Source organism: Saccharopolyspora gregorii (assembly GCF_024734405.1).
Lineage (GTDB): Bacteria > Actinomycetota > Actinomycetes > Mycobacteriales > Pseudonocardiaceae > Saccharopolyspora_C > Saccharopolyspora_C gregorii.
In genome coordinates, this window is record NZ_CP059556.1 from 227,393 (window position 1) to 688,765 (window position 461,373).

The following is a 461,373-nucleotide window of genomic DNA, read 5'->3' on the forward strand; positions in this document are numbered from 1 at the left end:
CGCGCTCGTTGCCGCCGGTGTCGTGCTGGATGATCGCCGCGCGCTCGCCGGGCAGGTACCGGCCGGTGACCGCGCCGGACAGGGCGGTCAGCGCGGTCGCGCCGCCGTTGGGGGAGAGCTCCACGAGCTGGGTGGAGCCCGACTCGTCGGACCCGGCGAGCACCCGTCCCGCCTCGTCCACGTCGAACGCCCGCCAGCTCGCCAGTTCCAGCAACCGCACCATGTCCACCGCCATGCGCTCACCTTGTCACGAGCGACGCCCCCGGGGACCTGCCGGGAGGAGGTGATCAACACCTTGATCGTTGCGGCCGGTGGGCGACGCGGGTTGGGCCGTCCGCCTGGTCGCGACCGGCCGCCCGGCGGAGTCGAGTGCTACCGCCGCAGGGGTGAAAACGGGCCACCGGACCCTGGGAAATTCGCCGCAGCGGCAGGACGGCCTCGGCGTCTTACGATGATCGGCGACCGCTCAGCCGCCGCGTTGCTGGAAGAGGACCCATGCGGACATCAGCGTGCCTGCTCACCGGCCTGCTCCTGCTCACCGGGGCCGCTTCGGCCACGGCGCAGGAAACCCCGGACCACACCGTCACCTTCGTCAACGATTCCGGCGAGCAGCTGTGGATCGGCAGCACCACCAACCCGGACGGCTCGGAACAGCTCACCGGCCTGCCGGTGCTGGCGGACGGCGAGTCCGCGACGATCACCGTCCCCGAGTCCGGCGAAGCGGGGCACTGGCGCGGCAAGTTCTTCGCCCGCCAGGGCTGCTCCGGCGAACCGGGCGCCGACTTCCACTGCGCCATCGGCGACTGCGGCCCGGAGGCGGACACCTGCACCACCGGTGAGGAACCGGCGGGGCTGGCGGAGTTCAACTTCGACCCCGCCGACCCGGACGCCCCCTGGTACAACGTCAGCTACGTCAACGCGGTGTCGCTGCCGATCACCATCGAACCGGACGACGCCGACCCGCCGCCGGACTCCAACCAGTGCGAGCAGGTCGGCTGTGCGGAACCGCTGCTGCCGTACTGCCCGCCGGAGAACCTCACCGGCGGCGAGGACGGGCAGCCACAGCTGTGCACGAACCCGAGCCGCGACGAGAAGACGCCCTACAGCGACGCCCTCAACGAGCACTGCCCGCGCGCGTACGGGTGGTCGAAGCAGGACCAGGAACCGGGCAACGACGTCATGCGCAACTGCCCGTCCTGCGGCGGCCTCACCGTCACCTTCCACCGGCCGAGCTGACCCGCGGGCCGACACGGCGGGTGGTCGCGGCCGGGGCGGCTCCGGCACGACTACCCTGGGCGGAGTGCCCGTTCGGGCACGTGCCCACGCTGGGTTCGGGCCGGTGAGCCGGAACGCCGGGCGCGATCGACAGCGCCACGCGACGAACCCCAGCGGCGACCGCGAACAGCTCTGGAGGACCACGGTGCAACCGGGTGGCCAGCCGAACATGCAGCAGATCATGGAACAGGCGCAGCAGATGCAGCAGCAGCTGATGAGCGCGCAGCAGGAACTCGCCGACGCGGAAGCGACCGGCAGCGCGGGCGGCGGGCTGGTGACGGCGGTCGTCAGCGGCACCGGCGAGCTCAAGGCCGTGACCATCGACCCGAAGGCCGCCGACCCCGAGGACACCGAGACGCTCTCGGACCTGGTGGTGGCCGCGGTGCGCGACGCGAACCGGGCGGCGCAGGAGCTCCAGGCGGAGAAGATGGGCCCGGTGACCGGCGCGCTGGGCGGCGGCCAGGGACTGGGCGGGCTCGGCCTGCCCGGCATGTGACGGAGCGTCCACGGTGTACGAAGGTCCGGTCCAGGACTTGATCGACGAGCTGGGCAGGCTGCCCGGCATCGGTCCGAAGAGCGCCCAGCGCCTCGCCTTCCACCTGCTCGCGGCGGAACCGGCGGACGTGACCCGGTTGCAGGAGGTGCTGCAGAAGGTCAAGGAAGGCGTGATGTTCTGCGAGATCTGCGGCAACGTCTCCGAGCAGGAGAAGTGCCGGATCTGCCAGGACGCCCGCCGCGACACCGCGCTGGTGTGCGTGGTCGAGGAGCCCAAGGACGTCCTCGCGGTGGAGCGCACCCGCGAGTTCAAGGGCCGCTACCACGTGCTCGGCGGTGCGCTGGACCCGTTGTCGGGCATCGGTCCGGACCAGCTCCGGGTGCGCCAGCTGCTGACCCGCATCGGGACCGACGAGATCACCGAGGTGATCATCGCGACGGACCCGAACACCGAGGGGGAGGCGACGGCGACGTACCTGGTGCGGATGCTGCGGGACTTCCCCGGGCTGAACGTGACGCGGCTGGCCTCGGGCCTGCCGATGGGCGGTGACCTGGAGTTCGCGGACGAGCTGACGTTGGGGCGCGCCCTGTCGGGCCGCCGCGCGATGTGAACCGGGTGGCGGGGCGCGGGGCGTCCCGCCACCGGGTCGAGGTACCGCGGTGAACGAGTTCGAGCGGGCCGCCGACGCGGCGGTCGCGCACCTGCTGGCGGCCCCGGCGCGGCTGGGCCCGGTGCGGGTGCTGGCGGTGGACGGCCCGTCGGGGGCGGGCAAGTCCACGTTCGCCGGCCTGCTGCTGTCCCGGCTGGGCGGGGTCGACGCCCGCCTGGTCCGCACCGATGACTTCGCCACCTGGGACGAGCCGGTCGAGTGGTGGCCCCGGTTGCGCGCGGGCGTGCTGGAGCCGCTGGCCGCGGGCCGGCCCGGCGGGTACCGCCGCACCGAGTGGCCGGGCGGGCGCCCGGTGCTGGGCGCGCACGTGCCGGTTCCGGTGCCGGAAGTCCTGGTGCTGGAAGGGGTTTCCGCCGCGCGCGCGGACCTCGCGCCACGATTGTCCGCTGTGGTCTGGGTGGAACCGGTGGGGCCGGCCGCGCGCCTGGAGCGGGCGGTGGCGCGGGACGGGGAGAGCGCGCGCGGCGAGCTGCGCCGCTGGCAGCGCTTCGAGCGGGACTGGTTCGCCGCCGACGGCACCCGCGCCCGCGCCGACGTCCGGATCGGCCCCGCCGCGACCGGCGCACCCGGCTGATCCGCTCGGCGGGAATCGCGCTCGCCCGGCCTCGGACAACGGGCCGGGCGAACTGGGAATCGCTGCTGCGAGATCGTGCCGGAATCGACGGTGAACGGTGCACCGGATTGAGCCGTCCGGGTCAATTCCGCGGCGGGAAAACCGCGTCCGCGCGGGAATGAGAACTGATCTGACGGGGCGAACGTGCAGGTCAGCGCGGGTGCTGCGCATTCCCGGAATTCCCGGCGATCGTTGGGAAAATTCGCGAGCGCGGATTCGTCGAGGTAGCGAGATCGTAACCTGACCTACTCCAATGGGGGCGCCGCGCGGGCTATTGTTCTCCGCAATGTGAGACCTGAGACACATCGAGGTGCTGTGATGAGAGCTCCGTCGAGGCCGCACCCGTCCGGCATCCGGCGCCGGGCCGCGATCGCGGGAATCGCCTGCGCGCTCGTGGCAGCAGCGGCAGGATGTGCCGAGTCCCAACGCGGCGAGGGCGGTGGTGAGGGCGGCAGCCTCACCTTCGGCGCCGCGGGGGCCCCCGACCTGTTCGACCCGTTCTACGCCTCCGACGGCGAGACGTTCCGCGTCACCCGCCAGATCATGGAAGGGCTCGTCGGTTTCAAGGCGGGCACCGCCGACGTCGAACCGGAGCTCGCCGAGAGCTGGGAGCACACCGCCGACGGCAAGGCCTGGACCTTCCACCTGCGGCAGGGCGTGAAGTTCCACGACGGCACCGACTTCGACGGCAGCGCGGTCTGCGCGAACTTCGAGCGCTGGTATCACCAGACCGGAGCCGGGCAGAACAACGCGCTGTCCTACTACTGGATCGAGAACTTCGGCGGCTTCGCCGACGGCGCGCAGCCCTCGCTGTACGCGTCCTGCGAGAGCCCGGACCCGGCGACCGCGACCGTGCACCTCACCCGCGCCACCTCGAAGTTCCCCGACCTGCTCGGCCTGCCCGCGTTCAGCATGCAGTCACCCGCGGCGATGGAGCGGTACCGGGCGAACGACGTGCGCGCCGTGGGCGACAGCTTCACCTACCCCGAGTACGCGCGGTCGCACCCGACGGGCACCGGACCGTTCCGGTTCGTCTCCTACGACCAGGGCAACGCCGCGATCCGGTTGGAGCGCAACGACGAGTACTGGGGCGAGAAGGCGAAGCTGCACGACCTCACGTTCCGGATCATCCCGGACGAGACCACCCGCAAGCAGGAACTCGAATCCGGCGGCATCGACGGCTACGACCTGCCGAACGCCGCCGACCTGAAGTCGTTGCGGGACGCGGGGAACCAGGTCGAGGTCCGCGACCCGTTCAACATCATGTACCTGGGGATCACGCAGAAGAACAACCCGAAGCTGCGCGACCTGCGGGTGCGCCAGGCGCTGGCGCACGCGGTGGACCGGGAGAACCTGGTGCGGGCGAACCTGCCGGAAGGCGCCGAGGTCGCCACCCAGTTCTACCCGGACACCGTCGACGGCTGGGCGCCCGACGTGCGGCAGTACCCGCACGACCCGGACCGCGCCCGGCAGCTGCTCGCCGAAGCGGGCGCCGCCGACCTCACCCTGACCTTCTACTGGCCCGCCGAGGTGACCCGGCCCTACATGCCGGACCCGCAGGGCATCTACAACGCGCTCGCCGAAGACCTCCGCGAGGTCGGCATCACGGTGAACGCGGTGAGCAAGCCGTGGAACGGCGGCTACATCGACGACGTGGACAACGCCCGCGCCGACGTCTTCCTGCTCGGCTGGACCGGGGACTACAACACGCCGGACAACTTCATCGGCACGTTCTTCGGCACGCCCACGAGCCGCTTCTACACCGCGGGATCCCCGTGGGGCGAGCAGCTGGCCGCCGAACTCCGGGCCGCCGACGGCGAACCGGACGAGGCGAAGCGCAACGGCTTGTACCAGGAGATCAACCGCAAGCTGCTGGCCGAGTACCTGCCCGCCGTGCCGCTGTCGCACTCGCCGCCCGCGATCGTGGTCGGCGAGAACGTGCACGGGCTCGTCCCGTCCCCGCTGACCGCGGAGGAGTTCGCCGGGGTGACCGTCACCGGCTGATCCCCGGGCCGCCGCGATCCGATCGCGGCGGACCGCACCGGCGGACCCGAGGTCCGTCCATACAGGACGCAGTACCGCACAACCCGGGGGACGCGTGCTCCGCTACACGATCCGGCGACTGGCGCAGCTGGTGCTCGTCGCCTTCGTCCTGTCCGTGCTGCTGTTCGGCTGGCTGCGGCTGCTGCCCGGCGGGCCGGTGTCCGCGCTGCTCGGCGACCGCGCCACCCCCGAATCCCGGGCCGCGCTGGAAGCGCAGCTCGGGCTGGACCAGCCGATCTGGTCGCAGTACGGGAAGTTCCTGCTGCGCGCGCTCAGCGGCGACTTCGGCACCTCCACCGGCGTGGAGCGCGGATCGCCCGCCGTGCAGGTGTTCCTCACCCGCTTCCCCGCGACCATCGAGCTCTCGCTGCTGGCGCTGCTGCTCGCCGTCGCCGTCGGCATCCCGCTCGGCTACCTCGCCGCCCGCCGCCGCGGCGGGTGGTGGGACAACCTGAGCATCACCTGGTCGCTCGTCGGCGTCGCGGTGCCGGTGTTCTTCCTGGCGTTCCTGCTGAAGTTCGTGTTCGCCGTGCAGCTGGGCTGGCTGCCCGCGTCCGGCAGGCAGGACGTCGGGCTCGACGCCACCCGGGTCACCGGCTTCTACGTCCTCGACGGGCTCCTGACCCGCGAGTGGGACGCCGCGTGGAACGCGCTGGTGCACCTGGCGCTGCCCGCGGTCGCGCTGTCCACCATCCCGTTCGCGGTGATCTTCCGGATCACCCGGGCCGCCGTCCTCGACGTGCTCGACGAGGACTACGTGCGCACCGCCCGCGCCAAGGGGCTCAGCGGGGCGGTGATCCGGCGCAGGCACGTGCTGCACAACGCGCTGCTGCCGGTGGTCACCACCGTCGGCCTGCAGACCGGGGCGCTGCTCGCGGGCGCCGTGCTCACCGAGCGGGTGTTCAACATCGCCGGGATCGGCCAAGCCGTCGCCGTCGGCTTCGAGCGCAAGGACTTCCCGGTGCTGCAAGTGGTGATCCTGGCGGCGGCGATGGTGTACGTGCTGGTCAACCTGCTCGTCGACCTCTCGTACGCGTTGATCGACCCCCGATTGCGGGCGAGGTGACCGTGGTGACGCCCACCGCGCGCAAGGCGCGCATCGACGACCTGGCCGAAGCGGACATCGGCGTGAGCCTCGTCGCCTCCGCGTGGCGGCGGCTGCGGTACAGCCCCGCGTTCCTCGTCGGCGCCGGCCTGATCGGACTGTTCGTGCTGCTGGCCGTGGCCGCGCCGCTGCTCGCCCCGCACGACCCCGGGCTGCACCTGCTGGAGAACCAGGTCTCGCGCGCCGACAACACGATCCCGCCCGCGCAGCCCGGGCACCCGCTCGGCGGCGACCAGTACGGCCGCGACCTGCTGTCCCGGCTGCTGCTCGGCTCGCAGCAGACGCTGCTGGTGGCGCTGCTGGCCACCGTCATCGGGCTCGGCGGCGGGCTGGTCCTCGGCTTGCTCGCCGGCGCGTTCGGCGGCTGGGTCGACGCGCTCGTCATGCGGGTCGTGGACGTGCTGCTGTCCGTCCCGTCGCTGCTGCTGGCCGTGTCCATCGGGGCGCTGTTCACCCAGCAGAACCGGTTCACCGTGATCCTCGCCGTCGCGCTCGTGCAGGTGCCGATCTTCGGCAGGCTGCTGCGCGGCACCATGCTCGCCCAGCGCGCCAGCGACCACGTGCTCGCCGCGCGGGCGCTGGGCGTGCGGGAGAGCGCCATCGTGTTCCGGCACATGCTGCCCAACGCGCTCGGGCCGGTGATCGTGCAGGCCACGCTCGTGCTGGCCACGGCGATCATCGACGCGGCGGCGCTGTCGTTCCTCGGGCTCGGCGCCGCCGACGACTCGGTGCCGGAATGGGGGCAGATGCTCGGCGGCGCGCAGGACGTCATCGACTCGCACCCGCAGCTGGCGTTCTGGCCCGCAGGCTGCATCATCCTCGTCGCCCTCGGCTTCACCCTGGTCGGCGAGTCGTTGCGGGACGCACTGGACCCGAAGCGGCGGCGATGAGCGCGCCGCCCGCGACCACCCACCTGTGAGGACCTCGGATATGGCACTGCTGGAAGTCCGCGACCTGTCGGTGGTGTTCGCGCGCCGCGGCGAGCCGCCGGTCACCGCGGTCGACGGCATCTCCTTCGACGTCGAACCGGGCCGCACCGTCGGGCTCGTCGGCGAATCCGGGTGCGGCAAGTCCGTCACCTCGCTCGCCATCATGGGGCTGCTGCCGCCGCGCGGCGCCGAAGTCGGCGGGTCCGTGCGGTTCGACGGCACCGAACTGCTCTCGCTCGGCAAGAAAGAGCTGGACCGGCGGCGCGGCAGCGACCTCGGCATGGTGTTCCAGGACCCGTTGACCTCGCTGAACCCGGTGGTGCCCATCGGGTTGCAGGTCTCCGAGGTCATCGAGCGCCACCGCGGCCTCCGCCGCAAGCAGGCGATGCCGGAAGCCGCGGACCTGCTGCGCCGCGTCGGCATCCCCGACCCGACGCGGCGGCTCGCGGAGTACCCGCACCAGCTCTCCGGCGGCATGCGGCAGCGCGCGCTGATCGCGATGGCGCTGGCCTGCCGGCCGCGGCTGCTCATCGCCGACGAACCGACCACCGCGCTGGACGTGACGATCCAGGCGCAGATCCTGAACCTGCTGGCCACGCTCGTCGCCGACACCGGCACCGCGCTCATCATGATCACGCACGACCTGGGCGTCGTCGCGGGGCTGTGCGACGAGGTGAACGTGCTCTACGCGGGGCGCGTCGTGGAGCGCGCCACCCGGCACGAGCTGTTCGCCCGGCCCCGCCACCCCTACACCTCGGGGCTGCTCGCCTCGGTGCCCCGGCTGGACTCGCCGCGCGGGCGGCGGCTCGCGCCGATCCGCGGCTCGGTGAGCGACAACGTGCCGTGGGACACCGGGTGCGCGTTCAGCCCGCGCTGCCCGAACGCGCTGGAGGTCTGCGGGCAGGAACCCCCGGACGCGTCCATCGACGTGGGCGCGCGGCTGTTGCGCTGCCACAACCCGGTCCGGGAGCACGCCGTCACCCCCGCGGAGCAGTCATGACGAACACGGACCCGGGGACGCTCGCCGCCCCCTCCGCCGACGTGGAGCGCGAGGTGCTGGTCGAGGTCACCGACCTCGCCGTGCACTTCCCGATCAAGCGCGGCGTGGTGCTGGACCGCACCGTCGGCCACCTGCACGCCGTGGACGGGGTGACGCTGGGCGTGCGGCGCGGCGAGACCTACGGCCTCGTCGGCGAATCCGGCTGCGGGAAGTCCACCCTCGGCCGGGCGCTGCTGCGGCTGGAGAAGCCCACCGGCGGCCGGGTCGTGTTCGACGGCACCGACCTGTCCGGGATGAAGGGCGAACCGCTGCGCCGGATGCGCCGCCGCATGCAGATGGTGTTCCAGGACCCGCTGTCCTCGTTGGACCCGCGCCAGTCCGTGGAGGCGCTGCTGGTGGAGGGCCTGCGCGCGCACGGCCTGGACCGGGGCCGGGAGCCCACCGCCGCCCGGCTGCGCGAACTGCTCGACGCGGTGGGCCTGCCCGTGCGGGCGCTGCGCAAGTACCCGCACGAGTTCTCCGGCGGGCAGCGCCAGCGCATCGGCATCGCGCGGGCGCTCGCCGTCGGCCCCGACCTGATCATCGCGGACGAACCGGTGTCCGCGCTGGACGTGTCGGTGCAGGCGCAGGTGGTGAACCTGCTGGAGGACCTGCAGGGCGAGTTCGGCCTCACCTACCTGGTCATCGCGCACGACCTCGCCGTGGTGCGGCACATCGCCGACCGGGTCGGCGTCATGTACCTGGGCGGGCTGGTGGAGGAGGCGGGCTCCGACGAGCTGTACGCCGCACCGCGCCACCCCTACACGAAGGCGCTGCTGTCCGCGGTGCCCGTGCCCGACCCGCAGGTGGAGGACCGGCGCGAGCAGATCCTGCTCTCCGGCGACCTGCCGTCCCCGTCCGATCCGCCCACCGGCTGCCGCTTCCACACCCGCTGCCCGTGGCGGCGGCCGGAGCGCTGCGACACCGAACGGCCCGAGCTGCGCACCATCGGCACCGGGCACCGGGTCGCCTGCCACTACGCGGAGGAGATCGGTGCCGGGTGATCAGCGGGCGGGGGCCTGCCGGAACGCGCTCGGGCCGATGCCGCGGACCCGCTTGAACGCGGCGCTGAAGCCGAACGGGTCCGCGTAGCCGACGGTCCGCGCGACCTCCGCGACGGTCGCCGCCTCCCGCTCCACCAGCAGGTCCGCGGCCAACGTCATCCGCCAGCGCGTCAGGTACGTCAGCGGCGGCTCGCCCACCAGGTCCGCGAACCGCTTCGCCAGCGTCGACCGCGACACCCCGGCGCGGGCGGCCAGCGAACCGACCGACCACGGCGCCGCCGGATCCTCGTGCAGCAGCCGCAGCGCGGCACCCACCACCGGGTCGCGCTGCGCCGCCCACCAGGCCGGGGGTTCGCCGCCGGGCCGGTCGAACCACGAGCGCAACGTGCAGACGAGCATCCAGTCCAGCAGCCGGTCCAGCACCACCTGCTGGCCGGGTGCGTCCACGGCGACCTCGGCGGCAAGCTGCTCCAGCACCGGGTCGGCGGTGCCCCCGGCGTCCACCCGCAGCACCACGGGCAGCGCGTCCAGCAGCCTGCGGCTGATCTCGCCGCGCGCCGGGTACGCGCCGGTGATCAGCGTGGTCGCGCCCGCGTCCCCGGCCGGGTCGCTCCAGCCGAGCCGGTGCCGCGCGCCGCCCTGCTCCGGCGTCGCGCAGTCCACCCCGCACTCCATCGGCTCCGCACCCGTGCCGACCTCGTCGACGAAGGCGAACGTCCCCGGCCCGCGCACGATCATCGTGTCCCCGGCGCGCAGCGGCTCCGGCGGGAGGCCTTCCGGCACGACCCAGCCCGAACCGGTCAGCGCGGTGCACAACGTGAGCGGCGCGCCGTCCACGAAGCGCAGCGACCACGGCGCCGAGACGGTCGTCGCGCCGAACAGGGAACCGTGCGCCCGCACGCCGCGGATCAAGTCGCTGAACGCGTCCACCCCATCGAGGTTAGACGAACGGACAGGTGATCCGGCTCTTCGCCCATGTGCGCGTCCGAGTCGGCGGCGTTGAATCGGTGGCGTGAACAACGACGGCACGACCCTCGTCCTCGGCGCCACCGGCAAGACCGGCCGCCGCATCGTCCCCCGGCTGCGGCTGCGCGGCGTCCCGGTGCGGGCCGCCTCCCGGTCCAGCGCCACCCGCTTCGACTGGCACGACCCGGCCGGGTGGGACGCGGTGCTGCACGGCGTGGACGCCGTCTACCTGGTGGCGCCGCGCGAACCGGGGCCCGCGCACGACTTCGTGGCCCGCGCCGACGCGGCCGGGGTGCGGCGGCTGGTGCTGCTGTCCGGGCGCGGGGCCGACAGCTGGGGCGATTCGGAGTTCGGCCTGGACATGCGGTCCGCGGAGGAAGCGGTGCGCGGCTCGGCGCTGGAGTGGACGGTGCTGCGCGCGTCGAACTTCGCGCAGAACTTCGACGAGGACGTGTTCCGGCCCGCGCTGCTGGCCGGGGAACTCGCGCTGCCCGCCGGACCGGTGCCGGAACCGTTCATCGACGTCGAGGACGTCGCCGACGCCGCGGCCGCGGTGCTCACCGAGCCGGGGCGGCACGCCGGGCGGACCTACGAGCTGTCGGGACCGCGCGCCATCACCTTCGGCGAGGTCGTCGAGCTGATCTCCCGCGCCACCGGGCGGACCATCACCTACCGCCGCACCACGCCCGCCGAGTACGAGGCGGCGCTGATCGCGGAAGGCGCGACCGCGGCGGACGCGCACGAGGTGGCCGCCATGTTCGAGCTGATGGCGGGCGGGCTGATCGCCGGGACCACCGACGAACTCGCCACCCTGCTCGGTCGGGCGCCCCGCACCTTCGAGGACCACGTGGTGCGCGCGGCCGCTGCGGGCGCCTGGCATTGAGCGCTCGTGCCGCGAGAGCGGGCCGTGGCCACGACCCCTGTCGTCCACAAAGGACGAAAAACGACTTCCCGGACCACACGGCGAAAGCGGAGGAAAGACCATGAACACCGGCATCCCGACCACCGAGGACCTCGCCCTCCTCCGGCGCCCGCTGCACGGTTTCCTGACCGTCGCGGCGGCTCCGGCCCCGGCGCAACCCCGCCCGGTGTGGTTCGACGCCGCCGACGACGGCACGATCCACCTGTTCACCGAACCCGGCTCGCTGAAGGTGCGGCGGCTGGAACGCGACCCGCGCGCCTCGCTCGTCGTCGCCGCCCCGGTGGGGGAGCGCGAGCACTGGGTGTCGGTGGCCGGTCGCGTCACCTTCGAACCGGACGGGGCGGAGGATCTGGCCCGCCGCCTCGCCGCCCGCTACTGGGACCTGACCGATCCGACGCGCACCGCCGATCTCGACGCGATGCTCGCCGCCGGAGTGCTCCGCTTCACCCTCCACCCCGAGAAGACCCACCGCTTCACCTACTGACCGCGGGCGTCGAGGAGCGCGCCCGCACCCGCTTTCTGCCGGGCGGTCTTGCGCTCCGCGTACGCGTCCAGGTCGGCTACCGAGATCATCCGGTGCGAGCTGCCCGGCTTGTTCCGCGCCGGGATCGTGCCCGCGTCCAGCAGTTTGACCAGCAGCGGCCGCGAGATCCCGAGGTAGGCGGCGGCTTCGTTCGGAGTCATCTCGGAGATGGCGTCCGGAGCGATGATGCGCACCCGGTGCCCCTCGGCCTGTTCGCGGGCGGTGTGCAGCAGCGCGTCCAGCACCGCAGGCGGTAGTTCGTAGTGCACGAACCGGCCGTCGACCTCGATCGCCAAGCTCGCGGAGTGCTGCGTGCGGGAGTCGCGCAGTTCGTCGACGCCTCGTTGCAACTTCGACGAGGCTTCCCTGGTCGGGTCGTCCGGCCGCGCCAGCTCGAACATCGCGCTCATGGTGCCTCCTTCGGCCGTTCCCGAGCCTACCGCTATCTGCAGCATCTGCAATCACGCGTTCCGGTGTTCGCCGGCCACCGGTTCCGCCTCCGCCGGAGGTGCGACGGGTTCGAGGGGTGGCGGGGTGGCGCGGGGCGGGCGGCTGCCGAGGAGGACTCCGCCGACGACGACCACCCCCGCGGCGAGCTCGACCGGGTGCGGCCGTTCGCCGAGCACCAGCCACGCCGAGGTGACGCCGACGATCGGCACCAGCAGCGAGAACGGCGCGACGGTGCTCGCCGGGTACCGCGCCAGCAACGTCGTCCACAACCCGGAGCCGACCACGGTCGCCAGCAGCGAGGTGAACGCCAGCCCGCCCAGCGCCGCCCATCCGGCGGGGGAGAGCACCGAGCCCGCGGCGGCCCGCCAGCCGGTGCCGGGGCCTTCCAGGAACGCGGACAGCACGAACATCGGCACCGGCGGCACGATCGACATCCACAACGTCAGCCGCAGCGGGTTCGGCGCCTGCGCCTGGCGGCTGCACAGGTTGCCGAGCGCCCAGCCCAGCGCCCCGCACAGGGCGAGCAGCACCGGCAGCAGCACCGCCGACTGCGCCCGGTGCCAGCCGATCGCGGCCATGCCGAGCACGGCGATCGCGATGCCCGCGGCCTGCACCGGCCGGATCCGCTCCCGCAGCAGCAGCCCGCCGAGCAGCACGGTGAACGGCGCGGAGGCCTGCAGCACCAGCGAGGCGAGCCCGGTCGGCAGTCCCGCGTCCATCGCCAGGAACAGGAACGCGAACTGCGCGGTGCCGAAGCCGAGGCCGTAGCCCAGCAGCCACCGCCACCGCACGCCGGGCAGCGGCACCAGCAGCACGGTCGGCACCGCGATCACCAGGAACCGCAGGCCCGCGAAGAACAGCGGCGGGAACCACCGCAGCGCGTAGTCGAGGGCGAGGAAGTTGATGCCCCACAGCAGGGCCACGAAGGCGGCGAGGAGGCGGTCTCGGGCGGTCACGGAACCGAGCTTGCGGCGACGCTCCATGAAGGACAAGCGACAACAACTGAACCATCCATGTAGTTTCGCTTCATGGAGGTTCGGAGATTGCGGCTGCTGCGCGAGCTGGCCGACCGGGGGACCGTCACCGCGGTGGCGAAAGCGCTGGACTACACGCCGTCGGCGGTGTCCCAACAGCTCAAGGCGCTGCAGTCGGAGGCGGGCGTGCCGCTGACCGAACCCGCGGGCCGCAGCCTGCGGCTCACCGACGCCGGCTGGGCGCTGGTGGCGCGGTCCGACGAGGTGCTGGCAGCGCTGGAGCGGATGGACGCGGAGCTCAACAGCTTCCGGTCGGCGCCGCGCGGCACGGTGCGGCTGGCGGCGTTCCCGTCCGGCGCGCTGCTGGTGCTGCCCGGGCTGCTGAGCAGGCTCGCCGAGCAGCCGCAGCTGCGCGTGGAGTTCCGCGACGTCGACATGCAGCCGTCGGAGGTGCCCGCGCTGCTCGCGGACTTCGACGTGCTGGTGGCGCACCGGGACGACCACGCGCCGCCGTTCGACGCGGCCCGCGCGGAGATCACGCCGCTGTACCGGGAACCGCTCGACGTGGCGCTGCCGCCGGGGCACCGGCTCGCCCGCAAGGACCGGGTGGAGCTCACCGAACTCGCCGCGGAGCCGTGGATCGGGGTGGACGTGGGCTTCCCGGTGGACGACGTGCTGCGCTCGCTGGCGGTCCGGACCGGGACCCGGCCGCGGGTGGTGCAGCGGATCAACGACTTCCGGATCACCGAGGCCCTGGTCGCGGCGGGGCACGGCGTGGCGCTGCTGCCGCGCTTCGCGGTGGACGACCCGGGCCTCGTGCTGCGCCCGCTGGCGGGAGTGCGGGCGGGCCGCAACGTGGAGGCGGTGACCCGGCGCGGTGCCACGGACCGGCCCGCGATCCGCGCGGTGCTGGAAGCCCTGCGCGCCGAGTGCCACGAGCGCACCACCTGATCCGCCCCCGGGCGGGGGTCACCTCGGCGGGTGCGCCTGCGCCCACCGGGCGATCGCGGCCACCTCGTCCGCGTGCTCGGCGAGGGTGTCGCCGACGATGCCGACGACCGGGATGTGCCCGGGCCGGGCCACGTCGGCGGGCCGCGGCACGAAGCCCTTCTCGTGCACCCCGGTGCTGCCCGGCCCGGGCGTGCCCTCGGCGAGGTGCCCGGTGGTGCGCGCGTACCGGGTGAGCACCCGCGGCTCCCGCAGGTCCCGGTCCACGCCGAACCACTGCTGGCTCAGCGGGAACAGCGCGGACAGCGCGTCCCACCAGCCCTCCGCGGCCAGCAGCAGCTCCGGGTGCCGGTCCCGCAGCTCCGCGACGAGCCGCCGGTAGCCGTCCACCAGCTCGTACCGCGGGTCGTTGAACCAGTAGCCGAGGGTGTCGAAGAACGCCGCGTCCACCCCGAACTCCCGCACGACCGCCGACACCGAGTCGACCAGGTGCGCCCGGAACCGCGGCTCGCCCGGGTTGAGGAACACCTGGTCGCCCTCCCCGGTGCGGTCGCCGTCCCAGTCGGGCCGGTTGAGCAGTTCCGCGTACCGCCCGGTGTCGTTGCGGATCACCGAGCGCTCCCAGTCCGGGTAGGCGGTGACGTTGGCGCCGTGCCCGCCGAACATCGGCATCAGCCGCACGCCGAGCTCGCGCGCCGCGTCGGCGAGCCGGTGGAACCCGGCGTCGCCGCCGAGGTCCGCGCCGGGCCGGTAGCGCGGGTAGTCGTGGTAGTAGCGGCCTTCCCAGCCGGGCAGATAGGCGAGCACCCGGTGCGGCTCGACGTGCCCGCTGAGGAAGCGCAGCGCCTCGGCCATCGCCGGGAAGGTGTTGAACACGTGCCCGGTCCAGTGCTGCCCGTGCAGCGTCACGACGAGCGCCACGTCCCGCAGCCAGTCCGGCACGTCGGTGCGCTGCTCCCACGGCACGAGCTGGTGCGCGCGTTCCACGAAGGACAGGTGCTCGTCCAGGTCGGCGTCGAGGCCGCCGCGGCGCAGCCGGATCGGCGGCACCCGGTGGTGCGTGGTGCGGGCGGAGGCGGCGGGCAGGTGCACGAGCTCGACGATCCGCCCGGGCGCGTAGGCGGGCCGGTGCACGTGCAGGACCTGCCGCCGCACCAGCGGATCGCGCACGCTCAGCGCGACGTCGCCGCTCGCCGCCCACGGCGTCGCCCACTCCGGGCCGGGGTAGTCGAGCTGGAAGCGGCCGCCGAGCTCGTGGCCGCGGCCGGTGTTCGGTGCCCACCACGGTTCGTCGGGGAGTCCGGTGAGCAGCAGCTTGACCGCTTTCACCGGTTCCGGGTGGTCGACGCTGATGGTCCACTCGGCGCGGTCGCCGCCGGTGCGCAGCTCCACCTCGACGCCGCCGTCCGCGGTGCGCTGCCCGCCGAGCCGGGCGAGCCGGTCGCAGCGCAGCCGGCCGTCCTGGAAGTGGCAGCGGGCCGGGTCCAGCCCGTAGCCGTTGCCGGTGGTGAACACCTGCACGGCCCAGCGCACGTCGGTGCCGGGCAGCGGGAAGTGCGGGTCGCGGGGGTCGAAGCTCAGGTCCGCGTCGATGAGGGCCACGAGCGCTCCCCGGTGGCTCAGGTGCTGGACTGTTCCGTGCAGGTCGCGATCGTGTCGAGCAGCGCCGCGAAGTCGTCCGCCTCGTCCGGGTCGAAGATCAGCGTGTCGCCGGGCGGGAGCACGACGGCCACCCGATCACCCATGACCAGGATCGACACGGAGCGATTCTCGCCTCCCGAGTCGTGGCAGGGAATCCGCCATCGGAGGTCATCGCTGTGCTCTTCGGTCGGCCGCATGTCGTCCTGTCCGCCGCGGGCTGGGTGGGCAGCACGACTGAACCGCGCGGGGCGCGCAGCGACAAGTGGAGTAGACCGAACGAGTACCCCAATCGTGATCAACCGCGTTGGGGTGCGGTGGTGCCGGTGTCCCTGGTCGTGCCGGGAGGGCGGCCGGCCCCGACGGGCCGTGGCCCACCGGCCGCTCTCCCGAATTTCCCCAGGGGTGAGTCTGAACACAGCAACCTTTCGGCGCTCCGGCATTCTCCGGGTTCAAGATCCACCACGACTACCCCCTTTAGTCGAGTCGATGTACTGATCGTGACCACCGGCGCCGCGGCCTCTAAGGTCTCGGGTCGGTTGCGGCCCCGCGCGCGGGGCGAGCGGGCGACTTGCCCCCGCGTCGTCCGCCGGAGGGCGGGTGGATCCGTTCCGCGCGCGTCCCGCCTGCGGGAAAAACGTGATGTGCGCATGCCGGACAACGCTGATCGGTTGCCGCCGCGGGCCGAAGTGCGTTCTTGCGCACGGACGGGAGGCCCGGGCCGGACGGTGCGGAAGGGTGGAGCGGCCCGGATGGAGGCGCCCGGACGAGGAACCGGGCGGCAGCGCAGAGTGATCGAGGAGCAGGGTTGATCGACAGGGTGACGCCCGCGGTGATCGCAGTCGTGTGCGGAGTCCTGCTGGCGGTGTTGTTGTTCGTGCCGTTCGTGGCCCGCGAGTACCGCTGGCGCGGCGGGCTCGGCGCGGGACGGATGCTGGTGGTGCTCGGTTTCGTCGTGCACTGCTGGGCGCTGATGACCTACACGCTGCTGCCGCTGCCGGAGGTCGGCCCGGGTTTCTGCGCCGATCCGGGCGAGTACGCCCCGCAGCTGGCGCCGCTGGACTTCCTCGCGGCCTCGGGCGGCGTCGGCGCGCTGATGCGGGATCCGATGGTGGGGCAGGCGTTGTTGAACATCGCGCTGTTCGTGCCGCTGGGCATGTTCGTGCGGCACCTGTTCCGCACCGGCCGCGCCGGCACCGTCGCGATCGGGTTCGCCACCTCGCTGCTGATCGAGACGACGCAGCTCACCGGGGTGTGGTTCGTCTACCCGTGCGCGTACCGGCTGTTCGACGTGGACGACCTGCTGATGAACACGCTGGGCGCGGCGTTCGGGCTGCTGCTGGCGCCGGTGCTGGAACTGGTCGGCGGGAAGGCGCCGACCCGCCCGATGACGCCGCGTCCGGTGACGGCGAAGCGGCGGCTGCTCGGGATGGCCTGCGACGTGGCGGCGCTGGTGCTGACGGGCGCGGCGCTGCACAGCGGGGTGGTGGCGGTGCTGCTGCTGGCGACCGGAGCGCCGTCGATGGTGCTGCCGGATCCGGCGCAGGCGCTGCTGAACGCCTGGTTGCCGGGGCTGCTGGTGCTGGTGGTGCCGACGCTGGTGGGCAGCGGCGGCACGCTGGGGCAGCGGGCGGTGCTGCTGCGCCCGGCGCTCCCGGACGGCGTGCTGCCCGGCAGGCCGCGGCTGCTGGTGCGGGTGTTCTTCGGCAGCGGGCAGTACGTGCTGCTGGTCGGTTTCGCCGACCTCGGCCCGAGCGAGGTGAACCGGCTGGCGGTCGGGTTCGCGCTGCTGTCCGCGGTCGCCGTCTGGTTCACCGCGGAGCACCGCGGCATCTCCGCCTGGCTCGCCGGACTGTCCATGATGGACACCCGGATGCCGAGGTCGAAGTTCCGCAAGCGCAAGGGCGATCCGTTCACCCCCGGCGAGACCATCCTCGTCGGCAGCCTCCCCACCTTCGAACCCGGCGGCCGCGACCTCCGCGACCTCGTCGACCCCCGAGGCGTCGGAGCCCACCGCAGATCCGACCGGTGATCATCCGGTCTGATCGAGGTCGCGAGCCAGCCGCGCCGCCAGTTCGGGATCGGCGTGGACTGCGGCGGTGTGCCGCCACTCGGTGATGAGCTGGAGGTGAGGTGCGATCGAGGTCGTCGTGCGGAGGGATTCCGCCAGCTCGGCGGCGAATTCTCGGGCGTCCTCGGCGGGGACGGAGTGCACCCAGGGGAAGGCTTGCGCGAGGAGCGCGGCGACATCTCCGTTGAGCACGTGATGGGGGAACTCGACTGGAGCCGTTCCAAGGTCTCCCGGATCGAGACCGCGATGACCTCGGTCAGCGTTCCGGACGTGCGAGCCCTGTGCGCCATCTACGAGGTCGACGGCGAGTTGGCGGAATTCCTGGTGGGGTTGTGCAAGCAGGCGAAGAAGCGCGGCTGGTGGCGCTCGTACGACGACGCGTTGACGGACTACTTCGGCGACTACGTGGAGCTGGAGTCGGAGGCCGCGTCGGTGTGCACTTTCCAGATCGACTTGATTCCGGGACTGCTGCAGACCGAGGACTACGCCCGGTCGATCATCGAGTCGTGGGCTCCGGACCTGCCGGACGATCTGGTGCGGCGCCGGACGGAGGTCCGGGTCGCCAGGCAGCAGCGGCTCGGTGACGGGCTCGCGTTGTGGGCCATCGTCGACGAATCCGCGCTGCACCGCCGCTGTGGCGACGGCGAGGTGATGTCCGCGCAGCTGGAGCACCTGCGCGAGATGTCCGAGCGCCCCGGCGTCACCGTGCAGGTGCTGCCGTTCGAGATCGGCACGCACGTCGCGATGGGCACCGCGTTCACCATGCTCGACTTCGCGACCCTGTACGACCCGGTGGTCTACCTGGACAATCTCAGCGGGGCGAGCTACCTCGAAGAGGCCGCGGAGGTGGACCGCTACCGGCAGGTCTTCGAGCACCTGCGGGCGAGCGCGCTGGACCCGCGCGTCTCCCAGCGCAGGCTCGACGAACTGCGCCATCGGCACGCGGCCTGACCGGAGGAGGAGATCGTGGGCGACGGCTTACCGCGGAACTGGCGCACCAGCAGCTACAGCAACGGTGGCGGTGAATGCGTCGAGGTGGGTGGTCTTCCGGATGGCGCGGCCGTCCGCGATTCCAAGGACCGCGCCGCCGGGCACCTGTCCTTCGACCGTCCGCAGTGGACGGACTTCCTGGCCGCCGTCGCCCGCGGGCGGTACCGGCGCTGAACGGCGAAGAGCCGCGCCCGCGCACGGGATTCCGTGCGCCGACGCGGCCCTTCCGCTCGGTTCAGCAGTCCGCCCGGTTCAGCGGTGCGCCCGGTTCAACAGTGCGCCCGGTTCAGCGGTGCGCCCGGTTCACCGCCGAGACCACCGCGCGCAGCGAGGCGGTGACGGTGGAGGTGTCGATGCCCGCGCCCCAGAAGACCTCGTCGCCCACCGCGCACTCCAGGTAGGAGGCGGCGCGCGCGTCGTCGCCCGCGGTCAGCGCGTGCTCGTTGTAGTCCAGCACCCGCACGTCGTGGCCGATGGTGCTCAGCGCGTCCACGAACGCGGCGATCGGGCCGTTGCCGGTGCCGGTGATCTCCTGCTCGCTGCCGTCCACGACGACCTTCGCGGTGACCGTCTCGTGGCCCGTCTCGCCGCTGAGGGTGCGGGACACCAGCTCCAGCGGGGAGCGCGGCTCCAGGTACTCCTCGGAGAACACCTGCCACATTGCGCTCGGCGACACCTCGCCGCCGTCCGAGTCGGTGCGGGCCTGCACCAGCTTCGAGAACTCGATCTGCAGCTTGCGCGGCAGGTCCAGCTGGTGCTCGCTCTTCATCACGTACGCCACGCCGCCCTTGCCGGACTGCGAGTTCACCCGGATCACGGCCTCGTAGCTGCGGCCCACGTCCTTCGGGTCGATCGGCAGGTACGGGACCTCCCACGGGTGGTCGGCCACGTCGGCGCCGGCGCGCTCCGCCTCGACGCGGACCGCCTCCAGGCCCTTGTTGATCGCGTCCTGGTGGCTGCCGGAGAACGCCGTGTAGACCAGTTCGCCGCCCCACGGGTGCCGCTCGTGCACCGGCAGCTGGTTGCAGTGCTCCACGGTGCGCTTGACGTGGTCGATGTCCGAGAAGTCGATCTGCGGGTCGATGCCCTGGCTGAACAGGTTCATGCCCAGCGCCACCAGGTCCACGTTGCCGGTGCGCTCGCCGTTGCCGAACAGGCAGCCCTCGATGCGGTCCGCCCCGGCCTGGTAGCCCAGCTCCGCGGCGGCGATGCCGGTGCCGCGGTCGTTGTGCGGGTGCAGCGACAGGATCACCGAGTCGCGGCGCGCCAGGTTCCGGTGCATCCACTCGATGGAGTCGGCGTACACGTTCGGCGTGGCCATCTCGACCGTCGCGGGCAGGTTCAGGATCACCGGGTTCTCCGGCGTGGCCTGCCAGATCTCGGTGACCGCGTCGCACACCTCGGCCGCGTAGGACAGCTCGGTGCCGGTGTAGGACTCGGGGGAGTACTGGAAGCGGAAGTCGGTGTCCGGGTACTTGCCCGCGTACTCCAGGGCCAGCTCGGCACCCATTTTCGCGATCTTCTTGATGCCCTCGCGCTCCTCGCGGAACACCACGCGGCGCTGGAGGATCGACGTCGAGTTGTACACGTGCACGATGGCGCGCGGCGCGCCCTCCAGGGAGGCGAAGGTGCGCTCGATCAGCTCCGGGCGGCACTGCGTCAGCACCTGGATCCGCACGTCCTCGGGGATCGCGCCGTCCTCGATGATCTCGCGGACGAAGTCGTAGTCCGTCTGGCTGGCCGCGGGGAAACCGACCTCGATCTCCTTGTAGCCCATCCCGACCAGCAGGTCGAACATGCGGCGCTTGCGGGCGGGCGACATCGGGTCGATCAGCGCCTGGTTGCCGTCCCGCAGGTCCACCGCGCACCACAGCGGAGCGCGGGTGATGCGCTGGTCCGGCCAGGTGCGGTCCGGCAGCGACACGTCCTCGACCAGCTCGTGGAACGGGCGGTAGCGGTGGTACGGCATCGCGGAGCCGCGCTGCGGGTTCCAGGGCTGCTGGTCGGCGGGGGCCTGGCGGGAAGGCGTGCGTACCCGGCCGGCGAAGGGGGCCTGGGGTTCCTGCGGCGAAGTCATCGGGTGTTCGTCTCCTGCTGCTGGTCGGATGTCAGAACCGCAGACCGGCAGGTTGCTACCCCGCGACGAGGGGCCGGCCTAACTGACCCCGTCGCGGCGGCGAAGCAGGAGAACGCGTGCCACGTCCGCCAGGTTAACCGCAACGGGTGCCCACGACGCAACCCCGGCATCCCACATGGTGGTCGGCCGCGACCGCCGGGCGGCGGAACACCGGCGCCGCCGGGCGGGGCAGACTGGGGATCATGGCTGCGAAAAAGGGGCGCTCCGGCATCGCCACCCTGATCAACGGCGCGGGCTTCCTGCTCGCCGTCATCCTGGTGCTGCACATCGTGTTCGTGCTGTTCGGACTGCCCAGCGAGAACGGGCTCGCCGACTCGGTGCGCGGCGCCGCCGAACCGCTGGCCCTCTTCTTCCCGGGGCTGGTGAAGACGACCAACGCCCAGTTGCAGCTGCTCCTCGACTACGGCCTCGCGGCCCTGTTCTGGGTCCTCGTCACCAGCCTCCTCGCCCGCGTCTTCGGCTGACGGCCGGTGCCCGGGTCACGAGGCGGACACGGGGGCTACTGGGTGGTAGTTCTGGGGAGTTGTCGCGTGTCACACTTCCGGGTATGTCGGAGAACGTCGGTGGGGCGACCACCGGTGCGCAGGAAAGCGACCTGCCCAGCGGAGGGCGACGGCGGCTGCGCCGCACCCACGACTGGGCGCAGAGCCGCGCCAAGGCCGTCGGAGCGATCGCCTCGGTGGCCCGCTGGATCGGCACGCTGATCGCGCTGGTGCTCACCGTCCACGTGGTGCTCACCGTCGGCGGCGCCAACCCGGACAACGGCATCACCCGGTTCGTCGCCGACTGGTCGCAACCCCTCGCGCTCGGCTTCGCGGACCTGTTCACGCCCGAAGACCCGCAGCTGGCGGTGCTGGTGAACTTCGGCATCGCCGCGATCTTCTGGCTGGTCCTCACGTCCATCGTGGTCCGGATCATCCGGGCGTTCGGCTGACGGGCGATCAGCCGGCCCCGACCCGGTGATGTGATGCACCGCAACGTGTGATGCTTGCACGGAGCCGGTGGAACAGCGGCTGAGCGGCGTGACAATGCACGCACTCAACCGCTCGGCGTGGAGCGCGGATTCCCCACCAGCGAGAGGGATGTGCGTGACACGGACCGAAGCGCTCGCCGGAACCACCAGGGCCACCCGCGCGCTGCTGCCCGCGTGGCTGCTCCGCATGCTGCGGCCCGCGCCGCTTCCGCTGGACTGGACGCGGATCGTCGCCGCCGCCCTCGGCATCGGCGGCCCCACCCTCGTCGGCCTCGGCGTCGGCAAGCTCGACGAAGCGGTGCTCGTGTCGCTCGGCGCGCTGTGCGCCAGCTTCTCCGACCTCACCGGCTCCTACCGGTACCGCATCCGCCGGGTCGGGCTCACCGTGCTCAGCGGCGGCTTCGGCTTCGCCGTCGGCGTCGTCGCCCCGAGCCCGCTGTGGGCGGCCGCGGTGGTCGTCGCCGTCGCGGTGCCCTCGGTGCTCGCCAGCCGGGTCAACGACCTGTGCGCCGCCGCGGGCGCCCAGATGCTCACCTTCTGCGTCGTCGCCACCGGGCACGTCACCACCGGCGTGCCGGTGGGCGAGCAGATCGGCTGGTTCGTGGCCGGGGAGGTGCTGCTGCTGGCGCTGGTCGCCGCCACCTGGCCGTTCCGCCGGGCCGCGCCCGCGCGCGGGGCCGTCGCCCGCGTCTTCGACGCGCTGCTGAAGCTGTTCGACGCCGCGGGCACCGACGCGGCGATCAACGCGCGCCAGGAGCTCACCCGGGCGCTCAACAACGCGCACGACATCCTCGTCGGCGGTGCTTCCATCTCGCGCAGCCGCGTGCACGACCGGCTCTACGTGGTGCTCACCCGTGCCACGCCCGTCGTCGAAGCCTCCGTGGCGCTCGCGCACGCCCGCATCCGGCCCACCGACCGCACCCTCGACGCGATGCGCGCCATCGCGCGGTGCGTGCGGGACGGCGGCACCGTGCCGCCCTACCGGCCCGCCACCTCCGGTTCGATCATGGTGCACGCGCTGGACCAGGGGCTCGCCGACCTCATCGACTCCTGGCGCCGCGCGAAGCGAGCCGACGTCCCCGACTTTCGGGCGCGCCTCGGCACCTGGGAGCGGCTGCGGTTGTGGCGCAGCGACATCAGCATCGGGCGCACCGGCTGGCTGCTGACGCTGCGCATGGTGCTGTGCCTCGCCGTCGCCGAAGGCATCGGGATCGCGTTGCAGTTCCAGAACTCGTACTGGATCGCGATGACCGTGGCGCTGGTGCTCAAACCCAACTCCGGGTCCGTGTTCGCCCGCACCGTGCTGCGCGGCATCGGCTCGCTCGTCGGCGTGGTCGTCGCCGGGGCGCTGCTGCTGGCCGTGCCGCCCGGCTGGGGGCTCGCGCTCGCCACCGTGCTCGTCGCCGCGTTCGTCCCCGAAGCGCTCAGCAGGCACTACGGGCTGTTCACCATGGTCGTCACCATGATCGTGCTGCTGCAGATGCACCAGAGCGACCTGTTCGCCGACCAGCTGCCCCGGGTCCGGCTCGTCGACTCGCTGCTCGGCTGCGTGCTCGTGCTCGTCGTCGGCTACCTGATGTGGCCGCCGGGGCGCAGCCCCGCGCTCGCGGGCAGGCTCGCCGACGCCGTCGACACCGTCTCCGAGTACGTGTCGCTGTCCATGGCCGGCCGCGTGCAGGGGCGCTCCGCGCTGCGCCGCCGCACCTACCGGGAGCTGTCCGACCTGCGCACCGCGCTGCAGCAGCAGCTCATGGAACCGGCCGCGGTGGGGCGCGCCGCCGAGGTGTGGTGGCCGTCGATCATCGTGCTGGAACGGCTCGTGGACGCCGCGACGGAGCGGGCGCTGCTGATCGAACGCGGCGGGGACGACCTGCGGCTCGAACACACGCAGCGGATCGTCTCGACCCTGCGCACCGCCGCCCGGCAGCTGCGCATCCAGCCCGACGCGCCCGCGCACAACCTCCGCAACAAGCTCACCGACGTCTACACCGAAGTGGTGTCCTGACCGGACGGATCAGCGGCGCTGGGCGAGTTCCGCCAGGACCGCTCCGAAGTGGTCGGCCGCCTCCTGGACGTCCGCGTAGCGCAACCACGTCGGGGCGAAGCCGAAGCGCAGCCGGCCCGGCCCGGCCAGGTCCACGACCACCCCGCGGGACGACAGCTCCTGCGCCACGTCGTGCGCGCGCCGGTGCATCACGCACACGTGCGCGCCGCGCCCCGCGCCGGACACCGGCACCGGTGCCACTGCCACCGGCAGGTCCCGCAGGCAGCGCACGAAGAACTCGGCCAGCCCGGTCGACTTCGCGGCCAGCGACCCGGGGTCCGCCCCGGACAGCGCGGCCAGCCCGGCCCGCAGCTCGGTGATCGAGAACGTCGGCGGCATCGCCCCGAACCCGCCGCGGCCGGGCGCCACCTCGGCGAGCTCCGCGCGCCGCCGCTGCGCGACGAACGAGAAGCCGGGCGCCCCGGAGCCCCCGCCGAGGTACCGGTATCCGCAGCCGACGGCGAAATCCGCGGCCCAGCCGCGCAGGTCCACCCGCACCGCGCCCGCGGAATGGCTCAGGTCCCACAGCGACAGCGCACCGCGCCGGTGCGCCAGGGCGGTCAGCTCCGCCGCATCGCGCACCTCCCCGGACAGCGGGTCGACGTGCGAGAGCGCGACCACCGCCACCTGGTCGTCGAGCTGCGCGGGCAGCTCGGCCGGATCGTCCACGAAGCGCAGCTCGCACCCGGCGGAATCGGCGGCCGAGCGGGCCAAGTAGTGGTCCGCGGCGAAGTCGTGCCGCCCCACCGCCAGCACCCGCCGCCCGGGCCGCAGCGCCGCCGCCGCGCGCAGCGCGTTGAACAGGTTCATCGACGCCGAATCGGCGACCACGACTTCCGCGGGCAGCGCTCCGATCAGCGGCGCCAGCTCGGCCGCCGCGAGCCGGGCCTGCCGGTGCAGCCCCGCGTCGATCTGCGGTTCGGGGGCGCGGAGCTCCCGCCGGTTCTCGACGAACTCGCGAAGCCGGGCCGAGGTGGCGCGCGGCCGCGGCCCGCCGCTGGTGCCGTCGAGCCGGATCACCCCCGCGGGCAGGGCGTAGCGGGCGCGCAGCGCGGCGAGCTCGTCGGCGCGGTCCAGCGCCTCCGCGGCCGCTCTCGGGCTCGTCCACACGAGTGAGAGTCATACCCCACCGATCTACCGCGCGTCACTGCCCGGACCGTTCTGCTCCCCCGATCCGGGCCGGTCGGGGGACGTCGCGGGCCTGCGAAAACAGACCGGGGCGCCGGATTCAGAACAGCGGTTCGCCCCACCGCTCGGTGAACACCAGGTCCGCCAGCGCCTTGCGGGAGCGCGGTGCGGCCTCCTTCTCCCGGAGCCGGTCCGGCATGCCGTCGGCGGAGCCGAGCCTGCCGACCGCGATCGCCACGACCGGCTCGAAGCCGTCCGGCACCGCGAACTCGGCGCGCACCGCGTCCCGGTCGAACCCGGCCATCTGGTGGGCGACCAGGCCCTCCGCGACGGCCTGCAGCACCAGGTTCTGCGCCGCGAGCGCCACCCCGTACTCGCCGTAGGGCAGCGGTTCCCCCTCGTCGTCGGTGGTCCGCGCGAGCCCGACGACCAGCGCGGCCGCCGCCGCGGCCCACCCCTTGTTGCCGCGGGAGAGCGTGCCGTGGATGCGGTCGAACACCGGCTCGCCGCGGCGCCCGGCGAGGAACCGGGCGGGCTGCGTGTTGCCCCAGGACGGCGCCCAGCGGGCCGCCTCGAACAGCGCGCGGAGCTCCCCGTCGCCGAGCTCCGCCGCCGGGTCCAGCGCCCGCGGGCTCCACCGCGCCGCGAGCAGCGGGTGCAGCGGCGCCGACGAGTCGGCCGCCTTGCCGTCCGGGATCTCGAACACCTCGGTCACTCCGGCCTCCTGTTCACCGTCAGATCGCGTACGACCACGCCGTCAGCGCGTACGCCCCGAACCAGGCGCCGAAGCACACGATCAGCACCGTCGAGCACACGGCGGTCGTCGTGCGCCGGTTCGCCAACCCGATCGCCACCGGGATCAGCAGCGGGAACGCGGGCAGCAGCAGCCGCACCTTCGAGTACATCAGCCCGTCCGAGCCGAGGTCCATCGCCAGCACCGCGAACGCGAACAGCACCAGCGGCCACGGCATCCGCGCCCGCACGCACAGCACCAGCAGCACCAGCGCGGCGAGCACGATCCACACCGTGAACGTCTCCAGCACGGACTTGTTCTCGGACAGCGTTTCGAGCATGAACTTCCCGGTCGCGACCCCGCCGTCGAACGCGGAGGACCAGCCGCGCTGCTGCAGCGCGAAGTAGCCGCCGAGCTCCCCGGTCTGCACCGCGACCCACCCCACGTACAGCACCATGCCCGCGGGCGCGAGCACCGCGCCGAGCAGCGGCCGCCACCCGTCCTCGCGCCGGAACAGCGCGACGAGCGCGGCGAGCCCCACGACGCCGATCAACGCCGCCGCGGTCGGCCGCACCAGCCCGGAGGCCGCGCAGCACAGCCCGGCGAGCGCCCAGTTCCGCTCCAGCACCCCCACCAGCGCCCACACCGCCAGCGCGCAGAACAGCGCCTCCGAGTAGGCCATGGACAGCGTCACCGACATCGGCGAGGCCGCGAACAGCGCCACCAGGAACAGCCCCGCTCCGCGGGTGCCGCCGACGGAGCGCCCGATCCGGGCCAGGCCGTAGGCGGCGACGATCCCGGCGATCAGGCTCACCGTCGTGGCGGCCCCGTCCAGCCCGAAGCCGGGGAACGAGCGCACCAGCCGCACCAGCACCGGGTAGCCGGGGAAGAACGCCAGCGGCGTCTCCGGGGACCGGTGGCCGTAGCCGTCGACCATGCTGTCCGAGACGCCGCCGTAGCCGTGCGCGGCGATCTCCAGGTACCACTCGCCGTCCCAGGCGCGCAGGTTGTCGCGGAGGGTCTCGTCGTTGGCCGCCGACAGCCAGCTGAGCACCAGCAGGCCGAACAGCCGGATTGCGAGGTAAACCACACCGGGTGCCAGGAAGGCCCACCGGGCGCCGAGGTCCGCGGCCCCGTCGCGGGCCCGTTCCCACCACCGCTGGGCGGGACGTTCTCGCTGGTCGTGGATGCTCTCGGCGGGCTGGGGATGTCGTGGCCCGACCGCCTCCGGAGTGGTGGACAACCCGCTCCTCCGCCCTTGTCGACAAACCGGCCTGACAGGTTAGTCGTCAGTCACGGCTATGGGTCTGGGCGGTAACGGTTCGGTAGGCTGGCGCAGCAGCGGAGCGACCAGTCACGGGCCGCTCGACCTGCCGGGTCGAAGCTGCTTCTCGCTGGTCGCGGGGCTCCCCGGTGCGCCGACTAACTCGGTGTGGCCGCGCTGGTGCTCTTCGTCCACCGGCGTCAGTGCGGGACCACTCCCGCACCCGGGACGACCGCTTCCTCCGGGCACCCATACCCGAGGAACGGCGCGAGGAGGTTAGTTTCACGTGGCGCTCGTCGTCCAGAAGTACGGCGGTTCCTCGCTGGAAAGTGCCGACCGGATCAAAAAGGTCGCCGAACGCATCGTGGAGACCCGCAAGGCGGGCAATGACGTCGTGGTCGTGTGCTCGGCGATGGGCGACACCACCGACGAGATGCTCGACCTGGCGCAGCAGGTGAACCCGTCCCCGCCCGAGCGGGAGCTGGACATGCTGCTGACCGCGGGGGAGCGGATCTCGAACGCGCTCGTCGCGATGGCGGTGGAGGCGCTCGGCGAGCAGGCCCGGTCGTTCTCCGGCTCGCAGGCCGGGGTGATCACCACTTCGGCGCACCAGAACGCGCGGATCATCGATGTGACCCCGGGCCGGGTGCAGGAGGCGCTCGCCGAGGGGCAGGTGGTGCTCGTCGCCGGTTTCCAAGGCGTCGCGCAGGACACCAAGGACATCACCACGCTCGGCCGGGGCGGCTCGGACACCACCGCGGTGGCGGTGGCGGCGGCCATGAACGCCGACGTGTGCGAGATCTACACCGACGTCGACGGCGTGTACACCGCAGACCCGCGGATCGTGCCGAACGCGAAGCACCTGGAGCGCGTCACCTACGAGGAGATGCTGGAGATGGCCGCGACCGGCGCGAAGGTGCTGCACCTGCGCGCGGTCGAGTACGCCCGCCGCTACGGCGTCCCGCTGCACGTCCGCTCGTCGTACTCACCCAAGCCCGGAACGATCGTGTCCGGCTCAGTGGAGGACCTTTCCGTGGAACAGGCGATGATCACCGGCGTCGCGCACGACCGGTCGGAGGCCAAGGTCACCGTGCGCGGTGTGCCGGACAACCGAGGCGTGGCGGGCAAGATCTTCCGCGTGGTCGCGGACGCCGAGGTCGACATCGACATGGTGTTGCAGAACGTCTCGGGCAGCAGCTCCGGGCGCACCGACATCACGTTCACCGTGGCCAGGGACAACGGTTCGGAGGCCGTCGCCGAGCTGGAGAAGATCAAGGACGAGGTCGGGTTCGAGGAGGTCGTCTACGACGACCACGTGGGCAAGGTCTCGCTGGTCGGCGCGGGGATGCGCTCGCACCCCGGGGTGACGGCCACGTTCTGCGAGGCGCTGTCCAACGCCGGCGTCAACATCGAGATCATCAACACCTCGGAGATCCGGATCTCGGTCCTGATCCGGGACACCCAGCTGGACGACGCGGTGCGCGCGCTGCACGGCGCCTTCGAGCTCGGTGGCGAGGAAGAGGCCGTGGTGTACGCGGGGAGTGGTATCTGATGGCACCCACCGTCGCGATCGTCGGCGCCACCGGTGCCGTCGGCACCGTCATGATCGACATCATCGACCACCGCGAATCCGTGCCGTGGGGCGAGATCCGGCTGATCGCCTCCGCGCGCTCCGCGGGCAAGAAGATCACCGTGCGCGGCCAGGAGCTGACCGTGGTGGAGCTCGCCCCGGAGGCGTTCGACGGCGTGGACATCGCGCTGTTCGACGTGCCGGACGAGATCTCCGAGCGGTGGGCGCCGATCGCCGCCGAGCGCGGTGCGATCGCCGTCGACAACTCCGGGGCGTTCCGGCTGGACCCCGAGGTCCCGCTGGTGGTGCCGGAGGTCAACCCGGAGCAGGTGCACCAGCGCCCGCGCGGCATCATCGCCAACCCGAACTGCACGACGCTGTCCATGATGGCCGCGCTCGGTGCGCTGCACCGCGAGTTCGGGCTCAAGGAACTGGTGGTGTCCTCCTACCAGGCCGCGTCCGGCGCGGGCCAGGAAGGCATCGACCGGCTGCACGCCGAGATCGCGGCGCTGGCCGGCAAGCAGGTCGGGGAGCGCGCCGGGGACGTCGCCGAGGCGCTGGCCGCGGCCGGGCTCCCGGCGGAGACGCCGTTCAAGGCGCCGCTGGCGCTGAACGTGGTGCCGTGGGCGGGTTCCCGCAAGGACGACGGCTGGACCTCCGAGGAACTGAAGGTCCGCAACGAGTCCCGCAAGATCCTCGGCATCCCGGACCTGAAGGTCTCCGCGACCTGCGTGCGCGTCCCCGTCGTCACCACGCACTCGCTCGCGGTGCACGCCGTGTTCGAGCGCGAGGTCTCCGTCGCCGAAGCGCACCGCGTGTTCGAGGCGCAGCCGACGATCGTGCTGCAGGACGACCCGGAGGAGCTGGAGTTCCCGACCCCGGCGGCCGTGGTCGGCGCCGACCCGACCTACGTGGGCCGGGTGCGGCAGTCGCTGGACTTCAGCAACTCGCTGGACTTCTTCGTGTGCGGGGACAACCTGCGCAAGGGGGCCGCGCTGAACACCTACGAGATCGCCGAGACGCTGGTGAAGTGATCTCGCGGACTCGCTGACGGGCGCCTTCCTCCTGGTCGGGAGGGAGGCGCCCTTCTACTCTCACGAGTGGGTGGAGCCCACCACCCGGCCTGGTGATCTTGCGGTCGATCCGCTCGAGCTGCCGTCCGGACGTGCCGATGCAGGGGCATGCCCGGGACGAGGTGGCCCGACCACCTGCTGACGCTGGCCGAGTTCGACGAGCTTCCGGAGGACGACTCGCGACACCACGAGCTCCAGGAAGGCGTCCTGCAGGTGTCCCCGAAAGCAGCCCTGCTGCACCAGCGAGCCGTGCACGCGCTCACCCGCGCGCTGACCGCGCAGCTGTCGGCGGAGTGGGAGGCGATCGGTCCGGCGCAGGTGGCGCTCGACGCCACGTGGCCGCCGACGGTGCGCACCCCCGACGCGGTGATCGTCCCCACCTCCGTGGTCGACCTCAACCCGAACCGGGTGCACGCGAACGTGGTCGCGGTGGCGCTGGAAGTCGTCTCCCCCGGATCGCGGAGCACCGACCGCATCGTCAAGCCCTACGAGTACGCGCGGGCGGGGATTCCGCACTACTGGGTCGTCGACATCGACGAACCGGTGAGCCTGACCGCGTACCGGCTGGTCGACGGCGGCTACGAGACCTGCTTCGACGGGGCGGGAACCTTCAAGACGACCGCGCCCTTCGATCTCGCACTCGACCTCCAGAACCTGGTCCGGCGCCTCCCGGGCCGCTGACCGGCACGCGGGGACCCGCCACCGCGCCCGGTTAGGTTGGGGGCATGAGCTCCGCACCCGTCGTCCTCGGCATCGATCTCGGCACCACGGCGACGAAGGTGGTGGCCGCCACCGCGGACGCGGAGGTGCTGCACCGGACCGAGCGCGGCTACCCGCTGCGCACCGAGGAGACCGGCGAGGCGACGCAGGACCCGCGGCAGGTGCGCGACGCCGCCGTGCGGGCGCTCACCGAGTGCGCGAGCTGGGCCCGCGAGCACGGGCACGAGGTGCGCGGGCTGTCGTTCAGCACCGCCATGCACACCCTCGTCGGCCTCGACTCGGCGGGAGAACCCGCCACCCCCGCGTTCAACTGGGCCGACACCCGCGCCGCGGACGTCGCCGTGCGGCTGCGCGCCGACCCGTCCGCCGCCGAGCTGCACCGGGCCACCGGCACGCCGGTGCACACCCAGTCGGTGATGGTGAAGCTCGCCTGGCTGACCGGGGAGCGGCCGGAGCTGGTGCGCGGCGTCGAGCGCTGGTGCGCGTTGAAGGACTACGTGTTCGGCGCGTTCGCCGACGGGTTCACCACCGATTCCTCGCTGGCCTCCGGCAGCGGGTTGCAGGACGTGCACGCGCTCGACTGGTACGGCCCGGCGCTGGAGGTGGCGGGGGTCCGCGCCGAGCAGCTGCCGCGGATCCTCGCGCCGACGGACGTGCTGCCGCTGACCGCGTCGATGGCGGCGGCCACCGGGTTGCCGTCGGGGCTGCCGGTGGCGCTGGGCGGCGGGGACGGGCCGCTGGGGAACCTCGGCACCGGGGCGATCAGCCCGGGCGTGGCCGGCTTGTCGCTGGGCACCAGCGGGGCGCTGCGCGTGGTGCGGGACCGGCCCGGCGTGGACGCGGGGTGCCGCACGTTCAGCTACGCCCTCGCCGACGGGCTGTGGGTGATCGGCGGTGCGGTGAGCAACGGCGCCGTCGTCGGGCAGTGGGCCGCGGAGGCGTTCGGCGTGGACGTCGCCGACCTCCTCGACGAGGCGCTGGCGGTGCCGCCCGGCGCCGACGGGCTGCTCGCGCTGCCCTACCTGCTGGGGGAGCGGGCGCCGTGGTGGGAGGCGGGGCTGACCGGTGCGCTGGTGGGCCTGCGCCGCTCGCACGGCCGCGCCGAGATCACCCGGGCCGTCGTGGAGGGCGTGGCGCAGCAGCTGGCGCTGGTGAAGGAGGCGGTGCTCGACGCGGGCGCCGAGGTGCGCGCGGTGCGGGCCACCGGCGGCGGGTTCCGCAGCGAGGTGTGGTCGGCGGCGATCGCGGCGGCGCTGGACATGGACCTGGAGCTCACCGACAGCAGCGGCGGCTCCGGGCTGGGAGCGGTGCTGCTGGGCTGGCGGGCGCTCGGCGAGCTCGACTCGTTGCAACACGCGGCCCGCCTGGTGCGGCCGGAGCGGACCGCGCACCCCGACCCGGAGGCCGCGGCGCTGCTGGCCCGCCGCCGCCCCCTGATCGACCGGCTGCACGGCACCCTCCGCGAACTCGACCTGTGATCGGGCTCCGCGCGGCCCGTTCGACCACGGGCGCGGGCGGGGCGATCGGGCACCGCTGGGCCGGACGGGGCTCTTTTGACTCGTTCCAGTTTTTTCGTGGCACAATGGTGGGGCCATGAACCAGCGCAGCGGCCCCGCGACCAGGGGCGTCGACCACGCGGACGGGCACTCGGCCCGCCTCCGCGAGCGGTTGCGCGCCAGCGGGCTGCGGGCCACCCGGCCGCGGATCGCGGTGCTGCGCTGGCTGGCCGGTCACCCGCACTCGACCGCCGACCAGGCGGCGAACGCGGTGCGGCCGGAACTGGGCTCGGTCTCCACCCAGGCCGTCTACGACGTGCTGCACGCCTGCACCGACGCCGGACTGCTGCGGCGGATCGAACCGGCCGGGCATCCCGCCCGGTTCGAGTCCCGGACCGCCGACAACCACCACCACCTGGTGTGCCGGGCGTGCGGGCGGACCGAGGACGTCGACTGCGCGCTCGGCGCCGCGCCCTGCCTCGACCCGGTCGATCCGGCCGGGTTCGCGGTGGACGAGGCCGAGATCGTGTTCTGGGGGCTGTGCCCGGACTGCCGTCCGGACGCGGACCCCACCGGCGACGACCGGCTCGCCGGCACCGACCGGGGCGACCGAACCGCCCCTCGCCGCTGACTGCGGCATCCCACCACAAGGTCCAGGCCCGGGTTCCCGGGCCTGGACCGGGGCCGGGCTCCCGGCGCGTTCCGGCGCTCGACGGGGTCCGGAGCCGGGCGCTCAGCGGTGCATGCGCGAGGCGATGAGCCGTTCGCAGCTGCGCAGCACCACCCGCACGGCGTCCCGGTGCGCGCGGTCGTGCAACGGGTTCACCGCCTGGTCCCGCCAGCGCGCCAGCGCCGCCCCCGCCTCGTCCGCCAGGATCGCTTCCAGGGTGTCCGGTTCCTGGCCGAGCCGGGCGGCCGCGCTCGGGCCGTGCGCGCCGAGCAGCCGCCGCGCCTCGTTCTGCAGCGGCCGCGGGAAGCTCAGCTGACCCGACTGCAACGCCGACAGCAGCCGCATCTCCTCCCACTCCGGCGCGTTCGCCAGCAGCCGCTCGAACTCGCCGTGCAGCTGCCCCACCCCGGGCCGCGGGTTGGCGCGCAGCACCATGTCCACCGCGAGCAGCGCGGACCGGGCGCGCAGCACGTCCTGCCGCTCGACGAACTGCTGGTGCACCGCTTCCTGCAGGTCGTTGAGCCTGCTGGCCTCCAGGAGCACGGCGCTCAGCTTCTTCTGGTCGGTGATCCCCTCGCCGAGCGCGGTCAGCGCCTGCGCCAGCCCGAACCGGCCGAAGCGGTCCATCAGGTCCTGGCGCGCACTCGGCGGCACCGATTCGGGCGTGGGGTTGTTCGCGAACCGGTCCGAGGACAGCAGCAGCGTCTCCAGCGCCTTCTCCGGGAGCTGCCGCAACCGCACCAGCGCGGCGAAGTCCTCCGCGGTGAGCGTGACCGCGGCCTGCCCCAGCAGCCCGATCACCGGGATCGCGTACTGGGTGAACGACCGCACCACCGGGTCGTCCCGCCAGCGCAGCGCGATCCGCTCGGCCGCGGCGACCGCGCCACCGCCGCCGTTGCCGGTCTCGTCGGCGCGGGACAGCGTGATGATCGTGTTGATCGGAGCGCGCCGCGCCAGCTGCAGCTCGTGCACCGATTGCAGGAACTGCACGTCGGTCTGCTGCGGGTAGCGGGTCAGGTACAGCACCGCGTCCGCCTCGGAGAGGATCTGCGCGAGCGCCGAGCGCCCGGTGTCCTGCACCGCCGAGGACGACACCCCGGGTGTCTCGATCAGCGTGATCGCCTGCAATCCGGGGGAGGGCGCTTCGATCACCAGCCGCGACACCTCGTCCGGCCGCCAGCGCTGCAGGTCGCGGATGGTCGCCGGGTCCAGCGTCGTCACCGGCACGTTCTGCACCGCGCCGTGCGGGGTGTGCACGGTGATCCGCGACTCCGGCCCGTACTGGTAGAAGGTGTTGACCTGGGTGCTCTCCTCGGCGGCGGTCGGCGCGAGCACCTGCCCGACCAGCGCGTTGATCAGCGTGGACTTGCCGGAGCCGACCCGGCCGCTGACGGCGATGCGCAGCGGCTGGTCCAGCCGCTCCAACCGGCCCCGCAGCCACGCCGAGGTGCGCGGGTCGTCCCGGTATAACGTCATGGTGCGGATGAGCAGGGCGCGGGAGCGCTCCAGCAGGTCGCTCCGGGGCTGGTCGGGCGTGCTCATGCCGCGCTGATGCGGTTCGCGGTCAGCATCCCGGCCCGCCTGCGCAGCAGCGCCAGCTCCTCCAGCTTGCGGCGGATCTCGCGCGCCCGGTCCTCGCGGTCCACGGCGCTGCGCTCGGCGACGCGCTTGATCTCCTGGATGGCTCGGCTGATCTCCATCTGGGCTTCCTCGGTGAGCTGGGTGAAGTGCTGGTGCAGCGCGCGGTGGGTGGCCCGGATGACGTCCTTGGCGTCCTTGTTCACGTGGAACACCACGTTCTCCACGTAGCGCTGCGCGGTGGTCTTGGCCTCGGCCTGGCGGCGGCGCAGCCGGGCGTCCTTCTCCTCGCCGAGGCTCCGGCTGCCCAGCACCAGGCCCGAGCAGATGGTCACGACGTTCAGCAGCCCCAACCCGAGCTGGCTGGTGATCAAGCCGAACATGAGCACGCCGCCGTAGGAGCCGCGCAGCCCCGTCAGCACCTGGTCGAACCGCTTGTAGGTGCCGTTGCTGGGCTGCTTGAGCGGGGCGACCTGGTCGAACGGGTCCGGCAGCGGTGCCTGCTCGATGTGCGGCCGGGCGCCCGGGTACTCGCGCAGGAACTCGTCGGTGATCCGGTCGCGGAGCTGCTCGCGGCGGCTGTCCAGCCAGCTGAAGTTCTCCTCGATGGCGGTCAGCAGCGCGCCGTCGAGCCAACCGGCGAAGTCGTCCCAGACGGGCACCGGGTCGGCTTCCTCCAGGGTTTCGCCGATCTGGGTGGTGATCGCCCAGGTCCGTTCCCGGAAGTCGAATTCGATGTCGGCGAACAGTTCGCCGATCCCGTCGCTGAGCGCCTTCTGCCAGCGGCCGGTGATCCGGCGCAAATCTTCGGAACGCCGCTGCGCCGTTTCCAGTTCGATCAATGTTTGCGCGGCGGTGCGCGGGCTCTGCCCGGCGAGTTCGGCCTTCAGCGCCTCGCTGAGTTCGTCGACGGCGTCGGCGACGTTCTGCGCGACGAGCCTGCGGGTGAGCTGGTCGTGCTTGCCGAGCGCTTCGCCGCGCAGGTATTCGACCAGCTGCGGGAAGCCGGATTCGGCGTTGAGCGCGGCGTCCTTCGCGTGCATCGCCTGCATCCGGATCGTGGAGGACACCGGGAAGATCTTGGCGTTGATCCCGGCTCCGGCGAGGTGCCGCTGGTTGACCTCGACGACCTTCCGCCAGTGCGGGGTGACGTCGGTCTTCGGCTGCACGAGCGCCACGTTCGGGCACAGCTTGGCGACCTTCTTCAGGAAGGTCAGCTCGTTGTGGGTGAGCTCCTGGGTGGCGTCCGAGACGATGAGCAGCACGTCCGCTTCCGCGACGACGCCGAGGGTGCGGGCGGTGAGGGTGCTGGAGGTGGCGCCGAAGCCGGGCGTGTCCATCAGCACCAGGCCGTCCTTGAGCACGGCGCGGGGGATGCCGACCTCGCCGCGGCTGACGGGTCGGCCGTTGCCGATGGCCTGCCCGATGCGTTCCCGCACCTGCTCGACGGGGACGGGGAACCGGTCGAGGGCGGCGGGCCCGCCGGTGGGTTCCTGCTCGACGACCTGGGCGGTCGGGTGGTCGGAGTGCCGCACGAGGGTGGGCACGAGCGTGGTCACGTCGTCGCCGGAGTCGCACACCGATGCGTTGACCAACGCGTTGATCAGTTCGCTCTTGCCCTGCTTCGGTTCGCCCACGACCAGCACCAGCTGGGCGGGATCCAGAACGCGCGTCCGGATTTGGCGCAGCCGGTTGTGCAGGTCGGGGCGCTGCTGCTCGGCGCATTCCGCGGTCGCGCGATCGATCAGTTCCACCATCGCCGTCTCGATCACAGCAGCGATTGTGGACCGTTACACAGCGAAAGGAAAACCCGAGCGGGTGACTTGTGTCAGGACTGTGGTGTGGTAATGCGAAAGCCGGGTTCGCGCGGAATGCGCGAACCCGGCTTTCAGGGCATTTCGCCTTGATCAGACCGGAGGTCGGATCAGAGCAGGCCGTCCAGCGGCAGGGCCGAGGTGGCCGCACCGGCGACGTCCTCGACGGCCGGGCCGGCGATGTCGCCGACGACCGGCAGGTCGCTCGGGGCCGGCAGGTGGGAGGCGACGTCCTCGACGGGGAGGGACTCGGCCACGTCACCGACGACCGGCAGGTCGGCCGGGGCGGGCAGCGCGGAGGCCACGTCGCCCACCGGGCCGGCCACGGCGCCACCGGCGATGCCGCCGACGGTGTCCACAGCGCCGCCCGCGACACCCTCGACGGTGCCCACGGCGCCACCGGCCACGCCACCGACGGTGTCGACGGCCGGGCCCGCGATGTCGCCGGCGACCGGCACGTCGGAGGCCACGCCGCCCACGGCGTCCAGGGCGCCACCGGCGACACCGGACAGCGCGCCCGCGTCGACCGAGGCGGCGTCGCCGCCGACCGGCAGCGCGCCGGTCAGGTCGTCGACGACCGACAGGTCGGCGGAGCCGCCGGCCACGTTGCCGACCGTGTTCACGGTGGTGTCGACGGTGTTGGTGACCTCGTTGATGCCGCCGAAGGCGACGTCGCCGACGGTGCCGACGATGCTGTCGCCACCGGCGAAGGCGGAGGAGGTGGTGTCACCGACGACGTTGCCGACGTTGACCTCGTTGCCGCTCAGGATCTCGTTGCCGCTGAGCACGTCGTGCACGTTGACCAGGTTGTGCGAGTCGGTCTGCTCGATGTTGACGTTGGTCTCTTCGTTGATGTTCTGCTCGGCGTCGTCGGCCGGGGCGGGGGCGGGGGTGTTGTGCGGAGGCAGCATGCTCAGTTCCGTAACTTCCTGCTCGTGTGGCTGTGCGGGATGCAATTCGTTGATCGCGACGTGCTGGGTGCTCGCGGCGAACTTCTCGACGCTGCTCTGCAGTGAGCGGCCGTATTCGTCCGCGATCTCGACCGGCGCGTAGTCGAGCACCAGCGACGATGCGTGCAGCACGTCCGTCGCGCTCATGTCCCCGAGTCCGGCGTGATCCAGCGTGGCGCGCGGATCGGCGTCGAAGGCAACCTGGGCGTCCGGGCTGGTCACGAGCCTCGTGAGGAACTCGTACAGCGTCGGTGCGTCCGGCTGGCCGGGCGCTTCGTGCGCCCCCGGGGTGGCAGTGGGGGGCTCGGTACGGCCCGGGGCATCATCCGGCTGAGGGTGGGTCATGACTGCTTTCTCCTGGCTCAGCGGAACTCGGTTACGTGTGACCGAGTGAAGGTCGTGCCCGATCCCTCACTCCCGGCGAGCACGCTACTGCGGGGTGTGCTCACGGCCATCGGGTACGACTCCTAGTGATTGGGGGCACTATTAGGGGAGGGGGTCCTGCCTCGACTAGGGGACCCATGGGGGGATCCGTCAGCACTCCGTGATCGAGCACGCGCTAAGTTGTGACGGCCCTGAGCGTCATCGGGTGGTCACTCGACCGCGGGGCCGGACTTCCCGGCCGTGCGTCCCAGCACCGCCGGATGACCCCGGAAGGCGATCGCAGGAAGGGGTTGCATGCCTTACGTCCTGGGGATCCACGTGGGGGCCACGGCCACCTCCGCCGCCATCGCGCGGCGCGACGGCGGCAGGTGGGGTGCGGCCACCCCGCTGCCGCTCGGTGCCGCCGGGCACACCGTCCCCACCGTGCTGTGCCGGGTCCAGGACGGGTCGTTCGTCGCAGGCGAGCAGGCGAGCAAGCAGGAGCTGACCCACCACGAGTGGGTCGTCCGAGGGTTCACCCGCCAGGTCGGGGACGAGGCGCCGCTGCTGGTCGGCAGCGAGTTCATCTCCGCGCAGGCGCTCGTCGCGGCCGTCGTCGAATGGGTCGCCGACACCGTCGCCCACCAGCTCGGCCACCCGGCCGAGCACATCACCCTCGCGCACAGCGCCACCTGGGGACCGTTCCGCGCCCACCTGGTGCGCCAGGCGCTCGCCGCGCTCGGCCTGCGGGACGTGACGCTGGTGCCCGAACCGGTCGCCGTCGCCGTCGACTACGCCAGCAGGCAGCAGGTCGCCGAGCAGGACGCGGTCGCCGTCGCCGACATCGGCGGCACCGGCTTCGACGCGACCGTGCTGCGCCGCCGCAGCCCCGGTTTCGACGTGGTCGGGTCCACCTTGGACACCGGGCATCCCAGCGGGCAGGACCTCGACGACGAGATCTTCTCCCACCTGCTGGCGGAGTTCGGCCCCCAGCTCGACGGGCTCGACGCGTCCGACCCGGCGCACCGGGCCGCGCTGGTCGCGTTGCGGGGCGACTGCGCCCGCGGCAAGGAAGCGCTGTCCTACCACCCGGGCACCACCGTCCGCATCGAACTTCCCGGGCTGCGCACCGACTTCGCCCTGTCCCGCCCCCGCTACGAGCAGCTCGTCCGGTCGCACCTGGAACGGGTGCCGGAGCTGCTGCTGCAGGCCGTGCAGTCCGCGGCGGTGGCGCCGGAGGACCTGGCCGCGCTCGTGCTCGCCGGTGGCACCGCGCGCACCCCGCTGGTCAAGCAGCTCGTCGCCGAACGGCTCGAACGCGCCCCGCAGGTGGACGCGGCACCGGAACTCGTCGCGGCCCGCGGCGCGGCGGCCTCCGCCGTCGGCGTGCTGTCCGCGGTCAGCGACCGCGGTGAGTCCGCCGCCGAGACCAGCGTGCTCGTCCGCGTCGAAGGCCCCGGATCCGGCGGGCTCGACGTCATCGACGGCGAACCCGAGCGCGAAGAACCACCGCGGCCGCCGGTGCAGGTCGAACCGATGTACCTGGAACCGCCGGACGAAGACCGGCAGCGGTTGCTCAAGATCCTGAAACTGGGCGCGGCCGCGCTGCTGATCATCGGCGGCCTGGTGCTGACCATCGTGCAGGGGTTCGGCGGGCAGACCCCGACCAGTCCCGTCCAGACCCAGCAGCGTTGACGAAACCCACTCCCACCCCCAAGAGTGATCCCGCCGAGTGACCCGCGAATCGAGGTCTCCGTGAACCGAGGACTCCTGTGAACCACCGGATAGCCACCGCCCCAGACCTGGTGACCGGGCCCCGCGCCGTCCGGTTGTGGGAGTCCGTCGCGGCAGCTCCCGCCGAACCGGTGCAGGTCGGGATCCAGGCCGCCGGCGGTGCGGGCAAGACCGCGCTGCTCGACGAGCTCGCCGACGCCTACCGGGCCGCCGGCGTGCCGGTCGAGCGGGACGTCCGCCGCGCCGACCCCGCGAGCACCGCCGTGCTGCTCGACGACGCGCACCTGCTCGACGACGCCGCGCTGCGCGCCGCGCGCGAGCTCGCCGCCGACCCGCGGGCGCGGCTGGTGGTGGCCTACCGGCCGTGGCCGCGCGGCGCGGAGCTCGCCGAACTCGTGCACGTCCTGGACCGCTCCGGACCGCCCGTCGTGCTGTCCGGGTACACCGCCGCCGACCTCGCCGCCCGCGTCGAACGCGGCCTCGGCACCGCGCCGCCCGCCGAGTGGATCGACCGGTTGCTCGCGCAGACCGGCGGGGTCCCGCGGCTGGTGGAGGGCGTGCTCGCCGACACCAGCCCGCAGCACCTCACGCCGGCCTCGGTGCCGTCCCGCATCGTCGAGCACGTCCAGCACGAGCTCGCCGCCCTGGGCGAGGTCGGCGGCCGGTGCGCGAGCGCCGTCGCCGTCGGCGCCGCCCCGCACCCCGACGTGCTGGCCTGGCTGCTGGCGCTCGACCCGGCCGACGTGGTGCCCGCGCTGTCCGCGATCCGCGCCAGCGGGCTCACCGACGGGGCGGGCGAGCTGCTGCCGCTGGCGCGCCGCGCGGCGCAGCTGCTCACACCCGTCGACGAGCGGATCGCGATCGCCCGCAGGCTGGTGCGGGTGCAGCTCGACCGCGGCCGGCCGGTGCTGGGGCTGCTGCGCCCGTTCCTCGACTCGGAGACGACCTCGGCCGCGGACCCGACGATGGCCGAGGCCTACGAGCAGGCCGGGGTGGAAGCGGCCGAGCAGGCGCCGGAGCTGTCCTCGCGGTTCTTCGACGCCGCCGTCTCCGCCGGGACCCCGCCCGTCCGGCTCGCCGCGCGCCGCGCCAAGGCCGCCGCGATCGCCGGGCACTTCGACGAGGCGCTGCGGCTCGCCGACGCGGTGATCGTGGACGAGACCGTCCCGGACCGGGCGCTGGGCGTGCAGGTCGCGGCCAGCGTGCTCGCCCACCGCGGACTGCCGGCCCGCTCCGCGCAGTTGTGCCGCTGGTCCGCCGAGCACCTGCGCTGGCCCGGCGACCGCGCCTACGCGGCCGTGTCGCTGATCGGCACCGGGCGGCTCGCCGAAGCCGAGCAGCTGCTGCGGACGGTGCCCGACCCGGGGCCGCCGACCTCGCTGTCCGGTTCCTCCGACCAGCTCGTCGACGGGATCCGCGAATCGATCACCGGCAACCCGGTCACCGCGCTGTCCCTGCTGACCCGGTCGGCGTCGCTGGCCGAACCGGTCGGCGGTGCCGCGCTGGTGCCGGACACGCCGGCCGCGATCGCCACCCTCGCCGCGCTGCACTGCGGCGAGCTCGACGTCGCCGCCTCCGTGGTGGGGCGCGCCATCGAAGCGGGCAGCGGCGGGCCGATGCTCGCCGTGCGGCACCGGCTGCTCGCCGCGTGGATCCCGCTGGCCCGCGGCGACACCCTCGGCGCGCGGGCCGCGCTGGACGCCGCCGCGCCCGCCCCCGACGCGTTGCAGGCGCGGGACCGGCTGCTGGCCACCGCGATCGAAGCGGGCATCGCGAACCGGGACAACGACACCGCCGCGCTGAACGCCGTCCGCGGCCGCGCCCGGCAGGCCATCGCCGAGCACCCGGCGGACCTGTTCGGGCTGCTGGCGCTCGGCGAACTCGCCGTGTCCTGCGCGCGGCTGCACGACCAGGACTGGGTCGAACCGCACCTGGACGCGGCGTTCGCCCTGCTCGCCGAGCTCGGCGACCCACCGCTGTGGACCGGCCTGCTGCGCTGGAAGTGCCTCCAGGCGGCCGTGGTCAGCGAGGACGCCGCGACCGTGCGCACCCACGTGGCCGCGCTGGAGGCGATGTCCGGGCACAACCCGATGTCCGCGGCGATGGCCGCGGCCGCCCGCACCTGGCAGGACGTGCTCACCGGAGCGGTCGACCGCGAGCAGGCCGAGCAGGCGGCCCGCGGGCTGCACGCGGCCGGGCTCACCTGGGACGGGGCCCGGCTCGCCGGGCAGGCGGCGCTGCGCACCGCGGACCGGCCCACGATGCTCGGGCTGCTGGAGTGCGCCCGCTCGCTGCAGGGCAAACCGGCCCGCCCGCGCGCCATCGGCGAGTCCGGCGACGGCGTGCTCAGCGAACGCGAGCGGGAGGTCGCGGAGCTGGTGCTGTCCGGGCTCACCTACAAGCAGGTCGGCAAGCGGCTGTTCATCTCGGCGAAGACGGTGGAGCACCACATCGGACGGATCAAGCAGCGCCTGGGCGCGTCCTCCCGGGAGGACCTGCTGGCCCGGCTCCGCGGGATCCTCGACTCCTGACCACGGATCCGACCGCGCGGACCGGTGCCGCGGCGGTCCGCGGCCCGCGGAACGGCCCGCCCGGGAACCCGGACGGGCCGTCGAGCTCAGGCCCCGCCGCCGAGGGCCAGCCCGGCGCGGAGGGTGCCCGCGATCTCGCTCAGCGCCTCGTTGAACCGGGTGCCCGCCTGCCGCACGTTGCCGAACCCGTGGATCAGGTCTTCGAAGCGCCGCGCCACCACCGGCACGCCCGCCTCGGCGAGCCGCCGCGCGTACTCCTCGCCGTCGTCGCGCAGCGGGTCGAACCCGGCGGTGACCACGTGCGCGGGCGGCAGGCCGCTCAGGTCGTCCGCCAGCAGCACCGACAGCCGCAGGTCGGTGCGGTCGGTGCCGGGGGCCGCGTACTGGTCGAGGAACCAGGTGATGTCCGAGTCGGACAGCAGCAGCCCGCTGCTGAACAGGTCCCGGGAGCGCCGCCGCACCGTCGCGTCCAGCGCCGGGTACATCAGCAGCTGGAACGCCGGCTTCGGCCCCCCGGCCCGCGTCGCGTGGTACGAGACGGCGGCGGCCAGGTTGCCGCCCGCGCTGTCCCCGCCGACCGCGATCCGGTCCGGCTGGGTGCCGAGCTCCTCGGCCCGCTCGACCGCGTACCGGAACGCGGCCATCGCGTCGTCGAACGCCGCCGGGAACGGGTCCTCCGGTGCGAGCCGGTAGCCGACCGAGAGCACTCGCACCCCGGCGGCCTTCGCGAAGTAGCGGCACAGGTCGTCGTGGCTGTCCAGGTCGCCGATGACCCAGCCGCCGCCGTGGAAGAACACCAGCAGCGGGCTGTGCTCGGTGAGCGACTGCGGCCGGTACAGCCGCGCCGCGAGCTCGCCGTCCGGGGTGGGGATGGTGCGCTCGCCGACCGCGACGCCGGGCAGCGGTGCCCGGTCGACGATGGCGGTGGACTCCGCCATCAGCGCTCGGGACCCGGCGGCGTCGCCGTTGGTGAGCTGGGTGCTGCCGGTGAGCGCCTGCATCTTCAGCAGCAGCTGGGCGTCGAGCGCGAGCTCCTGGCCGTCGATCCGCCGCGGCGCTCCCGCGATGAGCCTGCGCAGCGGCCGCGGCAGCGCGAACGCGGCGTGCAACCCGGCGCCGAGCACGTGCGCGCGCAGCCGGGGCGGGATCAGTTCGACGGCTTTCGACATGGCAAGACCTCCCGAGGACGGACCGTGCCCGGGAGGCTACTAGCAGGTAGTCGTGACCCGGGACACTGCCGCGGACCTTTGACTTCGAGTTATCTGGAGGTCGTAGCGTGATCGACGTCCGGCTGCGACCGCAGGACACCGCCGGCCCCCGATGAAAGGATCTGAAGATGACCGTGACCGTGGTGGGGATCGGCGGTTCGGTGCGCCCGGACTCCCAGTCCGAGCGCGCGATGCACGCCGTTCTCGCCGGGGCGCGCGAGGCGGGCGCCGAGGTGCGCGCCATCGGCGGCGAGAACCTGGTGCTGCCGTTCTACGACCCGCACTTCACCGACCGCACCGAGGCCGCGCGGGAGCTCGTCGCCGCGCTGCGCGGGGCGGACGGGGTGGTGCTGTCCTCGCCCGGCTACCACGGCACCATCTCCGGCCTGATCAAGAACGCGCTGGACTACGCGGAGGACCTCCGCGCCGACGAGCGCCCCTACCTGGACGGCCGGGCCGTCGGCTGCGTCGGCGCCGCGTACGGCTGGCAGGCGGCGGTGACCACGCTGCAGGCGCTGCGCTCGGTGGTGCACTCGCTGCGCGGCTGGCCGACGCCGCTCGGCGCCGCGGTCAACTCATCGGAGGCCCGGTTCGAACCGGACGGGACCTGCTCAGACCCGAAGCTGGGAACCACGTTGCGCACCATCGGCATCCAGCTGGTTGAGTTCGCCGAACAGCGCCGCTCCTGACTCCGCACCGCCGGTCGGTGATTATCGGGCGGGCTCGGCGGGTAACCACCGGGGGACATGCCCGAACCGACTGCGCACCCGGTGCGAGGAGGTACGCGATGACCGCCACCAAGTCCCCGATCTCCAGCCCGCTCGGCGACTCCGACCAGGACATCACCGGCAAGGCCTTGCAGGGGACCCTGCTGGACATGATCGACCTGCACCTCGTGGCGAAGCAGGCCCACTGGAACGTCGTCGGCCGCTTCTTCCGCGACGTGCACCTCCAGCTGGACGAGCTGGTCTCGGTCGCGCGCGGCTTCGCCGACGACGTCGCGGAGCGCGCCTCCGCGCTGGGCGTCTCCCCGGACGGCCGGGCGTCGACCGTGGCCGAGGCCTCCGGGGTGCCGCGCTTCGAGGCCGGTTGGCGCACCGACAAGGAGGTCATCGCCGCCATCGTCGACGCGCTGGCGACGGTCATCCGCCGGTTGCGCGGCCGGATCGACGAGACGGACAAGACCGACCTGGTGAGCCAGGACCTGCTGATCGCGATCGCGCAGGAGCTGGAGAAGTCGCACTGGATGTGGCAGGCCCAGCTCGCGGAGTCCTGACCACCCGCACGGCCCGGCCCGGTGCTCGCTCGAACGGAGCGGGCGCCGGGCCGAACCACGTGCGATGAGGGGGCCCGCCGAGCTCGGCGCCCGGCGGGCACGGGGGCGCGGTCAGGCGCGGCGGGCGCGCACGTACTGCTTCGGCCAGATGTTCTCGGCGTGCAGCTCGTCGGCGGCGTGCAGCGGCCAGTGCGGGTCGCGCAGCAGTTCCCTGCCGAGCAGCACCACGTCCGCCGAACCGGAGGACACGACCTCCTCGGCCTGCTGCGGCGAGGTGATCAGGCCGACGGCGCCGGTCGGCACCTCCGCCTCCAGCTTGATCTGCCGCGCGAACCGGGTCTGGTAGCCGGAGCCGACCGGGATCCGCGCGTCGGGCACCGCACCGCCGGTGGAGGCGTCGACGAGGTCCACGCCGTGCTCGGCCAGCAGCCGGCTCAGCCGCACGGAGTCGTCGCCGGTCCAGCCGCCCTCGACCCAGTCCGTCGCGGACAGCCGCGCCAGCAGCGGGCGTCCCGCGGGCCACACCTCGCGCACCGCGTCGACGATCTCCAGCAGCAGCCGGACCCGGCCGTCGAAGTCACCGCCGTAGCGGTCGGTGCGGTCGTTGACCAGCGGCGAGTAGAACTGGTGCGCCAAGTAGCCGTGCGCGAAGTGCAGCTCGACGACCTCGAACCCGGCTTCCGCGGAGCGGCGCGCGGCGTCGGCGAACTGCTGCGGGATCGCGGCGACCTCGTCCTCGGTCAACGCGCGGGGGGCGGCCAGCGCGCCGAAGGCGTTCGACGTGGAGCTGACGGTCTGCCAGCCGCCGTCGGCCGCGGGCAGCGTGCCGTCGCCCTCCCACGGGGCCGTGGTGGAGGCCTTGCGGCCCGCGTGCGCCAGCTGCACGGCCGGGGTGGAGCCCTGCTCGCGCAGGAAGTCGGTGATCCGGCGCCAGGCCGTGACCTGCTCGTCGTTCCACAGCCCGGTGTCGGCGGCGCTGATGCGGCCTTCGGGTGCGACGGCGGTGGCCTCGGCCATGACCAGCCCGGCGCCGCCGACGGCGAACTGGCCGAGGTGCACCAGGTGCCAATCGGTCGGCACCCCGTCCACGGCGGAGTACTGGCACATGGGGGACACCCAGACGCGGTTGCGGATCTCGGTGGCGCCCAGCTTCAACGGGTCGAAGAGATGGCTCATGACACCCATGACGCAGTTGCACGCGCGGGTATTCCGCGCTGAGCGGAACAACGCGCGAGACGTGGGTCACCCGCGTACCCGCCGCGGCTGGGAACCCGCTGGGCGGCGGCCGCGCGCCTCCCGGGAATCCGCGACCCCGGCGGAACCTCCGGTTCGCACCCAGTTCGTTCCCAGGGAATTGGCAGCGCATTCGTGTCGATTCCCGCCGAATTGCGCCGGTAGTTTCGTTCATGTCGGCGCCGAACGGCCCGGCGAAATCAGAGAAGAGAATCGACCAGGAGGTCACCATGGGATTCCCCATTCCGGTTCCCGGCAAGCGCCCGCACTTCCCGCGCCCCGAGCAGCCCGCCCCGGGCCGGCCGCAGCAGCCGCGGAAGTGACTCCGCACCGGAGGGTCGGCGGCGTCCGCATCGCCGCCGCCCCTCCGGGCGTTCCGCGCGATCGCGCACTGGAGAGGTGAATCATGACCGCTGCGCCGGGGATCCGCGAGATCTTCGCCCGGTTCCGCCCGCACCTGCGCCCGGAACGGGCCGGACTGCTGGTCGCGGGGGTGCTGCTGGTGGTCGCCGCGCTGGCCGACACCGCGGCGATCTGGATGTTCATGCTGATCACCGATGACGCGCTGGCCGCCGGCAGCCTCGACGCCTTCTGGGCGCCGGGGGCGGCCTGGCTGGGCATCGCGGTGGTCGGCGCGCTCGCCTCGTTCGGCGGGGCCTACCTCTCCGCGCGCGCGGCGGAACGATTCCTCGTGCGATTGCGCGCGCACGTCTTCGCGCACGTCCAACGATTGTCGCCCGATTTCTTCGCGCGCCGGAGAACGGGAGATCTCGTCGCCCGGATGTCCGGTGACGTGGAATCGGTGGAAAGGCTCGTCGCCTCCGGAGTGGTGGAAACGGGAACCGCTCTTTTCGGCGTCGTGCTGTACGCGGGGGCCGCGCTGTACCTGCGCTGGGACCTGGCGCTGCTGTCCTTCGCGCTCGCGCCCGCCTTCTGGCTGGTGGCCCGGAAGTTCTCCGCCGGGATCCGCGACGCCTCCCGGGCCGAGCGCGCCGCGAACGGCGAGATCGCGAGCACCGTCGCGGAAGGCCTCTCGCACGTCGAGCTGGTGCAATCCGCGAACCAGCAGCAACGGCAGGACGCGAAGCTGCACGCCGCCTCGATGCGCTGGTTCCGCGCCAAGCTGGTGGAGGCGCGGCTGTCCTCGACGTACGCGCCGCTGGTCACCGTGGTCGAGACGGTGTGCATCCTGCTGGTCATCGGCGTCGGGGTCTGGGAGATCTCCGCCGACCGCATCACCATCGGGGGCCTGATGGCCTTCGCCGCCTACATCGGCTACCTGTACCCGCCGCTGCAGGACCTGGGCCGCATCACGATGGCGGTCACCGCCGCCCGCGCCGGGGCGGAACGGCTCGTCGAACTGCTCGACGCGCGGCCCGCGGTGGTCGACGCCCCGGACGGCACCGCGCAGCTGCCGCCGGGTGGGCGCCCCGGCCGCGCCGTCGAGTTCGACCGCGTCGCCTTCCGGTACCCGCAGGCGGCGGAGCACGCGCTCCGCGACTTCCGGCTGGCCATCCGGCCCGGCGAGTTCGTGCTGGTCACCGGGCCCAGCGGGGTGGGGAAGTCGACGCTGGCGAAGCTGCTGCTGCGCTTCTACGACCCGGCGGCGGGGCGGGTGCTGCTCGACGGGGCAGACCTCACCCGGCTGCCGCTGCACGTGGTGCGCGACCAGATCGCGTTCGTCCCGCAGGAGGCGGACGTGCTGCACGGCACCGTCGCCGAGAACATCGCCTTCGGCCGCCCGGACGCCACCCCGGCCGAGGTCGTCGCCGCCGCGCGGGAGGCCGACGCCGACGAGTTCGTCCGCGCCCTGCCGGAGGGTTACGAGACGGTCCTCGGCGAGCGCGGCGCGCTGCTGTCCGGCGGACAGCGCCGCCGCATCGCCATCGCCCGCGCGGTGCTGCGCCGCACCCCGGTGCTGGTGCTCGACGAACCCACGAACGGCCTGGACGCCGAGTCGAAGGCCAACGTGGTCGCGCCGCTGCGCAAGCTGTCCCGCACCCGCACCACCATCCTGATCAGCCACGACCCGGAACTGGCCGAGCTCGCCGACCGGGTGGTGGTGCTGCGCGGCGGGCGGGTGGCCGAACCCGCGCGCCCGCGGAGCCGCGTGCTCAGCGGCGAGCTGCCCGTCCCGGCGGCCGACGACCGGCCCACCGTGCGGCTGCACCGCCCGTGGCCCGCCGGGCTCACCGATCCGCTGCGCGCCCGTGGTGGCCGCGCGTGAACCGGCTGGGAATCCGCTGAACGCCCGGCCCGCGCGCGGCGGGCCGGGCGGAGCGGATCAGGCGCGGCCCACCGCCCGCCGCGCGAAGTGGATCTCCGCGGCGACCTGGCGCAGGGTCTCCGCCACCACCAGCGAGCCGTGGCCGGCGTCGTAGCGGTAGAACTCGAACGGCACCTCCCGCTGCGCCAGCCGGTCCAGGTAGTTCAGGATCTGCTGGATCGGGCACCGCGGATCGTTGTCCCCGGCCAGCACCAGCACCGGCGCCCGCACCTGGTCCACGTAGGTCAGCGGCGAGCACTCCTCGTAGACCGCGGGAACCTCCTCCGGCGAACCGCCGAACAGCGCCCGGTCGTAGGCGCGCAGCGGCTCCATCTCGTCCGCGTACGCCGAGACGTAGTCGGCGACCGGCACCCCGGCGACACCGCCCGCCCACCGCTCCGGCTGGGTGCCCAGCGCCAGCAGCGTCAGGTAGCCGCCCCAGGACGCCCCGGCGACCACGCTCAGCTCGGGCGTGGTGAGCCCGTCCCGCACAGCCCAGTCGTGCACGTGCGCGACGTCGGCGAGCTCGGTGAGGCCCGGCCTGCCCTCGATCGCGTCCCGCCACGCCGAGCCGTAGCCGGTCGAACCCCGGTAGTTGATCTCGACGACGGCGAAGCCCGCGTCCAGCCACGCCGCCCGGTACGCGGAGAACCGGTCCTCGTCCGCCGCGTGCGGCCCGCCGTGCAGGTTGAACACCGTCGGCACCGGCCCGTCGCCCGCGCCCTCCGGCCGGGACACCAGCGCGTGCACCGACTCGTTCGGGCCGTGCGGGACGGGCACGAACACGTCGCGCACCGGCTCGGACCCCGGCGGCCGCTCCCCGGGCGGGGTCAGCAGCACCTCGTCGGTGCCGTCCGCGCGCAGCGTCCGCACCAGCGACGGCGTCGCCGCCGACGACCACGAGTACTCGACCGAGCGGTCCGGGCGCACCGAGGCGCCGCCGACGGTGCCCGCGGGCGTCGCCAGCTCCACCAGCTCGCCCGTCTCCAGGTCGTAGCGGTGCATCGTGGTCCGCGCGTGGTGGGTGTGCGCGATCAGCAGCGCCGTGCCGTCCGGGTACCAGTCCGCGGACACCTCACCGGGCAGGCCGAGGTCGATCTCCCGCTCGGTGTCGGCCAGCACGTCCCAGATCAGCAGTTCTTCGCGTCCGTGCCGCTCGTGCAGCACCAGCAGCCGCGGATCTCCGGCGACCGGCGCGAAGTCCAGCGCGTCCAGCCCCTTCCCCGGCCCGTCCCACTTGTCCGCGACGGTCGCGGCACCGTCCACCCGCAGCACGCGCAGCGCCGGGTGCCTGCTGTCGCCGTGCTCGGAGTGCGACAGCACCAGCAGGCTCTCGTCCCAGGACAGCGCGGACAGGCCGCCGTCCTGCTCGTGCTCGTAGACGACCTCCGGGGCTCCGCCGGCGCGGGACACCCACACCGTCACCCCGTCGTCGGTGGACATGCCGACCCCGGTCACCGTCGGCCCGAGCTCCAAGCCGGCCGGGTAGCCGGGGTGCGTCCCGGGCAGCGCCGGTTCCGGTTTCCCGCCGCTCGCGGCGAAGTCCTCGCTCACCCAGGAACCGAACTCGTCGCCGTCGGTGTCGTCGAACCACCACACCCGCGCGCCGTCGGCGGACAGCGTGCCGTGGAACGTCCCGTTCGGACGGTCGGTGACCTGGCGGTGCGCACCGGAGTCGCGGTCCCACGCGTACAGCTCCCAGGTACCGCTGGCGTTGGAGACGTACAGGCTGCGGCCCGGCGCTTCCCGCGCCCAATCCGGCAGCGACACCCGAGGTGCGCTGAACCGCGCTCGCCACCGGGCCTCCCGCTCGGCGTCGTCGAACAGCTCTTGCGGAATCTTCGCGTCTGGGTACTCGCTCACCCCACGATCCTGCCCGATGTCCCCGACACCGCGCCGCCCCTTCCACCCGCCCGAGGCGGATCACCGGAACCGGGCAACCCCGCACCGCCGCCGCGCGTCACCCGGAGTCGAGGAACAACGCGAGGGAGCTGTGGGTGGAACTCGGAACAAGGACCCTGATCGGCCTCGTCGGGCTGGGTGGTGCGCTCGCCGGATCGGTCGTGGTGACCGCCCCCGCGGTGGCCGCCGCCGGACCGGCCGCGCCCGCGGCCTGCGAGATCCGCGAACTCCCGCTGCCGCCCGGCACCACCGAGGGCGGGGTAGCGGGCGCCAGCGCGGACGGGCGGACCGCCGTCGGCCGGGCCGTGGGCCACGACCCGGTGCAGACCGAGGTCGGCGTGGTGTGGCGGGACGGCGAGATCGTGGACCTCCCCGCCGACCTGCCCGATGCGCTGACCGACGTGAACTCCGCCGGGGTCGCGGTCGGTGGGATCTTCGACGAGTACGGCGAACGGCGGCCCTACGTGCTGCGCGACGGCGAGGTCCACGTGCTGCCCGGGCACGTGACGCCGCGCGGCATCAACGATTCCGGCGTGATCGCCGGATTCCGCACCGATGCGGCCGGGGAGCTCCCGGTCGTGTGGAAGCCGGGCTCCGACCAGCCCGTCGACCTGGTCGGGCCGCGCGGCATCGCCACCGACGTCGCGGCGGACGGCACGGTGGTCGGCACCGTCGACGGCGACACCCCCGACGCCCCGACCGACGGCTACGTCTGGCGGCCGGACGGCACCGGCGCCCCGCTCCCGCGGCCCGCGGGCGTCGCGCCGAACGCGCACCTGGAGGCGACCGGGATCAGCGGGTCGTGGGTGTTCGGCGACGGCCCCGACGGCGCGATCCGCTGGAACCTGGACACGGGGGCGGCCGAGTCGCTGCCCGGCACCATCGCGGGCTCGGGCGCGATCAACGACCGCGGCGTGCTCGCCGCGCCCGCCGGCTCCGGTCAGGACGGCGTGCTGGTCGACGGCGAGCAGCGGACCCCGCTGCCCGGGATGAACGGCTGGCAGGTCGCCCCGCGTTCGATCAGCCCGGACGGGACGGCGCTCACCGGAACCGCGGGGATGCTCAAGGGTCCGTCGAAGCCGGTCCGCTGGACCTGCGCCTGATCGACCGGCGGCACCGCGAACCGGCCTCCGACGCGAGAACGGCCGGCCGGGTGCTCCCCGCTACGGGGAGCACCCGGCCAGCCCGTCCGTGGTCGGTTCGAGCACGCCGGTGGTCACCGTCGCGCATCTCCGAAAGGCGCGGCGCACCGCTGGGACGCGGGGTCCCGTTACCCGGGACCGTTCCGCTCCGCGAATGCGCGGATGGGCGTCGCGAAGTGGGCGAGCACCGGTGTCACGCTTGAAATGTCGTCACCGGTAAGTAGCGACCAAGTAGAAGCCGTCGGACCTCTCCTCGCACTGGTAACCGACGATTCCTTCGTCGCCGCGGTGGTCCTCTCCGGCTTTACCGCACTTCTCCATGCTGTCGTACGGGCCGAATTCCTTGTCGACGTCCGCGAGCGCCGTACCTGCGCCGAGCGCGGCGGTACCGGCACCGGCGGCGCAGAGGACGAGTGCGCAGATGCTCTTGCGAAAACGCATGAAAACTACCTCGTGGATCGACTTCAGTTGCGAGCGAGTGATGCTACGGGCGCGAGAACACCGGAACGGTTGATGACCGAGTCGATTCCGCAGTGGAGGGAAAATCCTCGGCGTCCCCGTGGGCGGAAACGGGAGCGGATGAAAGCGTAGTCCAGTTCAGCGGTCGCGTCCTTTTCCGGGCGATATGCCGGAAGTGCCGTGGAATGTGCGGTGCTGCCGCGGGCCGTCGTCCGCCGGATACCGCGGGTGCGGCCTGGGGGAGTCGGCGAGCGTCGACTCGGCGCCCGCCTGCGCCGAGCGCGGGCCACGCCGAACAGCCGGTGGGCGGCAGCACCGCAGGCCCGTGGGGCCTCGCCGGGATCGCCCGGCAGTGGTCCCAGCACGAGAAAAGGGCCTGGCCGGAACTCCTGCTGGAGTCCTGACCAGGCCCTCTACCTGTCGGGGTGGCGGGATTTGAACCCACGACCTCTTCGACCCGAACGAAGCGCGCTCCCAAGCTGCGCCACACCCCGATCACTCAACGGCGAACATCTCGGGTGCTCGTCCGCCGCTGAGCAAAGTCTAGCGGATGTTCGCGCGGGCCCCGGAAGGGGGGTTCCCGAACAGTCCGGAGGCCTTCGGCGCGGCGCCCTGCGAGCGCGGGACCAGCGTCAACAGCGTCGCCTCCGGCGGGCAGGCGAACCGCACCGGCGCGTACGGGGAGGTGCCCAGCCCCGCCGACACGTGCAGGTGCATGTCGCCCCACGTGGAAGCGCCGCGGGCCCGTGCCCGGTCCAGCTCGCAGTTCGTCACGATCGGGCCGTAGCCGGGAACGCGCAGCTGCCCGCCGTGGGTGTGCCCGGCCAGCACCAGGTCGTACCCGTCGTCGGCGAAGGCGTCCAGCACCCGCGGTTCCGGCGAGTGCGTCAGGCCCAGCCGCAGCTGCGCCTCCTGCGGCGGGTCGCCCGCGATCTTCGAGTACTTGTCCCGCTTCAGGTGCGGGTCGTCCAGCCCGGCCACGTGGATCCGGATCCCGGAGATCTCCACGTCGTGCCAGCGGTGCGTGACGTCCGTCCAGCCGCGTTCGGTCATCGCCGCGCGCAGGTCCCGCCACGGCAGCGGATCGCCGTGGATGCGCTTCGTCTTCGCCGAGGGCAGCAGGTAGCGCGCCGGGTTCTTCGGCTTCGGCCCGTAGTAGTCGTTGCTGCCGAACACGAACACCCCGGGCCGGTCCAGCAGCGACCCCATCGCGCGCAGCGCCGCGGGCACCGCCTGCGGGTGGGCGAGGTTGTCGCCGGTGTTGACCACGAGGTCGGGGGCGAGTTCGTCGAGGGCGGCGACCCAGCGCTGCTTGGACCGCTGGTTCGGCATCATGTGCAGGTCGGAGATGTGCAGGATGCGCAGTTCCGGCGCGCCTTCCGCGAGCACCGGCACGGTGGCGCGGCGCAGCGTCCAGTGCGTTCGTTCGACACCTGCGGCGTAGCCGAAGGTCGCGGCACCCAGTGCGCCGCCGGCGAGCATGATCCGACCGAGCTTGTTCACGTCGCCCAGCCTACGACCGGTGGCGGACCCGCGACGCTCGGGAGGGCTCCGCCCGATCACCACCCCAGGCACCCTGAACAGCAGCGGCCCCCTGTCGTTCCCCGTCGGCGGCGAAGCCGCTGAGCAGCGAGCGCGTACCCGGGCCGACCACCCGCCCCACCTCGCGGCAGGAGTCGGACGGCAGGCGATCAGGCGGCGGTGGCGTAGCGCCAGTAGGCGAGGGCGTACACCCGGCGCCGGTCCAGGCCGAGCTCCTGCTGGCAGTGCTCCCGGATGACGTGCACGGCCTCGGCTTCGGCGCCCACCCAGACGTCCGGCCGCGGCCCGAGATCCGCCGCCCGCACCGCGTCCGCGAGCACCGAGCTCCGCCCGGCGGGGGCCCCGTCCCGGTGCAGCCAGGTCCACTCCACGTCCGCCCCGGTGCGCACCTCCTGGCGCTCGGCCGCGTCGGCGACCTCGGCGAACACCCGGACCCGGGCCCGCTCGTCCAGTTCCTCGACCATCGCCAGCATCGCGGGCAGCGCCGTCTCGTCGCCGGCCAGCACGAGCCGGTCCGCGGCCGGGTCCGGCCGGTAGGAGGGGCTCGGGCCGACGGCGACGACCTGCGACCCGCTCTCCACGTCGCGGGCCCAGGTCGAGCCCGGGCCGTCGTGGTCGTGCACCACCAGGTCGATCGCGAGCCGCCGCCGCGCCGCGTCGAACCAGCGCACCGTGTACGTGCGCTGCTTCGGCTGCTGCTCCCGCGGCAGCGCGAAGACCTCGGCGCGGTCGCGGCCCAGCGGCATCGGCTGCCCGGGCCGCGGCAGGCAGAGCTTGATCCGCTGGTCGCTGCCGGTGCTGTCGAAGTCGGCGAGCTCGTCGCCGCCGAGCACGACCCGCACCATCCGCGGCGTGATCCGCTCGACCTCGTCCACCCGCAGCAGCCGGTACCGGGACCGCACCCGCCGCGTGCTCGCCTGCGTGTTCGTCACAGCAGCCGAGTGTAGGGAGCCGGTCAGGGCGGGAAGATGCCCGGCGGGATCGGCACGAACGGCGGATCCGGCTGCTGCTCGCCCGGCGGCCGTCCCGGTTCGCCCGGCGCGGGTGGCGGTGGCGGTGGCGGTGGCGGGGGTTTCGGCGCGGTGGACGGCGGCGGCACGTACCCGGTGCTCACCGACAGGGTCACCGTCTCGCCGGGCAGCGCGAAGCCGCGCGGCGTCTGGCTGGTGACCGAGCCCTTGCGGCGTTCGCTGTTGACCGAGCGCTGCTCGACCTCGTAACCGGCCTTCTCCAGGGTGCGCTTGGCCCGCTCGGCGCTGATGCCGACGACGTTGGGCACCTGGAACTCGTCGCCGCCGTTCTCGTAGCGGTCGGTCACCTCGGGGAGCTCCATCGTGGGCAGGCCCTCGTGGATCTTCGTCATGGCTTCGAACCAGGTCCGCGCCGGGACCTTGCCGCCGTAGATGTTGCCGCCGTTGGCCCCGCACAGCGTCGGCGGTGTGCTGTCGCAGATGCCCTGCGGGTTGGTGCCGTCGGAGAAGGTGAGCACCGAGCCGGCGAACTGCGGGGTGGCGCCGATGAACCCGGCGGACTGGTGGGCTTCGGTGGTTCCCGTCTTGCCCGCGATCGGCCGCGACCAGCCCGCGCTATTCGCGGCGCCGTACGCGGTGCCGCCGGCCTGGTCGTCCTGGCTCATGCCGACGGCCATCGCGTTCGCGAGGCCCTCGTCCACGGCTTGCTCGCACGGGTCCTCGGTGATCGAGATCGGGTTCCCGTTGCGGTCGATGATCTGGTCGACCGGCGTCGGCGGGCACCAGGTGCCGCCGCTCATCAGGGTCGCCGAGACGTTCGCCAGCTCCAGCGGGCTGGTGGGCCCGAAACCGAGCGTGAACGCCCCGATCTTCTTCTCCTTGACCACGTCGGCCATCGACGGCCCGTTGGCGCCGTTCGGGGCGAGCGGGTCGCCCTGGAAGTTCGAGTGCAGCAGCGTCTGCCGCATCCCGAGGCGGGTCGCCATGTCCACCGTCTGGTCCAGCCCCACCCGTTCCTGCAGTGCGACGAAGGCGGTGTTCGGCGAGGTCGCGAGCGCCTTCTGCAAGGTCCGCGGCCCCGGGTTGACGCCTTCGGCGTTGCCGACGGTGTAGGGCGCCGACCCGTTGCGGTACACGGTGGAGGTGTAGTGGCCGGGCGCCTGGATGGTGTTCTGGATCCCCATCCCCTTCTCCAGCGCGGCCGCGGCGGTGAACACCTTGTAGACCGATCCGGCGCCGAACTTCGCGACGCCGCTGGGCAGCGGGTACGAGGTCTGGCCGCGTTCGGCGTCGTTGCCGAAGTCGCGGTTGGCGACCAGCGCCCGCACCTCGTGCTTGTCCTTGCCGGGTTCGACGACGGCCATCACGTTCGCGATGCCCTTGGTGTCGCGCGGCACGTGCTTCTCGGCGGCCTGCTTCGCGGCGTCGGTGGCCTTCTGGTCGAGGGTGGTGCGGATCGTGTAGCCGCCGGTGCGCAGGTCCTGCTCGGCGAACCCGGCGTTCTGCAGGTAGTCGATGACGTACTTGCAGAAGAAGCCGTCGGCGGGCCCGGCGCCCACGCAGTTGTTCGGCAGCGTGTTCAGCGGCGAGACGAGCCCGAGCGGCGCGGCGCGGGCGGCGTCGGCGGTGCGCCGGTCGATCCGGTGCTGCGCCTGCATGGAGTCGATGACGATGTTGCGCCGCAGCGTGGCCTCGTCCGGGTTCGTCGCCGGGTTCAGCGCGCTGGGGCTGTTCACGATGCCCGCCAGCAGCGCGGACTGCGGCACGTCCAGCTCGTCCGGGGTGGTGTTGAAGTAGGTGCGGGCGGCGGCGGCGACCCCGTAGGTCTGGTTCCCGAACGGCACCACGTTCAGGTAGCGGGCGAGGATCTCCTGCTTGCCCAGCCGCTTCTCCAGCTGCAGCGCGATGCGGATCTCCCGCAGCTTGCGCGCCGGGGTCTGCTCGACGGCCTTGGCCTGCTTGACCGGGTCGTCGGCGGCGACCACGTGCACCTGGTAGTTCTTCACGTACTGCTGGGTGAGCGTGGACCCGCCCTGGGCGATCTCGCCGGACATCTGGTTGGTGACGGCCGCGCGCACCGTGCCCGCCCAGTCGACGCCCTCGTGCTCGAAGAAGCGGCGGTCTTCGATCGAGGTGATCGCCGCCTTCATCTGGTCGGAGATCTGGTCGGGCGCCGCGGGCGTCCGGTTCTGGTCGAAGAGGTAGGCGATCGGCACCCCGGCCCGGTCGGTGACCGTGGTCACGAGCGGAGGGTCCTGCGTCATCAGCTCGGAGGAGAGGTTGTTCACCGCGTCACCCGCGCGGTTGGACACCACTCCGAGAGCCCCGGCGGCCGGGAAGAGCATCCCGGCGACGAGAACTCCGGCGAGCACACACAGGCCGAAGAGCTTCAGCAAGCTGTCCCGGACACGCACGACGGCAAGACTAAGTGGTTTTACCGACATCAACACGCCGGTGTCAGGCGGTTCCGCCCGATGTGATGAGGGTCAAAGATAACGGAGCGACAACCCTTGTTTGGTTGTGGAACCGAGGGGCTCTAAAGTTCGTCCACGTCCAGCGACAGCATCGTTACGGCGCACCATGCGCCGCGGCATCCGGTGCCGGGGGGCTCCGGACAAAATTCGGTCGCCGACGATCCAGTGAGGAGCTGGGGGAGCCTTATGTTCGAGCAGGGGGACTGGCGGGTTCAGGCAGCATGCCGGGATGAGAATCCGGACCAGTTGTTCGTCAGGGGAGCTGAGCAGCGCAAAGCGCGAATGATCTGCTTCGGCTGCCCGGTGCGGACGGAGTGCCTCGGAGAGGCGCTCGACAACAAGATCGAGTTCGGCGTGTGGGGTGGAATGACCGAGCGGGAGCGGCGCGCGCTGTTGCGCCGCCGTCCGGAAGTCCGCAACTGGCGGGAGCTTCTGGAAGCCGCTCGGGACGACTACGCCGACATCGACGAGTACCAGGTGGGCTGATTAGCCCGTCGTGATCACGGTCCGGGCGGCTCGTTTTTTCGGGCCGCCCGGAAACCCGTTCACTCGTTCAGCGCAATGGCGATCCGACGGATTGTGATCACCGGATTGCGCATTTTTGCTGCCAGGAATATTTGGATTATTCCGCCGCGAGTCGCCGGCCGATCTCCCGCAAGCCGTCCAGATCGTGCACGTCCGCGGGAAGCGCGGGCACGCCCACCAGCGCCACCTCCGGGTGCGCGCGGGTGAACCGGGCGAGCATCCGCCGCTCCCGGTCGGCCACCGCGACCCGGTCGGCGTGCACCCGCAGCACCGCCGCGGTCAGCGGGGAGGTTCCGGCGGCGTCCAGCTGCTCGGCGGCCGACAGCGCGCGGCTGCCCGTCAGCTCCGCGAACACCGGATGGGTGCGGTTGGCGACCAGCCCGGCCAGCGGCATGCCCTCGGCGGTGAGCCGCTCCACGAAGAACGACGCCTCGCGCAGCGCGTCCGGCTCCGGCGCGGCGATCACCACGAAGGACGTGCCGGGGGAGCGCAGCAGCCGGTAGGTGTGGTCGGCGCGCTCCCGGAACCCGCCGAACGTCGAGTCGAAGGCTTGCACGAACGCGGAGGCGTCGGCCAGCAGCTGGCCGCCGATCACCGTGGACACGGCCTTCGAGAACATCCCGAACCCGGCGCCGACGATCTTCCGCAGGCCCTTGCCGCTCGCCTTCGCCGGCGAGGACAGCAGCTTGATCAACCGGCCGTCGAGCACCGTGGACAGCCGTTGCGGCGCGTCCAGGAAGTCCAGCGCGGACCGGCTCGGCGGCGTGTCCACGACGATCAGGTCCCACTCGCCGGAGGCGGCCAGCTGGCCGAGCTTCTCCATCGCCATGTACTCCTGCGTGCCGGAGAACGACGTGGAGATCGTCTGGTAGAAGGGGTTCTCCAGGATCTGCCTGGACCGCTCCTCGCCCGCGTGCGCGAGCACCATGTCGTCGAAGGTGCGCCGCATGTCCAGCATCATCGCGTTCAGGTCGCCGGTGGGCTCGAAGTCGTCGAGCACCACCTGCCGCGGCTGGTTGTCCAGCTCCCGCATGCCCAGCGCCTGCGCGAGCCGCCGCGCCGGGTCGATGGTGAGCACCACGGTCTTGCGGCCCCGCTCAGCGGCGCGCACCGCCAGCGCGGCGGCCGTGGTGGTCTTGCCGACGCCGCCGGAGCCGCAGCAGACCACGACGCGGTTCGCCGGATCGTCGAGCAGCCCGTCGACGTCGAGCGCTGCGGGCCTCGTCATCGCGACCTCCCGACGCCGTGCTCGGTGAGGATCTCGGCGAGCTCGTAGAGCTCGGCCACGTCGATCCCGGCGGTCAGCTCGGGCAGCCGCACGCTCGGCAGGTCGGCGGCCGCGAGCCGCTCCTCGGCCTCCTGCTCGGCCCGGGAGCGCACCGCGTGCTCCACGGTCTCCTCGGTGAGCGCGTCCAGCAGCTCGGCGTCCGCGGTCACCCCGGCCGCTTCGAGTCCGGTGCGCAACCGGTCGGCGTCGACCCGGCCTGCCGCGGCGGCGGCCACCGAGCGCGCGGGCAGGTGCCCGGGCCGCACCCGGTTCAGCAGCACCGCGCCGGGGCGCAGCTCGGCCGCGTCCAGCTCGGCGACGGCCTCCAGGGTCTCCCGCACCGGCAGGTCCTCCAGCAGGGTCACCAGGTGCACCGCGGTGTCGCCGGAGTGCAGCAGCCGCACCACGCCCTCGCTCTGGCCGCGGATGGGCCCGACCTTCGCCAGGTCGGCCATGGCGCGGGTGACGTCCAGGAACTTCACGACCCGCCCGGTCGGCGGCGCGTCCAGCACCACCGCGTCGTAGACGTGGCGGCCGTGCTCGTCGGTGCGCCCGACGCACTCCTTGACCTTGCCGGTGAACAGCACGTCCCGGAGACCGGGGGCGAGCGTGGTGGCGAACTCGATGGCGCCCATCCGCTTCAGCGTGCGCCCGGCGAAGCCGAGGTTGTAGAACATCGACAGGTATTCGAGCAGCGCCGGTTCGGCGTCGATGGCCAGCGCCCGCAGCTCACCTCCGCCGGGGGCGGCGGCGATCGTCTCCTCGGCGTAGGGCAGCGGCGCGGTGTCGAAGAGCTGCGCGATGCCCTGCCTGCCCTCGACCTCGACCAGCAGCACGCGGCGGCCCCCGGTCGCCAGCGCCAGCGCCAGCGCGGCGGCGACCGTGGTCTTCCCGGTGCCGCCCTTGCCGCTGACGATGTGCAGCCGAGCGTCGTTGAGTTCGGCGTTCCATCCGGTCACACGATCAGCGTAGGTGGGGTCCGGGGTCGCTGTCTCCCGCACGTAGCAGCCATCTCCAGGTCGCACATCGGTAGTTCTGCGTAGGCGCGGACGCGTGGTGCTCAGGTGCCGCGGCGGCCGGGGTCCGCCGGCCTGAGTAGTTCCGCCCGCCGGTGGGCGCGTTCCGGAGGTGGGACGCGGTGGCGGGCCGGGCATGACGCGGACGCGCTCACCCGGGTGAGCGCGCGCGGGGCAGCGGCGCCCTCGCACCCGGTCGTCTCTACGCTGGTGACCATGACCAAATGGGAGTACGCGACCGTGCCGCTGTTGACCCACGCGACCAAGCAGATCCTGGACCAGTGGGGTGAGGACGGCTGGGAGCTCGTTTCCGTCCTGCCCGGTCCGACCGGTGAGCAGCACGTCGCTTACCTGAAGCGCCCGAAGGAGTCCTGATCGTGGGCGCCTGGAAGCAGCGGCTGGCCGAGCTGGGCATCGAGCTGCCCGCGGTCGCGACCCCGGTCGCGGCCTACGTGCCCGCGGTGCGCAGCGGGTCGCAGGTGTTCACCTCCGGGCAGCTCCCGTTCGCCGGGGGCGAGCTGGCGGCGGTGGGCAAGGTCGGCGCCGAGGTGGACCCGGAGTCCGCGAAGGCGCACGCCCGCACCTGCGCGCTGAACGCGCTGGCCGCGGTGGACGCGCTGGTCGGGCTGGACTCGATCGTGCGGGTCGTGAAGGTCGTCGGTTTCGTGGCGTCCGCGGAGGGCTTCACCGGCCAGCCCGCGGTGATCAACGGCGCTTCGGAGCTGATCGGCGAGATCTTCGGGGAGGCGGGCAGCCACGCCCGGTCCGCGGTCGGCGTCGCCGAGCTCCCGGTGGGAGCTCCGGTCGAGGTGGAGATGATCGTCGAAGTGGCGTGAGCGCCGGTTCCGCCGCGCGGCTGTGTCCGCGGGCGGGAGTCGGTCGTGGAGGGGTCGCGGTGCCGCGGCCCCTCTTCCGCGTTCCGGGCCGGTGCGGGGTGATCTCGGTCCGGGCGCCGGACCGCGTCGCGACCGGCGGCGGGACCGTTTCTCGCCAGGTACGGCCCGCTCCCCGTCTACCAACCAGTACGCTTCGGGCGTCGCTACTTCGGGTGATCAGCAAGCCCTCACCCGAACGGCGGTATGACCACCGGCGAGTGATCGATCGAGCTTGCTCCTCCGCTACTCCGCGCGAGAGAGTGCACCCCGATCGAGTGCTCTCGGCATGAGGGGTGCGGGGGTCGCTCGCACCGGGTGACGAGCGAACGAGCTGGGAGGGGGCGACGTGGCGGTGCGCGAAACGGACCTCTTGTGCCACGAGCTGCTGCTTCGACTTGCCGGGAGGCTGCCGGACCGGCACCTCTGGCGCTACCGGGACTGGCTGGCGGGCGGGGCGGCCGACGTCCTCGCGCGCTCACTGCCCGCGACGCTGCTGCGGGAACGCGTCGCGCTGTCCGACGCCGACCACCGCAGGCTCGCCGAAGCCCTGCTGCCGCTGGGTGCCGACCCGTCCGTGGTGCACGCCGTGCTCCCCGGCGCGGATCCGGACCGCTACAACTTCCGCGCCGAGTCCCACGTGGACGACAAGGGCGACCCGGCGGTGCTGGTCCTCGGCGCCACGCTGCGCGGCAGGCAGGGCGTGCGCGAAACCCGCAGCTCCTGGCGGCACCTGCCGGGAACGCGGCCCAAGCGGATCATCCTGGTGACCGGTTCCGCGGACCCCGTCGAGCTCACCAGCGAACTGCAACGCATCCTGCGCGCGCTCGGGGACTCCGAGCCGTGCGTCGAGGTGCTGCCGCCCGAGGTGGAACCGACCGCCTACCACCGCGCCGCGCTCGCCGAGTCGGCGCTGGTGTGCTCGGGCGCCGACGAACTCGTGGGACATCGTGGCTGACGGTGCCGGTGCAGGCGCCGTAGAAGGAGGCATTCGTGGTGGACGTCGCTGAGGGTGCGGGGCCGGTGGAACGCCTGCACAACCTCCTGCTGGCCCTGACCGGCCGGGTGGACGACGACGCCGTCAACTCGGTTCGCGAGATGCTCGGCATCGGGCAGCTCGACGCGGCCGCCGAGTTCCTGATCGGCTGCCTGCTGGCGGGCCGGATCCCGGTGACCTCGACGGAGCAGTACCACCTGCGCCGCTCGCTGGACGAGGCAGGCTCGCCGCACGCGCCCGCGGACCGGTTGCACGTGGTGGAAGCGGTGCAGGACGAAGGGCACCGGTTCAGCGAGAACCCCGACCAGGACCGCACCGACCACGATCTGGTCGACGCGCTGGCCCCGATCGCGGGTCGCCTGCACGGCGTGCGGGCCCTGTGGTGCACCTGGCGCACCACTCCCGCGGGCGTCACCTACGGCGCGGTGCCGCGGCGGGTGCTGCTCGCCGAGGTCGGCGCGGACGGCTCGGTGACCGCTGCCGGGTACCAGCTGCTGGAGGCGCTGCGGCGCGCCGGCGTGGGCTGCTCGGTGGACGTGTTCACCAGCGGCATGGACCTGCCGCCGTACCACCGCAACGCGCTGGCCACGGCCCGCCGGGTGCACCTCGACCTGGCCGCCCAGGTCGCGATCCCGAACGGTGCGGCCAACCACGCGCGGGCACCGCGCGCCACCGCGGGCAGCAAGGCCGGCGGTGGAGCAGATCTCCCGGGTGAGCCAGCCGCGGGGCCGGGAAGACGCGCCGAGGCCCCGGTTCCTGAGACCGCCTCCCACGACTCGGCACGCCACGACCAGGCACGTCCCGAACCCGTCCGCCCGGAACCGCCGCGGCCCGAACCGGTCCGCGAGCAGGTGCGCCCGGAATCCGCCCGCGAGGAGAAGCCGCCTGCTCGGCAGCAGCCCCGCCCGGAACCGGTCGCGGAACAGCCCCGCCCGAACCGCGAGGAAGCGCCCGTCGCCGCGGAGCAGACGCTGCGCCAGCGCCCGGTGAACCCGGAGGACCTCCAGCAGGACCCGGCCCGGCAGCAGGAGCAGCCGCAGCAGCAGGGCGGTGGGAAGAACACCCGCGTCCCCGCCGCGGTCGACGCCAAGCTCACCGACCGGGAGCGGAACCTGCTGCGCAAGCTGCACGAGGAGCTCGCCCAGCGCGAGCAGGACCGCGGGGGTCCCGCGTCCTCCGGCGAGCAGCAGGCGCAGCCGGTCGGCAACAAGTCCGGTGCTGCGCAGGGCCAGGACTCGTGGAACTCCACGATGCCGGGCTCGGCGACCGGTGGGTTCCCGCCCATCGACAACCCGCGCTGACCGGCCCGGTGCGTCCGCGACGCGGGCGCACCGGGCCGGGTTCAGAGCTCGGCCGCGCGCTGCACGCCGTCCAGCACGCGTTGCAGGTGCAGCCCGCGCCGCACGTCGCACGGGTGCGCCGTGCGGCCGGACCGGATCATCGCCAGGAACTCGTCCAGCAGCTGCGCGTAGCACTCGTGCGCCGCGGTGCGCCTGCCGGTGAGCTGCGACTTCCCGTTGCTGCCGTAGAGGGTGAACTCGACGAGCGCGGGTTGCACCGGCACCCGCAGCGACAGGGTGAGGGTGCTGCTGGCGCCGCTGGCGTGCTCCAGCACCAGCTGCCACATGTCCGACTCGTCCCGGCGCGCGTGGTGCACCCGGGTGATCCGGCCGAGCGCGGCGTCCAGCAGGTCCAGCGCGTGCGGTCCCGCGTCCAGCAGCGCCCCGGTGGTCTCCTGCCGCCACGGCGTGGCCGCGTAGTCCCCGGAAAGCAGCCCTCCCGCGATCCACTGCGCGGAACCGCCCGTCCAGCCGCCGAGGTGCCCGAGCCCGGTGAGCCAGTCGCGGACCTCGGGGGCGAACCGGCGGGTCAGCACCAGCAGCGCCGCGACGCCGCTCTGCCGCACCGCCGCCGCCACGGCCTCCGCGGACGGCACGTCCCCGGCGAGCGGTTTCTCCAGCACGAGGTGCTTGCCCTCGCGGGCGGCCTGCACGGCCAGTTCCCCCTGCACCGCGGGGGGAACGGCGAACGCGACGGCGTCCACGGCGTCCAGCAGCGCCTCGTAGTCGTCGGCGACGTCCGCGTCGTAGTGGTAGGCGAGCGCTTTCGCGGTGTCCGGGCGCCGCGACCACACCGCGGCCAGCCGCATCCCGGGGTGCGCGTGCACACCGGGGGCGTGCACGCGCCTCGCCCACGGTCCCGCTCCGACGATGCCGACCCGAAGTGCTCCGCTCATGCGGTCATCGTCCCCGTGTCCGGATCATCGCGCAGACCTCGGGGCCGGAGAAGTGGCCCGGTGGCAGGGGAAACCGCCTTTGTTGATCTTGATCACAGGGGTGATCGGGCGCGCGTCTCCGCTTAAGGTGACCGGCATGGTGCGTTTGCCGGAGGACCTGACGCTGCCCGACGGATTCGTCCTGCCCGAACGGCCCGATCCGCCCGCGACGCCGAAGGACGCCGCCACCGTCGTGCTGCTGCGCGACGGCGACCGCGGGCCGGAGGTGTTCCTGCAGCGCCGCGTCGAGGGCATGCCGTTCGCCGGTGGCATGACCGTGTTCCCCGGCGGCGGCGTGGACCGCAGGGACGCCGACGCCTCGGTGACCTGGAGCGGACCGCCGCCGCGGTGGTGGGCCGAGCGCTTCGAGTGCTCCGAGGACACCGCGCGGGCGCTGGTGTGCGCCGCGGTCCGCGAGACCTTCGAGGAATCCGGTGTGCTGCTGGCCGGTCCCGACGCGGACTCGGTCGTCGACGACACCCGTCCGTACGCGGACGCGCGGCCGAAGCTGGAGTCCCGCGAGCTGTCGCTGGCCGGGTTCCTCGCCGACGCGGGCCTGGTGCTGCGCGCCGACCTGCTGCGGCCGTGGGCGAACTGGGTGACCCCGGAGGAGGAGCCGCGCCGGTACGACACCCGCTTCTTCCTCGCCGCGATGCCGGAGGGGCAGCGCGCCGACGGCGTCACCTCGGAAGCCTCCCGCGCGTACTGGAGCACGCCGGAGGACGCCCTGGAGGACTGGCGGCAGCAGCGCTGCGGCCTGCTCCCGCCGACCTGGGTGACGTTGTCCGAGGTCGGAGCCTGCGGCAGCGTCGCCGCGGCCCTGGACGTGCAGCGCCCGCTCGGCAAGGTGCTCCCGCAGCTGGAACACCGGGACGGCGCGTGGCGCGTGGTGCTGCCCGGCGATCCCGGCTACCGCGGCGAGGAGGAGGGCCGATGACCCACCCCTCCTACGGCCTGCTGCGGCAGGTGACGCCGTTCGCGTCGGTGCTGCTGGCCGCGAACCCGGGGCCGATGACCTTGGACGGCACCAACACCTGGCTGCTCGGCTCCGGGCCGGACCGGGTGGTGGTCGACCCGGGCCCCGGGGACGAGCACCTGGAGCGGATCCTGGCGCAGGGTCCGGTGTCGCTGGTCCTGCTCACGCACCACCATTTCGACCACACCGAGTCCGCGGCGGAGCTCGCGGAGCGCGCCGGGGCGCCGGTGCGGGCGCTGGACCCGCAGCTGTGCACGGGCGCGGCCCCGCTGGCCGACGGCGAGGTCGTCGAGGCCTCCGGGGTGCGGCTGACCGTGCTCGCCACGCCCGGCCACACCCGCGACTCGGTGTGCTTCCGCGCGGAGCGCGACGGGCAGGAGGCGGTGCTGACCGGGGACACCATCCTGGGGCGCGGCACCACCGTCGTCGCGCACCCGGACGGGCACCTGGGCTCCTACTTGGCCTCGCTGCGGGCGTTGGCGGCGTTGCCCGCCGGACTGCCCGCGCTGCCCGGCCACGGCCCGGACCTGCCCGACGCGGTCGAGGTGGCGAACGGCTACCTGGCGCACCGCGAGCAGCGGCTCGACCAGATCCGCGCGGTGGTCCGCGCCCGCGGCCCGCAGGTCACCGCCGCCGAGGTGGTGGCGGTCGTCTACGCCGACGTGCCGCCGGAGGTGCGGGAAGCGGCCGCGTGGAGCGTCGCCGCCCAGCTGACCTACCTGGCGGAACACGGCGAACGCTGACCGCGGCCCCGCGCCGCTGACGGGGCGGGGGCGCGATCAGCGAGGCCCCGCGCGTCAGACCAGGGCGGGTTCGCGGACCGGGAGCAGCGTGCCGCGCCGCACCCACAGGCCCGCGGCCAGCACGACGCCGACCACCCCGGCGAGCAGGAACGCGGCGGGCGGCCCGGCGCTCTCCACGATCCGGCCGCTGATCGACTGGCCGGCCGCCGCACCGAGCGTCACCGCCGTCACGACCCAGCCGAACGCCTCCGTCTCGGTCCCGGCCGGCGCGGCCAGGTCCAGCGCCACCGAGTGCGCCGTGGACTGCGGGGTGATCAGGCACCCGGCGAGCAGCAGCGCCAGGCACAGCCCCCACAACGTCCCGGGCAGCGCCAGCAGCGCGACGAGACCGGCGAAGCCGAGCAGCAGCGCGGGCAGCCGCAGGTGCATCGGCCGCGGCCACGGCCGCATCCCGTACAGCACGCCGAACACCACGGAGGTCACCGACAGCGCGCTCAGCAGCAGCCCGCCCGCGTTCGGCGCCCCGGCCGCGACCGCGGAGGCGGGCACGCCGACCTCCACGAAGCCGATGAGGCAGCCGAAGCCGAGCGCGGCCAGCGCCACCGTGCGCATCCCGGGCGCGCGCAGCGCCCCGAGCATCCCGCCCGAGGTGCGGGAGTCGTCCTGCGGCCGCAACCGGCGGGCGGCGCGCGTCGAGGCGAAGCCGATGCTGCCGACGATCATGCAGGCGCTGCCCGCGACGACTCCGGCACCGGCCCACGGCAGCGCGACCAGCAGCCCGGCCAGGCCGGGGCCGAGGATGAAGAAGACCTCCATGCTGATCGCCTCGTACGAGTAGGCCGCGTCCCGCGCCGGCCCGGCGGGCAGCAGCTGCGCCCACAGCGCCCGGGAGGCGGGGGCCACGGTCGGCTGGCTCGCGCCCAGCAGGAAGCCGAGCGCGGTGAGCACCACGACCGGTGCCCCGGATTCGATGGCGGTGATCTCGGCGGCGACGAACACCGCGAGCGCCGCGGACATCACGACCATCGGCCGGGTGGGTCCGATCCGGTCGATCACCCTGCTCTGCACGACCGAGCCGCACGCCACGCCGACGAGCTCGGCGGCCGAGACGAGCCCGGCGGTGGCGAAGCTGCCGGTCACCTTCTGCACGTACAGCAGCAGTGCCAGGCCGATCATCGCGATCGGCAGGCGGCCCAGCAGGGAGGTCAGGACGGGTGCGGTGGCTCCGGGCGTGCGCAGCGCGGCGCGGTAGTCGGCCAAGGTGATCGAATGGGACACGCGTACCAGTATCCGCGTCCTGGTACGCCGGTACCAGTCGTTTTCCGGGTGTTCTCCGTCGCCCGGAACGAGCCGCGACCCGGCCGTCCGCGCTTCTCGGGCTGACCGGGCCGCAACGGGGCGGCCGAGCCCGGCCAGGCGCCGCGCGACCGGGACCGGACGTGCGAAAGGGCTGGGGCGTCGCCCCCGACGCGACGCTCCAGCCCTTTCGCTCGCGCGGCCCGTCCCCCGACCAACCACGCTCCTCGAACCTCCGATGGTCGGCCCCGAATCCGGCACCGGAGGAGTTCCCCGTCGGCTGCCCAGCACCCGCGCGCTCCGCGCGTCGTGAAGGGCCTCCATTAGGTAAGACGTTGAGTTCTCGGTCCGGGTTGCACGGCTCGGCGAATTCTTTCCGAGCAGATGTCCCGGGCTCTGACACCAGTGTGCCCTCCGGTTCCGGGGAGGAAACCGGGCACAACGTCCCCTACATGGCTGGTGACTCGGCGTGTCCGCGGCCGGGTGCTGGACCCGCCGTCCCCGAGCGTGCTCGGAGCGGGGGGCTCGGACGTGCGAAAACGCGCGCCGACTGAGGGGTCCGAGCGAAAGGCGGACCCGTCAGCCGACGCGCGTTGGGCGACGCGGCCGGTGGTGGCTCAGCGCGCGCGGCGAGCCAGCCGCTCCGGGTCGAGGATCAGCACGCTCTTGCCCTCCAGCCGCAGCCAGCCGCGGTGGGCGAAGTCGGCGAGCGCCTTGTTCACGGTCTCCCGCGAGGCGCCGACGTACTGCGCGATCTCCTCCTGCGTGAGGTCGTGGGTGACCCGCAGCAGACCGGCTTCCTGGCTGCCGAAGCGCTGCGCGAGCTGCAGCAGCGCCTTGGCCACGCGACCGGGCACGTCGGTGAAGATCAGGTCGGCGAGCATGCCGTTGGTCCGGCGCAGCCTGCGCGCGACGACCCGCAGCAGCTGCTCGGCGATCTCCGGGCGGGTGCCGATCCACTGCCGCAGCGCACCGCGGTCCATGGTCAGCGCCCGCACCTCGGTCACCGTGGTGGCGGTCGAGGTGCGCGGGCCCGGGTCGAAGATGGACAGCTCGCCGAACATGTCCGACGGCCCCATGATCGCCAGCAGGTTCTCGCGCCCGTCGGGCGACTTGCGCCCGAGCTTGACCTTGCCGGATTGGATGATGTAGAGCCGGTCGCCCGGCTCGCCCTCGGCGAAGATCACGTGTCCGCGCGGGAACTCAGACGGTTCCAGCGACTGGGTCAGCGCCTCCGCCGCGGCCGGTTCCACGCCCTGGAAGATTCCGGCGCGGGAAAGGGTCTCGTCCACCTCGTCCCTCCATGTTGAGACGCGGCGGCTCGTTCGAAGCGGTGCCCGCGTCGTTCCGCGGTCACCGTACTGTGCCGCCGATCACTACCAGTTGAGTTTAAGACTGGTCGCGGGAACGGCGAGTTCGCAGCTTGCCGGCGCGTCCCACCCTGCGTAGCTGGAACAGCTCCAGCGCACGCCCGATTCCCTGCCGGAACAGCGCCCGGACCTCATCGGGCCGAGCGTTCTCCAGCAGCTCTTCGACCTCGTTCTCCTGCACCGCGACGTGCCGCAGCCGTGCCTCCACGCGCTCCATGAACAACGTGAAGAACATGATCACTAGCGGTACGACGATAACGAACCAGGCAGTCATGATGCTTGAATCCTCGCTCATGCCTTCGAGACGGACGCAACCGGGGGTCGGTTGCCCGTCGACGGGGTCGGGTTCGGGTGTCGTCGTGGTCCGTAGTCTGGTGGGGTGCCGGAGCCAGCCCACGACAGGTCACAGCCTGGTCGATCATCCTCCCATCGGCCCGCCGCGGCCCGATCGGCGCCCACCCGGTCGACGACCGCGGGCGCCGTGACCTCCGGTTCCGGTCGTTCCCGAGCCGGGGGAGCACCGGCGCGCCGACCGCGCCGCAGCGCGGCGAGCGCCGGGACGGAGACCCGCACCGGGCTCGTCCGGCGGGCGCGGCGGATGGTGCGGGAGCTCGCCGAGGGCTACCCGGACGCGCACTGCGAGCTCGACTTCGCCGACCCGCTGCAGCTCGCGGTCGCGACGATCCTGTCCGCGCAGTGCACCGACAAGCGGGTCAACCAGGTGACGCCCGCGCTGTTCGCCCGCTACCCGGCGGCCGCGGACTACGCCGGCGCCGACCGGACCGAGCTGGAGGAGCTGATCCGCTCCACCGGCTTCTACCGGAACAAGGCGAACTCCTTGCTGGGGCTGGGCGCGGCGCTGGTGGAACGGCACGGCGGCGAGGTGCCCGCGCGGCTCGACGACCTGGTGAAGCTGCCCGGGATCGGGCGCAAGACCGCCAACGTCATCCTCGGCAACGCCTTCGACGTTCCCGGCATCACCGTCGACACCCACTTCGGCCGGCTGGTGCGGCGCTGGGGCTGGACGGTGGAGGAGGACCCGGTCAAGGTGGAGCACGCGATCGGCGAGCTGATCCCCCGCAAGGAGTGGACGATGCTCTCGCACTACGTGATCTTCCACGGGCGCCGCGTGTGCCACGCGCGCAAGCCCGCGTGCGGCGCGTGCCTGCTGGCGAAGGACTGCCCGTCGTTCGGCGCGGGCCCGGAGGACCCGGCCGGGGCGGCGAAGCTGGTGCGCGGGCCGGAGGCGCCGCGGCTGCTGGAGCTCGCCGGGATCTCCGGCGAACTGGACGACGCGACCATCGAGAAGGCGGCGGCGAAGGAGCCGGACGCGTGAGCCGCTGGCGGTACGTCCGCGAGTTCCGCAGCGAGATCCGGTGGACGGTCGTGGTGCTGGTGCTGGCCGGGCTCGCCGTGGTCGCGCTGTGGCCGGGTGGTTCCGGCGGCGGGACGCCGACCGCGGACGCCCCGGAGCAGCGGCCGCAGGCCGCCCCGGTCGACCCGGCGCTGCGCGCGGGCCTCGACCCCTGCCCCGAGCCGCGGGCCGGCGGCCCCGCCGAGCTGGCCGGGGCGACCGGGACCTGCTTGGCCGACGGCCGCCCGGTGGACGTCGGCGCCGCGCTGGCCGGACGCCCGGCGCTGGTCAACGTGTGGGCGACCTGGTGCGCCCCGTGCCGCACCGAGCTCCCCGCGCTGCAGGAGTACTCCGCCCGCCCCGGCTCGATCCCGGTGCTGGGCGTGCAGGTGCGCAGCGACGAGGCGGACGGCCTGGCGCTGCTGCGCTCGCTGGGGGTGCGCTTCCCGGCGGTGCACGACCCGGACGGCGCGCTGCGCGCCGCGCTGCGGGTGCCGAACGTGCTGCCCGCCAGCTTCGTGATCACCGAATCGGGAGAGGTCCGGCGCATCGATCCGCCGGAGGTGTTCCGCTCCGCGGACGCGGTGGACGCCGCGGTCCGCCGCACCTTGGGAGGTCGATCGTGACGGACCCGGTGGTCGACGGCTCGGCCGCACCGGAGTGGCTCGCCCCGCTGGTGCGGCGCAGCGCGGACGTGGACCAGGGCCACTTCGGCTGGCCGCGGCTGCGCCCGCCGCGCAGCGCCCGCCCGGCCGCGGTCCTGATCCTGTTCGGCGAGGACGCGGACGGGCCGGACGTGCTGCTGCTGCGCCGCGCGGACGGGCTCAGCTCGCACCCCGGGCAGGTCGCGTTCCCCGGCGGCTCGATCGACCCGTCCGACGCGGGCCCGGTGGCCGCGGCGCTGCGCGAAGCGCAGGAGGAGGTCGGCGCGCACCCCGCGGGCATCCGGCCGCTGGCCGTGCTGCCGGAGCTGCACGTGGCGCACAGCGGTTTCCGGGTGACTCCGGTGCTGGCGCACTGGCGGGATCCGTCCCCGGTGGCCGCGGTCGACCTCGGGGAGACTCGTGCGGTGGCCCGGGTCCCGCTGTCGTGGCTGGTGGACCCGGCGAACCGGCTCCGGGTGCGGCTGCGCGACGGGCGCGCCGGTCCGGCGTTCGTGGTGCCGGGGATGCTGGTGTGGGGGTTCACCGGGGTGCTGCTGGCCGGGGTGCTGGAACTCGGCGGCTGGTCCGCCGGCTGGGACGATGCCCCGGAGCTGGACCTGGACGAGGCGTGGCGGGCCGCGGAGTCCGCCGCGGACGTCGGTTTCGGCGGCTGACGGTGGCCTGCGCACCGGCAGGGGACGTGACGCGGCGGAAGGGTGTTCGGTGAACTGGGTCGATCTGCTGGTGGTGGCGCTGGCGCTGCTGGCCGCCGTGTCCGGCGCGCGCAACGGCCTGGTCACCGCGCTGTTCTCGTTCCTCGGCGTGTTCGTCGGCGCCGTCGTGGGCCTGCGGGTGGCGCCGCTGCTGTTGGAGCGGCTGGACAGCCAGCCGGCCCGGATCGGGTTCGGCGTGGGCATCGTGGTGCTGCTGGTGGCGTTCGGCGAGACGTTCGGCATGTGGGCGGGCCGGGAGCTGCGGGACCGGATCACCTCGTCGAAGCTGACCGGCGTGGACAACGTGCTCGGCGCGGTGCTGCAGTGCGTGGCGGTGTTCGTGGTGGCCTGGCTGGTGGCGCTCCCGTTCACCTCGGCCTCGGCGATGCCGGGGCTCGCGTCGGCGATCACCCGCTCGCAGGTGCTGAGCCAGGTCGACTCGATGATGCCGACCGCGGTGAAGTCGTTGCCGGACGAGCTGCGCCGGATGCTCGGGGTGAGCGGCTTCCCGGACGCGCTGGAACCGTTCTCGAAGACCCCGGTGGCCGCGATCGACCCGCCGGACCAGGAGCTGGCCTCCAGCGACGTGGTCCGCAACGCGCAGACCAGCGTGGTGAAGGTGCGCGGCCGCGCCGCGTCCTGCGCGCGGGCGCTGGAGGGCTCCGGATTCGTGGTCGCCCCGCACCGGGTGATGACGAACGCGCACGTGGTCGCGGGCACGGACCGGGTGGCGATCGAGGTGGGCCGCGGCGAGTTCGCCGCGGACGTGGTGATGTTCGACCCGGCGACGGACCTGGCGGTGCTGGCGGTGCCGGACCTGGACGCGGACGCGATGCCGCTGGACCGCTCCGAGGTGCCGCCCGGCGGCAGCGTCGTCGCGCTCGGCTACCCGCTGGACGGCCCGTACACGGCGTCGGCGGGCAGGCTGCGGCAGCGGATCAACCTGCGCGGCCCGGACATCTACGACGCGAACACCGTGGTGCGGGACGTGTACACGGTGCGCGGGAAGGTGCAGAGCGGGAACTCCGGCGGCCCGCTGGTCGCCCCGGACGGGGACGTGGTGGGCGTGGTGTTCGGCGCCGCCGTGGACGACCCGGAGACCGGGTTCGCGCTCACCGCCGACGAGGTGGCCGACGAGGTCGCCGAGTCCTCGGCGCTCACCACGCCGGTCTCGACCGGCGAGTGCACCGGCGGCTGACTCCTCGCCGGACCCGGAACGCGCGGAGGCCAGGTGCCCGCGTTCGGGCGCCTGGCCTCCGGGACCGGTCCGGTACTAGCTCTCGATGGCGTGCGCGGCGTCGTCCTGGCCGCGTCGGCGAGCGAGCTGCTTGGTGTCCTTGAGCGTCGCGATGGTGCGCTTCGGCGCTCGGATCTTGCGCACCCGCAGGTAACCGAGCAGTCCGAACAGTCCGGCGACGACCAGCATCAGCAGGAACACGATGCCGAAGGAGGCCCAGCGCCAGATCCCGAGCGCGTGCAACCCTTCGGCGAGGGTGAAGAAGAGGAAGAACATGCTGAAGCCGAGCACGGCCAGCGCGAGGACGAAGTAGACGCTGCCCTTGACGCCCTTCTTCACCTCACCGGTGACTTCGGCCTTGGCGAGTTCGATCTCGGAGCGGACCAGCGTCGACAGGTGCGTGGTCGCGTCGCGCACGAGGGAACCGATGGACTGCTCGCCGCCCGCGCCAGTGCCCTCTTCGGACAGCGGTAGGGATGTGACGGCTGACCAGGCTCCGTCGCTGCTGCCTTGCTGGTTCTTCTGGGCGCTGTTCACGCCCGCCATCGTGCCACGCCGCCTGGTGCCCGACCGAGTGAGACTCCCGGGGCGTTACCGGCGGGTGATCTACCGAGACCGATCAGTTCAGCTCACGGGCGGTGCGCCGTCCGCGCCGCAGCAGCAGCGCGGCGGCGATCAGCGCGGCGAGCGCGGACGCGATCAGCACCGCCGTCTTGGCGCGTTCCGCCGCGTCCCCGGTCAGCGACAGCTCGGCGATGAGCAGGCTGACGGTGAACCCGACCCCGCCGAGCACGGCGAGCGCCGAGATGTCCCGCCAGGTCACCCCGCCCGGCCGCGCGCCGATCCCGAGCCGCACCGCCAGGTAGGACGTGCCGAAGATCCCGATGAACTTGCCGAAGAACAACCCGGCCATCACGGCGATCGAGATCCGGTCGTGGAACACCGCGCCCAGCGCCGCCCCGTTCACCGGCACCCCGGCGGCGAAGAACGCGAACACCGGCACCACCAGTCCCGCCGACCAGGGTTGCAGCCGGTGTTCCAGCCGGACCGACGGCGCGGCGTCCTCGCCGGGATCGGCCCGCACCCTGGTGAGCAGCCCGAGCGCGACGCCCGCGATGGTGGCGTGGATGCCGCTGCCGTGGACCGCGAGCCAGGTGGCGACCGCCAGCGGGACGTACAGCCACGGCGTGGTGATCCGCCTGTGCTGCGCGAACCAGTAGGCGGCGCCGAGCAGGACCGCCGCGAGCAGCGGCAGCGGGCTCAGCCCCGCGGTGAACAGCACGGCGATCACGATGATCGCGCCCAGGTCGTCGACGACGGCCAGGCTGAGCAGGAAGACCCGCGCCGCGGCCGGGATCCCGGAACCGGCCAGCGACAGCACCCCGAGCGCGAACGCGATGTCGGTGGCCACCGGGATCGCCCAGGCCTGGCCCGCGCCGGGCGCCCCGTGGCCGACGGCGAACGCGATGATCGCGGGCACCACCATGCCGCCGAACGCCGCCAGCACCGGCAGTGCCGCCGTCCGGCGGTCGGCCAGCTCCCCGACGACGAGCTCCCGCTTGAGCTCCAGCCCGGCGACGAAGAAGAAGACCGCGAGCAGCCCGTCCTTGACCCACTCGCCGACGGTGAGGTCCAGGTGCAGCGCGGCGGGCCCGACCGCGAAGTCCCGCACTCCCGCGTACAGCCCGCCGAGCGGCGAGTTCGCCGCGAGCAGCGCGAGCGCGGTGGCGACCAGCAGCACCACGCCCCCGACGGTCTCGGTCCGCAGGTAGCGGGCGAGGGCGGCGGTCCCGCGGGCCGGGGCGGGTTCGGTCATCGGAGGCCTCCTGGTGGCGGACGTGCTGATGCGTCGCCGACCAGACTTCCCGGCACACCTGCCGACGACCCTAGCAGCCGCTCGGGCGCGCACCGGAACGCGAGCGGGCCCGGCCCCCACCGGGAGGACCGGGCCCGCGAGCGGAGTTCGCTCACTCGTCGGAGGACTTGCGGATGCCCTTCGAGATGAGGTCCATGACCGAGGAGTCCGCCAACGTCGACACATCGCCGACCTCGCGGTTCTCCGCCACGTCCCGCAGCAGCCGGCGCATGATCTTGCCGGAGCGGGTCTTCGGCAGCTCCTGCACGACCATGATCTGCCGCGGCTTCGCGATCGGGCCGATCTCGTGCGAGACGTGGTCGCGCAGCGTCTTCAGCGCCGCGTCGCCTCCCGCCTCGTCGGCGGCGTTGCCGCGCAGGATGACGAACGCGACGATGCCCTGCCCGGTGGTCGGGTCGCTGGCGCCGACGACCGCGGCCTCGGCGACCGTCGGGTGCGAGACCAGCGCCGACTCGACCTCGGTGGTGGAGATCCGATGGCCCGAGACGTTCATGACGTCGTCCACCCGGCCCAGCAGCCAGATGTCGCCGTCGTCGTCGTACTTGGCGCCGTCGCCGGCGAAGTAGTAGCCGAGGTCGGCGAACTTCGACCAGTAGGTGTCCTTGAACCGCTGGTCGTCGCCCCAGATGCCGCGCAGCATCGACGGCCACGGCTTGTCCAGCACCAGCAGCCCGCCGCCGCCGGGGCCGACGTCCTCGCCGGTCTCGTCGACGACCTTCGCGGAGATGCCGGGGAGCGGGACCTGCGCCGAACCGGGTTTGGTGGCGGTCACCCCGGGCAGCGGCGAGATCATGATCGCGCCGGTCTCGGTCTGCCACCAGGTGTCGACGATCGGGGTCTTCCCGCCGCCGATGTTCTCCCGGTACCACATCCAGGCCTCGGGGTTGATCGGTTCGCCGACCGAGCCGAGCACCCGCAGCGTGGACAGGTCGTACTGGGCGGGGATCTCCGCGCCCCACTTCATGAAGGTGCGGATCGTGGTGGGCGCCGTGTAGTACAGCGTCACGCCGTATTTCTGCACGATCTCCCAGTGCCTGCCCTCGTGCGGGCTGTTCGGCGTCCCCTCGTAGATCACCTGCGTGGCGCCGTTGGCCAGCGGTCCGTACACGATGTACGTGTGCCCGGTGACCCAGCCGATGTCGGCGGTGCACCAGTACACGTCCGACCCGGGCTTCAGGTCGAAGACGGTGCGGTGCGTGTAGGCGGCCTGGGTGAGGTAGCCGCCGGAGGTGTGCAGGATGCCCTTCGGGCTCCCGGTGGTGCCGGAGGTGTAGAGGATGAACAGCGGGTGCTCGGAGTCGAACGCCTCCGGGGTGTGCTGGTCGGACTGCGGCTCGACCACGTCGTGCCACCACTTGTCCCGCTCGTTCCACGCGACCTCGGTGGCGGTGCGCTTGACGACCAGGACGTGCTCGACGCTGGGCGTGTGCTGCACCGCTTCGTCCACGTTGGCCTTGAGCGGGGCGGCCTTGCCGCGCCGGTACTGGCCGTCGCAGGTGATGACGACCTTCGCCTCGGCATCGTTGATCCGGGCGCGCAGCGCCTCCGCGGAGAAGCCGCCGAACACGACGCTGTGCAGCGCGCCGAGGCGCGCGCAGGCGAGCATCGAGAACACGGCTTCCGGCAGCATCGGCAGGTAGATCGCGACCCGGTCACCGGCGCCGACGCCCAGCGAGGCGAGCGCGTTCGCGGTGCGGCTGACCTCGCGCTGCAGCTCGGCGTAGGTGATGGTGCGGCTGTCGCCGGGTTCGCCCTCCCAGTGGATCGCGACCCGGTCGCCGTTGCCCGCCTCGACGTGCCGGTCCACGCAGTTGTGGGCCACGTTCAGCTCGCCGCCGACGAACCACTTCGCGAACGGGGCGCCGGACCAGTCGAGGACCTGGCCCCACTTGCGGGCCCAGTCGAGCTGGTCGGCCTGCTCCGCCCAGAAGCCCTCCCGGTCGGCGGCTGCCCTGTCGTACGAGTCCGACGTGGCGTTGGCCGCGGCCGCGAACTCGGCCGTCGGCGGGAAGGTCCTGCTCTCCGTGAGCAGGTTGTCCAAGGTGTTGCTCGGCCCGTCGGGCTGGCTCATTGCGGGGAACCTCCCTGCGCTGCGGGGTGACCTTCGATGTCATCTAGACCGTAGTGCGACGCGGCTCACTCCGACAGAGGTTCTCGCTTTGGTGCGACCAATCCTGCCGGTGACGTCCGTGTTCCGGGCTCGGCACCTGCGGAGCAGGCTGGAGCCCCGAACGTTGCAATCGAGTTGCCCACACACGGTCGAGTGACCAGGGGCGGGAGGTGCGCGGCCGCCTCCGGTGCCGGGACCTGCGCAGGTGGGAACGGGTCCAGGCGGGGCCGCCGCACCCGCCGGGTAGCGTCCAGCGGCGTGAGTGCCCAAGAGTCGTTGCTCCCGCTGCTGGAGCTGCCCGGTGTCACCGACGCGGTCGCCGCCGCGCGGACCGCGATCGACGAGATCCACCGGCACCCGGCGAACCGCCGCGGCTGGCCCGCGACCAGCGCCGAAGCCTCGGTGCGCGCCGCCCGCGCCTCGGCCGCCGTCGCCGGCGGGGCCACCGAGATCCCGGACAGCGGCGAGGTGAGCGACCCGCTGCTGGCGGGTGCGCTGCGCGTCGCCGAAGCGCTGGGGCCGCTGCTGCCGACCTGGCAGCGCGCCCCGCTGCAGGCCCTGGCCCGGCTGCACGTGCTCGCCGCCGCGGACCTGCCCGGCGACCCGGATCGGCTCGGCAGGCCCCGCGAGGACCCGGCCGTCTCGGGGCGGCTGGACCTGCTCGCCCAGGTCGTCGCCGACGCGGGCGGCCGCTCGCAGAACCTGGTGCCCGGGCCGGTGCAGGCCGCCGTGGTGCACGGCGAACTGCTCGCCCTCGCCCCGTTCGGCGAGGTCGACGGCATCGTGGCGCGGGCCGCCGCCCGGCTCAGCGTGATCGGCAGCGGCCTCGACCCGAAGGGCCTCGTCGTGCCGGAGGTCGCCTACTTCCGCCGCCGGGCCGAGTACCTGGACGCCGCAGCAACGTTCGCCACCGGCGAACCCGACGGCGTGGCGAAGTGGATCGTGCACTGCTGCACCGCGCTGGAGACCGGTGCGCGGGAAGCGAAGTCCATCGCCGACGCCGTCCAGTCGTGAGCACCGCACCGGGGAGGGGAACGGACGTGCCGAAGAAGGTCCTGCTCGACTGCGACCCGGGCATCGACGACGCGCTGGCCATCGCCTACGCCCACGGCAGCCCCGAGCTGGAGCTCGTCGGGATCACCACCGTCGCGGGCAACGTGGGGCTCGACCACACCACGAACAACGCGCTGCGCCTCACCGGCTTCTTCGGCATGGACGTGCCGGTCGTCGCGGGCGCCGACCGGCCGCTGGTGCGGGACGTCGTGCTGGCCGACGAGGTGCACGGCGGCAACGGTCTCGGCGGGGTCCGGCTGCCCGCCGCCACCAGCGGGGTGCGGGACGGGCACGCCGTCGACTTCATCATCGACACCGTCGCCGCAGCGCCCGGCGAGATCAGCCTGGTCGCGGTGGGCCCGCTGACGAACGTCGCGCTCGCGGTGCGCAAGGAGCCCCGGCTCGTCGAGCAGGTCCGCGAGTTCGTGATCATGGGCGGTTCCTACACCAGGGGGAACCGCACGCCTGCCGCGGAGTTCAACGTGCTCGCCGACCCGGAGGCCGCCGCCGTCGCGTTCGGCGCCGGCTGGCGCACCACCATGATCGGCCTCGACCTCACCGCGCAGGCCCGCGCGACCGCCGCCGTCCGGGGCCGGTTCGCCGGGCTGGGCAGGCTGGAGGCCGAGCTGATCTCGCCGATCCTCGACTTCTACGGGCGGCACCCGCAGTACCGCGTGGAGGGCCCCGCCGTGCACGACCCGTGCGCCGTCGCCTACGCGCTCGACCCCGGCATGTTCACCACGGTGCCCGCGCGGGTCGACGTGGAGGTCCACGGCCGGTTCACCTCGGGCATGACCGTCACCGACTTCGCCGCCCCCGCCGAGCTGCACAACGCCGAGGTCGCCACCGTCCTCGACACCGAACGCTTCTGGGCGAGCTTGTTCACCGCCCTCGGCCGCGTCGCCACCGGCATGGCCTGACCGCCGGACCGGCTCAGCTGCCGAGGGTGCGGAGGGCGTCGCGGACCCGGCCGTCGGCGGTGGTCAGCGCGGCCGCGGCGCGGGGGACTTCGGCGCCGGTCAGCAGGTGCACCAAGGCGGTCTTCAGGTCGCCGTCCGCCGCGGTCAACGCCCGCGCGCACTCGTCCTCGGACGCGGCCGTCGCCTCCCGCAGGATCTCGACGGTGCGGCCGCGCAGCTTCGCGTTCGTCGCCAGCAGGCTCACCATCAGGTTCGAGTAGGTGCGGCCCATCCGGATCATCACGGCGGTGGAGAACGAGGTGAGCACCAGCTTCTGCGCCGTGCCCGCCTTCATCCGGGTGGAACCCGCGATCGGCTCCGGCCCGGTGTCCACCGCGATGGTCAGGTCGGCCGGGGCGTCGCCCGCCGATTCGGGGTTCGCCGACATCAGCGCCGTGCCCGCCCCGATCTCGCGCGCCGCGCGCAGCGCGCCCAGCACGTACGGGGTGCGGCCGGACGCGGTCAGCCCGAGCACGAAGTCCCCCGCGGCCACCTCGGCCCGGACCACCGCCGCCCCGGCCTCGGCGTCGTCCTCCGCGTTCTCCACCGGCTTCTGGAACGCCCCGGCGCCGCCCGCCTGGTGCGCCACCACCCAGTCCGCGGGCACGTTGTAGGTGGGGATCAGCTCGGCCGCGTCCAGCACCGCCAGCCGGCCCGAGGTGCCCGCGCCCACGTAGTGCACCCGGCCGCCGCCGCGGAGCGCGGCCACCGCCCGGTCGACCGCGTGCGCCAGGTCCGGCAGCGACCGGCCCACCGCCTCCGGCACCGTCCGGTCCTCGGCGTTGAGCACCCGCAGCACGTCGAGCGTCGGCAGCAGGTCGATGTCCCTGGTCCGCTCGTTGGTGCGCTCGGTGGGGGCGTCCACCCGCACGGCGGGTCCCTCGGCGTCGCGGTTCATCGGCCGTCCTCCTTGTGCCGTCGGCGGTCCGGGCGGGCACCGAGCCGGTGCGCGCCGACCGCCTCGTAGGTGGCGTCCAGCGCCGCCTTCGCCTCGTCGATGTGGCGTTGCGCCACCCCGATGAACAGGCAGTCGATCACGGTGAGCTGGCCGATGCGGCTCGCCATCGCACCCGATCGGTACGTCGTCTCGCGCACCGCCGTGGTCAGCACCCGGTCGGCCACCTCGGTGATCGGGGAGCGGCTGAAGTTGGTGAGCGCGGCCGTGACCGCGCCGCGGTGGCCCGCCTCGCGCAGCGCCTCGATGGTCTCGGTCGTGGCGCCGGTGTGCGAGATGCCCAGCGCCACGTCGCCCTCCCGCAGCAGCGCCGCCGAGGTCAGCGCCGCGTGCGTGTCCGACCAGGCGAAGCAGGTCAACCCGATGCGGTGCAGCTTCTGCTGCAGGTCCAGCGCGACGAAGGCGCTGGCCCCCACCCCGTAGACGTCGATCCGGCGGGCGCCCGCGACGGCCTCGACCACCGCGGCCAGCGCGTTCGCGTCCAGCTGCCCGGCGGTCTCCTCCACCGCCTTCGCGTCGGCGTAGGCCACCTTGTCGATGATCTGCTCCAGCCGGTCGTCCGGCTCGATGTCGCCGCCGAGGTCGCGGTCCCGGCTGGAGGTGCGGGCGGTGTCCGCGGCCAACGCGATCCGCAGGTCCGGGTAGCCGCCGACGCCGATCGCCTTGCAGAACCGGGTCACGGTGGTCTCGCTGGTCCCGGCGGCCTCGGCCACGTCCGTGATGCTGCGCCGCGCGATGGAGGCCGGCGCGGACAGCACGATGTTGGCGACCCGCTGCTCGGCCCTGGCCAGGCCCGGGAGCAGGGAGCGGATCCGGACCAGCGGGCTGGTCGCACCGGCTTCGGTCGACGCGTCGTCAAGGGCCATGTGGGAAACTTACTGACGAGGATCTGTGCAGGTCAATGCGGGTATCTCCGGTGCCTTCCCGTGCTGGTCGGGGTGCTGGTGTGGAACTCCGCCGACGGGTGGACGGTGGTCGGCGGCCACCGGGTTGCACCGCCCGTTCGCTAGGCTTCGGACAGATGCCACGGCGCGGAGCGGGGTGACATGAGCGGGCCAGCGGACCTCGGTTCCGAGCTGTTCTGCGCCACCGGATCGGTCTCCGCCCCGGTCGACGAGCACGCCGAATTCCTGCTCCAGCAGCACGAGGCGGGTGCCCTGCGGCTCTACGACCGCGGCGCGCTGGACCGTGCCGACCCGGACGCGCCGCTGCGCTGGCGGATGACGTGGCAGCGCGCGGACGGCCCGGTCTCGGCGGCGCTGGTGCTGCTGGCGCGGGACGACCTGGTGCGGTGCTGGTTCGCCGCGCGCACCCCCGGCGGGTGGGGGATCGGAGTCCCGTCGCCGCTGCCGCGCGCCGGGCTCGCCCGGTTCCCGCTGGCCGACCCGCGCAGCGGGCTCGCCGTCACCGGTTCCACCTTGCGCGACGACCCGGACGACCTCGCCGGGCTGCTCGCCGCCATCCGGGACCGGCGCGGCGGGACGGCCGTGCTGGTCCGGCACGTCGACCGCGAGGCGGGACGTCCGCTGGTGGTGCCGCGGGCGACCGCGGAGTTCCGCAAGGCCACCGCCGGTGCGGCCCCGGTCGTGTTCGTCGGGGATGCGGTGGCGCACCGCCTCGACGCGGAACTGCCCGAACCGCTGCGGATCCCGCACCGCGGCGCCCGGCTGTTCCTGCCCGGGCCGTGGGCCGCCGAACGCGACGATCCCCTGCTGTCCGAAGTGGACGCGGCTGATCCCGCCGCTTGGGACGAAGCCGCCGCGCTCGCGTTGCGGGTGTCCCGGTGGCGCTCGCCCGCGGCCGACGACGCGGACGAACCGTGGGCGCTGCTGTTCGCCACCGGCTGGCAGGACCAGCGCGTCGCCGACTCGCCCGTCGGGCCGGGGGAGCGGTGGTTCGCCACCGCGGGCGGCGCCGACAAGTCCGACCTGCGCCAGCGCATCCAGGGGGCCGGAGCGCGGCAGGCCGAATCCCGCCGGACCGCCGCGCGGCGCGCCGCCGCCGCGCACGAGCTCGACGCCGAGATCGACCGGCGCACCGCCCGCACCGCGGAGCTGGACCGGTCCCGCCGGGTGCTGGCGGGCGGCGTGCTGCGGTTGCGCGCCGAACGCGACGCGGTGCGGGAACGGCTCGCCCGGACCTCCCTCGGCGCCGCGCGGCGCCGCACCGCGGAAGCGCTGCGGCTCGGTGCGGCCCGCTCGGCGCGGCTCGCCGAGTGCGAGCGCGAACTCGAACGGCTCCGCGCCGAGGAGGACCGGCTGCGCGGCCGCGGCGCACCCGCCGAACTCGGGCCGGCGGGCTCGGCCGACCGGCCCGGAGTCCACTTCGGACCCGAGGTGCGCGCTGAGGTGGACCGCCTCGACGGCGCGCGGGCGCGGCGCTGCGACCAGGTGCTCGACCTGCTCGCCCAGCACGCCGCGGCGCCCGGCGGCTCGCTGCCCGCGCTGCTGCGCGCGGGCGGGATCGGCGCCCCGGCGCTGCGACGCGCCCCGGCGGACGCCGCCACCACCTTCCGGGTCCCCGAAGCGGTCGACCCGACCGGCTGGACCGCGTTCCGCGACCACGTGCTGCTCGACCACGCCGGCGATCCACCGACCGCCCTGCACTACCTGGACGACACCGCCGGACCCACCGGTGCGGTGCACGTCGGGCACGTCGGACCGGAACCGCGATGAGCGGCACCGCACCGGAACCGCTGCGCCGCACCGCGTTCTGCGCGGCAGGCCATGCGGGACCCGAGCTGCTCGACGCCGGGAACGCGCTGGTCCGGCTGCACGAAGCGGGCGAACTGCGGCTCATCGACGAAGGACGCGAATCCGGCGCCGAGCTGCCGCGCCGCTGGCGGGTGAGCTGGGGTCGCGGAACCGGCGAAGTGCGCGCCGCGCTCGTGGCCGCACCCGGCTCCGGCGACGCGCACGCCTTCTGGGTCTACGCCGAAGCCGCCCGGCCCTGGTCCCTCCGCGACCAGGTGAGCCCGGTGCAGAAGCTGGGACTGCTCGCCGCGCGACCGCGGGACCCGCGCGGGGCGTACTCGCTGACCGAGCAGAACCCGCTGGTAGAACTCGACGACGTGGACTTCCTGGTGCACACCTTCGACGAAGGCGTGCGGGACTCGCCGGTGCTGGTCTACAACGACGACTTCGCCCGGCCGCTCCCGCCGGAACTGCTGCGCTTCCGCAACGCCACCCGCGGCCTGTGCGGGCTGCTGCCCGCCGACGACTCGGTGCGGGACCGGGTGAACGCGCTGCTCCCGCCCGCACGCCGGATCCCCGCCCGCGCCGCCCGGCTGTACCTGCCGCCGTGGTGGGTCGATCACGAACCGGACCCGGTGCTGCCGCGGGGCCGGTTCCACCGCGCCGGGGAGTGGCGGAAGCTGGTGGACGCGGTGCTGCGGGCGAGCAGCTGGCGGGCCGGTGGCGCGATCCGGACGACCGGGGACGCCTGGCAGGCGCTGCTGTTCGACCCGATGCACGACCGCCGGGTCACCGCCGACACCCGCGGCGGCGCACTGCGCTGGCTGCCCGCGGCCGACGACGGTGGTGCGCGGGTGCTGCGGGACCGGCTCAGCGCCGCGGCCGGGCAGGAGGACACCGCCCGGGACCAGGCCGATTCCGCGGCTCGGGCGCTCGACGAGCGGAGCGCCGCGGCCGAACGCGCGCGGCGGCGGGAACGGCGGTCCGCCGACTCCCGGCGGCGGCTGGCCGAGCTCGTCGGACGGCTGCGGAGCGAGCGGGACGAGGCCGAAGCGCTGCTGCGCCGCGGATCCGTCCCCGCCGCGTGGCGCGTGGCGCGCGACGCCGAACTGGAATCCGCGCTGTACGCGGAAGAACTCGACGCGGCCGAAGACCGGCTGCTGCTGGCGCGCCGACGCGTCGCGGCGCTGCGGCGCACCACCGGAGCGGGGGAGGGCGCCGGGCCGTCCGACGCCGGGCCGTCCGACGCCGGGCAGCCCGAGGTCGATCCGTCCGACGCCGGTACGTCCGACGCTGGGACGGCGCACGGGGAACTCGGCGGTCCCGGTCGTGCCGTAGCGGCGGCGGACGCCGGGCCGGCCGTGAACCGCTTCGCCGACCTGCTCGACGCGGCCCACCGCGCACTGCCCGCGCTGCGCTTCGGCCCGCAGGTCGATCCGTCCGAACTGGACGGTCACCACCGCAGCGCGCAGTGGCTCCGCCGCACCTGGAACGTGCTGGTGCTGCTGGACTCGTACGCGCGCGAACGCGCCACCGCCATCGATCACGCCCGCCCGGACCTGCGCGGGTTCGCCCACTTCGTCCGCGCGCACGGCGGTGCGCGCGGGATCTCCCCGACGCTGATCGCCTCCGGGGAGACCGAGCTGGTGGTCAACACGCCGCGCTACCGCAACGCCCGCACCTTCCCGGTGCCGGTGGAGGTCGATCCGTCCGGGCGCGCCTTCTTCGCCGCCCACGTCAAGATCGAGCGCAGCGGTGGCGTCGCGCCCCGCCTGCACTACTACGACGACACCCGCGGACGGACCGCGTCTGTCCACATCGGACATCTCGGCCCGCACCTGCCCAGTCCCGAGACGAACTGAGCGGCGGCTCGGCCGACCCGGCCGGCGAGTCCGCCGACCGCCCCGAACGCGGAGCGCGCAGCAGGAGCCACCGCGCGTCCCGCCGAGACCGGACTACGCGCCCGGCACGTGCTCCGGCTCGACGAGCACCACCACGCGCTCGTCCCCCGGCTGCCCCCACTGGTACTCGTCCTCACCGGTGTACTTCTTCGCCATCTTGTTGATGAACGCGTTGTCCGGATCCGGCTCGAACCCGGTGACGCGGCCGCGGATCTCGACGTAGCGGTACGGGTTCTCCGGGTCGTGCGCGGACACCGCGATGCGCGGATCCCGCTGCAGGTTCCGGTACTTCTGCCTGCCGGTGGTCTGGCTGAACCTCACGTGCGTGCCATCCCACTCGACCCACACCGGGCTGGACTGCGGCTCGCCCCGCGGACCGAGGGTCGCGATGTGCGCGAACGCGCGCTTGCTGAGGATCTCGGCCAGTTCCTGCGGGATCGCGGCCATGAGCGCTGCCTCCTGGTGCTCGACGATGAACACCGGTCACGACGCGGCCGGAGGCGCGCCTATTCCGGATTCCCGGGCGGTACACCCGATCGGGAGCAACGGGACGCCCGGCTCCGGGCGGCTCAGCGCTCCACCTCCCGCCAGCCCTCCGCGCGCAGCCCCTGCGGTTCCAGCTCCCCGTCCAGCAAGGTCCGCTCCCGGTCCGCCGCGGAGATGCCGTCCAGCTGCACCCCGCGCCCGGTGTACTGCGCGTCCGGCGCGTAGCGCCAGCGCACCAGGATCCGCTGCCCCGGAGCCGCGTCCACCGCGCCCCGCACCTGCCACCACGCGCGGTGCCCGGAACCCGCCAGCACCCGCTGCGGTCCCTCCGGTGCGCCGTCGCCGCTCGCCTCCACCGGCACCGGGCGCCACGAGGCACCGCCGTCCGCGCTGGACTCCACCACGAGCGCATCGGTCCCGTCGCCGTCCCGCTGGGTGTCGACGAACGCGTCGAAGGACACCTGCACGGGCCCGGCCACCGGCCCCAGCTCCCGGGTGGTCAAGGTCGCGGGTTCCGCGGCGGGCGCCGACCACTCGCGCGAACCGTGCTCCGGGCGCACCGCCAGCGACTCCGCCACGCCCTGCGCGAGCACCTGCCGGGCCTCGTTGTTGGACCCCCACTCCCGGGACGGGTGCACCCGGTTCGTCAGCAGCACCACCACCGAGCGCGACAGCGGGTCCAGCACCAGCGAAGTGCCCGTGTAACCGGTGTGCCCCGCCGACCGCGGGCCGCTCAGCCCCGCCATGTACCAGCGCTGGTCCAGTTCGAAGCCCAGCCCGTGCGAGTTCCCCGGGAAGCCGCCGTTGAAGTCGGTGAGCATCTGCTCCACCGAGTCCTCGTCCAGCAGCTCCGCGCCGCCGTAGCTGCCGCCGTTGAGCAGCGCTTGGCCGAGCACCGCCAGGTCGTGCGCGGTGGAGAAGATCCCGGCCTCCCCGGCGACCCCGCCCAGCGACCAGGCGTTCTCGTCGTGCACCTCGCCGCGCACCATGCCGCGCGGCGGATCGGCCTGGAACTCGGTGGCCGCGATCCGGTGCCGTTCCTGCGGCGGCGGGTTGTAGCCGGTGTCGGTCATGCCGAGCGGCTCGGTGATGCGCTGCCGCACCACCTCGTCGAGCGGTTCGCCCGCGACGCGGGACACCAGCACGCCCAACGTGATCATGTTCGGGTCGGAGTACTCGTAGCCCGAACCGGGCGGGTGCTGCGGGGTGAGGGCCATGACGTGCGGGATCCGCTCCTGCGGCGGCAGCTTCCACAGCTTCACCTCGGCCTGCAGCCCCGAGGTGTGCGTGAGCAGCTGGCGCACGGTGATCGACTCCTTGCCGTGCGCACCGAACTCCGGCAGGTACCGGGCGACCGGCGCGTCCAGCTCCACCGCGCCGTCCTCGACCTGCTGCAACGCGGCGATCGAGGTGAACAGCTTCGTGATCGACGCGACGTCGAAGATCGTGTCCGGCCGCACCGGTTCCTGCTCCTGCGGCGGCAGCTCGGTGCCCGTCCCGTCCGCGTAGCGCACCTCGCGGCCGAACGCGTCCTGCCGGACCACCACGCCGTCGTGCGCCAGCAGCGCCACCGCGCCCGCGTACATCGGGTGCTGCCTGCCCGGCACCACCTCGGTCCAGGCCGCGATCCGCCGCAGCGCCGCGTCGATCGGCGCCGGATCCAGCCCCACCTGCTGCGGGGTGCCCGGTCGCAGCACCGTGTCCGCGGGCGCGAAGCCCTGCTGCGGCCGGTCGAAGCGGCCGCCCGCGCCGTCCGGGGACGACGCGCACGCGGGCCCCGCGGTGGCCGCGGTGACCGACGCCAGGACCAGCGCCACCAGCGCTCTGCGCATCACGACCTCACCCTCGCTCGAACGACCCGGCCTCACCGGTACAGCAGGAACCGCTCCCGCGAGCGCCGGAACCCGGTGAGGTCCGTCCGCCAGGAACCGACGATCTCGTCCACCTCCGCGCCCGCGTCGATCATGCCGCGGACCCGGTCCGTACCGGCCAACTTGTCGAACATGCCGTCCGGCCGCCAGCCGAACACCTCCGGGTACAGCCGCTTCGCCGAGACCAGCATCGCGATCGCCAGCCGCACCGGGTCCACGTCGCCGTCCCGGTAGAGCTGCACGCCGCCGCACGTCTGCTCGGCGTGCTTGGAGAACGTGGGCACGAAGTAGGTCTCCCGGAAGCGCACCCCGGCGAGCCCGGCCGCGTTCAGCTCCTCCGCCCACCGCCAATCGATGCCCGGTGCGCCGATGATCTCGAACGGGCGGGTGGTGCCGCGGCCCTCGGACAGCACCGTGCCCTCGAACAACCCCGTTCCCGGGTAGACCATCGCGGTGTCCGGCGTCGGCATGTTCGGGCTCGGCGGCACCCACGGCACCGCAGGCTCCGCGCCGCGCCCTTGCCAGCCCTCCACCCGGACCACCGACAGCCGGTCGCCCAGCGGGGTGTCGGAGTGCTCGGCGTCGAACAGCCGCGCCAGCTCGCCGATCGTCATGCCGTGCTGCAGGGCGATCGGCAGCAGGCCCACCCCGGAGGTGAACCGCGGATCCAGCACCGGTCCCTCGACCCGGCGGCCCCCGATCGGGTTCGGCCGGTCCAGCACCACGAACTCCGCGTCGACCTGCGCGGCCGCCTGCATCGCCTGGTACATCGTCCAGATGTAGGTGTAGAAGCGGGCGCCCACGTCGGCGATGTCGAACACCACCCGCTCCACCCCGGCCTCGCGGAACATCGCGGCCAGCTTCGGCACGTCCGCGCCGTACGCGTCGTACACCGGCAGTCCGGTGCGCGGATCGCGGACGTCGCCCTCCGAACCGCCGGCCTGGGAGGTGCCGCGGAAACCGTGCTCCGGGCCGAAGACCGCGGCGACGTCCACCGCTCCGCCGGCGTGCATCGCGTCCACCACGTGCTCCAGCGAGGCCAGCACCCCGGTCGGGTTGGTGATCACGCCGAGCCTGCGGCCCGCGAGCCGCTGCCAGCCCTCGGCGGCGAGCACGTCCGCTCCGGTGCGCGGCGACCCGGGCGCCGGGCCGTCCTGCTCCGCGGCGCAGGCGCTGGTCGCGCCCAGCAGCGGTGCGGACACCGCGGTCGAGACCAGGAAACCTCGTCTGCTCAACGGCATCGGGTCACCAGCTCAATCCGTGGCCGAACGGGAACCGCTCCCCGGTGCCGTCCGCGGTGGGCACCGGAACGGGCAGCTTCCCGGCGGGGGAGACCTCGCCGAGCAGCACCCGCGCCAACGACTCCATCGCCACCGGCTTGTCCGAGTACGTCGCCAGCCAGGTCGGCACCTCCTCGACGTGCGCCGCGTCGTACGGGTCCCGCACCGCCGCCGCGACCACCCGCGTGCCGGAGCGCTGCAACGCCCGCACCAGGTCGCGCTGCGCCGCGTTCGTCCCGTTCCACGCCGCGTTGGTCAGCACCACCACCGTGTCGTGCGCGCGCGCCGCGTCCACCGCCCGCCGGACCTGTTCGCCGGTCGGCGTCATCCCGGTCGGCAGCGAGTCGGCTTCCCGGCCGCGGGCGCGGAACCGCTCCGCCAGCTCGGCGGTCGCCTCGTCCCCGGCGCCGGTGACCAGCACCCGGCCCGGGTCCCGCAGCGGCAGCTCGTGCGCGTCGTCGCGCAGCACCGTGGTGGTGCGGTCGGTGAGCCGCTGGGCCTGCTCGCGGTGCTCGGCATTGCCGACGACCCGGTCCACCGCCGCCGGGTCGACGAACGGCGAGTCGAGCACGCCGCGCTCGCGCTTCATCTCCAGGATCCGCTCGACGCTGGCGTCGATGCGCTCCTCGGTGAGCGCGCCGGAGCGCACCGCGCCCAGCACCCCGTCGATCGCGACCTGCAGGTTCTGCGGCATCAGCAGCTGGTCGGCGCCCGCCTGCAGCGCCAGCACCGGGATCTCCGCGTCCGAGTGCTTCGCCCGCACCCCGTCCATCTGCAGCGAGTCGGTGACGATCACGCCGCGGTAGCCCAGCTCGTCGCGCAGCATCCCGGTGAGCACCGTGGGCGACAACGTGGACGGCTCGCCCGAGTCGTCCAGCTTCGGCACCACGATGTGCGCGCTCATCACCGCGTCGGTCCCCGCCGCGATGGCTTCCCGGAACGGGGGCGCGTCCAGCTGCTCCCACTGCTCGCGGGTGTGCTCGATGACGGGCAGGTCGGTGTGGCTGTCCTGGTTGGTGTCGCCGTGCCCCGGGAAGTGCTTGGTCGCCGCGGCCACGTTCGCGCCGTCCTGGTAGCCGTGCACCGCCGCCGCGGACAGCCGCGCGGCCAGCGCCGGGTCGGAGGAGAACGAGCGGACCCCGATCACCGGGTTCGCCGGGTTCACGTTGACGTCCCCGCTGGGCGCGAAGTTCTGGTTCAGGCCCATCGCGCGCAGCTCCTCGCCGGTGATCCGCGCGGACGTCTCGGCGTCCTCCGGGCTGCGGCCCGCGCCCAGCGCCATGTTGCCGGGCAGCTGCGTCACCGGTTCGCCGATCCGGGTGACCTGGCCCTGCTCCTGGTCGGTGGAGATCAGCAGGGGCACCCCCGCCCCGGAGGAGACCGCGGCCTGCTGCACCCCGTTCGAGAGCTCCGCGATCTGGCGCGGCTCGTGGAGGCTGTCGGTCCAGGTGAAGTGGATCAGGCCGCCGAGGTGGTAGCGCTGCACGACCTGCGCCGGGGTGTCCACGCCGAACTCGACCCGGTTCTGCGGGTGCGGGGCGTCGGCGGCACGCCCGTAGGCGTAGGTCACGAAGAGCTGGCCGACCTTCTCCTCCAGCGTCATGTCCCGCACCTTCGCCTGGACGGACGGGTCGACCGCGCTGTGCACGGGGGGCGGCGCGGGTTCCTGCGCGCCCGCGGCGGACAGGCCACCGCCCACGGCGAGCACCGCCACGACGCTGCCGATGGCGGCGGGGAGCCGGTGGGAGCGTTTCAAGCCCACGGGGACCTCCTGGGGCTGTGCCCACGGTCCCGCGGCGGGGCGCCGGATCGGGGTCGGCGGGCGGGGCGGAAAGTCGTCCACCACCACGGGGGTGGAATTCGGAAGCTACTCACGTGCTCGTGCCCGGTCAACGCCATCCGGTGGGTGATCGGCGCGAACGGCCCTGATCAGCGCATCCGGGGTGATCCGACACGCCGGGTGCGTTCCGGTCGGGCCCGCCCCGCGCGCGAAACGGCGGCGCCCGCCTCGGCGAGCGCCGCCTTTCGCGTGTTCGGACGGGTTACCAAGCGTGCACGAATGTCGTAACTTCCGGGCTAGGCGTCCGGCGTCCCGGTACGCAACCCCGTTCGACGACCGGCCTCACGTGGCGGCAGCGCGTGGGTGCTCCGTCCTCACGCACGGAGCCCGGGCGGGGTGGACGGTGCTTCTCCTCCGCGCCGTCCCTGGCCGAACCGGAGTCCGCACCTCCTTTGTAGACCCCGCTCCGGACCGCTGCAATCCCCAGCGCGCTGATCGTTTCCGGGCGGCTTCCCGCTGGTGGCGCGGGTCAGCGGCCGCGGCGCAGCCTGCGCAGTCCCCACCAGGCGGCACCGGCGGCGGCCACCGCTCCCACGCCGACCCCGGCGGCGGTCACCGCGGCCCGGGACGGGGTGGGGAAGCGGGCGCGCAGCGAGACGGGCTGCTCGAACGCCAGCGACGGCCAGCCGCGCTGGGCGGCGTGCTTGCGCAGCCCGCGGTCCGGATTCACCGCGGTCGGGTGGCCGACGACCTCCAGCAGCGGCAGGTCGGTCACCGAGTCCGAGTACGCGTGGCAGGCGGCCAGGTCGTAGCCGTGCAGCTCGGCGAGCTCGCGGGCCGCGGCGGCCTTGTTCTCCGCCGAGCAGTAGAACTCCACGTCACCCGTGTACCTGCCGCCGGAGACCACCATCCGGGTGCCCGCGGAATGCGTCGCACCGAGCAGCGCGGCGATCGGAGCCACGACTTCTTGCCCGGAAGCGGAGAGCACCACGATGTCGTGGCCCTGCTCCTTGTGCTCCGCGATGAGCTGGGTGGCCTCCTTGTAGACCAGCGGGTCGACGATGTCGTGCAGGGTTTCCTCGACGATCGCGTTGACCTGCTCGACATCCCATCCGGCGCAGAGCGAGGTGATGTGCGCGCGCATCCGGTCCATCTGGTCCGCGTCGGCACCGGCCAGCATGAACACGAATTGCGCGTAGGCGCTTTTGAGCACCGCCCTGCGGTTGATGAGGCCTTCTTGGAAGAACGGTCTGCTGAATGCCAGCGTGCTCGATTTGGCGATGACCGTTTTGTCCAAGTCGAAGAATGCCGCCGCCCGAGGCTCGGTGGCGGCCGGTGGGTTCGCGGGCGCTGTCACGAGGCACAGCATACGAAACATCGGCGATGTCCGGACGGCTGCACGTTCCGCCGATCGCACCAGTCACCCACGGTGTCGGAGCGCCGCCCGCGGGGGTGGGGCCAGGCGTGCGCCCGCGCGGGATGGCCTGCACGCTGAGTTTCCGGGGGTGCGTGCGGCGGCCGACGTTCCTCCTAATGGACGGGGCGCGTGTGAGGGGCGCGGGGCGCTACAGTTGAGGGGTCCGGGAGCCCCGGACGGGTTCAGCTCGACCCCCCGGAGCTGAACTCTCGACGACCCCCGTCCCTCCCCCCTGACGGGGGTCGTCCCATTTCCACCGGGCGGGTCGCCCTCGTTCGGCTTTCGCCGCTCCCGCGCTGCCGGGCCGCCCTTTCCATTGTTCCCGCGACCGGGCGCGGGCCCTTTCCGCGCTGCCGGCAGATGATCTCCGGCGCATCCGGTCGAGTTCTCCGCCCCATCGGAATGGCATTGTCGAAGTGGCGCGCATGTGCGGTTTTCGCTGACCAGAGGTTCGGTTTCGGCAATCTCCGACCATCCGGCTCGCTGAACCGGGGGACAGGTTGTCCACAGGTACCCGATTCGTCCACAGATTCGCGATTCGGGGATCGACGCGGGGTTCCGCCTCGGTCACCGTTGATGACGAGCGGGAGAACGGCCGGAACCACCTTCGGACACCCGCGATCAGCCCGGATCCGAACGGGGACCTCGCATGTCCACGACCACCACGCCGCTGCTCATCACCGCCGACGAGGCGCTCGCCGAGGACGTCGCCCGCCTCGCCGCCGTCGCGGGTTGCGAACTGCGGCGGCACGACGGCGGGACCGCCCCCGGCGACCGCTGGCGGGATGCGGCGCTCGTCCTGCTCGACGGCCCGGCCGCCGCCGAGGCGCTGGTCGCGGAACTCCCGCGCCGGCCAGGCGTCGTGGTGCTGACGAGGGGCGGGGTGGGACCGCTGTGGCGACCGGCGTTCGAGGTCGGGGCGGAAGCGCTGCTCGGGCTGCCCGCCGAGGAGTTCCGGCTCGTCGAGCTGCTCACCGATGTCGCCGACGGCGCTCGCGCGTCACCCGGGGGCGGCCGGGTGCTCGCCGTGCTCGGCGGCGCGGGCGGTGCCGGGGCGTCCACCCTGGCGGCGGCCACCGCGGTGACCGCCGCCCGTCGCGGGGACGGCGCGCTGCTGCTGGACTGCGATCCGGCCGGTGGCGGGCTCGACCTGACCGCCGGCGTGGAGGACTCCTCCGGGCTGCGCTGGTCCGGGTTGTCGGTCGGTGACGGCCGGATCCCGTCGGGTGCGCTGCGCGCGGCGCTGCCGGGCCGCCGCCTCGGGCGGGGCAGGCTCACCGTGCTGTCCTGCGACCGGAGCGGCCCGGCGAGCGGCCCCACCGCGACCTCGGTGCGCGCGGTGCTCGACGCGGGACGGCGCGCCGGGGACGTGGTGGTCTGCGACCTGCCGCGGACGCCGTCCGAACCGGCGGCGGCGGTGCTGCGGCGCGCCGACCTGGTCGTCCTGGTGGTTCCGGCCGAAGTGCGCGGCTGCGCCTCCGCGGCGAGCACCGCCGAGCTGGTGCGCGAGCACGCGGCCGGGCCGGTGCTGGCGGTCGTGCGCGGCCCGGCCCCGGGCGGGTTGCGCGTCGACGACGTCGAACGCGCGGTGGGCGTCGAGGTGCTCGCGGTGCTGCGGACCCAGCCCGCGCTCGCCGCCGCCGTGGACCGCGGCGGGCTGTGCGCCACCCGGGCGGGCAGTCGCGGGCCGATCGCCCGGGCCACCGGCGAAGTCCTCCGCGTCCTGGACGAACTCGTGGCCGGACGGGCGGTGGCGTCGTGCACACCGAGCTGATCGAACGGGTGCGCCGCAGGCTCGCGGGCAGCGGCGCACCGCTCAACCCGTCCGCGGTGGCCACGGCCGTCCGCGAGGAGTCCGGCGGGCTCGTCGCCGACACCGACCTGCTCGCCGCGCTGCGCGCGCTGCAGCAGGAATTCCTCGGGGCCGGCGTGCTCGAACCGCTGCTGCGGGACCCGCGGGTCACCGACGTGCTGGTCACCGCACCCGACCAGGTGTGGGTGGACCGGGGAGACGGCCTGCGCCGCTGCTCGGTCACCTTCCCCGACGACGACGGGGTGCGGCGGCTGGCCCAGCGGCTCGCGGTCGCCACCGGCCGCCGGCTGGACGAAGCGCAACCGTGGGTCGACGCGTGGCTGCCCGGTGCGGAGTCGGGGGAGGCGGTGCGGCTGCACGCGGTGCTGCCACCGATCGCCGCGGACGGCACCTGCCTGTCCCTGCGGGTGTTGCGGCCCGCTTCGCACGACGTGGGCGCGCTGCGCCGCCTCGGGACCTTCGACGAGGAACGCGCCACCGCGCTGCGGGAGATCGTCCGGCACCGGCTCGCGTTCCTGGTCACCGGCGGCACCGGCGCGGGCAAGACGACCCTGCTCGCCGCGCTGCTCGGCGAGGTGGGCCGGACCGAACGGATCATCTGCGTGGAGGAGGCCGGGGAGCTGCGACCCGAGCACCCGCACGTCGTCCGGCTGCTGACCCGGCCGGCGAACGTGGAGGGCGCAGGCGAGGTCCGCATCCGCGACCTGGTGCGCCAGGCGCTGCGGATGCGCCCCGACCGGCTGATCGTCGGCGAGGTGCGCGGCGCGGAGGTCTGCGAACTCCTGGCCGCGCTGAACACCGGGCACGACGGGGGCGGCGGGACCGTGCACGCGAACTCGCCCGCTGAGGTCCCGGCCAGGCTGGAAGCGCTCGCCGCGCTCGGTGGGCTGTCCCGGCAGGCGCTGCACAGCCAGCTCGCGGCGGCCGTGCAGGTCGTGCTGCACGTCCGGCGCGCCACCGGCGGGGGCAGGTACCTCGCCGAGATCGGGGTGCTGCGTCGCGAGGGAGACCTGGTGCGCGTGGTGCCCGCCTGGGAACGCGGCACCGGCTGGGGCGAGGGCAGGCCGGACCTGCTCGCGCTGCTGCGAGCGCGCGGGGGTGATCTGCCGTGCTGAGCGCACTGCTGTCCGCGATGGCCTTGCTGACCTGGCCGGACGTCCGCGCCCGGACCCGCATCGCCACCGTGCGGCCGGGGCCGGAACCGGTGCGGCGTCGCGCCCGGTCCTTCGGCGCGGCCCCGTGGGCGGTGCTGGGCGGAGTCCTGTTCGGCACCGCGCTCGCCGGGATCGGTGGCCTGCTCGCCGCCGCCGCACTCGCCGCGCTGGGGATCTGGTGGTGGCGGGGACGCGGTGCGGACCGGCGGCGGACCGCCCGGGCGGCCGCACTCGCGTCCGCGCTCCGGATGCTCGTCGCGGAGCTGCGCGCTGGAGCACACCCGGCCGCGGCGGCCGAGGGCGCTGCGGCGGAGTCCGACCCGGCCGTGGCGGGACTCTTCCGGGACCTCGCCGCCACCGCGCGGCTCGGCGGGGACCCGGCCGCGGTGCTGCTGGCCGCCGCCGACCCCGCCGGTACCGGTGCGGCGCGAGCGGACCCGCTGGCGCGCGCCGGTCGGGCGTGGGCGCTGGCCGATCGGCACGGGGTCGCGCTCGCCGAACCGCTGGATTCCGTGCGCCGCGACCTGGAACACCGGGTGGCCTTCGCCAGGAACGTGGACGCGAAGCTCGCCGGTCCGCGGTCCACTGCGGTGGTGCTCGCCGCGCTGCCGCTGCTCGGACTCCTGCTGGGCCAGCTCTCCGGCGCGGCACCGCTGGCGGTGCTCGCGCACGGGGTGCTCGGCCAGGCGCTGCTGGTCGGGGGAGTGGCGCTGTTGTGCGCGGGCGTGGTGTGGACCGTCCGGCTCACCGAATCGGTGGTGCGGACGTGAGCGCCGCCGAGCTGGCAGGGGCCGCCGAACTGGCCGGGGCCACCGCGCTGACCGGAGCCGTCGGGAGCGGCGCGCCGTGGGCCGCTGCGCTCGCCGGGCTGGGCCTGCTGCTGGTGCCGTCCGGTCCCGCCCGGGCGCGGCTGCCGCCCGCACCCGTCCGACCCGGGTGGTCCCCGGCGGTGGCCGAGTGGTGCCGCGGTCGGCGGTCGGCGCTCGCGGCGGTGGTGGGCGGGCTGTGCGGCGCGCTGCTCGGCGGACCGGTGGGTGCGCTGCTGCTGGCGGCGGTCGGTTTCTGGTGGTTCCGGCGCCAGGCGGCGGAAGAACCGGTGGACCCGTTGGCACTGGCCGCGGGATGGGACCTGCTCGCCGCCGGGATGCGCGCCGGACTGCCGCCGGTGGTGCTGGTGCGCGCGGTCGCCGCCGAGTTGCCCGGTGCGGCCGGGGACGCGTTGCGGGAGGTGGCAGGACTGCTGGAACTCGGCGCCGACCCGGTCGCGGCCTGGGACCCGGCGCTGCGCCATCCCGGCACCGCCGAGCTGGCGAGAGCCGCCCGGCGCACGGCCCGGACCGGGAGCGCACTGGCCGAGGTCGCCGCCGAGCTGGCGGCCGAGTCCCGCGCCGAGCTGGCGGATCGCGCGCAGGCGCGGGCCCAGCGCGCGGCGGTGTGGGTCGCCGCCCCGCTGGGGCTGTGCTTCCTGCCCGCGTTCCTGTGCCTGGGCGTGCTCCCGGTGGTGGTCGGCATGGTGCAGCGCCTGCCGCTGCCCTGGTGACCGCGACCGCGCGATCAGTGCGCTGCGGGAGGAATCCGGGCGGGTGCGCCCGGCGAACGGATGTCGATGGCGGAGGCCGGTCGGCCGACCGGCGGTGGAGAGGAGAAGGTGATGACGGTTCGAACCGATTGCGCGGTGCGGACGATCGACGGCGGGCTGCACCTGGTCGCAGGCGCGCGGCGGCGAGTCCGGCGGCGGTGGCGGGCCCTGTTCCGCGGAGACGGCGGGATGAGCACCGCCGAGTACGCCATCGGCACGATCGCCGCCGCGGCGTTCGCCGGGGTGCTCTACGCGGTGGTGACCGGGGCCTCGGTGACCGACGGGCTCACCTCGCTGATCGAGCGCGCCTTGCAGGACGGCGTCGGATGACCGCGCCGTCCGGTGCGGCGGGGAACCGGCGCTCCTCCGCCGAAGCGGACCACGCCGGTGGAGCGGCAGCGGATCGCGGTGCGGTGACCGTCGAGGCCGCGATCGGCATCGGCGCGGTGATGGCGGTGTTCCTGCTCGTGCTGGCCGCGTTCGGGGTGCTGCTCGGGCAGCTCCGCTGCACCGACGCCGCGGTCGAAGCGGCCCGGCTGGCGGCCAGGGGCGATCACGACGGCGCCCGCGCCGCGGTGGCCCGGTCGGCTCCGACGGGATCCGAGCTGGTACTCGCGGCCGAGCGCGGGCTCGTCATCGCGGAGGTCACCGCGCCGTCCGGTCCGGGACTCCTGCCGCAGCAGTGGCGGAGCAGCCGGGCCGCCGCGGCTCCGGAACCCGAGGCGCCGGCCGCCGCGGCCCCGGGACCCCCAGGACAGGAACCCCCGGGGCAGGCTTACGCAGCGCCGCAGCCGGATGCGCCGATCCCGGTGGAGCCAGGATCGGGCGAGCCGGACCGGCCACCAGCCGCCGGCGCCGAGCTCCCGCCCGCGGGCGGGCCACCGGCCACCCGGGGCTTCGCCGAACCCGCCCGAGCGGCACCGGGTCCGGGACCCGCCGCATGAGCGGGAGCGGGGTGGGCGCGCGTCCGAGCGCGCCCACCCACCCCGGCCACCGGCCGACCGATCGGAACGACCGGCTCGGAAGCGACGAACGGGAGGAGATCACCGATCGCGGGGTCGCCACCGTGCTCGCCGCGGTCCTCGTCCTCGGCGTGATCGCGATCGTGGGTTTCGGCATGGTGCTCGGATCGGTCATGCTGGCCCGGCACCGCGCGGACGGCGCCGCGGACTTGGCGGCGCTCGCCGCCGCGGCCCGGGTCCAGCAGGGCGGCGAGCGCGCCTGCGCCGCGGCCCGCGGGGTCGCGGCGGAGATGCGGGCACGGGTCCTCGACTGCGAGCTGGCCGGTCTCGACGCGCGCGTCCTGGTCGAAGTTCGGGCCTCGATGGGCCTGGACGGGCTGTCACCGCAGGTCACCGGGCGTGCCAGGGCTGGTCCTGTCGCCCGTTCGCCGGATGGCGGCCCGCGCTGAGCGGTCCCGCGCTCCGGCTGAACGACCGGTGAGCGCGATCACGTCGCCGCGAACCGACACTCCGGCATATCAGCGCCCCTCTCGGCGACCGGACGCTCGTCGCCGCTGAGCGACCGGTCATCGACATGGGGGGTGTACGAGGCCGGGTGGGATGACGTTGATTGATGGAGCGGAAGCGAGCAGGAGATCCCGACATCGTGGTCGGGCTCAGGTGACCGGTCGCGGGGCAGCGGCCACACCGGTGCGAAGGCATCCGCCACGGTCGAGTGAGGAGAGGTAATGGACTGGTCAGCGGACAGGGGGCCCAGCGCTTCCGGAGCGAACGCTCCCGGAGGAGCCGGTGCTGCCGTGGAGGCCAGTGTCACCGGATGGGCGGGCGCCTTCCGGATCGAGCTCCGGGTGCAGGCCATCGAGCTGGCGTCTCGCGGCTGGTCGGTGCTGCCCGGCACCTTCCCGGTCGGTTCCGAGGCGGGCGCCCGCGCCTGGTCCGGCTCCGACGCCGCGCACCCGGCGGGTGTCGCGCACCCCGTTCCCGTGCACGCGGACTGGCAGGACCGGCTCGGTGCCGGCGTCGACCAGGTCGCCCGGTGGTGGTCCGAGCAGCCGTACAGCCTGCTCGTCGCGACCGGTGACCAGGTCGAGGCGCTGGAGACCGGTGCCGAACTGGGCAGGCGCACCGCGCGGGCGCTGCGCTCGCTGGGCGTGCCGGTTCCGATCGTGGCGACCCCGGACGCCCGCTGGTACTTCCTCGCCGCGGGGGGCTCGGCCACCGCGGCGTGCCCCGAGCTGGTCGCGGCCGGAGCGGTCCGCAGGCACAGCGCCGGCAGCTGGCTGCCGGTTCCCCCGAGCACCTTCCACCACGGAGTCGTGCACTGGCGGGTCAAGCCGGAGGTCTGCGGGTGGCGGTTGCCGTCCCCCGAGATCATCGGTGACGCCCTGCGCATCGGTGCCGACGCCGTCCAAGACGTGGCCGAACTCGTCGTCGCGGGCAACTAGCCCGCCTCGACCGCGAACCAGAGTCGCCAGGGCACTGGACGCCCGACCCGTCCAGCTGGGCACCCCCGATGGGGACCGACGGCGGGGACGAGGGGGACCGGCGAACCCCCTCGCCCACCCGATCCGCCGTAGGCCCTAGCCCTGCCCGGCGTCTCCCCCGTGCGCGGTCGAGAGCACGTCGAGAACAGCCACCGCCCCCGCCTTGTCCAGTGGTTCATTGCCGTTCCCGCACTTCGGCGATTGAACGCAGGACGGGCAACCCGCCGGGCAGTCGCAGGAGACGATCGCCTCCCGCGTCGCGGCCAACCAGGGGAACAACGCGGCGAAGCCGCGGTCGGCGAAGCCGGCTCCCCCGGGATGACCGTCGTGCACGAACACCGTGGCCCGACCGGTGTGTTCGTGCAGGGCAGTGGAGACACCACCGATGTCCCACCGGTCGCAGGTCGCGAACAGCGGGAGCAAGCCGATCGCCGCGTGCTCGGCGGCGTGCAGCGCGCCGGGGATGCGCGCCGGGTCCAACCCGGCGCCCCCCGGCGCGCTGTCGGTCAGCAGTTCGTCGGAGATCGTGTACCAGACGGCGCGGGTGACCAGCTTGTGCGCGGGCAGGTCCAGCGGCACCTGGTCGAGCACCTCGCCGGAGGGCAGGGTTCGCAGGTAGCCGACGACCTGCGAGGTGACCTCCACGTCCCCGAGGCACACCGTGATCCCCGGCGCCGGACTCCGCTCCTGCACCGTGGCGAGCACCGAGATGTCCACGACGTCGCGCGGCGAGGTGTGCCACTCCGGGTTCTCCAGGTGCACCAGCGCGAGGCCGCCGTCCAGGTCCAGCTCGTCCACCACGAACGACTGCCCCTGGTGCAGGTAGACCGCGCCGGGATGCACCGTGGCGCACGCCGAATCCGGGTCGACGGTGCCGAGCATCCGCCCGGAGTCGCCCTCGACGACGGCGATCTGCTGCCCACCGGACCCGCGCAGTTCCACTTCCCGGTGCGGGCGTTCCCGCTCGGTCCAGTACCAGCCGCGCGGCCGCTTGCGCAGCACTCCGGCCTCGGTGAGCGCGTCGGTCGCGGTGCGGGCGGGTTCGCCGCCGAAGACCTCGAACGCCGCTTCGTCCAATGGCAGCTCGGCCGCGGCGCAGGCCAGGTGCGGTTCGAGCACGTAGGGGTTCGCCGGGTCCAGCACCGTCGACTCGACCGGCCGGTCCAGCACGGCGGGCGGGTGGTGCACCAGGTAGGTGTCCAGCGGGTCGTCCCGGGCGACGAAGACGACCAGCGCGTCGTCCCCGTCGCGCCCGGCGCGCCCGGCCTGCTGCCAGAACGAGGCGAGCGTGCCCGGGAACCCGGCGACGACGACCGCGTCCAGGCCCGCGATGTCGACGCCGAGCTCCAACGCGTTGGTGGCCGCGACGGCGAGCAGTTCCCCGCTCAGCAGCGCCCGTTCGAGCTTCCGCCGGTCCTCCGGCAGGTACCCGCCCCGGTAGGCGGCGACCTTGTCCACCAGCGAATCGTCCACTTCGGACAGGGCGCGGCGGGCGGCCAGCGCGGCGAGCTCGGTGCCGCGCCGAGATCGGATGAACGCGAGCGTGCGGGCGCCTTCCACGACGAGTTCGGTGAGGATCCGCGCGGCCTCGCTCCCGGCGGAACGCCGGACCGGCGCGTCGTTCTCGCCGGACACGTCGTCCAGCAGCGGTGGTTCCCACAATGCGACAGTGCGGGCGCCGCGCGGCGAGCCGTCCGCGGTGACGGCCCGGCACTCGGCGCCGATCAGCCGTTCGCCCAGGGAGGCCGGGTCGGCCACCGTCGCGGAGGCGAGCACGAACACCGGTTCCGCGCCGTAGTACCGCGCGATCCGCCGCAGCCGCCGCAGCAGCAGCGCCACGTGCGAGCCGAAGACGCCCCGGTAGGTGTGGCACTCGTCGACGACCACGTAGGAGAGGTTGCGGAAGAACCGCGCCCAGCGGGAGTGCTGGGCGAGCACGCCGTGGTGCAGCATGTCCGGGTTGGTGAACACCCACCGGCCGTGCGCCCGCACCCAGTCCCGCTCGACGAACGGGGTGTCCCCGTCGTAGGCCGCGGCGCGGATCCCGTCCAGGCCCAGCTCGGTGGTGGATCGGAGCTGATCGGCGCCCAGCGCCTTGGTCGGCGACAGGTACAGCGCGGTGGCCCGGGCGTCGGTGAGCAACCGGGTGAGCACCGGCAGCTGGTAGGTCATCGACTTGCCGGACGCGGTGCCGGTCGCCACCACGAGGTGCTCACCGGCCCACGCGGCTTCGGCGCCTTCGGCCTGGTGACTCCAGGGGCGTTCGGCGCCGCGGGCGCGCAGCGCCTCGACCAGCGGTTCGGGCGCCCAGCCCGGCCAGTCCGCGTGCTGCGCGGGCCGTTCGGCGAGCTGTTCGACGTGCCGCAGCGGTGATTCGTCCGCGGGCGTGCCGGCCAGCACCCGGTCCAGCAGCCGCTTGCCGTTGCCGGTCCTGCCCGCTCTCCGGTGTGCCGAGTTCACGTGGTCGAGCGTCGCACAGCGCCGTTCCCGCACCGCACGCACGCGGAACCTGCGGCCCGGTGATCTCGTTCGGGTGGACTCGCCCGCCACCGCGCCGTCGTGGCCCGGTGCGCGGGCCGCGGGGGTGTGAGGTGGCCTGCGGGCGCGGCCGAGGCGTCCGCGCGGCGGTGTCCGCGCGGGTCTCCGGGGCCGCGACACGCCGGTTCGATCCGGCTGCGACACGCGATACACGAAGTCACCCGTTCGGTCCACGTAGAAGTGTGTCCGATCGGGTGATCAAGTCCTAACTGGATCGATCACTCGATAACGAAGCAGCACGTCGTTGCGAGGCGCACATCACACCGTGAAGTAAGACACGTCAGGCCTGAATAGACTTCGCGGCCACGACATCGATCGCGGACGGGCCCCGGCGGGCCGCTCGCGGCCGAGGCCGTACCGAGCGTCGGAGTGGACGCACCACCGCCTCTCCGGCGTGCCACCGAGCCACACCCGAGGAGGACGGATGTCCCTGCTGTCCCCGGTCCAGCCCGGCTGGGTCGCCCAGGGCACTGCACCACCGAGCTCGACGCACCGGATGGACCTCGCGCAGAACGCCCCCGGTGCGTTCGAACTCAGCGGCTCCGACTACGCCGTCGTCGGCGTGGTCCTGATCATCGCCTTGGCGGCGCTGGCCTTCGGCTACGTGCTGATCAAGGAGGTGCTGGCGGCCGGCCAGGGTTCGGCCAAGATGCAGCAGATCTCGCAGGCGGTGCAGGAAGGCGCCTCCGCGTACCTCAACCGGCAGTTCCGGACGTTGGCCGGGTTCGCCGTCGTGGTCTTCGTCGTGCTGTTCGTGCTCCCCGCGAACAGCACCGGCGAACGCATCGGCCGGTCGATCTTCTTCCTGTTCGGCGCGGCGTTCTCCGCCGCCATCGGCTACCTCGGCATGTGGCTGTCCACCCGCGCGAACGTGCGGGTCGCGGCCGCGTCGAACGATCCCGGCGCGGGCCGGGAGAAGGCGATGCGCGTCGCGTTCCGCACCGGTGGCGTGGTCGGCATGACCACCGTCGGCCTCGGGTTGTTCGGCGCGGCGCTGGTCGTGCTCGTCTACGCGGGCGAGGCACCGCGGGTGCTGGAGGGCTTCGGCTTCGGCGCCGCGCTGCTGGCGATGTTCATGCGGGTCGGCGGCGGCATCTTCACCAAGGCCGCCGACGTGGGCGCGGACCTGGTCGGCAAGGTCGAGCAGGACATCCCGGAGGACGACCCGCGCAACGCCGCGACGATCGCCGACAACGTCGGGGACAACGTCGGCGACTGCGCGGGCATGGCCGCGGACCTGTTCGAGTCCTACGCGGTGACGCTGGTGGCGTCGCTGATCCTCGGGACCGCCGCGTTCGGCCTCAAGGGGCTGCTGTTCCCGCTGATCGTGCCCGCGATCGGCGTGGTCACCGCGGTGATCGGCGTGTACCTGACGAAGGCCAAGGCGGGGGAGAGCGCGTTGACCGCGATCAACCGCTCCTTCTTCATCTCCGCGGGGATCTCGGCGGTGCTGTGCGCGGTGGCCGCGCTGGTGTACCTGCCGAACTCGTTCGCCGAGCTGACCGGGGCCTCGCCGGAGGTCGCCGGCGCCAGCGGCAGCCCGGCGCTGATCGCGTTGGCCGCCGTGCTCATCGGCATCCTGCTGGCCGCGGTGATCCTGAAGCTGACCGGCTACTTCACCGCCACCGAGCACCGCCCGGTGCAGGACGTCGGCGAGTCCTCGAAGACCGGTGCCGCCACGGTGATCCTCACCGGCCTGTCGGTCGGCTTCGAGTCGGCCGTGTACACGGCGCTGGTGATCGGCGCGGCGGTGTTCGGCGCCTTCCTGCTGTCCACCACGCTGACGGTGGCGCTGTTCGCGATCGCGCTGGCCGGGTGCGGTCTGCTGACCACGGTCGGCGTGATCGTCGCGATGGACACCTTCGGCCCGGTGGCGGACAACGCGCAGGGCATCGCGGAGATGTCCGGTGAGTTCGAGGGCGACGGGGCGAAGATCCTGACCGAGCTGGACGCGGTCGGCAACACCACGAAGGCGATCACCAAGGGCATCGCCATCGCGACCGCCGTGCTGGCGGCGACCGCGCTGTTCGGCGCCTACCAGGACGCGATCGTGCAGGCCGCGCGCGCGGTCTCCACCACGATCACCGCGGAGGCGTACCAGGTGTTCGCGCCGAACGTGCTGGTCGGCATCGTGATCGGGGCCGCGGTGGTGTTCTTGTTCTCCGGGCTGGCGATCAACGCGGTGTCCCGGGCGGCCGGTGCCGTGGTCTACGAGGTGCGGCGCCAGTTCAAGCAGAACCCGGGGATCATGGACGGCTCCACTCGTCCGGAGTACCACCGGGTGGTCGACATCTGCACTCGCGACTCGCTGCGGGAGCTGGCCACGCCGGGATTGCTGGCGGTGCTGGCTCCGATCGCGGTGGGCTTCGGCCTGGGCGTGGGGCCGCTGGCCGGGTACCTGGCCGGTGCGATCGCCACGGGCACGCTGATGGCGATCTTCCTGGCGAACTCCGGTGGCGCGTGGGACAACTCGAAGAAGCTGGTCGAGGACGGCCACCACGGCGGCAAGGGGTCCGAGGCGCACGCGGCGACGGTCATCGGCGACACGGTCGGCGACCCGTTCAAGGACACCGCGGGCCCGGCGATCAACCCGCTGCTCAAGGTGATGAACCTGGTGTCGGTGCTGATCGCCCCTGCGGTGGTCACGCTGTCGGTGGGTGATTCGGCGTCGCCCGCGGTGCGGATCGCGATCGCGGTGGTGGCGGCGCTGGTCGTGGTGGGCGCCATCGTGGTGTCCAAGCGGCGCAGCACGGCCATCTCGGACGCGCCCGCCGACGACGACAAGATCGTCAACGGCGCGACCTGATCGGTGGCCGCCGCTCCTCCCGCGAGCGGCGGCGGTGCGGTGGAGGGGCGTTCGGCGTGCTCGTCGGGCGCCCCTCCGCTGTGCGCTGGGGGGACTCCCGTCGGCGGGGCCCCGGTTCCGGGGGCGGCCGTGCTGGTGCGGGAGAGTCGGGGAGCACGCCGACCCGACCTGAGGGAATGCGCATGAATATCCGTTCGACCTCCGTCGCGGTGCTCGCCGCCGTCCCGCTGGCGCTGGCCGGCTGCTCCCAGGGCGAACCGCAGCAGCCCGCCCCGCAGCAGCAGGAGCAGCCCCAGCAGCAGGAGCAGGGCCAGCAGCAGGAGCAGGGCCAGCAGCAGGAGCAGGGCAAGCCCGCGCAGGCGAGTTCCGACGGCGTGGCCTGGACCGGCGAGCTGTGCGGGCTCGTCGGCGGTTTCTCCGCTTCGCAGCAGCAGGCCCCGCAGGTGGACAAGACGAACACCGAGACCTTCAAGGCGTCGTCCATCGCGCAGATGACCGCTGCGCACGACGCCGCGGACCAGACGGTCACCGGGCTCCAGCGGATCGGCCCGTCGCCGATCGCGGGCGCCGACCAGGTGGCCACCACGTTCGTGGACGGATTCACCCAGGTCCGCGACATCCTCTCCGCGGCGAAGGGCAAGGCCGAGCAGGTCGACACCTCCAACGAGCAGGCGTTCACCACGGGCATGACCGGGGTGCAGGAGGAGCTGAAGAAGGGCCAGCAGCTCGACTTCAGTGCGCAGTTCGCCGAGTTCTCCAAGAACCAGCAGCTCAACGACGCCGCGATGAAGGCGCCGCAGTGCCAGCAGTTGACGCAGTCGGCCGCTCAGCAGGAGCAGCTCCAGCAACAGCCCCAGCAGCAGCCCCCGGGCTGACCCGGCAGGTGACTCCGCCCGAACGAGGTCGATCGATCCCTCGTCCGGGCGGAGGCCCTGGTCAAGCTCGAACGGACGTTCTACGATCACGCATCGTGGACCAGCTGTCCTTCTTCTCCGCGGAGGCTCGCCACCCCCGGGTGGCCGACCTCGCGGGACTGCTGTGCGGCCCGGGCCAGGCCGTCGGGTTCGGTCGCGGCACCGCGGCCCGGCTGTCCGTGGTCGTCGCCGACGACTGGCGCGCCCGGTCGCTGGCGCGCGCCTGCGCCGACCGCGGGGTGGCCGCCGAGCTCGGTCGCTCCGAAGAAGGACACCCGCTGGTGCGCACCGCGTTCCGCGCCGACCTGACCGGCTTGGCCGGGCAGTGGCTGCGCGGCGCGGTGAAGTCGGTCCCCGCGGACTTCGCCCCCGACGGGGCGGCGCTGCGGCTGTGGGCGCTGACCGCGGGGAGGCCGGTGCCGGGCGGGTACCTGCTGGGCCTGGACCCGCACGCGCCGGAGACCTACGAGCCGTTGGCGGCGGCTCTGGCCAGGGCCGGGCTGCCCGCGCGCTGCACGGGTCCGCGAGCGGGCGGACCAGCGCTGCGCGTCACCGGACGGCGCCGGATCGAGCGGCTCGCGGAGCTGGTCGGTCCGACCCCCGATGGTGCGATCGAGCGAACGTGGCCGCTCGTCTCCTGACGATCACGCCACAGGTCGGGGCAGGTCACGCAACGGAACAGGACCGGCACCCGATACGTTCGTACGGAACGGAAGACGCGAGCGCAGGCGTGTTGTGTGCCACGCTGTGCGTCCCTGGGTGCGGCATCCGGGGTGGTATGCGGTGCACACTGGCGGATCGGACGCCTCCGCGAGAAGAGAGCAGGTAAGCGTGGCTGGGTCGACACGGGCGAAGCAGAGCGGCGGTAACGGCCGGGCTTCGGGGTCCTCCGGCGGGACGGACTCCGGACGTCGGCGGTTGGTCATCGTCGAGTCCCCGGCCAAGGCACGCAAGATCGCCTCTTACCTCGGCACCAACTTCGTGGTCGAGTCCTCCCGCGGCCACATCCGCGACCTGCCGCGCGGCGCCGCCGACGTGCCCGCCAAGTACAAGGGCCAGTCCTGGGCGCGCCTCGGCGTGGACGTGGAGAACGACTTCGAGCCGCTGTACCTGGTGACCGCGGACAAGAAGTCGACGGTCAGCGAGTTGAAGGACGCGCTGAAGGAAGTCGACGAGCTCTACCTCGCCACGGACGGCGACCGCGAGGGCGAGGCCATCGCCTGGCACCTGATGGAGACGCTGAAGCCGAAGGTGCCGGTGCGGCGCATGGTGTTCCACGAGATCACCGAATCCGCCATCCAGGCCGCCGCCGCGAACCCGCGCGACCTCGACCAGGACCTGGTGGACGCGCAGGAGACCCGCCGCATCCTGGACCGCTTGTACGGCTACGAGGTCAGCCCGGTGCTGTGGAAGAAGGTCATGCCGAAGCTCTCGGCGGGCCGCGTGCAGTCCGTGGCGACCCGGATCGTGGTCGAGCGGGAGCGGGAGCGCATCAAGTTCGTGCCCGCCTCGTACTGGGACATCTCGGCGACGATGGACGCCGGGGCGAGCGCCGAGCCGCCGCGCTTCGGCGCCCGGCTGGTGACCGTGGACGGGGCGAAGGTGGCCACCGGCCGCGACTTCGGCCCGGACGGCCGGTTGAAGAACGCCGACGTGAAGCCGCTGGACGAGCCTGCGGCGCGGCGCCTCGCGGCGGCGCTGACCGACGCCCGGCTCAGCGTCTCCAGCGTCGAGGAGAAGCCGTACACGCGGAAGCCGTACGCGCCGTTCATGACCTCCACGCTGCAGCAGGAGGCGAGCCGCAAGCTCCGCTTCTCGGCGGACCGCACGATGCGCACCGCGCAGCGGCTGTACGAGAACGGCTACATCACCTACATGCGAACCGACTCGACGACGCTGTCCGAGACGGCGATCACCGCGGCGCGCAACCAGGCCAGGGAGCTCTACGGGGACAGCCACCTGTCGCCGCAGCCGCGCCAGTACAACCGCAAGGTCAAGAACGCCCAGGAGGCGCACGAGGCGATCCGCCCGGCGGGCGAGAGCTTCCGCACCCCCGGCCAGGTCGCGAACGAGCTGGACGTGGACGGGTTCAAGCTCTACGAGCTGATCTGGCAGCGCACCATCGCCTCGCAGATGGCGGACGCGAAGGGCACCACGCTGTCGGTGCGCATCACCGGTACGGCGACCTCCGGCGAGGAGTGCACGTTCGCCGCGTCCGGCCGCACGATCACCTTCGCCGGGTTCCTCAAGGCGTACGTGGAATCGGTGGACTCGGAGGCCGGTGGCGTCGCCGACGACGCCGAATCGCGGCTGCCGCGGCTCAGCCAGGGCCAGGCGATCACCGCCGCCGAGCTGGAGCCGGACGGCCACAGCACGAACCCGCCGGCCCGCTACACCGAGGCGAGCCTGGTGAAGGCGCTGGAGGAGCTGGGCATCGGCCGTCCCTCCACCTACGCGTCGATCATCAGCACCGTGCAGGAGCGCGGCTACGTGTGGAAGAAGGGTTCCGCGCTGGTCCCGTCCTGGGTGGCGTTCGCCGTGGTCGGGCTGATGGAGCAGCACTTCGGCAGGCTGGTGGACTACGACTTCACCGCGGCGCTGGAGGACGAGCTGGACCGCATCGCCGAGGGCCGCCAGCAGCGCACCAAGTGGCTGTCCGGCTTCTACTTCGGCGGCGAGGTCGGGCCGGGTGACTCGATCGGCCGCGCGGGCGGGCTCAAGAAGCTCGTCGGCTCCAGCGTGGAGCAGATCGACGCGCGCGAGGTGAACTCCATCCCGATGTTCACCGACGACGAGGGCCGCACCGTCTACGTGCGGGTGGGTCGCTACGGCCCGTACCTGGAGCGGCCGCTGAACGCGGAGGAGTCGCAGCGGGCGAACCTGCCGGACGACCTGCCGCCGGACGAGCTCAGCTCGGAGGTCGCGGAGAAGCTGTTCGCGACGCCGATGGAGGGCCGCAGCCTCGGCACCGATCCGGCGACCGGGCACGAGGTGATGGCGAAGGAGGGCCGGTTCGGCCCGTACGTCACCGAGGTCCTCCCCGAAGGGGACAAGTCGAAGCCGCGCACCGGCAGCCTGCTCAAGTCGATGTCGTTGGACACCGTGACCATCGACGACGCGCTGAAGCTGCTGTCGCTGCCGCGGGTGGTGGGCACCGACCCGGAGTCCGGCGAGGAGATCACCGCGCAGAACGGCCGCTACGGCCCGTACCTCAAGCGCGGGACCGATTCGCGGTCGCTGGAGACCGAGGACCAGATCTTCACCGTCACCGTCGACGAGGCGCTGAAGATCTACGCCCAGCCGAAGCAGCGCGGCCGCCGGGCCGCGGCCCCGCCGCTGCGGGAGCTCGGCGACGAGCCGGACACCGGCAAGCCGCTGGTCATCAAGGACGGCCGGTTCGGTCCGTACGTCACCGACGGCGAGACGAACGCCTCGCTGCGCAAGGGCGACGAGGTCGAGTCGCTGACGATGGACCGGGCCGTCGAACTGATCGCGGAGCGGCGGGCGAAGGCCCCGGCGAAGAAGAAGACGACGAAGTCGACCGCGAAGACCAGCACGGCGAAGTCGACGAAGAGCACCGGCACGAAGACGACGGCGAAGAAGTCGACGACCAAGACGGCGTCGAAGTCGACCGCGACCAAGTCGGGGACGTCGAAGTCCACCACCGCGAAGTCCGGCGCGGCGAAGAGCAGCACCGCGAAGTCGGCGAAGAGCCCGGCGTCCCGGGCGAGCGGCTCCCGCTCGTCCTCGTCGAGCCGCAGCACCTCGTCCACCAGCGGCAGCTGACCGCGGCTCCGGGCGCCGGGTCGCTGATCCGGTGTCGGCGCGGCCTCGTACAGTGCGTGTCGACGCAGGCGGTGCGACGACCCCGGAGGTGACGTGGTGGCGCAGGTCCCCGACCCGGTAGCGGGCGAAGTCCCCCCGGCGACCGGGGTGTGGGCGGACATCGTCGGCCAGCCCGACGCGGTGCGCACGCTGTTCGCCGCCGCGCAGGCCGCCCACCTCCAGGTCCGCGGCGAGCCCGCGCCCGCGGGCGCCATGACGCACGCGTGGCTGTTCACCGGGCCACCCGGTTCGGGTCGTTCGGTGGCCGCCCGGGCGTTCGCCGCCGCGCTGCAGTGCCTGGAACCGGGCGAGGCGCCGGGCTGCGGCCGCTGCGCGGCGTGCCGGACGGTGGTGGCGGGGACCCACGCGGACGTGAAGGTCGTGGTGCCGGAGGGCTTGACGATCTCGGTGCGCGAGATGCGGGCCCTGGTGCAGGCCGCGGCGCGCCGCCCCACCACCGGCCAGTGGCGGGTGGTGCTGATCGAGGACTCCGACCGGCTCACCGAAGGCGCGGCGAACGCGCTGCTGAAAGCGGTGGAGGAACCGCCGGACCGCACGGTCTTCCTGCTGTGCGCGCCGTCGGACCACCCGGAGGACGTGCCGGTCACGATCCGCTCCCGGTGCCGCGCGATGCAGTTGCGCACCCCGCTGGCCGGGTCGATCGCCGAGGTGCTGCGGGAGCGCGACGACGTCGGCGACGAGATGGCCTGGTGGGCGGCTTCGGTGTGCGGCGGGCACATCGGGCGGGCTCGGCGGCTGGCCACCGATCCGGAGGCCCGGGAGCGGCGGGACCGGGTGCTGAGCATCCCGGTGGGGCTGCGCCGGTTCTCGGACGTGTTCACCGCGGCGAGCGGGCTGGTGAAGTCCTCCGAGTCGGAGGCGACCTCGGCGAACGAGGACCGCAACGAGGCGGAGAAGGACGAGCTGCGCACCGCGATGGGTGCGGGCGGCACCGGCAAGGGCACGGCTTCGGCGACCCGCGGCGCGAACGCGGCGCTGAAGGAGCTGGAGAAGAAGCAGAAGTCGCGCGCGACGCGCTCGCAGCGCGACGCCCTGGACCTGGCGCTGGTGGACCTCGCCGGGTTCTACCGCGACGTGCTGGTCTCCCGGTCCGGGTCACCGGCGTCGTTGAACCACCCGGATTACGCCTCGGACGTGGCGAAGGCCGCGTCGCAGTGGACGTCGGAGTCGACGCTGCGGCGGCTGGAGGCGGTGCTGGAGTGCCGCACCGCGCTCACCCAGAACGTGAAGCCGATCATCGCGGTGGAGGCGATGGTCGCGACCCTGCACCACGGCTGACCGGCGCAGGGAAAGGCCCCCGCGCTCTCCTCCCAGAGCGCGGGGGCCGTGGCTTGCGTGATCAGCCGCGCTGATCGAGGTTGGCGAGCCCCGCCAACGGGGTGCCGCTGAGGCCGTCGGCGAGCGGCTTGCCGACCGCACCGCCCGCGTTGCTCAGGTCGAGCAGGCCGCCCTTGGGCGTGCCGCCCACGGTGGGCTTGGTGGTGGGGGCCGTGGCGGTGGTGTCGCCACCGTCCTCGCCGTTGGAGCCGTTCTGACCGCTGGTGCCGGGCTTGCCGGGCTGCCCGCTCTGGGAGTCGGTGGTGGTGTTCACCTGGTCCGCGGGCAGCGCGTTGATGAGGCCGATCATCGAGGTGCCGAAGTCGTCGATGGTGTCGACGATGCCGCGCACGTTCTCGTCCTTCGCGAGGCCGTCCACCGGCGTCGCGCCGGAACGGGCGCTCTGCTGGGCGGGGATGACGCCGCCGATCGGGAGGTGGGCGCCCTGGGTGGCGACCGGGTGGGTGTGGGCTTGGGTGAAGTCCTGCAGCGCGTCACCGATGACGTTGCCGCCACCGGTGCGGCCGGTGGCGGTGCCCGCCTGCTCGGCGAGGGCCTGCGGCGCGCGCACCACGTCGCCGACGGTCTGCTGCACGCCGTGCACGGTTCCGGCGGCGTGGAAGGCGGTCTGGGCGACCCCGTTGTCCACCGGCAGCTCGGCCGGGAACTGCGAGTCGGCGTGCGCGGTGCCGGCGAAACCGACGGCGCCGGCGCCCGCCAGCACGGCGGCGGCCGTGGTGAGGCTGCGTTTCATCGCCTTGCTCCTCTCTGCACAGGCCCTCACCTGTGCGCCAGAGGTCGCAGCGTACGGAGCCGGGACCGGCCACTAATCAGCGATCACAGCCGTCGCGGTGCGTCGACGGGGAGTGCGCTGAGCGGCCGGTTTCCGACCCGTTCGTGTGAGGCGGAAGATCTTGGAACTACTGTCCGGCGACGGAGGTCACGTCGATGGACTGGTTGAGGTGCTGCTGGCGCTTCGCCTGCTCCTCGCGCAGCGACTCGACGGTGTCGGCGAATTCGGCGTACGCGTCGCCTTCGTCGTCGAACCTGCTGTAGCGGCCCGCGCGTAATTCGACCGAGTGGTACTCGCGTTCGAGCACGTCGGCGGTCTGCTGCAGGCTCGCCGCGCGCTCCCGGTACTTCGCGTAGCCGCCGAACGCCGCCGCGACCGCCACCAGCAGGCTGATCGCCACCGCGGCCCAGCGCGCGCCGACGACCGCGGCGGAGGCCGCGGTGACGGTGGCGCTGATGATCGAGCCGGCGATCACCACGGTGTGCAGCACGTGGTCCTTCCAGCGGTGCCTGCCCGCTTCGGCGCGGTAGCGCTCGATCACGTCCGGCAGGTCGGCCCGGTAGCGCTTGCGCATGCCGAGCAGGTCGCCCGCGTTCCACTCGTCGAGTTGGTGCTCGCGGTGCGCGCGTTCCAGCTCGCGCAGTTCGGAGGCGACCGAGCGCACCGCGAAGTGGTGCCGGTAGGCGATGCGCCCCGACGCGGCGACCGAGCCGACCGGGATCGCCACGGCCAGCACCGAGACCGCCACCGGTGGTGCGAGCAGCACGATCCCGGAGATCGAGAGTCCGGCGAGGGCCACGTTCCCCGGACAGGTCCAGATCAGCAGGAGTCGTTGCAGGATGCGCGCTCGGTAGAGCTGTTCGGACAGCTCGCTGATGCGGCGCTCCCAGTCCTGCGGCTGGGTTTCCCCGGCGATGACCCCGCCCCCAATGATGCCCGTGCCCGCGTCCCAACGCTCCATCACATCGATCCTTCCGGCGTCACTGTGATCGAAGTAGTTCCCCAAGTACGACGACAATCGACCGGTCGGGTGATAGCTGATTGGGCTGATCGGCCTACACCCTGTTGCGCCATGTGATCACTGCAGGTCGGCCGGGAGGAATCTTCGCCGAAACCTGCCAGTGATAACAGCCGATGGCGCAAGTACTCAGTCGCCGCGACTACTCGCCCCGGATCGGGGCTCTCCACTGTGGCAGCGCACCCGTCCGGCCCAACCACGTGGGCCACGGTCGGCGCATCGCACCTGCCTGCTATGGGGCGCGGGGGCGCGTGCCGGGGAGTTCCCCGGTGTCGCGGCGGCCGGTGTCGCGGGTGGTCCGAGGCGGCGCGGCGGAGCGGTGCGCGTGGTGCTCGGACCCGTTCGGATCCTGGTCTCGTCCGGTCTCGGCACGTATTTCGGGGTGCGGTTCGCGCATGGCTTTTCCGGGAGTTCCGAACGGGAGGTGGTGCCCGTCCGCGCGTCCCTCGCGCGGGCGGGACCGATTCTGCCGGATTCGCCGTTCCGGCAGTTCAGTTCGGTGCGGCGGAATGCCGAGGGGGGCGGGACGATCTCCGCGGGCTTTCGTCGAATGCGCAATTCGGCGGCCGGTGGCGGGAATGGGTGGTCCCGCGCATTCCGGGAATGGTCTGCTGCCGGAGGCCCGGGAAAGCCGGTCGCGGTCACGGCGGGCGCGGTCGCGAGCCGACGGGGGAGGACGAAGAAAAGACCGCAGGTCCACCGGGGTGGTCCTGCGGTCTTCTCGGCGAGCCGCCTGAGGGAATCGAACCCTCGACCTACGCATTACGAGTGCGTCGCTCTGGCCGACTGAGCTAAGGCGGCGTTGCGGAGCAAGTGTAGCGGGTGGCCGCGACGGCCCGGCGAAGGGGTTGGCGGCCCGGTCGTGTGTCACCGGTTGCGCTGAAATCGGGCGTCACTCGGACGGGAGCCCGTCGTTGAGAGGTTCGGTGACGCTCGTCACCACTTCTTCTAGGGAAGGCAGGCCGGATGCGATCAGCTCGACCGCTGCGTCGTTTCGCCGCCGCCACGACGGTGTCGCTGGCCGTCGCCGGGCTGAGCCTGCCCGCAGCGTTCGCGCAGACCACACCGGTGCCGACGCCGGTGGACCCGGACCAGCCCCCGGCTTCCGAGGGGCCGGCCCAGCCAGGCCCGATCACGGCCGAGGTGGGCACCGGGATCGGCGTGCTGCGGGTGCTGCCCGGCGCGGTGCCGGGAGAGACGATCTTCGACGATCCCGCGTACGAGAACGCGCTGCGCAAGCAGGCGCTGCTCGAACTCGGGCTCGGGCTGGCGAAGTCGACGGCGAACTCCGAGGCGTACCTGGCCACCGAGCGCTCGACCGCCGAGGCCTCGCCGTTCGGCGCCGCGATCGGCGGGTACGCGCCGCAGGTACCGGGCGCGTCGGTCGCGCAGACCGCGGTGCCGGACCACGCCGAGCCGACGACCACCGGCGTGCAGCCGCCGCCGTCCCCGGCGGACGCGCTGGTGAAGCTGGGGCTGCTGGAGGGCAGCGCGCACGCCAGGTGGGACGAGCGGCTCGGGCCGTGCGTCTCGCCGATCTCGGAGGCGAGCAGTTCGCTGGCGAGCCTGTCGGCGGTGAACGTGCTGCCCGCGCTGCCGGACACCCCGCAGCAGGACGGCGACCAGCACGCGGCGCTCGCGGGCGCCCCGGGGTCGCCCGCCCGGCTCGGCGGTCTGCTCTCCGGTGGGGAACCGACCGAATCGGGCGCGGGCTCGCTGGTGCACGTGCCGGACGCGGTGCGCGCGCACTCCAAGATCGAACTGGTCGACGTGCCGGGCTTGGCGGGCAAGGCGGTGCGGTCCACCTCCACGATGCGGCTGGCGAGCGTGCGGCTGCTGTCCGGCACTCCGCAGGAGCTGCGGGTCGACGTGGTGAGCGAGCCGACGCTGACCGTCACCGCCACCGGTGATCCGGCCACGTCCACCGTGGACTACGAGGCCCCGGTGCTGCGGGTGACCCAGGGCGGGCGGGAACTCGCGGAGCTCGACGCGGCGAACCCGCAGGCGGACCTGCCGATCGGGCTGCCGGGCGTGCCGGGCGAACTGCCGGTCGTCGGTCCGGCGGTGAACGACCGCGTGCTCGACCTCGGGGTGCTGCGGCTGAGCATCGGCGAGCTCACCCAGGAGGCGAACGGCACCGAGCTGCGCGCCGGTGCGCGGATGTTCGACCTGAAGCTGCTGCCGGGCACGGCGCTCGGCATGCCGGACGCGGCGCTGGCGGAGGTCTCCTTCGGCGAGCAGACGGCCCGCGCCGGGGCACCGGCGGGCGGCGTGCACTGCGACGTGCCGTCGGCCCCCGCTCCCGAGCAGCCCGCGCCACCGGCGCAGGGCGCCGCCGCTCCGCCGCTGGCCAAGACCAGCGGTGCGTACTACACGATCCCGCTGTTCTGGACCGGGACGGGCCTGCTGCTGCTCGGTTCGGTGCTGGTGGCCGCGGTGCCGCGCCGCCAGGGGTGACCGCCGTCGTCCCCCGGCCCCGAACCGGGGGACGGCGACGGTGAGCCGCGGCTGCTCCTGCTGAGCTCGTGCGGCTCGGCCACGTCCGGTGCGGGTGGCCTGCTCGGTGGAGCGGATCCGGGGCGCGGGCGGCGAGCAGCGCCCGCTTCGCCGGTCCGCGACGGGGCCGGTCCGCGACGGGGCCGGTCCGCGACGGGGCCGGTCCGCGACGGGGCCGGTCCGCGACGGGGCCGGTCCGCGGGGGCGGCACCGCTCGGCCGGTCGTCCGGCGGCGTGGACCGCCCCCGGACGCGACGAAGGCCCTCCCCATCGGGAAGGGCCTTCGGGTTGCTCAGGGCGTCAGTGGTCGCCCTGCTCCTTGGCCCGCTCGTAGGACCGCTTGATCTCGGCTTCGGCCTCGGTGCGGCCGACCCAGGTGGCGCCTTCGACGCTCTTGCCGGGTTCGAGGTCCTTGTACACCTCGAAGAAGTGCTGGATCTCCAACCGGTAGAACTCCGCCAGGTGGTGGATGTCGCGCAGGTGCTCCTGGCGCGGGTCGTCGGAGGGGACGCAGATGACCTTGTCGTCGCCGCCCTTCTCGTCGCGCATCCGGAACATGCCGATCGCGCGCGCGGTGATCAAGCACCCCGGGAAGGTGGGCTCCTGCACCAGCACCAGCGCGTCCAGCGGGTCGCCGTCCTCACCGAGGGTGTCCTCGACGAAGCCGTAGTCGGCCGGGTACTGGGTGGCGGTGAACAACGTCCGGTCCAGCCGGATCCGGCCGGATTTGTGGTCCACCTCGTACTTGTTCCGGTTCCCCTTGGGGATCTCGATGGTGACGTCGAAGTCCACGCGGTTCCTCACTCGTTCTAGCCAGCTTGCTCGTCGAGACCGTGCCCGACCGTCCGGCCGCCGTTGCCAGGCCGGTCCCGCATCCCGGTCCCGTACATCGCCAGTGTCCTGACCTGCGATGATTTCGTCAGTCACCGCACGGCGTCACCCGAGGCCGAGCCGCAGGCTCACACGTCGGAGTGGCCGCCCGTGATGCGGCACGACCACGTCTAGTGTGGACCACGGCCGCGCGCCGAGCCCCACCGCAGTGCGGCAGCTCGCATCTGGCAGTCTTGCGCACCGTCGAGGAGGAAGCCCGTGCCCGAACCCCACCGCCTCAGGGGTGAGGTGTCCGAGCCCGATGCCACCGAGCAGTCCTCGAACGCTTCAGCAGCAAGTTCGCCGGGCGACGAGCGGGGCGGCCACGCCGAGCGGCCCGAGCGGCAGCGGCTCGCGGAGGGCGAGGCGGCGGGGTTCCCGGTCGAGGACCAGGAGGACGCCCCTCCCGCGCGCGGGAACGAATCGGAGCCTTCCGGCGATGGACAGCCGGTGAAGGACGATCGAACCGACTCCACCAGCGATGACGGCGCGGGAACCGCGGAATCCGGTGGGAACGCGGAGTCCGGTGGCACCGCGCGGGCCGGTACCGGTTCCGCCGCCGCGGAGGAGGAGCGGTCCGCGGCCGAGCCCGGATCGGACGGCGATGCGGCGGGGAGCGCTGCCGCCGGGGCGATGAACGGGGATGCGGCTGCGGATTCGGCCGACACCTCCGCCGAAGCGGGCTCGACCGGGGCTGAGTCTGCCGACGCCGACGCCGACGCCGACGCCGATTCCGCTGACGCCGATTCCGCCGACTTCGGTGGTGACTCCTCCGACGGCGATGCGGCAGCCGGTGGGACCGACGCTCGGCGCACGCAGCGGGACGGGGCCGGAGCGAGCGGTTCCGGGCGGGGTGCCGCCGACTCGAAGCCGGGCGCGCTGGACCGGACCGTGACCGGGCGGCTGTCCGAGGGCGACGGATCGGGTCATGTCGGAACGGGTGGCCCGAGTTCGGCGGACGCCCGCTCGGCGGGCGCCGGTTCGGATGGCGCCGAATCGGATGGCTCTCGCTCGGCGGGCGCGGGATCGGATGACGCTGGAACGGACGGCGCTCGTTCGGCGGACGCCGGGTTGGACGGTGCGCGCTCGGCGGATCCCGGATCGGACGGCGCCGGATCGGACGATGCGGGAGCGGGCCGGGCGACCGGCGGCGCGGGTGGATCGGCTGCCGCGGACGCGGGCCCCGCGGCCGACGAGCAGGACTTCCCGACGCAGGACCCCGAGGAACAGGGGGAAGGCTCAGCGGAGCGGAACGAGGCCCCGGCCGGCGGCGACGGCTCGACCGTGACCGGCTCCGCGTCGGCGGACGGGACCGGCTCTGCCTCGGGGGACGGGTCCGGTGGCGCGCCGGGCACGGACCCCGGATCGACCGTCCGCGGCTCCCTGCGCGGCGACGTCCCGGCGGAACCGAACTCGATCAGCTCCCGGCCGGTCGGCTTCGTCGGCTCGGTGGAGCCCGAGGCCGGGCGGGAAGCCGCCGCGCACGACTTCTCCGGCTGGCAGACGACCGGGTCCCAGGTGACCGGGCGGGTCTCCGGTGTGCTGGACACCGCGTTCCGCGGTGCGGTCCCGGGCGCGGCGTCCGCGCCCGGTTCGGCTGACGACCGTTCGGACGCGGAAGCGACGGGACCGGGAACTTCGGGCGCGTCGTCCGAAGAGCGGTCCGCGGACGCGGCGGACGAGCCTTCGGGTGACCAGCTCGCGGGTGACCGGCCTTCGGCTGACGACCTTTCGGCCGACCGGCCTTCGGCTGACCACCCTTCGGACGGCTCGGTTGCGGATGACCGTCCCTCGGGAGCTCGGGGTCCGTCGGATCCGGGTTCCGCGGACGCGGACCCGACGGCGGAGTCGGTGACGGCGGAGTCGGCGGAGCGGTCGGCCCCGCAGGAGCGCGCCGCCGGGCACGGCTCGACGACCTCGGCGCAGCGCAGGACCGCCGCGGACACCGCCGACGAGACGGCGAGCGCCGAGGACGGGAGCACCGGAGACGGGAGCACCGGAGACGAGCGGACCGGCGCGGCGGCGGAGCAGGCGGACTCCGCCGCGGAATCCGGTGCGGAGAGCACTGGCGGTGCGACCCGGCCGAGCAGCGGGAGCTCGGCGGGCACCGCCGCCGCGGACGGTCCCGCCGACTCGGCGACCGGCGCCACGGCCGCTGCTGATCCGGCCGGCTCCCCGGCCACCGCGGACGGCCGCACCGGTGAGGATGCTGCCGGGGACGCGGACGGGGTGGACGAGGACGCACCGGGCCGGACCGATCGTTCCGCCTCGGAGGACGGCTCGGACCGACCCGCGGAGCAGGCATCCGAGGACTCGGTCCCGGACCACCGGACCACCGACGACCAGGCCACCGATCACTGGACTCAGGACGGCTGGACCCAGGACCGCTGGACCCAGGACCGCTGGACCCAGGACCGCTGGACTCAGGACGGCTGGGCTGCGGACGCCGGGACCACGGGCGACCGGACCACCGACGAGCCGACCACCGACGAGCGGACCACCGGCGAGCGGACGACCGAGCGCGCCGCGCCGGACTTCGAGGTGTCCGACCCGGAGCAGGCCGCCGCCGTCAGCCGGGCGGAGCCGGCGGAGGACACCGAGACCACCGGGCCGCAGCAGCCGGCGACCGCGGCCGAGCCCCGGCCCTCCGAGGCCGAGGCCGAGGGCGCCGGCGCGGCGGTGGACGTGCCGCTGGACACCGCGGTGGCCGCGCAGGCCGAGCTCACCGAGGACGTCGAAGCCACCGGCCCGCAGCGGGCGGTGCCCGCGGAGGCGCCCAGCTCCGAGCAGGACTCCGGCCGGACGGGCACGACCGAGCGCTCCGCGCCCGCGACGGAACGCTTGGACCGCAGCGCCCTCGCCGACCGCTCGACGACCGCGGACCGCTCGACGACCGCGGACGCCGACCGCTCGACCACCGCCGACCGCCCGGACACCACCGCCGCCCCGGCCGCTCCGGGCCACCCGGCATCCTCCGGCGGCCAGGCCACCGAACCGGCAGAGCGGACCGACGCCGACCGCGACGCGACGGCCGACCAGGACGCGGACGCCACCCGCGGTACCGCCCCGAGCACGGACCGGGATCCGACCGCCGACACCGGCCGGCTCCCCGTCGTCGAGGACGGGACCGCCCGCGTCGACCGCCGCCGGGCGGCCGAGGAGCGGACCCGCGACGAGGGGCCGACCGCCGAGCAGGCCCGGGTCGAGGCGGAGCCCGAGGAGGCCGCGGACGACCGGGACGAGCCCGTGGACTCGGCGTTCTCCGCCGATGCGGGCGCCGCCCCGCCGTCGTCCACCGATCCCCGGCCGCACGTCGAGCAGCCGCCCGCGGTGGACTCCGCGTTCACCGCGGATGCCGGGACGCCGATCGGGCCGCCGCCCGCCGAGCAGACCCAGCAGTTCCGGCGGATCGACGACACCCAGCAGTTCAGCGTGGCCGACCTGGAGCAGGAGGCCCGGCGCCGCGAGCAGCACGCCCCGAAGCAGCCCGACCAGCAGCAGGCCGCGAAGCAGCCCGGCGAGCAGCACGCCCCGAAGCAGCCCGACCAGCAGCAGGCCGCGAAGCAGCCCGGCGAGCAGCAGGCCGCGAAGCAGCCCGACCAGCAGCAGCGCCCCCAGCAGGGTCGGCAGCCCCAGGACCCGCAGCAGCAGGGCCGCACCGAACCCCCGCAGGACCGCCCCGCCGACCGGCCGCGCCCGCAGGCGTTCGACCAGGGTCCGCCGACCACCCGGATCCCGATCGTCCCGCCCGCGCCGCAGCAGCCGTCGCGCCCGGTGCCCGGCCCTTCGGACGCGGAGCGCACCCAGCAGTTCCGCCGCCCCGACTTCTCCGGCCCGCCGCCCGGCAGGCAGCAGGGGCAGCAGCCTCCGCCGCCGCGCACCATCCCGGTCGCGCCGCACCGCCCGCCGCAACAGCAGCAGCCCCCGCAGCCGCAACGGCCCGCGCAGCCGCAGGACTTCGCCGTTGCCGCGCAGCCGCCGCGGCCCCAGGAGCAGGCCCAGCCCGCGGAACCGCACGAGGACGAGCGGTACGACGGCTACGAGGAGCACGAGGACGCTCCCGCCGAAGCGGCCCCCGCGCCGCGGCGCGGGCGCGCCACGGTGCTGCTGGCGGTGTTGACCGTGGTCGTGCTGGGCGCGGGTCTCGCGGTCGGCGTCCCGGCGTTGATCAACGGGATCAGCGCCGCCCAGCTGGCCGATCCGCCCGCGCCGGTGCGGCTGTCCCCGTCGATCCGCCCGGTCGGGATGGACGCGCCGGAGCCGAGCGGTTCCGGCATCGAGGCGGCGGTCAGCGGCCCGCTGGCGAACCCGGTGCTGGCGCCGGTCACCGGTGCGGTCGTCGACGTGCGGTCCGGGAAGACGCTGTGGGAGCGGCAGCAGGACACGCCGATGATGCCCGCCTCCACCGGCAAGTTGCTCACGACCAGCGCCGCGATGCTGGAGCTCGACCACGACGCCCGGTTCACCACCGAGGTGGTGCGCGGTTCCCAGCCGGGCAGCGTGGTGCTCGTCGGCGGCGGCGACCCGACGTTGTCGACGATGCCCGCGGGCCAGGAGTCGGTGTACCCGGGCGCGGGCCGCTTCGACGACCTCGCCGAGCAGGTGCGGGCGGCGACCGGCGGCCAGGTCACCTCGATCCAGGTGGACACCAGCCGCTACCGGGGGCCGACGATGGCCCCCGGCTGGCTGCCCGGCGACGTCGGCGACGGGATCATGGCACCGATGGAGTCCGTGATGGCCGACGGCGGGCGCACCGGCGACCCGACCGAGGAGTACGACTCGCGGACCCAGAACCCCGCCGAGCTGGCCGGTCGGGAACTCGCGCAGCGGTTGGGCGTGCCCGCCTCCGCGGTGTCCGAGGGGACCGCGCCGCGCGGCGCCCAGCGGCTCGGTGCGGTGCGGTCGGCGACGATGCGCAAGCTCGTCGAGAGCACGCTGATCCACTCGGACAACGTGCTGGCCGAGGCGCTGGGCCGCGAAGTCGCGATCAAGACCGGGAAGGAACCGTCCTTCGCCGGTGCGGTGCAGGCGGTGCGCGAGGTGCTGCAGCGCAACGGCGTCGACCTCACGGGCGTGCAGATGTCCGACGGCAGCGGCCTGTCCACGGAGGACCGCATCCCGGCGAAGGTGCTGGCCGGGTTGATGGCCACCGCCGCCGAACCGGAGCGCGACGGCGGCCTGCCCGCCAAGAGCGCGAAGCTGCGCGCGCTGCTCACCGGCCTGCCCGTCGCGGGCGGCTCCGGCAGCCTCGCCGACCGCTACGGCGACGGCGCGGGCCGCGGCTGGGTCCGCGCGAAGACCGGCACCCTCGACGGGGCGAACAGCCTGTCCGGGACGATCCTCACCGAGGACGGCCGGCTGCTGGTGTTCGCGCTGATGTCCAACAGCACCAGCCCGCCGACGCAGGTCCGGCCCGCGCTCGACGAGGTCGTCGCGGCCGTACAGCAGTGCGGTTGCCGCTGATCGCGGGCTCGAACCGGGCTCGGCCAGCGGTGTCGCCGCTCGTCGCGACCGGAGTACGGTCGATTCCGTGACTCCGCGATCCGCGACGCTGCCGCCCCGACCGCACGGCCGGGACGGCGCGCAGCGCTCGCTCGACTGGGACCTGGCGGCCGCGACCGCGGGCCGGTTGATGCGCAGCGGACCCGACGTCCCCCGCGAGGACGCGGTGCACGCGGTCCGCTCGCTGCGCCGGGCCGGGGTGGCCGCCGAAACGCACGTGCGGGAGCTGACCGGGCTCGGCCTGGACCTGCCGGTGCTCGAAGGCGACGTGGTGGACCGGCGGGAGTGGGTGCGGGCCGCCGCGCAGGGCCTCTCCGAGCTGACGGGCATCGCGCTGCGCTCCCGCGGCACCGGTTCCGGCGACGATCCGCTCGGCGGGCTGGGTGCCCGGGGCGCGGGCGTGCAGGCCGGGCTGGTGCTGTCGTACCTGGGCACGAAGGTCCTCGGGCAGTACGACCCGTTCCTGCCCAGCGAGCGCGGCACCCGGCCCGGGCGGCTGTTGCTGGTGGCGCCGAACATCGTGGCCGCGCAGCGGGCGCTGGACGTGCCCGCCGACGACTTCACGATGTGGGTGTGCCTGCACGAGTCGACGCACCGGCTGCAGTTCAACGCGGTGCCGTGGCTGCGGGACCACTTCGCGGACAGCCTCGGCATGCTGCTCTCGGACCTGGATTCCTCCCCCGGCGAGCTGCTGGGCAGGCTGCCCGCGATCGTGCGCGGGGTGCGCGCCGGGCCGGACGCGCGGTCCAGCCCCGGCGTGCTCGGTGTGGTCGAGCTGCTGCAGGGGCCGCGGCAGCGCGCCGCGCTGGACCGGATCCTGGCGCTGTCCACCCTGCTGGAGGGGCACGCGGACCACGTGATGGACGCGGTCGGGCCGAGCGTGGTGCCCAGCGTGGCCACCATCCGCCGCCGGTTCACCGAGCGCCGCCAGGGCGGCGGGGTGCTGGACCGGCTGCTGCGCAGCCTGCTCGGCGTGGACGCCAAGATGCGCCAGTACGCGCAGGGCGCGGCGTTCACCCGGTACGTCGTGGACCGGGTGGGGATGGACGGCTTCAACGCGGTGTGGACCTCCCCGGAGCACCTGCCGACCCGGGCGGAGACCACCGATCCCGCGTCCTGGCTCCGCCGCGTCCACGGCTGACCGCCGCACCTGAGCTGCCCCGGTTGACCGCCGGGCTTTCGGATGGCCCGGCTGAGCGCCGAACCTGGGGCCCGATACCGGGACCACCGTTCGCGGGCGGGCCGTTGACCTGGGTCGTGGCGCGCCGCGGGGGCCGCCGAGAATGGGCCGGTGACTCCTGGCCGATCCGAGCGCGCCGCGGGGCCCGCGCTGCTGGCCGTGCGGACCGCGGTCCGCGACCTCCTCGCCGCCCACCCCGCGCTGCGGGACGCACCGCTGGTGGTGGCGTGCTCCGGCGGTGCCGACTCGCTGGCGCTCGCCGCCGCGACCGCCCACCTCGCGCGCGGCCGCGGCCTGCGGGTGCGCGCGCGGGTCGTCGACCACGGCCTGCAGCGGGGTTCCGCCGAGGTGGCCGAGCGGGCCGCCGCGCAGCTCGACGAACTCGGCTACACCGACGTGCGGGTGCTGCCGGTGCAGGTCACCGGCCGCGGTGGGCCGGAAGCCGCCGCCCGCCGCGCCCGGTACGCGGCGCTGGACGCGGACCGCCCGGAGGGGAGCGCGGTGCTGCTCGGGCACACCCGCGACGACCAGGCCGAAACGGTGCTGCTGGGCCTCGGCCGCGGCTCCGGCGCCCGCTCCATCGCCGGGATGCGCCCGTGGTCGCCGCCGTGGGCGCGGCCGCTGCTGGACGTGCCGCGGGAGACGACCGAGCGGGCGTGCGCCGAAGCCGGGCTGACGCCGTGGCAGGACCCGCACAACGGCGAGAGCCGGTTCACGCGTGTGCGGTTGCGCACAGCGGTCCTGCCGCTGCTGGAGGACGTCCTCAACGGCGGTGTCGCCGGTGCGCTCGCCCGCACCGCGCGCCAGCTGCGGGAGGACTCCGATGCCCTCGACGAGGTCGCCGCGGCGGTCCGTGCGCAGGTCGAACGGGGTGTGGACCTGGACGCGCGAGCCCTCGCCGAGCACCCGCCCGCGCTCCGGCGCCGGGTGCTGCGCGGCTGGTTGCTGGAACGCGGGGTCGCCGAGGTCTCGGACGCGCACCTGCGCACGGCGGACGCGCTCGCCGGCGCGTGGCGCGGTCAGGGCCCGCACGCGCTGCCGGGCGGCTTTGTGCTCCGCCGGACGCATGGCACGCTTCAGGTGGAACGTGGTGGACGGGGAACCGCCGGTCGGGTGATCGGCGGGTGAACGTCCGTCCAACAGCGAGAGGGGAAGCCGGTCCGGTGTACGACGGCGACATCGCTTCAGTGCTCATCACCGAGCAGCAGATCCGCGACAAGACGGCCGAACTGGCCGAGCAGGTCGCCGAGGACTACCAGGACGCCCAAGGGGGCGACCTGCTGCTGGTGGGCGTGCTCAAGGGCGCGGTCATGTTCATGACCGACCTGGCCAGGGCGCTGCCGCGGCCCGCGCAGCTGGAGTTCATGGCGGTGAGCTCCTACGGCTCGTCCACCTCGTCCTCCGGCGTGGTGCGGATCTTGAAGGACCTGGACCGGGACATCGCGGGCAGGCACGTGCTGATCGTCGAGGACATCATCGACTCCGGTCTCACGCTGTCCTGGCTGCTGAAGAACCTGACCGCGCGCAACCCCGCCTCGCTGGAGGTGTGCACGCTGCTGCGCAAGCCGGACGCGGTCCAGGTGGACGTGCCGGTCCGCTACGTCGGGTTCGACATCCCGAACGAGTTCGTCGTCGGCTACGGGTTGGACTACGCGGAGCGGTACCGGGACCTGCCGCACATCGGCACTCTGGACCCGAAGGTCTACACCTCCGGGCGGTAGGCCCTCTTGCCGCTGGCCGGACCGGGTGCGAGAAAGGTCCGGTTCCGATCCGGGGTAGGGTTGCCGACCTGCACAACGCTCGGCGTGGTGGCGCGCTCGCCGCGGCCGGTACGCTGGTCCGAGGGGGTTGACGGCGGCGACGGTTCGTGCGCCGTTCACCGGTGCCGTTGCCCGAAGTGAAGTCAGGGAGGGTCGAGGCCGACCGCCGGCCGCAAGTGAATGGACCTCAAGCGCCTGCTCCGTAACCCGCTGCTCTGGATCCTGGCGGTGTTAGCGCTGATCATGAGCCTCAGCGTGCTCTTCGACGAGACGAAGGCCTATCAGCAGGTCTCGACCTCCGACGCTCTCCGGCAGATTTCCGAGGGCAAGGTGGCCGAGGCGACCATCCAGGACAAGGAACAGCGGGTGCTGCTGACCCTCAAGCAGGGCCAGAGCTTCGCCAACAGCGACCAGCTGATGGCGCAGTACCCCGCCGGTGCCACCGATGCGGTGGTCGACGACATCCGGCAGTCGAACGTCGACAAGTGGAACACCGAGGTCACCCAGGACTCGTTCTGGACGCAGATGCTGATCTACCTGCTCCCGATCGGCCTGCTGGTGCTGCTGCTCATGTGGATGATGAACAACGTCCAGGGCGGCGGGAACCGGGTGATGAACTTCGGCAAGTCCAAGGCCAAGCAGCTCACCAAGGACATGCCGAAGACGCTGTTCAACGACGTCGCCGGTGCGGACGAGGCCGTCGAGGAGCTGCACGAGATCAAGGACTTCCTGCAGAACCCCGGCCGCTACCAGGCGCTGGGCGCGAAGATCCCGAAGGGCGTGCTGCTGTACGGCCCGCCCGGCACCGGCAAGACGCTGCTGGCGCGGGCGGTCGCCGGTGAGGCCGGGGTGCCGTTCTACTCGATCTCCGGTTCGGACTTCGTGGAGATGTTCGTCGGCGTCGGCGCCTCCCGTGTCCGCGACCTGTTCGAGCAGGCCAAGCAGAACGCGCCGTGCATCATCTTCGTCGACGAGATCGACGCGGTCGGCCGCCAGCGCGGCGCGGGTCTCGGCGGTGGGCACGACGAGCGCGAGCAGACGCTGAACCAGCTGCTGGTGGAGATGGACGGGTTCGACTCGCGCGGCGGGATCATCCTGATCGCGGCGACGAACCGGCCGGACATCCTGGACCCGGCGCTGCTGCGCCCGGGCCGCTTCGACCGGCAGATCCCCGTCTCGGCGCCGGACCTGCGCGGCCGCAAGGCCATCCTGGGCGTGCACTCGAAGGGCAAGCCGCTGGCGCAGGACGCCGACATGGAGGGCCTGGCCAAGCGCACCGTCGGGTTCTCGGGTGCGGACCTGGAGAACGTGGTCAACGAGGCCGCGCTGCTCACGGCCCGGGAGAACGGCCAGCTGATCACCGGTGCGGCTCTGGAGGAGTCGGTCGACCGGGTGATCGGCGGCCCGCGCCGCAAGAGCAAGATCATCTCGGAGCGGGACAAGAAGATCACGGCGTACCACGAGGGCGGGCACGCGCTGGCCGCCTGGGCGATGCCGGACGTGGACCCGGTCTACAAGCTCACGATCCTGCCGCGCGGCCGCACCGGTGGGCACGCGCTCGTCGTCCCCGAGGACGACAAGGACATGATGACCCGCTCGGAGATGATCGGGCGCCTGGTGTTCGCGCTCGGCGGCCGGTCGGCGGAGGAGCTCGTGTTCCACGAGCCCACCACCGGTGCCTCCAGCGACATCGAGCAGGCGACCAAGATCGCCCGCGCGATGGTCACCGAGTACGGCATGACCGCGCGCCTCGGCGCCGTCAAGTACGGCAAGGAGGAGGGCGACCCGTTCCTGGGCCGCTCCGCCGGGCAGCAGCCGAACTACTCGCTGGAGGTCGCGCACGAGATCGACGAGGAGGTGCGCAAGCTCATCGAAGCCGCGCACACCGAGGCGTGGGAGGTGCTCAACACCTACCGCGACGTCCTCGACGAGCTCGTGCTGGAGGTCCTGGAGAAGGAGACGCTGGTCCGCAAGGACCTGGAGCGGATCTTCGCCAAGGTCGAGAAGCGGCCCCGGATCACGGCGTTCAACGACTTCGGCGGGCGCACCCCGTCGGAGAAGCCGCCGATCAAGACCCCCGGCGAGCTGGCGATCGAACGCGGTGAGCCGTGGCCCCCGCCGGTCGAGACGCCGCGGTTCAGCGACCCGGTGCCCGGGCTGAACGGTGCGGTCCCCGCCGGTGCCGTTCCGGCCGGTCAGCACAACCAGGACCAGCCGCACGGCCAGGGGACGGTGCAGTTCCCGCACCCGCAGGGCCAGCAGCAGCCTCCGCAGGGCCAGCAACCGCAGGGCCAGCAGCCGTACGGCCAGCAGCCCCCGCAGGGCCAGCAGCCCTACGGCCAGCCCCCGCAGGGGCAGCCGGGCCAGTACGCCCAGCCGCAGGCGGTGCCGCCGAACTACGGCGCCCCGCCCGGCTGGACGCCGGCGACGGCCCCGGGCGGGACCGGTCAGCAGCCGTACCAGCAGTGGGTCCCGTCCTGGGAGCGGCCGCAGCAGCAGCCCGCGGAGCAGAACCCCGCGGCCGGTGCGCAGCAGGCCCCGCAGACGGGTGCGGCCCAGCAGCAGGACGCGGCGAACGCCGGGTCCGCAGAGCAGCAGTCCCCGCAGCGGCCCCCGGAGTCCCAGCAGTCCCCGGACCCGGAGCAGCGGGGAGAGGACAAGGGCGAGAGCGGTCGCTGAGCGCCCGAGCGACAAGACCGGAAGAGGGGCACCGTCGCACGTCGGCGGTGCCCCTCTTCGGTGCGGTGAGCCGGTGGAGGAACGACACGTGACCAGCAGTCTCGGTGAGCAGCCCGGGCAGGACGACGTCCCGGGCGGTTTCGAGCGGCCCGCATTCGACCAGGAGCGCGCCGCGGCGGCGATCCGGGAGCTGCTGCTCGCGGCCGGGGAGGACCCGGACCGCGAGGGCCTGCGGGACACGCCCGCGCGGGTGGCCCGCGCCTACGAGGAGTTGTTCGCCGGGCTCTACACCGACCCGGACACGGTGCTGGACCGCACCTTCGACGAAGCGCACGAGGAGCTCGTGCTGGTCCGCGACATCCCGATGTACTCGCAGTGCGAGCACCACCTGCTGCCGTTCCACGGGGTCGCGCACATCGGGTACATCCCGAACGAGAAGGGCCGGGTCACCGGCCTGTCGAAGCTGGCGCGGCTGGTCGACCTGTACGCGAAGCGCCCGCAGGTGCAGGAGCGGTTGACCTCGCAGGTCGCCGACGCGCTGGTGCGCAAGCTCGAACCGCGCGGCGTGATCGTCGTCGTGGACGCCGAGCACTTGTGCATGGGCATGCGCGGGGTGCGCAAAGCCGGGTCCACCACGACGACGTCCGCGGTGCGCGGCATCTTCCGCAGTTCCGCCTCCTCCCGGTCCGAGGCGCTGTCGCTGATCAGAGGTTCCTGATGGGTGCGCTCCTGCCGAGGCCACCGCGCTGCGCCGTGATGGGCGTGCTGAACGTGACGCCCGATTCGTTCTCCGACGGGGGCCGCTACCTCGACGTGAAGGCCGCGGTGGAGCACGGCGTGGAAATGTTCGAGCTGGGCGCGGACATCGTCGACGTGGGCGGTGAGTCGACGCGTCCGGGCGCGGACCGGGTCGCCGCGGCCACCGAGATCGAGCGGGTGCTGCCGGTGGTGGCGGAGCTCGTCGCCGCCGGGGTGCCGGTGAGCGTGGACACCACCCGCGCCGAGGTCGCGGCCGCCACCGCCGCCGCGGGCGCCGCGGTGATCAACGACGTCTCGGGCGGGCTGGCCGATCCGGACATGGCGCGGGTCGCCGCGGACACCGGGCTGCCGTGGGTGCTGATGCACTGGCGCGGGCACAGCAAGGACATGGGTTCGCTGGCCTCCTACGGCGACGTGGTCGCCGACGTGCGCGCCGAGCTGCTCGCGCAGGTCGACGCGGCGCTGCGGGCGGGAGTGCGGGAGGACGCGATCGTGCTCGACCCGGGCCTGGGCTTCGCGAAGACCGGGGAGCACGACTGGGCGCTGCTGCACCGGCTGGGCGAGTTCGTGGCCCTGGGGTTCCCGGTGCTGGTGGGCGCGTCCCGCAAGCGCTTCCTCGGCGGGCTGCTGGCCGGCGCGGACGGCGAGCCGCGCCCGGCGGCGGGCCGGGAGACGGCGACGGCGGCGGTGTCGGCGCTGGCCGCGGACCGCGGCGCGTGGGCGGTGCGGGTGCACGACGTGCGGAGTTCGCTGGACGCGGTCGCGGTGGCCGCGGCCTGGAACGCGGGAGGGACCGTTGGCTGATCGGATCGCGCTGACCGGGTTGCGGGTGCGCGGCAACCACGGCGTGTTCGAGCACGAGAAGCGGGACGGCCAGGAGTTCCTGGTCGACCTCACCGTGTGGGCGGACCTGGCGGGCGCCGCCGCCGACGACGACCTGGCGCAGACGCTGAACTACGGCGAGCTGGCGCAGCGCGCCGCCGACGTCGTCGCGGGTCCGTCGCGGGACCTGATCGAGACGGTGGCCGCGGAGATCGCCGACGGCATCATGGCCGACCACCGGGCGCACGCGGCCGAGGTGACGATCCACAAGCCGTCCGCGCCGATCCCGCTGACCTTCGCCGACGTGGCGGTCACGATCCGCCGGTCGCGGCGCGCGGCCCGCGGCGGCGCGGCGTGAGCCGGGCGGTGCTGTCCCTCGGGTCGAACCTGGGGGACCGGCTGGCGCACCTGCGGTCCGCGGTCGCCGGGTTCGGGGACGCGGTCGAGGCCGTGTCGCCGGTGTACGAGACGGCGCCGTGGGGCGTGGTGGACCAGCCGGACTTCCTCAACGCGGTGCTCGTGGTGCGGGCCGACGGCGTCGACGAGTGGGGTTGGTTGCGGCGCGGCCAGGAGCTGGAGCGCGCGGCCGAGCGGGTGCGCGAGCAGCGCTGGGGCCCGCGCACCCTGGACGTGGACGTGGTCGTGGTGGACGGCGTGCGCAGCGACGACCCCGAGCTGCTGCTGCCCCACCCGGGGACCCCGGAACGGGCGACGGTGCTCGTCCCGTGGGCCGTGCTGGAACCGGACGCGGTGCTGCCCGGGCACGGCCCGATCGCCGAGCTCATCGCGGCGTTGCCCGCCGCGGACGTCGCGGCCGTGACCCGCCGCGACGACCTCCTGCTCCGCCCCTGATCCGCAGGTGGACGGCCCGCCGGCCGCGGGACCGTCCACGGGGTCAGAGCGCGCGCACCGCTTCGGCGAGCCAGCGGGTCTGGCGCTCCGTGGTGGGGTGCGGCGGCCACTCGTTGATGATCGCGAGCAGTTCCCAGTAGCGGGACATCCGCTCGTCGTAGGGCTTGCCGAACTCCGCGGCGAGCTCGGCGCGGCCCGCCGCGTCGTCCGGTGCGCCGCGCTGCTCGGCCCACAGCGCCGCCCCGCGCTCGCCGATCTCCCGGCCGCGGGCGGAGTCGGGAGCGTGCCCGGCCTCCTGCGCCTCCCGGATGGCGTCGAACAGCGCCCACCACCGGGCGGCGTGCTCCTGCTTCTGCACCGGGGGCGACTGCTCGCCCGCGGCGCGCTGCGCGGCCTGCTGCTCCCACAGCGCGCGGACCGCTCGGCGGAAGTCGTCGTCGGAGACGAGCTCGGCGAGCTCGATCCAGGCCTCCACCTGCTCGGTGCTCGGGTCGTCCGGCAAGGCCGGTTTCGCCGAGCGCATCCAGGCCGCGAACTCGGCGTCCACGTCGAGACCGCCGATCGTCCCGTCCCAGAACTCGTCGATGATCCGGTTGCGCTCCGCCTCGGACATCGTCGCCAGCTTGTGCATGAGCTGCACCCCTTCGGTAGGTCCGTCCAGTCGCACGACCGCCCGCAGCACGGCGCGGCGGGTCCGCAGCAGCCGCAGCTGGTCCTCCAGCAGGTCCAGCTGGGCCTCGGCGAGCCGCCGCACCGTGGTCTCCGCGGCCAGCACCCGGCGCACCTCGTCCAGCCCGGCGCCCAGTTCGCGCAGGGTGCGCACCAGTTCCAGCTGCGCGATCGACTCCACGTCGTAGAGCCGGTAGCCCGCGTGCGTGCGGTCGGTGGGCGGCACGACACCGCTGTCGGAGTAGAAGCGGATGGTCTTCACGCTCAGCCCGGTCCGCCGGGAGAGCTCTCCGATCGTGTAGCGCTGCGCGTCGTCCACGTCCCAGACCCTCGACCCTCCAGCCGGTGGAGGCTCAAGCCCCTCTTCCGGACCGGGCGGCCCACCGGCTGCCGCCGCCCGGTTCGCGCGTTCTGCGATGCTGGGATCGTGGCACCACGGCAGCAAGAGCGGATGAAGTTCACCCCGGCGCGGCAGCTGGTCGCCGCGGCGCTGGTCGCGGCGGTCCTGGCCTACGCGGGCGCGAGCTTCGCGTACGGCGGGTTGCCGCGGCTGCCCGCGCTGGCGGGCGCGACGCTGCTGCTGATCGCGGTGGTCGACGTGCTGCTGGCGGTGACGCTGCGGCCGCGCATCAAGCGCAAGCCCGGCACCGAGCCGGTGGACGCGCTGCCCGCGGCGCGCGCGGTCGCGCTGGCGAAGGCGTCCTCCATGGCCGGTTCGATCATGGGCGGGGTGTGGCTCGGACTGCTCGGCTACCTGCTGCCGATCCGCGATTCGGTGCAGGCGGCAGGGGAGGACACCACCGCGGCGGTGATCGGCCTGATCAGCGCGGTGGCGCTGGTGGCCGCGGGGTTGTGGCTGGAGCACTGCCTGCGCAATCCCGACGACCCGGACGAGCCGTACGACGACGAGGACAGCTGACCGGCGGTCGGCGCGCGCAGGACGCGTTCCGGCCCTGCCGCGCGGAACCGGTGGGATCGCGCGGTTCCGGTTTTCGGCTGGGGGAGCCCTGCGGAGCCGTGGAGGACGGTGATTCCTCTTGCGCGCCAACGAAGTGCTGCTCCGTTCGGGCGTCTTGGCGTGGGCCGCCCCGACGAACCGGGGATGGCCGCGTTCCCTGCGGGTCTCGATCGGATAAAGGCCGGGTACCGTGTGGTCATGTCCGACTCCGCCCGTTCCGCAGCCGCTGATCAGCGACCGTCGGTGCTGTGGGTCGGTGCCCTCGTCCTCGCCGCCGCCGCGACCGCGATCCTGGTGCTGAGCAACGATTCCCGGGTGCTCAAGCTCGGTCTGGTCGCCGCGCTGTGGGCGGCGCTGCTCGGTGCGTTCGGCGTCGCGAAGCTGCGCGGCAAGGCCACCGCCGCCGCCGAGCGGGAAGCGGAGCGGCAGCGCGTCTACGAGCTCGAACTGGAGCGGGAGATCGCCGCGCGCCGCGAGTTCGAAGCCGCGGCCGAAGCGGAGGCGCGGCGCACCGCGGCCGCCGAGTCGGACGCGGAGATCCAGGCGCTGAAGGCCGAACTGCGCGCCCTGCGGGAGAACCTGGAGCACCTGCTCGGCGGAGACGTCCTGTTCGAGCGGGTCGCGCTGCGCGCCGAATCCACCCGCGTCCGCTCCCTGCCGGAGCGTCCCGCGACCGGCGAGCAGCCGCGGATCGTCGGCGACACCGGCACCCACCAGCGGATCGTCGGCGACACCGGCGTGCAGCCGCGGGTCATCCAGCACCCCGACGGGCGCGGCAGGCAGCTGCCCGCCGCGCACCAGGGCCAGGTCGAGCAGCCCGCCGAACCCGTCCCGCAGCCGCAGGTGGAGCAGCCGCCGCCGCGGCCGTCGAAGCCCCGCAAGTCCCGGCCGCCGCACGGCAGGCCCGCGCCCCGGCAGGCCGCCGAGGCGCGCCGCCCGCAGCCGCCGCACGCCGGCGCGCAGGGCGCCTGGCCGGAGTCCACTTCGGACCGGTTGCGCCCGGTCCGGCCCGAACCGGAACCGGCCCCGCAGGCGGCGGAACCCGCGCCGCAACCGCCCACCGACCCGACCCCGGCGCAGCCCGCCCCGGCTCCCGGGCCCGCCGCTTCCGCCGCCCCGGACGCCGAGGCCGCGGACCGGCGGCTGCCGACCAGCGAGGTCCCGGCGGGAGCGCACACCGAGGGCACCTCGGTCACCGACCTGCTCGCCGCCTACGGCGACTCCGGCGAGGGCCGCGAGTCCAAGCGCCGCCGCAGGCGCCGCGGCTGATCGCCGTCCCGGGCGGCACCCGCGCCGCCCCGGTGAACGGCCCACCCGCCTGATCCGCCCGGTCCAACCGCCCGGTCACCTCGCGGGAGTCCGCCGGGCGAGCGGTGCTCATCCGCCCCCAGGCGGTGCGGGCGCCGGAGGCCGCGTTCTAGGGTTTCGGACGTGTCCACACCTGATCTTCCCGGTCCTGCGCCCGACCTCTCCGGTGCGCGCAGGTTGCAGACCCGCAAGCATTCCGCGGTCGGCTGGCCGGTGGCCGGGCTGCTGCTGCTCGGCATCATCGGCCTGGTCATGGTGGGTGTCGCGACCTCCAGGGTGGGGGTGCTGCCCGCCCTGGTGGGCGCGCTGGCGGCGCTGATCCCGGTCGGCGTGGTCTTCGCCGCGATCGTGTGGATCGACCGGTGGGAACCGGAGCCGCCGATGCTGATGCTCGGCGCGTTCCTGTGGGGCGCCGGAGGTGCGACGGGCTGCTCGCTGCTGCTCAACGACTCGGTGATCGGGCTGGGCGAGCTGCTGTTCGGGCCGAGCGACCACGTGTTCTTCGAGCGGGCGCTGATGGCGCCGCTGGTGGAGGAGGGCGCGAAGGCGCTGTTCGTGGTGTCGCTGTGGTTCTGGCGGCGTTCCGAGTTCAACGGGCTCGTCGACGGCATCGTCTACGCGGGCCTGACGGCGGCCGGGTTCGCGTTCACCGAGAACATCCTGTACTTCGGCAAGGCCTTCTCCGAGGGCGGCTGGGGCAACGCGGCGGGCGGCGTGATCGCCGTGTTCATCCTGCGCGGGGTGCTGGCGCCGTTCTCGCACCCGCTGTTCACCTCGATGGTCGGGATCGGCATCGGGCTGGCCTCGCGGACCACGGACACGACGAAGCGGCTGCTGTGGCCGGCCGGCGGGTTCGTGGTGGCGGTGCTGCTGCACGCGGCGTGGAACGCGTCGACGCTGCTGGGCGGCACCGGCTTCCTCAACGTGTACTTCCTGATCATGCTCCCGATCTTCGCGGGCACCGGGTGGCTCGTGGTGTGGCAGCGCAAGCGGGAGCAGCGGATCGTCGCCGACCAGCTTCCGGTGCTGCAGCGCGCCGGGCTGATCCCGCGCAGCGAGGTGGAGATGCTGGCCTCGCTGGCGGGCCGCCGCGGCTGGCAGCGCAAGGTCCGGCAGAGCGCGGGCGCGGAACCGGCGAAGGCCGTGCGGGACTACCAGATCGCCGTGACCGAGCTGGCGTTCTTGCAGCACCGCGCCGCCGAGGGCCGCACCACCAGCGCCGTCCGCCGCGCCCGCCGGGAGAAGTTGATCGAGGAGTTGAAGGCGGCGCGCCGGTCCGCGGTCGGTTCGCAGGACGCGTTCCAGACGGCGCGGGTGAAGATCCACGAGCTGACGCAGAGCGTGCGCCGACCGGGAGCCCGCCCGCAGCGCCCGGTGGATCCCGTCCGGAACCCGGCCGCGGCACCGCAACCGGATCGCGCCGGAGCCCGTCCGCGGCCGGACCTCGCCGGTGAGCAGCGGCGCCCCGCCCCGCGGCAGCAGCCGGGTGGGCGTCCGCAGCAGGCCGCGCCCCGCAGGCAGCCGAACCCGCCACCCACCCCGCCCAGGAACGCCCCGCCGCACCCGGGCGACCGCGGCGGCACCCCGCCGCGGAGCTGATCGGCGCGTCCGCTCGGACCGGGTGGTTCTCGCCACCCGGCGAGTCGCGGACGCCCGGCGGCGGGCTACTCTCGCGCTGCTGTCCGGTACCCGCTGCGGGACTGGAACGGTTGGGAGGACGACGTGTCGATGTCTGGCGGACGTCCACCAGGTCGAGGCGCGGGACCCCGGCTCCGGGTCGGAGTGGTGTCCGCGGGCCGGGTGGGTGCCGTGCTCGGAGCGGCGCTGGCGCGCGCCGGGCACGAGGTCGTGGCGGTGTCCGCGGTGTCGGACGCTTCGCTGCGCCGAGCCGAGGAGCTGCTGCCCGCGGTACCGGTGCGCCCGCCCGACGAGGTCGCCGACGCCGCCGATCTGGTGGTGCTCGCGGTTCCCGACGACGTGCTGCCCGGCCTGGTGCGCGGCCTGGTCGCCACCGGCTCGCTGCGCTCCGGGCAGATCGTGCTGCACACCTGCGGCGCCCACGGCGTCGCCCCGCTGGAGCCCGCCGCCGAGCTGGGCGTGCTGACCTTGGCGCTGCACCCCGCGATGACCTTCACCGGCCGGGCCGAGGACGTGGAGCGGCTGGCGACGGCCTGCGCCGCGGTGACCGCGCCGGACGACGAGGCGGCGTGGAACGTCGGCGAAGTGCTCGCGCTGGAGCTCGGCGCGGAACCGGTCCGCGTCCCCGAGCACGCCCGGCGGCTCTACCACGCGGCGCTCTCGCACGGCGCGAACCACCTGATCACCCTGGTCAACGAGTGCGCGGACCTGCTGCGCGCCGCCGGGATCGAGATCCCGGACCGGGTGATGGCCCCGGTGCTGTCCGCCTCGCTGGACAACGCGCTGCGCTTCGGGGACCGCGGCCTCACCGGTCCGGTGTCCCGCGGTGACGTGGGCACGGTCCGCGCCCACCTGGGTTCGCTGCGGGAGTCGGCGCCGGAGATGGTCGCCGGGTACGCGGCGATGGCGAGGCGGACCGCCGACCGCGCCGAGCAGGCCGGTCTGCTCGACGCCCGGTCGGCCACCGAAGTGCACGAAGTACTCGACGAGGAGCAGCGATGACCACGGCCGACGGGGTGGGCGCGGGCCCCGGGTACACCGCGCGGGAACTCACCGTGCACCGCCGCCCCGCGGAGCTGGCGAAGGTGACGCGGGCGCTGCGCTCCACCGGCCGCCCGATCACGCTGGTGCCGACGATGGGCGCCCTGCACGAAGGCCACCTGGAGCTGATCCGCGCGGCCCGCAAGGTGCCCGCCGCGGTCACCGTCGTGTCGATCTTCGTGAACCCGCTGCAGTTCGGCGCGGGCGAGGACCTGGACCGCTACCCGCGCACCTTCGACGCGGACCTGGAGCTGTGCCGCGCCGAGGGCGTCGAGCTGGTGCTGGCCCCCGAGCCAGCGGACATGTACGCCCCGGACCGGCAGGTCGGCCTCACCGCGGGCCCGCTCGGCGAGCAGCTGGAGGGAGCGAGCAGGCCCGGGCACTTCGACGGGATGCTCACGGTCGTCGCGAAGCTGCTCGGCATCGTGCGCCCGGACCTGGCGCTGTTCGGCGAGAAGGACTACCAGCAGCTGGTGCTGGTGCGCCGGATGGCGCGGGACCTGAACCTCGACGCGAAGATCCAGGGCGTGCCGATCGTGCGCCAGGCCGACGGGCTCGCCCTGTCGTCGCGCAACGCCTACCTGGACGCCGAGCAGCGGCGGGCCGCGCTGGCCCTGTCCGCGGCGATGGCGGCCGGGGTGCACGCGGGCCGGTCCGGCCCGGAGGCGGTGCTGGCGGCGGCGCGCGCCGCGCTGGACTCCGAACCGCTGGTGGCGGTCGACTACCTGGAGCTGCGGGACACCGAGCTGGGCCCGGCGCCCGCCTCCGGCGAGGCCCGGCTGCTGGTGGCGGCCCAGGTCGGCGGCACCCGGCTCATCGACAACGCGCTCGTCCAACTCGGCCCGGTGGAGTAGCAGGGCCCCCGATCCTTCCGACCGCCTTCCGGCGGTGAGGGGAGTAGTTCGATGTTCCGCACCATGCTCAAGTCCAAGATCCACCGCGCCACGGTGACCCAGGCCGACCTGCACTACGTCGGTTCGGTGACGGTGGACGCCGACCTGATGGACGCCGCCGACCTGCTGGAGGGCGAGCAGGTCGCCATCGTCGACGTCACCAACGGCGCCCGGCTGGAGACCTACGTGATCACCGGCGAGCGCGGCTCGGGCGTGATCGGCATCAACGGGGCCGCGGCGCACCTGGTGCGGCCCGGCGACCTGGTGATCCTCATCGCCTACGGGGTGATGGACGAGATGGAGGCCCGCTCCTACCGGCCGAAGGTCATCTTCGTGGACGCCGACAACGCCGTGCTGGAGCGCGGCACCGACCCGGCCGCGGCCCCCGCGGACTCCGGCCTGGTCAGCGGTGCCGCGTCGGCGGAGACGGACGACGCCGCGAAGCTGGACGCGCTGCTCGCGGCCCCCGAGGCCTGACCCCGCTCCGACCCCGGGAGGTACGCCGGTGCTGCTCGCGCTGGACGTCGGTAACACCAACATCACCCTCGGCCTGTACGACACCGGTTCCGAGGATCCCCGCGGTGGCCTGGTGCGGGACTGGCGGATGCGCACCGAACCGCGGATGACGGCCGACGAGATGGCGCTGACCGTGCGCGGGCTCCTCGGCGAGCACGCCGAGCGGATCACCGGCATCTCGGCGCTGTCCACGGTCCCGGCGCTGCTGCGCGAGCTGCGCGTGATGCTCGGCCGCTACTGGGACGGGGTGCCGCGGATCGTGGTGGAGCCGGGCGTGCGCACCGGGGTCCCGCTGCTGGTCGACAACCCGAAGGAGGTCGGCGCGGACCGGGTGATCAACACCCTCGCCGCGCACCACCTGCACGCGACGAACTGCGTGGTGGTCGACTTCGGCACGTCCACGAACGTCGACGTGATCTCCGCGAAGGGCGAGTTCCTCGGCGGGGCGTTCGCGCCGGGGGTGGAGATCTCGCTGGACGCGCTCGCCTCGCGGGCCGCGCAGCTGCGCAAGGTGGAGCTGACCCGGCCGCGGTCGGTGATCGGCAAGAACACGGTGGAATGCCTGCAGTCGGGCATCCTGTTCGGTTTCGCCGGACAGGTCGACGGGCTGGTGCGGCGGATCGTGGCCGAACTGGGCTCGACCCACGGAGGGACGGCGGCGGTGCTGGCCACGGGTGGCCTGGCGCCGCTGGTGGTCGCCGAATCGCAGACCATCACCCACCACGTGCCGGACCTGACGCTGCTGGGCCTGCGGCTGGTGTACGACCGCAACTTCCGCTGATCCGGTCCCCTTTTCCCGCCGCCGGGCTCCCCGGTGGGAAAGCGGATTCCGGATGCCGCGGCCGTTAACGGCTCACGAGTGCTGCCCGGCGACCCGATACTTCTTGTCGGCTTGCCGGAACAGCGCGATGTCCAGCGCGGGGAGTGCGCGGCGGCCGAGGTCCCGGCCGGTGAGTGCGCACTTTCTGCTTGCCGATGAGTGCGGAATGACGCGGACGCGAAGTGCGGGAATGGCCCGGTGACATCGTTGATGTAGTGCGCCGGAGTCGGTATCGGCCGCTCGATCCGCTTCCGGTGGAGGTCCGGAATGACCCGATCCGGGGAGACGCCTGGTTTTTTCCTCGGCGGGGTGAGTGCGTTTGTCGAGAGGCTGCGCTAACCTGACCGTGACAATGTTCGGTGAAGGCTTCGATGACGGCTATTCTTGGTCAGCTGGCCAAACTCTGTCGAACTCCATCAGGCCGGTCCCGGGGCGGCTTGCCCTCCCGCGCTCCGGCCGACGAAACCGGCGGAAGCCGAAGGGCTCACTGCAAGGTCGACCGGAGAGTCCGGTGGGGCGTTCGGATTGCGCGGCTCCGCCGGGTGGTTCAGCAAGGGCAGTCGGGTATGGCCCGGGTCGAGCTGCGGACCCGGGAAGCTCTCGGCAGAGAGGTCTCGGCGGTGGTCGTGCCGTCATCGGCGTTATTCGCAGAAACTCCGGGGAGGACTGCCACCATGGCGCAGAAGGTTACGGTCACGCTCGTCGACGATCTCGACGGCGGCCAGGCCGATGAAACGGTCGAGTTCGCGTTGGACGGCGTCTCGTACCAGATCGACCTTTCCAACGACAATGCGAGCGAGCTGCGCGACGCGCTGTCCGGCTACGTCTCCAGCGCGCGTCGCGCGGGCGGGCGGAAGAAGCCCGGCCCGCGCCCCGCTGCGGCCGGTCGCGCCGCGGGCGGCTCCACCAGCGCGGATCGGGAGCAGAACCAGGCCATCCGGGAATGGGCCCGCAAGCGCGGCCTGAAGGTCTCGGACCGCGGCCGGATCCCCGCGGACATCGTGGACCAGTACCACAAGGCGAACTGAAGCCGTGCGGACGCGCACAGGGGGCGCCGGGGATTCCCGGCGCCCCCTGCGCGTTGCCGGAGCCGCTCCGCGGCGGGCTTCCGCGGCGGTTCCGCGATCCGGTTCGGCCGCGGAACCCGGCATCGGGTTCCCCAGCACCTGATCCGCCGCATCCGATCCGGTTCGACCCGCTCCACCGGATGCCGGATCCGGATTCTTCCCGGCGGGCCCGCCACCGATCCGATGTTCGTTCGCGCCAGGAATGCTGATGAACCGCCGCGACCGGCCGCGGCCCGTTCCCGGATCGGAATGCCGCGGCCGATGCGCGGCCGCGTCCCGTTCGCCGCGGGTCCGGTTGGTCGCGCCCGAACGTTCCGGCCGGGGTCTCGACTGTTTGCGCGCGCCGGTGCCGCCGCTGGGCGGGCCGATGATGTTCCGCGCGTTCGGCCGCCGATTCTCGCTCTCTTCCGCGTCCGGGTGCGGGCGTTCCGCGTCGATTCCGCGAACGTCCGCCCGCCGTCCGGGGTATCCGGTCGCCCGCGCGGTGAAATCGGAGCCGACGGTGTTCGTGAACGGGATTCACGAGCCTGATCCGTTCGGCGCTATCGCCGGGATTTCATCCGTCGAGCGGCCGTGGTCGCCGCAAGATTGCCGGGTGGCGGACTCGGTCGATCCGCGCAGGCGAGGGAAAACCCTCGGAGATCGGCTTCCGGAATCGATGCGGAACGCGGGAAATCGGTTTCTGATCGGAGGTTCCGGCGGGGTCGCACCCGCCGTCCTGGTCTCGGCGGAGTGATCGCGGCGTGACGCGGAGTACGTCCGCGAGCTCCGGAGAATCGGTCCACCCGCCGGGACCCGTCGGCTAGCCTTAGGTCGGCCTAACCTAACTTGGGGCCGAGTGGCGGAACCGGACGACGTGGGAGTGGGACCTTGAGCCGCAGCGGAACCGTCGGGAGCCCGCCCGGCACCGAGCGCGATGCGCCGGAAGCACCGGCCGCGCGGCTCGGCGCGCGCCGCAGGCGCAGGCTGCTCGGTCTGGGCGTGCTGCTCGGCGTGCTCGTGGTCAGCTGCGCGCTGAGCATCGCCGTCGGTGCCAAGTCCATCCCGCTCGGCGACGTGTGGACCGAGCTGGTCGCGCCCGCGGGCTCGGAGAACGCCCTGATCATCTGGGAGCTGCGGCTGCCGCGCACCGTCGTCGGCGTGCTCGTCGGCGCCGCGCTCGGGCTCGCCGGCGCGCTGATGCAGGGGCACACCCGCAACCCCATCGCCGACCCCGGCATCCTCGGCATCACCCAGGGCGCGGCGCTCGCGGTGGTGCTGGCGGTGTACGCGTTCGGCATCAGCAGCCTGTTCGGCTACATCTGGTTCGGCTTCGGCGGGGCGCTGCTGGGCGCGCTGGCGGTGTTCGCGATCGGCTCGATGGGCCGGGCCGGCGCCACCCCGGTGACGCTGGCGCTCGCGGGCATGGCGATCAGCGCGCTGCTGCAGGCGCTGACCTCGGCGCTGGTGCTCAGCGATCAGCAGAGCCTGGACACCTACCGCTTCTGGAAGGTCGGGTCGATCGCGGTCACCGATCCCGCGGTCATCTGGCAGGTGCTGCCGTTCCTGGTCGTCGGGCTCGTGCTGGGGCTGGCGAACTCGACCGGGCTCAACGCGCTGTCGCTGGGCGACGACGTGGCCCGCGGTCTCGGGCACCGGGTCGAGGTGACCCGGCGGCTCGGCGTGCTGGCGATCGCGGTGCTGGTGGGCGCCTCGGCCGCGGTGTGCGGGCCGATCAGCTTCGTGGGCCTGGTGGTGCCGCACATCGCGCGGTTCTTCACCGGCGCCGACCACCGCTGGCTGCTGCCCTTCGCGGCGCTGATGGGCTCGTCGCTGGTGCTGCTCGCGGACATCGCGGGCCGGTTGGTCGCGCGGCCGGCCGAAGTCCAGGTCGGGGTGATGCTGGCGATGGTCGGCGCCCCGTTCTTCATCGCGTTGGTGCGGCGCAGGAAGCTGGTGCGGCTGTGACTCAGGTTCTCGACGCCCCCGGACGACGGGTCGCCGGTCGGCGACCGCTGCGGGCGGGGCCGGTCTCCGGGGTGCTGCGGCCGCGGCCGCTGCTGGTGCTGCTCGGCGGGCTGGTGGTGCTGCTGGCCTGCGTGCTGCTGGACATCGGGCTCGGCGAGTACCAGCTGAGCCCCGGGCAGGTGCTGGTCACGCTGTTCGGCGGCGGCGACTACGCCGATCACTACGTGGTGTTCGGGCTGCGGATGCCGCGGGCGCTGACCGCGGTGCTGGTGGGCGCGGCGCTGGGCCTGTCCGGCGCGATCACGCAGGCCGTGGCGCGCAACCCGCTGGCCAGCCCGGACATGCTCGGCATCACCTCCGGTGCCGGGGCCGCCGCGGTCGCGGTGATCGTGTTCGGCGGTACCGCGGGCGCGCTGGGCGGGTTCGCCGAGGCCGTGGGCCTGCCGATGATCGCGCTCGCCGGCGGGCTGGTGGCCGGGCTCGCGATCTACGGGCTGGCGTACCGCGGCGGGGTCGACTCGTACCGGATCGTGCTGGTCGGCGTGGGCGTCACCGCGCTCGCCGGGAACGCCATCTACTGGCTGCTCACGGTGGGCGACGTGAACGACGCCGGGCGGGCGATGGTGTGGCTGACGGGCAGCCTCAACGCCCGCGGCTGGGACCACGTGGTGCCGACGGCGATCGCGCTGGCCGTGCTGCTGCCGCTGACCCTGCTGGGCGCGCACGCGCTCGGCGCCCTGCAGTTCGACGACGACACGGTGCGCGGCCTCGGCCTGCGGAGGGACCTCGCGCGCGGCCTGCTGCTGCTCGCCGCCGTGGTGCTGGCCTCGATCGCGACCGCGGCGGCGGGCCCGGTGCAGTTCGTGGCGCTGGCGGCGCCGCAGATCGCGCTGCGGCTGTCCCGGTCCGCGCGGCCACCGCTGGTGTCCTCGCTGGTGTTCGGCGGCGCTCTGGTGGTGGCGGCCGACCTGCTGTCCAGGACGGCGTTCGGCGCGGCGGAGATGCCGGTGGGCATCGTCACCGCGATCTTGGGCGCGCCGTACCTGATCTACTTGCTCATCCGTCGGTACCGGGAGGACCGCGCATGACCTCACCCGTGTCCACACCCAGCCAGGAAGCGGCCGGTGCCGGGCGTCGGCAGCGGCTCCAGGGCGAGCGGCTGCGGCTGGCCTACGGCGATCGGGTCGTCGTGGACGGCCTCGACATCGACGTGCCGGACGGCACCATCACCGCCGTGATCGGCCCGAACGGTTGCGGCAAGTCCACGGTGCTGCGGGCGCTGGCCCGGTTGCTGGCGCCGCAGAGCGGGCAGGTGCTGCTCGACGGCAAGCAGATCCACAAGATGCCCACCAAGGAGGTCGCGCGCGTGCTCGGCCTGCTGCCGCAGACGCCGCAGGCGCCGGAGGGGCTCACGGTGGCGGACCTGGTCGCGCGCGGCAGGCACCCGCACCAGGCCTGGTACCGGCAGTGGTCCTCGGACGACGAGCAGGCGGTGGCGGAGGCGCTGGAGCTCACCGGCATCGGCGACCTCGCCGAGCGCGCGGTGGACGAGCTCTCCGGTGGCCAGCGCCAGCGCGCCTGGCTGTCGATGGCGCTGGCCCAGGGCACCGACCTGCTGCTGCTGGACGAGCCGACGACGTACCTGGACCTGGCGCACCAGGTGGAGGTGCTGGACCTGGTCGGCCGGTTGCACGACGAGAGCGGCCGCACCGTGGTGATGGTGCTGCACGACCTGAACCTGGCGGCTCGCTACGCGGACCGGCTGGTCGCGATGCGCGACGGTGCGATCGTCGCGCAGGGCGCGCCCGACGAGGTGCTCACTGAGGAATTGCTGGCGGACGTCTTCAACCTGAACGCCCGGGTCATCCCCGACCCGGTGACGGGTACGCCGATGGTGGTACCGATTGGTGGCAGAGCGGCGTCCACCGTGCGAGATTGAGTCGACCGTGGCCACCTGAACGAGTGGACGAGCGCCGCGGCTCCGGGTCTTGTTCGCGCTCAGCGGACATCGGCCCCCACTCGGGTCAGAGCGGAATGCCGCAGGTCGGCAGCTCGTTGGACGACAGGCAAGGCGGCGAACGGGTGCGGCGGGCTGCCAGCGGGTCCGGACTCCGCCGGGGTGCGGCTACTACAGTGGACCCCAGAGTGCTGAACCCTTCGCGGGCATCGGCGAGCAGGAGCCGTGTCCCGGTACAACACCGCCGGCGCAGCAGTCAGGGAGTGCGAATGTTCGAGAGGTTCACCGACCGCGCGAGGCGGGTGGTCGTCCTGGCCCAAGAAGAGGCCCGGATGCTCAACCACAACTACATCGGCACCGAGCACATCCTCCTGGGCTTGATCCACGAGGGTGAGGGTGTCGCCGCCAAGGCGCTGGAGTCGCTGGGGATCGCCCTGGAAGGCGTGCGGCAGCAGGTCGAGGAGATCATCGGCCAAGGCCAGCAGGCCCCGAGCGGTCACATCCCGTTCACCCCACGGGCCAAGAAGGTGCTGGAGCTGTCGCTGCGGGAGGCGTTGCAGCTCGGCCACAACTACATCGGGACCGAGCACATCCTGCTCGGGCTGATCCGCGAGGGCGAGGGCGTCGCCGCCCAGGTGCTCGTCAAGCTCGGCGCGGACCTGAACCGGGTGCGCCAGCAGGTGCTGCAGCTGCTGTCCGGGTACCAGGGCAAGGAGCCCGCCGAGGCCGGTGGCCGCGGCGAGGGCACCCCGTCGTCGTCGCTGGTCCTGGACCAGTTCGGCCGGAACCTGACGCAGAGCGCCCGCGAGTCGAAGCTCGACCCGGTCATCGGCCGGGACAAGGAGATCGAGCGCATCATGCAGGTGCTCTCGCGGCGCACTAAGAACAACCCGGTGCTCATCGGCGAGGCCGGCGTCGGCAAGACCGCCGTCGTCGAGGGCCTGGCGCAGAAGGTCGTCAAGGGCGAGGTGCCCGAGACGCTGAAGGACAAGCAGCTCTACACGCTCGACCTGGGCTCGCTGGTCGCCGGTTCCCGCTACCGCGGTGACTTCGAGGAGCGCCTGAAGAAGGTGCTCAAGGAGATCAAGACCCGCGGCGACATCATCCTGTTCATCGACGAGATCCACACCCTCGTCGGAGCGGGAGCGGCCGAAGGTGCCATAGACGCCGCGAGCATCCTCAAGCCGATGCTGGCCCGCGGTGAGCTGCAGACCATCGGTGCGACCACGCTCGAGGAGTACCGCAAGTACGTCGAGAAGGACCCGGCCCTGGAGCGCCGCTTCCAGCCGATCCAGGTCGGCGAGCCCTCGCTGGAACACACCATCGAGATCCTCAAGGGCCTGCGCGACCGGTACGAGGCGCACCACCGGGTGTCCATCACCGACGGCGCGCTGGTCGCGGCCTCGACGCTGGCGGACCGGTACATCAACGACCGCTACTTGCCGGACAAGGCGATCGACCTGATCGACGAGGCCGGGGCCCGGATGCGCATCCGCCGGATGACCGCTCCGCCGGACCTGCGCGAGTTCGACGAGAAGATCGCCGACGTGCGCCGGGACAAGGAGTCGGCCATCGACGGCCAGGACTTCGAGCGGGCCGCGCGCCTCCGCGACGAGGAGAAGACCCTCCTCGGGCAGAAGGAGGAGCGCGAGACCCAGTGGAAGGCCGGTGACCTGGACGTCGTCGCGGAGGTCGACGACGAGCAGATCGCCGAGGTGCTGGCCAACTGGACCGGCATCCCCGTCTTCAAGCTCACCGAGGAGGAGACCACCCGTCTGCTCCGCATGGAGGACGAGCTGCACAAGCGGATCATCGGCCAGGACGACGCGGTCAAGGCCGTGTCCCAGGCGATCCGCCGCACCCGCGCCGGGCTGAAGGACCCGAAGCGTCCCTCGGGCTCGTTCATCTTCGCCGGTCCGTCCGGTGTCGGTAAGACCGAGCTGTCGAAGGCGCTGGCCGAGTTCCTGTTCGGCGACGACGACGCGCTCGTGCAGATCGACATGGGTGAGTTCCACGACCGCTACACCGCCTCGCGGCTGTTCGGCGCCCCTCCGGGCTACGTCGGCTACGAGGAGGGCGGCCAGCTCACCGAGAAGGTCCGCCGCAAGCCGTTCTCCGTGGTCCTGTTCGACGAGATCGAGAAGGCCCACCAGGAGATCTACAACACGCTGCTGCAGGTGTTGGAGGACGGCCGCCTGACCGACGGCCAGGGCCGCACGGTGGACTTCAAGAACACGGTGCTGATCTTCACCTCGAACCTCGGGACCCAGGACATCTCGAAGGCCGTGGGCCTCGGGTTCTCCGCGGGCAACTCCGCCGACTCGAACTACGAGCGGATGAAGTCCAAGGTCCACGAGGAGATGAAGAAGCACTTCCGTCCGGAGTTCCTCAACCGGATCGACGACGTCATCGTCTTCCACCAGCTCACCGAGAACGAGATCATCCAGATGGTCGACCTCCTCGCGGGCCGGGTGGAGAAGGCGCTGCGGGGCAAGGACATGTCCCTGGAGCTGACGACGAAGGCGAAGAAGCTGCTCGCCAAGCGCGGCTTCGACCCGGTGCTGGGTGCCCGGCCGCTGCGCCGCACCATCCAGCGCGACATCGAGGACCGGCTGTCCGAGAAGATCCTGTTCGGCGAGATCGAAGCCGGCCAGATCGTCATCGTGGACGTCGACAACTGGGACGGCGAGGGCAAGGACGACGAGGCGGTGTTCACCTTCCGCGGTGAGCAGAAGCCGTCCACCGTCCCGGACTCGCCGCCGGTGGACCTGGCGTCCTCGGGCGGTTCCGCGGAGGAGTCCTCGCGGGAGGACAACTCCGAGGAGTGACCCCGGATCCCTGATCCGAACGCGGCCCCCGCACCACACCGGTGCGGGGGCCGCTTCGCGTTCGGCACCCGGCTCGAACAACAGTGACGCGTGTTGGAAGCCCCGAACCCAAGGACATCGCGTTGGTGCTGACCGAAACGGCCCTCGACCAGGTCGTCGGCAGCCCGGAGGTGTTGCGCGGCCAGCTTGAGCACCTGCTCGGACTCGGTGCGCGGGATGACGTCACCGTTCAGGTCGTCCCGCGCAGCGTGCCGAACAACCCCGTGCTGGGCGAAGGGCTGATCACGCTGGACTTCGGTGCGGCAGCGCCGAGGATCGCTTTCAAAGGTAGTCATGCCCCCGCGACCTACTACGATCATGAAGAGGGCACGACACCGATGTTCCGCGCGATGGATCGCTTGCGAGAACTGGCGTCTTCTCCGGAGGAGTCGGTCGTGCTCCTGTCCGAGAAGTTGAGGGGCGTGCAGTGATGGACTACGACACCGGTTGGTTAAAGAGCTCGCGCAGTTCCGGCACCAGCAACATGTGCGTCGAGGTGCGGTTGACTGCGCGGTGCGTGCTCGTGCGGGATTCGAAGGACCCGGAGGGCGGGCGGCTCGACGTCGGGCACGCCGCTTGGCGCCGGTTCCTCGCCGAGCTGCCGAGCGTCGACTGAGCAGCGCCGTCGAGGCGAGTGACCCGCCCAGGGCGGCTGGGTGAACGGGGCCGTTCACGTGGTGGCGGGTCCCTCGCGAGGTCAGCGGATGCGGGGGAGCTGCTGGGTGGGGATCTCGTCGGGGGAGATGCGGGGGAGTTCGTCGGTGATGTCGTCGGCCGCGTCCTGCTCGCGGCGGTCGCGGCGGAGGCGGGCGACGACGAAGTAGATGAGGGCCACCACGACCGCACCGACGACGATCTTGGAGGCGATCCCCGCGTACTCCTCGACCAGGTACCAGTTCTCGCCGAGCAGGTAACCGGCCACCACGAACAGCGTGTTCCAGATCAGGCTGCCCAAGGCCGTGAACAGCACGAACGTCGGCAGCGCCATCTTCTCCACGCCGGCGGGCAGCGAGATGAAGCTGCGGAACAGCGGGATCATCCGGCCCAGGAACACGGCCTTCACCCCGTGCTTCGCGAACCAGGCCTCGGTGCGGTCGACGTCGGCGACCTTCACCAGCGGCAGCCGCGCGGCGATCCGCCGCATCCGGTCCCGGCCGAGCGAGGCGCCCAGCCAGTACAGGACGAGGGCGCCGACGATCGAGCCGATCGTCGTCCACAGCACCGCCGAGACGATGTTCATGTCGCCCCGGCTGGCGGCGAACCCGGCCAGCGGCAGGATCAGCTCGCTGGGGATCGGCGGGAACACGTTCTCCAGCGCGATGATCAGACCGGCGCCGGGGCCGCCCAGGGTCTCCATCACGCTCACGACCCAACCGGCGAACCCGGTCGGCTCGGCGGCGGCAGCGGCGAGTGCGGTCGAGTGCATCGAGGCTCCGAACATCGGCGGGGAGGGAGGTCGGCTGGGGTCTCGGTGGGCAGCGCCCGTGCTGGGCGGCGGGGCCGGTCGCTGAACCGCCGGTTCACGCCGACCGCGCCCGCGCGCCGAGCGGAACCGCTGGGCGCGAATCATGCGGTATGTCCGTTGTTCCATGATTCCAGCACGGTGGGAGTGCTTCCCTGTGATCCCCCTCGCACGGTCGCTCCACCGGTCGCCGCGTTGCTGTGGACAACTGCACTTCCTGTGGATGGAGTTGTGGACAACTCGGGGACAGGTCCGTCGTCGGGAGGACCGCCGGGCGGGCCGGCGCCGACGATCGCCGTCCCTCGATCGCGGCGTGGCGAAGGGGGTGCCGCTGACCTGCGTAAACGTGGTTTCCGGTGTGCTGCGGGCCGGGGCGCGAGATCCGGCCGCCGCGGTGTCCTCGCAGCTCAGCAAGGCTGTTCCGGGTTGTGGATCAGCTGTGGGTGATCCGCCCGATCCACCGAGTTGTCCACAGGCCCGGCGGCCCGGTGCACACCCGGCTCGACCTGCGCCGCCCCGGCCCCTGCGAAGCTGGGCGGGTGCGAGTGGCGATGCTGGGACCGTTCCGGCTGCGCGCGGCCGACGGCGAACCCGTCGAGGTCGGCGGGCGGCGGGTCCGCGCCCTGATCGCCCGGCTCGCGCTCGACGCGGGACGCCCGGTGCCCGCCGACACGCTCATCGCCGACCTCTGGGGCGCCGCGCAACCGGCCGCCGCTGTGAACGCGCTGCAGACGCTCGTCTCCCGCGCCCGCCGCGCCACCGGGGACCTGCGGCTGACCTCCACGGCCGCGGGCTACGTCCTGGACGTCGCGGGTGACGACGTCGACGTGCACCGGTTCGACCGGTTGGTGGCGACGGGCCGGGCCCGGCTGCGCTCCGGCGAGGCCGCCGGTGCCGCCGACGTGCTGCGGGAGGCGCTGGCGCTGTGGCGCGGCGACCCGCTCGTCGACGTCGCCGACGCGGCGTTCGCGGCCCCCCACGTCGCGCGGCTCGACGAAGCCCGGCTGGGCGCGCGGGAGGACCGGATCGAAGCGGACCTGCGGCTCGGCAGGCACGCGGACCTGATCCCCGAACTGGACGGGCTCTGCGCGCGACACCCGCTGCGCGAACGGCTCATCGCACTGAGGCTGCGGGCCCTGCACGCCGCCGGGCGCCGCGCCGACGCGCTCGCCGCGTACGAGGCGCACCGCTCCCGGCTCGCCGACGACCTCGGCACCGACCCCTCGGCGTCGTTGACCGCGCTGCGCGCCGAGCTGCTGCGCGACGAGCCCGCGCCGCCGCCCGCCCCGGCGGCGCACCAGGCCCTCCCGGTCCGGCTGAGCAGCTTCGTCGGGCGCGAGGCCGAGATCGCGCAGGTCGGCGCCGCGCTCGCCCGGTCCCGGCTGGTCACCCTGTTCGGCCCGGGCGGGGCGGGCAAGACGCGGCTGGCCACCGAGATCGCCGCCGAGATCACCGGGCACCGGGTGTGGTTCGCGGAGCTCGCGCCGGTGCGCGACGGGGGTGACCTCACCGCGGCCGTGCTCGCCGCGCTCGGCATCCGCGAGACCCGGCTGCTGGAGGCACCGCAGTCGCACGGCGCCGCCCGCCTCGCCGAGGCGCTCGGCGCCGAACCGGCCGTGCTCGTCCTCGACAACTGCGAGCACGTCATCGAGGAGGCCGCCGGGTTCGCGCACGAACTCCTCGGCCGCCGCCCCGAGCTCCGGGTGCTCGCCACCAGCCGCGAACCGCTCGCGCTGCCCGGGGAGGAACTGCTGCCGGTGGGGCCGCTCGCCCTGCCCGCCGACGGGACGGACCCGGCCGCGGCGGCCGCCGTGCGGTTGTTCGCGGACCGGGCCGCCGCCGCGAGCCCCGGGTTCGAGCTCACCGAGCGCACCGCGCCCGACGTCGTCGAGGTGTGCCGGCGGCTCGACGGCATCCCGCTGGCCATCGAACTCGCCGCCGCCCGGCTGCGGTCGATGCCGCTGCGGCAGATCGCCGCGCGGCTCGACGACCGGTTCCGGCTGCTCACCGGCGGGAACCGGGCGGCGATGCCGCGGCACCGCACGCTGCGGGCCGTCGTCGAGTGGAGCTGGGACCTGCTCGACGAGCGGGAGCGGCGGCTCGCGGCCCGGATGGCCGTGTTCACCGGCGCGGTCCGCGCCGAATCGGTGACCGCGGTGTGCGCCGACGACGAGCTGCCCGCCGCCGACGTCTTCTACGTGCTGTCCTCGCTGGTGGAGAAGTCCCTGGTGACCGCGGTCGAGAACGGCCGCTACCGGATGCTGGAGACGGTGCGCGCCTACTGCTGGCAGCGCTGCCTCGACGACGGAGCGGCCGACCGGGCCCGCGACGCGCACCTCGCCCACTTCCTCGCCGTCGCCGAAGAGACCGAACCGGGCCTGCACGGGCCCGAGCAGCTCGACCTGATGGACCGGCTCGACGCCGACCACGACAACCTGCTGGCCGCGCTGCACCGGGCCGTCGACGCGGGCGACGCCGACCGCGGGCTGCGGTTGGTGGCCGCGCTGTCCTGGTACTGGTCGATGTCCGCGTGGAGCGAGGAGGTGCTCGCCCGGTTCACGGCCGTCGCCGAGCTGCCCGGCCCGGCCGCACCGCAGGCCAGGGCGGTGGTGCGGCTCGGACGCGCGCTGGCGGGCACCGGCGACGGCTGGTTCGAGCAGGTGCGGGACGGTGCCGTCGCGGCGGCGGAGAGCGGGGCGATGCACCGCTACCCGCACTCCGCGCTGCTGGAGGCGGGGGCGTGGCTGTTCCTCGGCGAGTTCACCGAGCTGCGGCGCGTCGTCGAGCTCGCCGCCGCGCACCCCGACCCGTGGGTGCGGGCCACGGCGGTGTTCGAGCAGGCGATCAGCGCCGAGCACGGCGGCGACCCGCGGACCGCGGAGGAGCACATGCGCACCGCGGCGGACGCGTTCCGCCGGATCGGCGATCGGTGGGGGCGGGCGCAGAGCATCAGCAGCCTCGCCGGCTACCGCTCGCTGCGCGGTGATCACGCGGGCGCCATCGACCTGCTGGCGGAGGCGCTGGAAACGATCCGGCAGCTGCGCTCCGACGTCGACCTGGTCGCGATCATGGTGCGCATCGGGGTGGAGCGGGTGCGGGCCGGGGACTTCGGCCGCGGTCGCGCCGAACTGGAACGGGCCGGGGAGATCGCGGCGCGCGGCAGGCCGTGGTTCGCGGTGTGGGCGTTGACCGGCCTCGCCGAATGCGCGCGGCTGGAAGGCGGGCCGGACGAGGCCGAGCGGTACCTGGACGAGGCGGAGCGCATCGGCACGGACGAGCAAGAAGGCGCCCTGCTGCGTCCGGCACTGCTGCGGCAACGCGCCGGGGTCCTGCTCGACCGGGGGCGCCCGGACGAGGCTCCGGCGCTGCTCGCGAAGGCCCTCGACGGCGGTGCCGGCATCCGGAGCACACCGGAGGCGGCGGCCGTCGCGGAGTGCGCGGCGCGCTGGCGGTGGAACGCCGGCGACCAGCCCGGGGCGGCGCGGCTGCTCGGGCTGGCCGTCGCGCTGCGCGGCGCACTCGACGAAGGCGACCCGGACCTGCGCCGGACCCGGGACGGCCTGGCGTCCACCGGAGAACCGCACCGGGCGGTGTTCGACGCCGCGACGGCGCAGCCGAGGGCCGCGGCCCTCGCCGAGCTCCGCTCCGCACTGGACCGCGACCAGCGGTGAAGCCGGGCGGGAGACCCCCCGAGAGCCTCCCGCCCGGCGGGCTCACACCCGCTTCCGGTAGGCCCACATCGCCAGCGGGAAGAACACCGCCGTCAACACCACCATCCAGATCACGGTCGCCGTCAGCGGCCCGGCCACCGGCCCGCCGATCATCAGCCCGCGCGCGGTGTCCGCCAGCTGCGTCACCGGGTTCACCTGCACCCACGCCTGCAGCCAGCCGGGCATCGTCTCCGTCGGCACGAACACGTTGCTGCCCATCGTCAGCGGGAACATGAACGCCATCGCCACACCCGGCAGCGCCTGCTGGCTGCGGATCAGCATCCCGAGGAACACCGTGATCCAGCACATCGACAGCGCGAACGCCAACGCGACCAGGAACGCGGCGAACGCCTGCAGCGGCCCGGTCTCGATGCGGAACCCCATCAGCGTCGCCACGGCCAGCAGCACCGCCACCGACACCACGTAGCGCACCACGTCGCCGAACACCGCCCCGATCAGCGGCGCCGAGCGGGCGATGGGCAGGCTGCGGAACCGGTCGAAGACGCCCTTGCTGATGTCGGTGTTGAGCTGCATCCCGGTGCCGAGGCTGCCGAAGATCATGTTCATCGCCATCACGCCCGGCAACGTCTGCTGCAGGTAGGCGCCGGTGTCCTGGGCGATCGCACCGCCGAACAGGTACACGAACATCACCAGGAACAGGATCGGCTGCAACGTGACGTCCAGCAGCCCCTCCGGTGACTTGCGGATCTTGAGCACGCTGCGCCCGGCCAGCGTCAGCCCGTGCCGCACGGTGCGCAGCGGTCCGATGCGCTCCTGCGGCGGCGGGGACGGCTCGGCCCCGGTGCCGCGTTCGATCGTGCTGGTCATGCTGCGGTCCCCTCCTCCGCGGCGGGCTTCCCGGTCAGGGCGAGGAACGCCTCGTCCAGGCTGGGCAGCCGCAAGGCCAGTTCATCGGCGGTGATCCCCGCGTCGTCGAGCCTGCGGACCAGGGCCGACAGCAACACCGGATCGTCCACCGGGGCGGTGATGAGGCCGCCCTCGTCGTCGGTCGCGGGCTGCACGCCGGTGAGCTCAGCGACGATGCGCCGCACCTCCGGCACGTCCTCGGCACCGCTGGGCCGCACCTGCAGGGTCTGCTTGCCGGTGCGCCGCTTGAGCTCGTCGGCGCGGCCCTCGGCCACCACCCGGCCGTGGTCGATCACGCTGATCCGGTCGGCGAGCTGGTCGGCCTCCTCCAGGTACTGGGTGGTCAGCAGCACTGTGACGCCTTCGCCGGTGAGCCCGGTGACCATGTCCCACACCTGGTTGCGGCTGCGCGGGTCCAGCCCGGTCGTCGGCTCGTCCAGGTACAGCACCTCCGGCCTGCCGACGATGCTCGCCGCCAGGTCGAGCCGCCTGCGCATGCCGCCCGAGTAGGTCTTGATCGCGCGACCGCCCGCGTCGGTGAGCCCGAAGCGCTCCAGCAGCTCCGCCGCGCGCGCCCGCGCGTCCCGCCGGGACAGCTCCAGCAACCGGCCGATGAGCACCAGGTTCTCCACCCCGGTCAGCTCCTCGTCCACCGACGCGTACTGCCCGGTCAGCCCGATGCGGCCGCGCACCGCCACCGCCTCCCGATGCAGGTCGCGCCCCGCCACGGTGGCCCGGCCCGCGTCCGGCCGCAGCAGCGTCGCCAGGATGCGCACGGCCGTCGTCTTGCCCGCCCCGTTCGGCCCCAGCACCCCCAGGATCGAGCCGGTCGGCGCGGCCAGGTCGACGCCGCCCAGCGCGGTGGTCGCGCCGAAGCGCTTCACCAGGCCCTCGGCCTGGATCGCATAGGACATGCCGCCTCCTCGATTCGTTATGCTCCCCACCATCGGGGGTGGCGCTGGCAGCGCGCGCACAGCGCGCTGGCAGCGCGGGTGAGCCGCACGACATCGGGGGTGCTGGATGGGCGCGGCGGTCGCCGAACCCGACGCCGGGTCCGCGCGCAGGAGCGGATGCGCCACCGCGCTGTTCCTGCTGGCCGTGCTCGGCACCGCCGCGTGGGCGGCCCCAGTGCTGCTGGGGTTCGACACCGCGAACCGCTACCTGATCGCGCTGACCGCGACCCTGCCGTACGCCGTGCCGGTGGGGGTGGTGCTGACCGTGCTGGGCCTGGCGCTGCGCCGGTGGCTGAGCACGCTGCTCGTGGGGCTGCTGTCGGTGGTGCTGGTGGTCCTGGTGCTCCCCCGGGCGATCCCGGACTCGCCGACGCCGGTGCAAGGTTCACCGCTGCGCGTGCTGTCGGTCAACCTGTTTTTCGGCCGGGCCGACGCGGAACGGGTCGTGGACCTGGTGCGGGACGGGCGGATCGACGTGCTCAGCCTGCAGGAGCTCACCCCGGAGGCCGTCGCCGCGCTGGACCGGGCCGGGCTCGCCGCACTGCTGCCGCACCGGGTGCTGCACAGCGGACCGCGGGCCGACGGCAGCGGCATCGCCTCCCGGTTCCCGCTGCGCGAACTGGCGCTGGTGCCGCCGACCTCGCTGGCCCAGCCGTCCGCGCTGATCCGGCTGCCGGGCGGCCGCGAGGTCGAGCTCGTCGCGGTGCACCCGCTCTACCCGATGGGCGCGGACACGGCCGGTCGCTGGCGGCAGGAGCTCGACGTGCTGCCGCGGCCGCCGGGGGAGCGCGCCGCGCCGCGGATCCTCGCCGGGGACTTCAACGCGACGCTGGACAACTCGCCGCTGCGGGCGCTGCTCGGCGGCGGCTACTCCGACGTCGCGGAGGTCACCGGGGACGGGCTGGCCCCGACCTGGGGTGCGGGCTGGACGCCGCGCGTCACCATCGACCACGTGCTGGTCAGCGAGGGCCTGGTGGCGCAGGGCTACCAGGTGCACGACGTGCCCGGCAGCGACCACCGGGCGATCAGCGCCCACCTGGTGGTCTCCGGCTGAGGCTGCGCCGGACTCGTCCTGCTCCGGGGGCGGGGTGGCGGAACCTCAGCGGGATTCCCGCTGCGGGATCAGTGGCTCCGCCACGAGGGAAAAGCCGTCCTCGCGAGATTCCCGCTGAGAACCCGCGGGTGGTCCGGGTGCGTGCGTGGTCGGCGGCTCAGCGCTTCGCGCTGACGGGAAGCGGGCACGAGCTGCGGCGGCGCGGTTCTGCTCGCCGGGTGTCGTGCTCGCAGTGACGGGCGGTCACGCGTTGAGCGCGGCGTCGATGGCGCGCAGGGCCGGTAGCGCCGGTTCCGGGAGGGAGAGGCCGCGACCGTGCCGCACGTCGGGTTCGCGCGGGTTGATGCGGATCAGCGCGCCGGAGGCGGCCGAGGCCAGTTCGGCGTGCCTGCGCACCGTCGGCACCGCGGTGCCCGCGCCGAGCTCCACCACCACCAGCCGTGCCGCCCGCAACGAGCGCCGCCACGCCTGCAGAGCGTCCAGCCGCGGCTGCGCGTCCCCGGCGACCCAGCTCCAGTCCCCGAACATCAGGATGTTCGGCCGCGCCGTGCCGCCGCAGTTCCGGCAGGCGGGCAGCGGTGGTTCCGCGCGCATCGTCGCCGGATCGACCCGCACCGAGACGTCGGCCGCCGACCACACGTCGTCCGTGCACGGTTCCAGGCACTGCAACCGGTGGATGCTGCCGTGGCACTCGGCGACGTGCTCCGGGGCGAACCCGGCCGCCTGGAACTGGCCGTCGACGTTCGAGGTGAACACCCGGGCGCCGAGCGGCATCCGCCGCGCCCACCGGTGCAGGATCGCGAAGCCCTCGTGCGGCACCGTCTCGCGGTACAGCCCCAGCCGGTGCCCGTAGAAACCCCACGCCAGCTCGGGGTCCTCGGCGAAGTGCACCGGATCGGCCACCTCGACGAAGCTCAACCCGAGCCGCTCGTACGGCGGATACGCCCGCCAGAAACCGGTGTCGCCGCGGAAGTCCGGGAGCCCGGAGTCGACGCCGATCCCGGCGCCCGCGCACACCAGCAGCGCCTCCGCCCCGGCGACGGATTCCGCCGCCGCGGCGATCGCGTCCGTGCTCACCGCGCTCCTCCACCTCGAATCCCGGGCGGGCGCGGCGCCCGCCCGGGAGGTCGCTCACGCGTCCTTGTGCTTGGCCTGCACGACCTCGAACTCCAGCAGGCTGGAGCCGGTGGCGACGGTGTTCTTGTGCTCGCCGGAGTGCGCGGCCTTCGCCGGACCCTGCGCCCAGTTCTGGAAGTCCTCTTCGGACTCCCACTTCGTGTAGACGAAGTACCGGTTGTCACCCTGCACGGGCCGCAGCAGCTCGAAGCCGAGGAACCCGGGGGAGTCCTCCACCGAGCCGTGGCGCCCGGCGAAGCGCTTCTCCAGTTCGGGGCCGGAGCCCTCGGGGACCTCGATCGCGTTGATCTTCACAACAGCCATGCACCCAGCCTACGGGCCCGCACGGGGCATGACGAGCAGCGCAGCGGGGCTCACAGTTCGAGCTGCGGGTGCAGCCTGCCGATCGTCCACGTCCGGTGCCGCAGCACCACCAGCGACGTCAGCACCAGGAACCCGACGAGCACGCCGCCCAGCACGATCGCGTCCCGCGCCAGGTGCGCGGGCTCGCCACCGGTGAACGCGACCCGCAGGCCGTCCACCAGGTAGCTCATCGGCAGCACCGCGTGCAGCGCCTGGAACGGCGCCGGGGCCGTCTCCACCGGGTACAGCCCGCCGGATGCGGCGATCTGCACCAGCAGCAGCGCCACCGAGACGAGCCCGCCGACCACGCCGAACGCCGCCCGCAGGAAGTGGTTCACCGCGGTGAACGCGGCCGCCGCCAGCGCGATCAGCCCCACCGCCGAAGGCAGGTCCACCGGGTCCAGCCCCAGCCCCAGGTCCATCGCGCCCAGCAGCACCAGCCCGCCGATCACCCCGAGCACCGCCGCGGGAAGCAGGCCGCCGACGGCGATCGACAGCGGATTGGTGCGCCCGCCCAGAGCCCGCTGGTTCAGCGGGGTGAACAGCAGGTAGGCGAACAACCCGAACACCCACAGCGCGATCGCGAAGAACAGCGGCGCCACCCCGCGCCCGTACACGTCGGCGGAGTTCAGCGTCGTCGCCCGCACCGCCGACGGCGTCCCCAGCTCGGAGGAGGCCCGGGCGACCTCCGTCGGCCCGGCGGGCGGCATCCGGTCCAGGCTGTCCCGCACCTGGTCGGCGAGCCGCCGCGCCCCGTCGTTGAGCTGCCCCGAGCTGGTCTGCGCGACACCGATGTTCGCGACCAGCGCGTTCACGCCCTGGGTGAGCCCGCCGGAGCCGCCGGTGAGCTCCGCGGAGGCGAGCCGCAACCGGCTCGCGGGCTCGGCGAGGTCGTTCGCCGCCTCCTGCAGCGGTGCCAGCTCGTCGCGCAGCGCCAGCGCCCGGTCCTGGGCTTCGGCGGCGGTGCGCTGCGCGTCCCGCGCCGTGCCGTCGAGCGCGGAGGTGGTGGAGGCGAGCCGCCGCGCGTCGGCCAGCGCGGACCGGTACGCGGGATCGTCGGCCAGGTCCGGGTGCCGCTGCGCCAGCTGCTCCAGCGCCCCGGCCGATCCACCGGCCTGCCGCTGGGCCGCCGCGGCTCCGCCGGAGATCGAATTCAGGTCGGCGACCGCGGAGGAGCTCGCGTCCAGCAGCGCATCGGTGGTGGCGGGCAGCTGCTGCCCGGTGAAGTCGGTGATCGAGGACAGCTTGTCGTCGAGCTCGGCGGAGGCCGCCGCGACGTCCCGGACCCCGCCGGACACCCGGCCCGCGCCGTCCCGCACCCCGCTGAGCCCGCGGGCCAGCGCCCCGGTGCTCTGCTTGCTCAGCTGGGTGCCCTGCACCAGCTGCTCGGAGACCTCCGACGCGGTGCCGAGCTTGCCACGCACCTCGCCGAGGTCGCCGTACAGCCCGCGCGCGTAAGCGGCGTACGCGGCGGCGTTGATCTGGTTCTGCAACTCGTAGCGCGCCGCGTCCGCCATGATCCCGGCCAGGTGGCCGTTGGCGTCGTTCCTGGTCAGCAGCACCGCGGGGCGCTGCGGGGAGCTGCGCGTGGACTGCGCCAGCCGGGCGCTGAAGTCCTCCGGGACGCGGATCGTGAAGTAGTAGCGGCCGTCCTCCAGCCCGCTGCGCGCGGTGCCCGCGTCGACGAAGTGCCACTGGAACGTGTCGGTGGTGCGCAGCTGCTGCACGAACTGCTCGCCGGCGTTGATCTGCTCCCCGTTGTGGTCGGCGGGCCGGTCGGAGTTGACCACCGCCACCGGCACCTGCGCGGTCCGCCCGTACGGGTCCCAGCTGGACCACAGGAACAGCGCGCCGTACAGCAGCGGGACGAGGATCAGCACGGCGGGCGCGAACCGGCGCCACGGCCCGCGGAAGCGCCGCAGCTCCAGCCACGCCAGGTAGATCGCCTTCATCGGAGGTCCTCGCCCGCGGTGGAGCTGAACAGCGGCAGCCCGCCGGTGTCGTCGCCGAAGTCGACGACGTTGTACGGCAACCGGATCAGCACGTCCGCCTCCGAACCGGGTTCGGTGGCGCTGGCCAGCACGGTCGTCCCGGTGTCCGCGACGGCCCGCAGCGCCGACCACACCCGGTTGCGCCCGGAGGGCAGCAGCCCGGCGGTCACGTCGTCCACCACGATCCCCGGCGGGCCGCCCGCGGTGGCGAGCGCGATCGCGAGCAGCAGCCGGTCGTCCGGGTAGAGCTCGTCGATCAGCGCGGCCCGGTCGACGTCCACCCCGACCAGCGCCAGCGCCCGGTCCACGTCCTGCGCGCTGACGCGGGCGGTGATGCGGCGCTCCCGGACGGCCTCCCGGACCCGGAGCCTGCCGTCCAGCTCGAAACCGGGGGAGAGGCGGGCGGGGACGACGACCTTGCGCACCAGGCCGGCGCGGCGCGGTGCCTCGTCGATCTCGATGCGCCCGGCGACGGTGCGCAGCCTGCCGGACAGCGCGAGCAGCAGCGAGGTGCGGCCGGTGCCGCCCTCGCCGAGGACGACGGCGAGTTCGCCCGGGTACACGCGGGCGTCGACGTTCTCGAAGACGATGCCCTCCGGTCCGGTGGCCGTGATCCCGCGCGCCACGATGCTCACGCCTTCGACGTCCATCTCGCTCCTCACGCCGCGTGACAGGATGCCGGTCCAAAGTGGCCCCTCACCTGGGCGGGAGCAACTCGGGCGAGCACCCCTCGTAGTCCACAGTGGAGGGATCGACTTCGCTGGTGGGCGGGGTTCCGCGAGCCCGTGGGCGGGCGCTCGGACGGCCGCGGATCACCCGTTCCGGGGCCGGGCCGCGGGCCGTGCTCCGCGCTCGGCGGGCATCGACCGGCGCTCAGAGAGGCGGATCGGGGGCACCGCGATCGAGCGCCCGGTGCTCAGCGCGCGACGAGCACGTCCGCGGTGCCGTCGCGGGAATCCAGCACCGCGACCTCGGCGACGGCCGCCCGCACCGGTTCCGCCGAGCGCAGCGCGTCGAACCCCGCGGTGAGCTCCGCGCCGCCCAGCGCCGGGGTCAGCGCGCAGTGCGGGATCCAGGCCCCGGGGAAGTGGTACGCCGACGGGTTCGACACCCGGCCCGCCAGCGCGTCGTGCACCGCCGAGTGCACCGCCAGCAGCTCCGCGTCCACCACCGCCGTCAGCAGCAGCACCGCGTCCTCGCCCGGGAACGTGCCCAGCGTGGAGAACCACAGGTCCGGCAGGAACAGCGACCGCAGCTCGGCGCGCAGCGCCGCGCGGGCGGCGGCCGGGATCGAGCTCGCCGACGCCAGCACCACGCCCGGCCGGCCGTCCAGCACCGGAACCCCCGCCGCGGCCGCGTTCTCGCGCAGCGCCCGCAATCGCCGCTCGGTCGCGTCGTCGAAGAACACGGTCAGCGCCTGCGCCATCGGTTCCGCCCTCCGGGCCGTCGTCGCCGGGAGGCCCGGCCGGTCGCTCAGTGCTCGCCGGGGAGGGCGAAGCGACCGTCGTCGGTCTGCTCCAGCAATCCGTCCACCAGCAGCGAATCCAGGCAGCGGTCCCGCTGGCCCGCGTCCTGCCACACCGCGTCGAGCGCGGCGCGCGGCACCGGGCCCTCCGCGCCGCGCAGCACGTCCAGCAGCTTGCCGCGCACCTGGCGGTCCGTGCCCGCGAACTTCTGCACCTTCTTCGGCGGCCCCGCGTAGGCCGGGCGACCCGCGTGCTGCCACGCGCAGTCCGCCGCGATCGGGCAGCGCTCACAAGCGGGGGAGCGGACCGTGCACACGACCTGCCCCAGCTCCATCAGCGCCGCCGAGAGCCGGGCCGCGCTCGCGTCGTCGGACGGCAGCAGCGCGTCCACGTCCGCCAGGTCCCGCTTCGTCGACGGCGGGCCGGCATCGCCCGCGCCGTGCACCGCGCGCGCCACCACCCGGCGCACGTTGGTGTCCACCACCGGGGCCCGCCTGCCGTAGGCGAACGCGGCCACCGCGCGCGCCGTGTACGCGCCGATGCCCGGCAGCGCCAGCAAGGTGTCCACATCGGACGGAACGACGTCACCGTGGTCGGCGGCGATCGCGGCCGCGGCCTGGTGCAGCCGCAGCGCCCGGCGCGGGTAGCCGAGCTTGCCCCAGGCGCGCAGCACCTCCGCCTGGGTGGCCGCGGCCAGGTCGGACGGGCGCGGCCAGCGCTCCAGCCACTCCTGCCAGATCGGGGCGACCCGGTTCACCGGCGTCTGCTGCAGCATCGTCTCGCTGACCAGCACGCCCCAGCCGGTGACGCCCGGCGCGCGCCACGGCAGCGGGCGGGCCTCGGCGGCGAACCAGTCGGTCAGTTCGGTGGGGTCCCAGGCGATCGTCGTCATCTCGGATTCGATCCTGCCACCACTCCACCGGGGCACGCGCGCCGCCCCGAGCCCGTGCCTGCGTCACCTGAAGGGGTTGCAGAACGCGACTGATCAACCGCGCCAATACACCTGATCGGGGCCATTGGCATTGGGCCGTTCGGCGGGATCACCGGGTTACTGTCGGGCGGTGCTGGATCCCATCGGACCGCTCCCACGCGAGGTGTACTGGCGACGCCGGGCACTGGCAGTCGGCGTGATCCTGCTGGTCACCGCCCTGGTGGTGTGGGGGATCGTCGTCCTCGCCGGAGTCCTGGCCCCGCGCGCGTCCGCGCCCGCCCCGCAAGCCGCACCACCACCGGCCGCCCCGAACGCGGCCGCACCACCGCCCGCGCCGAAGGCCCCGCCGCCACCGCCCGCGTGCGCCGACCAGGACCTGCGGATCGCCGCCGAACCGGCCCGCCCGAGCTTCCCCGCTGGCGAACCCGTCGAACTCCGCATGATCGTCACCAACGCCAGTTCCCACGCCTGCGTCCGCAACACCGACCGGATGCTCCGCGAAGTGGTCGTGTCCACCGAGAACGGCACCAGGTTCTGGTCCAGCAACGACTGCCACGTCGAATCCACCAACGAGAAGCCCTTGCTGGAACCCGGGAAGTCCGTGCGCAACGAGATCCGGTGGACCGGCGTCGCCTCCACCCGCGACGCGAGCCCCGCCCAGTGCGCCGCCGAACGCGACACCGCCCCCGCGGGCGCGTACGTGGTCGGGGCCCGGCTCGACCGCATGGTCAGCGAGCCCGCGCCCTTCCGCATCACCGGCTGAGGCCGTCCCCGCTGATCAGAGGTGGCGGCCCGCTTCGGCCAGCCGGCCCAGCGAGGCGCGGAGCGAGCGGGCGCGGGCTTCGCCGATGAACTCCACCTCGCACAGCTGCGGAACGTCCGCGGCCAGCAGCGCCTGCAGGGACCCGAAGTGCGCCACCAGCTGCCTGCGCACCGCGGGCGGCAACCGCGGCACCCGCGCCAGCAGCCGGTACCCGCGCGGCCGCAGCGGCTGCTCCAGGTCCTCCGTCCCGCCCGGGTAGCCGAACGCCCGCGCCACCGCCGTCAGGTCCAGCAGCGCCGTCGCGTCCAGCTCCGCCAGCGCCGCGTCCACCTGCTCCGTCGTCGGCAACCCGCCCGCGGTCGGCAGGTACTCCTGCACCACCAGCTCCCGGTCCAGGTCGATGCCGCCGACCAGCTCGTCCAGCTGGAGCTCGATCAACCGGCCGTCGCTGCCCAGCTCGACGACCGCGCCGCCGATCTCGTCGGAGATGCGGCGCACCATCTCCAGGCGCTGCACCACCGTCATCGCGTCCCGCAGCGTCACCGCGTCCGCCACCTCCAGCGCGGACAGGGTGTGCGTCACCTCCGCCAGCCGCGCCGTGTAGCGCTCCAGCGTGGCCAGCGCCTGGTTCGCCCGGGACAGGATCTCCGGCGAACCCGACAGCACGTGCCGGTAGCCGTGGATGTAGACGCTGACCAGGCTCATCGACTGGCTCACCGACACCACGGGGTGGCCGGTGTGGATGGCGGTGCGCTCCGCCGTGCGGTGCCGGGTCCCCGACTCGTCGGTGGGGATCGTCGGGTCCGGGACCAGCTGCACGTTGGCCCGGAGGATGCGGGCCCCGTCGGTGGACAGCACCACTGCACCGTCCATCTTGGACAGCTCGCGGAGCCGGGTCGCGCTGAACTCCACGTCCAGCCGGAAGCCGCCGTCGCAGATCGACTCCACGGTCGCGTCGTGGCCCAGCACGATCAGCGCCCCGGTGCGGCCGCGCAGGATCCGCTCCAGCGCGTCCCGCAGCGCGGTCCCCGGTGCCAGCCACGCCAGCGTCGTCCGCAACGACTCGGGATGACCATCGGCCACGACTCCCCCTCGGCTGCCTGTTCTCGAACTCCTGGTGCGATCGGGCCGGTGTCCGGCGCCTGCTGCCCGGCATCTGCTGCGTGGTGCCCGGCGTCCGGCGGTGCGGTCCGCGGCTGCGCCGATGGTCAGCGGGAGCGCAGGGACTTCAGCGCCGTCTTGATGTCCGGCACCTCGGTGGCCCGGATGCCCGGTGGCAACCGGCCCGAGTCCGGCGGCACCAGCGCCCGGTCGAAGCCGAGCCGCGCGGCCTCCGCGAGCCGCCTGCCGACCCCGCTGACCCGGCGGATCTCCCCGGCCAGCCCGACCTCGCCGATCACCACGATGTTCGGCGGCAGCGGCACGTCCAGCGCGGAGGAGGCGACCGCCAGCGCCACCGCCAGGTCCGCGGCGGGTTCGGTGACCTTCATGCCGCCGACCGTCGCCGCGAACACCTCCTTCTCCCCGGTGCGGATCCGGCCGCGCTTGTCCAGCACCGCCAGCGTCATCGACACCCGGGCCGAGTCCAGGCCGCTCACCGCACGCCGCGGGATCTGCATCTGGGTGGGCGCGACCAGCGCCTGCACCTCCGCCAGCAGGGGGCGCTTGCCCTCCACCATCACGGTGACCGCGGTGCCGGGAACCGCCGCCTCCTGCCGGTTCAGGAACAGCCCGGACGGGTCGGTGACCTCGGCGATGCCGTCGTCGCGCTGCTCGAAGCAGCCGACCTCGTCGGCCGGGCCGAACCGGTTCTTGATGCCGCGCAGCATCCGCAGCGCCGAGTGCCGGTCGCCCTCGAAGTTGAGCACCACGTCCACCAGGTGCTCCAGGGCGCGCGGGCCCGCGACCGCGCCGTCCTTCGTCACGTGCCCGACCAGGACCACCGGCAGCCCGCGCTCCTTCGCCAGCGCGACCAGACCGGAGGTCACGGCGCGCACCTGCGTCACGCCGCCGGGGGTGCCGTCCACGTCGGGCGACTGCACCGTCTGCACCGAGTCCACGATCAGCAGCCCCGGCTTGATCGCGTCCACGTGCCCGAGCACCGCCGACAGGTCGTTCTCCGAGCCCAGGAACAGCTCCGGGTCCAGCGAGTTCGTCCGCTCCGCGCGCAGCCGCACCTGCCCGGCCGACTCCTCGCCCGTGATGTACAGCGAGGGGCCGCCGGTGCGGGCCGCGGCCCAGCGGTGCGCGACCTCCAGCAGCAGCGTCGACTTGCCCACCCCGGGCTCACCCGCGAGCAGCATCACCGCGCCCGGCACGATGCCACCGCCGAGCACCCGGTCCAGCTCCGCGATGCCGGTCGGGACCGCCCGCGCCGAGTCCAGGTCCACTTCGCCGATGGGCCGGGCCGCGCTGGACGGCGCGGCCGCGGACAGCTTCGCCAGCGCGGGCCGCGCCGGGGCCGCCTCCTCCACGGTGTTCCACTCGTGGCACTTCGGGCAGCGGCCGACCCACTTCGCGACCTCGTGACCGCATTCGGCGCAGCGGTAGGCGGGACGGGCGTTCTTGGTAGGCACGGGGCGAGGCTATAAGCCGGCCCCGACGGGGCCCGTGCCGACACACGCCCGCGTGTCGGCGCCCGTCCGGCGAGCAGGCCCCGGACGCAGCGGAGGCCGCCCCCGACGGGGACGGCCTCCGGCTGGTCGAGCTGGGTGTCAGTGGTGCGATTCCTCGCCACCGGTGTCCGGGCGCGGGGTGGGGTCCTCCCCGATCGGGACCTGCACGGTGAGCGGGCCCGCCTTCTCGAACACGAAGGTCACCGGGACGGTCACGCCGGGCGTGATGTCCTGGGTCAGGCCCTTCAAAGTGATCGAGACCTCCTGCTGATCGGGGGTCGCGGACCCCTCCGTGCCGTAGGCGTGCAGCGCGGACCGCGACGGCAGGGTGCGGTTCTTGGCGACGTCGACGGAGGCCGCGTAGGTCGAGGATGCCTCGACCAGCTTGTCCGCCTCGGCGCCGTCGTTGATCAGCACGGCGGCCAGCGGAGCGGAGGCGCCCTTGGCGTAGCGGCTCCCCGTCTCCGGGAAGGACAGCGTCGCGTTCCGGACGCCGATGCCGCCGGCGTCCCCGCTGCCGCCCGCGACGGCGGCGACCTGCGTGTCGGTCTCGGTGACCTGCCCGGCGCTGCATCCGGCGAGCGCCAGGACGGCGCCCAGGCCGAGGGCGGCCGAGGTCAACCGCACGCGGAAGGTGTGGTGCTGAAGGCGGCTCACGGTGGCAGTGTCCTTCCTGATAGCCGGACGACCGCGATGGAGCTTAATGGTCCGCTCCGGAGGACCAGTAGGCAGACCCCACATCGGCCCCCGGTCCGGGGTCGTGAACCGTGTTCGGAAGGTGTCCACAGTGGATCAAAAGGGGGCGCCGGAGACCCCCGGGAAGCATGCCCGGAGCCTGTTTGTCAACCCCCGATCGCGTCCTGACCTGCGACGACGGACGGGAGCCGGTCGAGGCTCGGTTGCCGCGCGTGCTAAGCTGGGCGCAGCGAAAGGGGCAGAGGACACATGGTTTTCAAGGTCGGAGAGACCGTCGTCTACCCGCATCACGGTGCCGCGCTCATCGAAGCAATCGAGACCCGTGTGATCAAGGGCGAGGAGAAGCAATACCTCGTCCTCAAGGTCGCGCAAGGTGACTTGACCGTTCGAGTTCCCGCTGACAACGCCGAGATCGTCGGCGTTCGGGACGTCGTCGGTCAAGAGGGTCTGGACCGCGTCTTCGACGTGCTGCGCGCCCCGCACACCGAGGAACCGACTAACTGGTCCCGGCGGTACAAGGCCAACGTGGAGAAGCTCGCCTCCGGCGATGTGAACAAGGTGGCCGAAGTGGTGCGCGACCTCTGGCGGCGCGAGAAGGACCGTGGCCTGTCCGCGGGTGAGAAGCGCATGTTGGCCAAGGCCAGGCAAATACTGGTCAGCGAATTGGCGCTGGCCGAGGGCACCGACGAGGGCAAGGCCGAGTCCCTGCTGGACGAAGTTCTCGCCACGGCCGTGTGATCGGCGGGTTCTGCTCAACGTGACGGTGGTGGCCCTCGTTCCGGCCGCCGGGCGCGGTGTGCGCCTCGGTGTCGGGATGCCGAAAGCACTGGTCCAGGTCGCGGGCCGATCTCTGCTGGTGCGCGCGGTCGGTGGTCTGCTGGACTCCGGGCGCGTGCACCACGTGGTCGTCGCCGCCCCGCCGGACCAGGTCGACGTGGTCGAGCGCGAGCTCGGCGAGTTCGACGCGGCGGCGGTGCACGTGGTGGCCGGTGGTGCCGACCGCACCGAGTCCGTCCGCCTCGCGCTCGCGGTCACCGAACGGGCCGTGCCCGACGCCGACGTGGTGCTGGTGCACGACGCGGCCCGCGCGTTCACCCCGCCCGCCATGATCGGTGCCGTGGTGGACGCCGTGCTCGGCGGTGCGTCCGCGGTGATCCCGGTGCTGCCCGTCGCCGACACCATCAAGCAGGTCGACGAGGCCGGTGCGGTCACCGCGACCGTCGACCGCTCCCCGCTCCGCAGCGTGCAGACCCCGCAGGGCTTCCGGCCCGGCGTGCTGCGCGCCGCCTACGCCGCGGCCGGGGACGCCGCCACCGATGACGCCGGGCTCGTGGAGCGGGCCGGTGGCGAGGTGCGCACCGTGCCCGGTCACCCGAACGCGCTGAAGATCACCACCGCCTTCGACCTGGCGGTCGCCGAGTCGGTGCTCGCCGTCGAACCGATCGGAGAACTCCGGTGACCGGACCGCTGCCGAGGATCGGCCAAGGCGTCGACGTGCACCCCGTGGAAGCCGGCCGGGAGTGCTGGATCGCCGGCCTGCGGTGGCCCGGCGTCGACGGGTGCAGCGGCCACTCCGACGGGGACGTCGCCGCGCACGCGCTGTGCGACGCGCTGCTGTCCGCGGCGGGGCTCGGCGACCTGGGTGCCGTGTTCGGCACCGGCGGTGATCGCTGGGCCGGAGCGCACGGTGCGGAACTGCTCACCGAGGTGGTGGACCGGATCACCGCCGCCGGGTTCCAGGTCGGCAACGCCACCGTGCAGGTCATCGGCAACGCGCCCCGCATCGGCAAGCGCCGCGAGGAAGCCCAGCGGGTGCTCTCCGAGGTGCTCGGCGCGCCGGTGTCGGTGTCCGGCACCACCAGCGACGGGCTCGGGCTCACCGGCCGCGGCGAAGGCATCGCCGCCGTCGCCACCGCATTGCTCTTCCCGGCGGCTTGACCAGCACGTCCGGTTAAATCTTCCCCACCTGGGGGTCAAGTCGGGGAAAGGTCCGGGTTCGCACCCTGGTCGTGCCGCCCGCCGCGGGTCATGCTCGACGCATGGTGATCGAACGCAACCGCTGGGTGCGCAGGGCCGTGGTCGGCCAGCCCGTGATCGCTTGGCCCTGTTCGCTGCTGCTGTGGGCGGCCGGTGGCGCCGCCGCGCTCGTCCTCGCCGCCGCCATCCTGTGGATCAGCACCGCCTCGTGCGTCTTCGGCATCCTCGCCCCGCTCCACCACGACGACCCGATCCCCGCCGACCGGCTCACGTCCGGCACGTCCTGACCTCGATCGGAGCCCGACCACCTCGACCGCCGCCGCGCCAGGTGGAACCCTGCGGCGTGATCAGCGGGAGCCGGCCCGGCCCGGCGGCTCCGGCCGGTCTCGCGCACCGGCGCCGCCACCGCGCCGGGCGGCTGGGCGCAGTGCTCGTCGGACGGCAGGACGTCGCACGCGGCGCGGATCCGGGTGGCCCGCTCCTGCCGCGCGCGGTGCTCAGCCACGTCCGGGCTGCACGGCCGGTGGGGCGCGGTGCGCCGGGTCGGCGACCGGTGGTGAGATCGGCCGCAGCGGCGGGAGCGGGCGCGGCGCGGCCCGTAGGGTGGCCGGGTGAGCTTGCGCGCGGTGTTCTTCGACTACTCGGGCACGTTGTTCCGGCTGGAGCAGGACGCGTCCTGGCTCGCCGGGCTGACCGACGGCAGCGGTGATCCGCTGACCCTGGAGGCGCAGACCGAGCTGCTGCGCAGGCTCACCGCCCCCACCGGTCGCGTCGTCGAGTTCGAGCCGGAGTTCCAGGAGGCCTGGGACCAGCGCGACCTCGACCCGGAGATGCACCGCAAGTCCAACATCGAGGTGCTGCGGGTCTCCGGCGTCAGCACCGCGGAACAGGCGGAGGCGCTCTACGCCCGCCTGGTGGACCCGCTGTCCTGGACGCCGTACCCGGACACCGCCGAGGTGCTGCGCGGGCTGCGCGACGCGGGCGTGCGGATCGGCGTGATCAGCAACATCGCCTTCGACATCCGCCCGGCGTTCGAGAAGCTCGGCGTGTTCGACCTGGTCGACGAGTACCTGATGTCCTACGTCGAAGGCGTGATCAAGCCCGACCCGAAGCTGTTCCTGCGCGCCTGCGAGCGGCTCGGCGTCGAACCGGCCGAAGCGCTCATGATCGGTGACAGCGAGGAGGCCGACGGCGGTGCGGCCGCGATCGGCTGCGCGGTGTCCATCGTGGAACCGCTGCCCACCGCGCAGCGGCCGGACGCCCTGCTCGCGGCGGTCGCGGAGCACGGCGTGCTGCCCGCCTCGCCCGCGGGGGCGTGATCACCGCGACCGGATCTCCGGCGGAGCGCACAGCGCGAAGCCTTGACGAGCAGGCCCCTGTCGTGGTTCACGATCGGAGGACCCCCGTACCATCGAGGCGTGAGCCTGCACCTGCATGACACCGCGACCCGCACGACGCGCGAATTCCACCCGCGCTGCGACGGAGTGGCGTCGATCTACGTCTGTGGGGCGACGGTGCAGGGCGTGCCGCACATCGGTCACGTGCGCAGCGGGCTCGACTTCGACGTGCTGCGCCGCTGGCTGCTGCACACCGGGTACGACGTGCGGCTGGTCCGCAACGTCACCGACATCGACGACAAGATCATCGCGAAGGCGGGGGAGGCTGGCCGTCCCTGGTGGGAGTGGGCCGCCACGCACGAGCGCGCCTTCGAGAGCGCCTACGACCGGCTCGGTTGCCTCCCGCCGTCGGCGCTGCCCCGCGCCACCGGGCACATCGGGCAGATGGTCGAGCTGATCCAGCGGCTGATCGACAAGGACCACGCCTACCCGGCGGGCGGCGACGTGTACTTCTCCGTCGGCTCCTTCGCCGCGGAGTACGGGCGGCTGTCCGGTCAGCGCCTCGACGAGGTGCAGCAGGGCGAGCACGCCGCCGCGGGCAAGCGCGACCCGCGCGACTTCACGCTGTGGAAGGGCGCCAAGCCCGGCGAGCCGAGCTGGCCCACGCCGTGGGGCGACGGCCGGCCCGGCTGGCACCTGGAGTGCTCGGCGATGGCCACCTACTACCTCGGCGCCGAGTTCGACATCCACGGCGGCGGCCTGGACCTGGTGTTCCCGCACCACGAGAACGAGCTCGCCCAGTCGAACGCCGCGGGGGACCCGTTCGCCCGCTACTGGCTGCACAACGCCTGGGTGACGATGAGCGGCGAGAAGATGTCGAAGTCGCTCGGCAACACCATGAGCATCCCGGCCGTGCTGGAGCGGGCCCGCGCCTGCGAGCTGCGCTACTACCTGGTGGCCCCGCACTACCGGTCGACGGTGGAGTTCTCCGAGGAGGCGCTGCAGGAAGCGGTCGCCACCTACCGGCGCATCGAATCTTTCGTGCACCGGGTCGCGCAGCGCACCGGCGGCGTGGGGCACGGGGACGTGCGTCCCGAGTTCGCCGCGGCGATGGACGACGACCTGTCCACGCCGCAGGCGGTGGCCGCGGTGCACACCACGATCCGCGAGGGCAACGCCGCGCTCGACACCGGTGACGACGAGGCCGCGCGCGCCGCGGCGGCCTCGGTGCGCACCATGACCGACGTGCTCGGCTTGGACCCCCTCGCCCCGCAGTGGGCCGAGGAGTCCGGCGCGGACGACGCCGCGCGCCGAGCACTCGCAGAGCTGGTCGACGGCCTGCTGGAGCAGCGGCAGAAGGCTCGGGCGGAGCGCGACTTCGCCACCGCCGACCTGCTGCGGGACCGGCTGCTGGCTTCCGGCGTCGCCGTCGAGGACACACCCGACGGTCCGTTGTGGACACTCAAGGACGGGTGAACGAACGTTGGCAGGCAACGACAAGCGCCGTGGGGCGACCCGCAAGCCGGGAACCAAGAAGGGGATGGTGAAGGGCTCCGGCGGCCAGCGCCGCAAGGGCCTCGAAGGCAAGGGCCCCACCCCCAAGGCCAAGGACCGGGTTCCGCACCCGGCGAAGAAGCGCGCCGATGCCGCCAAGGCGCGCACCGAGCAGCAGAACCGCAGGCAGCGCGAGCAGCGCGAACTGCCCGAGATGGTGGCCGGCCGCAACCCGGTCGCCGAATGCCTCCGCGCCGGCGTGCCCGCCACCGGGCTGTACGTGGCGCAGGGCATCGACACCGACGACCGGGTCAAGGACGCGGTGCGCAACGCGTCCGACCGGGGCATCTCGGTGATCGACGTGCCCCGCACCGAGCTGGACCGGATGACCGGCGGCGCCATGCACCAGGGCCTCGCGCTGCAGGTGCCGCCGTTCAAGTACGCGCACCCGGACGACGTGCTCGCGCACGCCGCCGACTCCGGCCGGCCGCCGCTGCTGGTGGCGCTGGACGGGGTCACCGACCCGCGGAACCTGGGCGCGGTGATCCGCTCGGCCGCCGCGTTCGGCGCGCACGGCGTGATCCTCCCGCAGCGGCGCAGCGCCGGGATGACCGCCGTCGCGTGGCGCACCAGCGCGGGCACCGCGGCGCAGCTGCCGGTGGCGATGGCCGTGAACCTCACCCGCACCCTCAAGGACCTCAAGAACGAGGGCCTGATGGTCGTGGGGCTCGACGCGGACTCCGACATCACCTCCGACGAGCTGGAGCTCGCCGGCGGCCCGCTGGTGGTCGTCGTCGGCTCCGAGGGGCGCGGGCTGTCCCGGCTGGTGCGGGAGACCTGCGACCAGACGGTGTCGATCCCGATGGCCGGGCAGGTGGAGTCGCTGAACGCCTCCGTCGCGGCCGGGGTGGTGCTGGCCGAGGTGGCGCGGCGCCGCCGCATCAAGCCGGTCACCTACTGATCGTCCGGTGCGCGGCCCGTCGAGCGGACGGGTCGCGCACCTCCGGCGGCCCGGCGGGATTTCGCCGGTGAGCTGAGCCGTTCCTGGCAAGTGCGGCCACGCGCTCGGCTAGGCTCCGAAGCCGAGTCGATCGGGAGGCCCGGGCCTCCCAGCACCGCGAGGCCCCTCACCGATGTACTTCTCCACTCCGCTGTTCCTCTGGTACTTCCTGCCGGTCGTGCTGGCGGCGGTGCTCATCGCGCCCCGGTCCGCGCGCAACGCGATCGTGGCCGTCGCGAGCCTGGTGTTCTACGCCAGCGGCGCGGGCGGCACCACCCTGCTGCTGCTGGCGTGCATCGTCGTCAACTTCCTCGCGGGCAAGTCCCTCGAACCCGGAGCGGAGCACCCGTACCGCCGGGCCCTGCTCATCGGCGCCGTCTCGTTCGACCTGCTGGTGCTGGTGGTGTGGAAGTACGCGGGCTTCGCCACCGAGCAGCTGGCGACGCTGACCCGGTGGTTCGGCGGCGACTTCCCGGTGCTGCAGCTGGCGCTGCCGATCGGCATCTCCTTCTACACGTTCCACCACATCTCCTACGTGGTCGACGTGTACCGCGGCGAACGGCCCGCGCTGCGCAACCCGGTCGGCTTCGTCACCTACATCGCGATGTTCCCGCAGCTGGTGGCCGGACCGATCGTGCGCTACCGGGAGATCGCCGACCAGCTCCCGCAGCAGCGCACCCACCGGCTCGACGACGTCGCAGCCGGCTTCCCGCGGTTCGCGTGGGGGCTGACGAAGAAGGTCGTCGTCGCCGACACGCTCGCCCCGATGGTCGACGCCTGCTTCGCGACCCCGGCCGAGGACATGAGCTTCGCCGTCGCCTGGCTCGGCGCCATCGGCTACACCGTGCAGCTGTACTTCGACTTCTCCGGCTACTCCGACATGGCGATCGGGCTGGGTCGGATGCTCGGGTTCCGGCTGCCGGAGAACTTCGCCCGGCCCTACTCCTCGGTGACCGTCACCGAGTTCTGGCGGCGCTGGCACATGTCGCTGTCCCGCTGGTTCCGCGACTACGTCTACATCCCGCTCGGCGGCAACCGGCGCGGCACCGGGCGCACCTACCTGAACCTGGCGATCATCTTCGTGCTCACCGGGTTCTGGCACGGCGCGGCGTGGACCTACCTGGTGTGGGGCCTGTTCCACGGGGCGCTGCTGGTCGTGGAACGCGCCACCGGGCACGACTCGGCGCCCGCGGACCGCTGGGCGCGGCTGGGCAGGCGGGCGCTGACGCTGCTGCTGGTCGTGCTGGGCTGGGTGTTCTTCCGGGCGCCCGACCTGGGGACGGCGTTCACGATGATCGGGCACATGCTGCTGCCGGACCTGTCCGGGCTCACCGACCTCGTCGCCGCCTCCGTCACCCACCAGCGGGTGTTCTTCCTGCTGGTCGCGCTGGTCGTGGTGCTGCTGCCCGCCTCCACCGGGACCGGGGCGTTCCTGGAGTCGGTGCGCTCCCGGCAGGCGAACGCGCTGCGGGCGGCGGTGATGACGGCCGGGCTGCTGTACTCGGGCCTGCTGGTCGCGACCGGCTCGTTCAGCCCGTTCCTGTACTACCAGTTCTGAGGGGGCTTGCCCGGCTCTTCTCGCCCGGTGGCCGGGTCGCCGCGTTCTCGCCGGGAGGAACGCCGACCCGAGCTGGTGCGCGCAGCACAGCGGGCCGGCCAGGGGAAGCGGCTTCGGGTCGGCCGGTTCCGGGTCGTTGGTCCGTTGTCGCGGGGGTGGGGCGGCGGGACGATGGTCAGGGGCGATGAGGCTCGCCGGAAGTGCGGAACACGCCGCTGATGGCCTCTCCGGAACTCAGGATGCCCGCCATGTCGCACATCCACGTCCTGCTGCGTTCCTCCGCCGCCGTGTTCTTCGGCGACCGGGTGCTGCTGGTGCGCCGCCGCGAGCACGACGACCTGGTGCTGCCGGGCGGCACCCCGCGGCCGGGGGAGGACTTCCACGCCTGCGTGCGGCGCGAGCTGCGCGAGGAGACCGACATGCTGATCGACCCGGGCACCTGCGCGCTCATCGTCGAGACCGTGCGCCCCTTCGCCGAACGGCTGGTGGACGTCGTGTTCCGCTCCCCGGGCCGGCCCGCCGGGTGGCCGCGGTTCAAGGAGGACGGCCTGCGGCCCGAGCTGGTCCCGGTCGCCGAGCTGCCCCGGCTGGACCTGCACCCGCCGATCGCGGCGCAGCTGGCCGAACTGCACGAGGTCCGCGAATCCGGCCCGCCGAAGTACCTGCGGAACGAACACCGGACGCCCGTGCGGCCGTGAGTTCCGCGGGAACCGGGCACGGCCGTCGCCCGGCCGGGCTAACGTAGCGGCGTGTCGAGGACGGAACCGACCGAGCTGCCCGCGGTCCACGAGTCGTGGCTGCCGCGCGAGCACCCGATGCACCGGCCGCGGCACGGCAGGCGCCAGCTCACCGCCCTGGTGTGCGCGCTGCTGTTCCTCACCGCGCCCGCCACCACCTGGGTGTTCGGCGCGCGGGCGGAGCAGCTGGAGAACCGGCCGCTGGCGGAGTTCCCGAGCATCACCGACGGCTGGGGCTTCCTCACCGGGCTGTCCCCGTGGGCCGCGGAGAACCTGCCGTTCCGCGGGACCGCGGTCCGGTCGGTGCACAGCATCAGCCAGGGGGTGTTCGGCGAGCAGGCGCGGTTGGAGTCGGGGACGCACAGCTCGCCCACCGGCACCGGGAGCGACCAGCAGCAGGTCCGGCAGCCGCTGAACGAGAACGTGTTCCCGAAGGTCATCGAAGGCCGGGCGGGCTGGCTCTACCTCGGCCACGACGTCGCCTACCCGTGCACGCCGAAGCGCAGCCTGGACGAGGTGATCGCCGGATTGCGGCGCTGGCGCCAGGTCGTGGAGGCATCCGGGCGGAAGTTCCAGCTGGTCATCGCGCCGGACAAGTCGACGATGTACCCGGCGAACCTGCCGCCGCAGTACGCGGGCAAGGACTGCTCCTCGCGGGCCAGGGAGGAGTTCTGGCGGCGGCTGCCCACCGCGACCGGCGCGATCGACATGCGGGACCCGCTGCGCGAATCCGCCGACCGCAACGGCCGGGCGATCTACCACGACATCGACACGCACTGGACCCACGAGGGCGGCATCACGATGGTGTACCAGCTGGCGGAGCGGCTGTCCCCGGGCAGCACCGCCACCTGGAAGGTGCAGCCCGGCAGGCAGTACCCGCACTCCGCCGACATCCCCGACCTGCTCGGCCAGCGCCGCACCGTGCCCATCCAGGCCTACTCGCTGGCGCCGGACGGCGGCGCGGACCACACCCGATTCGAACCCAGCGACTTCCACGAGCCGCTGCACCTGAAGTCGATGCCGCGGGCCGGCATGATCGCCGAGCCGACGCGGATGGTGGGCGACTCGTTCACCCAGTTCGCCAGCCCGTACCTGGCCGCGACGTTCGCCGACATCGGCATCGTGCACCCGGAGGAGGTCGCGAAGCGACCGCGGGAGACGGCGGCGCTGCTCGCGGAGGGCGACGTGGTGACCTTCGAGCTGTCCGAGCGGTTCGTCTCCGGCGGCCGTTACGACCTGCTCGACCCGGCGGTCGCCGACCAAGTGGGGGCAGTGCTCGCCGCCGACCCGCGTTGAAGGTTCCCCCCCGCTCCTGTTGCTCAGGGCCGGGGTGGCGGAACCTCAGCGGGTGGTCCGGTTGCTCGGGTGGTCGGCGGTTCAGCGGTTTCGCCGCTGACAGGAAACGGACACGACCCGCCGGGCGGGTTCGCAGCGGTGCGTTCACCGGGTGGCGTTGCGGACGGCCGTGACGGCCGCGCCGAGGAAGCCCAGGTTGAACACCAGGTGCACGCCCACCAGCACTCGCGCCACCTGCGAGGAGGCGTGCACGTCGCCGAAACCGACCGTGCTGGTGATCGACAGCGCGAAGTACAGCGCATCCACCTTGGTGCGCAGCGCGGCGATCGACCCCGGCCAGTGCGCGTTCAGCCCGCAGTACACCGCGGCGAAGAACAGCACCGCCAGGTACAGCGAGGTCAGCACCCCGGTCAGCGCCACGCCCCCGGAGCGGAACCGGCGGACCTGGCGCACGATCACCGCGGCCACCGCGACCAGGCCCGCCGCGAACGCGCCGACGAACGCCCAGGTGCTGCGGACGTCGAACACGCCCAGCGGCAGCGCGAAGTACACCGCGGTGCTCGCGGCGACGGCCAGCACGGTCCCCGCCGTCCGGCGCAGCAGGCCCCGCTCCGAGGAGAACACCCGCTCAGCGTGCGTGTCCCCGACGGCCTCCGCCGGACGATCGGACGGCGATGGCGGGCCGGATCCCGCCGGTCAGGCCGCCGCGGGAGCGCGGGAGACCCGGCGCAGCCGGACGTTGCCGACCGCCCGGCACACCAGGTAGATCGCGAACGACAGGATCGTCACGAACGCGCTCACCGGAGCGCCCGGCGCCAGCGACAGCACGATGCCGCCCAGCACCGCGACCTCGGCGAACACCACGGCCAGCACCGTGGACAGCAGCGGGCTCGCGGTCACCCGCGCCGCCGCGGCGCCCGGCGTCACCATCAGCGCCAGCACCAGCAGCGCCCCGACCGTGTAGACGCCGAGCGCGGTCGCCACGCCCACCAGCACCGCGAACAGCGGGGTGAGCAGCCGGGCGGGCACGCCCCGCGCCGCGGCCACGTCCGGGTCGACGCTGGCGAACAGCAGCGGCCGGTACACCACGGCCAGCACCACCAGCACCACCGCGGCACTGCCGCCGAGCAGCGCCACGTCGGCCGAGTCGACGCCGACGATCTGCCCGATGAGCAGGCTGAACTTGTTCGAGGTGCGCTCCGGGTTCATCCACAGCAGCAGCACCCCGAGGCCGAGGCCGAACGACAGGATCGCGCCGATCACCGAGTCCCGTTCCCCGCCGCGCTGCCCGAGGAACCCGAGCAGCAGCGCCGCGACCACCGCGCCGCCGAGCGCCCCGGCTCCGACGCTCGCGCCGAACAGCAGGGCGGCGGCCGCGCCGGTGAACGCGAGCTCCGCGGTGCCGTGCACGGCGAAGGACATCTTCCGCGCCACCACCAGCGGCGCCAGCGCCCCCGACACCAGGCCGAGCGCGGCCGCGGCCAGCAGCGCCTGCTGCACGAACGGGTAGCCGAGCAGGTTCCCGGTCAGCTCGAAGTCGAAGAACCGGCTCAGCGCGTCCAGCAGGGTGTTCATGAGGTGGTCTCCGCGTCGACGTGGTGGTGATCGACTTCGTCGGTGCCGGTGACGACGAGCCTGCCGCCGACCCGGGCGACCTCGACGTCCGACCGGTACAGCTCGGAGAGCGTCGCCGAGGTCATCACCTCGTCCGGCGTGCCGATCCGGAACCGGCCGTCGACCAGGTACAGGATCCGGTCCACCAGCGGCAGCACCGGGTTGATCTCGTGCGTCACGAACAGCACCGCCGAGCCGGTCTCCCGCGCCTGCCGGGCGATCAGCCTGCTCACGTTGCGCTGGTGCGCGATGTCCAGCGACAGCAGCGGTTCGTCGCACAGCAGCACGTCCGGGTCGCCGACCAGGGCCTGCGCGACCCGCAGCCGCTGCTGCTCACCACCGGAGAGCAACCCCAGCGGCATCCGCGCGTACTCGGTGGCCTCCACCGCGCGCAGCGCCCGCTCGACCCGCTGCCTGCGGTCCTTGCGGCGGCGGAAGCCCACGCCCCAGTGGTGGCCGTCCAGGCCGAGGCCGACGAGGTCGCTGCCGCGGACCGTGAGCGTCGGATCCACCGAGCGCTGCTGCGGGACGTAGCCGATGCGGGGGCTCCCGCGTCGCGCCGCCTCGCCCGCGATCCGCACCTCGCCGCCGCTGAGCGGCTGCAACCCGAGCAGCACCCGCAGCAGGCTCGTCTTCCCCGACCCGTTCGGGCCGAGCACCGCGAGGAACTCGCCGGGCTGCACGTCCAGGTCCAGCCCGTCCCACAGGACGCGCGGGCCGTAGGAGAGGCGGGCGCCGCGCAACCGGACCGCCGGGTCGCGCCCGGAGGTGTCCGGTTCGGTGCGGTCCGGTGCTGCGGTGTCGGTGCTGGGTTCCACGTGGCTCTCGGATCAGTGGTGGGGTCGGTTCGGGCGCCGGGCCGGTGGACGGGGAGGTCCACCGGCCCGGCGGGTCAGACCTGGCCGGTCAGCGCGGTCTGCAGCGCCGAGATCTGACCGTCCATCCACCGCACGTAGTCCTGGTCCTGCGGCAGCGTCTCGGTCATCTCGACGACCGGGGTCCGATTCTGCTCCGCGCCCTCGCGGACGGATTCGGTGACCGGCGATTCGGTCTGCGGGTTGTAGATGACGGCGGCGGCCTGCTTGGAGTTCACCGCGTTCTGGATCTCCGCGACGGAGGCGGCGGACGGGTCGTTGCCGTCCTCGACGGAGTTCACGAACGACTGCGGGGTGATGTCGGTGAGCCCGGCCGCCTCGACGAGGTAGTGCGCGACGGGTTCGGTGACGATGACCTTCTTGCCGTGCTCGGTGGCGGAGATCTGCTGCACCCGGCCTTCGAGACCGCCGATCTGCTCGCCGAAGCGGGCGGCGCCGTCGTGGAATGCCTGCGCCTTCTCCGGCTGCAGCTCGCCGAGCTCGTCGGCGACGCGGTCGGCGGTCTCGCGCACCACGTGCAGGTCGTACCAGACGTGCTCGTTCACCGAGTGGTCGTGGTGGTGGCCTTCGTGGCCGTGCGCTTCCCCGGCGTGCTCGGCGCCGTGCTCCTCGGCCGGTTCGGACCCGTGCTCCTCGGCCGCGTGGTCGCCGTGCTCGTGCTCGCCCTCGAAGGCCTGCACGGTCGGCTTCTCGCCGCCGGCGCCGAGGATCTTCTCGGCGAACTCGTCGTAGCCGCCGCCGTTGAGCAGCACCAGGTCGGCCTCGCTGAGCTTCGCCGCGTCCTGCGGGCTGCTCTCGTAGGAGTGCGGGTCGGCCGCGGGGTCGTCGATGATCGACTCGACGTCGACGTCCTGGCCGCCGACGGCCCTGGCGACGGAGGCCCAGACGTTGGTGGTGGCGACGACCTTGAGCTTGCCGTCGTCGGCGCTCTGGCCGGAGCCGCCGCCGCAGGCGACCGCGGTCAGCGCGACTACGGCGAGCCCGGTCAGCGCGGCACCGCCGCGGCGGGCACGTCGGGTGAAGACGGTCATGAACGCACTCCTCGGGGAACGCACCGTGGTGGTGGGCGGCCTGGGGCCGAGTTCGGCGACGACCGCAAACGGAAACCGTTGTCATGTGCAGCGTACGCCGGGGGGACCGGGAAAGTGCTCGAACGGGTGGGTCGACCGTGGTGAACATGACAACGTTTCGCATTATCGCGCTGCGGGGCTCGCCCCGTTCCACCGCGCCGGGTGAACGGCCCGTTCGTCCAACGAGATTGGACAGGCGGTCCGTTCACTCCGGTGGCGCGGGGTGAACGGCCCGTTCGTCCCATCGGAACCGCGGGGTGCGGACAGCGCGATGCCCCCGCCGGCGGGCGGGGGCATCGCGGGCGTGCGGGTGGATCAGCTGGTCAGGCGGGTCCCGTCGTCCGGGCGGAACAGGTGCACCTCGCCGGAGTCGCGCAGCGCCACCTTCACCTGCTGGCCCAGCGCGGGCGGGGTGCGGCCGTCGGTGCGGACCACGAACCGCTGCGGCTCCCCGGCGATCTGGATGCTGCCGTGCACCAGGGCGTCCGCGCCGAGCTCCTCGACGAGCTCGACGGTCATCGTCATGGCCTTCTCGTCCTCGCCGGAGACCAGGCTCAGCGCCTCCGGGCGCACGCCGAAGGTCACCTCCTGCAGCCCGTCGGCCGCGGACAGCGCGGCGCGGGGCAGCGGGATGGTCTGCCCGTCGAGCTCGGCGCCCGCCGCGGACAGCGGCACCGTCTTGAGGTTCATCGCGGGCGAGCCGATGAAGCCGGCGACGAACGCGTTGCGCGGGTTCTCGTACAGCTCGCGCGGGCTGGCGACCTGCTGGAGCAGCCCGTCCTTGAGCACCGCGACCCGGTGGCCCATGGTCATGGCCTCGACCTGGTCGTGCGTGACGTAGATCGTGGTGGTGGCCAGCCGCTTCTGCAGCGCGGCGATGTTGGCGCGGGTCTCCACGCGCAGCTTCGCGTCCAGGTTGGACAGCGGCTCGTCCATCAGGAAGACGCTGGGCTCGCGGACGATGGCGCGGCCCATCGCGACGCGCTGGCGCTGGCCGCCGGAGAGCGCCTTGGGCTTGCGGTCCAGGTACTTCTCCAGGTCGAGCATCTTCGCGGCCTCGGTGACCTTGGCCCGGATCTCGTCCTTGGGCGTCTTGCGCAGCTTCAGCGCGAAGCCCATGTTGTCGGCGACCGTCATGTGCGGGTACAGCGCGTAGGACTGGAAGACCATCGCGATGTCGCGCGCCTTCGGCGGGGTGTTGGTGACGTCCTGGCCGCCGATGGTGATGGCGCCTTCGTCGACCTCCTCCAGGCCGGCGAGCATCCGCAGCGCGGTCGACTTGCCCGAGCCGGAGGGGCCGACCAGGACCAGGAACTCTCCGTCGTCGATCTGCAGATCGAGTGCGTTGACGGCTCGCACCGGTGGGTTACCCGGGTAGAGGCGGGATGCCTGGACGTATGCAACCTCGGACATCTGGGACGCACCTTTCACTGACTCGGGTTAAGCACAACGTAGCGCTTAACCGAGTTAAGGTCATCCCTTTCCGGGAACCGGTTCGGAAAGTGATCATGCGACTACCCGTGGTGATCGTTGCCGATCGGCAATGGGATCTGCATCTCGGCGGCTTCACCGCCGGGTACTGAACCGTTACGGTTCCTCCATGGCTCGGTCAACGAATGCCCGACGGCCTGCGACGCTGGCTTCGCTGGCGGCGGAGCTCGGGGTCTCCAGGACCACGGTGTCGAACGCGTACAACCGCCCGGACCAGCTCTCGCCGGAGCTGCGGAAGCGGGTGCTCGACACCGCGCGCAGGCTCGGCTACCCGGGCCCCGATCCGGTCGCGCGCTCGCTCCGCACCCGGAAGGCCGGGGCGGTCGGGCTGCTGCTCACCGAGAACCTCTCCTACGCGTTCCGCGACCCCGCCGCGATCCAGTTCCTCGAAGGGCTCGCGCTGGCCTGCGAGGACGCCGGGCACGGACTGCTGCTCATCCCGGCCAGCCCCGAGCGCGAGGACGTCGCCTCGGTGCACCGCGCCGGTGTCGACGGGTTCGTCGTGTACTCGGTGCCCGACGACGACCCGCACCTGGCCGCCGTGCTCGAACGCCCGGTGCCGGTGGTGATCTGCGACCAGCCGCGCATCGACCAGCTGGACTGGGTCGGCCCGGACGACGAGGGCGCGGTGCGGGTCCTCGCCGAGCACCTGATCGGCCTCGGGCACCGCCGCATCGGGGTGTCCTGCATGCGCCTGGCGCGCGGCCGCAACGACGGCGTGGCCTCCGTGCACCGGCAGGCGAACGCCAGCTTCCACGTGCAGCGCTCCCGGCTCACCGCGCTCGCCGCCGCGTTCAGCGAAGCCGGGGTCGACTGGGCGCAGGTGCCGGTGGTGGAGCGCTTCGACCACAGCACGGAATCCGGTGCCTCCGCCGCGGCCCAGCTGCTGGAGATCGACCCGGAGATCACCGCGATCATCTGCACCTCCGACATACTGGCCCTCGGCGCGCTGGAGGAGGCGCGGCGCCGCGGCGTGCGGGTGCCCGACGACCTCACCATCACCGGTTTCGACGGCATCGACGACGCCGAGCGGGTCGGCCTGACCACCGTCCGCCAGCCGGTGCTGGAGAAGGGCCGCGCCGCGGGCCGCCTGCTGCTGGACACCAGCGAACCCGGCAGGCCGCGGGACGTGCTGCTGGAGACCCAGCTGATGACCGGCACCACCGCCGCCCCGCCCCGCTCCGCGGAGGAGCGCTGGTTCGGCCCGTGATCGCCGAGGGCCCGCCGACCGACGGGCCCGGGGGTGCGTCAGTAGTTGCGCCACTCGTCCTGCACGTAGTGCAGGATCGTCGGGTGCAGCAGCGTCGACGGGGTCAACCCGGTGATGCGCGCGCGGTCCGGCGGGAAAGCGGTGGCCGCGGCCAGCGTCCGCTCGTCCAGCGAGCGCAGCGGCGGGACGTCCGCGGGCAGCCGCAGCTCGGGCGCCGGGCCGGCGGTGGCCAGGTGGAAGCCCCACTCGCCGAAGCTCGGCACCGAGACCTGGTACGGCGTGGTGCCCAGCCCGGCCTCCCGCATCGTCGCCTCGATCGCCCAGAACGCCTTCGGCGCGAAGTACGGTGAGCCCGCCTGCACGGCCACCCGCGCGTGCTCGGCCATCGAACTCCGCACCAGCCCGTAGAACTCCGCGGAGTACAGCTTCGCCGTCGCCGTCGAATCCGGGTCCGGCATGTCCACGATCACCGCGTCGAACCGCTGCCGGTCCTCCCGCAGCCAGGCGAAGGCGTCCGCGGAGACCAGGTGCACCCGCGGGTCCTCGAACGCGCCGCGGTTCAGCTCGGCCACCCGCGGATCGGTGCGGGCCAGCCGCGGGACCGCCGGGTCCAGCTCCACCAGGGTCACGTCCCGCACGTCCGGGTAGCGCAGCACCTCGCGCAGCGCCAGCCCGTCGCCGCCGCCGAGGACCAGCACGTGCGAGCGGGGCCCGGCCAGCACCGGATGCACCAGCGCCTCGTGGTACCGGTACTCGTCGACCGAGCTGAACTGCAGGTCCCCGTTCAAGTACAGCCGGATGTCCGGGTCGCCGTCCAGCGGGAACGACTCGGTCAGCACGACCTCCTGGTACGGGGTGCGCATCGACTGCACCACCGGGTCCCGGTACAGCGCCTGCCGCGCCGTCACCTCGAACTCGTCGGACAGCAGCCACGCCGTCCCGAGCACGCCCGCCACCAGCACCGAACCCGACACGAGCAGCAGCACCGCCCGCTTCGACAGCTCGCGGCGGAACACCGCCAGCACCAGGCCCAGCCCGGCCGCCGCGTTGAGCATCCCGACCAGCAGCGCGCCCTGCAGCTGCCCGAACGCCGGCAGCAGCACGAACGGGAACGCCAGGCCGCCGAGCAGCCCGCCCACGTAGTCGGCGGCGAACAGGTCGGCCACCGCCGAACCCGCGTCCTGCTTCCGGATCCGCTGCAGCAGCACCATCAGCAGCGGGATCTCCGCACCGATCAGCAGCCCCAGCACCAGGGCCGTCACCACCAGCGCCGGCGTGTACAGGCTCAGCCAGGCGAACGCGGCGTACAGCAGCAGCACGCTGAGCCCGCCGATCAGCGCGAGCAGCACCTCCACCGCGGCGAACGCCGCCGCGGCCCAGCGCTGCAGCGGTTTCGCCGCGAGCGCGCCCACGCCCATCGCGAACACCATCAGCGACAGCACGATCGACGCCTGCCCGACGGTGTCGCCGATCAGGTAGCTGCCGAGCGCGACGAGCGCCAGCTCGTACACCAGGCCGCACGCGGCGCACAGGAACACCGCCACCAGCACCGCGGTGCGGGCGGCGCGGCCGCGCGGCGCGGGTTCCGCCTGCGCGCGGGTGGGGGAGTCCAGGTCGGTCTCGGTGGTCATCGGGATCGGCTCGCTCGCCCGGGCGTCACCAGATGGCGGCGGCCATCAGCACCGCGATCACCACGTGCGCGGCCGCCGACACCCACGTGCCGGGGTGCATGGTGTCCGCGGCGAGCTCGTCGCCCAGCCTGCCGGGGGTGAGGGCGTCGATGAGCAGGAAGGACAGGCTCATCAGCGCCAGCCCGAGCAGCCCGTACACGACGGTGCCCACCAGCCCGAGCAGCAGGTCGTCGGCGCTGGCCGCGATGGCGGTGGTGAGGATGATGCCGACGCCGACCAGCCCGGACACCAGCAGCAGCGCCGCGTTCGGGTTGCGCCGCACCCAGATCAGGTCGCGCAGCCTGCCGGGCGTGGCGAGGTCCACCAGCAGGTAGCCCAGCGCCATCATCAGCGTGCCGACCACGCCGTAGGCGACCGCCGCGAGCAGGCCGGAGAGCAGTTCCTGGAGCAAGGTCGTTCCATCCTTCTCGTTCGTCGGGAGCCGTTCGTCGGAGGTCGCGCACGCCGCGCCGGAGGCCGCCCGCGGCCCGGGGAGCGCCTACTTGCCGGAGCCCGGCCCGCCACCGCGGAACGTCTCACCGCGGTGGCCGCCCCAGCCCCACACCCCGCCGAGGTGCGAGTGGTAGTGCCGGTAGGCGCGGTCGGCGTCCATCAGGTGGATCACCGATCCGGTGCCGCGCGGCTGGATGACCACCGCGTCGTCGGAGTAGCGCAGGTAGACGCCGCTGGCGTCGCTGTGCTGCGACTGCGGCCTGCGCCGGGAGGTGATCTCCCGCGCCACCACCGGCACCGGTTTCGGGCTGGTGTAGGCCTCGTCGTCGCGCGAGCCGCCGATGTCCAGCGCGGGGGCGCGCTGGTAGTGCGCGGGCACGTAGCCGCGCGGCCCGGAGCCGCCGCTGAACACCGCGAGGACCGCGACGATCAGCGCCACGACGACGCCGACGCACGCCAGCGCGATCCAGATCCCTCGTCCCACGATCGAGCGCCTCAGTCCGCGGTCGGGTAGATGCGCACGTCGTACCGGCCGAGCCGTTCGCCGGTGCTGGCCTCCCAGCCGGAGTCGCCGTAGGACTCGAAGCCCAGCAGCGCGCCGTCCTCGGCCGCGTAGTCCTGGTAGCGGACGGTGCCCTGCGCGTCGAGGCCGGTGGTGGCCTCGCTGCGGAACGTCGCCGAGCCGGATTCCTCGCGCGCGTACCGGCGGCCGCCGAACTCGACGTGCTTCCCGCCGGGCTCACCGGCCTCGTCGACCGGCGTCCACAGCGTCAGCTCCAGGTCGGGGTCCTCTTCGACGCCGAGCCACACCTGGGTGCCCTTCGCGTCGTCGAGCAGGTGCTCGGCCCAGCCCCAGCCGCCTTCGGCGAGCCGCAGCGAGCCGCGCACCGTGTAGCTCAGCCCCCGGACCTCCACGATGTCGCCGGCCTTGAGCCGCCGCGGATCGCCGCGCAGCGAGTCCTCGTCGCCGGTGTGGAACGGGTCGGTCGGTCCGGTCGCCGCCTGCGGCGCGGGCCGGGTGCGGCGGTACAGCAGCACCATGCTCGACACCGCGACGGCGACGCCGATGAGTACGATCGCGATCGTCAGTCCGGTCACGTGGGTCCCCTAGATGTCCGCGCGTCACCGCGCGAGTGCAGCCTCTTGCAGCGGAGGGTAACGGCCGAGTTCGACCCGAACGGCGGTTTCGCCGAGAATCGTGATCGAACTCCGCGGCGCGCGGCCCCGCGGAACGCGGAACGGACCGCCCACCCGGTGGGGTGAACGGCCCGTTCTGCGCGGTCGTGCCGCCGGCGCGGTGTCAGCGGGACAGCAGCTGCGCGCAGCGGATCAGACCCAGGTGGGAGTACGCCTGCGGGTGGTTGCCCAGCGAGCGCTCCGCGATCGGGTCGTACTCCTCGGCGAGCAGCCCGGTCGGCCCGGCGGTGTCCACGATCTGCTGGAACAGCTCCTCGGCCTCGGTGCGGCGGCCGATCAGCAGGTACGCCTCGATCAGCCAGGCCGCGCACAGGTGGAAGCCGCCCTCGTCGCCCGGCAGCCCGTCGTCCCGGCGGTAGCGGTACACGGTGGAACCGCTGCGCAGCTCGGACTCGATCGCGTTCACCGTCGCGCGGAACCGCTCGTCCGACGGGTCGATCAGCCCGGACAGGCCCACGTGCAGCGAGGCCGCGTCCAGGTCGGAGCCCTCGTAGGCGGTGGTGAACGCCTGCACGTCCGGCTGCCAGCCGTTCTTGATGACGTCCTGCGAGATCTGGTCGCGCAGCGGGCCCCAGGTGGGTTCCACCTCGCGGCCGTACCGCTCGGCGATCTTCAGCGCGCGGTCCAGCGTGACCCAGCACATGACCTTCGAGTACACGTGGTGGCGCGGCTGGTCGCGCTCCTCCCAGATGCCGTGGTCCGGTTCGAACCAGCGGTGCGAGACGGCCTCGGCCATCGCCTTCACCAGCTGCCAGTCGCGGTCCCGGATCTCACCGGTCACCTCGGCGAGGTGCCAGACGAGCTCCACGACCGGGCCGAACACGTCCAGCTGGACCTGCTGGTCGGCGAGGTTGCCGACGCGCACCGGCCGCGAACCGGCGTAGCCGGGCAGGCTGTCGATCACGGCCTCCGGCCCGAGGCTGGTGCCCTGCAGGCTGTAGAGCGGGTGCAGCCTCTCCGGCCCGGGCAACGTCTCCAGCACGCGGTGCAGCCAGTCGAGGAAGCCCTCCGCCTCGGCGGTGGAGCCCAGCGTGACCAGGGCCTGCGCGGTCATCGAGCCGTCCCGCAGCCAGCAGTAGCGGTAGTCCCAGTTGCGGACGCCGCCGATCTCCTCCGGCAGCGAGGTCGTCGCCGCCGCCATGATCCCGCCGGTGTCGGTGTTGCACAGGCCGCGCAGCGTCAGCGCGGACCGGCCCACCAGGTCGGTCTCCACGGCGGGCAGCGTCAGCGTCTCCAGCCACTCCGACCAGTACACGTCGGCGGCGGCGCGGCGCTGCCGCTCGGTGCGCTCGGACGGCGCCAGGTCCTCGGTGCCGCAGCGCAGCTCCAGCACGATCGGGGTCTCGTCGGAGGCGGCCACCACGGCCCGCGCCGACTCGTGCATCCCGTCGGAGGTGATCTCCCACTGGACGCCGGGGGAGTGCAGCACCATCGGCTCCGAGGTGCCCATCACCCGCAGCCCGCCGGCTTCGGGGACGAGCCGCACCGGGACCTGGCCGAACTCGGGACGGGGCGCGAACTCGATGCTCGCCGTCGTCTCGCCGGTGATCACCCGGATGAGGTCGGTGCGGTGCGCGTCGACCCCGTGCTCCAGGTAGTCGGTGACCAGCAGCCGCGACCAGCGGGTCTCGACCGTCATGGTGCCCGGCACGTAGCGCTGGCCCAGCGGCAGCGGGCTGCGCGGCGCGCCGTTGCCGCCGTGCGGGCGGACGGAGAAGTGGCCGGCGCCGGGGCCGCCGAGCAGGTCGGCGAACACGGCCGCCGAGTCGGGGCCCGGGTGGCACATCCAGGTCAGCCGTGCGTCCGGGGTGAGCAGGGCGACGGTGCGCTCGTTGGACAGCATGGTCAGCCGCTCGATCGGCGGGGCCTGCTCGCCGTAGAGCCAGGTGCGCCGCTCCTCCATCAGGAACGCGAGCGCGGTCGCGACCTGGGTGGTGTCGGCGACGCGGAACTCGGCGAGCGTGTCGCCCTCGCCGACCTTGAGACCCAGGTCGGGCCCGTGCAGCCGGGCGAACGCCTTCTCGTCGGTGACGTCGTCGCCGAGGAAGATCGCGGCGGTGGCGGCGACCTGGTGGCGCAGCGCGTCGAGGGCGTTGCCCTTGTCGGTCTGCACCACGGCCAGCTCGATCACGGCCTTGCCCTCGGTGACCTGGACGCCGTCCCAGGTGGCCGGGCCGGAGCGGACCTGGTCGAGCACGCGCTCGGCGACGTCGTCCTCGGCGCGGCGCACGTGCACCGCGACGCTGGCCGGCTTCGCCTCCAGGGTGACGCCCTGCTGGCCGGCGACGATCTCCTGCAGGCCGCGCTGCAGCCGGGTGCGGAGTTCGGTGGCCTGCGGTTCGAGCTCGTGCACGAAGCCCACGTCGAACTCGGAGCCGTGGCTGCCGACGAGGTGGACCTCGGAGGGGAGACGGGACAGGGTGGCCAGGTCGCGCAGCGCCCGGCCGGAGATCACCGCGGTGGTCGTGGCCGGCAGGGACGCCAGCGAACGCAGGGCGTGCACCGATTCGGGGAGCGGCTTGGCCGCGTTCGGGTCGGCCACGATCGGGGCGAGAGTGCCGTCGTAGTCGCAGGCGACCAGCAGTCGAGGGGTGCGCGCGAGCTGGACGATCGTGCGGCGCAGCTCGGCGGGGAGAGCTTCGGCGGTCAACGCCATACTCCTCTGGGCGGTCGGATGGGTCTGCATGATCGATTCGGTGCCGGACGTGCCGGTCGGGTCCGCTGCCGGTTCCCGCCGCACGTCCGCCGGTGGTCGATCAGTTACCTCGCGCGGCGGCTCCGGACGTCGAGCGGGTCTTTCAGGGGGTCCCGAGCGCTTCGAGGAACGAACGGGCCCAGCGGTCGACGTCGTGCGTGAGCACCTGCCTACGCAATGCTCGCATCCTACGGCGGCCGTCGGCCTGCTCGATGTCGAGGGCGGACAGCAACGCCTCCTTCACGCCGTCCAAGTTGTGCGGGTTGACCAGGAAGGCGCTGGTGAGTTCCGCGGCCGCTCCGGCGAACTCGCTGAGCACGAGCGTGCCGCCCAGGTCGTGCCTGCAGGCGACGTACTCCTTGCACACCAGGTTCATGCCGTCGCGGACCGGCGTGACCACCATGACGTCGGCCGCGCAGTAGAACGCCACCAGGTCCTTCTTGTCCACCGACGTGTGCAAATAGTGCACTGCCGGGTGACCCACGCGGCCGAACTCGCCGTTGATCCGGCCGACTTCGCGCTCGATGCCCTCGCGCATCTGCTTGTAGTGCTCGACGCGCTCCCGGCTCGGCGTGGCGATCTGGATCATCGCCACGTCCTCCGCGCGGATCTGGCCGTCGGCGAGCAGCTCGTGCATCGCGTGCAGCCGCACGTCGATGCCCTTGGTGTAGTCCAGCCGGTCCACGCCGAGCATGATGCGGCGCGGATTGCCCAGCTCGGCGCGGATCTCCTTGGCGCGCTGCTGGATCTCCTTGCTGCGCGCCATCTGGTCCAGCTCCGAGGAGGCGATCGAGATGGGGAACGCGCCGACCCGCACCGCGCGGTCCCCGACCTGCACCACGCCCGGCCGGGACCGCACGCCGACCTGGCCGCGGCTCGGCTCGAACCCGGCGAGCCGCCGAGCCAGCCACAGGAAGTTCTGCGCGCCGCCCGGGCGGTGAAAGCCGACGAGGTCCGCGCCGAGCAGCCCGCGCACGATCTCGGTGCGCCACGGCAGCTGCATGAACAGCTCCACCGGCGGGAACGGGATGTGCAGGAAGAAGCCGATGCGCAGGTCCGGCCGCAGCTCCCGCAGCATCGCGGGCACCAGCTGCAGCTGGTAGTCCTGCACCCACACGGTCGCGCCCTCCGCGCTGACCTCGGCCGCGGCCTCCGCGAAGCGGCGGTTCACCCGCTGGAACGCGTCCCACCAGGAGCGGTCGAACACCGGCGGGACCACCACGTCGTGGTACAGCGGCCACAGCGTCGCGTTCGAGAAGCCCTCGTAGTAGTCCTGGAACTCGTCGGAGGACAGCCGCACCGGGTGCAGGTGCATGTCCTCGTCGGTGAACGGCTCGACGTCGACGTCGGCGACCCCCGGCCAGCCGACCCAGGCGCCGCGGCGAGCGCGCAGGAACGGCTCCAGCGCGGTCACCAGGCCGCCGGGACTGTGCTTCCAGCGCTCGGTGCCGTCCGGGAGCTTCTCCAGGTCGACGGGGAGCCTGTTGGCGACGACGACGAAATCCGCACGGGCGGGCGTGCTGGCCCTACTCACCGGTGTTGCCTCCTCGGGAGACCGCTGCTGTCTCGGACGGGATGGGCTGCGCCGGCGGCATCGTGCTCTCCAGCGGCTGGGCCGCTGTCGCGGACCGTCCCGGATCACTCACTACCCGCAGGCGAGGCTAGCCAATCAGTCCACCGCCCGCGTCGTTCGTGTGGGCCAACGCCCCCGAGGTCTTGCTCACTCCGGCGGCGGTCCGGCGGGCCGATCACCGGCCGGACCGCCCAGCTCACTCCAGGCGGCGCCGGGTGGGCCGCAGCGGCCCGGACAGGCGCGGGCCCGAGAGCCTGCGCTCCAGCCTGCCGAGCCGGGTGCGCACCGGCTGCGCCAGGTACTCGCCCAGCACCACCCCGGCGCCCAGCGCCAGCCCGGTCGCGGCCGCCAGCATCAGCGTCGACATGCCCGCCGGGTCCCGGACCACCGCGATCTCGTACAGGCCGCGGTAGGTCGCCAGCCCGGGCAGCAGTGGCGCCACGCCGGACACCGCGATCACCAGCGCCGGGATCCGCAGCCGCCGGGTCACCACGCCGCCCGCGACGCCGACGACGGTCGTGGCGACGGCGCCCGCGAGCACCGCGTTCAACCCCACCACGTTCGTCAGCGTGCCCGACACGCCCGCGGCGACCGCCCCGCCGAGCCCGGCGATGACCAGCGGCCGGGGCGGGGCGTAGCTGGCCAGCGCGAAGCAGGCCGAGGTGGAGGCGCCCGCGAGCGCCTGCACCGGGAGGTCCAGCGCCGTCGTCGACTCGATCCGCGCGGTGCCCACCTTCTGCAGCAGTTCCGCGGTGTCCCCGCCGAGCTGGTCGAAGACCTGCACCCCGACGTAGAGCGAGAGCACCACACCGGCGATCAGCCCGGCCGACATCAGCGCGAGCTCCGCGATCCGGCCGGCGGCGGTCACGTTGTACCCGGTGATCGCGTCCTGCATCGAGCCGACCACCGTCATCCCGGACAGCAGCACGATGATGCTCGCCGCGACCGCCAGCGCGGGCGTCGGGAGGATCCGCAGCATCGAACAGGCCAGCGCGATGCTCGTCGCGATCACCCCGCCGACCGCCTGCTGGAAGAAGAACGGCAGCGCCCGCTTGTTCAGGAACCGCCCGATCCGGTCCACCAGCGCCGTCGCCACCGCCGCCACCACGGCCAGCAGCGGGTCGCCGCCGCCGAGCAGCACCGACAGCGAGGCCGCCATGCCCGCCCACGCGAGGGTCGCCACCCAGCGCGGGAAGGGGTGCGGCGCCGAGGTGATCTTGTCCAGCTCGGAGTAGGCGTCCGACGCGGACAGCTCACCGGCGGTGATCTTGCGGACCAGGTCCTCCACGTCGGCGAGCCGCGTGTAGTCGATGGACCGGTTGCGCACCACGCGCAGCGAGGTGATGGGCACCTCCTCGGTGCCCCGGTAGCAGGAGACGGTGATCGACGTGTAGATCACGTCGACCTCGCAGTGCGGCAGGCCGTAGGCGCTGACCACACCGATGATCGTCGCGGTGACGTCGGAAGCGCCCGCACCGCTGGCCATCTGGACCTCGCCGATGCGCAGCCCCAGGTCCATCACCAGGTGGACCGTTGATTCCTCGGGCAGTGCCGGCCCGTAAACGGCGTTGCGTGTCCCCACCGGCTCGGCCGGGTCGCGCCGCCGCAGCACACCACGGGCGCGCTGCGTGATTCCCACCGCAGACCTACCTTCCTGCTCGTCACCTCTGGGTGACCGCGTTGATCGTCCCCTCGGCCATCGGCCCGCACGCCGCGGCCGTTGCACCTCCGGTTCGTGTCCTCCATCACGAGCCTGACACCCGACCCGCGCGCCCGCGGGCGAGGGGCCGCCGGTCCGGCCGCTTCTCCGCCGACGACCACGGCCGATTACGATGTGCGCGCACGGCGCGGCCGTGCGCGCCGCTGTAGCTCAGTTGGTAGAGCACCCGCCTTGTAAGCGGACGGTCAGGGGTTCGAGTCCCCTCAGCGGCTCCGTGCGGCGCGGTCGAGGAGCGGCGTCCGGCGCGGGGGCATCGCGGGTGCGCCGTCCCCGGCGACTCCGGACGGGGCGCCCGCGGCATCGGGTTCGGCGGGGCCGACCGGTGCGACCGGGCACGACCCGATGGATTCGCCCTTTGATGATCGGTGATCGCGGCCCGGATCTGTACTACCCGACCGGGCGACGGATCGGTGCCGCCAGGGGAGCGGGATGACCACCACCTGGTCCGGGTTCCGCCACGCGCCGCGGACCGCCGCGCCGGGTCGCCGCCGGAAGCTTCGGCAGCGGATCAGAGCGCGGGATCACCCGCATTCGACAGGCGCAGCGGTGGCTGCGGCTGGCTGCGCCTGGCCGCGGCGTGGCTGCGCGAGCGCGACCGGAGGACCCCGGGGCGGGTGGGTGAGCGGGCGGATCAGGCCTCGGGGCGGAGGGCGATGATGCCGAAGACGCCGCCGGCCGGGTCGTGGACGACGGCGAACCGGCCGGGTTCGATGTCGAGCGGTCCGGTGAGGACGGTGCCGCCGAGCGCGGTCACCCGCTGCACGGCGACGTCGGCGTCGGGGACCGCGAAGTACGCGAGCCAGTGCGGTGGCACCTCGGCGGGCCAGTCGTCGCCGATCCGGACCATGCCGCCGATCTCACGGCCGCCGAGCCGCAGCAACCGGTAGTCGGTGCCCGCGACCTGCTGCGGGACGACCTCCCAGCCGAACAGCTCCCGGTAGAACTCGGCGGCGCGCTCCGGGTCGCGGGTGGCGAGCTCGTGCCAGCACGGTGCACCGGGCTCGTTCACCCGCGCGGAGCCGATCCGGCGGCGGGGCTGCCACAGGGCGACGGCGGCACCGGTGGGATCGGAGCCGACGGCGAACCGGCCCGCGTCGAACACGTCCACCGGCGCGACGTGCACCTGGCCGCCCGCCCGCTGGAAGGCCGCCGCGGTGGCGTCCACGTCGTCGGTGGACAGGTGGGTGGTCCAGAACGTCGGGCCGCGGGCCGGTTCGTACTGCGGGCCGATGCCGGCGACGGCCCCGCCCGCGCGCAGGGCGATCCGGTAGCCGCCGCTCTCGGGCCCGGTGTCCTGCACCGTCCAGCCGAGCAGTTCGGCGTAGAACTCCGCGGTGGTGCCGGGGTCGGCGGTGTGGAGGTCGACCCAGCAGGGCGTGCCCGGCGCGTACGACGTGATCTCCATCAGCGGCCCCCGTTCCGCGGACTGCGGTCACAGGACCCTTGACGTCCTGGTGCGACCGAGGCCCATAGTGGGCACTCGAATGTTGGGCGGGTCGTTCGAACGGCGCATCTCGATCAGGTCCCGACCGGCGAATGTGGTGGCGAATAGTGACCAATTGGTTGACCCATTACACGTACGGGTGAGGTCATGGGGGGACTTGTCCGTCCCCACAGCGTTGCCGCTGCTACCCAGAGGAGATCAGTGTGTCCCTGGCACGAGTGCTGACCGGCGTCGCCGGCGTGGCCCTGGCCGCCGCCGCCTTCGCCGTCCCCGCCCAGGCCGCCCCCGCGGCGGCCCCCAACGACATGCAGCCGATGATCATCGACGGCGAAGAGGCCACCGACGCTCCCTGGGCGGTTCGGCAGTTCAACGACGGTCAGGAGGCGTGTTCCGCCACCGCCATCGCGCCGGAGTGGGTGCTCACCGCCCAGCACTGCGTGGAAGGCGCCGGCGACGCCGTCAGCTTCCACGTGGGCAGCCTCAACCAGCACGAGGGCGAGGAGTTCAAGGCCAAGGCCGGCGGCGTGCACATCCACGACAGCGTCGACCTCGCGCTGGTCAACGTGGACCGCCCGATGGACGTCGAGTTCGCCCCGCTGGGCACCACCGGCGACGTGAACAACGGCGACACCGTCCAGGTCTACGGCTGGGGTGCCACCTGCACCGACCAGCCCGAGGCCCAGTGCCAGGCGGACAACCTGAAGGTGGCCGACGTCAAGGTCACCGACATCGCCTGCACCGACTACCGCGGCGGCACCGCGGTCTGCGCGGACCGCATCAACGGCATCACCGCCGGTGGCGACTCGGGCGGCCCGATGTTCTCCAACGGCAAGCAGGTCGGCGTGGCCTCCACCAGCGACCGCGCGACCTCGACCGCGTACAACAACATCACCGAGTACCGGGACTGGATCAAGGAGGTCGCCGGCGTCTGATCGCCGCGACACCAGCAAGACCCGGCAGCACCGCGTCCGGGGTCGCCACGGCGGCCCCGGACGCGTGCGTTTCCGGTGGCGCGCGGTGAGAGCGGGCTCACCCGCGGTCCCGGCCGCCCGGATGAAGATCGCAATTCCGGTGAACTCCGCGAAAATTCTCCGCGGGCAATCGCACTGAGCCCGGACGTGCCGTGCCGGCGGGCGTTTGCGCAGGTCACGTCCGCTGTCCGCATTTTCGATCAGTATGCGTGATAGATCGTTATCACTGCGCTGATGCGAGGCGCAACAATCCTGTCGTGCTCATCACGTGGAAAATCGAGTATCGCCTGGTAGTGCGGTCAGGAAACGGCTGAGTACCTGACGCGTTACGGATGTTCTGTTAAGTTGGCAAAGCATGACCGGCGACAAACCCAGCCATAACGGCGACGGACCGAATGGCGGACGGAATGCGGGGAGCGGTTCTTCCGCTCCGGTCGAGATCGGCATTCCGGTCGTCGCGGACGGTCCCGCACTCCACCGGATCACGCGTGATTCGCGAGTGCTCGATGTGAACTCGTCCTACGCGTACCTGTTGTGGTGCCGGGACTTCGCGCACACCACCGCGGTGGCGCGCGACGGCGGCGAAGTGGTCGGCTTCGTCACCGGCTACCGGCGTCCGGACGCCCCGGACGTGCTGATGGTGTGGCAGGTGGCGGTGGACGCGTCGCAGCGCGGTCGCGGAGTGGCGGGGCAGCTGCTCGGCCACCTGGTCGACCGGCTGGTGCCGGAAGGCGTGCGCTACCTGGAAACGACGATCACCGCGGACAACACCGCCTCGATCAAGCTCTTCTCCGCGCTGGCCAGGGACCGCGGTACCGAGCTGGCCCGCAGCGAGCTGTTCGGCGCCGACCTGTTCCCGGACGCGCACCTGGGCGAGGACCTTTACCGGATCGGCCCGTTCGCGGCCCCCGGCGCCGTGACGGGCGAAGCCGTCGCGGCACCGCGTCCGGCGGACTGACCGCGAGCGCGCCGCGCCGACCCGGTGCGAGCCGGGGACGCGGGGCGCGCGGGCGCGGACCGCGCCGCGCCGCAGGGACGAACGAGTTCCGACGGCAGGTCTCCGGGTGGGGACCATGACCGACTTGCAGCCGGTGGCCGCTCCGGCCGCCGCGAACGGAGGATCGTGAACGACATCTTCGCAAGCCTCGAATCCGAGGTCCGCAGTTACAGCCGCACCTGGCCGACGACGTTCGACAAGGCGGGCGGCAGCTGGCTCTACGGCGAGGACGGCACGCCCTACCTGGACTTCTTCGCCGGCGCCGGTGCGCTGAACTACGGGCACAACAACCCCCTGCTCAAGCGCAAGCTGATCGAGTACATCGAGCGGGACGGCGTCACGCACGGCCTGGACCAGGCCACCGCCGCCAAGCGCGAGTTCCTGGAGACCATCGACGAGAAGCTGCTGAAACCGCGCGGGCTGGACTACAAGGTCCAGTTCCCCGGGCCGACGGGCACGAACTCGGTGGAGTCCGCGCTGAAGCTGGTCCGGAAGATCACCGGCCGCGAGTCGATCATCAGCTTCACCAACGCGTTCCACGGCATGACGCTGGGTTCGCTGTCGGTCACCGGCAACTCGATGAAGCGCGGCGGCGCGGGCATCCCGCTGGTGCACTCCACGCCGATGCCCTACGACAACTACTTCGACGGGCAGTACCCGGACTTCCTGTACTTCGAGCGGTTGCTGGAGGACAGCGGTTCCGGCCTCAACGAGCCCGCCGCGGTGATCGTGGAGACGTTGCAGGGCGAGGGCGGCATCAACTCGTCCCGCCCGGAGTGGCTGCGCGGCCTGCGCGAGCTGTGCGACAAGCACGGCATGCTGCTCATCGTCGACGACGTGCAGATGGGCTGCGGGCGCACCGGTCCGTTCTTCAGCTTCGAAGAGGCCGGCATCACCCCGGACATCGTCTGCCTGTCCAAGTCCATCGGCGGCTACGGCCTGCCGCTGGCGCTGACGCTGATCAAGTCCGAGCACGACGTGTGGGAGCCCGGCGAGCACAACGGCACGTTCCGCGGCAACAACCCCGCGTTCGTGACGGCGTCCGAGGCGCTGAAGCTGTACTGGAGCGACGACGAGCTCCAGCGCGGCACCATCGCCAAGGGCGAGCGCGTCGGCCAGGTCATCGGCGAGATCGCCGACAAGTACGAGGGCGGCGTGGCGAAGGGCCGCGGCTTGGCGCGCGGCCTCGGCTTCGAGGACCCGGAGATCGCGGGCAAGATCTCGAAGGCGGCCTTCGACCGGAAGTTGATCCTGGAGACCTCCGGCCCGCAGAGCGAGGTGATCAAGATCATGCCGCCGCTGACCGTGTCGGATGAAGAGCTGGAGCAGGGTCTTCAGATCATCGTCGATTCCGTGCAAGCTGTGCTTGCCTGACAAAGACGTACGCGACGGCCGGCCCGCCCCAATCCCGGGCCGGCCGTCTCGTTCGGCACCACCGGTATCCCCGGCACCCCGAAGGAGGGCATTGTGTTCGTTCGCAGGCTCGACGAGGTCGAGAACACCGACGACGACATCCAGACCGAGAACTGGCGCAGCAAGCGCATCGTGCTGGCGCGGGAGAAGGTCGGTTTCTCGGTGCACGAGACGACCCTCTACGCCGGAACCGTGAACGACTTCTGGTACGCCAACCACATCGAAGCCGTCTTCGTGTACGAGGGCGAGGGCGAGCTGGAGAACAAGTCGACCGGTGAGGTCTTCCAGCTCAAGCCGGGCACGCTGTACATGCTCAACGAGCACGACAAGCACCAGGTCCGCCCGAAGACCGACATCCGCACGGTCTGCGTGTTCAACCCGCCGGTGACCGGTCGCGAGGTCCACGACGAGAACGGCGTGTACCCGCTGATCGTGGAGGACTGATCCGCCGACGGGTTCTCCGCCTCGAACCGCCCACGAGCCGCCGCCGCGGCCGTGGGCGGTTTTTCTTCGCCCGCATTCCGGATGCGTAATGACCGCGGGACTCGGGTAGCCGAGGAGCGTCTGGTTGCCTGCCGCGGTGCGCGACGCGTCCCCGGGAAGCCGGGGAATTGCCACCGAACGAGGAACCGAGAAATGGCGGCCGATTCCTGCGCGGAATCGGCCGCTCCGGCGGTAATTCGCGAAGGAGGCGCAACTGATGACCGTCGCGGACGTGACGACTCAGGACCGTTACCCGACTCGGCGAGGCACCGAGTCCGCGTTCATCGAACGCACCGACCCCGTGGTGTGGCCCGGGGTCCGCAGCGGCCCGGCCTCGGCCGAGGACCTCGCCGCGCACGACGAAAAGGGGTTCCACACGGTGCCTGACCTGCTGTCCCCCGCCGAGGTGCAGGAGTACTGGCAGGAGCTGGACCGGCTCACCAGGGACCCGGAGGTGCGCGCGGACGAGCGCACCGTCGTGGAGAAGGATTCCGGCCAGGTGCGTTCCCTGTTCGAGGTGCACCGCACCAGCGAACTGATCGCGGGATTGGTGCGGGATCCGCGGGTTCTCGACCGCGCGCGGCAGATCCTGGGATCCGACGTGTACGTGCACCAGAGCCGGATCAACTACATGCCCGGGTTCAAGGGAAGCGGTTTCTACTGGCATTCCGATTTCGAGACCTGGCACGCCGAGGACGGCCTTCCGGCGCCGCGCGCGGTGAGCATGTCGGTGGCGCTGACCGACAACTACCCGTTCAACGGCGGGCTGATGGTCATGCCCGGCGCGCAGCGCACCTACGTGTCCTGCGCGGGGCGCACGCCGGGGGACAACTACAAGTCCTCGCTGAAGGAGCAGAAGGTGGGGGTGCCGGGCGAGGACGACATCACCCGGCTCGGCTACGAGCACGGCATCGAGCAGTTCACCGGCCCGGCGGGCTCGGCGCTGTGGTTCGACTCGAACACGATGCACGGGTCCGGGAACAACATCACGCCGTTCCCGCGGTCGAACATCTTCATCGTGTTCAACAGCGTGCACAACGCACCGGTGGCGCCGTTCGCGGCCGAGCGGCCGCGGCCGGAGTTCGTCGCGGCGCGGGACACCGCGCCCATCACCCGCTGACCGCGGTTCCCCGGACCGGTGCGCCCCGGGCGCACCGGTCCGGCGTGCGAGCCACCCGGGCGACCGGCACGCTCGTAGCAGGCGTCACACTTGAGTCCCCAGAAGGGTTGGAATCTTGATCCCAATGGGCGAAGGTGGAGCCGGTTGACGACGTCACCCGTGAACGGGGCGGTCCAGGAGAGCGGATGAGTACACTGCGTCACCCGATCGCAGCGGTGCCCGTGGAGATGCGGGACAGCGTCACCACGCCCAGCGCCGCGCGGGTCTACGACTGGTTCCTCGGCGGGGCGCACAACTGGGAGATCGACCGCGCCTTCGGGCAGCGGGTCGTGGACATCATCCCGGACATCAAGTCCTACACCCGCGAGAACCGCCGCTTCCTGAACCGGGTGGTGCGCCACGCGCTCGACGCCGGGTTCCGGCAGTTCCTCGACATCGGTTCCGGGCTGCCCACCGTGGGCAACGTGCACGAGGTCGCCGAGCTGCACTGGAGCTCGGCCCCCGGCGCCGACGAGGACCGGGCCCGGGTCGTCTACGTGGACAACGACCCGGTCGTGCAGTCCCTGGGCGGGCTCATCCTCGACCGGGAGGGCGACCCGCGGCGGCACCACGCGCTGCGCGCCGACCCGATCGCCGACCCGGACGGGCTGTGGCCGCTGCTGGCCCGCACCGGGGTGTTCGACCTCGACGAGCCGACCTGCCTGCTGATGGTCTCGATGCTGCACTTCTCGAAGGACTCCGAACACCCGCACGAGTCGGTCGCCGCGCTGCGGGAACGGCTGCCCGCAGGCTCGCTGCTGGCCGTGTCGCACTGGACGACCTCGGACGCGACCGAGCAGGAGCAGGTGGCGAACGAGCGGCTGGTGGAGGCATACGAGCACTCCACGCACCCCGGTCAGCTGCGCTCCAGCGCGGAGATCCGGGACTTCTTCGGCGACTTCGAGATGCTGGAGCCGGGACTGGTGTACGCGCCGAGCTGGCGCCCCGACGGCCACGAGGAGTTCACCGGCGACCCGGAGCGGTCCCGGATGCTCGCCGGCGTCGCCCGCAAGCGCTGATCAGGGCGCGGCCAGCTGGGGGTCCAGGCCCAGGTAGCGGCGCTCGTTGAACTTCTCGCCCGCGCAGGACGCGCCGAGGTCGTGGCCGATCCGCTCCACCACGTCCGCCAGCTCCAGCCGGGACAGCCACGGCCGCGGCAGCGCCGCCGTGCCGTGCCGGGCGCCGAGCAGCGCGCCGGTGATCGCCGCGGTGCTGTCGCTGTGCCCGGAGTGGTTCGCCGCGAGGCGCAGCGCCGCCGGGAACTGCTCCGGCCGGGGCAGCGCCAGCGCGCAGTACACGCCGATGGCCAGCGCCTCCGGCCCGATCCAGCCCTGGCCGAGCCGTTCCACGTGCGCGACGGAGGCGCCCGTCCGGGCCAGGGTCGCGGCCTCCGCGAGCAGCCCGGCGGTCTCGCCGTCGTCGCGCAGCACGCGGCCGGTGGCCTGGTCCACCGCTTCCGGCAGCCGCCTGCCCTGCACGGCGACCAGGTGCACGATCAGCGACAGCGTGCCCGCGGACGCCCAGCCGCCCGCGCCGCCGTGGGTGAGCGCGGCGAGCCGGCAGCCGAGGCCGTAGGCGATGGTGGCGCTGGGGGCGAAGCCGATCGGGGAGCTGCGGTCCACGCCGCCGCAGCCCTTGGAGCTGTTGCGCGGCCGGTCGGGGCTGCCGAGCTCCGGTTCGCCGAGCGCGCGCAGGCTGGTCAGCCCGGGAGCGCGGCTGGCGTACAGCTCGCCCTCGGCGAGCAGGCCGGTCGCACCGGGCGGCGGCTTCGACTCCTGCTGGGTGACCAGCCACCGCCGGTAGGCGGCGGTGACGGTCTCCACCGGGCGCCACTGGCCGCCGTTGTTGCCCTGGGTCCACGCGCTGAGGTAGCCCTCGCCGGTGAACAGCGTCATCTGGGTGGCGTCGCCGAGCAGCGCCTGCGCGGGCGGCTCGGTGATGCCCTGCTCGCCGTGCTCGGCTCGTATCCCGTCGAGCTGCTGGAACTCGACGGGCGCGCCGAGCGCGTCGCCGAGCGCCCCGCCGAGCAGGCAGCCCACGGCGCGATCGACCACTGTGGACGGGGTGGGCACGCGGCGGGCTCCTTCTCGGGCGGCGCTTCGAACGATGATCGATCAGGGGCCGACTCTACTGGGCGGTACCGCGGGCCCGGCGCCGATCCGCCCACCGCGAGCATCTTCGCCGCGTGCGATGCGGCACCCCGCACCGGACGCCGAGATCGATGAATGATCAACTTTCGCCCACCGGCCGGGTGAGCCGCGCGGTCGCCGGGCGCGGCGCGCGGGAACGTCACCGTGTTGGGCCGATCGGGTGACGCCCGGCCAGGTGCGGCCGGGTGCCGAGCCGGAGATCGCTACCGTGTGTCCGCTTCGCCGAGAGTGGACTCCGCGAGCCCGGGTGACCGAAACTGGCGAGGATCGAACACGCAGCGAACGGCAGGTGTCGAGGGGCATGCAGGGGCAGGACGCCGTGCCCGGCGGAACGGGCTCCGACCAGGTCGTCGGCTCCGGCCCGCCCGGGTTCACCTTCCGGGTGCTCGGCCCGCTGGAGGTGCGGCTGGACGGCGAGCCGCTGCGGCTCGGCTCCGCCTCCGTGCGCGGCGCCTTCGCCTGCCTGCTGATGGAACCGAACCAGCTGGTCTCCATCGACCGGTTGATCGACACCCTCTGGGGCGACGAACCGCCCGCCACCGCCCGGACCATCGTGCACGGCTACATCTCGCGGATCCGCCGGCTGCTGCACGGCCACGGCGACCCGGACGCCCCCGGGCGGCCCGAGGTGCTCACCCGCTCGCCCGGCTACCTGCTGCGCATCGACCCCGAACGCGTCGACGCCCACCGCGCCCGCAAGCTGATCAACGACGCGCACGGCAAGGACGCGGCGGCCCGCGCCGAGCTGCTCACCGAAGCGCTGCAGCTGTGGCGCGGACCGGTGCTCTCCGGCATCGCCGCCGAACGGCTGCACCAGAGCGTCGGGACCAACCTCGACGAGCTGCGGCTGCTCGCCCTCGAAGAACGCATCGCCTCCGAGCTCGAACTCGGCAGGCACCACCGCCTCGTCATCGAGCTGTCCGCGCTCGTCGACCAGCACCCGCTGCGGGAACGCCTCACCTACCTGCTGATGCTCGCCGGCTACCGCTCCGGCAACCGCGCCGAGGCCCAGGCCCGCTACCACGCGCTGCGCGAACGGCTCTCGCACGAACTCGGCATCGACCCCGGCCCCGAAGTGCGCACCCTCTACGAGCGGCTGCTGCGCGACGACGAAGCCCTGCTCAGCGGCACCCAGCGGCAGGCCGACCGGGAGGTCGCCCCCGTCGGCCCGGTGCCCGCCGAGCTCCCGCCCGCCGTCGCCGGATTCGTCGGCCGCGAACGCGAGATGGCCGTGCTGGACCGCATGATCGAACGCGACCGCGGGGACACCACGCTGCTCGCCGTGCTCACCGGTACCGCGGGCGTCGGCAAGAGCGCCGTCGCCATCACCTGGGCCCACCGCGTCGCGAGCGCCTTCCCGGACGGGCAGCTCTACGCCTCGCTGCGCGGCTTCGACTCCGAGCGGGCGCCGCTGTCCCCGGGCGAGGCGCTGACCAGCATGCTCAAGACGCTCGGTGTCGCCGCCGACGCGATCCCCGTCGACCTCGACGACCGGGCCGCGCTGTACCGGTCGCTGCTCGCCGACCGGCGGGTGCTGGTGCTGCTGGACAACGCCCGCGACTCCGAGCAGGTGCGTCCGCTGGTGCCCTCCAGCTCCCGCTCCCTGGTGCTGGTCACCAGCAGGCGCAGGCTCGACGGGCTCGTCGTGCGCAGCGGCGCGCGGGTGCTGCCGCTGGAGACGCTGCCCACCGAATCCGCCGTCGCCCTGCTCGACCGGGCGGGCGGCATCGACGGCTCCGCTGCCGAACCCGAAGCCACCCGCGCGCTCGCCGAGCTGTGCGGCGGGCTGCCGCTGGCGCTGCGCATCGCCGCCGCGCGGCTCGCCGCCAACCCCGCCCGCGGTGTCGCGAGCCTGGTCCGGGAGCTCACCGACGAGGGCAACCGGCTGCACGCGCTGGACATCGACGACGCCGACACCAGCGTGCGCCGCGCCTTCGACATCTCCTACCGGAACCTGCACCCGGTGCACGCGGCCACCTTCCGGCAGCTCGGCCTGGTGCCCGGGCACACGTTCACCGCGCACGCGGTGGCCGCCGTCTGCGAGACCGATCCGCCCGCCGCCTACCGGCGGCTGCGGGCGCTGGCGCTGGCGCACCTGGTCACCGAGCCGGAACCGGACCGGTTCGGCATGCACGACCTGCTGCGGCTCTACGCGCGGGAACTGCTCACCGCCCCGGACGGGCCCGACGCGCGGCCGGAGCACGCGGGCGTCGCGGAACGCGACGAGAAGGCATTCACCCGGCTGCTGCACTACTACCTGGTGGTCGCCGACCACGCCCGGCGCTTCCTGCGGCCCGCTCGGGACGACCTCGACCTCTCCGGCGACTCGACCATCGAGCAGCCCGAGATCCGGAACCGGACCGAGGCGCTGGCCTGGTTCGACTCGGAGTGGCCGAACCTGGTCGCCGCGGTGCGCGCGGCGCACGCCCACGGCCTGCACGAGTACGCGTGGCGGCTGGTGCGCTGCCAGTTCAACTACCTGGTGGTGCGCTGCCCGTGGGAGGACTGGATCCAGATCTACACGGTGGGCCTGGAGTCGGCGCGGCTCGCCGCGGACCCGGTCGGGCAGGTGCTGATGCCCGCGGGTCTCGGCGTCGCCTACGCGCGCACCGGCGAGCACGACGAGGCGCTCGCGCACTACGCGGACTCCTACCGCTGCGCCGTCGCCACCGGCAACCCCGGTTGGCTGGCGATGGCCCAGGTCAACATGGGTGCGGTGCTGTTCCGTATGAAGCGCTTCGCGGAGGCGCAGGTGCACTGCCGAGACGCGCTGCGCGCCTACCGCACGCTCGGCGACCGGTACCGGGAAGCGGGGGCGCTGAACAACCTCGCCCAGGTCGAGCAGGCCAACGGGCGGCTCGCCGAGGCGCTGGAGCACCTGCTCGAAGCCGAGGTGATGTACCGCGAGGCGGACGACCTCGAAACGCTCGCCATGGTGCTGAACAACTGCGGTGAGGTCAGCATCGAGCTGGGCAGGCTCGACGACGGCGAGGGCTACCACCACGAGGCGCTCGACGTGGCGCAGCGCTGCGGCTCGGCGATGCACCAGGCCTCGGCCTACCTGGGCCTCGGCGACGTGGCGGTCTCCCGCGGCGACCGGTCGGTGGCCCGCACCCGGTGGGAGACGGCGCTGTCGATCTACGAGACCGGCGGCTCGCCGCGCGCCGCCCAGGCCAAGGCCCGGTTGACCTCGCTCGACGACGGCTGAGCGCCGTCCGCCGTGGACGTTTAGCCGACGTTTAGCGGGTGTCTAGTGCCCGCTGCGAGAGTGTCTTGCGTGCGGGTCGGCAGCAGCTGAGACCCGCACCGGGCGGCACTGGGGGAAATCCGAGGGGGGATTGCCGCCCGGCCGTCCCGGCCGAGCCCGCGCGAGCGGGCGGGTCGGGGCGGACACTCCGGAACGGGGTGCTCGGAGGGATCCGGGAGGGCGTGGGGGTGGGTGCGGACCTTTGGGAGGGGGATGCTCGGAGGTCCGCACTTCGTCTTCCCGCCCCCGATCACCCCGGCCTCCTGATCAGCACTTCCCGCTCTCCTCGGCCGTCGAGGAGTTCCGGGCCGCCGCGGAGTTCTGCGCTCCCGCGGTGCACACGAGCTCCAGCGACGGCCGCTTCGGTCCGCGGCCGTCCCCGCTGGAACGCCCGCGCAGCCGGCGCACGATCCACGGCGCCAGGTGCTCCCGGGCCCACTGGATGTCCTCGGCCCGCTGCACCCGCCACGGGCGGGTCGGCAGCTCCGGCCACGGGGCGCGCCAGTCCTGGTCGACCGCCACGCCCAGCGCCTCGCAGGCCCGCAGCGCCACCCGGCGGTGGCCCTCCGCGGACAGGTGCAGCCGGTCCTCGCTCCACGCGCGCTGGTCCTTCAGCACCCGCATCGACCACAGGTCGACCACGAAGCAGCCGTGCTTGTCCGCGATCGCCCGCAAGTGCGCGTTGTACGTGCCGACCTTGCCGCGCACCCGCCGCAGCACCGGCGTCGTCGAGGTGTCGAACCCGGTGCCGATCAACACGTCCGCGCCGGTCGCGCGCAGCCGCGTCACCGCGTCGTCGAAGATCGCGGCGAGCTCGTCCGGGTCGCCGCCGGGCCGGATGATGTCGTTGCCGCCGCCGACGAGCGAGACCAGCGCGGGCCGCAGCTCCAGGGCCTGCGGCACCTGGGTCTCGACGATCTGGCGCAGCAGCTTGCCGCGCACCGCCAGGTTCGCGTACCGCAGCTCGGGCTCCCGGGTCGTCAGGTGCTCGGCCAGCCGGTCGGCCCATCCGCGGAAGCCACCGCCCGGAGCCGGGTCGGCGATCCCCTCGGTGAAGCTGTCGCCCAACGCGGCGAAGCTGGCCCAGCTCGCCCGCCGTGCTCCGCCGCCCATGTGCTCCCGGCCGTTCATCGGCCCTCCTCCTGCGCTGTTCGATTCGCCAGAGGACACAGTGGTCCTCCGATCGCGACCTACGCCACCGTCGGTTGCGGCCGAAGTGAGTAACGGCACTCGAATGTTCCGATTTTATTCCGCACCGGTGCACTGCGTTCCGAGTCGATGAACCCGCCGGACGTGCGATGCGCCGCACCTTGCCGAACGGGACCGATCGATGCCACGCGCGTGCACCCGCGGGAATGGAGGTGGCTTGCCGGGAAACCACCGTACGCCTCGAACGCGACTGCTAATGTCGCTCGGCGGTAGCAGAAGCAACGAGGGGGCTCGTGATGTCGCGATCGACGCAGGTGACGCCCCTGCGCGCGGCGGGGGACGACGTCGCCGCAGGGCTCCGCACCGCGAGGTACCGGTCGGTCGAGACCGGCGCCGCGACCCGGACCGCAGGTGCGTGAGCGGGAACGACGGCCGGACCGGGAACGTCCGAACGACGCGCGCCGCACCGGTGCCGAACGTCCGGGCGAGGGGCCCGCGGCGGCCGAAGTGCATCCGAGAGCTGGGGGAGAAGTGACGTCACCGCACGACCCGGCGGCGCCGGGACCAGCGGGCCGGCCGCTGCCCGCCGCGCCGCGCCGGGCGCCCGACCCGGGAACCGGTGTCCGGCACCCGGCCGCGCCGCGCGATGCCGAACCCGGCGAACCCGTCCGCAGGCCCGGCAGGCCCGCGCCCGGCGTCGCCACCCGGCGCCCCGCCCCGGCGCGGCCCGCGAGCGCGCCCGGCGGTGCCCGGCTCGGCGGCGAACTCGGCCCGGACGCCGCTTTCCGCAGCGAACCGCAGATGTCCGAATTCGCCGCGCGCGCGGCGGAGGAATCCTTCTCCGCCGGGGAGACCGTCATTTCCGGCGAATCGCTCGTTCCCGGAGAATTCCACTATTCCGAATCCGTTCTCGGTGGTGACCACCTGATGTCCGGAGAATTCCGGGAGTCCGGTGCGCGGACTCCGCACGACGACGCCGGCTCACCCGGCCGCGACCACCCGGTCGGGGCCGTCGCTGCGCGCGGTGACGGTTCCCGGGGCGGTGCGGACCGCAGACCCGCACCGGACCTGCACCGCGCGGGCGATCTACAGGCCTCGGGCGAGCTGCCGCTGCCCGGCGGCGCAGCCGAACCGGGCGGTCCGCGGTCCGGTGGCAGGCACGACTCCGGTCGGCTGCCGCGGCCGGACGGCCCCGCCGAACGACCGGGTCCGCCGCCGCTGTCCGGCAGGCTCCCGGAGCCGCCGCCGGGCACCTCCGGTGAACCGCTGGCGCGGGGGGAGCTCAACCCGGAACCACGCCCGGAGGGCGCGCGCCGCCCGGCCGCCCGGCCGGGCCGGTTCGACCTGCGCTCCGAGTTCGCGGCGTTGGCCGCCGAACCCGACCCCTTCGTGCTCTGGGACCGGATCGGGCAGCTCGGCGACCGGTTCGCGCACGCGCGCCGCGGCCCCGCGCCGCGACCGCGGCCCGGCCAGCCGGAACGACCCGACCCCGCCGCGGGCACCTCGGCGCTCTCCGGTGAGCTGGGTGGACTCGCCGAGCAGCCGGCCGCCGACGAGCCGCGCGCGCAGGGGCGGCCCGCCGGGTTCTCCGGGCCGCTGAGCGGTTCGCTCCCGCAACCCGAGGCGCCGGAGCAGGACGGGCCGTCCGAGCAGCGGTCCGACGAGGCGCCGCTCGACGCCGACGGGTTCGACGCCGACCGGTCCGAGCAGTCCGAGCGGTCCGAGCAGCTCCCGCCCGCGTCGCCGGAGCAGCCCGGGGCGCGTCCGTCCGGGCCGCCGCCGACCGGTCGCGGACCGGAACAGGCCGCCGCGGTGCGCCCGGACGGGCCGGCCTCCGGGCAGCTCCCGCTGCCCGAGCCGCCCCGGACCGGTGGGGAGCCGGTTCCGCCGCACCTGCTCGACGCGTCCGCTCCCGCGCAGCCCGGGCCGCCTCCGGGAGGCCCGGTTCCGGGCCCGCCGCCCGCCGGTCCGCCGGTGCCGCCCGAGCAGGCCCGGCGCAGGCACGCGTCCGGGCCGCTGCTGCGGCAGGCGCCGCCGCACCCCGGCCAGCCGCAGCCGGGCCGTCCCGGGCCGACTCCGTCCGGGCAGCTCCAGCCGGGCCAGCAGCAGCCCGGCCAGCCCCAACCGGGTCAGCCGCAGCCCGCTCAGCCGCAATCCGGCCAACCCCGGTTCGGGCCGCCGCAACCGGCTCCGGGCAGGCAGGGTCCGCCCGCGCCACCGCCCGGACCGGGCAGGCCGGTCCCGCCGCCGGGGCCGCCCCAGCCCGGTCCGGTCGATCGCGGCCGTCCGCAGCCGGGCGGGTTCCAGCAGGCCGCTCCCGACCAGCCCGCGCCGCCGGACCTGTTCGAGCTGCCCGAGGCTCCCGCCGCGCCGGGCGGCCTGATCGGCCCGCCCGCCGAGTTCGAGCAGCCGCAGCGCCCCGGGCCGCCGCCCGCCGGTCGGCCCGGCACAGCGCCGGAACCGCCCGCGGGACGCTCGTGGACGGGTGGACCCGCCGGGGACCTCGCGTCCCCGCCGGGCGGTGCCGATCCGCAGTCCGCGCCGCACGGGATTCCGCAGCCGCAGCAGCTCGCCCCGCCGCACGGGACCGGCCCGGTGCGGCAGCCGCGTCCGGAGCAGGGGCCGCCGCCCGAGTCCGGCGCCCCGCTGCCGCCGGCACCCGAGCAGGCCGCACCTGCGCCGGGTGCTCCGGTCCCGCCGCGTGCGGAGCCGGGCCAGCCGCGTCCCGAGCAGGGGCCGCCAGGGCCCCAGCCGCCCGGACCGGAGCAGGCTTCGCCGCCGCACGGCACTCCGCTGCCCCCAGCGCCTGCGGGGCCGCCTCCAGCGCAGGCGGGCTCGCCGTCCGGCCCGGCGGGCGCACCTCCGGTCCCAGCGGGCCCGCCACCGGCGCCGGAGGGCGTGCCACCGGTGCCGGAGGCAGGGCCCCGGCCGGGCATGCCGCCGCACGGGGCCCCGCCGCCGCAGGCGCCCTCGCCCCAGGGACCGCTGCCCGGTGCTGCGGCGCGACCTCCGATGCCACCCCGGCAACCGGAGCCGCGCCCCGAGCCCTCGCGCCCGGCCGAGCAGCACCGCCCCGAGCAGCAGCGCCCCGAGCCACCGCGACCCGTCGAGCAGCAGGAGAGCCCGCGCCCCGAACCACCGCGTCCGGTGCCGCAGCCCGACCGGTTCGAATCCCGCCCCGACGGCGGCTTCGGCCCGATGAGCTCGCGGGCGCGCTCCTCCAGCCAGCGGCCCGCCCGCCGCAGCTCCTGGGCGGCGGTCGACGAGGTCCAGCACGAGTCGCGCGAGCGGGAGTTCAGCACCGGCGGCTACCGCCCGGGCGAGCTGGACGAGGGCAACCGCGGCCCGCAGTTCCTGCTCGAAGCCGACGACGTCTACGACGACGAGTACGGCGGCGGCCGCTTGGTGGCGCCGCCGGTGCTCGGCGAAGCGCCGCCGGGGTACCGCGACTTCTGAGGAGCACCGAGCTCCGATCCCTGACCGGCGGGCTCCGCACCGAGCCCGCCGCACCGAAGGTGAGATGCGACAGCCGATGGTCGACACGATCGCCCTCTCGCTGCCCGCCGTGGACGTCCTCGGCGAGCAGCTCAACCTGGACGTCCGGCAGTACCCGTTCGAACTGTCCCGGCCGGAGGAGTCCGCCGACGAACGGGCCCGGCTGGTGCGGCAGGTGTGGGGCGAGCTGGAAGCCGCCGGGCTCGCCGCCGACGGCAGGCCCGAACCGGAGGTGGAGGACGCGCTGTACCTGCTGTGCGGGTCCGAGGTGTCCATCGCCGCGGCCGGGTTGCTCGACGTGCGCACGGGGCAGCGGCTGGCGGCCCGCGTGGTCGCCACCGGTGAGGTCGGGGTGGTGGGCGTGCTCGACGGGCGCGGGCTGCGGCTGGACTTCCTCGACCCGCACGACCTGCCGGAGGTGTGCGCCGACCTGCTGCCGCAGGCGCCGACGCCGCCGGGCGAGCCGGTGCGGGCGGAGCGGACCGCGCACTCCCGGGCGCTGGAGGAGATCACCTCGCGGCACCGCTACCGGATCGGGCACTTCCAGGTCTCGGGTGGTGAACGCCGCGGCGGAGAGCCGGCCGGGCTGGCCTGGTTCGACAACGACCTGGGCCGGTTCACGCTGCTCGGCGAGACCACGCCGGACGGTCGCGACGTGCTGACCTGCGCGCCCGCCGACCGGGCGGCCGTCGCCGAGCGCCTGTCCGAGCAGCTCTCCCGCCTGGCCCGCGCCTGACGCCCGGCGCGAAACGGTCCGGTTCGTCCCGAATCCGGTGGCCGTTGTTGTGACATGATCGAGTGCGAGCTGACTGCCGACCGGCACGCCCGGAACCTCCGCGGACGCCGACCCGACCGCGCGGCCCCCACCACCGCGAACGAGCTGGAAGGCAGGCATTCGAGCCGCACGTCCCCGCCTGTGATTCGCATCCGCCGGAAGGCCGGTGGGTGCGTCGGCGGCCTCCGGTGCGGCAGGCTGGAGAGCGTGATGCAGGATCGGCAGACGGGGCAGGCGCGGACCGGCCCGGAAGACGGCGGGCCGGAGATCTCGGGGACCGGCGAACGGTCCGAGCAGGATTCGCTGATGGGGCTGCTCGGCGGCCGCACCAGCGCGTTGGACGCGAGCCTGCCGCCGGTGGCGTTCGGCCTCGGCTGGTGGCTCGGCGGCGAATCGATCCTCGCCGGTGGCGCGGCGGCCGTCGGCGTCGGCGCCGTGCTCGGGGTGTGGCGGCTGCGCGGGGGCGACCGGCCGCTGGCGGTGCTGGTCAGCCTGCTCGCGGTGCTGCTCGGCGCGGTGATCGCGCTCTACACCGGCAACGCCGCGGACTTCTTCCTGGCGCGGCTGGTCACCAACGCGGTCAGCGCGCTGATGTGGATGGTGAGCATCGCCGCCCGCTGGCCGCTGCTGGGCGTCATCGTCGGCGCGGTGCTGGGGCAGGGGAAGCGGTGGCGGCGGGATCCGGCGCTGCTGCGCGGCTACGGCCTGGCCAGCTGGGTGTGGGTCGGGCAGTACGCGGTGCGGCTGCTGGTGTTCATCCCGTTGTGGCTGGCCGATGCGGTGCTGGCGCTCAGCGCGGCGCAGGCCGTCCTGACCTGGCCGCTGGTGGCGCTGTGCATCGCGGGCAGCTGGTGGGTGCTGCGGAAGGCCCTGCCCTCCGATCACCCCGGGCTCCGGCATCCGCGGGTCGCCCAGGGGTGAGGTTCCGCCGCCCGCCGCCCTGGGTCCGCTGAGAACCCGTGGCGGAGCGGCCCCGCCACCGCCGCGCGACCGCGCGCACGGCCGTCCAGGGCCGTCGGCGGGATCGAACCCGCTGCTCAGATCTCCGGGTAGCGGGGTGGCTCGCCGGTCAGGTCCAGGGCGGCCAGCCAGGCGGCTCCGGCGGCGCCCGGCCCCGCCGCGGGCAGCGGCACCCCGGGCAGCCGAGCGGCGAGTTCGGCGCGCAGCGCGGTGCCGACCGGGTTCCCGTCCGCGGTGAGGCCGCCGGCGAGCACGACCGGCCCGGTGTCCCGCCGCGCTCGCACGGCCGTGTCGGCGAGTTCGGCCGCGGCTCGCGCCACGATCCCGGACCCGGCGCCGCCCGCCGCGCAGTCGGCGGTGACCAGCGGTGCCAGTTCGGCGAGCCGGATCGGCGCGGCCCCGTTCACCGCGGTGATCAGCCGCTTGCGCAGTGCAGGCGGATCGCCCGCGGTGTCGCCGAGCACCTGCTCCAGCACGGCCCGGGCGAGCCCGGTGCCCGGCACTTCGCCCCGGTCGGTGGTGCGCAGCGCGTGCCGCACCGCTTCCCGGCCGAGCCAGAACGCCGAGCCCTCGTCGCCGAGCAGCCAGCCGTGCCCGCCCGCGACCGCCACTTCGCGGCGGTCCTCGATGCGGGCCGCGATGGCCCCGGTGCCCGCGATGAGCACGGTGCCGTCGGCGGCGCCGGTCCCGGCGGCGAACGCCACCTCGCAGTCGCTGACCACCCGCACCGGGCAGTCCAGCCCGAGGGACTTCCAGCCGTCCTCGAACAGCCCGGCCACCCGCGGGTCGGTCATCGCGCTCACCCCGGCCATGCCGAGCACCGCCGACCGCACGGCCGCGCCGTCGAGCCCGTCGAGCGCGGCGCGGGCGGCTGCCCCGACCTGCGCGACGGCCTGCTCCGGGGGGTGCGAGTTCGGGTTGCCGCCACCGGCGGACCCGCTGCCGAGCACCCGGCCGCCCAGGTCGCCGACCTGGGCGCGGCTGGACGTGCCGCCGATGTCGAGGCCGAGCACCAACTCCCGCATCCGTCCGTTGTACCGCAGCGGGCGGGAGCGGGAAGCCCGCCCGCCCCGAGGTCCCCGCGGGGCGGCGAGCACACTGTGGGGCTGATCGCCGGGAGCCGGGGAAGGACGAGCGAGCGATGACCGTCGACGCGCACCACCACCTGTGGGACATCGACGTCCGGGACCAGCCGTGGATCACCGGACCCGAGATGGAACCGCTGCGCCGCGATTTCCGGCCGGCGGACCTGGCGCAGGCCGTCCGCGGCACCTCGGTGGACACCACCGTGCTGGTGCAGACCGCGACGGATCCGGAGGAGACGCCCGAGATGCTGGTGCTGGCCGATTCGGCGCAGTGCATCGGCGCCGTCGTCGGCTGGGTGGACCTGACCGCGCGCACCGCGCGGGAGCAGCTGGGGCCGCTGCTGTCGCACCCGGCGGGCCGGTGGCTGCGCGGTCTGCGGCACCGGGTGGAGGCCGAGCCGGACGTGGACTGGATGGTCCGGCCGGACGTGCTGCGCGCGCTCGCCGCCGTGGAGGACGCGGGGCTGCTGTTCGAGGTGGTGGCGCGGCCGGAGCAGCTGCCCGCGGTGCTCAAGGCGGCGGGCGAGTTCCCGCAGCTGACCTTCGTGCTGGACCACTGCGGCAGGCCGCCGGTGGGCGGGGACCCGGAAGGCTGGGCGGCGCCGGTGCGCAAGCTCGCCGAGCATCCGAACGTGGTGTGCAAGCTGTCCGGCCTGGCGACCGCCGCCGGGTGGGGCCGCGAACCCGACGTGGACCGGCTGCGGCCCTGGGTGGACGTGGTGCTGGAGGCGTTCGGCCCGGGCCGGTTGATGTTCGGGTCGGACTGGCCGGTGTGCCTGCTGTCGGCGTCGTACCGCGAGGTGCTGGAGCTGACGTCGCGGTTGCTGGACGGCCTGTCGAAGCACGAGCGGGCCGCGATCTTCGACGGCACGGCCCGCGAGGTCTACGAGCTCTGACCCGTGCGCGGCGGTGGTCTCGGAAGGGGATCTTCGACGCATCCCGGGCAACCGCGTTTTTCCCGGCCCGGAACGGTGGTCATTTCTGACCCGTTCGGCGTAATCTGACGCTGCCCGCCTCACCCCGCCCCCTCGGTGAGGCGGGCTTCTAATGTTCCGGCCGGACCCCGCCGACGCAGGCGTTTCCCCGCGCGGCACCGAACGTGCTGGTCTCGGCACCGCGCGGAGCGGGCGTCGGCGGGTTCGCCCGAACAGACGATCAACGGGTGCGGGTCACCTTGGACAGCCCGCGCGGCCGGTCCGGGTCGCCGCCGCGGGCCAGCGCCAGCTCGAGGGCGAGCTGCTGCACCGGCAGGATCTCCAGCACCGGCGCCAGCTCCTCGGCGCACCCGGGCACCGGGATGTGGTGCTCCGCGGCGGGCCCGGAGCCGAGGGTGCGCACGTCGGCGCCGCGTTCGCGGACCACGTCGAGCACCTCGCGCATCGCGGCGCCGCCCCGTCCTCCGCCGCTGACCGCGAGCACCGCGGTGGCGGGGTCGATGGCGGCGACGGGCCCGTGCAGCAGGTCGGCACCGCTGTAGGCGCGGGCCGGCAGGTAGCTCGTCTCGGCGAGCTTGAGCGCCGCCTCCAGCGCGGTGGCCAGCGAGTAGCCGCGGGCGGTGGTGACCAGCCGCTCGGTGGAGCGCAGCCGCTGCACCGCCTCGCCGACCGCCGCGGTGCTCTCGGCCAGCGCCCGCCGCGCCAGGTCGGGCAGCCCGGCGGCGGCCTGCCCGGTGCCGCCGCGGATCGCGTCGACCAGCAGGTACAGCGCGAGCAGCGTGGCGCTGTAGGTCTTGGTGGCGGCCACCGCCAGCTCCTGCCCGGCGCGGACGTGCACCGAGAGCTCGGCGGCCGCGTTCAGCGCCGAGTCCGGCGTGTTGGTGATCGCGACGGTGGTCGCGCCGCGGCGGCGGGCGGATTCGGTGACCTCGATGAGGTCGGGCGAGCCGCCGCTCTGGCTGACCGTCAGCAGCAGCACGTCGCTGAGGTCGGGCTGCGCGCCGTAGAGGGTGGTGGTGGAGGGCGAGACGAGCCCGGCGGGCAGTTGCAGCAGGACTTCGATGAGGTACTTCGCGTACAGCGCCGCGTGGTCGCTGGAGCCGCGGGCCGCCAGCAGCGCGAAGCGCGGTTTGCGCTGCGCGATGGTGCTCGCGACGGCGGCGATGTCGGTGGCTTCGAGCAGCTCGGCGAAGATCCGCGGCTGCTCGTCGATCTCGGCGCGCATGTTCTCGCCGGGGTTCGCCTCGCTCATGGGTACCTCTCGCTGGGCCATCAGGTCTAGACCAATGTTATCGAACGTGCCGTGCCCCCGAGCGTGACCCGTGCGACACCGCTCCGGCCACCCGGCGTGCGGACCAAGATCATCAATGTGGGAAAACTGTGGAGAACGTGATGGGCGTGTCGTCGTTCAGGCATGCTGGACGGGCCAGGTGCGGTGCGCGGGTGGGCGAGCTCACCGCCACCGCGTGCGGCCACCCCTCGTGCGGGGAGGTGGCGGCCCGGGGCCGCGGCCGGACATCGGGTGATCGAGCGGCGGCCATCGCGGCAGGTTCGGCGTAGGAGGACGAATGCTGGAAACGTCGGTGTCCGGCGGGGCGGACACCCCGGTGCGCGCGCAGCGCGAACCCAAGTACTGGGGGCTCAAGCAGCACCTGCTGGACATGCTGCGCTCGCTACCCCCCGGCTCGCCGATCCCCACCGAGCGCGCGCTGGCCGCCGAGTTCGACGTCTCCCGCACCACCGTGCGCCAGGCGCTCGCCGAACTCACCGTCGAAGGCAGGCTGCTGCGGGTGCAGGGCAAGGGCACCTTCGCCGCCAAGCCGAAGGTCGCGCAGCGGCTCCAGCTCTCCAGCTACACCGAGGACATGCGCGCCCAGGGCCGCCAGCCGGCGTCCCGGCTGCTGGAGGTCGTCGAGGAGCCCGCCGACCAGGAGCTCGCCACCCTGCTCGGCACCCGGCCCGGCTCGGCCGCGCTGCGGTTGCGGCGGCTGCGGCTGGCCGACGGGGAACCGATGGCCATCGAGACCACCCACCTGCCGCTGTCCCGGTTCCGCGGCCTCACCGGCCGGCTCGAATCGGGCGGCTCGCTGTACCGGGTGCTGCGCGAGCACTTCGGCGTGGAGCTCGGGCACGCCGACGAGACCATCGAGACCGCGCTGGCCAGCCCGGAGGAGGCCGAGACGCTCGGCGCCGACGTGGGCCTGCCGATGCTGCTGCTGTCCCGCCACTCCTTCGACTCCGCGGGCGAACCCGTCGAATGGGTCCGCTCCATCTACCGCGGCGACCGGTACAAGTTCGTCGCCCGGCTCAACCCGCCGCAGTGATCGACCGGCCCGGCGCCGAGCCGGGTCCCGCGCTGTCTCCCGCGCCGACGGTGCCGCCGGAGACCGCAGCGCCCCTTTTCGGGGCCACCGGTTCGCGCCTCCGCGGCGCGCGGTTTCCGCTGCCCGGCGCAATGCCGGTTCGCCCTCCTCGCTCCGTTCGCACACCGCCGAGATCGAAATCCGCGGGTGTTCTCCTCGTTACCCGAAGTGGTAGTCATCACGAAAGCGCAACAATCGGGAGAATTGTGGCGAGATCATCCGTTGACAGGTTCGAGAGAGCGCGCACCAGATCAAGTAGGAGCCACAGTGGCGAAGGAGAATGTCGAACGGGGGGCGACCGGAACCGACGACGATGAGCCCGCGGAAAAGAAATCCAAGAAGATCGAATTGTCCGCCACGCAGGTCACCGGAGGCGCGCTCGCCTCGGTGACCGCGGCGTTCCTCGGCTCGTACCTCGGAGTCGCGGGAACCGTGTTCGGAGCCGGTCTGACCAGCGTCGTCATCACGGTCGGCGGTGCCCTGTACCAGCGTTCCCTGGAGACCACCAAGCAGAAGCTGGAGGTCACCAAGGACAAGGCGAACGTCGTCGTCGCCCGCGCCGGGATCAAGAAGACCACCGCGATCCGGCAGCACGCCACCGCCAGCGCCCCGGCGTCCCGCCCGGCCCCGCCCGTGGACGAGGCCACCCGCAGGCTCCAGGCGCCCGGGATGCACTGGCCCGGCGGTGAGCAGGTCGACCGCGACCCCGACGCGACCCGCAGGCTCGACCCCGCGGAAGCGCGGACCCGGATGCTGAACTGGGCGGTCACCTCGGGCGGCACGGCCGCTGCGGACGGCTCGGCGACTTCGGACGGCTCGGTGACCTCGGACGACACCGGTGCGGCGAGCACCGCGCCGCGCGGCCGCCGCCTCCGCTGGGGCGTCGTCGCCGCGACCAGCGCCCTCATCTTCGGCCTCGGCATGCTCCTGATCACCGGGTTCGAAGGGCTGCTCGGCAAGCCGCTCTCCGGCGGCGACGGCGGCACCACGATCAGCGAGGTCTTCACGCCCGCGGCCAACCGGGACACCGGCGACCCCGCGCCGCAGGAGACCGGATCCGCGGAACCGACCTCCTCGCAGCAGCAGGAGAGCAGCTCCGAATCCGCGGAGCGGACCTCCGGCGAGCCCACCTCCGGCGAACCGACCGAGACCACCGAGACCGGGCGGAGCGAGGCCACCGAACCGACCCGCGAGACCGGCGCCTCCGAAGCCCCGCAGCCCACCGGCGAGCAGGGGCCCGAGTCCGGTCCCACCGGCGAGCGGGGTTCCGCGGGCGGCGAATCCGCAATGCAGGAGCAGCCCGACTCTCCGTGATCGGAGAGCAGCGAATGGTGACGATTCCCGGTTATCCGGCCGGAATGCCGGATAACCGGGAATTTTTGCGCGTCGATGCGTCGAAAGGTGGATGTGCCGGGCGGTGGTCCCCACCAATACTGGCTCCTCGTAGGGATCTTTGAGCCCCACCTCAAGGAGTAGGAGACCCACCTATGACGCGCAAGCTCGCGGCCAGAATGGCCGGGACGATCGTGCTGGCGGCCGGAACCGTCGCGGCCTTCACCATGCCCGCTTCGGCGACCGTCGCCCCCGCGCCGCTGGAGAAGGCAGCCACCCAGCTCGAAGCCATGCAGCGCGACTTCGGCCTCACCGCCGACCAGGCGCAGGCCCGGCTGCACAGCGAGGCCATCGCCAACACCGCGGACCGGACGCTGCGCGGCGTGCTCGCCGACGCGTTCGGCGGTTCGCGCTACGACGCCGAGCTGGGCAAGCTCGTCGTCGGCACCACCGACGCGAACCTGGTCGACGAGATCCGCGCCGCGGGCGCCGAGCCGAAGCTGGTCGAGCACAGCACCGCGCAGCTGGCCGGCGTCGTCGACGGGCTCAACACCCGCCAGGCGCCGCAGGGCGTCACCGGCTGGTACCTGGACTCGGCCGCCAACTCGGTCGTGGTCACCGCCGCCGAGGGCGCGGGTGCCGCCGCGAACGAGTTCGTGCACGCCACCGGGGTCGACGCGCAGGCCGTGCGCGTCGTCGAATCCGCGGAGTCCCCGCGCATCCTCGCCGACGTGATCGGCGGCAACGCCTACACGATCGGCGGCAGCGCCCGCTGTTCCGTCGGCTTCTCGGTGGAGGGCGGCTTCGTCAGCGCCGGGCACTGCGGCAGCGAGGGCGACACCACCAGCACGCCGTCCGGCACCTTCGCGGGCTCCTCGTTCCCCGGGGACGACTACTCCTACGTGGAGGTCGCTTCCGGTGAGACCCCGCGCGGCCTGGTGAACGACTACGCGGGCGGCACCGTCGGCGTCGCCGGTTCGACCGAGGCCGCCGAGGGCGCCTCGATCTGCCGGTCCGGCTCCACCAGCGGCTGGCACTGCGGCACCGTCCAGGCCAAGAACCAGACGGTGAACTACGCCGAGGGCACCGTCACCGGGCTGACCCGCACCGACGCGTGCGCCGAGCCCGGCGACTCCGGCGGCTCGTGGCTGGCCGGTGACCAGGCGCAGGGCGTGACCTCCGGTGGTTCGGGCGACTGCACCAGCGGTGGCACGACCTACTTCCAGCCGGTCAACGAGATCCTGGACGCCTACGGCCTGACCCTGATCACGGAGTGATCGGGAGCCCGGTCACCGGGTGATGGCAGCCGGACGGGCTGCGTCTCAGCCCCACGAGACGCAGCCCGTCTCGTTTTAATTTTGCTACTTCTGCTGCGTAGCACGGGGGTGGCGGAACCTCAGCGGGATTCTCGCTGCGGGATCTTTTTCACCGGTGGCTCCGCCACAGGCGAAAAAGCTGTCCTCGCGAGAATCCCGCTGAGAACCCGCGGGTGGTCCCGTTGCGTGCTGGGTCTCCGCTCAGCGGCTTTGCCGCTGACAGGAAAGAGTCGCGACCCGGCCGGGCCGGGTCGGTGGTCAGGTGGGTAGTCCGGCCTTGAGGGATTCGGCGGCGGCGCGCGGATCGTCGGCCTCGGTGATGGCCCGGACCACCACGATCCGCTCCGCGCCCGCCGCGACCACCTCGGCGAGGTTGTCGTGGCCGACGCCGCCGATCGCGAACCACGGCCTGCCGTGCCCGCGGTGCTCCGCGGCGTGGCGCACCAGCTCGATGCCCGCCGCCTCCCGGCCCGGTTTCGTCGGCGTCGTCCACACCGGGCCGGTGCAGAAGTAGTCCACGCCCGGTTCGGTCGACGCCGCGTCCGCCTGCACCACGTCGTGCGTGGAACGCCCCAGCACCACCTCGTCGCCGACGATGCGCCGCGCCACGTCCACCGGCAGGTCGTCCTGCCCCAGGTGCAGCACGTCGGCCTTCGCGGCCAGCGCCACGTCCGCGCGGTCGTTCACCGCCAGCAGCGCGCCGTGCCGCACGCAGGCCTCCGCGAGCACCTCCAGCGCCGCCAGCTCCTGCCGCGCCTCCAGCGGCGCCCCGCCGGGCCCCTTGTCCCGCAGCTGGACGACGTCCACGCCGCCGGACAGCGCGGCGTCGGCGAACTCCGCCAGATCGCCCCGCTCCGCGCGCGCATCGGTGCAGAGGTACAACCGTGCGTCGGCGAGCCGCGTGCGGATGCCGTAACCGTCCAATCCGGGCATGCCCCCAGGGTAGTCCGCGGCCGGGCGGCGGCTGACCTCGCGCGGGCGGGTGAGTACGGTGGTGGTGGTTGGCACGGGAGCCCGGGATCCGGGCTGAGAGGGGGCGCAGGCCCCGACCGTCGAACCTGATCCGGGTCATGCCGGCGCAGGGAGCGCAGATGCAGCAGCAGTCGTCCGTCACCGTCGTCGGTGGCGGGGTCATCGGTCTCTCCGTCGCGTGGACGGCCGCGCGCGCGGGCCACCGCGTCGAAGTCGTCGATGCGGGGGAGCGGCGTGCGTCGTGGGTCGCGGGCGGGATGCTCGCCCCGGTCGCCGAGGCCGCGCCGGGGGAAGAGGAACTGCTGGAGCTCGGGTCCGAGTCGCTGCGCCGCTGGCCGTCGTTCGCCGCCGAGCTGGCCCGCGGGTCCGGGCTGCCGTCCGGGCTGCGCCGGGAGGGCACGCTGGTGGTCGGCGTGGACGGTGCCGACCGCGCCGAGCTGGACATGCTCGCCGACCACCTCGCCTCGCTGGGGCGCACCGTCACCCGGCTCGGCGGCCGGGAGGTGCGCCGCCTCGAACCCTCGCTGGGGCCCGCGGTGCGGCGCGGCCTGGAGGTGCCCGGCGATCTGGCGGTGGACAACCGGCTGGCGCTGGCCGCGCTGCGGGCCGCGGCGGAGGCGGCGGGCGTCCGGTTCCGCGCCGGGGCGGCGCGGTGGGTGCGGCCGGGCGAGGTGGAGCTCGCCGAGCGGACCCTGCGCTGCGACGTCGCGGTGATCGCCGCCGGTGCCCGCTCCGGCGAGCTGCACCCGGCGCTCACCGGCCGGATCCGCCCGGTCAAGGGCGAGGTGCTGCGGCTGCGGGCGCGCCCCACCGCGCTGCCCCCGCCCGCGCGCACCGTGCGCGGCCCGGTGCGCGGCAGGCAGGTCTACCTGGTCCCGCGCGACGACGGCGGGCTCGTCGTCGGCGCCACCCAGCACGACGCCGGGTTCGACGAGACCGTCACCGCCGGCGGCGTCCGCGACCTGCTGGCCGACGCGGAACGGGTGCTGCCGGGCATCGCCGAGTACGAGCTGCTCGAAGCCGTCGCCGGGCTGCGGCCCGGCACGCACGACAACCTGCCGGTGATCGGCGAACTGGAGCCGGGGGTGCTGGCCGCGACCGGCCACCACCGCAACGGGTTCCTGCTCGCGCCGATCACCGCGGACGCGGTGCTGGCAGAGCTGTCGGGCCGCGAACCACCGGTCGCCGGACCGGTTCCCGCAGGCGACGGAGGAGGTCGACCGTGCAAGTGGTGATCAACGGGGCGGAACGTCCCGTGCAGGTGGACGCGACGCTGGCGGCGGTGCTCGCCGAGTTCGGCGTGCCCGAGCGCGGCGTCGCCGTCGCCGTGGACGGGACCGTGGTGCCCAGGGCGAACTGGCAGGCGACGGAACTCCGCGACGGGGCGGCCGTCGAAGTGCTCACCGCGGTGCAAGGGGGCTGACGTGGACGACGCGCTGGTGATCGCGGGCCGGGAGTTCGGTTCCCGGCTGATCACGGGGACCGGAGGAGCGGCGAACCTGTCGGTGCTGGAGCGGGCGCTGCTGGCCTCCGGCACCGAGCTGACCACGGTGGCGATGCGCCGCGCCGACGCCGGGGGCCGCACCGGCGTGCTGGACCTGCTGCACCGGCTCGGCATCGAGGCGCTGCCGAACACCGCGGGCTGCCGCACGGCGGCGGAGGCGGTGCTCACCGCGCAGCTCGCCAGGGAGGCGCTGGGGACGAACTGGGTGAAGCTGGAGGTGGTGGCCGACGAGGACACGCTGCTGCCGGACCCGGTGGAGCTGCTGGACGCGGCCGAGCAGCTCGTCGACCAGGGCTTCGTGGTGCTGGCCTACACCAACGACGACCCGGTGCTGGCGACGCGGCTGGAGGACGTGGGCTGCGCGGCGGTGATGCCGCTGGGCTCGCCGATCGGCACCGGGCTGGGCATCCGGAACCCGCACAACATCGAGATGATCGTGTCCCGCGCGTCGGTGCCGGTCGTGCTCGACGCGGGCATCGGCACCGCCTCCGACGCGGCGCTGGCGATGGAGCTGGGGTGCGACGCGGTGCTGCTGGCCAGCGCCGTCACCCGGGCCCAGGACCCGGAGCGGATGGCCGCCGCGATGCGCGCCGCTGTCGAAGCGGGCCGCCTCGCCGCCGGGGCGGGGCGCATCCCGCAGCGCTTCTGGGCGCGAGCCTCCAGCCCCGGCCTGCCGAGCTGAACCGGCTGCCCGGCTGAACCGGCTGCCCGGCTGAACCGGGCCGCCCGGCTGAACCGGGCCGCCGGGCTGAACCGGCCCGCCAGAGCGGGCGGGCCGGCCCCCGGTGATCAGCGGATGCGGAGCCGTTCGGTTCGCACGAAGTTGATCGTGTAGCTCTTCCACGGCTCGTTGCCGAGGGTCTGGTCGATCGCCGAGCGCGCGTGCAGCGCGTTCTCCACCAGCGAGCTGGCCAGCAGTTCCGTCGCGGGCGCCCCGGCGGACTGGATGTCCGGGATCTTCGGGTTGCTCCGCCCGCTGAGCAGCTGGTCCACCGCCTTGAGCGCGGGCACCGCCACGGCGAGTTCGCCCTCGGGCCGGAACGCCAGCGTCGCCACGTCCTGGCGCAGCGCGTCCAGCGCGATCGCCGCGGCCCGCGTGGTCTGCGGGTCCTCGTCCGAGTCCGGTTCGTCCAGCAGCGCGGGCATGCCCAGCAGGTCCTGGGTGCGCCGCAGCGCCAGCACGTGCGCGGACTGCATGGCGGCGCGCACCTCGTGCCCCTGCCCGGCGGCCCGCACGCTGCGCAGCAGCTCGGACACCGACCACACGGTGGAGCGGATGGCCCCGCGCACGTCCGGCACCATGCTGCTGGGCAGCACGATGAAGCTGATGTAGCCGACGCCGAGCGCGATGGCCGCGCCGACGGCCGTGTTGGACGCGAAGCTGATCGCGATGTTCGCGAGCGGCCGGTCCAGCCGCATCGCCTGGTCGATCACGGTCACCGCGATCAGCGAGCTCAGCAGCACCTGGTAGTCGGTGCGCAGCCGCTCCACCCCGAGCAGCATGCCGACGACGATCACCGGCACCAGCAGGTACACCCCGGGCAGCAGGGTGATCAGCGCGGCCAGCACCACCACGCCGAGCACCGCGCCGCCGGTGCGCTCCAACGCGCCGTTCATGCTGTCCCGCGCCGCGGGCGCCAGCACCACGTACAGCGCCAGCAGCAGCGTGGACGCGGACGGGTCGTCCAGCAGCAGCACGATCACCATGCCGACGGCGACGGCCAGCGTGCAGCGCAGCGCGTGCCGGAACAGCGAGGACCGCAGCGACAGGTGCGCCTTGACGCCGCCGATGGCGCGCTGGCGGCGGCCACCGGGCGCGGGCGGGCTGGCCGCGACCTCGGTGCGCTGCACGACGGCGCCGCGGATCCGGTCGAGCCCTTCGTTCATGCCGCGCACCGCTTCGGGCAGGTCCTGCCTGCCACCCGCGGCGACGACGGCCTGCGCCGGGTCGACGCGGGCCATCGCGGGCAGCCCGGTGCAGGCGCGGGAGCGCACCGCGCGGGCGAGTTCGGCGGCGACCAGGTCCGCTTCGACGACGATGCGGTGCAGCCGTTCCGCTTCGATCCGGTCGGCCCGCTGGGCTTGGGCGAGCAGCGTTTCGCGGGCGGCGCGGAACCGGGCCGCCCCGGCGAGGACCTGCCCGAGCCAGGTGCTCGACCCGTCGGCGCGCCAGGCGCTCGCGGCGATCTCCAGCACGCCCGGCCCGGGTTCGAGCAGGGTCCGGGCCACGGCGTGCCGGGTGGCGCGGGTCGGATCGCCGATGCCGATGAGCACCCGCAGCACCAGGGCGAACACCGCACCCGCCCCGGTGGACAGGAACAGCATCCAGGCGGGTTCGCCGGATCCGATGCCGGTGGTGGTGGACACGAGGGTGGCCGCGGCGAAGGTCTGGCCGCTGACCCGGTACTGCTCGCCGAGGGCGGGCAGCATCCCGGAGCCGAACACGACGGCCGCCACCAGCAGCCCGGCCAGCACCGGGATCTCGCGGAGCAGCGGCCCCACCGCCACGACCAGCACCAGCGCCGGTCCGAACCAGGAGAACCGGTGCAGGTCGGAGCGCAGCGATTGCCCGCCCGCGGCGACCAGCGCGAACACGGCGGTGAGCCCGCCGATGAGCGCGGGGGTGCGCAGGTCCAGCAGCCAGCCGACGGCGGTGGCGACCACCGCGGTGACCAGCACCGCCATCGCGTACTGGCGTCGTCGGAGGTCGGGGGCGCCGGCCTCGGTGTTGAGCCCGGCGAGGAGCCGGTCCTTCATGGTCGTCCACCCGGGTGCTGCCACGGCGGCGCTTCGCTCCTGACGTTCTCGTTGCCTGTGCGGGACGGGCGCAGCGCGCGCGGCGCCGTCGCTCGGGAGCGCGGCGGGGGCTGCGAGCCTCACGATCTATGTCGACGTGACCCGCCTTGTGAGTTACCCGCGCGGGCGAAAATCACCCGATTCGGTATCTCAAGCCCGTTCGTGGCGTGTCCGCTGGGCCGTTCGCGGCCGCGGGTGCCGCGGGCCGCTGCTCCGACGGCGACGGTACCCAGCGCGCTCCGGCCGCCGGGGACGCTCCGCTCACAACGAGCGCGGGCTCACCCGCCAGAACGTCGACACCGGCCCGACGCCGGCGCCGAGGGGGTAGGCGTGCTCCACGCTGCGCGTCACGAACCGCTTGCCCGCGGCGACCGCGTCCGGCATCGACGCGCCCTTCGCCAGCGCCGCGGTGATCGCGGAGGCGAACACGTCACCCGCCCCGTGCGTGTGCACCGTCGAGTAGCGCGGCCCGGGCAGCTGGATCGCGTCGGTGCCGTCGAACAGCAGGTCCACGCACTCCGGATCGTCCAGCAGGTGCCCGCTCTTGATCAGCACCCAGTCCGGTCCGAAGTCGTGCACGGCCTTCGCCGCGTCCAGCAGGTCGTCCCGGCTGCGCGCGTCGATCCCGGTGAGCAGCCGCACCTCGTCCAGGTTCGGCGTCACCAGCGTCGCCCGCGGGAAGGCCCCGTTGCGCAGCGCGTCCAGCGCGTCCGGGCGCAGCAGCGGTTCACCGCTGCGGGAGGCGGCGACCGGGTCCACGACGAACGGGGTGCGCCGGCCGCGGCCGATGCCGTGCTCGTCGCAGGCGGCGAGCACGGCCTCGATGGTGGCGGCCGAGGACAGCACCCCGGTCTTCGCCGCGTCCACCCCGATGTCGGTGGCGACGGCGCTGATCTGCGCGGCGACCGTCTCCGGCGGGATCTCCACCAGCCCGGTGACGCCGACGGTGTTCTGCACGGTCACCGCGGTCACGGCCGTCATGCCGTGCACCCCGCAGGAGAAGAACGCCCGCAGGTCGGCGTGCATGCCCGCGCTGCCGCCCGAGTCCGATCCGGCGATGGTCAGCGCCGTCGGCGGGGCCGTGTCGTGCGCGGGTCGTCGCAGGTGGCCGGGTGTCTCGTGCATCCGGCCCATGCTACGACCCCGTCCCGCCGACGATCCGGCCCGTGCGGAACCTGCCGATGCGAAACACCGGAGCACCGCCCACCGCGTCCGTCACTCCGATCAGCTCACGACGGGCAGGTAGACCTCGCCGCCGGAACCGGCGAACTCGGCGGACTTCTCCCGCATGCCCTCCTCGATCGCCTCCACGGAGGTGAGGCCGCGTTCCTCGGCGAACTTCCGCACGTCCTGGGTGATCTTCATGGAGCAGAACTTCGGCCCGCACATCGAGCAGAAGTGCGCGGTCTTCGCGGGTTCCGCGGGCAGCGTCTGGTCGTGGTACGCCTTCGCGGTGTCCGGGTCGAGCGCCAGGTTGAACTGGTCGGTCCAGCGGAACTCGAAGCGGGCCTTGGACAGCGCGTCGTCCCACTCCTGCGCCCGCGGGTGCCCCTTGGCGAGGTCGCCGGCGTGCGCGGCGATCTTGTAGGTGATCACGCCCGTCTTCACGTCGTCCCGGTCCGGTAGCCCCAGGTGCTCCTTGGGCGTGACGTAGCAGAGCATCGCGGTCCCGGCCTGCGCGATCATCGCCGCGCCGATGCCGGAGGTGATGTGGTCGTAGGCGGGCGCGATGTCCGTGGTGAGCGGGCCGAGGGTGTAGAACGGCGCCTCGTCGCACAGCTCCTCCTCCAGCCGCACGTTCTCCGCGATCTTGTGCATGGGCACGTGCCCGGGGCCTTCGATCATCACCTGCACGTCGTGCGCGCGGGCGATGCCGGTGAGCTCGCCGAGGGTCTCCAGCTCGGCGAACTGGGCCCGGTCGTTGGCGTCGGCGATGGAGCCGGGCCGCAACCCGTCGCCGAGGGAGAAGGTGACGTCGTACTCGCGGAGGATCTCGCACAGCTCGGAGAAGTGCTCGTACAGGAAGCTCTCCCGGTGGTGCGCCAGGCACCAGGCGGCCATGATCGAACCGCCGCGGGAGACGATCCCGGTGACGCGCCGCGCGGTCAGCGGCACGTACCGCAGCAGCACCCCGGCGTGCACGGTCATGTAGTCCACGCCCTGCTCGCACTGCTCGACCACGGTGTCCCGGTAGATCTCCCAGGTGAGCTTCGCCGGGTCGCCGTTCACCTTCTCCAGCGCCTGGTAGATCGGCACCGTGCCGACCGGCACCGGCGAGTTGCGCAGGATGCGCTCGCGGGTCTCGTGGATCCGCTTGCCGGTGGACAGGTCCATGATCGTGTCGGCGCCCCAGCGGGTGGCCCACACCATCTTCTCGACCTCTTCGGGCACCGAGGAGGTCACCGCCGAGTTCCCGATGTTCGCGTTCACCTTCACCAGGAACTTCTTCCCGATGATCATCGGTTCGCTCTCGGGGTGGCGGTGGCTGGCGGGCAGCACCGCGCGGCCGCGGGCGATCTCGTCGCGGACGAACTCGGCGGGCAGGTCCTCGCGGGCGGCGACGAACTCCATCTCGCGGGTGATCACCCCGGCCTTGGCGGCGGCGAGCTGGGTGGGGTGCTCGCGGTGCCAGCCGTCGCGGGTGCGGGGCAGGCCCGCGTGCACGTCGATGGTGGCGGTCTCGTCGGTGTAGGGCCCGGAGGTGTCGTAGACGTCGAGGTGCTCGCCGTTGCTGAGCTCGATGCGGCGGGCGGGCACCCGCAGGTCGCCGACCTCGCGGTGCACCTTGCGGGACCCGCTGATCGGTCCGGTGGTCACACCGGGGGAATCGGAGTCCACAGAGGACGGTTCAGGACGCACGTCGGCCACGGCCGTTCACTCCCTACGCCGGCATTATCCGGTCAGGTTCAGGCGGTCGGCGGCCCCGGATCGGATGATCCAGCCGCCCTCTCAGCCCGCTTCCGGTGCGAGCTCCCGCGATCAGTTGTCGGCGCCGAGGCTAGCCCCGCGATGCCGCCCTGCCAAGTCCCGGTTCGTGCCGGTGACGGCGAAGCCGATCGACGCTAGGCTGTCTAGCAGGGAAAACGAAACCTTGTCAGACCGGGAGGATACAGTGCGTGACAACACCGACACAGGAGGTGACCGCGCTGTGAGTGCTGCCCCGGTGCTCCAGGAATCGTCCTGGGAGACGTTCGTCCAGGTCTGGAACGGCCTCGATCTTCCCGAAGGTTGGCGCGCGGAGATCATCGAAGAGAGGATCGTGATGTCCCCGCCGCCGGACCAGAACCACAACCTCATCGGCAGCCGCGTGAACAAGGCGTTGGTGCGGGCGTTGCCCGACGATTGGGAGGTCCTGCAGACCCAGGGCATCGCCCTGCCGTCGAGCTCGCGGATCGTGGTGCCCGATCTCCTCGTCGTGCTCCGCGAGCGGATGACTCCAGCGGTCGTGCTCCCGGGGGAGGATGCGCTGCTCTCAGTCGAGATCACCTCGAAGAGCAATGCCGACACCGACCGGACGACCAAGCTCCGTGCGTACGCCCAGGCCGGCATCCCGCTCTACTTGCTCATCGACCGCTTCGCGCCGCGTTGGCCCACGATCACCCTGTTCTCCGAGCCGGACGGCGAGGCCTACCGCGAATCGCACTCGGTCCCGTTCGGCAAACCGCTCGACCTGCCCGCCCCGTTCACCGTCACCCTGGAAACCGAAGCCTTCCCCCGCTGACCGGCCCCACCCGACCCCGCGCGACGGGTCCGCATCTCTTTCCTGTCAGCGGCGAAGCCGCTGAGCTGCCCACCGAGCACGCAACCGGACCACCCGCGGGTTCTCAGCGGTTCCCTCGCGAGGACAGCTTTTTCCCTCGTGGCGGAGCCACTCGGGAAAAAGATCCCGCAGCGAGGGAACCGCTGAGGTTCCGCCACCCACCCCCCTCGCAACGGGAGAAGCCTCAATCCTCCTCAGCAAAGGGATCGCCTTCGACTGCCGGGTCCCAGGAGAGGCCGGGAACTCCCCAGCCGTTGCGCTTGACGGCCTTCTTCGCGGCCCGCGCGTTCCGCCCGACGAGCCGGGTCAGGTAGAGGTGCCCGTCCAGGTGGTCGGTCTCGTGCTGCAGGCAGCGGGCGAAGAACCCGGTGCCCTCCACCTCGACCGGCGCACCGTCCACGTCGAAGCCGGTGACCTTCGCCCAGTCCGCCCGGCCGGTGGGGAACGCTTCGCCGGGGACCGACAGGCAGCCTTCCCAGTCGTCGTCGGGGTCGGGCATGGTCTGCGGGATGTCGCTGGTCTCCAGCACCGGGTTGACCACCACGCCGCGGTGCCGCACCCCGTCGTCGTCGGGGCAGTCGTAGACGAAGACCCGGAGGTCCACGCCGATCTGGGTGGCCGCCAGCCCGGCGCCGTTCGCGGCGGTGTTCGTCTCGAACATGTCCTCGACGAGGGTGCGCAGCGCGTCGTCGAACCGCTCGACGGGGCGCGTGGGGTGGTGCAGCACCGGGTCGCCCACGATGCGGATCGGGTGAACAGCCATGCGGCGGAGGGTATCGGTTGCCGTCTCCGGACCGCCTCGGGAGTGGTTGCGCGCGGGTGGGCGCCGCCCGTCGGAGTGATCTTCGCCGAGGTGTCCGCGGATCTCCGCGGAGGGCGTGTTGGCCGCGCACGGCGGGCGGGCGCGCGTGATGTAATGGGCCCGGAATCACACCCGTGTGATTCGGCGAACGCGGGGATCCCCGGATCGCGACGCGAGGAGCCAGATGGACGCCGCCCAGATGCTGACCGTGCACGAGATAGCCCGGCAGTGCGAGGAACTGGCGCGTACCGAGGGGCGCCGCGGAGCGGCGGGCGAACCGGCGTCCGGCAGGCACCTGCGGGCGGTCGACGCCCCCACCGAACCGCTGCCGCGCGTACCTCCCGAGGAGTCCACTTCGGACGAAGAGGATCCCGCGGCGCGGCGGGTGGGGCAGGAGCTCGGCGACCGCGAGCTGAGCATCCTCGCGTTCGAGCGGCAGTGGTGGAAGGGCGCGGGCGGCAAGGAACGGGCCATCCGCGAGCTGTTCGACATGTCCGGCACCCGGTACTACCAGGTGCTGAACGATCTGCTGGACGATCCGGCGGCGGTCCGGGCCGATCCGATGCTGATCAAACGTTTGCGCAAGGTGCGGGCGAGTCGGCAGCGCGCCCGGCAGGCCCGCCGACTGGGAATCGAGTGGCACTGATGACTTCCGGGGAACCCCCGACCAGCCCGTCCGCCGCGAAGATCGGCGGTATCGCCCTCATCGGCGCGGGCGCGCTATCGGCCGTGATCGGCCTGACGACGCTGGTCTCCGGCGGGTCCGACGACGACGCGGCCGCGCCGCCGGTGGACCAGCAGCAGACCTCGGCGCCGCTGCCGCCGCTGCCGTCCGCCCCGACGAGCGCCGCGCAGCCGCCCACCTCGTCGGCCGCCGAACCGCCGCCCGCCGCGGGGGAACCGCCCGCGCAGACGCCCGACCCGGAACCGCAGGTGCCGCCGGCGAACCAGCCGCGCCCGGACTCGCCGGGGTCGGACTCGACCGGCTCGGACCACGCGCGGCAGCGGATCGTGGTGCGGGTCTACAACAACAGCACCATCAAGGGCTTGGCGCACCGGGCCGCGGACGAGTTCCGCGGCGCCGGCTACGAGGTGCCGGAGGTCGGCAACTACTCGCAGGGCGTCATCCCCACCACCACGGTGTACTACCGGCCGGGCACGCCGGAGGAGGCGCAGGCGAAGGAGATCGCCGCCGCGTTCCAGGCCCGCGCCGAACCGCGCTTCGACGGCCTCGCCCCCGCGAGCCCCGGCGTCATAGCGATCATCACGAACGACTACCAGGGCATGCCGAAGGGCAAGTAGCGCGCGGAGCACGGCCCGCCCGCCCCGGCGGGCCGTGCCGCGTCAGCCGCGGCGCTCGGCGTAGGCCGCCAGGGACGCCAGCTGAGCCGGGTCCAGCGAGGGGCGCACCGCGCGGCGGGCGGCCGCCAGGTGCGCGGCCGTCACCTCGGTGGCGCTGAGCGATTCGCGCATCGCGCTCAGCGCCGATTCCCGCACCAGCGCCGCGCAGTCCGCCGCCGAGTAGCCGTCCAGCTCCGCCGCCACCGCCGCCAGGTCCACATCGGACGCCAGCGGCGTGTTCCGCGCCGCGGCGCGCAGGATCTCCGCCCGCGCCGCCCCGTCCGGCGGCGGCACGTGCACCAGCCGCTCCAGCCTGCCGGGCCGCAGCAGCGCCGGGTCGATCAGCTCCGGGCGGTTGGTGGCGCCGAGCACCACGACCTCCCGCATCGGCTCGACCCCGTCGAGTTCGGTGAGCAGCGCCGCCACCACCCGATCGCCCACCCCGGAGTCGCCGGACTGGCCGCGGCGCGGTGCCAGCGCGTCCACCTCGTCGAGGAAGACCAGGGCGGGTGCCGCGTTCTTGGCCCGCAGGAACAGTTCCCGCACGGCCCGCTCGGATTCGCCGACGAACTTGTCCATCAGCTCGGCGCCCTTGACCGACAGCACGTTGAGCCGCCCGCTGCCGGCGAGCGCCCGCACCAGGAAGGTCTTGCCGCAGCCCGGCGGCCCGTACAGCAGCACGCCGCGCGGCGGTTCCACGCCGAGCCGGGTGAACGAGTCCGGGTAGCGCAGCGGCCACAGCACCGCCTCGGTCAGCGACTGCTTCACCTCGACCATGTCGCCCACGTCGTCCAGGGTGAGCCCGCCGGTGCGCAGATCGTCCGATGTGGACATCGACAGCGGCCGGACGGAGGACAGGGCGGCGACGAGGTCCTGCTGCGCGAGGGCCGGTTCGCCGTCCGCGCCACCGCGGTGGCGCAGCGCCGCCCGCACCGCTGATTCGCGGCACAGCGCCAGCAGGTCGGCGACGACGAAGCCGGGGGTCCGCTCGGCGAGCTCGCCGAGCTCCACGTCGGCGGCCAGCGGCGTGCCGCGCAGCAGCACCCGCAGCAGCTGCACCCGGGTCGCCGCGTCCGGCAGCCCGATGGTCAGTTCCCGGTCCACCCGGCCGGTTTCGCGCAGCCGCGGGTCCAGGGACTGCGGCTGGGCGCTGGTCACCACGACGGCGAGCCGCCCGGTGCGCATCGCGGCGTCCAGCGCGTCGAGCGCGACCGTCGCCAGCGGCGGCGGTTCGGCGGCGGGCAGCAGGCCGTCGGCGTCGGTGAGCAGCAGCACGCAGTCGCGGCCACCCGCGGCGATGCCGGTGGCGCGGTCCAGCGAGCTCTGCAGGCGCTGGGCGGCGGAACGGGATTCGAGGGCGGCGACGCTGGGCGCGGTGACCTCGACGAGTTCGGCGCCGACCGCGGCCGCCACCGACCGCGCCAGGGTGGCCTTGCCCGCCCCGGGCGGTCCGCTGAGCAGCACGCCGAGCCGGTCGCCGCCGCCGAGCCTGCGCAGCAGCTCCGGTTCCTCGAAGTGCAGCCGGAGCCATTCGGAGAGCCGGGCGGCGGTCTCCTGCGCGCCCGCGAGGTCGCTGACGGGCAGCGCGGGCTCGGGTTCCGCCGCGGCGGCGGGCGCGTCGACGGCTGCGGCGGGGGCCGGGGCGGCGTCGAGCCGAGCGGGGGGCGCGTCCGCGCTCGGGGTCGAGCCGCGCCAGGTGACCACCGTGGACGGCTGCACGGTGACGGGGCCGTCCGGGTCGGTGCCCGCGATCGTGATCAGCTCGGTCGTCCAGGTCATCCCGATCGAGGCGGACAGCCTGCTGCGCACCTGCCCGGCGTTGGCCGCCGTGGACGGAGCCAGGTCCTGCGGCAGCAGCGACACGGTGTCGCCGGCCCGGAAGACCTTCCCGGTCAGCGCCAGCCGGATCACCTCCGGCGGTGCGGTCGCGGTGGCCAGCCGGGACCCGGCGACGGTGACGCCGCGCGCGGGCTCGGCGCGCACCGGGGCGACCCCGACCTCGGCGCCTTCGGCCAGCCCCAGGTTCGTCAGCGCCACGTCGTCCACCAGCACCACGCCCGCCGGGGCGCCCCGGTCCGCCGCGGCGGCGAGCGCCACGGTCACCCGGGCCCCGGTGAGGGCCACCGCGTCCCACTGGCGCAGGCCCAGCGCGTCCAGCACTTCGGGGTGCAGCCGCACCACCCCGCGCCTGGTGTCGGCGGCGGACGGGGACAACCGGACGGTCAACGTCAACGAAGCCACACGCCGACAGTACGGCCCGCTCCTGGATCCCCGTCGCGCACGACCGCGGCCGGATTCGAGGACGGGCGGTCAGCGGGTGTTCTGGTTCCCCCGGTTGCGGCGCAGGCCGAGGCGGCGCCAGCTCAGGCGCGGGCCCTCGGGGCCGCCGGCGCGGCTGCGCCGCATCCGCTGCCGGGCTCCGGCGAGCGCGCGCCGCGGGTGCGGCGGGCGCAGGCCGAGCCGCCGCTGGGTGCGCCTGCGGATGGCGCGCCGTTCGCGAGGAGCCGCCGCCCACGCCTCGGGGTGCGCGGCCAGCCAGCGGTGCCGGTACACGGCGTACGGGATGTGCGCCAGGTACAGCACGAGCGCCACCGCGAGCGAGATCAGCGGGAACACGATGACCGCGGCGGCCAGCACGGCCACCAGCACCAGCAGCGGGGCGACCAGCCGTGCGGGAACCTTCGCGGTCTTCAGCGACAGCGTCGGCACCCGGCTCACCGCCAGCGCGGCGACCGCGACCATCCACACCATCACCACCGGCTGCTGCGCCCACCAGCCCGGGTAGCCGAAGTGGGCGGTGAGCACGAGCGGCAGCAGCGCCAGCAGCCCGGCCGCGGGGGCCGGGACGCCGACGAAGAACTCCTTGCTGAACGCGGGCTGCTCGGTGTCGTCGAGCAGCGTGTTGAACCGCGCCAGCCGCAGGATCATGCACACCGCGAAGATCAGCGCGGCGATCCAGCCCGCCCGGTTGTCCTGCAGCTGCCACGCGTACAGCGTCAGCGCCGGGGCCACGCCGAACGACATCGCGTCGGACAGCGAGTCCAGTTCGGCGCCCATCCGCGTGGTGGCGTCCAGCAACCGGGCGATCCGGCCGTCCAGCCCGTCGAGCACCGCCGCCACCGCGACGGCCGCGATGGCGCCGACCAGCTGCCCGTTCAGCGCGAACTGCACGGCGGAGAGCCCGGCGCACATCGCCAGCACCGTGATCGCGTTGGGCAGCAGGCGGATTCCGGGCGGGGCGAGGCGGGCGCCGCTCATGCCCGCTCGCCACCCGCCCGCTCGGGCAGTTCGGCGAGGACGGTCTCGCCGCCGACGGTGCGCTGCCCGGGTTCGACGAGGACCCGGCTGCCCGCCGGGACGTAGAGGTCGACCCGGGAGCCGAAGCGGATCAGCCCGTAGGTGCTGCCCGCGGTGGCCCGCTCGCCGCTCTGCACCGAGCAGACGATGCGCCGGGCGACGAGCCCGGCGATCTGCACCACGGCGAGCTCCTGGCCGTCATCGGTGCGCAGCAGCAGCGAGTTGCGCTCGTTGTCCTCGCTGGCCTTGTCCAGGTCGGCGGAGAGGAACTTGCCGGGTCGGTAGGCGGCCCGCACGATCTCGCCGTCGACCGGCAGCCGCTGCACGTGCACGTCGAAGACGGTGAGGAACGCGCTGATCCGGGTCATGGGCCGGTCGCCGAGCCCGAGCTCGGGCGGCGGGGTGGCGGTCTCCACGTGCGCGACGGTGCCGTCGGCGGGCGCGACCGCGATGCCCGCGCGGCCGGGGGTGACCCGCTGCGGTTCGCGGAAGAACCAGGCGCACCACGCGGTGGCGACGGCGCCGAGCACGCCGGCGGGGCGCCACGCGCGGCGCAGCAGCAGGGTGCCGACGGCGGCGCCGAGCACGAACGGGCGGCCCGCCGGGTGCATCGGCGGCACGGTGTCGCGGGCGAGCTTGGCGAGGTGCGCGAGCGGGTTGCCGCTGGCGGGGGCGCTGCCCCGGTCTGTCTGGGTGCTCATCGAGCTGTACACCCCTGCGTCGGAGGTCGTTACCGCGGCGCGGTGACTGCGCTGCGGCCGGGCCGGTACAGCATCGCCGACGGGTTCGCGGCCGCTGCGCGAGGGGGCGGAGTCGATCACCGGCCCCCGTCGCGCGGCGCCGTGCGCCGGGCGGACCGGGCCGTCGGTGGTGGAGCGCGGGCGGTGCGTCCCGGGAGCGCGGGGCCGGGCGGCGGCGCGGCCGGAGGATCTCCTCGGGACGGGCGCGGCGCGGTGTCTCCGCAGGTGAACGGAAAAGTGCCGGGGTGGCCCGGCGCCCCCGAAGCGCCGGTGCCACCCCGGCACCCAACCGCAAGGCGCCTCCCCGTTGGCGCCGAACGGTCCCCGATGTGGGCCCGTGCACCCCCCGACGGCACACGGAGCCCGGTGTCCGCTCCCTCCCTGGTGAGGAGGGGGCTGACGTCTTGTGAGACGGAGTCGATCGACAGGTTGTTACGCGTTTTCCAGTGTAATTGAGCTCACACGAACTACGTAGCCGCTATCGGAGGACATTGGGCACGAAATATGTAACTCAGCGTGACAAAACTGGGTCCCCATCACTCACTCGTCCGAGGGTTCCCGGCGGTCGTCGATCCGCATCCGCGCGCCCATCAGCTCGCCGAGACCCCCGTAGGGATCGCCGCGCTCGTCCGTGTCGGGCGTGCTGCGCACCTCCAGCTCGGCCACGTCGTCCTCGCCGAGCACCACCGCGTCCGAGCGGACCGTCGAGGAGGACGCGTCGTCCAGGTACAGCTCCAGCTTCAGCGACCAGCCCGAGCGGTCCTGCACCAGCGTCGTCGCCGCCACGTCCCGGCTGTCCACCCACTGCGCGCCGTCCCGGTCCCGCAGCCGGTCCACCGGGGACACCATCAGCTCGTCCAGCTCCTCCAGCTCCGACTGCCACATCCGGGCCGAAGCGCCCGCCAGCAGCCGTCGCGCCGTGCTCGCCGAGCTCGGCAGGAACACCAGCCCGCGGTCCGTCACCAGCAGGTCGTAGCGCTCGCCCGCGTACTGCACCGGGCTGACGATCCCGGACACCGACGGCTCCGGCTCCGCGGCGGGTTCGCGGGCGTGCTGCAGCGGTACGCCGAGGTCCACCAGCGCCCGGTGCAGCCCGGGCACCAGCCGCGGATCCGCAACCGCCGGGCGCACCAGCCGGTCCGGGTCCAGCGGCCGGCCACTGCTGAGCCGCACCACCGACTCGCCCGCCCAGTCCAGCTCGTGCTGCGCCCGGCCCGCGCACACCAGGGCGTCCACCACGGCGCCGCCGAGCAACTCGGTGAGCGTGTCCACGGCGGCGTCGCCCACCCGGTCCGGGCTCAGGCCCGGGTTCAGCACCGGGTTGATCAGGTCCGCGCCCTCGCCGCGGTGGATGGCGGCGAGCACCCCGCCGATCGCGGGCGGGCACTCCAGGCCGCTCTGCTCGACCGCCGAGCTCAGCAGCCCCGCCTGCCGGGCGACCTCCGCGGCCCCCGCCTTGCGGGCCAGGTCCGGCCACGGCAGGCGCGGCCCGAGGCCGTCCACGAGCAGCCGGCTCTCCAGCTCGGGGACGCTCTTGCGCGGTTCGCGCAGCAGCGCGAACGCGGGCGCCTCCTCGGGTTCCCGGTCGCCGCCGCGCAGCCGCTTCATCGCCTCCACCCGCTCCCGGGTGGACGGGTGCACGTCGTGCTCCTCGGCGAGGGCCTGCTTGACCCGCTCGGCCAGCTGCGGCTTGCGCTCCGGGTGGTCCATGAACGCCCGGAAGCCCAGCAGCAGGTCCGGGGTGTGCTCGACCTTGGTGGCCATGCTCAGGTACTGCTCGGCGTAGTCGCGCCAGCCGAACTCGATCGCCTTCATCTTGCGCAGCGAGGTGACCGCGGCCCGCTTGCCCGCGGCCTTCACCGCGATGGTGTCCGCGCCGAACCACAGCCGGTCGCCGACCCCGGCGGCCACCGCCGAGTAGGTGCGGGCGTACCCGGTGAACAGCCACTTCACCGGTCCGCCGGTGAGCCCGGTCGCGGTGCGCCGCACGCTGGTCTCCACCCGGTCGGCCAGCACGACGAACTTCCCGGCGCCGACGGTGCGGCCCAGCTCGCGGGCGGTGACGGCGCGCAGTTCGCTGGTGGAGAGCCCGGCGATCAGCGGTAACCCGATCTCCAGGTGCCGGGAGCGGACCTTCAGGCCGAGCAGCGCGGTGTCCTCCCGCAGCCGGGCGGTGGGCTGCGAGGTCACCCGGACCCCGTCCGGGGCGGACGCGCCGGACCCCGAGCAGATCGAGTCGACCATCTTCCAGACCTTGGGCTGCGCGCCGCGGGTCAGCTCGACGCCGCGCGGGCGTTCGCGTCTGCGCAGCACGGTCCGCAGCCCGATGCCGATCACCGCGGCCACCACGACCGCGGCGAACCCGGCGCGGACGCCGCCCCCGAAGTCGAGGCGGATGGTGTAGGCCGCTACCAAGAGCAGGCCCATGACCAAGCAGAGGGGCACGGCGAAGAAGCCGATGTGCAACGCCAGCGCCAAGGTGGCGCGCCAGGGGCCACGCACGGTGTTGAAACTCCCGAGTGAAGGTGTCGACTGCTCGCGGTCCGAACCCGGCGCGACGAGCGCAGCGACGGGAGGTGCGGGGGCAGTCTTAGCGGAAAACAGCCGGACGTCAATCCATCAGAAGTACGTCCACAGTGGAACCGGCGGGCAGTTCCACCGTTTCCTCCGGTACTTCCAGCAGGCAGTTCGCCGTGGCCATCGCGGACAGCAGGTGCGATCCGGGGCCACCGTGCGGGGTGACCTCGTCGGTGGCGGGGTCGTACAGCGCCCTGCGGTACTGCCGCTTGCCGGGCGGGCCCTCCAGCGAACTGGTCAGCGTCGCCTTCCTGCCGGGCCGCTCGGCCTGCCGGTGCCCGGCCGCGGCGCGCAGCGCGGGCCGCACGAAGACCTCGAAGGAGACCATCGCGCTGACCGGGTTGCCGGGCAGCGTCACCACCGCGGGCCCGCCCCGGTACCGGCCGGCGCCCTGCGGCATCCCGGGCTGCATGGCGACCTTGGTGAACTCGACGCCGTTGCCGGACAGCGAGTCCTTCACCACCTCGTACGCCCCGGCGCTGACCCCGCCGGAGGTGATGATCAGATCGGTCTCGTCCAGGTGCGGGGCGAGCGCGGCGTGGAACGACGCCACGTCGTCCGGCACGAAGCGCAGCAGCTCGGCGCGCCCGCCCGCCTCCCGCACCGCGGTGGCCAGCATCAGGCCGTTGGACTCGTAGATCTGCCCGGTCCGCAGCGGGGAACCGGGTTCGACGAGTTCCGAGCCGGTGGACAGCACCAGCACCCGCACGGGTCTGCGCACGGGCAGCCGCGCGGCGCCGACGGCGGCGGCGATGCCCAGCTGGGTGGGGCCCAGCGTGGTCCCCGCCGCCAGCACGGCCGTGCCGACCCGCACGTCCTCCCCGGCGCGGCGCACGTGCACGCCGGGTTGCGCCGAGGCGTGCACCCGCACTTCGGCGGTGCCGCCGTCTGTGCGCTCCACCGGCACGATCGCGTCCGCGCCGGACGGCACCTGGGCGCCGGTCATGATCCGGTGCGCGGTGCCGGGCAGCAGCGGCGGGCTGTCGACCCGCCCGGCGGGCAGGTCTTCGGCCACCGGCAGCACCACGGGCTGCTCGGGGCTCGCTCCGGTGACGTCCACGGACCGCACGGCGTAGCCGTCCATCGCCGAGTTGTCGAAGGGCGGCAGCGGGATCGCCGCGACGAGGTCCTCAGCCAGCGCCAGCCCGAGGCAATCGGCGAGCGGCCGGGATTCCACCGGCGCCGGGGTCAGCAGCGCCGCGACCCGCGCGCGGTGCGCGGGCACCGGGGTCAGGCCGGAAGGTCCAGTTGCGTGGGGCACGCCCCGATCATCGGGCATCGGGTACCGGGCTGTCGCCACCGGCGTGCGGAAAGTCGCCCGGGCGCCCGTGGCAGACTGCCGGGCGATCGTGTGAGCGGTGCGGGGAGGGGAGGGGCTGTGCAGGTGCGGAACCGGCACACGCCGTCGTTCGGAGTGTCCCGGCTGCTGCTCGCGCCCGGCGAACCCGTCCGGATCGCCTCCGGTGCGCTGCTGGCCACCAGCTACGGCGTGGCGGTGGAGGTGCGCGGCGGAGGTCTGCTCAAGTCGCTGGCGAAGGGCCGGTCCGCCGCCGTGACCACCTGCACCGCCGGGCAGCAGGGCGGCTGGGTGGACGTGGCGCCCGCGCTGCCGGGCGATCTGCACGTGCTGGAGCCGGACGGCCAGGGCTGGTGCGTGGCGGGGTCGGCGTGGCTCGCGTCCGCCTCCGGGGTGCGGTTCGACGAGCAGTGGGCCGGGTTCAAGAACCTCTTCGGCGGGGAGCGCGGTTTCCTCGGCCACGTCAGCGGCCAGGGGCCGGTGGTGCTGGCCTGCTGCGGCGCGCTGGACGTGATGACCTTGCAGCCGGGGGAGTTCCTCACCGTCTCACCCGGGCACGTGGTGGCGTACGGGGACGCGGTGCAGACGCGGTTGCGGCAGCTGGGGCAGGGCGTGGCGCAGTCGTTGAAGACGGGGGAGGGGCTGGTGTTCGATTTCGCCGGCCCGGGCCAGGTGCTGGTGCAGACGCGGGATCCGCGTTCCATGGTGGGCTGGTTGCATTCGCAGGGGTTCGGCGCGCCCCGTTCTTGAGCGCGGTATTCGGTGGCGCGGGAATGCGGGCCGCTTTCGGTGGCCGGGTTCGATGCCGGGTCTCGCGGGCGGGCGACGGCAATGGGGAACGATCTTCATTTCGGATTGTGCCCGCGCGTTCCGGATCGGTCCGTCCGGCGGTGCCCTCTGCGCGTTCGCCCGCGCGGCCGGGTGCCGGAGCGCGGGGTCCGGCGGGCTTTCGCGCCGCTGCTCCCGCACCGCTGCGACATTCGGAATATTCCCTGATTCTCGTGTCGGCGAATCGGCCCAACCGAATCGCTCCGGCTACGCGCCGTGGCTGGGAAATGCACTCGTTCGGAGCAGTATTTCGCGGAAAAGTCGCAATGGTCAACAGCGGACGAACCGGGTCGACTCCGGTAGCGTCATCCGTGCTCCATCGGCGCTTTTTCGGGGCGCTGCGCATCACATTTCAACGAGGAGGACGCCGTGGCGGTCGGCACGGTCAAATGGTTCAACTCGGAGAAGGGGTACGGCTTCATCGCCACCGATGGTGGTTCCGATGTGTTCGTGCACTACTCCGCGATCAACATGTCCGGTTTCCGCACCCTCGCCGAAGGTGACCGGGTCGAATTCGAGGTGAAGGCGGGGCGCGACGGTCGAAGCCAAGCCGACGGCGTCCGCAAGGTCTGAAACCCGCCGCCCAGTGGCCCGCCCCGCAACCGGGGGCGGGCCACTGGGCTCTTCCGGCCCGAACCGGTGGAACCCGCAGACGGGGAAGATCGCGGGACGTTAGGCTCCCTGACGTGTCGGAAGACCTCACCGGGCGCCGTCTCGGCCACTACAAGATCGACGGAGTGCTCGGCCGCGGCGGTATGAGCGTGATGTACCGCGCCACCGATACCCGGCTGGGCCGCAAGGTCGCGCTCAAGATCATGGGCGAGCACATCACCGGCGACGCGGAGTTCCGCGAGCGCTTCGTCGACGAAGCCCGCAACACCTCGGCCATCGACCACGCGAACATCGTGCCGCTGTACGACTTCGGCGAGGTCGACGGCATGCTCTACATCGCGATGCGGCTGGTCGACGGGTCCGACCTGGCCAGCCTGATCAAGGACGGGCCGATCTCGCCGCCGCGCGCGCTGGAGCTGCTCAGCCAGGTCGCCGAGGCGCTGGACATGCTGCACGAGCGCGGTCTGGTGCACCTCGACCTGAAGCCGGCGAACGTGCTGGTGACCTCGCGGGAGTCGTCCAACGAGCACGTGTACCTCGCGGACTTCGGGCTCACCCGCCGCGGCGCGACCGGGCACCGCACCAGCTCCGGCGACTTCCTCGGCTCCCCGACCTACGCCGCGCCCGAGCACCTGCGCGGCGAGCCGGTGGACGGCCGCACCGACCTGTACGCGCTGTGCTGCATGCTGTTCGCCTGCCTGACCGGCCGCCCGCCGTTCCAGGGCCAGGTGCAGGAGGTCATCCAGGGCCACCTGGGCACCGCGCCGCCGTCCGCGCTGTCGCTGGTGGCGCTGCCGGTGGGGCTGGACGAGGTGCTGCGCAAGGGCATGTCGAAGAAGGCCGACCAGCGCTACGACACCTGCAAGGAGCTGATGGCGGCGGCGAAGGCCGCGCTGAACGCGCCGCCGGACGCGCCGACGAAGAAGACGATGCCGACGCTCGGGCCGCCGTCCGGTCCGCAGCAGGTCCAGCCCGCGCCGCCGCAGGCCCGCTCGCCGCAGCAGTCCGGCCCGGTCCCGCCGCCCGCCGCGCCGGTCACCGGTCCGCAGCCCGCGCCGTCCGGCCCGCAGCCCGCACCGGGGCCGCAGCAGTCCGGTCCGTACGGCCCGCCGTACCAGCAGCCGCCGCGCCCGATGTCCGGTCCCGGCGCCGATCCGGTGCGGTTGCGCCCGCCGATGCCGGTGCAGTCCGCGTCGTTCGCCACCGACAAGGGCGGTGGTTCGGCGAAGTGGCTGGTGCCGCTGCTGATCGCGCTCGCCGCGATCGTCCTGGTGATCGTGTTCATCGCGCTGGCGTCCTCGTCGAGCGGCGGTTCCGGCGGCTCCGGCGGGGCCACGACGTCGGCCGCGAACTCGTCCTCGGTCGAGCCGAGCGGCCTGCCCACCGAGGTCCCGACGGTCGGCCGCTGAGCATGGCGTCGGCCACCCCGTCGGGTGGCCGCGCACGGCCCGAACGGGGGAAATGCGGCTGGTCGGGGCATCGCGCGCCGAAGCGGCTTGCACTCGCCCGGCGTGAGTGCTAAACCTGGATTTGGCACTCAGCGCAGTTGAGTGCCAGGTCGGGACGGTGAGGCCGTCCGCGCTCCGCCACACGACGGCGGGTGCGCGACCGGTCGTCCGTCGCGGGCACCGAGCCTGGCCGAGCACAGAGTCCTGCCACGGGGTGAATCTGCCTTTCGTGGCGTCCAGATAGGTGGAGGACCACACCGCAATGGCCAAGATGATCGCGTTCGACGAGGAAGCCCGCCGCGGCCTTGAGCGCGGCATGAACACCCTCGCCGACGCCGTCAAGGTGACGCTCGGGCCGAGGGGCCGCAACGTCGTGCTCGAGAAGAAGTGGGGCGCGCCGACCATCACCAACGACGGCGTCTCCATCGCCAAGGAGATCGAGCTCGAGGACCCGTACGAGAAGATCGGGGCCGAGCTCGTCAAGGAAGTGGCGAAGAAGACCGATGACGTCGCCGGTGACGGCACGACGACCGCCACCGTGCTTGCCCAGGCGCTGGTGCGCGAGGGTCTGCGCAACGTCGCCGCCGGCGCCAGCCCGATCGCCCTGAAGCGGGGCATCGAGAAGGCCACCGAGGCGATCGCCGAGCAGCTCCTCAAGAGCGCCAAGGAGATCGAGACCAAGGACCAGATCGCCTCCACCGCGGCGATCTCGGCCGGCGACCGCCAGATCGGCGAGCTGATCGCCGAGGCCATGGACAAGGTCGGCAAGGAAGGCGTCATCACCGTCGAGGAGAGCAACACCTTCGGGCTCGAACTCGAGCTCACCGAGGGCATGCGCTTCGACAAGGGCTACATCTCGCCTTACTTCGTCACCGACACGGAGCGGATGGAGGCGTCGCTCGACGACCCGTACATCCTGCTGCTGAGCTCCAAGGTCTCGAACATCAAGGACCTGCTCCCGCTGCTCGAGAAGGTCATGCAGGCCAACAAGCCGCTGCTGATCATCTCCGAGGACGTCGAGGGCGAGGCCCTGTCCACCCTGGTGGTCAACAAGATCCGCGGCACCTTCAAGTCCGTCGCGGTCAAGGCCCCCGGCTTCGGCGACCGCCGCAAGGCGATGCTGCAGGACATGGCGATCCTGACCGGCGGCCAGGTCATCAGCGAAGAGGTCGGCCTCAAGCTGGAGACCGCGGACCTGCCGCTGCTGGGCCAGGCCCGCAAGGTCGTCGTCACCAAGGACGAGACCACCATCGTCGAAGGTGCGGGCGACGACGAGCAGATCGCCGGCCGGGTCAACGAGATCCGCGCCGAGATCGACCGCTCGGACTCCGACTACGACCGCGAGAAGCTGCAGGAGCGCCTGGCCAAGCTGGCCGGTGGCGTGGCCGTCATCAAGGCGGGTGCGGCGACCGAGGTCGAGCTCAAGGAGCGCAAGCACCGCATCGAGGACGCGGTCCGCAACGCCAAGGCTGCCGTCGAGGAGGGTGTCGTCGCCGGTGGCGGCGTGGCCCTGCTGCAGGCCGCCGTGTCCGCGTTCGACGGCCTCAAGCTCGAGGGCGACGAGGCGACCGGTGCCAACAGCGTCAAGCTGGCCGTCGAGGCCCCGCTGAAGCAGATCGCGATCAACGCCGGTCTCGAAGGCGGCGTCGTGGCGGAGAAGGTCAAGAACCTGCCCGTCGGGCACGGCCTCAACGCCGCGACCGGCGAGTACGAGGACCTGCTGGCGGCCGGCGTGCCGGACCCGACCAAGGTCACCCGCTCGGCGCTGCAGAACGCCGCGTCGATCGCCGCGCTGTTCCTGACCACCGAAGCCGTGGTCGCGGACAAGCCGGAGAAGGAAGCCGCCGGAGCGGCCGGCGGTGGCGACCCGATGGGTGGCATGGGCGGCATGATGTGACCCAGGCCGGTCACCGGGGTTCGCGCTGAATCCCAGCAACCGCACGAGAAGGGCCGTCCCGTTCCGGGGCGGCCCTTCTCGCGCTCCGGGCCCGGCCGGCCTGCGGCCGATCGGGGGACGCTGCGGCCGGACGCGTGGCGCAAGCCGGTCAGGTCGCGGCGTCCGCCGGGGCGGTGTGATCTCCTGAGCACCCACGTGACACGTCCGCTCAGGTCGAGGAGGTTCGGGCGAATGGCCATTCCAGGTGCGTTGCGCCGGTTCGGTGGTTCGGCGGCGATCGTGCTCAGCGCCGCGCTGGTCGCCGCGGGTTGCACCGACGCGGCACCGCCACCGCCGCAGCCCGGCGCGGGCGCGGAAGCGGGGCCGTCGTCCTACCCGGCCGAAGGCGTGCCCGAGGTGGTGCCGCAGCCGCAGAAGGCCGAGCGGCTCGGCGACGACGTCGCGGTGCGCGGCAAGGTCGAGCTCGTCGTCGACCCCTTCGTGGACGAACCCACCCGGGACCTGGCGCAGCGCGTGCTGCGCGAGGCCGGTGCCTCCGACGTGGTGGTGCGCGAACCGGGCCCGCCCGCCGAGGACGCGACGCTGCTGGTGCGGATCGGGGACCGGATGGCTCCCGGCGTGGTGAAGGGCCTGCAGGCCAACGGGTGGGGCGCGCCGTCACCGCTGCCCGCGGAGGGCTACGTGTTCGCCGCGCGCGGCGGCCAGGACACCGTGGTGCTCGGCGCCGACGACGCGGCGGGCGCCTACTACGGCGTGCAGACGCTGCGCCAGCTCGCGTCGCCCGGCCGGATCGCCGGGGTCGGCGTGGTCGACCAGCCGAACATGCCGATCCGCGGCTCCATCGAAGGCTTCTACGGGAGCCCGTGGACGCACGCGGAACGGATGGACCAGCTGGCGTTCTACGGCGACGTCAAGCTCAACACCTACGTCTACGCGCCGAAGGACGACCCGTACCACCGGGAGCGCTGGCGCGAGCCGTACCCGGCGGACAAGCTCTCCGAGGTGCGCGAGCTGATCGGCCAGGCCGCGGCGCACCACGTGCGGTTCACCTTCGCGCTGTCCCCCGGCCAGTCGATCTGCTTCAGCGACCCCGCGGACTTCCAGGCGCTGCTGGCGAAGCTGCAGGCCGTGTACGACTCGGGCGTGCGGGACTTCTCGGTGCCGTTCGACGACATCTCCTACACCCGCTGGAACTGCGGGGAGGACCAGGCGCGCTACGGCGCACCCGGCGAGTCGGCGGCGGGCCGCGCGCAGGCGGAGATCCTCAGCCGCGTGCAGCGCGAGTTCATCGACACCCACCCCGATGCGCGCCCGCTGCAGATGGTGCCCACCGAGTACTCCGACTACGACGACTCGCCGTACAAGACGGCGCTGCGCGAGGGCCTGGACCCGCGGGTCGTGGCGATGTGGACCGGGGACGGCGTGATCCCGCGGCAGATCACCGTCTCGGACGCGGAGAAGGCCGCGCAGGCGTGGGGCCGGAAGGTGTTCCTGTGGGACAACTACCCGGTCAACGACTTCGACGGTTCCGAGGGCCGGTTGCTGCTCGGGCCGTACGGGGAACGCGAACCGGGCCTGGGCGAGCAGCTCGTCGGTGACGTGGTGAACCCGATGAACCAGGCCGCGGCCAGCAAGGTCGTCGAGATCGGGGCGGCCGACTTCGCCTGGAACGACGACGACTTCGACGCCCAGCGCGCGCACCGCGCGGCGGCGCGCTACCTGGCGACGGACCCGGCGGCGGCGTTGCGCCCGGCTTCGGCGGCCGATCCGGCGACGACGCAGGCCCTGCAGGTGTTCTTCGACCTCAACAGCATGGCGCCGCTGGCGAACGGTTCCCCGTGGCTGCCGCCCGCGCCGGAGCTGGCGCGGCGCATCGAGGAGTTCCGCTCCGGGTGGGACGGCGGGGACCGGGCGCAGGCGCTGAACGGGCTGCGGGACTACGCGCAGCAGGTCGCGCAGGCCCCGGAGCGCATCCGCGCCTCGGCACCCGGGGACTTCGTCGCCGACTCGGAGCCGTGGCTGCGGGCCACCGACCTGTGGGGCGACGCGCTCGTGACCACGGTGGACGGCCTGCAGGCGCGGGAGGACGGTGCCGGGCAGGTCGCGGACGAGCGGTTCGCCGTCGCGGCCGACCTGGCCCGCCGGGCCGAGCAGGTGCAGACGATCCCGGGGGAGACCCGGCCGCAGGGCCCGGTGCGCCTCGCCGACGGGGTGCTGGACGTGTTCGTCCGGCAGGCCCCGCGGCTGTAAGCCGGCGGGCTCAGCCCTCCGGGACCAGGACCCAGCAGACCAGGTACAGCAGGATCCCGGTGCCGAAGCCGAGGACGGTGGCGGCGACCAGCGCGACCCGCACCAGGGCCGCGTCGATGCCGAGCAGGTCGGCGGCGCCGCCGCACACCCCGGCGAGCATCCCGTCCCGGCGCCGCCGGAACTTGCGGGGTTCGGCGGCGGGTCCGGCACCGGCCGGGTCGGTCGCGGTGGCGGACCCGGCGGCGAGGCCGTCCGGCCCGGTCGCGGTGGCGCCGGTGCCCTGGTGGTTCGTCGTCTCCGTCATGCCACCAGCCTGGTCGCCGGGCGGCCCCGGAACATCCGGGGCGACCCCGGTCCGCACCCCTACGCCTTCCGGCGCCCGCCTCCGGGAAGCCCCGCACCCGGACGGTCCGGCACCCCGCCCGTGACATGATCGGCTTCGAACGGAAGGGGTGGCATGAGCCGGTTCAGCGGGTTCCCCGCGCACGTCGAGAAGTACGTCGGCACCGTCCGCGGCGCGGACTCCCGCGGCACCGGCGGGCGCGAGCGCGCCTACCACCTCGTCTACTGCGACCACCGCTCCGGGCCGTACGTGTCGGTGCTGACCAGCGGGCTGCGCGAGCACACGGCGGGCGCCCCGCTGCCGCAGGAGCTGCTGTGCACGGTGCACGCCGACCAGGAGATCCACGGCAGGCACCTCACGGCGGTGGTCGCCGAACTGCTCACCGAGTCGAACAGCCGCGTCGGCTACGGCGCCCTGATCATGAACGACCGCCTGCTGCTGCCGGAGACCGAGATCGCGGGCGCGCTGGCCGCGCCGCACCCGTACCTGGCCGACGAGTTCGACGTGCTGCTGGACGAGGACGGCGGCCCGGTGCTGCAGCTGATCACGCTGCTGCCGGTCACCCGCGGCGAGTCGCAGCTGGTGGCCCGCTACGGCCGGGACGCCCTCTACGACCGCTGGGAGCAGCGGAACGTGGACCTCACCGACATCCGCAGGCCGTCCGCGGCCTGACCCGCGCGAGCCGGGCGCCGCGCGGCCCGCGGGTGGTTACGCTCGCGGGATGGGTGAGTGGCGTTCCCCGGCCGAGGTGGCCGCGGCGCTGGACGCGACCGGGTACCTGCCGGACGAGGGCATCGCCACGGCGGTGTTCCTCGCGCTTCGGATGCACCGCCCGCTGCTGTGCGAGGGCGAGCCGGGCACCGGCAAGACGGAGCTCGCGCGGTCGCTGGCCGCGGCGCTCGGCGTGCGGCTGATCCGGTTGCAGTGCCACGAAGGCATCGACGCCGCGCAGGCCCTCTACGACTGGGACTTCCCGCGGCAGCTGCTGCACCTGCGCACCTTGGAGGCCGCGGCGGGCGGAGCGCTGGACGCGGACGCCGCGGAACCTTCGCTGTACCGGGAGCGGTTCCTGCTGGCCCGTCCGTTGCTGCGGGCGCTGCGGGAAGCGCCGTGCGTGCTGCTGGTGGACGAGATCGACCGCGCCGACGACGAGTTCGAGGCGTTCCTGCTGGAGTTCCTGTCCGAGCACGCGGTGAGCATCCCGGAGTTCGGCGAGGTCCGCGCCGAGGTGCCCCCGGTGGTGGTGCTGACCTCGAACCGCACCCGCGAACTGCACGACGCGCTGAAGCGCCGCTGCCTGTACCACTGGCTGGACCACCCGGACCTGGCGCGGGAGGTCGCGATCCTGCGCCGCCGGTCGCCCGGCCTGGACGAGCGGCTCGCCGCGCAGGTGGCGGACGCGGTGCAGCGGATGCGGGAGCTGGAGCTGGTGAAGCCGCCGGGGGTGGCGGAGGCGCTGGACTGGGCGCGGGCGTTGCAGGCCCTGGGCGCGGCCGAGTTCGACCCGGAGCGGGCGGCCGCCGCGCTGGGCGCGGTGCTGAAGTACCGGGAGGACGCGGACCGGGTCCGCGCCGCCGGGCTGCTCGGCTGACCCGCCGGGCATCATGGAGCGGTGGGCACCACCGCCGGTCTCGTCGGTTTCGCCCGGTCGCTGCGGTTCTCCGGCATGGCCTGCGGCCCGGACCGGGTGCGGGCGTTCCTGGCCGCCACCGCGCACACCGGGGTGGCGGAGCGCTCCGCGGTGTACTGGGCGGGCCGGGTGACGTTGTGCTCGGATCCCGCGGACCTGGCCCGCTACGACGCCGCGTTCGCCGCGTGGTTCGGCGGCGCCGCGCCGCGGCCGCGGGCACCTGCCGCGCCGCGCCGGGCCCGGATCGCGCCGCTCGAACCGGGGGAGCGGCAGGAGTCCGGGGAGGCCGAACCGGTGCGGGCCGCGGCCGCCGACGAGGTGCTGCGGCACCGGGACCTCGCCGACCTCGGCGAGGCCGAGCGCGAACACCTGCGCCGCCTGCTCGCGGCCGTGCGGCCCGATCCGCCGGACCGGCCGGCGGCGCGATGGCGCCGGGCGCGGCGCGGTCCGCTGGACGCCCGGGCGACGTTGCGGGCGGTGCTGCGCTCCGGGGGCGAGCCGCCGCGGCTGGAGCGCAGGCGTCGCGGCCGTCGGGCCCGCCGGGTGGTGCTGCTGGTCGACGTGTCCGGGTCGATGGAGCCGTACGCGGACGCGCTGCTGCGGTTCGCGCACGTGGTGGTCCGCCGGGCCCCGGCGAGCACCGAGGTGTTCACGCTCGGCACCCGCCTCACGCGGGTCACGGCGCAGCTGCGCGGACGCGACGCCGAGCGGGCGTTGCGGGCCGCCGCGGCGGCGGTGCCGGACTTCTCCGGCGGCACCCGGCTCGGCGAGGTGCTGCGGGCCTTCCTGGACCGGTGGGGGCGGCGGGGCGCGGCGCGCGGCGCGGTCGTCGTGGTGTTCTCCGACGGCTGGGAGCGCGGTGATCCGGCGCTGCTCGGCGAGCAGCTGCGGCACCTGCGGCGGCTGGCGCGGGCCGTGATCTGGGCGAACCCGCACGCCGGGCACGGCGAGTACGCGCCGGTGCAGTCCGGGATCGCGGCGGCGCTGCCGCACTTGGACGCGCTCGTACCGGGGCACAGCCTCGGCTCGTTGCAACGGGTGTGGGCGGAAGTTGTCCGCCTGGGTGGGAATGCGACGGCCGTCCGGGGTGCTGAGATGGCCATGACACGGCGAGGTGCAGCGGAGGTGGGCCGTGCGTGACGTGCTCGACGAGGTGTTCCAGCGGTGGGAGTCCGGGGAGTCGGTCGGCCTCGGCACGGTGGTCGCGACCTTCCGGTCCGCGCCGCGCCCGCCCGGGGCGTCGATGCTGGTCACCGAGGGCGGTGAGGCCGTCGGCAGCGTGTCCGGCGGGTGCGTGGAAGGAGCGGTGTACGAGCGGGCGACCGCGGTGCTCGACGGCGAACCGGCGGCGCTGCAGCGCTACGGCGTCAGCGATGACGACGCGTTCGCGGTCGGGTTGACCTGCGGCGGCATCCTCGACGTGTTCGTGGAGCGGGTGGACCGCGACTCGTTCCCCGACTTCGACGCGGTCGCGAAGTCGGTGCGCGAGGAGGAACCGGTGGCGGTCGCGACCGTCGTGGACCATCCCGATCCGGCTCGGGTCGGCGCGCACCTGCTCGTGTGGCGGGAGCGCACGCAGGGCGGGCTCGGCGAGGCGCGGATCGACGACGCGGTCGCCGACGACGCCCGCGGCATGCTCGCCAGCGGTCGCAGCGGCGTCCTGGAGTACGGGCCGCAGGGGCAGCGGCGCGGCGAGGGCATGCGGGTGTTCGTGAACGCCTTCGAACCGCCGCCGCGGATGCTGGTGTTCGGCGCGATCGACTTCGCCGCGGCGATGGCCCGCATCGGCTCGTTCCTCGGCTACCGGGTGACGGTGTGCGACGCGCGGCCGGTGTTCGCCACCCGCTCCCGGTTCCCCGGGGTGGACGACGTGGTCGTGGACTGGCCGCACCGCTACCTCGCGGCGGAGGCGGAAGCGGGCCGGCTGGACGCGCGGACCGCGGTGATGGTGCTGACGCACGACCCGAAGTTCGACGTGCCGGTGCTGGAGATCGCGCTGCGGCAGCGGCTCGGCTACGTGGGCGCGATGGGTTCGCGGCGCACCCACGACGACCGGATGCTGCGGCTGCGGGAGATCGGGGTCCCGGAGGCGGACCTGGCCCGGTTGTCCTCGCCGATCGGCCTGGACCTGGGGGCCCGCACCCCGGAGGAGACGGCGGTGTCGATCGCCGCCGAGCTGATCGCGCTGCGCTGGGGCGGGCTCGGCGCCCGGCTCACCGAGACGGAAGGACCCATCCACCGCTGACGGGCGTGCGGGCCGAGTACGGGGAGACGGACTTCGTCGCGGTCGGGTTCGGCGCGACCCCGGCGGGCACGGCGGGGTTCAGCAACGTCGTGGTCGAGGGGGCCGGGGAGCCGTACCCGCGGCTGCCGATCACGAGCCTGCGGATCGGCACCGTGCAGCCGACCCCCGACGGCGTCCTGCTCTGAGGCCGGGGGCGGTCGTCCCGTTCGGGGCGACCGCCACCCGCGCGCGAGCGTCCGGGTTGCTCGCGGAGGGGCGGCGTAGCAGGCTCGGTGGATGTGACCCCCGTCACTCGAACGGGGTTCGCGTTTCCCGAACGCCCGCGCTCCCGCGGCCCGTCCTCTGGAGGCCCGATGCCGCGCATCACCGTCAACGTCGACGGCACCGACCACACCGACGACGTGGAGCCCCGAACCCTGCTCGTGCAGCACCTGCGGGAACGGCTCGGCAAGGTCGGCACCGTCGTCGGCTGCGACACCAGCAACTGCGGCGCCTGCACCGTCCACCTGGACGGGCAGAGCGTCAAGGCCTGCTCCGTGCTGGCGGTGCAGGCCGACGGACACCACGTCACCACGATCGAAGGGCTCGCCCGCGACGGCGAGCTCCACCCCTTGCAGCAGGCCTTCCACGACGCCCACGCGCTGCAGTGCGGGTTCTGCACCCCCGGCATGATCATGCAGGCGCTGGACCTGCTCGCCGAGACGCCCGACCCGGACGAGCAGCAGGTCCGCGAAGGCCTCGAAGGCAACCTGTGCCGCTGCACCGGCTACCAGAACATCGTCCGGGCCGTCCAGGACGCGGCGCGGCGGATGCGCCCCGGGGCCGGGCCACCGCTGGAGCAGGACGCCCCGCGGCAGCGTACGTCCGCCGAGACCCGGACCGAGGTGGGGCGGCCATGACCTCCACCGCCGAACCGGAACTCGGCCGCGCCCGCAAGCGCAAGGAGGACGCCCGCCTCATCACCGGGCGCACCCGCTGGACCGACAACATCGCGCTGCCCGGCATGCTGCACCTGGCCGTGCTGCGCAGCCCCGCCGCGCACGCCCGCATCGCCTCCATCGACACCGAGCGCGCCGCGAAGATGCCCGGCGTCCGCGCCGTCCGCACCGGCCGCGACCTCGCCGCCGTCCAGGGCAGCCTGCCGTGCGCGTGGCCGATCACCCCGGACATGAAGGCGCCGCAGGCGCCGTCGCTGGCGGTGGACGCGGTGCACTTCGCCGGGGAGGCCGTCGCCGTCGTCGCCGCCCGCAGCGCCGCCGAGGCCCACGACGCGCTGGACGCGATCGACGTGGACTACGACGACCTGCCCGTGGTGCTCGACCTCGACGCCGCCGCAGGCGCGGATTCCCCGCTGGTGCACGAAGAACTCGGCACCAACCGCAGCGCCACCTGGACCTTCGACTCCGCCGAGGCGGGCACCGGCGGTGACGTGGAGCGGGCCCTCGCCGAAGCCGAGGTGCGGATCGACCGGACCTTCCGCCAGCAGCGGCTCATCCCGGCGTTCATGGAACCCCGCTCCGTCGTCGTCGACCCCACCGGCGACCAGTGCACGATGTGGTCGGCCACCCAGGTCCCGCACATCCTGCGGCTCATGCTGGCGACCACGCTGGGCGTGCCGGAGCAGCGGATCCGGGTGATCGCGCCGGACGTCGGCGGCGGGTTCGGCGGCAAGCTCCAGGTGACCCCGGAGGAGATCATCACCTTCCTGCTGGCCCGCGAACTCGGCGTGCCGGTGAAGTGGACCGAATCCCGCTCCGAGTCGATGGTCGCCGCCCACCACGGCCGCGACCAGGTGCAGCGGCTGTCGCTCGCCGCGCGCCGCGACGGCACCGTCACCGGGCTGAAGGTGGAGCTGCTCGCCGACATGGGCGCCTACCTGCGGCTGGTCACCCCGGGCGTGCCGATCCTCGGCGCGTTCATGTTCAACGGGATCTACAAGTTCCCGGCCTACCACTTCAGCTGCACCACCGTGTTCACCAACAAGACGCCGACCGACGCGTACCGGGGTGCCGGGCGGCCGGAGGCGACCTTCGGCATCGAGCGGATGATGGACGAACTCGCCGCCGAGCTCGGTGCGGACCCGCTGGAACTGCGGCGCAAGAACTGGATCGAGCGCGACGAGTTCCCGTTCGACACCGTCTCCGGGCTGACCTACGACTCGGGCGACTACGCGGCGGCGACCGACGAGGCGGTGCGGCTGCTGGGCTACGCGGAGCTGCGCGCCGAGCAGGCCGAGCGCAGGCGGACCGGTGCCGCGGTGCAGCTGGGCATCGGGGTCTCCACGTTCACCGAGATGTGCGGGCTCGCCCCGTCCCGGGTGCTCGGGTCGCTGTCCTACGGCGCGGGCGGCTGGGAGCACGCGGCGATCCGGGTGCTGCCCACCGGCGGGGTCGAGGTCGTCACCGGCGTCTCCCCGCACGGCCAGGGCCACGAGACGGCGTGGAGCCAGCTGGTCGCCGACCGGCTCGGCGTGCCGTTCGAGGACGTCGCGGTGCTGCACGGCGACACGCAGACCTCGCCGAAGGGCCTGGACACCTACGGTTCGCGGTCGCTCGCCGTGGGCGGCATGGCGGTGGTCGCCGCCGCCGACAAGGTGATCGAGAAGGCGCGGCGGATCGCCGCGCACCTGATGGAGTGCGCCGAGGACGACGTGGAGTTCGAAGCGGGCCGGTTCGGCGTGCGCGGCACCTCGCGGAGCACCGCGTTGGGCGAGGTGGCGCTGGCCGCGTTCGCCGCGCACGACCTGCCCGAAGGGGTCGAGCCCTCGCTGGACGCCGACGCCACCTTCGACCCGGAGAACTTCTCGTTCCCGCACGGCACCCACCTGTGCGCGGTCGAAGTGGACACCGAGACGGGCCGGGTGCGGATCCGCGAGTACGCGTGCGTCGACGACGTGGGCACCGTGGTGAACCCGCTGATCGTGGAGGGCCAGGTGCACGGCGGGCTCGCCCAGGGCATCGCGCAGGCGCTGTACGAGGAGGCCGTGCACGACGAGAGCGGCACCCTCACCACGGCGACGCTCGCCGACTACCTGGTGCCCTCCGCCGCGGACCTGCCGGAGTACACCACCGGCCGCACCGAGACGCGGGCGACGTCGAACCGGCTGGGCGTGAAGGGCGTCGGGGAGGCGGGCACCATCGCCTCCACTCCGGCGGTGGTCAACGCGGTGGTGGATGCGATCCGCCACCTCGGGGTGACCGACGTGGAGATGCCGTGCTCACCGCAGCGGGTGTGGCGGGCGATCACCGGGGCGCGCGCCTCCGGCGCCACCGCACCGGAACCCGGCGGCGGCACGGGTTCGATGAACCGAGTTCCAGGAGGCGACCGATGATCCCGGCGGCGTTCGACCACATCGCACCGTCCACCGTGGAGGAAGCGGTGCGCGCGCTGCGGGAGGCCGGGGACGAGGCGAAGGTGCTCGGCGGCGGGCAGAGCCTGCTGCCGGTGCTGCGGATGCGGCTCGCCGACCCGCAGCTCGTCGTCGACCTCGGCCGCATCCCGGAGCTGCGCGGCGTGCGGGAGGAGGGCGGCACCGTCGTCATCGGCGCGATGACCACCCACCACGACGTGCTCCGGGACCGGCTGGTCCGCGCGCACCTGCCGCTGCTCGCGCAGGCCACCCGCACCGTCGCCGACCCGCAGGTGCGCCACCGCGGAACGTTCGGCGGGGCCCTCGCGCACGCCGACCCGGCCGGGGACCTGCCCGCGCCCGCGCTGGTGCTGGACGCGGAACTGGTGCTCGCCGGGCCGGACGGGCGGCGGACCGTTCCGGCCGCCGAGTTCTTCACCGACCTGTTCACCACCGCCCTGGAACCGGACGAGCTGCTGGTGGAGGTGCGGCTGCCGAAGTGGACGGGCTGGTCGGCGCACTACGAGAAGTTCAACCGGGTCGCCCAGGCCTGGTCGATGGTCGGCGTGGCCGCCGCGGTGCGGGTGGACGGCGGCGCGATCGCCGAAGCCCGCGTCGGCCTCACCAACATGGGGCCGGTGCCGATCCGCGCGTTCGGGGTGGAGCGGGCGCTGGTCGGCGCCCCGGCCGAAGCGGATGCGATCCGCCGCGCCGCCGAGCTCGCCACCGAGGGGACCAGCCCCGCCGCGGACGCGAGCGCCGACGTGGACTACCGGGAACACCTCGCGCAGGTCCTCACCGGACGAGCGGTGGCCGCGGCCGCCGGGGTGTAGGAATGGACGGGCCGGTGCGCCCGGCGCGCACCGGAACCCGGGTGCCCGGCGGTGCGCGCGGGGTCGGTCACCGGCCGCCGAGCTCCGCCCCGCACGTCGTGCGGCGATCTACCAGGAGGGCCTGTCCCGTGCAGATGCAGCACCACTTCACCGTCCCGGTCCCGGTCGACGTGGCCTGGCCGGCGATCATCGATCCGGAGCGGGTCGCCCCGTGCATGCCCGGTGCCACGCTCACCTCCGCCGAGGGCGACCGCTTCACCGGCTCGGTGAAGGTGAAGCTGGGCCCGATCTCCTTGCTGTACAAGGGATCCGGCTCGTTCCAGGAGGTCGACGAATCGACGCGGCGGGTCGTGATCGACGCGGGCGGCAAGGACGCCAGGGGCAACGGCACGGCGGCGGCGACGGTGACCGTGACGCTCACCGAGGAGGACGGCCGCACCTCGGCGGCGGTGGACACCGACCTGAAGGTGACGGGGAAACCGGCGCAGCTGGGGCGCGGCCTGATGTCCGAGGTGGGCGGGAAGATCCTGCACCAGTTCGCGGCGAACCTGGCGCGGAGCCTGACCGGGCAGGACGCGGCGGCGTCCCAGACCGGTGGCGGGCGGAGCGGCGCCGGGGAGGGCCTCGCGGCCGGCTCCGGAGCCCGGCCCGCCGCGCCCGATCCCGGCGGCACGACCGGGGAGGACGAGGCGTCCCGCACCGGATCGGACGGCCCGGACCGCTCGGACCCGGGAGCGGGGCCGCGCCGGTCGCCGGACCGCTCCGGCCACCAGGGCAACGGCGAACGGCCCCCGGGCCGCGCGGGACGGAACCCGGCGTGGCGGGTCACCTCGCCCGCCGCCGCGGAGCGGACCGCGCCCGCCGACGCGGTGGCCGCCACGACCACCGCCGTGCGGGGTTCCGCGCACCGGGCGGACGCCGTGGTCACCGGCGGTCCGGCGCCGTCGGAGGAAGCCATCGACCTGCTCGGCGCGGCGGGCACGCCGGTGTTCAAGCGCGCGCTGCCGGTGGCCGCCGCCGTGGCGACCGCGGCGCTCCTGCTGCGCGCCCTCCGCCGCAGGCGTGCCCGGCGGTGAACCGCGCCGCGCCGCTGGTCAGCGGCGGGTGCGGGTGCCCGCGCCGACCACGCCGGCCAGTCGCGTCCAGCCCAGCGCGGTGTAGAGGTGGCGGCCCTGCCTGCTCGCGGTGAGCAGCCCGGTTCCCGCGCCGAGGTGGACGGCCTCCCGCGCGAGCGCGCTCATCAGCGCCCCGCCCAGGCCGCGCCTGCGGTGCGCGCGGTAGGTGGCGATGTTGTGCGCCACGGCCACGTCCCCGTGCACCACCATCACGCCGTGCGCGGCGGGATCCCCGCGTTCGTCGGTGATCCGGGCCGCGAGCACCGGGCCCTCCCGGTCCAGCTCCACGGCGTACTCCGGGGCGGCGTCCCGCCGCGGGTGCGCGGCCAGGTCGGTGCGCATGAAGTGCTCGCGCGCGGGCGCGAGCCGGAGCCCTTCCGAGCTGAGCACGTCCTCGACGGCGGCGGGCGCGGTGGTCGGCACGGTCAGCCAGTCCGAGTGCGGTGATCCGGCGACCTGCGCGGCGTGCAGGCGTAGCGAACCGGGGTCGCCGTCGGCGTCGAGCACGATGCTCTCCAGGTGCCTGCCGGGCTGGCCGGACAGCACGTGCAGCGCACCGTCCGCCTCGTCGGCGGGGTCGAGCCCGCACGCCACGCCCCACCCGTGCTGCCACCGGCGGACCAGCTCGGCCAGCGGGGGAGAAGTGCGTTCCATGCCGCTAGCCAACCACCGCGCCGCCACCCCGGCTCGGAGGGCTGGTCACCGCGACGCGAGCAGCGCGTGCACCCGCACCAGGCGGTCCAGCCAGCGGCGCTGGTCGTCGGCGGTGGGCGTGGCCGCCGCGACCCGCGCCGGGTCGGGCTGCGGAGCGCGGCGCGGCACCGGGAGCACCCCGCCGCGCGGCACCAGCGAATCGCTGACCACGTCGCCGTCGAGCAGCGACATGGTGCCGAGCCCGCAGGCGAACGGCAGTTCCGGCAGCGCCCCGGCCAGCGCGAGCTGCGCGGCGAGCCCGACGCTGCTCTCGACCGCGGAGGACACCACGCAGGGCAGGCCGCACGCCTCGGCGACCCGCAGCGCCCGCCGGACCCCGCCGAGCGGCGCGGCCTTGAGCACGGCCACGTCGGCGGCCTCGGCGACCGCGACCGCCAGCGGATCTTCGGCGCGGCGGATGGACTCGTCGGCGGCGATGCGCACCTGCACCTTGCGGCGGACCGCGGCGAGGTCCTCGATCGTGGGGCTCGGCTGCTCCACGTACTCCAGGCCGCCCGCGGCGCGGTCCAGCTCGGCGATGCGGGTGATGGCGGTGTCCACGTCCCAGGCCGCGTTCGCGTCCACCCGGATCGCGGCGGACGGGCCGAGCGCGTCCCGGACCGCGGCGACCCGGTCCAGGTCCTCGCCGGGGTCCTGGCCGCGTTCGGCGACCTTGACCTTCGCGGTGGTGCAGCCGGAGGCGGCGGCGATGGCGTGCGCCCGCTCGGCACCGACCGCGGGCACGGTGCAGTTCACCGGGACCTCGTCGCGCACGGGTTCCGGCCAGTCGCCCGCGCAGGATTCCAGGGCGGCGGCCAGCCACGGCACCGATTCGGCGTCGGTGTAGTCCTCGAACGGGCAGAACTCGCCCCAGCCCGCCGGGCCGCCGAGCAGCACCCCGTGCCTGCGGGTGATGCCGCGGAACCGGGTGCGCATCGGCAGGCCGTACACGCGGACCGCGTCGAGCTCGGCCAGGCTGATCGTCGCCCCGTTCGCGGTCATGTTCGTTCCTTCCGCTCGGCCGTCACCACGGCGTCCTGTCGCGCACATCGTCCTGCCGGTGCCACGTGCGAGCAGCGGGACGCACGTGCGATGACGTCGTGGGCGGTGCAGGTGTTCCCGCACCGGTCACGACGCGACGCACCGGCCACCCGCGGGGGCGGCCGGTGCGAACGGGATCCGGCGCGTCAGGCGACGCTGGGGCGGCCGAGGTCGAACACGTCGACCTCGAACCGGGCCCACTGCTGGCGCAGCGCGGTCACCCCGTTGTCGAGGATGTAGTTCAGCTCGCCCAAGGTCACCGGCAGCAGCGTGTACACCTGCAGCTGCTCGACGCCCTCGGGATCGGTGAAGCGGGTGAACTCCGGCGGGAACAGCGGATGCCCGCTCGCCAGCACCCCGTAGAACTCGGTGTCCGGCAGCAGCGGGGCCTCGTTCGGCACGATCTGGTCCGGCACCAGGTGCGTGCCGCTCTGCACCAGCAGCTCCGACGTCACGTCCACCAAGTGGCGGGCCGCTTCCGCCTGCTCCTTGTAGACGGTGCACGCCAGCTCCTGCGCCGGATCCGCGCCCAGCGGCTGGAACCGCAGCCCGGAGCTGATCACGGTGCTCAGGTGGTACTGCTCCAAGTGGAAGAACACCAGCCCGTAGCCGCGGTTCTCGCCGCGCACGTTGGGCGGCTCCGCGGCCGTCGGGGTGCCCGCGTGACGTTCGAGGTTCTCCGCCAGCCCGATGAACCGGTGCGCACCACCCATCGCGGTGTTGTGCTTCTCGGTGGTCATCCGATCTCCAGTGCTGCGTGTGCTGTCGCAACGGTAACCGGTGCCGCGAAGGGCACGGGCAGTTTCACCGACGACGACGAAAATACGACCTCGCTCCGCGGCGTCGGCGGCGGGTACCGCAACCGATCGGCCGTCCCGCGACGCTCGTGGTCCCCGGCCTCAGCCGCCATGCGGACCGACGTCCGGCAGGGCCGGACCGAGCAGGTCGTCGGCGTCGACGATGCGGTAGGCGTAGCCCTGCTCGGCGAGGAACCGCTGCCGGTGCGCCGCGTAGTCGGTGTCCAGGGTGTCGCGCGAGACCACCGAGTAGAAGTGCGCCTGCTTGCGCTCCGCCTTCGGCCGCAGCAACCGGCCGAGCCGCTGCGCCTCCTCCTGGCGGGACCCGAAGGTGCCGGACACCTGCACCGCCACCGAGGCCTCCGGCAGGTCGATGGAGAAGTTCGCGACCTTCGAGACCACCAGCCGGGAGATCTCGCCGCTGCGGAACGCGTCGAACAGCTTCTCCCGCTCCTTGTTCTTCGTGGAGCCCTCCACGATCGGCGCGTCCAGCGCCTCGCCGAGCTCGTGCAGCTGCTCCAGGTAGGCGCCGATGACCAGCGCCGGTTCGCCCGGGTGCTGGTCGAGGATGGCGCGCACCACGGGCGCCTTGGTGCGGGCGGTGGAGCACAGCTTGTAGCGCTCCTCGGCCTCGGCCGTCGCGTACCGCAGGCGCTCCTCGTCGGTGAGCGTCACCCGCACCTCGACGCAGTCGGCGGGCGCGATCCAGCCCTGCGCCTCGATGTCCTTCCACGGCGCGTCGAACCGCTTCGGCCCGATCAGCGAGAACACGTCGCCCTCGCGGCCGTCCTCGCGCACCAGGGTGGCGGTGAGGCCGAGGCGGCGGCGGGACTGCAGGTCCGCGGTCATCCGGAACACCGGCGCGGGCAGCAGGTGCACCTCGTCGTAGACGACGAGGCCCCAGTCGCGGGAGTCGAACAGCTCCAGGTGCTTGTACTCGCCCTTCGACTTGCGGGTGATCACCTGGTAGGTGGCGATGGTGACCGGGCGGATCTCCTTCTTCTCCCCGGAGTACTCGCCGATCTCCTCCTCGGTCAGCGAGGTCCGCTCGATGAGCTCCCGCTTCCACTGCCTGCCCGCGACGGTGTTGGTGACCAGGATCAGCGTGGTGGCGCCCGCCTCGGCCATGGCGGCCGCGCCGACGAGGGTCTTGCCCGCGCCGCAGGGCAGCACGACCACGCCGGAGCCGCCCGCCCAGAACGACTGCACCGCTTGGCGCTGGTAGTCGCGCAGGGTCCAGCCGTCCTCGTGCAGTTCGATGGGGTGCGCTTCGCCGTCCACGTAGCCGGCGAGGTCCTCGGCGGGCCAGCCGATCTTGAGCAGCAGCTGCTTGAGCCTGCCGCGCTCGCTGGGGTGCACCGCGACGGTGTCGTCGTCGATGCGCGCGCCGAGCATCGGCTGGACCTTCTTGTTCCGCAGCACCTCTTCGAGCACCGCGCGGTCGAGCGAGGCCAGCACCAGTCCGTGCGCCGGGTCCTGGGCGAGCTGCAACCGGCCGAACCGGCCCATCGTCTCGACGATGTCCACCAGCAGCGGCTGCGGCACCGGATAGCGGGAGAACCGGACCAGCCCGTCGACCACCTGCTCGGCGTCGTGCCCGGCGGCGCGCGCGTTCCACAGCGCCAGCGGCGTGATCCGGTAGGTGTGCACGTGTTCGGGGGCGCGTTCCAGCTCGGCGAACGGCGCGATGGCGCCGCGGGCCTCGTCGGCCTGGGCGTGATCGACTTCGAGCAGCAGGGTCTTGTCGGACTGGACGATGAGCGGTCCGTCGGTCACGGGTGCGGCTCCTCGGGCTGGGCGGTTCTTTGCGCAGGTGGATCGGCCTGCGGGAACAACGGCTGGGCCGGGCACCAGTATTCCACCGCCCCCGGTGGCGCCCCGGTGCGGCGTCCGCGATGTCGGAACCGAACGGTTCAGGAAACGTTTCCGCCGGTTCCTGCGTGGACCGCGGGGCCGTCGGCTAGGTTTCGCTCGGACGTAGATCATTTAGGAGTTGTGTCTTCGTGAGCGTTCCGCCGCAGGATCCGCACTCGCCGGTCCAGCCGTCGGGGTCGTCGCCGGAGTGGGGGCGGCCGGGCGGGCACCCGCAGGTCGCCCAGGGCCGCCCGCGGGGGTTCTCGTCCCAGCCGGACGAGCAGCACCCCGGCTGGCAGGACCACGACTGGCGGACGCACGGCTGGCCGGACCACGAGGACCGCGGCGACCACGGGGACCACGAGGGCCACGGGGACCGCGCCGACCGCGAGGACCACGAGAGCCACGGGGACCGCGCCGACCGCGGCGACCACGAGGACCCCGGCGGGCCGGCTCGGGCCTGGCCGGAGCAGGGGCGGCGGTACGGGAGTCTGCAGTACGGCGGCCCGCTGCCCGGGTTCACCCCGCTCGAACCCGCGCCCGGCCCGCTCCTGCCCGGCCAACTCCTGCCCGGCCCGCCGCACCTCGCGCCCGCCGGACCACCGCCGAAGCGCAGGCGCGGCCTGCTCGGCGCCGCCCTCGGCTGCGGGGCGCTGCTGCTGCTCGGCGTGGTCGGCACCTTCGTGCAGTCGCAGGTCGGCATGGCCGAGGCCGCCCCGCAGGTGGGCGAGTGCGTGGCCGTCACCGACGACTCCGAGCGGACCTTCGCCTACGAGATGACCGCCTGCGGCACCGCGGACTCCGACCACCGGATCGTGCAGGTCCAGCACGGCGGCGCGAACTGCGACGGCGACTACTCCGAGATCACCCGGGCCGGCACCCGGCTCTGCCTCATCCCGGACGTCGTCGTCGGCGACTGCCAGCGGGTACCCGGCGCCGACAGCGCGGGCGCCACCATCCCGACCGGCATCGACACCAAGGTGCCGTGCGGCAGCCCGGCCGCCGACGTCCAGGTCGTCGGCGCCGCCGACACCACCGCGGGCGAATCGGCCTGTCCCGAGGGGACCGCGAACTACTCGGTGTTCACCGCCCCGCCCAAGACCTTCTGCTTCAAGCTGACGGACTGAGCCTGGACCGGTGCGCGCCGGTGTGCTGGGCTGGTCCGGACGTCGAGCCGGGAGGTCGGGGATGGGTGAGCGGACGGTCCGGGACGTCACGCGGGACCTGCTGCGCGAACTGGGGCTGACCACCGTGTTCGGCAACCCCGGTACCACCGAGGTCCCGTTCCTCACCGGCTGGCCGGACGACTTCCGCTACGTGCTCGGCCTGCAGGAGTCCGTCGTGGTCGCGATGGCCGACGGGTACGCCCAGTCGCGGCGGGCGCCGGTGCTGGTGAACCTGCACTCGGCGGGTGGCGTCGGCCACGCGCTGGGCTCGGTGTTCACCGCCTACCGCAACCGCACCCCGATGATCCTCACCGCCGGGCAGCAGACCCGGACGCTGGTGTTCGACGAACCGTTCCTCGGCGCCACCGACGCGGCCACCTTCCCGCGGCCGTACGTGAAGCACAGCTGCGAACCGGCGAGCGCCGCCGACGTGCCCGCCGCGATCGCCCGCGCCCACCGGCTGGCCACGACCGCGCCGCAGGGGCCGGTGTTCGTCTCGATCCCCGCCGACGACTGGGACCAGCCCGCCGCCGACGTCCCGGCCCGTCCGGCCACCCCGAACCCGGCACCGGACCCGGCGGCGCTCGCCGAGCTCGCCGCCGCCCTCGACGGCTGCGCGCGCCCGGCGTTCGTCGTCGGCCCGGCCGTCGACCACGAAGGGGCCGTGCCGGAACTGGTGGAGCTCGCCGAACGCACCAGGGCCGCGGTGTGGGTGGCTCCGCTGTCGGCGCGCTGCTCGTTCCCGGAGGACCACCCGCGGTTCGCCGGTTTCCTGCAACCGGAACGACGGCTGCTGGCCGCCGAGCTCGCCGCCCACGACCTGGTGGTGGTGTGGGGCGCTCCCGCGTTCACCTACCACGTGTACCGGGGCGAGGCCGTCGACGAGCTGCCCGAGATGTTCCTGGTGCACGACGACCCCGACGTGCTCGCCCGCGCCCGCCGCGGCCGGGGAGTGCTGGGTTCCGTCGCGCACGCGGTGCGCCGCGTCGCCGAGCTCGCCGGGGCCGGGCAGTGGCGGCCCGAACCGGAACCGTGCGCCCAGCCCGCGCGGCCGGAGCCCGCGACCCCGCTGCCCCCGGCGTACGTGCTGTCCCGGGTGCGCGCGGCCTGGCCGGCGGACGCGGTGGTGGTGGAGGAGGCGCCGAGCCACCGCAACGACCTGCACGAGCACTTCCCGATCACGTCCCGCGACGGCGGCTTCTTCGCCTGCGCCTCCGGTTCGCTGGGCTACGCGATCGGTGCCGCGGTGGGGGCCGCGATCGCCGACCCGGCCCGGCCCGTGCTGGCGCTGCTCGGCGACGGGTCCAGCATGTACGGCATCCAGGCGGTGTGGTCGGCGGTGCGGGAGCAGGCGCCGGTCACCTTCGTGGTCCTGGACAACGCCCGCTACGCGGCGGTCGCCGTGCTCGGCGCGGCCGGTGGCGGGCGCAAGCTGCCCGGGGTGGAGCTGGGCGGCACCGACTTCGCGGCGCTGGCCCGCAGCCTCGGCTGCCCGGCCGAGACCATCCGCACCCCGCAGGAGCTGGACGCGGCGCTGGCCCGCACCGAGGACGGCCCGCGCCTGCTCCACGTCCACGTGGCCGCCGAGCAGCGCCACCTCTACTGAGCTCGTCGGCCGGGCGCCTCCGCGAGGTCGCCGGGGTGGTCAGCCCGCGGCGCGAGCGGTGAAGAAGCCGCCGGGAGCCGCGGCCCGCTGCGCGAAGCGGTCCCCGATGCGCAGGTGCGCGGCGGTGTCCGGGTGCAGCTCGTCCGGCAGCGGCAGCTCCGCGTAGTCCGCGGGGCCGTAGAGCTCCTCCCCGTCGAGGTACCGCAGGTTCGGGTCCGATGCCGAGCGCTGCCGCACGATCCGCGCCAGCTCGTCCCGCACCACCCGCAGCGTCAGCTTCCCCTGCGCCCGCTCCGCCGGATCCCCGGTGGCCCGGAACCTCAGCACCCCGGTGCTGAGGTCCACCGCGCCCGGCCCCGGCGTGTCCTCGTGGATGGGGCAGTGCAACGGCGAGATCACCAGCAGCGGCGCGTCCGGGTGCCCCTCCCGGATCGTGTCCAGGAACCCGTGCACCGCGGGGGTGAACGCGCGCAGCCGCATCAGGTCCCCGCCCACCAGGTTGATGCCGAACTTCACGCTGAGCAGGTCCGCCGGGGTGTCGCGCATGGTGCGCGCGGTGAACGGGTCGAGCAGCGCGCTGCCGCCGAACCCCAGGTTGATCAGCTCGACGCCGCCGAGCAGCGCGGCGCGCACCGGCCAGGTCGAGGTGGGTTCGGTGGCGTTGGACCCGTGGCTCAGCGAACTGCCGTGGTGCAGCCACACCGGTCGGCCGCGGTCGGCGGCGGGCGCGACGGGGGCGTCGGTGCGCAGGGCGACGAGTTCGGTCATCTCGTTGTGCGGCAACCAGATCTCGACGTCCTTGTCCCCGGCGGGCAGCCCGGTGAAGCGGGCGGTGCCGCTGGGCCCGGGCTGCACGTCGGCGGTGCCGGTCGCCGGGTCGAGGATCATCCGGTCGCCCTCCGGCACGGTGGTGCGGGCGAGCAGTTCGCCGTCGACGAGCAGGTCGTAGCAGCCGTCCGGGCGGGGCGGGGCACCCGCCATGCCGCGCTTGGTGGGCGTGGTCTCCAGCTCGATCGCGGTGGCGGCGGTGCGGAAGACCAGCCGCACGCCCGCGGTCTCCGCTTCGACCATGGACAGCTGCGGGTCGGTGTACTGCTCGCGGGCCCAGCGGGGCAGCCGGTGCGGCCGCAGCCCGCGCTCGGTCGGTTCCAGTTCGAGGGCGCCGCGCAGCAGTTCGGCGGTGAGCGGGGTGGTGGTCCAGCCGGTGTTCATCGGGTGTGGTCGCCTGCCTGTGGATCGCTTCGGCGCGCCGGGCCCGGCGCGCGTCCATCTTCCAGTTCCGCGCAGCGCGGTGCCACGCCTTTTTTGGCGCGCCGGCGCCTCGGACCGGTCGGCGGTCAGGGGTGGGCGGCGATCATGGTCCCGGCGTCCAGCGGCCGGTCCAGGAACCCGAAGCGGTGCATCAGGTCGGCGACCCGCTGCACCTGCGCCCCGTCCGGCACGGTGTGGAAGTCGACCAGCTTCGTCTCGGCGGCGACCTCCGGCGAGATCCGGGCGATCTCCGGCAGCAGCGGCTCCACCACCCGCCGGTCCCGGGATTCCAGCGTGGCGCGGGTGAGGCCGCGCTGGAACGCGGCGAGCGTGCGCGGGTTGTCCCGCACGAACCGGGAGGTCGCCCCGTACCCGCTCAGCGGCAGCCGTTCGGCGGGGCCGACCGCGGCGTCGAACAGGGTGCGGGCGCTGCCCTCGCGGGTGGCGACGGTGATGAAGGGTTCGGTGAGCAGCGCCGCGTCCAACCGGCCCTGCGCCAGCGCCGCGGGCATGTTCGGGAACGACATCGGGACGAGCCGCACGTCCCGACCGGCGACCCCGCGGGTGCTCAGCCCGGCCTTCACCAGCAGTTCGGAGACGGTGCCGATGGCGCTGACGCCGATGACCTTCCCGGCCAGTTCGGCGGGATCGCGCACCGGGGAGTCCGCCGGGACCACGACGACCGCCGTGCCCGGTGCGGCGGCCCCGGAGTCGGCGACGATCCGCAGGTCGGCGGCGCCGCGGGCGTGCGCGGCCAGCAGCGGGACGTAGCTGCTCAGCGCGACGTCGTAGTCGCCGCCGATGAGGCTGCTCAGCGCGGCGCTGCCGTCGGTGGCCGGGATGATCTGGACCTCGAGGCCCTCGTGCTGGAAGTAGCCGCGCCGCACGGCCAGCGCCAGCGGCGCGTACTCGGTGGTGGGCAGCGTCCCGACCCGGATGGTGGCCTGCTCGACCTTGTCGTTGGCGCCGCTGACCCGGCTGCCGCCGAGCAGTCCGCAGCCGCCGGTGGCGAGCAGCGCGGCCGATCCCGCGGCGGCGAGCAGTCCGCGCCGGGTCGTTGACCGTCCGAGTGGTCGAGCAGCGGACATGGCCGGGCCTCCTCGCCGGGGCGGGGGAACCGGGGCCGGACAGCGATTCGCCGGCGGCCCGCCCCGGCCGCCGGCGATCCGGCTTCAGCTGACTAGCGGTGCGCGATCACGCGCCACCGGTCGGATTGTCCTCGAACGGCGGCGGCTGGACCAGCATCTGCGCCACATCGATGTGCTTGTCGATCTGGCCGAAGCGCTGCATCAGGTCCGCGACGCGCTGCAGCCGGGCGGCGTCCATCGAGGTGGGGATCTTGCCGAGTTCCACGATCGGCGCGAGCTCCGGGCTGATCTTCGCGAACTGCGGCAGCAGCGGCGTGACCTCGGCCCGGTTCTGGCCGGTGACCTGCGCCTTGTGCACGGCCCGCTGGAAGGCCTGCAGCGTGTTCGGGTTCTCCTCGGCGAACTTCGCGGTGGTCATGGCACCGGCCACCGGGAAGTCGGCGGTCCCGCCCGAGAAGGCGTCCATGATGGACACGGCGCCCGCGTTCTTGGCGGCCTGGGTGATGAACGGTTCGGTCATCACCGCGGCGTCGATCTGGCCGTTCTGCAGCGCAGGCAGCATCTCCGGGAAGCCGAAGCGCACGAACTGGTCGTCGGAGACGTCGATGCCCCGGTCCTGCAGCGCGGCCTTGGTGCCGATGTCGGTGATGGCGCCCGGCGCGCTGTAGGCGATCTTGGCGCCGGCGAGGTCCTCCGGCTTCTTGATCTTGGAGCCGGGCAGCACCATGATGTTCATCGTGTTCGGCACCGAGATCATCATCTCGCTGATGATCTTCAGGTCGGCGGCGCCGGTGGCCTGGGCCTTGATCGGCGCCGTGTAGCTGCCGAGGCTCACGTCGTTCTGCCCGGAGATCAGCGAGGTCAGCGCGGCCGGGCCGTCCGACACCGGCTGCACCTTGACGGTCAGGCCCTCCTCGGCGAAGTAGCCCTTCGCCTGCGCCACCGCGATGGGGGCCTGGGACAGCGCGGGCAGCGAGCCCACCACGACGGTGGTCTTCTCCAGGGTTCCGTTGCCGCCGTCGCTCGCCCCGTCGGACCCGCTGAGCAGACCGCAGCCGCTCAGGGCGAACGTCGAGACGCCGATCGTGGCGATGGACAGCAGCGCGCGAACGACGCGCCGCCGGGTTCCACGTGGTGCGGATCCGGTCGGTCTGCTCGGCATGCGGGGGTGCCTCCTCGGGCGAGCGATGTGGAACGGTGAACGAAGCTAGCCGAGCGGGGTGGCGCCGGAAGCCCACGTCAGGCCTGCATAACAGGCTGCAATAGGATTGGAATCGCACTTACCCGAGCGTGTCAAGGTGATCTAGTGCCTGGTGACCAAACGTAATTGCATCGGGTCTCGGCGTAGTCCCGTGCCGCTCGATGACGGCTTTTCTCGTATTTGAGGGAAATACGTGAATGTCCGGCCCGGCTGAGGAGAATGGTGATGGAGGCAGCAGACATGCCCACCGTGCGCGAGGTCACGCGAGGCCTGATGCGCGAGCTCGGGCTGACGACCGTGTTCGGCAACCCGGGCACGACCGAGGTCCCGTTCCTGGACCAGTGGCCGGACGACTTCCACTACGTGCTGGGCCTGCAGGAGTCCGTCGTGACCTCGATGGCCGACGGCTACGCCCAGCAGACCGGCAACGCGGTGCTGGTGAACCTGCACTCGGCGGGCGGGCTCGGCCACGCGCTCGGCGCGGTGTTCGGCGCCTACCGCAACCGCACCCCGATGATCGTGCTCGCCGGCCAGCAGACCCGCAGGTTGCTGCCGCACGACCCGTTCCTCGGCGCCACCGACGCCGCGCAGTTCCCCAAGCCGTACGTGAAGTGGTCGCTGGAACCGGCCCGGGCCGCTGACGTGCCGTTGGCGCTGGTCCGGGCGTACCAGATGGCGATGCAGGCTCCCCGCGGCCCGGTGTTCCTGTCGGTGCCCGCCGACGACTGGGACGAGCCGGGCGAGCCGGTGGAGGCGCCGCGGCCGATCTCCCCGCCCGCCGCCGACCCGGCCGTCATCGCCGAGCTGGCGGCCGCGCTGCGCGACTGCGAGCGCCCCGCCTTCGTCGTCGGTCCCGCCGTGGTCGAGGCGGGAGCGGTCGCCGAGCTGGTGGAGCTGGCCGAGCGGACCGGGGCCGCGGTGTGGATCTCGCCGATGGTGTCCCGCTCCTCGTTCCCGGAGACCCACCCGCAGTTCGCCGGGTTCCTCCAGCCCGCCGAGCCCGCGGTGGCCGCGGCGCTGCGGGACCACGACCTGGTCACCGTGTTCGGGGCGCCCGCGTTCACCTACCACGTCTACCGCGGCGAACCGGAGCACCCGCACCCGCGCGGCTTCGTGATCAGCGACGACCCGGAGATCCTGGCGCGCGCCCGGCACCTGCGGGGCGTGCACGCGGGCCTGGCCCAGGCGCTGCGGCAGCTGCTGCCGGAGGTGGAGCGCTCGGACCGGCCGGTCGCGCGGGGCTGGTCCCGCCCGGAGCTGCCGCCGCTGAGCACCCCGCCCGCCGCCGACCACGTGATCAGCCTGGTGCGCGAGCTGCTGCCGGAGAACGCGGTGGTGGTCACGGAAGCCCCCACGCACAAGCAGACGATCCAGCGGCACCTGCCGTTCGACTCGCCGGACCAGGACTTCCACGCGGGCGCCAGCGGTGCGCTGGGCTACGGGATCTCCGCGCTGGTGGGCTCGGCGTTGGGCGCCCCGTCCCGGCCGGTGCTGGGCCTCATCGGTGACGGCGCCAGCATGTACGGCATCCAGGCGCTGTGGACCGCGGCGAAGGAGCACGCCTCGCTGACGCTGCTGGTGCTGGACAACGAGGAGTACGCGGCGGTGCGGGTGCTCGGCGAGACGGAGAACGGCGGGAAGCTGCCCGGCGTGGAGCTCGGCGGCATCGACTTCGTCGCCGTCGCCCGCGGCCTGGGCTGCGCGGCGCGCCGGGTCGCCGACCTCGACGAGCTGGAGCGCGAACTGCCCGCGGCGATGGCGGAGCCGGGTCCGACGGTGCTGCACGTGCCGGTCGCGGCGAGCGCGCGGAAACTGTATTGATCGTTCCCGCTTGATTCGAGGGAAAACCCCCGTGGATATCGGTCGGCGCGAGGCGGAACGGGAAAGTCGGGGATTTTCCCCAGACTTTTCCCGGGACCGTATTCGGAGAGTGACCGGTACTGCTGGGTAATTCTGGTTCCACGCATTCGGCCAATGCGGGAACGGGCATGGAATGGTGCCTGAAAGTCCCTCGTTCGAGTGTGGTTCGACCACGTTCCGCAATCAGGTATGGACCAGAAAGCGCGCGGCCCGCGTCCGGACGGTGCCGGACGCGGGCCGCGGTGCGCGCGGGGAGTCAGCCCTCGTGGGCGGCGATCTCCGCGGTCTCCTGGGCGCCCGGGGAGTGCAGCAACCGGGCCACCTGGCTGCGCAGCCGCACGAACTCCGCCGAGGCGCGGGTGCCGATCTGGTCCCGCCGGGACCCCAGCGGCACGTCCAGCTCCGCCACCACCGTCGCGGGGGACTTGGACAGCACCAGCACCCGGTCGCCCAGGTAGATGCTCTCGTCGATGTCGTGCGTGACCAGCAGGATCGTGCTGCCGTGCTGCTCGCGCACCGACAGCAGCAGGTCCTCCAGCTCGAACCGGGTCTGCGCGTCGACGGAGGCGAACGGCTCGTCCATCAGCAGCAGCGCGGGGCGGGTGGCCAGCGCGCGGGCGATCGCGACGCGCTGCTGCATGCCGCCGGAGAGCTGCCACGGGTACTTCTTCGCCGCGTCGGCCAGCCCGACCTGGGCCAGCGCCTCCTCGGCCCGCTCGCGCCGGTTCACCGACCGGGTGCGTAGCGGGAACTCCACGTTGCCGCGGACGGTCAGCCACGGGAACAGCGAGCGGCCGTAGTCCTGGAACACCACGGCGAGGTCGTCCGGGACCCCGTCGATCTCGGTGCCGTGCAGCTCGACCCGCCCCGAGGTGGGGCGCTGCAGCCCGCCGATCAGCCGCAGCAGCGTCGACTTGCCGCAGCCGGACGGGCCGACGATGCAGGCCAGCTCACCGGTGCGGACGGTGAAGCCCAGCTCCTCGATGGCGACGTGCCGCTGCTTGCCGGGGTAGGTGTGCCCGAGCCCGGTCACTTCCAGCATCGTGCTCACGGGTCATCCTTTCGCTTGGGCGGGCTGGTCGGAGCGTTGCTGCCAGCTCAGCGCGCGCCGCTGCACCGCGAGCAGGCCGGTGTTGAGCAGGTATCCCAGCAGCGCCAGCAGCACGATCCCCGCCCACAGGTCGGGGAACTCGAACTGTTGCTGGGCGTAGACCAGCTGGAAGCCGAGCCCGCTGCTGGCGCCTACCATCTCGGAGACGACCATCAGGATCAGCGCCTGCGAGAGGCTGACCCGCAGCCCGGCGAAGATCTTCGGCGCGGCGGCGGGCAGCACGATCCGGGTCCACCAGTCCCACCGGCTGATCCGGAACGCCAGCGCGGTCTGCTCCTTGACGGAGTCGACCGAGGCCGCGCCGTCGGCGGTGTTGAGCACGACGGTGAACACCGTGCCGAAGACGATCGTGGCCAGCTGCATCGGCGTGCCCAGGTTGAACAGCACCAGGAACAGCGGCACCAGGGCCGGGGTGGGCAGCGAGCGGAAGAAGTCCAGCAGCGGCCCGACGTACTCCGCGGCCTTGCGGGAGCGGCCGAGCGCGATGCCGAGGACGACGCCGATCGCCCCGGAGATCAGCCAGCCGCCGAACAGCCTGCCCAGGCTGGGCAGCACGTCGCGGAACACCGCGTCGGTGAGCCACAGCCGGGAGGCGGGGCCGGTCAGCCAGATCTGCCAGGCGTGCGCCACGATCTCGGTCGGCGGCAGGAAGTACACGTTGTCCGCGGCGCGGGTGGCGAGCTCCCACAGCACCAGCAGGACCAGCAGCAGGCCCCACTTGCCCAGGAAGTTCCGCACGCCGGCGACCGGCGCGGCGGTGGGGGCGGTCCGTTGTGCCGTCACAGTTCCTCCCGGCTCGCGGTCCAGCCGAACAGCCTGCGCTGCAGCTGCTGCAGCCCGGAGTTGATCAGATATCCGATGGCGCCGACGATCACGGTCCCGGCCAGCACCAGGTCCATCCGCCCGCCGCCGCTGCTGGCTTCGAGGATGAAGGTGCCGACGCCGCGCGCCCCGCCCGCGATGAGCTCGACGACGACCACCACGACCAGCGCGATCGACGCGGAGATGCGGATGCCGGTGGCGATGAACGGCGCGGCGTGCGGCAGCGCGACGGTGAACATGGTGCGGACCCGGCCGAACCCGAAGGACCGCGCGAGGTCGGTGTAGAGCGGGTCCATCTCGTCCAGCGCGTACATGGTGTTGAACAGGATCGGCCACAGCGCGGCGTACGTGGCCAGCGTGATCTTGGTTTCCGGTCCGGCGCCGAGCAGCAGCATGAACAGCGGCAGCAGCGCCACCGCGGGCAGCGGGCGCAGGAACTCGACCACCGTCAGCCCGGCGACCCGGGCGGGCCGCACGCTGCCGAGCAGCAGGCCCAGCGGGATCGCGATGACCGCGGCCAGCGCGAGCGCGATGAGGAAGGTCAGGACGGTCGCGATGGTGTCGAGGACGAAGTCGGCGTCCCCGCCGAGCAGTTCCGCGATGCGCGGACCCACGACGGAGGGCGGCGGCACGAACCGGGCGTCGAGCAGGCCGACCGCGCAGCACAGCTCCCACAGCACCAGCAGGCCGGCCAGTCCGGCCAGGCCGCGAGCGAGTCGGGCCACCGGTCAGCTCCTCTCCGGTGGTGCGCCGGGATCCTGGCGGGGGCCGGTGTCGCGGTCGGCGGCGGTGCGCATCCTGACTGCTTCTCCTCGCGTGGGCGGCGTGCGGTGGCCGGGAGCGGTACGTGCCGGGGAGCCGGTCGGCAGGTGGCCGAACCGCGTGCTGCGAACGGTCCACACCGCCACCGTCGTCGCTGGTGGGAACGATGATGATCACCCAGGCGACGGTGGTGCCGAGCGCGGCTCTAAGGTGCTCCCAGTACTTGTCGGACGGTTGCTCGACGTGGTCGTCGTCGACCAGGACTCGCGGAGCCGCGAAGCCGGTCGTGAGCCTAGGTGATAGCCCGAATGGGTGGTAGGTCGGGCGTTTCGGATTTTCGGCGCGCCCGACGGACACGGTGAGTGACGGGCAAAATCAACAGTGCCGCCGCTCCTCTTTGGAGTGAAAGTGGCACCCGGTTCCGTTACCTTCCGTGTCCTTACCCACTTCCCCGTCGACGGTCGTCGCAAGTACCCTGTGCTGCGCTGGAACGCGAGGCGTCCCGGTACCGTCACAACGGGTGCCAGGCAGCGCCCAGCGTCCAGAATCGGCCCGCTGAACTGCGGGTTCGGTCCGGAGCACGGTGCAAGTGTAGATTTTTCGTGAGCGGTGCGAGCCTCCGCTGCTGTCGGAAGAGGAAGCCTGGAGTGGCCCGAGGAGACACAGGTCGCGAGCGCCTGAGCCGCACGGAGCAGGCGGACGCCGGTATCCACCACATGGGCGAGGCGCTCGGCACCGAAGGTCAGTCGCTCGGCACCGAAAGTCAAAGCGCTTCGCTGAGCATGGGTTCCGCCCAGCTGCGGGGCGGTCAGGACAGCGGTCCCGGCGACTGGCGGCTGAGCAACTGGCGACTGCGCACCAAGCTGTTGGCCGTCCTGCTGATCCCGCTGCTCAGCGCGATCGTGTTCGGCGGTCTGCACATCTACGACGGGGTGAGCGAGGCCCGTCTGCTCGACCGGACCCACCAGCAGGTGAACCTGCAGCGGGCGGCCGACGACCTGACCCACGAGCTGCAGCGCGAGCGGGACCTCTCGGTCTCCTACGTCGCCGGCGGCCGGTCCGGGGACGCGGCACCGCTGGCGGACGTCCGCACCAAGGTCGACGCCGAGCTGGACGAGTTCCGGGGCCTGATCGGCGGCAACGACGATTCGATCGCCTCCGAGTACCGGATCGCCGCCGACAACCTGAACAGCCGGCTCGCCAGCCTGCGCGACTCGGTGGACAACACCCAGTACCCGCCGGAAGGCGTGCTGCGCACCTACAGCCAGAGCATCGACTCGTTGCTCGACCTCGGCCAGCAGGGCGTCAGCAACATCTCCGACTCCAACCTGCTGCGGCTGACGCTGGCCACGAACGCGATCGCCGACGCGCAGGAAGCGGCCTCGCTCCGCGCCGCGCTGCTCAACGACGCGATCCGGGCCGGCCAGTTCCGCACCGACCAGAACCGGGAGCTGCTGGCCGCCGAAGCGCGGATCGAGACCGCGGTCAGCGACTTCAACGCGGTCGCCACCGAGGCCCAGCGGCAGCTCTACCAGGACAGCGTCACCGGCGCCGACGTCGACCGCGCGAACAGCATGTCGCAGAGCGCGCTCGCCTTCGACAGCGGCGGCCAGCCGCTGAACTCGCTGGACGCGCAGGAGTGGGACAAGGTCGCGAACACCAGCGTCGACCTGATCGACCAGGTCGGCGGCAAGCTGCACGACAGCCTCGACGCCGCGGCCGACGACGCCGCGGCGGGCGCCCAGCAGCGCACCATCGCGATCAGCGTGGCGACGCTGCTCGCCCTGGTCGTGGCCCTGGCGGTCGCCCTGGTCGTGGCCCGGTCCCTGCTGGGCTCGCTGCGGACCCTGCGCCGCTCGGCGCTGGACGTGGCCGACCGCGGGCTGCCGGAGGCGGTCCGGGCGATCCTGAACGAGTCCGGTTCGGGCGGCGGCGGCCTCGCGCAGATCGAGCCGATCCCGGTCTACAGCCGGGAGGAGATCGGCAAGGTCGCCCGCTCGTTCGACGCGGTCCACTCGCAGGCGCTGCGGCTGGCGTCCGAGCAGGCGCTGCTGCGGAACAACGTCAACGACCTGTTCGTGAACCTGGCCCGCCGGAGCCAGACCCTGGTGCAGCGGCAGCTGTCCCTGATCGACCGGCTGGAGCAGGACGAGCAGGACCCGGACCAGCTCTCCAGCCTGTTCGAGCTGGACCACCTGGCGACCCGCATGCGCCGGAACAACGAGAACCTCCTGATCCTCGGCGGCACCGACCTGACGCGCCGGATGATGCGCCCGGTCCCGCTGACCGAGGTCGTGGGCGCCGCGGTGTCCGAGGTGGAGCAGTACACCCGCGTCTCGGTCGCCGACTCCCCGGACCTGGCCATCCAGGGCCGCGTGGTCAACGACTTCGTGCACCTGGTGGCGGAGCTGCTGGAGAACGCCACGGTGTTCTCCAACCCGGACACCGAGGTCACCGTCCGCACCGCCTACCGCAGGCAGGAACTGGTGCTGGAGATCCGGGACCGCGGTGTCGGCATCGACGCCGCCGAGCTCGGCGAGATCAACGAGCGCCTCACCCGGCCGCCGGAGATCGACGTCGCGGTGTCCCGCCGGATGGGCCTGTACGTGGTCGGGCAGCTGGCCCGCCGCCACGACATCCGGGTGGACCTGCGCAACAACGGCGACCTGGAAGGCGGCGTGACCGCCAGCGTCCGCGTCTCCGGCGAGTTCGTGGTGCAGCTGACCCCGGACGGCCCGCGGCCGATGCCCGACGTGCAGCGGGTCGCCGCGGACGACCGGGACTCGGCCGACACCGGCACGAACCTGGGCCTGGCCGCCGCGTTCGGCGGTGCCGCCGCGAACGGGCGCGCCGCGGACTCCTCCTCGCAGCTGTCCCCGGTGGACCCGGCGGAGCTGGATCAGCCCGCCGAGCAGTCCCGCACCTCGCAGGTGCCGGTCAGCGGCAACGGGCACGGCGGGATCGAGAAGACGCACGTCTCCCCGGTGTGGATCACCGAGGACGACGACCCGGTGCCGGACCTCGACTTCGCGGCCCCGGCCGAGGAACCGGAGCGGCCCGAACCGGCCGCGACCCGCGAGCCGGAGGTCGAGCAGCAGGACGTCGAATGGCAGGACGCCGACGAGGAGCAGCAGGCCGCCGAGGAATCGGCGCCCGGCGACTACTCGTTCCGCGTCGCCACCGGCGACTCGTTCGGCGTGACCGACGTGCCGCGCTGGCACACCGCCGAGCAGGCCGCCATCCGCGACGCCGAGCCGCAGGCTCCCCGTCCGGCCGAGCCGCAGGCTCCCCGCCCGGCCGAGCAGACCTCCGAGGTCTGGCCGAACGAGGAGACCCGCGACCCGGACTTCGACGGCCAGTGCGGCGTCCCGCCCGGCCTGGACGCGCCGCAGCTCGGTGAGGACGTGACGACGACGTCGGGCCGGGCCGAGAGCGGACCGCAGGACCTCTTCCACAGCCCGTACGAGGCGGAGAAGACCCAGCAGATCAGCCTTCCCCCGGACGACTTCGACTGGGGCGCAGGCGCCCCGGCGGAACCGGAGCAGGCCGCGCGCACCAACGGTGCCGGGACGACCCCGCCGCCGCTGGGCTACGCGCACCAGGCCCGCCGCGAAGGCGACGACGCTCCGACGGAGCGGCTGCCGATCTACGAGGCGGTGCTGTCGCAGTGGTTCCGGGAGGGCAGCGACGAGCCGACCCCGGAGGCCACCGCCCCCAGCGCCGGTTCGATGCCGCTCGACGCCGAGACCGCCGCGGAAGCTCCCGAAGCCCCCGAGTCCCCGGAGGAACCGGCGCCGGCCACCGGCCGTCGCAAGGCCCGCCGGGAAGCGGAGGAGAAGCAGGCCGAGCCGCTGTCCGGTTCGGACCCGCTCGACACGACCGGCTCGTCCGGTGCCGGCGGCGAGAGCCGCGCGGACACCGGCGGGCACATCCTGGCCGGGCCGCACGACCCGGGCTGGGGTTCGGCGGATGTGGGCTGGCAGGCCGCCGAAGCACTGGTGGCGCAAACCCGCCAAACCCAGGAGACCACTGCCGCCGGGCTGCCCAAGCGGGTTCCCAAGTCGAACCTGGTGCCGGGCTCTGCCGCACCTCGTTCGCAGTCTCCAGCACCCGTGAAACCGGCCGCGCCGCGCTCGGCCGACGCCGTCCGCGGACGGATGTCGAACTTCCAGAGCGGCGTCCGGCGTGGTAGGCACGCAAAGGCAGAACCAGTCTCGACCGAACCGCCCCGCTCGACCCCGAGCCGTCCCGAGGAGCAGGAGTGACCGGGTCCGTCCAGCAACCCATGAGCCAGAACAGCTTCAGTTGGCTGATCACCGATTTCGTGCGCCGGGTTCCCGGCGTCGCGCACTCCGTCGTGGTCTCCGCGGACGGCCTGCTGCTGGCAGGTTCGCAGGGCCTGCCGCGGGATCGCGCCGAGCAGCTGTCCGCGGTCGCCTCCGGCCTGGTCAGCCTCACGCAGGGCGCCGCCCGCTGCTTCGAGGCGGGTGACGTCACGCAGACCGTGGTGGAGATGGAGCAGGGCTACCTGTTCCTGATGTCCATCAGCGACGGCTCCTGCCTCGCGGTGCTGGCGGCTCCGAACGCCGACATCGGCTTGGTGGCCTACGAGATGACCCTGCTCGTGGAGCGGGTCGGCAAGCAGCTGACGCCGGAGCTCCGCGCGCAGCTGCAGGGCATGGTCCGGCGATGACGCTCGCCGTGCCGTGTGGTTCGGCGACGTGTGAGGGGGGTTCGCCATGACGTCGGGTCCCGACTCGAACTGGGACGGCGACCCGTTCCGGTCGTACAACCGGCACGGCGGCGCCGATTCCTGGCAGGACGACTTCCTCGACGACCCGCGCGGTGGCCAACCGGACTCGTGGCCGGGCTCGTCGAGCGGGTCCGACTACAGCCGCGCGCTGTTCGGCGGGCCCGGTGCCGACCTGTTCGGTTCCGGCATGTCGTCCTCGTCGATGCCGTCGGTGTCGTCCGGCTCGGTGCCGAACCCGGACCAGGGTTCACCGCTGGACGTCCCGTACGGGCACAGCCGGCCGGGCGCCGGCCAGGGCCGGGACCGTTCCGGTTGGGACTCGCAGGCGGGCACCCGCGGCCAGGGCCGCTACGACGGCGGGCCGCCGTCCGGTTCGATGCCGTCCCTGTCGCAGTCCATGCCGCCGGTGTCGGGCTCGCTGCCGTCGATCTCCGGTTCGATGCCGGCCATTCCCGGTGGTCCGGTGGACCACGGGGAGATGCAGGAAACGGGCTCGCTGGTGCGACCCTATGCCCGCACGAGGGGCCGCACGCGCACCGATTATGATCTTGCCATCGAGACGCTGGTCTCCACCAGCGAGCGCGGCCGGGGGCAAAGCAACCCGGCGACGCCTGAGCACCGCTCGATCTGCGGGCTCTGCGTGGAGGCCCGGTCGGTCGCCGAGGTCGCCGCCCATCTGCGGCTGCCTCTCGGCGTGGTGCGGGTGTTGATCGGTGACATGGCCGGACTAGGCCTGGTCCTCATTCACGAGAACGGCATGGTCGTGGGAGACGGACCGTCGATGGAATTCTTGGAGAGGGTGCTCAGTGGCCTCCGGAAGCTCTGATCCCCGGGCGATCATGAACAATCAAAGCAGCGGCAAGACCTCGACCAAGATCGTCGTCGCCGGCGGCTTCGGCGTCGGCAAGACGACCTTCGTCGGTTCGGTCTCCGAGATCATGCCGCTGACCACCGAAGCGGTGATGACCGAGGCGAGCGTGGGGGTCGACGACCTCAGCTCGACGCCCGGGAAGGTCACCACCACGGTCGCGATGGACTTCGGCCGGGTGTCGCTCGACTCCGACCTGATCCTGTACCTGTTCGGCACGCCCGGGCAGCACCGGTTCTGGTTCATGTGGGACGACCTGGTGAAGGGCGCGATCGGTGCCATCGTGCTGGTGGACACTCGCCGCCTGGCGGACGCGTTCGCGTCGATCGACTTCTTCGACGACCGGCAGCTGCCGTACGTCGTCGCGGTGAACACGTTCGACGGCATGTTGCACCACAACATGGAGGACGTGCGGGAGGCGCTGACGATCGACAAGTCGGTGCCGATGATCTCCTGCGACGCCCGCAACCGGCAGTCCACCAAGCAGGCGTTGATCACCCTGGTCGAGCACGCGATGCGCCAGCGCCTCGCGATGCCCGCGTCCCAGTCCCAAGCCAAGGGCTGACGTCCCGGAGCAGCGGCCCTCTGGGGAGGGAGGCCGCGCTCCAGGAGGACGAACCGAGCGGCGCGCCGTGCGCGGGCACGCTCGCCGGTCCGGCGCCGAGCGCGCCGGTTCTCCGCGGTAGCAGCGCGCGGGCGGCCGTTCCCGGCCACGGGGACCCGCGCCGCACCGCCCCGCCGCTCACCGGAGACCGCGCATTCCTGCCTAGCCCCGACGTGTGATCGCGCTCGGACCGCGGCTCAGTCCTCGACGACCGCCACCGACGTGATGCGGTGCAGCGGGAACCGGCCCGGCTCGCCGCTGCCGCGGTCCACCCCTTGCAGGACCCCGCCGCCGACGCTGACCGGGAGCACCACGACCTGGCTGGCGACGCCGTTCGAGTTCACGAAGCCGAGCCACACGCTGCGCTGCCGCGCCGCCGCGTCGCGCAGCAGCTGCAGGGTGGCCTCCGCGCTGGGCCTGCCGCGTTCCGGGCGCATCGCGCTGCCGCGGCGCACCGAGCCGGCCCGGTCCCCGGACCGCAGCTGCGCGACGATCTCCGCCAGCTGCTCCTCCCCGGGCGGCGCGGGCAGCGCCGGTTGCTGCGCGGTGCGGACCCGGCCGCGGACCCGGAGGCCGTCGGAGCGCAGGTCCAGGATCTGCCCGTCGGGGCCTTCGGCGGCGGGCGCGAAACCGGCGGCGCGCAGGCCGTCCAGCACCTCCACCAGCGGCAGCGGGCTCACCAGCACCGTCGGCGCGATGCGGCGCAGCTCCAGCTCGCCGACTCCCGGGCTGGCCAGGACTTCGGCCAGCAGCACCGGATCGTCGCAGCGCAGGAAGGCCGAGGCGGTGCCGGCGCGGAGCCTGCCGTGCCGGCGCGCCACGTCGTCGATCAGGTACGTGAGGCCCTGCGGGATCGGGGTGCGGGAGCGGTCCCGGAACAGGGCGTGCAGCTCGTCGGCGGTGCGGCCCGCGTCCAGCGCGCGGCGCACGCTGCTCTCGCCGACCCGGTACACGGTGGCGCTGCCCGCCGATTCGACGTCGGCCACGAGCTTCAGGTCCGCGGCCAGGTCCGGTTCCAGGCGGCCCGGCGCCACCACGGTCAGGTCGGCCTGCACCAGCACGTGGTCCAGCGGTTCCGGCAGCGCCGAGGTGAGCACCTGCGCGGCCGCGCCCGGCCCGTCGAACAGGACCGCGCGGCCCGCGCCGGACAGCGCGCCGAGCGCGACGACACCCAGCGCGGTCGCCTCCCGCAGCGTCCAGCGCACCAGATCGTCGCGCATCCGCCCGCCGCGGCGGGGAGCTCGCCAGGCGAGCACCGCGGCCACGTCCTCCGCGCTGCGCACCCCGTGCCCGCCGGGGAGCTCGTCGAGCACGCCCAGCACGCGCAGCCGGTCGCGCGGTGCGGTCGGGCGGCGCAGCTCCTCGGACAGCGGACCGAGCAGCCGGTCCTTCTCGTCGCGCGCCCCGATCAGCCCGGGCAGCCGGGGCAGGTCCAGCCAGGCCTTCGCCAGCGGGGCCCACCGCTGCTCCGGGCCGGACGCCAGCCAGGTGTCGGCGCCGTAGGTGAGCGTCCAGCGGGGTTCCGCGCCTTCGGCGGCGGTGATCAGGTTCGCGGCCGCCGCGAGTTCCACCAGCAGCGACACCCGCGCCTCGTCGACCTCCAGCGCCTTCGCCGCACGGCGCACGTCGCGCACCCCGATGCCGCCGGAGCGCAGCACGTCCGGTGGGTCCTCGCTCCACAGGTGCAGCAGCGATTCCAGGTGCCGCAGCAGTTCCAGCACCTCGCCGGCCGCCGTGGAGTCCACTGCGGACCGGTCGTGCTCGACGAGGTCCAGCAGCGGTTCCTCCGGTTCGACCGGCCCCATCGGGTGATCGCCGCGGATCGCGAACGCCAGCTGCCGCGGCAGTTCCACCGTCTCGTCGTCGCGGCGCAGCAGCAGGCCCTTCGCGAGCAGCCGCTGCACCGGGGTGGCGTCGGGGTCGGTGGCCGCGCGCGCCGCGTCCTTGGTGCGCCCGATCGGCTTCGGCCCGGCGAGCTTGCCCACCAGGTCCCGCTCCGGTTCGTCCAGCTCGGCGAGCGCGGCGCGGGCGCCCTCGACGGTGAGCCCGTCGGCGGGGCGGCCCAGCCCGGCGGGGAACGTCGGCAGCGCCTCCCGCGCGGTCGGCACCACCGCGAGCTCGTCGTCCTCGCCCCAGGCCAGCGCGCGGCGGCGCAGCTCCGACACCGACCGGCGGGCCCGCTGCGGGGTGACGTCCGCGCCGAGCAGCTCGGCCACCGCGTCCAGCGGGACCGGTGCGGCGTCCGCGTCCAGCAGCACCAGGGCCTCCAAGGTGGACAGCGCGAACGCGTCCAGGTCCTCGCAGGCCCTGGCCACCGAGGAACGCACCCCGGCGCGGGTGGCCAGCACGGAGATGTCCGCGGGCGGGGGCGTGGCCAGATCGGGCCGCGTGCGCAGCAGATCCGTGAGTTCCTCGTCGCCGCGTGCGCGCAGGAAGTCCGCGAGAGAAGCCATCCCCGCCACGATACCGAGTCGGCCCTGCGCACCCGTCCGCATCGTGGTCGAACCGGCACGGCCCGACCTCGGGCGATGATCCGCGCCGCATCCGCCGGGCCGGGGTTCGCCCGCCGCGCCGGATCGGGCAAACTGGTGGTCGTACGCCCACGACGACTTTCCCGGAGGATGACCGTGGCCGGTGGCAACGCGAAGAAGGACCGCATCGACCCGACGTGGCCGCACGTCGGCGACGGCGAGCACCCGGTCAGCGAGCTGGTCGCCGACAAGCAGGGCGCGCTGTCCCCGTTCGGCGACGTCACCTTCCCCTACGACGAGGGCACGTTCCCGTACGAGCACCCCGTCACGGAGATCAACAAGTGACTTCCGGCGAGTAGCGGCCCAGCCGCGCCGCCCCGGCCCCGGTGTCCCCAGCGGACCCGGGGCCGTCGTGCGTTCCGGCCCGCTTGTCAAGACCGACTCGTCGGTAACGGTGCCGGATATCGATCACATCGGAGAAAGTTCTAGGCTTTTTCTCAGCCGGGTGAAGTTCAATGGCTTTGGTGGGTGTTGGATCTTGCCTGAGACCTGAGTTCTGTGCATAGGCCCGGCGCTCGAAGCGAAACTTCACGCGCGACAGGGGTGTGGCCATGCCGGTTCCAGGTCCGGGTTACTCGATCACGGTTCGAGTGGAGGCGCCGCCGTCGGCCAGCGCCGCGGGGGACCTCGCCAGCGCGGTCGGGCGTTCCGGTGGCGTCATCACCGCCTTCGACGTCGTCGAATCGCACACCGACCGCATCGTCGTGGACATCACCTGCAACGCGCTGTCCGCCGACCACGCCAGCGACATCACCGACCGGCTCGGCGAGCTGCCCGGGGTGAAGGTCCGCAAGATCTCCGACCGGACGTTCCTGGTGCACCTCGGCGGGAAGATCGAGGTGAGCTCGCGGGTCGCGCTCGCCAACCGCGACGACCTCTCCCGCGCCTACACGCCCGGCGTGGCCCGGGTGTGCACCGCGATCGCCGAGAACCCGGAGGACGCGCGCCGCCTCACCATCAAGCGGAACTCGGTCGCCGTGGTCACCGACGGCTCCGCCGTCCTCGGCCTCGGCAACATCGGCCCGGAGGCCGCGCTGCCCGTGATGGAGGGCAAGGCGGCGCTGTTCAAGAAGTTCGCCGGCGTCAACGCCTGGCCGGTGTGCCTGGACACCCAGGACACCGAGGAGATCATCCGCGCGGTCGAGCTCATCGCGCCCGTCTACGGCGGCATCAACCTGGAGGACATCGCCGCGCCCCGCTGCTTCGAGATCGAGGCGCGGCTGCGGGACAAGCTGAACATCCCGGTGTTCCACGACGACCAGCACGGCACCGCCATCGTGGTGCTCGGCGCGCTGCGCAACGCGCTGCGGGTCGTCGGCAAGAACATCGAGGACGTGCGGATCGTCGTCTGCGGCGTCGGTGCCGCGGGTTCCGCGATCATCCGGCTGCTGCAGCACAAGTCGCCCGCGGACATCATCGCCGTGGACATCGACGGGATCGTGCACAGCGGCCGTGGTGACGAGGACGAGAACCTCCGCTCCATCGCCGCGGGTACCAACGCCGGAGGCCGCACCGGCACGCTGTCCGACGCGGTGAACGGGGCCGACGTGTTCATCGGCGTCTCGGCGCCGAACCTGCTCAGCGCGGCCGACGTGGCCACCATGAACGAGGACGCGATCGTGTTCGCGCTCGCCAACCCGGACCCGGAGATCGACCCGCTGGAAGCCCAGCAGCACGCCAAGGTCGTCGCCACCGGGCGCAGCGACTACCCGAACCAGATCAACAACGTGCTCGCGTTCCCCGGTTTCTTCCGCGGGCTGCTCGACGCGCACGCGCACGAGATCACCGACGAGATGATGATCGCCGCCTCCAACGCCATCGCCGACGTGGTGGACGGCGAGGAGCGGGTCAACCCGTCGTTCATCGTCCCGAGCGTCTTCGACACCAACGTCGCGCCCGCCGTGGCCGAAGCCGTGCGCAAGGCCGCGATCGCGAGCCGCACCGAGCAGCCCTCCGCGGGCGGCTCCTCCATGCCGTGGTCCATGGCCGAGGACCTCGACTTCTGATCCGCCCGCACCTCGGGTGAACGGCCCGCCCGGCCCGGTCGCGACGGCCGGGCGGGCCGTCGGCCCGGGAGGAGGCTCGCGCGTCCGCGGTGCGGGCGCGGGGCCTAGAGTTCGCGGTATGGCGCAGGACGAGTTGACGCACGTGGACGAATCGGGCGCGGCCCGCATGGTCGACGTCTCGAAGAAGCAGGTCACCGCCCGCACCGCCGTCGCCACCGGCGTCGTGCGCACCACCCCGGAGGTCCTCGCGCTGGTCCGCCGCGACGGGCTGCCCAAGGGCGACGCGCTCGCCACCGCGCGCATCGCCGGGATCATGGCCGCCAAGCGCACCCCGGACCTCGTCCCGCTGTGCCACCCCATCGCGCTGTCCGGGGTGGCGGTGCAGCTCGACCTCGGTGACGCGGAGGTTCGGATCACCGCGACCGTGCGCACCACCGACCGCACCGGCGTCGAGATGGAGGCGCTCACCGCCGTCACCGGCGCCGGGCTCGCCCTGCACGACATGATCAAGGCGGTCGATCCGGCGGCCGTGCTCGACGCCGTCCGCGTCGAGCGCAAGGAGGGCGGCAAGACGGGCACCTGGGTTCGCGAGGACTGATCGGCCGCGGCCCGGCCGCTGCTCGTACGCTGGACGCAGCGACGCGGATCCGCCGTCGCGCCCCCGAACTCGACCGGTTCGCGATCCGTCCGCGGCCGCTCAGCACGCGAGGAGTTCCGCCCATGCCAGCCCGCACCGCTCGTGTCGTGGCCGCGTCGAACCGTGCCGCGGCAGGCGTGTACGCCGACCGCACCGGCCCGGTCATCGTCGAGTGGCTGCGCGAACGCGGGTTCCAGGTCGCCGAGCCGCTGGTCGTCCCGGACGGCGAGCCGGTGGGCGACGCGCTGCGGGCGGCCGTGTCCGCCGAGGTCGCCGTCGTGATCACCACCGGCGGCACCGGGATCAACCCGACGGACCGCACGCCCGAGGTCACCGCCGAAGTGCTCGACCACCCGGTGCCGGGCCTGGCCGACGCGATCCGCGCCGCCGGGCTGCCCGAGGTGCCGACCGCGGTGCTCTCCCGCGGGCTGGCCGGGGTCGCCGGGCGGACGTTGATCGTGAACCTGCCCGGTTCCCGCGGCGGGGTGGCCGACGGGCTGGGCGTGCTCGACGGCGTGCTGGACCACGCGCTGGACCAGCTCGGCGGCGGGGACCACGCGCCGGGCGGCGGGGTTCCGCACGCCCACGCGGAGCCGGCGCACACCGGCCCGGCCGAGGTGCTGCGCGCCGAGGTCGTCGACCGGCCGCTGGAGGTCGCCGAACTGGAGCGGCTGGTGCAGGACCGGGCCGCGGGCGCGGTCGTCACCTTCGGCGGCGTGGTCCGCGACCACGACGGCGGCCGCGGCGTCACCGAGCTCGAATACGTCGGGCACCCCAGCGCGGACGAGGTGATCCGCGAGGTCGCGGCCGAACTCGCCGCCCGGTACGAGGGCGTGCGCGGCCTGGCCGTGGCGCACCGGATCGGGCACTTGGGCATCGGCGACGTGGCGCTGGCCTGCGCGGTCGCGGCCGAGCACCGCAAGGAGGCGTTCGCGGTGTGCGCGGAGCTGGTGGACGAGGTGAAGCGCAGGCTGCCGATCTGGAAGCGCCAGGTCTTCACCGACGCCACCGAGGAATGGGTCAACTGCCCCTGATCCGCCCGTCCGGCCCGGTGGCGGGCCGGTGCGGCGGCGGCCGGTGGACGACAGCGGCCTGAGATCGTCTCTGCGACGGTGGACGCCCGGGATCTCGGGGAAGGTGCGGGGACGCCCGCTGATCTCGCTGACGACGTTCTCAGCCCGCCGCGGACGCGTTCAGGTCTCGGCCAGGTGACGATCGGATCTCGTGGCGGCCTCGGGCGGTCGACGGGACCGGGAAGAAGAACGGGCCCCTGCCGCTGGGGGAGGCGGCAGGGGCCCGAGGGGGGAGTCGCGCCGGCCCGCACGGGGGAACGGGCCGGGCGGCCGACTCCGAGCCAGGTCGAGGACCTGGCCGGTCGATCACTTGATGTCGAGCTGCTGACCCGGGAAGATCAGGTTCGGGTCGCTGAGCACGTTGCTGTTGCGCTCGAAGATGTCCTGGTAGTCGACGCCGTACTGGCTGGCGATCTTGCCCAGGGTGTCACCGGCCTGCACCGTGTAGTCGGCACCGTTGGACTTCACGGTCGACTTCTTCTTGGTGGTGCTCTTCGAGCTCTTCTTCGAGGAGGAGCTCTTCTCGGAGGACGAGCTGGAGCCACCGCTGGTGCTGCCGCTGGTCCAGCTGGTCTTCGAGGTGCAGCCCGGCCAGGCGCCGGGGCCCTGCGAGGCGAGGACCTTCTCGGCGACCGCGATCTGCTCTTCGCGGCTGGCGTCCTTGGCGTTCGACGCGTACTGCGTGCCGCCGTAGGCCGCCCAGGTCGACGGGGTGAACTGGAGGCCGCCGGAGAACCCGTTGCCGGTGTTCGCGCTCCAGTTGCCGCTGCTCTCGCACTGCGCGAGCTGGTCCCAGTCCGCGGCGTTCGCGGGGGCCGCGACCGCGATCGGGGCGGCGACCACGGCACCTGCGATGGCGAGCCGGGCGGCGTTGCGGGCGATGCCGGCGGTGGAAGGTTTCCGGTGCTTGCCTTCGTAGCGAGTCATTTCCCTCTCCTGCCGCGCTTGCGAGGTGAGCTGTCGGGTTCGAGCTGAGAGGCAGCCCGGCCGGCTCGGGAGCCGGCTTCACCCCTAGGGCGTTCGGGGCGCCCAGTGGTGGTTCCCCCGCCCCTGTCCGGTGTGTTCGTTCGGGGGTGGGAAGCCCGCCGGACAGGGTTCGGCGCTGCGGGCTTCCGTGGTCCTTGCTGATCGGTTCGGGGCCGACCGGAGAGCGACACTACGTAACCGATCGCCGAAGCGGAAATCTGAGCATATGTGACGCTAGTCACAGTAACGATGACTCAGGGGTGTCCGATCTCGATCGTTTTCGCTGATCAGAGCGTCGTTATCAAGTCGTTTCCGGGCTGAGATCGATCACCGTCAGTGAGGCGTGGCTCACCTCTTCGGCGGCCTCGAAACCTCGTCGTCGCCGGGATGTCATCCCTCGGTCGGTCTGAATCGAGTCCGGTGCACGCGTGGAATCGGGCCTTTTCGCGATCACTGCGCGATCAAGGGGCGTGACTCTCGGTGAGGTCTGGCCTCTCTCGGGTGAGGGATCCGAGGAGACGGCTCGAGATCGTCCAGGAGCCGTTCGAAGATCAGGAGACCGTCCCGGCGGCGCCCCCGGGGAGGCGGTGCGGAGCCACTCGATCGCACACCGAGAAGTCACCCAGGGGAGTGTGTCAGACACGCCGAGGAATGTTGTATTCGCGCACGCGCGCCTGCGCGGGCGGAGTAATGAGGAGAGAACTCGATCGCCGCAGGCGTTCAGCCACCCGCGAACGGCGGCAGCACGTCCAGCTCGTCACCGGCGCCGACCTCGATCGACCGGTCCCGCAGCGCGACCCCGTTGAGCAGGAAGCTGCAGGCGGGCACCACGGCGGCCAGCCGCTCGTCGTGCGCCGCGAGCACCGCGTCGACCACGTCCGACGCCCGCACCGGCCCCGGCGCGGCCGGCGCGATGCTCAGGACCTCCTCGGCCACGCCCGCCGCCGCCCTGGCACCGGCGAAGTACCGCACCCGCACGGCCGTCGTGGCGGGTGCACCTTCGAACTGCACAGTCACGGCGGTCAGCCTCCGATCGCGCTCATCGGCCGGGACGGCTGCGCGAACCCGTCGTCGTCCATCCCGTGCCCGGCCTTCTTGGCCCACATCGTCCCCTGCCACAGCCGGGCCAGTTCGTCGTCCCCCGCGCCGTCGCGCAGCGGGCCGCGCAGGTCGGTCTCGGTGGTGGAGAACAGGCAGGACCGCAGCTGTCCGTCGGCGGTGAGCCGGGTCCGGTCGCAGTCGGCGCAGAACGGCCGCGTCACCGAGCCGATCACGCCGACCGTGCCGGGCCCGCCGTCCACCAGCCAGCGCTCCGCGGGTGCCGAACCGCGTTCGGCGACGTGCGGGGTGAGGTCGAACTCGGCGCCCAGCCGCTCCAGGATCTCGTCCGCGGTGATCATCTGCTCGCGGTCCCAGCCGTGCTGCGGGTCCAGCGGCATCTGCTCGATGAACCGCAGCTGGTAGCCGTGCTCCAGGCAGAACCGCAGCAGGTCACCGGCCTCGTCGTCGTTCACGCCGCGCAGCAGCACCGCGTTCACCTTCACCGGTTCCAGCCCGGTCGCCTTGGCCGCGGCGAGCCCGTCGAGCACGTCGTGGAACCGGTCCCGGCGGGTCAGCCGGTGGAAGGTCTCGGCGCGCAGCGTGTCCAGCGAGACGTTGACCCGGTCCAGCCCGGACTCGACCAGCGCGTCCGCGTAGCGGTGCAGGTTGATGCCGTTGGTGGTCAACGAGGTCTTCGGGTGCGACGGCAGCGCGCTGGTGGCGGCGACGACGTCCACCAGGTCCTGGCGCAGCAGCGGTTCACCGCCGGTGAACCGCACGTTGGTGACCCCGAGGGTCTCCACGGCGATCCGGATCAGCCGGTTCATCTCGCCGGTGTCGAGCATCTCCTGCTTCTTCAGCCACGGCAGCCCCTCGGCGGGCATGCAGTAGGTGCAGCGCAGGTTGCACTTGTCGATCAGGGATACGCGGAGGTCGGTGGCCACGCGGCCGAACCGGTCGACCAGTGCCGGGGTGTCCGGACGCGTCGACGTGTCGGTCGTGGGGCGCACGGCCGGGATGCCCAGGTCCACTGCGGTCACACCATCGACCCTAACCCCGTCCGAGGGGGTATTTCGATCGACGGGAGCGGCTTTCTCGCAGCGGTGCGGGGCTTTCCCCACCTGCGGAGATCCGCAGTGGACGGTCCGGGCGCCGCGAGTGCGGCCGATGGGGCGCTGTCCTGCCCGCAGTCGCGGCAGTAATCTGCACGACTGTGCCGCACTACCGGATTTCCGAAGCCGCCGGACTGCTCGGCGTCAGCGACGACACCGTGCGCCGCTGGGCCGACGGCGGGCAACTGAACACCGAGCGGGACGGCTCCGGCCGCCTCGTGGTGGACGGTGCCGTCCTGGCCGGGTTCGCCCGCGACCAGGCGCGGGCCGTGCCGGACCCGTCGGGGGTGGGTCGTTCGGCCCGCAACCGGCTCGTCGGGCTCGTCACCGAGGTCGTCTCGGACACGGTGATGTCGCAGGTGGAGCTGCAGTGCGGCCCGCACCGCGTGGTGTCGCTGATGAGCACCGAGGCCGTGCGGGAACTGGGCCTGGAGCCGGGAGTGCTGGCGGTGGCGGTGGTCAAATCGACCAACGTCGTGGTGGAGACGCCGGGAGGCTGACGTGGTGGGACCCAGAGTTGTCGCGGCCCTGGCCGGGCTGGCGCTGTTAGCGGCCGGGTGTTCGACCGGCGGCGGCGAGCAGGCGCAGGGCGAGCGCACCGTCACGGTGCTCGCCGCGGCCTCGCTGACCGAATCGTTCGACCAGCTCGCCGAGCGGTTCGAGGCGGAGAACCCGGGGGTGGAGGTGCAGGTGGACTACGCGGGGTCGTCCACGCTGGTCGAGCAGCTCACCCAGGGGCGCCGGGCCGACGTGTTCGCCTCCGCGGACACCAAGAACATGGACAAGGCCACCAAGGCGGGCGTGACCGGCGGGGAACCGCAGGTGTTCGCCACCAACAAGCTGACCATCGCGGTCCCGAAGGGCAACCCGGACCACATCGGCTCGCTGGCCGACCTGACCGCGCCCGGCAGGCTCGTCGTGCAGTGCGCGCCCGAGGTGCCCTGCGGTTCGGCCTCGGCGACCGTGGAGCGGGCCGCGGGCCTGGACATCAAGCCGGCCAGCGAGGAGAACGACGTCAAGTCGGTGCTGCGCAAGGTCGCGGCCGGGGAGGCGGACGCCGGGCTGGTGTACGTCACGGACGCGCGCTCCGCCGCCGACCAGGTGCAGGCGGTGGACTTCCCGGAGGCGGACCAGGCGGTGAACGACTACCCGATCGTCGCGCTGAAGGACGCGCCGGAACCGGAGCTGGCCGCGAAGTTCCTGGACTACGTGCGCGGCCCGGTGGGCGAGCAGGTGCTCACCGAGCACGGCTTCGGCTCGGAGTGAGCCCGCGTCGCGCGCGCGGCGGGGGAGCGCGCCCGGTGGCCGTGCCGGGGGTGCTGTGGGTTCCCGCCGCGCTGGCGCTGGCGCTGATCGTGCTGCCGGTGCTGGGGCTGCTCACGAGGGTGGACCCGGCCCGGCTGCCCGAGCTGCTGACCAGCGAGGCCGCGCTGGACGCGCTGGAGCTGTCGGTGCGCACCTCGCTGGTGGCGACGGTGCTGTCGCTGGTGTTCGGCGGCCCGCTGGCGGTGGTGCTGGCGCGGGCGCGGGTGCGCGGCTCGCGGGTGCTGCGCGCGGTGGTGCTGCTGCCGCTGGTGCTGCCGCCGGTGGTCGGCGGGCTGGCGCTGCTGTACCTGCTGGGGCGCACCGGTCCGCTGGGCGGGCTGCTCGACGACGCCGGGCTGCGGCTGCCGTACACGACGGCGGCGGTGGTGCTGGCGCAGACGTTCGTGGCGATGCCGTTCCTGGTGGTGGGCCTGGAGGGCGCGCTGCGCTCGGCGGACGCCCGCTACGAGCAGGTGGCGGCGACGCTGGGCGCGGGCCCGTGGACGACGTTCCGGCGGGTGACGGTGCCGATGCTGCTGCCCGCGCTCGGGTCGAGCGTGGTGCTCACGTTCGCGCGGGCGCTGGGCGAGTTCGGCGCGACGATCACGTTCGCGGGCAGCCTGCAGGGCACCACCCGCACCCTGCCGCTGGCCATCTACACCACCGCGCAGTCCGACGTGGACGCCGCGGTGGCCATGTCGTTGCTGCTGGTGGTGCTGGCGCTGCTGGTGATCGGAGTGGCGGGCACGAGAGCGGTGGAGGGACGGACGTGACCGGTCTGCACGCCGAGGTCGCGTTCGCGCGGCCCGAGTTCGCGCTGGACGTGGAGCTGTCGGTGGCCCCGGGCGAGGTGCTGGCGGTGCTCGGCCCGAACGGCGCCGGGAAGTCGACGCTGCTGTCGGTGCTGTCCGGCCTGCTGGTGCCGGAGCGCGGCCGGGTGGCGCTGGACGAGCACGTCTGGTGCGACGCGGCGACCGGCGCGCACGTGCCCGCGCACCGGCGCGGGGTGGGCCTGCTGGCGCAGAACGCGCTGCTGTTCCCGCGGATGTCGGTGCTGGAGAACGTCGCGTTCGGCCCGCGCTCGGCCGGGACGCCCAAGGCCGAGGCGCGGGAGACCGCCCGCCGGTGGTTGTCCGAGGTGGACGCGGCCGAGTACGCCGACCGGCGCCCGGCGCAGGTGTCCGGTGGTCAGGCGCAGCGGATCGCGCTGGCCCGCGCGCTGGCGGCCGCGCCGCGGTTGCTGCTGCTGGACGAGCCGCTGGCGGCGCTGGACGTCGGCTCGGCCCCGGCGGTGCGCGGCCTGCTGCACCGGGTGCTGCGGGAGCAGCGGCAGCCGACGGTGCTGGTCACGCACGACGTGCTGGACGCGGTGGTGCTGGCGGACCGGGTGGCGGTCCTGGTGGACGGGAAGATCATCGAAGAGGGCTCGACGCGGGAGGTGCTGACCCGTCCGCAGGCCGCGTTCACCGCGCGCATCGCCGGGCTGAACCTGCTGACCGGCGTCGCCACCGACGGCGGGCTGGACTTCGGCGGCACCGCGATCGCGGGGCGGTCGGTGGAGGTGGCGCGGGGCGAGCCGGCGGCGGCGGTGTTCTCGCCGTCGGCGGTCGCGGTGCACCGGGAACGGCCGGACGGCAGCCCGCGCAACGCGGTGCCGGTGCGGATCGACGCGCTGGAACCGCGTGGTGACGTGGTGCGGTTGCGGGCCGCGACGCGGACGCCGGACCCGGTGGTGCTGGCCGCCGACGTGACGCCCGCGGCGGTCGCCGACCTGCGGCTGGGCGTCGGCGACCTGGTGTTCTTCGTGGTTAAGGCGACCGAAGTAGCCATGCACCCGGTATCCGATGGATCATCTGGGGTGTGACTGAGGAAGCGCCCTGGACGTACTTGATGGACATGGACGGCGTGCTGGTGCACGAGGAGCACATGGTGCCCGGAGCCGATCGGTTCCTGGCCGAGCTCCGCGAGCAGGGCTTGCCGTTCATGGTGTTCACGAACAACTCGATCTTCACCCCGCGCGACCTGCGCGCGCGGCTGCACCGCACCGGCCTGGACATCCCGGAGTCGGCGATCTGGACGTCGGCGCTGGCCACGGCCCAGTTCCTGGAGAAGCAGCGCCCGGGAGGCAGCGCGCACGTCGTCGGCGAGTCCGGCCTGACCACGGCGCTGCACAACATCGGCTACGTGCTCACCGATCGGGATCCGGACTACGTGATCCTGGGCGAGACCCGCACCTACAGCTTCGAGGCGATCACGAAGGCGATCCGCCTGGTGGAGAACGGTGCCCGGTTCATCGCCACCAACCCCGACGAGAAGGGGCCGAGCCGGGAGGGCACGTTGCCCGCGACCGGCGCGGTGGCGGCGCTGATCGAGCGGGTGACCGGGCGGGGGCCGTACTACGTGGGCAAGCCGAACCCGCTGATGATGCGGTCGGCGCTGCGGGCGCTGGGTTCGCACTCGGAGAACACGCTCATGATCGGTGACCGGATGGACACCGACGTGCGCTCCGGGCTGGAGTCGGGCATGCAGACGATCCTGGTGCTGACCGGGATCTCGGACGAGAACACCGCGGAGCTGTTCCCGTACCGCCCCACCAAGGTGATCGGCTCGGTGGCCGACCTGGTCGGGCACACCGCGAACCCGTTCGGGGTCTGAGGCGTTCCGGGTGAGTGGACCGTCCGCCCGCTCCGGCGGGACGACTGGCCCACTCACCTCGGTACCTGGTCAGCCCCGGGTGGGCAGCCGGTCGTCGGAGTCGACGATCTTCTTTCCCAGCGGGAACAGCGACACCGGCAGCAGCTTGAAGTTCGCGATGCCCAGCGGGATCCCGATGATGGTGATGCACTGCGCGATCCCGGTGACGATGTGCCCGATGGCCAGCCACCAGCCGGCCAGCAGCAGCCACAGCACGTTCCCGATCGCGGAGAACGCGCCCGCGCCGGGTTCGTCGACGAGCCGCCGCCCGAACGGCCACAGCGCGAAGTTGGCCATCCGGAACGACGCGATGGCGAACGGGATCCCGATGATCGTGATGCCCAGGACGATGCCGGCCACGGCGTAGCCCAGGGCCAGCCACAGCCCACCGAAGATCAACCAGATCACGTTCAGCAGCAATTGCATGCCCTCAGCGTGGCATGTGCGCTCGGACGAGTGGCCAGGTGGTGACCCTGAGTTCTCCCCGGGTCAGACCCGCAGTTCCCCCTCGAGGACCGTGACGGCCCGCCCGCGCAGCGCCACCCGGTCGCCCAGCGGCGTGGCGCGGACGAACCCGCCGCGCGGCGAGGCCTGCTCGCCGACCAGCTCCACGCCGGATCGCCCCAGCTCGGCGGCCCAGTAGGGGGCGAGCTGGCAGTGCGCCGATCCGGTCACCGGGTCCTCCGGGATGCCGGACGCGGGCGCGAAGAACCGGCTCACGAAGTCCACCCCGTCCCGGTCGCCCGCCGCGGTGACGACGACGCCCCGGTAGGGCCAGGTGGCGATGCGCGCCAGGTCCGGTTCGAGCCCGCGCACCTCGGCGGCCGCGCCGACCCGGACGAGCAGTCGTCCCGGGGCCGCGCGCACGTCCTCGACGGTGGCGCCGGGCAGCGCCGCCGCCAGGTCGCTCGGCGGCTCCACCGGGTCGGCGGCGCTCGCCGGGAAGTCCATGCCGATCCAGCCGGCACCGGAGTCCGTGCAGATCAGCTCGCCGCTGCGGGTGGCGAACCGCTGGTCGCCGCCGAGGGCGTGCGCGGCGGCGAGGGTGGCGTGCCCGCACAGCTCGACCTCGGTGGTGGGGGTGAACCAGCGCAGCGGTTTCGGTTCGGTGCCGTCGAGCACCACGAACGCGGTCTCGGCGTGCCGCATCTCGGCGGCGACCGACTGCATCCAGGGTTCGGCGGCGGGCGCGTCGAGCAGCACCACCCCGGCCGGGTTGCCGCTGAACGGGTGCTCGGTGAAGGAGTCCACGACGTAGGTGCGCACCCCCGGAGAGTACGGCCGCGGGAACCGATCACCAGCGGAACGGCCGGGTTCCGAAGGGCTGGGCCCGACCCCTCGACTTTTGCCCGACGCGGGCGCAATCATGAGTGTTCTGCGTCACGACAGCGTCGGGGAGGGCACTGTGGACACCGCCGGAACACCAGAACCCAGCTACGACTCCGGGATCTCCGAGGTGCCGCTGCTCGGCGACACCATCGGCGGCGACCTGGACCGCACCGCCGCCCGCGTCCCGGACTCGGACGCGCTGGTCGAGCACGCCGGCGGCCGCCGCTGGACCTACCGGGAGTTCGTGGCCGACGTGGACGCGCTCGCCCTGGGCCTGCTGGACGCGGGCATCGACAAGGGCGACCGGGTGGGCGTGTGGTCGCCGAACCGCGCCGAGTGGACGCTCACCCAGTACGCCACCGCGAAGATCGGCGCGATCCTGGTCAACATCAACCCGTCGTACCGGCTGCACGAGCTGGAGTTCGTGCTCGGCCAGGCCGGGGTGCGGATGCTGATCTCGGCGCAGCGGTTCAAGACCTCCGACTACACCGCGATGATCGAGCAGGTGCGGCCGAGCTGTCCCGGCCTGGAGCAGGTCGTGCTGTTCGACGACCCGGGCTGGGACGAGCTGGTGGCGCGCGGCCGGGCGGGCGATCCGGCGCGGCTCGCGGCGGCGCAGGCGCGGCTCGGCGCCGACGACCCGATCAACATCCAGTACACCTCGGGCACCACCGGTTTCCCGAAGGGCGCGACGCTGTCGCACCACAACATCCTCAACAACGGGTTCTTCGTCGGTGAGCTGTGCGGCTACTCCGAGGCGGACCGGGTCGCGATCGTGCCGCCGTTCTACCACTGCTTCGGGATGGTGATGGGCAACCTGGCCTGCACCAGCCACGGCGCGGCCATGGTCATCCCGTCCGAGGGCTTCGACCCGGGGACCGCGCTGGCCGCGGTGTCCGCGGAGCGCTGCACCTCGCTGTACGGGGTGCCGACGATGTTCATCGCCGAGCTGGACCACCCGGACTTCGAGAGCTTCGACCTGGGCTCGCTGCGCACCGGCATCATGGCCGGATCCCCGTGCCCGGCGGAGGTGATGAAGCAGGTCATCGACCGGATGGGCATGGCCGAGGTGGCGATCTGCTACGGCATGACGGAGACGAGTCCCGTCTCGACCCAGACCCGCGCGGACGATTCGCTGGAGCGCCGGGTGTCCACGGTGGGCCGCGTCGGGCCGCACCTGGAGGTGAAGGTCGTCGACCCGGCGACCGGGCTGACCGTGCCGCGCGGCGAGGCGGGGGAGCTGTGCACCCGCGGCTACTCGGTGATGCTCGGCTACTGGGACCAGCCGGAGAAGACCGCCGAGGTCATCGACGCCGCCCGCTGGATGCACACCGGCGACCTCGCCGTGATGGACGAGTCCGGTTACGTGAGCATCACCGGCCGGATCAAGGACATGGTGATCCGCGGCGGCGAGAACGTGTACCCCCGGGAGATCGAGGAGTTCCTCTACACCCACCCGGACATCGTGGACGCGCAGGTCATCGGGGTCCCGGACGCGCGCTACGGCGAGGAGCTGATGGTGTGGGTGCGGCTGCGCACCGGCGCCGCCGAGCTCTCGGCGGAGGCGCTGCGCGAGTTCTGCACCGGGAAGCTCGCGCACTACAAGATCCCCCGCTACGTGCACGTCGTGGACGACTTCCCGATGACGGTCACCGGCAAGATCCGCAAGATCGAGATGCGCCGCCAGGCCAAGGAACTCCTCGACCTGGACGGCTGAACGTCACCGGGCGGTATCGGCGAGGTGGTCGCGCAGGCGGGCGTGGCGGAACTGGTGGACCGCGCCCGCTCGGCGCAGCACGCCGCGGGCGTAGGCGTCGTCGAGGAACCGCGTCGGCCGCCACGGCAGCCGCCCCGTCAGCGGTAGCCACAGGCGCGCGAACAGCAGCCAGCCGCCCCACGACGACAGCGCCACCCGCGTCACCGCGAGCATGCTCCCGGCGACGGCTCCGAAGACCAGCCCGTAGCCGAGTTCACCGGTCACCCAGCCTGCGACCACGGCCGTGAGCCCGGTCGCGAGCACGAGCACTGCCGCGCGCCCGAGGGCGACCGCGCGGTCGGCGCGCAGCAAGTGCCACGGGTCCGTCGCGTCGTCCGCCTGGTCCTCGCCGAGCGCGGACACCGACCCGTTCGCGAGCGCGCCCGCGAGCGTTCCGGCCAGCGCCACGACCGAATCCGCGGCGATTCCGGGAGCGAACGCCGCCACAGCCGCCGCCACCACGCCCGCCGCGAGCACCGACTCCAGTACCGCCACCAGTACGACGACCAGCACGCCGAGCATCGGATGCGTCCGCAGCGGGGTCGTTCGCCGCGCCCGATCGTCGAAGATCATCCGCATCGTGCCCGCCAGCCCGAATGCGACTGCGAACGCGGTTGCGGCCACGAGCCCGTTCGTGAAGCCGCCCGCGAACGCCACCGCACCCCCGAACAGCAGCGCGATCACGAAGACGAAAGCGAACCACCGCACCAGCCCGCGGCCCTGCGGTCGCCGCTTGGAGCCCGGCCGCCGCAGGTGCAGCCGAACCCGCTCCGGTTCGTGCTCGCCCGAGTACCAGGTCCGCAGCTCCGCGCTGAGGCCGGTGAGAAGCCCGATCCCGAACCACGTCGCCGTGAACTGGCCCCAGAGCCCGAGTAGCAGTCCCGGCGCCCCGAAGCAGAGCGCGAACGCGACGGTGGTGACCAGCACGCGGGTGCGGCGATGCAGCGCCGCGGGCATCCGCCACCAGGCGAGGTCGTGGGAGCCGCGCCGGACCAGATCGGTGGCGAGCCGGCCGAGCCAGCGATGGGCCTGGTCCGGGCGCCACGGCCCGGGGCGGCGGACCGGGTCGTACCGGGTGTTCAGGTAGACGCTCAGCAGGTGTTCTTCGAGCTGCTCCGGGGACCGGAAGCGATCGGCGTCGAGCAGTTCGGCCGGGTCGCGGTCGGCGTCGTCGTGGTTGAGCCGGGCCAACGTCACCAGCAACGGGGTGGTCAGGGCGGCGGCCAGGTTCCGGCTTTCGGCCGCGTCCGGTTCGGTCCGCATGTGCTCGAACACGGCCGCCCATTCGGCGGCGCGGGCCTGTCCGCTGCTGCGGCGCAGGTGCCGGGCGACTTCGTTCGGGCGGAGGTCGTCGAGCTCGATCACAGCGGCCCCGCGCACCCAGTCCTGGCGTACCGCGTCGGCGTACTCGTCCCGCCTGCTGGTCACGACGACGGGCGACACGAGCCTGCTGATCTCGCGGACGGCTCCGCGCCGGTAGCGTTCGGGGATCTCGTCGAAGCCGTCGAGCACGGGCAACACCCACTCGTCAGCGACGAGGGCGGCGGCTTTTCCGCCCACCAGAAAAGGGTGGTCACGTTCGAGCAGGTCGGCGAGCCGGGACCGCAAGGCGGTGGTGGTGGGATTCCAGTCGCCGAGGCCGAACAGCACCGGGACGCGACCCGTGCGACCGCGTTCCGCGATCAGGTCGAGGACGAGCCGGTGGACCAGCGCGGTCTTGCCCGCACCGGCCCGGCCCAGGATCACCAGGCGTTGCGAGTCGATATCCCGGTAGGTCCGCCGAATCTCGGCGAAGGACCCGGTCAACGACGGCGGCCGAGCTTCGTCGTGCTGGATGTTGTCCCAGTGGTCGACCAGTTCGTCCGCTGCCGGATGCCAGCGCACCGGCAGCGCCTCCGGATCGCCCAGGCCCCACCGCTCACCCTCCTGGCGGCTGAGCGCGGCCAACCTGCGGGCGAGCTCCCGCGCCGACGCTTCCGGCGACCCGGTGGGGGCGGGCGGTTCCGGGTGCACGACGAGATCACCGTGCACGTCACCACCGACCTGCACGAGGTCACCGCCGACGGTGCCGCGATTGGTGTTGCGAGCCCGGTCGTGCTCTGTCACCTCGCCAGTGTGCCGCGAAGATCGCGGCCCCGGGGCCGGATCGAACCATCCACGAGCGGTCGTCCAGCACTCCCGGCGGCCGACCACCTCCGCAACGGCCGCCCCACATCCACACCCCGTTCAGGTGTGGAGTACTCGCGAAACTCACGGGGAATCGAACGGACCGACTCGCCGCCGAGTCGACGTACCCGCAGCGCAACAAGGGTTTTGCGGTCTGTGAACAAGGCGGGGCCCTGCAACTCGTAGTGAGATCGCAGGGGTTCCGGGGGCGTTCGGGTGAGTGGGCGCCGTCAAGCCTTGGCGAGTTCTGCGGCGTCCTCTTCGCCGAACTGGTCCTCCAGGCGTTCGGGGGAGGCGTCGACGTCGATCTGCTCCAGCGGGGTGCCGCGGGCCGAGGAGATCGCGCCGAGGCGGCGTCCGGCGCGGTCGCTCGCGTAGCTCAGCAGCTCGTCGGTGTCCAGTTCGAACGGTCGCACCTCGGGCGCGTCGGCGGGCTGCCACTGGATGAGCTGCATGGCGTGCGGCAGCAGTTCCTGCATCATCTCCTCGACGTGGCCCCAGTTCGTCTCGTCGGCGGCCACGTGCCTGCGGCAGGTGAAGGTGCCCCACGCCATGTGCCTGCGCTCGTCGTCGCCGATGTGGCCGATGATCCGCTGCATGCCGGGGAACAGCCCGCGGCTGCGGCAGATCTTGTTCCACGCGTAGTAGCCGGTGAGCGCGAGCGAGCCCTCCACGACGTGGTTGTAGGTCACCGACGCCCGGATCTGGTTGCGCGGCCCCGGATCGGTGTCCAGCGCGTGCAGCACGGTGGGCAGCACGTCGTAGAAGATCGTGCGGTAGCCGGGGTTGTCCTCGACGAACTCGTTGAGGTTCTCGGTGAGGCCGACGGCGTCCATCCACAGCCGGAACGCCTGGGTGTGCTTGGCCTCCTCGTACATGAACTGGGTCAGGTACATCTCGTCGCCGAAGCGGCCTTCGGCGGCCATGGCGGACAGGAACGGGCGCAGGTCCTGGGTGACGGCTTCCTCGCCGGCGATGAACTCGGCGCACAGCCCCGCCACGCTGCGCCGTTCTTCGCCGGTGAGCCCGGCCATGTCGCGGGCGTCCTGCTCGAAGTCGATGTCGGCGGGGTTCCAGAACTTCGCGTTGCCCTTGGTGAACAGCCGCAGCGGCAGCGAGTCCCAGTTGAGGCCGCCGGGGCGCAGGGAGTGGAAGTCGTCGCGGTGCTTGCTGCTGTCCGTGGTGGTCGTCATCGGCCTGCTCCAGCTCGCCCGGGGAGTGTGAGTCGCGTTACACCATCGATTTTCGATACTAGAAAGTTCCGCGTCAAGGGCGGTCACTCGCCCGCGTGCGGCGGTTAGCCTCCAGGTCGTGAACCCCGCGACCGTCGGCTTCGACCTGGACCTCACGCTCATCGACCCCCGGCCCGGCATGATCGACGTGTTCGAGCGGCTGCGCAAGGAGTTCGGCGTGCCCCTCGACGGCGAGCACTTCGCCGCCAACCTCGGCCCGCCGCTGCCCGACGTGCTGCGCACCTACGGGTTCGACGAACCGCTCGTGGCGAGTCTCGTGCACCGGTTCCGGGAGCTCTACCCCGAACTCGTCGTGCCCGGCACGAAGGCCATGCCCGGCGCGGCCGAATCGCTCGCCGCGGTGCGCGAGCTCGGCGGCCGGGCGCTCGTCGTCACCGGGAAGTTCGAGCGCAACGCGCGGCTGCACCTCGACGCCCTCGGCTGGGAGGTCGACCGGCTCGCCGGCGACGTGTTCGCCGCCGCCAAGGGCGACGTGCTGCTCGCCGAAGGCGCCGCCATCTACGTCGGGGACCACCTCGGCGACGTGGTCGGCGCCAAGACGGCCGGCGCGCTCGCCGTCGGCGTCGCCACCGGTCCCTACCGGGCCGAAGAACTCCTGGAAGCCGGGGCCGACGTCGCGCTCGGCGACCTCGCCGAGTTCCCCGCCTGGCTCGCCGGCCGCGCGGGCTGACTCAACCGCGGCGGGTGCGCAGCACCGCGCCCACCACACCGACGACCAACCCGGCCGGGGCCAGCAGCGTCGCCAGGTTCAGCCACAGCGGCAGGTCCGCCAGGCCCGCGGCGTACGACCCGAACACCGCGAGCACCGCGAGCACGCCCGCGGCGAACAGGCCCACCGCGAGGGGGAGCACGACGGAACGAGGGGAAGCGGCGCTCATGCGAGCAGGGTAGGCGCCGCGGCGGCAGGTCCGGCCCGGATGTGGCCGGAACCTCCGGCTCGGTCGAGGACTTCGCAGGTCAGCGAGTCCTCGCCGGCCGCTCCGCGCAAGGGGCGACGATGTTCCGCTCCGGGCGGGTACTCTGGAACGGACGCGTCCTGGGAACGCTCTGACAGCGTGGCGTTCCGGGGCGTTTTTGTTGTGCCAGGGCCGGTACGTCGCGCCCCGGCGCGACGCACGATGACGACAAGGAGGACCCGCTCGCTCCCGGACCGCCCGACCTGGGCCACGTGGAGGAGTGCGGGCCGGGCATCGACAGGGAACGGTGAGGACAGTGCCGACCGGCAGGGTCAAGTGGTACGACGCGGACAAGGGCTTCGGCTTCGTGACCCAGGACGGTGGGGAGGACGTGTACGTGCGCTCCTCCGCGCTGCCGTCCGACGTCGACTCGCTCAAGACCGGCCAGCGCGTCGACTTCGACATGGCCCAGGGCCGCCGCGGCCCGCAGGCCCTGCGGATCCAGCTGCTGGACCCGCCGCCCTCCGTCGTCGAAGCGCGCCGCCGCCCCGCCGACGAACTGCACGGCATGGTCGACGACATGATCAAGCTGCTGGAGCTGAAGGTGCAGCCCGACCTGCGCCGCGGCAAGTACCCGGACCGCAAGGTGTCCAAGCGGATCGGCGAGGTCGTCCGTGCGGTCGCCCGCGAACTCGACCCCGGCGCCTGACCCCGGAGCCGAACGAGAGCGAACGCCAACCGCACCGCCCGTCTGCGAACCTGCCAGGTCGTTCTCCTGTCAGCGGCGAAGCCGCTGAGCAGCGACCATTAGAGCAGCGGAACCACCAGCGGGTTCTCAGCGCCCTCCTCGCGAGGACAGCGTTTTCTCATGTGGCGGAGCCACCTGTGAAAACGATCCCGCAGCGAGGAGGGCGCTGAGGTTCCGCCACCCGACCTCCACGCAGCAGGAGTTCGACAGGCAGAACCTCAGGTCGGGTCGATGACCCACGTCGCGGCGATGGGGAAGTCCACGCCGCCGTCCTCGCCGAGCACGAGGAGACCGGAGTACTGCTGCACCTCGACGTGCTCCAGGCGGGTGCCGTCCGGGGGGACGCGCAGGGTGTAGGAGTGGCGCTCGTCCGGCCGGATCACGCCGGTGCGCCCCTCGACCTCTTGGCCGTCGACGCCCCGGTAGATGTAGGACACCTGCCACGGCGTCGCGGACACCTCGCCGGGCACCGAGATCTGCAGCGGCGACTTCTCCGGCACCCGCAGCTTGCCCACCGGGTCCTCGGCGGGCGGCGCGCAGTTCTCCCCGGTCGCGTCGCAGAACCGCGCGGGGGCGACCTCGATCGCCTCGCCGTGCGAGTAGAACGTGACCTGCGGGGCGGAGGGTGCCGAGCACCCGGCCAGGGCGACGACGCCCAGCGGAGCCGCGAGCAGCAGCGACTTCAGTCCACGATGCACGACCGCGAGCCTACGGCCCGGTGTCGTCCGCCAAGTCCACGGCCCGGTGTCGCCGGACGGGCTCGCGGTCCGGGGCGGTCCGCCTGGTCCGCGGTCCGGCCGGAACGCCCTCGGTGCCCGGTTCGGCCCGGCGGCCCCGGCGCGGGAGCCGGACCAGCCCGCCGCCGCGTCCGACGAGGACGGTCTGCACCAGCACCAGGGCCAGCAGCGCGGCCGTCGTGGTGAAGCCGATCCACCACACCGGCGGCAGCAGCACCCCCAGCGCGCCGCCGAACACCCAGCTCAGCTGCAGCACCGTCTCGGAGCGGCCGAACGCGGAGGCCCGCGACTCCTCGGCCACGTCCCGCTGCACCACCGCGTCCAGGCACACCTTCGCCAGCGCGCTCGCGGTCGCCGCCACGAGCCCGACCGCGACCGCCGCGGGCACCCCGGCCAGCACCGCCGCGCACACCGCGATCGCCAGCGCGCTGCCCAGGCAGCTCACGATCAGCCGGTCCGGGGCGCCGAACCGCATCCGGGCGCCCGCCGCGTTCCCGAGGAAGCTGCCGAGCCCGGCCGCCCCGCCGACCGCGCCGAGCAGCACGACCTGCATCGCCGGGTCCTGCCGGGTGCTCTCCTTGATCACGAAGGCGGCGAACAGCGTCAGGAACCCGGTCAGCACCCGGATGCCCGCGTTGCCCCACAGCGCGACGACCACGTGCGGGCCCAGCGGCGCCCGCCGCCGCTTCCCGGCCACGGCCCGCGCCTCGCCCGCCGAGCTCTCCACCCGCCGCGTGATCCGCAGGCACAGCCACACCCCGGCCGCCGCGAGCGCCGCCATGAACCACAGCGCCCCCGGCGATCCCAGCAACCACGCGAACCCGGACGCCACCGCTCCGAACACGCCCCCGGCGGCCAGGCCGAACGTGGTCAGCCGCGAGTTGGCCGTGGTCAGGTCGATCGCCGCGGGCAGCACCCGCGGGGTCATCGCGGCCTTGAGCACGCCGAACGACTTGGACAGCACCATGCAGCCCAGCGCCGCCGGGTACAGCAGCCAGCCGTCGAAGTTCACCGCCATCACCGCCGCCAGCAGCACGCGGACGCCGAAGGACACCGCGAGCGCGGTGCGCCTGCCCTGCCGCAGCCGGTCCAGCGCGGGGCCGATCACCGGCGCGATCACCGCGAACGGGGCGACGGTGATCAGCAGGTACAGCGCCACCTTGTCCCGGCTCTCGCCGGTGGCGGCGGAGAAGAACAGCGTGTTCGCGAGCGCCACGGCCATCGCCGCGTCCACCGCGTAGTTGAGCATCACCGCGTAGCTGAAGCGGGCGAGCCCGGATTCGGCGGCGCCGTCGGCGTGCGCGGCGGAGAAGAACAGCCGCATCGCGGCGCGGGTGAGCTGGCGGCCGCGCCAGGCCGCGACCCGGGTGACGGTGAGCTTGCGCGGGGGAGCGGTGGCGTCCCAGCGGCCGCCCGCGGAGTCCTCGGGAGCCTCGCCGGGTGATCGGTCGCCGTCGGGGCCGGTGCGCCCGCGGTGCTCGCGTGCGTCGTCGGGCGCGGGGTGAGGTTCGCGTTCGCCGTCCGGGCCGGAACCGCGGTGCGTTCCGGTGGTGCGCGGTGGTGCGGTGGCGGCGGGGTGCTCGGATCCCGGAGCCCCGGGGCCCGCCTGCTCGCGTCCGGCCTGCGCGGTGCCCGCCGGTTCGCCTCGGCCGGGCGCGGGTCCCGTCGAGTCGCGTCCCGCCGAGTCGTCTCCCGCGGTGCTCGCGTGCTCGCGTCCCGCCTGCGCGGCACCGGCTGCGCGGACGCGTTCCCGACCGCCGTCGCGTTCCTGACCGCCATCGCGTTCCCGGTCGCCGCCGTGCTCCGGGTCGTCCCGCTGCTCCCGGTCGTCCCACCGTCCGCCGAAGCCCTGCGGGATCCGCCCGCGCCTGCCACGCCGCCCGGCTCCCCAGCCGGGGCGGCCGGTCGGTTCCTCGTCGGTGCGCTGGTCGCGTCGGGGCCCCATGACTTCATCCTGCCCCAGCCGCGGGGTCGATCGCGTCCGCTGCTCCGCTGCTCAACCCGGCGTGCGGCGGAGTTGTCCACAGCCGAGACCTGCCTGTGGACAACCTGTGGAAATTTGCGAGATCACGCGTGAGTTCTCCACAGCTCGGTCGCGGCAGCCGGTCAGCGGGGCTCGAACCGCACCCGGTACGCGTGCGGCCACAGCTTCCCGGTGAGCAGGAACTCGTCGGTGCCCGGCACCGCCGCGATCCCGTTCAGCACGTCCGCCCCGGCTCGCTCCCCGGCGGGCAGCAGCCCGGACGCGTCGACGACCGCGCTCACCTGGCCGGTCGCCGGGTCGATGCGCACGATCTGGTCGCTGCCCCACACGTTCGCCCACACCTGCCCGCCGGCGCATTCGAGCTCGTTGAGCTCCGGTACCGGCCTGCCCTCCAAGGTGACCTGGACGGAGCCGGTGGCCGCGAACGTCGCCGGGTCGCGGAAGGTGAGCCGCGCGCTGCCGTCGCTCATGACCAGCCGGGAGCCGTCGTGGCAGAGCCCCCAGCCCTCGCCGTCGTAGTCCACCCGGCGCAGTTCCCGCAGGCTCGTCCGATCACGTTCCAGCGCAACCCCTTCCTGCCAGGTGAGCTGCCAGATACGGTCTCCGGCGACGGTGATGCCTTCGCCGAAGAGGTCGGCGGGGAGACGTTCCTCCCCGAGCACGCGGCCGGTGTCCGGGTCCAGCGCCCGCAGCAGCGAGCGCCCGTACCGCCCGGTGCCTTCGTAGAGGGTTCCGCCGGACAGTTCGAAGCCCTGGGTGAACGAGGAGCGGTCGTGCGGGAGCACGTGGGTCACCATCGCTCGAAGGTGTGGCACGCTGCCCGCGTGCCCAATGCTCTGATCGGTGTGCTCGCGATCCTCTTGGCCTTCGTGCTGAGCTGGTACGTGCGCCGAGCACGCGCCCAACGCCAGTCCGGACAGCAGGCTCGTGATGATCACACCTGCGGACAGACGGTTGCCCAGCGCAGTTCGCCTGGGAAGATCTCCGGTTCGCACCCCGAAAGCCTGACACGGGCGGCGACCGCATCGAACGCGTACGGCACAATCGAGCACGTGACGCCTATGCCTGCTCCGACCACCGACCCGGACGCTCCGCTCGGAGTTCCCGGGGAGCCGAGCGGCGAGTCCACGGGGACCCAGCCGGAACCGGCCCAGCCCGAACCGGCCCGGCTCGACCCGACGCTGGCCGCGGCCGTGGAGACGGCCCGCGCCGCCGCCGAGGGCGAAGCGGGCCCCGCGGCCGATCCGATCGGTTCGCCGGTGCTCACGGTCGACGCGGCGGAGGCCCCCGTCGGCGCGCACGTCGGCGTGGAGGCCGAGGGGCCGGACGCGGCGACGCACTACTTCGAATCGAACTACCCGGGGTACGTGGGCTGGCGCTGGGCGGTGACCGTCGCGATCGCCGGTCCGGGTGAGCCGGTCACGGTCAGCGAGGTCGTGCTGCTGCCGGGCCAGGACGCGCTGACGGCGCCGGCCTGGGTGCCGTGGAGCGAGCGGGTGCGGCCGGGCGATCTCGGCGCCGGTGATCTGCTGCCGAGCGCTCCGGGCGATCCGCGGCTGGCCGAGGGCTACCTGTCCGGTGCGGACCAGGGCGTGGAGTCGCTGGCGCACGAGGTCGGCCTGGGCCGCAAGCGGGTGCTCAGCCACGAGGGCAGGCTGGCGGCCGCGGAGCGTTGGCACCAGGGCGAGTTCGGCCCGGGCAGCGACATCGCGAAGCTCGCGCCCGGCGCGTGCGGCACCTGCGGTTTCTTCCTGCCGCTGGCGGGTTCGATGCAGGCCGCGTTCGGCGTGTGCGGCAACGAGATCGCGCCGGCGGACGGCCGCGTGGTGCACGTGGAGTTCGGGTGCGGCGCGCACTCGGAGGCCGAGGTGGACACGTCGTCGACGGTGCCGGTCGCCGAGGTCGTCTACGACGACACCACGCTGGACTTCGAGTCGCGCGGGTGACCGCGCAGGACGTGTTCGGCACGGCCGAGCTCCGGCGGGCCGTGCTGGAGTCCTGGGACTCCTCGCCGACGAGGTTCCGCGAGGACGCCAACGCCGAGGAGGACCTGCGCCTCGGCGGCTACCGGGACCGGCTGCTGGTGGAGCTGGCGCAGAACGCCGCCGACGCGGCGGGCGCGGACGGCGTGCTGCGGGTCCGGTTCGAGGACGGTGAGCTGCGGCTGGCGAACACCGGCGCGCCGCTGACCTCGGACGGCGTGGCCGCGTTGGGTTCGCTGCGGGCGTCGGCGAAGCGCGAGGGCGCGACGGTCGGCCGGTTCGGCGTGGGTTTCGCCGCGGTGCTGGCCGTGACGGACGCGCCGCGCGTGGTGTCGACCTCGGGCGCGGTGGAGTTCTCCGCGGAGCGCACCCGGGCCGAGGCGGCGGCGCTGCCGGGCCCGGCGAAGGAACTCGAATCCCGCGATGGCGGTGTGCCGGTGCTGCGGCTCGCGTGGCCGTCGGACGAGCGGCCGCCGGAGGGCTTCAGCACCGAGGTGCGGCTGCCCGTCCGGTCCGATGTGGACGGTGATGCGCTGCTGGCGGAGTTCGCCGAGCGCGCCCCTGATCTGCTGCTGGCGCTGCCCGCGCTGCGCGAGGTCCACGTCGGTTCGCGTTCGTGGCGCCGCGAGGACCAGGGTTCCTCGCGCGCGGTGGTGCACGGCCCGCAGCGCAGCGACCGCTGGCTGCTGCACCGGGTGTCCGGCGAGCTGGGCGAGTCGGCGCTGGAAGGTCTGGGTTCGGAGGCGAAGCGCGGCGCGAGCTGGTGGGCGTGCTGGGCGGTGCCGCTGGGGCCCGACGACGTGCCGATCCCGCTCGCCGAGGACGTGCTGCACGCCCCGACGCCCACCGAGGAGCGGCTGTCGCTGCCCGCCCGGCTGCTGGCCGGGTTGCCGGTGGAGGCGGACCGGCGGCGGGTCGCGGCCTCGCCCGCGGTGGACTCGGTGCTGACGTTCGCCGCGGAGAGCTACCCGGACTTGGTCGCGAAGATCGCGCCGGAGCACCGCACCGCGCTGGTGCCGCTGCCCGGATTCCCGCTGTCCGATGTGGACGGGAAGCTGCGGCAGGACGTGCTGGACCGGTTGCGGATCAGCGCGTGGCTGCCCGGTGGCGCCGGTGGGTCGGTTGCTCCGAGCAGCGCCGCGGTGCTGGAGCACTACTCGCCGGAACTGGTGTCGCTGCTGGCGGACGTGGTGCCGGGCCTGCTGGCCGCGGAGCTCTCGGACGCCCGGCAGCGGCGCGCGTTGAGCACCTTGGAGGTGCGGCGGCTCGGCGCGGCCGAGCTGGTGGCCGCGGTCGGCGGGCTGGAGCGCCCGCCGTCCTGGTGGCACCGGTTGTACGAGGCGCTGGCCCCGATCCAGCGCACCGATCTGCGCGCCCGCGAGGAGTTCGCGGCGCTGCCGGTGCCGCTGGCCGACGGCCGCACCGTCACCGGCGCGCGGGACGTGCTGCTCACCGACGGCGATGCCGATTCGGGCCCCGCCGCAGTGCTGTCCACATTGGACATCAGCGGGCTGCGCATCGCGCACCCGGACGCGGCGCACCCGCTGCTGGAGCAGCTCGGCGCGCACCGCGCCGGCCCCGCGGAACTGCTCGACGCCCCGCCGCTGGCGGAGGCGGTGCGCGGCAGCGTCGCCGAAGCCCGGGTGGGCGCGGACGTGCTGCCGCTGACCGAATCGGTGCTCGGCCTGGTCCGCGACTCGCGCCCGCACGACTGGCTGGCCGCGCTGGCCATGCCGGACCGCGACGGCGAGATCCGCCGCGCCGACGAGCTGCTGCTGCCGGACGCGGCGCTGCTGGCCGTGCTCGACCCGGACGAGGTCGGGCCGGACGGTTCGCTGGGCGTGCTGGACGGCGCGTTCGCGGCGCGCTGGCCACGGGACCTGCTGCGGTCCGTGGGCGTGCTGGACTCGTTCGCGCTGCATGTCGAGGACGACCCGATCGACCCGGACGAGCAGTTCGCCGACAGCGTCCGCTGGTGGCACGAGCAGGAGCACCTGGCCGGCGGGGCGTGGCCGCCCGCGCGGTTCACCTCGGTGCGGGACCTCGACCTCGTCGCCGACGACGCGTGGCCGCAGGCGATCCGGCTGCTCACCGACTCGCCGGACATCGCGCACCTCCTCGGGGACCCGCACAGCCATCCCGCGTGGTGGCTGGCCCGCTTCGCCGTCCTCGACGGCCGCGAACCCCGCTCGTGGCGGTTGCCGGAGGCCGAGGACATCGCGGGGATCTACGACCCGGTGCCGGACCTCGGCCTCAGCTCGCGGCGGCTGCGGCTGGCCGGGGTGCGCGGTGAGCTGCGCGTCGACGACCCGGACGACGCGGCCGACCTGGTGGCGCGGCTCGGCGACCCGGACCGCGGCATCCGCGCGGGCACGGCGCTGCGGGCGCACCGCGTGCTCGCCGACGCCGTGGTCGACGGCGTCGTCCGCCCCGGTTTCGCCGGTCCGCCCGAATCGGTGCGGTCCCTGTCCGGGGCCGTCGTCAGCGCGGAGCGGGCCGTGGTGCTGGACGAGCCGTGGATGCTCGGCGTGCTGGAGGCCCCGCTCGTCGTCGCCGGCGGCGGCCCCGACCAGTTCGACGCCGAAGCGCTCGCCGAACTCCTGGACCTCCCGCTGGCCTCCGAGGAGAGCACCATGCGGGTGCTCTCTGACGGCCGCGTGCAGCGCTGGGCCGAGGTCGGCCGGGTGCCGAGCTCCTGCGAACTGCTCGGCATCGCGGTGCCCGGCGGCGAGGTCGCCCTGCACGACGGGCTGCGCGTCAGCACCCGCGACGGGGAACGGCGCGTGCACTGGTGGGTCGACGCGACCGGCGCGGTGCACGCCGAGCGGACGCCGGACGGGCTGGCCCGCGCCCTCGCCTGGGCGGCCGGTGCCTGGGACAGCCGCTTCGCCCTGGCCGCGCTGCTCGCCGACCCGGAAGCGGTCACCCTGCTGCGCTGAGGTCTCGGTCAGCGGCGCAGCGAGTCGAGGAAGCTGCGCCAGGCGCGCCGGTCGAACACCAAGGTGCCGCCGTCGCGGTCCTTCGTGTCCCGGACGCCGACCGCAGCAAGCGAACCACCGACCTCCACGCAGTTACCTTGCGGACCGCTGTGGCTGGACGTCCGCCACCCGACTAATCCGGCCTTCATGCCGCCTCGCTCTCGTACTTGCGTATGTACTGCTCAAGTATCTCGGTCGAGGCCGATGGCGAGAAGGCGAGTGTCTCAACCCGGGAGACTGCATCGGTGAACAGCGCGACGTCTTCCGGTTCGTCGATGAATGCCCCTGAACTCCGGGCTTCCAGGTAGATCACGTCGCGTGCTTTGACGAACTCCAGCAGGACGAACGTCCCGGCGAGTCCCGCGTGCGCGCCCAACGCCAATGGGAGGACTTGCACCGAGATGTTCGGTTGAGCAGCGGACGAGACGATCCACCGAAGCTGCTCGGCCATCACCCGCGGACCACCGACCGGGCGGACGAGCGCGGCTTCGTCGATCAGGCAGCGGAGCTCCGTCGGATCGCTGTTGCTCAGAATTCCTTGGCGCACTTGGCGAATCGAGACCATCGCGTCGCTCTCGTCCGCGGGCAGGCCGCTGGCCTCCATCACGGCCCGGGTGTACGCGCGGGTTTGGAGCAGGCCGGGCAACAGGTTAAGGGTCACGTCGGTGATGCGGACGGCGCGCTGCTCCGCGTCGATCAGGGCGGTCAGCTGTTCCGGCAGTGAACGTCCGAGCTCCCACCACGCTGGTTGATCGATTTCGCGGGCCATCTTGAGCAACCGCTCGCGGTCGGAACCGGTAACGCGCAGGACGGCGAGCATCGCGGACACGTCCGCTTCTTGGATGCCCTGCTTCGCGTTCTCGACCCGGCTCACCTTGGCCTCGGACCAGCCGAGTTGCTGACCGACGAGCTTCATCGACAAGCCGACTTCTTGCCGAGCGGCTCGGAGCTCCTTGGCTAGCGCTCTGGCTCGGGAGGTATTCGACACTTGCACAGCTTATGTGAGCTCATCCCGGCTCCTTGTTCCCCCAATCGTGGATCTTGCAAGACTTGCAGGATATGTAACAGACTATCTACATCGACGTAAGGCATCCAACGTGAGGAGCGAACATGCTGGCCGATGGGGCGAAGGTGGGGCGGTGGCAGCCGGTGAGCAGTGGACGGCACGCCTTCGGCCTGGACGCGCGCAGCTCCGAGCCGGGCGAGCTGACCCGCGCGCTGTGTGGCGTCGTGGTGCGCACCGACGAGTTGCAGCGGGTCGCCGACGAGATCGACTGGATCCGCGAACCGACCTGCATGGACTGCTGGCGCGAGCTGGCGGACCGAGCGCGCTGAGCGCGCCCCCGAACGCGGCCCGGTCGTGGTGACCCCCGACCCCACACCGGTCCGCACGGGTGGCCGGGCGGCGGCCACACCTCCCCGACGCCCGCCCGGTCACCCTCCACCCGAGGAGATCCGCATGGACCCGCACGACGTGCCCGCCCGCTGCTGGGTGGCGTTCGGCTACCAGAACCACCTCGTCCCGGTCGCCGGCTCCGGCGAGATCGCCGGGAGCTGCGGGGTGCTTGCCGACCCGGCCGACGTCGTGCCGTGCGATGAGCGGCCGACCTGCTCGGTCTGCGCCACCACCGCCCGCACTGGTGATCACCGCATCGTCCCGTTCACCGGAACGATCGACTGTTAATAGCGAGATGGCGATTTCTGCCGCGCACCTGCGGTTTCCGGCATTTCCGCTCGGCCTGCGGTCCGGTTCGTGCTGAGCTGATCAAGGACCACCACTCGCGAGATTCGGACTCGACATGACACCGCCACCCCCACCGCCCGCGAACTCGCCGCCGCCGGGCTGGTCCCCGCCGCCCTCGCGCCGGCAGCGACCGCCCCGCCGCGGCGGGGCGCTGCCGGTGCTCCTCTCGATCCTCGCGGGCATCGTCGTGCTGGCGTTGTTCACCGCAGTCGTGGTCGCGCTGCACGGCGCGGACGCGGACCGGCCGGAACGCGGATCCGAGCGGCTCCTCCAGCTGACGCCCGGCAACCCCGCCGTGCACTACGGCACACCCGCCGCCTTCGACGACGGCGACACCTGCCTCACCGACCTCAACGGGGACTCGCGGCTCGAATTCCGCACCGGGAAGACCACCGTCACCCTGCACACCACCCACGAACCGCCGCGCGACCCGGCCCGGCTCCTTGAACCCGCCGCCTGGCAGATCATCCGAAACCTGGCCTGACCACGAGAACGGCCGCGCACCGAAGCCGGTGCGCGGCCGCTCCACGCCGTTCCCGTTATGCAGGCGGGACGTTCCGCAACGCCTCCACGACGATCTTGCTCGCGTATCCGCAGGGATCGTTCATCTCTGGCGATCCACCGGAGTTCTTGGAGAAGTCAACCTCGATCGATTGGTCGTCCGCGACTCCGACGCTCACCTTGCAGGCCGTCGACTCCGCATTCAGCTCGGCGGCCGGGTACCCGGAGACCTCGGTCGGCGTGAAGTTGTCGAAGTTGTCCTTCTTGCTGTTCAGGTTGGTCATGCCGCCGTGGTTGGTGTCGATGTCGACCGCCGCGTTGAAGGCGTCGCCGAAGATTTCGCACGTCGAGTTGCCGTACTCGTTCGTCGTGGTGGTGAACTCGGCGTCCCCTGCGCCCACGCGCGTTCGCTGCTCGGGATTCAACAAGGTGCACGCGTCCTGGACGCCGGTGAGATCCCTGGGGTCGGTCACCCGGAGAGCCGGATCGACCGACTGCTGCGGTGCTGAATCGGGCGATGGTCCGGTGGAAATCCCTGACCCGACAGAGCATGAAGTCAGTGCCGCGAGTGCAAGGGCGATTGCGGCGGTCACGCTGGCTTGGCGAAGCATGTTCCTGATGTCCTTACGGCTGCGTCGGGATTGTGGCATCGGCGGAATCACGGTATTCGTTCACTGCGGGTGGGAGTGGTTCCAAGTGGTTTTCGGCTGCGTTGAGTATGCAAGGCAACTCCTGGTTGATCGTCGCAGCCGAAATCGCTCATCAATCGCTTATCGAACCGGCAGCGTCCATGCCGGCACCACCGGCCGCCCGCATCCGCGCCGCCGCTGCTGCCAGGACTACCCGGCAGGAAGCCGCCGCCGACACCGACCCACGCCAGGACCGCCAGGCACACCGATGTTGTCAGTTCCCGGCTAGGCCGGGGGAATGTTCTTGATCGCCTCGGCGGCGATCTTGCTCGCGTACCCGCAGGTGTCCTCCATCTCAGGGGAGTCCCCGGAGATCAACGCGTAGTAGACGTGGAGGCTTTGGGTGTCGGAGACTCCGACCGCCAAGTTGCACAGGTTGTCGGAGAAATTGACCTTCACGGCGGGATGGCCGGCAACTTCGGTCGGCTCGAAGTTGTCGAAGTTGTCCTTCCGCTCGTGAGCTGCCGTCATGCCACCGGCATTCGTGTTGATGTCGAGAGCGGTGGTGAACGCACTGCCGTCGAATTCGCAGGCCGGTTCCTTGAACTCGCTGTCCCGTGGGGCGGGGGCACCTTCGATCTTGAGCGTGGTCCGCTGCTCGGATGTGAGCAGCTGGCACGCGTCCTGGACCGACTTCAGATCTTTGGGATCTTTCACCGCCAGCGCGGGATCGACGTTCTCCTCGCTCGGCGTGGCCTGCGGAGACTGCTCACCTCCGCCGCCGACTGCGCACGAGGAGACGCCGGTGAGCACGAGGAGGGATGCGGTGAGAACGATGGTGCGTTTGAGCACGGGAAATCCTTATGCTTGGGTTTGGGGTGGCCGCGTCGTCGGCGGACCGGTAATCCTGTTGCGCAGCTTCCAGCACCGCGGGGAGCGGCCGCCGCCGACTTCGGTGCCGGACGAGAACGGTGGCGCACCGGAGCCGGTGCGCGGCCGGTCCACGCCGTTCCCGTTATGCAGGCGGGATGTTCTCGAGGACTTCGGTGGCGATCTTCTTGGCGTAGCCGCAGGCGTCGTCCATCTCTGGTGTTCCGCCGGAGTGCTTGGCGTAGAAGACATCGACGGATTGGGTGTCGGAGACACCGACCGCGACCGTGCACAACGAGTCCGAGAAGTTGACCAGCACTGCTGGGTATCCGGCGACTTCGGTGGGCTCGAAGTTGTCGAAGTTGCTCTCGCGGGCGTGCGCGGCCGTCATACCACCGTGGTTCGTGTTGATGGCGATCGATGTGCCGAGGGCGTCACCGCTGATATCGCACGACGGTTCCTTGTACTCGCTGTCCGCCTGCTCGGGCTGTCCGCCCACCTGGAGGGCTGCTCGTTGCTCGGCTGTGAGCAGCTGGCAGGCATCCGTGACCCCCTTGAGGTCCTTCGGGTTCCGCACCGCCAGAGCGGGGTCGATGTTCTCCGCGCTCGGTGCTGCCTGAGAGGGCTGTTCTCCGCCCTCGCCGAGCGCACACGAGGAGATCGCGGTCAACGCGACGAAAGATGCTGCGACCAGGCCACAACGTCGTAACACGAGTAAAACCTCACATCTGATTAGAAGAAGCGGGCGATCTCCCCACCGAACGGCGGCCATTCGCTGAGTGAGGTTGCTGTCCGTTCATGTCGGGCTGTTCAACAGTGCTAGGTCTCCTGCTCCTTGTCCGCCGACGTCGGTGCTGGACGCGAACGGTGGCGCACCGGAGCGGTGCGCGGCATGTCGTTCAGCCACACGTCGTCCTGCTAGGTCAAGGAACGTTCTTGAGTGCTTCCACTGCGATCTTCTCGGCAAAACCGCACGGATCGTCCATTTCTGGAGTGCCCCCGGCGTTCTTGGAGTAGTAGATCTCGAGGGACTGATCATCCGCGATCCCGACGTGCACGCGGCAGAGTATGCTCTGCGCATCCAGTCGCACGGCGGGATATCCGGCGACCTCTGTCGGGGTGAAGTTGTCCCACTTGCCTTTTCCTGCGTGCAACTTCGCCATTCCGCCATTGTTGGTGTTGATGTCGATCATAGCGTTGTAAGCGTGGCTGAAGATTTCACAGCTGGGTTCTTGGTAGATGTCGTTCGTGAGCGATTCAAAATCTCTGTCGTCGCTCACGCCCAGCTGCGTGCGCTGATCGGGAGTCAGGAGCCGGCAGGCATCGGCGATGCCTTTCAGATTTTTCGGGTTGTCCACCGCGAGGGCGGGATCTGCCCCGTTGCGGGGGGCGGGCCCGTTCTGGCTCTCCGCGGAAGGGTCACCTCCGACGGCGCAAGCAGAGAGGGTGGTGAGGGCGAGTAGTGAAACGGTGGTCATGCGAGCGCGTCGTAGCACGGTGTTGGTTCCTTACGCCTGATTCGGGGTAGCTGCTTCGTCCGCGGACCGGTAGTCATGCAACGTTGCATTGAGCTGATCGATCTGGCCTTGGAGATGCCTCTCGGCTTCGTTCACTGCTTGCGACGAGACGAACAGCGTTGGATGCGCTGATCAGGCGGTCGGAATGTTCTTCAGGGCTTCAGCGGTGATCTTCTTCGCGTAGCCGCAGGGTTCTTCCATTTCCGGTGTTCCGCCCGAGTTCTTCGCGTAGTAGATCTCGATCGACTGGTCGTCGGCGACGCCGGTGAGGATCGTGCACAGGTTGCCGGCGGCGTTGACCTGCGCGGCGGGGTACCCGTCCACCTCGGTGGCTTCGAAGTTCTCGAAGTTGCTCGCCCGAGCGTTCGCGGCGGTCATGCCACCGTGCTCGGTGTTGATGTCGATCGTGATCTTCAACGCGTCGCTTGAGATGTCGCAGCTGGGCTCTTGGTACTGCGGGTTCGTGGAAGGCTCGATCTCTGGTTCGCTGGTGCCGAGCTGGTTCAGCTGTTCTGGGGTCAGTAGTTGGCAGGCGTCGGTGATGCCCTTCAGGTTCTTCGGGGTATCGACCTTCAGCGCGGGATCGACCGCCTCCTGGGAACCTGACGGTTCGAACTGCTTCCCGCCTCCGCCTTGTCCCACGGCACAAGCGGAAATCGTGGTGAGCACGAAAAATGATGCGGTCAGCGCAGTGGTACGTCGTAACACGACAAGGTCCTCATGCCTGGTTTGCGGAACGGGTGTGTCTTTCATCGAACGGGCGGTCGGAACCTCCGGCCCGGCTCACGGGATGCCATTGAGCGCTTCCGTTGCGATCTTCTCGGCGTAGCCGCAGGGGTCGGCCATCTCCGGGGTGCCGCCGGAGTACTTGGTGTAGTCGATGGTGACCGATTCGCTGTCGGAGATGCCCACTTCGACGCTGCACGTGCTCGACTGGGCGTTGACCCGGGCCGCTGGGTACTCACCGATGCGGGTCGGTGCGAAGTTGTCGTGGTTGTCGGCGCTGCGGTAGATCTGTTCCGCACCGCCACCGGTTTTGACGTAGAGGCCGACTGAGAACGCGAACGCGTCGGTGCTCCAGTCGCACTTGGGCTCGCCGAAGGTGGTCGTGTCGGCCTCTCCGTTGTTCTCCGCGCCCAGCGTGCTCAGCTGTTCTGGAGTGAGCAGCCGGCAAGCATCGGTGACCGCTGCGACCGTCTTGGGCTGTTCGACCGCGAGTGCCGGATCGCCGCCGCCTTGGGGCTCGGGCGAGCTCTCAGGTGCGGGCCGTTCGCCACCGGTGAGGCCGCATGCCGAGATACCTCCGGCGATGACCAGGGAAGTCGCAGCCAGGATCGCTCGTCGAAGCACTGCTCTGCCGTCCTTGCATTCGAGTTGTTGGGCAGCAAGGCACCGAGGTTCGCCGACTTCGGTGCCGCGCGAGAACGGCCGCGCACCGAAGTCGGTGCGCGGCCGAGTTCTCGGTCAGGCGGGGACCGTCACTCGCCGAAGACCGGGGGAGCGGTGCGCGGCATGTCGTTCAGCCACACGTCGTCCTGCTCCTCCAGCCAGCTCTCGTGTTCCTGGTCCTCGTCCCCGGCGCCCTTGGCACCGCGCCCGGCGCCACCGGCGCCCATCGCACCCGCGCCACCGCGGCCGCCCGCACCGGCAGCGCCCGTGCCCGCACCACCGGCCGCGCCACCCGCGCCCGGAGTGCCGATGCCCGCACGGCCACCGGCACCCGGCTGGTTCGCGCCGGCACCGACTCCCGCGCGGCCGCCCGAGCCGGCACCCGCGCCACCGGAACCCGCGCGGCCACCAGCACCGCCGGACCCGAGTCCGCTTCGGCCGCCCGCACCCGCGCCGCCGCTCCCGCCGGGACCACCCGGCAGGAAGCCGCCGCCGATACCGCCGACACCGCCGCCACCAGGTCCGGAACCCACGCCAGGGCCGCCGGGCACACCGATGCCGCCGGGCAACGAGCCACCGGCACCGCCGCCGCCACCGGGCGACCACGACGAACCGCTACCGGACGGACCTGAACCACCAGGCCCGAATCCTGCGCCGCTACCACCGCCGATACCCGCGGTACCGCCGCCCGCACCCGGCGAGCCGCCGGCCCCGACACCCATCGGCGAGTTGATCGCACCGCTGCGGTCGAAGGAGCTCTGGCCACCGTCGCCGTTCTGCGTCGGCGGCGGGTCGAACCGCGGGGGGTTCTGGACCTCGGGGCGGATGGTGCTGTCGTAGGTCTCGTACGTCTGCTTCGCGGCTTCGGCCGCCTCAGTGGCCTCCCGTTCCTGCTGCTGCAGGTCGGTCTCACCGCCGACGAGGAAGGCACCGCCCTTTTCCAGGAGGTTGTCCGTCGCGTCGACCGGCTTCGGCTCCGGCATCGAGTTCCGGACGGTGAGGAACCCGTCGACCTGGCGGTCGATCGACTCACCCGCGGCCTGCGAGGTCGACTGGGCGTTGGTGAGGAAGCTCGTCATCGGCTTCGTCGAGTTGCCGAACTGCTCGGCGGCCTTGCCCTCCCACGCCACGTTCGCATCGCGGTTCGCGGTTTCGAGCAGTTCCATGGCGTTGCCGAAGTGCTCGCTGATCGAACCCTTCAGGTCATCGGCGGCACGGGACATCTCGTCCGGCCCGGCGCCCTCGGTGATCTGCTTGTACTTCTCGGGGTGGTTGAACCCCACCTTCTTCATGATCTCGTCGACGTTGCCGGAATCGATCGGCGTCACGAGCGCAACGCCGATCACGATGGGGGCGGTCATGTCGCAGCGTCCTTCGTCTAGTCGCCCGATCTCGGATCAGGCGGGAGGAATGTTCTTGAGGACCTCGGCAGCGATCTTCTCGGCGTAGCCGCAGGCGTCGTCCATCTCGGGTGTGCCGCCGGAGTTCTTGGCGTAATAGACGTCGACGGATTGGGTGTCGGAGACACCGACCGCGACCGTGCACAACGTGTCCGAGAAGTTGACCAGAACCGCCGGGTATCCGGCGACCTCGGTGGGTTCGAAGTTGTCGAAGTTGTCCTTGCGGGCGTGGGCAGCCGTCATGCCACCGTGGTTCGTGTTGATGGCGATCGATGTGTTGAGGACATCACCGTTGATATCGCACGCCGGTTCCTGGTATTCGCTGTCCGCTTGCTCGGTCTGTCCGTCCACCTGGAGGGCTGCTCGTTGCTCGGCCGTGAGCAGCTGACAGGCATCCTGGACACCCTTGAGGTTCTTCGGGTTCTGCACCGCCAGTGCGGGGTCGACGTTCTCCTTGCTCGGCGCGGCCTGCGGGGGCTGTTCCCCACCTCCGCCGACTGCGCACGAGGAGATCGCGGTGACCGCGAAGAAGGATGCGGCGAGCACGCTGGTGCGTCGTAGCACGGAAAAGTCCTTACGCCTGGTTCGGAGTGGCCGCGTCGTCCGCGGATCGGTAGTCCCGCTGGGCGGCCTTCAATTGATCGATCTGGTTCTGGATGTGCTTGCGGGCACCCGTGACGACCTGGGTGATGCCACCCTCCGAGTTCCCCATGAGCTTTTTGATCGACTCTGCGGCGCTCTTGCTCACCTCGTCGTCGCCCGGAGGCTTGAGGAAGCCCGAGCGGCTCACCGCTTGGAGTATCTTGTCCAACTCGTCCCGAGCATCCTCGTACTTCGCGATCATGCCCGGGATCGCGTCCGTGTCGACGGAGAACGACGCCCCCGACGTCACGCCCCCGTTGTTCACGGTGGTGTTGATGGTGGCCATGCTGTCTTACCCCCTAGTGTCACGTAGCTCCGTGATCGGCCAGTAGCTTGCCAGATCACGGGTGTGCGGTGCACCGATACGACGGTCTCCGGCCGCCGTTCGTTCCCCGCGGGCGGGCCGGATCACGCGTTCGGCCCAGCGGCGGGAGTCACCAGACCGACCGGCGCTGCGCGGCACCGGTGAGGTCGCCGAGGACACGGCGGAAGGTGCCGACGTCGGCTCCGGCGACCATCCGCTGGTTCCCGGAGTTGTAGACGGAGACCCGGCCGCCTTCGACGTCGATGACCTGCACGGTGTGGTCGCCGCGGAACTCCTTGCGCTGCGCGTTCCACACGGTGACGCCGATCTGCCCGGCGCCGAGCTTGGTGCCGTCGAGCAGTTCGGTGGCCTTGCGGAAGTGCGCCACGTCCACCCCGCGGCCGCGCAGGCCCTGTTCGACGGCGCGCGGGTCGGTGATGCCCTTCTTCTCCACGTCGGCCATCACGGCGCGCAGCTCGCGGAGGTCGACGTTGACCGGCTTCATCTTCACCGGCGGGTGGTCGGGCAGCACCGAGACCAGGGCGGGCACGGAGTCCTCGGGGCGGACCCGCTCCAAGACGTAGCGGTCGCCGTGCATCACGCTGCGGACCGCGACCCGGCCGGACTGGGAGACGGCGGCGCGCAGCTCGGTGCCCTTCTGCGCGGAGAACCGCAGGTCGAACTCGACGGCGGTGGAACCGTAGACCCCGATCAGGTCCCACACCTCGTCGTTCACCTGGTTCGCGCGGTCGATGAGGCCGCGCTGCCTGCATCGCGCGTCGGCGGCGTCCAGTTCGGCGTTGATGTCCTGCACCGGCGTGCCGTAGTGGCTGTACTGCAGGACCGGCGGCATCCGCTTCAGGCCTGCCCTGCTGACGAGGACCACGAATTCCAGGCGATCGACATCGAGCTTGGATGCCACGCGCAACTCCCCAGTTGTCGGTACTTCGCGAGCAGCAGACTAGCGAACGGCCGAGTCGGGGAAGGTGGCTTTCCGCTATCGGAACTAGCCGTCGAGCCCCGACAGCCCCTTCCACGCGCCGCGCGATCCGCGGCGTGACGCGGAGCGCTGCCAGCGGAACACCCCGTAGCCGATGAGGCCGAGCGCGAAGCCGGCCACGCAGGTCCAGAACTCGATGCCGCCGGGCGCGGTCGCGGCGAACAGCGCGACGCCGACGAGCCACAGCGCGGTCCCGGCCAGCACCACCGGTGTCGGCTGGGCCAGCCTGCGCGGCAGCGCGGGCACGGTGTGCGCCGGTTCGGGTGGTGTCGTCGCTGGTGAGGAGGGGGTGCGTGCGCTGTCTTCGGCCACGTCGGGCAGGCTACCCCGGTAGTCGTGAGCGGGGTGAGGTAGTGATGGCGGACAGGAATCCGGACGATCCGCGCGCGGGGTCGAGCGGTGGCGCGGAAGAACCGCTGGGTAGTTCCGGCGAAGGCGCTCCGGAACCGGTCGCGGAGCGGAGCGGTCCGGGGGCGAGCTCCTCGGGTGCCGACGCGGCCGGGTCGGCGCGCACCGGAGCGGCGACCGGCGTGCTGGACCGGTACTTCAAGATCAGCGAGCGCGGTTCCTCGCTGAGCCGGGAGCTGCGGGGCGGGCTGGTCACCTTCGTCACCGTCGCCTACATCATCGTGCTGAACCCGCTGATCCTCGGCAGCTACTCCGCGGACTCGCCGACGGCGAAGCGGGACGTGCTCGGCCACGTGCTGACGGTGCCGCAGGTCGCCGCGAGCACCGCGCTGGTCGCCGGGGTGATGACGCTGCTGTTCGGCCTGGTGGCGAACTACCCGTTCGCGATCGCGGCGGGCCTGGGCATCAACACGCTGCTCGCCGTCACCATCGCCCAGCAGGTCAGCTGGCCGGAGGCGATGGGCCTGGTGGTGGTGGACGGGCTGGTGATCCTGGTGCTGGTCGCCACCGGGTTCCGCACCGCCGTGTTCAACGCGGTGCCGCCCGAGCTGAAGGCGGCGATCGCGGTCGGCATCGGCCTGTTCATCAGCTTCGTCGGGCTCGTCGACGCCGGGTTCGTGCGCAGGCTGCCGGACGCGGCGAACACGACGGTGCCGGTGGGGCTGGGCATCGACGGTTCGATCGCGTCGTGGCCGACGGCGGTGTTCGCGTTCGGGCTGGTGCTCACCGGGATCCTGGTGGCGCGCAAGGTGCGCGGCGGCATCCTGATCGCCATCGTGATCAACACGGTGGTGGCGATCGTCGTCGAGGCGCTGGTGCACGCGGGCCCGTCCGAGGGCACCGATCCGCACGGCTGGAACCTCGGCTACCCGGCGCCGCCCGCGGAGATCTTCGGGCTGCCGGACCTGTCGCTGGTCGGGGACATCTCGTTCGGCGCGTGGACGCGGCTGCCCGCGCTGGCCGCGGCGATGCTGGTGTTCACCCTGGTGCTGGCGAACTTCTTCGACGCGATGGGCACCATGACCGGCCTCGGCAAGGAGGCCGGGCTCGCCGACCGCAAGGGCAACCTGCCCGGCATCGGCAAGGCGCTGGCGGTGGAAGGCGTCGGTGCCGTCGCGGGCGGGGTCGGGTCGGCCAGCTCCAACACGGTGTTCGTGGAATCCGCGTCCGGCATCGCCGAGGGTGCGCGCACCGGGCTGGCGAACGTGGTCACCGGGCTGCTGTTCCTCGCGGCCATGTTCTTCACCCCGCTCTACAGCGTCATCCCGGTGGAAGCGGCGGCTCCGGCGCTGGTCGTGGTGGGCGCGATGATGCTCGGGCAGATCCGCGACGTGGACCTGTCCGACTTCGCCAAGGCGCTGCCCGCGTTCCTCACCATCGTCGTCATGCCGTTCACCTACTCGATCGCGAACGGCATCGGGGTCGGGTTCATCTGCTACGTGCTGCTGCACGCCGCCACCGGCCGGGTCCGGCAGGTGCACCCGCTGATGTGGGTAGTGTCGGCCGCGTTCGTCCTCTACTTCGCCGCAGACCCGGTCTCCGCGCTGTTCGCCTGACGTCCGGGGTCCCCGCTTCTGCCGCGTCAGTGGTCGGGTGGCGGAACCTCAGCTGCCTTCTCGCTGCGGGATCGTTTTCGCAGGTGGCTCCGCCACATGAGAAAACGCTGTCCTCGTGAGAAGGCAGCTGAGAACCCGCGGGTGGTCCGGTTGCTTGCTGGGTCTCCGCTCATCGCCGCTGACAGGACGGTGCTAGGGCTTGCGGGTGCTCCTGGAGATCGGAAAAAGGGGCGTTCCGGGGTCGTGCGGGGCGGGGCGGGCACTATGCTCCGCGCATCGCGCCCGACAGCGGGCCGAATGTCCGAAATGTCGTCAAGTAGTTTGGTAGACTAACGACGTGTCCGAGATCGCTGAACGGGAGCGCACGCTGGCCACCCGGTTGCGGATGGCCTCCGTCCGCCTCAACCGCAGGCTGCGGGCGCAGAGCACCGACTCCGTCGTCACGCTCTCCCAGCTGTCCGCGCTGTCCTGCCTCTACAAGGCCGGGGCGATGACTCCGGGCACGCTCGCGGCGAAGGAAGGCGTGCAGCCGCCCTCGATGACCAGGGTCATCGCGGCGCTCGAAGGCCTCGGCCTGGTGGTGCGCACCCCGCACCCCACCGACGGGCGGCAGGCCGTCGTGGACCTCACCGACGCGGGCCGCGCCCGCATCGAAGAGGAGATCTCCGCCCGCGAGCGCTGGCTGGACGTCCAGCTGGCCGAACTCACCAGGGACGAACGCGCGACCTTGAGTCACGCGGCCGAGATCATGGAACGGATCTCGCAGCGCTAGGAGGGAGCTGAGCACGTCGGCGGTGCCAGAGGAATCGCCGCACCCGTCGGGGTCCGACCCGGCCGGTGCGAGCCGCACGTCCACCGGCGAGCTCGGCGCACTCCCCGGTGCGTCCGCGGCCGCGCGCGCCGGTGATCCGGAACCGGCGGCCGCTCGCGGGCGGGCCGGAGGTCCGCCCGGCGACCCCGGGCAGGAGAGCGACCCCGGGCCGGACGGCGACCAGCGGCCCGGCGGACCGCCGGCCGGGGAGACCGGCACCGGCGGCGGCATGTTCGGCTCGCTGCGGGTGCGCAACTACCGCTACTACGCGGCGGGCCAGGTCGTCTCGCTCACCGGCACCTGGATGCAGCGGGCCGCGCAGGACTGGCTCGTGCTGGAGCTCTCCGGCGGCAGCCCCGGCGCGCTCGGCGTGGCCGTCGCGCTGCAGTTCCTGCCGACGCTGCTGCTGACGCTGTGGGCGGGCACCGCCGCCGACCGGTTCGACAAGCGGCGGCTGCTGGTCGCCACCCAGACGGCGCTCGGTGCCTGCGGGCTGCTGCTCGGACTGCTCGACGTGTCCGGTTCGGCGCAGCTCTGGCAGGTGTACGCGCTGTGCTTCGTGCTCGGCTGCTTCGCGGCGGTGGACGCGCCGGTGCGGCAGTCGTTCGTCGTCGAGATGGTCGGCCCCGCGCAGCTCACCAACGCCGTTGCGCTGAACTCGATGACGTTCAACCTGGCGCGGATCGTCGGGCCCGCCATCGCCGGGCTGCTCATCACCGCGATCGGCACCGGGTGGGTGTTCATCGCCAACGGCATCAGCTCGGCCGCCGTGGTCGGTGGGCTGCTGCTGATGAACGTGGCGCGGCTGCACCGCAGCGAACCGGTGCCGAAGGAGCGCGGCCAGGTGCGGGCGGGGCTGCGCTACGTGCTGGGGCGCCCCGACCTGGTGGCGGTGATGGTGCTGGTGTTCTGCGTCAGCACCTTCGGCATGAACTTCGAGAGCACCTTCGCGGTGATCGCCCGCAACGTGTTCGACCGCGACGCCGACGGCTACGGGCTGCTGATCACGATGCTCGCCGTCGGCACCCTCTCCGGCGCCACGCTCGCCGCTCGCCGCAGCAGGAGGTCCGGGTCGCGGCTGCGGCTGATGGTGCTGGGGGCGGGTGCGTTCGGGCTGCTGGAGGCGGTCGGTTCGCTGATGCCGTCGTACTGGTCGTTCGCGGTGATGCTGGTGCCGGTCGGGGTCGCGGTGATGACCTTCACGACCAGCGCGAACTCCACGGTGCAGCTGGCGGTGGAGCCGTCGATGCGCGGTCGCGTGATGGGGCTGTACATGCTGCTGTTCCTCGGCGGGAAACCGGTGGGCGGGCTCGCGTCGGGCTGGCTGGCCGAGGTGCTGGGCCCGCGGTCGCCGCTGCTGCTGGGCGGGCTGGCGTCGCTGGTCGCGGCGGTGGTGTGCGGGGTGCTGCTGCGCCGCCGGAGATCGGGGGTTGCGGACCCTGGGAGGTTAGGCTAACCTAATACATGTCCGCTTCGTGGTGGGAGCGGCAGTCAGTTCGGGAACAGAGCGGGCCCCGTCTCCTCCGGGAGGCGGGGCTCGTTCGCGTTCGGGGCCCGTTCCCGTCCGAGGCCGAACGGGCAGGTCGGGGGTCGGACAGCACTTCGGGGCCCTCCCGGAGGAAGGCCCCGAAGTGTCGGCAGCTTCGCTTGTCGGAGCATCCACCGCCGGTCCGTGGTCCCGCGCGGCCGCGGGAAGGCTCAGGCGGTGGGCAGGCGCAGTCCGTTGTAACCGGCGCGGGCGTCGGCGAACCGCTTGCCGACCTCGTCCCAGTTCACGACGTTCCACAACTGCTTGACGTAGTCCGCCTTCACGTTCTTGTACTGCAGGTAGTAGGCGTGCTCCCAGATGTCGAACACCAGCAGCGGCGTGGTGGCGATCGACAGGTTCGAGTGGTGGTCCCGCAGCTGCTGCGTGATCAACCGCTGACCCACCGGGTCCCACGCCAGCACGCCCCACCCGTTGCCCTGGATCGTGGTCGACACGGCCTCCAGCTGGGCGCGGAACTTGTCGAACGACCCGAAGTCCTGGTCGATGGCCGCCGCCAGCTCGCCGGTCGGCTTGTCCCCGCCGTTCGGCGAGAGGATCTTCCACCACACCAGGTGCAGCGAGTGCCCGGCCAGGTTGAACGCCAGCGTCGTCTCCAGGCCGACGATCGACCCGAAGTCGCCCTTGTCCCGCGCCTCGGCGATCTTCTCGATCGTGTCGTTGGCGCCCTTGACGTAGGTCGCGTGGTGCTTGCTGTGGTGCAGCTCGTTGATCTCACCCGAGATCGCGGGCTCCAGCGCCGAGTAGTCGTAGTCCAACTCGGGCAGCACGTACTGAGCCATGGAGCGTCTCCCTGTGCGCGTATCGCTGTCAGCAGTCTCTAGCAATTGCAATCTAGTGGCAACAGCTGGGCGGCTGCATTCCGGCCCGGGTTGATCTCAGTCACCGGGATCGCGCGCGGGCCCGCATCACTCCAGCGGCCAGGCGTGCACCGGCTCGCCCGAGTCGGACAGCTCCACGTAGCGCCGCAGCATCGCCGCCAGCGCGGCCGGACGGTCGTGACCGCGCTGCTCCAGCCGCGCCACCACGTCCCGCTGCCACGACGACCCGGTCTGCTTGCGCAGGCAGCGGGCCTCGATCACGCCCAGGGCGTGCTCCCGCGCGGCGTCCGACACCCCGCACAACCGCAGCCCCTCGTGCGCCATCGGCAGCAACCGGCGCAGCACCAGCTCGTCCGGGGTGATCCACCCGGCGCCCGGCCAGTACAGGTGCGCGTCCATGCCTTGCCGGGCCCCGGTGTAGAAGTTCTCCTCCGCCGCGGCGAACGACATCTGCGTCCACACCGGCCGGTCCTGCTCGGTCAGCGCGCGCTGCACCCCGTAGAAGAACGCGGCGTTGGCCACCACGTCACGCACGCTCGGCCCCGATGGCAGCACCCGGTTCTCCACCCGCAGGTGCGGCACCCCGTCGACCAGGTCGTACACCGGCCGGTTCCAGCGCCAGACGGTGCCGTTGTGCAGCCGCAGCTCCGCCAGCGTCGGGGCCCGGCCCGCCTGCACCGCCGCCACCGGATCCTCCTCCTCCGGTTCCGGCAGCAGGGCGGGGAAGTAGCGCACGTTCTCCTCGAACAGGTCGAAGATCGAGGTGATCCAGCGCTCCCCGAACCACACCCGCGGCCGCACGCCCTGGTTCTTCAGCTCCTGCGGCCGGGTGTCGGTGGCCTGCTGGAACAACGGCACCCGCGTCTCGTGCCAGAGCGCCTTGCCGAGCAGGAACGGCGAGTTCGCGCCGATCGCCAGCTGCACCCCGGCCAGGCACTGCGCGGCGTTCCAGTGCGCGGCGAAGTCCTCCGGCGCCACCTGCAGGTGCAGCTGCACCGAGGTGCACGCCGACTCCGGCACGATCGAATCCGCGTAGCAGCGCAGCTGCTCCGGCCCGCCGTCGCCGAGCGGCGCGCCCTCCATGTCCAGCAGCATCTCCTCGCCCTTGGCGGTGAAGATCTGCTCGTTCAGCAGCGAGTACCGCGGGTCGTGCGAGAGCCAGCCCGGGTCGAAGTGGCTGCGCCGCAGCGTGGGCAGCGTGCCGATCAGCACCAGCTTCGCGTTCGCGTCCTGGGCCTTGCCGTCCGCGCGCCGCAACGCCTTCCGCAGCTCGTGCTCCAGCTCCAGGGCGCCGTCCCCGGCGAGGGCGCGGGGCAGCACGTTGAGCTCGATGTTGTGCTGGCCCAGCTCGGTGGTGAACGACGGATCGTTGATCTTCTCCAGGACCACCGAGTTCGACATCGACGGGTCCATCCGCTCGTCGATGAGGCTCAGCTCCATCTCCAGCCCCATCTGCTGGTGCGGGAAGGAGAAGTTGCCCTCCGCGAGCATCCGGGCCAGCGCGTCGAGACCGCGCTGCATCTTGTCCCGATAGCGTTGCCGGTCCACAGGAGTGAAAGCCCGACTGGTCACGTGCTTTCCCATGCCGTCTCCCCGCTCGTCGGCCAGCACGCCGGCTTAGGTGGACACCAACGGTGACACATCGGTACCCGGCGGACCAGCGTCCAAAACGGTGTTCGAGCGAGCACCCGGGCACCTCTTGTGACCAGCGGGAAAAGGGACTTTCCCGGCCGGTTCCGCGCCCGTTCCGGGCGGGCCTGACCGGGGGTGCCCTGGCCGATCGGGCGCGGTGGCGCGGGCCGCGGGATCACCGTCGGTGCGCGGGCCCGTCCGCACGCTGCGTTGCGCGCTGCGCCGATGCGGTGAGGATCTCCAGCCTCCTGCGGAACGGGTCGACTACGCGCGGCAGCCGGGAATCTCCTTGCGCCGCGCGGAAGTCCGGGCGATCCGAGACCGGGTGGCGCGGTGCCGGTTCCGCACCGCGCCGCCCGGGACGGGCTCAGCGCTCGGTGGCGGGGCGCTCGGTGGCAGGGCGCTCGGCGGGGGCCGCGGTCGCCTGCCCAGCGGAGCTGGCCACCACCTCGGTGCGGGTCGTGCCGCGCCGACCCAGCGTCAGGAACACCACCGCGGAGGCGACCACGACGCCGAACATCACCGTCGCCATCGGCACCGCCGAACCGGTGCCGCCCAGGCCCACCAGCGGCGCGGCCAGCGCACCGACGATGAACTGGCAGACGCCCAGCAGCGCCGAGGCGCTCCCGGCCACCTCGCGGTTGTCGGCCAGCGCCAGCATCGTCGTGTTCGGCATGACGAAGCCCAGCGCCGCCACCATCACGAACAGCGCGCCCAGCAGGAACGGCAGCGGCAGGTCCAGCACCGCCGAGGTCAGCAGCACCGCGCCCGCCACCGACGAGACCAGCAGCGCACCCACCAGCAGCTGCGCCTCGGTGGCCACCCGGCCCACCAGCCGCGCGTTGATCTGCCCGGCCAGCACCAGCCCGATCGCGTTCGCCCCGAACGCGAGGCTGTAGGTCTGCGGCGACATCCCGTAGATGTTCTGCAGCACGAACGACGACCCGGAGATGTAGGCGAACATCGCCGCCATGCCGAGCCCGCCGGCCAGCGCGTTGCCCAGGAACGACGGCGCGGCCAGCAGCGAACCGAAGGTGCGGAAGGTGCTGCCCAGCCGCGCGGGCTGCCGCCACCGCTCCGGCTTCGTCTCCGGCAGCAGGAACGCCGCCACCAGCAGCAGCACGGTGCCGAACGCGGTCAGCACCACGAACACCCCGCGCCACGTGGTGTGCGCGAGCACCTGGCCGCCGATCACCGGCGCCAGGATCGGGGCCAGGCCCGTCACCAGCATCAACGAGGAGAAGAACCGCGCGGCCTCCACCCCGGAGTACAGGTCGCGGACCGCGGCCCGCGCGATCACCATGCCGGCCGCGGCACCCGCGCCCTGCAACGCGCGCAGCGCGGCCAGCGCGTAGATCGAACCGGACAGCGCGCACAGCACGGACGCGACGATGTAGACGACGAGCCCGACCAGCAGCGGGCGGCGCCTGCCGACCGAATCGCTGATCGGCCCCGCGATCAGCTGGCCCAGCGCCAACCCCAGCAGCACCGCGGTCAGCGTCAGCTGGGCCTGCGACTCCGAAGCCCCCAGCTCCGCGGTCAGCTGCGGCAGCGCGGGCAGGTACATGTCGATGGACAGCGGCCCGAAGGCCGTCAGCCCACCGAGGATCAGGGCGAACTTGGTCTTGCTCCCCAGCCGGCGCTGCGCGCCGTCGATCGTGGCCTCCTCGGCGGTGGACATACGTCTCCTCATCGCTGGCCGCCGCCTCGTGCGCGCGGCGGCGGTGTCGGTGCGGGCGGCCGGTGAACCCCAGGTGCGGTCGTCGTCGTGCCGGGTCGCGCGGCCACCGGGGACCGAGGTCCCGGCGCCGCGGCTCCCGCATCCGGCGGCCCGGCCGGGTCCGGATCGTGGTGGGCGACGACAACAGCTTGCTCGCTACAACTAACAGTGCGGAAGTACCCGTTATGCCCAGCGCGCACGCTTCGCCGCTGTGACCTGGGTCATCGCCCGGCGAGATCGCGACATGCTGCCGGTCGGACCGGGGCCGAATGCGAAGATGCGTGCCGTGGCACGCGTGCACCAGGTGACCGACGTCGACGACCCGCGCGTCGACGACTTCCGGGACCTCGCCACCGCCGATCGCCGCCCGGACCGGCCCGGCGGGCGCGGACTCGTCATCGCCGAGGGCGTGGTCGTCGTCGAGCGGCTGCTGGCCTCGCCGTACCCGGTGCGCGCGCTGCTGGGCGTCCGCCGCCGCATCGACGCGCTCGACGAGCAGCTCGCCGGGGTGGACGTGCCGGCGTACGCGGTGGAGCCGGACGTGATGAGCGCCGTCGTCGGCTTCCACCTCAACCGGGGCGTGCTCGCCGTCGCCGACCGCGCACCGGCCACCACCGCCGAGGACCTGATCGCCCGCTCCCGGCGGCTCGCCGTGCTGGAGGGCGTCGGCGACCACGAGAACCTGGGCGCGCTGTTCCGCAACGCCGCCGCGCTCGGCATCGACGGCGTCCTGCTCGGCGCGGGCTGCGCCGACCCGCTGTACCGGCGCAGCATCCGCGTCTCGATGGGTCACGTGCTGCGGGTCCCGTTCGCCACCTTCGACGACTGGCCCGGCGGGTTGCCGCTGCTCGCCGAGCACGGCTTCCGGACCGCGGCGCTGACCCCGCGCGCCACCGCGGCCCCGCTGGCCGAAGCCGGGCTCGACCGGGGCAAGGTCGCGGTGCTGCTCGGTTCGGAAGGACCGGGCCTGGCCGAGGACACCATCTCCGCGGCCGACCTGCCGGTGCGCATCCCGATGAGCCCCGAGGTCGACTCGCTCAACGTCGCCACCGCCGGGGCGATCGTCTTCCACGCGATGAGCGGGGCGAGATGATCGGGGCCGCGCAGCGCTCGCGGTGGGAGCTGCGGGTGCGCCGGGGACGTGCCGTGCTCGTCGACCGCCCGGAACGCGCCGGGGAACGACCGGTCCGCGAGTACGACCCCGCGCGGCTCGCGCTGCCCGCGGAACTCGTCGAGGACCTGCACGAGTGGGCGCACGTGGTGGAGGCGGTGGCGCCGGACCAGGACATCGCGGGGGAGAGCTCGGCGACCCTGATGGCCCGCCGCGGCCGCCAGCTCGCCGCGCGGCTGGCCGCCGAGACCGGCGGCGAGGTCGGCTACTGGGACCCCGCGCGCGGCCGGGTGAGCCGGGTCCGCCGCGCGGGCCCGGTCGGCGCGGTGCCGGAACCGACGCCGTGGGCCACCGGCGGCGCCGTCGCCGTCGTCATCGCCGCGCTCGTCACCGTCTCGCTCGTGGTGGTGAGCATCGGGTTGAGCGAGGTGAACCTGCTGCTGGCGGTGCTGGTCAACGTCGTGGTGGTCGGCGGGTTCGCTCCCTCGATCTGGATCGGCCGCCGGTTGCCGGTGTGGCGCTGGGTCGCGTTCGGCGCGGCGGGCGGCGTCCTGCTCGCCTGGCTCGCCCTGCTGCTGTCCTTGCTCGGCTGACGCGGCGCGGCGCGAGGTGGGCCGCCGCGGGACCGGACCTGCGGGGCCCGGACGTGCGACGGCCCCTCCGGCGCGGTGCCGGAGGGGCCGTTGTCGAGCGCTGGGGGCTAGCGGTGCGAGCGGACGCCCAGCAGGACGTCCTCCCAGGACGGGACCATCGGGTGGTTCTTGCGGCGGCGGGCCGGTTCGGTCTTGCGGGCCGCCTCGTCCTCCACCGCCTCCAGGTCGTCCTCGCCGGCCTGCTCGGCCAGCGGCCCGGCCGGTTCCGGTTCGGCCGGCGCCGGTGGGGTGGTGTCCAGGTCCAGCGCGGGGATCGCCGGGGTCGAGGGCTTCGGCGGAGCAGGCGGCGGCGCGGTGTCCTCCGCGGCCGCGTCGACCGGTTCCTCCTCGGTCTCGTCCAGCTCCAACGCCTCCCGGGCGAGCGCCGTCACCGGGCGCACGGTCCGCAGCGGCCGGTTCGGCGACGGGTCCAGCAGGTCGACCGCGTGGTCGTCGAGGGGGGCGACGGTGCCGCCGTGCGCACCCGGGTGGAACACCCAGTGCGCCCGGTTCTCGGAACGCCCGGCCTGCCACTGCAACCGGACGACCCACTTGCCGTCCTCGCCGCGCCACGCGTCCCAGTCGGCGTCGGTGAGGTCGTGGCCGCGCATCCCGAAGGTGTGCGCGATGACCTCGCCGAGGGTCTGCACGTCGGGGCCGTCCTCGCGGACGGGGTGGGCGCGCTGCGAGCGCTCGGCGATCTGCGCGCGTTCCAGCAGGACGGGGTAGGCGTAGCGCTCGACCCGCTGCTCGGGGATCCCGGCCGCGGCGGCGACGTCCTGGACCGAGGCCCCGGCGCGGACCCGCGCCTGGATCTCGCGGGGGCGCATCTGCGCCTCCATCTCGATCTGGACTTGGCCCAGCCGGGTCAGGTCGCCGCGAGCGGCCGCCCGCAGCCGCTCGTCGGCGGGCACGGAAAAGCGGTCGCCGTTCTCCGGGTCCTCGCAGATGACGGTCTCACCGTCCTCGTCAAGCCCGACAACCCGCAGCGCGCGCATACGCTAGCCTCCCCGGTCGTTGTCACCAAGCTGTGACCGTAACCCGGCGTGCCCCCTTGACGGGGGAGCCACGCCGGGTTCGGTGTCGCTTCGTGACCATCCTCTCCCTACCCGATCTTGCCTGAACAGCGGTCGACATGCGAACACTTGACGAAATCCGCCGCAATTCCGATCACAGCAAGTGATCAAGAGCCAGTTCGGGTGACACGGATGTGCCGGTCGCCATGGTGCGGTGGCGACCAGGTCGGATGGGGGCGCCGCGCTCAGGTGAGCTGCGAGACCACCCAGTCGATGGACCCGGTCAGCTTGGTGACGTCGTCCGGCTCGACCGCCGGGAACGTGCCGACGCGCAGCTGGTTGCGGCCCAGCTTGCGGTACGGCTCGGTGTCGACGACGCCGTTCGCGCGCAGCGCCTTGGCGATCGCGGCCGCGTCGATCGAGTCGTCGAAGTCCAGCGTGACCACGACCTGCGAGCGCTTCGCCGGGTCCTGCACGAACGGCGTGGCGAAGCTCGAGGCCTCCGCCCACTGGTACAGCCGCTGCGAGGACTCGCGGGTCCGGGCGGAGCACCAGTCCAGGCCGCCGTTGCCGTTCATCCAGTCGATCTGGTCGGCCAGCAGGAACAGCGTCGCCACCGCGGGGGTGTTGTAGGTCTGGTCCTTGCGGGAGTTGTCCAGCGCCGTCGGCAGCGACAGGAACTCCGGCACCCAGCGGCCCGAGGCACCGATCTCGCCGATGCGCTCGATCGCGGCCGGGCTCAGCGCGGCCAGCCACAGCCCGCCGTCGGAGGCGAAGGACTTCTGCGGCGCGAAGTAGTAGACGTCCACGGCGGACGCGTCGAACGGCAGCCCGCCCGCGCCGGAGGTCGCGTCCACCGCGATCAGCGCCTGCTCCGAGCCCGCCGGGCGGGACGGGGGCAGCATCACGCCGGTGGAGGTCTCGTTGTGCGCCCAGCCGATCAGGTCGACGCTCGGGTCCGACACCGGCTCGGGGGCGTCGCCCGGCTCGGCGGACACGACGATCGGGTCGCCGAGGAACGGGGCGGCCTTGGCGGCCTTGGCGAACTTCTGCGAGAACTCGCCGTAGGTCAGGTGCAGCGACTTCTCCCGCACCAGGCCGAAGGTCGCGGCGTCCCAGAACGCGGTGGTGCCGCCGACGCCCAGCACGACCTCGTAGCCCTCGGGCAGGGAGAACAGCTGGCCCAGGCCTTCGCGGACCCGGCCGACCAGGGACTTCACCGGCTTCTGCCGGTGCGAGGTGCCCATCACCGCGGCGCCGTCGGAGGCCAGCCGGGCCAGCTGCTCGGTGCGGACCTTGGACGGGCCGCAGCCGAAGCGGCCGTCGGACGGCAGGAGCTCGGCGGGCAGCTTCAAGGTGGTCGGGTCGGTTTCGGCCTGCGTCATTCCGGCGCCTCCGGGAGTTGTCGAATCGGCTTGCCCCGCGGCTGCCGCGCCCAGGCCGGGCGGGCCCGCGGGTGGACGACGGGGTTCGGCGGACCCCGGGTCGCCTCGGGTGGACCGGCGCCGTTGCCGGTTCAGGGCTCGATGCGTGCCGCGGCTACGGGTCGGATAGGTGAAATCCCGGCGCGCCGCGGTTGCCGGAGCCGTGGGGCAACTTACTGCGCGGGCGGCTCTTTGGCCAGCAACCCGACCGCGCTGTGATCGAAATCAGTGCCCGTGACCAGGCATTTCGCTCAGGGGTCGCGCTGCCCCGCCGTGCCCGCCCTGGCGCGCGGCCTCGCGTTCCGGGGAGCACGCCGCCCGTGCCGCCCCATCCTACCGAGCCGGGCACGTTCCGTGATCACCGGTGGGTGCGCGGTCACGCTGGGTGGCCCGCGCGGTGCGGCACCGCGCGGGCCCCTAATTCAGACCGCGGCGACGGGCAGCGCCGAGACGGAGTCCCAGCCCTCGACCTGCTGCGGGGAGCGCGGCTCCGGTCCGACGTACTGCGCCGACGGGCGCACCAGCCGCCCGGTGCGCTTCTGCTCCAGCACGTGCGCCGACCAGCCGGCGGTGCGGGCGCAGGTGAACATCGCGGGCATCATCGAGGTCGGGACCTCGGCGAAGTCCAGGATCACCGCGGCCCAGAACTCCACGTTCGTCTCGATCTGCCGGTCCGGGCGCCGCTCCCGCAGCACCGACAGCGCGGCCCGCTCCAGCTCGGCGGCGGCCTCGAAGCGCGGCGCGCCGAGCTGCTCGCAGGTGCTGCGCAGCACCCGCGCCCGCGGGTCCTCGGCGCGGTAGACCCGGTGGCCGAAGCCCATCAGCCGGTCGCCGCCGTCCAGGATGGACTCGACGACGCGGCGGGCGTCGCCGGTGCGCTCCGCCTCGGCGAGCATCGGCAGCACCCGGGCGGGCGCCCCGCCGTGCAGCGGGCCGGACATGGCGCCGACCGCGCCGGACAGGCTGGCCGCCACGTCGGCGCCGGTGGAGGCGATGACGCGGGCGGTGAAGGTGGAGGCGTTCAGGCCGTGCTCTGCGGCCGACACCCAATAGGCGTCCAGCGCCTGCACGTGCGCCGGGTCCGGTTCGCCGCGCCAGCGGGTCAGGAACGCTTCGGTGAGCGTGGTGGCCTCGGCGATCCGCTCGGCGGGGACCGCGGGCAGTTCGGTGCCGCGCGCGGACTGGGCCACGTAGGACAGCCCGAGCACGGTCGCCAGCGCCAGCTGGTCGCGGGCGGCGTCCTCGGTGATGTCCAGCAGCGGTGCGAAGCCGTGCGCCGGGGCGAGCATCGCGATCGCGGCCTGCGCGTCGGTGCGGACGTCGCCGGTGCGCACCGGCAGCGGTGCGCCGCCCGCGTCGGGCAGGCCGCGGCCGAAGGCGCCGTCGACGAGCAGCTGCCAGACGTCGCCGAAGGAGACCTTGCCCGCGAGGTCCTCGATGTCCACGCCGCGGTAGCGCAGCGCGCCGCCGTCCCGGTCCGGCTCGGCGATCTCGGTCTGGAAGGCGACCACGCCCTCCAGGCCGGGGCGGAAGTCGGTGCCGTCGGTGCTGGTGCCCATGGTTGCCTCGTCTCCTCGTTGAGTCGTTCCGGTTGCCGCGCACCTCGGGGGCGCGCGGCGGACGTGGCGGGGTGCATGAGCACGAGTGCGATCGGTCGCCGCCTGTGCTGCGCGGGTAACAGTGCACCCGCGCCGCGGCCGCGGGCAATCGGTGCGGGTCGCCCCGATGGCGAAGATCACACGGCGGAACGGGGCCGGAGCTCGTGACGATCCCGCGAAACCGGTGCCGACCCGGATCAATTCCTGTTCCGACGGGTTCGCCCGCGGCTCGTCCCCGCGGGGCCCGGCGAGTTCCGGGCGCGCGGCCCGGCCTGGTGCGCGAGGCCGGCCGCTGCGCGAGGCCGGCCGGGGCGCCGCGGCCCGCAACACCACCCGGAAGCACCAGCCGGCCACCCGGAAGCGTTGGCGTCCCCTCCGCACGGCGACCCGCGGGCGGCGGCCACCGGCCGAACCGGACGAACCGGCCGCGGCTCCGCGGCCATTCGAGTGTGCCCGCTGTCACTGCATCGTTTGCGGAATCGATCGTGGCGTCCCCGCTGGTTCGGCCCGGGTTCCCACTCCGTTTACCGTCGTAGCGGTGCCGTGGCGCGGTCCGCGGCGACCGCGTCGACCGGGCGAGCTCGTATCCTCCGGCGCCGTCGATGAACAGCACCACCAGTCGGGTCAGGGAGGAAGGGAACGGATGTCCGAAAGCACCGTGAGCACCGGCACTTTGTCGTCCATGCGGGTGTCCTACGAGGCGGGTTCGCTGCACGAGGCGGTGCTCGCCGAGACCTGGCACGAACAGCTCCGGATCTGGTTCGACGAGGCCGTCCGGGCGGAGGTGCAGGAGCCGAACGCGATGGTGCTGGCGACCGCGGACGCCGACGGGTACCCGTCCTCGCGGACCGTGCTGTGCAAGGGGTTCGACGAGCGCGGCCTGGTGTTCTTCACCAACTACACCTCCGCGAAGAGCCACGACCTCACCGCGACCCGGGTGGCCGCGGCGACGTTCCCGTGGCTGGCGCTGCAGCGGCAGGTCAACGTGCGCGGCACCGTCGAGAAGGTGCGCGCCGAGGAGACCGCCGACTACTGGGCGGTGCGCCCGCGCGGGTCGCAGCTCGGCGCCTGGGCCTCCCCGCAGTCCCGGGTCGTCACCGGGCGGGAGGCGCTGCAGTCCGCGCTCAACGGCATCGAACGGCGCTTCGGCGACAACGAGAAGGTGCCGGTGCCGCCGCACTGGGGCGGCTGGCGGATCGTCCCGCAGGCCGTCGAGTTCTGGCAGGGCCGGCCGGACCGGCTGCACGACCGGCTGCGGTTCCGGCGCGGCGACGACCAGTGGGCCGTGGAGCGGCTGGCTCCCTGATCCCCGCCGGCCCACTGCGGACCGGAGGCTCCCGGACGGCGGGGGCGGCGCGGAACCCCCGTGCCGCCCCCGCCGTCGTGCGAACCGGTCGAAGGGGACGTCCGCGCACGTGATCGCCGGTGCGCGTGGTCGGCTGCGTCACACGACCTGGTTTCCTTAGCCACGCTCATGGCTAGGGTGGCTCCTCGTGGACCAGCAGAGCGGCCGCGCGGAGCGGGAGCGGACCCGGCGATCCTGGCGATCGCTGCTCGGCAAGGTCGTCCTCGACACCCGGCCGCTCGGCTACCCCGCCTACCGGCGGCTGTGGACCTCCAGCATCGTCACCTCGGTCGGCGCCCAGTTCAGCGCCGTCGCGGTGCCCAAGCAGCTCTACGACCTCACCGGGAACTCCGCGTACGTCGGCCTCGCCGGGATCTTCGGCCTGGTGCCGCTGCTGGTGTTCGGGCTCTGGGGCGGTGCCGTCGCCGACACCGTGGACCGGCGGAAGCTGCTGCTGCTCACCAACAGCGGGCTCGCCGCGACGGCCGTGCTGCTGTGGCTGGTGGCCGCATCGGGCGTCGGTTCGGTGTGGCTGGTGCTGGTGCTGTTCGCGCTGCAGCAGACCTGCTTCGCGGTGAACATGCCGACCCGCAGCGCGGCCATCGCCCGGCTCATCCCGGCGCCGCTGCTGCCCTCGGCGCAGGCACTGGGGTCCACCGTGTTCCAGCTCGGCGCGGTCATCGGGCCGCTGCTGGCCGGGGTGCTGCTGCCGGTGCTGGGCCTGTCCGTGCTGTACCTGGTGGACGCGGTGGCGCTGACCATCGCGGTGTGGGCGGTGTTCCGGTTGCCCGCGCTGCCGCCGCTGGACGGGGCTCCGACGAAGGCCGGGTTGCGCTCGGTGGTCGACGGGTTCCGGTACCTGGGCACGCACCCGGTGCTGCTCACCTCGTTCCTGATGGACATCATCGCGATGGTGTTCGGCATGCCGCGGGCGCTGTTCCCGGAGCTCGCCGAACGCGTCTACGGCGACCCGCCGGGCGGCGGCGCGGCGCTGGGCTGGCTGTACGCGGCGATCCCGCTGGGAGCGTTCGTGTTCGGCGTGCTGTCCGGGTGGCTGCACCGGATCCTGCGCCACGGCGTCGGCGTCACCATCGGCGTCGTCGTGTGGGGCGTGGCCATCGTCGGGTTCGGGCTGTCCGACTCGCTGTGGCTGGGCGTGCTGTTCCTCGCCATCGGTGGCGGCGCCGACCTGGTGAGCATGGTGTACCGGAGCTCGATGCTGCAGGCCGCGGCGACCGACGAGATGCGCGGCCGCATCCAGGGCGTGTTCACCGTCGTCGTCGCGGGCGGCCCGCGGCTCGCCGACGTGCTGCACGGCTCGGGCGGTGCGGTGATCGGCGCGCAGACCGCGGTGGCGGCGGGCGGCGTGCTCGTGGTGGTGCTCGCGCTGGGCGCCGCGGTGCTCACGCCCTCGTTCTGGCGCTACCGCGCGCCGTCGGAGTGAGCCGTCCGCGGACTCCACCGGAAGGGACCAGCCGGGCCGCGGCACTGCGGGAACCGGTGACGATCCGGAGCCGGCCCCGCAGCTGAGCGTGCCCGGCCGGGGCCGTTCGGCTCAACGCGGTTCGGCCGGTGAGCGGTTCCCGGTCCGGGGCCGATGCGCTGAGCGTGCCCGGTGCCGTCGGCGGTGCACGCCGTCCACCAGGGGTGCTCCAAGATCACCTCGAACCACCCTGCACACTTTCCTGCCATGGCCAACGACACGACCATGAACGACGACGCGCCCGACGGTGCGCAGCCCGGCCTGAAGAAGGTCATGGGGCCGAAACTGCTCTTGTTCTTCGTAGTGGGCGACATCCTCGGGACCACGGTGTACTCCCTCACCGGCAAGGTCGCGGGCAAGGTCGGCGGCGCGTTGTGGATCCCGTTCGTGGTCGCCTTCGTCGTCGCGTTCCTCACCGCGTGCAGCTACCTGGAGCTGGTGGGCAAGTACCCGAAGGCCGGTGGTGCGCCGCTGTACGTGCACCGCGCGTTCGGCATCCACTTCGTCACCTTCATCATCGCGTTCGCCGTGATGTGCTCCGGGATCACCTCGGCGGCCTCCGCCGCGCAGGCGTTCAGCGGCAACTACCTGGAGGAGATCTTCCCCGGCGTGGGGCCGGTCGCGATCGTGGTGGCGCTGGCGTTCCTGGTGCTGCTCGCCCTGATCAACTTCAGGGGCGTGGGCGAGTCGGTGAAGATGAACGTCGTGCTCACCTGCGTGGAGCTCGGCGGCCTGGTCATCGTCATCCTGTTCGGCGCGGTCGCGCTGATCAGCGGCAGCAAGGACCCGGCGGTGGCGCCGGACCCGGGCCGGTTGCTGGAGTTCAACCCGGAGTCCAGCCCGCTGCTCGCGGTCACCTCCGCGACCGCGCTGGCGTTCTTCGCGATGGTCGGCTTCGAGGACTCGGTGAACATGGCCGAGGAGACCCGGAACCCGGCGAAGGTGTTCCCGCGCGCGCTGCTGCTGGGCCTGTCCATCACCGCGGGCATCTACCTGATCATCGCGGTGATCACCTCGACGCTGGTGCCGACCGACGAGCTGGCCGCCACCGACGCGCCGCTGCTGCTGGTCGTCAAGGCCGCCGCGCCCTGGTTCCCGCCGGTCCTGTTCTCCATCATCGCGCTGTTCGCGGTCACCAACACCGCGCTGATCAACATGCTGATGGCGAGCCGCCTCGTCTACGGCATGTCCAACGAGCGGATCATCCCGTCCGTGTTCGGCCGCGTGCACCGCTCCCGGCAGACGCCGTGGGTCGCGATCCTGTTCACCAGCGTGCTGGCCGTGGTGCTGGTGAGCCTGCTCGACATCGAGGACCTGGGCAGCACCACCTCGCTGCTGCTGCTGATCGTGTTCGCCATCGTCAACATCGCCGTGCTGGTGCTGCGCAAGGACGTGGTCGAGCACGAGCACTTCAAGGCCCCGACCTGGGTTCCGGTGGCGGGCGCCGTGCTGTGCCTGTTCTTCGCGAGCCCGCTGTCCGGCCGCCCCGTCGCCGAGTACCTGGTCGCCACGGGCCTGCTGCTCATCGGCGTCGTGTTCTGGGGCGTGAACCGGCTGATCGCCGGGCGCGTCGACTTCGACCCCGACAAGCTCGCCAAGTAGGGCCCGGACCGGAACCCCGTCCTCGCGGTGCCACCCGCGGGGGCGGGGTTCTTCTGCGTCCGCACCGGGTTCGCCGGGCACGTTCTAGAGTGGGCGGTGTGAATGATCTGGTCGCCGCCACCGGCAGGCAGTTCGAGATCGCCAGCGGCGCCGCGCGCGCCGTCGTCACCGAGGTCGGCGCCGCGCTGCGCCTGTTCGAAGTGGACGGGATCCCGTACTCCGAGACCTACGACGCCGACCAGCGGCCACCGGGCGGCGCCGGTGCGGTGCTGGTGCCGTGGCCGAACCGGGTCGCCGACGGCCGCTGGACCCTGGAGCGGGAACCGCAGCAGCTGGCGCTCACCGAACCGGAGCGGCACAACGCGATCCACGGCCTGCTGCGGCACACCCCGTGGACCGTGGTCGAGCACGCCGAGTCGACGATCGTGCTGCACGCGATGGTGCCGGTGCAGCCGGGCTGGCCGGTCCCGCTGCTCACCTCGATCGGCTACTCGCTGGACGCGTCCGGGCTGACCGTCACGCACACCGTGGAGAACCTCGGCAAGCGGGCCGTGCCGTTCGGCGTCGGCGTGCACCCGTACCCGCGCGCCGGGCTCGCCGAGACCGACGAGTGCGCGCTGCGGCTCGCGGCGTCCTCGGTGCTGCCGGTGGACCCGGAGCGGCTGCTGCCGGTGCGCCCGCCGCGCGCGCTGGAGGGCGACGAGCAGGACTTCCGCCGTGGCAGGCGCCTCGCCGGGGTGCTGCTGGACACCGCGTTCGGCGGGGCCGCGCCGGATCCGGGCGATCCGCTGGTGCGGCACTCGTTGACCGACCCGGCCGGGCACGGCGTGGAGCTGTGGGCGGACCCGGTGTTCAAGTGGGTCCAGGTCTACACCAACGACGAGTTCCCGGGCCGCGGCCGGGCCGTCGCGATCGAGCCGATGACCTGCCCGCCGGACGCGCTGAACTCCGGCACCGACCTGATCACCCTCCCGCCCGGCGAGGACTGGATCGCCCAGTGGGGCCTCCGCCCGTTCTGAGGCGGGATCCCCGCTCTCGTTGCTGAGGGGGTTGGGTGGCGGAACCTCAGCGGCTTCGCCGCTGACGGGAAGACGGCGCGGGTCAGCCCTTGGCGAGGTCGCGGGCGATGACCAGGCGTTGGATCTGGTTGGTGCCTTCGAAGATCTGCAGCACCTTGGCCTCCCGCATGTACCGCTCGGCGGGGAAGTCGCGCGTGTAGCCGGCGCCGCCGAGGACCTGCACGGCGTCGGTGGTCACCTTCATCGCGGCGTCGGTGGCGACCAGCTTCGCCACCGACGCCTGCGTCCCGAACGGCCTGCCCGCGTCCCGGCGCCGCGCCCCGTCCAGGTAGGCGGCGCGGGCGGACTGCACGGCCGCGGCCATGTCGGCGAGCAGGAACTCGACGCCCTGGAACTCGATGATCGGCCGCCCGAACTGCTCGCGGCCCTTGGCGTAGTCGACGGCGAGGTCCAGCGCGGCCTGCGCGAGGCCGACGGCGCAGGCGGCGATGCCGAGCCGCCCGGAGTCCAGCGCGTTCAGCGCGATGGCCAGCCCGTGCCCTTCGCCGCCGAGCAACCGGTCCGCGGGCACCCGCGCGTCCTCGAACCGCAACTCGGTGGTGGGGGAGCCGGTGAGGCCCATCTTGCGCTCGGGCGGTGCCGCCGACAGCCCGGGTGTCGCGCCGTCCACGAGCAGGCAGCTGATGCCGCGCGGCCCGTCGTCGGAGGTGCGCGCCATCAGCGCGTAGAAGTCGGCGACCCCACCGTGCGTGATCCACGACTTGGTGCCGGTGATCCGGTACTCGTCGCCGTCCCGGTCGGCGCGGGTGCGCAGCGCGCCGGCGTCCGATCCGGCGTGCGCCTCGGACAGCGCGTAGCCGCCGAGCAGGTCGCCGCCGATCATCTCCGGCAGCCACCGGTCGCGCTGCTCGTCGGTGCCGTACCGGGCGAGCGGGTAGCAGGACATGGTGTGCACCGAGAGCCCGACGCCGACGGTCATCCAGGCGCTGCTGAGCTCTTCGAGCACCTGCAGGTAGACCTCGTAGGGCTGGCCTCCGCCGCCGTGCTCCTCCGGGTACGGCAGGCCGAGCAGCCCGGAGGCGCCGAGCAGCTGGAACGCCTTGCGCGGGAACAGTTCCCGCTCCTCGGCCCCGGCGGCGGCGGGGGCGAGCTCGTCGCGGGCGATCTCCGCGGTCAGCGCGAGCAGGTCGCTGGCTTCCTGGCTGGGCAGCAGTCGGTCGACGGCCATGGGCGGCGCTCCTGCGGGCTGTGGCGGGTGCGGAACAAGCCAGTACTGAAAAGAGTACTGCGGGACTCGTTAGAGTACTGTCGCGCCGCGTCCGGCGCCAGGCCCGCCGACGCCCGCCGTTCCCGAGCTGTGGCAGTCTCACCCGCATGACTCCTCCCGAGCCGGTCGCCGCCGAGGCGAACGCGTCACCGGGCCGCCGCCGGAGCGCGGGATCGCCGGAGCAGCGCCGCGCCGACCTGCTCGACCGGTTGTGCGCCCTGTTCCTCGCGGAGGGGTTCGCCCACTTCACCCTCGACGAGCTCGCCGCCCGGCTGCACTGCTCGAAGTCGACGCTCTACACGCTCGCCGGCAGCAAGGAGCAGCTCGCCGTCGCCGTCGTCGCCCGGTTCTTCAAGAACGCCACCGCCGACGTGGAGCGCGCCGTCGCCGAGGTCGACGACGTGCGCGCCCGGATGCGCACCTACCTCGACACCGCCGCTGCCGGGCTGCGCCCCGCCTCCCGGCAGTTCATGGCCGACATGGCCGCGAACCCGGCCACCCGCGCCACCTACCAGGCCAACGCCCGCGCCGCCGCCGAGAACATGCGCCGCTACATCCGCGACGGCGTCCGCGAAGGCGTGTTCCGCGAAGTGCACGCCGCGTTCGTCGCCGAGATGGTCAGCGGCACCATCGGCGCCATCCAGCGCGGCGAGATCGCCGAGCGCACCGGCCTGTCCGACGCGGAAGCCTTCGCCGAGCTGTCCCAGTTCCTGCTCGGCGGCCTGTTCGACCCGGCGGCCGGAGGTTCACGGATCGCCCCACCCCCGGCGGAGCACACTGGTGCCCGCCCCCCGACCGCCCGGCCGTAGCCGTCCGGCGCGGTCCCGGCCCGAACCGGCCCGGAACGCCGAACCCGGCGGCCGGACCGGGCGCGGAGCCGAGCAAGTCAGCACGGAAGCACCAGCACGGAGGAAACGTGATCGTCATCGGTGGAGAGGCCCTCGTCGACCTCGTCCCGGACGCCGCCACGCCAGGAGGCGAGCTCGGCCCGCTGCACCCCCGCCTCGGCGGCGGCCCGTACAACGTGGCGATCGCGCTGGGCCGGTTGGACGTGCCCGCCGGGTTCCACGCGACCCTGTCCACCGACCAGTTCGGCGACAAGCTGCTGGAACGCCTCGTCGAATCCGGGGTGAGCACCGAGCTGGTGCGCCGCGGCCCGGAACCGACGACGCTCGCGGTGGTCGGCCTCGCCGAGGACGGCTCGGCCCGCTACAGCTTCCACACCGAAGGCACCGCCGCCCGCTTCGTCGCCGACCCGGGCCCGCTGCCCGACGAGGTCACCGCCGTCTCCTTCGGGACCCTCGGCATGGTGCTCGAACCCGGCGCCACCGCGTACGAGGCGGTGCTGTTCCGCGAAGCCGAGCGCGGCCGGTTCGTGGCGCTGGACCCGAACATCCGCGCCGACCTCATCGGCGACCCGGAGGCGTACCGCAAGCGGTTCGAGGCATGGCTGCCCTCGGTGCACCTGCTGAAGCTGTCGGTGGAGGACGCCGAGTGGCTGGCCGGGGACGAGGAGCTGGACGTCGCGCTGCGCCGCTGGCAGCAGGCGGGCCCGGCCGGGCTGGTGCTCACCCGCGGTGCCGACGGGCTGGCCGCGCTGGTCGGTGACGGCGAGCTCGTCGAGGTGCCGGGCGTGCGGGCGCAGGTCGCCGACACCATCGGCGCGGGCGACACGGTGCACGGTGCGCTGCTGGCCTGGCTGCACCGCAACGACGCGCTGTCCCCGGCGGCGGTGCGCGCGCTCACCCACGACCAGTGGCGCGAAGCCCTCGGCTTCGCGGCCCGGGCCGCCGCCATCACCGTGTCCCGGCCCGGTGCCGAGCCGCCGACCACCGCCGAACTCGCCTGACCCGCCGCCCCGGACCCGTCGCGCGGCGGGTCGGGGCGGGTCCGGGCATTCCGGGCGCCCCCGGGCCGGTGGAGCTCCGGCCCGGGGGCACGCCGCGATCGGTTGCGGCAACCGGGTGCCGAGCGCGTGGCGTCCGGCCTGATCGGCGATGTGATCGTGGTCCCACCTGCCCAAAAGGGCTAACACGATTGCTGCGCGAGGGGCCTGGAGCGGTCTAGCGTGGCATCTGACAGGACCCCAACGGGGTGGTGCTGCGGCGGTCCGGAAACCCCGACCGACGCATGCGCGCGACCGACCACGCTGCCCGAACACCACGGGAAGTGCGCAGTCGTCGGCGGAAGCGCCGCCCCTTCACGAGCGCGAGAGGTTCCCGAATGCCCGACGACGCGACCGCCAAACGTACCGTCGCGCTGCGCTACGACGGTGGCGAGCACGAAATGCAGGTGACGGAGCCGACCGAGGGCTCCGCCGGTGTGGATCTCGGGAAGCTGCTGGCCCAGACCGGTTTGGTGACGCTGGACCCGGGTTTCGTCAACACCGCCGCCTGCAAGTCCGACATCACCTACATCGACGGTGACGCGGGCATCCTGCGCTACCGCGGCTACCCCATCGAGGAGCTGGCCGCCAAGTCCAACTTCATCGAGGTCAGCTACCTGCTGATCTACGGTGAGCTGCCCACGCAGGCGCAGTACGACGACTTCGCCGACCGGATCCAGCGGCACACCCTGCTGCACGAGGACCTCAAGCAGTTCTTCGACGGGTTCCCCCGCGACGCGCACCCGATGCCGGTGCTGTCGTCGGCGGTGTCGGCGCTGTCGACCTTCTACCAGGACAGCCTGGACCCGTTCGACCAGAACCAGGTCGAGCTGTCCACGGTGCGCCTGCTGGCGAAGCTGCCGACGATCGCGGCCTACGCCTACAAGAAGTCCGTGGGGCAGCCGTTCCTGTACCCGGACAACTCGCTGGGCCTGGTGGAGAACTTCCTGCGGATGACCTTCGGGTTCCCCGCCGAGCCCTACGAGGTCGACCCGGCGCTGACCCGCGCCCTCGACCTGCTGTTCATCCTGCACGCCGACCACGAGCAGAACTGCTCCACCTCCACGGTGCGCATGGTGGGCTCCTCCGAGGCGAACCTGTTCGCCTCGATCTCCGCGGGCATCAACGCCCTGTTCGGCCCGCTGCACGGCGGTGCGAACAGCGCGGTGCTGGAGATGCTGGAGGGCATCCACGCCAACGGCGGCGACGTCGACTCGTTCGTCGAGCGGGTCAAGAACAAGGAGCCCGGCGTCAAGCTGATGGGCTTCGGGCACCGGGTCTACAAGAACTACGACCCGCGCGCGGCGATCATCAAGAAGACCGCCGACGAGGTACTCGGCAAGCTCGGCGCGAACGACCCGCTGCTGGAGATCGCGCTCAAGCTGGAGGAGAAGGCGCTGGCCGACGACTACTTCGTCGAGCGCAAGCTCTACCCGAACGTCGACTTCTACACCGGCCTGATCTACAAGGCGATGGGCTTCCCGACGAAGTACTTCACCGTCCTGTTCGCGCTCGGCCGCCTTCCCGGCTGGATCGCGCACTGGCGGGAGATGCTGGAGGACCCGGCCCGCAAGATCAGCCGTCCGCGCCAGGTGTACACCGGTGCGGCGGAGCGCTCCTACCGGTCCATCGGCGAGCGCTGAGGGCCCGCACCGCCGGGGGCACCCGATGAGCCGTGCGGGCTCGACGGGATCGGTCCACGGCGGAGCTGAATCGAAAGCTGAATCGACCTAGCGGCTCCGGCCGCGGCGGGTATCGGCCCGTCGTCCCGCCCAGGCCCCGGTGTCCGGCTCCTCGCCGGCCCCGGGGCCGACTCGTGTCGGCTTTCTCGGTGGGCGCGGCGCCGACTCGTGTCGGCTTTCTCGGTGGGCGCGGCGCCGGCTCGTGTCGGCTTTCTCGGTGGGCGCGGCGCCGGCTCGTGTCGGCTTCCTCGATGGGCGCGGCGCCGGCTCGTGTCGGCTTCCCCGGTGGGCGCGACGCCGACTCGAGCCGCCCTTCCGCGCGGCCACGCGGGCCGGCTCGCCCGCGGCTTCCCGGCTGCGGCGGCGGTTCGTGCCCGGCCTCCGGCGGGCGCGGTGCGTAGGGTCGTCGGGCATGAGCGCACCTGCCGTCCTGTGGTTCCGGCGCGACCTGCGGGTCCGCGACCACCCGGCGCTGGCCGCCGCGGCGCGCGACGGCCGCCGGGTGATCGGGGTGTTCGTGCTGGACGAGGCGCTGCTCGCGCCGGCGGGCCCGCCCCGCCGCACCTTCCTGTACCGCTGCCTGCGGGAGCTCGACGCGAGCCTCGGTGGTCGGCTGCTGGTGCTGCGCGGTGCTCCGGCGCAGGTGCTGCCGGAGCTCGTTGCGGAGGTCGGCGCCGGTTCGGTGCACGTCTCCGCCGACACCGGGCCCTACGGACGGGAGCGCGACGAGCGGGTGCGGGACGCGCTCGGCGAGGTCGAGTGGGTCGCCACCGGTTCGCCGTACGCGGTCACCCCGGGACGCGTCACCAAGCGGGACGGCACCGCCTACCAGGTGTTCACCCCGTTCCGGCGTGCCTGGGACGAGCACGGCCGGCCCGCGCCCGCGGACACCGACGGGTCCACGGCGGACTGGCTGCTGCCGCGGAAGGTGCGCGCCGCCGGGATCCCCGCGGACGAGGACCTGGGCGGCGTCGTGCTGCCACCGGCGGGGGAGCGGGCCGCGCTGGAGCGCTGGGACGACTTCCGCGCTTCCGCGCTCACCGGCTACGACCGGGACCGGGACCGGCCGGACCGCGCGGGCACCAGCCGGATGTCGCCGTACCTGAAGTGGGGCTGCGTGCATCCGCGCACCCTGCTCGCCGACCTGGCCTGCGAGGTCGGGGACGGCGCGAGCAGCTACCGGAACGAGCTGGCGTTCCGCGATTTCTACGCGGACGTGCTGTGGCACCGCCCGGACAGCGCCCGGCACAACTTCGACACCCGCTACGACCGGATCCGGCTGGACACCGACGCCGACGCCTGGGACCGGTTCGGCGAGTGGTGCGCGGGCCGCACCGGGTTCCCGATCGTGGACGCGGGGATGCGGCAGCTGCTCGCGGAGGGCTGGATGCACAACCGGGTGCGGATGGTGGTGGCGAGCTTCCTGGTGAAGGACCTGCACCTGCCGTGGTGGTGGGGCGCCCGGCACTTCATGCGGCACCTGGTGGACGGGGACCTCGCCTCGAACCAGCACGGCTGGCAGTGGGCCGCGGGTTCCGGCACCGACGCCGCCCCCTATTTCCGGGTCTTCAACCCGATCACCCAGGGCACCCGGTTCGACCCGGACGGCGCGTACGTCCGCGAGCACGTCCCCGAGCTGCGCGGGCTCGACGCGAAGAGCACCCACCGGCCGTGGACCCTGCCGGACGGTCCGCCGAACGGCTATCCGCCGCCGATCGTCGAGCACGGCGTTGAACGGCAGGAGGCGCTGGCCCGCTACGGCGAGATCAAGAACTGACGTCCCCGGAACGCGGAACGGCCCGCACCCCGATGAGGGATGCGGGCCGTTCCGAACGTCGTCCTAGCCGGTCAGCGGCAAAGTCCCTGACCGCCCGTCTCCGAACCTGCCCGGCGGGTCGTGTCCGTCTTCCTGTCAGCGGCGAAGCCGCTGAGCTGCCGACCGAGCACGCAACCGGACCACCCGCGGGTTCTCAGCGGTTCGCTCGCGAGGACAGCGATTTCTCGTGTGGCGGAGCCACTCGTGAAATCGATCCCGCAGCGAGGGGGCCGCTGAGGTTCCGCCACCCGAGCTCCTCGCCCGCCGAGTCCGAATACCACCGCGTGATCAGTCGCCGCGGCGGATGGGGCCGAGGATCTCCCGTTCCTTGGCGCCGGTGACCAGCGTGATCGGCTCCCACAGGTTGTCCCCGAGGGCGATCACCCCGTCGTCCTTGAGCTGGGTGAGGTGCTGGATCTGCTGCTGCCCGAAGTACCAGAACCGCGCGGCCAGCTGCGCCTGCTGCAACGGCAGGCGCTGCAGCAGGATCAGGTCGGCGGTGTTGGTGGCCGCACCGCTGCCCGCCTGCGGGTGCAGGTAGGGCAGCACGTACATGGTGGTCTGCCACGGGACGCGCGGCGGGAACATCTCCTGCGGCACCGCGCCGCCGTCGTGGATCAGCAGCAGCGGCGACTCCTCGGTGACCCGGGGGACGTCGTAGGGGGCGAGCTTGCGCAGGCTCACCACCGGGACCGGCTTGCCGTCGGGGGTGAGCCCCGCGGCCCGCTCCAGCACCCGCCACGCGCCGGGGCGGCCGGTGACCACGTGCACCCAGGCGCCCGCGGCCATGGCGCGCAGCGCGATCTGCCGCGCCAGGTACAGGCCGCCGACGGTGACCATGCGGGTCGGTTCGGGCCGCAGGATCGACGCGGTCAGCGGCTCCCCGGTCGGCCCGGCGCCGATGATCATTCCGCCGCGGTCGCCGGGCGGGCTCACCAGGTCCAGCATCTCCGGCCGCACCAGGAACTCCGGCGCGGTGCCGGTGCTGTTGCCGGGGGTGTCGAGGGTTCGCGTCCGGCTCATGCCGCACCTCCCAGGGGCAGCGTTCCGGTCAGTCCCGCCAGCTGCATCCCGCGCAGCGGGGTGAGCGTCAGGTTAAGCTTGTTGCTGATGGCCCGCAGCTGGTGGTCCGCGGAGTTCAGCGCCTCCGGGGTGCGGCCGCTGATCCGCACCAGGCCGCGCAGCCCCACCTCGCCGTCCTCACCGGACGGTGCGATGGACAGCGCGATGCTGATGGACCGGCCGCGAACTCCGGTCAGCGCGTTGATGCCGTCGGTCATCCGGTTCGGCCAGCCGGTGATGGCGTAGCTGGCGTGCCGGTAGTTGTCGGCGATGACCCCGCTCCACCGCTCCCGCAACCCGATGGGCCGCTGCGAACCGAGCGCGTCCTGCAGCTCGGCGGAGGAGATGCCCGCCTGCAGCAGCTCGTCCGGGTCCAGCGGCCGCGCCGAAATGCCCTGGCTCGCCAGCGCGTTGCGCACCCGGGACAGCGCGCCGATCAGCGCCCGGTGCGCGCCGACGACCCCGCCGCCGCGTTCGCCGACGGCCTTCGCGCAGGTCTGCGGGTCCAGCCGCACCGCGACCCAGGTGGTGCGGCGCGCGGCTGCGGAGGAGGTCCCCATCAGCTCCAGGTAGGAGTTCAGCGCGGGCGAATCCGGCAGCAGCGCGGCACTTCCCGGGTAGCAGTGCCAGATCACCTGGATCGCGTCGAGCACCACGCCGCGGTCCTCCAGGCACGGCGTCAGCACGCCCAGCGGCAGGTTCGTCGCCTTGTCCGGGTTGCTGATCAGCGGCGGCGTCGGGTCCACCATGAGCACCGCGGTCCACTTGCCGTTGTGCCAGGACAAACCGACCGGGTTGCGGTCGTGGTCCTGGCCGCGCGCGACGACGAGGTCCTCGACCAGGATCCGCAGCAGCGCCACCCGGTGGTTCTCGTCGGGCCCGATGATGCCGTCACCGTTGCGGTCCTCGACGAATTCGCTGACGTCCTCGGACGGCGGGACGGAACGGCGGATGTGGCTGCGCGTCCGGTATTCCAGGACGAGCCCGAACCACTGGGTGAACCAGCGACCGCGCCTGCGCAGCAGCGCGATGATCAGCGCGAGCGCGACGACGCCCGCGGACACCGGCCACAGCATCTCGTTGAGCAGCACCAGGATCAGGCCGAGTGCCAGGCCGACCTCGATGACGACGATGTTGGCCACCGGCATCGCCCCGAGGCTGGCACCGACCGTGCGACGCCGCGCTCGGATGCGCGTGCGAGCACCGCCGGTACCGGAGGCGTTCGGCTGGGCCGGATGTTGCGTGCTGACGGACATCCGTTCGGTCTCTTCCCCTCGCAGGTAGTGCGCGCACGGGGCGCGCCAACCAGGTCGTTCGGCAGCCGTTCCAAGAGTTTGCGGAAGGGTTCCGTCGAACCGGACCCGTGCGGCGCCCCTCTCCGGCTATCCTGCGGAACCGTACCTCGGACGGGAGAGCTGTAGGCGAAGAATGGCATCAACACCCACAACGAAGTCACAGGTTCAGGCGTACCAGTTCGTCCTTCGCCGCATGGAATCGGCGTTGGTGCGCAAAGACGCGGTGATGCTGCACGACCCGATGGGCTCGCACAAGCGCGCCACCATCGCCGGTGCCATCCTCGCCTGCATCGGGCTGATCGGGTTCCTCGTCTGGGGCTTGTTCGGCGGGAAGGGGTCGATCCCCGAACCGGGCAACATCGTCATCGGCAAGGACAGCGGCAGCGTGTACGTCGTCACCGCGGACGACGCCGCGCAGAAGCGGCTGATCCCGATGCTGAACATGGCGTCCGCGAAGCTCCTGGTGATGGCGCAGGGCGGAGGCCAGGGCGGGCAGCCCGTCCAGGCGACCACGGTGAAGGAGTCGGCGCTGGCGGACTTCCCGCGCGGCCCGCGCACCGGGATGGTCAACGCCCCCAACTACTTGCCCGCGGCGAACAACGTCGCCGAGCCCGCGTGGGCGATCTGCGACGTCGGGCAGGTCCGGGACAACCTCGGCAGCGAGGAGCGGACGCAGCGCGCGACGAAGGTGGAGACCACCGTCATCGGCGGCGACGCGGACCACGGCGTCGAGCTCAAGCCCGACGAGTCGCTGTTCGTGCAGGACCAGAGCTCCGGGCAGGAGTACCTGATCTACCGGGTGGAGGACCTGCCGGGCCGGCCGCACACCAAGGTCGTCAAGGCGCAGGTGGACCGCTCCGAGCAGGCCGTGATGGACCTCTACGGGCTCAACGGGGTGGTTCCGCGGACCATCACCACGAACATGCTGAACTCGGTGCCGGACGCGCCGCCGTTGCAGATCCCGGACGCGCCCAGCGGCAGCGTGGACTACATGCTGAACCCGTACGACTCCGGTGACGTGGTCAAGCAGACCGTCGCCGGGGCACCGGACAAGTACTTCGCGCTGCTGCCCGAGGGCAAGCAGGAGATCAGCGCCGGTGCGGCCGCGGTGCTGCACGCCAGCAAGCGCGGCAGCCAGGAGATCCCGAACTCCACCGGCACCATCACCGATGCGAAGACCGCGGAGACGCAGCGCCTCGACATGGACTCGTTCCCGACGGTCGTGCCGCACCCGCTGTCCTTCCAGCAGGCACCCACGTCCTGCCTCAGCTGGCACAACATCGGCGGCGAGCACCACGTCACGGTCACCGTCGGCAAGGACGCCCCCACGAAGACCGCCCCGGTGAAGCTGGCCCAGCACGACGGGACCGGCCCGAAGGTGGACTTCTTCTACATGCCCGCCGGGAAGGCGGCCGTGGTGCGCGGCGCGTCCAACGAGGCCGGTGCCGACTCGGCCCCGATCTACCTGGTGTCCGACCAGGGCGTGATCTACGGGATCAAGGACGGTGCGACCGCGCAGGGGCTCGGCGTGGTGACCAACCCGGGTGCGTTGCAGGCCGGTCCGTCCGGGATCCTGCGGTCGCTGCCGAAGGGCGATCTGCTCGACCCGGCGCAGGCCAGCTACGTGTACGACTCCGTCCCGGTCCCGCCGGGCGGCGTGAACCGGCCGCCGCCGAACCCGCAGGCGCAGCAGCAGTCCGGCAGCACCGGCGGCTGACGGCTCCTCCCGCGAGGTCAACGGCCCGCTCGACCTTTCCCGGTCGGGCGGGCCGTTCGCGTTTCCCGCCCAGCGGACGGGAACCGCGGTGCCGGTGAGCACGTCCCAGGGACGGTGTGCTCGTGCCCGAGCGCGGGCGCGCCCACCGGCCCGCTGGGGTGGCCGGTGTCGTCGACTACCGGGAGGTGCCGGATGGCGGGGATCCGGATCGAGACCGACGAGCTGGTGGCGCGCGCGGACGCGCTGCGCGCCGCCGGGGAGCTCGTGGGTGAAGTGGGGCGCGGACTGGGGGACGCGCCCGGTGGCGCCGATTTCGGGGAGTGGGGCGAGGCGGCCGCCGAGTCCTACGACGGGCTGGCCGGGGCGCTGCGGGAGCGGATCTTCGGCCTCGGCCACGCCGTCGCCGACGCGGGGGACGAGCTCACCGCGGTCGTCGAGCGGCACGCGACCGGGGACGCCGAGCACGCCGCCGGTTTCGGCCGGGAGGGCGAGGCGTGATGGGGGAACCGGGCGGGATGTTGCAGTCGAACGACCTGCGCGCGGTGCGCGCGGCCAGCGCGGCGGAGGCGGAGCGGACTTCCGCGCCCGCGGCCGACGTCGGAACGGCGGCGGTCGCACCGGGGGCCGATCCGGTCGCACCCGGATCCGGTTCGCCCGCAACGGGAATCGAGCCGCTGGCGCCCGGGTCCGCGGCCGTCGCACCGGAATCCGCCGCGCCCGCACCGGGAACCGAGCCCGCCGCGTTCGCCGCCGACCGGGCCGAGCTGCCGGTGCAGCTGGACTTCCTGCACCAGTCCGTCGAGGTGCTGGAGGTGCCCGACCCGTTCGGCCCGGAGTTCGCCGTCGCGGGAGGGGAGTGGCGGGCGCTGCCGCCCGCCGCCGAGTTCTGGCGCGCCGCGGCGGAAGCCCTGCGCGAAGGCGCCTCCTCGGCCGCCGACCAGGTGAGCGGTGTCGAGGCGAGCTGGGACGGCGCGGACGCCGACGCGTTCGCCGCCGCGCTGCGCCGGATCGGCGCGAGCGGCGCGGCGCTCGCCGAGGTGGCGGACGCGCTGGCCGCGGAACTCGACGCGGCGGCCGGTGCGCTGCGCGAACTGGCCGGGGAGATGCGGCTGCTCGTCGCCGAGGTCGCGGCCCAGGTGCACGCGGCCCTGCGCGAACCGGGCCCGGACCTGCCCGCGGCCCGCGAGCACCTGATGCGGGTCCGGCGCCCGGCGGCGGGCCTGGCCGAGTCGGTGCGCGAGGTGCTGGCCCGGCTGCACCGGTTCTGCGCCGCGCAGCGGGACGTGCTGCCGCCGGTGCCGACCGTCACCGCGGACGGGCCGCGGAATCCGTTGTGGACAGAGCTCGCGGCTGCGGGGGAACCGCGCGCCGGAGCGGCCCCGGCCACGACCAGCCCGGCCACGACCAGCCCGGCGACGACCACCCCGGCCACGACCAGCCCGGCGACGACCAGCCCGGCCACGACCAGCCCGGCCCAGGCCGGGGACGCCGAGCAGGCGGGCGACGCCGAGCAGTCCGACGGCGGCACCTCCGCGGCCACCACCGGTGCCGTGCTCGGCGGCGGGATGGTCGGCGGCATGATGCCGCTCGCCGGGATGGCGGGCCTGGCCGGTGCGGGCGGCGGGACGGGACGTCGCCCGCAGCAGCGGCCGCGGCCGAAGGCCGACCCGGCCGAGCTGTTCGGCACCCCGCCGCCCGCCGCCGACCCGGTGCTCGGCGACACGAGGAAGAAGCGCCCGGAATGACCGGGGGCTGATCCGACGAGGCCCGGTGGAGTCCGAAGTGGACGCCACCGGGCCTTCGTCGTCGTACGCCGGGATCAGTCGTCGTCGCCGCCCGCGCGGCGCGCGCGGACCGTGCGCACCGCGTTGATCAGGAACGCGGTGAACAGCACCGCCCCGATGCCGCCGAGCGCCCCGCCGAACGCGACGGTCATCGCCGCCCAGTCCGGCTGCGGGATGACGTCCGCGCCGAGCCGCGCCGGCTTCGCCGGGGCGGGCTGCGCGCCGTGCTCGGCGGGCACCACGTCGCTCAGCGCCGCCATCGGGTCGATCATGCCGTGCCCGAGGATGTCGTTGCGCCCGTTCGGCCCGCCGGGGCTCAGCGAGGTCTGCTCGATCCGGTCCATCACCTGCTTCGCGGTGAGCTCCGGGAACTTCTGCTTGATCAGCACCGCCAGCCCGGAGACGTACGGGGCGGCGAAGCTGGTGCCCTGGATCGGACCCGGCTCGCCCTGCGGCCCGGTCGCGAGCTGGTTGACCACGCCGGTCCCCCCGCTGCCCGGGTCGAGCGCCGTGAGGTCCTCGCCCGGTGCCGCGACGTCCACCCACGGGCCGGGAACGGTGAACTCGGAGGCCTGGCCCTGCTGCCCGACCGACGCCACCGTCAGCACGTACTCGTCGAACCAGGCGGGCAGCACCGCGGTGACCGGGTTGCCGGGCGGGTTCTTCTGGCAGCTGTCCTGGGTGTTGCCCGCCGCGGCGACCACGACGACGCCCTTGTCGTAGGCGTTCTTCACCGCGTTGTGCAGCCGGTTGTTGTGCCCGCCGCCATCGGCCATCGCCGCGGCCATCGTCTGGCAGGACGACTGCGAGATGTTGATGACGCTGGCGCCCTGGTCCGTGGCGTACTGCACGGCCTGCGCCATCGTGCGGGTGTCACCGATCGTCTTGTTCTGCTGCTTGTCCTGGAACAGCGCGGACGACTGCCGGATCGACATGATCTGCGAGTCCGGGGCGACCCCGACGAACCCGGTGTCCGGGGAGGGCGCCGCCGCGATGATCCCGGCCACCACCGTGCCGTGGCCGTCGCAGTCGCGGTTCGCGCCGCCGTCCGGCACCGCGCTGCCCCCGCCGCCGGTCAGCTTCAGCCGCGGGTGCTCGTTGACGCCCGTGTCGATGACCGCGACGGTCGCGCCCTGCCCGGTGAGCCCCTCGGAGTGCGCGCGTTCGAACCCGAGCGTGAGCTGGCTCCACGGCTTCTCCACGACGGAGGCGCCGCTGCTGTTCGCCTGCATGCAGCCCTGGGTGGGCTCGTAGTTGCCCGACGGGGACAGCGGCCCGGTCGGCGGCGCGTCGGGGACGAGCGGCGGTGGCTGGAACTCGGTCTCGTCCGCCAGTGCGGGCTGCACCGGGCCGAGCGCGGTGATGCCCAGCACGGCCACCAGCGCCATGCCGCGCCGCAGCGCGCCGTTCCGCGAGTTGAAACCCATCTCGGCGGTCCTCAGAAGAAGTTCAGGTTGAGGTCGCGGATCGTCATGTACAGGTCCATGACGCCCAGCGCGAGCGGCAGCACCAGCGCGATCAGCACCGCCTCCAGGATGTCCACCATGCGCCGCTGCACCGGCGAGAACCGGCGGTTCGGGAACACCACGCCGAACACCAGCGCGCCCACGCTCAGCAGCAGCAGCGGCGGGAACACCCAGGCCACGGCCATCGGCGCCACCGCGGTCTGCACGAGCAGCCCGGCGGCCACGCCGACCGAGGCGAGCAGCCCGCTGATCAGCAGCGCCACCGCCTGGCTGCCGTTGGCGTAGTTGCGGCCGCGCAGCAGCAGCACCGCGGCGACCACGATCGCGAACAGGGCGCCGAAGACGCCGCCGTTGGCCAGCGTGATCGCGAGGATCGCGCCGAGCGCGGCGGTGAGCCCGCAGCCGATGATCAGCCCGGTCATGTACTGGTGGGCGAGGCCGGTGCGGCGCTCGATCATCAGGTAGTCCGGGAAGCCCTCGTCCTCCTTGAGGTCGTCGGCGTTGCCCGGCACGTGCGGCAGCGGCAGCTTCGCCAGCTGGATCGTCAGCCGCGGCAGCAGCGAGATCCCGGCGAGCCCGATGGCGCCGGCCCCGGCGGCGACACCGGCGGCGCTCGCCCCGCTCGGCAGCAGCAGGGCGGCGATGAAGGCGAGCACCGCGAACGTGGAGACGGTCGCGGCGGCGATGAACGTGACGATGCCGGTGCCGATCACCATCAGCGAGATCGACGCGAAGATGAGCACCAGCGCGCTGGCCAGCAGCAGCTTCGGGGTGGGGTCGTTGCCGGGGACCGCGTTGAGCCCGGCGACGAACGCCATCGGCAGCGCGCCCGCCCCGGCGATCACGGTGCCGGTGGTGGCGGCGCCGTAGGCGCGGGTGACGACCGAGCCGATGCCGGTGGCGAACACGGCGACCACGAGCGCGATGATCGCGGTGATCGCGTGGAAGAGGACCCCACCGGCCTGTCCGGACAGTCCTAACGCGGCGGCGGCGGCGACGAACCCGAGCACGCCCGCGGCGTGCCCGATCTTGGCGGCGGTCTCCTTCGTCCACGGCCGGTAGCTGCCCGGTTCCGCCTCGGCGAGCGCGTCCACCACGTCGTCGTAGAGCGGGGGCGGCGGGTCGTCCGAGCGGCGGCGCAGCTGCAGCAGTTCGCCGTCGACGACGCCGAGCGAGGACAGCGTCTGGCTGTTCTCCAGCGGTTCTTCACCCAGCTTCGCCAGGCACCAGCCACCGTGCCGCGAGCCACCGTCCGTGCTGCCCTCGCGGGCCATGTCCAGCAGCATCGGCAGCAGATCCGCCACCGCGACGTCGGCGGGCAGCGCCAAGTCGATGCGAGTATTCGGCGCCACCACTGTCACGCGGCTGAACACCGTGGTCCCGGTCGCCACTGAGGCCCCCTACTTCCTAGGTCCTTGCACTTGGGTCCTTCTGCGTTCGATCCGGCCCGGTGCGGCTTTTCTCGCCGAAAGCGGCCCGCCCGGCCGAAGAGCGCCCCTAGTATGGCCGCACCGACCTCGCAGGGGTGAAGGGTTTGGTCGAACTCGTGCCAACGGGTTCGCAACCGGTTGGTCACGGACGGACCGGAACCGCCTGGACCCCGCTGACGTCGGTGTCGTGGACGGTACAGAATGCCGCCTGCGGCAGTAGGGGCGTCGTGACGTGAGCCCGCCGCTCCACATTGCTACGACAGGAAAGGTTGCTGCCTCCGGTGAGCACGCTGCAGTTCAAGCGATTGCCGCGCATGGCCGCTCCGAGGCCGCCTGGCGGGGAGGTGCACCTCGAACCGCCACCCGAGATCCCGCGGGTGATCCCCGGCAACATCGTTCAGAAGGTGCTGCCAGGCGTCATGATCGTCGCATCCCTCGGGATGATGGTCTTCATGCTTCAGCGGGCCAAGGACAACCCGATGATGATGATGATGCCGATGATGATGCTCGTCTCGACTTTCGGGATGATGGCGGGCGGCGGCAAGGACGGCGGTCAGAAGAAGGCCGAGATGAACGAGGACCGCAAGGACTACCTGCGGTACCTCGGTCAGATGCGGGATCGCGCCCGCGAGGCCGCGGACGAGCAGCGCCTCGCCCGGGAATGGGTCCACCCGGACCCGCAGACGCTGTGGTCGCTGGCGAACGGCACCCGGCGGATGTGGGAGCGCAGGCCGAACGACAACGACTTCTGCCAGGTCCGCGTCGGCCGCGGCTCGCAGCGGCTGGAGACGCGGCTGGTGCCGCCGCAGACCGGGCCGGTCGACGAGCTGGAGCCGATCACCACGTTGGCGCTGCGCCGCTTCGTGCGCGCCCACTCGCTGGTGGCCCAGCTGCCGATCGCGACCTCGCTGCGCGGTTTCGCCGCGGTCGGGCTGCAAGGCGACCGGGTGCTCACCCGCGGGCTCGCGCGAGCGATGCTGGCCCAGCTGGCGACCTTCCACTCGCCGAACGACGTGATCATCGCGATCGCCTCCAGCGGCCGGTCGCGCACCGAGTGGGACTGGGTGAAGTGGCTGCCGCACGCGCAGCACCCCACCGAGACCGACGGCATCGGCCCGATGCGGCTGATGTCCGGTTCGCTGTGGGGCATCGAGGAGATGCTCGCCGAGCAGCTCGACGAACGCCCCCGGTTCCAGCGCAACGCGGCCCCGCCGGAAGGCCAGCCGCACATCGTGATCGTGCTCGACGACGCCGAGATCAGCCGCGAGGAGCAGCTGATCGTCGAAGGCGGGCTCGCCGGGGTGACGATCATCGACCTGTCCGATGTGCTCGGTCCGATGACGCAGCGCCGCGGCATGCGCATCGTCGTCGAGCCGGACCGCATCGGCGCCCGCGGCCAGAACAGCGTGGAGTGGTTCGGCGAACCGGACGCGCTGACCATGGAGGAGGCCACCTCGCTGGCCCGCCAGATGGCGCGGTACCGCATCGCCTCCGGCCCGGCGGCCGTGGAGGACAGCGGCGGCTTCGAACCGCTCACCACGCAGCTCAACTACATCGAGCAGCTCGGCCTTGCGGGCGACCCGGTCACCTTCGACCTCAACGAGGCCTGGCGCCCACGTCCGCGGGACGACATGTACCGCGTCGCGATCGGCCCCGGTGAGCAGGGCGAGATCGTGCACCTGGACATCAAGGAGACCGCCTCCGGCGGCATGGGCCCGCACGGCCTGTGCATCGGTGCGACCGGTTCCGGCAAGTCCGAGTTCCTGCGCACCATCGTGCTGGGCCTGCTGGCCACGCACTCCTCGGCGGCGCTGAACTTCGTGCTCGTCGACTTCAAGGGCGGTGCGACGTTCAAGGGCTTCGACAACGCCCCGCACGTCTCCGCGAGCATTTCGAACCTCGGTGACGACAGCACCCTGGTCGACCGCATGCAGGCCGCGCTCGAAGGCGAGATGAACCGCAGGCAGGAGGTGCTGGACAAGGCGGGCGCGAAGAACGTCTGGGACTACCGGAAGCTCTATGAGGCCGGGCACGACAACGCCAAGGACCCGCTGCCCGCGCTGTTCGTGGTCATCGACGAGTTCGGCGAGCTGCTGCAGCAGAAGCCGGAGTTCGCCGACCTGTTCACCATGATCGGCCGGCTGGGCCGGTCGCTGCAGGTCCACCTGCTGCTCGCCTCGCAGCGCCTGGAGGAGGGCAAGCTGCGCGGCCTGGACTCGCACCTGTCCTACCGGATCGGCCTGAAGACGTTCAACGCCTCCGAGTCCCGCGCCGCCATCGGCATCCCGGACGCGGCGGACCTGCCCTCCAACGGTGGGCACGGGTACCTGAAGCACCCCAACGGCATGGAGCGGTTCCGCGCGGCCTATGTCTCCGGGCACGACCACCAGACCAGCGGGCGCCGCCCGATCGGCCGGGCGGCGTCGCCGGTGACGGGGGAGAAGCGGCCCCGGTTCTTCATCCCGGACTTCGTGGAGAAGCCCCCGGAGCCGGAGGCCCCGGTGGTCGAGGAGGAGCCGAAGAAGAAGGACGACCTGGCGCCGACCGACTTCCAGCTGGTCATCAGCAAGGTCGAGGGCCAGTGGCCGCCGGCGCACATGGTGTGGCTGCCGCCGCTGGACGCCCCGCCCACGCTGGACGGCCTGCTGCCGCCGCTGCAGGCGACCGACGACCGCGGCTACACCGCCGTCGGCCACCCGGGCAGCGGCAAGCTGGAGGTGCCGATCGGGCTCATCGACGTGCCCTACCACCAGCGGCAGGACCCGCTGGTGCTGCGCTTCGCCAACGGTGCCGAGGGCAACGGCGCCGTGGTCGGCGGTCCGCAGACGGGCAAGTCGAACCTGCTGCGCACGATGATCGCGTCGATGGCGCTCACGCACACCCCGCAGGAGGTGCAGTTCTACTGCGTCGACCTCGGTGGTGGTTCGCTCTCGGCGCTGCGGAACCTGCCGCACGTCGGCGCGTACGGCAACCGGCGCGACCCGGACACAGTGCGGCGCACCATCGCCGAGGTCAAGTCGCTGCTGGCGGCGCGCGAAGGCCGGTTCCAGGAGGCGGGCATCGACTCGATGGCCGACTTCCGCAACCGCAAGCGCCGCGGTGAGATCACCGACGACCCGTACGGCGACGTGTTCCTCATCGTCGACGGGTGGGAGGCGTTCCGCGCCGAGTCCGAGTTCGAGCCGCTCGAACCGGAGATCAACAACCTGGTGCAGCAGGGCCTCGCGTTCGGCATCCACGTGTTCATCGGCGCCAACCGGTGGGCCGCGATCCGGCCGCAGCTCAAGGACGCCCTCGGCACCCGCATGGAGCTCCGGCTCGGTGACCCCGGCGAGTCCGAGGTCAACCGCAAGGTCGCGGTGACGGTGCCGCTGGGCCGCCCGGGCCGCGGGCTGCACGCCACGCAGCTGCACTACCTGACGGCACTGCCCCGGGTGGACAGCGAGAAGCTCGGCGACCGGATCCCCGCGGAGGCGGCGCGCGCCGAGGCGGCGAACGAGAAGCACCCGCGCCCGTCGTGGGAGCTCTACAACGACGACCTCGCCGACGGCGTCGCCGACCTGGTCAACCGGGTCCGCAGCTCGTGGAAGGGCCGTCCGGCGCCGCAGGTCCGGCTGCTGCCGAACCTGCTGCCGTACGAGCAGCTGCCCGCCAAGGAGCAGCAGCCGCGTCCGCACCTGGTGCCGATCGGCATCAACGAGGACGGGCTCAACCCGGTCTACCTGGACTTCAAGGCCGAACCGCACTTCTACGCGTTCGGCGAGCGCGAGTCCGGGAAGACGGCGCTGCTGCGCACCATCGTCAACGGCATCACCAGCCGGTACACCCGCGAGCAGGCGCTGATCCTGCTCGTCGACGTGCGCCGCACGATGCTGGGCGTGGTGCCGGACTCGCACCTCATGGAGTACACGGTCACCGCGGACCAGCTGAAGAACAACGTGCGGGACATCGCCGCCGCGTTGAAGAAGCGGCTGCCCGGCCCGGACGTCACCCAGGAGCAGCTGCGGGACCGCTCCTGGTGGAAGGGCGCGGACCTGTTCATCGTGATCGACGACTACGAGCTGATCTCGCCGCAGGGCAGCAACCCGCTGGCACCGCTGGCGGAGTTCGTCGCGCAGGCCTCCGACGTGGGGCTGCACATGGTGATCGCCCGGAACTCGGGCAACGCCAGCCGTGCGCTGTTCGAGCCGATCATCGGCAAGATGCGGGAGGTCTCGGCGCCCGGTCTCGCGATGAGCGCGAACAAGGACGACGGGCAGCTCGTCGGCAACGTCAAGTCCCGGCAGCTGCCGCCGGGGCGCGGGACGCTGGTCAGCCGCTCGTTGCGCGGCGGCCCGCAGCTGATCCAGACGGCGTACTCGCAGCCGCAGTGATCGGCGGGTCCCGTGCGGACCGCTGGCGGCCCTCCCCCGTCCTCGTGGCGGGGGAGGGCCGTCGTCGCTCTCGGTGAATGACACGATCGAGCGAAGATCTTCCTCGGTGTTCGCGCTTATGGTGTGGGCCATGTCAGACACCCCCCGAGCCCGCGCGCTGGGAAAGGAATTGCGTGCCGTTCGCGAGCAATCCGGACTGACCTTGCGCCAGCTCGGCGATCTGATCGGCTGCTCCGAAGCGAAGGTGAGCCGAATGGAGACGGCCCGCCGCCGCCTCGCCCCGAATTCCGTGCGGGCCTTCCTGGACGCCGTGGACGTGCGCGGTGCTAACCGCGACCGGTTGTTGCGCCTCGCCTACGACATCGACGAACCGGTGTGGTGGGAATCGGGCATCGGATTGCCCGCGCAGCTCACCGAACTCATCGACGCGGAGAAACGCGCGGTGTGCATCACCGAGGCGTCCGAAGTCCTCGTTCCCGGACTGCTGCAGATCCCCGACTACGCCCGCGCGCTGTTCAACGCCACCGGTGTTCCGGCCGAGCAGGTCGACCGGCTCATCGGGGCCCGCTTGGCCCGGCAGGGCATCCTGCACCGCGCCGAACCGACCCGGTACGTGGTGCTGCTGGACGAGGCCGCGCTGTGCCGAGCGGTCGGCGGGCCTGCGGTGATGGCCGCGCAGCTGAACGCGATGTGCGCGGTGTGCCGGGAGCCGAACATCTCCCTGCACGTGGTGCCGTTCACCGCGGGCGCGCACACCGGACTGGACGGCCCGTTCCTCCTGCTGGAGTTCGTCCGGAGCAGGCCGGTGGTCCATTTGGAACAGCGCAGGTGCGGTGCATTCCTCGACGACCCGGAAGATGTAACGCCCTTTTTGCACGCGCGATCTAGTCTGTGCCGGACAGCGCTGAGCCCTGATCGTTCCCTGGAACTCGTAGCGGCTTATGCGCGCAGGTACGAGTGCGGGGAGGACACTGGTCATGGGGACGGGGCGTTGGCGGAAATCGAGCTACAGCGGTAGTCAATCGGCGTGCGTGGAAGTCGGTTCGATCGCGATGCGGGTGGATGTGCGCGATTCGAAGGACCAGTCCGCGGTGCTGTGCTTCCGGCGTGATCAGTGGCGAACTTTCCTGGCCGAGATCAAGTACTCGGATTGATCCCGGCCGGGCTGCTCGGGTCGGGTGCGGGGGCGTGCCGGCCGGGCCCCGCACCCGGTGCCCGCGGAGCGCGGGAACCTCGGACACGGTGCGTCAAGAGGTTGCCACGAAAGCCACCCGATCGAGGGCAGACTGTTGAACTGCGCGCACCCTCGGCCTCTAGGGTGCTGGGGTGGATTCGGGATCGGAGCCCGACTCGCGCGAACCGTTCGGGGGAATTCGGGTTCGCGCCCGGTTCGTCCCGCCGCACCGGCGGCCCGGCGAAGACACCGACGCGACCCCGCGGCGGTGCGCGAAGGAGTAGTGGGTGTCCCTGCACGTCTCGGTCGACTTCGGCACCTCGAGCACTTGCACCGTGGTGTCCGTCGGCGGCGGTGAGCCGCAGGTGGTGGTCGTCGACGGCCAGCCCCTGGTGCCCTCCGCGGTGTTTGCCGCGGCCGACGGCACGTTGTTCGTCGGCCACGAGGCGGAGCGGCAGGCCGCCGTCGACCCGTCCCGGTTCGAACCGCACCCCAAGCGCCGCATCGACGAGGGCGAGCTGCTGCTGGGCAGCAGCGTGCTGCGCGTCGGCGACGTGGTGCGCGCGGTGCTGCAGCGGGCCGTCGGCGAGGCCCGCCGGTTCGCCGCGGGCGCGGGCGTGGACCTGCTCGTGCTCACGCATCCCGCGGACTGGGGTTCGGTCCGCGCCGGGGTGCTGCGCCAGGCCGCGGCCGGGCTGGCGAAGGAAGTCGTGCTGGTGCCGGAACCCGTCGCGGCCGCGGTGTTCCACTCCGCCGGGCACGGGCTGCCCGATGGCGGGGCGCTCGCCGTGCTCGACCTGGGCGGCGGCACCGTGGACGCCAGCGTCGTCTGCAAGCAGGGCCGCGCGTTCCGGGTGCTGGCGACGAAGGGCGAGCCGAACTTCGGCGGCGCCGACATCGACCAGGCCCTGCTGGAGCACATCGGTTCCGTCGTGTCCGGAATGGACCCGGCCGCGTGGCACAAGCTCGTCGAGGGTCGCGACATGGCGGACCGGCGGCGCCGCCGGGTGCTGCGCCAGGACGTGCGCGGCGCGAAGGAGACGCTGTCCCGGCACACCTACACCGACGTGCCGATGCCACCGCCGTTCTCCGACGCGCACGTCACCCGCGCCGACCTGGAGCGCCTGGTGGCGGCACCGCTGGCGAAGTCCGCCGACCTGGTCTCGGCGACCTTGCAGGAGGGGCAGGTGCCGCGGGACCGGCTGGCCGGGGTGTTCCTGGTCGGCGGTTCCAGCCGGATCCCGCTGGTGGCCCGGCTCATCCACGAGCGCACCGGGGTGCTGCCGACCACCTTGGACCAACCGGAGACGGTGGTGGCCCGCGGTGCGCTGCGGGCCGTGCGGCTGGACCCGGAGCGCACCGGTGGGCTCGCGCCCGCGGGCGCGCACCGCGGCGCGCGCGCACCGGCCGCGCGCCCGCAGCACGCGGGCGTCCCGCGGCAGCAGTGGGCGCAGCAGCCCGCCGTTGCTCCGCCGGGCGATTCGCTCAGCCGCGCCTCCACCATCGTCATCGGCGCCGGCGACCAGACCCGGCCGGTGTTCCACACCCCGGTGCCCCGGCGGACCGGGGTGCGGCCGTGGGTGTGGGGCGCGGGCGCGGCGGCGGCCGTGGTCGTCGCGGTGGTGGTCGCGGTGCTGCTCTCGCAGGTCACAGGCGGGCGGGCGGCGGCGCCACCGCGGCACGTCGCGCAGTACGAGTACGGCTTCGACTACCCGGCGGGCTGGCGGCAGACCGGCGGTGATCCGCAGCTGTGGCAGACGGTGGTCGCGCCGCGGTCCGACGGAGACGACCTGATCGTCGTGCAGCAGGGCGACCTCGGCTACGACGTGGCGGCCGGGCGGGCCCGCGCGGTCGCGGACCTGCGCGCCGAGTACGACCGGTTCAACGCCGATGGGGGGCGGTTCTCCGGTTTCGACGCCTCGGCGACCTTCGCGGGCCGGGACGTCGTGTACTACCGGGAGGACCTGCCGGGCGCGACCGCGGAGTGGTTCGTGGTGCACCGCGGGCAGTACCAGGTGAGCGTGGGCTGCCGGTACACCCCGGCCGGGAAGTCCGAAGTGGAGCGGGCCTGCGAGCAGGTCGTCTCCTCGCTCTCGGTCACCGGGTGACGGTCGCCCGCGAAATCGGTAGCGGGTGCAAATCGCTTTCGCGAATTCCGCGTGCGATCCGCCGAGAACTCGGCACGAGCGGATTCTTTCGCAATCGCTAATCCGCGTGTGACCAGCGATTTCATCCTTCCGCGTTCACAGCCGCAACCGTTTCCGGAAAAAGCTGGGACAGGGCGGAACCGGACGTGGCAATGTCTGCGTCGTAGGTTCATCGATCTTCGAGCAACGAATGAAGGGGGCTCACCTATGAGCGGGATGGGTACCGACGCGGACCTGATGGCGAAGGCCGCGGGTCAGGTCGAAGAGGTTCGGGGCAACGTCGAGAACGCGGTGAGCACGCTGGACGGGCAGATCGCGCCGGTCCTGGCCTCCTGGAAGGGCGGGGCGTCCGACGTCTTCCGCCGCCTGATGGACGCGTTCCAGGAGAACGCCAAGACCATCAACCAGAAGCTGGGCGAGATCAGCGAGAACATCCAGTCCTCGGGGCAGGCGTACACCCAGAACGAAGAGGAGCAGGCGGCCGAGATCTCCAAGATCGAGGGCATGCTCGGCGGCTGAGCCCGCCTCCGACGTTCTTTCTCCACCTTCTTCCGACCACTTCACGTGAGGGGACTTCACCATGGAAATTCGGGTTGATTTCGGCCAGCTGAGCCAGGCCGCCGACGACCTGGGCGGTGCCGCCACCAAGATCCAGGCCGAGCTGGACGAGCTGGAGAACATGCTCAAGCCGCTGGTCAACACCTGGGAAGGCCAGGCGCAGGAGGCGTACCGCGCCGCGCAGTCCGAGTGGGACAAGGCCGCCCAGAACATGATCGAGATCGCCGCGAAGATGGGCATGGCCGTCAACGCCGCGAACGAGTCCTACCAGGCCGGTGAGGCGAAGAACGCCGGTCGCTTCGGCGGCTGATCTCCGCGCCGCGCCGATCGCCGACCCCGGACGCCCCTCGCGGCCCGGGGTCGGCGGTGTTCCGGGGCGGGTGCCCGGGGCTCCCGGGCCGCCCGGTAGCATCCACTCGGCGACTCGGCACGCCGACGGCGTTCCCCCGACGAAGGGGACCCCGTATCGGTGGGTCTTTTCGCCAACGAGTACCCTGATTGTTTGTTGTGCGGTGCGCGACTGCGGTGTTGGAGCGGTGACCGGCCCAACGGAAAGCCCGGCGAGAGCCGAGGCCGAACCGGGCCACAGGTCTCTGGTGACACCCAGGACGTGCCGGTTCCCCGGCCAGATCGGGGATTCCGACCCGGCACGGTTCCGATGGGCTCCCCGGAGGAACACGGGGTCCGCACCGAGATTCCGACGCGAACGACGACGAGGTAGATCCGTGCGCACGTACAGCCCGAAGGCCGGCGAGGTGACCCGCGCCTGGCATGTCATCGACGCCGAGGACGTGGTGCTCGGCCGGCTGTCCACCCAGGCCGCCCTGCTGCTGCGCGGCAAGCACAAGCCGACTTACGCCCCGCACATCGACACCGGCGACTTCGTCGTCATCGTCAACGCTGAGAAGGTGGCGCTGACCGGCAAGAAGCGCGAGCAGGCGTTCCACTACCGGCACAGCGGTTACCCGGGCGGTCTGCGCAAGCAGTCCCTGGGGCAGGTTCTGGACTCGAAGCACCCGGAGCGCGTGCTCGAGAAGGCCATCAAGGGCATGCTGCCGAAGAACAAGCTCGGCCGGGCCATGGGCAAGAAGCTCAAGGTCTACGCAGGCCCGGAGCACCCCCACGCGGCCCAGAACCCGCAGCCGTACCAGATCAACGCGAAGGTCGAGAAGTGACCGAGGGACCCGAGGACCAGCCAGTGACCACTCCTGCTCCGGAGGAGACTCCGGTTATCGAGACCGTCGGCGAGGACGTCGTCGAGAACATCGGCGAGCACTTCGCCGAGAACACCGAGGTCGACGCGGACGTCGAGACCGACGTCGAGGACGCGCCTCAGGAGTTCGCGCCGATCCCGTCCGGCCGCGCCGTGCAGACCGTCGGCCGCCGCAAGGAGGCGATCGTCCGCGTGCGCCTGACCTCCGGCAACGGTGGGTTCAAGCTGAACGGCAAGGCGCTCGAGGACTACTTCCCGAACAAGGTCCACCAGCAGATCGTGAAGGAACCGCTGGTTCTCGTGGAGCGCGCCGAGGGCTTCGACGTGCACGCGAACCTCAACGGCGGTGGCCCCTCCGGTCAGGCCGGTGCGCTGCGCATGGCCATCGCGCGCGCGCTGGTCGAGCTGGAGGCGGACGACCGCCCGGCGCTGAAGAAGGCCGGCATGCTCACCCGCGACCCGCGGGAGAAGGAGCGCAAGAAGTACGGCCTCAAGAAGGCCCGCAAGGCTCCGCAGTACAGCAAGCGCTGACCTTTCGTACGATTCACGGGAGCAGCCGTGGCGTCCGCGCGACGCCGGGGCTGCTCCCGTGATCTTTTTCCGGGCCGGGTCCGGCCTGACAGTGGCCCTGCCGTCGATCCAGGAGGATTCGCTGCACATGTCCCGGCTGTTCGGCACCGACGGGGTGCGAGGTCTTGCGAATTCGGACCTCACGCCGGAACTGGCGTTGTCCGTGGCGGCCGCGGCGGCCCGCGTGCTCTACGACCGCGACGACTCCCGGCGCCGGGTGGCGCTGGTCGGCCGCGATCCGCGGGCCAGCGGCGAGATGCTGGAGGCGGCGGTCACCGCGGGGCTGACCTCGGCGGGCATGGACGTGCTGCGGGTCGGCGTGCTGCCGACGCCCGCGGTCGCCTACCTGGTCGGTGAGCTGGGCGCCGACATCGGCGTGATGATCTCCGCCTCGCACAACCCGATGCCGGACAACGGGATCAAGCTGTTCGCCGCGGGCGGCCACAAGCTGCCGGACGCGGTGGAGGACGAGATCGCCGCGCGCCTCGACGAGGACGTGCAGCGCCCCACCGGCGAGCACGTGGGCCGGGTGCGGGACGTGCCGGACGCGGTGCAGCGCTACGTGGACCACCTGCTGGTGGCGACGCCGCAGCGGCTGGACGGCATCCGCGTCGTGGTGGACTGCGCGAACGGCGCGGCCTCCGGTGCGGCCCCCGAGGCCTACCGGCGCGCGGGCGCGGACGTGATCGCGCTGCACGCCGACCCGGACGGCATCAACATCAACGACGGCGTCGGCTCGACCCACCTGGACAACGTGCGGGCCGCGGTGCTGGAGCACGGCGCCGACCTGGGCATCGCGCACGACGGCGACGCGGACCGCTGCCTGGCGGTCGACGCGGCCGGGCAGGTCGTGGACGGCGACCAGATCCTCGCGGTGCTCGCGGTGGCGATGAAGGAGTCCGGCGAACTCGCCGACGACACGCTGGTCGCGACCGTGATGAGCAACCTGGGCCTGCACCTGGCGATGCGCGACCACGGCGTGAAGCTGCGCACCACCAAGGTCGGCGACCGCTACGTGCTGGAGGAGCTGCGCGCCGGCGGGTTCTCGCTGGGCGGCGAGCAGTCCGGGCACGTGGTGCTCCCGGGGCACGCCACCACCGGTGACGGGCTGCTCACGGCGCTGCGGCTGATGGGCCGGATGGCCGCGACCGGCGAGCCGCTGGCCGAGCTGGCGACCACGATGCGCCGGCTGCCGCAGGTGCTGGTGAACGTGCGAGTGGTGGACAAGGCGCAGGCCGTCTCGGCTCCCTCCGTGTCCGACGCCGTCGCGGTCGCGGAGGCCGAACTCGGTGAGCAGGGCCGGGTGCTGCTTCGCCCGTCCGGTACCGAACAGCTCGTGCGGGTGATGGTGGAGGCGCCGAGCGAGGCGATCGCCGACGCCACCGCGCAACGGCTCGCCGGGGTCGTTGCTGCCATCCGGTGAAGCTGTGATCCAGGTCTCCCCGCGCGGGCAGATGTGTGAGACGCTGCTCACATGGGTGCCATCGTCGTCGCCATCATCGTCGGACTCGTCGCGGTCGGGCTCGTCATCGCCGTCCTCGTGTTCTCCGCTCTCGGCATCGCCGGGACCAAGGCCATCAACGCCGTGCACGACGGCGGTCAGTGGTGGGTGAACCGGCGGGCGCGCCGACATGGCTGAGCGGGTGCGCGCGGCGCGCGGGGAGTGGCTCGCGAACGTGGTCATGCTCGTGCTGCTGCCGCTGGCCGGGATGGTGCTGGCGGTGATCCTCGCGATGGTGATCATCTCGTACTGAGCGGCGGTGCGGCAGGCCCGCCGGGCGGCCGCGAGCCGCCGGAGGTCCGGGCGATACCTTGGGCGCGAGCCGAAGGGGGACCCCGTGTACTGGATTTTTCTGCTCGTGAGCATTCTCGTCGGCGCTGGGGCCGGCGCGCTGGCCGCGGCGCTCGTGGTGAAGGTGAAGCTCGACCAGCTGACGCCGAAGCCCGGCCCCCAGCAGCAGTTCGGCCCACCGTTCCCGCAGCCCTACCCGCAAGCCCAGGGGCCGCAGCCGCAAGGACCGCCGTCGCAGCCGTTCCCGACGGCCCAGCCGCAGCAGTTCGGCCAGCCCTTCCCGCAGTCGCAGCCGTTCCCGCAGCAGGCCCCGCCGCAGCCCTACCCGCCGCAGGGGCCCTACCCGCCGCGGTGAGCCTTCGCGTATGCAAGGAGATCATCGGATCCCGCCCGTGCGCCGCTCCCGCCTGCCAGGGTGAGGAACCTGGCGCCACCACCTGACGTCGCATTCCGTGCGCGCGTCGGTGGGGGCGTGAAGTGCGAGGAGGGGCAACGATGTCAGGTTTCGGGACGAACTCGGGGGAGTTGGTCGCCGCCGGCAACAGCATCCGGGGTACGGCGGACCCGGTGCGCGACGAGCACGCCAAGAAGGTCGGGGAGCTCGGTCTGGGGGCCGAGGACTTCGGGCGCGTGCACCAGCAGGCCTTCGGCGGCTACCAGGAGGCGATGACCAAGCTGTCGAAGTGCGTCTCCTCGATGGCAGACGCCATGGACGACTTCGCCGGGAAGCTGGAGAAGACCGGGCAGGGTTACGACTGGTCCGACGCTGATGCGGCGGAGACCGTCGGGAAGTCGGGGAACAGCTGATGGCCGACGAGCAGAAGTTCCCCTCCGTCGACGAAGTCAAAGCCATCATGGACGACAGCTCGGTCTCCGAGGACGCCAAGGTGACCTTGCTCCTCGACTACCGGCGTTCGGGCGGTGACGACCCGAACGACGTGCTCGACGCGTACATGACGAAGTACGACAACGGCGCCGGGGTGCAGCAGGTGCCGTACGAGAGCGGTGGCACCAGCACCAGCCAGCGCGTCAAGGATTCCTACGCCGGGGCGAAGAAGCAGGCTGACGAGGGCGCACAGGCGCGCCGCGAGCACGGCGAGGCGATCGAGAACGGCAAGTCCACGATCGGTGACACCCAGCGCCGCGCTGACAACGGGGAAGGCGCGGGCGCGGCGGATTCCGATCAGCTGCTCAACGCGGGTGCTCCGGGGCTGAGCCTGCTGATCGACCTCGTGAAGCTGTACGGGAAGATCAAGAGCATCAAGCACGCCGGCGTCGGGGTCGGCGACGAGGCGAAGGTCAAGGCCCGCTACGACGAGCAGCGCGACATCAAGTTCGCCAAGTTCGACCAGATCATCGGTGACCTGGAGAAGGCCGACCGCGGTACCGGGGAAGCGTACAGCGCGATGTCCGACCGGCTGGGGCAGTTGCGGCAGGGGTGGACCGGCGCCGCCTCGGAGAGCGCGCAAGGGTTCTTCGACGAGAAGTTCACGCCGACCGCCCAGGATCGCGTGATCGAGCGGCTGCGCACGTCGGCGCAGGTCACGAAGGAGTCGATCAAGGCCGTCGGCGATCTGTGCCGGGAGAAGGCCCGCTTCGTCCTCGAACAGGACGGGCGGCGTGCGGCGGTCTTCCAGCACAAGAGCATCCCGGACTGGGAGGTCACCATCGACCTCGCCAACGGGAACGACGACGACCTGGTGATCCGCAAGGTCGCGAGCATCTGGCAGATACCGATCGACGAGAGCTGCGGCGACGCCGACGGAGCGACGAAGGATGCGGCCAGGAACAAGGCCAACTCGGTGGTCCTGCAGTTCGCCGAGTCCATCGAGACGGAGTGGAAGAACTTCGTCCAGAAGTGCGATGACACCAAGACCGCCGTGGACGACGCGTGGAAGAAGCTGAACGAGGAGCTCGGCAAGGCCGAGGAGAACCCGTTCAGCAACCCCGGTCCGGCGCAGGACGAGTCCGGTCCGCAGGGGTCTGACCAGCAAGGCGCAGGTCAACAGGGCCCTGGCGGCTCGCCGGGCGGCTCTCCCGGCGGCTCTCCGGGTGGTTCGCCCGGTGGTTCCCCCGGTGGTTCGCCTGGTGGTTCCCCGGGTGGTTCGCCCGGCGGCGCGCCTTCGATGCCGGAGACGCCGGCGATGCCCGAGACCCCGAAGCCGCCGGAGCCCCCCGAGACGCCCGAGGTGCCGGGCATGCCGCAGCCCGGCGCGGACGGTTCGGGCGGACCGGGAGCCGGCGAGCCCGCGGTGGAGACGATCGGCGAGGGCGAGAACGCCGTGCAGGTCCAGGAACCGGACCAGCAGGGCACCTCGAAGGTCACGATCATCGGCGAGGACGGGCAGCCGAAGACCTACGACGTGCGGTTCGGCCCCGAGGGCGGTCTGCCGGGCGTGGGCACGAACCCGACCCCCGGCACGATGCCGGGGCAGGCGGGCCTGCCCGGCGTGAGCACCCAGCCCGCCCCGGGCCCGGCGCCCGGTGAAGGTGGTCTGCCGGGCGTCGGCACGAATCCCGCCCCGGGCGCGATGCCGGGTGCGCCGGACCCCGCCCAGCAACCGGGCATCCCGGTCCAGCCGGGCGAGGACGGCAAGGCGGTGATCCACGAGGGCGACCGCACGATCACCTTGGAACGGGCCCCGGACGGCAGCATCCGCGTCGACGTGGACAACGGGCCCGGCCGGCCGCCGGTGCAGCAGACCGTCGACTTCGCCGGGGACACCGCTGGTGCCGAGCAGCGGCTCGACGCGGTGCCGGGCGCGGTGCCCGGGCCGGCTCCGGCCGAGCCGCCCGCGATGCCGGGGGCGGAGCCGGACGCCGCGGCGAGCGCACCGGTCGGCCGCGATCCGGTCGCCGGATTCGATCCGTCGACGCCGGTCGGCACGCCACCGCAGGTCGGCGGCTACGAACCGCCCGCTTCCGGCGGGACCGCGCCGGTGGCACCGGCGGCGTACGCGGCGTCGACCGATTCGCCGCCGGACCCGCTGACCCCCGCGCCGACCGCTCCGCAGTCGGCCGGGCTGGGGTTGGCGAGCGCGTTCACCGGCGACCACGTGCCCGGTTCGTTCACGACGATGTCCGGGCAGCTGTTCTCCGGTGACCTCGCCGATCCGCCGCCCGCGCACCCAGGCCCGTTCGGGGACGCCCAGCCGCAGGCCGGCGCGACCAGGATGGCCAGCGCGGACGACGCGGCTTCCGGCAGTTCGCAGGGCGCCACCGGGCTCGGCACCATGGGCGACCCGGCGGGCGGGCAGGGTGCCGCGCAGCAGTCCGGCGGCATGGGCGGCGGCATGATGGGCGGCATGGGTGGCATGGGCGGCGGCCAGCAGGGCGGCGGCTCGGGTGATCAGGAACGGACGAACTCCAGCCCGTGGCGCACCCAGGGGCAGCTGTTCGACGACGGCGTGGACGAGTCCGGTGCCCGGCACCGGGCGGTGTTCGGCGAGGACCGGCGGGGATGAGCGTGACGCAGGGGAGTGCGGGCTGAGATGAGCACCGAGACACCGGCGGCACGCGCCTTCCGGGAGTCGATGACCAAGCTGGTCAGCGACGACGTGAACCGCAGCCACGAGCTCACCCGGAGTTCCCGGGAGAGCGCGGAGAAGGCCAAGGCGGGCATCGAGAGCACGGTCGCCACGGCGAAGAAGATGGCGGAGCGGGTCCGGGAGCGGGCCCAGCGCGAGAACGCCGAGCGCAACCGGGTCGCGGAGATCGACGTGGGCCTCCCGGACGACGAGGAGGAGTACACCGATCCGCCGCCCCGGCCGGTCGAGCAGCAGGACCGCAAGCCGCGCCCGGAACCGGTGGCGCCGGAGCCGCGGGGCTGGCAGCAGCCGCCGCCGCGGCCCGCACCGCGACCGGCGTCCCGCCGCCGCCCGGTCGTCCAGGACGACGAGGACGACGACTTCTCGAACCGCACCTGGCTGAGGTGAGCACCGGGCCGCGTCCCCGCCGGGGCGCGGCCCGATCTCATCGGCTCACCTGTGCGACCAGGGCGCTGGTCGCGCCGCCACGCTCCTGCTGATCGCGGGGACGAAGGAGAGCAGCGTCGCCGCCAGGCCGATCACGAGGAGAGCGGTGAAGCGGTTGTCGAAGAAGTGCCCGATGCCGAACCGGAACCCGCCGTGCACCAGGTCGTGCATCTCGTAGGCGGCGCTCATGAGGTAGGCGAGACCGCTCGCGGCCGCCGGGCCGACGGCGAGGATCCGCGCGGCGGGGTTGCGCGCGAAGCAGAGGATCGCGGCGACGAGGGCGACCAGCCCGCCCGGCACGATCAGGGCGCCGCGCGCGATCGCCAGGACGTTGTTCAACCCCGCCTGGGCCTGGCCGGACACGACGACGCGGCCGGCTCCGACGCTGTCGATGATCGAGGTGGTGCCGTCCACGATGAAGAAGATCCCGACCACGCACAGCACCACGCCGTAGGCGATGCGCGGCCGGTTCGAAGCCGGGCGCCACGGCGGACCGGACGGGCGAGGTCGCATCGGCGGTGGCCCGTACCCCCACTGCCCACCCGGGCCGGGCGGAGGTAGCCCGTACCCCCACTGCCCACCCGGGCCGGGCGGGGGCGGCGTGCCGTGCGGGAAGGGTGGTCCTGGCGGTCGCTGCGGAACGTTCACGAGCGGTGATTCTCGCTGCCGCGCCGCCGCCGCGAGGCGTTTCCGGCTGATCGCCGGCCGGAACTCAGGCGGTGAGGGCCGCGCTGCGGGTCCGGGCTTCGTCGATTGTGGCGCCGGAGACGTCGGAGTCGAGCAGCGCGCCCCACCGCCCGTCCCCGTCGAGGTGGCGGAGCAGGAACGCGGTGAGCAGCGCGCGGGCGGTGCGCTGGGTGCGGTACTCGGCCTTGCCGTGCAGCACGAGTTCCGTCCAGTGCCTGCCCTCGGTGAACCCGAGGTGGCTGGCCTTCGGCAGGGTGCGCAGCTGCACCGGCCCGCCCCAGGCGGCGGCGATCGGTTCGGCGTTGGCGACGGACGGCGCGAGCAGGTCCTTGCCGCCGGTGAGGTGCAGTCCGGGCGCGGTGACGCGGTGCGCGGCGGCCAGCGCCGAGGGCATCGTCTCGGTGACGGCGAAGGTGCCGACGGCGCGGACGCGCGGGTCGTCGGCGGCGGCGAGCACGGCGCTGCCCCCGCCGAGCGCGTGCCCGGCGACGGCGAGCTTGCGGTCGTCGACGCTGAGCTGCCCGTCACCGAGCCGCACGCCGGTGCAGATGTCGAGCGCGGTGCGCAGGTCCGCGGCCAGCATCCGGTGCGAGGCCAGCGGCCCGCGCTGGGTGCCGGGCGCGGCGGCGACGATCCCCCAGGAGGCCAGGTGGCGCAGCAGTCCCGCGTACCGGCGGGGCGACTGCAACCAGCCGTGGCCGAACGCGACGGCGGGCAGTCCGCGCCCGCTGCGCGGCGTGCACACGATGCCGGGCAGGCCGACCAGCGCGAGATCGCCGTGCAGCACCTCGTGCGGCCCGCGGTGGGACAGTTCTTCCAACGCCTTCTTGGCATTCCGCGCCATGGTGGGTCACGGTAGCCGACGCGGGCGCGACCGCGCCCACGCGAGGTGCGCGGTTCGTCACGTGGCGGATGCCTCGCTCGCGGCCGCCGGGCCGGCGCACCGCCGGAACTCCCCAGGCGGGGACCGCGACCGCGGGTGCCGGGACCGGGCGCGGGCCGTTGACCGGCGGTGATGGGCGTCGCCGGGTCGTGGCGGCGGGGTTCGCGCCGTCAGGTGCGGCTGCCCTGCCCGTTCTGAGGCGTTCGGCGGCGGTGGCTACGCTGACTCGGGTGTGCGGCATCGTGGGTTACGTAGGACATCGTCAGGCGCTGGACGTGGTGCTGGACGGGCTCAGGCGGCTTGAGTACCGGGGTTACGACTCGGCGGGCGTCGCGATGCTCGACGGCGCGGGCGGTCTCGCGGTCGAGCGGGCGGCGGGGGCGCTGTCGAACCTGGAGGGCAAGCTCGCCGGGCAGGACGGTTCGCGGTTCGCGGCGACCAGCGGCATGGGCCACACCCGGTGGGCGACGCACGGTGCGCCGACCGACCGCAACGCGCACCCGCACCGGGACGCGGCGGGCAAGGTCGCGGTGGTGCACAACGGCATCATCGAGAACTTCGCCGCGCTGCGCGCCGAGCTGGAGTCCGCGGGCGTGGAGATGGCCAGCGAGACCGACACCGAGACCGCGGCGCACCTGGTGGCCGCCGCGTACGCCTCCGGTCCGACCGCGGGTGACCTGAGCGCCAGCACCCGCGCGGTGGCGCGCCGGTTGGAGGGCGCGTTCACGCTGCTGGTCACGCACGCCGACGTGCCGGACGAGATCGTGGCGGCGCGCCGCTCCTCGCCGCTGGTGGTGGGCGTCGGCGAGGGGGAGCACTTCCTGGCCTCGGACGTGGCCGCGTTCATCGAGCACACCCGGGACGCGGTGGAGCTCGGCCAGGACCAGGTCGTCACGATCGACCGCGCCGGCTACCGGGTCACCGACTTCGACGGCGTCGAGGTGCAGGCGAAGCCGTTCACGGTGGACTGGGACCTGTCGGCCGCCGAGAAGGGCGGCCACGACTACTTCATGCTCAAGGAGATCGAGGAGCAGCCCGAGGCGCTGGAGAACACGCTGCGCGGGCACTTCTCGGGCGGCGGCATCGTCCTCGACGAGCAGCGGATGACCGAGCAGGACCTGAGGGACATCGACAAGGTCTTCGTCGTCGCCTGCGGCACCGCCTACCACTCGGGCCTGCTGGCGAAGTACGCCATCGAGCACTGGTGCCGCATCCCGGTCGAGGTGGAGCTGGCCAGCGAGTTCCGCTACCGCGACCCGGTGCTGGGCCGCGACACCCTGGTGGTGGCGATCTCCCAGTCCGGCGAGACCGCGGACACCCTGGAGGCGGTGCGGCACGCGCGCACCCAGCGGGCCCGGGTGCTGGCCATCTGCAACACCAACGGCGCGCAGATCCCGCGCGAGTCGGACGCGGTGCTCTACACCCACGCCGGCCCGGAGATCGGGGTGGCGGCGACGAAGACGTTCCTGGCGCAGATCACCGCGAACTACCTGGTGGGGCTGGCGTTGGCGCAGGCGCGCGGCACGAAGTACTCGGACGAGGTGGCGCGCGAGTTCGAGGAGCTCGCCGCGATGCCGCAGGCCGTCCGGCAGACGCTGTCCACCGTGGACCAGGTGCGCACGCTGGGCCGGGAGCTGGCCGACTCGAAGGCGGTGCTGTTCCTGGGCCGCCACGTCGGCTACCCGGTGGCGCTGGAGGGCGCGCTGAAGCTCAAGGAGCTCGCCTACATGCACGCGGAGGGCTTCGCGGCGGGCGAGCTCAAGCACGGGCCGATCGCGCTGATCGAGGACCGGCTGCCGGTGGTCGTGGTGATGCCGTCGGCGAAGGGCCGGGCGCTGCTGCACTCGAAGATGCTGTCCAACATCCGCGAGATCCAGGCCCGCGGCGCCCGCACCATCGTCATCGCCGAGGAGGGCGACGAGGCGGTGCGCCCGTTCGCGGACGAGCTGATCGAGATCCCCGCGGTGGCGACGCTGCTGCAGCCGCTGGTGTCCACGGTCCCGCTGCAGGTGCTGGCGGCGGAGATCGCCCGGGCGCGCGGCTACGACGTGGACAAGCCCCGCAACCTCGCCAAGTCCGTCACGGTGGAGTGATCCACCGGCGCTGATCGGGCCGCTCGACCGCTGGTCGGGCGGCCCTTCTCGTCCGATGGGCGATGATCGGGTAGGACGGTGCCAGGCCGCGAACGGACGGTGCCAGCCGCGAACAGGAGGTCGCCCGTGCAGGGAGCGTGGACCCCGGACCAGGTCCGGGACGCCGAGCGCAGCGTGTTCACCAGCACCCCGGAACCGGTGGTGATGCGCCGCGCCGCGTTCGCGGTGGCGGTGCACGGCGCCCGGCTGCTGGCGGAGACCGCGGGCGCGGTCGCGGGCAGGCACGTGGTGCTGCTGGTGGGGGCGGGCGGCAACGGTGGCGACGCGCTGTGGGCCGGGGTGGAGTTCCGGCGCCGCGGTGCGGGTGTGACCGCGCTGCTGCTGTCCCCGGACAAGGCGCACCCGGCGGGTTCGGCGGCGCTGCGCCGCGCGGGCGGCGTGCTCGTGGACGCGGCGGGTCCGGGAGCGGACACCGCCGGGGTCGGCGCGGCCGCCGCGGGTGCGCTGGAGCGCGCGGACCTGGTGGTCGACGGGATCGTGGGGCTCTCGGCGCGGGGAAGCCTGCGTCCGCTGGCCGCGGAGCTGGTGTCCCGGGTGGCGGCGCCGGTGGTGGCGGTGGACCTGCCCTCCGGCGTCGACCCGATCACCGGTGCGGTGGACGGGCCCGCGGTGGACGCGGACCTGACGGTGACGTTCGGCGGCCGCAAGCCGGGCCACGTGCTCGGCACCGGGTCGGTGCGGTCGGGTGCGGTGGTGGTGGCAGGCATCGGCGTGGCCGAGCACCTGCCGGAGCCGGACCTGTTCGTGCTGGACGCGGCGGACGTGGGCGCGGGCTGGCCGGTCCCGCGGCCGCAGGACGACAAGTACTCGCAGGGCGTGGTGGGCGTCGCCGCCGGTTCCGCGACGTACCCGGGTGCGGCGGTGCTGGCGACCGGCTCGGCCGTGCAGGCGACCTCGGGCATGGTGCGCTACGCGGGTTCGGCGGCGGACCTGGTGCGCTCGCACTGGCCGGAGGTGGTGGCCACCGGCTCGATCACCGACGCCGGCCGGGTGCAGGCGTGGGCGGTCGGGCCGGGCATCGGCACCGGCGCCAGCGGCCGCGAGGTGCTGCGGCACGCGCTGGAGTCGGGGCGGCCGGTGTGCGCGGACGCCGACTCGATCACCCTGCTCGCGGAGGACCCGACGCTGTGGGACGCGCGGGACCCGGACGCGGCGGTGGTGCTGACGCCGCACGCCGGGGAGTTCCAGCGGCTCGCGGGCGAGGTCGGTGCGGACCGGGTCGCCGCGGCGCGGGAGGTGGCGCGGCGCTTCGACGTGGTGCTGCTGCTCAAGGGCAACACGACGGTGGTGGCGGCCCCGGACGGCCGGGTGCTGGTGAACCCCTCGGTGCACGCCTGGCCCGCCACCGCCGGATCGGGTGATGTGCTGACCGGGTTGATCGGCGCGCTGCTGGCGGCGGGCATCGATCCGTGGCTGGCCTGCGGCTACGCGGCCCACGCGCACGCGCTGGCGGCCGAGCTCGCCGCGTTCGGGCCGGAGGCCGGGGACGATCCGGTGGGTGCCCCGATCGGCGCGTCGGCGCTGCTCAGGTCGGTTCCGGCGGCGATCCGGGCGCTCCGCGCGAGCTGACGGGCCGGTCCGGGTCCGGCGTTGATCTCGGGGCGGGGGTGGGTCACATGTGCGGGCCTTCGTCCGGTTTCCGTGTGCGACGATGTGCGCGCCATGACCGAACAGCCCGTGCACCGCGCCGACCTGCGCATTGACGTCGACGCGCTCCGCAACAACGTCGCCCTGCTGGCCGAGCGCGCCCGGCGTTCCGGTGCTCGCACGATGGTGGTGGTGAAGTCCGACGGCTACGGCCACGGCGCCGCGACCGTCGCGCGCGCCGCGCTGTCCGCGGGCGCCTCCGAGCTGGGCGTGGCCGCGATCGGCGAGGCGCTGCGGCTGCGCGCGGACGGCATCACCGCGCCGCTGCTGTGCTGGCTGCACGCCCCGGGCGACGACTTCGACGCGGCCGTCGCCGCGGACGTGCAGCTCGGCGTCTCCTCGGAGGCGGAGCTGCACGCGATCGCCGCGGCCGCGCAGGCGCGGTCGACGACCGCCCGGGTGCACCTCAAGATCGATACCGGGTTGAGCCGCAACGGCTGCCCACCGGAGCTGTGGCCGTCGCTGGTGGAGCGGGCGGCGAAGGCGCAGGCCGCGGGTGTGGTCGAGGTCGTGGCCGTGTGGTCGCACCTGGCGTGCGCCGACGAGCTCGGGCACCCGTCGATCGACGCGCAGGCCGCTCGCTTCGACGCGGCCTACCGGCAGGCGCGCGCCGCCGGGCTCGACCCGATCCGGCACCTGGCGAACTCGGCGGCGGTGCTGACCCGCCCCGACCTGCACTTCGAGCTGGTGCGCCCCGGCATCGCCGCCTACGGGCTGGACCCGGTGCCGCAGGACGGCGACCACGGGCTGGTCCCGGCGATGACGTTCCGCTCCACCGTGGTGCTGACCAAGCGGGTCGCCGCGGGCGAGAGCGTGTCCTACGGCCACCGGTGGACCGCGGACCGCCCGTGCACGCTGGCGCTGGTCCCGGTCGGCTACGCCGACGGCGTGCCGCGCAGCCTCTCCGGCCGGATGGACGTGTGGCTGGCGGGCCGCCGCCGTCCCGTCGTGGGCCGGGTGTGCATGGACCAGCTGGTGGTGCGCTGCGACGACGACCCGGTCGCCGCGGGCGACGAGGTGGTGCTGTTCGGCGCCGGTGAGCAGGGCGCGCCGACCGCCGCGGAGTGGGCGGAGGCGCTCGGCACGATCCACTACGAGATCGTCACCGGCATGTACCGGCCGCGGGTGACGCGCACCGCGGTGGGGACGGAGGCGACATGAGACCGGTGTGGCAGGCGCTCGCCTGGACCAGCGGGGTGCTCGGGGCCGCGGTGACCGGTGCGGTCGTCGGCGTCGCCGCGCACAGCTCGCGCATCGCCACCCAGCGCCAGGACGAGGACGACCCGCACGCCGAGGAATCGCTGGGCAAGCTGCGACCGGACCGGCAGTCCACGGTCGCCGCCGACGACGGCGTCCCGCTCGCGGTGCAGGAGATCAAACCGGCGGACGGCGGGCACGCCGACCTGACGGTGGTGCTGGTGCACGGCTACGCGCTGGATTCGCGATGTTGGCACTTCCAGCGCCGCGACCTGCCGAAGATGACCGATCCGCGGGTGCGGGTGGTGCAGTACGACCAGCGCAGCCACGGCCGCTCCGGGCATTCCTCGCGGCGCGGCAGCACGATCGAGCAGCTCGGCAAGGACCTGGACGCGGTGGTGCGGGCGACCGCGCGGCGCGGGCCGGTGGTGCTGGTGGGGCATTCGATGGGCGGCATGGCGATCATGGCGCTGGCCGAGCAGCGGCCGAAGCTGTTCCGGGACCGGGTGTGCGCGGTGGCGTTCATGAGCACCTCGGCCGGGGAGATCGGCGCCTCCGGCTTGCCGAAGCCGTGGCTGTCCCGGCACAACCCGCTGACCCGCGGCCTGGGCGTGATCGCCGGGTTGCAGCCGGAGCTGGTGGAGCGGGTGCGGCGCACCGGCGGGCAGCTGGCGTGGAGCATCGTGCGGGCGCTGTCGTTCGGCGACCGCGAGGTCAGCCCGTCGCTGGTGGACCTGATGAACAAGATGATCTCGGCGACCACGGTCGAGGTGGTCACGGACTTCCTGGAGACGCTCGGTTCGCACGACCGCAAGGCCGCGCTGGCCGGGCTGCGGCACACCGAGGTGCTGGTGCTCAGCGGCGATCTGGACCGGATGACGCCGTTCTCGCACTCCGAGGTGATCGCCGGGGAGCTGCCGGACGCCGAGCTGGTGCGGGTGGAAGGCGCCGGGCACATGGCGATGCTGGAGCGGGACGAGCTGGTGACCGGGCACCTGGAGGCGCTGATCAGGCGCGGTGCCCGCCGCGCCGCGGAGGGCGAGACGAAGGTGGGCGGCCGGTCATGAGCACCGTCGAGTTGGCGACTCCGGAAGCGGCGCTGGAGTTCGGCAGGCGCCTCGGCGCCGGCCTGCGCGCGGGTGATCTGGTGGTCCTGGACGGCCCGCTGGGCGCGGGCAAGACCGTGCTGGCGAAGGGCATCGCCGCGGGCATGGGCGTGACGGGCCAGGTCACCTCGCCGACGTTCGTGATCGCCCGGGTGCACCACCCGGCGGCGGACGGGCCGCCGCTGGTGCACGTGGACGCCTACCGGCTGGGCGGCCTGGAGGACGTGGACGACCTGGACTTGGACACCGACCTCACCGATGCGGTGGTGGTCGTGGAGTGGGGCGCGGAGGTCGCGGACCGGCTCGCCGACGAGTTCCTGCTGATCAGGCTGCACCGCCGCGCCGATGACGTGCGCGAGGCGGAGCTGGAGCCGCACGGCGCGGACTGGCCGCAGCGCTTGGCCGCGGTCCGCGGCTGACCGCGCGAGGGATGCTCCTGCGATTCACCGGCGGGACCGTTCCCGCCCCGATCTCCCGGTAGGAAGGGTGCGGGCGGCACCGCGCCGCGGGTGCGGCCTCCGCGGCGACGGCGTCCACCCGCCCGTGCGGTGACCGGTGGGGCCGAGCGCGGTCCCACCGCCGCGGTGCGCGGATTCGGACGGTGCGGAGGGGCGCTCGGTGGTCGAGCACGTGATGGGCTTGCCGGTGCCGGTCCTGCTGGTGGTGGCGGCGGTGGTGCTGGTGCTGGAGTCGGGTTCGCCGCTGGGCGTGCTGCTGCCGGGTCCGCCGATGCTGCTCGCGCTGGGGCTGCTGTCCCGGCAGGGGGCGGTGCTGCTGGTGCGGCGGCGCCGGGCCGCGCGGATGGCGCGCTCAGGCGCCGTGTGAGGCGGTGCGCAGTTCGGCGGCGAGCTTCTCGGCGAGGCGTTGCATGAGCGGGACGAGGGTGTCGGTGGACATGCGGGTCATCCGCCCTTCGGGACCGCTGATGGAGATCGCGGCTCCGGCGGGCGCCCCGGGCAGGGCCACCGCGTAGCAGCGGACGCCGACCTCCCGCTCGCCGTCGTCGACGGCGTAGCCCTGCTCGCGGATGCGGGCGAGCTCGTCCTGCATGGCGCCGACGCTGGTGATGGTGCGTTCGGTCTGCGCGCGCATCCCGGAGCGTTCGAGCAGCTGCGCGACGCTGTCGGCGGCGAGGTCGGCGAGCACGGCCTTGCCGACGGCGGTGGCGTGCGCGTCGACGCGGCGGCCGACCTCGGTGAACATCCGCATCGAGTGCTGCGAGGGCACCTGGGCGACGTAGACGACCTGGTCGCCGTCGAGGACCGCCATGTTGGAGGTCTCCCCGGTGGCTTCGGTGAGTTCGGCGAGGTAGGGCCGCGCCCAGGACCCGAGCGACCGGCTGGCGGTCTCGCCGAGCCGGATCAGCCGCGGGCCGAGCGAGTAGCGCCGGGACGGCTGCTGGCGGGCGTATCCGCTGCTCACGAGGGTCCGCATGATCCGGTGGATGGTGGGCAGCGGCAGCCCGGAGGTCTCGGCGAGTTCGGAGAGCGCGACTTCGCCGCCCGCGTCCGCCATCAGTTCCAGCAGGTCGAAGGCGCGCTCGATGGACTGCACCCCTCCGCCTTGGTTGGCACGACGTGGCCCGGTCATCGCTGCGGTCCCTTCGGGTCGGTCTGGTGATCGAGTCTAGTCGGCGGTGCCCGAGCTCATGTTGCCTCGGGCCACATGTGGAAACTAACATCCACGATGCAGAAAAGCACTGAAGCGTTCTGGCGCTGCCGAGCGGGCCCCGGCTCGGCGGCGAGCGCAGGTACCGAGAGAGGTGGGCTTCCATGTCCGACACGACCCCGACGACGAGCGTGCAGGTGCTCGGCGGCCCCGTGGAGCGCGGCGACGAGATCCTCACCGCCGAGGCCCTCGACTTCGTCGCCGGTCTGCAGCGGAAGTTCGGCGCCCGCCGCGACGAACTGCTGGCCCGCCGCGTGCAGCGCCGCGCCGAGGCCAAGCGCAACGGCAGGCTCGACTTCCTGCCGGAGACCAAGGAGGTCCGCGAGTCCGACTGGCAGGTCGCCGCGCCGCCCGCCGACATCGCCGACCGCCGCGTGGAGATCACCGGCCCCACCGACCGCAAGATGTCGGTGAACGCGCTCAACTCCGGTGCCCGCGTCTGGCTGGCCGACCTGGAGGACGCGAACACGCCGCACTGGTCGAACGTGGTCAGCGGCCAGGTCAACCTCTACGACGTGGTCCGCAAGCAGGTGGAGCTGACCACGCCGGAGGGCAAGCAGTACAAGCTCCGCGACGACGTGCAGCACGCGGTGCCGCTGGTGCGCCCCCGCGGCTGGCACTTCGACGACAAGCACGTGCTGGTCGACGGCAAGCCGATCGTCGGTGCGCTGCTGGACTTCGGGCTGTACTTCTTCCACAACGCCCAGGAGCTGGTGAACCGCGGCAGCGGGCCGTACTTCTACCTGCCGAAGATGGAGAGCCACCTCGAAGCGCGGCTGTGGAACGACGTGTTCACCCACGCCCAGCAGGAGCTCGGCATCCCGCACGGCACGATCCGCGGCACGGTGCTCATCGAGACGTTCCCGGCCGCGTTCGAGATGGAGGAGATCCTCTACGAGCTGCGCGACCACTCGGCCGGGCTGAACGCGGGCCGCTGGGACTACCTGTTCAGCGTCATCAAGACCTTCCGCGACTCCGACCAGTACGTGCTGCCGGACCGCAACACGGTCGGCATGACGGCGCCGTTCATGCGCGCCTACACCGAGCTGCTGGTGCGCACCTGCCACAAGCGGGGCGCGTTCGCGATCGGCGGCATGGCCGCGTTCATCCCGAACAAGAAGGACCCGGAAGCCAACGACAAGGCGATGCAGAAGGTCCACGACGACAAGAACCGCGAGGCCGGTGACGGTTTCGACGGTTCCTGGGTGGCGCACCCGGGCCTGGTGGAGATCTGCTTCGAGGAGTTCGACGCGGTCCTCGGCGACAAGCCGAACCAGATCGACCGCAAGCGCGCCGACGTGTCGATCACCGCGGACGACCTGCTCGCGGTGAACAAGACGCCCGGCGACAAGACCATCGAGGGCCTGCGCGCGGCCGTGGACGTCGGCGTCCGCTACATCGTGTCCTGGCTGGGCGGCAACGGTGCGGCGGCCATCCACAACCTGATGGAGGACGCCGCGACCGCCGAGATCTCCCGCTCGCAGATCTGGCAGTGGCTGCACAACGACGTGGTCCTGGCCGGTGGGGAGCAGGTGACGGTGGAGCTGGTGCGCCAGGTCCTCGCCGACACCGAGCAGGCGCTGCGGGCCGAGGCCGGGTTCCCGACCGAGAACCTCGCCGCCGCGGTGGAGCTGTTCGAGCAGGTCGCGGTCGCCGACGAGTTCGTCGACTTCCTGACCCTGCCCGCTTACGAGCGGATCTGATGCACTGGTCGTGATCCACTGGTGCGGAGGGGGCGGTGCGAGCCGCCCCCTCCGACGTTCCCGGAGGTGCGCGTGAGGACTTCGCTGGACGCCGAGCAGGTTCGGCGGCGGTTGAACCGGTTGTCGGTGGTGGACGAGGACCGGGCGCGGCGCCACCCGGGAGCGGGATCCGCGCGGCAGCCGGTGCACACCTGCTACGTGCCCGCGTCGGCGGTGGACGCGGACGTGCTGCGGACGTGGGCGAGCACCGCGCTGGACGCGTTCGACGAACACCTGCCGGACCCGGCCGCGCTCGGCGCACTGCTGGGGATGGCCGATCCCGTTGCGGCCGCGGTGCATCCGCGGGTGCGGGAGAAGCTGGCCGGTGCCCCGGTCGAGGACCTGCGAATCGACTTCGAGGACGGCTACGGTTCGCCCGGCGACGAGGCCGAGGACGCCGACGCCGAACGCACCGCCGGGATCGTCGCCGGGTGGCTGCGGGACGGGGAGCAGCCGCTGCACTTCGGGCTGCGCGTGAAGTCCTTCGACACCCCCGAGCTGCGGGCTCGATCGGTGCGCACGCTGGACGTGTTCCTCACCGCGCTGCTGCGGCGGTGGGGGAGCCTGCCCGCCGGCTTCGTGCTCACCTTCCCGAAGGTCGTGGACGTCGCGCAGGTCGAGGTGCTGGTGGAGCTGCTGGAGCTGTTCGAGCAGCAGCTCGGGCTGGCCTCCGGGTCGCTGCGCTTCGAGATCCAGGTGGAGACCACTCAGTCCATCGTGGACGGTGCGGGCCGGTTGGCGCTGCCCCGGTTCGTCGAGGCCGGGCGGCGGCGGGTGAGCGGGCTGCACTTCGGCACCTACGACTACACCGCGAGCTGCGGGCTCACCGCCGCGCACCAGCACCTCGCGCACCGCTCCTGCGACTTCGCCCGGCACGTGATGCAGGTGTCCGCGGCCGGGACCGGGATCTTCCTGTCCGACGGGTCCACCAACGTGCTGCCCGTCGGCGACCAGGTGCGGCACGGCTGGCGCAACCACTACGAGCTGGTGCGGCGCTCGCTCGCGCACGGCTTCTACCAGGGCTGGGACCTGCACCCGGCGCAGCTGGTGAGCCGGTACGCCGCCGCGTTCGCGGAGTTCCGGGAGAGCGCACCGGCGCAGGCCGAGCGGCTCGCCGCCTACGTCGGCTCCGGGAGCGGCGCGGTCCTCGACGAGCCCGCCACCGCCCGCGCCCTGGCGACCGCGTTCGTGCGCGCCCTCGACGGCGGGGCGATCGACGCGGCGGAGGCGCGGGAGCTGACCACGGTCGACGAGGCCGGGCTGCGCGCCCTCGCCCGCCTCTGACTCCTGCTTCGTCGAGTGAACGGACCGTTCGTCCCATCTAGTTGGTCGAACGGTCCGTTCACTCGTGCCGTTCGTCAGGGGTGAACGGACCGTTCGCCTCGTCTGGTTGGTCGAACGGTCCGTTGACCCGGGCTGTTCGTCGCGGGTGAACGGACCGTTCGTCCGGTCTGGTTGGACGAGCGGTCCGTTCACCCGGCGCGGGCGGCTAGGGTCGGTGGGAGTCCGATCGGCCTGGGGAGGCGGCATGTCCGGCAGTGACGAGCTCGTGACGGCGGAGGACGCGGTCGCCGCGCTCACCGCGGAACTCCGCGAGGGCCAGGTGTTCGGCCCGGCGGTGCAGCAGGACGGCACGACGCTGCTGCCGGTGGTGCAGGTGCGCCGGGGCGGCGGGGTGAGCGGCCGCCGCAAGAACCGTTCGGGCGGAGGCGGCACGATCGCGAAGCCGGTGGGGGCGTGGGCGGTGACCGCGCAGGGCGCCGTGTGGCACCCGGCGGTGGACGTGAACCGCATCGTGCTCGGCGGCCAGGTGGCGTTGACCGCGGTCGCCGTGGCGCTGGCGGTGGCGTTCCGCCGCAAGCGCTGACCGACCGGGCTTCCCGGCCCACCCCGGAATCCCCAGTTCGGGTTTCCCACCTGGCCCGAAATCCCCGGCCGAGCTTGAAATCCCCGGCATGGCCCAAAATCCCTGGCCGAGCTTGGAACCCCCGGCGCGGCCCGAAACCCCCGGCTCGGCCTGGGATCCCGGCGCGAAACCCCACCCCGGAATCCCCGGTCCAGCCCGGAATTCCGCCCGGCCGTGGCCGGAGAACACCGTGGCCGGAGAACTCAGTGCAGCACGGTGAGCAGTCCTTCGACCCCGCGCTGGAAGGCGGCGCCGACGTTCTCCGCGCCGTCGATGTGCGCGCCGGTCATCGCGCCGTCGCGCATCATCAGGAAGTGCCGCGCGGCGTGCTCCGGTTTGCCGCGGCGCGGTGAGTCCCCGAAGACCTGCGCGAACAGCGCGGTGAGCTCGGCGACGTACCAGGCGCGGTGGTCGAGCACGACCTGGCGCACGGGGTTGCCGGGTTCGGGGTATTCGTTGGCGGCGTTGAGGAATGCGCAGCCGCGGAATTCGGGCCTGCCGAGGTCGGCGGCGACTCCGTCGCCGATCGCGCGGACCGCGTCGGCGGGGCTCGGCGCGGTGTCGACGGCGGTGCGCACGCCGGCGCGGATGTGCGCGTCGACGTCGCGGAGGTAGGCGAGCACGAGCGCTTCCTTGGAGGGGAAGTGCCGGTAGAACGTGGCTCGCGTGGTCGGCGCTTCGGCGAGGATGCGTTCGACGCCGACGGCCCGGATGCCTTCGCCGTAGAACAGCGCGCTGGCGGTGGCCAGCAGCCGGTCGCGGGCTTCGGACCGGCCGCGCGGGTTCGGGTCCTCGGTGCGCGTCGTCGCCATGCGGCCACCGTAGCAGAAAGAACGATCGTTCTTGCGTTCTGCGGAGCGGTCTGCCACGCTTCCCCCATCGGGAGAGAGAACGGTCTTTCTTCCTCGGGCTCGATGTGAGCCTCCTCGATGAAGGGAACCCGCCATGACCACCGCCACCGCCCCCGCCGCTCCGACCGGTGTCGCGGCGACGCTGCGCCGCCTCTACTTCGTGCGCTTCGGCTTCGCCCTCGTCTGGGCGGTCCTGGTGTTCCTGACCGCGTCCAGCCTCGGTCCGCTGACGGCGGTGCTGCTGGTGCTGTACCCGGTGTTCGACGTGGCGGCGGCGATCGTCGACGCCCGCTCGTCCCGGGGTTCCGCGGCGGGGCTCTACGTGAACATCGCGATCAGCACGCTGGCCGCGGCCGGTCTGATCGTCGCGATCACCTCGGGCATCCCGGCGGTGCTGCGGGTGTGGGGCGTGTGGGCGGTCGTGGCCGGTGCGGTGCAGCTCGGAGTGGCCGTGCGACGACTCCGGCTGGGCGGGCAGTGGGCGATGATCGCCAGCGGTGGCATCTCGGTGCTGGCGGGCGCCTCGTTCTTCCTGATGGCGGGGAAGCCGGACGCGTCGCTGGCGAACGTCGCCGGGTACGCGCTGCTCGGCGGGATCTTCTTCCTGGTCTCGGCCGTGCGCCTCGGTTCCGCGCCGCGCTCCTGAACCACCGCGGGGAACGGCTCGTCCGATCGCGAGCGGGCCGTTCCCCGCGGGTCAGACCGCGGGGTCGACGCCGGACCAGGTGATGATGCGGTCCGCGACCTCGGTGGTGGTGGGGCGGGCGCCGGGGTCGGGCGCGAGGCAGGCGTCGACGGTGCGGGACAGCCGCGCCGGCAGCCGCCGCCGGGTCCGCAGCGGCGGTGGGGCGGACGTGAGCTGCGGGTAGTGCCGCACCCCGTCCGCGCCGCGGTGGTGCGAGTGCTCCGCCCACGGCGGAGCTCCGGACAGGGCCTCCCACAACGTGATCCCGAGGCCCCACACGTCGGTCGCCGCGGTCATCTCCCCGCCGCGCGCCTGTTCCGGCGACAGGTAGTCGAAGGTTCCGGCGGAGCTGCGCTCCCCGATGCGGCAGGCGAGGCTGAGGTCGAGCAGCACGGCCCGGCCGCCGGTGGAGATCACGTTCGACGGCTTCACGTCGAGGTGCGCCCAGCCCTTCCGGTGCAGGTAGCCGAGCGCGGAGCACAGCTGCACGCCGAGGATCGCCGCGTCGACCGGCCGCAGCCGCTCGTGCTCGTCCAGCAGGTGGCTCAGCGTCGCGCCGGGCAACGTCTCGGTGATCACCGCGGGCCGCTTGGGCTCGCCGCTGAGCAGGGTCTCGTAGCCGCGCACCAGGTTCGGGTGGGTGAGCGACCCGAGCAGCGCCCCCTCCTCGCGCAGCCGTTCGGCGGCGGTCGGGTCGGCGGCGCGCTCGGGGCGCAGCGTCTTGCCGATGCAGCGGCAGTCGCGCTCCTCGCTCCACAGGTCGTAGACGTCGAGGCGATTTCCCCGCCGCAGCAACGAGATCACGCGGTATCCGGGGGCCAGGTGCTCGCCCGGTTCGAGGGCGGGCCCGGGCGGGCCCCAGTCGCCTTCGTCGTAGTACGAGCTGGCTTCTTCCGGGGCCGGTGCAGCGCTCAACTGCGGCTGCGGTGGCGTCGGCGGCCGGATCCGCTGCGGCTGGAGCTGTCGCGGCGACGGCGGCGGTGGTCGCTGCTGGACCCGCTGTGCCCGCGGTGGTGGCGGTGCCGGTCGCTGCTGTCGCGGGAGGAGCGGTGGCTGTGCTTGGCGGGGGACAGCGAGTTGAACAGCTTGCCCAAGTCCATTGTGGACCTCCTGGTGGCGGCCGGTGCCGATCTCGGTTCCCGAGATCATCTCCTGCCAGCGTACGCGAGGAACGGGCATACCGGACGGCTCTGGAGCGCCGCTCGCCGCGGGTGAACGGACCGTTTGCCTCGTCTAGTTGGACGAACGGTCCGTTCAGCTGTGCTGGGTGGGGAGTGAACGGACCGTTTGCCTCATCTGGTTGGACGAACGGTCCGTTCGCCCCTGTCGCGGGTGGTGGCGCGTCAGCGTCCGCGGATCCCGTCCAGGAGGTACGTGGTGCGGCGGTCGTAGTCCTCCCGGAGCGGCCGCCGGCCGTGCTTGAGGGCGAGGGCGTTGTCGTGGACGAGCGCGTGCAGGTCGCTCGCCGTGAACTCCGGCCGCAGCGCGCCGGAGGTGCGGGCCGCCGCGACGAGTTCCTCGTTGGCCTCGCTGCCGGCGCGGCAGATCTCCACGAGCTGCGGCGAGTCCGGGTACGTCTGCAGCAGGACGTCGTTGAAGGCGGGCTGGCGGTACTGGAGGTCGCGGATCGCGGTGAGGTAGTGCTCGATCCGCTCACCGGCGTCGTCGATGGCCCGCGCGCGGTCGATGACGGCGAACAGCTCGTTCGTCACGACCTCTTCGATGACGGCTTCGATGAGGCCGATCCGCCCGCCGAACCGGTTGAAGATCGTCGCCTTGCTCACGCCCGCCGCCTTGGCGACCTCTTCCAGCGGCACGGCCAGGCCTCGTCCCCGGAAGGCGCCGATCGCGGCGGAGCGGATCTGCTCGGAGTTGCGCCGGGCGTCGGCGCGCAGCTGGGGTTCCGGGGGTACCGCGCCGGGCATCGTCGCCTCTTCCTGTCGTGCGCTGGTCTTAACTTGACTCTCCTGGTCAGTCTACTTACGGTCGGGGCCGGAAGTGAAACTGACTAATCGAGTCAACTTGTGCGGAGCGTCGGCCACCTGGGCGGATGCTCGGAAAGGTCGAGAAGATGATCGTTGTCACCGGCGCTACCGGTGGGCTGGGCGCTGCCGTCGTCGAGCACCTCCTGGAACGCTTGCCCGCCGAGCGGATCGGCGTCAGCGTCCGCGACGTCACCAAGGCGCAGCACTTCGCCGACCGCGGCGTGCGGGTGCGCCGGGGCTCCTACGAGGACCCGGCAGCCCTGCGCGACTCGTTCGCCGGTGCCGAGCAGGTCCTCCTGGTGTCCGGCAACGATCCGGCCGCCGACGTCGTCGGCCTGCACCGCGGCGCCGTCGAAGCCGCGGTCGCGGCCGGTGCCCGGCGGATCGTCTACACGAGCCAGCACGGCGCCGTCCCCGGCAACCCGTACCGCCCCTCGGACATCCACGTCGCCACCGAGGCGTTCCTCGCCGGATCCGGAGTCGACTGGACCGCGCTGCGCAACGGTGCTTACGGCCCGCTCGACCAGGTCCTGGGCCCGTGGCGGCGGACCGGCGTGATCGCCGGGCCGGACGACGGGCCCGTGGCGTACACCGACCGCGACGAAGTGGCCGAGGCCACCGCGGCCCTCCTCGCCGGTGACCGCGTCCTCGACGGTCCCGCCACCCTCGCCGCGCCGAACGCCGTCACCTTCGACGACCTCAGCCGGATCGTCTCCGACATCACCGGCCGCACCGTCGAGCGCATCGTCGTGGACGACGAGCGGTGGGTCGCCGACCAGATCGCGGGCGGTGTGCCGGAGCCGGCGGCTCGGCTCCTGCTCACCTACTACCAGGCGGCGCGGGAGGGGTACTTCGCCGAACCGGGCTCGCTGCTGGCCGAACTCCTCGGCCGCGAACCCCGCACCGCCGCGGATCGGCTCACGGCGGACCTCACCGCCTGAATCCGAGCTCGGCTCCGGTCGTCTCCTGCCCTCGGCCGGTGCGGTGGGCGCGGTGGGGAGCGGCTGCCGCCGCGGAACCCCGGTGGGAGGTGGACGACCCGCGCCTGCGTTGGTCGAACGGTCCGTTCACCTCGTCCAGCCCGGAAGCAGGTCGGGGTGAACGGACCGTTTGCCTGATCTGGTTGGTCGAAGGGTCCGTTGACTCGGGGAGTCGGGTGGGGGTGAACGGACCGTTTGCCTCATCTAGTTGGTCGAACGGTCCGTTCACTCCGGGGTGGTGGCCGGGCGCTGGTCGGAGGGGGTGCGCCCGGCCACCGGCCGGTCCGGGGCGGTGTCGGGGAGGTCCCGCCGCGGACCGGGTCAGGGGCTCAGAAGTCCCAGGTGAGCAGGAGGTAGTCGTGCTCCGCCGCGAACTCGGCGCATTGCGGGCAGCGCGCCGTGATGTCGGCGGAGCGCGGCCGGCGCGGCGGTGGCGTGTCGAACGGGACGCGGATCCGATCGCCGCACAACGTCGCGGCCCGCTCCCCACCGGGCAGCGCGCCCGGCCGGGACGGGGTGGCGTGCCGCAGGTGCAGCGCCAGGCCGACGATCCAGAACGCCACCGGCCTGCTGCACCGGTACGGATGGGGCAACGCCACGACCATCCTCCTTTCGGTTCGATCACCGGGCGAACCGCTGACGAATCGAAAGGTAGATCGCTATCTTCTGGCCCAGCGAATGTGTGACACCGCAGTTCAGCGGATTGTCTCGCTGCAAATCCGGTCAGTTCTCGAACCGACCCCGCGCTGGAATCCGGAGGTCATGGAATGCGGCAATCAGAAGCCCTGCGTCAGCTCGGGCTCGGCGTGCGACTGCGCACCTTGCGGGAGAACCGCGGAATGACCACCCGATCGGTGGCGGCGGCCCTGGGTGTCTCACGTTCCTCGATCAGCCGGACCGAGCGCGGCACGCGCGCCCCGGATCGCGAGGAGGTGAGCGCGCTGTGCGCGTTGTTCGGCGTCGTCGGTGACGACAAGCAGGAATTGCTGGACCGCGTCGGCGAGTCGAACGAGACGTCCGCGTGGCTGGCGCTGGGCGACGGCATGTCCGAGCAGCTCGCAAGCCTGCTCGTGCTGGAACGCGAAGCCGCGAAGATCACGTGTGTGGAACTGGCCTTGATCCCGGGCTTGGCGCAGGCGCCTGACTACACCCGTTGCCTGATGGCGAGCGCCGGTCTGCAACCGCGAGAAGTGGAACGCCGGGTGGCGTCGAGGCTCGGCAGGCAAGCAGTGCTGTCCAGGCCGAGGCCTCCGCACGTCCGCTTCGTGATCGACGAGTCCGCGTTGAGCAGGACCCTGGGCAGTGAAACGGCGCTGAGGTTGCAGCTCGAGCACCTGATCAGCATCGGGCGCCGACCGAACGTCGAGATCCGCGTGATTCCGTTGTCCGCTCCGGCACACCGGGTGTTGAACGGGGCGTTCAGCTACTTCGAGCTCGCGGACGGCACGGGCTACGCCTTCGTCGAGTCGCAGGGTTTCGCCGTATGCCTCGCCGAAGCTGTCGATCTGCGACTGGTCGTGGAAACCTGCAACGAAGTGGACGATATCGCGCTGGGTGAGCGCGAATCACTGGTGTTGATCAAGAAAGCCGCGGAGGGACTGTCCGATGAGCGACTGGGTGTGGCGGAAGAGCTCTAGGAGCAACGCTTACCACAACTGCGTCGAGGTGGCGTTATCGCCGACGTCCGTGGCGGTCCGGGACTCCAAGGATCGCACGGCCGGTTCCCTGTCGTTCTCGAGGCGGGAATGGCGGAGGTTCCTGGCGGGCCTCGATGCCGGACGTTCTGGTGGTGAGCCGGACGATGGCTGAACCGAACTGGCGGACGAGCACGTACAGCGGTGACTACAACTGCGTAGAGGTCGCCCTTTTGCCTGAGTCCGCGGCCATTCGGGATTCGAAGGATCGCGCGGCAGGGTTCTTGTCGTTCTCGTCGCGCGCGTGGCAACGTTTCCTGTTCGGGATCAAAACCTCCCACTGCGAATGTTGGGCGGAAGGGGAACGACATCATGACCGAACCGACGTGGCGAAAGAGTTCGCGGAGCAACGCATTTGACAACTGCGTGGAGGTGGCGTTGTCGCAGGACGCGGCAGCGGTCCGGGATTCCAAGGATCGCGCGGCCGGTTCCCTGTCGTTCTCGACGCGGGACTGGCGGCGGTTCCTGAGCGGGGTCGGCGAAGGCCACTACGACCGATGAGTGAGCTGAACTGGCGGAAGAGCAGTCGTAGCAACCAGTACAACTGCGTGGAAGTGGCGTTATCGCCCCACTTCGTCGCGGTGCGGGACTCGAAGGCGGTCGAGGGCGGGCGGCTCACCGTCTCCCCGGCCCGCTGGGCTTCGTTCCTCCGCGGCCTCGGATCGGGCCGCTTCGACCGCTGAGCCCTGACCGCTGAGCCCTGAGCCGAACCGTGGTGGGCGACCCGACCCGATGACGGGCCGCCCACCGCGGGGTCACGGCTGCGGGATCGGCTGCGCGACCGCGGCGGCGGCGTCGATGACGCCGTGCCCGGTGAGCAGACTGAACTGCCCGGTCTTGTCGCTGCCGGGTGCGTGCGCGGTGTCGATCAGCGCCTGCTCCACCTGCTCGGCGGTGCGGCCCTGGGCGGTGAGCAGCGCGGCGACGCCGGTGACCATCGGCGCGGCCATCGAGGTGCCGGCGAGCGCGTCGTAGTCGGCGTCCCCGCACTTGGTGCCGGTGCCGCGCGGGACGGTGGAGGCGATGTCGCCTTCGCAGGTGCCGTCGCCCGCGCCACCGGGTGCGGCCACGGCCTTGAAGTCGAGCTTGAGGCCGAAGTTGGAGTACGAGGCCTTCTTCTCGGCGCGGTCGGTGGCGGCCACGCACATGGCGCCCCGCTCCCACGCGGGGGTGTCGCACAGCGGTGCGGTCTCGTTGCCCGCCGAGGCGATGACGACGACGCCCTTGTCGCGGGCGTACTCGACGGCGTCCTTCGCCTGGGCCTGGAGCCCGAGCAGCGTCAGCAGCTGGGAGCCGGGCTGCGCGCCGAGGCTCAGGTTGATGACGTCGGCGCCGTGGTCGGCGGCGTAGCGGATGCCGGCGCCGATCTCGGCGAAGTCGCCCTGGCCGTCTTCGAGGACCTTCACCGGCATGATCTTCGCGTCGGGCGCGACACCGGCGCCGCCGACGCCGTTGTTCGCGGCGGCCGCGGCGATCCCGGCCACGTGCGTGCCGTGCACGTCGGTGTCCTGGCCGACGCCGTCCGGCCCGCGCCAGTCGCCGTTGCCGCACGGCGCGGGACCGCCGCCGCAGGTGAACGTGGCGCCCGGGACCAGCTGCGAGCGCAGGTCGGGGTGGTCGAGGTCGACGCCGGTGTCGACGACGGCGACGACCTGGCCGGCGCCGGTGCTGGTCTGCCAGGCCTGCTCGGCGTGGATCTGGTCGAGACCCCACTGCGCGCCGGCGAGGGGATCGTGGGTGGTGGCCGCGAAGGCGGACGGCGCGGCGAGCGCGGTCAGGCCTGCGACCGTGATTGCGAGGGCCCGTAAACGCATGGGCTGCTCCCGGAGTTCGGTGAAAAAGTTCAGGCGATCAACGACAGCCTGACCACCGACGTTCCGGCCCGATACACGTCCGAGTCCAGAATGGGACGCGCGGTGCAGCGAATTGCGCCGAACGGAGCAGCGTTGAACGGGCAAAGCGGACCCGACGTCCACAGAGGACATCGGGTCCGCTCCCTCCCTCGCCCCATCCGGTTGCCGCGCAACGAGATCGCGCGTCGACCGGCGGGACTGATCCGAACGATAGTCCGGGGCAGCCCGGGGCAGAACTGCCCGGACGCTGCACGATCGGGTGGATCACCCTAATCGTTGAAGAGGAAATTTCCTACCGCAGTACGGGATTCAGCCCGTCCCAGGACAGTTCCGCGACCCACATCCCGCGGTCCCCGGGCGGCTCGGCGAGGTCCCCGTGGAACGCGATCAGCTCGCCGTCGTCGAACACGTCCTGCCCGCCGGGGTTCGTCACCGCGCCGCCCAGGACCTCCCGGCTCAGCAGCGCGCCCGGCGCCTTCGTGAACGGTCCGGTCGGGCTCGGCGCGGTCGCGAAGTTCGTGAAGTAGTCGCCGCTGTCGAACGTGTTCCCCGAGTACAGCAGCACGTAGCCCTGCGGGCGCCGCAGCAGCGTCGGCGCCTCCACCACCCCGGACTCCTCGGGGCGGTCGGCGCCCAGCAGCGGGACGTCCTTCCCGGCGGGCGTGATGCCGTCGGCCGCGACCGGTCGCATGTGGATGGTGGACGGGCCGCTGCGCGCCCGGCTGCCGCGCGAGTCTTTGTACAGCAGGTACCGGCTGCCGTCGTCGTCCACGAAGCTCGCCGGGTCGATCACGTCGCCCTGGCCGGGTGCGCAGATCAGCGGTTCGGCGCTCGTCGGTTCGAAGGGCCCGGTGGGGGATCCCGCGACGGCGGCACCGATGCACTGGCGGCCGGAACCCGTGTGGTGCGCGGTGTAGTACAGCAGGAAGGTGCCGTCGGAGCGCTCGCTCACGTCCGGTGCCCACACGTTCAGGCTGCCGGTGTGCGACGGGCCCACCCACGGCGGCAGCTGCGGCAGCGCGTCGGCCCGCTGTTCCCACGGGCCTTCCGCGTCGGTGGCGGTCGCGAGCTGCACGTTGTACCCGGCGGTGTTCGTGGCGTACGCGTAGTACTGCCCGTCGTGGTCCAGCACGTCCGGGTCCGGGAAGTTGCGGTCGATGACCTGTCCGGCGCTCCCGGCGGCGCGCTCGTCGGCGAGCGCGGCCGGTGGCGCGAGCAGCAGCAGCACGGCGGCGGTCAGGCTCAGGTGGCGGCACGTTCGCAGCACGGGTTCCCCTTCTTCGGCGGCCCCACCAGTGCACCGGCGCCCCGTGCGTCCCGCCGGACACATTCACCTCACGAGTGACACTCGATCAGGTCGTCCAGCGTGCGAGCCGCAGCGCGGGCCGACCTCCGGTCACCGTTGCCGGGAGTCGTCGACCTGCGAGATCCACCCGGTGACCGGGCCACCAGCCCGAGCGCGCCCCGGCGGGTGCGCGGAGCCGGACGCCGAGATCGGGTGGCGGGTCACCCACCGGGCGACGGATCCGGGGGCGCAGCGTGATCAGCGGTGGCGCGGCGGTGGAACAGGGCGTTCAACGCCAGCGCCGCCAAGCAACCCGTGCTGATCCCCGAATCCAGCACAGCGCGCAGCGCCGCGGGCGCGTGCGCGTAGAAGTCCGGCTGCACCACCGGGATCAGCCCCACGCCCAGCGATCCCGCCACCACCAGGGCCTGAGCCGGATCACCCAGATCGGCCCGGCCCAACGTGCGGATCCCGCCCGCCGCCACCGAACCGAACAGCACCAGCGCCGCGCCGCCCAGCACCGGCTGCGGCACCAGCGACACCACCGCCCCGGCGACCGGGAACAACCCGAGCAGCACCAGCACCCCGCCACCGGTCGCCACCACGTACCGGCTGCGCACCCGGGTCATCGCCACCAGCCCCACGTTCTGCGCGAACGCGCTGCAGGTGAACCCGCCGAACACGGCGCTCAACGCGCTGCCCGCGCCGTCCGCGCGCAACCCGGCCGCGATGGTGCGCTCATCGGCGGGCCGCTCCACGATCTCGCCCAGCGCGATCATGTCCGCGGTGCTCTCCAGCATCGCCACCAGCATCACCACGCACAACGACAGCGTCGCGCTCCAGCTGAAGCTCGGCGCCCCCAGCGCGAACGGCACCGGCGCGCTGAACACCGGCGCCTGCGCGAACGTCGTGGCGTCCACGAACCCGAACGGCCACGCCAGCACCGTGCCCGCCAGCAACCCGAGCAGCAGCGAGATCCGGTTCCAGAACCCCCGCAGGAACCGGTTCCCCAGCAGCACCAGCGCGAACGTCGCCGCGCCGAGCGCCACCCGGCCCGGCGCGGCGTGGTCCGGCGCCGCCGGGTCCCGTCCCGCGATCCAGCCGACGGCGACCGGCAGCAGCGACAACCCGATCAGCGTGATCACCGCGCCGGTCACCACCGGCGGGAAGAACCGCACCAGCCGGGAGAAGTGCGGCGCCAGCAGGAAACCCAGCACCCCGGCCACCAGCACCGCCCCGTACACCACCGACAGCGGGTTCCCGTCCGCCGACTGCGCCACGATCGCCAGGATCGGCGCCACCGAACCGAACGTGACCCCGTTGACGAACGGCAGCCGCGCCCCGATGCGCCAGATCCCCCACGACTGCAACAAGGTCGCCATCCCGGCGGTGAGCAGGCTCGCCCCGATCAGCAGGGTCCGCTGCTGCCCGGGCATCCCCAGCGCCTCGCCGACGATCAGCGGGGGAGCGACGACGCCCGCGTACATCGCGGCCACGTGCTGCGCGCCGAACGCCAGCATCCGGCCCGGGGGCGGGATTTCGTCGACGGGGTGGACGTCGGTGCCTGCGTGCTCCTCGAAGGCCATGCGGGCTCCTCGGCGGGGAACGGGATTCGGTGCTGCTACCGGCGCGCTCCCGCCCGCACCACCGCGGGACCGTGGCGGGCGCCCCGGCGGGTCAGAACTCGGGGAGGCCGTACCAGGCGATCGGCGCCTCGGGCACGTCGTCGCGGGTGACGATCCCTTCGATCAGGCCGTACGGGCGGTCCGCGGCGAAGAAGACCTCGTTGTCGTTGTCCAGCCCGAACGGTTCCAGGTCGACGCGGAAGTGGTGCTTGTTCGGCAGCGACAGCCGCACCTCCGCGATGCCCGGGTGCGCCTCCAGCACCGCCTCGCCCATCGCGTGTAGCGTCTGCTGCAGCGCGAGGCTGTGCGTCGTCGCGAACGCGGACAGCAGCGCGGCACGCACCGAGGCGAAGCTCTCCGACCACGCCACCTCGGTGCCCAGGTGCCGCCAGCGCGCCGACACCGCGGTCGCCAGGATGCGGTCCGAGGTCTCGGGAAGCGTCGTGTACTCGTCCCTCGGGAAGCCGTGGAACTCCGAGCCGGTGGACTTGAGCACCACCAGGCCCTCGACACCGCTCACCACGTGCGCGTCGTCGCCGTCCACCGTGACCGCCGCAGTCCGCGTCTCCGCACCGCCGCGGCGGAACGCGTGGTCGTGCCCGGCGCCGTCCACCTCGATGCGCTCCCACGCGTGCTCGGCGACGAGGATCCGCGCGCCCCGCACCGGTTCCCGGGTGCCGACGAAGTGCTTTCCCAGCCGCAGCGCGAAATCCTCGACCTCACCGATCGGGTGGCGCTTCGCGAACGCGTAGGCCGTGTTCTTCTGCGAGTCCGTCGGCAGCACGTTCGCGTTGTCCCCGGTGCGGTGCGCGGCCGCGAAGTCCCCGCGCAACGCGGTGCTGATCGTGAGGTCCCGGATCTCGTGCCGAGCGGTGCCGCGGTCCACCGCGACCAGCCGGATCTCGGCCTTGCCGTACTGGTTCGGTCCCGGCACGATGCCCACGTCGATCAGCTCCCTCGGTAGGTGGAGTAGGCGAACGGGCTCAGCAGCAGCGGAACGTGGTGGTGCTGGGCCGGATCGGTGATGCGGAAGGTGATCTGCACCAGCGGGTAGAAGGATTCGGTGCCGCGCGCCGCGAAGTAGGCGCCGGTGTCGAAGGTCAACCGGTAGTCGCCGGGCGCCAGCTCGTCCGGGCCGAGCGAGCCGATGCGGCCGTCGTCGTCGGTGACGCCTTCCGCGATCGGCCCCGCCCCCTCCAGCCGGACCGCGATCCCGGCGGCCGGGCGGCCCAGCGCGGCGTCCAGCACGTGCGTGGTCACGGCACTCATGCGATCACCTTCTCCAGGCGCAGCAACGCGATCTTGCGCAGCTCGTCGGCGACCACGCCCAGTTCGGTGCGCGGGTCGTTGTGCATCCGGGAGCGCAGCACCGCCAGCAGCTCGGCGCCACCGCGGCCGCCCGCGCACACCAGGTACACGTGGCCGAACTTCCGCTCGTAGGCGGCGTTGCCCTCCCGCAGCGCGGTCCGCAGTCCCTCGTCGGCGAAGTCCACACCGGACTGCTCGGAGCGGGACCAGGTGGCGGAGGTCGCCTCGCCCGCGGGCCGTTCCCCGATGCGGGGGTGCGCGGCGAGCGCGGCGTCGACCTCCTCCGGGGTGAGTTCGCGGGCGGCGGCGTCGGCGGCGGCGAGCACCGCCGCCGCGGAGTCGTACGGCCGCGCGTCGCAGACCCGTCGGGCCCAGCGCGGCACGTCCAGGCAGGCGCGCAGCTCGGGCAGCAGCTCGGCGCGGGGAACGGCGTTGAAGCGGTCGGGTGCGGACATGGCCTCCCCTTCGGGCCGGCTGCGTCTCGGCTGATCCGCGGTCCGCCCACGCCGGGCGACCGGCGGCGCACCGTGCCAGCTGAAGCTACGACCGGCCTCACCAGGTGTCAACACTTTGTTGAACTAGCAGGTGATCAGGGGTGCTGTTCCCGGTTCAGGTAGTTGTAGACCGTGAAGCGGCTGACGCCCAGCGCCTTGGCCACCGACTCCACGCCCTTGCGCAGCGTGAACGCGCCGCGCTCCTCCAGCAGCCGCACCGCGCGCTGCTTGTCCGCCCGCGACAGCTCCGGCAACCTGCCGCCCAGCTCCGCCTCCACCCCGGCGATCAACCGGTCCAGCGCGCTCGTCAGCTCCGCGCCCGGCAACCGCACCGCGACCGCCGGTTCGCCCTCCCAGTGCAGCAGCACGTCGGACGGCTCCCGGTCCTCGACGGGAACGGTCGTGGCGCCGAGCCGCGCCAGCAGCGGCGCGATCGCGGAAGCGAGCGGATGCACGCCGACAGCCTAGAAGCCCGCCCCGGGAGCCGTCGGGCGGTCGACCGTGACCTGCAAGGTGATGCGGTGCGCGCCCGCCGCCAGCGCCGCGTCGCACACCTCCGCCAGCGCGGGCAGCACCACGTCCCGCGAGCCGCGCACCGAGGTGCCCAGCGGACCGAAGTCCGGCTCCAGGCCCGCCGCGCGCAACCGGTCCCGGGCGGCCACCGCGTGCTCCGGCGGCTCGCCCTCGCCGCGGAACGGTTCCGTGGTGAACTCCGCCGTCACCTGCGGTTCGGGCATGGACGCCTCCGAGAGTTCGGGAGCAGATCGGCCCACTGTACGGGCGCCGCGGCCCCGGTCGCGGAAAAGGCGCCGTGCCACCGGAATCGGCCCCGTGACCGAGATGTGATCGCCGTGACGGCGAGCGCCGTTCCCGGCCGCGCGTACCCGGGCGGACCGGAAACAGCAGGCGGGGAAGGCCCTGCCGCCCGCGGGCGCGCGGTGACCCGCTCGGCGGGCGCGGCTCGGTCAGCTGAACGGCGCCTGCCGGGCTTCCCCTGATCGGGCGAGTCGGGTGGAATGTGCGAGTCACCGCCGCAAGCCCGAGGGAGAGCACTGTGCCCGGTCCCGTCCTGATCGCGCCGGACAAGTTCAAGGGGTCGCTCACCGCCCCCGAGGTGGCGAACGCGCTCGCCGCGGGACTGCCCGGCGTCGAGGTGCGGCTCGCGCCCATCGCCGACGGCGGGGACGGCACCGTCGACGCCGCGATCGCGACCGGGTACCGGCGGATGCAGGCGCGCGTCACCGGGCCCGTCGGGGCGCCGCTCGCCGCCGACTTCGCGCTCCTCGGGGACCAGGCCGTCGTCGAGCTCGCCTCCGCGTCCGGGCTCGCGCTGCTGCCCACCCGGGAACTCGCGCCGATGACCGCCTCCAGCTTCGGCACCGGAGAGCTGATCCGCGCCGCCCTCGACGCGGGCGCGCGCACCATCGTGCTCGGCGTCGGCGGCAGCGCCTGCACCGACGGCGGCGCGGGCATGCTCGCCGCGCTCGGCGCCCGGCTGCTCGCCGACGCCGGACGTCCGCTGCCCCCCGGTGGCGGCGGGCTCGTCGAGCTCGCCGAGGTCGACCTCAGCGGACTGGACCCGCGGCTCGCCGACGCCGACATCGTGCTCGCGTCCGATGTGGACAACCCGCTGCTCGGGGAGCGCGGCGCCGCGCACGTGTACGGACCGCAGAAGGGCGCCGACCCCACCCAGGTGCGGCTGCTCGACGCCGCGCTGCGCAGCTGGTCCGGTGCCGTCACCCGCGCAGGCGGGCGGGAGGCCGCCGACGAGCCGGGGGCCGGGGCCGCCGGTGGCGTCGGCTACGCCGCGCTCGCCGTCCTCGGCGCGCGGCAGCGCCCCGGTGCGGACCTCGTGCTCGAACTCGTCGGCTTCGACGCCGCGCTGCCCGGCGCCGGGCTCGTGCTCACCGGTGAGGGGTCCGTCGACGAGCAGACGCTGCACGGCAAGGGGCCCGCCGCCGTCGCCGCCAGGGCCGCCGCCGCCGGAGTGCCCGCCATCGCCGTCGCCGGGCGCTGCTCGCTCGCGCCGGAACGGCTCCGCGACGCCGGGTTCGCCGACGTCTTCGCGCTCACCGACGTCGAACCCGACCCGCAGCGCTGCATCCGCGAGGCGGCCGACCTGCTGCCGCAGCTCGCCCGGCACATCGCGGCGAAGTGGCTCGTTTGAACGAGTCCGCGGCCCGCCGCGTTCCGCGTGGTCGGCGGCTCCGCGGCTGACGGGACCGCGGGGCGTGGCGGGCGGGGCCGGACCGCCCCGGGTTCGTAGAGTGGGGGCGGGAACTCGGGGGAGGGGTGCGCCGGTGGCGGATGCCGTGAACGGCCGGACGCCGCTGCGCGAGCAGGTGCGGCGGGCGTTGCAGGACCGCATCAGCGACGGCCGCCTCCGGCCCGGCGACCGGCTCTACGAGCAGGAGATCGCCGCGGAGTTCGGCGTCTCCCGGGTGCCGGTGCGCGAAGCGATCCGCATGTTGCAGAGCGAAGGGCTCGTGGACGTGGCGCCGAACCGGCGCGGCGTGTTCGTGCGCAGCCTCGACCGCGCGCAGGTCGAGGAGCTGTTCGACGTCCGCGAAGCCCTCGAAGCGCTCGCCGCCCGGCTCGCCGCGTCCCGCGCCTCCGCGGACGACGCCGAACGGCTCGGCGTGCTCGCCGAACGCGCCCGGCGGGCGTGGGCGGGCGGGGACGTGGACGCGATGTCCGCGGCCAACACCGAGTTCCACGACCGGATCGTGGCGCTGTCCGGGAACGCGCTGCTCGCCTCGGTGCTGGAGCCGCTGCACGGCAGGCTCGCCTGGCTGTTCCGGCTCAACCTGGAGCCGGAGCGGGTGTGCCGGGAGCACGACGAGCTGCACGCCGCCATCGCCGGCGGTGACAGCGACCGGGCCGCCGAGCTCGCGCTCGGGCATGTTCGGGCCAGCAGAACGATGGTCCTCGACAAGATGCTCTTCTGAGCTCTTCTCGTCCGGGGTGAGCGGCCCGCCCATCCCGGTGCGGGGAGTGGGCCGCTCACCTGAGTTGCTTCCACGGGTGAGCGGTCCGGGTGCCCGGTCTGGTGGGGGCTCATCTCGGGGACGTGGTGGTTGACCGGGGGCGGGAACCGGCCTACTTTTCCGTATACGTTTAAGTATACTTCCGCTATGTGGAACCGGAGCGGCCATGTCCCCGGATCGTGCCGAAGCCGCCACCACGCCGGGAGCCCCCAGCCCCCGGCTCTACAACGCCGATCTGGCCCCGCCCGCACAACGCCGCTGGAAGACCTACAGCATCTTCGCGCTGTGGATGAACGACGTGCACAACATCGGCAACTACACCTTCGCCGCCGGCCTGTTCGCCCTCGGGCTCGGCGCGCTGCCGTCGCTGATCGCGCTGCTGCTCGGCATCCTCGTCGTGTTCTGGGGCATGAACCTGATGGGCCGCATGGGGCAGCGCACCGGCGTCCCGTTCCCCGTGATGGCGCGGATCTCCTTCGGCGTGCACGGCGCGCAGCTGCCCGCGCTGATCCGCGCCGTCGTCGCCATCGCCTGGTACGGCATCCAGACCTACCTGGCCTCGCTCGCCGTCGTCGTGCTGGTGCTGCGCATCGAACCCGCGCTCACCCCCTACGCGCAGGACTCGATCCTCGGGCTCTCCAGCCTCGGCTGGATCTGCTTCCTCGCGCTGTGGGCGGTGCAGCTGGTGATCCTCAGCTTCGGCATGGAGATCATCCGCCGGTTCCAGGACTGGGCCGGGCCGATCGTGTGGGTCGTGATGCTCGCGATGGCGATCTGGGTGCTGGTCCTCGCGGGCGGGCGGATCTCCTGGAACCCGCCGAACGCGCTCAGCGGCACCGCGATGTGGTGGGAAGTGCTCGGCGCGGCCGGTCTCACCATCGCCATCTACGGCACGCTGATGCTCAACTTCTGCGACTTCTCCCGGTTCGCGCCGGACCGGAAATCGGTCGTGCGCGGGAACTTCTGGGGCCTGCCGGTGAACTTCACCGCCTTCGCGATGGTGTCCATCATCGTCACCGCCGGGACGCACACCCTGTTCGGCGAGATCATCACCGACCCGGCGGAGATCATCGCGAAGGTGCCGAACACCTTCGTGCTCGTCGTCGGCGCGCTGCTGTTCGCGCTCGCGACCATCGGCGTGAACATCGTCGCGAACTTCGTCTCGCCCGCCTACGACCTCGCCAACCTCGCGCCGAAGCACATCGGCTTCCGGCGCGGCGGGCTGATCAGCGCGGTGCTCGCGGTGGTGGTGCTGCCGTGGAACCTCTACGGCAGCCCCGCCACCGTGGAGTACTTCCTCGGCGGGCTCGGCGCGGTGCTCGGGCCGCTGTTCGGCGTGATCATCGTGGACTACTGGCTGCTGCGGCGCGGCCGGATCAACGTGCCCGACCTCTACACCGAGGATCCCGCCGGCGAGTACGCCTACCGGCGGGGCGTGAACCCGCGGGCCGTCGGCGCGCTGCTGCCCGCCTCGGCGGTCGGCATCGCGCTCGCCGTGGTGCCCGCGTTCGCGGTGCTGTCCTCGTTCTCCTGGTTCATCAGCGCGCTGCTCGGCGGCGGGCTCTACCACCTGATCGCCGACCGCGGCCGCGACTTCACCGACGTCCCCGGCGACCACCTCGCGCGGACCACCACCGCAGAAGGAATCCACTGACCGCAGCCACCCGACTCGTGCCGCGGGGGCGGGCGGTGTCTCTTTCTTGTCAGCGCGAAGCGCTGAGCCGCCGACCACACACGCAGAACGACCACTCGCTGGGGTTCCGCCACCCCAGCGCTCCGCAAACCGAGTTCGAAGACAAAAAGCCAGGAGAGCACGTGCGGATTGTCGTTGCCAATGTCAACACCACCGAAGCCGTGACCGAGGTGATCCGGGCGCAGGCCGTCGCGATCGCCGCACCCGGCACCGAGGTCCTCGCCGTCACCCCGCGCTTCGGCCCGCCCTCGGTGGAGGGGAACTTCGAGAGCTACCTGGCCGCGGTCGCCGTGATGGACCGGGTGCGGGCCGTGCCCGAACCCTTCGACGCGGTGGTGCTGGCCGGGTTCGGCGAGCACGGCAAGGAAGGGCTCGCGGAGCTGTTCGACGTGCCCGTCGTGGACATCACCGAAGCCGCCGCGCACACCGCGAGCCTGCTCGGCCGCCGGTTCTCCGTCGTCACCTCGCTGGCGCGCACCACCGGCCAGATCACCGACCGGCTCGCGCTGACCGGGCTGAGCTCGCGGTGCGCCTCGGTGCGCGCCACCGGGATGGCCGTGCTGGAACTGGAGACCGATCCGGAACGCGCCGGGGACCGGCTCGCCGCCGAAGCCGTGCGCGCCGTCCGCGAAGACGGCGCCGAGGTGATCTGCCTCGGCTGCGCGGGCATGGCGGGCCTCGCCGAACAGGTGCGTGACGCCGCGGGCGTACCCGTCGTCGACGGCGTCCCCGCGGCGGTCGGTCTCGCGGAGCTGCTGGTGCGGCAGGGCCTCAGCACCTCGAAGGTGGGGGGCTGGGCCGCGCCGCTGCCCAAGGAGATCACCGGCTGGCCGATCAGCGGGGCCTGACCCCGCCCCCGGAACGACGAACAGGAGGTCGCGGTGTCCCCCGACCCGTACGACGTGGTGATCCGCGCGCGGCGCCTCATCGGCCCGCGCGGCGAGACCGCGGGCAGCGTCGCCGTCCGCGACGGGCGCATCGCCGCCGTCGCACCGCACGACGCGCCGCCGCCCGCCGCGCGCACCGTGGAGCTCGCCGACGACGAGGTGCTGCTGCCCGGCCTCGTGGACACCCACGTGCACGTCAACGACCCCGGCCGAGCCGAGTGGGAGGGCTTCCCGACCGCCACCCGCGCCGCCGCCGCGGGCGGCATCACCACGCTGCTGGACATGCCGCTGAACAGCCTCCCGCCGACCGTCGACCCCGAATCCCTCGCGGTGAAGCGGGAATCCGCGCGCGGCAGGGTGCACGTGGACGTCGGGTTCTGGGGCGGTGCTGTCCCCGGCAACCGGGAGCACCTCGGGCCGCTGCACGACGCCGGGGTGTTCGGGTTCAAGAGCTTCCTGCTGCACTCCGGCGTCGACGAGTTCCCGCCGCTGGACGCCGCCGGCCTGGAGGCGGCGCTGGCCGAGCTCGCCGCCCGCGACGCGCTGCTGATCGTGCACGCCGAGAACGCCGAGGCCATCGACGCCGCACCCGGCCCGCACGGCGAGCACTACCGCGACTTCCTCGCCTCCCGCCCGCGCGGCGCGGAGGACGTGGCCATCGCCCAGGTCCTCGACCTGGCGCGGCGCACCGGCGGGCGGGTGCACGTCCTGCACCTGTCCTCCTCGGACGCGCTGCCGATGATCGCCGCCGCGAAGGCGGACGGGGTGCGGGTGACCGTGGAGACCTGCCCGCACTACCTCTGCTTCACCGCCGAGGAGATCCCGGACGGCGCCACCCAGTTCAAGTGCTGCCCGCCGATCCGCGAAGCGGCCAACCGCGAACGGCTCTGGCAGGGGCTCGCCGACGGCACCATCGACTGCGTCGTCAGCGACCACTCGCCCTGCACGCCGGAGCTGAAGCGGCTCGACACCGGCGACTTCGGCGTCGCCTGGGGCGGCGTGTCCAGCCTGCAGCTGGGGTTGTCCGCGGTGTGGACGCAGGCGCGGCTGCGCGGGCACGGGCTGGCGGACGTGGTGCGCTGGATGGCCGGGCGCACCGCGGAGATCGCCGGGCTGCACCGCAAGGGCGCCGTCGAACCGGGCGCCGACGCCGACCTGTGCGCGTTCGCCCCCGACGACGCCTTCGTCGTCGACGCCGCCGGACTGCACCACCGCAACCCCGTCACCGCCTACCAGGGCCGCGCGCTCGCCGGACGCGTCCGGCGCACCTGGCTGCGCGGCGAACCCGTCGACGTCGCAGGTCCACCACGAGGAACGTTGCTGAGCAGGGGAGAAGCATGAACGACCGGTCCGCGCTGCCCGACCTCGCCTCGCGCGCCGTCGGCGGCGCCGTCGTGCACGCCAACGACGAGCTGTTCGCCGAACGCGAGAACCTGATCAAACCCGCCGCGCCCGCCTACCAGCCCTACACGTTCGGCCACAAAGGACAGGTCTACGACGGGTGGGAGACCCGGCGGCGTCGCGAACCGGGCCACGACTTCGCGCTGATCCGCCTCGGGCTGCCCGGGATCGTGCGGCGGCTCGTGGTGGACACCGCGTTCTTCACGGGCAACTACCCGCCCGAGGTGTCCGTGCAGGGCGCGGCCGTGGACGGGTACCCGAGCCCGGCGGAACTCCTCGACGCCGACTGGGTGGAGCTGCTGCCCGCCTCGCCGGTCCGCGGCGACACCGAGAACTCCTTCGACGTGGACACCGCGCTGCGCTGCACCCACCTGAAGCTGTGCATGCACCCGGACGGCGGCATCGCCCGGTTGCGCGCCCGCGGCGAACCCGTCGCCGACCCGCGGTGGGCGCGCGGCGAGTTCGACCTGGCCGCGCTGGAGCACGGCGGGCACGTCACCGGGTGCAGCAACATGTTCTACAGCTCGCCGTCGAACCTGCTCGCGCCCGGCCGGGCCGCCGTGATGGGCGAGGGCTGGGAGACCGCGCGGCGCCGCGACGACGGCAACGACTGGGTGGAGGTGGGGCTCGCCGCCGCCGGCGTGCTCACCGCCGCCGAGCTCGACACCAGCCACTTCGTCGGCAACGCGCCCGGCTGGGCGACTCTGTCCGGTGTGGACGGACGGGTGGCCGATCCGGCGGATCCCGCGGCGTGGCGGGAGATCCTGCCGCGCACCCGGTTGCAACCCGACACCCGGCACCGGTTCCGGCTGCACTCCGGCGCCGAGTTCACCCACGTGCGGCTCGACGTGCACCCGGACGGCGGCATGGCGCGGCTGCGGCTGCACGGCACCGCCACCGCCGACGGGCACGCCGACCTGGTGCGCCGCTGGTCCGCCGCGGTGCCGCCGGAGTACGCGCGGGCCGTGCTGCTCGACTGCGGGGTCCCGGCGGACACCGCCGCCGAGCTCGCCGCCGCGTCCGGTCCCGACGCCGACACCGCGCTGGCGGCGGCTTTCCGCTGAGCGGCCGGCCTTTCCGCCCGACCGGCCTGGCTTTTCGCCGACCGACCGGAGCGGGCACCGGAAGTCGGGTGCGCCGCGGCACCGCCGACCTAGCGTGGTGGGCACCAGGAGGAAGGAGGACCCGGTGCTGGATCGGCTGAACGCGGCCCTGGACCACGCGGAGGAGCACCTCGGCGACACCGTCGACGTGGGCGAGCTCGCGCGGATCACGGCCACCTCCGAGTACCACTTCCGGCGGATGTTCTCCGCGCTGGCGGGCATGCCGTTCTCGGAGTACCTGCGGCGCAGGCGGCTCACCCTCGCCGGGGCGGAAGTGCTCGCCGGGCGGCGGACGTTGCTGGACATCGCCGTCCGGTACGGCTACGGCTCGGGGGAGGCGTTCGCGCGGGCGTTCCGCGCGGTGCACGGCGTCGGCCCCGGCGAAGCCCGCCGCGACGGCGCCGCGCTGCGGTCCCAGCAGCGGATCTGCTTCCGGCTCATCGTCGAAGGGAGCAGCGAGATGCGCTACCGCATCGTGCGCCGCGAGGCGTTCCACGTCGTCGGCCGGAAGGCGCGGGTACCGCTCGTGCACGAAGGCCCCAACCCGGCGATCGTCGAGCACGTCCGCGGCATCGGCCCGGACGAGCTGCGGCGCATCGCCGCCCTGTCCGACCAGGAACCGGCCGGTGTCATCGCCGCCACCGACGACCTGGACGACAGCCGTGCCGAGGGAACCACGCTCGACTACTACCACGGGGCGGTGGCCCGGGATCCCGGGCCGGACGACCTGGACTCGCTGGCCGTCCCCGCCGGGGCCTGGGCGGTGTTCGAGGTCTCCGGCGAGTTCCCGCACGCGATCCAGTACCTGTGGCGCGACGTCTACACCGAGTGGTTCCCGTCGAACCCCTACCGCAGCAGGCCCGGCCCGGAACTCCTCCGCACCGAGGTGTCCGAGGACGGCACCCGCGGCGAAGCCGAGCTGTGGATCCCGGTCGAAGAGGCCTGACGAACTGGTTCCCCGTCTTCGAACTCGGTTTGCGCCGGGCTCGGGTAGCGGAACCTCACCGGTTCCCTCGCCGCCCGCGTTCCCGGTGTGGCCGCGATTTCTGAGCTACCGGTCCGCTGATTTCCACCCGTGCCCCGCAGTCGTGTCCGTTTCCCGTCAGCGGCGAAGCCGCTGAGCCGCCGACCGAGCACGCAGCAGGACCACCCGCGGGTTCTCAGCGCCCTCCTCGCGAGGACAGCTTTTTCGCCTGTGGCGGAGCCACCGGTGAAAAAGATCCCGCAGCGAGGAGGGCGCTGAGGTTCCGCCACCCGAGTGCTACGCAAGCGGAGTGGAACACCATCTTCATGTCAGAATGCTGACATGAGTGGTTCCGGTGTTGAGCTGGAGACGTCCCTGGGCTACCTGCTCAAAGAGGTGTCGAGCACGCTCCGCGCAGCCGTGGAGGAGGTGCTGCGGCCGCTCGGGATGACCGTCACGCACTACTCCTGCCTGGAGCTGCTGGCGCAACGGCCGGGCCTGTCCAACTCCGAGCTCGCGCGGGGCGCGTTCGTGACGCGGCAGTCGATGAACGTGCTGCTGCGGAACCTGGAGCGCGACGGCTACGTGACCAGGCCCGCCGAGGCGCCGGTCGGCAAGGCGCTGCCCGCACGGCTCACGCCCAGCGGCCGGCGCAGCCTGGAGCAGGCCAGCGCGGCCGTCCGGGACGTCGAGCGCCGGATGCTCGGCGAGCTGACCGAAGCGGAGCAGGCTGAGGCGTTCCGGCTGCTCAAGAGCATGATCTACTCGCTGCGGGAGCGGTCCGGCTGATCGGTCGCCGGGCTCGTCCGGCTGTCCGGGTTCGACCGGTCGGCCAGCTCGACCGGCTGTCCGGTCCGATCGGCTGCCCGGTCCGACCCTGCGGGCCGGTCAGCTCAGGACGATCGTCTCCACCGGCAGGCCGGGCGTGGCGGAGAGGTCCAGCGGGGACGGCTTCGCGCCTGCGGCCACCACGTGCGCGCCGAGCGCGGCGATCATCGCGCCGTTGTCGGTGCACAGCCGGGGCCGCGGCACCCGCAGCTCGATCCCCGCCGCCGCGCACCGCTCCGCGGCCAGCGCGGACAGCCGCGAATTCGCCGCCACGCCACCGGAGATCACCAGCGTGCCCACCCCGAGGTCCTGCGCCGCGCGCACCGCCTTGAACGTGAGCACGTCCGCCACGGCCTCCTGGAACGAGGCGCACACGTCGGCGACCGGGATCTCCCGCCCGGCCCGCTGCTCGCCCTCGACCCAGCGGGCCACCGCGGTCTTCAACCCGGAGAACGAGAAGTCGTGCCGCGAATCGCGCGGCCCGGTCAGCCCGCGCGGGAACGCGATCGCCTTCGGATTCCCCTGCTCGGCCAGCCCGTCGATCGGCGGCCCGCCCGGGTACGGCAGGTCGAGGATGCGGGCGACCTTGTCGTAGGCCTCCCCGGCGGCGTCGTCGATGGTGGAGCCGACCTGGGTGATCCGCTCCGCGATGCCCTCGACCAGCAGCAGCTGGCTGTGCCCGCCGGAGACCAGCAGCGCCAGGCAGCGCGGCGGCAGCGGACCGTGCTGCAAGGTGTCCACGGCGACGTGCCCGCCGAGGTGGTTCACCCCGTACAGCGGGACGTCCAGCGCCACCGAGTAGGCCTTGGCGGCGGCGACGCCCACCATCAGCGCACCGGCCAGGCCGGGTCCCGCCGTCACCGCGATGGCGTCCACATCGGACAGTTCGAGCCCGGATTCGTCCAGCGCGCGGCGCATCGTCGGCGCCATCGCGGTCAGGTGCGCCCGGCTGGCGATCTCCGGCACGACCCCGCCGAAGCGGGCGTGCTCGTCGACGCTGGAGGCCACGGCGTCCGCGAGCAGCTCCACCGAGCCGTCCGCGCCGAGCCGCACCAGCCCGACCCCGGTCTCGTCGCAGGAGCTCTCGATGCCGAGCACGATCCGGTCGGTGGTGGTCATGACGCACCACCTCCCTCCGCAGTGGGGTCGGCCGCGGGCCTGCGCATCGTGTGCGCGTCCGCGCCCGAAGGCTGGTAGTAGCGCTTGCGCAGGCCGACGATCTCGAACCCGTTCTTCCGGTACAGCTCGATCGCCGGGTCGTTGTCGGTGCGCACTTCGAGGAACGTGGTGGCGCGGTGCTCGTCGGCGCGGGCCAGCAGCCGCAGCAGCAGCGCCCGTCCCACCCCGCGGCCCTGGTGCGCGGGATCGACGCCGATGGTGTGCACCTCCGCGTCCACCTCCGGCGGCCGGCCGGCCAGCGACAGCCCGGCGTAGCCGATCAGCTGCTCCGCCTCGTCGTAGGCGCCCAGGTAGTGGTGGCCGCGGTCCAGCTCGGCGGCGAACGACTCCAGCGACCACGGGTCGTCGCCGGGGAACAGCACCTGCTCCAGCTCGGCGCAGCGCTTCAGGTCGCTCCGCCGCAGCTTCGCGATGAACGGGGTGCTCATGACGCCGCCTCCGGGCTGACCTGCTTGCGCGGGCCGGGCGCGGTGGCGTCCGGACGGCGCAGGTACATCGGCACCAGCGGCAGCGGTTCCTCCCCGCTGTGCAGGTCGTGCCGCGCGGCCGCCACCAGGCCGGTGGGGGTGGGGTACTCGGTGTCGAGGACCGGCAGCCCGAACACGTCGCCGTGCGCCGCGGCCATCTCGCCCGCGGCGAAGTCCAGGTCCAGCTCGGCGATCTCCGCGGGCACGTCGGCCGGGCGGTGCACGTGCGGGCCGGTGAGGCGCTCCCGGTCCGGGCCGTAGGCCGCCCAGTACACCTCCTTGCGGCGCGCGTCCGTGGCGACCAGCAGCCGCATCCCGCCCGCGGCGGCGCCGGACACGGCGGCACCCGGCTCGCCGACGTCGGCGAGCACGCCCTGCGCGGCGGCCGTCTCCGGCACCGCGGCGGCGATCGCGTCCAGGCTGCACACCGGGTGCACCGGGACGTCCAGGGCCTGCCCGAGCGCGGCGGCCGTCACCATGCCCGCTCGCAGCCCGGTGAACGGGCCGGGCCCGGAGCCGACGACGATCGCGTCCGTGTCCGCCAGCCGGTGACCGGCCTCGGAGACCGCCGCCATCAAATGCGGGGTGAGCAGTTCGCCGTGCGCCCGGGCGTTCACCGTCACGCGTTGCGCGAGGGGGCGGGGCCCGCCGCCGTCCAAGGCGACCAGCCCTGCGGTGACCGCGGGCGTCGAAGTGTCCAGCGCGATGACGAGCACAGCCGAAAAGACTACGTCACCCCAGGTCACCGACGTGTCCCGGGTGCCGGGCGGCACCCCGGTCACGACGAGCCCCGCGCACTCCGCTCGGGGCGAGCGGACCGTTCGGCCAACCGGGTGATCCGTGCACCCGGGGCGGACGGAGTGAACGGACCGTTCGTCCAACGGGATGGGACGAACGGTCCGTTAACTCGGGACCGGGCGGGGTGAACGGACCGTTCGTCCAACGGGATGGGACGAACGGTCCGTTGACTCGGAACCGGGCGGAGTGAACGGACCGTTGGTCCAACGGGATGGGACGAACGGTCTGTTGACTCGGGACCGGGCGGGGTGAACGGACCGTTGGTCCAATCAGATCGGACGAACGGTCCGTTCACTCCCCGCTCAGCCGATGGCGCGCCCCGCGTAGTCCGGCGCTCGCTCGGTGCGCTCGGCGATGCGCGCCGCGATCTCGTCCGGGAACGGAACCGAACGGCCCGCCGCCGAATCGACGTGCAGCGCCAGCAGCTCCTCGGTGGCCACCACCGTCCCGTCCACCACCATCTCGTGGCACAGCACCAGCTTCTTCGGCCCGCCGCCGACGATCCGCGAGGTCACCACGAGCTCCGCGTCGGGCCCGACTTCGCGCAGGTAGCGGACGTGCGCCTCCACGGTGTAGAGCGAGCGGCCGGTCTCCCGGTACGCGGCGTCCAGGCCGAGCCCGTCCATCACCGCGTCGGTGGCGAAGCCGAACACCAGCACGTAGTAGGCCTCGCTGAGGTGCCCGTTGTAGTCGATCCACTCGGGCTGCACCCGCTGCCGGAACTCGCTCACGCGTCACCGCCCCGGACGGCCCGCACCGCGCGCAGCACGGCGATCACCGCGCGGTCCCGGTCGGCGACCAGCTCGGCGATGCTGCGCCCGTCGGCGGTCTCCTCGCAGCCCTGCACCATCCGGTCCCGCAGCTCGGTGGTGAGCTCCGGCGCTTCCAGCCGCGTCCACGGCGACTTCAGCGACGGCCCGAAGTGGTCGAGCATGTGCGCCATGCCGCCTTCGCCACCCGCGAGGTGGAAGGTCAGGCAGGGCCCGAGGAACGGCCACCGCAGCCCGGGACCTTCGGTGATGGAGGCGTCGATCTGCTCCACGGTCGCCTCGCCCTCGGCGACCATGTGCAGCGCCTCCCGCCACAGCGCCTCCTGCAGCCGGTTCGCGATGAACCCGGGCACCTCGCGGTCCATGGTGATCACCGATTTCCCGGCGACCTCGAAGAACCGGGACGCCCAGGTGACCGCCTCCGGGTCGGTGCGCTCGCCGCCGACGACCTCCACCAGCGGGATGAGGTACGGCGGGTTGAACGGATGTCCGACCACGAGCCGTTCCGGGGTGGCGCAGCGCTGCTGCATCTCGGTCATGCCGTAGCCGGAGGTGGACGAGGACACCACGACACCGGGCGGGGTGGCCGCGTCGATGCGGGCCAGCAGGTCCTGCTTGAGCTCCAGGTCCTCCGGGGCGCTCTCCTGCACGAACTCGGCGCCGGCGACCGCTTCCTCCAGGGTGGCGGTGACGGTGAGCGCGTCCCGGGACGCGCCCGGCGCCAGGCCCAGTTCGGTCAGCGCGGGCCATGCCGCGTCCACCAGCCGCCGCAGCTTCTCCGCCGCGTCCGGCGCCGGGTCCCACGCCGTCACCCGGTAGCCGCGCGCCAGGAAGTGCGCCGCCCAGCCACCGCCGATCACGCCCGCGCCGATGCAGGCGACCTCGCGCACCGCTTCCGGTGCCACCGGGGCCGCCATCAGGAGGTCCGCCGCTTCAGGCCGAGCTTCGCGCGCGCCTGGTCGGGGGTGGCGATCCGCGCGCCCATGCCCTCGATGATCGTCACGGCGCGCTCGACGAGCTGCGCGTTGGTGGCCTTCACGCCCTTGCTCAGGTAGAGGTTGTCCTCCAGCCCGACGCGGACCTGGCCGCCGAGCAGCGCGGATTGCGCCACCCACGGCAGCTGGTTGCGGCCGATCGCGAAGCTCGCCCAGTTGGCGCCCTCCGGCAGCATGTTCACCATCGCCTGCAGCACGCCGGGGTCGGCGGGGGCGCCGTACGGGATGCCGGTGCACAGCTGGAACAGCGGCGGCGGGTCGATGAGGCCTTCGTCGATGAGCTTGGTGGCGAACCAGAGCTGCCCGGTGTCGAAGATCTCCAGCTCGGGCTTCACACCGAGCTCCTGGATGCGCTTCGCGCCGGCCCGCAGCATGTCGGGCGTGCTGATGTAGAGCTGGCTGCCCTCGCCGAAGTTCAGCGAACCGCAGTCCATGGTGCAGATGTCCGGCAGCAGCTCCTCGACGTGCGGCAGCCGGTCCAGGCCGTTGACCAGGTCGGTGCCGTCGACGGGCTTGAGCGGGTCGTCCGGATCGATCACCAGGTCGCCGCCCATCCCGGCGGTCAGGTTGATGACGACGTCCACACCGGACTCGCGGATGCGGCGCACGACCTCGCGGTAGAGCGGGACCTCGCGGGAGCCCTGGCCGGTCTCGACGTCGCGCACGTGGATGTGCACCACGGCGGCGCCCGCGTCGGCGGCCTGCACGGCGGACTCGGCGATCTGCTCGGGGGTCACCGGTACGTGTTCGCTGCGGCCGACGGTGTCGCCCGCTCCCGTCAACGCGGCGGTGATGATCACTTCCTCGTTCATGCGCCCTCCCTGTCGCGGTCGGCCCGGCGCGGGCCGCGGTGACGCTAGCAAGAGCGTTGCGAAATTCGCAATGCTCCGTCCGGGCAGAGCTGGTCTGGGGGTGCAGAACGGTCAGTGCAGAGGCGGAAGTTCTGGTCGCGATCGCGGAGAAGAACTGATCGTCGACTCAGTCGATCGCGGGGTCCGGCCGCCGTGCCTGTCGCCCGTGCGAACCAGGGGAGCGAACCAGGGCGGGGAAGGCGGCGAGAGCGCGAACCCGGGGCAGGCCACGTGCCGGCGAACCGGGCAGGCCACCGTGCGGGGGAAGCACGACGGGACGAACCACGGGAGGCCGAACCAGGGGAACGCGAACCAGGGGAACGCGAACCAGGGGAACGCGAACCAGGGGAACGCGAACCAGGCGCGCCGCCCGCGCCGCATCACCGGCTGAACCAGAACGCCTTCGCCACGGCCAGGAACTCGCGCCGCGCACCCCGCGCCGACACCCGGCGCAACCCGTCCGCCGCCGCGTCGTGCCCCACCCCGTACGCGTCCATCCCGGCCCGGCGGCACAGCGCGATCGACCGGCGCAGGTGGAACTTCGAGGTCACCACGGTCACCGCGGGCAGCCCGAAGTCCGCGACCGCGCCGCGGCAGGACGCCCAGGTGTCGACACCGGACTCGTCCATCACCACCGCCCGCTCCGAAATCCCCTGGCGCAGCAGGAAGTCCCGCATCACGACCGGTTCGCTGTACCCGCGGGAGTGCGGGCTGCCGCTGACCAGGATCCACCGCACCCGGCCCGCCCGGTGCAGCTCCACCGCGACGGCGAGCCTGCCCTGCAGGATCCGGCTCGGCAGCCCGTCGCGGCGCACCCCGGCGCCCAGCACCAGCGCGACCTCGGCGGCGGGCACGTCGGCCACCGTCCGCACCCGGCCGCGGCTGCGCGCCAGCACCCACCACGACGGCAGCGCGGCCAGCACCACCGCGGCACCCGCCGCACCACACCATCGCCTGCGCACGGGGCAAGTGTGCCGTGCCGCGGCCCGGTCGCCGACAGCGGCCGAACGGGTGCCGCCCGGACCGCGCCGGACGGCACCCACGGCGGATCAGGCCTCGTGCAGCCGCGGCTCGCCGTCGGCGACGGTGAAGCTCCGCGCGGTGCTCGCCGCACCGCCCGGTTCCGTCACGTGCGGCACCGTCCGGAAGTCCGCCCGCAGCTCGTCCGCGCCGAACCGGGTGCGCACGTAGCCGCGGCGGTTCCGGTGGAACTTGATGTGCGGGTTCTCCGCCAGCACCGCCGACTTCGGGTCGTCGTCCCCGTCGCCGCCGCTGGTGATCGAGGTGGTGACCAGCTCGGTGCCGACGACCGCCGAGTCCGGGTCCTCGTGCGCGGCCTGCACCTCCGCGGCCCAGTGCCGGTGCACGTCGCCGGTCAGCACCACCGCGTTGCGCGCCTGCGCGAGCCCCGCGGCGATCCGGTCCCGGTTCGCCACGTACCCCGCCCACGAGTCGGTGCTGAACGCGACGCCCTCGTCCACGTCGTTGTCCAGCCGGGAGAAGAACACCTGCTGCCCCAGCACGTCCCAGCGCGCCTGCGAGGTGGCGAGCCCGTCCAGCAGCCAGCGCTCCTGCTCGGCGCCGGTGATCGTGCGGTCCGGTTCCAGCCGCTCCGCGCAGTCCACGTTCCCGGCGTCGTCGCAGGGCTGGTCGTCGCGGTACTGGCGGGTGTCGAGCATGTGGAACGTGGCCAGCCCGCCCCAGCCCAACCGGCGGTACAGCCGCATGTCGGCGCCGACGGGCTTGGCCGAGGAGCGCAGCGGCATGTTCTCGTAGTACGCCTGGAACGCGGCGGCGCGCCGGTCGAGGAAGTGCTCGTCGGGCGTCTCCGGCACGTCCCCGGCCCAGTTGTTCTCGGTCTCGTGGTCGTCCCACACGACGATCCACGGCGCGGTGGCGTGCGCGAGCTGCAGGTCGGCGTCGGTCTTGTACTGGGCGTGCCGCTGCCGGTAGTTCGCCAGCGTGCGGGTCTCCGGCCCGAGCACCCGCCGCACGTCGTCGTCCTCGGCGGCGTACTCGTACTGGTAGTCGCCGAGGTGCAGGATCAGCCCGGGCTGGTCCTCGGCCATCCGCCGGTAGGCGGTGAAGTGGCCCTGGCCGAAGTGCGCACAGGACGCGAAGCACATGGTCAGCGGGTCGAGCGAGCCGGGCGCGGGGGCGGTGCGGGTGAAGCCGGTGCGGGACACGGCGCCGTCGGCGCGGAACCGGTAGTGGTACTCGGCGCCGGGCCGCAGGCCGTCGAGCTCGACGTGCACGCTGTGGCCGAGCTCCGGTGCGGCCTGGGCCTGGCCGCGCCGCACGACGCGGCTGAACCGCTCGTCCTCGGCGACCTCCCACTGCACGTCGACGACCTTGTCGGGCATGCCGCCGCGGCCGTCGTCGGCGGTCGGGTCGGGGGCGAGCCTGGTCCAGAGCACGACGCCGTCCGGCACCGGGTCGCCGGAGGCGACGCCGAGGGTGAACGGGTCGCGGAGCGGGCGTCCGGTGCCCGCGCCGCGCAGCGGGAGCGGTCCGGCGAGGGCGGTTCCGGCGAGCGCGGTGCCGCCCAGCGCGGCCGCGCCGCCGAGCAGCACGGCGCGCCGGGACACGGATCGGGATGTGGTGGGGTCGGGCATTCGGGCGGTCCTCCCAGAGACGTCGGTGGTCGCCGCGGCCGACGTGCTCGGTGCACGTCGAAGCAGGCGTGCGCCCGCTTTCGGCTTCACTCGAACGGGTGGAAAGGTATCCGCGCCCGGTGGGCATCCGGTTAACTTCTGGCGAAGACGGGTTGTTGATCACCGCGACCGCGCCGCAGGGCCTTCCGCGAAGCGGGAGGAGCGATCAGCGCGGGCGCCAGCCGGACCGGCCGGGAGGCCCGGACGGGCCGGGTGGGCGAGAGGGGCGAGGGCGGCGTTCCCACGGACGGTTCGTGGGCTTCGTCGGAGCCATGCGGCAGAACCTAAGCCACAGCGCCTCGATGGTGTGAACCGCCATCGGGTTCCGGTGACATTTCCCGCATGCCGATCTACCTGCGAAGATCGGCAGCATGGGCCGGTCGGCGGCGACCGCGCCGCGCCGCCGCCCGGCCCACCCGTCCCAGCTCGACCCGGGCCCACCTCGACGGTTCCGTATCGGCAAGATCGGCCGCCGGCACGCCCGGGCGATCACCGGAGATCCGTTCCGTGCTACCGGGGCGCGCGCCGCGCACGTCTGCGGCCGGTCATCGCTCGCCGATCCGCGTTCCGCGCCATCGAGTGACGACGGATCGGGTGCCCGGTTGTTGAGGCTTGGCACTCGCGTGGGTAGAGTGCCAATCAGCACGGCGCCGCTGCGCCCCGGCACCCGCGACGACGGGGAGCCACGGAGCCGTCACCCAAACCACAGCCAACGCTTACGCAGGCCCCAGAAGGTGGAGGTCACACCGTGGCGAGCATCAAGCCGCTTGAGGACAAGATCGTTGTCCAGGCGAGCGAAGCCGAGACGACCACTGCGTCCGGCATCGTGATCCCGGACACCGCCAAGGAGAAGCCCCAGGAGGGCAAGGTCCTGGCCGTCGGCCCGGGTCGCGTCGACGACAAGGGCAACCGCGTCCCCGTCGACGTGCAGGAAGGTGACGTCGTCATCTACTCCAAGTACGGCGGCACCGAGGTCAAGTACAACGGCGAGGAGTACCTGATCCTCTCCGCCCGCGACGTGCTGGCCGTCGTCAACTGACGACCCGCACCATGCGCACCCCACCGCCCCGGTGGTCCCGCCTCCGGGACCCCGGGGCGGTGGTCTATCCCAGGCCGGACGTCGCGCCCGCACGCATGCGGCGACTCCGCCGACCCGACGCCGCACCGGGGCGGTCCACCGGGCAGCCGTCCGGACCGCTCCGGCGCGCCGGGTCGAACCGAGTTCGCGCCGGGGCGACCACGACCGGCCTCCGAACACCCCATGCTGAAGGGCTGTTGAAACATGGCTAAGCAGATCAGCTTCGACGAGCAGGCGCGCCGCGCGCTGGAGCGCGGTGTCAACCAGCTCGCCGACGCCGTGAAGGTGACCCTCGGGCCGCGCGGCAGGCACGTGGTGCTGGACAAGCAGTTCGGCGGCCCGCAGGTGACCAACGACGGCGTCACCATCGCGCGCGAGATCGAGCTCGACGACCCGTACGAGAACCTCGGCGCCCAGCTCGCCAAGAACGTCGCCACCAAGACCAACGACGTCGCGGGCGACGGCACCACCACCGCCACCGTGCTGGCCCAGGCCCTGGTCAAGGAAGGCCTGCGCAACCTGGCCGCCGGCGCCAACCCTGCCTCGCTGGGCAAGGGCATCCAGGCCGCCACCGACGCGGTCGTCGAGGCGCTCAAGGCCAAGGCCACCCCGGTCAAGGGCCGCGACAACATCGCCCAGATCGCCACCGTCTCCTCCCGCGACGAGAACATCGGCGCGCTGGTCGGCGAGGCGATGGAGAAGGTCGGCGAGGACGGCGTGATCAGCATCGAGGAGTCCTCGACGCTGGCCACCGAGCTGGAGGTCACCGAGGGCGTCCAGTTCGACAAGGGCTTCGTCTCCCCGTACTTCGTCACCGACGCGGAGCGGCAGGAAGCGGTCCTCGAGGACACCCAGATCCTGCTGCACCGGGACAAGATCTCGAACATCCAGGACCTGCTGCCGCTGCTGGAGAAGGTCGCCCAGAACGGCAAGCCGCTGCTGATCATCGCCGAGGACGTCGAGGGCGAGGCGCTGTCCACCCTGGTCGTCAACGCGATCCGCAAGACCTTCCGGGTCGTCGCGGTCAAGGCCCCCTACTTCGGCGACCGCCGCAAGGCGTTCCTGGACGACCTCGCCGCCGTCACCGGTGCGCAGGTCATCGCCCCCGAGGTCGGGCTCAAGCTCTCCGAGGCCGGCCCCGAGGTCCTGGGCAGCGCCCGCCGCGTCACCGTCACCAAGGACGACACCATCCTCGTCGACGGCCACGGCAGCAAGGACGACGTGCAGGCCCGCGTCGAGCAGATCCGCAAGGAGATCGAGGCCAGCGACTCCGACTGGGACCGCGAGAAGCTGCAGGAGCGGCTCGCCAAGCTCGCCGGCGGCGTCGCCGTGATCAAGGTCGGCGCGGCCACCGAGACCGAGCTCAAGGAGCGCAAGTCCCGCATCGAGGACGCCGTCGCGGCGTCCAAGGCGGCGGCCGAGGAGGGCAGCGTCCCCGGCGGCGGTTCCAGCCTCATCCACGCGTCCAAGGCGCTGGAGGGCGACCTCGGCCTCACCGGTGACGAGGCCACCGGCGTGCGGCTCGTCCGCAAGGCGCTCGAAGCCCCGCTGTTCTGGATCGCCAGCAACGCGGGCCAGGAAGGTGCCGTCGTCGTCTCCAAGGTCCGCGACCTCGACTGGGGCGCCGGCTACAACGCCGCCGACCTCACCTTCGGCGACCTGATCGAGCCGGGCATCGTCGACCCGCTGAAGGTCACCCGCTCCGCGGTCGCCAACGCGGCCTCCATCGCGCGCATGGTGCTGACCACCGAGAGCGCCGTGGTGGAGAAGCCGGAGGAGGAAGCGGAGCAGGCCGCGGGCCACGGCCACGGCCACTCCCACTGACCTCCCGGGGAACTCCGGCCCGGCGGTTTCCCGCGGACCGACGCGGAAGCGCCGGGTTCGCGAGGGGCCGCCGGGGCCCGCGGGGGCCCGGTCGCCGGGCCAGGTCGCCGCGCTCAGCGGCGGGACCGGTGACGAGAAGTACCGAGAACGGCTCCGGCCGGTGGTCCTGCCGCCGGAGCAGGACGTGAATCAGGGGCGGCACCCACGGGTGTCGCCCCTGATTCGTTTCCGCGCTCGCTCCGGGGTCCGCAGCGGATGACGCCCCTCGCAGTCATCCGATTCGGCCCGCCCGGTGCGGGCGCCGCCACCGCCGTTCGCGCGGCGGTCGCGTCTCAACCGGCCAGTGCGGCCACCCGGCGCTTGCGGGTCTTGATGATCACTTCGCGCTCGGACTCCGAAAGCCCACCCCAGATCCCGTAGGGCTCCTGCACGGCCAGCGCGTGCCGGCGGCACTGGTCCAGAACCGGGCAGTGCTGGCACACCTCTTTCGCCTTCGACTCACGCCGCGCCCGTGCCGGGCCGCGTTCGCCGTCGGGATGGAAGAAGTACGCGCTGTCCATCCCGCGACACGAACCCTTGATCTGCCAGTCCCAGATGTCCGCGTTCGGGCCTGGAAGACGTCGAGTGTCGGCCATTGCGACAACCACCTCCCACCGGTGGATCCCCTCCCCGCCACGGCGGCTGCCGTGGCCTCGCATGATCCAAGGTAGAACCGCGCCAATACTTGTTCAACCCCTTTCGCGCCGAAAGCTGTTCACTGACGGGTGATCTCTGACCGGTGGCATCCGGGTGCACCCGCTTGCCACCGGCCGCCACGATCCGGAACATGACCGCGTGACCATGCGGGAGGAACCCCTGTCCGGGCAGCACGGCGCCGCCCGGGCGGTTGATCCACGACTTGCCGACCACCCGGACGGCCCGGCGCTCGCCGGTGGCGCCGCAGGCACCGGCGAAGATCGGAACGGCGCCCACCGCAAGATCGCGGAGGCGGGCGCGGACCGAGCCGCCGGCGAGGGCGGCAGGCACCGCCGCGATCCGGAGCCGACGGCCCGGCAGGACGAGGATCCGGGCACCACCGCCGAAGACCGGTCGGGAACGTCGGGAGGAGCGGACGCGGACGGCGCACCGGACGACCGGCCGGACGCCGAGCTCGCCACCGGACTGCTCGGCGCGGCAGAACCGTCCGGCGCCGCCGAGCCGGAGGAGCCCCGCCTCTCCGTCGCGGCCGTCGCCCGCAGGCTCGGCGTCGCGCCCGCGACCCTGCGCACCTGGGACCGCCGCTACGGGCTGGGCCCCACCGACCACGCCACCGGGCGCCACCGCCGCTACGGGCCCGAGGACGTCGCCCGGCTGGAGCAGATGCAGCGAGCCCTGCTCCGCGGCGCGTCCCCGGCTGAAGCCGCCCGCTACGCGCTCGCCGCGACCCCGCCGCTGCCCCGGCACGAGGACGGCGCGGCGGCGCCCGCCGCCCCCGCGACCGCCGAACCCGTCCTCATCTCCGGCGTGCTCGACCCGCTGGACGAGGAACCCGTCGCGTCCGCCGCCAACCCGGGCGGGCGGGGTCTGCGCCTGACCGGTGCCGGGCCGCGCGCCCGGGGGCTGGGGCGGGCGGTCCTCGCGCTGGACGCCTGGCACCAGCAGCGCCTGCTCGCCGAGTCGATCGAGCACCACGGCGTGCTCGCCACCTGGTCCGAGGTGCTGTCGCCGGTGCTGACCGCGGTGACCGAGCGCTGGCAGCACACCGGGACCGGGGTGGAAGCGCTGCGGCTGCTCGCCGACAGCGCGTCGACCGCGTTACGCGCGGTGCTGGCCACCGCTCCCGAACCGCGCAACCCGCGCCCGGTGCTGCTCGCGCCGGTGCCGGGGGAGCAGCAGGAGCTGGAGCTGGTCGCGCTGGCCGCCGAACTGGCCGCCCGCGGCGTGGGGATCCGGTTGTTCGGCGCGGGCCTGCCGCCGGAGGGCTTGAACGCCGCGGTGCGCCGGGCGGCGCCGTCGGTGGTGGTGCTCTGGTCGGAGCAGCCGCACTACGCGGCGCCCGCACTGCTCGCCGGCTTGCCCGGAACGCGCCAGCGGGCCCGGGTGTTCGCCGCCGGATCGGGCTGGGCGCCGGGCCGGTTGCCGGGGCATGCGGAGACGGTCTCGAACCTCGCGGAGGCCGCGGAAGGCGTCGTTCGCGTCGTGCTCGATTGACATGTGACGCAAATCACTTCTGGCAAGTTTTGGCCGAATGCCGGGGGTCGCGAGATCGGGTGGCTGATCGCCCGACAGGGCCACAACAGGGTGAATATCGCAGGTATGGGCCTTGAGCGAGGGGTGACATCGGCTCTCGCCCGCACCCGCGTCGGGCCCTGCTCCGTTCCGGTGAATATCTCGAACGAGTGGCGTGAGCCGATCTCTGGACGGATTCAGCACTAGATCGTGTCAAGGTTCGCCGCACTGCGTCCGATAGGGGAAGAGGAACGTCACTCGCCTGCAGGAAGGAGTTCCCGTGACGACGGTCCTGATCTGCGATGACCGACGCAGCGTCCGGGAAGGGCTCACTCGCGTGATGTCTGCTGTCCCAGGAGTGAGCCGGATTGATTGCGTAGCACACGGTGACGAGCTGCTCGCGCGCTTCGCGCGGCAAGCGGTGGACGTCGTGCTGGTCGGCACCCAACGCGCGGTGCCGAACGGTGTCGAGGCCACCAGGCGGCTCGTCTCCGCCCACCCCCAGGCCAACGTGATCGTCTTCGGTGCGCCGGACGACGCGGGCAGCATCGCGGCGGCCATCGCCGGCGGTGCGCGCGGATACCTGCGCTGGGACGCCTCGCGGCCGGAGCTGGTCGCCGCGCTGGCGCACACCTTGGCCAGCACGTCCGTCCCCGCGCCGCGGCAGCCGTCCGATCCGGGCGTGCAGCTCACCGAACGCGAGCTGCAAGTGCTGCGGGGGATGAGCCAGGGGAAGAGCAACGGCCAGATCGGCCGCGAGCTCTACCTGTCCGAGGACACCGTCAAGACCCATGCCCGTCGGCTCTTCCGGAAGCTCGGAGTGCGCGATCGGGCACAGGCGGTGGCGCACGGGTTCAGACGAGGGCTGGTCGCCTGAGTCGAACGGGACTCCGCGGATGCCTACCTGCTCGCTCGATCATCCGGGTTCCGGTCGGAGCACGACGTGCGCCGATCGCCCGCGGGCGGCGGGCCGCGCCTCGCATCGCGCTCGTCCAGGGCGGTTCGCCCCGGACGACTCCGGTGCCCGGCACAGCCCGGCGACCGGGCCCTCGTTCGCGAGGGCTCGACCGATGATCCGAGGAGGTTCCGCGGGAGCTCCTTCCTGCTGTGTGACGCCCCTCGCCGGAAAGCGGCCCCGCGGCCGCCGCCCGGTTCACCTCGACGCCGCCGTTCGGGCTCGGCGGCGTCGACAGGACTTCGGTGTCCGCCGCCATGTCCCGGTGCTTCCGCATCGCCGGGACATGACGGCGGACACGTCCCACGACCCGGCCGGGACGAGCCGGGAGTCGATCGTCGTGTCGCGAACGCCCCCCTACCATCCGTCGATCACTGCCGGTTCCGGACTGCGCGGACGATGCTCGGGTGGATATCTGGTAGTTATGGTTACGTGACAACGACCGCCGCTGGCCCCCACTCCCTGTTCAGGGATCTGTCCTTTCCCGGTACGGTGACCTCGGCGCTGCGTGCGGTGCACGTGATGTTCGCCGAGCAAATCCGAGTCGCTTGAACGCGTAACACCAGGGCTGCTGTCTGCGATGAGCAACGTGGGGGACGGGCTGGACGCACTTGTAGGCGCCGCCGTCGACGGCGATCGTCAGTCGATCGAGCGCTTGCTGGCCGAAATCCGTCCTTTGGTGGTGCGGTATTGCCGCGCCAGGGTAGGACGAAACGAACGGTCGTTCGCTTCGGCGGACGACGTCGCCCAGGAAGTGTGCCTCGCCGTGCTGACGGCGTTGCCCAGCTACCGGGATCAGGGTCGTCCGTTCCTGGCGTTCGTGTACGGCATCGCCGCGCACAAGGTGGCTGATGCTCATCGGGCGTCGGCCCGCAACCGCTCCGAGCCGGTGGCGGACGTTCCGGACACCCCGGAATCCGAGGCTGGACCGGAGCAGCGGGCCATGCAAGGTGAGCTTTCGGGCAGGATGGCGCAGCTGTTGCGCGTCCTCCCGGCCAAGCAGCGGGAGATCCTGCTGCTCCGGGTGGTCGTCGGGTTGTCCGCGGAGGAAACGGCCGAAGCGGTCGGTTCGACTCCGGGAGCGGTGCGAGTGGCACAGCACCGCGCACTGGCCCGGCTGCGCAAGACGCTGTCCGCGGAGGAGGTGGTCTGAATGGTCGAGCGGGAAGAACCGGAGCGCGCCCCGAAACGGGAGCACGCCTCGGACGATCCCGTCGATTCCGGCCGGCAGGACGACCGTGCGGGCGGAACGCGTGCGCCGGAGGACTCTCCGGCCGTGCCCGCCGCTGGCGAGGGAGCCGAGCTGATCGACAATCGAGAGTCCGACTCCGCCACCCCGGCGGCGTCCGGGTCGCACACCGCCGAGATCTCCGACGGTCCGGAAGGGGACGCCGGGGACCACCCTACCGTCCATTCGGCCCATTCGGCCACGCCTGGCGAATCCGCTGAACGGACCGGCGAGTCCGGTTCCGCGGACGAGGCGGACGAGCAGCGCACGATCCGGGCGGCGCGCCCCGAGGACGAGGTCGCGGCCGAACCGGCGGGCACCTCGGCCGCGGAGCCCGGTGCCACGGTGCTGGACTTCCGGCGACGCCCCCTGCTCACCGACGCCGACACCGAGCAGGCGACGGCCGCGGGCCTGATCGACGCCGACGAGGTCGGTTCGGAACCGCTGAACCTCTCCGAACTGCAGGCCGACGACGCGCTGCTCGACGCGCTCGGCGGCACCAATCCGAACGTGCCCGCGGAGTCCGCCGACACCGCGCCCGCGCTGGAATCCTTGCTGGTCGCGTGGCGGCGGGAGGTGGACGCGGCGCCGATCGGCGACCTGGTGGACACCGATGCCGCGGTCGCCGCGATCGCCGCGGGCAGCAGGCCGCGCCGCAAGTCCCGCCGCAGGCACCTGGTCCCGGTGGCCTCGGCCGCCGCGGTGTTGATGATCGGGTTCACCGGGGTCGGCCTCGCCGCCCGGGACGCGATGCCCGGCGACATGCTGTGGGGCGTGGCGCAGGTGCTCTACAGCGATCACTCCCAGGAGGCCGCGGCCGCCCAGAAGGCGCAGTCGCAGCTCGACGAGGCGGAAAGCCTGTGGAACTCGGGCAACTACAGCGACGCGAAGGTGTCCCTGCAGTTGGCGCACGAGACGATGCAGAACGCCGGTGCCCATCTCAAGGAACTGGAGGCGCGGCACCAGGTGCTGGAGAACCGCTTCCAGCAGCCGCACCTGCCGGGCGGATCCACTTCGGAGTCCTCGTCGAGTTCGCACCCGACGTCGACGACGACCGTCGAGCCGCCCCCGCCGTCGAACCCGCAGCTGCCGCCGCCGGACTGGCCGACGCCGACCTCGCCGAGCACGCCGAGCTCCTCGCAGGAGCCGACCGAGCCGACGACGGAGCCGAGCGAAACCAGCGGCAGCTCCGACCTGCCGTCCAGCGGGAATCCCGAGGACTCAACCTCGGCGCCGCACAACGGCGGCGGGCTGTTCCCCTCGCCCAACTGAGCGAGCACGAATCCGGATCCGCGCCCGCGAGGGGCGCGGATCCGCTTCATGTTCGGTGGGCTTCGTGCCCGGCGGGGAGGCGGGAGCCGCTGATCAGCGGGTGTTCTCGTTCTCCGTCTCGGTGACGCCGTCGGCGAAGCCGCGGCAGTACTCCCAGCTCATGTACTCGCTGGGGTCCGGGGCGAACGCGGGCTCGTGCGGGCGCATCCGACCGTCGTGCAGCAGCTGCTCCAGGCTGGAGCGCAGCAGTTCCCAGTCGTGGTAGTGCGGTTCACCGCAGTCGGTGCAGTCCACGACGATGCCGCGGACACCGCGCGGTTCCAGCAACGCCTGGTAGACGGCCAGGTCGGTGAGGTCGGAGAGGAGCTCGGCCCGTTCGTCCTCGCCCAGCGGCGGGCCGAACTCGGGCTCCTGGTCGTCGAGCGCTCTGCTCGGGTCGTCCGGGTCGCCCGCGAACGGGTCTGGGGGCAGCGGATCGTGCGGCACGCCCGGCACGGTACCGCCCACCACGACCTGCACCGCCGCTCGGGGCGCCCGCGCGGGTGCGCACGTGCGTTGCACCACCGCTTCCCATGTCTGACCAGCGGGGTCTCTATCATGGAGCAATCGCACCTGCCGCTCGCGCCGGGGACGTCGTCGAACCGCCGCCTCCGGTGGCCCGGTATCGCCGATGAGCCCCCCGCCCGGAACCTTCGGTCACCGCACCGTTGCTTGCAGGAAGGCACACCGCCTCGCCATGACCAGCGAACTCACCGCCCCCGGTTTCCCCGCGAAGTTCGCGACGCTCGGGTTGACCTTCGATGACGTGCTGCTGCTGCCCGATGAGTCCGATGTGATCCCCAGCGGCGTCGACACGGGAACGCAGCTGTCGCGCAACGTGCGGCTGCGGGTGCCGCTGCTGTCCGCGGCGATGGACACCGTCACCGAGGCGCGGATGGCGATCGCCATGGCCCGCCAGGGCGGTGTCGGCATCCTGCAGCGGAACCTGTCGGTGGAGGAGCAGGCCGCGCAGGCCGAGGTCGTGAAGCGCTCCGAGGCCGGCATGGTCACCGACCCGGTGACCTGCTCGCCCGAGGACACGATGGCCGAGGTGGACGCGCTGTGCGCCCGCTTCCGGATCTCCGGTGTCCCCGTCACCGACCCCGACGGCACCCTCGTCGGGATCATCACCAACCGCGACATGCGGTTCGAGGTGGACCACACCCGCCGGGTGCGCGAGATCATGACGCCCGCCCCGCTGGTGACCGCGCAGGTCGGCGTCACCGCGGAGGCCGCGCTCGGCCTGCTGCGCAGGCACAAGGTCGAGAAGCTGCCGATCGTGGACAACGCGGGCAAGCTCCGCGGGCTGATCACCGTCAAGGACTTCGTCAAGACCGAGCAGTACCCCAACGCCACCAAGGACCCGGACGGCCGGCTGCTGTGCGGCGCCGCGGTCGGCGTCGGCGCCGACTCGCACGAGCGGGCGATGGCGCTGGTCGACGCCGGGGTGGACGTGCTCGTCGTGGACACCGCGCACGGGCACTCCCGGGCGGTCGTGGACACCGTGGCCACCCTGAAGAAGGAGCTGGGCCACTCGGTGGACGTCATCGGCGGCAACGTCGCCACCCGCGCCGGGGCCCAGGCGCTCGTCGACGCGGGCGCGGACGCCGTCAAGGTCGGCGTCGGGCCGGGCTCGATCTGCACCACCCGCGTCGTCGCGGGCGTCGGCGTCCCGCAGATCAGCGCCATCTACGAGGCCGACCAGGCGTGCCGGCCGGCCGGGGTGCCGATCATCGGCGACGGCGGCATCCAGTACTCCGGGGACATCCCGAAGGCCATCGCGGCCGGTGCCAGCAGCGTGATGCTGGGCAGCCTGCTCGCGGGCACCGCCGAATCGCCCGGGGACCTGGTGCTGGTCAACGGCAAGCAGTTCAAGGTGTACCGGGGCATGGGCTCGCTCGGCGCGATGCAGAGCCGCGGGCAGGGCCGGTCGTACTCGAAGGACCGCTACTTCCAGGACGACGTGCTGTCCGAGGACAAGCTGGTGCCGGAGGGCATCGAGGGGCGGGTGCCGTTCCGCGGGCCGCTGGCGCAGGTGGTGGACCAGCTCGTCGGCGGGCTGCGCTCCGGCATGGGCTACACCGGTTCGACCACGGTCCCCGAGCTGCAGCGGGCCAACCTGGTGCGGATCACCGCGGCGGGGCTCAAGGAGTCGCACCCGCACGACATCACGATGACCGTCGAGGCGCCGAACTACACGACCCGGTGAGGTGCGGGGCGCGGGAGCCGAGGTTTCCCGCGTCCTACTCCGCACCGGGTCAGCCGCGCAGGTGCGCGGCCGCCCACTCCTCGAACGAGGTGGTCGGCAGGCCCAGTTCGGCGGCGAACTCGGGGCGGGCCGGCTGGCCGACCGCGTTCAGGTAGTCGTGGGTGGTGCCCATGCCCGGCATCCCGGCGGCCAGCGCTTCGGCCTCGGTCATGTCGGGTGCCGTCAGCGGGACGCCGAGCGCGCCGGAGAGGACTTCGGCGATCCGCACCATCGGCAGGAAGTCGCCCGCCAGCTCCAGTTCGACCTCGTGGAACCGCGTCGGCTCGGCGATCGCGGCGGCCGCCGCGGCCCCGATGTCCGCCGTCGCGATCAGGGACAGCCGGGTGTCCGGCTTGAGGACGCTGACCAGGCCGCCTTCGACGCCGCGCGGGAACAGGAAGCCCATCGAGGGCAGGAAGTTCGCCATGAAGAAGGCGGGCTTGAGCAGCGTCCAGCTGGGAAAACCGGCTTCGCGGACCCGGTCCTGGATCGCGCTCTTGGCGCCCAGGCTGCGCGCCACCCCCCACCGGCCTTCGGCCATGCCGGGCACCTCGGTGTGCTGACCGGCGCCGCTGACCGAGGTGTGCACGAACTGCGCCACCTCGGCGGCGCGGGCCGCTTCGACGAGGTTGGTGCCCTGCGCGATCTCCCCGTCGAAGTCGAAGCCGTCCGCGGTGAGCTCGGGCAGCTGCACGGAGAAGACCGCGCGGACGCCGTCGACCGCCGGTGCCAGGGAGTCGCGGTCGCGGAGGTCGCCGGTCACCAGGTCGGCTCCGAGCGCGCGCACCGCGGCGGCGCGTTCGGTCTCGGGGTCGCGCACCAGGGCGCGGACGGGAACGCCCGCGGCGAGCAGGGCGCGGGCGGTGGCTCCGCCCTGCCTACCGGTGGCGCCGCCGGAGTCGGATCGGCGACCGTGCGCAGGCACTTCCCCACCCGCCGCGCCCTGCTCGAAGCGGTCTCGCACAGCCGCATCGACGCGCTGAGCCGTCGCGCCGCCGAACTGGCCGATGCGCCCGACGGCCGCGACGCGCTGCTGCGCTGGCTCGACGAAGTGGTCGCCTACTGCGCCACCGTCCGCGGCCTGGCGGTCGCGCTGTCCTACGCGGGACCCGACACCGACCCGGTCCGAGGCAACACCTGCGCCGGAGCGCTGGAGGAAGCGGGCACACCGCTGCTGGACCGCGCCGTGCGCGACGGTGCGGTGCGAGCGGACATCGCCCTCACCGACCTGATCACGGTGATCGTCGGCATCGTGCTGGCCGTCGAACACCGCGCCGACGCCGCCGCCGAAGCCGACAGGTTGTTCCGGCTGACCGTGGCGGGCCTGGCTCCGCACGCCTGAACGCACCGGGCGCCGGACCCGAAAGACCGGGGCGGATGCGAGGTCCGAGCCCGGAGTAGAGAGAATGCTCCGTTGGAGTGCTGTGGTGCTGGCAGGGAGGACTTGACGTGCGGGATTCGGTGGAGATCGGCATGGGCCGGACGGCCATGCGCGGGTACGAGCTGGACGACATCGAGATCGTCCCGTCCCGGCGGACCCGGTCGTCGCAGGACGTGTCGCTGGCGTGGCAGATCGACGCGTACCGGTTCGGCATCCCGCTGGTGACGCACCCCACCGACGCCGTGGTGTCCCCGGCGACGGCCATCCGCGTCGGCGAGCTCGGCGGCCTCGGCGTGCTCAACGCCGAAGGGCTCTGGGCCCGGCACGAGAACGTCGACGACCTGCTGTTCGAAGTGGTGCGCATCGCGGACGAGAGCGAGGAGCCGACCGCCGCGGTCAAGCGGCTGCAGGAGCTGCACGCCGCGCCGGTGCGGCACGACCTGCTCACCCGGGCCATCAAGCAGATCAAGGACTCCGGGGTCACCGTCGCCGCGCGGGTCAGCCCGCAGCACGCCGAGGAGCTCACCCCCGACCTGCTCGCCGCGGGCGTCGAGGTGCTCATGGTGCACGGCACCATCGTCTCGGCCGAGCACGTGGCGCGGGACGGCGAGCCGCTCAACCTGAAGCGCTTCATCGCGGACCTCGACGTGCCGGTGATCGCCGGCGGCGTCGGTGACTACCGCACCGCCATGCACCTGATGCGCACCGGCGCGGCCGGCGTGATCGTCGGCTTCGGCGAGTCGATGGCCACCACGACCACCCAGGTGCTCGGCATCGGCGTGCCGATGGCCACCGCCATCGCCGACGCCGCCGCGGCCCGCCGCGACTACCTCGACGAGACCGGCGGCCGGTACGTGCACGTGCTCGCCGACGGTGCGCTGTCCTACTCCGGTGACATCGCGAAGGCCATCGCCTGCGGTGCCGACGCCGTCGTCCTCGGCGAAGCGCTCACCGAGGCCTCGGAGGCGCCCGGCCAGGGCTACTACTGGACCGCGGCCGCCGCGCACCCGAGCCTGCCGCGCAGCGAGATCATGGGCTTCACCGGTGCCGGTGTCGACCTGGAGAAGCTGCTGTTCGGCCCGAGCAGCGAGGCGTCCGGCACCACCAACCTGTTCGGCGGGCTGCGGCGCGCGATGGCGAAGACCGGGTACTCGGAGCTCAAGGAGTTCCAGAAGGTCGGCCTGACGCTGCGGCGTTGATCCGTGGCCGTCTTCCCGCTCCTGCTGCGCAGGGCTGGGGTGGCGGAACCTCAGCGTCCTCCTCGCTGCGGGATCTTTTTCGCAGGTGGCTCCGTCACATGCGAAAAAAACTGTCCTCGCGAGGACGCTGAGAACCCGCGGGTGGTCCGGTTGATCGGGTGGTCGCTGCTCATCGGCTTCGCCGCTGACAGGACGAAGACGCGTGCTCGCCCGGGTCTGGGGTGGTGGCCGGGGGTTGCTGGTCCTGAATCGGGTGGATCGGGCTCGGGGTGGGGAAATTCGGTCGCGGGAGTGCCGGAAAGTACTGGCTACCCGCGAGTAATGACGGCTAACGTGTCCGGCATGGCTTCCAGCAACGGTGCTCAGGGTCAGCGCGGTCCGCAGCACTACGACGTCGTCGTGATCGGCTCCGGGTTCGGCGGCAGCGTCGCCGCGCTGCGGCTCACCGAGAAGGGCTACCGGGTCGCCGTGCTAGAGGCGGGCCGCCGCTTCAGCGACGACGAGTTCGCCAAGACGTCCTGGGACCTGCGCCGATTCCTGTGGGCACCGCAGATCGGCTGCTACGGCATCCAGCGCATCCACCTGCTGCGGGACTGCCTCATCCTCGCCGGAGCCGGGGTCGGCGGCGGTTCGCTGGTGTACGCGAACACGCTGTACCGGCCGCTGAAGCCGTTCTACAACGACTCCCAGTGGGCGCACATCACCGACTGGGAGGACGAGCTCTCCCCGCACTACGACCAGGCCAGCCGGATGCTGGGCGTCGTCACCAACCCGACGACCACCCCGTCCGACGTGGTGATGAAGAAGGTCGCCGCCGACATGGGCGTCGGCGACAGCTACCACCCGACGCCGGTCGGCGTGCACTTCGGCGAACCGGGCCGCACCGTCGCCGACCCCTACTTCGGCGGCGCCGGACCGGCGCGCACCGGCTGCACCGAATGCGGCTCGTGCATGACCGGCTGCCGCGTCGGGGCGAAGAACACGCTGGTCAAGAACTACCTGCACCTCGCCGAAGCCGGGGGAGCGGAGGTGTTCCCGCTGACCACCGTGCACCGGCTCGCCGAAGGCCGCGACGGCCGCTGGCGCATCGGCACCCGCCGCACCGGGGCGAAGACCGCGCTCGGCAGCCGAGTGTTCACCGCCGACCAGGTGGTCGTCGCCGCCGGGACCTGGGGCACCCAGAACCTGCTGCACCGGGCGCGGGACCGCGGCGACCTGCCGCGGTTGTCGGCGAAGCTCGGCGAGCTCACCCGCACCAACTCCGAGGCCATCATCGGCGCGCAGGTGCCGCAGCTCGGCGAGCAGGACTACTCCAGCGGCGTCGCCATCACCTCCTCGTTCCACCCCGACGAGGACACCCACATCGAGCCCGTCCGGTACGGCAAGGGCAGCAACGCGATGGGCCTGCTGCAGACCTTCCCGACCAAGGGCGACCACCCGGACCCGCGCTGGAAGCAGTGGCTGCGGTTCGTGCGCACCGACCCGCTGAAGGCGCTGAAGATGGCGGTGGTGCGCAACTGGAGCGAGCGCACGATCATCCTGCTGGTGATGCAGAGCCTGGACAACTCGCTGATCACCCGGGTCAAGCGCGGCCTGTTCGGCTCCCGGCTCACCTCCCGGCAGGGCCACGGCGCGCCCAACCCCAGCTTCATCCCCGCGGGTGAGGAGGCCAACGAGCGGGTCGCCGAGGAGATCGGCGGCATCGCGGGCGGCACCTGGGGCGAGCTGATCGACATGCCGATGACCGCGCACTTCATCGGTGGCTGCGCCATCGGCGAGGACGCCGAGCACGGCGTCATCGACCCGTACCACCGGGCGTACGGGCACCCGACGCTGTCGATCGTGGACGGTTCCGCGATCACCGCGAACCTCGGGGTGAACCCGTCGCTGACGATCACCGCCCAGGCCGAGCGAGCGTTCTCCATGTGGCCGAACAAGGGCGAACCGGACCGGCGCGCCGCGCAGGCCGAGGGCTACCACCGGATGGCGCCGATCGCGCCGAAGCACCCGGCGGTCCCCGCCGACGCCCCCGCGGCGCTGCGCCTGCCCCTGGTCTGACCGCCCGTCCCGCCGCTCCGCCCCGGCCGCGCGGCACCGGGGGCGGCGGGACCCCGGCGGTCTTCGCGCCGAGCGGGGGAACGGCGATGCGGAGCCGCTGCCCGGGCGGTGGGGGTTAGCTGGGATGATGGGTTCCAGCGCACGCATCCGCCTGGAGGTTTCGACGACGTGTCCGGTAACGCCAACAGCCCTGACCAGTCCCCGGCATCGGGTCCGCCGCGCGAGGGGAAGGGGCCGGTGCTCGTCGTCGACTACGGCGCCCAGTACGCGCAGCTGATCGCCCGCCGCGTCCGCGAGACGCAGATCTACTCCGAGGTCGTCCCGCACGACACGCCGGTCGAGGAGATCGTCCGGCGCGATCCGGCGGCCCTGGTGCTCTCCGGCGGCCCGTCCAGCGTGTACGCCGAGGACGCGCCGCAGGTCGACCCGGCGCTGTTCGAGGCGGGCGTGCCGGTGTTCGGCATCTGCTACGGCTTCCAGGCCATGACCGCGGCCCTCGGCGGAACGGTGGAGCACACCGGCACCCGCGAGTACGGCCGCACCGAGCTGGAGATCACCGGTGACGGCGGTGCGCTGCACGAGGAGCTGCCCGGCCACCACCCGGTGTGGATGAGCCACGGCGACTCGGTCAGCAAGGCGCCCGAGGGCTTCACCGTGACCGCGGGCAGCAAGGACACCCCGGTCGCCGCCTACGAGGACCGGAACCGCCGGCTGGCGGGCGTGCAGTACCACCCGGAGGTCGCGCACTCCCCGCACGGCCAGGAGGTGCTGCGCCGGTTCCTGCACGACATCGCGGGCATCAAGCCGCAGTGGACCACCGCGTCGATCGTGGACGACACCGTCCAGGCGATCCGCGAGCAGGTCGGCGACCGGCGCGCGATCTGCGGCCTGTCCGGCGGCGTGGACTCGGCGGTCGCGGGCGCGCTGGTGCAGCGCGCCATCGGCGAGCAGCTGACCTGCGTGTTCGTCGACCACGGGCTGCTGCGCGCCGGGGAGCGGGCGCAGGTGGAGCGGGACTTCGTGGCCGCCACCGGGGTGAAGCTGGTGACGGTCGACGCCACCGAGCAGTTCCTGGGCGCGCTGGCCGGGGTCACCGACCCCGAGGAGAAGCGCAAGATCATCGGCCGGGAGTTCATCCGCAGCTTCGAGCAGGCGGCCCGCGACCTGGTGCAGGGCTCCGAAGGCGACGTGGACTTCCTGGTGCAGGGCACCCTGTACCCGGACGTCGTCGAATCCGGCGGCGGCAGCGGCGCGGCGAACATCAAGAGCCACCACAACGTCGGCGGCCTGCCCGACGACCTCCAGTTCCAGCTGGTGGAGCCGTTGCGCGCCCTGTTCAAGGACGAGGTGCGGCGGGTCGGCCTGGAGCTGGGCCTGCCGGAGACCATCGTGCACCGGCAGCCGTTCCCCGGGCCGGGCCTCGGCATCCGGATCATCGGCGAGGTCACCGCGGACCGCCTCGAAACGCTGCGCGCGGCCGACTCGATCGCGCGGGAGGAGCTGACCGCGGCCGGGCTGGACCGCGACATCTGGCAGTGCCCGGTGGTGCTGCTGGCCGACGTGCGCTCGGTGGGCGTGCAGGGCGACGGCCGCACCTACGGGCACCCGGTGGTGCTGCGGCCGGTCTCCAGCGAGGACGCGATGACCGCGGACTGGACGCGGCTGCCCTACGACGTGCTGGAGCGGATCTCCACCCGCATCACCAACGAGGTCGCCGAGGTCAACCGGGTCACGCTGGACGTGACGTCGAAGCCGCCGGGCACCATCGAGTGGGAGTGACCGGACTCCGGAACCGACGGGCCGCGCGGATCACCGCGCGGCCCGTTCTCGTTTCCGGGCCGGGAAGAAGTGAACGGACCGTTCGTCCACTCTCGTGGGACGAACGGTCCGTTCACCCGGTAGGTCGGGGGCGGAGCCGCGGTGCGGTCGGGATCGGACCGGGCGCACCGGGCCCGCCTCCACCCGGTTCACGGGCGTCGCGGGCGCGGGTCACGACGCACGTGAGCGGGAATCACTGCTCGACGCGGACCCAGTCGACCAGGTAGCGCGCATTGCCCGCCTTCACCTTGTCGACCGATTCCTGCGGGAGTCCGAAATAGGGTTCGGTGACGCCGTTGACGCCGTTCGGGAACTGGCCGCCGAGTGCGAAGTTCAGAATCATGAACTGCGGGTCGTCGTACACCCACGTCCAGCCGTTCTGCTCCATTTCGGCCTTGGTGATCTTGTAGATCTCCTTGTCATCGACGAGGAAGGTGATTCCTTCCGGGGTCCAATCCGCCGTGTAGACGTGCCAGTCGCCCGGGTCGGAACCCTCGAATTGCTGCTGCCCCGCGATCGGGGTGTCGCCGTGGTATTCGGGACCGTGCAGCGCGACGCTGGTCCACGGCTCGCCGACGCTCTCCATGACGTCGACCTCGCCGCACTGCGGCCAGCCCACCTCGTCGATGTTGGCGCCCAGCGACCACCACGCCGGCCACAGGCCCTGGCTGGTGCCGCCCTCGGGCAGCTTCACCTTCGCCGAGTAGCGGCCGTAGGTGAACTCGAAGTTGTCCTGGGTGTTGACCCGGCCGGACTGGAAGTCGTAGGTGTTGCCGTCCGGCGCCTGGAAACCGGGGGTGCTGCGCGCGTGCAGCGCGAGCGCGCCGTTCTCGGCACCGGTGTTCGCGTCGTCGTGGTCGATGTAGATCGTCTCGGGGGAGTCGACGTAGGCCTGCTGCTCCGAGTTCACGGTGGTGAAGTTGTCCCCGGTGACCTCGACCTTCCACTTGGAGCGGTCGAGTTCGGTGCCGGAGAAGTCGTCGAAGAACACCTCCGCCTTCGGCGACGGCGCCGCGGGCTGGGCCGGAGCCGCCACCGCGGAGGTCGCCGAAGAGGTGACGAACGGGAACAGGCACAGCGCGGCGAGGGTCGTTCCTGCCGCCTTGAATCCGGTTCGGGGCACGAGAAGTCTCCTTCGGGGGGACGTTGAAGGATGAGAGCGCTCTCAACGGGACAGGCTGCTCACCTGAAACGTTCCGGTAAAGGCTATATCGATGAAGTACGGGGCTGATTAGGCCGATCGGCTGCTGTTCGCCGCTCAACGGGACCCGGTTGCGCAATTCGAAGTACTCGATATCGCCGTTTTTGCCAGTTGCGACGCCGCGCGATCACGGTTCGGAGCCGGATGAATGCGATTGGTTCGTTCCCATTTTTTCCGGTGTTCGGGAGAACGGGGATTCAGGCCGATTCGCGGCGCACGAGCTCCACCGGCAGCACCTCGCGACCCGGCGCCACCCGGTCGCCCGCGATCAACCGGTGCAGCAGCGCCACCATGTGCACCGTCCGCAGCGCCGGGTCCTGGCGGATCGCGGTCAGCGGCGGATCGGCGTGCGGCGCGACCGCGGGGTGGTCGTCGAACCCGACCACCGCCACGTCCGCGGGCACCCGGCGGCCCGCGGTCCGCAACGCCCGCAGCGCACCCACCGCCATCAGATCGTTCGCCGCGAACACCGCGTCCAGCTCCGGCACCCGCGCCAGCAGCGCCGCCATCGCCCGCTCGCCACCGGCCTCGGTGAAGTCGCCCGGTTCGGAGCGCGCCGCCGTCGCCTCGCCGTCGCCGACCGCCTCCCGCCAGCCGCGCAGCCGCTCCAGCCCGGCGTGCTCGTCGCGCGGCCCGGTGACCGTCACGACGGCCCGCCTGCCCAGCGACAGCAGGTGCTCGGTCGCGAGCCGGCCGCCGCCCACGTTGTCGTGGTCCACCAGGTGCAGGCCGCGTTCGGAGATCCACGGCCGGCCGCCGAACACCACCGGCAGCGGCAGGTCCCGCACCGCCGCGGGCAGCGGATCACCGCGGTGCGGGGCCAGCACCAGCGCACCGTCCACGTGCCCGCCTGCCAGGTACCGCGCGATCCGCGCGTGGTCGTCCGGGCGGTGCACCATCAGCAGCACCAGCTGGCTGTCGCCCGCGGACAGGTGCTGGGACACGATGCGGACCGTGGCGGCGAAGAACGGGTCGTCGAAGAACTTGTCCTCCGGTTCGGAGAGCACCAGCGCGATCGCCCCGGTGCGCCGGGTGACCAGCGTCCGCGCCGCGCGGTTGGGCACGTAGCCGAGCTCGCGCACCGCGGCGTCCACCTGCCGGCGGGCCTCCGGGCTGACCCGGGGGGAGTCGTTGATCGCGCGGGACGCCGTCGCGCGGGACACGCCCGCCCTGGCCGCCACGTCCTCCAAGGTGGGCCGCCCGCCGGGCATGCTCATCCGCCTCCCCCTCCGTCCCCGTGGACGGAAGCCTAGAGCGCGCGGGTGGTCCGGCCCGTGCCGGTGGTGCGGCGGGGCGCCACCGGCAGGCATCAGCGGTGGCGCATCGAGGCGACGAGCAGGAACACCCCCACCAGCACCGCCACCCCGGCCAGCGACCACTCGACCAGGAAGTCCCGCGAACCGCCGAGCAGCACCGACGCCGAGATGATCAGCGCCAGCGCACCGGAGACCAGCAGCACCACGTCCGGGGACTGCGAGCGCGCGTCGTCCTTCGCGTCAGCCACGGAGCACCTCCACCATTCCGTCGGAAACGAACGCCTCCACGGTGAGGTGGCCGCCACCGGGCCCGTCCGCACCGGGATCGTCGATGTCGAGCCGCGTGTGCTCGCCCCCGTTCTCCTGCGTGCCGAGGCAGTGCACCGCGCCGCGTTCCGCGGTGCACCCGGCGGTGACGTCCAGGTCCCGCGGCAGCAGCACCCGCACCCGCCCCTGCCCGACGTGCGCGCCGGTCTCGACCTGCTCGTCGCCGGCGAGGCGCAGCTGCCGCAGGTCCAGGGTCAGCGTGCCGCGCTCCAGGTACGGGTAGGACTCCCGCAGCCCCGCGGTGGTCGTCGCCACCACCCGCCGGTCCTGCGGCGGAGCCGGTTCCGCGTCGTCGCCCGCACCCGGGCCCAGCAGCAGCGCCAGCGCCCCCACCGGCAGCGCGAACGCGATGAGCGCCCGGCCGCCACGCAGGAACGCGGCGCACAGCATGCCCACTCCGAGCACGCCCAGCACCACCGCGAGCGCCGAACCGGCACTGACGCCCGCGGTGAGCGCCGCCCCACCGGCCAGCACGGCCACGGCCAGCGCGACCCAGGTGATCCACGTCCGCTTCGGCTGCGGCGGCTCCGGTTCCACCCCGGGCTCCGGCAGGTCCCAGGCGAACGGCGCGGCACCCAGCGGATCCCAGGACGGCGGTTCGGCGCGCTGCTGAGCGCCCGGGTACACCCAGGTGTTCTCGCCGACCGGGGCCGCCGGCGCGCTCGCCACGGCCTGGCCCGGCGCGCTCGGCGCCGCCTGACCCGGCGTGCTCAGCACGGCGACCTGCCGGTCCCGGTAGCCGCGGTGCAGCAGGTACAGCCCGGCGCACGCGGCGCCGAACACCAGCCAGCCGTGCGGGTAGAGCATGCTCAGCGCGGTGGGGACCCCGATCAGCACCACCAGCGCCACCCCGACCAGCCGGCCGAACCGGTTGCGGCTCGGCGCGTCCGGATCGGACGGCAGCAGCACCCACAGCGCCAGGTACAGCGCGAGGCCCCCGCCACCGGGGATGGTGGCCACCGCGAACGCCACCCGCACCAGCACCGGGTCGATGCCGTAGCGCCGCCCGATCGCGGCGCTCACCCCGGCGAGCTTGCGGTCCTGCCGCAACCGCGCCGGTCGCGACTCCCACATCTCCCGGAGGGTGTCGCCGACGTTGTCATTCCCGCTCATGCGTCCACTATCGGGCGGTGACCGGCCAGGCCACATCGGGGACGCCCCTGAGCGCGGCCCGGAACGCCCTGGGGATTCCCCGATGCACGTGATCTCCCGCGCGTGTGACCATCGCAGGGTGAAGAACCGGTACCAGCGGGAACGAGCTCGCGAGCCGCGGCGGGCGCCGACGGTCACCGCGGCGGTGGACCCCGGCGCACCCGACCGGCCCGAGGCGGCCGGTGCCGCGCGGGCCGCCGCCGCACCGTCCGCTCCGTTCGGCGTGCCGGGCGCGGACCCGTTCCCGGTGGACCCGGACCGGCCCACCGAGCCGCACGGCCACCTGGTCCGCGATCCCACCGCCCCCGGCGCCCGTCCGCCGACGCTGTACCGGCGGCGCGGCGGTCGGCTCGTCGCCGGGATCTGCGGTGGGCTCGCCGACCATCTCGGGGTGTCGGTGCTGTGGGTCCGCGCCTCGTTCGCGGTGCTGGCCGCGTTCGGCGGGGCCGGGCTGCTCGGCTACGGACTGCTGTGGATCTTCGTGCCGCAGAGCGGGGGCGACGAGCCGCCGATGACCGACCGGGAGCGCCAGCAGGGCCTCGGGCTGATCATCCTCGGCCTCGGGCTCGCGGTCGCCGTCGGACTGCTCGGCATCCTGCCCGGCTGGCTCACCGGCCCGCTCGGCGTCGCGATGGTCGGCGCCGCCGTGGTCTGGCGCGAAGCCGACGAGTCGCAGCGGCGGCGCTGGCGGGAAGGTGCCCGCACCGGGATGGCGGGCGCGCTGCTCGGCGGCGGCGGGCGGTCCGCGGTGGTGCGGGTCGTCTCCGGCGCCGCGCTGGTCGTGATCGGCGCGGTGGTCTTCCTCGCCGGGTCGGCCAGCGTCAGCGACCTCCAGTTCGCGCTGCTGTCCACGGTGACCGCGCTGGTCGGTGCCGCGGTGCTCACCGTGCCCTGGTGGGTGCGGCTGATGCGGGACCTCGACGTGGAGCGCGCCGGGCGGGTCCGCTCCCAGGAACGCGCCGAGATCGCCGCGCACCTGCACGACTCGGTGCTGCAGACGCTCGCGCTGATCCAGAAGCAGGCCGGTTCGGAACGCGAGGTGCGGCGGCTCGCCCGCGGCCAGGAGCGGGAGCTGCGGACCTGGCTCTACGGCCCCGGCGGCTACGGCCGGGGCGACGCGGCCGAACCGGAGTCCCCGGCCGCCGAACCGGGGCCGATGCTGTCCGCGCAGCTCGCGCGGGCCTGCGGCGAGGTGGAGGACGCCTTCGCGATCAACGTGGACCAGGTCGTCGTCGGCGATTGCGAGCTGGACGACGCCCTCACCGCGCAGCTCGCCGCCGCCAGGGAGGCCGTGGTGAACGCCGCCAAGCACGCCGGGGTCGCCGAGGTCAGCGTGTACGCCGAGGTCGAACCCGACCAGGTTTCGATCTTCGTGCGGGACCGGGGCGCCGGGTTCGACCCGGAACGGGTGTCCGCGGACCGGCACGGCATCGCCGACTCGATCAGGGGCAGGATGGAGCGCAACGGCGGTTCCGTCCGCATCCGGACCGCGCCCGGCTCCGGCACCGAAGTGCAGATGGACATGCCGCGCGAGGCCCGCCGGTGAACCGGCCGCGGCCGGTGGAGGAGGAGAACGTGACCAGCGAAGAAGCAGACCAGCGCCCGGTCCGGGTGTTCCTGGTCGACGACCACGCGTTGTTCCGCTCCGGGGTGCGCGCCGAGCTCGCCACCGCGCCCGACCAGGTGGAGGTCGTCGGTGAAGCGGGTTCCGTCGCGGAAGCCGCCGCGGGCATCGCGCACTACCGGCCGCAGGTGGTGCTGCTCGACGTGCACATGCCGGACGGCGGCGGTGCCGAGGTGCTGCGGCGCGTCCGGGGGGAGCAGCCGGACGTGGTGTTCCTGGCGCTGTCCGTCTCGGACGCCGCCGAGGACGTGATCGCGGTGATCCGCGGTGGGGCGCGCGGCTACGTCACCAAGACCATCTCCGGCCGGGAGCTCGCCGACGCCGTGTGCCGGGTGGCCGCCGGGGACCCGGTGTTCTCGCCGCGGCTCGCGGGGTTCGTGCTGGACGCGTTCTCCCAGGGTCCGCATTCGGCGCCGGTGGGCGACCCGGAACTGGACCTGCTCACGCCGCGGGAGCGGGACGTGCTGCGGCTGCTCGCCCGGGGCTACGCGTACAAGGAGATCGGCGCCGAGCTGTTCATCTCGGTGAAGACGGTGGAGACGCACGTGTCGAGCGTGCTGCGCAAGACGCAGCTGTCGAACCGCTACGAGCTCTCCCGCTGGGCCAGCGACCGCAGGCTCGTCTGACCGGTCGCCGGCCCGCGCCGCTCACTTCATGGGGTGGTTCGTGGCGAGGTCGGTGTACGGGTGCGCCGGGGCGACCCGGGGTGCGCCGTCCGGGACCCGGTCGGCCGGGGCTCCGGCGGCGCCGTCCCGGGCGGTGCGGTTCCGGGTGAGGGCGACGCCCGCCAGCACCAGCGCGATGCCGAGCAGCACCCGCCAGCTCAGCCGCTCACCCAGCACCAGCCAGCCCAGCAGCACCGACACCACCGGCATCAGGTAGGTGACCGTCGACGCGACCGTCGCCCCCTCGTCGGCGATGAGCCGGTAGTTCAACGCGAACCCCACCCCGGTGCCGAACATCCCGAGCACCGCCACCGCCAGCAGCGCCACCGCGTCGAACCGCACCGCGGGCAGCCCTTCCAGCGGCAGCACCACCGCCGCCAGCCCGGCCGCCGCGACCAGCTGCAGCGCCGCCAGCACCGGTGCGGGCGCCCCCGTCCCGGTCAGCTTCCGGCCGATGTGCACGTAGCCGACGCCGTAGCTGGCCGCCGCCGCCAAGCAGGCGAGCACCCCGGTCCCGGCCGACGCGCCCTGCCACGGCGCGAGGATCAGCAGCACCCCGCCGAACCCGACGGCGAGCCCGCCGAGCATCCGCGGGGAGAACCCGCCGCGCGCTCCCAGCACGTACCCGAACAGCAGCGTCCACAGCGGCGTCGTCGCGTTCACCGCCCCGGCCAGCCCGGAGTCCACGGTCCGCTCGCCGATGCCGAGCAGCACCCACGGCAGCGCGCTGGCGAAGAACCCGGCGACGACGACGTGCGGCAGCAGCCGCCGGTCCAGCCGCATCCGCAGCCCGCGGACGGCGCAGAGCGCCACCAGCACCGCCGCGCCGAGCGCGATGCGGGTGAACGCCACCTGCGCCGGGGACATCGCCGTCAGCGCCAGCTTGATCAGCAGGAAGCTCGCGCCCCACAACAGCGCCAGCACACCGAGCCGCAGGTGGCTCGTCCGGTGGTTCATCGTCGCTCCCTCGTCCGCAGGTCGTCCCGAAGACCACGATCCGAGAGCCGATGCATAAGGACAAGCGAAATAAACTGAACTGAAGTTTCAGCTCTGCTGTATCGTCGGGGCATGTTGGACGCCCGTCGCATGCAGGTCCTCCGCGCCGTCGTCAGCGGCGGCTCGATCAGCAGCGCCGCCACGAACCTCGGGTACACGCCCTCCGCGATCAGCCAGCAGGTCGCCACCCTCGAACGGGAGGCGGGCACCGCGCTGCTGGAGAAGGTCGGCCGCGGCGTGCGGCCCACGGCGGCCGGGCGGCTGCTCGCCGAGCGCGCCGCCGAGCTCGCCGGGCTGCTCGCCGACACCGACGCCGAACTCGACGACCTGCGCGCCGGCCGCACCGGGCGGCTGCGGCTGCGCTACTTCACCTCGGCCGGGGTCGGGCTCGTCCCGCCCGTCGTGGCGAAGTTCCGCGCCGAGCACCCCGAGGTGCGGCTCGACCTGAAGATGATCGACGAGGGGATCCTGGGCGAGGTCGCCACCGGCGAAGCCGATCTCGCCGTCATCGTCGTCGGCCGGGAACTGCCGCAGGCGCGCGGAGTCCGGGTCGAGCACCTCGTCGACGAGCCGTACCACGTGCTGCTGCCGCAGGGCCATCCGCTGAGCCAGGAGCCCGAGATCGACCTCGCCCGGCTCGCCGGCGAACCGTGGGTGCTGGAGGCGCTGGGCGACGGCCCGTGCGCCGAATCGCTGCGGGACGCCTTCGACTCCGCCGGGTTCGCGCCGCGGATCGAGCTGGAGACCGGCGGGGACTACGCGGCGCAGGCGTTCGTCGCGGCCGGGCTGGGCATCGGCCTGCAACCGCGGCTCGCGCTCGGGGTGCTGCACCCCGGCATCGTCGTCCGGCCGGTGCGGCGGCCCGAACCGGTGCGCCGCATCCACGTCGCGGTGCGCGAGACCGTGGCCGACCAGCCCGCCACCCGATCCCTGCTGGCGGCCCTCCGCGACACCGCCCGGGCGTGATCGGCCGGGCGGTGCGGAGTTCCGGGATCAGACCCGGGAATCGCTGTTGATCAGGGGTTCGCCGTCGCGGGCCACCATGCCCAGCAGGTGGCGTTCCTTGCTGGTCTTGCCGTCCTTCTCGAACTCCAGGACCACCAGCACCCGAGAACCGATGACCTTCGGCCCGGAAACGATCTTGACGTCGTCCACGGAGTTCCAGAACGACTCGTAGCTGTCCTTGCCCGCGGACTGCAGCCCCGGGCCCAGCAGCGACCAGGACTTGTCCAGATCGTCCGGGACGGACGAGAAGTAGGTCTTCACCACGTTCACGATCTCGTCCTTGGACGGCTGCTCGTCGTCCTTCTCCTCGCTGGACGTCGTCGTGGTCGTGCTGCTCGGCGTCGTCGGCGGGGCCGAGGACGAGGGCGCGGTCGTCGTCGGCGGAGCCGTGGTGACCGGAGCGGGGTCCGCGGGCGCCACCGGCTCGGACACCGGCGGCTGCGACTGGGGGGAGCGCTGCTCCCCGGCGCCGAACGCGCTCGCCGTCAGCACCCCGACCAGCACCGCCACCAGCAGCGCCGCCGCCCACAGCAGCACCGCCTTGCGGGAGGTGCCGCCGCCGGAGGGCTCGGACACCGCGGCCTGCCCGACCTGGGTCGGCGGGTTGCCCGCGGGGACCGCCGCACCCACCCGGGTCGGCTGCGCCTGCTGCGGCCTGCCCTGCGGGCCGGCCGCCGGGCGCTGCCAGCCACCGGACGGCGTGGACCCGCCGGGCAGCGGCCGTCCCTCCGCCACCGCCAGCAGCATGCTGCGCGTCTGCGCCATCGTCGGGCGGTCCACCGGGTCCGGCTGCAGCAGCTGCATCAGCGCCGGGGCCAGCGGACCCGCCTGCCGCGGTGGCTCCACCTGCCCGCGCGCCACCCGGTGCAGCAGGCTGATCGCGTTCTCGTCCGTGCCGAACGGGGGCTCGCCCTCCACCGCCGCGTACAACGTCGCGCCCAGCGAGAAGACGTCCGAAGCGGGAGCCGGGTCCCGGCCCAGCGCGACCTCCGGCGACAGGTACGCCGGGGTGCCGGCGAGGATGCCGCTCTTGGTCACCGCCACGTCGCCGATGGCGCGGGAGATGCCGAAGTCGGTGATCTTGGCGATGCCGTTGTCGCCGAGCAGGATGTTCCCGGGCTTCAGGTCCCGGTGCACGATGCCCGCCATGTGCGCCGCCGCCAGCGCCCCCGCGACCTGCGCGCCGATCCGGGCCACCGACTGCGGCGGCAGCACGCCCTGCTCGCTGAGCACCGTCGCCAGGCTCTGCGAGGGCAGGTACTCCATCACGAGCACCGGCTGGCCCTCGTCTTCGGCCACGTCGAAGACCACGATGGCGTTCTGGTGCTGCAACCGGGCGGCGATGCGGCCCTCGCGCATCGAGCGCTGCCGCGCCTCCTCGGTCTCCTCATCGGTGTAACCGGGCTGGAGCAGCAGCTGCTTGACCGCGACGGTGCGGTGCAGCCGCTCGTCGACCGCGCGCCACACGATGCCCATGGCGCCGCTGCCGATCCGCTTCTCCAACCGGTAACGGCCCGTGATCAAACGGCCCTCGGCGCTCACAGGTCTCTCCTGATGCTGGGGTGGTGGCGGCTTGGACGGTACTGACCGGGCCCCCGAGACCGGCTCGTGCTCATCGGCCCCACGTTACTGGTGGGCGACTGGGGGGACGCACCAGGTCGGGGTGAACGGATCGCCCCTGGCGAAAGCACCGGGCCGGGGGCACGCATCGCGAGATGCCTGTCCCCGGCCCGGAAAACGACCACCTGGTGCTCAGCCCGGAAGCTGGAACGCGGAGGCACCGGATTGCGGCGAGGTGGCCTCCGACTGGGTCGGCTGGTCGGCGGAGGACTCGTCCCCGTCGTCGCCGTCGTCGCCATCATCGCCGGAGGTCTCGGTCGGCTGGGACTCCTCCGTGGACGTCGGCTGCTGCGTCGTCGACGGCTGGGAGGTCTGCTCCGTGGACGTCTCCGTGCTGGTGGTCTCCTCGTACGTCTGCTCTTCCGAGTACCCGGAGCTCTCCGAGGACTGGGTCGTCGGCGGCGGGGGCGGCGGCAGCGGCTGCTGGCTGGTGCCCGTGTCGTTGCCGGTCGGGTCCGGGGTGTTGCTGTTCAGGAACGCCGAGGTCACCAGCACCGCGACCACGGCGGCCGCGACCAGCGCGACACCGGACAGCACCAGCGGGCGCTTGCTGCGCCGCGGCCGGTCGTCGAACGACGTCTCCGCACGCGAGTCCGGCCCGAGGTACGCGGTGCGCGGGTTCGAGTCGTGCTGGCTGTACGGGTCGTCGTCGTAGTAGGCGGTGCCGCCGTGGTGGTCCTGGCCGACGACGCTGGTCGGAGCCAGGTCGGGCCTGCTGTCCGGGCCGATCGCGGGCGGGATCGGCGCGGCCATCGTGGGCACCGAGTTCGCCGAACCGCCGTCGGCGACCGCCAGCAGCATCTCCCGGACCTGCGCCATGTCGGGCCGGTCCTCGACGCGCACCTGCATCATCGCCATCAGCGGCTGGGCCATCGCGCCCGCCTGCTGCGGCGGTTCGATGCGGCCCGCGGCCACCGAGTGCAGCAGCGCCAGCGTGTTCTCGTTCAGCCCGAACGGCGGCCTGCCCTCGATCGCCGCGTACAGCGTCGCGCCCAGCGAGAACACGTCGGAGGCACCGCTCGGCTCCTTGCCCATGGCGACGTCCGGCGACAGGTAGGCGGGCGTGCCCGCCAGCATCCCCGTCTTCGTCACCTGCACGTCGCCCTGGGCGCGCGAGATGCCGAAGTCGGTGATCTTCACCGTGCCGTTGTCGCCGAGCAGGATGTTGCCCGGCTTGATGTCGCGGTGCACCACCCCGGCCGCGTGCGCGGCGCCGAGCGCGGCCGCGGCCTGCGCTCCGATCCGCGCCACCTCGCGCGGCGGCAGCGGTCCGTGATCGGACATCATCGCCGCCAGGCTGGTGGAGGGCAGGTACTCCATGACCAGCACCGGCTGGCCTTCGTCCTCGGCTACGTCGTAGACCGAGATCGCGTGCTGGTGCTGCAGGCGGGCCGCGATGCGGCCTTCCCGCATTGCCCGCTGCCGCGCTTCCTCGGCCTCACCCGGATCCAGACCGGGCTGCAACAACAACTGCTTGACCGCGACAGTGCGGTGCAGGCGTTCATCCACACACTCCCACACCACGCCCATCGCGCCACTGCCGATGCGTCGCTGCACTCGGTAGCGTCCGGCGACCAGGCGACCTTCGTCGCTCACCGACGTCTCCCCGTACTGCTAGATGCCCGCTGGGACGCGATCTCGAACCGGAAGGATCCGGATCGGCAGCACCCCGTCGGGCATCGGCGGTTTAGCGGACCGGTTCGGCCCTCCGACAAGTACACGTTCATTCAGCGCGGCCCGGTTCCGGCCGGTGGGCCGTATCCGGCCGCGGTACGGCAGCCTAGCCGACGCCCTCGCGGCGTAGACCCGAAGTCGTGAGATCGGGGAAGCCCGATTCCACTCGCGTCCAGCGAGGTGCCGTCCTCCTCCTGATCGCTCCGGCGGCCCCAAGTGTTTCCGCAGTCCACACGTGGCGTGCTCGGGCGGTCGGCGGAGCGTGTCCGCGCCGGTCCCGGCGCGGGCCGCGGGTGTCCGGTTCGTACCGGGATGACCTCGGCGGTGCTGGCGGAGCGGGCGGTCACCGCGGCGTCGTTGCCGCATTGTTGTGATTCGGACCCACGGTACGCCCGCGCGCACCGCGCGCGGTCAACGGGGGAAGTGCTGGAACGACCGCAGTTCCACCTCGACGCGGCCACCGGGCTCGGCCGCGTCGACGTGCAGCAGGTGCCGCAGCAGCGAGCGCGAGCCGTCCGGATGCTCGACCTCCACGAGGGCCCGGACCAGCTGCGGGGACTCGGCGCGCAGCAGCAGCGGCCGCACCGCGACCACCTCGCGCCACGTGCCGTCCGGCCCACCGCGGCCCGACGCGGGCATGCCCGGGGTGAGGCGCGGCATGGCGAGCGCCGGGGCGCGGTCGATGCGGCCGTAGAACTCCCGGGCGGCCGCCGCCGCGGCGGACTCCTCGTCGGCGGCCGGGTCGAGCACGGCCGGCGGGCGCTGCGGGGACCGCACGGATTCGACGGCGGGCTCGGCGGGTTCCTGGTCCGCGCCGCGGAACGGGGCACCGCTCGCCGGGGACACCCCGGTGAGGGCGGCGGTGGCGACGGCCGCGCCGAACAGCAGCGCGGTGCACAGGGTGCCGACCGCGGCCCGCACGCCCGGTGCGTCCGGCGCGCCGTCCCCGGGTTCGGCGGTGTCGAGCAGCTCGTTGACCAGTTGCTCGGTGCGCGCCGATTCCTCCGCGCTGAGCCGCAGCGGTTCCGGTGCGAACCAGAGCGGTTTCGGCTTGCGCAGCACCAGTTCCGCGACCGCGGCCCGGCGGGAGCCGGTGGGGGCCGGTTCGGGCAGGAGCGGCGGGAGCGGCCGGGTGTCGGTGTCGTCGACGCGGCCGACCTGGCGGGTGCCGGAGCCGGTGCCGTCCCGGCCGCACCGGCGGCAGCACCGGCTCGCGGTGGCGGTCAGGTGCTCGTGGTCGGCGGCGCGGCGGGGGAGCGGCGGGAGCGGGGCGGGTGCGGGACCCTCCGCCGCGGAACCGCGTGGCCCGCCGGTGTCGGTCAGGACTTCGCGCAGCAGGGGTATTCGGTGCCGCATCTCGATTCGCCGAGCCTCCTTCGTCCCGCACCGGCCGGGCTCGGGGGCATGGCCGGGCCGGGGGTCGCACGGTCCTTGCGATTGCACTCGTACTCCTCACCGAACGTGTTCGGGGGATTCGGGGCGTGACTTCACCTGAAAGAGAAGTAGGGGCCGTGACGGGCGATCTCCAACAGCGCAGTCGATCACGGTGGGTAGCGCTCGTCGATCACCAGGCCACGTCGTCGGCGTACACCCGCGGATCCGAGCCGGAAGTGAAGCGCAACCGCCGCTGCTGCTCCGCCACCGACCCGTCGGTGCGGGTGATCCGCAAGGTGGTGACGGTGCTCGACGACGTGGCCGACACCGACAGCACCTCCACGGCGGCGGCGTCCCGGTAGCGCTCGGCGAACGCGGCGAAGCCCGCCGCCCGCAGCCGCCCGGTCGTCCCCGCGTACGCCCCGGCGAGGTCGTGCGCGCGGACCGCGTCGAAGTAGTGCTCCGAACGCGCCGCCACCAGCCGCGGATCGGTGAAGGTCAGCAGTTCGTCGCGGTAGGTGACCGGCGCGGACTGCCGCGGCGGTGCCGGTGGGGCGGCCGCCGGCTCGGTGCTCACCTCCCCGGCCGGCTCGCTCGCGCCCGGAGCGCTGCCGGGAGGTCCGTCCGCCGGTGCCCGGCCGGGCGGGTGGTCGACCGCCCCGGGTGCCTGCTGCCGCGGCGGACCGGGCGGCGGCGGGACGAGCCCGGAGGTCGGTGCGCGGTCGGCGAGCAAGTCCGGCCCGTTCGCGTGCGGGTCCGGGGCGGGCGACGGGAAGTGCGTGGCCCGCGGCATGTTCGGCGGCCGCAGGCCCTCGATGGAGGTGGCCGGGGTGACGAGCGCGGTCGCGACCAGCAGCAGTCCGCCGAACGCCGCCCCGGCGGAGGCCACCGCGAACCAGGCCGCGCGGCGCGAGGACCGCGGCGGGGTGACGGAGGCGGGCACCATGCCGAGGTCGAACTTGTGCAGGCCGCCGACCGGGACGGTGTCGCTCAGCGGGTCGGTGCCCGGTTCGGCCGGCGCGGCACCGGTCGCCGCCCCGGTGGTGGGGGCGACGGCGGGCAGCGGACCGGTGTCCGCGAACGGGTCGTGCGCGCCGGCGTCGGCGGCGCACGCGCTGGTCGCGCGGATCCGGTGCGGCCCGGCGCCCGGTGCGGGCTGCTCGATGAGGCCGCCCCAGCTCACCCCGGTTCCGGTGGGGTGGCCGAGCCGGTCGGGACGCGCGCCCGTGCCGCCGGGAGGCGTGCTGACGGGATCGCCGCCGGGCCAGCGCGGTGCGAGGAGGTCGTCGTCCCGCGGTTCGGTCGTCGCGAGCGCCGAGCGGGACACCGCCGAAGGGGTCATGGTCGGGGAGGCTAGGCAGCGGCGAGCGCCCCCCGCGTCACACGAGTCGGTGGTAACCCTGACTATCGCTCGAAAGAGGGACGCTTCCCGGCGGTTTTCACCTTGCGATCACAGCCCGGAGTACTTCCCGCTCACGCGCCCGCCCGGCGCCGCGGCGATCAGTAGTCGTTGTTGCGGAACTTGGTCTGGGTGGTCTGGAGTGCCTTGAGCGCCCCCGCGCCACCGCCCGCGCCGAGCAGCATCGCGAACACGTTCGCGCCCGCGCCCCCGCCGAGCGCGATCAGCAGCGCCACCACCGTGACGGCCAGCGTCACCCCCGTCACGGGCAGGCGCTTGCGCGCGAACTCGACCACCGGCTGACCGCCCGGCCGCTTCTTCGCCGCCGAGGTCAGCATCCCCAGGTAGGCCCCGTGCCCGGCGGCGGCCACGACCGCCACGAGGGTCACGAGCAATGCGACGATCCCGATGAGTGCACCCATGCCTCCAGTCTGCCCTGTCCCGCACCGGTCCGGTATGGGTGGTTTCCCGGAGGCCCGTCCGGGCAAGTTCGCGGCTGAGCTGGGGTTGCGCCGCCGCCCGCGGAAGTGGTTGTGGCGATCCCCTGGATCGAGATCAGCATCACGCATAGGTTCTCAGGCTATGAACGATCGTCCCGCCGAACTCCCGGACCAGCACTCCCTAGCCGGAAAGCGGGCGGTCGTCACCGGCGCGGCCAGCGGCATCGGCTCCGCCACCGCCCGCAGGTTGGCCGCCGCCGGCGCCACCGTGATCGTGGTGGACCGCGAGGCGGAGGCGGTGGAGCGGATCGCGGCCGACCTCGACGCCGAGGCGCGCGTCGTCGACCTGGAGGACCCGGACGCGGCGGCGCCGCTCGGCGAGCACGCCGACATCGTGGTCAACAACGCCGGCCTGCAGCACGTGGCGCCGGTGCACCAGTTCCCGCCGGAGATGTTCGCGAAGCTGGTGAAGGTGATGCTGGAATCGCCGTTCCGGCTGATCCGCGCCGCGCTGCCCGGCATGTACGAGCGGGGCTGGGGGCGGATCGTGAACATCTCCTCGGTGCACGGCCTGCGCGCCTCGCCGTTCAAGAGCGCCTACGTGTCGGCCAAGCACGGCCTGGAGGGGTTGTCGAAGACGGTCGCGGTGGAGGCCGCCGGCTACGGCGTCACCTCGAACTGTGTCTGCCCGGGCTTCGTGCGGACCCCGCTGGTGGAGCGCCAGGTCGCCGAGCAGGCGGAGCTGCACCGGGTGCCGGAGGAGCAGGTCGTGGAGGACGTGCTGCTGGCGCGCACCCCGGTGAAGCGGCTGGTGGAACCGGACGAGGTGGCCGACCTGGTGCACTGGCTCTGCGGCCCGAGCACGGCGTCGATCACCGGCGCCTCGTTCCCGATGGACGGCGGCTGGACGGCGCACTGAGCGGGCGCCGGGTGCACGGCCCGCCGCCGGGCCGTGCACCGCGCGCTGATCAGCGCCCGAGGCGGCCGCGGCCGAGGCGCAGCAGGATCATCGCCAGCTCGCGGCCTTCCGGCCCCAGCTCCCGGTAGCGCGCCAGGACGTCCATCTCGCGGTTGTAGACGATGCGCGGCCCGCCGTCGGCCATCCGGGCTTCGCCGACCTGCCGGGAGACCTCGGCACGGCGCTTGATCAGCCGCAGGATCTCGGCGTCCAGGTGGTCGATCTCCTCGCGGAAGCCGGCGATGGCCTCGGTGGCGGGACGCGCGGGGGCGTCCGGTGCGTCGTTCGGTTCGGGCTGGTGCTGCTCACCGTCCACAGCGGCGTTCATGACTCGTCCTCCGAATCGGCCCCACCCCGGACCGGACATGTGAAACGCCCCGAGTCCGAGGACTCCGGGGCGTCGTAGTGGTGTGCGCGCTCACACGGCTACGGGCGTCGGAATCCCGGTCCGCCCGTAGTAAAAGTTCGCGCAAGCGAGGCGCGTCCGCGTCAGCACGCCGCCAGTCTGCCACAGCCCGCGGTCCGGTGGCCATCCACCGGGACGTTGTTCCCGACCGCTGGGACCGCCGTCGGCGGCCGGGCTGTCGGGGGCGGCCGGTAACGTGGAGCGGCGATGAGCACCCTCTTCGATCTCCCGCACGACGGTTCCTCCGATCCCGGTTCCGGCCCGGCGGGGCACGAGCCGGACGCCCTGCTCGCGGGCCTGAACTCGCAGCAGCGCGACGCCGTGGTGCACACCGGTTCCCCGCTGCTGATCGTCGCGGGCGCCGGGTCCGGCAAGACCCGGGTGCTCACCAGCCGCATCGCGCACCTGCTGGCGCAGGGCGTGCACCCCGGCCAGATCATGGCGATCACGTTCACCAACAAGGCCGCCGCGGAGATGAAGGAACGCGTCGCCGACCTGGTGGGCCGCCGGTCGAACGCGATGTGGGTGTCCACGTTCCACTCGATGTGCGTGCGGGTGCTGCGCCGCGAGGCGAAGACGCTGGGGTTGTCGTCGAACTTCTCCATCTACGACTCCGACGACTCCAAGCGGCTCATCACGATGATCGGCCGCGAGCTGGAGCTGGACTCGAAGCGGTACCCGGCGAAGACGCTGTCGATCCACGTGTCGAACCTGAAGAACGAGCTGGTCACGCCGGAGGAGGCCGCCGAGCGCGCCGGCAACGACCTGGAGCGCAAGGTCGCCCAGGTCTACGCCGCCTACCAGCGCAGGCTGGCCGACTCGCAGGCCGTGGACTTCGACGACCTGATCATGCGCACGGTGGACCTGCTGCGCGGCCACCCGGACATCGCCGAGCACTACCGGCGCCGCTTCCGGCACGTGATGGTCGACGAGTACCAGGACACCAACCACGCCCAGTACGCCCTGGTGCGCGAGCTGGTGGGCACCGAGGACACCGAGCTGGGCACCCCGCCCGCCGAGCTGTGCGTGGTCGGTGACGCCGACCAGTCGATCTACGCGTTCCGCGGCGCGACGATCCGCAACATCGAGGAGTTCGAGCGGGACTACCCGCAGGCGCGCTCCATCCTGCTGGAGCAGAACTACCGCTCGACGCAGACGATCCTCACCGCCGCGAACTCGGTGATCCGCCGCAACCCCAACCGCCGGGACAAGCGCCTGTGGAGCGACGCGGGGGACGGCGCCCCGATCGTCGGCTACGTCGGCGACAACGAGCACGACGAGGCCGCGTTCGTCGCGGGCGAGATCGACCGGCTCGTCGACGACGGCGAGGCCACGTTCAACGACATCGCCGTGTTCTACCGGACCAACAACCAGTCCCGGGTGTTCGAAGAGGTCTTCATCCGCCTCGGGCTGCCCTACCGCGTGGTCGGCGGCGTGCGGTTCTACGAGCGCCGCGAGGTCCGCGACGCGCTCGCCTACCTGCGGGTGCTGGACAACCCGGACGACACCGTGAGCCTGCGCCGCATCCTCAACGTGCCCAAGCGGGGCATCGGCGACCGGGCGGAGGCCGTCGTCGCCGCGCACGCCGACCAGGAGCGCACCTCCTTCGCCGCGGCGCTGCGGGCGGCCGCGCAGGGGCGCGTCCCGGCGCTGGCGACCCGCGCGCAGAAGCAGATCGCCGGGTTCGTGGCGCTGCTCGACGAGCTGGGCGAGGTCGCCGCCGAGGCCGACGTGGCCGAGGTGCTCGACGCTGTGCTGGAACGCACCGGCTACCGCGGCGAGCTGGAGGCCAGCGACGACCCGCAGGACGCGACCCGGGTGGAGAACCTCACCGAGCTCGTCACCGTCGCCCGCGAGTTCATCGAAGCCCGCGCGCCGCAGGCGGGCGAGGTCGCGGCCGAGGGCACCGACCCGTCCGCGGAGGCCGTCGTCGCGCCCGCCGAACCGGCCGCGGAGGACGCCGAGGAGCAGGACCTCGGACTGCCCGCCGACGACTCGCTCGCCGCGTTCCTGGAACGGGTGTCGCTGGTCGCCGACGCCGACTCGCTGCCCGAGTCCGGCGACGGCGTGGTCACCCTGATGACGCTGCACACCGCGAAGGGCCTGGAGTTCCCGGTGGTGTTCTCCACCGGCTGGGAGGACGGGATCTTCCCGCACATGCGGGCGCTGAGCGATCCGGCGGAGCTCGCCGAGGAGCGCAGGCTCGCCTACGTGGGCATCACCCGCGCCCGGCAGCGGCTGTACCTGTCGCGGGCGCTGATGCGCTCGGCGTGGGGGCAGCCGATGGCGAATCCCGCGTCCCGGTTCCTCACCGAGATCCCGGACGAGCTGATGCAGTGGCGGCGCATCGAACCGGAGCGGGCCGCACCGCAGGTGCGCAGCACCTGGGGCGGTCGCGGCGGGTTCGACCGGGGCGGTTCGGACTCGGCGCAGGCCTCGGTGTCCTCGCGCGGGCTGCGCAGCACCGGGGCGCCCGGCTGGAAGGACACCGTCGCGATCAAGCTCGACGCCGGGGACCGGGTCACGCACGACAAGTACGGCCTCGGCACGGTGCTGGCGACCGAGGGGGAGGGGCCGCGGGCCACCGCGACCATCGACTTCGGCAGCGCGGGCACGGTCCGGCTCATGCTCATCGGCAGCGTTCCGCTCACCAAGCTCTGACCCGGCCCGCGGGTCCTCAGCCGAAGTGCATGCTGAGGACGAGGGCCATCCTGCGGAACGCGGGGACCTTGCCCATGCCGCGGACCAGGGCCCGGTACGCCAGGCCGAGACGTTCCAGGCCGGGGATGTCGAAGAAGGTGCGCTCCTCGTCGAGGACCAGTCCGGGCACGGCCCGCTCCAGCTCGGCGCCGCCGCGCACGCCCCAGGTCAGCCGGGCCCCCGCCGCGCGCACCGCGCCGTTGAGCCGGTGCGCCCACCGCGTCGCCAGCGGGCTCTGCACGTCGCAGATCAGGTGCCCGCTGGGGAAGTGCTCGGTGATGCGGCGCAGCAGCGCGGTCCCGTCCGCCTCGGTGAGGTACATCAGCAGCCCTTCGGCGACGACCAGCGCCGGCCGGTCGCCCGGGACGTCGCGCAGCAGGTCGGGCGCGGTGACCGAGGTGCCGAGGACGTGGTGGTGCGCCCGCGCCGGGTAGATCCGCTCCCGCAGGTCGATGACCTCGGGGAAGTCGACGTCGTACCACTCGGTGCTCGGCGGCGGGTCGAGCCGCTGCCCGCGGCTGTCCAGCCCGCAACCGAGGTGCAGCACGGTCACGTCCGGGTTCGCGGCGAGCCGCACCGCGGTGAGGTCGTCGAACAGCCGCCCGCGCAGCGCCACCGACAGCGCGTCGTTCCCGCGCAGCCCGGTGGCGTCGAAGTCGTGGTCGATGCGGCGCACGGCCTCCTCGGCGTAGGGGTCGTGCAGCACCGGGTTCGCGGTGCGGCTGTGCAGCGCGCGTCCGTAGAGGGTGGCGAGCATGGTGGCGCGCGCACCGGTGAAGTCGGCCTTCTCGCGGTTCATCGCCGTTATCCCAGGTGAGGGGTACCTGCGGAGCTCAAGCTACGCGCGTTTCACAACATCGTGAATAAAGGAAGCGTATGGATCGGGGACGTGGACGAGGGCGACCGGACGCGGCTGACAGGTTCGTGGAGCGCTTCGCGCCGGACCCCGCCGGGATGCCGGCCAGGGGGTTCGCCGAGCTGCCGATCGCGCATGCTCACCGCCGGTGTCGACGCGGTCGGTGCGGACACCGAGTCCGGTCGGCGCCTGGACGGGACGTGCCGCTTCTTCGCCTTCCTCCGCGCGAAGCCGCCCGCGCTGGTGCGGCGGTGGCGCGCGCAGCGGTGACCGGGCGCCGAACGGCCGGAGCGGACGGCGCGCCGGACCGTCACCGGCCTGGCGGGTCGTCCGCTCGCGGAACCGGGTGGATCAGGTGACGTCCACGCCGCGGGCGCTCAGCCACGGCAGCGGGTTGATCTTCTTGCCGCTGGCGTTCCACACCTCGAAGTGCAGGTGAGTGCCGGTGGAGAAGCCGCGGTTGCCCATGGTGGCGATCTGGTCGCCCGCCTTCACCTTCTCGCCCTCGCTGGCGGTGATGGTGTTGACGTGGCCGTAGACGGTGATCGTGCCGTCCTCGTGCTGCACGCGCACCCACAGGCCGAAACCGCTCGCCGGGCCCGCGTCGATGACCACGCCGTCGGCGGCGGAGACGATCGGGGTGCCCTTGCTGTTGGCGATGTCGATGCCGTAGTGCGTGGTGCCCCAGCGGCCGCCGAAGCCGGAGGTGAAGGTGCCCTCGGCCGGAGCGACGATCTTCGGCCGCTTGGCCTCCTCCTCGGCGGCGATGCGGGCGGCTTCCTCCTCCGCGCGCTGCTCGGAGATGCGCTCGCTCTTGGCCAGCTTCTCGACTTCGGAGTCGGCGCTGCTGACCTTGGCGACCGGCAGCATCTCCGGGGCCGGGGCGGAACCGCCCATGCCGCGGGAGGAGTCGTCGGTGGCGGAGCTGAAGGAAGCGGCCGCGTCCTGACCGGAGGCGAGCGGGGTGATGCCGTCCTGGTCGGGGGCCGGTTCGCCGCTGGCCATCGACTGGCCGGCGGCGGCGAACGCGCCTGCGGCGACGGCTGCGACGACGAGTCGGCCGCGGATGACCGAAGGCGGGGTGGAGATCCGCCGCTGGCGCTGCTGTGGAAGATCGTGCGGGGACGACTCCTCGGCGATCGGGGCGCCGCCGGGGGAGCGGTGTCGAGACAAGGCCTGCCCTTCCGTCTCGGGGAGTCCGGTCACTGGCTCCCGGACGGGGTTCCGGGGCGCCGGTCGGGGTAACCGGCGGTCGTGATCGGACCGTGACAACGGACCGGGGGACAGTAACCAGGCTGATCCCCTAGGGGCAAATCCCGATCAGTGGTCGTTCGATCACGGAGCGTGTTCACCGCTGGGTGGCCGGGAGCGGCCGCGCGCGGCGGGGCGGCGTGGCGTGCGCTGTTACCGAGTGGCACTGCCTGGCGGTTCGTGATCGAGGAAGTCGGTCCCGTTCGGACTAGGGGAACGGGGTGGTTCCGCTTCGGGCAGTGATGCGACACGCCCAAGAGTGACGCAAGTCACAGAAAAAACAGCGCAACGCACTCAACCTCGATGACCCGTACGAGGCCTCAAGTCGGACAACCCGCCCAGTGATCCCACTATTCCCGGACCGCCGGAACCGGCCCCGGCGCGACCGCCGACCCGGCGCAACCGCCGCCCGGGCCCGAAACGCCGACACCGTGCGTAGCCGCCGCGGATCCCCGGCGGGACCCGGGGCGATCAGTTGCTAGCGTCGGCGCGGTGAGTGCCCGGCCCGATCTCCCGTTCGAATCCCCGGAGACGCAGATGAGCCGCCCGACGGCGCCCGACCCCGCCGGTCCGCCGACCGGCCTCACCGCGGCGATCGCGCTGTCCGCGCTCGGCGCGCTGCTCACCGCGTTCGCCCCGCTGCTCGGACTGGTCGCGCCGGACATGCCGGCCGCGTTCACCTCCTGGCCGTGGCTGCTGGTCCCCGCGCTGGTCCCGGCGGTGCTCGCCGCGGTGTTCCGCGGCAGCCGGCCCGCGCTGGCCGCCGCCGTGCTGCTCGGGCCCGCGGTGCTCGCGCCCGGACGCCTGGTGCAGGACGCGCAGCTCCTCATCGACGCGGGCCTCGCCGCGCGCCCCGAACTGCTGCTGCCCGACACCCTCGACCCGCTCGGCGCCGCGCCCGGCACCTGGGTGCTGCTGGCCGGGCACCTGCTGGCCCTCGCCGCCGGCGTGCTCGCGCTGATCGCCGGACGCGGGCTGTTCGACCACGCCGACGGGGCCTCCGACGCCTTCGGCTCCTTCGGGGAGGACGCCTTCGCGGGCAGCTCCGTCGCCGAGGCCGCCGCCGACGGCGGCTCCGGGCGCGGTCGCGCGGGCGCGCGCAGGCAGGGACTGCTCGCGCTGGTGCTGTGCGCGACCGCGATCGCCGCCGTCGGGCTGCTGATGGGGCCGTTCACCTCCGAGGACCCGTACCTGCTGGCCAAGCCCGCCGTGGAGGCGCCGGTCGCGGTCGCGATCGGCAGCCTGCTGCTGGCGATCGCCGTGCCCGCGGCCGCCGGGTTCATGGCCGGGTCCGCCGACCGCGACCTGGTGCGCGGCGGGCTGCTCGGCCTCGCCGCCGGCCTCGCCGCCGTCGCGGTGCCGCCGCTGGTCGCGGTGGCGCTGCTGCCCCGGCTGCACTTCGGCTGGGGACCGGCGCTCGCGCTGGCCGCCGCGCTCGTGCTGGTCGGCCTCGCCGTCGAAGGCGGGCGCGACCCCGCCCGGAGTTCCGGGGAGGTGCGGCTGCCCGCGCTGACCAGGTTGCTGCGCGCCGCCGGTGCGCTCGCGCTGCTCGCCGGTGCGCTGGCCGTCGTCGGCGCGCTCACCCCGCACCTGCGGATGCCCAGCTGGATCGACGACCCCTCGGTGTACCCGGCGCGGCTGCTGTGGCCCGGCGGCGTGCTGCTGGTGCTGCTCGGCGCGGCCCTGCTGGTGCCGTCGATCGCCGCCGCGGTGCGCCCCGCGCTGACCGCGGCCTGGGCGGCGCTGCCGCTGGCCGGGGCCGCCGCGCTGGACAGCGTGCTCACCTCCACCCAGGTCGCGGGCGCCGACGCGGCGCCGGGCGCGTGGGCGTCCGGCGCGGCCATGGTGTTCGCGCTGCTCGCCGCGATCACCGCGGCGCTGGCCGGCGGGGTGGAACGCGAAGAGGTGGACCTGGCTGAACCGGACTGGCAGCCGGAGCGCGGCGCGGACGTGGACCTCGCCGAGCGGAGCTGGCGGCCGGTGGTCGCGGTGCCCGCGGCGCTCGCCGCGCTGCTGGGGCTGGCCGCGGTGCTGCTGCCGGTGCTGTCCGCTCCCGACTACACCGCGCCGGGCGTGTTCACCCGGTTCGGCACCGCTTCCTGGGGGCTGATCGGCGCCGGGGTCGCGGTGCTGGTCGCGACGGTGCTCGCCGTCCGCAGCAGGCCCGCGCGGGCGGCGGCGCTGCTCGTCGGCGCGGCGCTGGTGATGGTGGTGCGGGCGCTGGAGTTCCCGCTCACCGCGGGGCGCGCCGCGGACGCCACGCCGGGGCCGGGGCTCTGGTGCGCGGTGGCCGCGGCGGTCGTGCTGCTGATCACCGCGCTGCTCGCGGGCCGCTCCGCCGAACGCTGAGGGTCCGCCCGAGCGGTGCCCGCCGCCGAGTGCCGAACCCGGCTGGGCGGCGCCCGCGCCGAGTGCCGAACCCCCGCCGGGGCGGTGCCTGCCGCCGCGCGCTGAACCCGCCGGGGCCGTGCCTGCCACCGGGCGGTCGTGCCGCTGTGCGCTGGACCCGCCTGGGCGTCGCTGCCGCCCGGCGCGAGCGCGGTGCGCCGCGGAGCCGCGAAATCCGGCGGAGCGCAAAAAGGGGCGAAATTCCGCGCCGGAGCCCCTTGACGGTCGCCGAGGCGGTGTTCCGTTCGTCACTCCGCGGCGCCGTCCAGCGGTTTTCCCACTGCGAAATCCCCGGTCCGGATGCATCCACCTGCGGCGATCGGGCGAGCGGGGTGAGCCAGTTCACCGGGTGCGGCGCACCGGCCGTCCTCGCAGGTCGCTATGGTCGCCCAGTCCGACACCGACGTCGCAGGAGAGTCGAGTGGACCTGTACGAGTACCAGGCGAAGGAACTCTTCGCTTCCCACGGAGTGCCGACGCTGCCCGGTTCCGTGGCCACCAATCCCGAAGAGGCCAAGGCAGCCGCCGACGAACTCGGCGGGCCCGTGGTGGTCAAGGCCCAGGTGAAGACCGGGGGCCGCGGCAAGGCCGGCGGCGTCAAGCTGGCCGAGACGCCGGACGAGGCCCAGACCAAGGCCGAGGCGATCCTCGGCTTGGACATCAAGGGCCACGTGACGCGTCGTGTGCTGATCACGACCGCCTCCGACATCGCCGACGAGTACTACTTCTCCTTCCTGCTCGACCGCGCCAACCGGAACTTCCTGGCGATGGCCTCGGTCGAGGGTGGGATGGAGATCGAGGAAGTCGCCGCGACCAAGCCCGAGGCGCTGGCGCGCATCGCGGTCGACCCGATCCAGGGCGTGGACGCCACCAAGGCCCGCGAGATCGTCGAGGCCGCGAAGTTCCCGGCCGAGGTCGCCGACCAGGTCGTCGACGTGATCGTCAAGCTGTGGGAGACCTTCGTTTCGGAGGACGCCACGCTCGTCGAGATCAACCCGCTGGTCAAGGACCCGCAGGGCAAGATCATCGCGCTGGACGGCAAGGTCACGCTGGACGAGAACGCCGCGTTCCGGCAGCCGAAGCAGGCCGAGCTGGTCGACGCCGAGGCGGAGGACCCGCTGGAGGCGAAGGCCAAGGCCAAGGGCCTCAACTACGTCAAGCTCGACGGCGAGGTCGGCATCATCGGCAACGGCGCGGGCCTGGTCATGTCCACGCTGGACGTGGTGGCCTACGCGGGCGAGGCGCACTCGAACGTGAAGCCGGCCAACTTCCTGGACATCGGCGGCGGCGCGTCCGCGGAGGTCATGGCGGCCGGGCTGGACGTCATCCTCGGCGACAACGACGTGAAGTCGGTGTTCGTCAACGTCTTCGGCGGGATCACCGCCTGCGACGCCGTGGCCAACGGCATCGTGCAGGCGCTGAAGATCCTGGGTGACGACGCGACCAAGCCGCTGGTCGTCCGGCTCGACGGCAACAACGTCGAGGAAGGCCGGCGCATCCTGGCCGAGGCGAACCACCCGCTGGTCACCTTGGTCGACACGATGGACGGCGCGGCCGACAAGGCCGCCGAACTTGCTGCTGCGGGGGCGTGACCCATGGCCATCTTCCTCAACGAGAACAGCAAGGTCATCGTCCAGGGCATCACCGGCTCCGAGGGCACCAAGCACACCGCGCGGATGCTGAAGTCCGGCACCAACATCGTCGGTGGCGTGAACGCCCGCAAGGCCGGGCAGACCGTCGAGATCGAGGGCAAGGAGCTCACGGTCTACGGCACGGTCGCCGAGGCGATCAAGGAGACCGGCGCCGACGTGTCGGTGCTGTTCGTGCCGCCGAAGTTCGCCAAGGACGCGGTCGTCGAGGCCATCGACGCCGAGATCCCGCTCGCCGTGGTGATCACCGAGGGCATCCCGGTGCACGACTCCGCCTACTTCTGGGCGCACGCGAACGCCACCGGGAACAAGACCCGCATCGTCGGGCCGAACTGCCCCGGCGTGATCTCGCCCGGCAAGTCCAACGCGGGCATCATCCCGGCGGACATCACCGGCCCCGGCAAGATCGGCCTGGTGTCCAAGTCGGGCACGCTGACGTACCAGATGATGTACGAGCTGCGCGACATCGGTTTCTCCACCGCGGTCGGCATCGGCGGTGACCCGATCATCGGCACCACGCACATCGACGCGCTCCAGGCGTTCCAGGACGACCCGGAGACCGAGGCGATCGTGATGATCGGCGAGATCGGTGGCGACGCCGAGGAGCGGGCCGCCGACTACATCAAGGCGAACATCACGAAGCCGGTGGTCGGCTACGTCGCGGGCTTCACCGCGCCGGAGGGCAAGACCATGGGCCACGCGGGCGCCATCGTGTCCGGTTCCTCGGGCACCGCGGCCGCGAAGAAGGAGGCCCTGGAGGCCGCCGGCGTCAAGGTCGGCAAGACCCCCAGCGAGACCGCGAACCTGATGCGCGAGATCGTCAAGGGCTGAGCTCCACCCTTCCACGACCGGGGCCGGGCACCGAACGAGGTGCCCGGCCCCGGTCGTTCGCGCTTCCAAGGTGAACTTCTCCACAGCCGCCAACCGGACCGGGTTCCGGGCGCGCGCCGGGTCGGGCGGGGGACGGGTCCGCCGCCGGGTGGCCGGTGACCGGGGCGTACGGGATCGGGCGGGTCGGAAACGGGTGATCCGTACCCGTTCGGTGGCCGAATCACAGTCCGATACCGTTTCGAGTGTCACTCTTCCGGGAGACACTGGTGTTCGCCCGGCCCTCGGCGAGGAGGAGTCCTCTCAACCATGTCCACGCCCTACGGTGCACCGCCGCCCCACCAGCAGGCACCTCCGCACGCAGGGCCTCCTCGTGCGGAGCCGCCGCAGCCCGGCAACGCGGGTGGCACCGACCTCAAGTCCATCCTGCCGCTCGTGGCCGCGGGCGCCGGGCTCATCGCCTACGTGCTCGGGTTCTTCGACCAGGCCGCGGCCGGGCTGATGTCGGGCACGGCCGGGCTCGCCATCGTCGGGGCCGCGGTGCTGATGGGGCTGCGGCTGCTGCCGAAGGCCCCCAACGTGCTGCCCGCCGCCGCCCCGCTCGCCGTCTACGGCGCGCTCGCGGTGCTGCTGGCCGTGATCGCCGGACTCGCCGGGGGCATCGCGATCGTCCAGCTCGTGCTGGCCCTCGTGCAGGCCGCCGTGGTCGTCGTGCTGCTGCTCGCCGAAGCGGAGGTCGTCGCGCTGCCCAGCGGTGGCGCCAGGACCCCCGACCCCCGCGGTCGTCAGCAGGGCCCCGGTACCGGCCCGTTCCCGCCGCTCGGCCAGCCGGGACCCGGCGGTCCCGGTGCCCAGGGGCCCGGTGCCCAGGGACCGGGTGTGCAGGGCGGCCCCGGGCCGCAGGGTCCCGGTGGCCAGCCGCAGCAGCCGTGGGGACCGCCGCCGGGTCAGCCCGGTTTCGGCGGGCCGCAGGGCGGGCCCGGTCAGCCGCAGCAGCCCCAACCCGGCCAGCCCCAACCCGGCCAACCCCAGCCCGGTCAGCCCCAGCAAGGCCAGCCCGGCGGGTACCCCGGCCCCGGCCAGGGCCCGGGTGGAGCTCCCGGCCAGCCCGGCCCCGCTTACGGGCAGGGCGCGCCCGGTGGTTACGGGCAGGGACCCGGCGGCGGCTACGGCGGCCCCACCGGTTCCGGCGGCTACGCCCAGCAGGGTCCGGACAGCCCCGCGGGCGGCTCGCCCGCAGGTGACCCCGGCCCGGCCTCCGCGCCGCAGCCCCAGGTCACCGACGGCCCGGAAGGCACCCGGCAGATGCCGTACCCCGGCCAGAACTGACCCGACGCACCCTCGGAGGGCGCCGACCGCATCCTGCGGCGGCGCCCTTCGCGCGTTCTCCGCCTTGTCCCTCCAGCGGTGAAGCCGCTGAGCGGCGACCACGCACGCAGCCCGGCCACCCGCCCCACCTCGCAGAACGAGCCCGGAGACACCGACAGAGACGAACTCTGCGTGATCGTCGTCGCTCGATGGGCGGACGCTGCGGCGCGTCACGGGGTGAAAGCGCCGGGGCCGGTGCGAGATTCGGCCGCATGCCGCTGATCGAATCGCCGTCCGATCCGGACCTGGTGCCCGAAGACGACGCCGAGCACCGCGAACCGATCGGCGCGCTCCGCCTCGGCGCGGTCGCGGCGGCCACGGTGCTCGCCGGCTACCTGCTGTCCGCGACGTTGCTCGCGCTCGCCACCGGCACCGCGAGCGGCCCGGAGATCGGCGCCGGCACCCTGCTGGCCGCGGCCGTGCCGGGCTGGCTGGTGGCGCACCAGGTGCCCCTGGTGGTGCTCGGGGCCCCGCTGTCGGTGCTGCCGTTCCTGCCCACCGCCGCGCTCGGGCTGCTCATCGCCGCGATCACGGCGGCCTTCCTGCGCCGCACCGGCTTCGACACCGCGCGCGACGCCGTCCGGGTGATCGGCGCGGTCGCGGCCGGGCACGCGGTGCTCGGCGCCGTGCTGGCCGCGCTGCTCAGCGGTGCCGTCGACGCCTCGGTGCCGGGCGCTTTCCTGCGCTGCGGGCTGGTCGCGGCCGCGGGTTCGGCGGCCGGGGCCTGCCGCGCCGGGGAGCTCCCGGCCGCGGTGCGGCGGCTCGCCGGGCCGACGATCAGCGCGGGGCTGCGCGGCGCGCTGCTGGTGTCGGCGTGCGTGCTCGTCGCCGGTGCGCTGGTCGCGGTCGTGGCGCTGTGCCTGTCCGCGGCGCGCGCCGGGGAGGTGCTGGGCCGCGCGGGCACGGCCGGTGACGCGTTCGGCCTGCTGCTGCTGTCGCTGCTGTACCTGCCGAACGCGGCGCTCGCCGGGTGGTCCTTCGCGGCCGGTCCGGGGATTAGCGTCGGCGGGTTGACCGCGCGGTTCTACGAGACCGAGCCGGGAGCGGTCCCGGACGTGCCGCTGCTGGCGGCGCTGCCGACCGGCGCCGCAGCCTGGTGGTGGCCGGTGGTGCTGGTGCTGCCGGTGGCCGCGGGTGCGGTCGTCGGTCTGCGCTGCGGCCGGGAGCTGGACCAGGCGCGGCGACCGGCGGCGGTCGCGGTGGCCGCGGCGGTCGCGTCGTTCGGCGTGCTGGTGGTCGCGGCCCTGGCCGGGGGGAGCGCGGGAGGAGGGCCCTTCGACCCGATCTCGCTGCATTCCCCGGCGCTCGCCCTCGTCACGTTCGGCTGGGTGCTGGTGCCCGCGCTGCCCGCGGTGTGGCTGTTCCCCGTGCCCTGGCGGCCGGCGGACGAGTTCGCGGCGGAGCTCGACGGCGCCGCCGACCCCGACGACGAGGAGCGGGCCGAGCTCGGCGGTGCGGACGGCATCGGCCTCGACGGTGCGGACGACGTGGACCTCGACGACGAGGAGCCGGACGGCGCGGCCGAGGAGGTCGACGAGTGGGACGGCGTCGACGAATGGGACGGGGCCGACGAGTGGGACGGCGTCGATGAATGGGACGGAACCGGCGAGCCGGACGATCCGGACGAGCTCGACGAGGAAGCCGGCGAACCGGCCGACGAGTCCGGCTCCGGTGGCCCGGCCGCCGCGGACCCCGGGTTCGAGTTCGACGAGGCGGAGTGGGCCGACCTCGTGCGCCGCGCGCAGGAGGCCGAGGAACCCGACCAGGCCCGGTCCTGGTCCGGCGACATCCACGGCGACGCCGACGTTCCCGAACCCCGCCCCCGCGACGACGCGTCCCGGACCGCCGACGACGACGCGGACGGCCCGGCCTCCCGCTGACCGGTGCGGTGAGGGCTGGGCCACTCGCCCGGGACCTGGCCGAGTCCCGCACCGGGCCGCCGCCTACGCTGCTCGGTGAGATCGTGACCAGGCACTGTCAGGAGTCAGAGCTGAGCACCCCCGCATCGAACGCGGCCTCCGCAGCACGACCGGACCCTGCCCCCGGCACTCCCGAACCGGACCCGTCCGCGCAACCGCCGACGCGGTTCCGCCCCGGCGATCCGGCCCGCGTGGTCGTGCTGGTCTCCGGTTCCGGAACCCTGCTGCAAGCCCTCCTCGACGCCACCGCGCGCCCCGGCTACCCGGTGCGCGTCGTGGCGGTCGGCGCCGACCGGCCCGGCATCGAAGGTCTCGCGCGCGCCGAGCGCGCCGGCATCCCGACCTTCGTGCGCCGCGTCGCCGACCACGCGACCCGGCAGGACTGGGACGAGGCGCTGACCGAGGCGTGCGCCGAGCACGAACCGGACCTCGTGGTGTCCGCCGGTTTCATGAAGCTCGCCGGCGAGCGCTTCCTCGCCCGCTACGGCGGCCGCTACTTGAACAGCCACCCGGCGCTGCTGCCCGCGTTCCCCGGCATGCACGGGGTGCGCGACGCCCTCGCGCACGGGGTGCGGGTCACCGGCTGCACGCTGTTCGTGGTCGACGCCGGGGTGGACACCGGGCCGATCCTGGCGCAGGAGGCGGTGCCGGTGCTGCCCGACGACGACGAGGCGAGCCTGCACGAACGCATCAAGGCGGTCGAGCGGTCGCTGCTCGTGGAGACCGTGGAACAGCTCGCGCGGCACGGCTGGACCGTGCAGGGACGGAAGGTGGAAATCCCGTGACCGAGAACTCGCAGGAACGGCGGCCGGTGCGCCGGGCGCTGATCGGCGTGTCCGACAAGTCCGGCCTGCTGGACCTGGCCACCGGGCTGCACGCGGCAGGCGTCGAGATCGTCTCGACCGGTGGCACGGCGCGCGCCCTCGCCGACGCCGGCGTGCCGGTCACCCCGGTCGAGGAGCTCACCGGGTTCCCGGAGGCCCTCGACGGCCGGGTCAAGACGCTGCACCCGCGGGTGCACGCGGGCCTGCTCGCGGACCTGCGCCGACCGGAGCACGCCGACCAGCTCGCCGAACTGGACATCCCGCCGTTCGACCTGCTGGTGGTCAACCTGTACCCGTTCGTGCGCACCGTCGCCTCCGGCGCGGCGCCCGACGAGGTCATCGAGCAGATCGACATCGGCGGTCCCGCCATGGTGCGCGCCTCGGCGAAGAACCACGCCAACGTGGCCGTCGTCGTCGACCCCGGCAAGTACGAGTGGCTGCTGGAGCAGGTGCGCGCCGGTGGCTTCACGCTGCCCGAGCGCGTCGAGCTGGCCGCGGAGGCGTTCCGGCACACCGCGTCCTACGACGTGGCCGTCGCGGGCTGGATGAGCCGGGTGCCCACCGGGGACGACGCCGCGTTCCCCGGCTGGCTCGGCGAGACCTGGGAGCGGCGCTCCGCGCTGCGCTACGGCGAGAACCCGCACCAGGCCGCCGCGCTGTACGTCTCGGGCGGGGAGGCCACCGGGCTCGCCGCCGCCGCGCAGCTGCACGGCAAGGAGATGTCGTACAACAACTACGTGGACGCCGACGCCGCGTGGCGCGCCGCCCACGACCACGACCGGCCCTGCGTGGCGATCATCAAGCACGCCAACCCCTGCGGCATCGCCGTCGCCGAGGACGTCGCCGCCGCGCACCGCAAGGCCCACGAGTGCGACCCGGTGAGCGCCTTCGGCGGCGTCATCGCGGCGAACCGCGAGGTCACCGTGCCGATGGCCGAGCAGATCGCGGAGGTGTTCACCGAGGTCGTGGTGGCCCCCGGTTACGCCGACGGCGCGGTCGAGGTGCTGGCCCGGAAGAAGAACGTCCGGGTGCTCACCGCGCAGCCGCCGCGTTCCGGCCGGGTCGAGATGCGGGCCATCTCCGGCGGGACGCTCGTGCAGCAGTCCGACGCGATCGACGCCGACGGGGACGACCCGGCGAACTGGACGCTCGCCGTGGGGGAACCGGCGGACGAGGCCACGCTCGCGGACCTGCGGTTCGCCTGGCGCGCCTGCCGCGCGGTGAAGTCGAACGCGATCCTGCTGGCCGACGACGGCGCCACGGTCGGCGTCGGCATGGGCCAGGTCAACCGGGTGGACTCGGCGCGGCTCGCGGTGGCGCGGGCCGGGGAGCGGGTCTCCGGTTCGGTGGTCGCCTCCGACGCGTTCTTCCCGTTCGGTGACGGGCCGCAGGTGCTCGTCGACGCCGGGGTGCGGGCGATCGTGCAGCCGGGCGGCTCGGTGCGGGACGAGGAGACGGTCGAGGTGTGCCGGGCGGCGGGGATCCCGCTGTACCTGACGGGAACCAGGCACTTCGCCCACTGATCTGCTGCGCCCGGTCCGGTCGGGCGGGGTGGTGCTCCGGGGAGGGGCGGTGCGGGCCTTCGGGTCCGCGCCGCCCCTCTTCTCGTGCGCACCGGGTTGTCGGTGGGCGGGGGCAGGATGCGGGTGTCCGGCGGGCTTCTCGGGGACGGGACGCGCCTACCTGCGGTTATCGAACTTGTGTTCGCTCTTTGGTGTGAACGCCTTGACGGCGGGCTCCTGGCCAGGGTTTACTTGAGCCAGTCGAACAAGGGTTCGATCTTCGGTCGGGTCGGGAACGACCTGCGGTGCGGTCCAGGGGCGGGGTGCCCGGGCCTGCCGGTGACCGGGGACTCCGGGCGTCGCGGGGGCGCGCGGAACGAGGGTGATCGGGACGGTGATGTCGAGGAAGGGACGCAACGGCAACGGCGGCGGTCCGCAGTGGAACGGGGACCGCCGGAAGTACTGAACTACCGGAAAGAAACTCCGGAGCGGTCGCCGTCGGGGGGCGGTCGTTCCACGAGGTGGTGCCGTTCGGGTGCAGACGGCACGTCCTCACCGCTGTCTCCCCACAGCGGACGTGGGTGCCCGAGACGGGGTCGGGCATCCCTGCGAACGAGGTGGGGAGACAGCGGATGTCCGCGAGCACGTCCTTGGTGGCGTTGGACGGGGTGACCACGGCTCACGGGGTGTCCGTGGCCACCTCGGCCGCCGAGGCGGGCGGCGATCCCGTTGCGGGACGGGTGCTGCCCGCGCGGGCGGAATTCGCCGCCGTGCTGCCATGGCCAGGCCTGCGCCGTGGCAGCACGGTGGCGGTGCACGAATCGACCTCCCTGCTGTTCGCCCTGCTGTCCGAGGCGACGGCGGAAGGATCTTGGGCAGCGGTCGTCGGGCTCCCGGGGATCGGCTTGACCGCGGCGGCCGAGGCGGGCGTGGAGCTGTCCCGGCTGGCCTTGGTGCCGCACCCGGGGGACGATCCGGTCGCCGTGATCGCGGCCCTGCTGGACGGGGTGGATCTGGTGGTGGTCGGCCGCCCGGGACTGGTGACCGAGGCCGACGCCCGCCGGTTGTCCACCCGGGCCCGGCACCGCGGTGCGGTGCTGCTGCCGTTCGGTGCCTGGCCGGGTGCCGAAGTGCGGTTGCGGTGCGGGCAGGCGCGGTGGCGCGGTGTGGGGCAGGGCCACGGGCACCTGCGGGAACGCGAGGTCACCGTGCGCGCGGGCGGACGCGGGGCGGCCTCCCGGCCGCGCTCGTGCCGGATGCTGCTGCCGGGACGCGGCGGGCCAGCGGCACCGCTGGAGTCCCCCGCGCCGTGGGAACCCGCCGCACCGTTGGGGCCCGTGGCACCGCTGGAAACCGTGGCTTCGCTGGAAACCGCCGCTCGGCCGGGACCTGCGGCGCCGCCGGAACCGTCGACGCCGCTGGAACCGGCGACGCCGCTGGAACCGGTGGCGCCGTGGGAACCGGTGGCTCGGCCGGGACCGTCGCTGTGGGAACCCGCTGCGAGGTCCACGGCCGCCACGGGTTCGGGCGGAGGAGCCGGTTCCGGGCGGAACGCGGGCTCCGACGGGGTGCCGGATTCCGCCGGTGGGGCGAGGTCCAACGATGTCGGGGCCAGTGGTGCCGGGCCCCACGGCACCGGCCCAGGAAGCGCCTGCGCCAGCGGGGCGGTGAGGTCCAGCGGGGCAACGCGGTCCAGCGGGGCGGGAGCGGGCAGCGGGTCCAGCGGGGCAGCCGGGTCCAGCGGGGCAGCCGGGTCCAGCGGGGCAGCCGGGTCCAGCGGGGCAGCCGGGTCCAGCGGGGCAGCCGGGTCCAGCGGGGCAGCCGGGTCCAGCGGGGCAGCCGGGTCCAGCGGGGCAGCCGGGTCCAGCGGGGCAGCCGGGTCCAGCGGGGCGGCGGCGCGGCGCGCGCTGCGCCCGGTGCGGAGCGGCGATCGTGCCGGCTGACGTCACCCGCCCCACCCCACCCGGGTCGGCCGGGGCTCCGGCCGCGGGGCACGACTCCGCGGTGCGGCGGTTCCTGGTGTGGTGCCCGGACTGGCCGGTGGTGGCGGCCTCCCGCGCCGACGACCTCGACCCGCTGGCACCCGCGGCCGTGTTCACCGCGAACCGGGTGCTGGCCTGCTCGGCGACCGCCCGGGACGCCGGGGTCCGGCGCGGGATGCGGCGCCGGGAAGCGCAGGGCCGGTGCCCGGAGCTCGTGGTGTCCGAACACGACCCGGCGCGGGACGCGCGGCTGTTCGAACCGGTGGTGGCCGCGGTCGAGCAGTTGACCCCGGGCGTGGAGGTCGTGCGCCCGGGGCTGGTGGCGGTGCCCGCGCGCGGCCCCGCCCGCTACTTCGGGGCGGAGGAGACCGCCGCGGAACGGCTCGTCGACCAGGTCGCCGCGCGGACCGGGGTGGAATGCCAGGTGGGCGCGGCCGACGGCCTGTTCGCCGGGGTCCTCGCGGCCCGGCGCGGCGTGCTGGTGCCACCGGGCGGGAGCCGGGAGTTCCTCGCTCCGCTCGGCATCGGCGAGATCGACCAGCCCGCGCAGCGGCTCACCGCGAACCGCGCGGAACTGGTGGACCTGCTGTGGCGCTTGGGGATCCGCACGCTCGGCGAGTTCGCCGCGCTGCCCCCCGGCGACGTCACCACCCGCTTCGGCTCCGACGCGCTGCTGGCGCAGCGTTCCGCGCGCGGCGAGGAGGAACGCCCGCCGGACCGGCGCCGCCCGGAACCGGAGCTCACGGTCACCGAACGGCTGGACCCACCGGTCGATCGGGTGGACGCGGCGGCGTTCGCGGCGAAGGCGCTGGCCGAGCGGCTGCACCGGTTGCTGGCGGAACGCGGCGTCGCCTGCACCCGGCTGGGCATCGCCGCGCGGACCGAGCACGGCGAGGAACTGCACCGGGTGTGGCGGTGCGCGGAACCGCTGACCCCGGCCGACACCGTGGACCGGGTGCGCTGGCAGCTCGACGGCTGGCTCAGCGCCCGGTCGCGGGAACCGCGCCCCACCTCGGGGGTGGCGGTGCTGGCGCTGTCCCCGGAGGAGGTCGTGGGTGCGGGCGGGCTCCAACTGGACCTGGTGCGCTCGGCGACCGGTGCCGCCGACGCCCGTGCGGGACGCGCGTTCGTGCGCGTGCAGGGGCTGCTCGGGCCGGACCGGGTGCTGGTGGGCGTGCCCTCCGGCGGTCGGGACGCGCGGGACCGCGTGACGCTGGTGCCGTGGGGCGCGGAACGCCACCCGCGGCTGGAACCGGACCGCCCGTGGCCGGGGCGGATTCCGGCGCCGTCCCCGTCGGTGCTGCCCGAGGAACCGTGGCCCGCGACGGTGCTCGACGAGTCCGGAGAACCGGTGCGGCTCACCGCGCGGGCGGAGCTGACGGCGCCACCCCGGCGGGTGCTGGTGCGCGGTCGCGGCCGGGAGGTCGTCGGCTGGGCCGGTCCGTGGCCGCTGCGGGAACGCTGGTGGGACCAGGGCCCCGGCAGGCGGGAGGCGCCGCTGATCGTGCGGCTGCAGGTGGTCCTCGCCCCGGACACCGGAGCGGACGAATCCCGGGCCGGCGGCGGCCAGGGCGACCGGCACGACCAGGAAGACCAGGACGACCCGGGCGAAGTGGCCCTGCTGCTGGTGCACGAGGACGCCGCCTGGTGGGTGCAGGGGGTGTACCGATGAGCTGGTTCAACCCGCCGCAGAGCTGGTCGGAGCTGGAGAAGGCGCTGTCCGGCGCCGGGCCCCCGCCGCGCGACGAGCGCTGTCCCGCCGACGACGACCCCGAGCGGACCCGCGCGCCCCACGGGGACGGCGGCGAACCCGGGCCGGCCGAAGTCCCCTACGCGGAGCTGCACGCGCACTCGCACTTCAGCTTCCTGGACGGCGCCGGCCACCCGGAGGAGCTGGTCGCCGAAGCCGCCCGCCTCGGCCTGGAAGCGGTGGCGCTGACCGATCACGACGGCATGTACGGGGTGGTGCGCTTCGCGGAGGCCGCCGCCGAGCACGGCGTGCGTACCCTCTTCGGCGCCGAACTGGGCCTGGGCAGCGGCGGCGGCCGGGCTTCCGCCCGCACCGGCGAACCGGACCCGCCGGACCGGCACCTGCTGGTGCTGGCCCGCGGCCCGGAGGGCTACCGCCGGTTGTGCCGGGCGATCACCACGGCGCAGCTGCGCGGCGGGGAGAAGGGCCGCCCGCACTACGACCTGGCGGAGCTGGCGGCGGAGGCCGCGGGGCACTGGCTGGTGCTGACCGGCTGCCGCAAGGGCGCGGTGCGCGCGGCGTGGACCGAGGGCGGGACGCCCGCGGCCGCGGCGGAGCTGGACCGGCTGGTGGCGCTGTTCGGCGCCGAGAACGTGGCCGTGGAGCTCACCGACCACGGGCTGCCGGAGGATTCGGTGCGCAACGACGCCCTGTTCGAGCTGGCGCGCAGCCGCGGGCTGCGGGCGGTGGCGTCCACGGCGGCGCACCTGCCCTCCCCGGAGCGGGAGCGGATCGCCGCGGTGCTGGCGGCGATCCGGGCGCGCGGCAGCCTGGACGAGCTGGACGGCTGGCTGCCGCCGTCGGCGGGCGCGCACCTGCGGTCCGGCGCGGAGATGGCTCGCCGGTTCGCCCGCTACCCGGGGGTGGTGGCCGCGGCCGCCGAGCTGGGCCGGGAGTGCGCGTTCGACCTGCGGCTGGTGGCGCCGCGGCTGCCGCCGTTCGACGTGCCGCCGGGCCGCACGGAGGCCCAGCACCTGCGGGAGCTGACGATGCGGGGCGCGCTGGACCGCTACGGCCCGCCGGAGCGGAACCCGGCCGCGTACCGGCAGCTGGAGCACGAGCTGGCGGTGGTCGAACGGCTGGGCTTCCCCGGCTACTTCCTGGTGGTGCACGACATCGTCCGGTTCTGCCAGGAGCAGGACATCCTGTGCCAGGGCCGGGGTTCGGCGGCGAACTCGGCGGTGTGCTTCGCGCTGCGGATCACGAACGCGGACCCGGTGCGCTACGAGCTGCTGTTCGAGCGGTTCCTCGCCCCGGAGCGGGACGGCCCGCCGGACATCGACCTGGACATCGAGTCGGACCGCCGCGAGGAGGTCATCCAGTACGTGTACGGCCTGCACGGCCGCACGCACGCCGCCCAGGTGGCGAACGTGATCTCGTACCGCCCGAAGTCGGCGGTGCGGGACGTGGCGCGGGCGCTCGGCCACTCGCCGGGCCAGCAGGACGCGTGGAGCAAGCGGGTGGAGTCCTGGCACGAGCTGCCCGCGGACGAGGAGATCCCGGCGCAGGTGCGGGAGCTGGCGGACGAGCTGATCGGTTTCCCCCGCCACCTGGGCATCCACTCCGGCGGCATGGTGCTGTGCGACCGGCCGGTGAGCGAGGTGTGCCCGGTGGAGTGGGCGCGGATGCCGGGCCGCACGGTGCTGCAGTGGGACAAGGACGACTGCGCCGCCGCGGGGCTGGTGAAGTTCGACCTGCTGGGGCTGGGCATGCTCTCGGCGCTGCACTACGCGATCGACCTGGTCGCCGAGCACCACGGCCGCCGGGTGGACCTCGGCGAGCTGGACCTGGCCGACGACGCGGTGTACGAGATGCTGCGCCGCGCCGACGCGATCGGCGTGTTCCAGGTGGAGAGCCGCGCGCAGCTGGCGACGCTGCCGCGGTTGAAGCCGCGCGAGTTCTACGACCTGGTGGTGGAGGTGGCGCTGATCCGCCCCGGCCCCATCCAGGGCGGTTCGGTGCACCCGTACATCCGCCGCCGCAACGGGCTGGAGGAGTGGGACTACGAGCACCCGCTGATGGCGGGGGCGCTGGCGAAGACGCTGGGCGTCCCGCTGTTCCAGGAGCAGCTGATGCAGCTGGCGGTGGACGTCGCGGGCTTCTCGCCCGCGGAGGCCGACGAGCTGCGCCGGGCGATGGGCGCGAAGCGCTCGGGAACGCGGATGCGGCGGCTGCGGGACCGGTTGTTCGCGGGCATGGCGGCGAACGGCATCGGCGACGAGCTGGCGGAGCGGGTGTACGCGCGGCTGCTGGCGTTCTCGAACTACGGGTTCCCGGAGAGCCACGCGTTGAGCTTCGCGCTGCTGGTGTTCGCCAGCGCCTGGTTCAAGCGCTACTACCCGGCGGCGTTCTGCGCGGCGCTGCTGAAGGCGCAGCCGATGGGGTTCTACTCGCCGCAGTCGCTGGCCGCGGACGCGCGCAGGCACGGCGTGCGGGTGCTGGGCCCGGACGTGAACGCGAGCCGGGTGCGCGCCGACCTGGAGCCGGACGAGCGTTCGGACGGCGGGCAGGCGGTGCGGCTGGGCGTGGCGTCGGTGCGCACCGTCGGCGAGGCCGTCGCGGAGCGGCTGGTGGCGGAGCGGGCCGAGCACGGCCCGTTCGCGGACCTGCCGGACGTGGCGCGGCGGGTGGGCCTGTCGGCGCCGCAGATGGAGGCGCTGGCGACGGCGGGCGCGTTCGGCTGTTTCGGCCTGTCCCGCCGGGAGGCGCTGTGGAACGCGGCCGCCGCGGCGGCGGACCGGCCGGACCGGTTGCCGGGCACCACGGTGTCGGCGGCGGCGCCGGTGCTGCCGGGGATGGACGGGGTGGAGCTGGCCGCGGCGGACGTGTGGGCGACGGGCGTGTCGCCGGACAGCTTCCCGGTGCAGTTCGTGCGGTCCCGCCTGGACGGTTGGGGAGCGGTCCCGGCCGCGGGGCTGGCGGAGGTGGCGCACGGGACGCGGGTGCTGGTGGGCGGTGCGGTGACGCACCGGCAGCGCCCGGGGACGGCGGGCGGCATCACGTTCCTGAACCTGGAGGACGAGACGGGGATGGTCAACGTGGTGTGCTCGCCGGGCCTGTGGGCGCGCTACCGCTCGGTGGCGCGGGGCAGCGCGGCGCTGCTGGTGCGCGGGACGGTGGAGCGCTCCGAGGGGGTGGTGAACCTGCGGGCGGACCGCTTGCAGCGCCTCGACATGAGAATTCCCTCGACATCCCGCGACTTCTGCTGAATGCTGCTCCCCCTCTGCTGCGTGGGGGTGGGGTGGCGGAACCTCAGCGGTTCCCTCGCTGCGGGATCGATTTCCCAAGTGGCTCCGCCACGAGGGAAATCGCTGTCCTCGCGAGGAAACCGCTGAGAACCCGCGGGTGGTCCGGTTGCTTTGGTGGTCGTTGGCTCAGCGGCTTCGCCGCTGACAGGAATGGTCAGCCGGCCGGTTCGCAGCGGCGGAGGGCGAGCAGCACGTAGGTGCGCACGGCCTGCTCCAGGTCGGCGAGGGGCACGTGCTCGTCGTGGGCGTGCGCGTAGCGGATGTCGCCAGGGCCGAACTGCAGCGTCGGCACGCCGGCGGCCGCGTACAGCCGCAGGTCGGTGCCGTAGGGGGCGCCGAGCACCCGCGGCTCCGCACCGCCCGCGTCGCGGATCGCGCCGCGGGTCTCGTCCAGCAGCGGGTGGCCCGCCGGGAGCCGCCCGCTGGCGAACACGCCGCCGGGCCAGCTCACCCGCACCGGGTGCTCGGCGAGCCACGGGTCGGCGGCGCAGGCTTCGGCGACGGCGGCGGTGAACTCGGCCTTCGCGGTGTCGAGGTCCTCGTCCAGCCGCACCCCGTACCGGCCTTCGGCGACGGCGAGGTCGGGCACCGTGCTGGCCCAGTCCCCGGCGCGCACCACGCCGACCGACAGCGGGTACGGCAGGTCCAGGTGCGCGACCAGCGGATCCGGGTCGGCGTTGCGCCGCGCCTCCAGCTCCCGCAGCGCGGGCAGCAGCCCGGCGAGCCCGTCGACCGCGTTCACCCCGCGCAGCCGGGTGGAGCCGTGCGTGCTCTGCCCGGGCACTTCCAGCCGGAAGGTGAGCGAGCCGCCGTTGGCGGCGACGACATCGCCACCGCTGGGTTCGGCGAGCACGACGGCCTGCGCCCGGTGCCCGCGGCGCAACGTCGCGAACGCGCCGAGCCCGCCGTCCTCCTCGCCGACGACCGCGTGCACCCCGACGGGCCGCCGCAGCGGGATGCCCGCGGTGCGCAGCGCCTCCAGGGCGCCGAGGAACGCCGCGATGCCGCCCTTCATGTCGCAGGTGCCGCGGCCGGCGGCGACGCCGTCGTGCACGCGCAGCGCGTACGGGTCGCGGTCCGGCCAGCGGTCCAGGTCGCCGGGCGGCACCACGTCGGTGTGGCCGCAGAACACCAGCGCCGGTTCGCCGTCGCCGAGGACGCCGACGCAGCCGTGCGCCACGTCCCGTTCGGCCTCCTGGCCGGGGAAGCCGGGCTGCGCGGCGAGCTCGTCGAGGTCGATGCGCCAGTGGTCCACCCGGTGCCCGAGCCCGCGGAGCCGGTCGGCGCACCACTGCTGCGCGTCCTGCTCGCCGCGGCTGCCGCCGACGCTGGGAATGGCGACGAGCTCCCGCAGGTCCCGCAGCACCCCGTCGAGGTCGATGGCCGCCAGCGCGGCCCGTTCGAGGTCGGTGCGGGCGGGTTCGCCGTGCTCAGTGCTGCTGCGCGAGGTGGTCACGACCCGAGTGTGGCGCATGGTCGTCGGGCGCTGGAGGGCTGCTACTACCATTCCGGCGTGGCCGAGGGCGACAAGATCGAGCGCGAGTTCGAGATCGGGAAAGACGGGCTGGGCGGCATCGTCGTGGGCATGGACGGCAGCCCGGCGAGCTTCCACGCCGCCTCGTGGGCGGCGGGACTGGCCCGTCGGGAGCGAGCGCGCCTCGTCCTGGTCTACGTGGAGGCCGTGGGCGGCGTCGCCTACTGGTCCCCGATGGGGGTGGCGGTGGCCAGCGAAGCCGCCGAGAGCCTCGTCGAGGAGTTGAAGAAGGAGGTCGTGGCGCACCTGCGCTACATCGACATCGACTGGGACTTCGTGCACCACCGCGGTGATCCGGCGGTGGGCCTGGAGCAGGTCGCCGAGCAGTACCGGGCCGACCTGATCGTGGTGGGCCGGTCCCGGCGCCGCGGCGGACTGCTGGGCACGGTGCCCGCGACGCTGGTGGTGGAAGCGGTGCGGCCGGTCGTCGTGGTCCCCTGATCATTCCCACTATTAATTGAAAGTTCGATCAATTCGCTGTGCGTGGTGCCGATACCGCCGAATGGCGGAAGTGCGGATGAGCGCGTTGAACTGGCCTCATCACCGGTCCATCCGTGTGAGGATGTCGGGCATGAGCGAGGACGGGCCCGGATTCGAGGAAGGGCCGAACACCGTGTGCTTCACCTGCGCCGGTTTCCGGAAGGTGAGCGAACCGCGGTTGTACGCGATCCAGGCCACCCGGGAGACCGAGACGGGCATGTCGATGGGCGAATGGCGGAGCTGCCCGCACTGCGGCGGATCAGGCAGGTTGCCGGGGTTGCAGCCGCCGAGCTGAGCGGACGCCCGGCACCGCCGCGAAAGCCGGACGCGCGGCCGGGACCGTCGGTGCTTTCTGCGAAGCTGGCCGCATGCAAGAGGATCTGCGCACCCTCGGCGAGGACTTCTCCGACGCGGTGCTGACCGGTGCGGAATGGGACGGCCGTGAATTCGCGCACTGCGATTTCACCGATGCCGACCTCGGTCTGCTGCGCGCGCGGAACTGCGTGTTCACCGAATGCACCTTCCGCCGCACCGATCTCGCCGAGTCGCGGATCCGGGCGTGCGCGTTCCGCTCCTGCCGGTTCGACCGGGCGGTGCTGCGCGATTCCCGGTGGGAGGGGTGCAGCCTGCTCGGTTCGTCCTTCGTGGACTGCCGGTTGCGGCAGTGGAAGCCGGGGGAGACGGACCTGACGCTGGTGGGGATGGGCCGCGCCGACCTGCGCGGGCTGGACCTGCGCGGCGTCCGGTTCCGGGAGGCGAACCTCGGCGAAGCCGACCTGCGCCGCTGCGACCTGCGGGAGGCCGACCTGATGGGCGCGCGGCTGCTCGGCACCCGGTTCGAGGAGGCCGACCTGCGCGGCGCGATCATCGACGCCGACGGACTCGCGCAGAGCGTGCTGGCGGGCGCACGGGTGGATGTGAACACCGCCCTGGCGTTCGCCGCCGCGAAGGGCCTCCGCGTCGACTGACCCACCCGCGGGCCGCGCCCCGGGAAAGGAGAACCGGCACCGCCCGCGAGGGGCGATGCCGGTTCTCCGGACCTGCTCGGAACCTCACTCCATCGGCGGGCGCTGGGCGTCCCCGATCTCCTGGAGGGTGCCGTCGGCGACGAGGTCGCTGACCGAGCCGGGCAGCACGTAGGCCGTGCCCCCACCGGGCTGCTCGAACCACGGCACCGCCGTGCCGCGCAGCGCCTGCAGGGGCCGCTGCACGCGGAACGCCGCGTACCCGCGGGTGGACCACTGCGGCGGCAGCGACCGCTGGTTGTACGGCGTGTGGGCCGCGTAGGTGACGTTGCCCGCCGGGTCGCCGAAGCGGTCCAGCTCGGTGCCGGGCTGCAGCACGAGGTTGCGCCGGTCCCGGTACAGCGTCAACGGCGGTTCGCCGCGCAGCGGCTGGATGTTCCCCGTCGCCTGCTGCTGTTGCTGCGGCGGGTGCGGCTGCTCACCGGGGGCGTTCTGCGGCGGGCGCTTGATCGGCCCGCCGGGACGGCCCTGCGGTTCGCCCTGCTGCGGGGCCTGGCCCTGCGGTCCCGGTCCCTGCCGCGGCGGTCCGGCCATGCCCGGCCCGGACGGGCCGGGACGGCGGTCGGCGCCCCCGGTCGGAGCGGCGCCGGGGCCGCCGTGCGGGCCCTGCGGTCCGGGCGCGCCCGGACGTCCCGCCTGGTCCTGCTCGGGGCGCTGGCCGCGCTGCGGCAGCGGCGGGTTCGCCGGGCCGCCCTGCGGGCCCTGCGGTGCCGGGCCCTGCGATCCGGGCTGCGGGGCCTGCGGGTGCTGCGAGCCCGGCTGCACGGGAGTCTGCGCCCCCGGTGCCTGCGTGCCCGGTGCCTGCGTGCCCGGAGCGTGCGCCGCCGGGTTCTGCGCCGCCGGGTTCTGCGCTGCCGGGTTCTGGGCGAAGCCGTTTGGCGCCGCCCCGTTCACGTTCGGCATCGGCTGGAACCGGGTCGCCTCCGCGTCCGGTGCCGCCGTCTGGAAACCGCCCTCGTCCGCGGGTTCCTGTTCGGGTGCCTGGTTGGCGGTGAACAGGAAGTGCCCGCCGGTGCCGGGCGCGGGCTGGCGCTGCGCGGGTTCGGCCGGGGCGCCGCGGCGCGGCAGGTCGCCGAGCGCGGAGCGCTGGTCGGCGGCGTCCGCGGACTCCTGCTCCGGCTCGGCCTGGCTGTCGGTGGCCTGCGCTTCGGCGGCGTCGACGGCCGGGGTCCCGGCCGCCTGCGCTTCGGCGGGCTGGGCGTCGAAGGACTGGGCCGCGAAGGGCTGCGCCTCGGAGGACTGGGCCGCGAAGGGCTGCTGCGCCTCGAAGACCTCCGCCTCGGCGGGCCGGGCTTCCGCGGTCTCACCGAGGTCCCGGGCCGCGCGGTCACCGCGCTGCGGGAGCTCGGCGGCCTCGTCCGCCCGGTGGTCGGTGAACAGACCGGCCGCGGGGGAGTCGGGCGTGCTGCCGAACGCGGCGAACCGCTCCGAGCGACCCGGCTGCTCCACTTCGGACCCGTCCGCGGTGGCGAACCCGGCGG

409 protein-coding genes, 3 tRNA genes and 3 riboswitches (2 of these 415 only partly in view) are annotated in these 461,373 nt (G+C 73.2%); of the genes, 240 read left to right on the top strand and 172 right to left on the bottom strand.

Annotated features, from left to right (window positions below; all coding sequences use genetic code 11):
• Window positions 1-235: the beginning of an alpha/beta hydrolase family protein gene (locus H1226_RS01060; RefSeq protein ID WP_258345055.1), read on the bottom strand. Its footprint begins 1,580 nt before the window's first position; the window shows 235 of its 1,815 coding nt (coding positions 1-235); it begins with the start codon at window positions 233-235; its stop codon lies beyond the left edge, outside the window.
• Between the two features lie 260 nt (window positions 236-495).
• On the opposite strand from H1226_RS01060, the gene H1226_RS01065 reads away from it, so the two are divergent.
• From H1226_RS01065 to H1226_RS01105, 9 genes are all read left to right on the top strand, one after another.
• Complete coding sequence (locus H1226_RS01065) at window positions 496-1,236, top strand: thaumatin family protein (protein ID WP_224957111.1); 741 nt, start codon at window positions 496-498, stop codon at window positions 1,234-1,236.
• 208 nt (window positions 1,237-1,444) lie between these two features.
• Complete coding sequence (locus tag H1226_RS01070; RefSeq protein WP_224957125.1) at window positions 1,445-1,771, top strand: YbaB/EbfC family nucleoid-associated protein; 327 nt, start codon at window positions 1,445-1,447, stop codon at window positions 1,769-1,771.
• A gap of 13 nt (window positions 1,772-1,784) precedes the next feature.
• On the top strand, window positions 1,785-2,381 hold the full coding sequence (recR, locus tag H1226_RS01075; protein WP_224957109.1) for a recombination mediator RecR: 597 nt from the start codon (window positions 1,785-1,787) through the stop codon (window positions 2,379-2,381).
• A gap of 49 nt (window positions 2,382-2,430) precedes the next feature.
• Window positions 2,431-3,015 carry a uridine kinase family protein gene (locus H1226_RS01080; RefSeq protein ID WP_258345059.1) on the top strand — a complete coding sequence of 195 codons (585 nt, stop codon included), beginning with the start codon at window positions 2,431-2,433 and terminating at the stop codon, window positions 3,013-3,015.
• Between the two features lie 357 nt (window positions 3,016-3,372).
• Entirely contained in the window at window positions 3,373-5,058 is a 1,686-nt protein-coding gene (locus tag H1226_RS01085) for an ABC transporter substrate-binding protein (protein WP_258345060.1), read from the top strand.
• A gap of 94 nt (window positions 5,059-5,152) precedes the next feature.
• Entirely contained in the window at window positions 5,153-6,163 is a 1,011-nt protein-coding gene (locus H1226_RS01090; protein ID WP_224957105.1) for an ABC transporter permease, read from the top strand.
• Window positions 6,164-6,165: 2 nt separating this feature from the next.
• Window positions 6,166-7,092, top strand: coding sequence for an ABC transporter permease (locus tag H1226_RS01095; protein WP_258345063.1), 927 nt, complete (start codon window positions 6,166-6,168; stop codon window positions 7,090-7,092).
• 40 nt (window positions 7,093-7,132) lie between these two features.
• On the top strand, window positions 7,133-8,131 hold the full coding sequence (locus H1226_RS01100) for an ABC transporter ATP-binding protein (protein ID WP_224957103.1): 999 nt from the start codon (window positions 7,133-7,135) through the stop codon (window positions 8,129-8,131).
• Window positions 8,128-9,174 (top strand): ABC transporter ATP-binding protein, encoded by a 1,047-nt coding sequence (locus H1226_RS01105; protein WP_258345064.1) that lies wholly within the window; start codon window positions 8,128-8,130, stop codon window positions 9,172-9,174. Before H1226_RS01100 ends, H1226_RS01105 begins: the two co-directional genes overlap by 4 nt.
• On the opposite strand, the gene H1226_RS01110 is transcribed toward H1226_RS01105, so the two are convergent.
• Window positions 9,175-10,104: an AraC family transcriptional regulator gene (locus H1226_RS01110; protein ID WP_258345071.1), complete on the bottom strand. Its 930-nt coding sequence runs from the start codon at window positions 10,102-10,104 to the stop codon at window positions 9,175-9,177.
• Window positions 10,105-10,186: 82 nt separating this feature from the next.
• On the opposite strand from H1226_RS01110, the gene H1226_RS01115 reads away from it, so the two are divergent.
• Window positions 10,187-11,023, top strand: a complete 837-nt coding sequence (locus H1226_RS01115) for an NAD(P)H-binding protein (protein WP_258345072.1) — start codon at window positions 10,187-10,189, stop codon at window positions 11,021-11,023.
• Between the two features lie 100 nt (window positions 11,024-11,123).
• Complete coding sequence (locus H1226_RS01120) at window positions 11,124-11,546, top strand: pyridoxamine 5'-phosphate oxidase family protein (protein ID WP_258345073.1); 423 nt, start codon at window positions 11,124-11,126, stop codon at window positions 11,544-11,546.
• On the opposite strand, the gene H1226_RS01125 is transcribed toward H1226_RS01120, so the two are convergent.
• Window positions 11,540-11,995 carry a helix-turn-helix domain-containing protein gene (locus tag H1226_RS01125; protein WP_258345075.1) on the bottom strand — a complete coding sequence of 152 codons (456 nt, stop codon included), beginning with the start codon at window positions 11,993-11,995 and terminating at the stop codon, window positions 11,540-11,542. The genes H1226_RS01120 and H1226_RS01125 overlap by 7 nt on opposite strands.
• Before the next feature lie 51 nt (window positions 11,996-12,046).
• Window positions 12,047-12,991: an EamA family transporter gene (locus H1226_RS01130; protein ID WP_258345077.1), complete on the bottom strand. Its 945-nt coding sequence runs from the start codon at window positions 12,989-12,991 to the stop codon at window positions 12,047-12,049.
• Window positions 12,992-13,063: 72 nt separating this feature from the next.
• Here H1226_RS01130 and H1226_RS01135 point away from each other — a divergent pair, with 72 nt between their 5' ends.
• Complete coding sequence (locus tag H1226_RS01135) at window positions 13,064-13,960, top strand: LysR family transcriptional regulator (RefSeq protein WP_258345078.1); 897 nt, start codon at window positions 13,064-13,066, stop codon at window positions 13,958-13,960.
• 18 nt (window positions 13,961-13,978) lie between these two features.
• On the opposite strand, the gene H1226_RS01140 is transcribed toward H1226_RS01135, so the two are convergent.
• Window positions 13,979-15,559, bottom strand: coding sequence for a hypothetical protein (locus tag H1226_RS01140; RefSeq protein ID WP_258345079.1), 1,581 nt, complete (start codon window positions 15,557-15,559; stop codon window positions 13,979-13,981).
• 17 nt (window positions 15,560-15,576) lie between these two features.
• Entirely contained in the window at window positions 15,577-15,717 is a 141-nt protein-coding gene (locus tag H1226_RS01145) for a hypothetical protein (RefSeq protein ID WP_224957092.1), read from the bottom strand.
• Between the two features lie 686 nt (window positions 15,718-16,403).
• Here H1226_RS01145 and H1226_RS01150 point away from each other — a divergent pair.
• Window positions 16,404-17,627 (top strand): VanZ family protein, encoded by a 1,224-nt coding sequence (locus H1226_RS01150; RefSeq protein WP_258345082.1) that lies wholly within the window; start codon window positions 16,404-16,406, stop codon window positions 17,625-17,627.
• Here H1226_RS01150 and H1226_RS01155 read toward each other — a convergent pair whose 3' ends face one another.
• Window positions 17,628-17,810 (bottom strand): hypothetical protein, encoded by a 183-nt coding sequence (locus H1226_RS01155; protein WP_258345084.1) that lies wholly within the window; start codon window positions 17,808-17,810, stop codon window positions 17,628-17,630. It lies immediately after the preceding gene.
• A gap of 12 nt (window positions 17,811-17,822) precedes the next feature.
• Here H1226_RS01155 and H1226_RS01160 point away from each other — a divergent pair, with 12 nt between their 5' ends.
• Complete coding sequence (locus H1226_RS01160; protein WP_258345086.1) at window positions 17,823-18,617, top strand: helix-turn-helix domain-containing protein; 795 nt, start codon at window positions 17,823-17,825, stop codon at window positions 18,615-18,617.
• A 15-nt stretch (window positions 18,618-18,632) separates the two neighbouring features.
• On the top strand, window positions 18,633-18,830 hold the full coding sequence (locus H1226_RS01165) for a DUF397 domain-containing protein (RefSeq protein WP_258345088.1): 198 nt from the start codon (window positions 18,633-18,635) through the stop codon (window positions 18,828-18,830).
• 112 nt (window positions 18,831-18,942) lie between these two features.
• On the opposite strand, the gene leuA is transcribed toward H1226_RS01165, so the two are convergent.
• Window positions 18,943-20,733: a 2-isopropylmalate synthase gene (gene leuA, locus H1226_RS01170; protein WP_224957203.1), complete on the bottom strand. Its 1,791-nt coding sequence runs from the start codon at window positions 20,731-20,733 to the stop codon at window positions 18,943-18,945.
• Between the two features lie 242 nt (window positions 20,734-20,975).
• Here leuA and H1226_RS01175 point away from each other — a divergent pair, with 242 nt between their 5' ends.
• From H1226_RS01175 to H1226_RS01185, 3 genes are all read left to right on the top strand, one after another.
• Window positions 20,976-21,257 (top strand): hypothetical protein, encoded by a 282-nt coding sequence (locus H1226_RS01175; RefSeq protein ID WP_224957204.1) that lies wholly within the window; start codon window positions 20,976-20,978, stop codon window positions 21,255-21,257.
• 83 nt (window positions 21,258-21,340) lie between these two features.
• Complete coding sequence (locus H1226_RS01180; RefSeq protein ID WP_224957205.1) at window positions 21,341-21,727, top strand: hypothetical protein; 387 nt, start codon at window positions 21,341-21,343, stop codon at window positions 21,725-21,727.
• A 154-nt stretch (window positions 21,728-21,881) separates the two neighbouring features.
• On the top strand, window positions 21,882-23,771 hold the full coding sequence (locus tag H1226_RS01185) for an FUSC family protein (protein ID WP_258345091.1): 1,890 nt from the start codon (window positions 21,882-21,884) through the stop codon (window positions 23,769-23,771).
• Between the two features lie 9 nt (window positions 23,772-23,780).
• Here H1226_RS01185 and H1226_RS01190 read toward each other — a convergent pair whose 3' ends face one another.
• The 3 genes from H1226_RS01190 to H1226_RS01200 all read right to left on the bottom strand — a co-directional run bounded on the left by H1226_RS01190 (window position 23,781) and on the right by H1226_RS01200 (window position 26,914).
• Window positions 23,781-24,920 carry an aminotransferase class V-fold PLP-dependent enzyme gene (locus tag H1226_RS01190; RefSeq protein WP_258345092.1) on the bottom strand — a complete coding sequence of 380 codons (1,140 nt, stop codon included), beginning with the start codon at window positions 24,918-24,920 and terminating at the stop codon, window positions 23,781-23,783.
• A 118-nt stretch (window positions 24,921-25,038) separates the two neighbouring features.
• Window positions 25,039-25,653, bottom strand: a complete 615-nt coding sequence (locus H1226_RS01195; RefSeq protein WP_224957208.1) for a nitroreductase family protein — start codon at window positions 25,651-25,653, stop codon at window positions 25,039-25,041.
• Window positions 25,654-25,672: 19 nt separating this feature from the next.
• On the bottom strand, window positions 25,673-26,914 hold the full coding sequence (locus H1226_RS01200; protein ID WP_258345093.1) for a glycosyltransferase family protein: 1,242 nt from the start codon (window positions 26,912-26,914) through the stop codon (window positions 25,673-25,675).
• Window positions 26,915-27,221: 307 nt separating this feature from the next.
• Here H1226_RS01200 and H1226_RS01205 point away from each other — a divergent pair, with 307 nt between their 5' ends.
• The 5 genes from H1226_RS01205 (at window position 27,222) to H1226_RS01225 (ending at window position 32,425) form a co-directional block, all read left to right on the top strand.
• Window positions 27,222-28,487 carry an aspartate kinase gene (locus tag H1226_RS01205; RefSeq protein ID WP_224957210.1) on the top strand — a complete coding sequence of 422 codons (1,266 nt, stop codon included), beginning with the start codon at window positions 27,222-27,224 and terminating at the stop codon, window positions 28,485-28,487.
• Complete coding sequence (locus H1226_RS01210; RefSeq protein WP_258345099.1) at window positions 28,487-29,539, top strand: aspartate-semialdehyde dehydrogenase; 1,053 nt, start codon at window positions 28,487-28,489, stop codon at window positions 29,537-29,539. Before H1226_RS01205 ends, H1226_RS01210 begins: the two co-directional genes overlap by 1 nt.
• 147 nt (window positions 29,540-29,686) lie before the next feature.
• Entirely contained in the window at window positions 29,687-30,259 is a 573-nt protein-coding gene (locus H1226_RS01215; protein WP_258345101.1) for a Uma2 family endonuclease, read from the top strand.
• A gap of 44 nt (window positions 30,260-30,303) precedes the next feature.
• Window positions 30,304-31,776: a gluconokinase gene (locus H1226_RS01220; protein ID WP_258345103.1), complete on the top strand. Its 1,473-nt coding sequence runs from the start codon at window positions 30,304-30,306 to the stop codon at window positions 31,774-31,776.
• Between the two features lie 115 nt (window positions 31,777-31,891).
• Complete coding sequence (locus H1226_RS01225; RefSeq protein ID WP_258345105.1) at window positions 31,892-32,425, top strand: Fur family transcriptional regulator; 534 nt, start codon at window positions 31,892-31,894, stop codon at window positions 32,423-32,425.
• Between the two features lie 102 nt (window positions 32,426-32,527).
• On the opposite strand, the gene H1226_RS01230 is transcribed toward H1226_RS01225, so the two are convergent.
• From H1226_RS01230 to H1226_RS01240, 3 genes are all read right to left on the bottom strand, one after another.
• Window positions 32,528-34,006, bottom strand: a complete 1,479-nt coding sequence (locus H1226_RS01230) for a dynamin family protein (RefSeq protein ID WP_258345107.1) — start codon at window positions 34,004-34,006, stop codon at window positions 32,528-32,530.
• The gene (locus tag H1226_RS01235; protein WP_258345117.1) at window positions 34,003-35,814 is read right to left on the bottom strand and encodes a dynamin family protein; all 1,812 of its coding nucleotides are present in this window, start codon (window positions 35,812-35,814) and stop codon (window positions 34,003-34,005) included. Before H1226_RS01235 ends, H1226_RS01230 begins: the two co-directional genes overlap by 4 nt.
• Window positions 35,815-35,966: 152 nt before the next feature.
• Window positions 35,967-37,151 carry an IniB N-terminal domain-containing protein gene (locus H1226_RS01240; protein ID WP_258345119.1) on the bottom strand — a complete coding sequence of 395 codons (1,185 nt, stop codon included), beginning with the start codon at window positions 37,149-37,151 and terminating at the stop codon, window positions 35,967-35,969.
• A gap of 333 nt (window positions 37,152-37,484) precedes the next feature.
• Between H1226_RS01240 and H1226_RS01245 the strand changes: the two genes are divergently transcribed.
• On the top strand, window positions 37,485-38,864 hold the full coding sequence (locus H1226_RS01245; protein ID WP_258345121.1) for an Hsp70 family protein: 1,380 nt from the start codon (window positions 37,485-37,487) through the stop codon (window positions 38,862-38,864).
• Between the two features lie 77 nt (window positions 38,865-38,941).
• Window positions 38,942-41,434: a LuxR C-terminal-related transcriptional regulator gene (locus H1226_RS28030; protein WP_309148770.1), complete on the top strand. Its 2,493-nt coding sequence runs from the start codon at window positions 38,942-38,944 to the stop codon at window positions 41,432-41,434.
• An 86-nt stretch (window positions 41,435-41,520) separates the two neighbouring features.
• Here the strand turns inward: H1226_RS28030 and H1226_RS01255 are convergent, their stop codons facing one another.
• Window positions 41,521-42,603: an alpha/beta hydrolase gene (locus tag H1226_RS01255; protein WP_258345123.1), complete on the bottom strand. Its 1,083-nt coding sequence runs from the start codon at window positions 42,601-42,603 to the stop codon at window positions 41,521-41,523.
• 167 nt (window positions 42,604-42,770) lie between these two features.
• Between H1226_RS01255 and H1226_RS01260 the strand changes: the two genes are divergently transcribed.
• Both H1226_RS01260 and H1226_RS01265 read left to right on the top strand, forming a co-directional pair.
• Window positions 42,771-43,331: an NADPH-dependent FMN reductase gene (locus H1226_RS01260; protein ID WP_258345125.1), complete on the top strand. Its 561-nt coding sequence runs from the start codon at window positions 42,771-42,773 to the stop codon at window positions 43,329-43,331.
• Between the two features lie 98 nt (window positions 43,332-43,429).
• Window positions 43,430-43,918 carry a Dps family protein gene (locus H1226_RS01265; protein WP_258345127.1) on the top strand — a complete coding sequence of 163 codons (489 nt, stop codon included), beginning with the start codon at window positions 43,430-43,432 and terminating at the stop codon, window positions 43,916-43,918.
• A 111-nt stretch (window positions 43,919-44,029) separates the two neighbouring features.
• Here H1226_RS01265 and H1226_RS01270 read toward each other — a convergent pair whose 3' ends face one another.
• The gene (locus H1226_RS01270; RefSeq protein WP_258345129.1) at window positions 44,030-45,094 is read right to left on the bottom strand and encodes an NADH:flavin oxidoreductase/NADH oxidase; all 1,065 of its coding nucleotides are present in this window, start codon (window positions 45,092-45,094) and stop codon (window positions 44,030-44,032) included.
• Between the two features lie 463 nt (window positions 45,095-45,557).
• Here H1226_RS01270 and H1226_RS01275 point away from each other — a divergent pair, with 463 nt between their 5' ends.
• Window positions 45,558-47,378 carry an ABC transporter ATP-binding protein gene (locus H1226_RS01275; RefSeq protein WP_258345131.1) on the top strand — a complete coding sequence of 607 codons (1,821 nt, stop codon included), beginning with the start codon at window positions 45,558-45,560 and terminating at the stop codon, window positions 47,376-47,378.
• Window positions 47,379-47,435: 57 nt separating this feature from the next.
• Here H1226_RS01275 and H1226_RS01280 read toward each other — a convergent pair whose 3' ends face one another.
• Window positions 47,436-49,280 (bottom strand): S9 family peptidase, encoded by a 1,845-nt coding sequence (locus tag H1226_RS01280; protein ID WP_258345132.1) that lies wholly within the window; start codon window positions 49,278-49,280, stop codon window positions 47,436-47,438.
• Window positions 49,281-49,414: 134 nt separating this feature from the next.
• Here H1226_RS01280 and H1226_RS01285 point away from each other — a divergent pair, with 134 nt between their 5' ends.
• Entirely contained in the window at window positions 49,415-50,422 is a 1,008-nt protein-coding gene (locus tag H1226_RS01285; protein ID WP_258345134.1) for a hypothetical protein, read from the top strand.
• Between the two features lie 249 nt (window positions 50,423-50,671).
• On the opposite strand, the gene H1226_RS01290 is transcribed toward H1226_RS01285, so the two are convergent.
• The 5 genes from H1226_RS01290 to H1226_RS01310 all read right to left on the bottom strand — a co-directional run bounded on the left by H1226_RS01290 (window position 50,672) and on the right by H1226_RS01310 (window position 55,847).
• Window positions 50,672-50,902: a hypothetical protein gene (locus H1226_RS01290; RefSeq protein WP_258345135.1), complete on the bottom strand. Its 231-nt coding sequence runs from the start codon at window positions 50,900-50,902 to the stop codon at window positions 50,672-50,674.
• 438 nt (window positions 50,903-51,340) lie between these two features.
• Window positions 51,341-51,414: transfer RNA gene (locus tag H1226_RS01295), tRNA-Pro, on the bottom strand.
• 49 nt (window positions 51,415-51,463) lie between these two features.
• A complete protein-coding gene (locus H1226_RS01300) occupies window positions 51,464-52,402 on the bottom strand; it encodes a metallophosphoesterase (protein ID WP_258349313.1) in 939 nt (312 codons plus the stop codon).
• Window positions 52,403-52,611: 209 nt separating this feature from the next.
• Window positions 52,612-53,394, bottom strand: coding sequence for a siderophore-interacting protein (locus tag H1226_RS01305; RefSeq protein WP_258345136.1), 783 nt, complete (start codon window positions 53,392-53,394; stop codon window positions 52,612-52,614).
• Window positions 53,395-53,417: 23 nt separating this feature from the next.
• A complete protein-coding gene (locus tag H1226_RS01310) occupies window positions 53,418-55,847 on the bottom strand; it encodes a transglycosylase domain-containing protein (RefSeq protein WP_258345137.1) in 2,430 nt (809 codons plus the stop codon).
• 246 nt (window positions 55,848-56,093) lie between these two features.
• On the opposite strand from H1226_RS01310, the gene H1226_RS01315 reads away from it, so the two are divergent.
• On the top strand, window positions 56,094-56,393 hold the full coding sequence (locus tag H1226_RS01315; RefSeq protein WP_184483638.1) for a WhiB family transcriptional regulator: 300 nt from the start codon (window positions 56,094-56,096) through the stop codon (window positions 56,391-56,393).
• Between the two features lie 136 nt (window positions 56,394-56,529).
• On the opposite strand, the gene H1226_RS01320 is transcribed toward H1226_RS01315, so the two are convergent.
• Both H1226_RS01320 and H1226_RS01325 read right to left on the bottom strand, forming a co-directional pair.
• Window positions 56,530-57,660: an ArsA family ATPase gene (locus H1226_RS01320; protein ID WP_224957243.1), complete on the bottom strand. Its 1,131-nt coding sequence runs from the start codon at window positions 57,658-57,660 to the stop codon at window positions 56,530-56,532.
• Complete coding sequence (locus H1226_RS01325; RefSeq protein WP_224957244.1) at window positions 57,657-58,658, bottom strand: ArsA-related P-loop ATPase; 1,002 nt, start codon at window positions 58,656-58,658, stop codon at window positions 57,657-57,659. The genes H1226_RS01320 and H1226_RS01325 overlap by 4 nt, the downstream gene beginning before the upstream one ends.
• Window positions 58,659-58,925: 267 nt before the next feature.
• Here H1226_RS01325 and H1226_RS01330 point away from each other — a divergent pair, with 267 nt between their 5' ends.
• The 4 genes from H1226_RS01330 to H1226_RS01345 all read left to right on the top strand — a co-directional run bounded on the left by H1226_RS01330 (window position 58,926) and on the right by H1226_RS01345 (window position 61,885).
• Window positions 58,926-59,090 (top strand): DUF4177 domain-containing protein, encoded by a 165-nt coding sequence (locus tag H1226_RS01330; protein WP_224957245.1) that lies wholly within the window; start codon window positions 58,926-58,928, stop codon window positions 59,088-59,090.
• A 2-nt stretch (window positions 59,091-59,092) separates the two neighbouring features.
• A complete protein-coding gene (locus H1226_RS01335; protein WP_224957246.1) occupies window positions 59,093-59,551 on the top strand; it encodes a RidA family protein in 459 nt (152 codons plus the stop codon).
• Window positions 59,552-59,936: 385 nt separating this feature from the next.
• The gene (locus H1226_RS01340) at window positions 59,937-60,545 is read left to right on the top strand and encodes a hypothetical protein (RefSeq protein ID WP_224957247.1); all 609 of its coding nucleotides are present in this window, start codon (window positions 59,937-59,939) and stop codon (window positions 60,543-60,545) included.
• 35 nt (window positions 60,546-60,580) lie between these two features.
• Window positions 60,581-61,885: a hypothetical protein gene (locus H1226_RS01345; RefSeq protein ID WP_258345142.1), complete on the top strand. Its 1,305-nt coding sequence runs from the start codon at window positions 60,581-60,583 to the stop codon at window positions 61,883-61,885.
• 41 nt (window positions 61,886-61,926) lie between these two features.
• On the opposite strand, the gene H1226_RS01350 is transcribed toward H1226_RS01345, so the two are convergent.
• Entirely contained in the window at window positions 61,927-62,820 is an 894-nt protein-coding gene (locus H1226_RS01350) for a Gfo/Idh/MocA family protein (RefSeq protein ID WP_224957249.1), read from the bottom strand.
• Window positions 62,821-62,956: 136 nt separating this feature from the next.
• On the opposite strand from H1226_RS01350, the gene H1226_RS01355 reads away from it, so the two are divergent.
• Window positions 62,957-63,796 (top strand): NUDIX hydrolase, encoded by an 840-nt coding sequence (locus H1226_RS01355; RefSeq protein WP_224957251.1) that lies wholly within the window; start codon window positions 62,957-62,959, stop codon window positions 63,794-63,796.
• Complete coding sequence (locus tag H1226_RS01360) at window positions 63,793-64,578, top strand: MBL fold metallo-hydrolase (protein WP_258345150.1); 786 nt, start codon at window positions 63,793-63,795, stop codon at window positions 64,576-64,578. Before H1226_RS01355 ends, H1226_RS01360 begins: the two co-directional genes overlap by 4 nt.
• Before the next feature lie 54 nt (window positions 64,579-64,632).
• Here H1226_RS01360 and H1226_RS01365 read toward each other — a convergent pair whose 3' ends face one another.
• From H1226_RS01365 to H1226_RS01375, 3 genes are all read right to left on the bottom strand, one after another.
• On the bottom strand, window positions 64,633-65,856 hold the full coding sequence (locus tag H1226_RS01365; protein WP_258345152.1) for an MFS transporter: 1,224 nt from the start codon (window positions 65,854-65,856) through the stop codon (window positions 64,633-64,635).
• Window positions 65,857-66,491: 635 nt separating this feature from the next.
• Window positions 66,492-67,166, bottom strand: a complete 675-nt coding sequence (locus tag H1226_RS01370) for a Crp/Fnr family transcriptional regulator (protein ID WP_258345154.1) — start codon at window positions 67,164-67,166, stop codon at window positions 66,492-66,494.
• Window positions 67,167-67,263: 97 nt separating this feature from the next.
• Complete coding sequence (locus tag H1226_RS01375) at window positions 67,264-67,518, bottom strand: hypothetical protein (RefSeq protein WP_029621632.1); 255 nt, start codon at window positions 67,516-67,518, stop codon at window positions 67,264-67,266.
• 324 nt (window positions 67,519-67,842) lie between these two features.
• Here H1226_RS01375 and nth point away from each other — a divergent pair, with 324 nt between their 5' ends.
• The 4 genes from nth to H1226_RS01395 are packed head-to-tail and all read left to right on the top strand — an operon-like array spanning window position 67,843 to window position 71,153.
• Entirely contained in the window at window positions 67,843-68,580 is a 738-nt protein-coding gene (gene nth / locus H1226_RS01380; protein ID WP_258349314.1) for an endonuclease III, read from the top strand.
• A complete protein-coding gene (locus H1226_RS01385; RefSeq protein WP_258345166.1) occupies window positions 68,577-69,224 on the top strand; it encodes a TlpA family protein disulfide reductase in 648 nt (215 codons plus the stop codon). The genes nth and H1226_RS01385 overlap by 4 nt, the downstream gene beginning before the upstream one ends.
• On the top strand, window positions 69,221-69,916 hold the full coding sequence (locus H1226_RS01390) for an NUDIX hydrolase (protein WP_224966654.1): 696 nt from the start codon (window positions 69,221-69,223) through the stop codon (window positions 69,914-69,916). The genes H1226_RS01385 and H1226_RS01390 overlap by 4 nt, the downstream gene beginning before the upstream one ends.
• Before the next feature lie 49 nt (window positions 69,917-69,965).
• A complete protein-coding gene (locus H1226_RS01395) occupies window positions 69,966-71,153 on the top strand; it encodes a MarP family serine protease (protein WP_258345169.1) in 1,188 nt (395 codons plus the stop codon).
• A 75-nt stretch (window positions 71,154-71,228) separates the two neighbouring features.
• On the opposite strand, the gene H1226_RS01400 is transcribed toward H1226_RS01395, so the two are convergent.
• The 3 genes from H1226_RS01400 to acs form a co-directional block, all read right to left on the bottom strand.
• Window positions 71,229-71,738, bottom strand: a complete 510-nt coding sequence (locus tag H1226_RS01400; RefSeq protein WP_224957259.1) for a phage holin family protein — start codon at window positions 71,736-71,738, stop codon at window positions 71,229-71,231.
• 73 nt (window positions 71,739-71,811) lie between these two features.
• Window positions 71,812-73,008: a Na+/H+ antiporter NhaA gene (nhaA, locus tag H1226_RS01405; protein ID WP_258345172.1), complete on the bottom strand. Its 1,197-nt coding sequence runs from the start codon at window positions 73,006-73,008 to the stop codon at window positions 71,812-71,814.
• Between the two features lie 151 nt (window positions 73,009-73,159).
• The gene (gene acs, locus H1226_RS01410; RefSeq protein WP_258345175.1) at window positions 73,160-75,139 is read right to left on the bottom strand and encodes an acetate--CoA ligase; all 1,980 of its coding nucleotides are present in this window, start codon (window positions 75,137-75,139) and stop codon (window positions 73,160-73,162) included.
• Window positions 75,140-75,436: 297 nt separating this feature from the next.
• On the opposite strand from acs, the gene H1226_RS01415 reads away from it, so the two are divergent.
• Window positions 75,437-76,192: a Fic family protein gene (locus H1226_RS01415; RefSeq protein ID WP_258345177.1), complete on the top strand. Its 756-nt coding sequence runs from the start codon at window positions 75,437-75,439 to the stop codon at window positions 76,190-76,192.
• A gap of 26 nt (window positions 76,193-76,218) precedes the next feature.
• On the top strand, window positions 76,219-77,151 hold the full coding sequence (locus tag H1226_RS01420; protein ID WP_258345179.1) for a nucleoside hydrolase: 933 nt from the start codon (window positions 76,219-76,221) through the stop codon (window positions 77,149-77,151).
• 13 nt (window positions 77,152-77,164) lie between these two features.
• Here H1226_RS01420 and murQ read toward each other — a convergent pair whose 3' ends face one another.
• A complete protein-coding gene (murQ, locus tag H1226_RS01425; protein ID WP_258345181.1) occupies window positions 77,165-78,088 on the bottom strand; it encodes an N-acetylmuramic acid 6-phosphate etherase in 924 nt (307 codons plus the stop codon).
• Window positions 78,085-79,011 (bottom strand): MurR/RpiR family transcriptional regulator, encoded by a 927-nt coding sequence (locus H1226_RS01430; RefSeq protein ID WP_258345182.1) that lies wholly within the window; start codon window positions 79,009-79,011, stop codon window positions 78,085-78,087. Before H1226_RS01430 ends, murQ begins: the two co-directional genes overlap by 4 nt.
• 180 nt (window positions 79,012-79,191) lie before the next feature.
• On the opposite strand from H1226_RS01430, the gene H1226_RS01435 reads away from it, so the two are divergent.
• Both H1226_RS01435 and H1226_RS01440 read left to right on the top strand, forming a co-directional pair.
• Window positions 79,192-80,820 carry a hypothetical protein gene (locus H1226_RS01435; protein WP_258345184.1) on the top strand — a complete coding sequence of 543 codons (1,629 nt, stop codon included), beginning with the start codon at window positions 79,192-79,194 and terminating at the stop codon, window positions 80,818-80,820.
• Window positions 80,817-82,700 (top strand): hypothetical protein, encoded by a 1,884-nt coding sequence (locus H1226_RS01440; RefSeq protein ID WP_258345185.1) that lies wholly within the window; start codon window positions 80,817-80,819, stop codon window positions 82,698-82,700. The genes H1226_RS01435 and H1226_RS01440 overlap by 4 nt, the downstream gene beginning before the upstream one ends.
• A gap of 93 nt (window positions 82,701-82,793) precedes the next feature.
• Here the strand turns inward: H1226_RS01440 and H1226_RS01445 are convergent, their stop codons facing one another.
• From H1226_RS01445 to H1226_RS01465, 5 genes are all read right to left on the bottom strand, one after another.
• Window positions 82,794-83,186: a PPOX class F420-dependent oxidoreductase gene (locus H1226_RS01445; protein WP_258345186.1), complete on the bottom strand. Its 393-nt coding sequence runs from the start codon at window positions 83,184-83,186 to the stop codon at window positions 82,794-82,796.
• A gap of 122 nt (window positions 83,187-83,308) precedes the next feature.
• Entirely contained in the window at window positions 83,309-85,057 is a 1,749-nt protein-coding gene (locus tag H1226_RS01450; protein WP_258345187.1) for a serine hydrolase domain-containing protein, read from the bottom strand.
• Window positions 85,058-85,089: 32 nt separating this feature from the next.
• Window positions 85,090-86,337 (bottom strand): exo-beta-N-acetylmuramidase NamZ family protein, encoded by a 1,248-nt coding sequence (locus tag H1226_RS01455; RefSeq protein WP_258345188.1) that lies wholly within the window; start codon window positions 86,335-86,337, stop codon window positions 85,090-85,092.
• A 4-nt stretch (window positions 86,338-86,341) separates the two neighbouring features.
• Window positions 86,342-88,132, bottom strand: coding sequence for a glycoside hydrolase family 3 protein (locus H1226_RS01460; protein ID WP_373690055.1), 1,791 nt, complete (start codon window positions 88,130-88,132; stop codon window positions 86,342-86,344).
• 553 nt (window positions 88,133-88,685) lie between these two features.
• Window positions 88,686-89,525, bottom strand: a complete 840-nt coding sequence (locus H1226_RS01465; protein WP_224957299.1) for an HAD family hydrolase — start codon at window positions 89,523-89,525, stop codon at window positions 88,686-88,688.
• Between the two features lie 697 nt (window positions 89,526-90,222).
• Here H1226_RS01465 and ssd point away from each other — a divergent pair.
• The 8 genes from ssd (at window position 90,223) to H1226_RS01505 (ending at window position 96,526) form a co-directional block, all read left to right on the top strand.
• On the top strand, window positions 90,223-91,347 hold the full coding sequence (gene ssd, locus H1226_RS01470; protein WP_258345192.1) for a septum site-determining protein Ssd: 1,125 nt from the start codon (window positions 90,223-90,225) through the stop codon (window positions 91,345-91,347).
• Complete coding sequence (locus H1226_RS01475; RefSeq protein ID WP_225044295.1) at window positions 91,332-92,501, top strand: TadA family conjugal transfer-associated ATPase; 1,170 nt, start codon at window positions 91,332-91,334, stop codon at window positions 92,499-92,501. The genes ssd and H1226_RS01475 overlap by 16 nt, the downstream gene beginning before the upstream one ends.
• Window positions 92,495-93,310 carry a type II secretion system F family protein gene (locus tag H1226_RS01480; RefSeq protein WP_258345202.1) on the top strand — a complete coding sequence of 272 codons (816 nt, stop codon included), beginning with the start codon at window positions 92,495-92,497 and terminating at the stop codon, window positions 93,308-93,310. Before H1226_RS01475 ends, H1226_RS01480 begins: the two co-directional genes overlap by 7 nt.
• Window positions 93,307-94,080, top strand: a complete 774-nt coding sequence (locus H1226_RS01485; RefSeq protein WP_258345203.1) for a type II secretion system F family protein — start codon at window positions 93,307-93,309, stop codon at window positions 94,078-94,080. The genes H1226_RS01480 and H1226_RS01485 overlap by 4 nt, the downstream gene beginning before the upstream one ends.
• Window positions 94,081-94,191: 111 nt before the next feature.
• Window positions 94,192-94,449 carry a DUF4244 domain-containing protein gene (locus H1226_RS01490; RefSeq protein WP_258345206.1) on the top strand — a complete coding sequence of 86 codons (258 nt, stop codon included), beginning with the start codon at window positions 94,192-94,194 and terminating at the stop codon, window positions 94,447-94,449.
• The gene (locus tag H1226_RS01495; RefSeq protein WP_258345208.1) at window positions 94,446-95,063 is read left to right on the top strand and encodes a TadE family type IV pilus minor pilin; all 618 of its coding nucleotides are present in this window, start codon (window positions 94,446-94,448) and stop codon (window positions 95,061-95,063) included. The genes H1226_RS01490 and H1226_RS01495 overlap by 4 nt, the downstream gene beginning before the upstream one ends.
• Window positions 95,060-95,530: an Rv3654c family TadE-like protein gene (locus H1226_RS01500; RefSeq protein WP_258345210.1), complete on the top strand. Its 471-nt coding sequence runs from the start codon at window positions 95,060-95,062 to the stop codon at window positions 95,528-95,530. The genes H1226_RS01495 and H1226_RS01500 overlap by 4 nt, the downstream gene beginning before the upstream one ends.
• Window positions 95,531-95,878: 348 nt before the next feature.
• Window positions 95,879-96,526 carry a bifunctional DNA primase/polymerase gene (locus H1226_RS01505; protein WP_224966666.1) on the top strand — a complete coding sequence of 216 codons (648 nt, stop codon included), beginning with the start codon at window positions 95,879-95,881 and terminating at the stop codon, window positions 96,524-96,526.
• Between the two features lie 135 nt (window positions 96,527-96,661).
• Here the strand turns inward: H1226_RS01505 and H1226_RS01510 are convergent, their stop codons facing one another.
• Window positions 96,662-99,025: a DEAD/DEAH box helicase gene (locus tag H1226_RS01510; RefSeq protein WP_258345211.1), complete on the bottom strand. Its 2,364-nt coding sequence runs from the start codon at window positions 99,023-99,025 to the stop codon at window positions 96,662-96,664.
• 574 nt (window positions 99,026-99,599) lie between these two features.
• On the opposite strand from H1226_RS01510, the gene H1226_RS01515 reads away from it, so the two are divergent.
• The 5 genes from H1226_RS01515 (at window position 99,600) to H1226_RS01535 (ending at window position 107,947) form a co-directional block, all read left to right on the top strand.
• Window positions 99,600-101,909 carry a sodium-translocating pyrophosphatase gene (locus H1226_RS01515; RefSeq protein ID WP_258349315.1) on the top strand — a complete coding sequence of 770 codons (2,310 nt, stop codon included), beginning with the start codon at window positions 99,600-99,602 and terminating at the stop codon, window positions 101,907-101,909.
• Between the two features lie 182 nt (window positions 101,910-102,091).
• Window positions 102,092-102,784 (top strand): hypothetical protein, encoded by a 693-nt coding sequence (locus H1226_RS01520; RefSeq protein WP_258345213.1) that lies wholly within the window; start codon window positions 102,092-102,094, stop codon window positions 102,782-102,784.
• 95 nt (window positions 102,785-102,879) lie between these two features.
• Window positions 102,880-103,464 (top strand): hypothetical protein, encoded by a 585-nt coding sequence (locus H1226_RS01525; protein WP_224959744.1) that lies wholly within the window; start codon window positions 102,880-102,882, stop codon window positions 103,462-103,464.
• A 190-nt stretch (window positions 103,465-103,654) separates the two neighbouring features.
• Window positions 103,655-106,609 carry a type I DNA topoisomerase gene (gene topA / locus H1226_RS01530; protein ID WP_373690002.1) on the top strand — a complete coding sequence of 985 codons (2,955 nt, stop codon included), beginning with the start codon at window positions 103,655-103,657 and terminating at the stop codon, window positions 106,607-106,609.
• Between the two features lie 96 nt (window positions 106,610-106,705).
• The gene (locus tag H1226_RS01535) at window positions 106,706-107,947 is read left to right on the top strand and encodes a DNA polymerase III subunit delta' (RefSeq protein ID WP_258345218.1); all 1,242 of its coding nucleotides are present in this window, start codon (window positions 106,706-106,708) and stop codon (window positions 107,945-107,947) included.
• Between the two features lie 61 nt (window positions 107,948-108,008).
• Here H1226_RS01535 and H1226_RS01540 read toward each other — a convergent pair whose 3' ends face one another.
• The 3 genes from H1226_RS01540 to H1226_RS01550 form a co-directional block, all read right to left on the bottom strand.
• The gene (locus H1226_RS01540) at window positions 108,009-108,740 is read right to left on the bottom strand and encodes a hypothetical protein (RefSeq protein WP_258345219.1); all 732 of its coding nucleotides are present in this window, start codon (window positions 108,738-108,740) and stop codon (window positions 108,009-108,011) included.
• A 166-nt stretch (window positions 108,741-108,906) separates the two neighbouring features.
• Complete coding sequence (locus H1226_RS01545; protein WP_258345220.1) at window positions 108,907-109,740, bottom strand: DUF4231 domain-containing protein; 834 nt, start codon at window positions 109,738-109,740, stop codon at window positions 108,907-108,909.
• Between the two features lie 784 nt (window positions 109,741-110,524).
• A tRNA-Thr gene (locus H1226_RS01550) sits at window positions 110,525-110,598 on the bottom strand.
• Between the two features lie 165 nt (window positions 110,599-110,763).
• Here H1226_RS01550 and H1226_RS01555 point away from each other — a divergent pair.
• Window positions 110,764-112,254 carry a hypothetical protein gene (locus H1226_RS01555; protein ID WP_258345221.1) on the top strand — a complete coding sequence of 497 codons (1,491 nt, stop codon included), beginning with the start codon at window positions 110,764-110,766 and terminating at the stop codon, window positions 112,252-112,254.
• Between the two features lie 339 nt (window positions 112,255-112,593).
• On the opposite strand, the gene H1226_RS01560 is transcribed toward H1226_RS01555, so the two are convergent.
• A complete protein-coding gene (locus H1226_RS01560) occupies window positions 112,594-113,085 on the bottom strand; it encodes an inorganic diphosphatase (protein WP_224959732.1) in 492 nt (163 codons plus the stop codon).
• Between the two features lie 1,929 nt (window positions 113,086-115,014).
• Between H1226_RS01560 and dacB the strand changes: the two genes are divergently transcribed.
• The 9 genes from dacB (at window position 115,015) to folK (ending at window position 126,717) form a co-directional block, all read left to right on the top strand.
• Complete coding sequence (gene dacB / locus H1226_RS28035; RefSeq protein WP_309148771.1) at window positions 115,015-118,626, top strand: D-alanyl-D-alanine carboxypeptidase/D-alanyl-D-alanine endopeptidase; 3,612 nt, start codon at window positions 115,015-115,017, stop codon at window positions 118,624-118,626.
• An 88-nt stretch (window positions 118,627-118,714) separates the two neighbouring features.
• Entirely contained in the window at window positions 118,715-119,806 is a 1,092-nt protein-coding gene (locus H1226_RS01575; protein WP_255617646.1) for a zinc-dependent metalloprotease, read from the top strand.
• A 150-nt stretch (window positions 119,807-119,956) separates the two neighbouring features.
• Window positions 119,957-120,973 (top strand): tRNA lysidine(34) synthetase TilS, encoded by a 1,017-nt coding sequence (tilS, locus tag H1226_RS01580; protein WP_258345225.1) that lies wholly within the window; start codon window positions 119,957-119,959, stop codon window positions 120,971-120,973.
• Window positions 120,974-121,008: 35 nt separating this feature from the next.
• Window positions 121,009-121,566, top strand: a complete 558-nt coding sequence (gene hpt / locus H1226_RS01585; RefSeq protein ID WP_224959724.1) for a hypoxanthine phosphoribosyltransferase — start codon at window positions 121,009-121,011, stop codon at window positions 121,564-121,566.
• Window positions 121,567-121,785: 219 nt separating this feature from the next.
• A complete protein-coding gene (gene ftsH, locus H1226_RS01590) occupies window positions 121,786-124,284 on the top strand; it encodes an ATP-dependent zinc metalloprotease FtsH (protein ID WP_258345229.1) in 2,499 nt (832 codons plus the stop codon).
• An 88-nt stretch (window positions 124,285-124,372) separates the two neighbouring features.
• Complete coding sequence (gene folE / locus H1226_RS01595) at window positions 124,373-125,002, top strand: GTP cyclohydrolase I FolE (RefSeq protein WP_258345230.1); 630 nt, start codon at window positions 124,373-124,375, stop codon at window positions 125,000-125,002.
• Window positions 125,002-125,847 (top strand): dihydropteroate synthase, encoded by an 846-nt coding sequence (folP, locus tag H1226_RS01600; RefSeq protein WP_258345231.1) that lies wholly within the window; start codon window positions 125,002-125,004, stop codon window positions 125,845-125,847. The genes folE and folP overlap by 1 nt, the downstream gene beginning before the upstream one ends.
• Window positions 125,840-126,223 carry a dihydroneopterin aldolase gene (gene folB / locus H1226_RS01605; RefSeq protein WP_258345232.1) on the top strand — a complete coding sequence of 128 codons (384 nt, stop codon included), beginning with the start codon at window positions 125,840-125,842 and terminating at the stop codon, window positions 126,221-126,223. The genes folP and folB overlap by 8 nt, the downstream gene beginning before the upstream one ends.
• Window positions 126,220-126,717: a 2-amino-4-hydroxy-6-hydroxymethyldihydropteridine diphosphokinase gene (gene folK, locus H1226_RS01610; RefSeq protein ID WP_258345234.1), complete on the top strand. Its 498-nt coding sequence runs from the start codon at window positions 126,220-126,222 to the stop codon at window positions 126,715-126,717. The genes folB and folK overlap by 4 nt, the downstream gene beginning before the upstream one ends.
• Before the next feature lie 43 nt (window positions 126,718-126,760).
• Here the strand turns inward: folK and H1226_RS01615 are convergent, their stop codons facing one another.
• Window positions 126,761-127,705: a MerR family transcriptional regulator gene (locus H1226_RS01615; protein WP_258345237.1), complete on the bottom strand. Its 945-nt coding sequence runs from the start codon at window positions 127,703-127,705 to the stop codon at window positions 126,761-126,763.
• 132 nt (window positions 127,706-127,837) lie between these two features.
• Here H1226_RS01615 and H1226_RS01620 point away from each other — a divergent pair, with 132 nt between their 5' ends.
• The 15 genes from H1226_RS01620 to H1226_RS01690 all read left to right on the top strand — a co-directional run bounded on the left by H1226_RS01620 (window position 127,838) and on the right by H1226_RS01690 (window position 143,014).
• Window positions 127,838-128,305: a DUF3180 domain-containing protein gene (locus H1226_RS01620; RefSeq protein WP_258349317.1), complete on the top strand. Its 468-nt coding sequence runs from the start codon at window positions 127,838-127,840 to the stop codon at window positions 128,303-128,305.
• Window positions 128,306-128,542: 237 nt separating this feature from the next.
• Complete coding sequence (locus H1226_RS28040) at window positions 128,543-129,613, top strand: DUF6779 domain-containing protein (protein WP_309148772.1); 1,071 nt, start codon at window positions 128,543-128,545, stop codon at window positions 129,611-129,613.
• 162 nt (window positions 129,614-129,775) lie between these two features.
• Complete coding sequence (locus H1226_RS01630; RefSeq protein ID WP_258345239.1) at window positions 129,776-131,251, top strand: PrsW family glutamic-type intramembrane protease; 1,476 nt, start codon at window positions 129,776-129,778, stop codon at window positions 131,249-131,251.
• A 129-nt stretch (window positions 131,252-131,380) separates the two neighbouring features.
• On the top strand, window positions 131,381-132,292 hold the full coding sequence (locus tag H1226_RS01635; protein WP_224967450.1) for a Rossmann-like and DUF2520 domain-containing protein: 912 nt from the start codon (window positions 131,381-131,383) through the stop codon (window positions 132,290-132,292).
• Window positions 132,289-133,185, top strand: coding sequence for a pantoate--beta-alanine ligase (gene panC, locus H1226_RS01640; protein ID WP_224963151.1), 897 nt, complete (start codon window positions 132,289-132,291; stop codon window positions 133,183-133,185). Before H1226_RS01635 ends, panC begins: the two co-directional genes overlap by 4 nt.
• A 51-nt stretch (window positions 133,186-133,236) precedes the next feature.
• Window positions 133,237-133,701, top strand: a complete 465-nt coding sequence (gene panD / locus H1226_RS01645; RefSeq protein ID WP_224963147.1) for an aspartate 1-decarboxylase — start codon at window positions 133,237-133,239, stop codon at window positions 133,699-133,701.
• A gap of 28 nt (window positions 133,702-133,729) precedes the next feature.
• Window positions 133,730-134,521 (top strand): type III pantothenate kinase, encoded by a 792-nt coding sequence (locus tag H1226_RS01650; RefSeq protein WP_224963149.1) that lies wholly within the window; start codon window positions 133,730-133,732, stop codon window positions 134,519-134,521.
• Window positions 134,522-135,234: 713 nt separating this feature from the next.
• Entirely contained in the window at window positions 135,235-135,588 is a 354-nt protein-coding gene (locus H1226_RS01655) for a histone-like nucleoid-structuring protein Lsr2 (protein WP_184483511.1), read from the top strand.
• Window positions 135,589-135,835: 247 nt separating this feature from the next.
• Window positions 135,836-136,363 carry a hypothetical protein gene (locus H1226_RS01660; protein WP_258345242.1) on the top strand — a complete coding sequence of 176 codons (528 nt, stop codon included), beginning with the start codon at window positions 135,836-135,838 and terminating at the stop codon, window positions 136,361-136,363.
• Window positions 136,364-136,497: 134 nt separating this feature from the next.
• On the top strand, window positions 136,498-137,574 hold the full coding sequence (locus H1226_RS01665; RefSeq protein ID WP_373690003.1) for a FecCD family ABC transporter permease: 1,077 nt from the start codon (window positions 136,498-136,500) through the stop codon (window positions 137,572-137,574).
• Complete coding sequence (locus H1226_RS01670; protein WP_258345243.1) at window positions 137,571-138,662, top strand: FecCD family ABC transporter permease; 1,092 nt, start codon at window positions 137,571-137,573, stop codon at window positions 138,660-138,662. The genes H1226_RS01665 and H1226_RS01670 overlap by 4 nt, the downstream gene beginning before the upstream one ends.
• Window positions 138,659-139,513, top strand: a complete 855-nt coding sequence (locus H1226_RS01675) for an ABC transporter ATP-binding protein (protein WP_258345246.1) — start codon at window positions 138,659-138,661, stop codon at window positions 139,511-139,513. The genes H1226_RS01670 and H1226_RS01675 overlap by 4 nt, the downstream gene beginning before the upstream one ends.
• Window positions 139,514-139,800: 287 nt before the next feature.
• Window positions 139,801-142,359, top strand: a complete 2,559-nt coding sequence (locus H1226_RS01680) for an ATP-dependent Clp protease ATP-binding subunit (RefSeq protein WP_224959476.1) — start codon at window positions 139,801-139,803, stop codon at window positions 142,357-142,359.
• A gap of 41 nt (window positions 142,360-142,400) precedes the next feature.
• Window positions 142,401-142,829: a DUF5753 domain-containing protein gene (locus H1226_RS01685; RefSeq protein WP_258345248.1), complete on the top strand. Its 429-nt coding sequence runs from the start codon at window positions 142,401-142,403 to the stop codon at window positions 142,827-142,829.
• The gene (locus H1226_RS01690; protein WP_258345250.1) at window positions 142,829-143,014 is read left to right on the top strand and encodes a DUF397 domain-containing protein; all 186 of its coding nucleotides are present in this window, start codon (window positions 142,829-142,831) and stop codon (window positions 143,012-143,014) included. The genes H1226_RS01685 and H1226_RS01690 overlap by 1 nt, the downstream gene beginning before the upstream one ends.
• An 81-nt stretch (window positions 143,015-143,095) precedes the next feature.
• Here the strand turns inward: H1226_RS01690 and H1226_RS01695 are convergent, their stop codons facing one another.
• A complete protein-coding gene (locus tag H1226_RS01695; protein WP_258345251.1) occupies window positions 143,096-143,824 on the bottom strand; it encodes a DedA family protein in 729 nt (242 codons plus the stop codon).
• 575 nt (window positions 143,825-144,399) lie between these two features.
• Between H1226_RS01695 and H1226_RS01700 the strand changes: the two genes are divergently transcribed.
• Window positions 144,400-147,531, top strand: coding sequence for an ATP-binding protein (locus H1226_RS01700; protein WP_258345252.1), 3,132 nt, complete (start codon window positions 144,400-144,402; stop codon window positions 147,529-147,531).
• A gap of 42 nt (window positions 147,532-147,573) precedes the next feature.
• Here H1226_RS01700 and H1226_RS01705 read toward each other — a convergent pair whose 3' ends face one another.
• Window positions 147,574-148,398 (bottom strand): ABC transporter permease, encoded by an 825-nt coding sequence (locus tag H1226_RS01705; protein ID WP_224959484.1) that lies wholly within the window; start codon window positions 148,396-148,398, stop codon window positions 147,574-147,576.
• On the bottom strand, window positions 148,395-149,351 hold the full coding sequence (locus H1226_RS01710) for an ATP-binding cassette domain-containing protein (protein ID WP_258345255.1): 957 nt from the start codon (window positions 149,349-149,351) through the stop codon (window positions 148,395-148,397). The genes H1226_RS01705 and H1226_RS01710 overlap by 4 nt, the downstream gene beginning before the upstream one ends.
• 106 nt (window positions 149,352-149,457) lie before the next feature.
• Between H1226_RS01710 and H1226_RS01715 the strand changes: the two genes are divergently transcribed.
• Window positions 149,458-150,444 (top strand): endonuclease/exonuclease/phosphatase family protein, encoded by a 987-nt coding sequence (locus H1226_RS01715; RefSeq protein WP_258345256.1) that lies wholly within the window; start codon window positions 149,458-149,460, stop codon window positions 150,442-150,444.
• Window positions 150,445-150,687: 243 nt separating this feature from the next.
• Here the strand turns inward: H1226_RS01715 and H1226_RS01720 are convergent, their stop codons facing one another.
• The 6 genes from H1226_RS01720 to H1226_RS28220 form a co-directional block, all read right to left on the bottom strand.
• Window positions 150,688-151,521: an SIR2 family NAD-dependent protein deacylase gene (locus H1226_RS01720; protein WP_258345258.1), complete on the bottom strand. Its 834-nt coding sequence runs from the start codon at window positions 151,519-151,521 to the stop codon at window positions 150,688-150,690.
• 54 nt (window positions 151,522-151,575) lie between these two features.
• Entirely contained in the window at window positions 151,576-151,884 is a 309-nt protein-coding gene (locus tag H1226_RS01725; RefSeq protein ID WP_224959492.1) for an antibiotic biosynthesis monooxygenase family protein, read from the bottom strand.
• 50 nt (window positions 151,885-151,934) lie between these two features.
• Window positions 151,935-153,875: a YhgE/Pip family protein gene (locus H1226_RS01730; protein ID WP_258345262.1), complete on the bottom strand. Its 1,941-nt coding sequence runs from the start codon at window positions 153,873-153,875 to the stop codon at window positions 151,935-151,937.
• On the bottom strand, window positions 153,872-154,564 hold the full coding sequence (locus tag H1226_RS01735; protein WP_224959496.1) for an ATP-binding cassette domain-containing protein: 693 nt from the start codon (window positions 154,562-154,564) through the stop codon (window positions 153,872-153,874). Before H1226_RS01735 ends, H1226_RS01730 begins: the two co-directional genes overlap by 4 nt.
• Before the next feature lie 266 nt (window positions 154,565-154,830).
• The gene (locus H1226_RS01740) at window positions 154,831-155,340 is read right to left on the bottom strand and encodes a 2'-5' RNA ligase family protein (protein ID WP_258349318.1); all 510 of its coding nucleotides are present in this window, start codon (window positions 155,338-155,340) and stop codon (window positions 154,831-154,833) included.
• 47 nt (window positions 155,341-155,387) lie between these two features.
• Complete coding sequence (locus tag H1226_RS28220) at window positions 155,388-156,272, bottom strand: HhH-GPD family protein (protein ID WP_344930537.1); 885 nt, start codon at window positions 156,270-156,272, stop codon at window positions 155,388-155,390.
• A gap of 169 nt (window positions 156,273-156,441) precedes the next feature.
• On the opposite strand from H1226_RS28220, the gene H1226_RS01750 reads away from it, so the two are divergent.
• Window positions 156,442-157,074, top strand: a complete 633-nt coding sequence (locus H1226_RS01750; protein ID WP_258345265.1) for a hypothetical protein — start codon at window positions 156,442-156,444, stop codon at window positions 157,072-157,074.
• A 15-nt stretch (window positions 157,075-157,089) separates the two neighbouring features.
• On the opposite strand, the gene disA is transcribed toward H1226_RS01750, so the two are convergent.
• The 3 genes from disA to H1226_RS01765 form a co-directional block, all read right to left on the bottom strand.
• Complete coding sequence (gene disA / locus H1226_RS01755) at window positions 157,090-158,157, bottom strand: DNA integrity scanning diadenylate cyclase DisA (RefSeq protein WP_258345267.1); 1,068 nt, start codon at window positions 158,155-158,157, stop codon at window positions 157,090-157,092.
• Between the two features lie 125 nt (window positions 158,158-158,282).
• Window positions 158,283-159,650, bottom strand: coding sequence for a DNA repair protein RadA (gene radA / locus H1226_RS01760; protein WP_224959506.1), 1,368 nt, complete (start codon window positions 159,648-159,650; stop codon window positions 158,283-158,285).
• Between the two features lie 138 nt (window positions 159,651-159,788).
• A complete protein-coding gene (locus H1226_RS01765) occupies window positions 159,789-160,346 on the bottom strand; it encodes a copper chaperone PCu(A)C (RefSeq protein WP_258345273.1) in 558 nt (185 codons plus the stop codon).
• Between the two features lie 288 nt (window positions 160,347-160,634).
• Between H1226_RS01765 and H1226_RS01770 the strand changes: the two genes are divergently transcribed.
• The 10 genes from H1226_RS01770 to H1226_RS01815 all read left to right on the top strand — a co-directional run bounded on the left by H1226_RS01770 (window position 160,635) and on the right by H1226_RS01815 (window position 169,784).
• Complete coding sequence (locus tag H1226_RS01770; protein WP_184483481.1) at window positions 160,635-161,123, top strand: CarD family transcriptional regulator; 489 nt, start codon at window positions 160,635-160,637, stop codon at window positions 161,121-161,123.
• Between the two features lie 19 nt (window positions 161,124-161,142).
• Window positions 161,143-161,844, top strand: coding sequence for a 2-C-methyl-D-erythritol 4-phosphate cytidylyltransferase (gene ispD / locus H1226_RS01775; RefSeq protein WP_258345275.1), 702 nt, complete (start codon window positions 161,143-161,145; stop codon window positions 161,842-161,844).
• The gene (ispF, locus tag H1226_RS01780) at window positions 161,841-162,323 is read left to right on the top strand and encodes a 2-C-methyl-D-erythritol 2,4-cyclodiphosphate synthase (protein WP_224959512.1); all 483 of its coding nucleotides are present in this window, start codon (window positions 161,841-161,843) and stop codon (window positions 162,321-162,323) included. The genes ispD and ispF overlap by 4 nt, the downstream gene beginning before the upstream one ends.
• Before the next feature lie 101 nt (window positions 162,324-162,424).
• Window positions 162,425-162,649 carry a hypothetical protein gene (locus tag H1226_RS01785; protein WP_224959514.1) on the top strand — a complete coding sequence of 75 codons (225 nt, stop codon included), beginning with the start codon at window positions 162,425-162,427 and terminating at the stop codon, window positions 162,647-162,649.
• A gap of 324 nt (window positions 162,650-162,973) precedes the next feature.
• A complete protein-coding gene (locus H1226_RS01790; RefSeq protein ID WP_258345279.1) occupies window positions 162,974-163,681 on the top strand; it encodes an HAD family hydrolase in 708 nt (235 codons plus the stop codon).
• A gap of 99 nt (window positions 163,682-163,780) precedes the next feature.
• Window positions 163,781-165,175: a cysteine--tRNA ligase gene (cysS, locus tag H1226_RS01795; protein WP_224959520.1), complete on the top strand. Its 1,395-nt coding sequence runs from the start codon at window positions 163,781-163,783 to the stop codon at window positions 165,173-165,175.
• Between the two features lie 7 nt (window positions 165,176-165,182).
• Window positions 165,183-166,154 (top strand): 23S rRNA (guanosine(2251)-2'-O)-methyltransferase RlmB, encoded by a 972-nt coding sequence (rlmB, locus tag H1226_RS01800; protein ID WP_258345285.1) that lies wholly within the window; start codon window positions 165,183-165,185, stop codon window positions 166,152-166,154.
• A 172-nt stretch (window positions 166,155-166,326) separates the two neighbouring features.
• Complete coding sequence (locus H1226_RS01805) at window positions 166,327-167,751, top strand: MBOAT family O-acyltransferase (protein ID WP_258345286.1); 1,425 nt, start codon at window positions 166,327-166,329, stop codon at window positions 167,749-167,751.
• Window positions 167,752-167,922: 171 nt separating this feature from the next.
• Window positions 167,923-167,986: riboswitch (Fluoride riboswitch) on the top strand.
• 13 nt (window positions 167,987-167,999) lie between these two features.
• Window positions 168,000-168,449, top strand: a complete 450-nt coding sequence (locus H1226_RS01810) for an NUDIX hydrolase (protein ID WP_258345287.1) — start codon at window positions 168,000-168,002, stop codon at window positions 168,447-168,449.
• Window positions 168,450-168,500: 51 nt separating this feature from the next.
• Complete coding sequence (locus H1226_RS01815) at window positions 168,501-169,784, top strand: alginate O-acetyltransferase AlgX-related protein (RefSeq protein WP_258345288.1); 1,284 nt, start codon at window positions 168,501-168,503, stop codon at window positions 169,782-169,784.
• Window positions 169,785-169,928: 144 nt separating this feature from the next.
• Here H1226_RS01815 and H1226_RS01820 read toward each other — a convergent pair whose 3' ends face one another.
• The 5 genes from H1226_RS01820 to H1226_RS01840 form a co-directional block, all read right to left on the bottom strand.
• A complete protein-coding gene (locus H1226_RS01820; protein WP_258345295.1) occupies window positions 169,929-170,408 on the bottom strand; it encodes an ion channel in 480 nt (159 codons plus the stop codon).
• 72 nt (window positions 170,409-170,480) lie between these two features.
• Complete coding sequence (locus H1226_RS01825) at window positions 170,481-171,359, bottom strand: metal ABC transporter permease (RefSeq protein ID WP_224961959.1); 879 nt, start codon at window positions 171,357-171,359, stop codon at window positions 170,481-170,483.
• Window positions 171,356-172,216, bottom strand: a complete 861-nt coding sequence (locus H1226_RS01830) for a metal ABC transporter ATP-binding protein (RefSeq protein WP_373690004.1) — start codon at window positions 172,214-172,216, stop codon at window positions 171,356-171,358. Before H1226_RS01830 ends, H1226_RS01825 begins: the two co-directional genes overlap by 4 nt.
• A gap of 74 nt (window positions 172,217-172,290) precedes the next feature.
• Window positions 172,291-173,304, bottom strand: coding sequence for a metal ABC transporter solute-binding protein, Zn/Mn family (locus H1226_RS01835; RefSeq protein WP_258345303.1), 1,014 nt, complete (start codon window positions 173,302-173,304; stop codon window positions 172,291-172,293).
• 354 nt (window positions 173,305-173,658) lie between these two features.
• Entirely contained in the window at window positions 173,659-174,756 is a 1,098-nt protein-coding gene (locus tag H1226_RS01840) for an ABC transporter ATP-binding protein (RefSeq protein ID WP_224968085.1), read from the bottom strand.
• Window positions 174,757-174,943: 187 nt separating this feature from the next.
• Here H1226_RS01840 and H1226_RS01845 point away from each other — a divergent pair, with 187 nt between their 5' ends.
• Entirely contained in the window at window positions 174,944-176,044 is a 1,101-nt protein-coding gene (locus H1226_RS01845) for a LacI family DNA-binding transcriptional regulator (protein WP_224960801.1), read from the top strand.
• A 38-nt stretch (window positions 176,045-176,082) separates the two neighbouring features.
• Here H1226_RS01845 and H1226_RS01850 read toward each other — a convergent pair whose 3' ends face one another.
• The 7 genes from H1226_RS01850 to H1226_RS01880 form a co-directional block, all read right to left on the bottom strand.
• On the bottom strand, window positions 176,083-177,675 hold the full coding sequence (locus tag H1226_RS01850) for a polyamine aminopropyltransferase (RefSeq protein ID WP_258345304.1): 1,593 nt from the start codon (window positions 177,673-177,675) through the stop codon (window positions 176,083-176,085).
• A 25-nt stretch (window positions 177,676-177,700) separates the two neighbouring features.
• Window positions 177,701-178,126: a DUF350 domain-containing protein gene (locus H1226_RS01855; protein ID WP_258345306.1), complete on the bottom strand. Its 426-nt coding sequence runs from the start codon at window positions 178,124-178,126 to the stop codon at window positions 177,701-177,703.
• Between the two features lie 87 nt (window positions 178,127-178,213).
• The gene (locus tag H1226_RS01860) at window positions 178,214-178,651 is read right to left on the bottom strand and encodes a DUF4247 domain-containing protein (RefSeq protein WP_258345308.1); all 438 of its coding nucleotides are present in this window, start codon (window positions 178,649-178,651) and stop codon (window positions 178,214-178,216) included.
• A gap of 11 nt (window positions 178,652-178,662) precedes the next feature.
• The gene (locus H1226_RS01865) at window positions 178,663-179,265 is read right to left on the bottom strand and encodes a DUF4178 domain-containing protein (protein WP_258345310.1); all 603 of its coding nucleotides are present in this window, start codon (window positions 179,263-179,265) and stop codon (window positions 178,663-178,665) included.
• 202 nt (window positions 179,266-179,467) lie between these two features.
• Window positions 179,468-182,020, bottom strand: coding sequence for a trehalose-phosphatase (gene otsB, locus H1226_RS01870; RefSeq protein ID WP_258345319.1), 2,553 nt, complete (start codon window positions 182,018-182,020; stop codon window positions 179,468-179,470).
• 142 nt (window positions 182,021-182,162) lie between these two features.
• Complete coding sequence (locus H1226_RS01875; protein ID WP_258345320.1) at window positions 182,163-183,593, bottom strand: alpha,alpha-trehalose-phosphate synthase (UDP-forming); 1,431 nt, start codon at window positions 183,591-183,593, stop codon at window positions 182,163-182,165.
• Between the two features lie 235 nt (window positions 183,594-183,828).
• Window positions 183,829-185,271, bottom strand: coding sequence for a threonine/serine exporter family protein (locus H1226_RS01880; RefSeq protein ID WP_258345321.1), 1,443 nt, complete (start codon window positions 185,269-185,271; stop codon window positions 183,829-183,831).
• A 220-nt stretch (window positions 185,272-185,491) separates the two neighbouring features.
• On the opposite strand from H1226_RS01880, the gene H1226_RS01885 reads away from it, so the two are divergent.
• Window positions 185,492-185,564: transfer RNA gene (locus H1226_RS01885), tRNA-Thr, on the top strand.
• Window positions 185,565-185,983: 419 nt separating this feature from the next.
• On the opposite strand, the gene H1226_RS01890 is transcribed toward H1226_RS01885, so the two are convergent.
• Complete coding sequence (locus H1226_RS01890) at window positions 185,984-186,757, bottom strand: VOC family protein (RefSeq protein ID WP_258345322.1); 774 nt, start codon at window positions 186,755-186,757, stop codon at window positions 185,984-185,986.
• 242 nt (window positions 186,758-186,999) lie between these two features.
• Between H1226_RS01890 and H1226_RS01895 the strand changes: the two genes are divergently transcribed.
• The 6 genes from H1226_RS01895 (at window position 187,000) to H1226_RS01920 (ending at window position 192,838) form a co-directional block, all read left to right on the top strand.
• Window positions 187,000-187,728 carry a S1 family peptidase gene (locus tag H1226_RS01895; protein WP_258345326.1) on the top strand — a complete coding sequence of 243 codons (729 nt, stop codon included), beginning with the start codon at window positions 187,000-187,002 and terminating at the stop codon, window positions 187,726-187,728.
• Between the two features lie 394 nt (window positions 187,729-188,122).
• A complete protein-coding gene (gene ectA / locus H1226_RS01900; RefSeq protein ID WP_224960828.1) occupies window positions 188,123-188,725 on the top strand; it encodes a diaminobutyrate acetyltransferase in 603 nt (200 codons plus the stop codon).
• 165 nt (window positions 188,726-188,890) lie between these two features.
• Window positions 188,891-190,138, top strand: a complete 1,248-nt coding sequence (gene ectB, locus H1226_RS01905) for a diaminobutyrate--2-oxoglutarate transaminase (RefSeq protein WP_224960831.1) — start codon at window positions 188,891-188,893, stop codon at window positions 190,136-190,138.
• Window positions 190,139-190,231: 93 nt separating this feature from the next.
• On the top strand, window positions 190,232-190,621 hold the full coding sequence (locus tag H1226_RS01910) for an ectoine synthase (protein WP_224960833.1): 390 nt from the start codon (window positions 190,232-190,234) through the stop codon (window positions 190,619-190,621).
• A 256-nt stretch (window positions 190,622-190,877) separates the two neighbouring features.
• Window positions 190,878-191,780, top strand: coding sequence for an ectoine hydroxylase (thpD, locus tag H1226_RS01915; protein WP_258345331.1), 903 nt, complete (start codon window positions 190,878-190,880; stop codon window positions 191,778-191,780).
• Between the two features lie 185 nt (window positions 191,781-191,965).
• A complete protein-coding gene (locus tag H1226_RS01920) occupies window positions 191,966-192,838 on the top strand; it encodes an SAM-dependent methyltransferase (RefSeq protein ID WP_258345332.1) in 873 nt (290 codons plus the stop codon).
• Here H1226_RS01920 and H1226_RS01925 read toward each other — a convergent pair whose 3' ends face one another.
• Window positions 192,839-193,891 carry an ADP-ribosylglycohydrolase family protein gene (locus tag H1226_RS01925; RefSeq protein ID WP_258345335.1) on the bottom strand — a complete coding sequence of 351 codons (1,053 nt, stop codon included), beginning with the start codon at window positions 193,889-193,891 and terminating at the stop codon, window positions 192,839-192,841. It abuts the gene before it with no gap.
• Window positions 193,892-194,270: 379 nt separating this feature from the next.
• Between H1226_RS01925 and H1226_RS01930 the strand changes: the two genes are divergently transcribed.
• Window positions 194,271-197,177: an AfsR/SARP family transcriptional regulator gene (locus H1226_RS01930; protein WP_258345338.1), complete on the top strand. Its 2,907-nt coding sequence runs from the start codon at window positions 194,271-194,273 to the stop codon at window positions 197,175-197,177.
• A 306-nt stretch (window positions 197,178-197,483) separates the two neighbouring features.
• On the opposite strand, the gene H1226_RS01935 is transcribed toward H1226_RS01930, so the two are convergent.
• Window positions 197,484-198,347, bottom strand: a complete 864-nt coding sequence (locus H1226_RS01935) for an SGNH/GDSL hydrolase family protein (protein WP_258345339.1) — start codon at window positions 198,345-198,347, stop codon at window positions 197,484-197,486.
• A 549-nt stretch (window positions 198,348-198,896) separates the two neighbouring features.
• Here H1226_RS01935 and H1226_RS01940 point away from each other — a divergent pair.
• From H1226_RS01940 to H1226_RS01950, 3 genes are all read left to right on the top strand, one after another.
• Window positions 198,897-201,821, top strand: a complete 2,925-nt coding sequence (locus H1226_RS01940; RefSeq protein WP_258349533.1) for a hypothetical protein — start codon at window positions 198,897-198,899, stop codon at window positions 201,819-201,821.
• A 64-nt stretch (window positions 201,822-201,885) separates the two neighbouring features.
• Window positions 201,886-202,596: an ESX secretion-associated protein EspG gene (locus H1226_RS01945; RefSeq protein WP_258345340.1), complete on the top strand. Its 711-nt coding sequence runs from the start codon at window positions 201,886-201,888 to the stop codon at window positions 202,594-202,596.
• A gap of 249 nt (window positions 202,597-202,845) precedes the next feature.
• Complete coding sequence (locus tag H1226_RS01950) at window positions 202,846-203,556, top strand: DUF3159 domain-containing protein (protein ID WP_308011332.1); 711 nt, start codon at window positions 202,846-202,848, stop codon at window positions 203,554-203,556.
• A 116-nt stretch (window positions 203,557-203,672) separates the two neighbouring features.
• Here the strand turns inward: H1226_RS01950 and H1226_RS01955 are convergent, their stop codons facing one another.
• Entirely contained in the window at window positions 203,673-204,620 is a 948-nt protein-coding gene (locus H1226_RS01955) for an N-acetylglucosamine kinase (protein ID WP_258345341.1), read from the bottom strand.
• A 116-nt stretch (window positions 204,621-204,736) separates the two neighbouring features.
• Here H1226_RS01955 and H1226_RS01960 point away from each other — a divergent pair, with 116 nt between their 5' ends.
• Window positions 204,737-205,576: an amidohydrolase family protein gene (locus H1226_RS01960; protein ID WP_258345349.1), complete on the top strand. Its 840-nt coding sequence runs from the start codon at window positions 204,737-204,739 to the stop codon at window positions 205,574-205,576.
• A 259-nt stretch (window positions 205,577-205,835) separates the two neighbouring features.
• Here H1226_RS01960 and H1226_RS01965 read toward each other — a convergent pair whose 3' ends face one another.
• Window positions 205,836-206,867 carry an SIS domain-containing protein gene (locus H1226_RS01965; protein WP_258345352.1) on the bottom strand — a complete coding sequence of 344 codons (1,032 nt, stop codon included), beginning with the start codon at window positions 206,865-206,867 and terminating at the stop codon, window positions 205,836-205,838.
• 316 nt (window positions 206,868-207,183) lie between these two features.
• On the opposite strand from H1226_RS01965, the gene H1226_RS01970 reads away from it, so the two are divergent.
• The 3 genes from H1226_RS01970 to H1226_RS01980 all read left to right on the top strand — a co-directional run bounded on the left by H1226_RS01970 (window position 207,184) and on the right by H1226_RS01980 (window position 210,587).
• Window positions 207,184-207,939 (top strand): GntR family transcriptional regulator, encoded by a 756-nt coding sequence (locus H1226_RS01970; RefSeq protein WP_224960449.1) that lies wholly within the window; start codon window positions 207,184-207,186, stop codon window positions 207,937-207,939.
• A 387-nt stretch (window positions 207,940-208,326) separates the two neighbouring features.
• On the top strand, window positions 208,327-209,292 hold the full coding sequence (locus H1226_RS01975; protein ID WP_258345354.1) for a hypothetical protein: 966 nt from the start codon (window positions 208,327-208,329) through the stop codon (window positions 209,290-209,292).
• 173 nt (window positions 209,293-209,465) lie between these two features.
• Complete coding sequence (locus H1226_RS01980; protein WP_224978412.1) at window positions 209,466-210,587, top strand: S1 family peptidase; 1,122 nt, start codon at window positions 209,466-209,468, stop codon at window positions 210,585-210,587.
• Between the two features lie 297 nt (window positions 210,588-210,884).
• Here H1226_RS01980 and thiE read toward each other — a convergent pair whose 3' ends face one another.
• Entirely contained in the window at window positions 210,885-211,559 is a 675-nt protein-coding gene (thiE, locus tag H1226_RS01985) for a thiamine phosphate synthase (RefSeq protein ID WP_258345357.1), read from the bottom strand.
• A 63-nt stretch (window positions 211,560-211,622) separates the two neighbouring features.
• Window positions 211,623-211,728, top strand: a riboswitch (TPP riboswitch).
• Between thiE and thiO the strand changes: the two genes are divergently transcribed.
• The 3 genes from thiO to thiG all read left to right on the top strand — a co-directional run bounded on the left by thiO (window position 211,718) and on the right by thiG (window position 213,784).
• Window positions 211,718-212,833: a glycine oxidase ThiO gene (thiO, locus tag H1226_RS01990; protein WP_258345367.1), complete on the top strand. Its 1,116-nt coding sequence runs from the start codon at window positions 211,718-211,720 to the stop codon at window positions 212,831-212,833. Its footprint overlaps the riboswitch before it by 11 nt.
• On the top strand, window positions 212,821-213,021 hold the full coding sequence (gene thiS / locus H1226_RS01995; protein ID WP_224966583.1) for a sulfur carrier protein ThiS: 201 nt from the start codon (window positions 212,821-212,823) through the stop codon (window positions 213,019-213,021). Before thiO ends, thiS begins: the two co-directional genes overlap by 13 nt.
• Window position 213,022: 1 nt before the next feature.
• Window positions 213,023-213,784, top strand: a complete 762-nt coding sequence (thiG, locus tag H1226_RS02000; protein WP_258345369.1) for a thiazole synthase — start codon at window positions 213,023-213,025, stop codon at window positions 213,782-213,784.
• Between the two features lie 107 nt (window positions 213,785-213,891).
• Here thiG and H1226_RS02005 read toward each other — a convergent pair whose 3' ends face one another.
• The 3 genes from H1226_RS02005 to thiC form a co-directional block, all read right to left on the bottom strand.
• Complete coding sequence (locus H1226_RS02005) at window positions 213,892-215,859, bottom strand: FUSC family protein (RefSeq protein ID WP_224960465.1); 1,968 nt, start codon at window positions 215,857-215,859, stop codon at window positions 213,892-213,894.
• Between the two features lie 300 nt (window positions 215,860-216,159).
• Entirely contained in the window at window positions 216,160-217,023 is an 864-nt protein-coding gene (gene thiD / locus H1226_RS02010) for a bifunctional hydroxymethylpyrimidine kinase/phosphomethylpyrimidine kinase (RefSeq protein WP_258345372.1), read from the bottom strand.
• 99 nt (window positions 217,024-217,122) lie between these two features.
• Complete coding sequence (thiC, locus tag H1226_RS02015) at window positions 217,123-218,766, bottom strand: phosphomethylpyrimidine synthase ThiC (protein WP_309148773.1); 1,644 nt, start codon at window positions 218,764-218,766, stop codon at window positions 217,123-217,125.
• 280 nt (window positions 218,767-219,046) lie between these two features.
• Between thiC and H1226_RS02020 the strand changes: the two genes are divergently transcribed.
• On the top strand, window positions 219,047-219,619 hold the full coding sequence (locus H1226_RS02020) for a Uma2 family endonuclease (RefSeq protein WP_258345376.1): 573 nt from the start codon (window positions 219,047-219,049) through the stop codon (window positions 219,617-219,619).
• A gap of 223 nt (window positions 219,620-219,842) precedes the next feature.
• On the opposite strand, the gene H1226_RS02025 is transcribed toward H1226_RS02020, so the two are convergent.
• Window positions 219,843-220,421 (bottom strand): peptide deformylase, encoded by a 579-nt coding sequence (locus tag H1226_RS02025; RefSeq protein ID WP_258345377.1) that lies wholly within the window; start codon window positions 220,419-220,421, stop codon window positions 219,843-219,845.
• Between the two features lie 424 nt (window positions 220,422-220,845).
• Between H1226_RS02025 and H1226_RS02030 the strand changes: the two genes are divergently transcribed.
• Together H1226_RS02030 and H1226_RS02035 are read left to right on the top strand one after the other, a co-directional pair.
• Complete coding sequence (locus H1226_RS02030; protein ID WP_258349320.1) at window positions 220,846-221,106, top strand: DUF3263 domain-containing protein; 261 nt, start codon at window positions 220,846-220,848, stop codon at window positions 221,104-221,106.
• A complete protein-coding gene (locus tag H1226_RS02035; protein ID WP_258345378.1) occupies window positions 221,106-221,762 on the top strand; it encodes a LytR C-terminal domain-containing protein in 657 nt (218 codons plus the stop codon). Before H1226_RS02030 ends, H1226_RS02035 begins: the two co-directional genes overlap by 1 nt.
• Window positions 221,763-221,804: 42 nt before the next feature.
• Here the strand turns inward: H1226_RS02035 and H1226_RS02040 are convergent, their stop codons facing one another.
• The 5 genes from H1226_RS02040 to moeA all read right to left on the bottom strand — a co-directional run bounded on the left by H1226_RS02040 (window position 221,805) and on the right by moeA (window position 229,694).
• Window positions 221,805-224,042, bottom strand: a complete 2,238-nt coding sequence (locus tag H1226_RS02040; RefSeq protein WP_258345386.1) for an AAA family ATPase — start codon at window positions 224,040-224,042, stop codon at window positions 221,805-221,807.
• Window positions 224,043-224,111: 69 nt separating this feature from the next.
• Complete coding sequence (pssA, locus tag H1226_RS02045) at window positions 224,112-225,059, bottom strand: CDP-diacylglycerol--serine O-phosphatidyltransferase (RefSeq protein ID WP_258345395.1); 948 nt, start codon at window positions 225,057-225,059, stop codon at window positions 224,112-224,114.
• Complete coding sequence (locus tag H1226_RS02050) at window positions 225,056-225,799, bottom strand: phosphatidylserine decarboxylase (protein ID WP_224960048.1); 744 nt, start codon at window positions 225,797-225,799, stop codon at window positions 225,056-225,058. Before H1226_RS02050 ends, pssA begins: the two co-directional genes overlap by 4 nt.
• A 579-nt stretch (window positions 225,800-226,378) precedes the next feature.
• Window positions 226,379-228,340 carry a M48 family metallopeptidase gene (locus tag H1226_RS28045; protein WP_309148774.1) on the bottom strand — a complete coding sequence of 654 codons (1,962 nt, stop codon included), beginning with the start codon at window positions 228,338-228,340 and terminating at the stop codon, window positions 226,379-226,381.
• Window positions 228,341-228,449: 109 nt separating this feature from the next.
• Window positions 228,450-229,694, bottom strand: coding sequence for a molybdopterin molybdotransferase MoeA (gene moeA, locus H1226_RS02060; protein ID WP_224960046.1), 1,245 nt, complete (start codon window positions 229,692-229,694; stop codon window positions 228,450-228,452).
• 99 nt (window positions 229,695-229,793) lie between these two features.
• Here moeA and H1226_RS02065 point away from each other — a divergent pair, with 99 nt between their 5' ends.
• The 5 genes from H1226_RS02065 to H1226_RS02085 all read left to right on the top strand — a co-directional run bounded on the left by H1226_RS02065 (window position 229,794) and on the right by H1226_RS02085 (window position 236,747).
• Entirely contained in the window at window positions 229,794-230,462 is a 669-nt protein-coding gene (locus H1226_RS02065) for a TIGR00266 family protein (protein ID WP_258345402.1), read from the top strand.
• A 447-nt stretch (window positions 230,463-230,909) separates the two neighbouring features.
• On the top strand, window positions 230,910-231,113 hold the full coding sequence (locus tag H1226_RS02070) for a cold-shock protein (RefSeq protein ID WP_184483357.1): 204 nt from the start codon (window positions 230,910-230,912) through the stop codon (window positions 231,111-231,113).
• A 113-nt stretch (window positions 231,114-231,226) separates the two neighbouring features.
• Window positions 231,227-232,561 (top strand): serine/threonine protein kinase, encoded by a 1,335-nt coding sequence (locus H1226_RS02075; RefSeq protein ID WP_258345403.1) that lies wholly within the window; start codon window positions 231,227-231,229, stop codon window positions 232,559-232,561.
• 301 nt (window positions 232,562-232,862) lie between these two features.
• Window positions 232,863-234,497: a chaperonin GroEL gene (gene groL / locus H1226_RS02080; protein ID WP_224960042.1), complete on the top strand. Its 1,635-nt coding sequence runs from the start codon at window positions 232,863-232,865 to the stop codon at window positions 234,495-234,497.
• Window positions 234,498-234,728: 231 nt separating this feature from the next.
• Window positions 234,729-236,747 (top strand): beta-N-acetylhexosaminidase family protein, encoded by a 2,019-nt coding sequence (locus H1226_RS02085; RefSeq protein WP_258345412.1) that lies wholly within the window; start codon window positions 234,729-234,731, stop codon window positions 236,745-236,747.
• A 10-nt stretch (window positions 236,748-236,757) separates the two neighbouring features.
• Here H1226_RS02085 and H1226_RS28050 read toward each other — a convergent pair whose 3' ends face one another.
• Entirely contained in the window at window positions 236,758-237,051 is a 294-nt protein-coding gene (locus H1226_RS28050) for a PspC domain-containing protein (protein ID WP_309148775.1), read from the bottom strand.
• 153 nt (window positions 237,052-237,204) lie between these two features.
• On the opposite strand from H1226_RS28050, the gene H1226_RS02095 reads away from it, so the two are divergent.
• The 9 genes from H1226_RS02095 to H1226_RS02135 all read left to right on the top strand — a co-directional run bounded on the left by H1226_RS02095 (window position 237,205) and on the right by H1226_RS02135 (window position 246,223).
• On the top strand, window positions 237,205-237,762 hold the full coding sequence (locus H1226_RS02095; RefSeq protein ID WP_258345413.1) for a suppressor of fused domain protein: 558 nt from the start codon (window positions 237,205-237,207) through the stop codon (window positions 237,760-237,762).
• 49 nt (window positions 237,763-237,811) lie between these two features.
• Window positions 237,812-238,681 carry an AAA family ATPase gene (locus H1226_RS02100; protein WP_224960034.1) on the top strand — a complete coding sequence of 290 codons (870 nt, stop codon included), beginning with the start codon at window positions 237,812-237,814 and terminating at the stop codon, window positions 238,679-238,681.
• A 75-nt stretch (window positions 238,682-238,756) separates the two neighbouring features.
• Window positions 238,757-239,860, top strand: coding sequence for a vWA domain-containing protein (locus H1226_RS02105; RefSeq protein WP_258349321.1), 1,104 nt, complete (start codon window positions 238,757-238,759; stop codon window positions 239,858-239,860).
• The gene (locus tag H1226_RS02110; protein ID WP_258345414.1) at window positions 239,853-240,965 is read left to right on the top strand and encodes an XdhC family protein; all 1,113 of its coding nucleotides are present in this window, start codon (window positions 239,853-239,855) and stop codon (window positions 240,963-240,965) included. Before H1226_RS02105 ends, H1226_RS02110 begins: the two co-directional genes overlap by 8 nt.
• A gap of 5 nt (window positions 240,966-240,970) precedes the next feature.
• Window positions 240,971-241,150, top strand: a complete 180-nt coding sequence (locus tag H1226_RS02115) for a hypothetical protein (protein ID WP_258345415.1) — start codon at window positions 240,971-240,973, stop codon at window positions 241,148-241,150.
• Window positions 241,151-241,318: 168 nt separating this feature from the next.
• A complete protein-coding gene (locus H1226_RS02120) occupies window positions 241,319-241,864 on the top strand; it encodes a (2Fe-2S)-binding protein (RefSeq protein WP_224960030.1) in 546 nt (181 codons plus the stop codon).
• Window positions 241,861-244,296 (top strand): xanthine dehydrogenase family protein molybdopterin-binding subunit, encoded by a 2,436-nt coding sequence (locus H1226_RS02125; RefSeq protein WP_258345416.1) that lies wholly within the window; start codon window positions 241,861-241,863, stop codon window positions 244,294-244,296. Before H1226_RS02120 ends, H1226_RS02125 begins: the two co-directional genes overlap by 4 nt.
• Window positions 244,293-245,147: an FAD binding domain-containing protein gene (locus tag H1226_RS02130; RefSeq protein ID WP_258345417.1), complete on the top strand. Its 855-nt coding sequence runs from the start codon at window positions 244,293-244,295 to the stop codon at window positions 245,145-245,147. Before H1226_RS02125 ends, H1226_RS02130 begins: the two co-directional genes overlap by 4 nt.
• 134 nt (window positions 245,148-245,281) lie before the next feature.
• Window positions 245,282-246,223, top strand: coding sequence for an SRPBCC domain-containing protein (locus H1226_RS02135; protein ID WP_373690056.1), 942 nt, complete (start codon window positions 245,282-245,284; stop codon window positions 246,221-246,223).
• Window positions 246,224-246,241: 18 nt separating this feature from the next.
• On the opposite strand, the gene H1226_RS02140 is transcribed toward H1226_RS02135, so the two are convergent.
• The 4 genes from H1226_RS02140 to H1226_RS02155 form a co-directional block, all read right to left on the bottom strand.
• The gene (locus H1226_RS02140) at window positions 246,242-246,916 is read right to left on the bottom strand and encodes a GNAT family N-acetyltransferase (protein ID WP_224960025.1); all 675 of its coding nucleotides are present in this window, start codon (window positions 246,914-246,916) and stop codon (window positions 246,242-246,244) included.
• Window positions 246,917-246,961: 45 nt separating this feature from the next.
• Window positions 246,962-247,957, bottom strand: a complete 996-nt coding sequence (locus H1226_RS02145) for an o-succinylbenzoate synthase (protein WP_258345424.1) — start codon at window positions 247,955-247,957, stop codon at window positions 246,962-246,964.
• A 185-nt stretch (window positions 247,958-248,142) separates the two neighbouring features.
• On the bottom strand, window positions 248,143-248,736 hold the full coding sequence (locus H1226_RS02150; RefSeq protein ID WP_224960023.1) for a suppressor of fused domain protein: 594 nt from the start codon (window positions 248,734-248,736) through the stop codon (window positions 248,143-248,145).
• 159 nt (window positions 248,737-248,895) lie between these two features.
• Window positions 248,896-250,569, bottom strand: coding sequence for a DNA repair helicase XPB (locus H1226_RS02155; protein ID WP_224960022.1), 1,674 nt, complete (start codon window positions 250,567-250,569; stop codon window positions 248,896-248,898).
• Between the two features lie 227 nt (window positions 250,570-250,796).
• Between H1226_RS02155 and H1226_RS02160 the strand changes: the two genes are divergently transcribed.
• A complete protein-coding gene (locus H1226_RS02160) occupies window positions 250,797-251,774 on the top strand; it encodes an LppU/SCO3897 family protein (protein ID WP_258345429.1) in 978 nt (325 codons plus the stop codon).
• A gap of 61 nt (window positions 251,775-251,835) precedes the next feature.
• Window positions 251,836-253,419 (top strand): benzoylformate decarboxylase, encoded by a 1,584-nt coding sequence (mdlC, locus tag H1226_RS02165; RefSeq protein ID WP_258345436.1) that lies wholly within the window; start codon window positions 251,836-251,838, stop codon window positions 253,417-253,419.
• A gap of 39 nt (window positions 253,420-253,458) precedes the next feature.
• Here mdlC (H1226_RS02165) and H1226_RS02170 read toward each other — a convergent pair whose 3' ends face one another.
• The 3 genes from H1226_RS02170 to H1226_RS02180 form a co-directional block, all read right to left on the bottom strand.
• Window positions 253,459-254,631, bottom strand: coding sequence for a GDSL-type esterase/lipase family protein (locus H1226_RS02170; protein ID WP_224959045.1), 1,173 nt, complete (start codon window positions 254,629-254,631; stop codon window positions 253,459-253,461).
• A gap of 125 nt (window positions 254,632-254,756) precedes the next feature.
• Window positions 254,757-255,758, bottom strand: coding sequence for an ABC transporter substrate-binding protein (locus H1226_RS02175; RefSeq protein ID WP_225044371.1), 1,002 nt, complete (start codon window positions 255,756-255,758; stop codon window positions 254,757-254,759).
• A 106-nt stretch (window positions 255,759-255,864) separates the two neighbouring features.
• Window positions 255,865-256,920 carry an ABC transporter substrate-binding protein gene (locus H1226_RS02180; protein ID WP_258345437.1) on the bottom strand — a complete coding sequence of 352 codons (1,056 nt, stop codon included), beginning with the start codon at window positions 256,918-256,920 and terminating at the stop codon, window positions 255,865-255,867.
• Between the two features lie 264 nt (window positions 256,921-257,184).
• On the opposite strand from H1226_RS02180, the gene mdlC (H1226_RS02185) reads away from it, so the two are divergent.
• Complete coding sequence (mdlC, locus tag H1226_RS02185) at window positions 257,185-258,780, top strand: benzoylformate decarboxylase (RefSeq protein WP_258345439.1); 1,596 nt, start codon at window positions 257,185-257,187, stop codon at window positions 258,778-258,780.
• Between the two features lie 295 nt (window positions 258,781-259,075).
• Here mdlC (H1226_RS02185) and H1226_RS02190 read toward each other — a convergent pair whose 3' ends face one another.
• From H1226_RS02190 to H1226_RS02200, 3 genes are read right to left on the bottom strand one after another with little or no spacing between them, the layout of a single operon-like run.
• Window positions 259,076-259,861 carry an ABC transporter ATP-binding protein gene (locus H1226_RS02190; protein ID WP_255615004.1) on the bottom strand — a complete coding sequence of 262 codons (786 nt, stop codon included), beginning with the start codon at window positions 259,859-259,861 and terminating at the stop codon, window positions 259,076-259,078.
• A 12-nt stretch (window positions 259,862-259,873) separates the two neighbouring features.
• Window positions 259,874-260,713, bottom strand: a complete 840-nt coding sequence (locus H1226_RS02195) for an ABC transporter permease (protein ID WP_258345440.1) — start codon at window positions 260,711-260,713, stop codon at window positions 259,874-259,876.
• A complete protein-coding gene (locus H1226_RS02200; RefSeq protein WP_258345441.1) occupies window positions 260,710-261,477 on the bottom strand; it encodes an ABC transporter permease in 768 nt (255 codons plus the stop codon). Before H1226_RS02200 ends, H1226_RS02195 begins: the two co-directional genes overlap by 4 nt.
• A 684-nt stretch (window positions 261,478-262,161) precedes the next feature.
• On the opposite strand from H1226_RS02200, the gene H1226_RS02205 reads away from it, so the two are divergent.
• Genes H1226_RS02205 through H1226_RS02220 form a run of 4 tightly spaced genes read left to right on the top strand, consistent with a single transcriptional unit; the run spans window position 262,162 to window position 267,700 of the window.
• The gene (locus H1226_RS02205) at window positions 262,162-265,779 is read left to right on the top strand and encodes a nitrate- and nitrite sensing domain-containing protein (RefSeq protein WP_258345446.1); all 3,618 of its coding nucleotides are present in this window, start codon (window positions 262,162-262,164) and stop codon (window positions 265,777-265,779) included.
• Between the two features lie 20 nt (window positions 265,780-265,799).
• Window positions 265,800-266,207 (top strand): roadblock/LC7 domain-containing protein, encoded by a 408-nt coding sequence (locus H1226_RS02210; protein ID WP_184485825.1) that lies wholly within the window; start codon window positions 265,800-265,802, stop codon window positions 266,205-266,207.
• A 46-nt stretch (window positions 266,208-266,253) separates the two neighbouring features.
• Entirely contained in the window at window positions 266,254-267,093 is an 840-nt protein-coding gene (locus H1226_RS02215; RefSeq protein ID WP_224959056.1) for a DUF742 domain-containing protein, read from the top strand.
• A gap of 13 nt (window positions 267,094-267,106) precedes the next feature.
• Window positions 267,107-267,700 carry a GTP-binding protein gene (locus tag H1226_RS02220; RefSeq protein ID WP_224966597.1) on the top strand — a complete coding sequence of 198 codons (594 nt, stop codon included), beginning with the start codon at window positions 267,107-267,109 and terminating at the stop codon, window positions 267,698-267,700.
• Window positions 267,701-267,936: 236 nt separating this feature from the next.
• Here the strand turns inward: H1226_RS02220 and H1226_RS02225 are convergent, their stop codons facing one another.
• A complete protein-coding gene (locus H1226_RS02225; protein WP_258345447.1) occupies window positions 267,937-270,192 on the bottom strand; it encodes a helicase-associated domain-containing protein in 2,256 nt (751 codons plus the stop codon).
• A 168-nt stretch (window positions 270,193-270,360) separates the two neighbouring features.
• On the opposite strand from H1226_RS02225, the gene H1226_RS02230 reads away from it, so the two are divergent.
• From H1226_RS02230 to H1226_RS02245, 4 genes are all read left to right on the top strand, one after another.
• Window positions 270,361-270,555, top strand: coding sequence for a hypothetical protein (locus tag H1226_RS02230; protein WP_224959059.1), 195 nt, complete (start codon window positions 270,361-270,363; stop codon window positions 270,553-270,555).
• A 266-nt stretch (window positions 270,556-270,821) separates the two neighbouring features.
• Window positions 270,822-272,276 carry an NAD-dependent malic enzyme gene (locus H1226_RS02235; protein WP_258345449.1) on the top strand — a complete coding sequence of 485 codons (1,455 nt, stop codon included), beginning with the start codon at window positions 270,822-270,824 and terminating at the stop codon, window positions 272,274-272,276.
• A 118-nt stretch (window positions 272,277-272,394) separates the two neighbouring features.
• Complete coding sequence (gene moaC, locus H1226_RS02240; RefSeq protein ID WP_258345452.1) at window positions 272,395-272,874, top strand: cyclic pyranopterin monophosphate synthase MoaC; 480 nt, start codon at window positions 272,395-272,397, stop codon at window positions 272,872-272,874.
• 122 nt (window positions 272,875-272,996) lie between these two features.
• Window positions 272,997-273,947 (top strand): molybdenum cofactor biosynthesis protein MoaE, encoded by a 951-nt coding sequence (locus H1226_RS02245; RefSeq protein ID WP_258345455.1) that lies wholly within the window; start codon window positions 272,997-272,999, stop codon window positions 273,945-273,947.
• Window positions 273,948-274,292: 345 nt separating this feature from the next.
• On the opposite strand, the gene H1226_RS02250 is transcribed toward H1226_RS02245, so the two are convergent.
• From H1226_RS02250 to moaA, 3 genes are all read right to left on the bottom strand, one after another.
• Complete coding sequence (locus H1226_RS02250; RefSeq protein WP_258345456.1) at window positions 274,293-274,913, bottom strand: transglycosylase family protein; 621 nt, start codon at window positions 274,911-274,913, stop codon at window positions 274,293-274,295.
• A riboswitch (cyclic di-AMP (ydaO/yuaA leader) is annotated at window positions 274,913-275,056 on the bottom strand. (Overlaps the previous gene by 1 nt.)
• A gap of 616 nt (window positions 275,057-275,672) precedes the next feature.
• On the bottom strand, window positions 275,673-275,969 hold the full coding sequence (locus tag H1226_RS02255; protein ID WP_224959064.1) for a MoaD/ThiS family protein: 297 nt from the start codon (window positions 275,967-275,969) through the stop codon (window positions 275,673-275,675).
• Between the two features lie 5 nt (window positions 275,970-275,974).
• Window positions 275,975-277,033 carry a GTP 3',8-cyclase MoaA gene (gene moaA, locus H1226_RS02260; protein WP_258345460.1) on the bottom strand — a complete coding sequence of 353 codons (1,059 nt, stop codon included), beginning with the start codon at window positions 277,031-277,033 and terminating at the stop codon, window positions 275,975-275,977.
• A gap of 173 nt (window positions 277,034-277,206) precedes the next feature.
• Between moaA and H1226_RS02265 the strand changes: the two genes are divergently transcribed.
• From H1226_RS02265 to H1226_RS02285, 5 genes are read left to right on the top strand one after another with little or no spacing between them, the layout of a single operon-like run.
• Window positions 277,207-277,605, top strand: a complete 399-nt coding sequence (locus H1226_RS02265) for a TOBE domain-containing protein (protein ID WP_258345461.1) — start codon at window positions 277,207-277,209, stop codon at window positions 277,603-277,605.
• A gap of 1 nt (window position 277,606) precedes the next feature.
• Window positions 277,607-278,371, top strand: a complete 765-nt coding sequence (modA, locus tag H1226_RS02270) for a molybdate ABC transporter substrate-binding protein (RefSeq protein WP_373690005.1) — start codon at window positions 277,607-277,609, stop codon at window positions 278,369-278,371.
• A gap of 41 nt (window positions 278,372-278,412) precedes the next feature.
• Window positions 278,413-279,183 carry an ABC transporter permease gene (locus H1226_RS02275; RefSeq protein ID WP_258349322.1) on the top strand — a complete coding sequence of 257 codons (771 nt, stop codon included), beginning with the start codon at window positions 278,413-278,415 and terminating at the stop codon, window positions 279,181-279,183.
• A complete protein-coding gene (locus H1226_RS02280; RefSeq protein WP_258345465.1) occupies window positions 279,180-280,274 on the top strand; it encodes a sulfate/molybdate ABC transporter ATP-binding protein in 1,095 nt (364 codons plus the stop codon). Before H1226_RS02275 ends, H1226_RS02280 begins: the two co-directional genes overlap by 4 nt.
• 26 nt (window positions 280,275-280,300) lie before the next feature.
• The gene (locus tag H1226_RS02285; RefSeq protein WP_258349323.1) at window positions 280,301-281,065 is read left to right on the top strand and encodes an HAD-IIA family hydrolase; all 765 of its coding nucleotides are present in this window, start codon (window positions 280,301-280,303) and stop codon (window positions 281,063-281,065) included.
• 69 nt (window positions 281,066-281,134) lie between these two features.
• Here H1226_RS02285 and H1226_RS02290 read toward each other — a convergent pair whose 3' ends face one another.
• A complete protein-coding gene (locus H1226_RS02290; RefSeq protein ID WP_258345466.1) occupies window positions 281,135-281,530 on the bottom strand; it encodes a YccF domain-containing protein in 396 nt (131 codons plus the stop codon).
• 63 nt (window positions 281,531-281,593) lie between these two features.
• The gene (locus H1226_RS02295; protein WP_258345467.1) at window positions 281,594-282,370 is read right to left on the bottom strand and encodes a PhzF family phenazine biosynthesis protein; all 777 of its coding nucleotides are present in this window, start codon (window positions 282,368-282,370) and stop codon (window positions 281,594-281,596) included.
• Window positions 282,371-282,470: 100 nt separating this feature from the next.
• Between H1226_RS02295 and H1226_RS02300 the strand changes: the two genes are divergently transcribed.
• Window positions 282,471-284,150, top strand: coding sequence for an AMP-binding protein (locus tag H1226_RS02300; protein WP_258345468.1), 1,680 nt, complete (start codon window positions 282,471-282,473; stop codon window positions 284,148-284,150).
• Between the two features lie 3 nt (window positions 284,151-284,153).
• Here the strand turns inward: H1226_RS02300 and H1226_RS02305 are convergent, their stop codons facing one another.
• Together H1226_RS02305 and H1226_RS02310 are read right to left on the bottom strand one after the other, a co-directional pair.
• Entirely contained in the window at window positions 284,154-286,295 is a 2,142-nt protein-coding gene (locus H1226_RS02305) for an NACHT domain-containing protein (protein ID WP_258345469.1), read from the bottom strand.
• A gap of 290 nt (window positions 286,296-286,585) precedes the next feature.
• Window positions 286,586-287,548 carry a R2-like ligand-binding oxidase gene (locus H1226_RS02310; RefSeq protein WP_258345470.1) on the bottom strand — a complete coding sequence of 321 codons (963 nt, stop codon included), beginning with the start codon at window positions 287,546-287,548 and terminating at the stop codon, window positions 286,586-286,588.
• 118 nt (window positions 287,549-287,666) lie between these two features.
• Between H1226_RS02310 and H1226_RS02315 the strand changes: the two genes are divergently transcribed.
• Window positions 287,667-288,278, top strand: coding sequence for an HAD family hydrolase (locus H1226_RS02315; protein WP_258345471.1), 612 nt, complete (start codon window positions 287,667-287,669; stop codon window positions 288,276-288,278).
• Between the two features lies 1 nt (window position 288,279).
• On the opposite strand, the gene H1226_RS02320 is transcribed toward H1226_RS02315, so the two are convergent.
• Window positions 288,280-288,486: a hypothetical protein gene (locus H1226_RS02320; RefSeq protein ID WP_258345472.1), complete on the bottom strand. Its 207-nt coding sequence runs from the start codon at window positions 288,484-288,486 to the stop codon at window positions 288,280-288,282.
• Window positions 288,487-288,820: 334 nt separating this feature from the next.
• Here H1226_RS02320 and H1226_RS02325 point away from each other — a divergent pair, with 334 nt between their 5' ends.
• The gene (locus H1226_RS02325) at window positions 288,821-289,213 is read left to right on the top strand and encodes a cold-shock protein (RefSeq protein WP_224959076.1); all 393 of its coding nucleotides are present in this window, start codon (window positions 288,821-288,823) and stop codon (window positions 289,211-289,213) included.
• A gap of 257 nt (window positions 289,214-289,470) precedes the next feature.
• Here the strand turns inward: H1226_RS02325 and H1226_RS02330 are convergent, their stop codons facing one another.
• The 3 genes from H1226_RS02330 to H1226_RS02340 form a co-directional block, all read right to left on the bottom strand.
• On the bottom strand, window positions 289,471-289,950 hold the full coding sequence (locus tag H1226_RS02330) for a DUF2771 family protein (RefSeq protein WP_224959077.1): 480 nt from the start codon (window positions 289,948-289,950) through the stop codon (window positions 289,471-289,473).
• A 10-nt stretch (window positions 289,951-289,960) separates the two neighbouring features.
• Complete coding sequence (locus tag H1226_RS02335) at window positions 289,961-291,934, bottom strand: MFS transporter (RefSeq protein ID WP_258345474.1); 1,974 nt, start codon at window positions 291,932-291,934, stop codon at window positions 289,961-289,963.
• 161 nt (window positions 291,935-292,095) lie between these two features.
• A complete protein-coding gene (locus tag H1226_RS02340; protein ID WP_373690057.1) occupies window positions 292,096-292,806 on the bottom strand; it encodes a glutaminyl-peptide cyclotransferase in 711 nt (236 codons plus the stop codon).
• Between the two features lie 228 nt (window positions 292,807-293,034).
• Between H1226_RS02340 and H1226_RS02345 the strand changes: the two genes are divergently transcribed.
• Together H1226_RS02345 and H1226_RS02350 are read left to right on the top strand one after the other, a co-directional pair.
• Window positions 293,035-293,919, top strand: coding sequence for a DUF3027 domain-containing protein (locus tag H1226_RS02345; protein ID WP_224959081.1), 885 nt, complete (start codon window positions 293,035-293,037; stop codon window positions 293,917-293,919).
• On the top strand, window positions 293,916-296,894 hold the full coding sequence (locus H1226_RS02350) for a sacsin N-terminal ATP-binding-like domain-containing protein (RefSeq protein WP_258345476.1): 2,979 nt from the start codon (window positions 293,916-293,918) through the stop codon (window positions 296,892-296,894). Before H1226_RS02345 ends, H1226_RS02350 begins: the two co-directional genes overlap by 4 nt.
• A gap of 8 nt (window positions 296,895-296,902) precedes the next feature.
• Here H1226_RS02350 and H1226_RS02355 read toward each other — a convergent pair whose 3' ends face one another.
• Window positions 296,903-297,082: a DUF397 domain-containing protein gene (locus H1226_RS02355; protein ID WP_258345477.1), complete on the bottom strand. Its 180-nt coding sequence runs from the start codon at window positions 297,080-297,082 to the stop codon at window positions 296,903-296,905.
• Window positions 297,079-297,927, bottom strand: a complete 849-nt coding sequence (locus H1226_RS02360) for a helix-turn-helix domain-containing protein (RefSeq protein WP_309148776.1) — start codon at window positions 297,925-297,927, stop codon at window positions 297,079-297,081. Before H1226_RS02360 ends, H1226_RS02355 begins: the two co-directional genes overlap by 4 nt.
• 116 nt (window positions 297,928-298,043) lie before the next feature.
• On the opposite strand from H1226_RS02360, the gene H1226_RS02365 reads away from it, so the two are divergent.
• The 3 genes from H1226_RS02365 (at window position 298,044) to H1226_RS02375 (ending at window position 299,161) form a co-directional block, all read left to right on the top strand.
• Entirely contained in the window at window positions 298,044-298,268 is a 225-nt protein-coding gene (locus tag H1226_RS02365) for a zinc finger protein (protein WP_225044382.1), read from the top strand.
• Between the two features lie 124 nt (window positions 298,269-298,392).
• A complete protein-coding gene (locus H1226_RS02370) occupies window positions 298,393-298,617 on the top strand; it encodes a hypothetical protein (RefSeq protein ID WP_258345481.1) in 225 nt (74 codons plus the stop codon).
• Window positions 298,618-298,834: 217 nt separating this feature from the next.
• Entirely contained in the window at window positions 298,835-299,161 is a 327-nt protein-coding gene (locus H1226_RS02375) for a hypothetical protein (protein WP_258345483.1), read from the top strand.
• Window positions 299,162-299,216: 55 nt separating this feature from the next.
• Here the strand turns inward: H1226_RS02375 and H1226_RS02380 are convergent, their stop codons facing one another.
• The 11 genes from H1226_RS02380 to H1226_RS02430 all read right to left on the bottom strand — a co-directional run bounded on the left by H1226_RS02380 (window position 299,217) and on the right by H1226_RS02430 (window position 307,241).
• Window positions 299,217-299,771: a DUF3558 domain-containing protein gene (locus tag H1226_RS02380; RefSeq protein ID WP_258345485.1), complete on the bottom strand. Its 555-nt coding sequence runs from the start codon at window positions 299,769-299,771 to the stop codon at window positions 299,217-299,219.
• Window positions 299,772-300,092: 321 nt separating this feature from the next.
• Window positions 300,093-300,659 carry a DUF3558 domain-containing protein gene (locus H1226_RS02385; protein ID WP_258345486.1) on the bottom strand — a complete coding sequence of 189 codons (567 nt, stop codon included), beginning with the start codon at window positions 300,657-300,659 and terminating at the stop codon, window positions 300,093-300,095.
• A gap of 163 nt (window positions 300,660-300,822) precedes the next feature.
• On the bottom strand, window positions 300,823-301,347 hold the full coding sequence (locus H1226_RS02390) for a DUF3558 domain-containing protein (RefSeq protein WP_258345487.1): 525 nt from the start codon (window positions 301,345-301,347) through the stop codon (window positions 300,823-300,825).
• 253 nt (window positions 301,348-301,600) lie between these two features.
• A complete protein-coding gene (locus H1226_RS02395; RefSeq protein ID WP_258345488.1) occupies window positions 301,601-302,155 on the bottom strand; it encodes a DUF3558 domain-containing protein in 555 nt (184 codons plus the stop codon).
• 171 nt (window positions 302,156-302,326) lie between these two features.
• Window positions 302,327-302,902, bottom strand: coding sequence for a DUF3558 domain-containing protein (locus H1226_RS02400; protein WP_258345489.1), 576 nt, complete (start codon window positions 302,900-302,902; stop codon window positions 302,327-302,329).
• Between the two features lie 75 nt (window positions 302,903-302,977).
• Window positions 302,978-303,544: a DUF3558 domain-containing protein gene (locus tag H1226_RS02405; protein WP_258345491.1), complete on the bottom strand. Its 567-nt coding sequence runs from the start codon at window positions 303,542-303,544 to the stop codon at window positions 302,978-302,980.
• A 128-nt stretch (window positions 303,545-303,672) separates the two neighbouring features.
• Window positions 303,673-304,944 carry a PPE domain-containing protein gene (locus H1226_RS02410; protein ID WP_258345500.1) on the bottom strand — a complete coding sequence of 424 codons (1,272 nt, stop codon included), beginning with the start codon at window positions 304,942-304,944 and terminating at the stop codon, window positions 303,673-303,675.
• Window positions 304,945-304,980: 36 nt separating this feature from the next.
• Window positions 304,981-305,547: a DUF3558 domain-containing protein gene (locus H1226_RS02415; protein WP_258345502.1), complete on the bottom strand. Its 567-nt coding sequence runs from the start codon at window positions 305,545-305,547 to the stop codon at window positions 304,981-304,983.
• 10 nt (window positions 305,548-305,557) lie between these two features.
• Window positions 305,558-305,911 (bottom strand): hypothetical protein, encoded by a 354-nt coding sequence (locus tag H1226_RS02420; RefSeq protein ID WP_258345505.1) that lies wholly within the window; start codon window positions 305,909-305,911, stop codon window positions 305,558-305,560.
• Between the two features lie 148 nt (window positions 305,912-306,059).
• A complete protein-coding gene (locus tag H1226_RS02425; RefSeq protein ID WP_258345507.1) occupies window positions 306,060-306,851 on the bottom strand; it encodes an ESX secretion-associated protein EspG in 792 nt (263 codons plus the stop codon).
• An 84-nt stretch (window positions 306,852-306,935) separates the two neighbouring features.
• Window positions 306,936-307,241 carry a DUF2530 domain-containing protein gene (locus H1226_RS02430; protein ID WP_224962770.1) on the bottom strand — a complete coding sequence of 102 codons (306 nt, stop codon included), beginning with the start codon at window positions 307,239-307,241 and terminating at the stop codon, window positions 306,936-306,938.
• A 44-nt stretch (window positions 307,242-307,285) separates the two neighbouring features.
• Here H1226_RS02430 and H1226_RS02435 point away from each other — a divergent pair, with 44 nt between their 5' ends.
• The 3 genes from H1226_RS02435 to H1226_RS02445 all read left to right on the top strand — a co-directional run bounded on the left by H1226_RS02435 (window position 307,286) and on the right by H1226_RS02445 (window position 311,160).
• Window positions 307,286-308,893 (top strand): NCS2 family permease, encoded by a 1,608-nt coding sequence (locus H1226_RS02435; RefSeq protein ID WP_258345513.1) that lies wholly within the window; start codon window positions 307,286-307,288, stop codon window positions 308,891-308,893.
• A 385-nt stretch (window positions 308,894-309,278) separates the two neighbouring features.
• Complete coding sequence (locus H1226_RS02440) at window positions 309,279-309,665, top strand: MarR family winged helix-turn-helix transcriptional regulator (protein ID WP_224962335.1); 387 nt, start codon at window positions 309,279-309,281, stop codon at window positions 309,663-309,665.
• Between the two features lie 268 nt (window positions 309,666-309,933).
• Window positions 309,934-311,160 (top strand): MFS transporter, encoded by a 1,227-nt coding sequence (locus H1226_RS02445; protein WP_255614925.1) that lies wholly within the window; start codon window positions 309,934-309,936, stop codon window positions 311,158-311,160.
• Between the two features lie 242 nt (window positions 311,161-311,402).
• Here the strand turns inward: H1226_RS02445 and H1226_RS02450 are convergent, their stop codons facing one another.
• The 3 genes from H1226_RS02450 to H1226_RS02460 form a co-directional block, all read right to left on the bottom strand.
• Window positions 311,403-312,032 carry a superoxide dismutase gene (locus H1226_RS02450; protein WP_224962331.1) on the bottom strand — a complete coding sequence of 210 codons (630 nt, stop codon included), beginning with the start codon at window positions 312,030-312,032 and terminating at the stop codon, window positions 311,403-311,405.
• Between the two features lie 126 nt (window positions 312,033-312,158).
• Window positions 312,159-313,655 (bottom strand): glutamate-cysteine ligase family protein, encoded by a 1,497-nt coding sequence (locus H1226_RS02455; protein ID WP_258345518.1) that lies wholly within the window; start codon window positions 313,653-313,655, stop codon window positions 312,159-312,161.
• A 415-nt stretch (window positions 313,656-314,070) separates the two neighbouring features.
• Window positions 314,071-315,384: a multidrug effflux MFS transporter gene (locus H1226_RS02460; protein ID WP_258345519.1), complete on the bottom strand. Its 1,314-nt coding sequence runs from the start codon at window positions 315,382-315,384 to the stop codon at window positions 314,071-314,073.
• A 316-nt stretch (window positions 315,385-315,700) separates the two neighbouring features.
• Between H1226_RS02460 and H1226_RS02465 the strand changes: the two genes are divergently transcribed.
• Together H1226_RS02465 and H1226_RS02470 are read left to right on the top strand one after the other, a co-directional pair.
• Complete coding sequence (locus H1226_RS02465; protein ID WP_258345520.1) at window positions 315,701-316,516, top strand: TrmH family RNA methyltransferase; 816 nt, start codon at window positions 315,701-315,703, stop codon at window positions 316,514-316,516.
• Window positions 316,513-317,127 (top strand): DUF2537 domain-containing protein, encoded by a 615-nt coding sequence (locus tag H1226_RS02470; RefSeq protein ID WP_258345521.1) that lies wholly within the window; start codon window positions 316,513-316,515, stop codon window positions 317,125-317,127. The genes H1226_RS02465 and H1226_RS02470 overlap by 4 nt, the downstream gene beginning before the upstream one ends.
• 107 nt (window positions 317,128-317,234) lie before the next feature.
• On the opposite strand, the gene sepH is transcribed toward H1226_RS02470, so the two are convergent.
• The 3 genes from sepH to H1226_RS02485 all read right to left on the bottom strand — a co-directional run bounded on the left by sepH (window position 317,235) and on the right by H1226_RS02485 (window position 321,165).
• Window positions 317,235-318,164, bottom strand: coding sequence for a septation protein SepH (gene sepH, locus H1226_RS02475; protein WP_258345527.1), 930 nt, complete (start codon window positions 318,162-318,164; stop codon window positions 317,235-317,237).
• Between the two features lie 263 nt (window positions 318,165-318,427).
• Window positions 318,428-319,567, bottom strand: a complete 1,140-nt coding sequence (serC, locus tag H1226_RS02480; protein WP_258345532.1) for a phosphoserine transaminase — start codon at window positions 319,565-319,567, stop codon at window positions 318,428-318,430.
• 461 nt (window positions 319,568-320,028) lie between these two features.
• Window positions 320,029-321,165 (bottom strand): citrate synthase 2, encoded by a 1,137-nt coding sequence (locus tag H1226_RS02485; RefSeq protein ID WP_224962346.1) that lies wholly within the window; start codon window positions 321,163-321,165, stop codon window positions 320,029-320,031.
• 682 nt (window positions 321,166-321,847) lie between these two features.
• Between H1226_RS02485 and pdxH the strand changes: the two genes are divergently transcribed.
• The 4 genes from pdxH (at window position 321,848) to H1226_RS02505 (ending at window position 326,653) form a co-directional block, all read left to right on the top strand.
• Complete coding sequence (pdxH, locus tag H1226_RS02490) at window positions 321,848-322,510, top strand: pyridoxamine 5'-phosphate oxidase (RefSeq protein ID WP_258345535.1); 663 nt, start codon at window positions 321,848-321,850, stop codon at window positions 322,508-322,510.
• A gap of 187 nt (window positions 322,511-322,697) precedes the next feature.
• Entirely contained in the window at window positions 322,698-323,993 is a 1,296-nt protein-coding gene (locus tag H1226_RS02495) for an MFS transporter (RefSeq protein WP_258345536.1), read from the top strand.
• A gap of 246 nt (window positions 323,994-324,239) precedes the next feature.
• Complete coding sequence (locus H1226_RS02500; RefSeq protein ID WP_258345538.1) at window positions 324,240-325,634, top strand: APC family permease; 1,395 nt, start codon at window positions 324,240-324,242, stop codon at window positions 325,632-325,634.
• A gap of 98 nt (window positions 325,635-325,732) precedes the next feature.
• Entirely contained in the window at window positions 325,733-326,653 is a 921-nt protein-coding gene (locus H1226_RS02505; RefSeq protein ID WP_258345540.1) for an aldose 1-epimerase family protein, read from the top strand.
• A gap of 82 nt (window positions 326,654-326,735) precedes the next feature.
• Here H1226_RS02505 and H1226_RS02510 read toward each other — a convergent pair whose 3' ends face one another.
• Complete coding sequence (locus tag H1226_RS02510; RefSeq protein WP_258345549.1) at window positions 326,736-327,881, bottom strand: acyl-CoA dehydrogenase family protein; 1,146 nt, start codon at window positions 327,879-327,881, stop codon at window positions 326,736-326,738.
• 146 nt (window positions 327,882-328,027) lie between these two features.
• On the opposite strand from H1226_RS02510, the gene H1226_RS02515 reads away from it, so the two are divergent.
• From H1226_RS02515 to H1226_RS02530, 4 genes are all read left to right on the top strand, one after another.
• Window positions 328,028-328,729 (top strand): TetR/AcrR family transcriptional regulator, encoded by a 702-nt coding sequence (locus H1226_RS02515; protein ID WP_258345551.1) that lies wholly within the window; start codon window positions 328,028-328,030, stop codon window positions 328,727-328,729.
• 107 nt (window positions 328,730-328,836) lie between these two features.
• Window positions 328,837-329,769 (top strand): carbohydrate kinase family protein, encoded by a 933-nt coding sequence (locus H1226_RS02520; RefSeq protein ID WP_224956850.1) that lies wholly within the window; start codon window positions 328,837-328,839, stop codon window positions 329,767-329,769.
• A gap of 374 nt (window positions 329,770-330,143) precedes the next feature.
• Window positions 330,144-331,448 carry a citrate synthase gene (locus H1226_RS02525; RefSeq protein WP_224956851.1) on the top strand — a complete coding sequence of 435 codons (1,305 nt, stop codon included), beginning with the start codon at window positions 330,144-330,146 and terminating at the stop codon, window positions 331,446-331,448.
• A gap of 451 nt (window positions 331,449-331,899) precedes the next feature.
• Window positions 331,900-333,264 carry a cryptochrome/photolyase family protein gene (locus H1226_RS02530; protein WP_258345557.1) on the top strand — a complete coding sequence of 455 codons (1,365 nt, stop codon included), beginning with the start codon at window positions 331,900-331,902 and terminating at the stop codon, window positions 333,262-333,264.
• A 327-nt stretch (window positions 333,265-333,591) separates the two neighbouring features.
• On the opposite strand, the gene H1226_RS02535 is transcribed toward H1226_RS02530, so the two are convergent.
• Together H1226_RS02535 and eccE are read right to left on the bottom strand one after the other, a co-directional pair.
• On the bottom strand, window positions 333,592-334,326 hold the full coding sequence (locus H1226_RS02535) for a hypothetical protein (RefSeq protein WP_224956853.1): 735 nt from the start codon (window positions 334,324-334,326) through the stop codon (window positions 333,592-333,594).
• Entirely contained in the window at window positions 334,323-335,513 is a 1,191-nt protein-coding gene (gene eccE / locus H1226_RS02540) for a type VII secretion protein EccE (RefSeq protein WP_224956854.1), read from the bottom strand. Before eccE ends, H1226_RS02535 begins: the two co-directional genes overlap by 4 nt.
• 280 nt (window positions 335,514-335,793) lie before the next feature.
• Here eccE and eccB point away from each other — a divergent pair, with 280 nt between their 5' ends.
• The 3 genes from eccB (at window position 335,794) to H1226_RS02555 (ending at window position 339,122) form a co-directional block, all read left to right on the top strand.
• Window positions 335,794-337,377, top strand: coding sequence for a type VII secretion protein EccB (eccB, locus tag H1226_RS02545; protein WP_258345562.1), 1,584 nt, complete (start codon window positions 335,794-335,796; stop codon window positions 337,375-337,377).
• A gap of 192 nt (window positions 337,378-337,569) precedes the next feature.
• A complete protein-coding gene (locus H1226_RS02550) occupies window positions 337,570-337,875 on the top strand; it encodes a hypothetical protein (RefSeq protein ID WP_258345563.1) in 306 nt (101 codons plus the stop codon).
• Between the two features lie 17 nt (window positions 337,876-337,892).
• On the top strand, window positions 337,893-339,122 hold the full coding sequence (locus tag H1226_RS02555; RefSeq protein WP_258345564.1) for a hypothetical protein: 1,230 nt from the start codon (window positions 337,893-337,895) through the stop codon (window positions 339,120-339,122).
• A gap of 74 nt (window positions 339,123-339,196) precedes the next feature.
• On the opposite strand, the gene mycP is transcribed toward H1226_RS02555, so the two are convergent.
• A complete protein-coding gene (mycP, locus tag H1226_RS02560) occupies window positions 339,197-340,588 on the bottom strand; it encodes a type VII secretion-associated serine protease mycosin (RefSeq protein ID WP_224956858.1) in 1,392 nt (463 codons plus the stop codon).
• Between the two features lie 11 nt (window positions 340,589-340,599).
• Window positions 340,600-342,018: a type VII secretion integral membrane protein EccD gene (gene eccD, locus H1226_RS02565; protein WP_224956860.1), complete on the bottom strand. Its 1,419-nt coding sequence runs from the start codon at window positions 342,016-342,018 to the stop codon at window positions 340,600-340,602.
• 320 nt (window positions 342,019-342,338) lie between these two features.
• On the opposite strand from eccD, the gene eccCa reads away from it, so the two are divergent.
• The 15 genes from eccCa (at window position 342,339) to H1226_RS02640 (ending at window position 357,819) form a co-directional block, all read left to right on the top strand.
• A complete protein-coding gene (gene eccCa, locus H1226_RS02570) occupies window positions 342,339-346,430 on the top strand; it encodes a type VII secretion protein EccCa (protein WP_224977666.1) in 4,092 nt (1,363 codons plus the stop codon).
• A 130-nt stretch (window positions 346,431-346,560) separates the two neighbouring features.
• Window positions 346,561-347,448, top strand: coding sequence for a helix-turn-helix domain-containing protein (locus H1226_RS02575; RefSeq protein WP_258345572.1), 888 nt, complete (start codon window positions 346,561-346,563; stop codon window positions 347,446-347,448).
• On the top strand, window positions 347,408-347,584 hold the full coding sequence (locus tag H1226_RS02580) for a DUF397 domain-containing protein (RefSeq protein WP_224956866.1): 177 nt from the start codon (window positions 347,408-347,410) through the stop codon (window positions 347,582-347,584). Before H1226_RS02575 ends, H1226_RS02580 begins: the two co-directional genes overlap by 41 nt.
• A 307-nt stretch (window positions 347,585-347,891) precedes the next feature.
• A complete protein-coding gene (locus tag H1226_RS02585; protein ID WP_258345575.1) occupies window positions 347,892-349,712 on the top strand; it encodes a type VII secretion-associated protein in 1,821 nt (606 codons plus the stop codon).
• A gap of 246 nt (window positions 349,713-349,958) precedes the next feature.
• Entirely contained in the window at window positions 349,959-350,270 is a 312-nt protein-coding gene (locus H1226_RS02590; RefSeq protein ID WP_224956871.1) for a WXG100 family type VII secretion target, read from the top strand.
• Between the two features lie 61 nt (window positions 350,271-350,331).
• Window positions 350,332-350,619: a WXG100 family type VII secretion target gene (locus tag H1226_RS02595; RefSeq protein ID WP_258345577.1), complete on the top strand. Its 288-nt coding sequence runs from the start codon at window positions 350,332-350,334 to the stop codon at window positions 350,617-350,619.
• Between the two features lie 415 nt (window positions 350,620-351,034).
• Entirely contained in the window at window positions 351,035-351,484 is a 450-nt protein-coding gene (rplM, locus tag H1226_RS02600; RefSeq protein WP_224956873.1) for a 50S ribosomal protein L13, read from the top strand.
• Between the two features lie 23 nt (window positions 351,485-351,507).
• Window positions 351,508-352,053 carry a 30S ribosomal protein S9 gene (gene rpsI / locus H1226_RS02605; protein WP_258345586.1) on the top strand — a complete coding sequence of 182 codons (546 nt, stop codon included), beginning with the start codon at window positions 351,508-351,510 and terminating at the stop codon, window positions 352,051-352,053.
• Between the two features lie 127 nt (window positions 352,054-352,180).
• Window positions 352,181-353,515 (top strand): phosphoglucosamine mutase, encoded by a 1,335-nt coding sequence (glmM, locus tag H1226_RS02610; RefSeq protein WP_258349324.1) that lies wholly within the window; start codon window positions 352,181-352,183, stop codon window positions 353,513-353,515.
• A 51-nt stretch (window positions 353,516-353,566) separates the two neighbouring features.
• The gene (locus H1226_RS02615; protein WP_258345587.1) at window positions 353,567-353,731 is read left to right on the top strand and encodes a hypothetical protein; all 165 of its coding nucleotides are present in this window, start codon (window positions 353,567-353,569) and stop codon (window positions 353,729-353,731) included.
• A complete protein-coding gene (locus tag H1226_RS02620) occupies window positions 353,724-353,846 on the top strand; it encodes a hypothetical protein (RefSeq protein WP_258345589.1) in 123 nt (40 codons plus the stop codon). Before H1226_RS02615 ends, H1226_RS02620 begins: the two co-directional genes overlap by 8 nt.
• Window positions 353,847-353,951: 105 nt before the next feature.
• On the top strand, window positions 353,952-354,239 hold the full coding sequence (locus tag H1226_RS02625) for a hypothetical protein (RefSeq protein WP_258345590.1): 288 nt from the start codon (window positions 353,952-353,954) through the stop codon (window positions 354,237-354,239).
• Window positions 354,240-354,379: 140 nt separating this feature from the next.
• The gene (locus H1226_RS02630) at window positions 354,380-354,691 is read left to right on the top strand and encodes a type VII secretion target (protein ID WP_258345596.1); all 312 of its coding nucleotides are present in this window, start codon (window positions 354,380-354,382) and stop codon (window positions 354,689-354,691) included.
• Window positions 354,691-357,348: a hypothetical protein gene (locus H1226_RS02635; protein ID WP_258349534.1), complete on the top strand. Its 2,658-nt coding sequence runs from the start codon at window positions 354,691-354,693 to the stop codon at window positions 357,346-357,348. The genes H1226_RS02630 and H1226_RS02635 overlap by 1 nt, the downstream gene beginning before the upstream one ends.
• Before the next feature lie 27 nt (window positions 357,349-357,375).
• Entirely contained in the window at window positions 357,376-357,819 is a 444-nt protein-coding gene (locus H1226_RS02640) for a hypothetical protein (RefSeq protein ID WP_258345597.1), read from the top strand.
• A 45-nt stretch (window positions 357,820-357,864) separates the two neighbouring features.
• Here H1226_RS02640 and H1226_RS02645 read toward each other — a convergent pair whose 3' ends face one another.
• Complete coding sequence (locus tag H1226_RS02645) at window positions 357,865-358,371, bottom strand: hypothetical protein (RefSeq protein ID WP_258349535.1); 507 nt, start codon at window positions 358,369-358,371, stop codon at window positions 357,865-357,867.
• 199 nt (window positions 358,372-358,570) lie between these two features.
• Window positions 358,571-359,389: a dienelactone hydrolase family protein gene (locus tag H1226_RS02650; protein ID WP_258345599.1), complete on the bottom strand. Its 819-nt coding sequence runs from the start codon at window positions 359,387-359,389 to the stop codon at window positions 358,571-358,573.
• A gap of 269 nt (window positions 359,390-359,658) precedes the next feature.
• Here H1226_RS02650 and glmS point away from each other — a divergent pair, with 269 nt between their 5' ends.
• The 6 genes from glmS to H1226_RS02680 all read left to right on the top strand — a co-directional run bounded on the left by glmS (window position 359,659) and on the right by H1226_RS02680 (window position 366,356).
• On the top strand, window positions 359,659-361,521 hold the full coding sequence (glmS, locus tag H1226_RS02655; protein WP_224956886.1) for a glutamine--fructose-6-phosphate transaminase (isomerizing): 1,863 nt from the start codon (window positions 359,659-359,661) through the stop codon (window positions 361,519-361,521).
• 126 nt (window positions 361,522-361,647) lie between these two features.
• Window positions 361,648-363,150 carry an NAD(P)H-hydrate dehydratase gene (locus H1226_RS02660; protein WP_258345604.1) on the top strand — a complete coding sequence of 501 codons (1,503 nt, stop codon included), beginning with the start codon at window positions 361,648-361,650 and terminating at the stop codon, window positions 363,148-363,150.
• Between the two features lie 93 nt (window positions 363,151-363,243).
• Window positions 363,244-364,389: an alanine racemase gene (gene alr, locus H1226_RS02665; protein WP_258345605.1), complete on the top strand. Its 1,146-nt coding sequence runs from the start codon at window positions 363,244-363,246 to the stop codon at window positions 364,387-364,389.
• The gene (locus H1226_RS02670) at window positions 364,386-365,492 is read left to right on the top strand and encodes an alpha/beta fold hydrolase (RefSeq protein WP_224956888.1); all 1,107 of its coding nucleotides are present in this window, start codon (window positions 364,386-364,388) and stop codon (window positions 365,490-365,492) included. Before alr ends, H1226_RS02670 begins: the two co-directional genes overlap by 4 nt.
• On the top strand, window positions 365,489-365,950 hold the full coding sequence (gene tsaE / locus H1226_RS02675; protein WP_258345617.1) for a tRNA (adenosine(37)-N6)-threonylcarbamoyltransferase complex ATPase subunit type 1 TsaE: 462 nt from the start codon (window positions 365,489-365,491) through the stop codon (window positions 365,948-365,950). The genes H1226_RS02670 and tsaE overlap by 4 nt, the downstream gene beginning before the upstream one ends.
• A 199-nt stretch (window positions 365,951-366,149) precedes the next feature.
• Window positions 366,150-366,356 (top strand): hypothetical protein, encoded by a 207-nt coding sequence (locus H1226_RS02680; protein ID WP_258345620.1) that lies wholly within the window; start codon window positions 366,150-366,152, stop codon window positions 366,354-366,356.
• Here H1226_RS02680 and H1226_RS02685 read toward each other — a convergent pair.
• A complete protein-coding gene (locus tag H1226_RS02685; RefSeq protein WP_224956891.1) occupies window positions 366,342-367,121 on the bottom strand; it encodes an IclR family transcriptional regulator in 780 nt (259 codons plus the stop codon). The genes H1226_RS02680 and H1226_RS02685 overlap by 15 nt on opposite strands.
• Before the next feature lie 182 nt (window positions 367,122-367,303).
• Between H1226_RS02685 and aceB the strand changes: the two genes are divergently transcribed.
• From aceB to H1226_RS02700, 3 genes are all read left to right on the top strand, one after another.
• The gene (gene aceB, locus H1226_RS02690; protein ID WP_224967406.1) at window positions 367,304-368,902 is read left to right on the top strand and encodes a malate synthase A; all 1,599 of its coding nucleotides are present in this window, start codon (window positions 367,304-367,306) and stop codon (window positions 368,900-368,902) included.
• 72 nt (window positions 368,903-368,974) lie between these two features.
• The gene (locus tag H1226_RS02695) at window positions 368,975-370,225 is read left to right on the top strand and encodes a DUF6986 family protein (RefSeq protein WP_258345622.1); all 1,251 of its coding nucleotides are present in this window, start codon (window positions 368,975-368,977) and stop codon (window positions 370,223-370,225) included.
• Window positions 370,226-370,469: 244 nt separating this feature from the next.
• The gene (locus H1226_RS02700) at window positions 370,470-370,808 is read left to right on the top strand and encodes a hypothetical protein (RefSeq protein ID WP_224969057.1); all 339 of its coding nucleotides are present in this window, start codon (window positions 370,470-370,472) and stop codon (window positions 370,806-370,808) included.
• A gap of 242 nt (window positions 370,809-371,050) precedes the next feature.
• Here the strand turns inward: H1226_RS02700 and H1226_RS02705 are convergent, their stop codons facing one another.
• Entirely contained in the window at window positions 371,051-371,659 is a 609-nt protein-coding gene (locus tag H1226_RS02705) for a TetR/AcrR family transcriptional regulator (RefSeq protein ID WP_258345626.1), read from the bottom strand.
• A 133-nt stretch (window positions 371,660-371,792) separates the two neighbouring features.
• Here H1226_RS02705 and H1226_RS02710 point away from each other — a divergent pair, with 133 nt between their 5' ends.
• On the top strand, window positions 371,793-372,344 hold the full coding sequence (locus tag H1226_RS02710; RefSeq protein WP_258345628.1) for a hypothetical protein: 552 nt from the start codon (window positions 371,793-371,795) through the stop codon (window positions 372,342-372,344).
• Window positions 372,345-372,395: 51 nt separating this feature from the next.
• Here the strand turns inward: H1226_RS02710 and H1226_RS02715 are convergent, their stop codons facing one another.
• From H1226_RS02715 to H1226_RS02725, 3 genes are all read right to left on the bottom strand, one after another.
• Window positions 372,396-373,298 (bottom strand): serine/threonine-protein kinase, encoded by a 903-nt coding sequence (locus H1226_RS02715; RefSeq protein ID WP_258345629.1) that lies wholly within the window; start codon window positions 373,296-373,298, stop codon window positions 372,396-372,398.
• A complete protein-coding gene (locus H1226_RS02720; protein ID WP_224963052.1) occupies window positions 373,295-373,483 on the bottom strand; it encodes a hypothetical protein in 189 nt (62 codons plus the stop codon). Before H1226_RS02720 ends, H1226_RS02715 begins: the two co-directional genes overlap by 4 nt.
• 243 nt (window positions 373,484-373,726) lie before the next feature.
• Window positions 373,727-374,308 carry a TetR/AcrR family transcriptional regulator gene (locus H1226_RS02725; protein WP_258345631.1) on the bottom strand — a complete coding sequence of 194 codons (582 nt, stop codon included), beginning with the start codon at window positions 374,306-374,308 and terminating at the stop codon, window positions 373,727-373,729.
• A gap of 146 nt (window positions 374,309-374,454) precedes the next feature.
• On the opposite strand from H1226_RS02725, the gene H1226_RS02730 reads away from it, so the two are divergent.
• A complete protein-coding gene (locus H1226_RS02730; RefSeq protein ID WP_258345632.1) occupies window positions 374,455-375,309 on the top strand; it encodes an NAD(P)H-binding protein in 855 nt (284 codons plus the stop codon).
• A 368-nt stretch (window positions 375,310-375,677) separates the two neighbouring features.
• Here the strand turns inward: H1226_RS02730 and H1226_RS02735 are convergent, their stop codons facing one another.
• Window positions 375,678-375,947 carry a hypothetical protein gene (locus H1226_RS02735; RefSeq protein WP_224962250.1) on the bottom strand — a complete coding sequence of 90 codons (270 nt, stop codon included), beginning with the start codon at window positions 375,945-375,947 and terminating at the stop codon, window positions 375,678-375,680.
• Between the two features lie 168 nt (window positions 375,948-376,115).
• Between H1226_RS02735 and H1226_RS02740 the strand changes: the two genes are divergently transcribed.
• From H1226_RS02740 to H1226_RS02760, 5 genes are read left to right on the top strand one after another with little or no spacing between them, the layout of a single operon-like run.
• A complete protein-coding gene (locus H1226_RS02740; RefSeq protein WP_258345633.1) occupies window positions 376,116-376,985 on the top strand; it encodes a helix-turn-helix domain-containing protein in 870 nt (289 codons plus the stop codon).
• Window positions 376,954-377,157 carry a DUF397 domain-containing protein gene (locus tag H1226_RS02745; protein ID WP_258345634.1) on the top strand — a complete coding sequence of 68 codons (204 nt, stop codon included), beginning with the start codon at window positions 376,954-376,956 and terminating at the stop codon, window positions 377,155-377,157. The genes H1226_RS02740 and H1226_RS02745 overlap by 32 nt, the downstream gene beginning before the upstream one ends.
• On the top strand, window positions 377,150-377,401 hold the full coding sequence (locus tag H1226_RS02750; protein WP_258345635.1) for a DUF397 domain-containing protein: 252 nt from the start codon (window positions 377,150-377,152) through the stop codon (window positions 377,399-377,401). Before H1226_RS02745 ends, H1226_RS02750 begins: the two co-directional genes overlap by 8 nt.
• The gene (locus H1226_RS02755) at window positions 377,355-377,543 is read left to right on the top strand and encodes a DUF397 domain-containing protein (protein WP_258345636.1); all 189 of its coding nucleotides are present in this window, start codon (window positions 377,355-377,357) and stop codon (window positions 377,541-377,543) included. Before H1226_RS02750 ends, H1226_RS02755 begins: the two co-directional genes overlap by 47 nt.
• Window positions 377,540-377,725: a DUF397 domain-containing protein gene (locus H1226_RS02760; RefSeq protein ID WP_258345637.1), complete on the top strand. Its 186-nt coding sequence runs from the start codon at window positions 377,540-377,542 to the stop codon at window positions 377,723-377,725. The genes H1226_RS02755 and H1226_RS02760 overlap by 4 nt, the downstream gene beginning before the upstream one ends.
• 72 nt (window positions 377,726-377,797) lie before the next feature.
• On the opposite strand, the gene H1226_RS02765 is transcribed toward H1226_RS02760, so the two are convergent.
• The 8 genes from H1226_RS02765 to H1226_RS02800 all read right to left on the bottom strand — a co-directional run bounded on the left by H1226_RS02765 (window position 377,798) and on the right by H1226_RS02800 (window position 384,344).
• Window positions 377,798-378,856, bottom strand: coding sequence for a S8 family serine peptidase (locus tag H1226_RS02765; protein WP_258345640.1), 1,059 nt, complete (start codon window positions 378,854-378,856; stop codon window positions 377,798-377,800).
• Window positions 378,857-379,187: 331 nt separating this feature from the next.
• On the bottom strand, window positions 379,188-380,162 hold the full coding sequence (locus tag H1226_RS02770) for a glycoside hydrolase family 43 protein (RefSeq protein ID WP_258345641.1): 975 nt from the start codon (window positions 380,160-380,162) through the stop codon (window positions 379,188-379,190).
• Between the two features lie 239 nt (window positions 380,163-380,401).
• Entirely contained in the window at window positions 380,402-381,766 is a 1,365-nt protein-coding gene (locus H1226_RS02775; protein WP_258345643.1) for a nucleobase:cation symporter-2 family protein, read from the bottom strand.
• 91 nt (window positions 381,767-381,857) lie between these two features.
• The gene (pucL, locus tag H1226_RS02780; RefSeq protein WP_258345644.1) at window positions 381,858-382,748 is read right to left on the bottom strand and encodes a factor-independent urate hydroxylase; all 891 of its coding nucleotides are present in this window, start codon (window positions 382,746-382,748) and stop codon (window positions 381,858-381,860) included.
• A 5-nt stretch (window positions 382,749-382,753) separates the two neighbouring features.
• A complete protein-coding gene (uraH, locus tag H1226_RS02785; protein WP_258345648.1) occupies window positions 382,754-383,074 on the bottom strand; it encodes a hydroxyisourate hydrolase in 321 nt (106 codons plus the stop codon).
• On the bottom strand, window positions 383,071-383,568 hold the full coding sequence (gene uraD, locus H1226_RS02790; protein ID WP_258345653.1) for a 2-oxo-4-hydroxy-4-carboxy-5-ureidoimidazoline decarboxylase: 498 nt from the start codon (window positions 383,566-383,568) through the stop codon (window positions 383,071-383,073). The genes uraH and uraD overlap by 4 nt, the downstream gene beginning before the upstream one ends.
• Window positions 383,569-383,702: 134 nt before the next feature.
• On the bottom strand, window positions 383,703-384,062 hold the full coding sequence (locus H1226_RS02795) for a helix-turn-helix domain-containing protein (RefSeq protein ID WP_258345655.1): 360 nt from the start codon (window positions 384,060-384,062) through the stop codon (window positions 383,703-383,705).
• A 9-nt stretch (window positions 384,063-384,071) separates the two neighbouring features.
• The gene (locus H1226_RS02800; protein WP_258345657.1) at window positions 384,072-384,344 is read right to left on the bottom strand and encodes a thiamine-binding protein; all 273 of its coding nucleotides are present in this window, start codon (window positions 384,342-384,344) and stop codon (window positions 384,072-384,074) included.
• 317 nt (window positions 384,345-384,661) lie between these two features.
• On the opposite strand from H1226_RS02800, the gene H1226_RS02805 reads away from it, so the two are divergent.
• From H1226_RS02805 to H1226_RS02840, 8 genes are all read left to right on the top strand, one after another.
• Window positions 384,662-385,774 carry a glycerate kinase gene (locus H1226_RS02805; protein ID WP_258345659.1) on the top strand — a complete coding sequence of 371 codons (1,113 nt, stop codon included), beginning with the start codon at window positions 384,662-384,664 and terminating at the stop codon, window positions 385,772-385,774.
• Window positions 385,775-385,907: 133 nt separating this feature from the next.
• The gene (locus H1226_RS02810) at window positions 385,908-386,555 is read left to right on the top strand and encodes a GntR family transcriptional regulator (RefSeq protein WP_258345661.1); all 648 of its coding nucleotides are present in this window, start codon (window positions 385,908-385,910) and stop codon (window positions 386,553-386,555) included.
• A gap of 205 nt (window positions 386,556-386,760) precedes the next feature.
• Window positions 386,761-388,248: an NCS1 family nucleobase:cation symporter-1 gene (locus tag H1226_RS02815; protein WP_258345663.1), complete on the top strand. Its 1,488-nt coding sequence runs from the start codon at window positions 386,761-386,763 to the stop codon at window positions 388,246-388,248.
• Window positions 388,249-388,409: 161 nt separating this feature from the next.
• Window positions 388,410-389,135, top strand: a complete 726-nt coding sequence (locus tag H1226_RS02820) for an aspartate/glutamate racemase family protein (RefSeq protein WP_258345666.1) — start codon at window positions 388,410-388,412, stop codon at window positions 389,133-389,135.
• A gap of 33 nt (window positions 389,136-389,168) precedes the next feature.
• The gene (gene allB / locus H1226_RS02825; protein ID WP_258345667.1) at window positions 389,169-390,515 is read left to right on the top strand and encodes an allantoinase AllB; all 1,347 of its coding nucleotides are present in this window, start codon (window positions 389,169-389,171) and stop codon (window positions 390,513-390,515) included.
• The gene (alc, locus tag H1226_RS02830; RefSeq protein WP_258345671.1) at window positions 390,512-391,639 is read left to right on the top strand and encodes an allantoicase; all 1,128 of its coding nucleotides are present in this window, start codon (window positions 390,512-390,514) and stop codon (window positions 391,637-391,639) included. Before allB ends, alc begins: the two co-directional genes overlap by 4 nt.
• A gap of 124 nt (window positions 391,640-391,763) precedes the next feature.
• Window positions 391,764-392,624 carry an AraC family transcriptional regulator gene (locus H1226_RS02835; RefSeq protein WP_258345672.1) on the top strand — a complete coding sequence of 287 codons (861 nt, stop codon included), beginning with the start codon at window positions 391,764-391,766 and terminating at the stop codon, window positions 392,622-392,624.
• A gap of 360 nt (window positions 392,625-392,984) precedes the next feature.
• Window positions 392,985-393,431, top strand: coding sequence for a MarR family winged helix-turn-helix transcriptional regulator (locus H1226_RS02840; RefSeq protein ID WP_258345676.1), 447 nt, complete (start codon window positions 392,985-392,987; stop codon window positions 393,429-393,431).
• Between the two features lie 99 nt (window positions 393,432-393,530).
• Here H1226_RS02840 and tsaD read toward each other — a convergent pair whose 3' ends face one another.
• The 8 genes from tsaD to H1226_RS02880 all read right to left on the bottom strand — a co-directional run bounded on the left by tsaD (window position 393,531) and on the right by H1226_RS02880 (window position 401,145).
• A complete protein-coding gene (gene tsaD / locus H1226_RS02845) occupies window positions 393,531-394,589 on the bottom strand; it encodes a tRNA (adenosine(37)-N6)-threonylcarbamoyltransferase complex transferase subunit TsaD (RefSeq protein WP_258345681.1) in 1,059 nt (352 codons plus the stop codon).
• The gene (rimI, locus tag H1226_RS02850; RefSeq protein ID WP_258345684.1) at window positions 394,586-395,077 is read right to left on the bottom strand and encodes a ribosomal protein S18-alanine N-acetyltransferase; all 492 of its coding nucleotides are present in this window, start codon (window positions 395,075-395,077) and stop codon (window positions 394,586-394,588) included. The genes tsaD and rimI overlap by 4 nt, the downstream gene beginning before the upstream one ends.
• Entirely contained in the window at window positions 395,074-395,832 is a 759-nt protein-coding gene (tsaB, locus tag H1226_RS02855) for a tRNA (adenosine(37)-N6)-threonylcarbamoyltransferase complex dimerization subunit type 1 TsaB (RefSeq protein WP_258345688.1), read from the bottom strand. The genes rimI and tsaB overlap by 4 nt, the downstream gene beginning before the upstream one ends.
• 384 nt (window positions 395,833-396,216) lie before the next feature.
• Complete coding sequence (locus H1226_RS02860) at window positions 396,217-396,645, bottom strand: thioesterase family protein (RefSeq protein ID WP_258345690.1); 429 nt, start codon at window positions 396,643-396,645, stop codon at window positions 396,217-396,219.
• Window positions 396,642-397,601 (bottom strand): 3-hydroxyacyl-CoA dehydrogenase NAD-binding domain-containing protein, encoded by a 960-nt coding sequence (locus H1226_RS02865; RefSeq protein WP_258345695.1) that lies wholly within the window; start codon window positions 397,599-397,601, stop codon window positions 396,642-396,644. The genes H1226_RS02860 and H1226_RS02865 overlap by 4 nt, the downstream gene beginning before the upstream one ends.
• Window positions 397,601-398,491, bottom strand: coding sequence for a BKACE family enzyme (locus H1226_RS02870; RefSeq protein ID WP_224962374.1), 891 nt, complete (start codon window positions 398,489-398,491; stop codon window positions 397,601-397,603). Before H1226_RS02870 ends, H1226_RS02865 begins: the two co-directional genes overlap by 1 nt.
• Before the next feature lie 419 nt (window positions 398,492-398,910).
• Window positions 398,911-399,456: a SanA/YdcF family protein gene (locus H1226_RS02875; protein WP_258345696.1), complete on the bottom strand. Its 546-nt coding sequence runs from the start codon at window positions 399,454-399,456 to the stop codon at window positions 398,911-398,913.
• A gap of 123 nt (window positions 399,457-399,579) precedes the next feature.
• On the bottom strand, window positions 399,580-401,145 hold the full coding sequence (locus H1226_RS02880; RefSeq protein ID WP_258345699.1) for an alkaline phosphatase D family protein: 1,566 nt from the start codon (window positions 401,143-401,145) through the stop codon (window positions 399,580-399,582).
• Between the two features lie 787 nt (window positions 401,146-401,932).
• Between H1226_RS02880 and groES the strand changes: the two genes are divergently transcribed.
• Together groES and groL (H1226_RS02890) are read left to right on the top strand one after the other, a co-directional pair.
• A complete protein-coding gene (gene groES, locus H1226_RS02885) occupies window positions 401,933-402,223 on the top strand; it encodes a co-chaperone GroES (RefSeq protein WP_184483059.1) in 291 nt (96 codons plus the stop codon).
• 243 nt (window positions 402,224-402,466) lie between these two features.
• On the top strand, window positions 402,467-404,086 hold the full coding sequence (gene groL, locus H1226_RS02890) for a chaperonin GroEL (RefSeq protein WP_224956129.1): 1,620 nt from the start codon (window positions 402,467-402,469) through the stop codon (window positions 404,084-404,086).
• Window positions 404,087-404,418: 332 nt separating this feature from the next.
• Here groL (H1226_RS02890) and H1226_RS02895 read toward each other — a convergent pair whose 3' ends face one another.
• Window positions 404,419-404,721 carry a WhiB family transcriptional regulator gene (locus H1226_RS02895; protein WP_224956128.1) on the bottom strand — a complete coding sequence of 101 codons (303 nt, stop codon included), beginning with the start codon at window positions 404,719-404,721 and terminating at the stop codon, window positions 404,419-404,421.
• Between the two features lie 205 nt (window positions 404,722-404,926).
• Here H1226_RS02895 and H1226_RS28055 point away from each other — a divergent pair, with 205 nt between their 5' ends.
• The 4 genes from H1226_RS28055 to H1226_RS02915 all read left to right on the top strand — a co-directional run bounded on the left by H1226_RS28055 (window position 404,927) and on the right by H1226_RS02915 (window position 409,749).
• Window positions 404,927-406,276 (top strand): MerR family transcriptional regulator, encoded by a 1,350-nt coding sequence (locus H1226_RS28055; RefSeq protein WP_309148813.1) that lies wholly within the window; start codon window positions 404,927-404,929, stop codon window positions 406,274-406,276.
• 298 nt (window positions 406,277-406,574) lie between these two features.
• Entirely contained in the window at window positions 406,575-407,171 is a 597-nt protein-coding gene (locus tag H1226_RS02905) for a response regulator transcription factor (RefSeq protein ID WP_184483053.1), read from the top strand.
• 658 nt (window positions 407,172-407,829) lie between these two features.
• Window positions 407,830-408,402: a sigma-70 family RNA polymerase sigma factor gene (locus H1226_RS02910; protein ID WP_184483051.1), complete on the top strand. Its 573-nt coding sequence runs from the start codon at window positions 407,830-407,832 to the stop codon at window positions 408,400-408,402.
• Window positions 408,403-408,525: 123 nt separating this feature from the next.
• Window positions 408,526-409,749 (top strand): anti-sigma-D factor RsdA, encoded by a 1,224-nt coding sequence (locus H1226_RS02915; RefSeq protein ID WP_258345709.1) that lies wholly within the window; start codon window positions 408,526-408,528, stop codon window positions 409,747-409,749.
• Window positions 409,750-409,842: 93 nt separating this feature from the next.
• Here H1226_RS02915 and H1226_RS02920 read toward each other — a convergent pair whose 3' ends face one another.
• Window positions 409,843-410,244 carry a DUF5319 domain-containing protein gene (locus H1226_RS02920; protein ID WP_224968014.1) on the bottom strand — a complete coding sequence of 134 codons (402 nt, stop codon included), beginning with the start codon at window positions 410,242-410,244 and terminating at the stop codon, window positions 409,843-409,845.
• A gap of 241 nt (window positions 410,245-410,485) precedes the next feature.
• Between H1226_RS02920 and guaB the strand changes: the two genes are divergently transcribed.
• Complete coding sequence (gene guaB / locus H1226_RS02925; protein WP_224956125.1) at window positions 410,486-411,997, top strand: IMP dehydrogenase; 1,512 nt, start codon at window positions 410,486-410,488, stop codon at window positions 411,995-411,997.
• A gap of 49 nt (window positions 411,998-412,046) precedes the next feature.
• On the opposite strand, the gene H1226_RS02930 is transcribed toward guaB, so the two are convergent.
• Entirely contained in the window at window positions 412,047-412,961 is a 915-nt protein-coding gene (locus H1226_RS02930; protein ID WP_258345712.1) for an NmrA family NAD(P)-binding protein, read from the bottom strand.
• On the opposite strand from H1226_RS02930, the gene H1226_RS02935 reads away from it, so the two are divergent.
• The 4 genes from H1226_RS02935 (at window position 412,950) to guaA (ending at window position 418,453) form a co-directional block, all read left to right on the top strand.
• Window positions 412,950-413,378, top strand: a complete 429-nt coding sequence (locus tag H1226_RS02935; RefSeq protein ID WP_258345714.1) for an SbtR family transcriptional regulator — start codon at window positions 412,950-412,952, stop codon at window positions 413,376-413,378. The two genes, H1226_RS02930 and H1226_RS02935, sit on opposite strands and share 12 nt — an antisense overlap.
• Window positions 413,379-413,485: 107 nt before the next feature.
• Window positions 413,486-414,616: a GuaB3 family IMP dehydrogenase-related protein gene (locus H1226_RS02940; protein ID WP_224956122.1), complete on the top strand. Its 1,131-nt coding sequence runs from the start codon at window positions 413,486-413,488 to the stop codon at window positions 414,614-414,616.
• 342 nt (window positions 414,617-414,958) lie between these two features.
• Window positions 414,959-416,674: an FAD-dependent oxidoreductase gene (locus H1226_RS02945; RefSeq protein ID WP_258345716.1), complete on the top strand. Its 1,716-nt coding sequence runs from the start codon at window positions 414,959-414,961 to the stop codon at window positions 416,672-416,674.
• Window positions 416,675-416,911: 237 nt separating this feature from the next.
• Window positions 416,912-418,453 (top strand): glutamine-hydrolyzing GMP synthase, encoded by a 1,542-nt coding sequence (gene guaA / locus H1226_RS02950; RefSeq protein WP_258349325.1) that lies wholly within the window; start codon window positions 416,912-416,914, stop codon window positions 418,451-418,453.
• Window positions 418,454-418,685: 232 nt separating this feature from the next.
• Here the strand turns inward: guaA and H1226_RS02955 are convergent, their stop codons facing one another.
• The 4 genes from H1226_RS02955 to H1226_RS02970 all read right to left on the bottom strand — a co-directional run bounded on the left by H1226_RS02955 (window position 418,686) and on the right by H1226_RS02970 (window position 422,389).
• The gene (locus tag H1226_RS02955; protein ID WP_258345717.1) at window positions 418,686-419,615 is read right to left on the bottom strand and encodes a glycoside hydrolase family 16 protein; all 930 of its coding nucleotides are present in this window, start codon (window positions 419,613-419,615) and stop codon (window positions 418,686-418,688) included.
• 275 nt (window positions 419,616-419,890) lie between these two features.
• Window positions 419,891-420,910, bottom strand: coding sequence for a LacI family DNA-binding transcriptional regulator (locus tag H1226_RS02960; protein ID WP_258345723.1), 1,020 nt, complete (start codon window positions 420,908-420,910; stop codon window positions 419,891-419,893).
• A 92-nt stretch (window positions 420,911-421,002) separates the two neighbouring features.
• Complete coding sequence (locus H1226_RS02965; RefSeq protein ID WP_224956116.1) at window positions 421,003-421,197, bottom strand: hypothetical protein; 195 nt, start codon at window positions 421,195-421,197, stop codon at window positions 421,003-421,005.
• Entirely contained in the window at window positions 421,190-422,389 is a 1,200-nt protein-coding gene (locus tag H1226_RS02970; protein ID WP_258345726.1) for a PspC domain-containing protein, read from the bottom strand. The genes H1226_RS02965 and H1226_RS02970 overlap by 8 nt, the downstream gene beginning before the upstream one ends.
• An 82-nt stretch (window positions 422,390-422,471) precedes the next feature.
• Here H1226_RS02970 and H1226_RS02975 point away from each other — a divergent pair, with 82 nt between their 5' ends.
• Both H1226_RS02975 and H1226_RS02980 read left to right on the top strand, forming a co-directional pair.
• Window positions 422,472-423,974 (top strand): PspC domain-containing protein, encoded by a 1,503-nt coding sequence (locus H1226_RS02975; RefSeq protein ID WP_373690006.1) that lies wholly within the window; start codon window positions 422,472-422,474, stop codon window positions 423,972-423,974.
• 29 nt (window positions 423,975-424,003) lie between these two features.
• Window positions 424,004-424,678, top strand: coding sequence for a response regulator (locus tag H1226_RS02980; RefSeq protein WP_258345728.1), 675 nt, complete (start codon window positions 424,004-424,006; stop codon window positions 424,676-424,678).
• Between the two features lie 21 nt (window positions 424,679-424,699).
• On the opposite strand, the gene H1226_RS02985 is transcribed toward H1226_RS02980, so the two are convergent.
• Entirely contained in the window at window positions 424,700-425,674 is a 975-nt protein-coding gene (locus H1226_RS02985) for a DMT family transporter (protein ID WP_258345730.1), read from the bottom strand.
• Between the two features lie 111 nt (window positions 425,675-425,785).
• Here H1226_RS02985 and H1226_RS02990 point away from each other — a divergent pair, with 111 nt between their 5' ends.
• Window positions 425,786-426,679 carry a LysR family transcriptional regulator gene (locus H1226_RS02990; protein WP_258345733.1) on the top strand — a complete coding sequence of 298 codons (894 nt, stop codon included), beginning with the start codon at window positions 425,786-425,788 and terminating at the stop codon, window positions 426,677-426,679.
• 27 nt (window positions 426,680-426,706) lie between these two features.
• Here H1226_RS02990 and H1226_RS02995 read toward each other — a convergent pair whose 3' ends face one another.
• From H1226_RS02995 to H1226_RS03015, 5 genes are all read right to left on the bottom strand, one after another.
• Window positions 426,707-428,260: a serine/threonine-protein kinase gene (locus H1226_RS02995; RefSeq protein ID WP_258345735.1), complete on the bottom strand. Its 1,554-nt coding sequence runs from the start codon at window positions 428,258-428,260 to the stop codon at window positions 426,707-426,709.
• 210 nt (window positions 428,261-428,470) lie between these two features.
• Window positions 428,471-429,934, bottom strand: a complete 1,464-nt coding sequence (locus H1226_RS03000) for a serine/threonine-protein kinase (protein WP_258345738.1) — start codon at window positions 429,932-429,934, stop codon at window positions 428,471-428,473.
• A gap of 489 nt (window positions 429,935-430,423) precedes the next feature.
• Complete coding sequence (locus H1226_RS03005) at window positions 430,424-431,368, bottom strand: hypothetical protein (protein ID WP_258345740.1); 945 nt, start codon at window positions 431,366-431,368, stop codon at window positions 430,424-430,426.
• Window positions 431,369-431,576: 208 nt separating this feature from the next.
• Window positions 431,577-432,728, bottom strand: coding sequence for a hypothetical protein (locus H1226_RS03010; RefSeq protein WP_258349536.1), 1,152 nt, complete (start codon window positions 432,726-432,728; stop codon window positions 431,577-431,579).
• Between the two features lie 158 nt (window positions 432,729-432,886).
• Entirely contained in the window at window positions 432,887-433,207 is a 321-nt protein-coding gene (locus H1226_RS03015; protein ID WP_258345742.1) for a hypothetical protein, read from the bottom strand.
• A gap of 160 nt (window positions 433,208-433,367) precedes the next feature.
• Between H1226_RS03015 and H1226_RS03020 the strand changes: the two genes are divergently transcribed.
• Window positions 433,368-434,144 (top strand): 3-hydroxybutyrate dehydrogenase, encoded by a 777-nt coding sequence (locus H1226_RS03020; RefSeq protein ID WP_224957979.1) that lies wholly within the window; start codon window positions 433,368-433,370, stop codon window positions 434,142-434,144.
• Window positions 434,145-434,193: 49 nt separating this feature from the next.
• Here the strand turns inward: H1226_RS03020 and H1226_RS03025 are convergent, their stop codons facing one another.
• Window positions 434,194-434,511 carry a chorismate mutase gene (locus H1226_RS03025; RefSeq protein ID WP_224957978.1) on the bottom strand — a complete coding sequence of 106 codons (318 nt, stop codon included), beginning with the start codon at window positions 434,509-434,511 and terminating at the stop codon, window positions 434,194-434,196.
• Between the two features lie 285 nt (window positions 434,512-434,796).
• Here H1226_RS03025 and H1226_RS03030 point away from each other — a divergent pair, with 285 nt between their 5' ends.
• Window positions 434,797-437,250, top strand: coding sequence for a UvrD-helicase domain-containing protein (locus H1226_RS03030; RefSeq protein WP_258345745.1), 2,454 nt, complete (start codon window positions 434,797-434,799; stop codon window positions 437,248-437,250).
• A gap of 16 nt (window positions 437,251-437,266) precedes the next feature.
• On the opposite strand, the gene H1226_RS03035 is transcribed toward H1226_RS03030, so the two are convergent.
• Window positions 437,267-438,088, bottom strand: a complete 822-nt coding sequence (locus tag H1226_RS03035) for a class I SAM-dependent methyltransferase (protein WP_258345747.1) — start codon at window positions 438,086-438,088, stop codon at window positions 437,267-437,269.
• Window positions 438,089-438,280: 192 nt separating this feature from the next.
• On the opposite strand from H1226_RS03035, the gene H1226_RS03040 reads away from it, so the two are divergent.
• A complete protein-coding gene (locus H1226_RS03040) occupies window positions 438,281-438,415 on the top strand; it encodes a hypothetical protein (RefSeq protein WP_258345749.1) in 135 nt (44 codons plus the stop codon).
• A gap of 81 nt (window positions 438,416-438,496) precedes the next feature.
• Here H1226_RS03040 and H1226_RS03045 read toward each other — a convergent pair whose 3' ends face one another.
• Complete coding sequence (locus H1226_RS03045) at window positions 438,497-439,351, bottom strand: M23 family metallopeptidase (protein ID WP_224968726.1); 855 nt, start codon at window positions 439,349-439,351, stop codon at window positions 438,497-438,499.
• 582 nt (window positions 439,352-439,933) lie between these two features.
• Between H1226_RS03045 and H1226_RS03050 the strand changes: the two genes are divergently transcribed.
• From H1226_RS03050 to H1226_RS03095, 10 genes are all read left to right on the top strand, one after another.
• Window positions 439,934-441,745, top strand: a complete 1,812-nt coding sequence (locus H1226_RS03050) for a hypothetical protein (RefSeq protein ID WP_258345752.1) — start codon at window positions 439,934-439,936, stop codon at window positions 441,743-441,745.
• A gap of 460 nt (window positions 441,746-442,205) precedes the next feature.
• Window positions 442,206-443,375 (top strand): ADP-forming succinate--CoA ligase subunit beta, encoded by a 1,170-nt coding sequence (gene sucC, locus H1226_RS03055; RefSeq protein WP_258345756.1) that lies wholly within the window; start codon window positions 442,206-442,208, stop codon window positions 443,373-443,375.
• A gap of 3 nt (window positions 443,376-443,378) precedes the next feature.
• Window positions 443,379-444,263 (top strand): succinate--CoA ligase subunit alpha, encoded by an 885-nt coding sequence (gene sucD, locus H1226_RS03060; protein ID WP_258345757.1) that lies wholly within the window; start codon window positions 443,379-443,381, stop codon window positions 444,261-444,263.
• Window positions 444,264-444,569: 306 nt separating this feature from the next.
• Window positions 444,570-445,589, top strand: coding sequence for a DUF5336 domain-containing protein (locus tag H1226_RS03065; RefSeq protein ID WP_258345758.1), 1,020 nt, complete (start codon window positions 444,570-444,572; stop codon window positions 445,587-445,589).
• A 251-nt stretch (window positions 445,590-445,840) separates the two neighbouring features.
• Window positions 445,841-447,508: a cell division protein PerM gene (locus H1226_RS03070; protein ID WP_258345759.1), complete on the top strand. Its 1,668-nt coding sequence runs from the start codon at window positions 445,841-445,843 to the stop codon at window positions 447,506-447,508.
• A 230-nt stretch (window positions 447,509-447,738) separates the two neighbouring features.
• Window positions 447,739-448,332, top strand: coding sequence for a phosphoribosylglycinamide formyltransferase (gene purN, locus H1226_RS03075; protein ID WP_224957956.1), 594 nt, complete (start codon window positions 447,739-447,741; stop codon window positions 448,330-448,332).
• Window positions 448,329-449,894, top strand: a complete 1,566-nt coding sequence (gene purH, locus H1226_RS03080; protein WP_258345765.1) for a bifunctional phosphoribosylaminoimidazolecarboxamide formyltransferase/IMP cyclohydrolase — start codon at window positions 448,329-448,331, stop codon at window positions 449,892-449,894. Before purN ends, purH begins: the two co-directional genes overlap by 4 nt.
• 611 nt (window positions 449,895-450,505) lie before the next feature.
• On the top strand, window positions 450,506-451,816 hold the full coding sequence (locus H1226_RS28060; protein WP_309148777.1) for a hypothetical protein: 1,311 nt from the start codon (window positions 450,506-450,508) through the stop codon (window positions 451,814-451,816).
• Between the two features lie 61 nt (window positions 451,817-451,877).
• A complete protein-coding gene (locus H1226_RS03090; RefSeq protein ID WP_258349327.1) occupies window positions 451,878-453,527 on the top strand; it encodes a DNA polymerase Y family protein in 1,650 nt (549 codons plus the stop codon).
• The gene (locus H1226_RS03095) at window positions 453,524-456,814 is read left to right on the top strand and encodes an error-prone DNA polymerase (RefSeq protein WP_258345767.1); all 3,291 of its coding nucleotides are present in this window, start codon (window positions 453,524-453,526) and stop codon (window positions 456,812-456,814) included. The genes H1226_RS03090 and H1226_RS03095 overlap by 4 nt, the downstream gene beginning before the upstream one ends.
• Before the next feature lie 193 nt (window positions 456,815-457,007).
• Here the strand turns inward: H1226_RS03095 and H1226_RS03100 are convergent, their stop codons facing one another.
• Window positions 457,008-458,309, bottom strand: a complete 1,302-nt coding sequence (locus H1226_RS03100) for an ArgE/DapE family deacylase (RefSeq protein ID WP_258345769.1) — start codon at window positions 458,307-458,309, stop codon at window positions 457,008-457,010.
• 57 nt (window positions 458,310-458,366) lie between these two features.
• On the opposite strand from H1226_RS03100, the gene H1226_RS03105 reads away from it, so the two are divergent.
• The 3 genes from H1226_RS03105 to H1226_RS03115 all read left to right on the top strand — a co-directional run bounded on the left by H1226_RS03105 (window position 458,367) and on the right by H1226_RS03115 (window position 459,835).
• Window positions 458,367-458,828 carry a universal stress protein gene (locus H1226_RS03105; RefSeq protein ID WP_224957948.1) on the top strand — a complete coding sequence of 154 codons (462 nt, stop codon included), beginning with the start codon at window positions 458,367-458,369 and terminating at the stop codon, window positions 458,826-458,828.
• A gap of 130 nt (window positions 458,829-458,958) precedes the next feature.
• Window positions 458,959-459,162: a hypothetical protein gene (locus H1226_RS03110; protein ID WP_224957946.1), complete on the top strand. Its 204-nt coding sequence runs from the start codon at window positions 458,959-458,961 to the stop codon at window positions 459,160-459,162.
• Between the two features lie 73 nt (window positions 459,163-459,235).
• Entirely contained in the window at window positions 459,236-459,835 is a 600-nt protein-coding gene (locus H1226_RS03115; protein WP_258345781.1) for a pentapeptide repeat-containing protein, read from the top strand.
• 84 nt (window positions 459,836-459,919) lie between these two features.
• Here the strand turns inward: H1226_RS03115 and H1226_RS03120 are convergent, their stop codons facing one another.
• A protein-coding gene (locus H1226_RS03120) for a glycohydrolase toxin TNT-related protein (protein ID WP_258345784.1) crosses the window boundary here: on the bottom strand, window positions 459,920-461,373 show its end. The gene runs 1,816 nt beyond the window's last position; the window shows 1,454 of its 3,270 coding nt (coding positions 1,817-3,270); its start codon lies off the right edge, out of view — the gene reads right to left on this strand; its stop codon occupies window positions 459,920-459,922.

Bases quoted from the DNA above. Each gene is read 5' to 3' on its own strand.
- H1226_RS01555 (WP_258345221.1), top strand. From the start codon at position 110,764: ATGCGATCAGCTCGACCGCTGCGTCGTTTCGCCGCCGCCACGACGGTG.
- H1226_RS02760 (WP_258345637.1), top strand. From the start codon at position 377,540: ATGAGTGAGCTGAACTGGCGGAAGAGCAGTCGTAGCAACCAGTACAAC.
- H1226_RS01065 (WP_224957111.1), top strand. From the start codon at position 496: ATGCGGACATCAGCGTGCCTGCTCACCGGCCTGCTCCTGCTCACCGGG.
- H1226_RS01740 (WP_258349318.1), bottom strand. From the start codon at position 155,340: ATGGCGCAGGCGCTGACCGTGTTCTTCGACGACGCGACCGAGCGGCGA.
- H1226_RS02105 (WP_258349321.1), top strand. From the start codon at position 238,757: ATGGCCTGCGGCCCGGACCGGGTGCGGGCGTTCCTGGCCGCCACCGCG.
- nhaA (WP_258345172.1), bottom strand. From the start codon at position 73,008: ATGACCGAACCCGCCCCGGCCCGCGGGACCGCCGCCCTCGCCCGCTAC.
- thiE (WP_258345357.1), bottom strand. From the start codon at position 211,559: ATGCCCGGATTGGACGGTTACGGCATCCGCACGCGGCTCGCCGACGCA.
- H1226_RS01215 (WP_258345101.1), top strand. From the start codon at position 29,687: ATGCCCGGGACGAGGTGGCCCGACCACCTGCTGACGCTGGCCGAGTTC.
- H1226_RS02235 (WP_258345449.1), top strand. From the start codon at position 270,822: ATGCCGGTTCCAGGTCCGGGTTACTCGATCACGGTTCGAGTGGAGGCG.
- H1226_RS01950 (WP_308011332.1), top strand. From the start codon at position 202,846: ATGCAGGATCGGCAGACGGGGCAGGCGCGGACCGGCCCGGAAGACGGC.
- H1226_RS03025 (WP_224957978.1), bottom strand. From the start codon at position 434,511: ATGAACGCCGCTGTGGACGGTGAGCAGCACCAGCCCGAACCGAACGAC.
- thpD (WP_258345331.1), top strand. From the start codon at position 190,878: ATGACCGTCGCGGACGTGACGACTCAGGACCGTTACCCGACTCGGCGA.
- H1226_RS02095 (WP_258345413.1), top strand. From the start codon at position 237,205: ATGAGCCGGTTCAGCGGGTTCCCCGCGCACGTCGAGAAGTACGTCGGC.
- H1226_RS01270 (WP_258345129.1), bottom strand. From the start codon at position 45,094: ATGAGCCATCTCTTCGACCCGTTGAAGCTGGGCGCCACCGAGATCCGC.
- H1226_RS02865 (WP_258345695.1), bottom strand. From the start codon at position 397,601: ATGGCGGCCCCGGTGGCACCGGAAGCGGTGCGCGAGGTCGCCTGCATC.
- H1226_RS02985 (WP_258345730.1), bottom strand. From the start codon at position 425,674: ATGAACCACCGGACGAGCCACCTGCGGCTCGGTGTGCTGGCGCTGTTG.
- H1226_RS01225 (WP_258345105.1), top strand. From the start codon at position 31,892: ATGAACCAGCGCAGCGGCCCCGCGACCAGGGGCGTCGACCACGCGGAC.
- H1226_RS02590 (WP_224956871.1), top strand. From the start codon at position 349,959: ATGAGCGGGATGGGTACCGACGCGGACCTGATGGCGAAGGCCGCGGGT.
- H1226_RS01965 (WP_258345352.1), bottom strand. From the start codon at position 206,867: ATGAGCGAGGCGAACCCCGGCGAGAACATGCGCGCCGAGATCGACGAG.
- H1226_RS02210 (WP_184485825.1), top strand. From the start codon at position 265,800: ATGAGCCAGAACAGCTTCAGTTGGCTGATCACCGATTTCGTGCGCCGG.
- H1226_RS01980 (WP_224978412.1), top strand. From the start codon at position 209,466: ATGACGCGCAAGCTCGCGGCCAGAATGGCCGGGACGATCGTGCTGGCG.
- H1226_RS02555 (WP_258345564.1), top strand. From the start codon at position 337,893: ATGTTGCAGTCGAACGACCTGCGCGCGGTGCGCGCGGCCAGCGCGGCG.
- H1226_RS02335 (WP_258345474.1), bottom strand. From the start codon at position 291,934: ATGGGGCCCCGACGCGACCAGCGCACCGACGAGGAACCGACCGGCCGC.
- H1226_RS01890 (WP_258345322.1), bottom strand. From the start codon at position 186,757: ATGGAGATCACGTCGTACGCGCCGGGCACGCCCTGCTGGGTCGACCTC.
- H1226_RS01960 (WP_258345349.1), top strand. From the start codon at position 204,737: ATGACCGTCGACGCGCACCACCACCTGTGGGACATCGACGTCCGGGAC.
- H1226_RS03095 (WP_258345767.1), top strand. From the start codon at position 453,524: ATGAGCTGGTTCAACCCGCCGCAGAGCTGGTCGGAGCTGGAGAAGGCG.
- H1226_RS01705 (WP_224959484.1), bottom strand. From the start codon at position 148,398: ATGACCAGCACGATCGAACGCGGCACCGGGGCCGAGCCGTCCCCGCCG.
- H1226_RS01320 (WP_224957243.1), bottom strand. From the start codon at position 57,660: ATGACGAGGCCCGCAGCGCTCGACGTCGACGGGCTGCTCGACGATCCG.
- H1226_RS01970 (WP_224960449.1), top strand. From the start codon at position 207,184: ATGCTGGAAACGTCGGTGTCCGGCGGGGCGGACACCCCGGTGCGCGCG.
- H1226_RS03030 (WP_258345745.1), top strand. From the start codon at position 434,797: ATGAGCACCCTCTTCGATCTCCCGCACGACGGTTCCTCCGATCCCGGT.
- moaC (WP_258345452.1), top strand. From the start codon at position 272,395: ATGGCGCAGGACGAGTTGACGCACGTGGACGAATCGGGCGCGGCCCGC.
- glmM (WP_258349324.1), top strand. From the start codon at position 352,181: ATGTCCCGGCTGTTCGGCACCGACGGGGTGCGAGGTCTTGCGAATTCG.
- H1226_RS02700 (WP_224969057.1), top strand. From the start codon at position 370,470: ATGTCCGGCAGTGACGAGCTCGTGACGGCGGAGGACGCGGTCGCCGCG.
- H1226_RS03040 (WP_258345749.1), top strand. From the start codon at position 438,281: ATGCTCACCGCCGGTGTCGACGCGGTCGGTGCGGACACCGAGTCCGGT.
- H1226_RS01770 (WP_184483481.1), top strand. From the start codon at position 160,635: ATGGTTTTCAAGGTCGGAGAGACCGTCGTCTACCCGCATCACGGTGCC.
- H1226_RS02050 (WP_224960048.1), bottom strand. From the start codon at position 225,799: ATGAGCACCCAGACAGACCGGGGCAGCGCCCCCGCCAGCGGCAACCCG.
- H1226_RS02250 (WP_258345456.1), bottom strand. From the start codon at position 274,913: ATGACTCGCTACGAAGGCAAGCACCGGAAACCTTCCACCGCCGGCATC.
- H1226_RS02595 (WP_258345577.1), top strand. From the start codon at position 350,332: ATGGAAATTCGGGTTGATTTCGGCCAGCTGAGCCAGGCCGCCGACGAC.
- H1226_RS02970 (WP_258345726.1), bottom strand. From the start codon at position 422,389: ATGAGCGGGAATGACAACGTCGGCGACACCCTCCGGGAGATGTGGGAG.
- mdlC (WP_258345436.1), top strand. From the start codon at position 251,836: ATGGGTGAGCGGACGGTCCGGGACGTCACGCGGGACCTGCTGCGCGAA.
- H1226_RS02300 (WP_258345468.1), top strand. From the start codon at position 282,471: ATGAGTGTTCTGCGTCACGACAGCGTCGGGGAGGGCACTGTGGACACC.
- H1226_RS01730 (WP_258345262.1), bottom strand. From the start codon at position 153,875: ATGAAGGCGATCTACCTGGCGTGGCTGGAGCTGCGGCGCTTCCGCGGG.
- H1226_RS02460 (WP_258345519.1), bottom strand. From the start codon at position 315,384: ATGTCCACCGCCGAGGAGGCCACGATCGACGGCGCGCAGCGCCGGCTG.
- H1226_RS01400 (WP_224957259.1), bottom strand. From the start codon at position 71,738: ATGGCGGGCGTGAACAGCGCCCAGAAGAACCAGCAAGGCAGCAGCGAC.
- H1226_RS01500 (WP_258345210.1), top strand. From the start codon at position 95,060: ATGAGCGGGAGCGGGGTGGGCGCGCGTCCGAGCGCGCCCACCCACCCC.
- H1226_RS03020 (WP_224957979.1), top strand. From the start codon at position 433,368: ATGAACGATCGTCCCGCCGAACTCCCGGACCAGCACTCCCTAGCCGGA.
- H1226_RS01430 (WP_258345182.1), bottom strand. From the start codon at position 79,011: ATGGCCCTTGACGACGCGTCGACCGAAGCCGGTGCGACCAGCCCGCTG.
- H1226_RS01435 (WP_258345184.1), top strand. From the start codon at position 79,192: ATGAGCGGGCCAGCGGACCTCGGTTCCGAGCTGTTCTGCGCCACCGGA.
- nth (WP_258349314.1), top strand. From the start codon at position 67,843: ATGGTGCGGGAGCTCGCCGAGGGCTACCCGGACGCGCACTGCGAGCTC.
- sucD (WP_258345757.1), top strand. From the start codon at position 443,379: ATGGCCATCTTCCTCAACGAGAACAGCAAGGTCATCGTCCAGGGCATC.
- H1226_RS02035 (WP_258345378.1), top strand. From the start codon at position 221,106: ATGACTTCCGGGGAACCCCCGACCAGCCCGTCCGCCGCGAAGATCGGC.
- H1226_RS02765 (WP_258345640.1), bottom strand. From the start codon at position 378,856: ATGCGTTTACGGGCCCTCGCAATCACGGTCGCAGGCCTGACCGCGCTC.
- H1226_RS03070 (WP_258345759.1), top strand. From the start codon at position 445,841: ATGCCGCTGATCGAATCGCCGTCCGATCCGGACCTGGTGCCCGAAGAC.
- H1226_RS01300 (WP_258349313.1), bottom strand. From the start codon at position 52,402: ATGCTCGCCGGCGGCGCACTGGGTGCCGCGACCTTCGGCTACGCCGCA.
- H1226_RS01100 (WP_224957103.1), top strand. From the start codon at position 7,133: ATGGCACTGCTGGAAGTCCGCGACCTGTCGGTGGTGTTCGCGCGCCGC.
- H1226_RS02840 (WP_258345676.1), top strand. From the start codon at position 392,985: ATGAGTGGTTCCGGTGTTGAGCTGGAGACGTCCCTGGGCTACCTGCTC.
- H1226_RS01125 (WP_258345075.1), bottom strand. From the start codon at position 11,995: ATGAGCGCGATGTTCGAGCTGGCGCGGCCGGACGACCCGACCAGGGAA.
- H1226_RS02870 (WP_224962374.1), bottom strand. From the start codon at position 398,491: ATGAACGAGGAAGTGATCATCACCGCCGCGTTGACGGGAGCGGGCGAC.
- pssA (WP_258345395.1), bottom strand. From the start codon at position 225,059: ATGAGCGGCGCCCGCCTCGCCCCGCCCGGAATCCGCCTGCTGCCCAAC.
- H1226_RS02740 (WP_258345633.1), top strand. From the start codon at position 376,116: ATGCGGCAATCAGAAGCCCTGCGTCAGCTCGGGCTCGGCGTGCGACTG.
- sepH (WP_258345527.1), bottom strand. From the start codon at position 318,164: ATGCGCGCGCTGCGGGTTGTCGGGCTTGACGAGGACGGTGAGACCGTC.
- H1226_RS02670 (WP_224956888.1), top strand. From the start codon at position 364,386: ATGAGACCGGTGTGGCAGGCGCTCGCCTGGACCAGCGGGGTGCTCGGG.
- H1226_RS02725 (WP_258345631.1), bottom strand. From the start codon at position 374,308: ATGCCCGGCGCGGTACCCCCGGAACCCCAGCTGCGCGCCGACGCCCGG.
- H1226_RS03035 (WP_258345747.1), bottom strand. From the start codon at position 438,088: ATGAACCGCGAGAAGGCCGACTTCACCGGTGCGCGCGCCACCATGCTC.
- H1226_RS02085 (WP_258345412.1), top strand. From the start codon at position 234,729: ATGGCCATTCCAGGTGCGTTGCGCCGGTTCGGTGGTTCGGCGGCGATC.
- H1226_RS02635 (WP_258349534.1), top strand. From the start codon at position 354,691: ATGGCCGACGAGCAGAAGTTCCCCTCCGTCGACGAAGTCAAAGCCATC.
- tsaE (WP_258345617.1), top strand. From the start codon at position 365,489: ATGAGCACCGTCGAGTTGGCGACTCCGGAAGCGGCGCTGGAGTTCGGC.
- H1226_RS01350 (WP_224957249.1), bottom strand. From the start codon at position 62,820: ATGAGCGGAGCACTTCGGGTCGGCATCGTCGGAGCGGGACCGTGGGCG.
- H1226_RS01445 (WP_258345186.1), bottom strand. From the start codon at position 83,186: ATGGCCGCGATCCCGCAGGAACTGGCCGAGATCCTCAGCAAGCGCGCG.
- H1226_RS02310 (WP_258345470.1), bottom strand. From the start codon at position 287,548: ATGACGACCACCACGGACAGCAGCAAGCACCGCGACGACTTCCACTCC.
- H1226_RS01360 (WP_258345150.1), top strand. From the start codon at position 63,793: ATGACCCACCCCTCCTACGGCCTGCTGCGGCAGGTGACGCCGTTCGCG.
- H1226_RS02450 (WP_224962331.1), bottom strand. From the start codon at position 312,032: ATGGCTCAGTACGTGCTGCCCGAGTTGGACTACGACTACTCGGCGCTG.
- H1226_RS01085 (WP_258345060.1), top strand. From the start codon at position 3,373: ATGAGAGCTCCGTCGAGGCCGCACCCGTCCGGCATCCGGCGCCGGGCC.
- H1226_RS02435 (WP_258345513.1), top strand. From the start codon at position 307,286: ATGGCGGACAGGAATCCGGACGATCCGCGCGCGGGGTCGAGCGGTGGC.
- H1226_RS01695 (WP_258345251.1), bottom strand. From the start codon at position 143,824: ATGCACTCGACCGCACTCGCCGCTGCCGCCGCCGAGCCGACCGGGTTC.
- H1226_RS03005 (WP_258345740.1), bottom strand. From the start codon at position 431,368: ATGCGGCACCGAATACCCCTGCTGCGCGAAGTCCTGACCGACACCGGC.
- H1226_RS01845 (WP_224960801.1), top strand. From the start codon at position 174,944: ATGGCTCGGTCAACGAATGCCCGACGGCCTGCGACGCTGGCTTCGCTG.
- H1226_RS01175 (WP_224957204.1), top strand. From the start codon at position 20,976: ATGGCTGCGAAAAAGGGGCGCTCCGGCATCGCCACCCTGATCAACGGC.
- H1226_RS02620 (WP_258345589.1), top strand. From the start codon at position 353,724: ATGGCTGAGCGGGTGCGCGCGGCGCGCGGGGAGTGGCTCGCGAACGTG.
- H1226_RS02775 (WP_258345643.1), bottom strand. From the start codon at position 381,766: ATGGCCTTCGAGGAGCACGCAGGCACCGACGTCCACCCCGTCGACGAA.
- H1226_RS02395 (WP_258345488.1), bottom strand. From the start codon at position 302,155: ATGACCACCGTTTCACTACTCGCCCTCACCACCCTCTCTGCTTGCGCC.
- acs (WP_258345175.1), bottom strand. From the start codon at position 75,139: ATGAGCCAGCCCGACGGGCCGAGCAACACCTTGGACAACCTGCTCACG.
- H1226_RS02755 (WP_258345636.1), top strand. From the start codon at position 377,355: ATGACCGAACCGACGTGGCGAAAGAGTTCGCGGAGCAACGCATTTGAC.
- H1226_RS01495 (WP_258345208.1), top strand. From the start codon at position 94,446: ATGACCGCGCCGTCCGGTGCGGCGGGGAACCGGCGCTCCTCCGCCGAA.
- serC (WP_258345532.1), bottom strand. From the start codon at position 319,567: ATGACGCAGGCCGAAACCGACCCGACCACCTTGAAGCTGCCCGCCGAG.
- H1226_RS01265 (WP_258345127.1), top strand. From the start codon at position 43,430: ATGACCGCCACCAAGTCCCCGATCTCCAGCCCGCTCGGCGACTCCGAC.
- H1226_RS01935 (WP_258345339.1), bottom strand. From the start codon at position 198,347: ATGAACGGCCGGGAGCACATGGGCGGCGGAGCACGGCGGGCGAGCTGG.
- H1226_RS02130 (WP_258345417.1), top strand. From the start codon at position 244,293: ATGATCCCGGCGGCGTTCGACCACATCGCACCGTCCACCGTGGAGGAA.
- H1226_RS02215 (WP_224959056.1), top strand. From the start codon at position 266,254: ATGACGTCGGGTCCCGACTCGAACTGGGACGGCGACCCGTTCCGGTCG.
- H1226_RS01290 (WP_258345135.1), bottom strand. From the start codon at position 50,902: ATGCGTTTTCGCAAGAGCATCTGCGCACTCGTCCTCTGCGCCGCCGGT.
- H1226_RS03010 (WP_258349536.1), bottom strand. From the start codon at position 432,728: ATGACCCCTTCGGCGGTGTCCCGCTCGGCGCTCGCGACGACCGAACCG.
- H1226_RS02720 (WP_224963052.1), bottom strand. From the start codon at position 373,483: ATGGACTTGGGCAAGCTGTTCAACTCGCTGTCCCCCGCCAAGCACAGC.
- H1226_RS01835 (WP_258345303.1), bottom strand. From the start codon at position 173,304: ATGACCGTCTTCACCCGACGTGCCCGCCGCGGCGGTGCCGCGCTGACC.
- groL (WP_224960042.1), top strand. From the start codon at position 232,863: ATGGCCAAGATGATCGCGTTCGACGAGGAAGCCCGCCGCGGCCTTGAG.
- H1226_RS02530 (WP_258345557.1), top strand. From the start codon at position 331,900: ATGAGCGCACCTGCCGTCCTGTGGTTCCGGCGCGACCTGCGGGTCCGC.
- H1226_RS01810 (WP_258345287.1), top strand. From the start codon at position 168,000: ATGTCGCACATCCACGTCCTGCTGCGTTCCTCCGCCGCCGTGTTCTTC.
- H1226_RS01660 (WP_258345242.1), top strand. From the start codon at position 135,836: ATGAACCGCCGCGACCGGCCGCGGCCCGTTCCCGGATCGGAATGCCGC.
- ssd (WP_258345192.1), top strand. From the start codon at position 90,223: ATGTCCACGACCACCACGCCGCTGCTCATCACCGCCGACGAGGCGCTC.
- H1226_RS02895 (WP_224956128.1), bottom strand. From the start codon at position 404,721: ATGGCCGACACTCGACGTCTTCCAGGCCCGAACGCGGACATCTGGGAC.
- H1226_RS01245 (WP_258345121.1), top strand. From the start codon at position 37,485: ATGCCTTACGTCCTGGGGATCCACGTGGGGGCCACGGCCACCTCCGCC.
- H1226_RS02730 (WP_258345632.1), top strand. From the start codon at position 374,455: ATGATCGTTGTCACCGGCGCTACCGGTGGGCTGGGCGCTGCCGTCGTC.
- H1226_RS01135 (WP_258345078.1), top strand. From the start codon at position 13,064: ATGGAGGTTCGGAGATTGCGGCTGCTGCGCGAGCTGGCCGACCGGGGG.
- H1226_RS03015 (WP_258345742.1), bottom strand. From the start codon at position 433,207: ATGGGTGCACTCATCGGGATCGTCGCATTGCTCGTGACCCTCGTGGCG.
- H1226_RS02125 (WP_258345416.1), top strand. From the start codon at position 241,861: ATGACCTCCACCGCCGAACCGGAACTCGGCCGCGCCCGCAAGCGCAAG.
- tsaD (WP_258345681.1), bottom strand. From the start codon at position 394,589: ATGACCACCACCGACCGGATCGTGCTCGGCATCGAGAGCTCCTGCGAC.
- H1226_RS01840 (WP_224968085.1), bottom strand. From the start codon at position 174,756: ATGTCCGAGGTTGCATACGTCCAGGCATCCCGCCTCTACCCGGGTAAC.
- H1226_RS28220 (WP_344930537.1), bottom strand. From the start codon at position 156,272: ATGACGACGATCGCCTGGGACCCCACCGAACTGACCGACTGGTTCGCC.
- H1226_RS02140 (WP_224960025.1), bottom strand. From the start codon at position 246,916: ATGGAACGCACTTCTCCCCCGCTGGCCGAGCTGGTCCGCCGGTGGCAG.
- H1226_RS02320 (WP_258345472.1), bottom strand. From the start codon at position 288,486: ATGAGCGCCGCTTCCCCTCGTTCCGTCGTGCTCCCCCTCGCGGTGGGC.
- H1226_RS02910 (WP_184483051.1), top strand. From the start codon at position 407,830: ATGAGCAACGTGGGGGACGGGCTGGACGCACTTGTAGGCGCCGCCGTC.
- groL (WP_224956129.1), top strand. From the start codon at position 402,467: ATGGCTAAGCAGATCAGCTTCGACGAGCAGGCGCGCCGCGCGCTGGAG.
- H1226_RS02135 (WP_373690056.1), top strand. From the start codon at position 245,282: ATGCAGCACCACTTCACCGTCCCGGTCCCGGTCGACGTGGCCTGGCCG.
- H1226_RS01920 (WP_258345332.1), top strand. From the start codon at position 191,966: ATGAGTACACTGCGTCACCCGATCGCAGCGGTGCCCGTGGAGATGCGG.
- panD (WP_224963147.1), top strand. From the start codon at position 133,237: ATGTTCCGCACCATGCTCAAGTCCAAGATCCACCGCGCCACGGTGACC.
- H1226_RS02515 (WP_258345551.1), top strand. From the start codon at position 328,028: ATGACTCCTCCCGAGCCGGTCGCCGCCGAGGCGAACGCGTCACCGGGC.
- ftsH (WP_258345229.1), top strand. From the start codon at position 121,786: ATGGACCTCAAGCGCCTGCTCCGTAACCCGCTGCTCTGGATCCTGGCG.
- H1226_RS01945 (WP_258345340.1), top strand. From the start codon at position 201,886: ATGCGACAGCCGATGGTCGACACGATCGCCCTCTCGCTGCCCGCCGTG.
- H1226_RS02005 (WP_224960465.1), bottom strand. From the start codon at position 215,859: ATGAAGGACCGGCTCCTCGCCGGGCTCAACACCGAGGCCGGCGCCCCC.
- H1226_RS02990 (WP_258345733.1), top strand. From the start codon at position 425,786: ATGTTGGACGCCCGTCGCATGCAGGTCCTCCGCGCCGTCGTCAGCGGC.
- H1226_RS02445 (WP_255614925.1), top strand. From the start codon at position 309,934: ATGTTCGGCTCGCTGCGGGTGCGCAACTACCGCTACTACGCGGCGGGC.
- H1226_RS02630 (WP_258345596.1), top strand. From the start codon at position 354,380: ATGTCAGGTTTCGGGACGAACTCGGGGGAGTTGGTCGCCGCCGGCAAC.
- H1226_RS02230 (WP_224959059.1), top strand. From the start codon at position 270,361: ATGACCGTGGCCGGTGGCAACGCGAAGAAGGACCGCATCGACCCGACG.
- pdxH (WP_258345535.1), top strand. From the start codon at position 321,848: ATGTCCGAAAGCACCGTGAGCACCGGCACTTTGTCGTCCATGCGGGTG.
- H1226_RS01680 (WP_224959476.1), top strand. From the start codon at position 139,801: ATGTTCGAGAGGTTCACCGACCGCGCGAGGCGGGTGGTCGTCCTGGCC.
- H1226_RS01120 (WP_258345073.1), top strand. From the start codon at position 11,124: ATGAACACCGGCATCCCGACCACCGAGGACCTCGCCCTCCTCCGGCGC.
- H1226_RS01455 (WP_258345188.1), bottom strand. From the start codon at position 86,337: ATGCCGTTGAGCAGACGAGGTTTCCTGGTCTCGACCGCGGTGTCCGCA.
- H1226_RS01450 (WP_258345187.1), bottom strand. From the start codon at position 85,057: ATGCGCAGAGCGCTGGTGGCGCTGGTCCTGGCGTCGGTCACCGCGGCC.
- H1226_RS02550 (WP_258345563.1), top strand. From the start codon at position 337,570: ATGGCGGGGATCCGGATCGAGACCGACGAGCTGGTGGCGCGCGCGGAC.
- H1226_RS01675 (WP_258345246.1), top strand. From the start codon at position 138,659: ATGACCTCACCCGTGTCCACACCCAGCCAGGAAGCGGCCGGTGCCGGG.
- H1226_RS01715 (WP_258345256.1), top strand. From the start codon at position 149,458: ATGGGCGCGGCGGTCGCCGAACCCGACGCCGGGTCCGCGCGCAGGAGC.
- H1226_RS02145 (WP_258345424.1), bottom strand. From the start codon at position 247,957: ATGACCGCGAACGGGGCGACGATCAGCCTGGCCGAGCTCGACGCGGTC.
- H1226_RS02650 (WP_258345599.1), bottom strand. From the start codon at position 359,389: ATGGCGCGGAATGCCAAGAAGGCGTTGGAAGAACTGTCCCACCGCGGG.
- H1226_RS02645 (WP_258349535.1), bottom strand. From the start codon at position 358,371: ATGCGACCTCGCCCGTCCGGTCCGCCGTGGCGCCCGGCTTCGAACCGG.
- H1226_RS01930 (WP_258345338.1), top strand. From the start codon at position 194,271: ATGCAGGGGCAGGACGCCGTGCCCGGCGGAACGGGCTCCGACCAGGTC.
- H1226_RS02485 (WP_224962346.1), bottom strand. From the start codon at position 321,165: ATGGGCACCAGCACCGACGGCACCGACTTCCGCCCCGGCCTGGAGGGC.
- H1226_RS01375 (WP_029621632.1), bottom strand. From the start codon at position 67,518: ATGACTGCCTGGTTCGTTATCGTCGTACCGCTAGTGATCATGTTCTTC.
- H1226_RS02500 (WP_258345538.1), top strand. From the start codon at position 324,240: ATGGCCAACGACACGACCATGAACGACGACGCGCCCGACGGTGCGCAG.
- H1226_RS02440 (WP_224962335.1), top strand. From the start codon at position 309,279: ATGGCCTCCGTCCGCCTCAACCGCAGGCTGCGGGCGCAGAGCACCGAC.
- H1226_RS02580 (WP_224956866.1), top strand. From the start codon at position 347,408: ATGGGGACGGGGCGTTGGCGGAAATCGAGCTACAGCGGTAGTCAATCG.
- H1226_RS28050 (WP_309148775.1), bottom strand. From the start codon at position 237,051: ATGACGGAGACGACGAACCACCAGGGCACCGGCGCCACCGCGACCGGG.
- H1226_RS02120 (WP_224960030.1), top strand. From the start codon at position 241,319: ATGCCGCGCATCACCGTCAACGTCGACGGCACCGACCACACCGACGAC.
- H1226_RS02190 (WP_255615004.1), bottom strand. From the start codon at position 259,861: ATGCTGGAAGTGACCGGGCTCGGGCACACCTACCCCGGCAAGCAGCGG.
- H1226_RS02285 (WP_258349323.1), top strand. From the start codon at position 280,301: ATGGACATGGACGGCGTGCTGGTGCACGAGGAGCACATGGTGCCCGGA.
- H1226_RS01635 (WP_224967450.1), top strand. From the start codon at position 131,381: ATGTCTGGCGGACGTCCACCAGGTCGAGGCGCGGGACCCCGGCTCCGG.
- H1226_RS01620 (WP_258349317.1), top strand. From the start codon at position 127,838: ATGAAGTTCACCCCGGCGCGGCAGCTGGTCGCCGCGGCGCTGGTCGCG.
- H1226_RS02880 (WP_258345699.1), bottom strand. From the start codon at position 401,145: ATGCCCGACCCCACCACATCCCGATCCGTGTCCCGGCGCGCCGTGCTG.
- H1226_RS02960 (WP_258345723.1), bottom strand. From the start codon at position 420,910: ATGAGCATGCCCGGCGGGCGGCCCACCTTGGAGGACGTGGCGGCCAGG.
- moeA (WP_224960046.1), bottom strand. From the start codon at position 229,694: ATGCCCGATGATCGGGGCGTGCCCCACGCAACTGGACCTTCCGGCCTG.
- H1226_RS02745 (WP_258345634.1), top strand. From the start codon at position 376,954: ATGAGCGACTGGGTGTGGCGGAAGAGCTCTAGGAGCAACGCTTACCAC.
- thiD (WP_258345372.1), bottom strand. From the start codon at position 217,023: ATGCACGAGACACCCGGCCACCTGCGACGACCCGCGCACGACACGGCC.
- H1226_RS01180 (WP_224957205.1), top strand. From the start codon at position 21,341: ATGTCGGAGAACGTCGGTGGGGCGACCACCGGTGCGCAGGAAAGCGAC.
- aceB (WP_224967406.1), top strand. From the start codon at position 367,304: ATGTCCGACACGACCCCGACGACGAGCGTGCAGGTGCTCGGCGGCCCC.
- ectA (WP_224960828.1), top strand. From the start codon at position 188,123: ATGACCGGCGACAAACCCAGCCATAACGGCGACGGACCGAATGGCGGA.
- thiO (WP_258345367.1), top strand. From the start codon at position 211,718: ATGCAGCAGCAGTCGTCCGTCACCGTCGTCGGTGGCGGGGTCATCGGT.
- folP (WP_258345231.1), top strand. From the start codon at position 125,002: ATGGGTGCGCTCCTGCCGAGGCCACCGCGCTGCGCCGTGATGGGCGTG.
- H1226_RS02800 (WP_258345657.1), bottom strand. From the start codon at position 384,344: ATGCCCGAACCGCAGGTGACGGCGGAGTTCACCACGGAACCGTTCCGC.
- H1226_RS02290 (WP_258345466.1), bottom strand. From the start codon at position 281,530: ATGCAATTGCTGCTGAACGTGATCTGGTTGATCTTCGGTGGGCTGTGG.
- alr (WP_258345605.1), top strand. From the start codon at position 363,244: ATGACCGAACAGCCCGTGCACCGCGCCGACCTGCGCATTGACGTCGAC.
- mdlC (WP_258345439.1), top strand. From the start codon at position 257,185: ATGGAGGCAGCAGACATGCCCACCGTGCGCGAGGTCACGCGAGGCCTG.
- H1226_RS02370 (WP_258345481.1), top strand. From the start codon at position 298,393: ATGGACCCGCACGACGTGCCCGCCCGCTGCTGGGTGGCGTTCGGCTAC.
- otsB (WP_258345319.1), bottom strand. From the start codon at position 182,020: ATGGCGTTGACCGCCGAAGCTCTCCCCGCCGAGCTGCGCCGCACGATC.
- H1226_RS01825 (WP_224961959.1), bottom strand. From the start codon at position 171,359: ATGAACACCCTGCTGGACGCGCTGAGCCGGTTCTTCGACTTCGAGCTG.
- H1226_RS01220 (WP_258345103.1), top strand. From the start codon at position 30,304: ATGAGCTCCGCACCCGTCGTCCTCGGCATCGATCTCGGCACCACGGCG.
- H1226_RS01735 (WP_224959496.1), bottom strand. From the start codon at position 154,564: ATGGACGTCGAAGGCGTGAGCATCGTGGCGCGCGGGATCACGGCCACC.
- H1226_RS02420 (WP_258345505.1), bottom strand. From the start codon at position 305,911: ATGGCCACCATCAACACCACCGTGAACAACGGGGGCGTGACGTCGGGG.
- H1226_RS02220 (WP_224966597.1), top strand. From the start codon at position 267,107: ATGAACAATCAAAGCAGCGGCAAGACCTCGACCAAGATCGTCGTCGCC.
- guaB (WP_224956125.1), top strand. From the start codon at position 410,486: ATGACCAGCGAACTCACCGCCCCCGGTTTCCCCGCGAAGTTCGCGACG.
- H1226_RS02345 (WP_224959081.1), top strand. From the start codon at position 293,035: ATGCCTGCTCCGACCACCGACCCGGACGCTCCGCTCGGAGTTCCCGGG.
- H1226_RS02355 (WP_258345477.1), bottom strand. From the start codon at position 297,082: ATGAAGGCCGGATTAGTCGGGTGGCGGACGTCCAGCCACAGCGGTCCG.
- H1226_RS02615 (WP_258345587.1), top strand. From the start codon at position 353,567: ATGGGTGCCATCGTCGTCGCCATCATCGTCGGACTCGTCGCGGTCGGG.
- H1226_RS01520 (WP_258345213.1), top strand. From the start codon at position 102,092: ATGAATATCCGTTCGACCTCCGTCGCGGTGCTCGCCGCCGTCCCGCTG.
- H1226_RS01355 (WP_224957251.1), top strand. From the start codon at position 62,957: ATGGTGCGTTTGCCGGAGGACCTGACGCTGCCCGACGGATTCGTCCTG.
- panC (WP_224963151.1), top strand. From the start codon at position 132,289: ATGACCACGGCCGACGGGGTGGGCGCGGGCCCCGGGTACACCGCGCGG.
- H1226_RS01490 (WP_258345206.1), top strand. From the start codon at position 94,192: ATGACGGTTCGAACCGATTGCGCGGTGCGGACGATCGACGGCGGGCTG.
- H1226_RS02525 (WP_224956851.1), top strand. From the start codon at position 330,144: ATGCCCGACGACGCGACCGCCAAACGTACCGTCGCGCTGCGCTACGAC.
- H1226_RS01255 (WP_258345123.1), bottom strand. From the start codon at position 42,603: ATGTCGAAAGCCGTCGAACTGATCCCGCCCCGGCTGCGCGCGCACGTG.
- H1226_RS01230 (WP_258345107.1), bottom strand. From the start codon at position 34,006: ATGAGCACGCCCGACCAGCCCCGGAGCGACCTGCTGGAGCGCTCCCGC.
- H1226_RS01070 (WP_224957125.1), top strand. From the start codon at position 1,445: ATGCAGCAGATCATGGAACAGGCGCAGCAGATGCAGCAGCAGCTGATG.
- H1226_RS02685 (WP_224956891.1), bottom strand. From the start codon at position 367,121: ATGACCGGGCCACGTCGTGCCAACCAAGGCGGAGGGGTGCAGTCCATC.
- H1226_RS03065 (WP_258345758.1), top strand. From the start codon at position 444,570: ATGTCCACGCCCTACGGTGCACCGCCGCCCCACCAGCAGGCACCTCCG.
- H1226_RS01545 (WP_258345220.1), bottom strand. From the start codon at position 109,740: ATGGAGCGTTGGGACGCGGGCACGGGCATCATTGGGGGCGGGGTCATC.
- leuA (WP_224957203.1), bottom strand. From the start codon at position 20,733: ATGACTTCGCCGCAGGAACCCCAGGCCCCCTTCGCCGGCCGGGTACGC.
- H1226_RS01275 (WP_258345131.1), top strand. From the start codon at position 45,558: ATGACCGCTGCGCCGGGGATCCGCGAGATCTTCGCCCGGTTCCGCCCG.
- H1226_RS02945 (WP_258345716.1), top strand. From the start codon at position 414,959: ATGGCTTCCAGCAACGGTGCTCAGGGTCAGCGCGGTCCGCAGCACTAC.
- H1226_RS01710 (WP_258345255.1), bottom strand. From the start codon at position 149,351: ATGTCCTATGCGATCCAGGCCGAGGGCCTGGTGAAGCGCTTCGGCGCG.
- H1226_RS01725 (WP_224959492.1), bottom strand. From the start codon at position 151,884: ATGGCTGTTGTGAAGATCAACGCGATCGAGGTCCCCGAGGGCTCCGGC.
- H1226_RS02750 (WP_258345635.1), top strand. From the start codon at position 377,150: ATGGCTGAACCGAACTGGCGGACGAGCACGTACAGCGGTGACTACAAC.
- eccE (WP_224956854.1), bottom strand. From the start codon at position 335,513: ATGCCGGTGGCCAACATCGTCGTCATCGAGGTCGGCCTGGCACTCGGC.
- H1226_RS01260 (WP_258345125.1), top strand. From the start codon at position 42,771: ATGACCGTGACCGTGGTGGGGATCGGCGGTTCGGTGCGCCCGGACTCC.
- H1226_RS01105 (WP_258345064.1), top strand. From the start codon at position 8,128: ATGACGAACACGGACCCGGGGACGCTCGCCGCCCCCTCCGCCGACGTG.
- H1226_RS01515 (WP_258349315.1), top strand. From the start codon at position 99,600: ATGGACCTCGCGCAGAACGCCCCCGGTGCGTTCGAACTCAGCGGCTCC.
- H1226_RS01655 (WP_184483511.1), top strand. From the start codon at position 135,235: ATGGCGCAGAAGGTTACGGTCACGCTCGTCGACGATCTCGACGGCGGC.
- H1226_RS01465 (WP_224957299.1), bottom strand. From the start codon at position 89,525: ATGCTGTGCCTCGTGACAGCGCCCGCGAACCCACCGGCCGCCACCGAG.
- H1226_RS02455 (WP_258345518.1), bottom strand. From the start codon at position 313,655: ATGGGAAAGCACGTGACCAGTCGGGCTTTCACTCCTGTGGACCGGCAA.
- H1226_RS02170 (WP_224959045.1), bottom strand. From the start codon at position 254,631: ATGAACACCGGCTGGACCACCACCCCGCTCACCGCCGAACTGCTGCGC.
- uraH (WP_258345648.1), bottom strand. From the start codon at position 383,074: ATGAGTGCCGTGACCACGCACGTGCTGGACGCCGCGCTGGGCCGCCCG.
- rimI (WP_258345684.1), bottom strand. From the start codon at position 395,077: ATGAGCACCCCGTTCATCGCGAAGCTGCGGCGGAGCGACCTGAAGCGC.
- murQ (WP_258345181.1), bottom strand. From the start codon at position 78,088: ATGAACCGCGACGCCGAGGGACCCGCCGTGCGGGTGGACGCCCCCACC.
- H1226_RS01785 (WP_224959514.1), top strand. From the start codon at position 162,425: ATGGTGATCGAACGCAACCGCTGGGTGCGCAGGGCCGTGGTCGGCCAG.
- H1226_RS01440 (WP_258345185.1), top strand. From the start codon at position 80,817: ATGAGCGGCACCGCACCGGAACCGCTGCGCCGCACCGCGTTCTGCGCG.
- H1226_RS03110 (WP_224957946.1), top strand. From the start codon at position 458,959: ATGAGCGAGGACGGGCCCGGATTCGAGGAAGGGCCGAACACCGTGTGC.
- H1226_RS02575 (WP_258345572.1), top strand. From the start codon at position 346,561: ATGTCAGACACCCCCCGAGCCCGCGCGCTGGGAAAGGAATTGCGTGCC.
- H1226_RS02245 (WP_258345455.1), top strand. From the start codon at position 272,997: ATGCCAGCCCGCACCGCTCGTGTCGTGGCCGCGTCGAACCGTGCCGCG.
- H1226_RS02710 (WP_258345628.1), top strand. From the start codon at position 371,793: ATGACCACCGCCACCGCCCCCGCCGCTCCGACCGGTGTCGCGGCGACG.
- H1226_RS01315 (WP_184483638.1), top strand. From the start codon at position 56,094: ATGTTCGAGCAGGGGGACTGGCGGGTTCAGGCAGCATGCCGGGATGAG.
- H1226_RS02225 (WP_258345447.1), bottom strand. From the start codon at position 270,192: ATGGCTTCTCTCGCGGACTTCCTGCGCGCACGCGGCGACGAGGAACTC.
- H1226_RS02365 (WP_225044382.1), top strand. From the start codon at position 298,044: ATGCTGGCCGATGGGGCGAAGGTGGGGCGGTGGCAGCCGGTGAGCAGT.
- H1226_RS02470 (WP_258345521.1), top strand. From the start codon at position 316,513: ATGATCGGGGCCGCGCAGCGCTCGCGGTGGGAGCTGCGGGTGCGCCGG.
- H1226_RS28060 (WP_309148777.1), top strand. From the start codon at position 450,506: ATGTCCGCGAGCACGTCCTTGGTGGCGTTGGACGGGGTGACCACGGCT.
- H1226_RS01955 (WP_258345341.1), bottom strand. From the start codon at position 204,620: ATGCGGGAGTTGGTGCTCGGCCTCGACATCGGCGGCACGTCCAGCCGC.
- mycP (WP_224956858.1), bottom strand. From the start codon at position 340,588: ATGGGTTTCAACTCGCGGAACGGCGCGCTGCGGCGCGGCATGGCGCTG.
- H1226_RS02025 (WP_258345377.1), bottom strand. From the start codon at position 220,421: ATGGCTGTTCACCCGATCCGCATCGTGGGCGACCCGGTGCTGCACCAC.
- H1226_RS02180 (WP_258345437.1), bottom strand. From the start codon at position 256,920: ATGCCGAGCAGACCGACCGGATCCGCACCACGTGGAACCCGGCGGCGC.
- H1226_RS01690 (WP_258345250.1), top strand. From the start codon at position 142,829: ATGGACTACGACACCGGTTGGTTAAAGAGCTCGCGCAGTTCCGGCACC.
- H1226_RS02815 (WP_258345663.1), top strand. From the start codon at position 386,761: ATGTCCCCGGATCGTGCCGAAGCCGCCACCACGCCGGGAGCCCCCAGC.
- H1226_RS28040 (WP_309148772.1), top strand. From the start codon at position 128,543: ATGTCCGACTCCGCCCGTTCCGCAGCCGCTGATCAGCGACCGTCGGTG.
- H1226_RS01240 (WP_258345119.1), bottom strand. From the start codon at position 37,151: ATGACCCACCCTCAGCCGGATGATGCCCCGGGCCGTACCGAGCCCCCC.
- H1226_RS02640 (WP_258345597.1), top strand. From the start codon at position 357,376: ATGAGCACCGAGACACCGGCGGCACGCGCCTTCCGGGAGTCGATGACC.
- H1226_RS01850 (WP_258345304.1), bottom strand. From the start codon at position 177,675: ATGACCACCGAGACCGACCTGGACTCCCCCACCCGCGCGCAGGCGGAA.
- eccB (WP_258345562.1), top strand. From the start codon at position 335,794: ATGGCATCAACACCCACAACGAAGTCACAGGTTCAGGCGTACCAGTTC.
- H1226_RS01210 (WP_258345099.1), top strand. From the start codon at position 28,487: ATGGCACCCACCGTCGCGATCGTCGGCGCCACCGGTGCCGTCGGCACC.
- H1226_RS02410 (WP_258345500.1), bottom strand. From the start codon at position 304,944: ATGACCGCCCCCATCGTGATCGGCGTTGCGCTCGTGACGCCGATCGAT.
- H1226_RS03050 (WP_258345752.1), top strand. From the start codon at position 439,934: ATGAGCCGCCCGACGGCGCCCGACCCCGCCGGTCCGCCGACCGGCCTC.
- alc (WP_258345671.1), top strand. From the start codon at position 390,512: ATGAACGACCGGTCCGCGCTGCCCGACCTCGCCTCGCGCGCCGTCGGC.
- H1226_RS02975 (WP_373690006.1), top strand. From the start codon at position 422,472: ATGCACGTGATCTCCCGCGCGTGTGACCATCGCAGGGTGAAGAACCGG.
- H1226_RS02175 (WP_225044371.1), bottom strand. From the start codon at position 255,758: ATGTCCGCTGCTCGACCACTCGGACGGTCAACGACCCGGCGCGGACTG.
- H1226_RS02100 (WP_224960034.1), top strand. From the start codon at position 237,812: ATGGGTGAGTGGCGTTCCCCGGCCGAGGTGGCCGCGGCGCTGGACGCG.
- H1226_RS02535 (WP_224956853.1), bottom strand. From the start codon at position 334,326: ATGAGCCGGACGCGAACCCTCGACACCCCCGGCAACAGCACCGGCACC.
- H1226_RS02510 (WP_258345549.1), bottom strand. From the start codon at position 327,881: ATGGCCGTCGACCGACTGCTGCCCAGCCAGGAAGCCAGCGACCTGCTC.
- H1226_RS01540 (WP_258345219.1), bottom strand. From the start codon at position 108,740: ATGAAACGCAGCCTCACCACGGCCGCCGCCGTGCTGGCGGGCGCCGGC.
- H1226_RS02150 (WP_224960023.1), bottom strand. From the start codon at position 248,736: ATGACCACCGAGAAGCACAACACCGCGATGGGTGGTGCGCACCGGTTC.
- H1226_RS02465 (WP_258345520.1), top strand. From the start codon at position 315,701: ATGCGTGCCGTGGCACGCGTGCACCAGGTGACCGACGTCGACGACCCG.
- H1226_RS02705 (WP_258345626.1), bottom strand. From the start codon at position 371,659: ATGGCGACGACGCGCACCGAGGACCCGAACCCGCGCGGCCGGTCCGAA.
- uraD (WP_258345653.1), bottom strand. From the start codon at position 383,568: ATGTCCGCACCCGACCGCTTCAACGCCGTTCCCCGCGCCGAGCTGCTG.
- H1226_RS03115 (WP_258345781.1), top strand. From the start codon at position 459,236: ATGCAAGAGGATCTGCGCACCCTCGGCGAGGACTTCTCCGACGCGGTG.
- H1226_RS28055 (WP_309148813.1), top strand. From the start codon at position 404,927: ATGCGGGAGGAACCCCTGTCCGGGCAGCACGGCGCCGCCCGGGCGGTT.
- H1226_RS01805 (WP_258345286.1), top strand. From the start codon at position 166,327: ATGTACTTCTCCACTCCGCTGTTCCTCTGGTACTTCCTGCCGGTCGTG.